At 39.3% G+C, this 461,373-nt stretch carries 421 protein-coding genes, 9 tRNA genes and 2 other RNA genes (2 of these 432 only partly in view); 202 read left to right on the plus strand and 230 right to left on the minus strand.

The features are described 5' to 3' along the window. Positions 1 to 139, minus strand: partial view of a DUF2059 domain-containing protein gene (locus FGM01_RS06995; RefSeq protein WP_143410441.1) — the start only. Its footprint begins 266 nt before the window's first position; only the first 139 of its 405 coding nucleotides appear in the window; the start codon lies at positions 137 to 139; its stop codon lies off the left edge, out of view. Positions 140 to 294: 155 nt separating this feature from the next. On the opposite strand from FGM01_RS06995, the gene FGM01_RS07000 reads away from it, so the two are divergent. After that, entirely contained in the window at positions 295 to 747 is a 453-nt protein-coding gene (locus tag FGM01_RS07000; protein WP_143410442.1) for a hypothetical protein, read from the plus strand. On the opposite strand, the gene FGM01_RS07005 is transcribed toward FGM01_RS07000, so the two are convergent. The 5 genes from FGM01_RS07005 to FGM01_RS07025 all read right to left on the minus strand — a co-directional run bounded on the left by FGM01_RS07005 (position 744) and on the right by FGM01_RS07025 (position 5,434). Beyond that, complete coding sequence (locus FGM01_RS07005; RefSeq protein WP_143410443.1) at positions 744 to 1,577, minus strand: CvfB family protein; 834 nt, start codon at positions 1,575 to 1,577, stop codon at positions 744 to 746. The genes FGM01_RS07000 and FGM01_RS07005 overlap by 4 nt on opposite strands. 98 nt (positions 1,578 to 1,675) lie before the next feature. Continuing rightward, a complete protein-coding gene (locus FGM01_RS07010) occupies positions 1,676 to 2,020 on the minus strand; it encodes a DUF2853 family protein (RefSeq protein ID WP_143410444.1) in 345 nt (114 codons plus the stop codon). Between the two features lie 68 nt (positions 2,021 to 2,088). Further along, positions 2,089 to 3,822, minus strand: coding sequence for a 2-succinyl-5-enolpyruvyl-6-hydroxy-3-cyclohexene-1-carboxylic-acid synthase (gene menD, locus FGM01_RS07015; protein WP_143410445.1), 1,734 nt, complete (start codon positions 3,820 to 3,822; stop codon positions 2,089 to 2,091). Positions 3,823 to 3,872: 50 nt separating this feature from the next. Further along, a complete protein-coding gene (locus tag FGM01_RS07020) occupies positions 3,873 to 5,015 on the minus strand; it encodes a chorismate-binding protein (protein ID WP_143410446.1) in 1,143 nt (380 codons plus the stop codon). After that, positions 5,012 to 5,434 (minus strand): PaaI family thioesterase, encoded by a 423-nt coding sequence (locus tag FGM01_RS07025; RefSeq protein ID WP_143410447.1) that lies wholly within the window; start codon positions 5,432 to 5,434, stop codon positions 5,012 to 5,014. The genes FGM01_RS07020 and FGM01_RS07025 overlap by 4 nt, the downstream gene beginning before the upstream one ends. A 48-nt stretch (positions 5,435 to 5,482) precedes the next feature. Between FGM01_RS07025 and FGM01_RS07030 the strand changes: the two genes are divergently transcribed. After that, on the plus strand, positions 5,483 to 6,121 hold the full coding sequence (locus FGM01_RS07030) for an alpha/beta hydrolase (protein ID WP_143410448.1): 639 nt from the start codon (positions 5,483 to 5,485) through the stop codon (positions 6,119 to 6,121). Between the two features lie 48 nt (positions 6,122 to 6,169). Here FGM01_RS07030 and FGM01_RS07035 read toward each other — a convergent pair whose 3' ends face one another. From FGM01_RS07035 to FGM01_RS07045, 3 genes are read right to left on the minus strand one after another with little or no spacing between them, the layout of a single operon-like run. Then, the gene (locus FGM01_RS07035; protein WP_143410449.1) at positions 6,170 to 7,465 is read right to left on the minus strand and encodes an amidohydrolase family protein; all 1,296 of its coding nucleotides are present in this window, start codon (positions 7,463 to 7,465) and stop codon (positions 6,170 to 6,172) included. A 9-nt stretch (positions 7,466 to 7,474) separates the two neighbouring features. Next, positions 7,475 to 8,827, minus strand: coding sequence for an amidohydrolase (locus FGM01_RS07040; protein WP_143410450.1), 1,353 nt, complete (start codon positions 8,825 to 8,827; stop codon positions 7,475 to 7,477). Positions 8,828 to 8,858: 31 nt separating this feature from the next. Then, complete coding sequence (locus tag FGM01_RS07045; protein WP_143410451.1) at positions 8,859 to 10,526, minus strand: amidohydrolase family protein; 1,668 nt, start codon at positions 10,524 to 10,526, stop codon at positions 8,859 to 8,861. Between the two features lie 208 nt (positions 10,527 to 10,734). On the opposite strand from FGM01_RS07045, the gene FGM01_RS07050 reads away from it, so the two are divergent. Continuing rightward, positions 10,735 to 11,997, plus strand: coding sequence for an Nramp family divalent metal transporter (locus FGM01_RS07050; RefSeq protein WP_143410452.1), 1,263 nt, complete (start codon positions 10,735 to 10,737; stop codon positions 11,995 to 11,997). A 100-nt stretch (positions 11,998 to 12,097) separates the two neighbouring features. On the opposite strand, the gene dnaK is transcribed toward FGM01_RS07050, so the two are convergent. Then, positions 12,098 to 14,023: a molecular chaperone DnaK gene (dnaK, locus tag FGM01_RS07055; RefSeq protein ID WP_143410453.1), complete on the minus strand. Its 1,926-nt coding sequence runs from the start codon at positions 14,021 to 14,023 to the stop codon at positions 12,098 to 12,100. Positions 14,024 to 14,239: 216 nt separating this feature from the next. Between dnaK and FGM01_RS07060 the strand changes: the two genes are divergently transcribed. After that, entirely contained in the window at positions 14,240 to 15,673 is a 1,434-nt protein-coding gene (locus tag FGM01_RS07060) for an L-serine ammonia-lyase (protein WP_143410454.1), read from the plus strand. Between the two features lie 15 nt (positions 15,674 to 15,688). After that, positions 15,689 to 16,372: a CPBP family glutamic-type intramembrane protease gene (locus FGM01_RS07065; RefSeq protein WP_143410455.1), complete on the plus strand. Its 684-nt coding sequence runs from the start codon at positions 15,689 to 15,691 to the stop codon at positions 16,370 to 16,372. Positions 16,373 to 16,438: 66 nt separating this feature from the next. Here FGM01_RS07065 and FGM01_RS07070 read toward each other — a convergent pair whose 3' ends face one another. Beyond that, entirely contained in the window at positions 16,439 to 16,894 is a 456-nt protein-coding gene (locus tag FGM01_RS07070; protein ID WP_143410456.1) for a nuclear transport factor 2 family protein, read from the minus strand. Between the two features lie 65 nt (positions 16,895 to 16,959). On the opposite strand from FGM01_RS07070, the gene panB reads away from it, so the two are divergent. The 3 genes from panB (at position 16,960) to ypfJ (ending at position 19,455) form a co-directional block, all read left to right on the plus strand. Continuing rightward, entirely contained in the window at positions 16,960 to 17,778 is an 819-nt protein-coding gene (gene panB / locus FGM01_RS07075) for a 3-methyl-2-oxobutanoate hydroxymethyltransferase (RefSeq protein ID WP_143410457.1), read from the plus strand. Positions 17,779 to 17,853: 75 nt separating this feature from the next. Further along, the gene (locus tag FGM01_RS07080; RefSeq protein ID WP_143410458.1) at positions 17,854 to 18,558 is read left to right on the plus strand and encodes an RluA family pseudouridine synthase; all 705 of its coding nucleotides are present in this window, start codon (positions 17,854 to 17,856) and stop codon (positions 18,556 to 18,558) included. Positions 18,559 to 18,609: 51 nt separating this feature from the next. Further along, positions 18,610 to 19,455 (plus strand): KPN_02809 family neutral zinc metallopeptidase, encoded by an 846-nt coding sequence (ypfJ, locus tag FGM01_RS07085; RefSeq protein WP_143410459.1) that lies wholly within the window; start codon positions 18,610 to 18,612, stop codon positions 19,453 to 19,455. 74 nt (positions 19,456 to 19,529) lie between these two features. Here the strand turns inward: ypfJ and FGM01_RS07090 are convergent, their stop codons facing one another. After that, positions 19,530 to 20,405 (minus strand): DMT family transporter, encoded by an 876-nt coding sequence (locus FGM01_RS07090; protein WP_143410460.1) that lies wholly within the window; start codon positions 20,403 to 20,405, stop codon positions 19,530 to 19,532. 10 nt (positions 20,406 to 20,415) lie between these two features. Beyond that, complete coding sequence (locus FGM01_RS07095; RefSeq protein ID WP_143410461.1) at positions 20,416 to 21,960, minus strand: hypothetical protein; 1,545 nt, start codon at positions 21,958 to 21,960, stop codon at positions 20,416 to 20,418. 148 nt (positions 21,961 to 22,108) lie between these two features. Here FGM01_RS07095 and FGM01_RS07100 point away from each other — a divergent pair, with 148 nt between their 5' ends. The 4 genes from FGM01_RS07100 to leuB are packed head-to-tail and all read left to right on the plus strand — an operon-like array spanning position 22,109 to position 26,415. Further along, complete coding sequence (locus FGM01_RS07100; RefSeq protein WP_143410462.1) at positions 22,109 to 23,281, plus strand: 2-isopropylmalate synthase; 1,173 nt, start codon at positions 22,109 to 22,111, stop codon at positions 23,279 to 23,281. Positions 23,282 to 23,287: 6 nt separating this feature from the next. Beyond that, positions 23,288 to 24,670 (plus strand): 3-isopropylmalate dehydratase large subunit, encoded by a 1,383-nt coding sequence (gene leuC / locus FGM01_RS07105; RefSeq protein WP_143410463.1) that lies wholly within the window; start codon positions 23,288 to 23,290, stop codon positions 24,668 to 24,670. After that, on the plus strand, positions 24,671 to 25,303 hold the full coding sequence (gene leuD, locus FGM01_RS07110) for a 3-isopropylmalate dehydratase small subunit (RefSeq protein WP_143410464.1): 633 nt from the start codon (positions 24,671 to 24,673) through the stop codon (positions 25,301 to 25,303). Further along, positions 25,300 to 26,415, plus strand: coding sequence for a 3-isopropylmalate dehydrogenase (gene leuB / locus FGM01_RS07115; RefSeq protein WP_143410465.1), 1,116 nt, complete (start codon positions 25,300 to 25,302; stop codon positions 26,413 to 26,415). The genes leuD and leuB overlap by 4 nt, the downstream gene beginning before the upstream one ends. A 257-nt stretch (positions 26,416 to 26,672) precedes the next feature. Here leuB and argH read toward each other — a convergent pair whose 3' ends face one another. From argH to FGM01_RS07290, 35 genes are all read right to left on the minus strand, one after another. Next, positions 26,673 to 27,950, minus strand: coding sequence for an argininosuccinate lyase (gene argH, locus FGM01_RS07120; protein WP_143410466.1), 1,278 nt, complete (start codon positions 27,948 to 27,950; stop codon positions 26,673 to 26,675). Positions 27,951 to 28,266: 316 nt separating this feature from the next. Next, entirely contained in the window at positions 28,267 to 29,334 is a 1,068-nt protein-coding gene (locus FGM01_RS07125; RefSeq protein ID WP_143410467.1) for a M20 family metallo-hydrolase, read from the minus strand. Beyond that, positions 29,334 to 30,110 (minus strand): acetylglutamate kinase, encoded by a 777-nt coding sequence (gene argB, locus FGM01_RS07130; protein ID WP_143410468.1) that lies wholly within the window; start codon positions 30,108 to 30,110, stop codon positions 29,334 to 29,336. Before argB ends, FGM01_RS07125 begins: the two co-directional genes overlap by 1 nt. 140 nt (positions 30,111 to 30,250) lie before the next feature. Continuing rightward, positions 30,251 to 31,201 (minus strand): N-acetylornithine carbamoyltransferase, encoded by a 951-nt coding sequence (locus tag FGM01_RS07135; RefSeq protein ID WP_143410469.1) that lies wholly within the window; start codon positions 31,199 to 31,201, stop codon positions 30,251 to 30,253. Between the two features lie 116 nt (positions 31,202 to 31,317). Further along, complete coding sequence (locus tag FGM01_RS07140) at positions 31,318 to 32,514, minus strand: aspartate aminotransferase family protein (RefSeq protein ID WP_143410470.1); 1,197 nt, start codon at positions 32,512 to 32,514, stop codon at positions 31,318 to 31,320. A 2-nt stretch (positions 32,515 to 32,516) separates the two neighbouring features. Beyond that, entirely contained in the window at positions 32,517 to 33,311 is a 795-nt protein-coding gene (gene proC, locus FGM01_RS07145) for a pyrroline-5-carboxylate reductase (RefSeq protein ID WP_143410471.1), read from the minus strand. A 226-nt stretch (positions 33,312 to 33,537) separates the two neighbouring features. After that, positions 33,538 to 34,503 (minus strand): N-acetyl-gamma-glutamyl-phosphate reductase, encoded by a 966-nt coding sequence (gene argC, locus FGM01_RS07150; RefSeq protein ID WP_143410472.1) that lies wholly within the window; start codon positions 34,501 to 34,503, stop codon positions 33,538 to 33,540. Then, a complete protein-coding gene (locus FGM01_RS07155; protein ID WP_143410473.1) occupies positions 34,500 to 35,687 on the minus strand; it encodes an argininosuccinate synthase in 1,188 nt (395 codons plus the stop codon). Before FGM01_RS07155 ends, argC begins: the two co-directional genes overlap by 4 nt. A 195-nt stretch (positions 35,688 to 35,882) precedes the next feature. After that, complete coding sequence (locus FGM01_RS07160; RefSeq protein ID WP_143410474.1) at positions 35,883 to 36,527, minus strand: GNAT family N-acetyltransferase; 645 nt, start codon at positions 36,525 to 36,527, stop codon at positions 35,883 to 35,885. 333 nt (positions 36,528 to 36,860) lie between these two features. Next, on the minus strand, positions 36,861 to 38,135 hold the full coding sequence (ilvA, locus tag FGM01_RS07165; RefSeq protein WP_143410475.1) for a threonine ammonia-lyase IlvA: 1,275 nt from the start codon (positions 38,133 to 38,135) through the stop codon (positions 36,861 to 36,863). Continuing rightward, entirely contained in the window at positions 38,135 to 39,604 is a 1,470-nt protein-coding gene (gene ilvC, locus FGM01_RS07170; RefSeq protein WP_143410476.1) for a ketol-acid reductoisomerase, read from the minus strand. Before ilvC ends, ilvA begins: the two co-directional genes overlap by 1 nt. Continuing rightward, the gene (gene ilvN / locus FGM01_RS07175; RefSeq protein ID WP_208012717.1) at positions 39,601 to 40,140 is read right to left on the minus strand and encodes an acetolactate synthase small subunit; all 540 of its coding nucleotides are present in this window, start codon (positions 40,138 to 40,140) and stop codon (positions 39,601 to 39,603) included. Before ilvN ends, ilvC begins: the two co-directional genes overlap by 4 nt. Beyond that, entirely contained in the window at positions 40,140 to 41,873 is a 1,734-nt protein-coding gene (gene ilvB, locus FGM01_RS07180; protein ID WP_143410478.1) for a biosynthetic-type acetolactate synthase large subunit, read from the minus strand. Before ilvB ends, ilvN begins: the two co-directional genes overlap by 1 nt. Positions 41,874 to 41,884: 11 nt before the next feature. After that, positions 41,885 to 43,558 (minus strand): dihydroxy-acid dehydratase, encoded by a 1,674-nt coding sequence (gene ilvD / locus FGM01_RS07185; RefSeq protein ID WP_143410479.1) that lies wholly within the window; start codon positions 43,556 to 43,558, stop codon positions 41,885 to 41,887. A gap of 254 nt (positions 43,559 to 43,812) precedes the next feature. Next, positions 43,813 to 45,336 (minus strand): carbon-nitrogen hydrolase family protein, encoded by a 1,524-nt coding sequence (locus FGM01_RS07190; protein ID WP_143410480.1) that lies wholly within the window; start codon positions 45,334 to 45,336, stop codon positions 43,813 to 43,815. Between the two features lie 87 nt (positions 45,337 to 45,423). Continuing rightward, positions 45,424 to 46,056 carry a response regulator transcription factor gene (locus FGM01_RS07195; RefSeq protein ID WP_143410481.1) on the minus strand — a complete coding sequence of 211 codons (633 nt, stop codon included), beginning with the start codon at positions 46,054 to 46,056 and terminating at the stop codon, positions 45,424 to 45,426. Further along, a complete protein-coding gene (locus FGM01_RS07200; RefSeq protein ID WP_143410482.1) occupies positions 46,049 to 46,837 on the minus strand; it encodes a sensor histidine kinase in 789 nt (262 codons plus the stop codon). The genes FGM01_RS07195 and FGM01_RS07200 overlap by 8 nt, the downstream gene beginning before the upstream one ends. Positions 46,838 to 46,887: 50 nt before the next feature. Further along, on the minus strand, positions 46,888 to 47,316 hold the full coding sequence (locus FGM01_RS07205) for a hypothetical protein (RefSeq protein WP_143410483.1): 429 nt from the start codon (positions 47,314 to 47,316) through the stop codon (positions 46,888 to 46,890). 367 nt (positions 47,317 to 47,683) lie between these two features. Continuing rightward, the gene (locus FGM01_RS07210) at positions 47,684 to 48,079 is read right to left on the minus strand and encodes a hypothetical protein (protein WP_143410484.1); all 396 of its coding nucleotides are present in this window, start codon (positions 48,077 to 48,079) and stop codon (positions 47,684 to 47,686) included. Positions 48,080 to 48,314: 235 nt separating this feature from the next. Further along, positions 48,315 to 49,187: a 5-oxoprolinase subunit C family protein gene (locus tag FGM01_RS07215; RefSeq protein ID WP_166435201.1), complete on the minus strand. Its 873-nt coding sequence runs from the start codon at positions 49,185 to 49,187 to the stop codon at positions 48,315 to 48,317. After that, entirely contained in the window at positions 49,180 to 49,911 is a 732-nt protein-coding gene (gene pxpB / locus FGM01_RS07220) for a 5-oxoprolinase subunit PxpB (RefSeq protein ID WP_143410485.1), read from the minus strand. Before pxpB ends, FGM01_RS07215 begins: the two co-directional genes overlap by 8 nt. Further along, complete coding sequence (gene pxpA, locus FGM01_RS07225; RefSeq protein WP_143410486.1) at positions 49,911 to 50,651, minus strand: 5-oxoprolinase subunit PxpA; 741 nt, start codon at positions 50,649 to 50,651, stop codon at positions 49,911 to 49,913. Before pxpA ends, pxpB begins: the two co-directional genes overlap by 1 nt. A gap of 10 nt (positions 50,652 to 50,661) precedes the next feature. Continuing rightward, positions 50,662 to 51,882 carry an Nramp family divalent metal transporter gene (locus FGM01_RS07230; protein ID WP_143410487.1) on the minus strand — a complete coding sequence of 407 codons (1,221 nt, stop codon included), beginning with the start codon at positions 51,880 to 51,882 and terminating at the stop codon, positions 50,662 to 50,664. Continuing rightward, on the minus strand, positions 51,879 to 53,042 hold the full coding sequence (locus tag FGM01_RS07235; protein WP_143410488.1) for a DUF2891 domain-containing protein: 1,164 nt from the start codon (positions 53,040 to 53,042) through the stop codon (positions 51,879 to 51,881). Before FGM01_RS07235 ends, FGM01_RS07230 begins: the two co-directional genes overlap by 4 nt. An 88-nt stretch (positions 53,043 to 53,130) precedes the next feature. Then, positions 53,131 to 54,669, minus strand: coding sequence for a YifB family Mg chelatase-like AAA ATPase (locus tag FGM01_RS07240; protein WP_143410489.1), 1,539 nt, complete (start codon positions 54,667 to 54,669; stop codon positions 53,131 to 53,133). Between the two features lie 78 nt (positions 54,670 to 54,747). Beyond that, positions 54,748 to 55,890, minus strand: coding sequence for a sensor histidine kinase (locus tag FGM01_RS07245; protein ID WP_143410490.1), 1,143 nt, complete (start codon positions 55,888 to 55,890; stop codon positions 54,748 to 54,750). Positions 55,891 to 56,019: 129 nt separating this feature from the next. Further along, a complete protein-coding gene (locus FGM01_RS07250; RefSeq protein WP_143410491.1) occupies positions 56,020 to 56,880 on the minus strand; it encodes a BadF/BadG/BcrA/BcrD ATPase family protein in 861 nt (286 codons plus the stop codon). A gap of 98 nt (positions 56,881 to 56,978) precedes the next feature. Beyond that, positions 56,979 to 57,977 carry a type I glyceraldehyde-3-phosphate dehydrogenase gene (gene gap, locus FGM01_RS07255; protein ID WP_143410492.1) on the minus strand — a complete coding sequence of 333 codons (999 nt, stop codon included), beginning with the start codon at positions 57,975 to 57,977 and terminating at the stop codon, positions 56,979 to 56,981. A gap of 15 nt (positions 57,978 to 57,992) precedes the next feature. Continuing rightward, the gene (pfkA, locus tag FGM01_RS07260; RefSeq protein WP_143410493.1) at positions 57,993 to 58,979 is read right to left on the minus strand and encodes a 6-phosphofructokinase; all 987 of its coding nucleotides are present in this window, start codon (positions 58,977 to 58,979) and stop codon (positions 57,993 to 57,995) included. A 125-nt stretch (positions 58,980 to 59,104) separates the two neighbouring features. After that, positions 59,105 to 60,547, minus strand: coding sequence for an alpha-amylase family glycosyl hydrolase (locus FGM01_RS07265; RefSeq protein WP_143410494.1), 1,443 nt, complete (start codon positions 60,545 to 60,547; stop codon positions 59,105 to 59,107). A 25-nt stretch (positions 60,548 to 60,572) separates the two neighbouring features. Next, the gene (locus FGM01_RS07270; RefSeq protein WP_143410495.1) at positions 60,573 to 62,432 is read right to left on the minus strand and encodes a glycoside hydrolase family 13 protein; all 1,860 of its coding nucleotides are present in this window, start codon (positions 62,430 to 62,432) and stop codon (positions 60,573 to 60,575) included. A 53-nt stretch (positions 62,433 to 62,485) separates the two neighbouring features. Beyond that, on the minus strand, positions 62,486 to 64,792 hold the full coding sequence (locus FGM01_RS07275; protein WP_143410496.1) for a glycoside hydrolase family 65 protein: 2,307 nt from the start codon (positions 64,790 to 64,792) through the stop codon (positions 62,486 to 62,488). Beyond that, the gene (gene pgmB, locus FGM01_RS07280; protein WP_143410497.1) at positions 64,792 to 65,475 is read right to left on the minus strand and encodes a beta-phosphoglucomutase; all 684 of its coding nucleotides are present in this window, start codon (positions 65,473 to 65,475) and stop codon (positions 64,792 to 64,794) included. Before pgmB ends, FGM01_RS07275 begins: the two co-directional genes overlap by 1 nt. Then, positions 65,462 to 66,895, minus strand: coding sequence for an MFS transporter (locus FGM01_RS07285; RefSeq protein ID WP_143410498.1), 1,434 nt, complete (start codon positions 66,893 to 66,895; stop codon positions 65,462 to 65,464). Before FGM01_RS07285 ends, pgmB begins: the two co-directional genes overlap by 14 nt. Before the next feature lie 128 nt (positions 66,896 to 67,023). Next, entirely contained in the window at positions 67,024 to 68,052 is a 1,029-nt protein-coding gene (locus FGM01_RS07290) for a LacI family DNA-binding transcriptional regulator (RefSeq protein WP_143410499.1), read from the minus strand. Positions 68,053 to 68,274: 222 nt separating this feature from the next. On the opposite strand from FGM01_RS07290, the gene FGM01_RS07295 reads away from it, so the two are divergent. The 8 genes from FGM01_RS07295 (at position 68,275) to FGM01_RS07330 (ending at position 82,211) form a co-directional block, all read left to right on the plus strand. Then, positions 68,275 to 71,205: a SusC/RagA family TonB-linked outer membrane protein gene (locus tag FGM01_RS07295; RefSeq protein ID WP_143410500.1), complete on the plus strand. Its 2,931-nt coding sequence runs from the start codon at positions 68,275 to 68,277 to the stop codon at positions 71,203 to 71,205. A gap of 25 nt (positions 71,206 to 71,230) precedes the next feature. After that, a complete protein-coding gene (locus FGM01_RS07300; RefSeq protein ID WP_143410501.1) occupies positions 71,231 to 72,841 on the plus strand; it encodes a RagB/SusD family nutrient uptake outer membrane protein in 1,611 nt (536 codons plus the stop codon). A gap of 45 nt (positions 72,842 to 72,886) precedes the next feature. Continuing rightward, entirely contained in the window at positions 72,887 to 73,999 is a 1,113-nt protein-coding gene (locus FGM01_RS07305) for a SusE domain-containing protein (protein ID WP_208012718.1), read from the plus strand. Between the two features lie 60 nt (positions 74,000 to 74,059). After that, positions 74,060 to 77,422, plus strand: coding sequence for an alpha-amylase family glycosyl hydrolase (locus FGM01_RS07310; protein ID WP_143410503.1), 3,363 nt, complete (start codon positions 74,060 to 74,062; stop codon positions 77,420 to 77,422). Between the two features lie 3 nt (positions 77,423 to 77,425). Then, positions 77,426 to 78,139: a hypothetical protein gene (locus FGM01_RS07315; RefSeq protein WP_143410504.1), complete on the plus strand. Its 714-nt coding sequence runs from the start codon at positions 77,426 to 77,428 to the stop codon at positions 78,137 to 78,139. A gap of 693 nt (positions 78,140 to 78,832) precedes the next feature. After that, positions 78,833 to 81,388 carry an adenosylcobalamin-dependent ribonucleoside-diphosphate reductase gene (locus FGM01_RS07320; protein WP_143410505.1) on the plus strand — a complete coding sequence of 852 codons (2,556 nt, stop codon included), beginning with the start codon at positions 78,833 to 78,835 and terminating at the stop codon, positions 81,386 to 81,388. A 146-nt stretch (positions 81,389 to 81,534) separates the two neighbouring features. Next, positions 81,535 to 81,831, plus strand: coding sequence for a type II toxin-antitoxin system HigB family toxin (locus tag FGM01_RS07325; protein ID WP_143410506.1), 297 nt, complete (start codon positions 81,535 to 81,537; stop codon positions 81,829 to 81,831). Between the two features lie 11 nt (positions 81,832 to 81,842). Then, positions 81,843 to 82,211: a helix-turn-helix domain-containing protein gene (locus FGM01_RS07330; protein WP_143410507.1), complete on the plus strand. Its 369-nt coding sequence runs from the start codon at positions 81,843 to 81,845 to the stop codon at positions 82,209 to 82,211. 593 nt (positions 82,212 to 82,804) lie between these two features. Here the strand turns inward: FGM01_RS07330 and FGM01_RS07335 are convergent. The 3 genes from FGM01_RS07335 to FGM01_RS07345 all read right to left on the minus strand — a co-directional run bounded on the left by FGM01_RS07335 (position 82,805) and on the right by FGM01_RS07345 (position 87,085). Beyond that, a complete protein-coding gene (locus tag FGM01_RS07335) occupies positions 82,805 to 85,387 on the minus strand; it encodes a cellulase family glycosylhydrolase (protein ID WP_143410508.1) in 2,583 nt (860 codons plus the stop codon). A 17-nt stretch (positions 85,388 to 85,404) separates the two neighbouring features. Beyond that, the gene (locus FGM01_RS07340) at positions 85,405 to 86,304 is read right to left on the minus strand and encodes a hydroxypyruvate isomerase family protein (RefSeq protein WP_143410509.1); all 900 of its coding nucleotides are present in this window, start codon (positions 86,302 to 86,304) and stop codon (positions 85,405 to 85,407) included. A 76-nt stretch (positions 86,305 to 86,380) separates the two neighbouring features. Further along, on the minus strand, positions 86,381 to 87,085 hold the full coding sequence (locus FGM01_RS07345) for an NUDIX hydrolase (protein ID WP_143410510.1): 705 nt from the start codon (positions 87,083 to 87,085) through the stop codon (positions 86,381 to 86,383). A 108-nt stretch (positions 87,086 to 87,193) separates the two neighbouring features. On the opposite strand from FGM01_RS07345, the gene galK reads away from it, so the two are divergent. Continuing rightward, complete coding sequence (galK, locus tag FGM01_RS07350; RefSeq protein ID WP_243735778.1) at positions 87,194 to 88,357, plus strand: galactokinase; 1,164 nt, start codon at positions 87,194 to 87,196, stop codon at positions 88,355 to 88,357. 4 nt (positions 88,358 to 88,361) lie between these two features. After that, on the plus strand, positions 88,362 to 89,402 hold the full coding sequence (locus FGM01_RS07355; protein ID WP_143410511.1) for a UDP-glucose--hexose-1-phosphate uridylyltransferase: 1,041 nt from the start codon (positions 88,362 to 88,364) through the stop codon (positions 89,400 to 89,402). Positions 89,403 to 89,522: 120 nt separating this feature from the next. On the opposite strand, the gene FGM01_RS07360 is transcribed toward FGM01_RS07355, so the two are convergent. The 7 genes from FGM01_RS07360 to FGM01_RS07390 all read right to left on the minus strand — a co-directional run bounded on the left by FGM01_RS07360 (position 89,523) and on the right by FGM01_RS07390 (position 99,248). Beyond that, positions 89,523 to 91,172: a solute:sodium symporter family transporter gene (locus tag FGM01_RS07360; RefSeq protein ID WP_143410512.1), complete on the minus strand. Its 1,650-nt coding sequence runs from the start codon at positions 91,170 to 91,172 to the stop codon at positions 89,523 to 89,525. Between the two features lie 38 nt (positions 91,173 to 91,210). Continuing rightward, positions 91,211 to 92,209 (minus strand): aldose epimerase family protein, encoded by a 999-nt coding sequence (locus FGM01_RS07365; protein ID WP_143410513.1) that lies wholly within the window; start codon positions 92,207 to 92,209, stop codon positions 91,211 to 91,213. Between the two features lie 2 nt (positions 92,210 to 92,211). Beyond that, a complete protein-coding gene (locus tag FGM01_RS07370; protein WP_143410514.1) occupies positions 92,212 to 94,035 on the minus strand; it encodes a DUF885 domain-containing protein in 1,824 nt (607 codons plus the stop codon). Further along, positions 94,025 to 95,893: a CocE/NonD family hydrolase gene (locus tag FGM01_RS07375; RefSeq protein WP_143410515.1), complete on the minus strand. Its 1,869-nt coding sequence runs from the start codon at positions 95,891 to 95,893 to the stop codon at positions 94,025 to 94,027. The genes FGM01_RS07370 and FGM01_RS07375 overlap by 11 nt, the downstream gene beginning before the upstream one ends. A gap of 114 nt (positions 95,894 to 96,007) precedes the next feature. After that, positions 96,008 to 97,321 (minus strand): tRNA lysidine(34) synthetase TilS, encoded by a 1,314-nt coding sequence (gene tilS / locus FGM01_RS07380; protein ID WP_143410516.1) that lies wholly within the window; start codon positions 97,319 to 97,321, stop codon positions 96,008 to 96,010. A gap of 97 nt (positions 97,322 to 97,418) precedes the next feature. Further along, entirely contained in the window at positions 97,419 to 98,711 is a 1,293-nt protein-coding gene (pabB, locus tag FGM01_RS07385; protein ID WP_143410517.1) for an aminodeoxychorismate synthase component I, read from the minus strand. Continuing rightward, positions 98,712 to 99,248, minus strand: coding sequence for an NADPH-dependent FMN reductase (locus FGM01_RS07390; protein WP_143410518.1), 537 nt, complete (start codon positions 99,246 to 99,248; stop codon positions 98,712 to 98,714). 102 nt (positions 99,249 to 99,350) lie between these two features. Here FGM01_RS07390 and FGM01_RS07395 point away from each other — a divergent pair, with 102 nt between their 5' ends. The 3 genes from FGM01_RS07395 (at position 99,351) to FGM01_RS07405 (ending at position 103,781) form a co-directional block, all read left to right on the plus strand. Continuing rightward, a complete protein-coding gene (locus tag FGM01_RS07395; protein ID WP_243735779.1) occupies positions 99,351 to 100,229 on the plus strand; it encodes an aldose 1-epimerase family protein in 879 nt (292 codons plus the stop codon). 72 nt (positions 100,230 to 100,301) lie between these two features. Further along, positions 100,302 to 101,645, plus strand: a complete 1,344-nt coding sequence (locus FGM01_RS07400; protein ID WP_143410520.1) for a DEAD/DEAH box helicase — start codon at positions 100,302 to 100,304, stop codon at positions 101,643 to 101,645. 414 nt (positions 101,646 to 102,059) lie between these two features. Beyond that, a complete protein-coding gene (locus tag FGM01_RS07405) occupies positions 102,060 to 103,781 on the plus strand; it encodes a tetratricopeptide repeat protein (protein ID WP_143410521.1) in 1,722 nt (573 codons plus the stop codon). A gap of 74 nt (positions 103,782 to 103,855) precedes the next feature. Here the strand turns inward: FGM01_RS07405 and lpdA are convergent, their stop codons facing one another. Continuing rightward, positions 103,856 to 105,259, minus strand: coding sequence for a dihydrolipoyl dehydrogenase (lpdA, locus tag FGM01_RS07410; protein ID WP_143410522.1), 1,404 nt, complete (start codon positions 105,257 to 105,259; stop codon positions 103,856 to 103,858). Positions 105,260 to 105,579: 320 nt separating this feature from the next. Then, positions 105,580 to 106,038, minus strand: coding sequence for an Lrp/AsnC family transcriptional regulator (locus tag FGM01_RS07415; RefSeq protein ID WP_143410523.1), 459 nt, complete (start codon positions 106,036 to 106,038; stop codon positions 105,580 to 105,582). 156 nt (positions 106,039 to 106,194) lie between these two features. Here FGM01_RS07415 and FGM01_RS07420 point away from each other — a divergent pair, with 156 nt between their 5' ends. From FGM01_RS07420 to ribB, 12 genes are all read left to right on the plus strand, one after another. After that, a complete protein-coding gene (locus FGM01_RS07420) occupies positions 106,195 to 107,409 on the plus strand; it encodes an aminotransferase class I/II-fold pyridoxal phosphate-dependent enzyme (RefSeq protein WP_143410524.1) in 1,215 nt (404 codons plus the stop codon). Between the two features lie 159 nt (positions 107,410 to 107,568). Then, positions 107,569 to 109,023 (plus strand): Na+/H+ antiporter NhaC, encoded by a 1,455-nt coding sequence (nhaC, locus tag FGM01_RS07425; RefSeq protein ID WP_143410525.1) that lies wholly within the window; start codon positions 107,569 to 107,571, stop codon positions 109,021 to 109,023. A 203-nt stretch (positions 109,024 to 109,226) separates the two neighbouring features. Then, positions 109,227 to 109,865: a peroxiredoxin gene (locus tag FGM01_RS07430; protein ID WP_143410526.1), complete on the plus strand. Its 639-nt coding sequence runs from the start codon at positions 109,227 to 109,229 to the stop codon at positions 109,863 to 109,865. A 41-nt stretch (positions 109,866 to 109,906) separates the two neighbouring features. Next, a complete protein-coding gene (locus tag FGM01_RS07435) occupies positions 109,907 to 110,221 on the plus strand; it encodes a thioredoxin family protein (protein WP_143410527.1) in 315 nt (104 codons plus the stop codon). Continuing rightward, positions 110,202 to 110,450, plus strand: a complete 249-nt coding sequence (locus FGM01_RS07440) for a DUF6952 family protein (RefSeq protein ID WP_143410528.1) — start codon at positions 110,202 to 110,204, stop codon at positions 110,448 to 110,450. Before FGM01_RS07435 ends, FGM01_RS07440 begins: the two co-directional genes overlap by 20 nt. A 117-nt stretch (positions 110,451 to 110,567) precedes the next feature. Next, entirely contained in the window at positions 110,568 to 111,068 is a 501-nt protein-coding gene (gene tpx / locus FGM01_RS07445) for a thiol peroxidase (protein WP_143410529.1), read from the plus strand. Then, on the plus strand, positions 111,068 to 111,430 hold the full coding sequence (locus FGM01_RS07450) for a diacylglycerol kinase family protein (protein ID WP_143410530.1): 363 nt from the start codon (positions 111,068 to 111,070) through the stop codon (positions 111,428 to 111,430). Before tpx ends, FGM01_RS07450 begins: the two co-directional genes overlap by 1 nt. Before the next feature lie 134 nt (positions 111,431 to 111,564). Then, positions 111,565 to 113,481 carry a T9SS type B sorting domain-containing protein gene (locus tag FGM01_RS07455; protein ID WP_143410531.1) on the plus strand — a complete coding sequence of 639 codons (1,917 nt, stop codon included), beginning with the start codon at positions 111,565 to 111,567 and terminating at the stop codon, positions 113,479 to 113,481. 99 nt (positions 113,482 to 113,580) lie between these two features. Further along, a complete protein-coding gene (locus FGM01_RS07460; RefSeq protein ID WP_143410532.1) occupies positions 113,581 to 115,965 on the plus strand; it encodes an FtsK/SpoIIIE family DNA translocase in 2,385 nt (794 codons plus the stop codon). Between the two features lie 9 nt (positions 115,966 to 115,974). Next, positions 115,975 to 116,616 (plus strand): outer membrane lipoprotein periplasmic chaperone LolA1, encoded by a 642-nt coding sequence (gene lolA1, locus FGM01_RS07465; RefSeq protein WP_143410533.1) that lies wholly within the window; start codon positions 115,975 to 115,977, stop codon positions 116,614 to 116,616. A gap of 1 nt (position 116,617) precedes the next feature. Further along, positions 116,618 to 118,066 (plus strand): LptF/LptG family permease, encoded by a 1,449-nt coding sequence (locus FGM01_RS07470; protein ID WP_143410534.1) that lies wholly within the window; start codon positions 116,618 to 116,620, stop codon positions 118,064 to 118,066. A 29-nt stretch (positions 118,067 to 118,095) separates the two neighbouring features. Further along, the gene (gene ribB, locus FGM01_RS07475; RefSeq protein ID WP_143410535.1) at positions 118,096 to 119,244 is read left to right on the plus strand and encodes a 3,4-dihydroxy-2-butanone-4-phosphate synthase; all 1,149 of its coding nucleotides are present in this window, start codon (positions 118,096 to 118,098) and stop codon (positions 119,242 to 119,244) included. Here ribB and FGM01_RS07480 read toward each other — a convergent pair. Next, positions 119,241 to 119,873, minus strand: coding sequence for an NAD(P)H-dependent oxidoreductase (locus tag FGM01_RS07480; RefSeq protein WP_143410536.1), 633 nt, complete (start codon positions 119,871 to 119,873; stop codon positions 119,241 to 119,243). The genes ribB and FGM01_RS07480 overlap by 4 nt on opposite strands. 126 nt (positions 119,874 to 119,999) lie before the next feature. On the opposite strand from FGM01_RS07480, the gene FGM01_RS07485 reads away from it, so the two are divergent. The 3 genes from FGM01_RS07485 (at position 120,000) to FGM01_RS07495 (ending at position 122,485) form a co-directional block, all read left to right on the plus strand. Continuing rightward, entirely contained in the window at positions 120,000 to 120,638 is a 639-nt protein-coding gene (locus FGM01_RS07485; RefSeq protein WP_143410537.1) for a SanA/YdcF family protein, read from the plus strand. Between the two features lie 588 nt (positions 120,639 to 121,226). After that, entirely contained in the window at positions 121,227 to 121,583 is a 357-nt protein-coding gene (locus FGM01_RS07490; RefSeq protein WP_143410538.1) for a phage holin family protein, read from the plus strand. Positions 121,584 to 121,690: 107 nt separating this feature from the next. Continuing rightward, the gene (locus tag FGM01_RS07495; protein ID WP_143410539.1) at positions 121,691 to 122,485 is read left to right on the plus strand and encodes an HAD family hydrolase; all 795 of its coding nucleotides are present in this window, start codon (positions 121,691 to 121,693) and stop codon (positions 122,483 to 122,485) included. On the opposite strand, the gene FGM01_RS07500 is transcribed toward FGM01_RS07495, so the two are convergent. Together FGM01_RS07500 and FGM01_RS07505 are read right to left on the minus strand one after the other, a co-directional pair. After that, positions 122,482 to 123,246, minus strand: a complete 765-nt coding sequence (locus tag FGM01_RS07500; protein WP_243735780.1) for a hypothetical protein — start codon at positions 123,244 to 123,246, stop codon at positions 122,482 to 122,484. The two genes, FGM01_RS07495 and FGM01_RS07500, sit on opposite strands and share 4 nt — an antisense overlap. A 43-nt stretch (positions 123,247 to 123,289) precedes the next feature. Beyond that, entirely contained in the window at positions 123,290 to 124,225 is a 936-nt protein-coding gene (locus tag FGM01_RS07505) for a L,D-transpeptidase (protein WP_143410540.1), read from the minus strand. Between the two features lie 213 nt (positions 124,226 to 124,438). Here FGM01_RS07505 and FGM01_RS07510 point away from each other — a divergent pair, with 213 nt between their 5' ends. The 8 genes from FGM01_RS07510 (at position 124,439) to FGM01_RS07545 (ending at position 130,805) form a co-directional block, all read left to right on the plus strand. Beyond that, positions 124,439 to 125,515, plus strand: coding sequence for a Gfo/Idh/MocA family protein (locus FGM01_RS07510; RefSeq protein ID WP_143410541.1), 1,077 nt, complete (start codon positions 124,439 to 124,441; stop codon positions 125,513 to 125,515). Positions 125,516 to 125,588: 73 nt separating this feature from the next. Next, the gene (locus tag FGM01_RS07515) at positions 125,589 to 125,924 is read left to right on the plus strand and encodes an ArsR/SmtB family transcription factor (RefSeq protein ID WP_143410542.1); all 336 of its coding nucleotides are present in this window, start codon (positions 125,589 to 125,591) and stop codon (positions 125,922 to 125,924) included. 51 nt (positions 125,925 to 125,975) lie between these two features. Further along, a complete protein-coding gene (locus FGM01_RS07520; RefSeq protein WP_143410543.1) occupies positions 125,976 to 126,440 on the plus strand; it encodes a DUF6428 family protein in 465 nt (154 codons plus the stop codon). Positions 126,441 to 126,450: 10 nt separating this feature from the next. Then, a complete protein-coding gene (locus tag FGM01_RS07525) occupies positions 126,451 to 127,068 on the plus strand; it encodes an arsenate-mycothiol transferase ArsC (RefSeq protein ID WP_143410544.1) in 618 nt (205 codons plus the stop codon). A gap of 1 nt (position 127,069) precedes the next feature. Continuing rightward, positions 127,070 to 128,116, plus strand: a complete 1,047-nt coding sequence (gene arsB / locus FGM01_RS07530) for an ACR3 family arsenite efflux transporter (protein WP_143410545.1) — start codon at positions 127,070 to 127,072, stop codon at positions 128,114 to 128,116. A 119-nt stretch (positions 128,117 to 128,235) separates the two neighbouring features. Beyond that, positions 128,236 to 128,805, plus strand: coding sequence for a PepSY domain-containing protein (locus tag FGM01_RS07535; protein WP_143410546.1), 570 nt, complete (start codon positions 128,236 to 128,238; stop codon positions 128,803 to 128,805). A gap of 115 nt (positions 128,806 to 128,920) precedes the next feature. Further along, entirely contained in the window at positions 128,921 to 129,421 is a 501-nt protein-coding gene (locus tag FGM01_RS07540) for an SRPBCC family protein (RefSeq protein ID WP_143410547.1), read from the plus strand. Positions 129,422 to 129,530: 109 nt separating this feature from the next. Next, the gene (locus FGM01_RS07545; protein ID WP_143410548.1) at positions 129,531 to 130,805 is read left to right on the plus strand and encodes a hypothetical protein; all 1,275 of its coding nucleotides are present in this window, start codon (positions 129,531 to 129,533) and stop codon (positions 130,803 to 130,805) included. 42 nt (positions 130,806 to 130,847) lie between these two features. Here the strand turns inward: FGM01_RS07545 and FGM01_RS07550 are convergent, their stop codons facing one another. After that, positions 130,848 to 131,591: a PepSY-like domain-containing protein gene (locus FGM01_RS07550; protein WP_143410549.1), complete on the minus strand. Its 744-nt coding sequence runs from the start codon at positions 131,589 to 131,591 to the stop codon at positions 130,848 to 130,850. A gap of 147 nt (positions 131,592 to 131,738) precedes the next feature. Between FGM01_RS07550 and FGM01_RS07555 the strand changes: the two genes are divergently transcribed. Genes FGM01_RS07555 through FGM01_RS07570 form a run of 4 tightly spaced genes read left to right on the plus strand, consistent with a single transcriptional unit; the run spans position 131,739 to position 134,606 of the window. Beyond that, positions 131,739 to 132,551, plus strand: a complete 813-nt coding sequence (locus tag FGM01_RS07555; protein ID WP_143410550.1) for an alpha/beta hydrolase — start codon at positions 131,739 to 131,741, stop codon at positions 132,549 to 132,551. Position 132,552: 1 nt separating this feature from the next. Next, on the plus strand, positions 132,553 to 133,047 hold the full coding sequence (locus FGM01_RS07560; RefSeq protein ID WP_143410551.1) for a DUF4440 domain-containing protein: 495 nt from the start codon (positions 132,553 to 132,555) through the stop codon (positions 133,045 to 133,047). Positions 133,048 to 133,049: 2 nt separating this feature from the next. Next, entirely contained in the window at positions 133,050 to 133,409 is a 360-nt protein-coding gene (locus tag FGM01_RS07565) for a cupin domain-containing protein (RefSeq protein ID WP_143410552.1), read from the plus strand. Positions 133,410 to 133,421: 12 nt separating this feature from the next. Next, entirely contained in the window at positions 133,422 to 134,606 is a 1,185-nt protein-coding gene (locus tag FGM01_RS07570) for an MFS transporter (RefSeq protein WP_143410553.1), read from the plus strand. On the opposite strand, the gene FGM01_RS07575 is transcribed toward FGM01_RS07570, so the two are convergent. Next, the gene (locus FGM01_RS07575; RefSeq protein WP_143410554.1) at positions 134,595 to 135,329 is read right to left on the minus strand and encodes an SOS response-associated peptidase; all 735 of its coding nucleotides are present in this window, start codon (positions 135,327 to 135,329) and stop codon (positions 134,595 to 134,597) included. The genes FGM01_RS07570 and FGM01_RS07575 overlap by 12 nt on opposite strands. A 123-nt stretch (positions 135,330 to 135,452) precedes the next feature. On the opposite strand from FGM01_RS07575, the gene FGM01_RS07580 reads away from it, so the two are divergent. The 3 genes from FGM01_RS07580 (at position 135,453) to FGM01_RS07590 (ending at position 137,385) form a co-directional block, all read left to right on the plus strand. Then, positions 135,453 to 135,908, plus strand: coding sequence for a DUF1801 domain-containing protein (locus FGM01_RS07580; RefSeq protein ID WP_143410555.1), 456 nt, complete (start codon positions 135,453 to 135,455; stop codon positions 135,906 to 135,908). A gap of 208 nt (positions 135,909 to 136,116) precedes the next feature. Continuing rightward, entirely contained in the window at positions 136,117 to 136,581 is a 465-nt protein-coding gene (locus tag FGM01_RS07585) for a DUF4168 domain-containing protein (RefSeq protein WP_143410556.1), read from the plus strand. A gap of 234 nt (positions 136,582 to 136,815) precedes the next feature. After that, a complete protein-coding gene (locus FGM01_RS07590) occupies positions 136,816 to 137,385 on the plus strand; it encodes a M48 family metalloprotease (protein ID WP_166435202.1) in 570 nt (189 codons plus the stop codon). Here FGM01_RS07590 and FGM01_RS07595 read toward each other — a convergent pair. Beyond that, a complete protein-coding gene (locus tag FGM01_RS07595; protein WP_143410558.1) occupies positions 137,382 to 138,917 on the minus strand; it encodes a GH3 family acyl-acid amido synthetase in 1,536 nt (511 codons plus the stop codon). The two genes, FGM01_RS07590 and FGM01_RS07595, sit on opposite strands and share 4 nt — an antisense overlap. Before the next feature lie 248 nt (positions 138,918 to 139,165). Here FGM01_RS07595 and FGM01_RS07600 point away from each other — a divergent pair, with 248 nt between their 5' ends. The 4 genes from FGM01_RS07600 (at position 139,166) to yidC (ending at position 143,438) form a co-directional block, all read left to right on the plus strand. Then, the gene (locus FGM01_RS07600; protein WP_143410559.1) at positions 139,166 to 139,564 is read left to right on the plus strand and encodes a response regulator; all 399 of its coding nucleotides are present in this window, start codon (positions 139,166 to 139,168) and stop codon (positions 139,562 to 139,564) included. Then, complete coding sequence (locus FGM01_RS07605) at positions 139,542 to 139,781, plus strand: DUF3820 family protein (protein WP_143410560.1); 240 nt, start codon at positions 139,542 to 139,544, stop codon at positions 139,779 to 139,781. The genes FGM01_RS07600 and FGM01_RS07605 overlap by 23 nt, the downstream gene beginning before the upstream one ends. Before the next feature lie 116 nt (positions 139,782 to 139,897). Further along, positions 139,898 to 141,541, plus strand: a complete 1,644-nt coding sequence (locus tag FGM01_RS07610) for a CTP synthase (protein WP_143410561.1) — start codon at positions 139,898 to 139,900, stop codon at positions 141,539 to 141,541. Between the two features lie 43 nt (positions 141,542 to 141,584). Next, positions 141,585 to 143,438 (plus strand): membrane protein insertase YidC, encoded by a 1,854-nt coding sequence (gene yidC, locus FGM01_RS07615; protein WP_143410562.1) that lies wholly within the window; start codon positions 141,585 to 141,587, stop codon positions 143,436 to 143,438. A gap of 77 nt (positions 143,439 to 143,515) precedes the next feature. Here the strand turns inward: yidC and FGM01_RS07620 are convergent, their stop codons facing one another. Next, entirely contained in the window at positions 143,516 to 145,426 is a 1,911-nt protein-coding gene (locus FGM01_RS07620) for a fasciclin domain-containing protein (RefSeq protein WP_143410563.1), read from the minus strand. Positions 145,427 to 145,833: 407 nt separating this feature from the next. Between FGM01_RS07620 and FGM01_RS07625 the strand changes: the two genes are divergently transcribed. The 4 genes from FGM01_RS07625 (at position 145,834) to FGM01_RS07640 (ending at position 150,101) form a co-directional block, all read left to right on the plus strand. Next, the gene (locus FGM01_RS07625; RefSeq protein WP_143410564.1) at positions 145,834 to 146,235 is read left to right on the plus strand and encodes a lipocalin-like domain-containing protein; all 402 of its coding nucleotides are present in this window, start codon (positions 145,834 to 145,836) and stop codon (positions 146,233 to 146,235) included. Positions 146,236 to 146,347: 112 nt separating this feature from the next. Continuing rightward, complete coding sequence (gene mnmA, locus FGM01_RS07630; RefSeq protein WP_143410565.1) at positions 146,348 to 147,535, plus strand: tRNA 2-thiouridine(34) synthase MnmA; 1,188 nt, start codon at positions 146,348 to 146,350, stop codon at positions 147,533 to 147,535. A gap of 23 nt (positions 147,536 to 147,558) precedes the next feature. After that, positions 147,559 to 149,154: a S8 family serine peptidase gene (locus tag FGM01_RS07635; RefSeq protein ID WP_143410567.1), complete on the plus strand. Its 1,596-nt coding sequence runs from the start codon at positions 147,559 to 147,561 to the stop codon at positions 149,152 to 149,154. Further along, a complete protein-coding gene (locus tag FGM01_RS07640; protein ID WP_143410568.1) occupies positions 149,154 to 150,101 on the plus strand; it encodes an NAD(P)H-dependent flavin oxidoreductase in 948 nt (315 codons plus the stop codon). Before FGM01_RS07635 ends, FGM01_RS07640 begins: the two co-directional genes overlap by 1 nt. On the opposite strand, the gene FGM01_RS07645 is transcribed toward FGM01_RS07640, so the two are convergent. From FGM01_RS07645 to bshC, 6 genes are all read right to left on the minus strand, one after another. After that, positions 150,098 to 150,643, minus strand: a complete 546-nt coding sequence (locus FGM01_RS07645; protein WP_143410570.1) for a DUF922 domain-containing protein — start codon at positions 150,641 to 150,643, stop codon at positions 150,098 to 150,100. The genes FGM01_RS07640 and FGM01_RS07645 overlap by 4 nt on opposite strands. Beyond that, positions 150,640 to 151,041 (minus strand): OsmC family protein, encoded by a 402-nt coding sequence (locus FGM01_RS07650; RefSeq protein WP_143410572.1) that lies wholly within the window; start codon positions 151,039 to 151,041, stop codon positions 150,640 to 150,642. Before FGM01_RS07650 ends, FGM01_RS07645 begins: the two co-directional genes overlap by 4 nt. Beyond that, on the minus strand, positions 151,031 to 153,010 hold the full coding sequence (locus FGM01_RS07655; RefSeq protein WP_143410574.1) for a LysM peptidoglycan-binding domain-containing protein: 1,980 nt from the start codon (positions 153,008 to 153,010) through the stop codon (positions 151,031 to 151,033). Before FGM01_RS07655 ends, FGM01_RS07650 begins: the two co-directional genes overlap by 11 nt. Before the next feature lie 33 nt (positions 153,011 to 153,043). Continuing rightward, positions 153,044 to 154,573 (minus strand): glutamine-hydrolyzing GMP synthase, encoded by a 1,530-nt coding sequence (gene guaA / locus FGM01_RS07660; protein WP_143410575.1) that lies wholly within the window; start codon positions 154,571 to 154,573, stop codon positions 153,044 to 153,046. A gap of 112 nt (positions 154,574 to 154,685) precedes the next feature. Further along, the gene (locus tag FGM01_RS07665) at positions 154,686 to 156,050 is read right to left on the minus strand and encodes a pyridoxal phosphate-dependent decarboxylase family protein (RefSeq protein WP_143411054.1); all 1,365 of its coding nucleotides are present in this window, start codon (positions 156,048 to 156,050) and stop codon (positions 154,686 to 154,688) included. 1 nt (position 156,051) lies between these two features. Further along, positions 156,052 to 157,668 carry a bacillithiol biosynthesis cysteine-adding enzyme BshC gene (gene bshC / locus FGM01_RS07670; protein ID WP_143411055.1) on the minus strand — a complete coding sequence of 539 codons (1,617 nt, stop codon included), beginning with the start codon at positions 157,666 to 157,668 and terminating at the stop codon, positions 156,052 to 156,054. 115 nt (positions 157,669 to 157,783) lie between these two features. Here bshC and FGM01_RS07675 point away from each other — a divergent pair, with 115 nt between their 5' ends. Then, on the plus strand, positions 157,784 to 160,273 hold the full coding sequence (locus FGM01_RS07675; RefSeq protein WP_143410576.1) for a M14 family metallopeptidase: 2,490 nt from the start codon (positions 157,784 to 157,786) through the stop codon (positions 160,271 to 160,273). 11 nt (positions 160,274 to 160,284) lie between these two features. After that, the gene (locus FGM01_RS07680; protein ID WP_143410578.1) at positions 160,285 to 163,113 is read left to right on the plus strand and encodes a M16 family metallopeptidase; all 2,829 of its coding nucleotides are present in this window, start codon (positions 160,285 to 160,287) and stop codon (positions 163,111 to 163,113) included. 57 nt (positions 163,114 to 163,170) lie between these two features. On the opposite strand, the gene FGM01_RS07685 is transcribed toward FGM01_RS07680, so the two are convergent. The 13 genes from FGM01_RS07685 to FGM01_RS07745 form a co-directional block, all read right to left on the minus strand. Continuing rightward, the gene (locus FGM01_RS07685; protein WP_143410580.1) at positions 163,171 to 163,590 is read right to left on the minus strand and encodes a hypothetical protein; all 420 of its coding nucleotides are present in this window, start codon (positions 163,588 to 163,590) and stop codon (positions 163,171 to 163,173) included. A gap of 59 nt (positions 163,591 to 163,649) precedes the next feature. After that, positions 163,650 to 165,002, minus strand: a complete 1,353-nt coding sequence (gene rimO / locus FGM01_RS07690; RefSeq protein ID WP_143410582.1) for a 30S ribosomal protein S12 methylthiotransferase RimO — start codon at positions 165,000 to 165,002, stop codon at positions 163,650 to 163,652. 107 nt (positions 165,003 to 165,109) lie between these two features. Further along, a complete protein-coding gene (locus FGM01_RS07695) occupies positions 165,110 to 165,394 on the minus strand; it encodes a hypothetical protein (RefSeq protein ID WP_143410584.1) in 285 nt (94 codons plus the stop codon). Then, positions 165,387 to 167,021, minus strand: coding sequence for an amidase family protein (locus FGM01_RS07700; RefSeq protein ID WP_143410585.1), 1,635 nt, complete (start codon positions 167,019 to 167,021; stop codon positions 165,387 to 165,389). The genes FGM01_RS07695 and FGM01_RS07700 overlap by 8 nt, the downstream gene beginning before the upstream one ends. Before the next feature lie 4 nt (positions 167,022 to 167,025). Then, positions 167,026 to 167,979, minus strand: coding sequence for a signal recognition particle-docking protein FtsY (ftsY, locus tag FGM01_RS07705; protein WP_143410587.1), 954 nt, complete (start codon positions 167,977 to 167,979; stop codon positions 167,026 to 167,028). Positions 167,980 to 168,118: 139 nt separating this feature from the next. Continuing rightward, positions 168,119 to 168,268 (minus strand): DUF4295 domain-containing protein, encoded by a 150-nt coding sequence (locus FGM01_RS07710; RefSeq protein WP_143410588.1) that lies wholly within the window; start codon positions 168,266 to 168,268, stop codon positions 168,119 to 168,121. 7 nt (positions 168,269 to 168,275) lie between these two features. After that, positions 168,276 to 168,458 (minus strand): 50S ribosomal protein L33, encoded by a 183-nt coding sequence (gene rpmG / locus FGM01_RS07715; protein WP_057480125.1) that lies wholly within the window; start codon positions 168,456 to 168,458, stop codon positions 168,276 to 168,278. Between the two features lie 29 nt (positions 168,459 to 168,487). After that, the gene (gene rpmB / locus FGM01_RS07720) at positions 168,488 to 168,727 is read right to left on the minus strand and encodes a 50S ribosomal protein L28 (protein WP_143410590.1); all 240 of its coding nucleotides are present in this window, start codon (positions 168,725 to 168,727) and stop codon (positions 168,488 to 168,490) included. 228 nt (positions 168,728 to 168,955) lie between these two features. After that, positions 168,956 to 170,215: a competence/damage-inducible protein A gene (locus FGM01_RS07725; protein WP_143410591.1), complete on the minus strand. Its 1,260-nt coding sequence runs from the start codon at positions 170,213 to 170,215 to the stop codon at positions 168,956 to 168,958. Beyond that, complete coding sequence (locus FGM01_RS07730) at positions 170,212 to 170,553, minus strand: Hpt domain-containing protein (protein WP_143410593.1); 342 nt, start codon at positions 170,551 to 170,553, stop codon at positions 170,212 to 170,214. The genes FGM01_RS07725 and FGM01_RS07730 overlap by 4 nt, the downstream gene beginning before the upstream one ends. Positions 170,554 to 170,561: 8 nt before the next feature. Continuing rightward, entirely contained in the window at positions 170,562 to 171,176 is a 615-nt protein-coding gene (locus FGM01_RS07735; RefSeq protein ID WP_143410595.1) for a fumarylacetoacetate hydrolase family protein, read from the minus strand. 143 nt (positions 171,177 to 171,319) lie between these two features. Further along, positions 171,320 to 172,258, minus strand: a complete 939-nt coding sequence (locus FGM01_RS07740) for a carboxypeptidase-like regulatory domain-containing protein (protein WP_143410596.1) — start codon at positions 172,256 to 172,258, stop codon at positions 171,320 to 171,322. Continuing rightward, complete coding sequence (locus tag FGM01_RS07745) at positions 172,259 to 173,035, minus strand: 3'-5' exonuclease (protein ID WP_143410598.1); 777 nt, start codon at positions 173,033 to 173,035, stop codon at positions 172,259 to 172,261. A 168-nt stretch (positions 173,036 to 173,203) separates the two neighbouring features. Here FGM01_RS07745 and FGM01_RS07750 point away from each other — a divergent pair, with 168 nt between their 5' ends. After that, positions 173,204 to 173,632 (plus strand): BLUF domain-containing protein, encoded by a 429-nt coding sequence (locus FGM01_RS07750; RefSeq protein WP_166435203.1) that lies wholly within the window; start codon positions 173,204 to 173,206, stop codon positions 173,630 to 173,632. A 51-nt stretch (positions 173,633 to 173,683) separates the two neighbouring features. Here the strand turns inward: FGM01_RS07750 and FGM01_RS07755 are convergent, their stop codons facing one another. Both FGM01_RS07755 and recR read right to left on the minus strand, forming a co-directional pair. Next, positions 173,684 to 175,018, minus strand: a complete 1,335-nt coding sequence (locus FGM01_RS07755; protein ID WP_143410602.1) for a dihydrolipoamide acetyltransferase family protein — start codon at positions 175,016 to 175,018, stop codon at positions 173,684 to 173,686. Positions 175,019 to 175,234: 216 nt separating this feature from the next. Then, positions 175,235 to 175,852: a recombination mediator RecR gene (gene recR / locus FGM01_RS07760; RefSeq protein ID WP_143410604.1), complete on the minus strand. Its 618-nt coding sequence runs from the start codon at positions 175,850 to 175,852 to the stop codon at positions 175,235 to 175,237. Positions 175,853 to 175,929: 77 nt separating this feature from the next. Between recR and FGM01_RS07765 the strand changes: the two genes are divergently transcribed. Next, positions 175,930 to 177,375 (plus strand): sodium:solute symporter, encoded by a 1,446-nt coding sequence (locus FGM01_RS07765; protein WP_143410605.1) that lies wholly within the window; start codon positions 175,930 to 175,932, stop codon positions 177,373 to 177,375. On the opposite strand, the gene FGM01_RS07770 is transcribed toward FGM01_RS07765, so the two are convergent. Further along, positions 177,346 to 177,708, minus strand: a complete 363-nt coding sequence (locus tag FGM01_RS07770) for a CoA-binding protein (RefSeq protein WP_143410606.1) — start codon at positions 177,706 to 177,708, stop codon at positions 177,346 to 177,348. The two genes, FGM01_RS07765 and FGM01_RS07770, sit on opposite strands and share 30 nt — an antisense overlap. Positions 177,709 to 178,009: 301 nt before the next feature. On the opposite strand from FGM01_RS07770, the gene FGM01_RS07775 reads away from it, so the two are divergent. After that, positions 178,010 to 180,373, plus strand: coding sequence for a TonB-dependent receptor (locus FGM01_RS07775; RefSeq protein ID WP_143410607.1), 2,364 nt, complete (start codon positions 178,010 to 178,012; stop codon positions 180,371 to 180,373). 66 nt (positions 180,374 to 180,439) lie between these two features. Here FGM01_RS07775 and FGM01_RS07780 read toward each other — a convergent pair whose 3' ends face one another. After that, positions 180,440 to 182,065: an ABC-F family ATP-binding cassette domain-containing protein gene (locus FGM01_RS07780; protein ID WP_143410608.1), complete on the minus strand. Its 1,626-nt coding sequence runs from the start codon at positions 182,063 to 182,065 to the stop codon at positions 180,440 to 180,442. Positions 182,066 to 182,235: 170 nt separating this feature from the next. Between FGM01_RS07780 and FGM01_RS07785 the strand changes: the two genes are divergently transcribed. Beyond that, positions 182,236 to 183,648 (plus strand): TlpA family protein disulfide reductase, encoded by a 1,413-nt coding sequence (locus FGM01_RS07785; protein ID WP_143410609.1) that lies wholly within the window; start codon positions 182,236 to 182,238, stop codon positions 183,646 to 183,648. 52 nt (positions 183,649 to 183,700) lie between these two features. On the opposite strand, the gene fsa is transcribed toward FGM01_RS07785, so the two are convergent. The 3 genes from fsa to ffs form a co-directional block, all read right to left on the minus strand. Further along, on the minus strand, positions 183,701 to 184,357 hold the full coding sequence (fsa, locus tag FGM01_RS07790) for a fructose-6-phosphate aldolase (RefSeq protein WP_143410610.1): 657 nt from the start codon (positions 184,355 to 184,357) through the stop codon (positions 183,701 to 183,703). 53 nt (positions 184,358 to 184,410) lie between these two features. Further along, on the minus strand, positions 184,411 to 185,232 hold the full coding sequence (locus tag FGM01_RS07795) for an SDR family oxidoreductase (RefSeq protein WP_143410611.1): 822 nt from the start codon (positions 185,230 to 185,232) through the stop codon (positions 184,411 to 184,413). 43 nt (positions 185,233 to 185,275) lie between these two features. Further along, positions 185,276 to 185,374: signal recognition particle sRNA small type (ffs, locus tag FGM01_RS07800), an RNA gene on the minus strand. Positions 185,375 to 185,461: 87 nt separating this feature from the next. Between ffs and FGM01_RS07805 the strand changes: the two genes are divergently transcribed. Together FGM01_RS07805 and FGM01_RS07810 are read left to right on the plus strand one after the other, a co-directional pair. Beyond that, entirely contained in the window at positions 185,462 to 186,517 is a 1,056-nt protein-coding gene (locus FGM01_RS07805; RefSeq protein WP_143410612.1) for a glutaminyl-peptide cyclotransferase, read from the plus strand. Next, positions 186,517 to 186,921, plus strand: coding sequence for an acyl-CoA thioesterase (locus FGM01_RS07810; protein WP_143410613.1), 405 nt, complete (start codon positions 186,517 to 186,519; stop codon positions 186,919 to 186,921). The genes FGM01_RS07805 and FGM01_RS07810 overlap by 1 nt, the downstream gene beginning before the upstream one ends. An 87-nt stretch (positions 186,922 to 187,008) precedes the next feature. Here FGM01_RS07810 and glyA read toward each other — a convergent pair whose 3' ends face one another. Continuing rightward, positions 187,009 to 188,283, minus strand: coding sequence for a serine hydroxymethyltransferase (gene glyA / locus FGM01_RS07815; protein WP_143410614.1), 1,275 nt, complete (start codon positions 188,281 to 188,283; stop codon positions 187,009 to 187,011). A 109-nt stretch (positions 188,284 to 188,392) separates the two neighbouring features. Here glyA and fahA point away from each other — a divergent pair, with 109 nt between their 5' ends. Then, on the plus strand, positions 188,393 to 189,682 hold the full coding sequence (fahA, locus tag FGM01_RS07820) for a fumarylacetoacetase (RefSeq protein WP_143410616.1): 1,290 nt from the start codon (positions 188,393 to 188,395) through the stop codon (positions 189,680 to 189,682). Between the two features lie 127 nt (positions 189,683 to 189,809). Here fahA and ytxJ read toward each other — a convergent pair whose 3' ends face one another. After that, entirely contained in the window at positions 189,810 to 190,208 is a 399-nt protein-coding gene (gene ytxJ, locus FGM01_RS07825; protein ID WP_143410618.1) for a bacillithiol system redox-active protein YtxJ, read from the minus strand. A gap of 179 nt (positions 190,209 to 190,387) precedes the next feature. Here ytxJ and clpB point away from each other — a divergent pair, with 179 nt between their 5' ends. Then, positions 190,388 to 192,994 (plus strand): ATP-dependent chaperone ClpB, encoded by a 2,607-nt coding sequence (clpB, locus tag FGM01_RS07830; RefSeq protein WP_143410620.1) that lies wholly within the window; start codon positions 190,388 to 190,390, stop codon positions 192,992 to 192,994. Positions 192,995 to 193,043: 49 nt separating this feature from the next. Here the strand turns inward: clpB and FGM01_RS07835 are convergent, their stop codons facing one another. Together FGM01_RS07835 and FGM01_RS07840 are read right to left on the minus strand one after the other, a co-directional pair. Then, positions 193,044 to 194,267, minus strand: coding sequence for a Kelch repeat-containing protein (locus FGM01_RS07835; RefSeq protein WP_143410621.1), 1,224 nt, complete (start codon positions 194,265 to 194,267; stop codon positions 193,044 to 193,046). 103 nt (positions 194,268 to 194,370) lie between these two features. Continuing rightward, complete coding sequence (locus FGM01_RS07840) at positions 194,371 to 194,556, minus strand: CsbD family protein (protein WP_143410623.1); 186 nt, start codon at positions 194,554 to 194,556, stop codon at positions 194,371 to 194,373. Between the two features lie 120 nt (positions 194,557 to 194,676). On the opposite strand from FGM01_RS07840, the gene FGM01_RS07845 reads away from it, so the two are divergent. Beyond that, complete coding sequence (locus FGM01_RS07845) at positions 194,677 to 195,777, plus strand: esterase-like activity of phytase family protein (RefSeq protein ID WP_143410624.1); 1,101 nt, start codon at positions 194,677 to 194,679, stop codon at positions 195,775 to 195,777. A gap of 38 nt (positions 195,778 to 195,815) precedes the next feature. Then, entirely contained in the window at positions 195,816 to 196,340 is a 525-nt protein-coding gene (locus tag FGM01_RS07850) for a SixA phosphatase family protein (RefSeq protein WP_143410626.1), read from the plus strand. A gap of 13 nt (positions 196,341 to 196,353) precedes the next feature. On the opposite strand, the gene FGM01_RS07855 is transcribed toward FGM01_RS07850, so the two are convergent. Continuing rightward, complete coding sequence (locus FGM01_RS07855; RefSeq protein ID WP_143410627.1) at positions 196,354 to 197,100, minus strand: DUF6503 family protein; 747 nt, start codon at positions 197,098 to 197,100, stop codon at positions 196,354 to 196,356. A gap of 114 nt (positions 197,101 to 197,214) precedes the next feature. Between FGM01_RS07855 and smpB the strand changes: the two genes are divergently transcribed. Beyond that, entirely contained in the window at positions 197,215 to 197,670 is a 456-nt protein-coding gene (gene smpB, locus FGM01_RS07860) for an SsrA-binding protein SmpB (protein ID WP_143410629.1), read from the plus strand. Positions 197,671 to 197,713: 43 nt separating this feature from the next. Then, on the plus strand, positions 197,714 to 200,179 hold the full coding sequence (locus FGM01_RS07865; RefSeq protein ID WP_143410631.1) for a DUF5686 and carboxypeptidase regulatory-like domain-containing protein: 2,466 nt from the start codon (positions 197,714 to 197,716) through the stop codon (positions 200,177 to 200,179). 472 nt (positions 200,180 to 200,651) lie between these two features. Here FGM01_RS07865 and FGM01_RS07870 read toward each other — a convergent pair whose 3' ends face one another. The 3 genes from FGM01_RS07870 to ruvX all read right to left on the minus strand — a co-directional run bounded on the left by FGM01_RS07870 (position 200,652) and on the right by ruvX (position 202,253). Continuing rightward, complete coding sequence (locus tag FGM01_RS07870; protein WP_143410633.1) at positions 200,652 to 201,089, minus strand: DUF5606 family protein; 438 nt, start codon at positions 201,087 to 201,089, stop codon at positions 200,652 to 200,654. 57 nt (positions 201,090 to 201,146) lie between these two features. Continuing rightward, entirely contained in the window at positions 201,147 to 201,737 is a 591-nt protein-coding gene (gene def / locus FGM01_RS07875; protein ID WP_143410634.1) for a peptide deformylase, read from the minus strand. Between the two features lie 108 nt (positions 201,738 to 201,845). Further along, on the minus strand, positions 201,846 to 202,253 hold the full coding sequence (gene ruvX, locus FGM01_RS07880; RefSeq protein WP_143410636.1) for a Holliday junction resolvase RuvX: 408 nt from the start codon (positions 202,251 to 202,253) through the stop codon (positions 201,846 to 201,848). Between the two features lie 86 nt (positions 202,254 to 202,339). Here ruvX and FGM01_RS07885 point away from each other — a divergent pair, with 86 nt between their 5' ends. The 3 genes from FGM01_RS07885 to FGM01_RS07895 are packed head-to-tail and all read left to right on the plus strand — an operon-like array spanning position 202,340 to position 205,281. Continuing rightward, complete coding sequence (locus FGM01_RS07885; protein ID WP_143411056.1) at positions 202,340 to 203,155, plus strand: 2,3,4,5-tetrahydropyridine-2,6-dicarboxylate N-succinyltransferase; 816 nt, start codon at positions 202,340 to 202,342, stop codon at positions 203,153 to 203,155. A gap of 9 nt (positions 203,156 to 203,164) precedes the next feature. After that, positions 203,165 to 204,214: a glycosyltransferase family 9 protein gene (locus FGM01_RS07890; RefSeq protein ID WP_143410638.1), complete on the plus strand. Its 1,050-nt coding sequence runs from the start codon at positions 203,165 to 203,167 to the stop codon at positions 204,212 to 204,214. Beyond that, positions 204,211 to 205,281 carry a CDP-glycerol glycerophosphotransferase family protein gene (locus tag FGM01_RS07895; RefSeq protein ID WP_143410639.1) on the plus strand — a complete coding sequence of 357 codons (1,071 nt, stop codon included), beginning with the start codon at positions 204,211 to 204,213 and terminating at the stop codon, positions 205,279 to 205,281. Before FGM01_RS07890 ends, FGM01_RS07895 begins: the two co-directional genes overlap by 4 nt. Here the strand turns inward: FGM01_RS07895 and FGM01_RS07900 are convergent. Together FGM01_RS07900 and FGM01_RS07905 are read right to left on the minus strand one after the other, a co-directional pair. Continuing rightward, entirely contained in the window at positions 205,278 to 206,033 is a 756-nt protein-coding gene (locus tag FGM01_RS07900; RefSeq protein ID WP_143410641.1) for a lipopolysaccharide kinase InaA family protein, read from the minus strand. The genes FGM01_RS07895 and FGM01_RS07900 overlap by 4 nt on opposite strands. Next, positions 206,034 to 207,146, minus strand: coding sequence for a glycosyltransferase family 4 protein (locus FGM01_RS07905; protein ID WP_143410642.1), 1,113 nt, complete (start codon positions 207,144 to 207,146; stop codon positions 206,034 to 206,036). It lies immediately after the preceding gene. 156 nt (positions 207,147 to 207,302) lie between these two features. Here FGM01_RS07905 and FGM01_RS07910 point away from each other — a divergent pair, with 156 nt between their 5' ends. The 6 genes from FGM01_RS07910 to FGM01_RS07935 all read left to right on the plus strand — a co-directional run bounded on the left by FGM01_RS07910 (position 207,303) and on the right by FGM01_RS07935 (position 213,199). Continuing rightward, entirely contained in the window at positions 207,303 to 208,448 is a 1,146-nt protein-coding gene (locus tag FGM01_RS07910; RefSeq protein ID WP_243735781.1) for a glycosyltransferase family 4 protein, read from the plus strand. Continuing rightward, positions 208,423 to 208,992: an L-threonylcarbamoyladenylate synthase gene (locus FGM01_RS07915; RefSeq protein WP_143410643.1), complete on the plus strand. Its 570-nt coding sequence runs from the start codon at positions 208,423 to 208,425 to the stop codon at positions 208,990 to 208,992. Before FGM01_RS07910 ends, FGM01_RS07915 begins: the two co-directional genes overlap by 26 nt. A 4-nt stretch (positions 208,993 to 208,996) precedes the next feature. Then, positions 208,997 to 210,436, plus strand: a complete 1,440-nt coding sequence (locus FGM01_RS07920; RefSeq protein ID WP_143410644.1) for a CCA tRNA nucleotidyltransferase — start codon at positions 208,997 to 208,999, stop codon at positions 210,434 to 210,436. 47 nt (positions 210,437 to 210,483) lie between these two features. Continuing rightward, positions 210,484 to 211,509 (plus strand): COX15/CtaA family protein, encoded by a 1,026-nt coding sequence (locus FGM01_RS07925; protein ID WP_143410645.1) that lies wholly within the window; start codon positions 210,484 to 210,486, stop codon positions 211,507 to 211,509. Between the two features lie 24 nt (positions 211,510 to 211,533). After that, positions 211,534 to 212,046, plus strand: a complete 513-nt coding sequence (locus FGM01_RS07930) for an IS1096 element passenger TnpR family protein (protein WP_143410646.1) — start codon at positions 211,534 to 211,536, stop codon at positions 212,044 to 212,046. Between the two features lie 94 nt (positions 212,047 to 212,140). Then, on the plus strand, positions 212,141 to 213,199 hold the full coding sequence (locus FGM01_RS07935) for a nucleoid-associated protein (RefSeq protein WP_143410647.1): 1,059 nt from the start codon (positions 212,141 to 212,143) through the stop codon (positions 213,197 to 213,199). A gap of 69 nt (positions 213,200 to 213,268) precedes the next feature. On the opposite strand, the gene FGM01_RS07940 is transcribed toward FGM01_RS07935, so the two are convergent. Then, positions 213,269 to 214,333, minus strand: coding sequence for a hypothetical protein (locus tag FGM01_RS07940; protein WP_143410648.1), 1,065 nt, complete (start codon positions 214,331 to 214,333; stop codon positions 213,269 to 213,271). Between the two features lie 94 nt (positions 214,334 to 214,427). Here FGM01_RS07940 and FGM01_RS07945 point away from each other — a divergent pair, with 94 nt between their 5' ends. The 5 genes from FGM01_RS07945 (at position 214,428) to FGM01_RS07965 (ending at position 221,255) form a co-directional block, all read left to right on the plus strand. After that, positions 214,428 to 215,333, plus strand: coding sequence for an ABC transporter ATP-binding protein (locus FGM01_RS07945; RefSeq protein ID WP_143410649.1), 906 nt, complete (start codon positions 214,428 to 214,430; stop codon positions 215,331 to 215,333). Then, positions 215,333 to 216,169, plus strand: coding sequence for an ABC transporter permease (locus FGM01_RS07950; RefSeq protein ID WP_143410650.1), 837 nt, complete (start codon positions 215,333 to 215,335; stop codon positions 216,167 to 216,169). The genes FGM01_RS07945 and FGM01_RS07950 overlap by 1 nt, the downstream gene beginning before the upstream one ends. Before the next feature lie 21 nt (positions 216,170 to 216,190). Next, complete coding sequence (locus tag FGM01_RS07955; protein ID WP_143410651.1) at positions 216,191 to 217,789, plus strand: T9SS type B sorting domain-containing protein; 1,599 nt, start codon at positions 216,191 to 216,193, stop codon at positions 217,787 to 217,789. 155 nt (positions 217,790 to 217,944) lie between these two features. Then, entirely contained in the window at positions 217,945 to 219,948 is a 2,004-nt protein-coding gene (gene uvrB / locus FGM01_RS07960) for an excinuclease ABC subunit UvrB (protein WP_143410652.1), read from the plus strand. 89 nt (positions 219,949 to 220,037) lie between these two features. Then, a complete protein-coding gene (locus tag FGM01_RS07965; protein ID WP_143410653.1) occupies positions 220,038 to 221,255 on the plus strand; it encodes a hypothetical protein in 1,218 nt (405 codons plus the stop codon). A 54-nt stretch (positions 221,256 to 221,309) separates the two neighbouring features. Here FGM01_RS07965 and FGM01_RS07970 read toward each other — a convergent pair whose 3' ends face one another. Next, on the minus strand, positions 221,310 to 221,753 hold the full coding sequence (locus FGM01_RS07970; RefSeq protein ID WP_143410654.1) for an Hsp20/alpha crystallin family protein: 444 nt from the start codon (positions 221,751 to 221,753) through the stop codon (positions 221,310 to 221,312). Positions 221,754 to 221,945: 192 nt separating this feature from the next. Between FGM01_RS07970 and FGM01_RS07975 the strand changes: the two genes are divergently transcribed. Beyond that, the gene (locus FGM01_RS07975) at positions 221,946 to 223,235 is read left to right on the plus strand and encodes a DUF2254 domain-containing protein (RefSeq protein WP_143410655.1); all 1,290 of its coding nucleotides are present in this window, start codon (positions 221,946 to 221,948) and stop codon (positions 223,233 to 223,235) included. Positions 223,236 to 223,242: 7 nt separating this feature from the next. Continuing rightward, positions 223,243 to 223,479 (plus strand): DUF1456 family protein, encoded by a 237-nt coding sequence (locus FGM01_RS07980; RefSeq protein WP_108172643.1) that lies wholly within the window; start codon positions 223,243 to 223,245, stop codon positions 223,477 to 223,479. Positions 223,480 to 223,567: 88 nt separating this feature from the next. Here the strand turns inward: FGM01_RS07980 and ettA are convergent, their stop codons facing one another. From ettA to FGM01_RS07995, 3 genes are all read right to left on the minus strand, one after another. Beyond that, on the minus strand, positions 223,568 to 225,259 hold the full coding sequence (gene ettA, locus FGM01_RS07985; RefSeq protein ID WP_143410656.1) for an energy-dependent translational throttle protein EttA: 1,692 nt from the start codon (positions 225,257 to 225,259) through the stop codon (positions 223,568 to 223,570). Positions 225,260 to 225,322: 63 nt separating this feature from the next. Beyond that, a complete protein-coding gene (locus FGM01_RS07990) occupies positions 225,323 to 225,802 on the minus strand; it encodes a DinB family protein (RefSeq protein WP_143410657.1) in 480 nt (159 codons plus the stop codon). A 9-nt stretch (positions 225,803 to 225,811) separates the two neighbouring features. Then, positions 225,812 to 225,991: a CAL67264 family membrane protein gene (locus FGM01_RS07995; RefSeq protein ID WP_143410658.1), complete on the minus strand. Its 180-nt coding sequence runs from the start codon at positions 225,989 to 225,991 to the stop codon at positions 225,812 to 225,814. 187 nt (positions 225,992 to 226,178) lie between these two features. Between FGM01_RS07995 and FGM01_RS08000 the strand changes: the two genes are divergently transcribed. From FGM01_RS08000 to FGM01_RS08015, 4 genes are all read left to right on the plus strand, one after another. Next, on the plus strand, positions 226,179 to 227,807 hold the full coding sequence (locus tag FGM01_RS08000) for an acyl-CoA carboxylase subunit beta (protein ID WP_143410659.1): 1,629 nt from the start codon (positions 226,179 to 226,181) through the stop codon (positions 227,805 to 227,807). 238 nt (positions 227,808 to 228,045) lie between these two features. Then, a complete protein-coding gene (locus FGM01_RS08005) occupies positions 228,046 to 229,002 on the plus strand; it encodes a bestrophin family protein (RefSeq protein WP_143410660.1) in 957 nt (318 codons plus the stop codon). A gap of 82 nt (positions 229,003 to 229,084) precedes the next feature. Beyond that, positions 229,085 to 230,722, plus strand: a complete 1,638-nt coding sequence (locus FGM01_RS08010) for a M1 family metallopeptidase (RefSeq protein ID WP_143410661.1) — start codon at positions 229,085 to 229,087, stop codon at positions 230,720 to 230,722. A 93-nt stretch (positions 230,723 to 230,815) separates the two neighbouring features. Beyond that, positions 230,816 to 231,238, plus strand: a complete 423-nt coding sequence (locus FGM01_RS08015) for a DoxX family protein (RefSeq protein WP_143410662.1) — start codon at positions 230,816 to 230,818, stop codon at positions 231,236 to 231,238. Positions 231,239 to 231,250: 12 nt separating this feature from the next. Here the strand turns inward: FGM01_RS08015 and FGM01_RS08020 are convergent, their stop codons facing one another. From FGM01_RS08020 to holA, 8 genes are all read right to left on the minus strand, one after another. Further along, positions 231,251 to 232,582 (minus strand): M24 family metallopeptidase, encoded by a 1,332-nt coding sequence (locus FGM01_RS08020; protein WP_143410663.1) that lies wholly within the window; start codon positions 232,580 to 232,582, stop codon positions 231,251 to 231,253. Positions 232,583 to 232,609: 27 nt separating this feature from the next. Continuing rightward, a complete protein-coding gene (locus tag FGM01_RS08025; RefSeq protein WP_243735782.1) occupies positions 232,610 to 233,104 on the minus strand; it encodes a CIA30 family protein in 495 nt (164 codons plus the stop codon). Between the two features lie 40 nt (positions 233,105 to 233,144). After that, positions 233,145 to 234,242: an AMP-binding protein gene (locus FGM01_RS08030; RefSeq protein WP_143410665.1), complete on the minus strand. Its 1,098-nt coding sequence runs from the start codon at positions 234,240 to 234,242 to the stop codon at positions 233,145 to 233,147. 125 nt (positions 234,243 to 234,367) lie between these two features. Continuing rightward, positions 234,368 to 235,210, minus strand: a complete 843-nt coding sequence (locus FGM01_RS08035; protein WP_341478029.1) for a CPBP family intramembrane glutamic endopeptidase — start codon at positions 235,208 to 235,210, stop codon at positions 234,368 to 234,370. Between the two features lie 85 nt (positions 235,211 to 235,295). Then, on the minus strand, positions 235,296 to 236,330 hold the full coding sequence (locus FGM01_RS08040) for an o-succinylbenzoate synthase (RefSeq protein WP_143410667.1): 1,035 nt from the start codon (positions 236,328 to 236,330) through the stop codon (positions 235,296 to 235,298). Between the two features lie 3 nt (positions 236,331 to 236,333). Then, positions 236,334 to 237,014, minus strand: coding sequence for a metal-dependent hydrolase (locus tag FGM01_RS08045; RefSeq protein ID WP_143410668.1), 681 nt, complete (start codon positions 237,012 to 237,014; stop codon positions 236,334 to 236,336). Between the two features lie 92 nt (positions 237,015 to 237,106). Continuing rightward, a complete protein-coding gene (gene menA / locus FGM01_RS08050; RefSeq protein WP_143410669.1) occupies positions 237,107 to 238,009 on the minus strand; it encodes a 1,4-dihydroxy-2-naphthoate octaprenyltransferase in 903 nt (300 codons plus the stop codon). A 3-nt stretch (positions 238,010 to 238,012) separates the two neighbouring features. Continuing rightward, complete coding sequence (holA, locus tag FGM01_RS08055) at positions 238,013 to 239,017, minus strand: DNA polymerase III subunit delta (RefSeq protein ID WP_143410670.1); 1,005 nt, start codon at positions 239,015 to 239,017, stop codon at positions 238,013 to 238,015. Positions 239,018 to 239,099: 82 nt separating this feature from the next. Between holA and FGM01_RS08060 the strand changes: the two genes are divergently transcribed. The 4 genes from FGM01_RS08060 (at position 239,100) to FGM01_RS08075 (ending at position 242,742) form a co-directional block, all read left to right on the plus strand. Next, positions 239,100 to 239,546 carry a type I restriction enzyme HsdR N-terminal domain-containing protein gene (locus tag FGM01_RS08060; RefSeq protein WP_143410671.1) on the plus strand — a complete coding sequence of 149 codons (447 nt, stop codon included), beginning with the start codon at positions 239,100 to 239,102 and terminating at the stop codon, positions 239,544 to 239,546. Further along, positions 239,546 to 240,544 carry a glycosyltransferase family 2 protein gene (locus FGM01_RS08065; RefSeq protein WP_143410672.1) on the plus strand — a complete coding sequence of 333 codons (999 nt, stop codon included), beginning with the start codon at positions 239,546 to 239,548 and terminating at the stop codon, positions 240,542 to 240,544. The genes FGM01_RS08060 and FGM01_RS08065 overlap by 1 nt, the downstream gene beginning before the upstream one ends. A 93-nt stretch (positions 240,545 to 240,637) precedes the next feature. Continuing rightward, positions 240,638 to 241,483: an OmpA/MotB family protein gene (locus tag FGM01_RS08070; protein ID WP_143410673.1), complete on the plus strand. Its 846-nt coding sequence runs from the start codon at positions 240,638 to 240,640 to the stop codon at positions 241,481 to 241,483. A 131-nt stretch (positions 241,484 to 241,614) separates the two neighbouring features. Further along, a complete protein-coding gene (locus FGM01_RS08075; protein WP_143410674.1) occupies positions 241,615 to 242,742 on the plus strand; it encodes a hypothetical protein in 1,128 nt (375 codons plus the stop codon). 6 nt (positions 242,743 to 242,748) lie between these two features. Here the strand turns inward: FGM01_RS08075 and FGM01_RS08080 are convergent, their stop codons facing one another. The 3 genes from FGM01_RS08080 to FGM01_RS08090 all read right to left on the minus strand — a co-directional run bounded on the left by FGM01_RS08080 (position 242,749) and on the right by FGM01_RS08090 (position 246,239). Continuing rightward, positions 242,749 to 243,369, minus strand: coding sequence for an L-threonylcarbamoyladenylate synthase (locus FGM01_RS08080; RefSeq protein WP_143410675.1), 621 nt, complete (start codon positions 243,367 to 243,369; stop codon positions 242,749 to 242,751). Between the two features lie 52 nt (positions 243,370 to 243,421). Beyond that, positions 243,422 to 243,634, minus strand: a complete 213-nt coding sequence (locus tag FGM01_RS08085) for a hypervirulence associated TUDOR domain-containing protein (protein WP_143410676.1) — start codon at positions 243,632 to 243,634, stop codon at positions 243,422 to 243,424. 286 nt (positions 243,635 to 243,920) lie between these two features. Then, positions 243,921 to 246,239, minus strand: coding sequence for an ATP-dependent helicase (locus FGM01_RS08090; protein WP_143410677.1), 2,319 nt, complete (start codon positions 246,237 to 246,239; stop codon positions 243,921 to 243,923). A 138-nt stretch (positions 246,240 to 246,377) separates the two neighbouring features. Here FGM01_RS08090 and FGM01_RS08095 point away from each other — a divergent pair, with 138 nt between their 5' ends. Genes FGM01_RS08095 through FGM01_RS08110 form a run of 4 tightly spaced genes read left to right on the plus strand, consistent with a single transcriptional unit; the run spans position 246,378 to position 250,347 of the window. Continuing rightward, entirely contained in the window at positions 246,378 to 246,932 is a 555-nt protein-coding gene (locus FGM01_RS08095) for a DsrE family protein (protein ID WP_143410678.1), read from the plus strand. A 43-nt stretch (positions 246,933 to 246,975) separates the two neighbouring features. Beyond that, positions 246,976 to 248,217: an amidohydrolase gene (locus tag FGM01_RS08100; protein WP_423738349.1), complete on the plus strand. Its 1,242-nt coding sequence runs from the start codon at positions 246,976 to 246,978 to the stop codon at positions 248,215 to 248,217. After that, positions 248,217 to 249,812 (plus strand): FMN-binding glutamate synthase family protein, encoded by a 1,596-nt coding sequence (locus tag FGM01_RS08105; protein ID WP_143410680.1) that lies wholly within the window; start codon positions 248,217 to 248,219, stop codon positions 249,810 to 249,812. The genes FGM01_RS08100 and FGM01_RS08105 overlap by 1 nt, the downstream gene beginning before the upstream one ends. A gap of 13 nt (positions 249,813 to 249,825) precedes the next feature. Beyond that, positions 249,826 to 250,347, plus strand: coding sequence for a DUF7935 family protein (locus FGM01_RS08110; protein ID WP_143410681.1), 522 nt, complete (start codon positions 249,826 to 249,828; stop codon positions 250,345 to 250,347). On the opposite strand, the gene FGM01_RS08115 is transcribed toward FGM01_RS08110, so the two are convergent. Genes FGM01_RS08115 through FGM01_RS08125 form a run of 3 tightly spaced genes read right to left on the minus strand, consistent with a single transcriptional unit; the run spans position 250,331 to position 254,269 of the window. Beyond that, the gene (locus FGM01_RS08115) at positions 250,331 to 251,254 is read right to left on the minus strand and encodes a patatin-like phospholipase family protein (protein WP_143410682.1); all 924 of its coding nucleotides are present in this window, start codon (positions 251,252 to 251,254) and stop codon (positions 250,331 to 250,333) included. The two genes, FGM01_RS08110 and FGM01_RS08115, sit on opposite strands and share 17 nt — an antisense overlap. Continuing rightward, entirely contained in the window at positions 251,254 to 252,156 is a 903-nt protein-coding gene (locus FGM01_RS08120) for a patatin-like phospholipase family protein (protein WP_143410683.1), read from the minus strand. Before FGM01_RS08120 ends, FGM01_RS08115 begins: the two co-directional genes overlap by 1 nt. Before the next feature lies 1 nt (position 252,157). Continuing rightward, entirely contained in the window at positions 252,158 to 254,269 is a 2,112-nt protein-coding gene (locus FGM01_RS08125; RefSeq protein ID WP_143410684.1) for a M1 family metallopeptidase, read from the minus strand. 120 nt (positions 254,270 to 254,389) lie between these two features. Here FGM01_RS08125 and recG point away from each other — a divergent pair, with 120 nt between their 5' ends. The 4 genes from recG (at position 254,390) to pheT (ending at position 260,500) form a co-directional block, all read left to right on the plus strand. Then, the gene (recG, locus tag FGM01_RS08130; protein WP_143410685.1) at positions 254,390 to 256,489 is read left to right on the plus strand and encodes an ATP-dependent DNA helicase RecG; all 2,100 of its coding nucleotides are present in this window, start codon (positions 254,390 to 254,392) and stop codon (positions 256,487 to 256,489) included. 137 nt (positions 256,490 to 256,626) lie between these two features. Then, the gene (locus FGM01_RS08135; RefSeq protein ID WP_143410686.1) at positions 256,627 to 256,818 is read left to right on the plus strand and encodes a hypothetical protein; all 192 of its coding nucleotides are present in this window, start codon (positions 256,627 to 256,629) and stop codon (positions 256,816 to 256,818) included. A 209-nt stretch (positions 256,819 to 257,027) separates the two neighbouring features. Continuing rightward, on the plus strand, positions 257,028 to 257,933 hold the full coding sequence (locus FGM01_RS08140) for a tetratricopeptide repeat protein (protein WP_143410687.1): 906 nt from the start codon (positions 257,028 to 257,030) through the stop codon (positions 257,931 to 257,933). A gap of 140 nt (positions 257,934 to 258,073) precedes the next feature. Continuing rightward, a complete protein-coding gene (gene pheT, locus FGM01_RS08145; RefSeq protein ID WP_143410688.1) occupies positions 258,074 to 260,500 on the plus strand; it encodes a phenylalanine--tRNA ligase subunit beta in 2,427 nt (808 codons plus the stop codon). A gap of 54 nt (positions 260,501 to 260,554) precedes the next feature. Here the strand turns inward: pheT and FGM01_RS08150 are convergent, their stop codons facing one another. Both FGM01_RS08150 and FGM01_RS08155 read right to left on the minus strand, forming a co-directional pair. Next, positions 260,555 to 261,136: a DUF4136 domain-containing protein gene (locus FGM01_RS08150; RefSeq protein ID WP_143410689.1), complete on the minus strand. Its 582-nt coding sequence runs from the start codon at positions 261,134 to 261,136 to the stop codon at positions 260,555 to 260,557. A gap of 136 nt (positions 261,137 to 261,272) precedes the next feature. Continuing rightward, positions 261,273 to 261,839, minus strand: coding sequence for a fasciclin domain-containing protein (locus tag FGM01_RS08155; RefSeq protein ID WP_143410690.1), 567 nt, complete (start codon positions 261,837 to 261,839; stop codon positions 261,273 to 261,275). Between the two features lie 194 nt (positions 261,840 to 262,033). Here FGM01_RS08155 and FGM01_RS08160 point away from each other — a divergent pair, with 194 nt between their 5' ends. The 3 genes from FGM01_RS08160 (at position 262,034) to FGM01_RS08170 (ending at position 263,279) form a co-directional block, all read left to right on the plus strand. Beyond that, positions 262,034 to 262,759: a hypothetical protein gene (locus tag FGM01_RS08160; RefSeq protein ID WP_143410691.1), complete on the plus strand. Its 726-nt coding sequence runs from the start codon at positions 262,034 to 262,036 to the stop codon at positions 262,757 to 262,759. Positions 262,760 to 262,831: 72 nt separating this feature from the next. Then, complete coding sequence (locus FGM01_RS08165) at positions 262,832 to 263,077, plus strand: putative signal transducing protein (protein WP_143410692.1); 246 nt, start codon at positions 262,832 to 262,834, stop codon at positions 263,075 to 263,077. Continuing rightward, a complete protein-coding gene (locus FGM01_RS08170) occupies positions 263,070 to 263,279 on the plus strand; it encodes a hypothetical protein (protein ID WP_143410693.1) in 210 nt (69 codons plus the stop codon). Before FGM01_RS08165 ends, FGM01_RS08170 begins: the two co-directional genes overlap by 8 nt. Positions 263,280 to 263,307: 28 nt before the next feature. On the opposite strand, the gene FGM01_RS08175 is transcribed toward FGM01_RS08170, so the two are convergent. Further along, positions 263,308 to 264,318, minus strand: a complete 1,011-nt coding sequence (locus tag FGM01_RS08175; RefSeq protein ID WP_143410694.1) for a 3-oxoacyl-ACP synthase III family protein — start codon at positions 264,316 to 264,318, stop codon at positions 263,308 to 263,310. 135 nt (positions 264,319 to 264,453) lie between these two features. Here FGM01_RS08175 and FGM01_RS08180 point away from each other — a divergent pair, with 135 nt between their 5' ends. Continuing rightward, the gene (locus tag FGM01_RS08180; protein WP_143410695.1) at positions 264,454 to 266,919 is read left to right on the plus strand and encodes a S9 family peptidase; all 2,466 of its coding nucleotides are present in this window, start codon (positions 264,454 to 264,456) and stop codon (positions 266,917 to 266,919) included. 115 nt (positions 266,920 to 267,034) lie between these two features. Here the strand turns inward: FGM01_RS08180 and FGM01_RS08185 are convergent, their stop codons facing one another. Together FGM01_RS08185 and FGM01_RS08190 are read right to left on the minus strand one after the other, a co-directional pair. After that, positions 267,035 to 268,342, minus strand: coding sequence for an ABC1 kinase family protein (locus FGM01_RS08185; RefSeq protein WP_143410696.1), 1,308 nt, complete (start codon positions 268,340 to 268,342; stop codon positions 267,035 to 267,037). Positions 268,343 to 268,359: 17 nt separating this feature from the next. After that, complete coding sequence (locus FGM01_RS08190; protein WP_143410697.1) at positions 268,360 to 269,031, minus strand: TetR/AcrR family transcriptional regulator; 672 nt, start codon at positions 269,029 to 269,031, stop codon at positions 268,360 to 268,362. A 214-nt stretch (positions 269,032 to 269,245) separates the two neighbouring features. On the opposite strand from FGM01_RS08190, the gene htpG reads away from it, so the two are divergent. Beyond that, complete coding sequence (gene htpG / locus FGM01_RS08195; protein ID WP_143410698.1) at positions 269,246 to 271,132, plus strand: molecular chaperone HtpG; 1,887 nt, start codon at positions 269,246 to 269,248, stop codon at positions 271,130 to 271,132. A 100-nt stretch (positions 271,133 to 271,232) separates the two neighbouring features. Further along, a complete protein-coding gene (locus FGM01_RS08200; RefSeq protein ID WP_143410699.1) occupies positions 271,233 to 272,048 on the plus strand; it encodes a DUF6503 family protein in 816 nt (271 codons plus the stop codon). A 2-nt stretch (positions 272,049 to 272,050) separates the two neighbouring features. Here the strand turns inward: FGM01_RS08200 and FGM01_RS08205 are convergent, their stop codons facing one another. After that, positions 272,051 to 274,291 carry a tetratricopeptide repeat-containing hybrid sensor histidine kinase/response regulator gene (locus tag FGM01_RS08205; RefSeq protein ID WP_143410700.1) on the minus strand — a complete coding sequence of 747 codons (2,241 nt, stop codon included), beginning with the start codon at positions 274,289 to 274,291 and terminating at the stop codon, positions 272,051 to 272,053. 144 nt (positions 274,292 to 274,435) lie between these two features. Between FGM01_RS08205 and FGM01_RS14655 the strand changes: the two genes are divergently transcribed. Beyond that, a complete protein-coding gene (locus FGM01_RS14655) occupies positions 274,436 to 274,795 on the plus strand; it encodes a DoxX family protein (RefSeq protein ID WP_143410701.1) in 360 nt (119 codons plus the stop codon). 1 nt (position 274,796) lies between these two features. Beyond that, the gene (locus FGM01_RS08215; RefSeq protein WP_143410702.1) at positions 274,797 to 275,381 is read left to right on the plus strand and encodes an alpha-ketoglutarate-dependent dioxygenase AlkB family protein; all 585 of its coding nucleotides are present in this window, start codon (positions 274,797 to 274,799) and stop codon (positions 275,379 to 275,381) included. Here the strand turns inward: FGM01_RS08215 and FGM01_RS08220 are convergent. After that, a complete protein-coding gene (locus FGM01_RS08220; RefSeq protein ID WP_143410703.1) occupies positions 275,378 to 276,178 on the minus strand; it encodes a S1/P1 nuclease in 801 nt (266 codons plus the stop codon). The two genes, FGM01_RS08215 and FGM01_RS08220, sit on opposite strands and share 4 nt — an antisense overlap. Positions 276,179 to 276,301: 123 nt before the next feature. Between FGM01_RS08220 and FGM01_RS08225 the strand changes: the two genes are divergently transcribed. From FGM01_RS08225 to FGM01_RS08255, 7 genes are all read left to right on the plus strand, one after another. Beyond that, positions 276,302 to 277,162, plus strand: a complete 861-nt coding sequence (locus FGM01_RS08225) for an SPFH domain-containing protein (protein ID WP_143410704.1) — start codon at positions 276,302 to 276,304, stop codon at positions 277,160 to 277,162. A gap of 1 nt (position 277,163) precedes the next feature. Then, on the plus strand, positions 277,164 to 277,640 hold the full coding sequence (locus FGM01_RS14660) for a hypothetical protein (RefSeq protein ID WP_143410705.1): 477 nt from the start codon (positions 277,164 to 277,166) through the stop codon (positions 277,638 to 277,640). Positions 277,641 to 277,642: 2 nt separating this feature from the next. Next, complete coding sequence (locus FGM01_RS08235) at positions 277,643 to 278,581, plus strand: alpha/beta hydrolase family protein (RefSeq protein WP_143410706.1); 939 nt, start codon at positions 277,643 to 277,645, stop codon at positions 278,579 to 278,581. 3 nt (positions 278,582 to 278,584) lie between these two features. After that, positions 278,585 to 278,755 (plus strand): type II toxin-antitoxin system antitoxin, encoded by a 171-nt coding sequence (locus FGM01_RS08240; RefSeq protein WP_143410707.1) that lies wholly within the window; start codon positions 278,585 to 278,587, stop codon positions 278,753 to 278,755. Continuing rightward, positions 278,755 to 279,564: an HAD family hydrolase gene (locus FGM01_RS08245; protein ID WP_143410708.1), complete on the plus strand. Its 810-nt coding sequence runs from the start codon at positions 278,755 to 278,757 to the stop codon at positions 279,562 to 279,564. Before FGM01_RS08240 ends, FGM01_RS08245 begins: the two co-directional genes overlap by 1 nt. Positions 279,565 to 279,629: 65 nt before the next feature. Continuing rightward, positions 279,630 to 280,895, plus strand: coding sequence for a DUF819 family protein (locus FGM01_RS08250; protein ID WP_143410709.1), 1,266 nt, complete (start codon positions 279,630 to 279,632; stop codon positions 280,893 to 280,895). Between the two features lie 53 nt (positions 280,896 to 280,948). After that, the gene (locus tag FGM01_RS08255; protein ID WP_143410710.1) at positions 280,949 to 281,698 is read left to right on the plus strand and encodes a DUF4369 domain-containing protein; all 750 of its coding nucleotides are present in this window, start codon (positions 280,949 to 280,951) and stop codon (positions 281,696 to 281,698) included. Between the two features lie 431 nt (positions 281,699 to 282,129). On the opposite strand, the gene FGM01_RS08260 is transcribed toward FGM01_RS08255, so the two are convergent. From FGM01_RS08260 to FGM01_RS08285, 6 genes are all read right to left on the minus strand, one after another. Beyond that, positions 282,130 to 282,203 (minus strand) — tRNA-Thr (locus tag FGM01_RS08260). 6 nt (positions 282,204 to 282,209) lie between these two features. Continuing rightward, a complete protein-coding gene (locus tag FGM01_RS08265; RefSeq protein ID WP_143410711.1) occupies positions 282,210 to 282,476 on the minus strand; it encodes a hypothetical protein in 267 nt (88 codons plus the stop codon). 63 nt (positions 282,477 to 282,539) lie between these two features. Continuing rightward, a complete protein-coding gene (locus FGM01_RS08270) occupies positions 282,540 to 282,992 on the minus strand; it encodes a peroxiredoxin (protein WP_143410712.1) in 453 nt (150 codons plus the stop codon). Between the two features lie 2 nt (positions 282,993 to 282,994). Beyond that, complete coding sequence (locus FGM01_RS08275) at positions 282,995 to 283,405, minus strand: 6-pyruvoyl trahydropterin synthase family protein (protein WP_143410713.1); 411 nt, start codon at positions 283,403 to 283,405, stop codon at positions 282,995 to 282,997. Beyond that, positions 283,402 to 283,920 carry an isopentenyl-diphosphate Delta-isomerase gene (gene idi / locus FGM01_RS08280; protein ID WP_143410714.1) on the minus strand — a complete coding sequence of 173 codons (519 nt, stop codon included), beginning with the start codon at positions 283,918 to 283,920 and terminating at the stop codon, positions 283,402 to 283,404. Before idi ends, FGM01_RS08275 begins: the two co-directional genes overlap by 4 nt. Positions 283,921 to 283,988: 68 nt before the next feature. Next, the gene (locus tag FGM01_RS08285) at positions 283,989 to 285,599 is read right to left on the minus strand and encodes an OmpA family protein (RefSeq protein WP_143410715.1); all 1,611 of its coding nucleotides are present in this window, start codon (positions 285,597 to 285,599) and stop codon (positions 283,989 to 283,991) included. Positions 285,600 to 285,760: 161 nt separating this feature from the next. On the opposite strand from FGM01_RS08285, the gene FGM01_RS08290 reads away from it, so the two are divergent. Beyond that, positions 285,761 to 287,350, plus strand: coding sequence for a peptide chain release factor 3 (locus FGM01_RS08290; protein WP_143410716.1), 1,590 nt, complete (start codon positions 285,761 to 285,763; stop codon positions 287,348 to 287,350). A gap of 441 nt (positions 287,351 to 287,791) precedes the next feature. After that, the gene (locus tag FGM01_RS08295; protein WP_143410717.1) at positions 287,792 to 289,162 is read left to right on the plus strand and encodes an alanine/glycine:cation symporter family protein; all 1,371 of its coding nucleotides are present in this window, start codon (positions 287,792 to 287,794) and stop codon (positions 289,160 to 289,162) included. Between the two features lie 166 nt (positions 289,163 to 289,328). Here FGM01_RS08295 and FGM01_RS08300 read toward each other — a convergent pair whose 3' ends face one another. From FGM01_RS08300 to rpsU, 19 genes are all read right to left on the minus strand, one after another. Beyond that, positions 289,329 to 289,649, minus strand: coding sequence for a DUF3467 domain-containing protein (locus FGM01_RS08300; RefSeq protein WP_143410718.1), 321 nt, complete (start codon positions 289,647 to 289,649; stop codon positions 289,329 to 289,331). Positions 289,650 to 289,687: 38 nt separating this feature from the next. Further along, a complete protein-coding gene (locus tag FGM01_RS08305; RefSeq protein WP_143410719.1) occupies positions 289,688 to 290,146 on the minus strand; it encodes a DinB family protein in 459 nt (152 codons plus the stop codon). Positions 290,147 to 290,215: 69 nt separating this feature from the next. After that, entirely contained in the window at positions 290,216 to 294,517 is a 4,302-nt protein-coding gene (gene rpoC, locus FGM01_RS08310) for a DNA-directed RNA polymerase subunit beta' (protein WP_143410720.1), read from the minus strand. A 72-nt stretch (positions 294,518 to 294,589) separates the two neighbouring features. After that, positions 294,590 to 298,402: a DNA-directed RNA polymerase subunit beta gene (gene rpoB / locus FGM01_RS08315; protein WP_143410721.1), complete on the minus strand. Its 3,813-nt coding sequence runs from the start codon at positions 298,400 to 298,402 to the stop codon at positions 294,590 to 294,592. A 133-nt stretch (positions 298,403 to 298,535) separates the two neighbouring features. After that, positions 298,536 to 298,910 carry a 50S ribosomal protein L7/L12 gene (gene rplL, locus FGM01_RS08320; protein ID WP_143410722.1) on the minus strand — a complete coding sequence of 125 codons (375 nt, stop codon included), beginning with the start codon at positions 298,908 to 298,910 and terminating at the stop codon, positions 298,536 to 298,538. Positions 298,911 to 298,967: 57 nt separating this feature from the next. Next, positions 298,968 to 299,489, minus strand: a complete 522-nt coding sequence (gene rplJ, locus FGM01_RS08325) for a 50S ribosomal protein L10 (RefSeq protein ID WP_143410723.1) — start codon at positions 299,487 to 299,489, stop codon at positions 298,968 to 298,970. 9 nt (positions 299,490 to 299,498) lie between these two features. Beyond that, positions 299,499 to 300,197, minus strand: a complete 699-nt coding sequence (gene rplA / locus FGM01_RS08330; RefSeq protein ID WP_026933826.1) for a 50S ribosomal protein L1 — start codon at positions 300,195 to 300,197, stop codon at positions 299,499 to 299,501. A 19-nt stretch (positions 300,198 to 300,216) separates the two neighbouring features. Next, positions 300,217 to 300,654, minus strand: coding sequence for a 50S ribosomal protein L11 (rplK, locus tag FGM01_RS08335; protein ID WP_011710241.1), 438 nt, complete (start codon positions 300,652 to 300,654; stop codon positions 300,217 to 300,219). Positions 300,655 to 300,727: 73 nt separating this feature from the next. Next, positions 300,728 to 301,279 carry a transcription termination/antitermination protein NusG gene (gene nusG, locus FGM01_RS08340; protein ID WP_143410724.1) on the minus strand — a complete coding sequence of 184 codons (552 nt, stop codon included), beginning with the start codon at positions 301,277 to 301,279 and terminating at the stop codon, positions 300,728 to 300,730. Between the two features lie 12 nt (positions 301,280 to 301,291). After that, complete coding sequence (gene secE, locus FGM01_RS08345; protein ID WP_026933824.1) at positions 301,292 to 301,489, minus strand: preprotein translocase subunit SecE; 198 nt, start codon at positions 301,487 to 301,489, stop codon at positions 301,292 to 301,294. Positions 301,490 to 301,507: 18 nt separating this feature from the next. Next, a tRNA-Trp gene (locus FGM01_RS08350) sits at positions 301,508 to 301,580 on the minus strand. 58 nt (positions 301,581 to 301,638) lie between these two features. After that, positions 301,639 to 302,826 carry an elongation factor Tu gene (gene tuf, locus FGM01_RS08355; RefSeq protein ID WP_143410725.1) on the minus strand — a complete coding sequence of 396 codons (1,188 nt, stop codon included), beginning with the start codon at positions 302,824 to 302,826 and terminating at the stop codon, positions 301,639 to 301,641. Between the two features lie 57 nt (positions 302,827 to 302,883). Beyond that, positions 302,884 to 302,955 (minus strand) — tRNA-Thr (locus FGM01_RS08360). Positions 302,956 to 303,142: 187 nt separating this feature from the next. Continuing rightward, positions 303,143 to 303,215: transfer RNA gene (locus FGM01_RS08365), tRNA-Gly, on the minus strand. 123 nt (positions 303,216 to 303,338) lie between these two features. After that, positions 303,339 to 303,420, minus strand: a tRNA-Tyr gene (locus FGM01_RS08370). Between the two features lie 313 nt (positions 303,421 to 303,733). Beyond that, positions 303,734 to 303,807 (minus strand) — tRNA-Thr (locus FGM01_RS08375). 103 nt (positions 303,808 to 303,910) lie between these two features. Further along, positions 303,911 to 304,213, minus strand: a complete 303-nt coding sequence (gene hpf, locus FGM01_RS08380) for a ribosome hibernation-promoting factor, HPF/YfiA family (protein ID WP_143410726.1) — start codon at positions 304,211 to 304,213, stop codon at positions 303,911 to 303,913. A 35-nt stretch (positions 304,214 to 304,248) separates the two neighbouring features. Further along, entirely contained in the window at positions 304,249 to 305,139 is an 891-nt protein-coding gene (locus tag FGM01_RS08385) for a tyrosine-type recombinase/integrase (protein WP_143410727.1), read from the minus strand. A 90-nt stretch (positions 305,140 to 305,229) separates the two neighbouring features. After that, a complete protein-coding gene (gene rpsU / locus FGM01_RS08390; protein WP_143410728.1) occupies positions 305,230 to 305,424 on the minus strand; it encodes a 30S ribosomal protein S21 in 195 nt (64 codons plus the stop codon). A 149-nt stretch (positions 305,425 to 305,573) separates the two neighbouring features. Here rpsU and FGM01_RS08395 point away from each other — a divergent pair, with 149 nt between their 5' ends. After that, positions 305,574 to 306,452 carry an MBL fold metallo-hydrolase gene (locus tag FGM01_RS08395; protein ID WP_143410729.1) on the plus strand — a complete coding sequence of 293 codons (879 nt, stop codon included), beginning with the start codon at positions 305,574 to 305,576 and terminating at the stop codon, positions 306,450 to 306,452. 139 nt (positions 306,453 to 306,591) lie between these two features. Here the strand turns inward: FGM01_RS08395 and FGM01_RS08400 are convergent, their stop codons facing one another. The 9 genes from FGM01_RS08400 to FGM01_RS08440 all read right to left on the minus strand — a co-directional run bounded on the left by FGM01_RS08400 (position 306,592) and on the right by FGM01_RS08440 (position 316,653). Further along, positions 306,592 to 307,758: an acyl-CoA dehydrogenase family protein gene (locus FGM01_RS08400; protein ID WP_143410730.1), complete on the minus strand. Its 1,167-nt coding sequence runs from the start codon at positions 307,756 to 307,758 to the stop codon at positions 306,592 to 306,594. Positions 307,759 to 307,851: 93 nt separating this feature from the next. Continuing rightward, a complete protein-coding gene (locus tag FGM01_RS08405) occupies positions 307,852 to 308,715 on the minus strand; it encodes a ComEA family DNA-binding protein (protein WP_143410731.1) in 864 nt (287 codons plus the stop codon). An 11-nt stretch (positions 308,716 to 308,726) separates the two neighbouring features. Further along, positions 308,727 to 310,808, minus strand: coding sequence for an amino acid carrier protein (locus FGM01_RS08410; protein ID WP_143410732.1), 2,082 nt, complete (start codon positions 310,806 to 310,808; stop codon positions 308,727 to 308,729). A 150-nt stretch (positions 310,809 to 310,958) separates the two neighbouring features. Further along, complete coding sequence (locus FGM01_RS08415; RefSeq protein ID WP_143410733.1) at positions 310,959 to 311,969, minus strand: potassium channel family protein; 1,011 nt, start codon at positions 311,967 to 311,969, stop codon at positions 310,959 to 310,961. Next, positions 311,966 to 312,196, minus strand: a complete 231-nt coding sequence (locus tag FGM01_RS08420) for a PspC domain-containing protein (protein WP_143410734.1) — start codon at positions 312,194 to 312,196, stop codon at positions 311,966 to 311,968. The genes FGM01_RS08415 and FGM01_RS08420 overlap by 4 nt, the downstream gene beginning before the upstream one ends. A gap of 9 nt (positions 312,197 to 312,205) precedes the next feature. Beyond that, entirely contained in the window at positions 312,206 to 313,486 is a 1,281-nt protein-coding gene (locus tag FGM01_RS08425) for a DUF2851 family protein (RefSeq protein ID WP_143410735.1), read from the minus strand. A 47-nt stretch (positions 313,487 to 313,533) separates the two neighbouring features. Continuing rightward, positions 313,534 to 314,229: an SGNH/GDSL hydrolase family protein gene (locus FGM01_RS08430; protein ID WP_143410736.1), complete on the minus strand. Its 696-nt coding sequence runs from the start codon at positions 314,227 to 314,229 to the stop codon at positions 313,534 to 313,536. Positions 314,230 to 314,357: 128 nt separating this feature from the next. Then, positions 314,358 to 315,338: a PLP-dependent cysteine synthase family protein gene (locus tag FGM01_RS08435; protein ID WP_143410737.1), complete on the minus strand. Its 981-nt coding sequence runs from the start codon at positions 315,336 to 315,338 to the stop codon at positions 314,358 to 314,360. An 82-nt stretch (positions 315,339 to 315,420) separates the two neighbouring features. After that, positions 315,421 to 316,653, minus strand: a complete 1,233-nt coding sequence (locus FGM01_RS08440) for an ABC transporter permease (RefSeq protein ID WP_143410738.1) — start codon at positions 316,651 to 316,653, stop codon at positions 315,421 to 315,423. Positions 316,654 to 316,659: 6 nt separating this feature from the next. Between FGM01_RS08440 and FGM01_RS08445 the strand changes: the two genes are divergently transcribed. Then, positions 316,660 to 317,901, plus strand: coding sequence for an exo-beta-N-acetylmuramidase NamZ family protein (locus tag FGM01_RS08445; RefSeq protein ID WP_143410739.1), 1,242 nt, complete (start codon positions 316,660 to 316,662; stop codon positions 317,899 to 317,901). 76 nt (positions 317,902 to 317,977) lie between these two features. On the opposite strand, the gene FGM01_RS08450 is transcribed toward FGM01_RS08445, so the two are convergent. Further along, on the minus strand, positions 317,978 to 318,826 hold the full coding sequence (locus FGM01_RS08450) for a thioredoxin family protein (RefSeq protein WP_166435204.1): 849 nt from the start codon (positions 318,824 to 318,826) through the stop codon (positions 317,978 to 317,980). A 40-nt stretch (positions 318,827 to 318,866) separates the two neighbouring features. Further along, the gene (locus tag FGM01_RS08455; protein WP_143410741.1) at positions 318,867 to 319,367 is read right to left on the minus strand and encodes a YkgJ family cysteine cluster protein; all 501 of its coding nucleotides are present in this window, start codon (positions 319,365 to 319,367) and stop codon (positions 318,867 to 318,869) included. On the opposite strand from FGM01_RS08455, the gene FGM01_RS08460 reads away from it, so the two are divergent. Both FGM01_RS08460 and FGM01_RS08465 read left to right on the plus strand, forming a co-directional pair. Then, positions 319,367 to 320,068: a class I SAM-dependent methyltransferase gene (locus FGM01_RS08460; protein WP_143410742.1), complete on the plus strand. Its 702-nt coding sequence runs from the start codon at positions 319,367 to 319,369 to the stop codon at positions 320,066 to 320,068. The two genes, FGM01_RS08455 and FGM01_RS08460, sit on opposite strands and share 1 nt — an antisense overlap. 101 nt (positions 320,069 to 320,169) lie before the next feature. After that, entirely contained in the window at positions 320,170 to 320,946 is a 777-nt protein-coding gene (locus tag FGM01_RS08465; protein WP_143410743.1) for a zinc metalloprotease, read from the plus strand. Positions 320,947 to 321,014: 68 nt separating this feature from the next. Here FGM01_RS08465 and FGM01_RS08470 read toward each other — a convergent pair whose 3' ends face one another. Continuing rightward, entirely contained in the window at positions 321,015 to 321,929 is a 915-nt protein-coding gene (locus FGM01_RS08470; RefSeq protein ID WP_143410744.1) for an FKBP-type peptidyl-prolyl cis-trans isomerase, read from the minus strand. An 80-nt stretch (positions 321,930 to 322,009) separates the two neighbouring features. Between FGM01_RS08470 and FGM01_RS08475 the strand changes: the two genes are divergently transcribed. Genes FGM01_RS08475 through FGM01_RS08485 form a run of 3 tightly spaced genes read left to right on the plus strand, consistent with a single transcriptional unit; the run spans position 322,010 to position 323,488 of the window. Continuing rightward, complete coding sequence (locus FGM01_RS08475; protein ID WP_143410745.1) at positions 322,010 to 322,417, plus strand: RNA-binding S4 domain-containing protein; 408 nt, start codon at positions 322,010 to 322,012, stop codon at positions 322,415 to 322,417. After that, entirely contained in the window at positions 322,410 to 322,991 is a 582-nt protein-coding gene (locus FGM01_RS08480) for a methyltransferase domain-containing protein (RefSeq protein WP_143410746.1), read from the plus strand. The genes FGM01_RS08475 and FGM01_RS08480 overlap by 8 nt, the downstream gene beginning before the upstream one ends. Next, complete coding sequence (locus tag FGM01_RS08485; protein WP_143410747.1) at positions 322,988 to 323,488, plus strand: phosphoribosyltransferase family protein; 501 nt, start codon at positions 322,988 to 322,990, stop codon at positions 323,486 to 323,488. Before FGM01_RS08480 ends, FGM01_RS08485 begins: the two co-directional genes overlap by 4 nt. Here FGM01_RS08485 and FGM01_RS08490 read toward each other — a convergent pair. After that, on the minus strand, positions 323,480 to 324,001 hold the full coding sequence (locus FGM01_RS08490) for a shikimate kinase (protein ID WP_143410748.1): 522 nt from the start codon (positions 323,999 to 324,001) through the stop codon (positions 323,480 to 323,482). The genes FGM01_RS08485 and FGM01_RS08490 overlap by 9 nt on opposite strands. A 126-nt stretch (positions 324,002 to 324,127) precedes the next feature. On the opposite strand from FGM01_RS08490, the gene FGM01_RS08495 reads away from it, so the two are divergent. The 7 genes from FGM01_RS08495 to FGM01_RS08525 all read left to right on the plus strand — a co-directional run bounded on the left by FGM01_RS08495 (position 324,128) and on the right by FGM01_RS08525 (position 328,354). Further along, positions 324,128 to 324,200: transfer RNA gene (locus tag FGM01_RS08495), tRNA-Lys, on the plus strand. 31 nt (positions 324,201 to 324,231) lie between these two features. Further along, positions 324,232 to 324,304 (plus strand) — tRNA-Lys (locus tag FGM01_RS08500). Positions 324,305 to 324,374: 70 nt separating this feature from the next. Next, positions 324,375 to 324,458 (plus strand) — tRNA-Leu (locus FGM01_RS08505). Between the two features lie 214 nt (positions 324,459 to 324,672). Beyond that, positions 324,673 to 325,575 carry a MerR family transcriptional regulator gene (locus tag FGM01_RS08510; RefSeq protein ID WP_143410749.1) on the plus strand — a complete coding sequence of 301 codons (903 nt, stop codon included), beginning with the start codon at positions 324,673 to 324,675 and terminating at the stop codon, positions 325,573 to 325,575. Positions 325,576 to 325,584: 9 nt separating this feature from the next. Next, positions 325,585 to 327,051, plus strand: coding sequence for a phytoene desaturase family protein (locus FGM01_RS08515; protein ID WP_143410750.1), 1,467 nt, complete (start codon positions 325,585 to 325,587; stop codon positions 327,049 to 327,051). A 1-nt stretch (position 327,052) separates the two neighbouring features. Then, positions 327,053 to 327,892, plus strand: coding sequence for a phytoene/squalene synthase family protein (locus FGM01_RS08520; protein WP_143410751.1), 840 nt, complete (start codon positions 327,053 to 327,055; stop codon positions 327,890 to 327,892). A 12-nt stretch (positions 327,893 to 327,904) separates the two neighbouring features. Beyond that, complete coding sequence (locus FGM01_RS08525; RefSeq protein WP_143410752.1) at positions 327,905 to 328,354, plus strand: sterol desaturase family protein; 450 nt, start codon at positions 327,905 to 327,907, stop codon at positions 328,352 to 328,354. Between the two features lie 87 nt (positions 328,355 to 328,441). On the opposite strand, the gene FGM01_RS08530 is transcribed toward FGM01_RS08525, so the two are convergent. The 7 genes from FGM01_RS08530 to FGM01_RS08560 all read right to left on the minus strand — a co-directional run bounded on the left by FGM01_RS08530 (position 328,442) and on the right by FGM01_RS08560 (position 336,404). Then, positions 328,442 to 329,002 (minus strand): TlpA family protein disulfide reductase, encoded by a 561-nt coding sequence (locus FGM01_RS08530; RefSeq protein WP_143410753.1) that lies wholly within the window; start codon positions 329,000 to 329,002, stop codon positions 328,442 to 328,444. A gap of 51 nt (positions 329,003 to 329,053) precedes the next feature. Beyond that, positions 329,054 to 329,824, minus strand: coding sequence for an XRE family transcriptional regulator (locus FGM01_RS08535; protein ID WP_208012719.1), 771 nt, complete (start codon positions 329,822 to 329,824; stop codon positions 329,054 to 329,056). A 584-nt stretch (positions 329,825 to 330,408) separates the two neighbouring features. Next, positions 330,409 to 332,676 carry an aconitate hydratase gene (locus FGM01_RS08540; protein ID WP_143410754.1) on the minus strand — a complete coding sequence of 756 codons (2,268 nt, stop codon included), beginning with the start codon at positions 332,674 to 332,676 and terminating at the stop codon, positions 330,409 to 330,411. Positions 332,677 to 332,852: 176 nt separating this feature from the next. Next, complete coding sequence (locus tag FGM01_RS14720; RefSeq protein ID WP_143410755.1) at positions 332,853 to 333,059, minus strand: PLDc N-terminal domain-containing protein; 207 nt, start codon at positions 333,057 to 333,059, stop codon at positions 332,853 to 332,855. Positions 333,060 to 333,173: 114 nt separating this feature from the next. Then, the gene (locus FGM01_RS08550) at positions 333,174 to 334,124 is read right to left on the minus strand and encodes an AAA family ATPase (protein ID WP_143410756.1); all 951 of its coding nucleotides are present in this window, start codon (positions 334,122 to 334,124) and stop codon (positions 333,174 to 333,176) included. Positions 334,125 to 334,132: 8 nt separating this feature from the next. Continuing rightward, a complete protein-coding gene (locus tag FGM01_RS08555) occupies positions 334,133 to 335,581 on the minus strand; it encodes a peptidylprolyl isomerase (RefSeq protein WP_143410757.1) in 1,449 nt (482 codons plus the stop codon). After that, a complete protein-coding gene (locus FGM01_RS08560; RefSeq protein WP_341478031.1) occupies positions 335,544 to 336,404 on the minus strand; it encodes a peptidyl-prolyl cis-trans isomerase in 861 nt (286 codons plus the stop codon). The genes FGM01_RS08555 and FGM01_RS08560 overlap by 38 nt, the downstream gene beginning before the upstream one ends. A 194-nt stretch (positions 336,405 to 336,598) precedes the next feature. Between FGM01_RS08560 and FGM01_RS08565 the strand changes: the two genes are divergently transcribed. Beyond that, entirely contained in the window at positions 336,599 to 337,051 is a 453-nt protein-coding gene (locus FGM01_RS08565) for an SRPBCC family protein (protein ID WP_143410759.1), read from the plus strand. A 70-nt stretch (positions 337,052 to 337,121) separates the two neighbouring features. Beyond that, positions 337,122 to 337,655: an OmpH/Skp family outer membrane protein gene (locus tag FGM01_RS08570; protein ID WP_143410760.1), complete on the plus strand. Its 534-nt coding sequence runs from the start codon at positions 337,122 to 337,124 to the stop codon at positions 337,653 to 337,655. Positions 337,656 to 337,720: 65 nt separating this feature from the next. On the opposite strand, the gene guaB is transcribed toward FGM01_RS08570, so the two are convergent. Further along, the gene (gene guaB / locus FGM01_RS08575; RefSeq protein WP_143410761.1) at positions 337,721 to 339,193 is read right to left on the minus strand and encodes an IMP dehydrogenase; all 1,473 of its coding nucleotides are present in this window, start codon (positions 339,191 to 339,193) and stop codon (positions 337,721 to 337,723) included. A gap of 217 nt (positions 339,194 to 339,410) precedes the next feature. On the opposite strand from guaB, the gene FGM01_RS08580 reads away from it, so the two are divergent. Further along, a complete protein-coding gene (locus tag FGM01_RS08580) occupies positions 339,411 to 339,653 on the plus strand; it encodes a hypothetical protein (protein ID WP_143410762.1) in 243 nt (80 codons plus the stop codon). On the opposite strand, the gene FGM01_RS08585 is transcribed toward FGM01_RS08580, so the two are convergent. From FGM01_RS08585 to FGM01_RS08615, 7 genes are all read right to left on the minus strand, one after another. Then, positions 339,654 to 342,116, minus strand: a complete 2,463-nt coding sequence (locus tag FGM01_RS08585; RefSeq protein ID WP_143411059.1) for a TonB-dependent receptor — start codon at positions 342,114 to 342,116, stop codon at positions 339,654 to 339,656. Further along, positions 342,097 to 343,461: an HTTM domain-containing protein gene (locus FGM01_RS08590; protein WP_143410763.1), complete on the minus strand. Its 1,365-nt coding sequence runs from the start codon at positions 343,459 to 343,461 to the stop codon at positions 342,097 to 342,099. The genes FGM01_RS08585 and FGM01_RS08590 overlap by 20 nt, the downstream gene beginning before the upstream one ends. Before the next feature lie 10 nt (positions 343,462 to 343,471). Then, positions 343,472 to 344,572 (minus strand): imelysin family protein, encoded by a 1,101-nt coding sequence (locus FGM01_RS08595; RefSeq protein ID WP_143410764.1) that lies wholly within the window; start codon positions 344,570 to 344,572, stop codon positions 343,472 to 343,474. Positions 344,573 to 344,624: 52 nt separating this feature from the next. Beyond that, complete coding sequence (locus FGM01_RS08600) at positions 344,625 to 345,833, minus strand: DUF4856 domain-containing protein (protein ID WP_143410765.1); 1,209 nt, start codon at positions 345,831 to 345,833, stop codon at positions 344,625 to 344,627. A 131-nt stretch (positions 345,834 to 345,964) separates the two neighbouring features. Then, positions 345,965 to 346,828, minus strand: a complete 864-nt coding sequence (locus FGM01_RS08605; protein WP_143410766.1) for a hydroxymethylglutaryl-CoA lyase — start codon at positions 346,826 to 346,828, stop codon at positions 345,965 to 345,967. A gap of 169 nt (positions 346,829 to 346,997) precedes the next feature. Next, the gene (locus FGM01_RS08610) at positions 346,998 to 348,020 is read right to left on the minus strand and encodes a quinone-dependent dihydroorotate dehydrogenase (protein WP_143410767.1); all 1,023 of its coding nucleotides are present in this window, start codon (positions 348,018 to 348,020) and stop codon (positions 346,998 to 347,000) included. Positions 348,021 to 348,148: 128 nt separating this feature from the next. After that, positions 348,149 to 351,022, minus strand: a complete 2,874-nt coding sequence (locus tag FGM01_RS08615; protein ID WP_143410768.1) for a TonB-dependent receptor — start codon at positions 351,020 to 351,022, stop codon at positions 348,149 to 348,151. A 283-nt stretch (positions 351,023 to 351,305) separates the two neighbouring features. On the opposite strand from FGM01_RS08615, the gene pepT reads away from it, so the two are divergent. Then, positions 351,306 to 352,547: a peptidase T gene (pepT, locus tag FGM01_RS08620; protein WP_143410769.1), complete on the plus strand. Its 1,242-nt coding sequence runs from the start codon at positions 351,306 to 351,308 to the stop codon at positions 352,545 to 352,547. Between the two features lie 22 nt (positions 352,548 to 352,569). After that, the gene (locus tag FGM01_RS08625; protein ID WP_143410770.1) at positions 352,570 to 353,163 is read left to right on the plus strand and encodes a YdeI/OmpD-associated family protein; all 594 of its coding nucleotides are present in this window, start codon (positions 352,570 to 352,572) and stop codon (positions 353,161 to 353,163) included. A 53-nt stretch (positions 353,164 to 353,216) separates the two neighbouring features. Here the strand turns inward: FGM01_RS08625 and yajC are convergent, their stop codons facing one another. The 4 genes from yajC to FGM01_RS08645 form a co-directional block, all read right to left on the minus strand. Further along, a complete protein-coding gene (gene yajC / locus FGM01_RS08630) occupies positions 353,217 to 353,510 on the minus strand; it encodes a preprotein translocase subunit YajC (protein ID WP_143410771.1) in 294 nt (97 codons plus the stop codon). An 8-nt stretch (positions 353,511 to 353,518) separates the two neighbouring features. Next, on the minus strand, positions 353,519 to 353,977 hold the full coding sequence (locus FGM01_RS08635) for a DUF1573 domain-containing protein (protein WP_143410772.1): 459 nt from the start codon (positions 353,975 to 353,977) through the stop codon (positions 353,519 to 353,521). Positions 353,978 to 354,030: 53 nt separating this feature from the next. Then, entirely contained in the window at positions 354,031 to 354,975 is a 945-nt protein-coding gene (gene nusB, locus FGM01_RS08640; RefSeq protein WP_143410773.1) for a transcription antitermination factor NusB, read from the minus strand. 83 nt (positions 354,976 to 355,058) lie between these two features. After that, on the minus strand, positions 355,059 to 356,162 hold the full coding sequence (locus FGM01_RS08645; protein ID WP_143410774.1) for a Glu/Leu/Phe/Val family dehydrogenase: 1,104 nt from the start codon (positions 356,160 to 356,162) through the stop codon (positions 355,059 to 355,061). A gap of 133 nt (positions 356,163 to 356,295) precedes the next feature. Here FGM01_RS08645 and FGM01_RS08650 point away from each other — a divergent pair, with 133 nt between their 5' ends. The 3 genes from FGM01_RS08650 (at position 356,296) to FGM01_RS08660 (ending at position 361,107) form a co-directional block, all read left to right on the plus strand. Beyond that, the gene (locus tag FGM01_RS08650; RefSeq protein ID WP_143410775.1) at positions 356,296 to 358,053 is read left to right on the plus strand and encodes an ABC transporter ATP-binding protein; all 1,758 of its coding nucleotides are present in this window, start codon (positions 356,296 to 356,298) and stop codon (positions 358,051 to 358,053) included. A gap of 75 nt (positions 358,054 to 358,128) precedes the next feature. Continuing rightward, entirely contained in the window at positions 358,129 to 358,512 is a 384-nt protein-coding gene (locus tag FGM01_RS08655; RefSeq protein ID WP_143410776.1) for a PUR family DNA/RNA-binding protein, read from the plus strand. 81 nt (positions 358,513 to 358,593) lie between these two features. Next, positions 358,594 to 361,107 (plus strand): M14 family zinc carboxypeptidase, encoded by a 2,514-nt coding sequence (locus FGM01_RS08660; protein WP_143410777.1) that lies wholly within the window; start codon positions 358,594 to 358,596, stop codon positions 361,105 to 361,107. A gap of 100 nt (positions 361,108 to 361,207) precedes the next feature. On the opposite strand, the gene FGM01_RS08665 is transcribed toward FGM01_RS08660, so the two are convergent. Next, complete coding sequence (locus FGM01_RS08665; protein WP_143410778.1) at positions 361,208 to 361,546, minus strand: tRNA-binding protein; 339 nt, start codon at positions 361,544 to 361,546, stop codon at positions 361,208 to 361,210. 65 nt (positions 361,547 to 361,611) lie between these two features. Here FGM01_RS08665 and FGM01_RS08670 point away from each other — a divergent pair, with 65 nt between their 5' ends. Continuing rightward, entirely contained in the window at positions 361,612 to 362,169 is a 558-nt protein-coding gene (locus tag FGM01_RS08670; RefSeq protein WP_143410779.1) for a thioredoxin family protein, read from the plus strand. A 93-nt stretch (positions 362,170 to 362,262) separates the two neighbouring features. Then, on the plus strand, positions 362,263 to 362,907 hold the full coding sequence (locus FGM01_RS08675) for a peroxiredoxin (RefSeq protein ID WP_143410780.1): 645 nt from the start codon (positions 362,263 to 362,265) through the stop codon (positions 362,905 to 362,907). A 65-nt stretch (positions 362,908 to 362,972) separates the two neighbouring features. Here the strand turns inward: FGM01_RS08675 and FGM01_RS08680 are convergent, their stop codons facing one another. The 4 genes from FGM01_RS08680 to FGM01_RS08695 all read right to left on the minus strand — a co-directional run bounded on the left by FGM01_RS08680 (position 362,973) and on the right by FGM01_RS08695 (position 370,721). Beyond that, on the minus strand, positions 362,973 to 363,905 hold the full coding sequence (locus FGM01_RS08680) for a peptidylprolyl isomerase (RefSeq protein WP_143410781.1): 933 nt from the start codon (positions 363,903 to 363,905) through the stop codon (positions 362,973 to 362,975). Between the two features lie 193 nt (positions 363,906 to 364,098). Then, positions 364,099 to 365,730, minus strand: coding sequence for an amidohydrolase (locus FGM01_RS08685; RefSeq protein ID WP_143410782.1), 1,632 nt, complete (start codon positions 365,728 to 365,730; stop codon positions 364,099 to 364,101). Positions 365,731 to 365,949: 219 nt separating this feature from the next. Next, positions 365,950 to 367,674, minus strand: a complete 1,725-nt coding sequence (locus tag FGM01_RS08690; RefSeq protein ID WP_143410783.1) for a TonB-dependent receptor — start codon at positions 367,672 to 367,674, stop codon at positions 365,950 to 365,952. A gap of 26 nt (positions 367,675 to 367,700) precedes the next feature. Continuing rightward, positions 367,701 to 370,721, minus strand: coding sequence for a tetratricopeptide repeat protein (locus tag FGM01_RS08695; RefSeq protein WP_143410784.1), 3,021 nt, complete (start codon positions 370,719 to 370,721; stop codon positions 367,701 to 367,703). A 247-nt stretch (positions 370,722 to 370,968) separates the two neighbouring features. Here FGM01_RS08695 and FGM01_RS08700 point away from each other — a divergent pair, with 247 nt between their 5' ends. Then, positions 370,969 to 371,652 carry a cell division ATP-binding protein FtsE gene (locus FGM01_RS08700; RefSeq protein ID WP_143410785.1) on the plus strand — a complete coding sequence of 228 codons (684 nt, stop codon included), beginning with the start codon at positions 370,969 to 370,971 and terminating at the stop codon, positions 371,650 to 371,652. A 290-nt stretch (positions 371,653 to 371,942) separates the two neighbouring features. Continuing rightward, positions 371,943 to 372,689: a polyphosphate--glucose phosphotransferase gene (gene ppgK / locus FGM01_RS08705; RefSeq protein WP_143410786.1), complete on the plus strand. Its 747-nt coding sequence runs from the start codon at positions 371,943 to 371,945 to the stop codon at positions 372,687 to 372,689. 8 nt (positions 372,690 to 372,697) lie between these two features. Here ppgK and FGM01_RS08710 read toward each other — a convergent pair whose 3' ends face one another. The 3 genes from FGM01_RS08710 to FGM01_RS08720 all read right to left on the minus strand — a co-directional run bounded on the left by FGM01_RS08710 (position 372,698) and on the right by FGM01_RS08720 (position 375,478). Continuing rightward, positions 372,698 to 372,943: a uroporphyrinogen decarboxylase gene (locus FGM01_RS08710; RefSeq protein ID WP_143410787.1), complete on the minus strand. Its 246-nt coding sequence runs from the start codon at positions 372,941 to 372,943 to the stop codon at positions 372,698 to 372,700. A gap of 119 nt (positions 372,944 to 373,062) precedes the next feature. Then, entirely contained in the window at positions 373,063 to 374,865 is a 1,803-nt protein-coding gene (gene typA, locus FGM01_RS08715) for a translational GTPase TypA (RefSeq protein ID WP_143410788.1), read from the minus strand. A gap of 127 nt (positions 374,866 to 374,992) precedes the next feature. Beyond that, a complete protein-coding gene (locus FGM01_RS08720; RefSeq protein WP_143410789.1) occupies positions 374,993 to 375,478 on the minus strand; it encodes a DinB family protein in 486 nt (161 codons plus the stop codon). Positions 375,479 to 375,605: 127 nt separating this feature from the next. On the opposite strand from FGM01_RS08720, the gene kdsA reads away from it, so the two are divergent. The 11 genes from kdsA (at position 375,606) to FGM01_RS08775 (ending at position 385,629) form a co-directional block, all read left to right on the plus strand. Further along, positions 375,606 to 376,424 (plus strand): 3-deoxy-8-phosphooctulonate synthase, encoded by an 819-nt coding sequence (gene kdsA / locus FGM01_RS08725; protein WP_143410790.1) that lies wholly within the window; start codon positions 375,606 to 375,608, stop codon positions 376,422 to 376,424. A 142-nt stretch (positions 376,425 to 376,566) separates the two neighbouring features. Beyond that, positions 376,567 to 377,721: a porin gene (locus FGM01_RS08730; RefSeq protein ID WP_143410791.1), complete on the plus strand. Its 1,155-nt coding sequence runs from the start codon at positions 376,567 to 376,569 to the stop codon at positions 377,719 to 377,721. A 109-nt stretch (positions 377,722 to 377,830) separates the two neighbouring features. Next, positions 377,831 to 378,853 carry a hypothetical protein gene (locus tag FGM01_RS08735; protein WP_341478032.1) on the plus strand — a complete coding sequence of 341 codons (1,023 nt, stop codon included), beginning with the start codon at positions 377,831 to 377,833 and terminating at the stop codon, positions 378,851 to 378,853. 143 nt (positions 378,854 to 378,996) lie between these two features. Beyond that, positions 378,997 to 380,622, plus strand: coding sequence for a BCCT family transporter (locus FGM01_RS08740; RefSeq protein WP_143410792.1), 1,626 nt, complete (start codon positions 378,997 to 378,999; stop codon positions 380,620 to 380,622). 2 nt (positions 380,623 to 380,624) lie between these two features. Next, complete coding sequence (locus FGM01_RS08745; RefSeq protein WP_143410793.1) at positions 380,625 to 381,479, plus strand: universal stress protein; 855 nt, start codon at positions 380,625 to 380,627, stop codon at positions 381,477 to 381,479. Between the two features lie 146 nt (positions 381,480 to 381,625). Further along, complete coding sequence (locus FGM01_RS08750; protein WP_143410794.1) at positions 381,626 to 382,924, plus strand: mechanosensitive ion channel; 1,299 nt, start codon at positions 381,626 to 381,628, stop codon at positions 382,922 to 382,924. Between the two features lie 147 nt (positions 382,925 to 383,071). Next, positions 383,072 to 383,716, plus strand: coding sequence for a hypothetical protein (locus FGM01_RS08755; RefSeq protein ID WP_143410795.1), 645 nt, complete (start codon positions 383,072 to 383,074; stop codon positions 383,714 to 383,716). Beyond that, positions 383,713 to 384,042, plus strand: coding sequence for a winged helix-turn-helix domain-containing protein (locus FGM01_RS08760; RefSeq protein ID WP_143410796.1), 330 nt, complete (start codon positions 383,713 to 383,715; stop codon positions 384,040 to 384,042). The genes FGM01_RS08755 and FGM01_RS08760 overlap by 4 nt, the downstream gene beginning before the upstream one ends. A gap of 66 nt (positions 384,043 to 384,108) precedes the next feature. Further along, positions 384,109 to 384,393, plus strand: a complete 285-nt coding sequence (locus FGM01_RS08765) for a hypothetical protein (RefSeq protein ID WP_143410797.1) — start codon at positions 384,109 to 384,111, stop codon at positions 384,391 to 384,393. 29 nt (positions 384,394 to 384,422) lie between these two features. Further along, the gene (locus FGM01_RS08770; protein ID WP_143410798.1) at positions 384,423 to 385,187 is read left to right on the plus strand and encodes an oxygenase MpaB family protein; all 765 of its coding nucleotides are present in this window, start codon (positions 384,423 to 384,425) and stop codon (positions 385,185 to 385,187) included. 43 nt (positions 385,188 to 385,230) lie between these two features. Next, the gene (locus tag FGM01_RS08775) at positions 385,231 to 385,629 is read left to right on the plus strand and encodes a ribosomal maturation YjgA family protein (RefSeq protein WP_143410799.1); all 399 of its coding nucleotides are present in this window, start codon (positions 385,231 to 385,233) and stop codon (positions 385,627 to 385,629) included. Positions 385,630 to 385,656: 27 nt separating this feature from the next. Here FGM01_RS08775 and FGM01_RS08780 read toward each other — a convergent pair whose 3' ends face one another. After that, positions 385,657 to 386,868 (minus strand): NAD(P)-dependent oxidoreductase, encoded by a 1,212-nt coding sequence (locus FGM01_RS08780; protein WP_143410800.1) that lies wholly within the window; start codon positions 386,866 to 386,868, stop codon positions 385,657 to 385,659. 382 nt (positions 386,869 to 387,250) lie between these two features. On the opposite strand from FGM01_RS08780, the gene ssrA reads away from it, so the two are divergent. Continuing rightward, positions 387,251 to 387,650, plus strand: a transfer-messenger RNA (tmRNA) gene (gene ssrA, locus FGM01_RS08785). A 79-nt stretch (positions 387,651 to 387,729) separates the two neighbouring features. On the opposite strand, the gene FGM01_RS08790 is transcribed toward ssrA, so the two are convergent. Both FGM01_RS08790 and FGM01_RS08795 read right to left on the minus strand, forming a co-directional pair. After that, the gene (locus FGM01_RS08790; RefSeq protein WP_143410801.1) at positions 387,730 to 388,158 is read right to left on the minus strand and encodes a hypothetical protein; all 429 of its coding nucleotides are present in this window, start codon (positions 388,156 to 388,158) and stop codon (positions 387,730 to 387,732) included. Between the two features lie 12 nt (positions 388,159 to 388,170). Beyond that, positions 388,171 to 388,596 carry a hypothetical protein gene (locus FGM01_RS08795; protein ID WP_143410802.1) on the minus strand — a complete coding sequence of 142 codons (426 nt, stop codon included), beginning with the start codon at positions 388,594 to 388,596 and terminating at the stop codon, positions 388,171 to 388,173. 169 nt (positions 388,597 to 388,765) lie between these two features. Here FGM01_RS08795 and FGM01_RS08800 point away from each other — a divergent pair, with 169 nt between their 5' ends. Further along, positions 388,766 to 389,413 (plus strand): hypothetical protein, encoded by a 648-nt coding sequence (locus tag FGM01_RS08800; protein WP_143410803.1) that lies wholly within the window; start codon positions 388,766 to 388,768, stop codon positions 389,411 to 389,413. Between the two features lie 85 nt (positions 389,414 to 389,498). On the opposite strand, the gene FGM01_RS08805 is transcribed toward FGM01_RS08800, so the two are convergent. The 9 genes from FGM01_RS08805 to FGM01_RS08840 all read right to left on the minus strand — a co-directional run bounded on the left by FGM01_RS08805 (position 389,499) and on the right by FGM01_RS08840 (position 394,597). Further along, entirely contained in the window at positions 389,499 to 389,876 is a 378-nt protein-coding gene (locus tag FGM01_RS08805; protein ID WP_143410804.1) for a hypothetical protein, read from the minus strand. Next, the gene (locus FGM01_RS08810; protein WP_143410805.1) at positions 389,876 to 390,136 is read right to left on the minus strand and encodes a hypothetical protein; all 261 of its coding nucleotides are present in this window, start codon (positions 390,134 to 390,136) and stop codon (positions 389,876 to 389,878) included. Before FGM01_RS08810 ends, FGM01_RS08805 begins: the two co-directional genes overlap by 1 nt. Positions 390,137 to 390,225: 89 nt before the next feature. Then, positions 390,226 to 390,768, minus strand: a complete 543-nt coding sequence (locus FGM01_RS08815; RefSeq protein WP_143410806.1) for a hypothetical protein — start codon at positions 390,766 to 390,768, stop codon at positions 390,226 to 390,228. A gap of 134 nt (positions 390,769 to 390,902) precedes the next feature. Next, positions 390,903 to 391,055, minus strand: a complete 153-nt coding sequence (locus FGM01_RS14705) for a plasmid mobilization protein (protein ID WP_423738347.1) — start codon at positions 391,053 to 391,055, stop codon at positions 390,903 to 390,905. 137 nt (positions 391,056 to 391,192) lie between these two features. Further along, the gene (locus FGM01_RS08820) at positions 391,193 to 391,984 is read right to left on the minus strand and encodes a DUF4373 domain-containing protein (protein WP_143410807.1); all 792 of its coding nucleotides are present in this window, start codon (positions 391,982 to 391,984) and stop codon (positions 391,193 to 391,195) included. A gap of 2 nt (positions 391,985 to 391,986) precedes the next feature. Beyond that, entirely contained in the window at positions 391,987 to 392,265 is a 279-nt protein-coding gene (locus tag FGM01_RS08825; protein WP_143410808.1) for a hypothetical protein, read from the minus strand. A 4-nt stretch (positions 392,266 to 392,269) separates the two neighbouring features. Further along, positions 392,270 to 392,554, minus strand: coding sequence for a helix-turn-helix domain-containing protein (locus FGM01_RS08830; RefSeq protein ID WP_143410809.1), 285 nt, complete (start codon positions 392,552 to 392,554; stop codon positions 392,270 to 392,272). 91 nt (positions 392,555 to 392,645) lie between these two features. After that, positions 392,646 to 393,332: a hypothetical protein gene (locus FGM01_RS08835; RefSeq protein ID WP_143410810.1), complete on the minus strand. Its 687-nt coding sequence runs from the start codon at positions 393,330 to 393,332 to the stop codon at positions 392,646 to 392,648. After that, complete coding sequence (locus FGM01_RS08840; RefSeq protein ID WP_143410811.1) at positions 393,332 to 394,597, minus strand: tyrosine-type recombinase/integrase; 1,266 nt, start codon at positions 394,595 to 394,597, stop codon at positions 393,332 to 393,334. Before FGM01_RS08840 ends, FGM01_RS08835 begins: the two co-directional genes overlap by 1 nt. 335 nt (positions 394,598 to 394,932) lie before the next feature. Here FGM01_RS08840 and FGM01_RS14710 point away from each other — a divergent pair, with 335 nt between their 5' ends. Continuing rightward, on the plus strand, positions 394,933 to 395,175 hold the full coding sequence (locus tag FGM01_RS14710; RefSeq protein WP_143410812.1) for a GIY-YIG nuclease family protein: 243 nt from the start codon (positions 394,933 to 394,935) through the stop codon (positions 395,173 to 395,175). A 280-nt stretch (positions 395,176 to 395,455) separates the two neighbouring features. Here FGM01_RS14710 and FGM01_RS08850 read toward each other — a convergent pair whose 3' ends face one another. Then, positions 395,456 to 395,995: an ester cyclase gene (locus FGM01_RS08850; RefSeq protein WP_143410813.1), complete on the minus strand. Its 540-nt coding sequence runs from the start codon at positions 395,993 to 395,995 to the stop codon at positions 395,456 to 395,458. A gap of 814 nt (positions 395,996 to 396,809) precedes the next feature. On the opposite strand from FGM01_RS08850, the gene FGM01_RS08855 reads away from it, so the two are divergent. Both FGM01_RS08855 and FGM01_RS08860 read left to right on the plus strand, forming a co-directional pair. Then, entirely contained in the window at positions 396,810 to 397,847 is a 1,038-nt protein-coding gene (locus FGM01_RS08855) for an acetamidase/formamidase family protein (protein ID WP_143410814.1), read from the plus strand. Between the two features lie 231 nt (positions 397,848 to 398,078). Next, positions 398,079 to 398,498: a CBS domain-containing protein gene (locus tag FGM01_RS08860; RefSeq protein WP_143410815.1), complete on the plus strand. Its 420-nt coding sequence runs from the start codon at positions 398,079 to 398,081 to the stop codon at positions 398,496 to 398,498. A 126-nt stretch (positions 398,499 to 398,624) separates the two neighbouring features. Here the strand turns inward: FGM01_RS08860 and FGM01_RS08865 are convergent, their stop codons facing one another. Then, positions 398,625 to 399,290 (minus strand): class I SAM-dependent methyltransferase, encoded by a 666-nt coding sequence (locus FGM01_RS08865; RefSeq protein ID WP_143410816.1) that lies wholly within the window; start codon positions 399,288 to 399,290, stop codon positions 398,625 to 398,627. A gap of 51 nt (positions 399,291 to 399,341) precedes the next feature. Beyond that, positions 399,342 to 400,820, minus strand: a complete 1,479-nt coding sequence (locus FGM01_RS08870) for a helix-turn-helix domain-containing protein (RefSeq protein WP_143410817.1) — start codon at positions 400,818 to 400,820, stop codon at positions 399,342 to 399,344. 118 nt (positions 400,821 to 400,938) lie between these two features. Between FGM01_RS08870 and aceB the strand changes: the two genes are divergently transcribed. The 12 genes from aceB to FGM01_RS14535 all read left to right on the plus strand — a co-directional run bounded on the left by aceB (position 400,939) and on the right by FGM01_RS14535 (position 414,562). Then, positions 400,939 to 402,540 carry a malate synthase A gene (aceB, locus tag FGM01_RS08875; RefSeq protein ID WP_143410818.1) on the plus strand — a complete coding sequence of 534 codons (1,602 nt, stop codon included), beginning with the start codon at positions 400,939 to 400,941 and terminating at the stop codon, positions 402,538 to 402,540. An 83-nt stretch (positions 402,541 to 402,623) separates the two neighbouring features. Then, positions 402,624 to 404,249 carry an isocitrate lyase gene (locus FGM01_RS08880; RefSeq protein ID WP_143410819.1) on the plus strand — a complete coding sequence of 542 codons (1,626 nt, stop codon included), beginning with the start codon at positions 402,624 to 402,626 and terminating at the stop codon, positions 404,247 to 404,249. 164 nt (positions 404,250 to 404,413) lie between these two features. Further along, positions 404,414 to 405,610, plus strand: coding sequence for a pyridoxal-phosphate-dependent aminotransferase family protein (locus FGM01_RS08885; protein ID WP_143410820.1), 1,197 nt, complete (start codon positions 404,414 to 404,416; stop codon positions 405,608 to 405,610). Positions 405,611 to 405,875: 265 nt separating this feature from the next. Further along, a complete protein-coding gene (locus tag FGM01_RS08890) occupies positions 405,876 to 406,337 on the plus strand; it encodes a hypothetical protein (RefSeq protein ID WP_143410821.1) in 462 nt (153 codons plus the stop codon). 58 nt (positions 406,338 to 406,395) lie between these two features. Then, positions 406,396 to 407,274, plus strand: coding sequence for an amidohydrolase family protein (locus FGM01_RS08895; protein WP_143410822.1), 879 nt, complete (start codon positions 406,396 to 406,398; stop codon positions 407,272 to 407,274). Between the two features lie 124 nt (positions 407,275 to 407,398). Further along, the gene (locus FGM01_RS08900) at positions 407,399 to 408,172 is read left to right on the plus strand and encodes a sulfite exporter TauE/SafE family protein (RefSeq protein WP_143410823.1); all 774 of its coding nucleotides are present in this window, start codon (positions 407,399 to 407,401) and stop codon (positions 408,170 to 408,172) included. A gap of 385 nt (positions 408,173 to 408,557) precedes the next feature. After that, positions 408,558 to 410,324: a tetratricopeptide repeat-containing sensor histidine kinase gene (locus FGM01_RS08905; RefSeq protein WP_208012720.1), complete on the plus strand. Its 1,767-nt coding sequence runs from the start codon at positions 408,558 to 408,560 to the stop codon at positions 410,322 to 410,324. Further along, a complete protein-coding gene (locus FGM01_RS08910) occupies positions 410,324 to 411,064 on the plus strand; it encodes a LytR/AlgR family response regulator transcription factor (protein ID WP_143410825.1) in 741 nt (246 codons plus the stop codon). Before FGM01_RS08905 ends, FGM01_RS08910 begins: the two co-directional genes overlap by 1 nt. Before the next feature lie 130 nt (positions 411,065 to 411,194). Then, positions 411,195 to 411,932 (plus strand): hypothetical protein, encoded by a 738-nt coding sequence (locus tag FGM01_RS08915; protein ID WP_143410826.1) that lies wholly within the window; start codon positions 411,195 to 411,197, stop codon positions 411,930 to 411,932. A gap of 305 nt (positions 411,933 to 412,237) precedes the next feature. After that, complete coding sequence (locus FGM01_RS08920) at positions 412,238 to 413,641, plus strand: MFS transporter (RefSeq protein WP_143410827.1); 1,404 nt, start codon at positions 412,238 to 412,240, stop codon at positions 413,639 to 413,641. Between the two features lie 96 nt (positions 413,642 to 413,737). Next, positions 413,738 to 414,265 (plus strand): acyl-CoA thioesterase, encoded by a 528-nt coding sequence (locus FGM01_RS08925; protein WP_143410828.1) that lies wholly within the window; start codon positions 413,738 to 413,740, stop codon positions 414,263 to 414,265. A 159-nt stretch (positions 414,266 to 414,424) separates the two neighbouring features. Then, positions 414,425 to 414,562 (plus strand): hypothetical protein, encoded by a 138-nt coding sequence (locus FGM01_RS14535; protein WP_166435206.1) that lies wholly within the window; start codon positions 414,425 to 414,427, stop codon positions 414,560 to 414,562. 71 nt (positions 414,563 to 414,633) lie between these two features. On the opposite strand, the gene FGM01_RS08930 is transcribed toward FGM01_RS14535, so the two are convergent. The 4 genes from FGM01_RS08930 to FGM01_RS08945 all read right to left on the minus strand — a co-directional run bounded on the left by FGM01_RS08930 (position 414,634) and on the right by FGM01_RS08945 (position 418,820). Beyond that, the gene (locus tag FGM01_RS08930; protein WP_143410829.1) at positions 414,634 to 415,809 is read right to left on the minus strand and encodes an ABC transporter permease; all 1,176 of its coding nucleotides are present in this window, start codon (positions 415,807 to 415,809) and stop codon (positions 414,634 to 414,636) included. Position 415,810: 1 nt separating this feature from the next. Continuing rightward, positions 415,811 to 416,773 carry an HlyD family secretion protein gene (locus FGM01_RS08935; protein ID WP_143410830.1) on the minus strand — a complete coding sequence of 321 codons (963 nt, stop codon included), beginning with the start codon at positions 416,771 to 416,773 and terminating at the stop codon, positions 415,811 to 415,813. A 16-nt stretch (positions 416,774 to 416,789) separates the two neighbouring features. Further along, positions 416,790 to 418,163, minus strand: a complete 1,374-nt coding sequence (locus tag FGM01_RS08940; RefSeq protein WP_143410831.1) for a TolC family protein — start codon at positions 418,161 to 418,163, stop codon at positions 416,790 to 416,792. Positions 418,164 to 418,247: 84 nt separating this feature from the next. After that, positions 418,248 to 418,820: a Crp/Fnr family transcriptional regulator gene (locus tag FGM01_RS08945; RefSeq protein WP_143410832.1), complete on the minus strand. Its 573-nt coding sequence runs from the start codon at positions 418,818 to 418,820 to the stop codon at positions 418,248 to 418,250. 293 nt (positions 418,821 to 419,113) lie between these two features. Here FGM01_RS08945 and FGM01_RS08950 point away from each other — a divergent pair, with 293 nt between their 5' ends. Then, positions 419,114 to 420,262, plus strand: a complete 1,149-nt coding sequence (locus FGM01_RS08950; RefSeq protein WP_143410833.1) for a hypothetical protein — start codon at positions 419,114 to 419,116, stop codon at positions 420,260 to 420,262. Positions 420,263 to 420,280: 18 nt separating this feature from the next. Here FGM01_RS08950 and FGM01_RS08955 read toward each other — a convergent pair whose 3' ends face one another. The 6 genes from FGM01_RS08955 to FGM01_RS08980 all read right to left on the minus strand — a co-directional run bounded on the left by FGM01_RS08955 (position 420,281) and on the right by FGM01_RS08980 (position 429,713). Next, a complete protein-coding gene (locus tag FGM01_RS08955) occupies positions 420,281 to 420,733 on the minus strand; it encodes a methyltransferase family protein (protein WP_143410834.1) in 453 nt (150 codons plus the stop codon). 83 nt (positions 420,734 to 420,816) lie between these two features. Then, complete coding sequence (locus tag FGM01_RS08960) at positions 420,817 to 425,694, minus strand: DNA repair ATPase (protein ID WP_143410835.1); 4,878 nt, start codon at positions 425,692 to 425,694, stop codon at positions 420,817 to 420,819. 88 nt (positions 425,695 to 425,782) lie between these two features. Continuing rightward, positions 425,783 to 427,861 (minus strand): flotillin family protein, encoded by a 2,079-nt coding sequence (locus FGM01_RS08965; RefSeq protein ID WP_143410836.1) that lies wholly within the window; start codon positions 427,859 to 427,861, stop codon positions 425,783 to 425,785. 15 nt (positions 427,862 to 427,876) lie between these two features. After that, positions 427,877 to 428,548 (minus strand): hypothetical protein, encoded by a 672-nt coding sequence (locus FGM01_RS08970; RefSeq protein ID WP_243735788.1) that lies wholly within the window; start codon positions 428,546 to 428,548, stop codon positions 427,877 to 427,879. A 41-nt stretch (positions 428,549 to 428,589) separates the two neighbouring features. Further along, the gene (locus FGM01_RS08975; RefSeq protein ID WP_143410838.1) at positions 428,590 to 429,306 is read right to left on the minus strand and encodes a PspA/IM30 family protein; all 717 of its coding nucleotides are present in this window, start codon (positions 429,304 to 429,306) and stop codon (positions 428,590 to 428,592) included. Between the two features lie 11 nt (positions 429,307 to 429,317). After that, entirely contained in the window at positions 429,318 to 429,713 is a 396-nt protein-coding gene (locus FGM01_RS08980; protein WP_143410839.1) for a YbjN domain-containing protein, read from the minus strand. Between the two features lie 275 nt (positions 429,714 to 429,988). Here FGM01_RS08980 and FGM01_RS08985 point away from each other — a divergent pair, with 275 nt between their 5' ends. Beyond that, the gene (locus FGM01_RS08985; protein ID WP_143410840.1) at positions 429,989 to 430,753 is read left to right on the plus strand and encodes a helix-turn-helix domain-containing protein; all 765 of its coding nucleotides are present in this window, start codon (positions 429,989 to 429,991) and stop codon (positions 430,751 to 430,753) included. Between the two features lie 11 nt (positions 430,754 to 430,764). Here the strand turns inward: FGM01_RS08985 and FGM01_RS08990 are convergent, their stop codons facing one another. Together FGM01_RS08990 and FGM01_RS08995 are read right to left on the minus strand one after the other, a co-directional pair. Next, positions 430,765 to 431,601, minus strand: a complete 837-nt coding sequence (locus FGM01_RS08990) for a mechanosensitive ion channel family protein (protein ID WP_143410841.1) — start codon at positions 431,599 to 431,601, stop codon at positions 430,765 to 430,767. Positions 431,602 to 431,768: 167 nt separating this feature from the next. Continuing rightward, complete coding sequence (locus tag FGM01_RS08995) at positions 431,769 to 432,656, minus strand: DUF808 domain-containing protein (protein WP_143410842.1); 888 nt, start codon at positions 432,654 to 432,656, stop codon at positions 431,769 to 431,771. A 147-nt stretch (positions 432,657 to 432,803) separates the two neighbouring features. On the opposite strand from FGM01_RS08995, the gene FGM01_RS09000 reads away from it, so the two are divergent. Together FGM01_RS09000 and FGM01_RS09005 are read left to right on the plus strand one after the other, a co-directional pair. Continuing rightward, positions 432,804 to 433,862, plus strand: coding sequence for an NAD-dependent epimerase/dehydratase family protein (locus tag FGM01_RS09000; RefSeq protein ID WP_143410843.1), 1,059 nt, complete (start codon positions 432,804 to 432,806; stop codon positions 433,860 to 433,862). 142 nt (positions 433,863 to 434,004) lie between these two features. Further along, positions 434,005 to 435,432: an exonuclease domain-containing protein gene (locus FGM01_RS09005; RefSeq protein ID WP_143410844.1), complete on the plus strand. Its 1,428-nt coding sequence runs from the start codon at positions 434,005 to 434,007 to the stop codon at positions 435,430 to 435,432. Positions 435,433 to 435,466: 34 nt separating this feature from the next. Here the strand turns inward: FGM01_RS09005 and FGM01_RS09010 are convergent, their stop codons facing one another. Next, a complete protein-coding gene (locus FGM01_RS09010; RefSeq protein WP_143410845.1) occupies positions 435,467 to 436,777 on the minus strand; it encodes a DEAD/DEAH box helicase in 1,311 nt (436 codons plus the stop codon). An 86-nt stretch (positions 436,778 to 436,863) separates the two neighbouring features. On the opposite strand from FGM01_RS09010, the gene rlmF reads away from it, so the two are divergent. The 3 genes from rlmF to FGM01_RS09025 all read left to right on the plus strand — a co-directional run bounded on the left by rlmF (position 436,864) and on the right by FGM01_RS09025 (position 440,696). Beyond that, positions 436,864 to 437,724, plus strand: a complete 861-nt coding sequence (rlmF, locus tag FGM01_RS09015) for a 23S rRNA (adenine(1618)-N(6))-methyltransferase RlmF (protein WP_143410846.1) — start codon at positions 436,864 to 436,866, stop codon at positions 437,722 to 437,724. A gap of 232 nt (positions 437,725 to 437,956) precedes the next feature. Beyond that, a complete protein-coding gene (locus FGM01_RS09020; RefSeq protein WP_143410847.1) occupies positions 437,957 to 438,571 on the plus strand; it encodes an HD domain-containing protein in 615 nt (204 codons plus the stop codon). Between the two features lie 301 nt (positions 438,572 to 438,872). Next, a complete protein-coding gene (locus tag FGM01_RS09025; protein ID WP_143410848.1) occupies positions 438,873 to 440,696 on the plus strand; it encodes a sodium:solute symporter family protein in 1,824 nt (607 codons plus the stop codon). Between the two features lie 270 nt (positions 440,697 to 440,966). On the opposite strand, the gene FGM01_RS09030 is transcribed toward FGM01_RS09025, so the two are convergent. The 3 genes from FGM01_RS09030 to FGM01_RS09040 form a co-directional block, all read right to left on the minus strand. Then, the gene (locus tag FGM01_RS09030) at positions 440,967 to 441,416 is read right to left on the minus strand and encodes a porin family protein (protein ID WP_143410849.1); all 450 of its coding nucleotides are present in this window, start codon (positions 441,414 to 441,416) and stop codon (positions 440,967 to 440,969) included. A gap of 165 nt (positions 441,417 to 441,581) precedes the next feature. After that, complete coding sequence (locus tag FGM01_RS09035; RefSeq protein ID WP_143410850.1) at positions 441,582 to 442,790, minus strand: S8 family peptidase; 1,209 nt, start codon at positions 442,788 to 442,790, stop codon at positions 441,582 to 441,584. Positions 442,791 to 442,944: 154 nt separating this feature from the next. Then, positions 442,945 to 443,259, minus strand: a complete 315-nt coding sequence (locus FGM01_RS09040) for a rhodanese-like domain-containing protein (protein WP_143410851.1) — start codon at positions 443,257 to 443,259, stop codon at positions 442,945 to 442,947. 154 nt (positions 443,260 to 443,413) lie between these two features. On the opposite strand from FGM01_RS09040, the gene FGM01_RS09045 reads away from it, so the two are divergent. The 12 genes from FGM01_RS09045 (at position 443,414) to FGM01_RS09095 (ending at position 452,349) form a co-directional block, all read left to right on the plus strand. Next, a complete protein-coding gene (locus FGM01_RS09045; protein ID WP_143410852.1) occupies positions 443,414 to 443,866 on the plus strand; it encodes a MarR family winged helix-turn-helix transcriptional regulator in 453 nt (150 codons plus the stop codon). Continuing rightward, positions 443,850 to 444,503, plus strand: coding sequence for an NAD(P)H-dependent oxidoreductase (locus FGM01_RS09050; RefSeq protein ID WP_143410853.1), 654 nt, complete (start codon positions 443,850 to 443,852; stop codon positions 444,501 to 444,503). Before FGM01_RS09045 ends, FGM01_RS09050 begins: the two co-directional genes overlap by 17 nt. A gap of 19 nt (positions 444,504 to 444,522) precedes the next feature. After that, positions 444,523 to 445,092 carry a YceI family protein gene (locus FGM01_RS09055; protein WP_143410854.1) on the plus strand — a complete coding sequence of 190 codons (570 nt, stop codon included), beginning with the start codon at positions 444,523 to 444,525 and terminating at the stop codon, positions 445,090 to 445,092. A gap of 221 nt (positions 445,093 to 445,313) precedes the next feature. Further along, positions 445,314 to 446,708: an anthranilate synthase component I family protein gene (locus FGM01_RS09060; RefSeq protein ID WP_143410855.1), complete on the plus strand. Its 1,395-nt coding sequence runs from the start codon at positions 445,314 to 445,316 to the stop codon at positions 446,706 to 446,708. 1 nt (position 446,709) lies between these two features. Next, a complete protein-coding gene (locus FGM01_RS09065; RefSeq protein ID WP_143410856.1) occupies positions 446,710 to 447,342 on the plus strand; it encodes an anthranilate synthase component II in 633 nt (210 codons plus the stop codon). A gap of 101 nt (positions 447,343 to 447,443) precedes the next feature. Further along, the gene (trpD, locus tag FGM01_RS09070; RefSeq protein ID WP_143410857.1) at positions 447,444 to 448,439 is read left to right on the plus strand and encodes an anthranilate phosphoribosyltransferase; all 996 of its coding nucleotides are present in this window, start codon (positions 447,444 to 447,446) and stop codon (positions 448,437 to 448,439) included. A 4-nt stretch (positions 448,440 to 448,443) separates the two neighbouring features. Continuing rightward, positions 448,444 to 449,232 (plus strand): indole-3-glycerol phosphate synthase TrpC, encoded by a 789-nt coding sequence (trpC, locus tag FGM01_RS09075; protein ID WP_143410858.1) that lies wholly within the window; start codon positions 448,444 to 448,446, stop codon positions 449,230 to 449,232. Next, a complete protein-coding gene (locus FGM01_RS09080) occupies positions 449,233 to 449,946 on the plus strand; it encodes a phosphoribosylanthranilate isomerase (RefSeq protein ID WP_243735783.1) in 714 nt (237 codons plus the stop codon). 1 nt (position 449,947) lies between these two features. Beyond that, the gene (trpB, locus tag FGM01_RS09085; protein ID WP_143410859.1) at positions 449,948 to 451,129 is read left to right on the plus strand and encodes a tryptophan synthase subunit beta; all 1,182 of its coding nucleotides are present in this window, start codon (positions 449,948 to 449,950) and stop codon (positions 451,127 to 451,129) included. An 83-nt stretch (positions 451,130 to 451,212) separates the two neighbouring features. After that, positions 451,213 to 451,983 carry a tryptophan synthase subunit alpha gene (trpA, locus tag FGM01_RS09090; protein WP_143410860.1) on the plus strand — a complete coding sequence of 257 codons (771 nt, stop codon included), beginning with the start codon at positions 451,213 to 451,215 and terminating at the stop codon, positions 451,981 to 451,983. Positions 451,984 to 452,054: 71 nt separating this feature from the next. Then, positions 452,055 to 452,210 carry a hypothetical protein gene (locus tag FGM01_RS14540; protein WP_166435207.1) on the plus strand — a complete coding sequence of 52 codons (156 nt, stop codon included), beginning with the start codon at positions 452,055 to 452,057 and terminating at the stop codon, positions 452,208 to 452,210. A 4-nt stretch (positions 452,211 to 452,214) separates the two neighbouring features. Beyond that, on the plus strand, positions 452,215 to 452,349 hold the full coding sequence (locus tag FGM01_RS09095) for a 30S ribosomal protein THX (protein WP_072553993.1): 135 nt from the start codon (positions 452,215 to 452,217) through the stop codon (positions 452,347 to 452,349). A 1-nt stretch (position 452,350) separates the two neighbouring features. Here the strand turns inward: FGM01_RS09095 and FGM01_RS09100 are convergent, their stop codons facing one another. The 4 genes from FGM01_RS09100 to FGM01_RS09115 all read right to left on the minus strand — a co-directional run bounded on the left by FGM01_RS09100 (position 452,351) and on the right by FGM01_RS09115 (position 455,647). Further along, complete coding sequence (locus FGM01_RS09100; RefSeq protein WP_143410861.1) at positions 452,351 to 453,016, minus strand: uracil-DNA glycosylase family protein; 666 nt, start codon at positions 453,014 to 453,016, stop codon at positions 452,351 to 452,353. A 99-nt stretch (positions 453,017 to 453,115) separates the two neighbouring features. Next, positions 453,116 to 453,877 carry a peroxide stress protein YaaA gene (gene yaaA / locus FGM01_RS09105; protein ID WP_143410862.1) on the minus strand — a complete coding sequence of 254 codons (762 nt, stop codon included), beginning with the start codon at positions 453,875 to 453,877 and terminating at the stop codon, positions 453,116 to 453,118. A gap of 98 nt (positions 453,878 to 453,975) precedes the next feature. Then, positions 453,976 to 455,034 carry an RluA family pseudouridine synthase gene (locus FGM01_RS09110; protein WP_143410863.1) on the minus strand — a complete coding sequence of 353 codons (1,059 nt, stop codon included), beginning with the start codon at positions 455,032 to 455,034 and terminating at the stop codon, positions 453,976 to 453,978. Then, positions 455,024 to 455,647 carry a PASTA domain-containing protein gene (locus tag FGM01_RS09115; RefSeq protein WP_143410864.1) on the minus strand — a complete coding sequence of 208 codons (624 nt, stop codon included), beginning with the start codon at positions 455,645 to 455,647 and terminating at the stop codon, positions 455,024 to 455,026. The genes FGM01_RS09110 and FGM01_RS09115 overlap by 11 nt, the downstream gene beginning before the upstream one ends. 101 nt (positions 455,648 to 455,748) lie before the next feature. Here FGM01_RS09115 and FGM01_RS09120 point away from each other — a divergent pair, with 101 nt between their 5' ends. Together FGM01_RS09120 and coaD are read left to right on the plus strand one after the other, a co-directional pair. Then, positions 455,749 to 456,732, plus strand: coding sequence for a D-alanine--D-alanine ligase (locus FGM01_RS09120; RefSeq protein ID WP_143410865.1), 984 nt, complete (start codon positions 455,749 to 455,751; stop codon positions 456,730 to 456,732). A 36-nt stretch (positions 456,733 to 456,768) separates the two neighbouring features. Beyond that, complete coding sequence (gene coaD, locus FGM01_RS09125) at positions 456,769 to 457,224, plus strand: pantetheine-phosphate adenylyltransferase (RefSeq protein ID WP_143410866.1); 456 nt, start codon at positions 456,769 to 456,771, stop codon at positions 457,222 to 457,224. Between the two features lie 193 nt (positions 457,225 to 457,417). Here the strand turns inward: coaD and FGM01_RS09130 are convergent, their stop codons facing one another. Then, positions 457,418 to 459,709, minus strand: a complete 2,292-nt coding sequence (locus tag FGM01_RS09130; protein WP_243735784.1) for a TonB-dependent receptor domain-containing protein — start codon at positions 459,707 to 459,709, stop codon at positions 457,418 to 457,420. A gap of 177 nt (positions 459,710 to 459,886) precedes the next feature. Between FGM01_RS09130 and FGM01_RS09135 the strand changes: the two genes are divergently transcribed. Further along, positions 459,887 to 461,373: the 5' portion of a M14 family metallopeptidase gene (locus FGM01_RS09135; RefSeq protein WP_143410867.1), read on the plus strand. It continues 265 nt past the right edge of the window; only the first 1,487 of its 1,752 coding nucleotides appear in the window; it begins with the start codon at positions 459,887 to 459,889; the stop codon falls past the right edge of the window.

The raw sequence follows: 461,373 nt of genomic DNA on the forward strand, positions 1-461,373 counted from the left end.
GCTCTGTCATTATATCAAATTGCTGACCTGCAGTAAGTTTAATAAGAGTCACCGCTTTATCCTCAAATGTATCTGCTTTTTGAGCAAAAGAAGAAAGCCCGATTGCGCAAAATGCCAGTGTAAAAATAATTTTTTTCATAATATTAAATAAGATCTATATTTTGCTGCCAAAAGTAATCGTTTTCAACTTTTAGCATAGTGTTATCCTTCAATTTTTCAGAATGTATATTATAAATGATATAAAAATATCTAGGTTTGCACTGTTTTTGATGTGTTAGCTAATAAATTATAAAGATGAGATTGAAGTTGCTGTTCATATTCCTGTTGGTAGGAACTCTGGGACAAGCTCAGGAATACTGGGATCGTAAGGATTTCGAGATCAGTAATCGTGGGATTGATAACACCTGGAGGGAATTTAGCTTTAACTGGCAGCAACAATCCAATTTTAATTTACCCGATGGTTCTTTTCTGCATTTGAGAAATGAGTTTCAGAAAGAGGAAATTGATATGCTGGCAGTTATTGATAAATCGAACAGAAACAGGGTAAAACAACAGATAAACCTGGGATCTCCCTTACCACTGCAAAAACCCAAAGAAAAGAAATTATTCGAATTAACCGGAGAGGTTAAGGTTAGGGATGCAAATGACTCTTTTATGAATCCGTTTTATCCAAGTCCGTTCTTAAATAATTTTAACCGTCGATCTTATAATACCCGAATATATTCCCCCTACCGCTACAGCAATTAGTCTTTTAGATGAATTCCATCTTCCTTAATTTCGACTAATCTTTGTTTGTAAAGATTTCCCACTGCTTTTTTAAAACTCTTTTTACTCATCTGTAGTCGGTTTTTTATATCTTCCGGATCAGATTTATCTGAAATATCCATAAATCCACCGGCAGACTTTAATTTATCCAGGATCTTTTGAGCATTAGGCTCTATACCTCTATAGCCGGGCCGCTGGAGCATAATATCCAGTTTATTATCCTTCCTGATTCTTTTAATAAAACCGCGAACGGAATCGCCAATCTTTAAAGGTTTGAAGACTTCATCATGATATATTAAACCAAGGTGCAGCTGGTTCACGATCACATTATACCCCAGGTCTGTTTCATTACTTACCAGAAGATCTACTTCTTCGTTAGGTTTAACCGTAAGTTCATCATTATCCAGGAAGGCATGAACTTTTGAAGAAGCTGCAAGTCTGCCTGTTTCAAGGTCCAGGTAACAAAATACCAGGTAATCATTTCCCGGTTGCATAGGAATTACCTGTTCTTTAAAAGGAACAAAAAGATGCTTTTCAAGTCCCCAATCTAAAAAGGCTCCAAACTTATTCACCTCAACACAGGTAAGTTTACCAAACTGGTCAAGTTTTATTTTAGGCTTAAGTGTAGTTGCCACAGGCCTTTCCTCATGATCAAGATATACAAAGACCTCGATCTTATCATAGACCATCCATATTTCGGGTACATATTTATTAGGTAGCAGCACCTCATCACCTTCTTCATTTTCTAAGTAAATCCCGTGATCAGATTCTCTGATGATTATTAAATTGTGGTACTCTCCTAACTGAATCATATATTAAAACTTTAGCGTACAAAGATACTCTTAATCATAAATAAAAAAATCCGTTTCAGGGATTATCCCTAAAACGGATCATATTATAGAAAACAGCTTTATTTATAGATACTCTCCTTTTTAAAATGTTTGGTTAACAAGTAATAGATCACCACTCTGTATTTATTTCGGTTGGACTTTCCATATTTTTCCAGCACCTGGTTCACGGCTTCATCTACCTTTGACTCATCCTTGATCCCCAACTTCTTCATTACAAAGTTCTTTCGTACGGTTTCTATCTCAGATTTGCTGGATGAGGAAACCGTTTCTGCATCGGCATTATAAATGCTGGGTCCCATAGATTCTGTGATCTTTCTTAGCAGGTCCACATCGGGATCACTCTCCCCGACTTTAGATTTTAAATCGTCAAGATATTTACCTACTTTTTCATCAAGTTTACTCATAATTCGCTTTTTTTGATTAATCAAAATCAAGATAGGAATTAGAATTCTTAAGAAATGTTAGACTATACTTAAGATTTCATAAAATTAAAGTACTCTAGCAGCACTTCATCATTGAGTTTGCGAGGGGTTAAGATCTCCAATAGTTTTGGTCTTTCTGAAGCCTCAAAAAAATGGGTTAAATTTTCTGAAATTGCTTCTTCGGTATCTGCATATGAATATTCCAGTCCATATAAATCACAAATCGGTTTCGCATTTAGCGCGTGTGTGGTTTCAAAAAATGTTTCGAAATTTTCAGAATTTTTATTCCCGGGTAAGATTCTGAATATCCCCCCACCCTGGTTATTCAAAATAATGATCCTGAAATTTGAAGGAAGGTAATTATTCCATAACGCATTACTATCATAGAAAAAGCTAAGGTCACCGGTGATCATCAAAACAGGATCTGTACTACTTACCGCCGCTCCCACGGCCGTGGAGATGCTCCCGTCTATTCCACTGGTTCCCCGATTACAATAGGTTTTTAAACTGGGGTGCCATTCAAAAAGCTGGGCGTATCTAATAGTCGAGCTATTCCCAAAATGCACGATCATATTCTCTGGAACCTCAGGCACTATTTTCTGCATTGCCTTAAGATCTGAGTATGGAATTTCAGACATATATTTCTCGTGCCTTAATTGTCTCTTTTTTCTGATTTCTTTCCAGAAAGAGCCGTAATCGCTTTCAGCATGTCCAGTCAAAGGCAAAAATCCAGAAAAAAATGAATTGACATCGGTTTCAAAATGTTTATTGAGACAGAAGAAAGTATTATATGCTTTCTTTGGGTCTATATGCCAGTGGTGCTTCGGATTATGATTTCTTAAGAAAGACTTGATCTTCTTGGAAACGATCATTCCCCCGAAGGTCAATAGAATATCCGGTTGTAATTGCTGGAAAAGTTTCTCCCTGTCCTCATCTTTTTCGATAGGTCCAATGAGCGTGTCTATCCTGGTAAAAAATTCCCGGTGGTCCAGGTTAGAGGTCGTTTCGGTGAAAACGATCACCCCGGGATCTTCAGCAAGCAGGTCCAGGTATTTCTGTTCCACGACATTTGGCTGTGCAACACCTACGATCACCATCTTACGTTCTGCTTTATTCCATATATCTGCATAATTCTGAAGTTGAGATTCAGAATATGTTCTCTCTTTAAGCTCGGGAAGGATTTGTAAAGGATTCACTTCTATATTTTCCACAGTATCATAAAGAGGTTCATAGAACGGAACATTTATATGAACTGGCCCTTTTTCCTCGATAGCCTTATTCAAAGCCAGGTTCACTTCCCTTTCGTTATGTTTCTGAGCTTCGAATTGTTTCTGTTGCAGTTTGGGATTAACTGGCTCATCGTCCAGCACCAATTCTGAATATAAATTCGCCGAGTACAGGATATGATTCTCAAATACATTTTTTTGCCTTATGGTCTGCCCGTCTCCAATATCTATTCGCTCTACTGGTCTGTCTGCTGAAATTACTACCAGTGGAATATCACTATAGTAAGCTTCGGCTATGGCGGGATAATAGTTAAGCAATGCTGACCCGGATGTACATACCAGCGCCACAGGCGTTTTCAATTGCTGGGCCATTCCCAGGGCAAAAAAGGCAGCACATCGCTCATCTACGACACTATAGGCATTAATTTCATCGTGATGTGTAAAGCCTATGGTCAAAGGTGCGTTCCGGGAGCCCGGGGAGATCACTACATTTTTTATGTTTTTTGCCACGCATAAAGCAACAACAGAGCGGGCAACAGGAATTTTTGAATATTTCATAGAAGCTCAAAATTACAATTTACAAGAATTTTATAAGTGGCTTTTTGAGCTTATTTAACAAGTACGGCTTTCATGGTCTGGGATTTATTGACCGTTTCCATCCATTCATCTGCTGCATTGGAGTCTTTGGTGATCCCTCCCCCTACATAGATTCGGGCATTTCCCTCTTTAAGTTTCATGCAACGAAGGTTTACATAGAGATCTGTTTGTTTTGAGATGGAGGCAAATTGTTGATTTTCCTGGTTCTTTTTATTTGAATTACGCTTCTGCTCAAATTTAAAATTCAATTCGCCCAGATAACCTGAGTAAAATTCTCTGGAATGATCTTCATTTTCCTGAATAAATTTCAGGGCTGGTTCTTTAGGCAACCCACAAACGGCCGGTGTAGGATGTAAGGCTTCTATAAGATCCTTTAAACTCTCTTTATCCTTAATATGCCCGGATATATCGGTACATATATGGAGTAAGTTTCCGGCCTTTGCAGAGTAGGGCCTGGAGGCCTGAATCTTTTCTATTGCGGGAAGCTTTTCCAGAGAATCTAAAATATAATCGGTTACAAATAGTTGCTCCTCCACTTCCTTCGTCTGCCACTCAACATCGGTTTCACCTTTGTATAGCTGGGTTCCGGCAAGGGCCATGGTCTGGAACCGATTCCTTTCTGCTTTTAGCAAAGTCTCAGGAGTGGCTCCAAGCCAAATGCCGGTATCCGGATGGTACCATAGATAAACCATCGCCGAGCTATACTTTTCAAGAAGATTCTTAAATATTCTTATAGGATCGGGATCATGTACCGGCACACGTTCAGACCGTGATAGCACTACTTTTTTAAGATCGCTCTCTTTGATCTTATCAATGCCCTTTTGGACCAGTAATTCATGCTTTTTTTGATCTTCCTCCATCATTTCAAAATCGAAACCTGGAAAAGATTGCTCTTCCTCATCTGTTGGATCACCCTTAAATTGAAAATCAAAAATTTCAGATTCGTCCGAAGGGATCAGGTAAGCTTTACTGCGTATATCAAAAGGTGCAAAAACAAACCCGCTTTCAGACAGGTCTTCAGCGAGGTGAGAATGAATATCTTTTTGCAATAATGCTTTAGCCTGAAACATTCCGGGTTTCCTGTAAGCCACAAACGGGCGTTTTTTCTCTAACTGAGTTCTAAGTTTAGAAAAAAGGTCCACTGCGTTTATCATTTCTTTTCTTTAGGAAGTGCTATCGTTGTTAACTTAACAATAGAAATTAGATTTGACTTTTCGTCTGTTATACGAATTTCCATAAGCTGGGTGGTTCGTCCCTTATGAATAAAGGTCGCTTTAGCGAAAACATAACCTTCTTTAATACTTTTTAAATGATTGGCGCTTATTTCAATACCCCGAACAAAAAACTTCTCCCGATCCATAAAAACAAAACTAGCCATGCTACCCACGCTTTCAGCAAGGGCCACACTGGCTCCCCCGTGTAAAACCCCATCTGGCTGGTGCACTCTTGAATTTACCGGCATTTTCGCGATTAAATAATCTTCTCCCAGTTCAGTAAATTCAATTTCAAGGGTTTCCATCAAAGTATTCTTACATATCTTTTTGGAAAGCTTCAATAGTTCGTCTTTAGTCATTATTGAAAAGATTGGTTACTTTGTAAAAGTACAAAAGAGTAAAGAACCATGAGTAAAGAGAAAAGTCTTTCTTACACTATTACCAACACCTATTCCACATTAAATGAAAAAACCGAAAAAACCAGAACAGTATGGTTAGCATTTCACGGTATCGGCTATTTAAGCAGGTATTTTCTCAAATATTTCAAACATCTTGATCCTGAAAAAAATTACATAATCGCACCCCAGGCACAATCAAAGTATTATCTGAACGGAGCTTACCGGCATGTTGGAGCTTCGTGGCTCACCAAAGAAAATACCGAGGCCGAAATAGAAAATATGCTGAACTACCTAGATGCCGTTTTTAAAGCAGAAAATCTGCAGGAAATTGAAAACCTGAATATTTTAGGTTACTCTCAGGGAGTTTCTGTCGCGACAAGGTTCGTGGCCAGGAGAAAAATACATTGCCAAAATTTGATCATGCATTCCGGAAAAGTTCCTCAGGAACTAAATCGGGGAGATTTCAGTTTTCTCAAGAACACCAGCTTTAGTTTTATCTATGGAACTAAGGATGAATACCTTCAAAAAGGAATCATTGAAGTGGAAGAAAAGAGAGTAAAAGAATTGTTTCCCGGGAATCTGGAAGTTTTGAGCTTTGAGGGTGGTCATGAAGTAAATACTAAAATCATCAAAGAACTGGCGAAATAAAAAAAGCGCAACCTTCAGTTACGCTTTTTTGTATAATTAGTCATGATCCTATTTTTGCAGTCCCGGACTTCTTTGAAGGAATTCTTCATAAAGTTCGGTATGCCTGCTTTGCATAGGGATCTTCCAGCCATTGATAAAAACATGTTCAATATCTGTAGAAGTCTCGAATGGGTGTCCGGTGGAAATGAACAGGTTTGCTTGTTTTCCTACTTCCAGGGATCCTAATTTATCTGAAACCTGGAACAATTCGGCTGGCACAATAGTAATGGCCTTAAAAGCCTCTTCTTCGGTCATTCCGTAAGCAGCGGCAAACCCGGCATTATAAGGCAGGTTACGCACATTTTCCGCTTCAGAACTCCTGATAGCAACCTTTACTCCTGCCTTTAAAAGATCAGAAGGATTGGTATATGGCCTGTCGTAACGATCATAATCTCTTGCAGGAGTACTTAGGGTTGGTCCAACGATCACAGGGATTCCAGCCTCAGCGATCTTATCTGCCACACGGAAGCCTTCCTGCACGCCGGTGAAAATTGCTCTTACTCCAGTCTTCTCAACCCACTCCAAAGCCTTTTTTATATCCTTTTCTTTATTCACTTCTATCATCAAAGGCACTTCTTTTCGGTAAACCGGAAGCAGAGCCTTCATTTCAGGATAATAATCCATGTCTACAGAAGTTCCTCCATTGGCCTTAATACTATCCAGTTCATGGTATTGCTCCACTTTTTTCCAGATATCATCCAGTTCCTTCATGTCTTCCTTGGTCTCCTTTTCGATCTCTTCATCAGAACGCCGGTCCCACCAGCCTCTTTTTCCCGAAGAAGGAAAATTCATGACTGCTGCAGAAAAACCTGCCGACATCTGGTTTGGAGTATATCCGTGAAGATTGATCAATGCAGCCTGTCCAGGGAATAATCCTCCATCTGGTACGGTAAGAGCCGAGGTTACACCACTCACCCTGGTTACAGGAATCAGCGCTGAGTTTGGATTTATTGCAGTTAGTGCTTTCATATGAGGGATCACATTACCAATTTCCCTTGAATCATCGGTTCTATCTACCGAGCTTACTTCCACAAGTCCCAGAGAAGTTCCGCTATCTATCATTCCAGGGAAAATATGTAGCCCACTACAGTCTATCTTTTCGACTTCAGCTCCCAAGTTTCCTAAATCCCCGATCTTCGATATCTTTCCATTTTCGATAAGCAAATTCGAATTCTCGATTGTACCGTTGGTCACGGTATGTATAGTAGCGTTCATCAGGGCAAAGCTCCCATTTTCAGCCTTTGGACTCTGAGCTGAACAAAATCCTGCTATCGCTATAATAAGTATAAAAGTTAATTTTCTCATGTCAATCTTTTAATTTGTTAAGAACCATTCTGCATTGGCCATACACTTCTCATGCTCGGTTCTGCTTCTCATCACATCGATCTCCTCGCTAGGATCTACATAAATTCGCATATCGTCCTGATCCTCGTTGATGTCGAAATATTTTACACCATCCACAAAGGTCATTTGCGGTACCGCGTAGATCGAAAGCGGATGATTCTTGAAGATCACCACATCGCCATCCTTCCCTACTTCCAGCGAACCTACCCTGTCATCTATTCCAAGCTGTTTAGCCGGATTCAGGGTGATGAGTTTTAAGGCTTCATCATCGGTAAGATCTCCGTATTTCTGGGTCTTGGCAGCCTCGTGAAATAAGTGTCTGATCAATTCTCCACTGTCTGAATTGATCGAAGTGGTTACCCCGTTCTTTGTTAGGATGGCTGCGTTGTAAGCGGTAGAATAATAAACTTCGAATTTGTAGGCCCACCAGTCGGCAAAGACTGAAGCCATTGCTCCAAATTCAGCGATCTCAGGAGCTACCTTGAATCCTTCGTTCACATGCTGAAAAACCAGTTTTTTAATTCCATAATCCTTGAATACATCCATAAGCATCAGGATCTCGTCGGCACGATAAGAGTGGCAATGCACAATGATCTCTCCGCGAAGTATATCTGCGATCACTTCCTTCTGAAGATCATATTCCGGAGCCATTCCTTTATAACCTCTTTTATTCTTATTGGCATTATACTCATCCCATTTTTCCAAGTATTCTTTAGCTTCAGAAAAAGCTCTGCGGAATACCTGCTCTACTCCCATTCTGGTTCTAGGAACGATGTTATTACCTGTTCCATGAACCCGGGTTGGATTCTCACCAAGAGCGAATTTAATGGTACGTGGCGCACCTTCCATCCTAAGCTCATCCATCTTCACGGTGCCCCATCTATGCTTGATGGTCTCATTCTGTCCTCCAATCGCATTAGCCGAACCGTGCATGGAATGAGAAATGGTCACTCCACCTGCAAGGGCTCTATATATGGAAACATCGAATGGATCCAGTGCATCACCAACCCAAACCTGAGCGGTTACCGGGCTGGTAGCTTCGTTCACAGCATCCAGAGCGATATGCGAATGCGCGTCGATGATTCCCGGCATTACATACTGTCCGGTCGCATCTACAACCGTGGCGTTGGAAGAAGCTGAAAGATCTTTCCCGATCCCGGCTATTTTTCCATCCTTGATGTATACATCTGTATTTTCCCTGGTGCCATCGGTAATCGTGATCACCGTGGCGTTCTTGATCAATACTTCACCTTTCTTCGTTTGAGCCCATACAGAAACGGCTACGAATTGAAGTATCATTATAAAGATTATATGTTTTCTCATTTCTTTTATTCTGTTTTTGAAATCTCCTGAATTAATTGCGTTTAGCAGGCACTTTACTGCCTTCTACCGGAAAACTTTCACCGCTTCCGGCTATTTCCATATAACCATCGAAGCTTTCTCCTGAAATCGTCAATGAAGCTTCAATGTCCAGGTTCTGACTCTGAAAGGTCACACTATATTCAAATGAAAGTACATCAGCAGAAAGCTGAATATTGCGAAGTTCGTTTTCCTGGCCTGTAATAGTGTTATAGATTGTTCCGGTAAAATCACCCCCTTCATCCTTCAGGATGGTAATGGTACCGGTCATGGTTCCGGCCGGAGTTTCAGCTTCAAAGGTCCAGTCTCCACTTACTATATCCAGAACTTCAGCATCCGGTTTTTTAGATTCCTTTAGATCATATTCATACAGCTTGCCCTCGATCATCACATATTTGATCCTGGCGTCTTTTTCAAAATATGGTTTATTAGAAATTAAAAGGTTGGCGAGCTTGCCCTTTTCCACTGTCCCGATGCTTTTATCCAAACCTGCCTGTCTGGCTGGTGTAGTGGTAAGCGCGGCAAGAGCAGCATCAGTACTCAAGCCGTTCTCAACGATCTTTTGCAGGTTCTTTTGAACATCCTTTGGTTTAACCTCCAGGCCTGAAAAAGAAAATGGAATTCCGGCCGCAGCATATTCTGCCATTTGAGAATAATATTTTTTCAGAAATTCCTGTCTTCTGCCTTCCAGTGCTATCTGCTCCTTGGAAGTATCTTCGGTTTTTGAAGAATCTTTTTTCTTCTCTTCCCATTTCGGCATATCAAGACTGAACTGAACCTTTGAATTGCTTGTTTTTACATCGCTCACAAGGTCCCAGCCTTCCTTTAGTTCGGTTAAAACCAAATCGAAGCCAAGATCTTTCTGAAGAATCATCGCTCGCTGAGCTTCCAGAATTTCTTCGGTCTTAAAGAAAACAGGCACCTGGTTTTTGATGACCGGGTAGAACGCCTCTAGTGTTCTGTTCTTTGTAGGACGTTTTCTTCCGGATGGATCCTTGTCAAAAGCAATTGAATATTCCATCGACTGATCTGCTTGCCGGTAAAGCTGGCGGTAATGTGCCATGACCCCAAGGATGGTTGCAGGATACATTCTCCTGGCTCCATCGAAAGTGGAATACAAAGCTGTTTCAGCTTTAAGGATTGGGTTTTCAGGATTTCCACCTAAAAGTATCATCGATCCGGTTCCTGGAAGCATTCCTCCTTTTGGTGAGGTTTGAGCAACAGTAAATCCTGCCTCCCTCCATTCAGATACCGATTTATCTGTCATATCCAAGTACTGGTAAACTTTTCGCTCAGGTGTGATTCCGGCAAGTTCATTCGGTGGATTACCAGGATCCTCAACCTTGGCATTACGGTCTTCCTTATTTTCCGGCATTTTTATACCTACATGAGAATGACCGAGTATAAAACCAGGATATAGATGTAAACTGTCGGCTTTCAAAATACGAGCTCCAGGCGGAATTTGAATATTTTTGCCAACAGCTTCAATTAAACCATCTCTTACCAGGACGGTTCCATTTTCAATTATTTCTCCGGGTTTTGGATTTATGGTTATGTTGGTGATCGCTACCGTACCGGTCACCGGCGCAAGTTCTTTATCCTGTGCCCTACCCGAGTAGGTAATAAAAAGTAAGAGCAAAAATGCCCAGGTAATTTTCTTCATATTGTACTTTTTTATCAATGAGCTGCTGAAGATAAAATATTTTGAATGAATCGTTCCATCAAAGTGATTTGAAACCTTATATATCTTTAAAATATCTAATCATTTTTTGAAGCTAGCTGAGATAAATTCTGAAATAAGGTTAAAATTATCTTTATTTGAACTTGATGGGAATACACAAATTCCTGGCCTAACCAAATTTTTTAACCAAATGGAAAATACCTCCAATTCCAGCAATTCAATTTTTAAGACCATCGGACCCGGGTTTCTACTAGCCGGTGCCGCCATTGGAGTTTCGCACCTGGTGCAGGCCACGCGAGCTGGTGCAGATTACGGTTTTCTATTATTATGGGTTTTAGTCCTGGCCTGTGTCACCAAATATCCATTCCTGGAATTTGGACCGCGCTTTGCCGCCGGATCTGGCAATCATCTAATTACCGGATATAGAAAAATGGGCAAGTTCCCATACTGGACATTTATAGTTATAACCGTTGGAAGCATGTTTATCATACAGGCTGCGGTAACCATTGTTACTGCCGGCCTCGCCGAAAGATTATTTGGGATGGGCTGGTCAACCTTCACCTGGAGTTTCGTAATTCTAGGTACCTGCATTGCGCTGCTTTTGATCGGAAAATATCCTGCTCTGGACAAAACCATGAAGGTGATTGTAAGTCTTTTAGGACTTGCCACGCTAACCGCAGTGCTGCTGGCTTTTGGCGAAGGCCGGGTTGAAAATGTCCTTTCCATCACTCCTCCTGAAGTATGGAATAAAGCCGGCATCGCCTTTATCATTTCATTTATGGGATGGATGCCTATTCCCCTAGATGCCTCTGTCTGGCATTCCATCTGGACTAAAGAGAAAGCTGAAAGAAACAAAAGAAGAACAACGATCAAAGAAGCCTTTACCGACTTTAATGTTGGTTATATGGCTGCAGCAATTATCGGACTTTTATTTTTCCTGATGGGTGCCCTCATTATGTTTGGTTCCGGGGTTAGCTTCTCGGGCAACGGAGTTGAATTTTCAGGCCAGCTTATAGATCTATATGGAAAAACCCTGGGAGACTGGAGTAAACCAATCATCGCTGTGGCGGCTTTTATTGCCATGTTTTCCACCACCCTGGCCGTTACCGACGCCTTTCCCAGGGTAATCTCAGAAATATTAGCCGAAAATAAGCCTCGTTCCAAGCCTAAAATTAAATGGATAAATTATAAAATCAATGTATTCCTCATCCCAGGATTGTCGCTTCTAATTCTGTATTTTTTCACAACCTCCTTCACCACCCTGATAGATTTTGCTACAGCTCTTTCTTTTCTTTCGGCTCCGTTTATAGCCTGGTTCAATTATAAACTGGTGACCGGAGAACAATTGAAGGTAGTGGACAGACCGGGAAAGGTCTACCGTTATTTCAGCTTGGGCTGCCTAGCCATTCTGGTACTATTCAATCTTGTTTATATCTATACGCTAATAGAATAAAAAAAGCCCCGCATTTCTGCGAGGCTTTCTATCCGTATTATGATTTGATTTTATGAAAACCCCTCGTTAACCTCGGGATAAGCGACACTTAAGGTCTTGCTTATTTCACTTCCTCAAAATCTACGTCTTCTACATCATCTCCGGCTTTTGCGCCTTCACCTTCAGCACCGGTTGCACCTTGTTGCGGTCCACCTGGCTGTCCGTTAGCACCGCCCTGAGCTTCTGCCTGTGCTTTATACATCTCTTCAGAAGCTGTTTTCCATGCTTCGTTGATCTTGTCTAAAGCAGGCTGAATAGTTTCAACTTCTTTAGTTTCGTAAGCTTTCTTCAGTTCTTCTAAAGCTTCTTCGATCGGCTTTTTCTTATCATCTGAAAGTTTATCGCCAAATTCCTTCAACTGCTTCTCAGTCTGGAAGATCATTGCATCAGCTTCATTCAGCTTATCAACTTTTTCTTTGGCTTTTTTATCAGACTCAGCATTCGCTTCAGCCTCTTTCTTCATTTTTTCGATTTCCTCCTCAGTTAATCCTGAAGATGCTTCGATACGAATATCCTGAGACTTACCGGTTGCTTTATCTGTTGCACTTACTTTAATGATACCATTGGCATCGATATCGAAAGTTACTTCGATTTGAGGTGTTCCTCGTGGCGCTGGTGGAATTCCGTCTAAATGGAATCTACCAATAGTCTTGTTATCTGCCGCCATTGGACGCTCTCCCTGAAGTACGTGGATCTCAACAGAAGGCTGATTATCTGCCGCTGTAGAGAAAGTCTGTGACTTCTTGGTTGGGATCGTAGTGTTCGCCTCAATAAGTTTAGTATTTACTCCTCCCATAGTTTCAATACCTAGAGAAAGTGGAGTAACGTCCAGAAGCAATACATCTTTAACGTCTCCGGTAAGTACACCACCCTGGATAGCTGCACCTATTGCAACAACCTCATCTGGGTTTACACCTTTAGAAGGTTTCTTACCAAAGAATGTCTCTACTTCTTCCTGAATTTTAGGAATACGTGTTGATCCACCCACAAGAATTACCTCGTCGATATCACTTTTTGTAAGACCTGCATCGCTTAAAGCTTTTTTTACAGGCTCCATAGATCTGGTTACTAAATCTGAAGCTAACTGCTCAAATTTAGAACGGGTTATAGTTTCTACAAGGTGTTTTGGTCCACTTGCCGTAGCAGTAACATACGGTAAGTTGATTTCTGTTTGAGAAGAAGATGATAATTCGATCTTCGCTTTCTCTGCAGCTTCCTTCAATCTCTGAAGTGCCATAGGATCTTTTCTAAGATCGATGTCTTCAGCTTTTTGGAAATTATCTGCAAGATAGTCGATCAATACCTCATCAAAGTCATCCCCACCAAGGTGAGTATCACCATTAGTAGAAAGTACTTCAAATACACCGTCACCTAATTCAAGAATAGAAATATCGAAAGTACCACCACCAAGGTCATACACAGCGATCTTCTGATCCTGAGATTTTTTATCCAATCCGTAAGCAAGTGCTGCTGCGGTTGGCTCGTTTATAATTCTTCTTACTTTAAGACCTGCGATCTCACCAGCTTCTTTAGTAGCGTGACGCTGAGAATCATTAAAATATGCAGGTACGGTAATAACCGCTTCGGTTACATCCTGTCCAAGGTAATCCTCGGCAGTTTTCTTCATCTTCTGAAGAACCATCGCAGAAAGTTCCTGCGGTGTATAAAGACGACCGTCTATTTCTACTCTTGGGGTATCGTTGTCACCTTTTTTAACGGTATAAGGCACTCTTCCAGCTTCCTTAGAAGATTCAGAATACTTATTCCCCATAAATCTTTTGATAGAAGAAATAGTCTTAGTTGGGTTTGTTACAGCCTGACGTTTTGCAGGATCTCCAACTTTTATCTCGCCACCTTCTACAAATGCGATCACAGAAGGTGTAGTTCTTTTTCCTTCGGCATTAGGTATAACTGTTGGCTCACTACCTTCCATTACGGCTACGCAGGAGTTGGTTGTACCCAAGTCAATTCCAATTACTTTACTCATAACTATATAACTTGTTTTTACGTTAGATTATCAATTTTACAGTCACTAGAAGTCAATCATTATGCCAGCGCAAATCTTCTGACAGACTGTCACATTTTGAACCAGTCCTTGTCACAGGCCGCTTTTTAAACGATTTACTACAACGATATAATTTTCGCAATTTTTAATGCATAGGATTAAACATTCGTTATTTTTGTTTCCAAATTTTCTTTCTAAATGCGAAAAATAGAATGCATTAGCGTTTTTGACATGTTAAAGGTTGGTGTTGGACCATCCAGTTCACATACCCTGGGTCCATGGAGGGCTGCTCAGCGATGGATTTCCGAATTAAAAAAGAAAGACAGGTTTGAGGAGGTTGACAAGATCCATATAGATCTTTATGGCTCTTTGAGCTTAACCGGGAAGGGGCACGCTACAGATATTGCAACTCTGCTGGGTTTACTGGGGCATGATCCTGTGACCATGGACATTTCTATTATTGAATCTGAAATAGGTAAAATCAGGGAAACCGGTAAGTTACTGTTGAATGGGGAAAGACTCATCGATTTCAATATTTTAGAGAATATTAAATTTAACCGGAAATTTCTAGAATTTCATCCAAACGGGATGACCTTTAGAGCCTGCCTGTTTAATGGAAAGAAAACATCTTCCTCATTTTATTCTATTGGTGGCGGTTTTGTGGTCAAAAAAGAGCGCAAAAATGCAAGCAGGAAGATGAAAAATTTCCAGCAGTTTCCTTTTCCGGTGGAAAAGGCGACAGAACTTTTGCTTTATTGTAAACAGGAGAACAAGCCAATTTCAGAAATAGTTCTCGAAAATGAGCGGTCTTTAAGAAGTGATGACGAAATAGATGCCAATTTTAAGCAGATCTGGAAAGTGATGCTGGAATCTATGTATATAGGCTGCCATACCGAAGGGACTTTACCCGGTGGGCTTAATGTGAAAAGGCGAGCTTTTGAGATGCATCAGCGCTTAATTGGAGAAACCAAATATACCAATACCAAGGATTGGATCCCTGCCATTAGGCAAACTGAGGTGAAATTCCGTCAGATTTTAAAATGGGTTACCTGTTTTGCTTTAAGTGTAAATGAGGTGAATGCGTCATTAGGAAGAGTAGTTACTGCCCCTACCAATGGAAGTGCCGGCACTGTTCCAGCGGTGTTGATGTATTATATGTGTATTGAGAATCACGATGCCACCTATGAGGATATTAAAAAATTTATGCTGGTAGCGGGAGAAATTGGAAGTCTCTTTAAAAAAGGCGCTACTATTTCGGCAGCTATGGGTGGTTGCCAGGCAGAGATCGGGGTTTCTTCAGCAATGGCTGCCGGAGGATTAACCGAATTAATGGGAGGAACTCCGGAAGAGGTACTTATGGCCAGCGAAATTGCCATGGAGCATCACCTGGGACTTACCTGCGATCCTATTGGAGGATTGGTTCAGGTACCATGTATAGAAAGAAACGCCATGGGAGCGATAAAGGCCATAAATGCAGCTGAGATCGCTATGGAAAGTGATGCCAGCAAAGCCAAAGTACCCCTGGATAAGGTAATCGAGACCATGTGGGAAACAGCCAAGGATATGAATATAAAATATAAGGAAACCTCAGAAGGAGGGCTGGCAGTCAAAGTGAGCTTGAGTGATTGCTAATAATCTTAAAGGAATTTGAATTTACTTGCAGAGAATAATATAAAAGCTAAAGTGAAAAACCTGGTGAGGAATTTTGCTTTAATGCTCCTGTTTTATTTTCTCTTTTTCTTCATTATCCGGATTCTTGATGTTTTTGTATTTGATCTGAATTTTCAGAAATATGAACAGCTGGAACTATTGAAGATACTCCAGGAAGATCCCTTGAAATTTGTTTTCCTTGCAGCAATCGTAGCACCTGTTATCGAAGAAAGTATCTTTAGAAGCATTTTGAAACCCAATGCCACGGGCATTAAGATCTTTACCTGCGCCCTGCTTTATCTTTTAGGAATTGCGATCATTCCGGAAAATGCACACTGGGCTTTGAAATACACTTTGCTCTTTGGCAGTCTTATCTTTTGCTATTACGCTTTGGGAGAACTTGTACCCACCTGGTTTTTTAAAAAAATCTGTTACTGGCTGCACAAATACTACCTGCTTATCTGGTTTGCCGGAGCATTAATTTTTGGGATAGCTCATATCTATAATTATGTAGAGACTTTTCAATTGGACCTGGTGCTGTTATTCCTGATCTTTCCCCGGGTCATTGCCGGCTTCTTTTTCGGAAAAGTAAAAATTGAAAATAAAGGATTGATATGGCCGGTCCTGATGCATAGCATGAACAACTCCATGGTGCTAATCGTACTTCTTCCTTTTACCTGATCACTACGGTTTATAAAATGCCTCAAATAACCTTACTCCCAAATTTATTACCTGCCTACTTAATGCTTATTCGCATTCCTTAATTCTAGTGTCTATAAGGTAAACGACCTTCCATTCATCATTGAATTTAACCAGCTGAAAACTGTTTACACCGCAATGACTCAGCTTTCCATTATAATAAAATGAATAAGGCGTGATAACTGTGGCCAGTAAACCATTCTCTTCTACCCTGAATTCCTTTATTATCTCTTCAAAAGAAGCTTCCGCAGGAATCGAGGCAATACTCTTTAAAAAATTAGAATAATCATCTGTACTCAGTTTGATATTCCCTTCTACGTCATTGGAAACCGATTGTAATTTAGTTCCTTCAACAGCAAAATTTTTGAGTTTTACGGTGTCCTGCGCATGAAATGCTGCAAAGAATTTTTCTACCGTTTCTTCAGGAGTGGACTCATCCTTATCTATCTGGGCAGAAAGGGGAATATTTACAAGCAAAATAAGGGCAATAATAATTCTTTTCATGCTAAAAGTAGTTTTGACTGTGGCTCCCGAATTTACTACTTTTACTCAAATTTAAAATCGACCAAATGTCAGTTGCAAAAAAGGAGTACAAACGTATCACCACCAAGTCTCTAGTAGACATGAAATCTAACGGAGAAAAGATCAGTATGCTAACTGCATATGATTTTACCATGGCTCAAATTGTTGATGGTGCGGGAATAGATGTGATCCTTGTTGGCGATTCGGCTAGTAACGTCATGGCGGGTCATGAAACCACGCTGCCTATTACCCTGGACCAGATGATCTATCATGCTACAAGTGTGGTTAGAGCGATAAATCGTGCGCTGGTAGTAGTAGATCTTCCCTTCGGAAGTTACCAGAGTGACCCGAAAGAAGCTTTAAGATCGGCTATCAGGATCATGAAAGAAAGTGGCGGTCATGCCGTGAAACTTGAAGGCGGTAAAGAGGTAAAAGAAAGTATAAAGCGCATACTACATGCAGGTATTCCGGTAATGGGACATTTAGGTTTGACACCCCAATCCATCTACAAATTTGGTACTTATACTGTAAGAGCAAAAGAAGAACAGGAAGCTGAAAAATTGAAATCTGATGCAAAAATGCTGGAGAAAATGGGCTGCTTCGCTTTAGTTCTGGAAAAGGTTCCGGCGAAACTGGCCAAAGAAGTTGCTGAGAGTGTGACCATCCCGGTAATTGGAATTGGAGCAGGTAATGGTGTTGATGGCCAGGTCCTGGTAGTGCATGATATGCTGGGAATGACCCACGAGTTCAACCCCAGGTTTTTGAGACGTTATGCAGATCTACATGGGGAAATGACCAAAGCATTTCAGAATTACAGGGACGATGTTAAAAGCAAGGCGTTTCCTTCTGACAACGAGCAATACTAATCGAAGTTAGAAAGGTCCAAAAGCCTGATTTCTTAAAAATGCCATACCTGAAATACTTCAAAAATCTTATTATAATTGGGTTCAGATAAAACATTTTCCAGCAAGGATAATTTAAAGGTACTCCATGAGGATAATCATATCATCATTGTGAACAAACGTCCGGGAGATATCGTTCAGGGCGATAAGACCGGTGATAAACCTTTAAGCGAAGTCGTAAAATCTTATCTCAAGGAGAAATATAATAAACCAGGGAATGTATACCTGGGAGTTGTACACCGGCTGGACCGGCCTACCAGCGGGATCGTTGTATTTTCAAAAACTTCCAAAGCCCTGCCCCGACTCAATAAATTATTTCAGGATAAAAAAGTGAAGAAAACCTATTGGGCTGTCGTTAAAAATCCGCCTCCAAATGAAGAAGGTGAGCTGGTACATTACATGAAAAGAAATTCTAAGCAGAATAAATCCTACGCCCATATTAAGGAAGTTCCGGAAAGTAAAAAAGCGATCCTCGATTACCGGTTATTAAAAAAACTTGATAATTACTATTTACTTGAAATAGATCTGCATACTGGGAGACATCATCAGATTAGGAGTCAGTTATCCTCCATTGGCTCTCCCATTAAAGGTGATCTTAAATATGGTTTTGATCGTAGTAATAAGGATGCCAGTATTCATTTGCACTCAAGAGAATTAAAATTTATCCACCCGGTAAGTAAAGAACCTATCCGTATCGTTGCTCCTCCTCCTTCAGACCCAATCTGGAATTCTGTTATGATTTAATTTTGAATTTTGTGCTTCATTAATGATTATTTTTGATTAAAACTTATCAAAATGAAATGGCGAGGCAGAAGACAAAGCGGGAATGTCGAAGATCGAAGAGGTTCTTCGGGTAAAGGTAAACTTATCGCAGGTGGAGGAATAATAGGGGTAATCTTTGTTATTGCACAGTTCATTTTAAGCGATGGTGACGTTTCTGTCCTGAACCAACTCGAGGGCGTTGGAGCGGGTACTGAAGAAACACGGGAGCTAACGGCCGAGGAGAAAGAACTGGGACAATTCACAGCTACCGTACTCGCCGACACCGAGGACGTCTGGAATGATATTTTTGCTGAAAATAATATGAACTACCGGGAACCCGGCCTGGTATTATTTTCAGATGCCGTACAGACTGCCTGCGGAGGAGCTTCCGCCGCTAGTGGTCCATTTTATTGTCCGGCAGATCAAAAGATCTATATGGACCTGAGGTTTTTTGATGAACTAAGAAAAAGGTTTGGTGCAAAAGGTGGTGATTACGCCATTGCCTATGTAATAGCACACGAAGTGGGACACCACGTTCAAACCTTATTGGGCACGGCCTCAAAGGTTAGAAATTTGCAGCAACAAACCAGCAGGACCAAAGCAAATGAACTCTCTGTAGCATTAGAATTACAGGCAGATTATTATGCCGGCGTTTTTACCCATCATAATAAGGAGTATTTAAGCGAAGGAGATATTGATGAGGCGCTTAGTGCCGCAAATGCCGTAGGTGATGATTCTATCCAAAAAAGAACTAGTGGCAGGGTAAATCCTGACTCCTTTACTCATGGAACTTCTGAACAACGCAAGGAGTGGTTTATGAGAGGTTTTAGATCTGGTAATCTGCGCCAGGGTGACACTTTTAACGTCATTCTCAATTAGTAATCGGCTTATACCATCAATTTCCAGGGTGCGCTTTAAAAGATTAATTAGCGTTCTACAGCCTGAACTAGATACTAATTTCGCTTACTTTTTATCGAGATCAGGCTTTCAATTACTACAGCGCTTATTATAAGGGTACCTCCAACGAAGGTTTTTAAAGAAGGTATTTCGTTCAAAAAGAAAAACGCGATAATAATACCATAAACGGGCTGTATACTGCTCATAATACTGGCAGCCGTTATACTAAAATTCTTGAAACTCTGCAGGAATAAGGTATGCCCAATACAGGTAGTGAGAATAGCCAGGACAACAAGAGGTTTCCATTGATCGAGAACCAATTCAAATTTGCTGTAGAAAACCGCAGGAAATAGCAATAGTGAAATCACCAGTATCTGGTAAAACATTAGTACAGACCCATTATATCTTTCAACTTCACGCTTCATTAATAAATTTCTCAAGGCATAAAATATCGCTGATGCGACTCCAAAAAGCACTGCTAAAAAATAATCATTATCCAGATCAAATTCCGGACTTAAAAAATAGATACCCGCCAGCACCAGAAACCCTAAGGCAATATGAACTTTATCAAACTTTATTTTAAAAAGTATCGGCTCCAGGAAAGCCGTAATAACCGGGTAAGTAAAAAGTGATAACAAGGCTATTGCTACACTGGAATATTGCAATGAAAAAAAATAGGTGATCCAATGAGCCCCCATTAAAATTCCTCCAAGTATCAGTTTTAGCAGATCCCCTTTATTTTCAATTTTGAGATTTATATTCTTCCATCTGCAATAGATATAGAAAACCACTGCCGCAAGTAAACAACGATAGAAAATAGTGGTTACAGGATGAAGCGTAATATATCTTCCCAGAGCACCGGAGGTACTTATGAGTAAAACAGCCAGGTTAAGCTGGAGTAGGTTACCGAGATATTGCTTCTTTTCTGTCAAATCTCAAAATTTACCTTGAAAGTTCCTTGAATTTCTCTGAAAGGATCTCCTTCACGGGTCGCTCTTCAATATTGCTTTCAAGCCAGGAAAGAATATCGAGATAAAGAAATGCCCTCCTTTCATAAGGATGATCTTCGAATTTCTTTAAAGTAGCATGGAGTTTTCTGAATTCGTCCTTTATTTCCAGAGGCGATACATCGGGTAATTTTCTAAGGAATTTTATCATTTCTACCTGTACCGCGTGCATATCATCCATCTTGATTAGAAACTTATAGGTAGATTTTATCAGGCTATCCAAATGGTAGTCCAGACCGGCTTCATAATGAGCTACCAGGTTCAGTATCCTGGCAAAGCACATAAGGTCCTGGCGCATTTCCAGAGATTTGTTATTAATAATCTTTTTAAGGTATTCAATAGATTTCTTATTGTCTCCGGCTCCAAAATACAAACAGGCGATCTTATAATAAAACACCATGATATGATGCTCATCTATCCTCCCCTGAAATTTCAGGATCTTCTCATTGATTTTTTTGATCAGCTCTTCAGAATCCACAAATTCACCTTTCATGAATCTTAGATTCAGCTTATTGGTATAAACATACAGAAAGGAGAGCGCAGAGATGTTATCATTATGTGGAATCTTAGGATCCCTAAGCGCATCTTCCAGTTGTTTGAGGGTTTGTTCAAAAAGATCTGTATGGTTTAAATAAAATAATGACTCCAGCAAGTAATGACTGCCTTTTAAATATGAAACCGGATGAATGGGAATAAGGTGATTATATTCAATAAATAATTCCTTCCATTTCATAGAATAACGGTAGCAGCCCAGAAAATCCTGGATCAAAAAACTATACCATAGATGTACTTTATACAACCATAAACGCTCTCGAAAACCCAGATCCTTGTAATTGTATTCCGGGAGTTTTTCCTTGAAATATTTTTTGATTTTGAGCGCTTCTTCTTCACTCTTACAATAGCCGTTTTTCAGGAAAATGGAATATAATTCCAGGGAAAGGTTAGATAGTTTCCCCCATATAGTATTAAGCTTTCCAATTTCCTCGGTCTCCTTAATGAGTACATCTGCCCTGTTACTCATACTACGCGTGATATACTGGGATTCAATGATCTTTTCCAACTCTAAAATCTCATAGGTAAGATTCTTTTCCTCGTAATTGATCGCCAGGGTTTTTACCTTATCAAGTAATTTCAAGCTTTGCTGGTAAAGTCCTTTATGGTAAAGGATATAAGCAAAATCTACCTGTTCCCTTATCTGGACTGGAATGCTTTGATGTGCAGGATTCAACCGTAGAGAGATTAGCAGCTGTTTATAAAGGTGTGTTTTGACGTTAGAAAGCTGTAGTTTACTTATACTCGTGCTTTTCAGGATTTCAGCTTCATCATATTTTTTCTGCCTGGACATGACCTTATACAGGTTAAGGAATTTAGAATCTGTATTTACTCCTACTCTACCTACATATAAGGAAAACTGTCTCTTTTCTGAAGCCGAAAGGGATTTAATTAAAGAAAACAGGTTTTCGGTTAAGTCATTGGTCATTGTAAATAAATATTTTGCAAACCTTTTAAAAACAAGGCTTTACGATCTTAATTACCTGTTTCAAGTATCGTAACACTTTGGTGTTAGCAAAACTTGTTGCATAAGGATTCCGATACTTTAGATAAAGATAAAGTAAAATAAATCTCATATGCGCACTGAAAAGGTAGAAATTTTCGACACTACATTGAGGGACGGCGAACAGGTCCCCGGCTGCAAACTGAATACCGAACAAAAATTAAAAATTGCTGCGCGACTGGATGAACTGGGCGTGGATGTTATAGAAGCTGGTTTTCCTGTTTCCAGTCCTGGTGATTTTCAATCGGTAACCGAGATCTCAAAACTCGTTAAGAATGCAACTGTATGTGGACTTACGCGTGCCGTTAAAAATGATATCAGAGTTGCTGCCGAGGCGCTTAAATATGCCCGTAAACCAAGAATTCATACCGGAATTGGAACTTCCGATTCTCATATAAAATATAAATTCAAATCCAGCAGACCCGAGATCATTGAAAGAGCTGGCGAAGCAGTTGCTTATGCTAAAACTTTTGTTGATGATGTTGAATTTTATGCGGAAGATGCCGGAAGAACCGAGAATGAATTCCTTGCGAAAGTATGTTCAGAAGCGGTGAGAAATGGCGCTACAGTATTGAATATTCCGGACACCACGGGATATTGTCTTCCTGAAGAATATGGGAAAAAGATCAAATATTTAAAGGAAAATGTGATAGGTATTGAAAATGTGATTATTTCCTGCCATTGCCACAACGATCTTGGATTGGCTACTGCTAATGCTATTGCAGGAATCACTAATGGCGCCAGACAGATCGAATGTACCATCAATGGTATTGGTGAACGCGCCGGAAATACAGCCCTGGAAGAGGTCGTCATGATCTTGAGACAGCACCCATATTTACAATTGAATACAGATATTAATCCTCAGTTGTTATACGATACCAGTAAAATGGTCTCCAGGGAGATGGGAATGTACGTCCAGCCTAATAAGGCCATCGTCGGAGCCAATGCTTTTGCTCATAGCTCAGGTATCCACCAGGATGGCGTCATTAAGAACAGAGAAACATACGAAATTATAAATCCAGCCGACGTCGGGGTCACCGAGTCGGCTATTGTTTTGACTGCCCGGAGTGGAAGAGCTGCTTTAGCTTATAAAGCAAAGAAGATGGGATACGATCTTACCAAAATTGAGTTAGACCATGTGTACCACGAATTCCTGAATTTCGCTGATGCTAAGAAGGAAGTGGCAGATCATGATATACACACTATTATGGACATTTTTAAAAAGAACTCCAGAGCAATTGCTTGATAGATTATGAAGAAAACTTTATTTGACAAAATATGGGATTCCCATGTTGTGGAAAGCATATCTAATGGGCCGGACATTTTATATATCGATAAACATCTGATACATGAAGTGACCAGCCCACAGGCTTTTAATGAATTAAAGGAAAGAAATATTCCGGTTTTTCGTCCGGACCAGATCGTTGCAACAGCCGATCATAATACACCTACAAAAGACCAGCACCTGCCTGTTAAGGATCTTTTGTCCAGAAAACAACTAAAGGAACTAAGCCAGAATTGCGAAGAGAACAATATCACTCTTTACGGGTTAGGACATCCCTATAATGGGATTGTTCACGTGATGGCTCCCGAGCTTGGTATTACTCAACCGGGTATGACCATAGTTTGTGGTGATAGCCACACTTCTACTCATGGTGCCTTTGGAACAATTGCTTTCGGAATTGGAACCAGCCAGGTGACCCAGGTGTTTGCCAGCCAGTGTTTATTGGTTGAAAAGCCTAAGAAACTTCGGGTGAATGTGAACGGAAAACTGAAAAACGGAGTTCTTCCAAAAGATGTTATCCTTTACATCATCAGCAAACTTGGCACAAATTCGGGTACAGGATATTTCTGCGAGTACGCAGGTAATATTTTTGAGGAAATGTCTATGGAAGGCCGAATGACCGTTTGTAATATGAGCATTGAAATGGGCGCTCGAGGCGGGTTGATCGCTCCAGACCAGACTACTATAGATTATGTGGAAGGACGCGAATTCGCTCCTAAAGGCGCTGAGTTTGAAAAAATGAAAGCTCACTGGGAAACATTGAAAACCGATACTGACGCTGAATTCGATCAGGAATATTCCTTTGAAGCTGAAGATATAGAACCGATGATCACCTACGGAACAAATCCGGGAATGGGGATCAAACTTACAGGATCTATTCCGGTGGAAGGAAATAAAAGTGATGCCAAGGCACTTGCGTATATGAACTTTAAGCCGGGCGAATCCTTATTGGAAAAGCCGATAAATTATATTTTCATTGGTAGTTGTACTAACTCCAGGATCGAGGATTTCAGAGTTGCTGCCTCCTATATCAAAGGAAAAAAGAAAGCTGAAAATGTGAACGCTTTGATCGTTCCGGGTAGCCGTCAGGTTGCAGAACAGATCAGAACTGAAGGTTTGGATAAGGTTTTTGAAGAAGCCGGTTTCACCTTGAGACAGCCGGGATGTTCAGCATGTTTAGCCATGAATGATGATAAGATTCCTGAAGGGGAATATTGTGTCTCGACAAGTAATAGAAATTTTGAAGGCAGACAGGGCCCCGGCTCCAGGACCATCCTGGCCAGTCCGCTAACCGCAGCTGCCACCGCTATTTCAGGTAAGATTTCAGATTACACCCAAACATTGAACTAAATGGAAAAGTTTATAAAATTAACAGATACGGTCGTGCCGTTGGATGCTGAGAATGTAGATACAGACCAGATCATTCCGGCCCGTTTTCTAAAGGCAACAGATAAGGAAGGTTTCGGAGAGAATCTTTTCCGGGACTGGCGTTTTGATAAGACAGGAGAGCCAAATGAAGATTTTGTGCTGAATCAGGATAAATATTCAGGTTCCATTCTCCTTGCAGGAAATAATTTTGGTTGCGGTTCCAGTCGTGAGCATGCCGCCTGGGCCATAAAAGCTTACGGATTCAAAGCAGTCGTATCCAGTTATTTTGCAGATATTTTTAAAGGAAACGCGTTGAATAATGGGTTATTACCCGTACAGGTTAGCCCCGATTTTCTTCATAAATTATTCACCGCAGTAGAAAAAGATGCCGATGAAAAAGTGATCGTCGATTTAGAAGAACAAAAAATAAGTATCGAAAGTTCTGGTGAATCTGAAAGTTTTGATATCGATCCCTACAAAAAAACCTGTCTTATTAATGGGTATGACGATATCGACTTTTTAACCAGTAAACTGGATGCAATAAAGAAATTTGAGAAGAAGAGAAGCGGAAATCAGGCAGAACCGCAACAAACCCTACAAACTGAAAAAATATGAAATTCAATATAGCCGTACTTCCCGGAGATGGGATTGGTCCTGAAATAACGCAGCAGTCAGTGAAAGTGCTGAAGGCTGTTGCAGATAGATTTGATCATGAGTTCAATTTTGAAGAAGCTGTAGTGGGTGCAGCCGCAATAGATCTATTGGGGGATCCGTTGCCTGAAAATACACTGAAACTATGTAAAAAATCTGACGCTGTGCTATTCGGGGCAATTGGAGATCCAAAATATGATAATGATCCATCGGCCAAGGTTAGGCCGGAACAGGGATTGCTTAAACTTAGAAAGGAACTTGGACTTTTCGCTAATATCAGGCCGGTTAGAGCTTATGAAAGCCTTATCCACAAATCTCCTTTAAAACCTGAGAATATTGAAGGGGCAGATATGGTCATATTCCGGGAACTTACCGGTGGTATATACTTCGGAGAAAAAAGTACTGCAGAAGATGGCAGAAGCGCATCAGATCTTTGCACCTATTCGGTAGAAGAAATTGAGCGAATAGCACACCTGGCTTTTAAAGCCGCCGAGGAAAGAAGAAAAAAATTAACGCTGATCGATAAAGCCAATGTCCTTGAAACTTCCCGTCTCTGGAGAAAAACGGTTACTGAGATCGGTAAGGAATATCCAGGCGTAAAAGTTGAGTATTTATTCGTGGATAATGCCGCAATGCAAATGATCCTGAACCCAAAACAATTCGATGTAATCCTTACCGAAAATATGTTCGGGGATATTATTTCTGATGAAGCCAGTGTGATCGGTGGAAGTATCGGACTGTTAGAGTCTGCTTCTATTGGAACTGAAAACGCTCTGTTTGAGCCTATTCATGGTTCCTATCCGCAAGCTACCGGACAGGGAATTGCAAATCCAATAGCATCCGTACTTTCCGCAGCGATGATGCTGGACCATTTAGGACTGAAGAAAGAAGCTGAAACGGTGAGAATGGCTGTGGAGTTAAGCATTAAACTGAATGTTTGCACTATAGATATCAATAAAGATAATCATTATTCAACCGAAAGAGTTGGAGATTTTCTGGAAAGTGTGATCAGCGATACCGAAGGTCATATCGTAAATAACGAAAACCTTAACCTGGGACAAATGACCATTATTTAAGAATTAGTTCATAATTGTTTTTAAAAAGCTGCCTCCTGATGAATATTTATCTTCAGGAGGTTTTTTTATAAAAATGTCTCTGTCATTCAGAACGTAGGCGAAGTGAAGAATCTTCATAATATAGATTCCTCTCCCGAACCCTCGGGATCGTAATGACAACCAATGTCATTCAGAACGAAGCGATAGCGTAGTGAAGAATCTCTAAATTCTATAGAATTCTACTTTCGTCGCAATGACAACCTAATATAATTCAGAGCCTAAAGCTGTTGCAACTTGTTCTTGATCATGTTCAGAGAAAGATTATCCTTACTTCCCGAATGCGTGTGCTTCATTCCTTCTGAAGCTTCATAAGCACCATTTTGAACCTGCTCCCCTATTATTTTATAAGCATCCCTGAATGATTTACCGTTGATAACCAGTTCGTTTATGCTGTCTACAGTAAACAGGTATTTATACTTTTCATCCCTAAGATCTATTTCCTTCACCTTGATTTGAGCAATAGAGTGGGTGAAAACATCCAGTATCTCTTTCATATTCTCAACCGCGTAAATGCTGTTCTCCTTGATTAGCTGAAAATCCCTGTGGTAACCACTAGGCAGGTTGTTGGTGATAAGGATCATTTCATTAGCAATGGCCTGTAATTTGTTACATTTTCCTCGAACCAGTTCAAAAACATCGGGATTCTTCTTATGGGGCATAATACTGGAACCTGTGGTAAGCTCATCGGGGAAAGTGATGAAATCAAAGTTCTGACTCATGTACAAACAAATATCCATCGCGAACCTGGATAATGTGTTAGCCAGTGAGGCGATATTTGAAGTAACGGTTCGTTCACATTTCCCCCTGCTCATCTGTGCCGCCACCACATTGAATTTCTGGGTTGAAAAGCCTAATTCTTTAGTGGTGAATTCCCTGTCTATAGGAAATGAGGAGCCATAACCTGCTGCGGAACCTAAAGGATTCTGGTCTACGATTTTTAAACCGGCTTCAAGCAGATAAAGGTCATCAATTAGCAATTCGGCGTAAGCTGAAAACCACAATCCAAAGGAAGAAGGCATTGCTACCTGCAGGTGGGTATAGCCAGGAAGGACCTTATCCTTATGCTCATCGGCCAGGCTTAGAAGAACATCTATCAGGCTTTTAGTTTTTCGGGAGATCTGTAGCAGGTTTTCTTTAAAATATAACTGCTGGGCTACCAAAACCTGATCGTTTCTTGATCTGGCAGTATGGATCTTTTTTCCGGTATCACCGAGTTTTTTGGTTAGTTCGAATTCTATTTTAGAATGAACATCTTCAAAATCCTCTTCGATCTGAAACTCACCCTTTTCAAGCTGATCTTTCAGGACATCAAGTTCTGCTAAAAGTGATTCTACTTCTTGTTCCGTCATTATTCCAACCTTTCCCAGCATTTTAGTATGTGCTTTGGAAGCCTGAATATCATATTCGGCCAGATGCATATCCAGTTCACGATCATTGCCTACGGTGAACTTTTCTATCTGTTTGTCTATTGAAATACCTTTATCCCAGAGTTTCATATTATCTAATTTAATATTTCGTCATCCTGTCCCGATACTTCGGGAGTTTCAGGATCCCAAGAAAAGCTGAAATAAATTCAGCTTGACGCATTGTTCCAATTAATGCTGTTGCACTGAGCCTGTCGAAGTGCCTTTTATAAGTTGCCACTAATGCACGAATAACAATTTATTAGTACATCCGTGGCTGACCTTAGTATAAACTTATTTTATTCATTGTCATTCCGAAGGAGTTTACGACTGAGGAATCTCAGATTTCTCACTATGGTCGAAATGACATTATTTAATTATTTGTTGCACTGAGCCTGTCGAAGTGCGATTATTTTAGCGCCTTCTCAAGCAGCTTTATATACTTTTCTATTCCTTCTTCAATCTCCTTTACATAAATAAATTCATCTGCCGAATGAGATCTGGTGGAATCACCGGGGCCTAACTTTAAAGACGGACAACTCAACATAGCCTGATCACTCAAAGTTGGAGAACCATAAGTATCCATTCCAAGGTCGATGCCGGCCTTAACCAATTCGTGATCCAACGGAATGGATGATGAATTTAATCGTAGACTTCGGGCATTGATCTCGTCAACCGGAGCATTATCCTTTAAGATCTGCTCGATCTCCTTATTGCTGTATTTATCATTTACCCTAACATCGATGACCAGATGCGTTTTTGCCGGCACTACATTATGCTGACTCCCGGCATTGATCTGAGTTACGGTCACCTTTACTTCTCCAAGGTTTTTAGAAACTTTTTCCAATTTGAAGTTTTCAAACCACTCCAGAACTTTCGCAGTCTTATATATCGAATTATCAGTATTTGGATGAGCGGCATGCGAGGGAGTGCCCTGCACCACCGCATCGAAAACCACCAGGCCCTTTTCAGCAACCGCGAGGTTCATAAGTGTTGGTTCTCCTACAATGGCAACATCTATTTTCGGGATTTCCGGAATTAAAGCAGCAATTCCATTCTTACCGTTGATCTCCTCTTCAGCCGTTCCCGCAAACAGAATATTATGACTTAGATTTTCTTCTGAATACAAATAAGTGAATGTTGCTAACAGGGAAACAAGACATCCCCCGGCATCGTTACTACCTAAACCATATAATTTGCCATTTTCGATCTCTGCTTTGAACGGATCTCTGGTATAGGCCGAATTCGGTTTTACCGTGTCGTGGTGAGAGTTAAGTAAAAGTGTAGGCTTGGTCTTGTCAAAATGCTGATTAACGGCCCAAACGTTATTTAAAAACCTCTTATGCGGAATTTTATGCTGTTTGAACCAATTCTCAAGGAGATCTGCTGTTTTATCCTCCTCACCGGAAAGTGACTGGGTCTGGATCAGGTTTTTAAGTAATTCTACTGCCGCTTGCTGAAGTTGTTCTAACTGCATTATTCTACAATTTTGGTATGGATAGAATTCTTCTTCAATAACCCGGCACCTCCCAGAATTACTGCAGAAACTCCTTTATTTATTGCTTCAAAGCAATTATGAAGTTTAGGCAACATTCCGTCTGTGATCACTTTTGAAGCAACTAGTTCTTTATAGTTATCAGAATTCAACTCCGGGATTACAGATTCTTCATCTTCAATATCGGTCAAAACACCTTTTTTCTCCGAACAGTAATAAAGCTTTACCTCAAAAGACTTACTCATCTCAACCGCAATCTCTGAAGCAACTGAATCTCCGTTAGTATTTAACAAAACACCTTCCTCAGTACATGAAATTGCCGAAAATACCGGTACCATATCCATAGCAAGACATGAATTAATGAAATCTGAATTCACTTTTTCAATATCCCCTACAAAACCATAATCGATCTCTTTTACTTCTCTTCTTTTTGAGATCAGCACCCTTCCATCGGCCCCACATAATCCGATTGCATTTTGTTTCCTGGCCTGGAGGTGAGCAACGATACTTTTATTCAATAGTCCGCCATACACCATGGTTATTACTTCCATAGAGTCTTTATCGGTGATCCTTCTGCCATCGACCATTTTAGTCTGAAAACCAAGTTTCGCCGCAACCTCGGTGGCCTTATTACCTCCTCCATGAACAAGGATCTTTGGACCTTCCAATTGCACGAAGTCTTCCAGAAAGGAATTCAGAGAAGTTTCATATTCAATGAGCTTCCCTCCTATTTTTATGACTTTCAGGGTTTGTTTCATATTTATTTTTTTTGGCCACGAATGCACTAATATTTTTATCTTTCTATCGACTCTTTAATTTAGTCATTGCGAGCCTGCGCCTAGCAGGCGTGGCAATCTCAACTTAGGAGATTTCTCACTGCGTTCGGAATGACATTCAATTATTCCTTTCTACACTCCAGAATCCTCTTTAAAACCGCCTGTGCGGCAAAGGTCCTGTTATTAGCCTGGTGGATCACGATCGAGTTTTCACTATCAAGAACATCATCTGCAATCACCACATTTCTTCTCACCGGGAGGCAGTGCATCACCTTCGCATTATTAGTGTTTTTCAATTTAGCCTGATCAATTGTCCAGTTCTTTTCTACATTTAAAACCTGGCCATAATCCTCATAACTACTCCAGTTCTTCACATAGACGAAATCTGCATCCTTGAAAGCCTTTTCCTGGTCATGTTCAACTTTCACCCCATTTCTAACATGGGGCGCAAGATCATAACCTTCCGGATTGGTGATCACAAAATCGACTTCCAGGCGCTGCATCATTTCTGTAAAAGAATTCGCTACAGATTGCGGTAAAGCTTTTGGATGTGGCGCCCAGCTTAAAACAACTTTAGGCCTTACAGCTTTGTTGAATTCCTGAATGGTGATCGCATCGGTAAGAGCCTGTAAGGGATGTCCAGTGGCACTTTCCAGGTTCACAATTGGCACCGAAGCATATTTTTTAAAACTATTCAGCACATGTTCAGATTCATCTTTTTCCTTATCCTTCAGCCCCGGAAAAGCTCTAACGGCGATAATATCGCAATATTGAGAAAGTACGGCCGCGGCTTCTTTGATATGCTCGGCTTTATCTGAATTCATCACCGCCCCATCCTCAAATTCCAGCGCCCAGCCATCTTTATCGGCATTCATAACCATTACTTCCATACCCAATAACTTTGCAGCTTTTTCAGTGCTTAAGCGTGTACGCAGACTGTTATTAAAAAAGAGCATGCCCAGGGTTTTACCTTTTCCTGGTTTTGATGATGGATTTTTAGATTTCAGGCTTCTTGCTTCCCTGATGATGGTTTCGACATGATCTATGTCTGATAATGTGATGTAGTTCTTCATACTAGAATTTAGTTAGTTGTCATTCCGAAGAAGTTTAAGACTGAGGAATCTTAGATTTCTCACCTTGTTCGAAATGACATTCTTCTATTTTATTTAACCGTCATCCTGAATTTATTTCAGGATCTCAGAGAAGCTGAATCTCCCGATGCTTCGGGACAGCTTGACGTAAGTATATTTTTATTTTGGTCCTTCAAGGCTGCTTTTAGCGCACTAAAAAAACTTTCAAAATGTTCTTTTTTAATATTTAATGGTGGTAGGATACGCAGCAACTTCTTATTAGAAGATGCCCCGGTAAAAATCTGATGTTCAAATAAAATTTCTTTCCTGAGGGCAGCGATCTCAAAATCGAATTCCAGCCCGATCATCAAGCCTCTTCCTTTGATCTTTTTGATCTCTGGAATTTTAGTCGCTTCTGCCTTTACAAATTCTGAAACCTCAGCTGCATTTTCCATCAAATTTTCGTTCTGGATGATATCCAGAACTGAGATTCCTGCAGAACAGGCTAGATGGTTTCCTCCAAAAGTAGTTCCCAACATGCCATATTTAGGCTGAATATTATTATCGGTCAGGATCCCGCCAATCGGAAATCCGTTGCCCATTCCTTTAGCCATAGTGATAATATCGGGCCTTATGCCATGTTTCTGAAATGCGAAAAAATCGCCAGTTCTTCCGTAACCAGATTGTACCTCATCGGCAATGAGCATTACCTGATTTTCCTTACACAATTCAGCCGCCGATCTGTAAAATTCAGATTCAGCTTCATCAAGTCCTCCAACTCCCTGAATAACTTCAAAAATAACCGCGGCCACATCTCCTTTTTCGATCTCATTTTTCAAAGATTCAGTATCGTTAAAAGCCAGTTTCGTTGCTTTATGACCAAGATTGAAAGGAGCCTTTATAGATTCATTATCGGTAATGGCTACAACTCCGGAGGTTCTTCCGTGGAAAGCATTTTCAAAATAGATGATCCTGTCTTTCCCGGTTTGAAAAGAGGCAACCTTTAAGGCATTTTCATTCGCTTCTGCTCCTGAACTGCACAGAAATAGACTATAATCCTTAACTCCCGAAACTTTTTCCAGTTTATCAGCAAGTTCCTGTTGTAGTGGATTTTTGATTGAATTCGAGTAGAATCCTAGTTTCGCTGCCTGTTCCTGAATAGATTTCACATATTCCGGGTGTGCATGCCCAACCGAGATCACCGCATGCCCGCCATAAAGGTCCAGATACTTTTTCCCGGATACGTCAAAAACATAACAACCTTCACCTTTCACCGGAGTGATATCATATAGTGGATAAACATCAAATAATTCCATAATTACTGATCTGAGATATTATTAATTTTTTTGAATGAGGCCTGAATCCCTTTGATCAATGAGGAACTAAGTCCGTTATGTTCCATTTCATTAAGACCTTCTATGGTACAGCCTCTGGGCGTAGTCACTTTATCGATCTCCTCTTCAGGATGCTTACCAGATTCGATCAACAGACTTGCAGCACCCAGACAAGTTTGCATAGAGAGCTCCTGAGCGTCTTTCGCGTCGAAACCGAGTTGTACTGCTCCCTGAGTGGTTGCGCGTATCAAACGCATCCAGAATGCTACTCCACTGGCGCAGATCACTGTAGCAGCCTGCATCTTATTTTCAGGAATAATGATACTGCTACCAAGCCTATTGAAAATAGCTTCGGCAATGGCGATCCTCTTCTGTCCTTTCTCATTACTGCATAGACAGGTCATCGACTTTCCAACAGCAATCGCAGTATTAGGCATTGATCTTATGATAAAATGGTCTTCCCCAACGATGCTTTCCATGCGTGGAATTTTGAACCCGGTGACGGTAGAGATCAAAACATGTTTATCGGTGAGTTCATCTTTTATCTCGTAAAGAATCTTTTCCAGTTGAGTGGGCTGAACGGCAAATATCAGGATGTCTGATTCTTTTACCACTCTTAGATTATCTGAAGTTAAGCTAACTTTTGAATATTCAGAAAAATCCTGAATGTCATCAAGCTTACGTTTGCTCAGATAAAGCGTGGTAAAGGCATTACTAAAGATGAGTCCCTTCGCAATGGACACTCCCAGATTTCCTGCACCAATAATTCCTATTTTCATATCAATATTCTTTTTAAATCGTCCAGCTTACAGACCTCACAGGTTTCGCAAACCTGTGAGGTCTCTCTACCCTAATTATATTTAACCGTCATTGCGAGCGGAGTGTTCACGAAGCGACGCAATCTTAAGTTTAAGAACTACCACAATTCGACTGCGCTCATTGTGACAAAGCTTAAACCGATTCTTCGCAGGACATTTCTCAATACTCAATACTCACTACTCAATTCTAAAAATAACTCGCTTTTAAATTCAAGCCCATTTTTTCATCCAGGCCGAACATTAGGTTCATATTCTGTACCGCCTGACCGGAAGCTCCTTTCAACAAATTATCAATTATACTGGTCACCAGCAATTTATCACCAAACTTCTGTAATCTTAAAAGACATTTATTCGTATTGACGATCTGTTTTAAATGCAATTCCTCATCGGTTACAAAGGTGAAAACTGAATCTGCGTAAAAATCTTTATAGATCTTTTTGGCTTCTTCCAGGCTTCCTGAAAACTTCGTATAAGCCGTAGCATGAATTCCTCTTGAGAAATTTCCCCTGTTCGGAATAAAGTACACCTCAGCTTCATGATCAGATTGCAGCTGCTTTAAACTCTGGCCGATCTCGTTCAGATGCTGGTGCTCAAATGATTTATAAGCTGAAAAATTATTATCCCTCCACGAAAAATGAGTAGTTTCTGAAAGCGAAGTTCCCGCTCCGGTTGCTCCGGTAACTGCATTCACATGAACTTCATCCTTTAAATGTCCATTTTTTGCCAGAGGAAGGATTGCCAGGGTGATCGCTGTGGCGAAACATCCGGGATTTGCTATAAAATCAGCCGACTTAATTTCCGCATTATTCAATTCCGGAAGCCCATAAACAAAAGAGTGATCATCAGATTTCTGTCTGAAATCGGTGCTCAGATCAACGATCTTTGTCTTTTCTGAAAACTGATTTTCAGCGAGGAACTTTTTTGAATTCCCATGCCCCAGACAAAGAAAAACAACGTCTACTTCTTTATTGATCTCATTGGTAAATTGAATTTCGGTCTCGCCAATAAGGTCCTGGTGAATACTATGAATCGGTTTTCCTGGTTGAGAAGTACTAAACACGAAATTCAGATTCACCCCAGGATGATTCAGAAGAATCCTGATCAATTCTCCGGCCGTATACCCTGCGCCACCTATTATTCCCGCTTCGATCATATATCCTGATTTACGTGTTGATAGATCTTTCCGGAGTTCGAAAGGATCTTGATAAATCCTTTGGCATCATCTGCGGTCCAGGCTTTATTCTCTTCTCCATAGTTTCCGAAACTGCTGTTCATAAGGTCATTCGAAGATTTGACTCCATCAAAAGTAAATCTGTAAGGATGAAGAGTGACGAATACATCACCGGTCACCTTAGCCTGAGAACTTTCAAGCTGTGCTTCAAAATCACGCATTACAGGATCCAGGTATAATCCTTCATGCAGATGCATCCCATACCAGTTCGAAGTATAATCCTTATGTTGAAGCTGCCATTTGCTCAAGGTATGTTTCTCTAACAAATGATGTGCTTTGATAGTGATCAAGGCAGCAGCGGCTTCAAAACCGACTCTTCCCTTGATCCCAATTATGGTATCACCCACATGAATATCCCTGCCAATGGCATATTTTGAGGCGATGCTTTCCAGAATTTCTATGTTCTTTTCAGGATAATTTTCCTCGCCATCAATTGCGGTAAGCTCACCTTTGGTGAAACTAAGTTTTACCTGTTTTGGTTCTTTTTCTTTTAACTGAGAAGGGTAAGCTTCTTCCGGTAAGGCTTTTTCTGAGGTCAGTGTTTCTGCTCCTCCAACACTGGTGCCCCAGAGTCCTTTATTTACAGAATATTTGGCTTTCTCCCAGTTCATCTCCACGCCTTTGCTATTAAGATACTCGATCTCTTCCTGTCTGCTAAGCTGTTTGTCCCTGATTGGAGTGATGATCTGAATATCTGGCGCAATGATCTGGAAGATCATATCGAATCTCACCTGGTCGTTCCCGGCTCCGGTACTCCCATGAGCGATATACTTTGCTCCTACTTTCTTGGTATAGTATACGATCTCGATCGCCTGGATGATCCTTTCTGCACTTACCGAAAGTGGATAGGTATCATTTTTAAGAACATTTCCAAAAATGAGATACTTCACTACTTTTTGATAAAAGGAAGAAATGGCATCGATATTCTTATAACTGCTGGCACCTATCTTTTTTGCATTATCGCCTATCTTCTTAATTTCTTCTTCTGAAAAACCACCGGTATTCACGCTTACCGCATGTACTTCAAATCCTTCTTCTTCAGATAAATATTTCGCGCAATAGGAGGTATCCAATCCTCCGCTGTATGCTATAACTACTTTTTTCATTTTTATATATTCTTCAAACGTCAAGCTGTCCCGAAGCATCGGGAGATTCAGCTTCTCAATAGATCCTGAAACAAGTTCAGGATGACGAGTTATTTATATTTATTCCTTTTTTGCCACAAATTCACTAATAATTTACGTCATTCTATATTTCCCTTCCTTTTAAGGAGGGGTGTCCGACATTGTCGGACGGGGTGGTCAGTTTTCTTTCGCAGCCTTTTCCTTCTTATAAAAAAGCGTTTGTTTAATATGTTTTAATCTTTGAAATGCCTTGTCGTTGAATTTGCTAATGCTATTCGAAGTTTTCATATTTTCTTTTTTCTTTTCCGGGTCGTATAACATCCCTGTGCATAGGCACATTTTGTGTTCAGTCCGGGTAAGGATATCATAATTTTTACAGGTCTGACAACCTTTCCAGAAGGTCTCATCATCCGTTAATTCAGAAAAGGTAACCGGTTGGTATCCCAGTTCGTAGTTGATCTTCATAACCGCCAAACCGGTGGTGATCCCAAAGATCTTGGCATGGGGATATTTGGTCCTGGAGTGTTTGAAGATCACTTTTTTGATCTCCTTGGCCAGCCCATGATTCCTGAAATCGGGATGCACAATAAGACCGGAATTAGCCACGTATTTATCATGACTCCAGGTTTCTATATAGCAAAAACCGGCAAATTGCTCCCCTTCAAGAGCGATAACGGCATTTCCTTTTTCCATCTTATTAATGATGTATTCAGGAGTTCTGCGTGCAATACCGGTCCCACGAACCTTTGCCGACTCTTCGATAGTATTACAAATGATCTCAGCGTAAGAAGCATGAGATTTATTAGCAATGATAATTTTCATCTGCTAAGGAATTAAATTGAAAAAAAATTTGATTTGGGGGATTCGAGAGCGGAACCGGACTCACCTAAGTTCCATAGATATATAGACGCACTTACGTGCGGGGGAAACGGCGACGCAGAGAAGTAACATCAGAAAATGCTCTGATATTAAGGTTATATGCTATGCTGTTTAAGTATTTCAAAATGGAAAAAATCAAATAATATTAATGGAAAAGGATTTCAGGGGCACAACCTAGAAGCGGCGGCGGGGCCTGACATTGAAACGGGGTAATATTATTTGTTTGATAAAAATCATATTTCAAATGTACATAAAATTTTAACCTGCAAGCACTTACTAGATTAAAAATTGAAATAAATTTGGATTATCGTTTAGATATTCCCCGTAAAAATTCTTCTTTTTCATTCTATCTACCAGTGGTTTAAAGTCGTTTGGATCTTTTAACTCTATCCCAACCACCGCAGGTCCGTTAGATCTATTGTGCTTTTTAGAATATTCAAAATGAGTTATATCATCATTAGGTCCAAGAACTTTAGCCACAAACTCTTTTAAAGCACCCGCTCTCTGAGGAAATACCACCACGAAATAATGCTTCAATCCTGAATATAAAAGAGCTCTTTCCTTAATTTCAGCCATCCTGATGATATCGTTATTGCTTCCGCTAACGATACATACCACATTCTTACCTTTAATTTTTTCTGAATAAAGGTCTAATGCTGAAATAGCCATTGCTCCGGCTGGCTCTACCACCATCGCATCCTGGTTATAAAGATCAAGAATGGTCTGGCAAATCTTCCCTTCGGGAACCGTGATCATTTCGTCGAGGTTCTTTTTACAGATCGCGAAATTCCTGGCACCAACTTTCTGAACAGAAGCACCATCTACAAACCGCTCGATATTCTCTAGTTCTACAACTTTACCTTCCCGTAAGGAAGTTTTCATCGAAGGTGCTCCTTGAGGTTCTATACCTATGATCTTGGTATTAGGCGATAGTTCCTTGAATATGGATGAAACCCCGGCAAGTAATCCACCGCCTCCAAGAGGAGCAAAAATATAATCTATAGGTTCATCAGCCTGTTCTAAAATTTCCAAAGCTATGGTCGCCTGGCCTTCTATTACTTTTTCATCATCAAATGGATGAATAAATACAAGGCCCTGCTCTTCCATCTGCTTCATTGCACTCTTAAAAGAATCGTCATAAGTATCTCCTTTAAGAACCACATCAATCCATTCTCCTCCAAACATCTGGGTTTGCTCAACCTTTTGTTTTGGAGTAGTTCCGGGCATATAAATTACTCCCTTAACCTTTAATTTATTACAGGCAAAAGCAACTCCCTGGGCGTGATTCCCTGCACTGGCACAGATTACTCCCTTTTTTAATTGCTCTTGCGGTAAGCTGGAAATCTTGTTATAAGCACCCCGAATTTTATAAGATCTTACCTGTTGCAGGTCTTCTCTTTTCAGCATGACATTGGCCTCAAAGCGTTTGCTATAAGTAAAGGATTCGGCTAAAGGAGTTTTTAAAACAACTTTGGAAATTCTTTCAGCAGCCTGTTTAACGGCTTCAAGGCTTGGTATATATGTTTTATCTTTTTCCAGCAAAGTATTCATTACGCGTATATTTTCTTCATTGCGGTCATCGCAGATCTTAATTTAGCTCCAACCTCCTCAACAGGATGATTTTTTACTTCCTCATTAACTTTTTCCAGTTTCTGCTCATCAACATTTGCACCTTCAAATTTCTTGCCGGCAACTTCAGGCTCAAGAGAATTCACATAATCCTTGATCAAAGGTTTTGCAGCATGATCAAACAGGTAACAACCATATTCAGCTGTATCTGAAATTACCCGGTTCATCTCATACAATTTCTTTCGGGCGATGGTATTTGCGATAAGCGGAGTTTCATGAAGGGACTCATAATAAGCCGATTCTTCAATGATTCCTGCATCTACCATGGTCTCGAAAGCCAGCTCCACTCCAGACTTTACAAAAGCGACGAGCAATACTCCCTTATCGAAATATTCCTGTTCGCTGATCTCTTTAGAAGTCGCTTCGGTCTTTTCAAAAGCGGTGTTCTCGGTTTCAGCTCGCCAGGTATGCAATTCATTATCGTCATTCGCCCAGTCTTTCATCATGCGACTGCTGAATTCTCCGGATATGATATCATCCATATGCTTTTGAAATAATGGGCGCATGGTTTTCTTAAGATCTTCGGAAATTTCATAAGCTCTCAATTTTGCAGGATCAGAAAGGCGATCCATCATCTGAGTGATTCCGCCATGTTTCAATGCTTCCGTAATAGTTTCCCAGCCATACTGAATCAATTTCGCAGCATAGTTTGGATCTACTCCTTCGGCAACCATCTTATCGAAAGTCAAAATTGAGCCTGTTTGAAGCACTCCACAAAGAATGGTTTGCTCACCCATAAGATCTGATTTCACTTCAGCAACGAAAGAAGATTCCAGTACTCCTGCCCTATGACCACCGGTGGCGTAAGCATAGGCTTTTGCCCATTCAAGGCCAATGCCTTGAGGGTCATTTTCAGGATGCACGGCGATAAGCGTAGGTACTCCAAAACCTCTTTTATATTCTTCACGAACTTCAGATCCCGGACATTTAGGTGCGACCATGATCACGGTCACATCTTCACGGATCTTCATTCCCTCCTCCACGATATTGAAACCATGGGAATAAGAAAGTACCGCTCCTTTTTTCAAATGAGGCTGAATAGCTTTGATTACAGAAGTATGTTGCTTGTCTGGAGTTAGATTGATCACCAGGTCTGCTTCTGGAACCAGTTCTTCATAAGTACCCACTTTGAAATCATTTTCAGTGGCATTTTTCCACGACTGGCGCTTTTCCTTGATCGCTCCTTCTCTTAAAGCGTATGAAATATCGAGTCCGCTGTCGCGCATATTGAGTCCCTGGTTGAGACCCTGGGCGCCGCAGCCCACGATGACTATTTTCTTACCATACAGGGCTTCTGCTCCATTACTGAATTCATCCAGTTCCATGAAACGACAGGTTCCTAATTGATCTTGTTTTTCAGCTTTAGAAAGGCTGTTAAAATAGTTGGTCATGATAATGAGTTTGTTGTATTAAATTTTTCTAGTATGCCTGAAATAGGCATTTCATTTTTTGTTACCGCGATGGTTCCAGATCTTACAAATTGCATCAATCCATAAGGTTTCAATGTTTCGTAAAGAGCATCTACCTCAGTTCGTTTTCCGGTCTTTTCGATCACGAAAAATTCCTTGGTAACTGTCACAATGCGGGCATTGGTTTCCTTAATGAAGTCCTGAATATTATGATCGTCTAAAAAGTCCTGAGACTTAATCTTATAAAGAGCGGTTTCCTGATAGATGGTTTCAGCATCGGTGTGATAAAATGCCTTGATCACTTCTATTTGTTTCTCGATCTGGCCCACGATCTTTTTAATCTGTTCCTCGGTCACATTCACAATGATGATAAACCGCATCACTTCAGTCACCTCACTAGGCGAAGCGGTGATACTCTCAATATTGATGTGCCTTTTTAAGAAAATGGCCGCTATCCTGCTCAATAAACCAAGGTTATTCTCGGTATATATTGATACTGTATAATTATTTTTTTCCATTACTCTAATAATATGTCTGAAACTGCTGCTCCCGTTGGAATCATTGGGAACACATTTTCTTCCTGTTCAACTTTCACTTCAAGGAAATAAGCCTCCTCAGATTCCATCATTTCCTTTACAGCTTCTTCTAACTGACTCCTATCATTCACCTGTTTTGCTTTGATATGGTATCCTTTGGCGATGGTTATAAAGTCTGGATTTACCATAGTGGTGGATGCGTATCGTTTGTCGAAAAATAATTGCTGCCACTGTCTTACCATTCCCAGGAATCCATTGTTCAAAAGCACAATTTTCACGGGAACCTTAGTCTGAAAAATAGTTCCTAATTCCTGTATGGTCATCTGGTAACCGCCATCACCAATCACGGCAACAACCTCCCTTTCTGGCTTGGCCATTTTAGCACCAATAGCTGCCGGAAGCGCAAACCCCATGGTTCCTAATCCGCCGGAAGTCACATTGCTTCGAGTGCCATTGAATTTTGCATATCTGCAAGCGGCCATCTGGTGCTGGCCAACGTCGGAAACAATGATAGCGTCTCCCTTGGACTGCGTATTTATTTCCTGAATAACCTCAGCCATACCAAGGTCCTTTTTATTTACATCAAGGTTGCCTTTAATGACCTTTTCATACTCGGTCTTATACATATCCTTGAACTTCTGGTGCCATTCCTCATGAGAATTAGGCTCTAAAAGTTCCAGCAAAGCTTTCAGGCTTTCTTTCACGTCACCCAGAACCGGGTAGTCTGCATGTACATTTTTATTGATCTCGGCAGGATCTATTTCGAAATGGATCACTTTGGCCTGTTTAGCGTATTTTTCCAGATTTCCGGTTACCCGGTCATCGAACCTCATCCCAATGGCGATCAAAACATCACATTCGTTGGTAAGCATATTAGGCCCGTAATTTCCATGCATCCCAACCATTCCCACATTCAGCGGGTGATCTGTTGGTAATGCCGAAAGACCCAGAATAGTCCATGCTGCCGGGATACCTGCTTTTTCAACTACTTGTTTAAACAGATCTTCTGCTCCTCCAAGAATTACTCCCTGTCCCCATACTATCATTGGCTTTTTTGCATTATTAATCACCTCGGCAGCTCTTTCAACTTCAAGCAGGTTCAGCTCCGGGTAAGGCTTATAACTTCTAATTCCGGAACATTTCTTATAACTGAATTCCAACGAGGCAAACTGGGCATCTTTGGTAATATCTATAAGCACTGGCCCTGGTCTTCCAGATTTAGCGATATAAAAGGCCTTCGCCATTACTTCCGGAATTTCTTCAGCCTTAGTTACCTGGTAGTTCCATTTGGTAATAGGCGTGGAAATACCAACAATATCGGTTTCCTGGAAAGCATCGCTTCCCAGTAAATGTGATCCCACCTGCCCGGTAATGCATACCATTGGGGTAGAATCTATTTGTGCATCAGCAATTCCGGTAACCAGGTTGGTTGCTCCGGGGCCCGATGTGGCAATGGCAACACCAACTTTTCCCGAAACGCGTGCATATCCCTGGGCTGCATGTGTGGCGCCCTGTTCATGCCTGGTGAGCACATGGTGAATTTCCTTCTGATATTTATACAATTCATCGTAGACAGGCATAATTGCCCCTCCGGGATAACCGTAAATTGTCTCCACACCTTCTTCAAGCAAACATTTAATCACTGCTTCGGCTCCCGAAACAGTCGTTTTAGCTTTTGTTTTCTCTTTTTCGAAACTTGCTGTCTTTACCTGCATAATTCACCGTATTAAAATTCATCTGTAACACATCCCTGTGAAGCTGATGCCACTGTTTTTGCGTATTTATAGAGTACACCTCCGTTTACCTTAAAAGCAGGCGCTTTCCAGGCTTTCTGTCTTTCACTAATTTCTTCATCGCTTAAATGCGCTTCGATCCTGTTGGTTTCAGCATTGATACTGATCTCGTCACCATCTTTAAGAAGTCCTATAAGCCCACCTTCCTGAGCTTCTGGAGTGATATGACCCACTACAAAACCGTGGGTTCCCCCTGAAAATCTTCCGTCTGTAATAAGGGCGACTTCTTTTCCAAGACCAGCGCCCATGATCGCTGAAGTAGGTTTCAGCATTTCGGGCATTCCCGGCCCTCCTTTGGGGCCCTCATAGCGAATGACGACTACGTCTCCTTTTTGAACCTTACCGGAGGAAATCCCTTCGTTAGCTTCAAATTCACCATTAAAAACTCTGGCCTTTCCTGTAAATTTCAATCCTTCCTTACCCGTTATTTTAGCGACGGAACCTTCAGAAGCCAGATTACCGTATAGAATTCTGATATGTCCGGTGGCTTTGATAGGTTTTTCTACAGGATGAATTACATCCTGGTCGAAAGGCAAAGGATCAACATTTTCAAGGTTTTCAGCAATAGTTTTCCCGGTCACGGTCATACATTCGCCATGAAGTAATCCTTTTTCCAACATATATTTCATAACCGCGGGAATTCCTCCTATCCTATGAATGTCTTCCATTAGATACTTTCCGCTGGGCTTGAGATCTGCCAGAAATGGCGTCTCTTCACATATCCTCTCAAAATCTTTTAATCCAAAACTGATATCGGCTGCTTTGGCGATCGCTAAAAAGTGCAGTACCGCGTTGGTAGAACCTCCCAGCACCGTGAGTAAACGCACGGCATTTTCAAATGACTTGGCCGTCACGATGTCCTTTGGTTTCAGATCATTTTCCAGCAAATATTCCATTGCCTGTCCTGCCTTAATACTTTCCTGAACTTTTTCGGGTCCGGTCGCCGGATTGGAACTATTGAAAGGAAGGCTCATCCCCAATGCTTCAATTGCTGAAGCCATGGTATTGGCAGTATACATTCCTCCACAAGCTCCTGCACCGGGGCAGGCTTTTTCTATGACCGCCTGGTATTCTTCTTCCTGCATTTCCCCGGAAACCTTAGATCCCCAGGCTTCAAAAGCGGAAACCACATCCAGTTTTTTACCATTATGGCAACCCGAGGCGATAGTACCCCCATAAACCAAAACTGACGGTCGGTTTAATCTTAACATAGCCATTAATGCTCCGGGCATATTCTTATCGCAACCAACAACAGTCACCAGCCCGTCATAAGACATTCCGGCCACCACCGTTTCCATGGAATCTGCGATAATATCCCTGGAAGGAAGCGAATAGCGCATTCCCGGCGTACCCATGGAAATACCATCACTCACCCCAATGGTGTTAAAAATGAGTCCATTCAAGCCTGCATTCTGAGTTCCTTTTTTAACTTCTTTAGCAAGATCGTTCAGGTGCATATTACAGGGATTACCTTCATAACCGGTACTTCCTATTCCCACAAATGGTTTTTTGAGATCTTCTCTATTTAGTCCAATTGCGTGAAGCATTGCCTGCGAAGCAGGTTGCGAATCACTTTGGGTTATTTTGCTGCTGTATTTGGTGTTCATTTAATTTGTTTCGGTTTCAATAAGAATTAAAAATAGTTTGATAAGTACAGGCCTGTCTTTTCTATACTGGTACCGAATTACTTCCAACTACAGCTACACAAACTTAATTATTTGATTTACAGTAGGTTACGACTATCGTTATTACGATAGCTAATAATTGGGTTTTAATTTTCTGACGGGTGGTAAAACAAAAAAGCCATCATTCCTGATGGCCTCTTATCAATTCGTCCTTTTATGGACGGGTATTGATTACTTTATTTCTTCTTTTTAAGTGAATACAGGTCTTTTCTTCTGTCTTTCATATTTCGAACGCTACCAAAATTATGCAGCTCTTTTAAGAGATCCAGGTCTACATCTACGAGCAAAGTACTTTCGGTGTTTGGAGTCGCTTCAGCCTTGATCCCATTTACCGGAAACGCAAAATCTGAAGGGGTTAGTACAGCACTTTGCGCGTACTGAATATCCATATTATCTACTTTCGGCAGGTTGCCCACTGATCCGGCCATAGCAACATAACATTCATTCTCAACAGCCCTGGCCTGAGCACATATTTTCACCCTGGAATATCCATTCTGAGTATCTGTCATGAAGGGTACGAAGAGAATGTTCATTCCTTCTTCTGCAAGGATCCTGGACACTTCCGGGAACTCTATATCATAACATATTAGAACCCCGATCTTTCCACAATCTGTATCAAAGGTTTCCAGTTTATTTCCGCCTTTCATCCCCCAGGCTGTTTCCTCTGCCGGAGTGATATGCAGTTTTTCATACCTTTCATAACTACCATCCCTTCTACATAAATACCCCACATTATACATATGCTCTCCAATTGGCTGCGGCATACTACCGGTGATAATGTTGATATTGTAATTAATCGCAAATTCTCTGAAGGTCTCCAGTAATCGCTCTGTATATTCTGACAGTCCACGAATTGCCTCCGGCTCTGATAAATGATTAAACTGAGCCATTAAAGGCGCATTGAACAGCTCTGGAAACAATATAAAATCGCTCTGATAATTACTAACGGCATCCACAAAAAATTCGATCTGTGAGACCAGTGCCTCATAATCTTTGAAAAGGCGCATTTGCCATTGCACCAGGCCTAACCTTACTACCGTCTTAGTAGTATTCACCAGCTTTTGAGGCTTGGTATAATAAATATTATTCCATTCCATCAAAGTAGCAAATTCCTTACTTTCATGATCCCCCGGTAAATATCCTGTGATCACCTTTTTAACATGAAAGTCATTATTCAATTGGAAAGACAGGACTGGATCGTGGATCTCCTGTAATTTGACTTTTTCAATATATTTTTTTGGAGTTAGCTCTGAGGCATATTTCGCATAATTGGGAATCCTGCCTCCAAATATTATAGCTTTCAGATTAAGATGTTCACAAAGCTCTTTTCGTGCCTCATAAAGTCTTCGACCAAGACGCATCCCCCGAAATTCAGGGTGTATAAAAACATCTATGCCGTAGAGTACATTCCCATTCTTTGTATGAGTAGAGAAATTTTCTCCCCCTATAATCTGTTCGTAATTGTGGTTGTCATCAAATTTATCATAATCCACAATGATAGATAAGGCACAACCGGCAATTCGGTTATCTATAACGATACATAACTGGCCTTCAGGAAATTTATTAACCAGGGTTTTGATCTCTCCCTTGCTCCAGTATTCATCTGGCATTGCCTGATAACTCTTGACCATGGAAATCTTTAGTTCCTCATAATCTTTAACGCGTAAGTTCCTTAGTTCTATTTTTGCTGAATCTATCACACCTTAATTTTTAAATACGAAGATACTGTAGTTTGCGCAGTTTAAAATAGTTGCAAGGAAGAATTGAATTAAAGTATTCTTAAATTATTAAACCTCCATCAAGCCTTCCTTAATGGCATAGATCACAAGCCCTACCCTGCTCTTCACATGAAGCTTTTGGAAAAGGCTTTCACGATAGTTCTCCACCGTCTTGGGACTCAGGTTCATTTCGTCTGCAATGGCCTTGTAGGTCTTTTCACTGCAGGCCAGATTAAGGAATTCGAATTCCCGTTTGGTAAGCTCCTCATACTTCTTTTGCCTTTCTTCGCGGCTTAAGGCATCAGAAATTGTTTTGTTTGAATAATATCCAGTGCGATCTATAGCGTTTAGGGCATGTTCCAACTCCTCAGGATCTATATCCTTGAGCAAATACCCGCGACAACCCAATCTTAGCATTCTTATGATACTTTCATCTTCCTGATCAACAGTTAAGGCAAGTACCTTTTGTTCAGGATGATTTTCTTTTAGCCATTTCATGGTTTGCATTCCATCCATCACCGGCATTCGCATATCAAGAAGAACAATATCTGGCGAGCCGGGACCTTCTTCTAAATGCTTTACTAATTCCTCACCATTTTTGAATACATGATCTACATGGAAACCATCAAAGGAATTCACCAGTATTTGAAGAGACTGCGCAAAAAGTTTATGGTCGTCAACTATTATGATCGACTTATTCATTGGTTATGATCTTGGTTGGATAGGTCAAAGTTAAGTAAGTTCCGTTACCAGGCGAAGACTTCAGCAGGAAACCAGCATTAATGATCTCGGCACGGCTGCGCATATTAAGCAAGCCTGAACCGGCTTTTGTTTCTTCAATATTAAAACCTTTACCGTTATCCTCGATTATGATCTTCAAAACATCCCGGCCATAAATAAAGTTTACATGTAGCTTTGAAGCGGAAGCATATTTTATTGTATTGGAAAGAAATTCCTGTATGATCCTGAATAATATAATACTGTCTTCCTGTGAAACCATAAATGGCGTGCCCTTAATTTCTATTTTAGCTTCCAGGACGGCCAGCCTGTTAAATCTTTCAATTTCATTTTTTACGGATGCCTCTAAACCAACATAATCTATTACCTCATTATTCAAAGATCTTGACAAGGCTCTGATTTCTGAAAGCGAATTAGCCACAAGATCTTTTACGTCGTTTACCGTTGTATGAGTTGCTTCGTCAACCTTTTTACTCAGAATATTAAGTTGCATACTAGCAATAGCGAGCAATTGACCAATGTTGTCATGCAGTTCCCAGCTAACATTTTTTAGAGTAGCTTCCTGTATTTCCAGCTTTACATTAGAAAGTTCAGCCTTAAAGTTCTGCTCTGCCTCATATTTTTCCTTAAGGATCTTATTCTTTCTTCTTTGATAGGTTATAAAGAAGAGAACCGTAAAACCTGCCAGGAAAAGAATGACCAGAATAAAATATATTATTAATAGAATTTCTTCTTTACGAAGCATGCTATAGATTGATTAGTCTAAACAAGTATACATAAAATATATAATAATATTTAGTCACTAAAAATATGGTTTTCCTTTGAGTGATAGGTCTCTCGTTGATACCTGTAATCTATAAAAAATCCTATAGCAAATGTGGAGTAAAGGAAGATATTACCATAGCGTAAAACTGTTGCATAAAAGTGAATAAAATCAGGATTTTCAGTATTAAAATAGGAGGTGTAGATCTGTATTGGAATTATACAAAGCTGATAGATTAAGATTCCAACTGAAATAAAAAATACTACATCTTTATTGAATTTCAGGATTTTATCTGAAGTAAGAATATCATAATAATATGCACCTATACAAATCATTATAAAGAAGGCACTTAGAATGATCACACTAATATCATAATCATATAAAAAATCTCCGAAAGTGGAAAAGCAAACTATGCTATATACAACAAATAGGTATACTCCTATTTTTAGCCATCTTCGCATTGCAGACATTTTCCTCTTAATCAACTGCCTAATGAAAAGTTGGGAATAGAAAACAAATATGACGACATGAAGCAAATTAAACCACCAAAAGTTTCGATGTAGAGGTGAATCCTTTAAAAATGGTAAAGTCTCATAATTATCATAATACGCCCAGACAGCGTAAATTCCGAAGACATCTGCAAAAAATATGAAACACAGGTAATAGACAAAAATCTTAACTCCGGGCTTAGGCCTGGCAATTTTTGTAAGATAAAACATTCCCGCCACTGCGGCTAAAAATTCAAAGATATAGGTAACATATATCTTGTTTTTTATAATAAATTCGATCACTTACTCAAGGGGGTTAGGTTTCAAATAAAATTTATATTTAATAAACTCCAGGAGGCCATAACCCACTACCGCCATTCATTGGATCTATTTCTTCGTTCTCCTCAAAATCATTTTCACCTTCTTCATAAGTCCCTGGTGCCTTCTTCCTGGTAGGAGACAGAAAAACAGTACTATATCCTTTTTTCTTTTCCGGAACTTTTTCATCATCCTCCGGGTAGGTTCCCATCCAGATAGAGATTCCCGGGTCATTCACATCTTTTGAATTCTCCTTCACATAGGCAAGGTAGTCTTCCAACTCTGCAATGCTAAAATTAACTGCACAGACATCTTTATGTTTTACGGCATTCTCGATAGCCTTGCCACGTGAATTCCACCAAGTTTCAGATAGTTCATGTGCCTCTGATCTTGGAATACAGTTTTCAGGTTTTTCCATTATAAATGATTTGGTTGGTTTAGAGGTGGTTAAAAATATAATTTCTTCAGGTTAATTTCGGTTTAAGATTGAAGAAAGGGGAAAATTCCCCTTTCCACCCATGAAGTTGCAGGCTATATTTGTCTCAGTCATTTTAGTAAAGCTAAAGTGTTTTGGGGCAAAAAAGTGCTATCCAAGGTTAGTTATAGTTCTGAGTAGGGTCTTTTCTATAGCATAAAACCGCGGTGGCACTTTTTTATTTGTGGAAATGCGGATACTCCTTTTTCCTAAACCTAATCATCTCACCGGGTATTTTTTGAGATATAGTTTGTATTCCATTTTCAGAAAGCTGTAAAATTCTGGGATATCCTCCTGTGGTTTGACAATCTCTCATAAGAGCGATAAGTTTTCCGGAAGGCGTTAATTGTACCGTTCCCGGAACAACAGGAGCTGTAATAATTGGTTCCAGATCATTATACAATTCCTGATTAAACTGAACAGCCATTCTGTTACTGCTTTGGTCTAAAGTGAATTCTGTATCAAACAATTCTTCTTTTTGCTTTGGAGATAATTTTTCGAATTCGGGACCTGGGTATGCTTCTATGTTCTGAGATTCTAAATAATCCATTTCTATTTTAAGTGAAGAAAATGTATTAGCATCTTTAAAGTTACTATGATCATATTCCAATAGCATTCCTTTTTTTAGACGGAATTCATCGGTTAAGCCTTCATACCAACTCTTACTTCCTAAAACTTCCTGCGTATTAAATCCTCCGCGAATTCCCAGATAAGCGCGAAATCCTCTTTTAAGTCTACCAAATTTTAATATATCGCCCGGCTTGATTGTAATAATTTCCTTTTGCGGAACTACTTCAGAATTCAATTTTGGAGAAATATCGGCTCCACACATATAGATATAGGCCGATGCAGAAAATTTCAATTCAGGGCCCTGCATGGTAATTTCCATAACCGCGGTATCCTGAGAATTCCCCAGGATCATATTACAAATACGCATGGCATATCTATCCATGACCCCACTTTGAGGAACCCCGAATTTTTGATATCCAAATCTTCCCAGATCCTGAATACTTGAAAACAATCCCGGTTGTATAACTTCAATTTCAGCCATGATGATCTTCAAATTTGAGTTCGTAATTCCCTTCGTTTATTTCCTTATGGATACGATCATATTCTTCTCGAGAAACCGCAAAGAATTTTATTTTATCACCGGCAGAAAACGGACATGGCAGATCTTCATTTTTATCGAATAATTTAAGTGGAGATCTGCCTAAAATTTGCCATCCTCCCGGACTGTTTTTTGGATAGATCCCGGTTTGATTTTCACCTATTCCAACCGAACCTTTTTCGACCAATTTACGGGGGGTCTTTTTCCTGGAAATTTGAAGTTGTGGATCAAGTCCACCCAGGTATAAAAATCCGGGTAGAAATCCTATGAAATAAATTTGATAAACGGGTGCAGTATGCAACCTGATTATTTCTTCAACCCTTAGGTTTTTCCTTACAGAAATGAAATCAAGATCCCAGCCAAAATCAGCGTCATAACAAACCGGAACATTAAAAGTTTTATAGTTGTTGTTTTTTGGTATCTTAGCCTCACTAAATAGGCTATTTAGCCTCAAAAACTCACCATAGACATCCTCTATAGCTAACTCGTAACTTACTAATAATGAGTTATATGTATTCGTTATTTCAACCTTTTCTTTAATTCTTTCATTTTCCAGTATATTTTTATAAAAAAGAACTTTTTTAAGCGTTTCCTCCCCTATTCCGCCACCAAAATCAATCAAAAAAGAGCGGTCTCCAAAAGCTGATATTTTAGGGTAATCCGGCATTAGGCGTTCTTAATTCTTATTCCTTTTTCTGCAAATTTTTTATGTAAAAAATTTAGAATTTCCAGGGAGGACTTAGTATCGCTATGCACACAAAATGTATCAGCATTACAAGGTAGTTTTTCACCATTCACGGTGATAATTTCACCTTCTTTATACATGGAAAAAACATGATTAAAAACCTTCTCTTTTTCGCTAAGTACAGCGTGATTTTCTCCTCTTGGAACCAGGGTATAATCTTGCCGGTAGTTACGGTCTGCAAAAGCTTCGAAAACCAGATCGAATTTCCCCATGGCAAATTCAGATATTTTGGAATTGAGGGGAACATATAATTTGAAATTATCACCAAATTCCTGTAAACATTCTACAATGATTTTCGCAATATTTTCATCTCTGGCTGCATCATTATAAAGGGCTCCATGAAGTTTCACATGATCCATAATCGCTCCTTCAGATTCTGCGATCTGCTTTAAACTTAACACCTGACCTTCGATGGATAACCTGAGATCTTTATGGGACATTTCCAGATGATTCCGGCCAAAATTTTTCCTATCGGGATATGAAGGATGTGCTCCTATCTCCACTTTATGCTCCATGGCCAGTCTAACCGTCCTGTGCATAGTTTCCAGGTTACCGGCATGCCCCCCGCAAGCAATATTACAGGCAGATACCAGGGGCATTAACTGCTCATCAAAATCTGAACCTTCCCCAAGGTCACAATTAATATGAATAGAATTTTGCATAATGGTTGAATTAAAGATTTTGAACCACGCTATAAATAGACTTTATTCCAAGAAAGACAGATAGGGCAATGACCAGTAAACCTACGAGGTTCTGCGTAAGACTATTCCTATGAACACCGAGCAGAGATCCCTGATTCACAATCCAAAATAAGAAAATAGCAATGATTGGTAATACCAACCCATTAGCAATTTGCGCAAACTGGATAATTTCCACAGGCTTAATTCCTAAGGACGAAAAAAGTATCCCAAGAAAAATGATTATCATCCAAACAGCTTTAAACTTTTTAGACTGCATACCACCTTTCCATCCTAAACACCCCTTTACCACATAAGCTGCGGCCAGAGGCGCAGTAATAGACGAAGTAACTCCTGCAGCCAGTAAGCCTATGGAAATAAATAGCGTGGCAGAATTTCCAAATAAGGGCTCAAGACCCAAAGCCAGATCTGCTGCATTTTCTATTTTATCTATTTGAGAAGCTGCAGCACATACTACGATTGCCATTGAGACGAGGCCACCCAGGATCAAAGAGAATACAAGTTCCTTTCTTACTATACCCAGGTTTCCCGCTCCCTGCCACTTTTCGCTTACCAGGGAGGCATGAAGAAAGAGGTTATATGGCACTACCGTAGTTCCAACCAGGGCGATAATAGTGAGAATACCACTATCCAGGGAACCCGGAACAAAACCAGATAATACCTCACTAATTACAGGTCGGGTTAATACCGCTGTAACTATGAATGACAAACTCATAAGCAAAACCAGGCCGATAAAGATCTTTTCAAGTTTTTTATAACTCCCCAGATACAGTAATGTAAAGGCAAAACCACCAATTACCAGACTCCAGATATTGAGCTTTATCCCTGCAATTTCAAAGTTAACCGAGAAAAAGACAGACTCTAAACCCAGAACAGCTCCAGAAATATTTCCTGCTTCATAAGCAGCATTCCCTATTACTATAGCAGAAAATATTAAAAATAGCGTGAAAATCCTCACCACAGGATTTTTCATTTCATCCCGAATACATTCGCTAAGACCTTTTCCTGAAATAAGACCAAGTCTCGCAGACATTTCCTGAAGTATAATACAGGCAAAAATCGAGATAAGCAGTGCCCACAATAAGGAATACCCAAAGGTTACGCCTGCAATACTGCAAATAGTCACCGTACCAGGCCCTATAAAGGCAGCGCTCACCAGAATCCCTGGCCCTAAATTATTCAGAAATTTTCTCACTGCTTTACTTTAGCCTGAGCTTCCTGTAAAGCATAAATTGCAAATGTTCCCAGCCAGTGACCTCCTTCATAACTATCACCAACCACATTTGGGAATGAATACGCCACATGTTCGTTAGCCAATGTTTTTAAATGCCCGAATTGTTGCGGATACTGGTTGGCCAGACCATATAACACCCATGCCCTGCTAAAGTTGAGGCCGTCAAGATGCACTAGTTTCCCATCTGTACGATCTGATACCTCTCCCACTTCCATTTCAAAATCCTTCTTTTTCATTTGTGGCATGAAGTCGTCCATCCACAGGCTAAACGCATTTTTAGGCAATACGCGTCTCATAATATCAATTTCAGAAAGACATGGAGAAAGAAAGTCATATCCACCCGGCTCCCAGGATACAGGACAATTATCGTCTTTTAAATAAAAATCCTGCGCCCTTTTCTTAATGGCTTCCAGAAATTCTTCATTTCCGGTAGCATTAGCATAATCGTATGCGAGGGTTAATCCAAAAGCGGTATTTGTATGTTCACCAACTCTTATAGGATAGTTCAATTTAGGTAAAAACTCAATATACTCCTGCACTATATAATCTGTCAAAGGTTGCAGGTTATTTGCTAATTCCTGTCCCAATGGATCCTCCCAGGTTCTCAATTCCTCAGCAAGTTGAAGTAACCAGGCCCAGCCATAAGTACGCTCAAAAGAACCACTCTCTGCCCGATTGAAATATTCCAATTCACCCTGGATATTTTCTGATGACAGAGAATTTTTCAAAGTTTCACGAATGGTTTCTTTTTTTTCGAGTTTCGGAAATTGTTTTAGCAAGCTAACTAAAGACCAATGTGCATGAACAGATGAATGCCAGTCGAAGCAGCCATAAAAAGCAGGATGCAACTCATGGGGCTCGCCCATCGCCTCCTTGTTCTCCAGGGTTTGACCTAATTTATTTGGATATTCTGTAGCGATACACCCGAGAGGTAATTCTACCAGCTTATTCGCCTCCTCAACATCGAGAATAACGGGCTCTGAAGTTGCCAGTCCATCTGGCAGCAAAGCTTCAACATCAATACTATCTGTGGAGGTTTTATTATTTTCGGTTTCGTTAGATTTATCCCCTTTGCAGGAAATTACTCCAAGGCAGAGAATAACTAAAAAAAATCTTTTCATCGAATTGGGTTAATTGAGATTGGTTTTTAAGGTCTTTCCAAAAATATAAAAAAGCCTGATAGGTTTAGTTAATTAAACCTCAAGATATTCAGGCTAACCAACCCTCCCGATCAAGACTTCTATACTGGATCGCCTCGCTAATATGATCTGCTTTAATATTTTCATTATGCTCAAGATCTGCAATGCTCCGGGCTACTTTCAATATCCGGTCATACGCTCTGGCAGACAGATTTAAGCGTTCCATGGCGGTTTTGAGAAGATTTTTGGAAACCTCATCCATTTTGCAAAATTCTCTTATCTGTCTGGGACCCATTTGTGCGTTATAATGTATATGCTCAATTTCCTTAAACCTGTTGGTCTGTATCTCCCTGGCCCGGGTTACCCTTTTTCTAATGTTTATACTGCTCTCGCCTTTGCGTTCTTCACTTAATTTTTCAAATGGTACCGGAGTTACTTCAATATGAATATCGATCCTGTCTAGTAAGGGGCCGCTTATCTTACTTAAATAACGTTGCATTTCATATTGGGAAGAGGTCGCGGGAGATCCGGGATCATTAAAATAACCTCCCGGACTTGGATTCATACTGGCGACAAGCATAAAACTGGAAGGATAGGTAACTGTAAATTTCGCTCTGGAAATAGTAACCTCACGGTCTTCCAGAGGTTGTCGCATTACTTCCAACACACCTCTTTTAAATTCTGGCAGTTCATCAAGAAACAAAACCCCGTTATGAGAAAGTGAAATCTCTCCGGGCTGTGGATATGCTCCTCCGCCGACTAAAGCTACATCAGAAATCGTATGATGAGGACTGCGGAAGGGTCGCTGGGCCATTAAACCAACATTATCCCTGATCCTCCCTGCTACACTATGTATTTTTGTGGTTTCCAGCGCTTCCTGCAGGGTCATTGGTGGTAAAATAGTGGGCAGCCGCTTGGCCAGCATTGTTTTTCCTGCTCCCGGAGGACCAATGAGAATTATATTGTGACCGCCCGCAGCGGCAATTTCCATACATCTTTTTATAGACTCCTGTCCCTTGACGTCTGCGAAATCAAATTCAAGGTTATCCAGACTATTGTAGAAAGTTTCCCTTGTATTGATCTCTGTCCTCTCTAAATCCAATCCCTTGTCGAAAAAATTGATGACCTGGGTAATATTGTTTACTCCATACACCTCCAGCCCGGCCACTATTGCCGCTTCCCGCGCATTTTGCTCGGGCAGAATAAATCCTTTAAAGCCTTCCTTTTTTGCCTGTATGGCAATTGGTAATGCTCCTCTAATGGGTTGAAGGCTGCCATCCAGTGATAGCTCTCCCATAATTATATACTGGTCAATATTTAAAGCTTTGATCTGCCCTGAAGCAGACAGAATTCCAATAGCAAAAGTCAGGTCATAAGCAGAACCTTCCTTCCGGAGATCTGCCGGAGCCATATTGATTATAATCTTTTTACCGGGTAGTTTATACTTGTTATTCTGAAGGGCGGCCGCAATTCTATAACTGGATTCTCTTACCGCATTATCGGGAAGACCTACCAGGTGATAACCAATTCCTGAGGCGATATTTACTTCCACCGTTATTGTAGTTGCCTCCACGCCAAATACCGCACTACCATATACCTTTACCAGCATATTGAATTTCTTGATAATTAATAAATTCTGGAGGTCACACGAACAAGTGTGTAGGGATGTACTTTTTAATGCTTCAGATCAATTTTCTGAATAATTGAGTTCAGTTCGGACTTTACCAGGTTTGTTTGCATATTTTTTAAGAAGTAAGGAAAAGGTGGTTCCATTTACTTCGTTGCTTTCCAGTTGGACATTTCCGCCATGGGCCCTGGCTACACTTTTCACCAATGTAAGACCCATACCCCAGCTTTCTAAAGTAGAATCACTTTTAACTGCACCACGACTTAGAAATTCAAAAATTTCATCCTGATCTTCCACCGGTATAGGTTTTCCTTCATTATGAATTTTTATAATAACTTCATCATTATTGGACTCTACCAATATCCTGACCGGAGAATTTCGGGATCCATATTTAACCGCATTCGTAACCAGGTTTTCTATGACTCTTCTTATGGCTGTACCATCAAAGATTCCAATAATCTTATCCTTACCTGTCTCCAGAATTATTTCATTAGAATAAATCTCTGAAGCTTCTTTATACACCCATTTCAATTCTTTTAAAATGTCGATCTCAGAAAAATTAAGGGAAATTCCTTCCCCGGCTTTAACGGTAATGGCATCCAGCAGGCCTTCGAGCATTTCTAAAGATTTACGGAGACTTCCTAATCCCATTTTTTTCAATTTCATGATCCTTTCAGCATTATCTGTCGGGCTGATGATATCCAGGGCGAAATATGCCGCAGTAATTGGATTTCTAATGTCGTGGGCCAGGGTTCCAATTAATTTCTCCCGCATATCCTGCAAGGATTCTGTAAATGAACCTGCAGAATTGAGCATTGAAGTTTCAAGGGTATATTTCAAAATTATACCTACCTCTGTCGTATAAAGGGAATTATTCACAAGTGTTTCTGTAAGAACGCGGTGAAAAATGATATATTCTTTGAGAATTTGCGTTACCGTATAGTGGGAGGATGTAGCCCGGTGCCGACCATGCTCTAAACTATTCTTAATGATCTCTTCAAACTTTTCCTCATGTTGAAGTTCCTGTTTATCTGTATAACGCTCAATAATATCTGCAAAATCTTCCAGTAATTTAGGAAGTTGATTTCTTAAAGCAAGATTACTGGAATTATAAGCTGCCGGTATCTCTTCCTTTACTTTGGATTCCCAATTTTCAATAATCTCAGGACCACAATTTCTTAAGATTTCAGAAGCTTTTTGCATGAATATATTTTAGGCTTGTTAATTTAACTTATTATTTTGATTTACAGGTAATTAAAACCTGAAAATAGCACCTGATAACAAAAAAGGCCTGCGTTTCCGCAAGCCATTCAACAAATAAATTAAAATTGTTTAAGAAACCTTGATCACATTCTGCCGGTAGTATTCTATAAGAGCATCAATAGGCCTTCTTACGATATTCCCTAATTCTATGCCATAAGGCTGCAGAACAGCCCTAATGATATCTTCACTAAAAAAGGCGATGGTCCCGATAAAATGGACCGGGACAGAAGTCACCTGTGGATATGCGAGAACACGTGAATGAACAAAATCTGTCAATCCTTCGTGCAGTAATTTGTAAAAATAACCATTGCGCTCGTTCGTGAAAATGAATTCAGCAAAGTGAGCCAAGTAGGTATTAGGGTTTTCTTTTCGATAAAGGTTCATCTTAATTGTATCTGAATTAAGATCGAATTTCTTTTCAAAACTTTCAGCTACTTCCGGAGGCATTCGTTTATAATAATAATCACGAATTAACCTTTTCCCGAAATAATTCCCACTGGCCTCATCCATAAGGATGTAACCCAGTGAAGCAACAGCCTGATGAATATTCTCGCCGTCATAATAACAACTATTGGAACCTGTTCCCAGGATACATACTATTCCAGGCTCAGTAGTTGCGGCATATACCGCTGCAACCATATCTTCCTTTACCAGAATTTCATCTGCATTGGTAAAATAATTACCAATAATACTTTTCAATAATTCTGTAGGTGTGGGAGTTCCACATCCAGCCCCGTAGAAATGAACTTTTTCTACCTGATCCCTTACCTCGGCAAGTTCAGGGTTTTCAGCAAGTCTTTCTTCCAGCACCGGCTCCTTGAAAACCGCCGGATTAAGCCCTTTAGTCCTGGTTTTAAAAACCTGGTCACCCTCATTATTCAGAAGTATCCAGTCACATTTGGTGGAACCTCCATCAGCTATTAAAATCATTTTTCTTATGATTAATTAAAACCAGAAATAAGCACAGTTCATCAGAATAAAGTTACGACTTAATCTATGGAATCTGTGCTTTATCAGATTTAAAAATATTATAGTGAAGCTACGTGTGCAGCCAGATCGACAAGTTTCGCAGAGTAACCATACTCATTATCATACCAGGCGATCAACTTGAAGAAATTGTCGTTAAGTGCAATTCCTGCGCCGGCATCAAAGTTACAAGTGTGAGCATCTGAGACGAAATCCTGACTTACCACTTCTTCTTCTGTATAAGCGATCACCCCTTTAAAAGCACCTTCTGAAGCTTTTTTGAAAGCTGCCTTGATCTCATCGTAGGAAGTACTTTTCTCTGTACGTACCGTTAGATCTACTACTGAAACATCTGTGGTAGGAACACGAAAAGCCATCCCGGTAAGTTTTCCTTTTAAAGAAGGAATCACTTTGGTTACCGCTACGGCCGCACCAGTAGAGCTAGGAATGATATTCGCCATAGCGCTTCTTCCTAATCTAAAATTCTTTCTGGAAGGTGAATCAACAGTGAATTGTGTAGAGGTAGTCGCATGCACGGTAGTCATTAACCCTTCTACCAAACCAAATTCGTCATCGATCACTTTTGCAAGTGGTGCAAGACAGTTGGTAGTACAAGAGGCGTTAGAAACGATATGGTCGTCTGCCGTTACATCCTTATGATTCACTCCCATTACAAACATTGGAGCTGTTTTAGAAGGTGCTGATATCACTACTTTTCGCGCTCCCGCGTCTAAATGTGCTTTGGCATTATCCTTATCGGTAAAGATACCCGTACAATCAAGAATAACCTCAGCTCCAACATCGCCCCATTTAAGGTCTGCAGGGTTCTTTTCTGAAGTTACACGTATTTTATTTCCGTCTACAAACAGGTTGCCGTCTTTAACCTCGACAGAACCTTTATACTTTCCATGTACAGAATCGTACTTTAATAAATATGCCAGGTGATCTACATCAAGAAGATCATTAATAGCTACAACTTCTACATTATCATTTTGAGCAGCAATTCGGAAAGCAATCCTTCCAATACGCCCAAATCCGTTAATTCCAATTTTAGTACTCATTTCTCTGGTTTTTAATTAAACAGAAGTGATGTCTGCCACCCTTCTTAGTTCTTTATCAATTTTTGCGTCACCTTTGATCGCGGTAACAAGATCTACATGCACCACTTTCTGGTGATGTATACCTATCATAATTTCTGTTTTATGGTTCATTAATGCCTCCACGGCACCTACACCTAGCTTACTTGCCAACACACGGTCAAAACAGCTTGGGGAGCCACCTCTCTGAATATGGCCCAGAACAGAAACCCTGACCTCATATTCATCCATATTCTCTTCTATATAAGTAGCCAGCTCAAATATGTTCTTTCCACTTTTTTCTCCTTCAGCCACGACTATGATACTGGAAGTCTTTCCCGATTTCTTACTCTTCCGCAGAGATTCGATCAACCTTTCTGCCCCTAAATTTTCTTCAGGTATGAGTATTTCTTCGGCTCCCGCACCAATACCACTATTTAAAGCAATATCACCGGCATCTCTTCCCATAACTTCGATAAGGAAAAGCCGGTTATGTGAACTGGCAGTATCGCGAATTTTATCGATCGCCTCCACCACCGTGTTTAAAGCAGTATCATACCCCAGGGTATAATCTGTTCCATTAATATCATTATCTATGGTTGCAGGTATACCTACTATGGGGAATTTAAATTCCTTACTGAAGAGTTGCCCACCGGTAAAAGTACCGTCACCTCCAATAACGATCAGGGCATCAACATTGTTAGCCTTAAGATTATTGTAGGCTTTTGTTCTGCCTTCGGTAGTTTTAAATTCTTCTGAACGGGTAGATTTAAGAAAAGTACCTCCCTTATTTATGATGTTCCTTACAGAACGGGCATCGAGGGTTTCGAAATCGGCTTCGATAAGTCCCTGATAACCTCTATATACGCCGGTGCATTCTAAATTATAAAAAGAACAAGCACGAACGACTGCTCTGATTGCAGCATTCATTCCCGGAGCATCTCCCCCGGAAGTTAAAACTGCGATGTTTTTAATATTTTCAACCATTTACCTCAAAACTAACTTCTTTAAAGCCAACTACCTAATTTCGGAAAAAACTAAAACGTTTTCGGTTAATAACTAATAAAAAAAGCCACTATAAAGTGGCTTTTTGCAAATATTTATGAGTTTAATTACTTATTTATCAAAATTTTATACTCCCAGGGTTCAAATTGCATTTCCTGGCCTTGATTAATTGAGATGGCTGAATCGCTCATATAATCCATAAATTCGCCTTGAAAATCAGCAGTAAAGGTCACCGGCTTGCTGCTCATGTTTGCAACGTAATATAAAACTTCACCATCCTTCTCTCTTCTAAACGCTAATACCTTTTCTTCATCAGAAGTTTCAACATCGGTATAACTTGCTGCTTCTTTTGCTCCATGCAAAGCCGGATTATTATTTTTCAATTCTCCTAATTTTTCCAAAAGAGGGTAAACCTTCCCTTTAGTCTTTGGAATAGTATCCTTTTCGAAAAACAGGAGCCTTTTATCCATATCATATTCCTGACCACTATAGATTAGGGGCATTCCTGGAAGCGTGTAGGTTAATGCAAGCATAGTTTCTGAGGCATCCCCCATTCTCTCCTTCACCGTACCTGCCCAGGAGTTCTCATCATGATTGGTTACAAAGTTCATCAGGTAATCGTCATCTTGAAAAGTCGAATCCACCTTTTTCATATAATCATCCCAGTCTTTTGCCGTTTTTTCTCCTTTTGCAATGCTATTCAGAATATGATGGCCTTCCCAGTTATATCCCATTTCGAATGCAGCATGAAAAAGATCTTTAGGACTTTCGGCTTCAGCTAACATTAAAACCGGCTTTTCTTTCCTGATCTCTTCCGCAGCTGTTTCCCAGAAATCTGTTGGGACAGAGTGAGCTGCATCTGCTCTAAACCCATCTACATCGTGTTCCCTGACCCAGAACAGCATTTCATCTATCATGGCCTTTCGCATTTCCTGGTTATCGAAATTTAGATCTGCCACATCTGTCCAACCCCAGGATTCTCCGGTTTCGTCATTAATGGGGTCTACCACTTCTCCTTTTTCATTCTGAGTATACCAATCCTTATGATCTGTAAGCCATTGATGATCCCAGCCGGTATGGTTTGCAACCCAATCCAGGATCACATACATCCCGTTATCATGAGCAGTCTGGACCAGTTCGTCGAAATCTGCCATGTTCCCATGCTCAGGATTTACTGCGGAATAATCTGAGATTGAATAATAGCTCCCCAGGTATTTCTTGCGCTCTTCCGGGTCTTCAATGTCTGCTACATCCCTGCCACCGGTAGCTTTTCTATTCTTTTCTGAAATTGGATACATCGGCATTAACCAGATCACTTTTACCCCTAATTCTTTTAGCTGCGGAATATCTTTGGTAAAAGCATCAAAAGTTCCTTCCGGAGAATACTGGCGAATATTAGCTTCATAAATCACAGCAGATTCGAGTATATCATTGCTTATTGGGGCAAGACTGTCCTTTTTCGTTTCAATTTGTTCGTTTGTTTTCCCAGGATCATTTTTACAGGAAACCATCATCCCCAGGGATATAAAAAGCAAAAGCAAGTTTTTCATATAATGTATTTAAATATATTAAGTATTAATCCAATTTAGAAGTGAAAAGGTAAGGTCCCCTTGAAGATAGTTCTATCATACCATCCCACTGAATTTTCTCACCGGTAATAACATTCCTTAGGGTTGAGCCATCCAGACCAAGCTCCTTGAACCTGTTAAGATCAAGGCTCACCATTTTTTTATTTTTATTCAAAATTAGAACTACGGTCTCATCACCCGCTATTCTGGAAATAACATAGATTCCATCCTGAGGAGCAAAATGTGTGGTCCTGCCACTATGGATCGCCGTACTGTTCTTTCTGAAATTCAATAAATTCTTCACAAAGCTTTGCATGTCTTTTTCTGCTGCTGTGAGACCAGCCCCGGTAAAAGCATTTTTTTTACTTCCTGTCCACCCACCCGGAAAATCTGTACGAATTAATCCATGATCTCCAGGCTTTGCAGAGTCGTTCATTAAAATTTCAGTCCCGTAATAAATTTGAAGAATTCTAGGCAGGACAGACATATAACTCAGGGCCATCTTAGTATTTGGAATATCTTCTTTAAGCTGGGTATAGATCCTGCTCATATCATGATTATCTGGAAAGATCATAATATCTTCCGGCGAAGCATAAGCAAAATCATTTGCCAGCCCATCATAAATCTTTATTAGTCCCGTATCCCAGTTCTCATCCTCATTTAATCCCTGGACAACATTTGTTTGCATGGCAAAATCCATAGTAGATTTTAAATTAGAATCATACCCATTGTCCACTCCATCCTGCCAGTATCTAATAAGCAAAGGATTATTGCTCCACTCTTCTCCCACAATATTGAAATTTGGGTACTCCTTCATAATTCTTCCGGCCCAGTCGCTCATAAAATCCTTATCGGGATAAGGATAAGTGTCCTGGCGAATTCCGCCTAAACCTAAGGTTTCCACCCACCAGATACTGTTCTGAATAAGGTATTTGGCCAGAAACGGGTTTTTCTGATTCAGATCTGGCATGGAATCCACAAACCATCCGTCATTCATTTGTTTCTTATCGGCTTCGGAAGCATATATATCCTGGTTAGTAGTTCTGCGATGACTTGAATAGATCACTTCTTCCTCATTCTCATACCTTTCCTGAAAGTTTATCCAGTCATCAAAAGGCAGATCTTTCATCCACCAGTGTTCAATGCCAATATGATTTGCCACCTGGTCCATAACGATCTTGATGCCTCTTTCCTTTGCTTTTTCAGCCAGCTCCTTATATTCTTCCAGGCTGCCAAAGCGCGGATCTACCTTATAGAAATCTGTCATGGCATAACCGTGATAAGAAGCAGATTTCATATCATTGATCAATAAAGGAGAGGACCATATAGCCGTAAAACCCATGTCTTCAATATAATCCAGATGATCTATGATCCCTTTAATGTCTCCACCATGCCGCGCATAATCATCATCCCGGTTAATAGTTTTCTCATTAAGGGATTCATCGATGTCATTTGAAGGATCTCCATTGACAAAACGATCTGGAGTAATAAGGTAGATGGCATCGGTATTATCAAATCCAATAAATTCTTCCCCCTTCTTTTCACGGGCTTTTAATTCGTACTGATAGGAATATTCCTTACCATCGGGCATTTTAAATTTCAGAGCGAAACTTCCCGGGTTCGCATTTTCAGAAATATTGAGATCGATGAACAGATAATTTAAATTATCTGCCGGTGTAAAGTTTTCAATTTCCACACCATTGTAGTCAAGCTCTGGAGTAGCTTTTCCAATATTATCTCCATAAACCATAATCTGAAGCTCAGATTCCTGTAATCCAACCCACCAGTTTGGTGGTTCCACTCGTTCTATTTGGGAGAAAGTATTCATACTGTTCAAGAAGATGAATAGAAGGAGAAAGTTTTTCATTTTAAGCAAATTAGAAAAGGGCTTCCTGGATATTCAGAAAGCCCCCTGATATATTAAGCGGTTACAGTTGAGTCTGGGGTAATTTTCAAAGTTTTACCATTTACCAATATTTCAAGAGACTCCTGTCCTTCCAAAGAGAATCTGGTCTGTTCTTCAGAAACGTGAACCTTTATTATACGGTCTCTAAAATTTATCTTGAATGAATAAGCATCCCATTGTTCCGGGATCTGAGGTTTGAAGGATAATTTATCGTCTTCTACCCTCATTCCTCCAAAACCTTCAACAATGCTCATCCAGGTACCCGCCATACTGGTGATATGGCAGCCCTCTTCAACCTCCTTATTATAATCGTCCAGATCCAGACGTGAGGTGCGTACATAAAACTCATAAGCCTGTTCCATTCTACCCAATAACGCTGCCTGTATACTATGAACACAGGGGGATAATGATGATTCGTGAACAGTTAGAGGTTCATAATAATCAAAATGTTTCTTTAGATCCTCTTTGCTGAAGTGATCTGCAAAGAAATAGAACCCCTGTAACACATCTGCCTGTTTTATATAGCATGATCTCAGAATCCTGTCCCAACTCCATTTTTGATTGATTGGTCGCTGGGTTTTTCCAAGTTCAGAAACCGGAATAATCTCTTTATCAAGAAAGCCATCCTGTTGCAGGTATACTCCGTGTTCCTCTGAATATGGGAAATACATATTATCTGCTACCTTCTTCCATTGAGCCAGTTCATCATCGCTTACCGATGTTAATCCCATTACTCTCAGGTAATCTTCCTCATAACTATCTTTTACCTTATCCAGCATCTCCAGGCAGTATTCAATGCACCATTTCGCTATATAGTTGGTATACCAGTTATTATTAACATTGTTCTCGTATTCATTGGGACCGGTAACTCCCAGGATAACATATTTATCCTTGTGTTTACTATAGTTTGCCCTTTGATGCCAGAACCTGGCTATTGCGATCATAACTTCAAGCCCTTTTTCAGGAATATAACTGAAGTCACCTGTAAAGCGCACATAATTATAAATAGCAAAGACCATGGCACCATTTCTATGGATTTCCTCAAAAGTTATTTCCCATTCGTTATGACTTTCTTCACCGTTCATGGTTACCATGGGGTACAATGCAGCTCCATTGGTGAAACCTAATTTTTCTGCATTTTCCTTAGCCTTCTCCAGGTGGTTATAACGGTAGGAAAGTAATTTCCTGGCCACTTTTTGATCTTTGGTAGCCATATAGAAAGGAATGCAGTAAGCCTCTGTATCCCAATAAGTACTACCTCCATATTTCTCACCGGTAAACCCTTTCGGGCCAATATTCAGTCTTTCATCTTTACCAAGGTAAGTCTGATTTAACTGAAAAATATTAAAGCGGATTCCCTGTTGAGCCTTAACATCGCCGGCAATGGTTATATCTGCCATTTCCCAAATGGATGCCCAGGCTTCTTTCTGAGCCTTCCTTAGATTATCAAAGCCCTGTTCCTCTGCCTTTTTCAAAACCATAGTGGCCGCCTGTACGAGGTCTGCCCTTTTATGATTCATATCTGTAACATACCCGGCATACTTTATAATTCCAGCCGACTCACCTTTATTCGCTTTTATGGTGTAGGTAAAAGAAACCGTATCATCACCGGTATTTATCTCTGGGGACAATTCAATTCTATCCCCGTTCTGGAAAATTTCAGATTTCATATAAGTACCAACATGAAATTCTGTTTTCAAGGTTTTGGAAACAATAAAACCTTTATCCTTATCTGTGGTTACTTCCAGGGTTTTCCAGAACCTTTCTTCCCAGTTGGCATCGGTATTCGTAATACTTCCATCCAGGTAAGGTTCAAATTGAATAACAGCATCAGAATTTAAAGGGGTTACCTCGTATTTGATTGCTCCAAGTTCGTCATTTACTATTGAAAGAAAACGAAGTGATTTAACCTGAATTTCTACTCCATTGGGAAGAACAGCTTCAAAAGACCTGGACAGGAAACCTTCTTTCATATTCAATTCCCGGCGAAAGTTCTTAACCTCTTTACAGGTATGAAGATCCAAAGCCTCATTATTCACAAAGACATTGATCCCTATCCAGTTTGGGGCGTTTAATACCTTGGCAAAATACTCCGGGTATCCATTTTTCCACCAGCCAACTTTAGTCTTATCTGGATAGAAAACTCCTCCTATATAACTTCCCTGGAAGCTTGGTCCGGAAAAACGTTCTTCAAAATTTGCTCTCTGGCCCATGGCGCCGTTACCAATACTGAAAAGACTTTCAGAAGATTTTACCCTTCCGGGATCAAACTCTTCTTCAATGATAGACCATGCGTCTGCTTTAATATAATCCTGGTTCATTAGTTTTCGTTTCTCAATAAGTTTTCAATAAATTCGATTGTAATCTCAGTAAAATCAGAAAATACATAGTCTGCCTCTTCCAGAACAGTCTTTTCTCCAATTCCAATACTTGTCATTTTGCCGATATTGGCAGCCTGTATTCCGGCTACCGAATCTTCAAATACCACACAATTCTGCGGGTTGGTCTCTAATTTTTCTGCCGCGATAAGGAATACTTCCGGATCTGGCTTGGCTTTTTTTACATCTGTACCATCCACGATCGCATCAAATTTTTCGTACAGGTCGATCTTTTTTAGGATGGGCCGGGCGTTCTTACTTGCTGAACCCAGGGCGAACGGGATCTTATGCTCTCTAAGATATTTTAAAATTTTCTGAACTCCCGGAAGGATCTCTTTAGAATCCATTTTATCAACATAAGATAGGTAATTTTCATTTTTCATGGCCATCTGCCGCTGGAACTCATCTTCCTCAAGCTCCAAATTCCCCCAGTTGAGGATACGTTTTAAAGATTCTACCCTGCTAACACCTTTCAATTGTTCATTCTGTTCTTCGGTAAAATCAAAACCCAGATCGTTCGCCAGTTTTCTCCAGGCTAAAAAATGGAATTTCGCAGTATCCACTATTACCCCATCCAGGTCGAAAATGAATGCTTTATTATTTCTATTTGGCCTAGACTGGCTCATATTTGATCGCTTTTTTATCTGTAATTAATAAGTTCGAGAACGCTGCCAGCAAAAGAAAAACGCCGGCGACGGTCATCGCATGTATAGATTCCTCTCCTATAAGCTGTTGCAAAAACACAACACCGCCAAGAGCTGCTATGATTTGAGGGATCACAATAAACATATTGAAAACTCCCATCATCAATCCCATTTTAGCGGAATCTACCGAGCTGGAAAGCATGGCATAAGGCATGGACAGAATACTTCCCCAGGCAAAACCTATCAGGGCAAAACTCACATACAACATTTCAGGATCACCCGGAATAAATAGCATCAACAAGAAACCTAATCCTCCCAGGATTAAACTCACCATGTGCACAAGCCTTCGGTTAATAGAAAATTTCGAGGTATAAAAGGTAAGTAAAAGTGCGAATACCATCGATGATAATCCATAGATACCCATTTTTGAACCTACATCATCACTTGCTTCATTATATCTTTTATCCCTGGCTTCATACTCTGTTTGAGCCTGATCGCTGTTAAATAAGATAACGCGATCTGCATCATACTGAATATCCCCGTTTTCATCCACTTTTGCAAATTCCTCGATCTGAGGCTTGGGGGCATTATAAATGTGACTGGTCAAAGCCGGATTGGCCAGAGTCCACATTGCAAAAAATGCAAACCAGGAAAAAAACTGAACTACTCCCAGTTTTTTCATAATCCTGGGCATAAGAGCATAAGTTCCCAGGATGGTTTTAATCATACCTTTATCCTCCTCTTCTACCGCATTACCATTGAAAGCCTTCATCTCTTCGGGAGAATATTCCTTGGTCGTAAAAATGGTAATAAGAATAGAGCCAAGGAAAACCACTGCCCCAACGATAAATGCAACCTTAACCGATTCTGGCACAACTCCCGGGGGAGCCTCATTGCTTATATCCAGGACATTATTCATGAATTTAGGCAGGTTACTCGCTACCCACGTTCCAATCCCGATAATTAGGGTTTGAATGACGAAACCATAACTCCTTTGTGAATCTGGCAGCTTATCTGCAACTAAAGCTCTAAATGGCTCCATTGAAATGTTGATGGAAGCATCAAGAACTAAGAGCAATCCTGCGGCCATCCATATTGCCGAAGAATAAGGCATCAGGACCAGGGCAATAGAACTTAAAATAGCTCCTAAAAGAAAAAAGGGTCGTCTTCTGCCCAGGGTTTTATGCCAGGTGTTATCACTCAAATAACCAATAATTGGCTGAACGATCAAACCTGCCAGAGGTGCGGCGATCCATAAAAGCGGAATATTATCCTTTTCGGCTCCTAAAGTTTCGAAAATACGGGACATTGTAGAGCCCTGGAGCGCAAATCCAAATTGAATTCCAAGGAATCCGAAACTCATGTTCCAGATATCCCAAAACTTTAAACGGGGTTTTTGCATATCGTGATTTAAATGTTTCTACGATAAGCACTAAGACTTATCAAAACTTAAATTAGGTAGGAAGTAAAAGTATAAGTTCTGATAAATTTCAACAGGGACAAATATATATAATTTTTAAAACGTCAGGTCTATTTCTTTGATTTTGTTGAATCACGTACTACCAGACCGGTCTCGACAATGATCGTTTTATAATAATCCTCTTCAGTTGGAGTTCTTTCCAGTTTTTCAATCAACAAACGCGCAGACTCCTCACCTATGCGCATTCCATGCTGACTCACGGTAGTAAGACCCGGGATAAACCTTTTGGATAGTTCTCCATCGGTAAAACCAATCACAGATACATCTTGTGGTACTTTCTTTCCACTCTCCTGAAGGGTTTTTACGGCCGAAATCGCAAAATGCTCATTCACAGCGAAAACGCCATCCACCTCACAATTGCTTAAGAATTCCTCAATTTCTTTCTCAGAATCTTCCATCTCCTCGATCTTAAGTATAAGATTTTCATCGAACTCAATATCATTTTCTTCCAGGGCTTCCTTATAGCCTTTGGTTCTAAGTTTTCCTACGCTCACATAATCTACCGTAGAAATCATGGCGATTCTCCTGCAGCCAACATCCAGCAAGTGCTGCACCGCTTTTTTTGCTCCTGCAACATCATCAATAATTACCTTATCACAGGCAATACTGTCTACGACCCGGTCAAATAACACCAAAGGCATTCCCTGGTTAATAGCTTCCTGCAAGTGGTGGTAATCCCCTTTCTGCATTGTTTCTTTAGCTAAAGAAAGAATGAAACCATCTGTACTCCCGTTAGCAAGCATCTCCATGTTTAGAACTTCCTTATCAAAAGAATTGTCAGACAGGCAAACCAAAACGTTATAACCCATTTCATTGGCAACCTTCTCTACTCCGCTAATAACCGTAGTAAAAAAGTGATGGACGATTTCAGGAATAATGATGCCTATTGTCTTGGTCTTTCTGTTTTTTAAACTTAGAGCTATATTATTGGGCTTGTAGTTATAATGTTTAGCAAATGCCTTGATCTTCTCACGGGTTTCCTCGCCAATTTCGGGGCTGTCACGCAGAGCTTTTGACACTGTAGAAATCGAAACGTCTAATTCTTTCGCAATTTTCTTAAGAGTAAGTTTTGGCTTCATGGGGTTGTGATATTCTCAATTAGGGCGTGCTCTTATTTTTGATAATCCAAATTTACCATATTTACACTATTAATCCCTCAAGTTAAAAAAGTTTTCAACACGAAAACGTTTTCGTAGTTTCGCAATGATTAAATCCCTCATTATTAGAGGAGATTTTACATACATTTAACCTCAGGAAGTAAAAGTATAAGGTTAATTTTTAGTCAAAACCAATAGAAATTTATGAGAACTTTAATTAAAAGCACATTGTTTTTGCTGTTTATGCTGCCAATGAGCTTTTTTGCCCAAAACACCGTGAGCGGTACCGTGAGCGAAAGCGCTACAGGTTTGCCCATACCGGGAGTAAATGTAATTGTTAAGGGTACCACGAATGGTACAGTAACAGATTTTGATGGTAATTATACCATAACGAACGTAGCCGGAGAGGATATTTTAGTATTCTCCTACCTGGGTTTCGTAACCCGGGAGATTCCATTTCAGGGACAAAGTACAATAGATGTAGTACTCGATGAAGATGCTGCAGCATTGGACGAAGTGGTATTAATAGGTTATGGTGCCACCTCAGAGCAGGATGCCACTGGTGCTGTAGAGAAAATATCGGCCAGTGAATTTAACCAGGGAGCTGTGGTAGCTCCGGAACAACTTATCGCAGGAAAGTCTGCCGGGGTACAAATCACTCCTGGTGGAGGAGCGCCCGGACAGGGAGGAACCATCCGTATTCGTGGTGGAGCCTCGCTTAGCGCATCCAATGATCCTCTTATCGTGGTTGATGGTGTGCCCCTGGATCAAAGAGGTGTTGCCGGTTCAAGAAATGCCTTGAACTCCATTAACCCGAATGAAATTGAAGATTTTACTATTTTAAAAGATGCTGCTGCAACCTCAATTTATGGTTCCAGAGCATCGAATGGGGTAATTCTTATTACTACCAGAAAAGGTAAAAAAGATTCGCCATTTCAATTTACTTATGATGTAAAGGCCTCTGTAGGAAACATTATCGATAAGGTGGATGTGCTGGATGCAGATGAATTCAGAAACCTTATCCAGAATACTCCCGGAACAGACCCTTCATTACTTGGTGAAGCCAATACAGACTGGCAGGACCAAATATATGGTACTTCTGTTGGGGCTATTCACAACTTTACAGCTACCCAGGGAGTCGGAAATTTCTACTATCGCTTAAACTTTAACCATACTGCAGAGACCGGAGTACTGGAAGGTGATTATTATGAAAGAAATGCCTTTAATGTTGCCCTTAACCAGGATCTTTTTGATAATCATTTAAAATTATCCTTAACATCTAAAAACAGTTTAGATAAAAACAAATTTGCAGATCAGGGAGCAATTGGCGCTGCCGTTGCTTTTGATCCTACACAACCGGTGCTTGATCCTACCAGCCCGTTTGGAGGATATTTTGAGTTTACCAGAATGTCTGGAGGAGAGATCACCCAGCAAAATCTTGCTACAAGAAACCCTGTTGCTCTGCTGGATCTTTACGAAGATGATAACCAGACCAGGCGATCTATCACTAATTTAAATGCTGAATACAAGTTCCACTGGTTACCGGAACTTAAAGCAGTAGTGAATGCAGGTTTTGATTATGCCGAAGCAAGAGGTGGTACTTTCCGCCCACTTACTTCTGCAGCTAACATTTCAAATATCAATCAGTTCAGCAATTACGAGAATATCAACCGTAACCTGCTTCTGGATGCTTATTTAAATTATAAGAAAGAATTTGATGTTTTAAGCGGAACAGAAGTAGATGTTACCGCCGGTCACTCTTACCAGGAATTCTATTCATATTCTGATGTAATTGGAACAGAACAGGATCAGGTATTTGATTTTCCGGAGGATATAAACAGAAACTCTCTTGAATCTTATTTCGCCCGTGCGAGTTTTGACATTAATGACAAATACCTTATTTCAGGAAGTATTCGTGCCGATGGTTCTTCGAGAGTGGCACCGCAAAACAGGTGGGGTTATTTCCCGGCTGCTTCTATAGGTTGGAAATTGCATAATGAAGATTTCCTGGCAGAGTCAAAATTCATTTCAGAGCTTAAACTTCGTGGTGGTTACGGTGAGACCGGAAATTACGAAATAGGAAGAAATTATGGATACCTTGGATTATATACTCCAAGTCAGGGTGGTGCGAGATACCAGTTTGGTTCAACTTTCGTTCCAACCATCAGACCAGAAGAATATGATGAAAACCTTAAGTGGGAAAGCCTTATTAACTATAATGCAGGTATAGATTTCGGATTTTTCAGCAACAGACTAAGCGGATCTGTGGATGCTTACTACAGAGAAACCGAAGATCTTATTGCTACGGTTCCTGTTCCTGCCGGAGCTAACCTTTCAGATCAATTACTAACCAATGTTGGTACTACGGTAAGTAGAGGTATTGAAGTAGGGTTAAGCGGCGATATCGCAAGATCTAATGATTTCAACTGGACCCTTAATTACAATATCACTTTCCAGGATAGGGAAATCACTAAATTAACTCTTGGAGATGATCCAAACTTTTTCATCCCTCAGGGAGGAATTAGTGGAGGAGTTGGAAACACAATCCAGATCTGGAAAGAAGATTATGACCCAACTACTTTCTTTGTGTTCAGACAGGTATACAACGAACAGGGGCAGCCAATAGAAGGTGCTTATGTAGATGTGAACGGTGATAATCAAATCACAGAAAGTGACAGGCAGCCTTATAAAAAGGCCACTCCAGATTACTTTATGGGTCTTACCAATTCCATGAACTATAAGAACCTGGATTTTAGCTTCACCTTCAGAGGAAGTTTTGGAAACTATATTTATAACAATACTCAATCTGCAAATGGATTTGTAGAGGCAGGAACAAATACTCCTTCAGACTACTATTCTAACTTAAACGCAAATGTTCTGGAAACAGGATTTGAGAACAGTCAATTCTTCTCAGATTATTATTTAAATGCAGCAGATTTCGTTAAATTAGACAACGTTAGTATCGGGTACACGGTACCGGGAGAGAAAGTAGACTTCAGAGCCTCTCTTACGGCAACGAATGTCCTAACAATTACAGATTACGAAGGTTTAGATCCCGAAGTATTTGGAGGAATAGACAATAACTTCTACCCGAGATCAAGAAGATTTGTTTTAGGGTTTAACCTTTCATTTTAATAACAAATAGAAAAATTATAAGACTATGTTTAATAAGATAAAATCAATTTTCCTGGTTTTCTTCAGCCTGACCCTTTTCTGGTCCTGCGAGAGTGAATTAGATCTTCAACCAGAAGATAATCGGGAGACAGCTGCTTCAGCTTTTGATGACCCTGAAGCTTATAAGCAGTTCCTTGCCAAGCTGTATGCCGGTTTTGCAATTAGCGGGCAGGACGGTCCTGCAGGTGACCCGGATCTTTCAGGTCTGGACGAAGGTTTCTCTCAATACATGAGATTATACTGGAAGATGCAGGAATTAACTACAGATGAAGCGGTTATTGGATGGAATGACGGTACTATTAAAGATCTTCATTCTCAAAACTGGACTTCTGGTAATGAATTTATCAGAACCATGTATTCCAGGATCATGTACCAGATTGCTCAGTCTAATGAATTTTTGAGACAGACGACTCCAGAGAAACTTGATTCCCGTGGAGTGGATGCAAGTCTTCAGTCTGAGATCGCAGTATTCAGAGCTGAAGCCAGGTTCCTTAGAGCACTAAGCTACTGGCATGCCCTTGACCTTTTTGGAAATCCTCCGTTTGTGACCGAAGAAGATGCGGTTGGAGCTTTCCTTCCAAGACAGATCAACAGCCCGGAATTATTCAGCTATATCGAAAGTGAATTACTGGCTGTAGAAAGCGAACTAAAAGCACCCCGTAGTAACGAATATGGGCGTGCAGACCAGGGAGCGCTATGGATGTTATTGTCTAAACTTTACCTGAACGCAGAAAAGTATAGCGGTACCTCACGATATAATGAAGTTGTTACTTATACAGAAAAAGTGATCAATTCAAACTACGGGCTGGTAGAAGATTACCAGAAACTATTCCTTGCAGATAATGATACAAATGGTGCACAGGATGAGATCATTTTCCCAATAACTTTTGACGGCCTTAACACACAGGCTTACGGTGGTATGACCTTTATAATTCATGCTGCTGTAGGGGGTGATATGGATCCTGATGATTTTGGTATTAATGGTGGTTGGGCAGGATTGCGAACTACTTCTGCACTAGTTAATAAATTTTTAGACGATAATGATGATCCTATTGAAGAGGTTGAAGATGACAGAGCTTTATTCTTTACTGATGGCCAGACTAAAGAGATAAACGATATATCCAGTTTTACAGATGGTTATGCCGTAACCAAATTCAAGAATGTTGATGTAAACGGTAACGCAGGGTCAGATCCTACCGGAGATTTCCCTGATACAGATTTTCCTATGTTCCGTTTAGCAGATGCATATCTTATGTATGCTGAAGCTGTATTAAGAGGTGGCGGCGGAAGCCAGGCCGATGCAGTTAGCTATGTAAACGAACTAAGAGAACGAGCATTTGGAGATACCAGTAACAATATATCTTCCGGAGATCTTACTTTAGATTTTATCATCAATGAGAGAGCCAGAGAATTATACTGGGAAGCTCACCGAAGAACAGATCTTATAAGATTCGGACAATTTTCTGACGGTGGAATATGGCCGTTCAAAGGTGGGGTACCTCAGGGTGCAACCACAGAATCATTCAGGGATCTAATGCCAATACCGGCTTCAGACCTAGGTGTGAATACCAATTTAGTACAAAATCCAGGATATTAATATAACAATAGATTAAAAATGAAAAAGCTTTCAATTTTCTTATTAATGATAATCACCTTTGCAGGATTTACTTCCTGTGAGCAGGATGATGATGTAGTATTCGTTGCTCAGCCAGATCCGGATGGGGTAATGTTTGTTAATGCTACAGCAGAATCTTATACACTTACTAATCAAACTGCCAACAACCTGGCAGAACGTTTTGTATGGAATGAAGTTGATTTTGCTGCTCCAACCACGGTAACCTATGAATTACAGGGTTCTTCAGTATCAGATTTCTCAACTTTTACTACTATAGGTACTACCGGAGACAATAATCTGGGAGTAACTGTTAGACAAATGATGAGCCTGGCGATGGAAGCAGGACTGGATAATGATCCTGAAACTGAAATGCCTAATACCGGCCAGATCTACTTTAGAGTACGTGCTTATGCAGGAACTGATGGTTCTAACGGTTTAAATGCTGTTTCTGAAGCCATGTCCCTTAATGTTATTCTTCCGGAAGCTGAAGAAGAAACAGGTCCTGAACTTCCAAAGATCTATGTAACGGGTAACTTTGCTGTTGCCAGTGGATATGAAGCAGACTGGACCCCGGAAGCAGGAATCCCTCTAGCCGCTGCCGCAGATGGCCAGACGAATTATGAAGGTTTTATCTACATGAACGTAGATACACCAAACTACAAGTTCCTGCCTACTAATGAAGGTTGGGATGGTAACTGGGGTGATGCCGGTGATGCCGATGGTGCATATACAGAAGTTTTAGAATCTCCGGGTGTGAATGCAGGTACTCCTGATGGAACTGGTGGATACTTTTTAGTGAAAGCAGATACAGAGGCCCTTACCTATTCTCTAACCGAAACTAACTGGGGAGTAATTGGTAATGCCACTCCTACAGGATGGGATTCTGATACAGATATGGTCTATGATGCCGATAACAAGATATGGACTCTAACTCTTGATCTTACTCAGCAGGAAGCACCAGATAATGGAATTAAATTCCGTGCAAACGACGCCTGGGATCTTAACATTGGTGATAATGATGCTGATGGCACCATGGAATTCAATGGTCAGAATATTGGAGTTCCGGAATCAGGAAACTATACTATTACTCTTGATCTAAGTAATCCAAGAATGTATACCTATACTCTTACCAAGAATTAGGGAATATCATAAGGTAAAGGGGCTATTTAATCATAGCCCCTTTTTTTATAAAAAAATTATATGAAAAATCAATTACTTTTTCCCTGGTTGTGCCTGTTGGGGCTGCTACAAACAGCTACAGCTCAGATACAAACAGCTACAGTAGAGGTTAACCCCCATCCTTTTGGAGAAAATGATACGGTAACCCTTACATTTTCAGATATTGATCTTAGCCAATGGGGCGTAAATGATGCCTACTTATGGGCATGGAGCTATAATAATGCAGGTGTACAACAGGATGCTCCGAATAACGGGAGCTGGGATAATTCTAATGAAGCGCATAAACTTCAGGAAGTAAATGGAAAATTAAGCATCAGCTTTAAAGTCTCTGAATTTTTTGGTCGAACCGGTATAACCAGAATTGGCTTTCTTGTAAAAGCCAAAGATGGAACGGGAGACAAAAAAACTCAGGATTTTATCGAAGATGTAGGGACATTCGAACTAACCATAAATAATCCAACTTCAGGGTTTACTTTATTAGAAAACGGGAATACTTTGTCTATTTCTGCCACATCCAGTGTAAATGCCCTTTTCGAACTATATGTTGACGGTACATTAGTAAACTCGACGAATACCCCATCACTTAACTATTCATATTCTTTAACTATTTCAGATTACAGCGAGATTACGCTAAAGGCTCTCGATGGTGACGACGTCCAGTCTAATGTATTTTATGCTGCTCCAAAAGCTGATGTGCCCGCTGCCCCGGTTCCGGCCGGTCTTAAGGACGGGATCAACTATGACCCGGCCAATCCCGGAAGGGCCACTTTTGTTTTCCATGCACCTGGAAAGCAGGTAGTACACTGGATAGGATCGCTTAATAACTGGGAAATTTCCAATGATTATCTAATGAATTATGATTCGGCTTCAGAACGCTTCTGGATTGAATTATCAGGATTACAGGCTAACAGTGATATTCTTTACCAATATAAAGTCGATTATTCCTTAGCAGTGGCAGATCCCTATTCTCACCTGATCATTGATCCCTGGAATGATCAATATATTGATGATAATACTTTTGCCGGCATCCCCTCCTACCCTACCGGTAAAACATCCAATGCCATTACCTGGTTTCAAACGAAAACCACTACCTACAACTGGGGAGATTCCGGATATGAAAAACCGGCCAAAGAAGACCTGGTTATTTATGAACTTCTACTAAGGGATTTTGATGAAGATCATTCTTACCAGGCTTTAATAGCCCGCCTGGACTACCTGGAAACACTCGGGGTTAATGCGATCGAACTTATGCCCGTTAACGAATTTGACGGTAATGAGAGCTGGGGATATAACCCATCATTCCATATGGCTACAGACAAATACTATGGTTCCCCCGAAATGCTGAAAAAACTGATCGATGAAAGTCATCAACGTGGGATTGCCGTAATAGCCGATATCGTGTTTAACCATGCGACCGGGCAAAACCCATATTTCAGGATGTATAATACCTCTAATGGAGATACCGGCGGGAGTCCATCCAGTGATAACCCGTTTTTCAACCAGTCTGCTAAACATGCCTATTCGGTATTTTATGATTTTAATCATCAATATCAGGGCACCCAGGATTACGTGAAAAGGATTGTCCAGTATTGGATCGAAGAATTCAAATTTGACGGTTTCAGATGGGACCTTACCAAAGGATTTACACAAAATTGCACTTCCAATGATGAAGGTTGTACCGGTTCTTACCAGGCAGACAGAGTGGAACTTCTTAAAAAATACGCAGATTTCCAGTGGGCCGTAGATGATGATTCCTATGTGATCTTTGAGCATTTGGGAGGAAATAATGAAGAAAGCGAATGGGCTAATTACCGCCTTGATGAAGGTAAAGGTATCATGCTATGGAGTAATTTGAACGGTCCGTATAGCGAAGCCGCTATGGGTTATAATGATAACAGAAAATCTGATTTTGAATGGGCCTCCTATAAGAACCGTGGCTGGGAAGAACCCCGTAATGTGGTTTATATGGAAAGTCATGATGAAGAAAGACTTATGTTCCGCGCTTTGGAATACGGAAACTCGTCTGGTAGTTATTCAACAAAAACATTGGGAACTGCTCTGGACAGAATGGGTCTGGATGCAGCCTTTTTCTTTACCATACCGGGTCCTAAAATGATCTGGCAATTTGGTGAATTAGGTTATGACTTTTCTATAGATTACAACGGAAGGATTGGGAATAAACCGATTCGCTGGGACTACTTTAATGACCCGGACAGGAAAGACCTTTACGAAACCTATTCTAAACTGATCGCCCTGCGTAACTCTGAAGTTATTTTTGATACTGATGATTTCACAATTAATGCGGGTAATTCTAACGGAATTAAAACTATTCACCTGAATACTTCTGCACCTGGTAATATCTCAAATATGTTGATAGTAGGTAATTTTGGAGTTACCTCCAAATCTGTCCAGGTTGAGTTCCAGAAAACCGGTGTATGGTATGACCTCTTTAATAATAATAAGAAGAAAACGATTAGCGAAACAACCACGACACTAACGTTGCAACCCGGAGAATGGCACATTTATGCAGACCAGCCTTCGGAGCTTTTCCCTAACGATAATTTTCCCGATGCAGACGAGGATGGTGTACCAGATTCTGATGATAATTGCCCGGAAACTCCATTAGGAGATACCGTAAATCTCGAAGGCTGTACTGTATTCACCTTACCTGCTGATGCTTTTAGCGTAAAATCTGTTGGTTCAAGTTGCAATGGTGAGAATAATGGAAAAATTGAAATAAGTACTTCAGTTCAGGATCATACCTACCTCGTTTCTATGAATGGGGAAGATCCTATTAAATTGAATACCGGTAACGGTCATTCCGCAAGTTTTCTTGATCTGGCGCCTGGCATTTATAATATCTGCATAAAAGTAGAGGGCCGGGATGATTTTGAACGATGCTACGAAATACAGATCACCGAACCAGAAACTTTTACTACCAGTACTGTGGTTAACCAGGCCAGGAACCAGGTCACTCTCAAACTGGATGGTGCTGAGACCTACTATATTAATTTAAACGAAAAGTTCTATGTCACTACAGAATCTGAATTTCAACTGGATCTTGAAAGTGGTTCAAACCGAATCTCGGTAAGCACAGATCTGGATTGTCAGGGTAGTTATTTCGAGGAAATATTTGTAAGTGAAGAGGTAGCGTATTATCCAAATCCTACAAAAGGTTACCTACAGGTATATGTCTCTGGAACAGATTCCAAGGTAAAGGTTGAAATATTTGGAAGTACCGGTAACCTACTCTCCCAGAAATCTATGGAAGTATTCGAGAACAGAGTGATTAAACTTGATATCAATTATCGAAGCTCTGGTCTTTATATGGTTCGCATTAAAGGAGAAACGGTAGATAAAACATTTAAAGTGATTAAAGAATAAAAGATGAAAAAGATATTGGCTATATATGTATTAGGATTTTTATTGATCACCTCCTGTGACAGTGATTCTCCTCCGGCTCCCACACCCGAACCGGATGTAAAAGCCCCATCAGAAGCGAATTTAAGCTTACCTGAAAACAATAAAGAATGCGAACAGGGTGAGATAAACGGAAATAATGCCGTTGTAGAATTTCGCTGGCAAGCCTCGGCAGATACAGATAACTATGATTTGAAGGTTACTAATTTAGACAGTAATGTTAATACGGTAAAAGCCGGTCTCACCTCAACGGTAGCTGAAGTAAGCCTTGAAAGAGGACATCCTTACTCATGGCAGGTTACCTCAAAAAACAGTGGGGCTATATCGAACAATTCCAGTACATGGCGATTTTACCTGGCAGGTGATGGAGAATCCAACTTTGCACCATTCCCGTCAAATGCTGTATCTCCAACGCCGGGAGCAACTGTAAATCCAGACAATGGCAAGGTATCCTTAATATGGGAAGATGTTCAGGATCCAGATGGTGATTCAGTTACTTACACTATATATGTGGATACTACCGACGGTTATCAAACAACTAAGCCAGAATGGAGCAACATTTCCGGGACAAGTTTAGAGATATCTGTTGAGACAAATACAGTTTATTACTGGCGAGTATTATCCAGCGATGGAAATAATTCAGCATCCACAGGTGTTTTCACCTTTAAAACATCCGGATAAGTTTTAAAAAAGGTTTTTATAAATTTTGTATACACTTCTAATTGAAGCAGTTAAATCTAAATTTTATGTAAACTAAGATCGGCCGGACAGGCTGAACGAAAAAGTTTTTTAATAAAGCTTGAAAATGCTTGCTATAATTAGAAAGAAAAGAAATATTATCTATATTAGCTTCCCTTACAGCAGTATGCTTGCTGTAAACTAAAATTGAAATATGTAGCCCTTTAATTTAAGATGCTGCTAAAAATATAACCCTACCTCCTTTTGGAAATGGAGTGGATCAAAAATGGTAACCATTTTGGAATAATCAACATTGGTCTGTCAAGGATAAACACTTTTATTTTTGGATTTTCATAGGTGTTAATTCAAGGAAGGCTCCGCTATCAGCGGGGCCTCTTTTTTTTCTGAATTTTTAGTTCCACAACATAATATACTGAAGAAATTTTTCTACTTTTAAAGTTCTTCGTTAGTATATTTCCCGTATTCCATATTTGCGAACACATATTCAAATAAGAAAAAATAAATTTTCATTATTTGTCAACTTTTCATTGTTAGTAAATTTTTATTACATTGAAAATCAGCTTATTAACAGTTTTTATTTGATAACTTTTTCTAAAGGAATTGTTAATAGTCTCATTTCTTTGTTTAGTTTTATACCACTCTAAAACAGAATTCTAACCTAAAAATCTCATTTATATGCCTGTAGAAGAAAAACCCGTTGTTCCACAAACCTACACCCAGGATCAGGCTTATGAAGCATCCCTGAAATATTTCAAAGGCGATGATCTGGCCGCCAGAGTTTGGGTAAATAAATATGCCCTTAAAGACTCCGATGGAAATATCTATGAACTTACTCCAGATGATATGCACAGACGTATCGCCAGGGAAATTTCCAGGGTAGAAAAGAAATACCCTAATCCAATGAGCGAGGATGAAGTTTTTGACCTTATCAAAAATTTTAAATACATCGTGCCCCAGGGAAGTCCAATGGCAGGAATTGGCAACCCTTACCAGGTAGGGTCCCTATCCAACTGTTTTGTGATTGGGAACAATGGTGATTCAGACTCTTATGGCGGGATCATGAAGATCGACCAGGAGCAGGTACAGTTAATGAAGCGCCGGGGCGGAGTTGGTCATGACCTTTCGCACATTAGACCCAAGAGTTCTGCCGTAAAGAATTCGGCTTTAACCTCTACGGGAATTGTTCCTTTTATGGAGCGTTATTCCAACTCTACCAGGGAAGTTGCCCAGGATGGCAGACGTGGAGCTTTGATGCTTTCTGTATCCATTAATCACCCGGATGCTGAAGATTTTATCGATGCTAAAATGGAACAGGGGAAAGTGACCGGCGCCAATGTTTCGGTTAGAATTGATGATGAATTTATGAAAGCTGTCAAAAACGACAGTAATTACACTCAAAAATACCCGGTATTTAGCGAGAAGCCTAAATTCCAGAAAGATATTGAAGCGAACAAGCTTTGGAAAAAGATTGTTCACAACGCATGGAAATCGGCTGAACCCGGAATTCTTTTCTGGGACACTGTGATCAACGAATCTGTACCAGATTGTTATGCAGATCTTGGATACAAAACGGTTTCTACGAACCCGTGTGGTGAGATCCCGCTTTGTCCCTATGACTCATGTCGTCTTCTTGCGATCAACCTTTATTCTTATGTAGAAGATCCATTTACAGATAAGGCTAAATTCAATTTTGAGCTGTTTAAGAAACATATCGGGGCTGCACAAAGGATCATGGATGATATCATTGATCTTGAATTGGAAAAGATCGATAATATCCTTGCCAAAATAGATTCAGACCCTGAAAATGAAGAGATCAAAGCTGTAGAGAAAAACCTATGGTTAAATATCCGTCAGAAAGCATATGAAGGTCGTAGAACCGGAATCGGCATCACTGCTGAAGGTGATATGCTGGCCGGGCTCGGCATTAAATATGGTAGCAAGGAAGGGATAGACTTTTCTGTAGATATCCACAAGAATATCGCTTTAGCGGCTTACAGGGCTTCTGTTGATACCGCTAAAGAAAGAGGAGCATTCTCTATTTTCGATTCAGAAAGAGAAAAGAACAATCCTTTTATCCTGAGACTTAAGGAAGCTGATGAAAAGCTTTATTACGATATGCTGGAATATGGAAGAAGAAACATTGCTCTTCTTACCATCGCTCCTACCGGGACTACCAGTTTAATGACCCAGACAACCTCAGGTATCGAGCCTGTTTTCCTCCCCGTTTATAAGCGCAGAAGAAAAGTGAATCCAAATGATAAGAATGCGAGAGTAGATTTCGTTGACGAAGTTGGGGATTCATGGGAAGAATATGTGGTTTTCCACCACCGTTTCAAGGAATGGATGAGTGCAAAAGGATATGATACCGATAAAAATTACAGCCAGGAAGAACTGGATAAACTTGTAAAATTATCTCCATATTACCAGGCTACTTCCAACGATGTAGACTGGCTTAGTAAAGTACAAATGCAGGGAGCAGTGCAAAAATGGATCGACCATTCTATTAGTGTGACCATTAATCTGCCGAATGATGTAAGTGAAGATCTGGTTGGCAAACTATATCTTGAAGCCTGGGAAGCCGGTTGCAAGGGAGTAACTGTTTACCGTGATGGTTCAAGATCTGGAGTACTTATTTCCAACGAAGAGAAAAAAGACGAAGAGGCTGAGGAAACCGGTGGATCCTTCCCTCTTAAAAGACCGGAAGTATTAACTGCAGATGTTGTGCGTTTCCAGAATAATAAGGACAAATGGATCGCCTTTATAGGACTTGTAGATGGTCGCCCTTATGAGATCTTTACAGGTTTCGCCGATGATGAAGAAGGAATTCTTATCCCACGCTGGGTTAATGAAGGATATATCATCAAGGCCAGAAATGATGACGGAACTTCGCGTTACGATTTCCAGTATGAGAATAAGCGTGGATACAAAACTACCATCGAGGGTCTTTCGCATAAGTTCAATCCGGAGTTCTGGAACTACGCGAAACTTATCTCCAGTACGCTTCGTCATGGTATGTCTATAGATAACGTGGTAGACCTCATTAACAGCCTTCAGCTTGATAGTGAATCTATCAACACCTGGAAGAATGGTGTGGTAAGAGCTCTTAAGCGCTATATCGCAGACGGTACTGTTGCTAAAAAGGAAAAGTGCAGCAATTGTAGCTCTTCAAATCTTATCTATCAGGAAGGATGCTTAACCTGTAAGGATTGTGGTTCTTCCAAGTGTGGTTAAATTACTGATATAACTTCTAAAAAAGGTCCTGGCATTTAGCGGGACCTTTTTTGTTGTGGTAATTATTGTTAGAATATTTTAAAAAGTATTCTACGGCAAGTTCTAAAATAGAGAACTTTAATTATCTTTGTTCTAGATTTTTTAGAATGAAAAGAATAGTTTCAAAAAAGACATTAAGAGAATTCTGGGAGAAACATTCTGATTCAGAACAGTATTTAAAAACCTGGTACGAAACAGCTAAAACTGCCAATTGGAATTCTCCGAATGATTTAAAGAAAACTTATATAAATGCCAGCATTTTAAAAGATAGTAGAGTCGTTTTCAACATAAAAGGAAACTCATATAGACTAATCGTAAAATTTAATTACGATAGACAATGGGCCTTTATAAGATTTGTTGGAACACACGCAGAATATGATAAAATAGATGCTGAAACAATTTAAAAATTAGAGTTATGAATATTAAACCTTTAAAAAATGAACAAGATTACGACAAAGCTTTAGAAAGGCTTGAGGTAATATTTGATGCTCCAGCTAATTCACCAGAAGGAGACGAGGCAGAAATTCTCTCAATGTTAATAGATAATTACGAAAATGAAAATTATCCTATAGAAGCTCCAGATCCAATTGAAGCTATCAAAATCAGGATGGAGGAAATGAACCTAAAACAAAAAGATTTAGTTGGTATAATTGGCGGAAAAAGCAGAGTTTCAGAAATCTTGAATAAAAAGAAAAGATTGACCGTAGACATGATTAGAGAATTGGAAAGAATTCTACACATCTCTGCTTCAGTATTGGTAACGAATTACCAGTTATCGAAGTAAAGAAATAGCAAATAATAATGGTTCATTACTAATAAGAGGCACCATTATTAAGATACAAATTAACCTGACCAACAATCCAATTCTAAGCCGACTCCAGATTCATCGAGATATCTCCCTTTTTTGGCCAACTGGCGATAACCTAGATCGATAAATCGTTCTGATAATCCTCAAACTACATTCGTATCAACGACCATAGACCCTGAAATAAATTCAGAGTGACGGTGACTTTTTTCGTCATGCTGAAGTAGTTTCAGCATCTTATCAATCATCAAAATCTTAACTACCTGGGAAGTAAGAAATCTAACCCAAAAACATACTTTCTATCATTCAATGCGAAACGTAGTAAAGCGAAAAACCTTAAAACAACAATACCCTACCTAAAACTGGAGATTCCTCCTATCGTCGGAACGACAGCCGATTCGTACAGAGCGAAACGTAGTGAAGAGAAGAATCTTTACAAAAATAACTTTATTCTTTCCAGTGGAGATTCCTCCTGCCGTCGGAATGACAACCATTTGTCATTCAGAGCGAAGCGCAGTGTAGCGAAGAATCTCTTGCAGATTGATTATTGCTCATTGATCATTGTTACTGTATTATTGAATCCTCACACTTCTGATGCCAACAGCATGCGGCTGCTGAAGTTGCTCCTCTTCTAATCCCGGTCCTATGGAAAACTGGATCGCTTCTACCTCCTCCATTTTTAGACCACCTTTATAGGAATGATCAAAGTAATAAGGCAGAAATCCGGGATATGGTCGCGGCAACGTAACCGTTCTTACCGGTTCGAGATCTTTAAGATCGACCTTTATTTCCTGTAATTCTTCTGAAAGTTCAATGGTCTTTCCAAAGGCCGCTCCGTTTCTCATTATCAAAGCTACCTGGATTTTACCAGAGGCATCTGCCAGGCTTCTCGCCTCAAGAATCAGTTTATTTTTATCTGATATTGATCTTGCTTGCAGTTTATCTAAAAAGTTATACCTGAAGGAATAATCGTCAACAGGATCTGCATGCAGGTTTTCAATATCCTCCTCGAATAACTTATCCATTCTAACCTGGAATTCCGCTTCATTAGGACCTACCGGGACTACATTATTCCCCCTGTTCCATCCCCTTACTACATTACCTGAATCTGTGGCCGCGTTAAAAAGATTGACCGGAATTCCTTGATCCAGAATAGCAGTTTCAAATTGCAGATCTGAATGGAAGTCCCAGTCGTCAGGGCTACCTTTTACTCCTCCTGGAAAAGTAAAATTTCCAGCGGTGGTAGAAACGATGATCCTGTATTTCAGGAAACCATTGTTCAGCATACTTTCGGGCACTTGTGCAGAATAATCATAATTGTTTTCGGCTTGCAATTCTATAGACTCATAATTATTCCCATTCTGTAACCAGGCTTCAACTTTAGTGACAGGATCTTTAGAAACCAAGGTCGCTTTGATCCTGATAGGTGTGCCCTCTGTAATTGTGGTCCCCGGTTCGTGAACCAGGTAGGTCTTGTCTACCGTGCTTTTCTGCGCCTCGAAGACTGACAGGTCGTAATTTTTATCGTGATCGTACGCGGAAATTTCAAATTCTATCCCTTCAGCTTTCAGCAAATATGTGCCTGGAGCGACTTCAAATTGTTTTCCTTGCGCCTGGATCGAAGTATTATTTCCTTCATTTAATCCTGAAACCTCGAAATTTTCAGCCAGGTCTTTAAGGTGCAGCTCCATCTTATTTTCTTTCCAGCTAATCACCGAAACAGTTTTCTCCAGACTATTGCTGCCAAACGGATTTCTAATAAGAATTGGGTCTGGCATTACTTCTAACCTCCATACTCCATCTTCCAGTTTATCCAGGAAATAAGCACCTTTACCTTCATACTTTGCAATTTCAGAATTTCCATGTCCCGCGATTTGCATTAATTCAGAAACCTGCTTTGGTTCAACTCCAGTTGAATTCGTGTAAATAAATTTTTCTCCGGAATTATAAGTGGCAACATCGCCTTGATAACTGATCTTAAAATCCCCAAATTCAAGATTTTCAGGATAAGTTCCAAGATCCTCATTCATAGGAACCTTATGAAAGATCTCTGAAGCGATCATCAGCGCCAGCGCCTTGTGCGGAGTATAATTCAGGTTCATATAATGCGTATTGTACTCGGTATTGGCATAGGCTAGAAACGTTGGATCATAGGCAAAATGTGTTGCCAGCTGTATTCCGGCTTCCCTGAAACTCCTCGCCATTGCCGGATACATATAAGATCTATTCACATCTGCTGCATCGAACTCATACACCAGTTTGGCCTTATTATTTTCTTCGATAACACCGTCAAACGGAATATTATAATCATTCACATTTGGCAAAAGATTACCCTGCAATTCCTTCTGAAAACCAAGCCCCGTGGGATACCACTGGAAGGTTCCCCCATCTATTTCTGAAGTGAAATAAGTTTCGGTAAGATGTACGCTATGGCTCACATTATAAAAGATCGGCTTTTTCGTACCGGTACTTCTCATCGCCCTAACCATTTTATTGATGAACGATTTCACCTCCTCTGGAGTCCCGCGGTGATGCGGTTCATTACTGATCTCAAAGGCAATCAGATTCGGTTCGTTCTTATAGGCAACACCAGTGTAAGGGTTCACATGCTCAAGAAACTGACTCAGATAATTCTCCTGTGCCTTGATGGCTTCAGGATCGATAAGACTATTTTCTTTTCCATATTTGTTGGAAAATCCCGGAGTATCTTCATCAGGCTCGGGCCAGCCGTTTCCCCAGTAGGCAATGGGGGTGATCACATAATTGATGTCGCGCTTCTTTAATTCGTTCAGCAAATAATCGAAGGCCTCTAAATGCTCATTTTCGATCAGATTTCCCTTTTCATCACTTATTTCGGTATCCCAGACATGAAGGCGGTACAGGTCAAAGTTCAACCGGGTGAAATGATAGATATCCTTATTCATTTCAGCTTTGATATCTAAACCTTTCTTTTCTGCCGATCTATAAGCATGTGCAAAGGGCGAAGAATAATTTACCCCGAAACCATGAACTTCTTCGTCGTTATGACCCCATCTCATGATGCCGGAATCATCTACATAAACATCTCCCTTTTGTTGATTTTGTGCGCTTAATCCGGTTAGAGCCATGATTAAACTAAGAGTCCAAAGGTAAAAATTCAATTTTAGTTTTGTCATTCGAGGTGAGTATTCAATTAAATATCACAGATCTGTATGCCTTCACGAAGAGCCGCTAGCTTATCATCATAAGTTGGAATAAATTCCTGAGCTACAAATCCGTCAAACCCGGTAGCATGAATAGCTTCCATAATGGCGGGATAATTCAATTCCTGGGAATCATTTATCTCGTTCCTGCCGGGCACTCCCCCGGTATGATAATGATTTATGTATTGGTAATTTTCCCGGATGGTTCTAATCACATCCCCTTCCATGATCTGCATATGATAAATATCGTAGAGCAGTTTAAAGTTAGGTTTGTTCAGCCTTTTAGCCAGTTTCACTCCCCAATCTGTGTGATCGCACATATAATCTTTGTGGTCTACTTTACTGTTGAGCAGTTCCATGACCAGATTTACATTTAGTTCCCGGGCATAGTCCAGTAAAGGAGTAAGGCCTTTTACACAATTGGTAATTCCAGTCGCCTCGTCCATCCCATTTCGATTTCCCGAAAAGCAAATGACATTCCTGATTTTACGTTCCGAAGCCTTTTTAATAAGACCTCTATACTTTTCCTGAAGGACAGCGTGATTCTTCAGATCGTTAAAACCTTCGGTTATACTGGCAAATACATCTGTAGCCATAGTACACACCAGGCCTTCTTTTTCTACGGTATCCCATTCAGATGGCTTTAAAAGATCAATGCCCTTTAGTCCCATTTTCGCACAGGCTTTGGCAAACTTTTCAAGCGGGATATCTTGGTAACACCACCTGCAAACCGAATGGTTAATTTTTCCCGAAATGGAATAAGGAATCCATACCTCAGTCTTTGAATTTAGTTCTGAGGCAAAAACACCTGAAATACCGGGAACACTTAGAATCCCTGCACCCAGGCTAAGATTCTTAAGCAATTTTCTTCTGTTCAATCGATCTGCCATGGCATATATTTTTCTAAAATTAAGAATAAATGTAAATATTACAATTATTATTCAGAAAAATAATACCAGGTAAAGATCAGGCTATTTCGAAGTTGTATCCCGATTTTAAAAGTTTCTGATAATTCTCGTAATTGAATTTGTATAAAAAGGCGCCTCTTTTACTTGTGGACTTATCTTTCTCGTCCAGTTTTTCCAAGACATTAAATGAAAAAACCTTTTTCCTGAAATTTCTTGGGTCGAGTTCTTTCTGGTAGATCGCTTCGTATAATAACTGTAGCTGCGGGATGGTGAATTTCTCCGGCAGTAATTCGAATCCAATGGGCTGATACCTGGCATTTTGCCTTAATTGTCTTAACGCGTCCTGTACCATAAGATCATGATCCAGAATTAAAGCAGGCAGATCATCAATTTCGAACCATTTAGCACCATGTTCTTCTACTACCTGTTCATTATAATCATCGATCCTGATCAAAGCATATTGGGCTACTGAAATACAGCGATAACCGGGATCCCTGTCCTTTTTGCCATAACTTTTTAATTGCTGCATAAATACATTCTCGAGCCCGGTAGCTTCATGCAATACCCTTTGTCCTGCTACCTCAAGGTCTTCGTCCAGCCGAACAAAACTCCCTATCAGGGACCACTCTCCGCTTAAAGGTTCTACTTTCCTCTTAAATACCAGAAGTTTTAATTTACCTTGGTGTAAACCGAAAATGATACAATCTGTGGCCACATACATTTTCTCTTTCACCTGATAGAAATCCGGGGTATTTTGAGTCATTTTTAAATTTAAATTTTGATAAAGATAGAGATTTCAAAATTTTTCAAAAATCATATTAAATGTATATTTTACATTTATTACCTTTGAGTTGATATCAAAAAAAATATTTTGAAGAATATCACATCTTTTACTAAAAAACCTAAGGATCATGAGAACAATGATTTCGAACTCATAGTATTCTCACCGGGCCGTATCAACCTTATTGGGGAGCATACAGACTACAACAACGGTTTTGTGATGCCTACTGCAATCGACAAGAAGATCATCCTAAAGTTTAAGAAGAATGGAACGAAAGACTTCTGCCGAATCTTTAGTAAAACCTTTCAAAAAGGATTTGAATTTCACCTGGATAAAACTATAGAAAAAGGCAAGGGTTGGGAAAATTATATACTTGGTGTGGTACAGGAGATCATCAGTAATGATCTAAAACCTGAAGGTTTTGACTGCCTTATCGAAAGCAAATTACCGGTGGGTGCCGGCATAAGCTCCTCTGCAGCCCTGGAATGTGGTGTCGCCAGTGGAATTAACGCTCTTTTTGATCTGGGACTAACCGATCTCGAGATCGTGAAATTGTCTCAAAAGGCTGAAAATGAATTCGTAGGATCCAACTGCGGAATCATGGATCAGTTCGCCTCGGTTATGAGCAGGAAAGGAACAATTATAAAACTTGATTGTCTAAATCTTGAACCTGAATATATTCCTGCAGATTTCAAAAACTGTAAATTATTATTGTTGAATACCAATGTTTCTCATAACCTGGCCGACAGCGACTATAATTCACGGCGTGAAGAATGTGAAACGGCCGTGAAGATCATTCAGAACGAATTTCCTGAAATAGCATCCCTAAGGGATGTTAACTTTGAAATACTGAAGAATTTCAAAAATAAACTCTCTGCGAAGATGTATGATCGCTGTCTGTACGTTCTTAAGGAAAATGAGCGCGTTTTAGCTGCGGCCAATGAACTTAAGTCTGGTAACCTGAAAAGCTTCGGAGAGCTCATGTATGCTTCTCACGAAGGTCTTCAAAATCAATATGAAGTTAGTTGTAAAGAGTTGGATTTCCTGGTAGATCATTCCAGGAATAAAGATTTCATTTACGGCTCCCGTATGATGGGCGGCGGTTTTGGTGGCTGTACCATCAACCTTATTGAAGAAGATCGAATAGATTCCTATATCCAGGAAGTTTCAGAAGCATATTTACAGGAATTCAATATCAAACTGGATGCGATTAGTGTGCTACCAGACCAGGGCACTCAGATTTTGAAAAATTAATACCATGAATAGCGAGCTGAATAATATTCCGCATAAAAGATATAATATACTTACCGGGGAATGGATCCTGGTTTCCCCGCATAGAACTAAAAGACCATGGCAGGGAAAAACCGAAGAAAATAAATCTCATAAAAAAGAAACTTATGATCCATCCTGCTATTTGTGCCCAGGAAATACGCGGGCAAGCGGAGAAACAAATCCAGACTATAAAGAACCCTATTCGTTCATAAACGATTTTTCATCCTTACTCCCAGATTCACCTGAGATAAATTTCCAGGAAGGTTTGCTAAAGGCGGAAAGCGAAAGAGGTATCTGCAAAGTGGTCTGCTTTTCTCCAGATCATTCGCATACTTTACCACTCATGGAAGTTGAAGATATCACCAGGGTTGTACAGACCTGGAAAAAAGAATATCTGGAATTAGGCGCGGAAGAGGATATAAACTATGTGCAGATCTTTGAAAACAAAGGGGCGATCATGGGTTGCAGCAACCCACATCCTCACGGACAGATCTGGTCACAATCTTCCATACCTACCGAGATCCTGAAAAAATCTTCAAAATTCAGGGAATACTGGGAGCAGCATAAGAAAAGTATTTTATCAGATTATTTAGAGCAGGAACTCGAAGCCGGTGAAAGGATCCTGGATGAAAATGAGCATTTTGTAAGCCTTATTCCTTACTGGGCGGTCTGGCCTTTTGAAGCGATGATCATCCCGAAAAGACATCTTCAGCATATTGGCCAGTTAAATGAAGCCGAAGAAGAAGCATATGCCGAGATCATTAAAAAACTCACTATTAAATATGATAATCTTTTTGAGACCTTTTTCCCCTACTCTTCAGGAATTCACCAGATTCCAACAGACGGGAAAGATTATCCAGAATGGCATTTTCATATGAGCTTTTACCCGCCATTACTTAGATCTGCTACCGTAAAAAAATTCATGGTCGGCTATGAAATGTTCGCAGGACCACAACGGGATATCACAGCAGAGCAGGCAGCTGCCAGGTTGAACGATTTATCGCCAATACATTATTCCTTACAGTAAAAAAGAATTCATAATTTTCAGGGATATACTAGAACATCCAGCCAGGTTATACCAATTAAACATAAAAAAACCGGGATTTTAGATTACCCGGTTTTTTAATCTTACTATATTTTAAGTTGACTATGCGAAATATGCATAGATCCCGATCACAATTACTATGATCATAACTCCTACTGGTTTAACGTATTTCCATGGCTTAATATCCACCTGCTTGGTATGCTCCTGTAAATAAGGCACCTCTCTGGGCCATATCTTTCCAATAATCAACATAATTGCAACATTCAGAACAAATAGGATCGCCATCACGTCTAAGAAGTGAGGATAGGCACTCGCTTCTACCGCGGCTAGTTCTGCAACCCCGGACACCCCGTTAGCCTTAGCATCTGCAACGGCCTGATCCTGGAAATATGGCTGCAGCACGAATTGGCTGATTATATATAAAACAGAACCAGAAACCACCCCAATTTTAGCTGCGATCGCAGGTACAAATCTGGTTAAATAACCAACCACAATGATCGTAAGGATTGGAATACTGTAAATACCATTCACCTCCTGTAAATAAGCAAAAAGACTACCCGCATCTGCAATAAATGGAGCGATGAACATCGCAGCGATCGCCAAAAATGTTCCGAATATCTTACCATATTTTACTACTGTTTTCTCTGTCGCTTCCTTATTTATATGTTGCTTGTAAATATCGATCCCAAAAAGTGTGACCGAACTGTTAAGTACACTATTAAATGAACTTAGTATCGCTCCAAAAATTACTGCGGCAAAGAAACCTATCAGGGTACTTGGCATTACTCTGTTCACTAATAATGGATAAGCTTCATCGGCATTTTCAAGATCTGCTCCAAAAATATGGAAGGCAATGATTCCCGGTAACACAACGATAATTGGACCTAAAATTTTAATAAATGAAGCAAGCATTAAACCTTTCTGACCTTCTTTCAGGTTCTTTGCGGCCAGGGCTCGCTGGATGATCTGTTGATTAGTACCCCAGTAAAATAACTGTACCAGCATCATCCCTGTAAATAGAGTATGGAATGGTACCGGGCTGGTTTCTGCTCCCATAGACTGAAATTTCTCAGGGTTAGATTCCATTAACGTAGTAATACCTTCAAAGAAATTTCCGTCGCCTATGATGATCAATCCAAAGATTGGTACAAGAACACCTCCTACTAGAAGGCCAATTGCATTAATACTATCAGAAACTGCTACCGCTTTTAAACCTCCAAAAACGGCGTATATAGAACCTACAATTCCAATTCCCCAAACACAGATCTTTATGGCGGCATCATCTGATACATTTAACAGGGAAGGCACATCAAACATACCGCTGATAGCGACAGACCCCGAATACAGGATAATTGGCAATAATACAACCACGTAGCCGGTTAGGAACAGGGCTGATGTTATTGTCTTGGTGGTAACATCATAACGCTCTGCCAGAAATTGAGGCACTGTAGTAAGTCCGCCCTTGAGATATCTGGGCAGTAAAAAAATTGCCGTTACGACAATCGCAATTGCGGCCAGGGTTTCCCAGGCCATAACAGACAGGCCATTGGCATAAGAACTTCCGTTTAGTCCAACGATCTGTTCTGTAGAAAGGTTTGTTAATAATAAGGATCCGGCAATTACCCCGGCTGTAAGACTCCTACCCCCCAAAAAATAACCGTCACTGGTAGATTCATCTGTTTTTCTGGTAGCGAAGTAGGCAATTATGGCAACAAGCACCGTAAAGCCCACAAAAGATAGAATTCCAATCATAATGTTTTCTTAAAATTTTTCGGTTAAATATAGAATTATTATTTCACAGAAAAAGCAAAAGTGATATTGTTTTCATAGATATCACCGGGCTTTACCAAACTTGATGGAAAATTCCTAAAGTTTGGAGCATCGGGATAATTTTGAGCTTCCAGGGCCACAGCGGGATATTTTTTATCAATATTACTAAGATATGTCCAGGTTTCCGGTAAGCTTTCTGGCGAATATACCACCAGAACCGGCTGATTGCTGGAGACTTTCATTTTGATTCCGCTTAACGGGGAAAACAACTGCGCCTGTACCTCATCTTCCTGGACGTCCAAAATATAAACATCGTCCAGCTCGCGGTTACCCAGCAACTTATTCTCACTATAATCTTTAGCATGCTCCTTCAATTTAGTGAGATTGCCCGTTGGCAGGTTATTTTCATCCAGCTCGAGAATTTTAGAGGCATGAAGCTGCATAAAATGATCGCTCACACTGCCTGAGCCATTTAGATTAAAATAAGAATGATTGGTTAGGTTTACTATAGTAGCCCTATCTGTTTTTGCGGTATACCTTATCCTAATCTCGTTATCTTCAGTAAGCGTAAAGGTGGCGCGAACTTCCAGGTTACCCGGGTAGCCTTCTTCCAGGTGTTCACTTCTATATGACAGAGTCACCGATGGATTTTTACCTTCATGAACATTCTCAAAATTCCAGAATTTATATTGAAATCCGTATTTGCCACCATGTAAATGGACGCCATCGGTATTATGTTCCAGAATATATTCCTTTTCTGAAATATGGAATTTACCCCCCGAGATCCTTCCGGCAAACCTGCCAATAGTAGCTCCAAAACATTTATTTTGATCGTGATAGGCAGGCGTTAAATATTCTTCTGCAGATCTGGGACCTACCACTACATCGATTAGTTCATTCCTTTTATTACGCGTTTTAAAGCTGAAAATCGCAGCCCCGTAATTCATTATTTGCAACTTGCTATTGCCAGAATTTACAAGGTCTACGACCTTAAGTTCAGATGTCTGGGTCTCATTCAAGATTATCTGTTTTTTGATTTAATCCATGAATCCACCCTAGATTCCAGAATCGTTAACGGTAACGCTCCATCGGTAAGGATAACATCATGAAATTGCCTGATATCAAACTTCTCACCCAGTCTTGTTTTCGCTTTCTCCCTGAGCTCAAGGATCTTATTCATCCCTATCTTATAGGCCGTTGCCTGTCCCGGCATTACAATATGGCGTTCTACCATTTTAACACAGGCACTTTCCGCGGCGGGGGTATTTTCTTTATAATAATCGATCCCTTCCTGCCTGGTCCACTTTTTAGCGTGAATTCCGGTATCTACCACAAGCCTGCATGACCTCCAGAGTTCCATAGAGAGTCTTCCAAAATCTGAATACGGATCTTTATAAAAACCTATCTCTTTCGGTACATATTCACTGTAGAGTCCCCAGCCCTCTACATAGGCCGTAAAAAAGCTGAATTTTCTAAATTCAGGAATACTGTCCAGCTCCTGGGCGATAGCGATCTGCATATGATGCCCGGGAATACCTTCATGGTAAGCCAGTGCCTCCATTTCGTATTTCGGCATGGCAGCCATGTCATAAAGATTGGCATAATAGGTGCCGGGCCTGGAACCATCTATAGCTGGTTGCTGATAAAAAGCTTTTCCGGCACTTTTTTCCCGGAAAGGTTCCACAGCTTTCACCACGATATCTGCTTCGGGCCTGGTATTAAAAAGCTCCGGAAGCATTTGCTCCATATTATTAATAATCTGTTTTGCTTTCTTTAGATAAGCCGCTTTACCTTCTTCTGTATCTTCATAATAGAACTGCCGGTCATTTTTCATAAATTCAAAAAAGTCCTGCAGGCTGCCTTCAAATCCTACTTCTTCCATGATCTTTTCCATCTCACCATGGATCCTTGCCACTTCTTTTAATCCGATCTCGTGGATCTCATCGGGAGAAAGATTGGTGGTAGTTACCCTTTTAAGAGTAATATTATAAAATTCATCTCCTTTAGGGAATTTCCAAACTCCAGCCTCTTCTGTAGCTCTTTTTTCCTGATTCTCGAGAAAATCTATCAAGCCTTCATAAGCCGGTTTCAGATGGTCTACCAGTGCTTTTTCTGCCTCGTTCTTGAGCTTCGTTTTTTCTCCTTCGGGGATCATCAGTTTATCAACCTTGGAGGAGAAGTCTTCCATAAGGGTGCTGGATTCCATGGATTTTGCAAATGGTTTTCCTTTGATGAGATTTCGGGAAGCATCCAGGGTTCGCTCAAAAACAAATTTTGGTGGAATAATCCCGTTTTGCTCACGTAGTTTCAATTGCTCAATGATATCTGCCATTACCTTTTCCAAACCAACCAGTCTGGAAATATACGCCCGGGCATCTGCCACAGAATCTATTTTATGCATATTAATTAAAAATGCCGGTAATTCTGCATGCAGCCCATGCATCTGTTCTATCGGGTAAGAATAGAAACGATACTCATAATCATCGATCTCATTCTCTACCTGTCGCTTGTAAAGCTGAAAACTCAATTTAGTTTCTTCATCCAACGTATTGGTATCTATCTTTTCCAGATACTCAAGCCGCTTTTTAGCTTTCTCGAGATCTTCAGCATATTTTAAATTGGAGTAATCGTCCCACTTGTCATAATTGGTTTTCATCCCTCGCCGGGTTTGAGTTTCCGGTACGTCTTCTACATCCTTTTGATATTCTTTAGCAAAATACTCGTTGAGTTCTGCTGAAGCACTTTTACGAACTTCTGCAGAAACTTCATCATCCTTTTGGTCGGTGCCGCAGGAAATTATGGTCATCCCCAGCAAAACCGGTAGTATATACTTCTTAAATCTCATCTTTTTTCTCTTCTAGAACACTAAACCTGATTGCTGAATCTCCATAAACAGTATGGGTTTGTTTCTGAAAATCTTTTTCTTCCGCTTCAAAGATATTGTCCACATAGGTCTGCGGATTTCTATCGATCAAAGGAAACCAGGTACTTTGAACCTGCACCTGCAGTTTATGCCCTTTTTTAAAGGTATGATTTATTCCCTGTAATTTAATGTTTACATCTGTTTTGGTATTAGGTTCAAAAGGTTGTGGATCATCAAAACCGTTCCTGAACCTGCCGCGCATCACCTCGCTTCTTACCATCATATGATAATTGCTCATTTTAAGGTGTGGCATGGTTTCTTCATAATTCTCGGCATCTGGCGGATATACATCGATTACTTTTATCACCCAGTCTCCTGCAGTTCCGGTTGTAGCCACCTTTAGCATTGCTTCTATAGGCCCCACGATCTTCATATCTTCCTCGAGAACTTCAGTTTCAAAAACCAGTACATCTGGCCTTCTGGCGGCAAAACGCTGGTCACCCGTCATATATTCACGCGGTGTAAACACCATTTTGATCTCATTGTTATAAGAAACAGGCTTATCAGGATCACTAACATATTCTTCCTTATTGTCTGTAGGATCTTCTGTAAATCCCTGGCCATCTCCCAGGTACCAGGTTTTGGAAGTGGTGTTTTTTGGAGGCCATTCAGTATAATCATTCCATTGCCTCAACCCGGTATCATAAATATGAGCTTCAGCAAGTCTTAACTGGTCTTTGGTCTTTTTCTTCAGAAAATGATTAAAGAACTCAGTTTCATAATCTTTCTGAAAATGTGTGGAAATACTGTCTCCAAAATAGACATTGCCAACTCCCTGTCTTCCGGTTTCCCTGGCCCAGTCACCGTGACTCCAGGGTCCAAATACAATACTATTATAATTATCACTGTGCCCCTCTATACTTTTATAAATGGCAAAAGGACCATACAGATCTTCAGCATCAAATAATCCACCAACGATCATAACCGCAGGTTTGATATCTTTCATATGCTGAACAATCCCTCTTTTTTGCCAGAAATCGTCATAATTTGGATGCTCCTTTAATTGCTGCCAGAATTCATTATCTTCTTTATAATATTTATCCAGATTGCTCAAAGGGCCTGCATCCATAAAGAACTGGTACTGGTCTTCGGTATTCAATTTTGGAAAATCATACCATGCAGTATCTGTTGGCTTATCTTTTTGATACCCGAATACGGCTGTAGCTCTCCAGTAGCTTAAAAGGTATGCTCCGTTATGATGAAAATCGTCAAAAAAGAAATCACCAATACTAGCCTGTGGAGAAACCGCTTTTAGTGCCGGGTGCCCGCTAAGAAGTGAATAGGTAGCATAAAAGCCGGGGTAAGAAATTCCCCAGGTGCCTACCCTGCCATTATTATTTTCCACATTATTAACCAGCCACTCAATAGTATCATAAGTATCGCTGGCTTCGTCTACCTGTTTTCCTTTTTTATTAGGGATATAAGCTCGCATGTTGTCATATTTGCCTTCGCTCATCCATCTCCCACGCACATCCTGATAAACGATGATATTTCCCTGTTTCATAAGGAACTCATTCGGTCCTATCTTAGAACGAAATTGATCCTCCCCATACGGCCTGCTGCTATAAGGAGTTCTTTGCATCAAAATTGGATATTCCTGTGAAGTGTCTTTAGGCGAATAGATCGTAGTGTGAAGTTTCACACCATCCCTCATGGGGATATCCACCTCCATTTTATGGTAATTTTCTTTTACCTTATATTCTGAAGTAGTCTGAGCAAAAACGGGATTAAGCGCAAGGAGGAATAATAAAGTAAAAAAGGAGCAATTATAAATTTTCATCAATAGGATTTTTTAAAACGCCTAAAGATAGAAATTAGGCTTTTAAACCTAAAAAATTTTAAACCTTTATGTTATCGGGTAACTTTTGAATTTTTAATAGCCAGGGGAACCCGATTACGAAATACAAATCTTCAGTATCCTGCCATCATTTTCTTCTACGGCAAACCGGTTATCTGCCCTGTGGTTGATGATCCAGACTATTTCATTATCTGAACATAGTATCCAGACATGTTCTTTTTCTGGAAGGGAGAATTTCTCATCCTTAAAAAAATCGCTTAGTTTTTTTCTCCCGTTCATCCCAAAAGGATAGAAATAATCTCCTTTTTTCCACTTTCTTATAACCAGCGGAAATTTTAGTTTATGCTCAGGAACATAAATACAACTTTTAGAAGCAGCCCCAAGTTTATCGGTTTCATTGAAGTGAAAAGTACCCAGCTCTGGTATCATCACCAGATCTTCCTCCCGTTCCAAACTGTATTCCTTACCCACAGAATTTTCCTGATGTTCGGTAAGCAAAAGCTTATTCCTGTCCTTAATAAGCCGATGAGAGTCAGACAAGACCATCTTGCCGGTTTGAGCGTCCAAAAGATTATAAACATCATTCCATTCAGTAAAACCGAAGGATTTCAAAAGCTGATAAAGGACCTGCTTTTGATTGGGGACTTTTTTTAAAAATCCGATATCTATGGCATATCCATAAGTTACTTTTTGGACCAGTTTGGGATAAAGCAAACTAATATAGTCCTCAACCAAATCCAGGCTTTCCTGTAAATGCTGCTGGGTCTTAGCAAAGCTATCCAGGAAATGAGGATTTATCTCTTCAAGTACAGGTACGATATTATGCCTTATTTTATTCCGCATGTATTTATCAGAAGAATTGCTGCTGTCTTCCCGCCACTTATAATTCTTTTTTCGTGCAAAATCTTCTATTTCAGACCTTTTGAATTCCAGCAATGGTCTTATCACTTTATTACTGTCTTTTTTAATACCGGTAAGACCTTCAGGGCCGGTTCCCCGGATAAGGTTTATAAGAAAGGTTTCCAGATTATCATTTGCATGGTGGGCGGTAAGCGTATAATCAAACTGCGCAGAATTGCTTAGTTCAGAAAACCACTCATATCTCAGTTCCCTAGCTGCCATCTGGACAGACAACCCATTATTTTCAGCATATTGTAACGTATCAAAACTTTCTGTATATACCTCAACCTCGAGAAAATCTGCCAGGTCTACCACAAATTTTTCATCACCGTCACTTTCATCCCCTCTTAAATTAAAATTACAATGGGCAATGGCAAAATCCAGTTTTGCCGTATGGCACAAATGAGCCAGCACCACACTGTCAACACCTCCACTAACCGCGAGCAGTAACTTACTTCCGCATAAATAAGGATAGTCAGATTTTACAAGATTTTTGAAGGATTTTTCCATAGTCACTCAAAGATACAAAGGCACCATTTAAATCTTCCCGCTATGAACAGACTTTTTTCTGCTATTTAAAATTTTAAAATCGCAAGCTTTGGGAAACTTATAAATTAGCGAGTACTTCCCGCATAGCCTTAGCTTTGAGCAGGCATTCCTCATATTCCTTCTCCGGGGTAGATTTAGCCGTAATCGCACCTCCCACAGAGAATGAAAGATATTTATTTTTAGAATTGTAGAGGATACTTCTTATCACAACATTGAAGTCAAAATCCCCCTCTGGGGAAAAATAACCAACTGCACCGCTGTAAAGCCCACGTTTGGATTCTTCCAGATCCTCTATGATCTTCATTGCAGAAATTTTAGGAGCTCCGGTCATGCTACCCATGGGAAAGCTGGTTCTTAAGGCTTCCACCGGCGGAATATCAACTGCAATTTCAGCCGTAACGCTGGAGATCATCTGGTGTACCTGCTTAAAGGTGTAAACCTTACAGAGTTCATCGACTTTTACGCTTCCCTTTTTAGCGATCCTTGAGAGATCATTTCTTACCAGGTCCACGATCATCACGTTTTCAGACTGTTCCTTGGGATCATTAGCAAGGTCTTCTGCGATCTGACGATCTTCCACGGGATCTGCAGATCTCCTGGCCGTACCTTTTATTGGCTGGGTCAATAATATATCCCCTTTCTTCTTTAAGTATCGCTCAGGTGAAGCTGATATAAGATTAAAATGCTCCAGTTTAAGGTACGCAGCAAAAGGCGGCGTAGAAATTTCATTTAGAGACCTGTAAATATTGAAAGGATCTATATGTACATTTTCAGAATAATATTCCTGGCAAAAATTTGCTTCATAGATGTCGCCACGATGTATATGATGAAGCATCAGGCCTATCTTATTCAAATATTCATCTTTCGGGATGCGGGCCTGGGCCTCAACCGCGCGGTGGTTAAATTCTATCTGATATTCAAAATCCTGGATCTCATGGAAATCATCTTCAATTTCATCATCGACCATTCTCAGGTAATGAAACTCGACTTCGCTGCCTTTTATGAATATCAGTTTTTGTGGTTGAAAAAAGTACAGGTCTGGAAATTGTAAACCATCAAAATTAGCAGATTTCAAATTTTCCACATCGTTCTTAAGGTCATAACTTAAATACCCAAAAATCCAATCGGCAGTGGTTTCCTGATATTCCTTTAATTTATCGAATGCCTGGACATAATCTGTTTTTATGGCAGTAAAGGCTTCTGCTGCAAGAACCGCTTCATATTCTCCCGCTGCCGAATCATCCTCATTGCTATCCAGCCAGGCAATTTCCTGAAACTGGCAACTCCAGGACAGCAATCTTTTCTTAAAATTTTGTGGTTCTTCTACTGAAAAAACTCTCGTTGTCCGCACTTAATTCTCAATTTGATGCGCAAAGGTAGTAAGCACATCTTCAATTCCCATATCCAGAACTTCGTTTATCACTTTTCCGTCGTCAAAATTGTCTTTAAAAGAAGGGAAGCTAAAACTCTCCACCACTTCTCCACCAAATCTTCCAAAGATATTTCTGGTATACTCCAGCGAAGACTGGGCGCCTCTCTTACCGGGTGAGGTACTCATTAGCAATATCTTTTTGTCCTCAAGAAAATTTTTATTTATCCGGGACAACCAGTCTATAATATTTTTAAAAAAGGCAGAAGGTCCTCCGTTATGCTCATTAACAGAAATTATCAAAGCGTCATTTTCCAGAATTAAATTCTTGATGATTGTAGCATTGATAGGAAAACCTTCATTTTTCTCAATATCCTCGCTGAATATAGGAAGCGGGTAATCGGTAAGATTTATCTCTTTGATCTCGTGGCTGCGGATTCTCCCAAGGACATTGTCCAGCAATTGTTGATTAATGGAAGTACTGCTATTGGAACCGGCGAAGGCTAATATTTTTTTCATCAGGTCAATTTTCAGCTAAAAATACCGAAAATTAATCAGCAATGCATAACTAAGCCGTCCACTCTTCCTTGTTTTCGTAATTTTATTCCAAAATCTGAAATATTGAAAAAGCATAGTATAGAAAATGAATTCCTGAAAATAACCGTACAGGAGACCGGCGCTGAACTTGGCAGCATTTTTAATAAGGATAACCAAAAAGAATACCTCTGGCAGGCAGATCCCGAAATATGGGGAAGCCATGCTCCAAACCTTTTCCCGATCATTGGCGTGATCAAAGATGGAATATATAAGTATGAGGGAAAAGAATACAGTGTACCAAAGCATGGTTTTATTAGACATAATGAAAAGATCAGGCTTAAAGAGAGAACTGAACATCAGTTGGTTTTCGAATTACTATATTCTGAAGAGACACTGGAGATGTATCCTTTCAAATTTGATTTCAGGATCGCTTTTACCCTCATCGGAAAGTCACTGGAAGTGAATCATCAAATTATCAACCTCGATGAAAAACCTATACTTTTCTCATTAGGAGGTCATCCCGCCTTCAATATCCTGCATTTTGAAGGTGAAAAGATCGAAGACTATTTCCTGGAATTTGATAAAAAAAAGGACCTGGACACCTATCTTCTTAATGAAGACGGCCTGATTAGTTCAAAAACAGAAAATGTTCTGAAAAATGACAATAAGATCCAGCTCACAGAACATTTATTTGATCACGATGCCCTTATTTTTAAGGATATCAAGTCTAAAAAGGTGGACCTGGTAAGCGTCAAAAACGGCAGGATCCTTAGTGTTGAATATAAAGATTTCAAAAACCTGGGCATCTGGGCTAAGCCGGGTGCTCCTTACGTATGCATAGAACCATGGCTTGGAATTGCAGATGTTGAAGGTACAGACCAGAACCTTGAGAATAAGGAAGGAATCTTGAAACTTTCAGCAGAAAATGAATTCAATGCAGACTATACGATAAACATCAGCTGAGTTTTACTTGAGAAAAGCAGGTAATACTTTGGGTTTCATGCCGTACCTTTGCACGAAATTAAAATACGCATTTTGAGTTTTCAGGAATTAAATTTAAATACCCCGTTACGCAATGCTCTGGAAGATCTGAATTTCCAGACTCCCACTCCTATCCAGGAACAGGCATTTTCATCTATCATGTCTGGAAGAGACGTGGTGGGAATCGCGCAAACGGGAACAGGTAAGACCTTCGCATATCTTTTGCCTCTTCTAAGAATGCTTAAATACTCAGAACAAAAGAATCCGCGTATTTTAATCCTGGTGCCTACGAGGGAACTGGTGGTACAGGTAGTTGAAGAGATAGAAAAAGTAGCCAAGTATATCAATGTTCGTGTTTCCGGGATTTATGGCGGAGTAAACATAAATACGCAGCACCAGGATCTAATGCAGGGACAGGACATTCTTGTGGCAACACCCAGAAGGCTTTATGACCTGGTTTTAAGAAGAGCGGTACAGCTGAAGTCTATCCAGAAATTCGTGATAGATGAAGTAGATGTGATGCTGGATCTTGGTTTTAAATTCCAGGTTAACAACATCCTGGAATTGCTTCCACCAAACAGACAAAGTATCATGTTCTCTGCGACCATGACCGAAACTGTGGAGGAAATGATCGATGCGAATTTTAAGGCTCCGGAAAAAATATCTGTTGCCGTTAGTGGTACCCCATTGGAAAATATTGAACAGCGAGCCTATAAGATCGAAAACTTTAATACCAAAGCTAACCTTATGGTAGAGCTTTTCCAGGATGAGGAAGAATACCGGAAAGTGCTCATTTTTACCAGCGACAAAAGATTTGCCGATAAGCTTTTTGAAATACTGGATGATATCTTTACCAGGGATGTTAGCCTGGTGCATACAGGGAAAAGTCAGAACAGCAGACTCAACAGTGTAGCTGAGTTTGCCGAAGGCCGAACCCGCATTATGATCGCCACAGATGTGATGGCACGTGGTCTGGATATCGAAAATGTTTCACACGTTATTAACCTGGACACTCCGCATTACCCTGAAAATTACATGCACAGGATTGGTAGAACCGGTCGTGCAGAGAAAAAAGGGGTTGCTATTATTTTCAAGACTGAAAAGGACGAGGAGAATTTTGATAAGATCGAAGCACTCATGGGCATGGAGATTCCTGAGTTTGAAATCCCTGAAAATGTAAGTATTTCCAATGTTCTTATTGATGAAGAAAAGCCACGGGCAATAGAGATCAATAACCCGCATTCAGATTCTGTGGAAGCCGGACCGGCCTTTCATGAAAAGAAGGAAAAAAATAAAAAGGTAAATCTTGGTGGCTCGTATCGTCGGGAAATTGCCAAAAAATATAAAAAACCAAAAACGCGTGGCGACAAGAACGCCAACCGAAGAAGGAAAAAATAAAGAAGCAAAAAAAGGAGCGCCACGGCGCTCCTTTTGGTTTTATTAATCTTAGTATGCAGGTCATCCTGAATTCATTTCAGGATCTCGAATAATTGATATTAATATGAGAAGCTGAAACTGCCGAAGAATCGGGACAGCTTGACGGAAGCAATAAGGTTTATTTTACCTCTTTTACTAAGTTCTATTTTTCTTCTTTGCTGCTTTCGCTGCACGCTTCTCTTTTAAGCTCAATACCGGCTCTTTTTTTGCCGAATTCTTGGAAGGTGATTTTTCTTTAGACATGATTTCTAGGTTTAGAATTAACAGTTAAATGTAGTGATTGTTCTAATGCAAATCAGATATTTTTTCCATTCTAAATCATTAAATTTATATAGAGATTTCTCCCCGGTTTTTTCCTGACCAAAATTAAACATCATGAAAGCTAAATTTTTTTTGTTTCTGCTGTTCATTGTTTTTTCCTGTAAAAATTCAGAAAAGGAGCCGGAGGTGATCAGCGTTAATGAAACTCCGCAAAGCAAATACGGCTGTGCCCCTACCCTAACAGATCAGGAATGGTATCAAGGTGACAATAAAGCACCGCTTTTTGAAGGTCTGAATGCTGTCAACTATCCCGTTCAAACAACGAATCCTGAAGCCCAGAGGTATTTTAATCAGGGACTCGTGCTCGCCTATGGATTTAATCATGCTGAAGCCGCAAGGTCTTTTTACTATGCAACTAAACTGGATCCTCAATGTGCCATGTGCTACTGGGGATTCGCCTACGTACTTGGCCCTAACTACAATGCCGGCATGGAGGATGATAATTATGAAAGAGCTTATGATGCTATACAGAAAGCTAAGGAAGTTGGCTCATCTTCAAAAAAAGAAATGGATCTTATCAACGCCATGGCCAAGCGTTATGTAAAAGAACCTGTCGAAGACAGAAGTGATCTGGATGTAGCTTACAGCAAGGCCATGCACGACCTTCATAAAAAATATCTTCAGGATGAAGAGATCGCTGCAATTTATGCTGAATCTCTTTTGGACATGCATCCATGGGACCTTTTTGATAAACAGGGACAACCAAAAGAATGGACCCCGGAAATTGTAAGTCTGCTGGAAAATATTTTAAGACAGAATCCTAAACATCCCGGTGCCAATCATTTCTATATTCATGCGGTAGAAGCTTCAAATACCCCGGAAAGGGCAAATGCTTCCGCTAAAATTTTTGATGACGGGTTGGTTCCGGGTGCGGGACACCTGGTGCATATGCCTTCTCATGTCTACATACGCACGGGGGAATACCATAAAGGAACTCTTGCAAATATACGCGCCGTAGAGGCAGACAGTGCTTACGTTACCCAGTGTCACGCCCAGGGCGCCTATCCTCTTGCCTATTATCCCCATAATTACCACTTTCTTGCTGCAACCGCAACTCTTCAAGGAAATGCTGAATGGGCGATGATTGGAGCTCAAAAACTTTCAGATCATGTGCATCCCGATATCATGAAAGAACCTGGTTGGGGTACACTTCAACATTATTATTCTATTCCTCTGTATGTTCAGGTAAAATTAGGCCGGTGGGATGAAATCATAAATTCTGAATTCAACACCTATGACCTACCTTATTTGAAGGCGGTAAAACATTATGCCCGGGGTATGGCTTATATGGCAAATAATGATCTGGTTCAAGCCAGATCTGAACTGGCAGACCTGGAACAATTGGCGGATGATAAAAGTCTTGAAGACGTTACGATCTGGGATATTAATTCGGTTTCAACTTTAATGCAAATTGCCAAAAGGGTTTTAAAAGCAGAGATCCTGGCCAATGAGGGAAAATATGATGAAAGCCTTGCGCTACTTAACGAAGCCGTAGAGATCGAAGATTCTTTAAATTATGATGAACCGCCAGACTGGTTCTTTTCAGTGAGGCATCATTTAGGTGCGGTACAGATTGAAGCTGGAAAATATAAGGATGCGATCGCGACTTATGAAGAAGATCTTAAGAAACTTCCAAAGAACGGGTGGGCACAACATGGAATGCGCCTGGCTTATGAAAATCTGAATGATGATGCCAATGTTCAGAAGATAAATCAGCAAATAAAGCAAAGCTGGAAAGGAGCAGATATCGAAATTAACTCATCCAGGATTAAATAAATACTGAGGAGATAGTTTGAAAATAAAAAGCCCCGCTTTCAGCGAGGCTTTAATTTATTTTCTAACTTATATAATTAAATATGTAAAGGTCTGTTCTCTGTTGCTGCAAGAGCCGCTTCTTTAACCGCTTCCGCATAAGTTGGGTGAGCATGACTCATTCTTGAAATATCCTCAGCAGACGCTCTGAATTCCATCGCAGTCACCGCTTCAGCGATAAGATCTGCTGTTCTGGCTCCAATCATATGAACTCCTAGAACCTCATCGGTCTTTTCATCTGCAAGAATTTTGATCAATCCGTCAATGTCACCACTGGCTCTTGAACGTCCAAGTGCACGCATTGGGAATTTACCTTCTTTATATTTTACTCCTGCTTCTTTTAATTGCTCTTCAGTTTTCCCTACCGAAGCAACTTCAGGCCAGGTATACACCACATTAGGAATTAGGTTATAATCGATATGAGGCTTTTGACCTGCGATCAATTCTGCCACCATGGTTCCTTCTTCTTCAGCTTTGTGAGCAAGCATAGCTCCGCGAACCACATCCCCGATCGCATAGATATTATCTACGTTCGTTTGAAGATGATCGTTCACTTTTACTCTTCCTTTATCATCAAGTTCTACTCCGGCAGCTTCAGCATTCAACCCATCAGTGTAAGGACGACGACCAACTGAAACAAGACAGTAATCACCTTTAAATTCGATCTCTTTATCTTTCTTATCATCAGCTTTGATGATGATCTCATCTCCATTTCTCTCAACCGACTTTACTTTCGTGCTAGTATGGAACTTAACTCCCTGTTTCTTCAAAACTTTCTGAAGTTCTTTTGAAAGAGCGCTATCCATAGTTGGGATAATCCTGTCAAGGAATTCCACCACAGTAACCTCTGCACCAAGACGACGGTAAACCTGACCAAGCTCAAGACCAATCACTCCACCACCAATTACGATCATGTGTTTTGGAACTTCCTTCAGCGTTAAAGCCTCGGTAGAAGTGATCACTCGCTCCTTATCAAGTTCAATGAACGGAAGATTCGCAGGCTTGGAACCGGTTGCGATAATTGTCTTTTTCGCTTCGATCGTTTTGGTCTCACCATCTTTTTCAATATTGATGTGAGTCTTGTCCTTGAAAGAACCAACACCTTCAATTACATCGATCTTGTTTTTATCCATTAGGAACTTCACCCCGTCGCAAGTCTGACTTACCACAGAAGATTTACGTTCCATCATTTTTTCAAGATTAAGTTTTACTTCACCAGGAATTTCAATTCCGTGTTCCTCAAAATGCGTGATCGCATCATGAAAATGGTGAGAAGAATCTAAAAGTGCCTTACTTGGGATACATCCAACATTAAGACAGGTTCCACCAAGAGTGGAATATTTTTCTATGATTGCAGTTTTCATACCCAACTGGGCGCAACGAATGGCGGCTACATATCCACCGGGTCCTGATCCTATAACTGCAACATCATATGTACTCATAATTGTTTGTTTTTTTGTTTTTCAAAAATCGATCGTAAAAGTACAACTATTCTCTGCAATGACCAATACTCAGTTAGCAGTTAGAATTCAATTAAAGTTTAAAATCTAAACAGTTATAATAATTGGCTTTCTTATATTCTTACAAAAATAGATACCCTTCTTAAAACCAAAAATCTCCGGAATTTTTTCGAGCCTGAGATAACCCGGCGAAATAATCTCATCTTAGGAAAGTTCAACCTTTGCTAATTTAGGTTTCCATGTATGTAGAAGTGATCATGCCTGAGAAAATCAAATCTGAGCCTTTAATTTCTGATGAAAAACTACAAACTAATCACCGTACTTTGTTTCACTTTATTGATCGTAAAAATACTTTGTGTACTACCAATATGATCCAGGATCGTTAATTTAGTTACCAGGAATTCGCGGTATGCATCCATATCTTTCACCAGTACTTTCAGCATATAGTCAAATCCCCCACTTACATGAAGACATTCAATTACCTCAGGCAGGCTGGTAACTTCCTTTTCAAATTTGGTAAGAAAATCTTTTTTATGCTGCACCAGTTTGATCTGGCATAATACCATAAACCCTTTATCCACGGCTTCCGGATTAATTAAAGCAACGTAGCCCGAAATAACACCAGCTCTTTCCAGCTTTCTAATTCTTTCATAGATAGCGGTAACCGACAGCTTCAGGTCATTAGCAATCTCTTTATTAGTCTTTTTACTATCCTTCTGTAAATGCTGGAGTATTTTTTTATCTATCTCATCAATTTTCATAAACTATTTTTTTTCATCTATTTTAGATTTTATGCCTGAAATATAGTTTTTAAATCAACCATAATTAAATTTATTAGTTTTATTTTCTACCAAAACTGATATCCATTGTGTTTAAAACTATAATTTAGGAATTTTGAAATATTAAACCAATATATCATGAAATACAAACCGGCAGATCGCATCCAGGATTTACAATACTTTGGCGAATTTGGAGGAGTGAACCCTTCAATTTCAGATTCTTCAACCTATACATTTCTGTCTGCAAAGACGATGTTCGATACCTTTGAGGGTAATGCAGAGGGTTGCTATTTATACTCCCGCCACTCCTCCCCATCCAATCTATATTTAGGAGAGGCACTGGCAGCAATGGAAGGAACTGAAGCTGCCAATGTTGCTGCTTCAGGAATGGGCGCGATCACCTCGGTTCTCATGCAATTATGCAATGCCGGGGATCATATTGTGTGTAGCAGAACTGTATATGGTGGCACCTATGCTTTTCTTAAAAACTTTGCCCCCAAGTTCGGCATCACCACAACTTTCGTAGATATAACAAAACCACTGGCGGTTAACGAAGCAGTCCGGAAAAACACTAAAGTTCTTTATTGCGAGTCTGTAAGCAATCCATTACTGGAAGTGGCAGATATAGAAGCAATGTCCAATATTTCAAAAGTTCATAATTTAAAATTGGTGGTGGATAATACTTTTTCGCCACTTTCTATTAGTCCGGCGAAACTGGGAGCAGATGTGGTGATCCACAGCCTTACAAAATTTATCAACGGAAGCAGTGATACTGTAGGTGGCGTGGTTTGTGGAACTACAGAGTTCATCAATGACCTCAGAAATGTTAATGACGGGGCCGCCATGTTGCTTGGCCCAACGATGGACAGTTTGAGAGCCGCATCTATTCTTAAGAATTTGAGGACACTGCATATAAGGATGAAGCAGCACAGCCACAATGCCATGTACCTGGCACATAAATTTGAGCAGGACGGATTTAAAACAGTTTATCCCGGCCTGGATTCTCATCCCGGTCATGAATCCTTTAGAAAGATGATGAATGAATCCTATGGTTTTGGAGGTATGCTTACCATAGACGTTGGATTTTTGGATAAAGCGAATGAACTAATGGAATTAATGCAGGAGAAAAATCTGGGATACCTGGCGGTAAGTTTAGGATTCTATAAGACCCTGTTCAGCGCACCCGGAACATCTACCTCTTCTGAGATTCCTTTGGAAGAGCAAAAAGAGATGGGACTTAGTGACGGATTGATCCGTTTTTCCATTGGCCTCGATAATGATATTGCAAGAACTTATGAGATGATGAAAGAGTGTATGCTGCAAGTTGGGGTGCTGGATACTGAAATGGTCTAAATTTTTGCAGGATTAAGCCGAATGTCGTAAAATTACGATCAGAAAAAAATGATCAAAATTAACGACCGGATTTAAATTTATAGGCCTCAGGGTAGATCTGATTAATTTCAGGCTTATCCTGAGGCTTTATTTTTTCCGGATATAAAGCACAAAACCTTAATGGAAAACCCTGCGGCCAGTCCTGAAAACGAAAATATTGTAAAGAATAGAGAGCTAAATATCTGGGAAGCCTTAATACCTGTTGTAATTTTAATGGCATTACTAGCTTATAACATATTTTTTGCTGATGGGGTATGGCTTGGTGAATATAGCAATCAACTTATTCTACTTACCGGTGGCCTGATTGCTATGGTAGTAGGTTTATTCAACAAAACTGCTTTTTCCACGATGCTAGCTGAAATCTGGGAAAATTTAAAAAGTGTTTTTATTCCAATTTTAATCCTTTTACTGGTTGGAGCCTTGGCAGGATCCTGGCTGATAAGTGGAGTGATTCCGGCAATGGTGTATTATGGTTTACAGGTCTTAAACCCATCGATATTTTTACCTGCGTCAGTCATAATAGCCGCTTTAATTTCCATTGCCACAGGAAGTTCCTGGACCACATCAGCAACTGTAGGTATAGCCCTGGTAGGTATAGGAAATGCCATTGGCGTACCGGCAGGTATGATTGCTGGTGCTGTAATTTCCGGAGCTTATTTTGGCGACAAAATGTCTCCTTTGAGTGATACAACAAACCTGGCACCAGCAATGGCAGGTACAGACCTTTTTACCCATATACGCTACATGGCCTTCACCACTGGCCCTTCAATTCTTATAACTCTTGTTGTTTTTGGAATCCTGAGCTACACTACAGATGTTGCCGGAAAAACCGATATTGCCGGATTTTTAAATAGTATCGATCAAACCTTTACCATAACACCATGGCTTTTTATAGTGCCGATTATAGTGATTGCTTTAATTCTTTTAAAATCACATCCTCTCATCGCGCTTGGTGCAGGTATCGTTTCAGCAATTATTTGCGGTCTGATATTTCAACCGGAAGTACTAAACTCAATTAACTCATCTTTATTCTCTTCTATTAGCCAGGCAGTTTTTACCGATGTAGCAATTAAAACTGACAATGAAAGTTTAAATGAACTATTTTCATCTGGTGGAATGCTGGGAATGGTGTGGACTATCCTTCTTATTATATCGGCAATGGTTTTTGGCGGGATAATGGATGGAATTGGAGCCCTGGCTAGAATTACCAAGTCCTTATTAAAAATGGCTAAAGGTATCTTTGGATTGTTCGCAAGTACAGTAGTAAGTTGTCTTGGTCTAAATATTATTGCCTCAGACCAGTACCTCGCAATAGTAATTCCAGGAAAAATGTTTAAACAGGCTTATGAAGATAAAAATCTGGCACCTGAAAACCTTTCCAGGACTCTTGAAGATAGTGGAACAGTAACCTCTGTCCTAATCCCCTGGAATACATGCGGAGCATATCAAAGCAGTGTATTAGGTGTGAGCGTTGCAGATTATTTTGTTTATGCAATTTTCAATTATGTAAGTCCATTTATGACCTTACTTTTTGCCGGATTAAGTATAAAGATTAGAAAACTTACCAAAAAGTAAACCTGAGATATACTCATTAATCAAGTTAAATAATTGACAACTTGACAATTATAAATCTTGCCTATTGGTTTTAATTGAATCGATAAAGGAAACCTATCACGGGATAAAATTTAAAAATTTTCAGAGGTTGAAAAAGAGGTTCCAGTTCTTAAATTTGCACCTGTAAATGAAGAAATTTTTTAACCAATAAATAATATTTTAATATGGCATTAGTAGGAAAAAAATTCCCGAATCTTAGTGTAGACGCAATGGATGAAATGGGAGATACTTTCAAATTAAATATCCTGGAAGAGGCTCAGAAGAACAACAAAAAAGTATTGCTTTTCTGGTACCCTAAAGATTTCACCTTTGTTTGCCCCACAGAATTACACGCTTTTCAGAATGCGATGGAAGAATTCGAAAAGAGAAATGTAATGGTAGTTGGAGCATCATGTGATACTCCAGAAGTACATTTCGCCTGGTTGAACACTCCAAAGGATAATGGAGGTATCGAAGGTGTTAAATACCCAATCCTTGCAGACTCTAACCGTAATTTGAGTTCAAGACTTGATATTCTTGATATCATGAGTGAAACCTATGACGACGAAACCGGAGCGATCACTTTAGAAGGAGATAATGTTACTTACAGAGCTACTTACCTAATAGACGAGGAAGGAACTGTATTTCATGAAGGTATTAACCATATGCCACTTGGAAGAAATGTAAATGAATTCTTAAGATTGATCGATGCTTATACGCACGTACAGGAAAAAGGTGAAGTTTGCCCGGCGAATTGGGAAGAAGGTAAAGAAGCTATGAATGCTAACCGTGAAGGAGTTGCATCTTACCTTAGCCTAAACTAAAAAAACATATAGCTTAAATTAAGAATCTATAAAAAATTGCTATGATTAAAGAATTAGATCAGGATAACTTAAGCGAAGTGGTTAAGAACAACGACACGGTCGTGGTACAATACATGGCTGGATGGTGTGGTAACTGCAGGTTAATGAAGCCAAAGTTTAAAAAACTGGCTTCAGAAAATGAAAATGCTCAATTTGTGATGGTGGATGCTGAGAAGTTTCCGGAATCAAGAAAACTGGCTACTGTAGACAACCTTCCAACCTTCGCGACTTTCAAAAATGGAAGTTTTAAGAATCAGGTGCAAACAAACAAGTTTGACCAATTAAAAAACTTAGTTGATGAAGTTACCAGTAATTAAACACTTACAGAAGAACAACGAGGTTGAAAAGCTGGAGAACACAATAGATGTTCTTGAAAGTTTCACCGAGCACCGTTCTGTTTCTGAACAGGAAATGGATGTGATTGGTGAACTACTTACCAACCTCTGCGGAGCTGTAGAAGTTCATAAAATGATCCAGGATGGTGTTCCGGAAAGGGACGCTGCCAACAATTTTGTAAAGAAAGTATTAGGTTCAATAGACAAATAATCTTTCTTACAATTCATTTCACAGGGGCTGTTTTCATTAGGAAACAGCCCCTGTTGTTTTATGATAATTTTAGTAATAACCGAATGACAATCTTATAAATTTATAAAAAAAGTAAGCATGGCAAAGATTCAACTCGGTGATCAAATGGTCACAACCTATGGTAACCTTCCCGCTCTAGATGAAAAAGCACCACATTTTGAACTTATAAAATCAGATCTTTCCATTGGTACCCTGGAAGAATTTAAAGGAAAAAGGGTAATCATGAATATTTTTCCAAGCATAGATACGGGAGTTTGCGCTACCTCTGTTCGCAATTTCAATGAGAAAGCTACAGGTTTAAAAAATACCGTTGTCTTGTGCATCTCCAGGGATCTGCCATTTGCACAACAACGATTTGTGAGCGATGAAGGTTTGGAGAATGTGACTAATCTATCAGATTTCAGAGACCGCAATTTTGGCAAGGATTACGGTGTGGAAATGATAGACGGAGCATTCGAGGGATTGCTTTCCCGGGCAGTACTTGTATTAGATGAAAACGGGCACGTAATACATTCTCAACAGGTTTCCAGCATCGACGAAGAACCGAATTATCTCGCCGCCCTGAAAACGCTATTATAATGAAAAACAGTTTCCTCGGGAAAAGAATAAGAGGAGGTGGATATGCCATTAAAGGTGCATGGCTGCTATTAAAGCACGAACCTAGTATTCAGGTGCAATTCATCATTTCAATATTTGTATGTCTAACTGGCTGGTATTTTGATATTACCAGATCTGAATGGATCTTCCAGTTTCTGGCAATAGGGCTGGTGATGGCCGCAGAGGGATTAAATACCGCTTTGGAAGCTATGGCAGATTTTGTTCACCCCGATTTTCACAGCAAAATAGGTCATATAAAAGATGTGGCAGCTGGTGCTGTTTTTATAGCCGCTCTCATCGCTGTAATTATTGCCGCTTTCATATATATTCCCTATATATTTTAGTCCTTCCCATACTTTAATATCTTTCATATCTAATTTTTATTTATTGAGGTCCGGTTTTATTTGTTACAGCAAACCGTAATAAATTTGAGGTTTTTTTATACTTTGGCCGGCTTTAACCGGTAGATCAATACTTCTTGAAAAAAATCGCTCTAATAAGCATTATTTGGCTTATTCAATCTATTACCTACTCTCAAAACCATGATTCTGACTGGATCATTTGCCATGACCACCGTAATGGATCAATGACTTTTGATCTTCAGGAAAAAAATGATGAAATTCTCGGAAACCGAAATCCATCAGATTTTTCAATATCCTTTTACCAAACAGAATACGAGGCGAGAATTAAAGCTTCTCCCATTACTGAACCAGTACCGGTCGCTCCTGAAAGCGATAAAACAATTTTTTATAGACTGGAAGAAGTTAACGATCCGGATGCCTATGAGTTGGGCAGCTATCTTTTAAAAGTGATACGTACAGAAGTAAGAAAAGATGAAGGTTTTTATTGCGGAAATGCAGAAGGATATTATCAGTTCAAATTAGCAGATCTGGACGACGGGATGTTAAATCATCAGGATCCTAACAATGGTCAGGATCCTTCAATTCATGAAGTAACTTACTATTTAACCGAAGATGATGCAGAAAACCAGGTAAACCGGTTAGACAAAACGAACTGGACCAATACCATTCCGGGCTTTCAAACTATTTACGTTCGTGTCCAGCGAACTGATGATTATCCCTGCTTTCACGTTAAATTCTATGTTCTCTATATTCCCAGAACTCTCGATAACCCAGAAGCACAGGATGAGACATTTTGCATTGAAGGCAATCCTTCTGAGTTCAATTACGATCTTAACAATAAAGATCCTGAGATTCTGAACGGCGCAAATGCTGAACATTTCAATATTTTATATTTCGATTCTGAAGCAGACGCTTTAAGCCGGAGCTCGGAGATTACCCAGATTAATGGATCTCAGGCACCTAAGACAGTCTATTTTAGAGTGGAGGATAGTTCATTTCGAGACTGTTTTGAAACAGGTAGTTTTGAATTGGACTTTCAAAATGGTGTTCAGGCAAAAGAACCGGAACCATTAATGGCATGTGATACCGAAGAGACCGGCAGCTATATTTTTGATCTTTCCCTGAAAGATGCCGAGATCCTCAACGGACAAAATACGCAAGACTATAGTGTTTCTTATTTCCATAAGCAGGATGACGCCCGGCAGGATTTAAATACTATAGAAAAGCAAAATTATCGCTCCATGGCAGGAAACACCATCCTGTACGCCAAACTTTCACCCAGGGATGAGGGCTGCTCCAGCATTGTACCATTAGAAATTCAAGTTGCCGCCCTTCCACAACCAGAACTAGCCCAATCATACTATTTATGTGAGGACAATCCTTATCTCGAACTGGACGGGGGCGATTTTAACTCCTGGGAATGGCTTGGTGAAAATTATGAAACTATTGGCGACGAAAGAAATATTAAAATCACAGAACCAGGAGAATACGCTCTCTCTGTAACCAAAAACAATAATGGTTTGGTTTGCCAAAACACTATTTTTTTCCTTGTTGAAAATGCAGGCAGTATTGGGGAAATAGATTATTCCATTAATGGTCCAGATAATAACCGAAATTTAAACATAAGTACTGCCAACAATGCAGATCTCGAGTACTCTATAGATGGCATAAATTTTCAAGACTCTAATGTATTCCCAATTAATGAAGGCAATTACACTGTTTATGTAAGAGATAAGAACGGTTGTAAAGAGACTTTTATAGAGATCATCGTTCCGGGATATCAAACTTTTTTCACACCTAACGGCGATGGTATCCACGATAACTGGGAGATCATAGTAACCGAAGATGGCGAATTTCTGGACGTTCTTATTTATGACAGGTATGGCAAATTACTGGCTCAGATCCTAAGCGGGAAAAATGGCTGGGATGGAACATATAATGGAAAACCAATGCCCTCTAACGATTACTGGTTTAGTGTGGAATATTCTAACGGAGAAATTTTAACCGGACATTTTTCACTGGTTAGAAGTTGATATAATTTTAGCCTTTCACACAATTTTTAGTTTCTAAATACATTTATTTATTTTAATAGTCTCTTATTTGTATTTTTGCTGAAATCCGTTAACCTACCTATGGCTAAAAAGAAAGCTAAAACCAAGAAATCCCCTACTAAATCACGCAATATATCGCTAAAGCTCAACAGGCAGCAAAAAGTGGTTTTTGGAAGTTTCCTGATGCTTTTTGGCCTCGCCCTTATCGTAGCCTTTATATCCTTTCTATTCAACTGGCAGGCAGATCAAAGCGTATTGCAGGAATTTGCCAACCGGGAGATCGAAGCAAAGAACTGGTTGAGCAAATTTGGAGCGGGAATTAGTGATTTCTTTATCTATAAAGGATTTGGCCTCGCCTCTTTCTCTATCGCATTTTTAATATTGTTAAGCGGTATCTATTTGTTTTTCGGTTTTAATAGTTCTAATCTTAGGAAATTCTGGTTCTGGGGTGTGCTCGTGATGATCTGGATTTCTGTATTTCTGGGATTTTTCGCAGATACCAATGCTCTTCTTGGTGGCCGTATAGGATTTGAAACCAATGATTTTATCCAGGACTATTTAGGCTTTTTTGGCACTGTCCTTTTACTCACATTTCTATTAATCGCCTATCTGGCCATTCGTTTAAAGGTGACTCCTGAAATGGTTGCAGGATATTTCAAATCAGGTAAAAGGGAATTACAGGATGCGATGAAAGAACATAGGTCTGATATTTCAGAAACAGATGAAGAGAAAGACTGGAAGGAAACGGTAGTTATCCCTGAAAAAGAAGAGAAAAAAGAGGTAGAGACACCAAAAAGCATAGACCTTTTTAATGAAACTTCAGAGGTGAAAACCAACCCACAAGCTTCTCCTAAAATGGATATTACCACTCCTCCTGCCGAGGAAGTAGCTATGGAAGTGGAAGCAGCTCCAGAAGAGGAAGAAGATGATAACCTCAGCAAAAAACTGGTTAAAGATTTCGGTGAATTCGATCCTACGCTGGAACTTAAAAATTATAAATTTCCTACCATAGAACTGCTCAAGGATTACGGAGGAACCATTACCATAGATCAACAGGAACTAGAAGAGAATAAAAACCGTATTGTAGACACCCTCAAAAACTATAAGATCGAGATTGCTCAAATCAAAGCAACGGTGGGACCTACAGTGACTTTATATGAAATTGTGCCAGAAGCGGGAATACGCATCTCCAAGATCAAGAACCTGGAAGATGATATTGCACTTTCACTATCGGCGCTGGGCATCAGGATCATCGCTCCAATCCCTGGAAGAGGAACCATTGGGATCGAAGTACCTAATAAAAATGCCAGTATAGTTTCCATGCGTTCGGTAATATCTTCGGCAAAATTTCAGAATGCCGAAATGGAACTACCCCTGGCCCTTGGGAAATCTATTTCTAACGAAACCTTCGTGGTAGATCTGGCGAAAATGCCACATATGCTTATGGCGGGTGCTACCGGACAGGGAAAATCTGTAGGGTTAAATGCTATTCTTACCTCTCTATTATATAGTAAACATCCCGCAGAAGTCAAATTTGTACTGGTGGATCCCAAAAAGGTTGAATTAACCTTATTCAATAAGATAGAACGCCACTACCTGGCCAAATTGCCAGATACTGGAGATGCTATTATTACAGACAATACCAAAGTGATAAATACCCTGAATTCGCTTTGTATAGAAATGGACGATCGTTACGAACTGCTGAAAAATGCCATGTGTCGTAACATTAAAGAATACAACACGAAGTTTAAGGCCAGAAAGTTAAATCCTAATGAAGGGCATAAATTTCTGCCTTATATCGTACTGGTGGTAGACGAGTTCGCAGATCTTATTATGACTGCCGGTAAAGAAGTTGAAACTCCTATCGCCAGGCTTGCGCAGCTCGCCCGTGCCATTGGTATACATTTAATCATCGCCACGCAAAGACCTTCGGTAAATGTGATCACTGGTATTATTAAGGCTAACTTCCCGGCCAGGGTAGCCTTTAGAGTGACTTCTAAAATAGATTCCAGGACCATCCTGGACAATCAGGGTGCAGACCAGTTAATTGGTCGTGGAGACATGTTATTTACCCAGGGGAATGAATTGAAAAGATTGCAGTGTGCTTTTGTAGACACACCTGAGGTTGATAAGATCACCGAGTTCATCGGATCACAAAAAGCCTATCCGGATGCACATCAATTACCGGCCTATGAAAGTGATGAAAGTGGCACAGGACTTGATATAGATGTGAGCGAGCGGGATAAGTTATTCCGCGAAGCTGCAGAAGTGATCGTTACAGCCCAGCAGGGCTCTGCTTCACTCCTTCAGAGAAAATTAAAACTTGGTTATAACCGTGCAGGTAGAATCATAGATCAACTGGAAGCCGCAGGAATTGTTGGCCCTTTTGAAGGAAGTAAGGCAAGACAGGTTTTAATTACAGATCTAGCAGCTTTAGATCAGCTATTAAATGAACCAGACAATTAAAAATTCAAAATGAAAAAATTAGTCTTTATCCTGGCCGCGATCCTGGCCTTAAATGTACAGGCTCAAAGTTCTCAACAAGCAGAAAAATTACTTAACGAGGTTTCTTCGAAAGTGAAGAACTACGAAAACATGGTGATCGAATTTAAGTATGCACTGGAGAATCAGACAGAAAACGTAAACCAGGAAACGAGAGGAGACGTTAGTATCCAAGGGGAAAAGTATATTCTAAACCTTATGGGTACCACGCAAATGTTCGACGGTAAGAAGATTTATACTATTATTCCGGAAGATGAGGAAATCAATATTTCAAATTATGTAGAGGAAGATAGTAATAGTATTACTCCATCTAAAATGTTCACGTTTTACCAGGATGGTTATAACTATAAAATGGATATCACCCAGAATGTTAAGGGACGTGAGATACAATATGTAAAACTTACGCCTATAGACAGTGATGCTGAGATCAAGAACATCCTGCTTGGAATAGACAGCCAGACCAAGCATATTTACAATCTTATCCAGACGCAGGAAAATGGGACCAAAGTGACCATCACCGTAAAAACCTTTAAGACAGATCAACCGCTGGCAAAAAACCTGTTTACTTTTAACGAAGATCGTTACAGTGATTTTTACATCAACAGATTAGACTAAATTGAAAATACTCGACCGGTACATACTCACCAGTTTTTTAAAAACTTTTTTTTCGGTCTTTATCATTCTCATGTTCATCTTTGTACTCCAGACCATCTGGTTATACATAGGTGAACTTGCCGGTAAAGACCTGGATGCAGAAGTGATCCTGAAATTCTTATTGTATTTCTCTCCAAAACTGGTTCCGCTGGTATTACCGCTCACCATACTGCTTACCTCCATAATGACCTTTGGGGCGTTTGCTGAAAATTATGAATTTGCCGCGATGAAATCATCCGGAATATCTTTAGGCCGTGCTATGCGTGGCCTAACTGTTTTTATAGTATTTATAAGTCTCATTGCTTTCTTTTTTGCCAATAATGTTATTCCCGCAGCTGAATTTAAATCTATCAACCTGCGAAAAAATATCGCCCAGTTAAAACCGGCGATGGCAATTTCTGAAGGGATCTTTAATGATATTGGCACCTTCAATATAAAAGTTGAAGAAAAAAGTGGAGAAAATGACCAGTATTTAACCGATGTGATCATACACCAGAAGAAAAAAACAGGTGGGAATAATACTGTGATCAAGGCTAAAGAAGGGGAACTGGTGGGAAGTACAGATTCTGATGTACTTTCTCTGATTTTGAAAGAAGGGAATTATTACGACGAGGTTGAACCAAGCGATTATAAGAAGCGAAAACGAAAACCCTTTACCAAAAGTTACTTTGATGAATATGTCATCAACATAGATCTGTCAGATTTTAATAATGTAGACCTGGAGGATGAAACTTATAATTCTACTCATGGTATGCTTAAGATCTCTGAACTTGATGAAAGTATAGATTCCTTCTCTGTTTCTTACAACAAACGAATGGCAGAGTTTCGTGAGACGATGTACAATCGTTCAGGAATCCCTAATTTAAATATCAATTACAAAGCAAAAGACACTGTTTTTGAAAAGGATAAAGAACTTCTGGCCTATTTTGATACTTACGATGCGGCCCAGATCTCCAATCTGGCTTTGGGTACTGTAAATTCTGCACTCGCCCACCTGGCTATGAAAAAGCAGGAATTTAAAGTAAGCATTGTCCAGATTAATAAGTTTGAGATTGCCCTGCATGAAAAATATGCCTTGAGTATTGCCTGTATCGTGCTATTTTTTGTGGGTGCGCCTCTAGGTGCAATCATTAGAAAAGGTGGTATGGGTCTGCCAATTGTGGTAGCCATATTATTATTCCTTACCTATCACTTTATTGGGATATTTGCCAAAAATTCTGCCGAAAACGGTAGTATTCCTCCTTTTATCGCTACCTGGCTTTCTACATGGATCATGTTGCCATTGGGGGTATTTTTAACTTACAGGGCTACGACAGACCAGGGATTATTCGTATTCGATAATTTTATAGAGCCTTTCAGGAAACTCTTCAAAAAAGCAGGCCTTTTCAAGGACAAAAGTAAATCAGAATAAATATCTTTGCAGCCAGAAAACAAGATCTTATGGCTCAGGTGGAGAACAATCAATATTCAGTAAAACTTGATACTATTCAGGAGGCTATCGATGATATTCGTGCCGGAAAGGTAATTATTGTCGTAGATGATATTGATCGTGAGAATGAAGGAGACTTTTTAGCTGCCGCTGAAAAGGTGACGCCGGAAATGATCAATTTCATGGCCACCCATGGCCGTGGTCTTATCTGTGCCCCGCTTACCGAAGAAAGGTGTAATGAATTAAAGCTGGAAATGATGGTTGGTAATAATACCGACCCTATGGAAACGGCTTTTACGATCTCAGTAGATCTTCGGGGTAAAGGAGTGACTACAGGAATTTCAGCTTCAGATCGTGCCAAAACGATTGAATCTCTAATCGATCCTGAAACAAAACCCCAGGACCTTAACCGTCCCGGACATATTTTTCCGCTAAAAGCCAAAGAAGGCGGAGTATTAAGAAGAACAGGCCATACTGAAGCTGCCATCGACTTTGCAAGACTTGCCGGATTCGCACCGGCAGGGGTTATCGTTGAGATCATGAACGAAGATGGAACCATGGCCAGACTACCCCAGCTAATGGAAGTTGCCAAAAAGTTTGATCTAAAAGTAGTTTCTATAGAAGACCTGGTTGCTTACAGAATGCAGCATGATTCCCTTATCGAGAAAAAAGAGGATTTTGAACTGGATACAAGATTTGGCAGATACCGTTTAAGGGCATATAAACAAACTACCAACGCGCAGATTCATATCGCCCTTACAAAAGGAAGCTGGAAGCCTAATGAAGAGATTATGGTGAGGGTAAATTCAACTAGGGTAAATAATGATATTTTAGGCACACTTACCAATAATCTGGACAAGAAGCTGGATGGAATGTTCCAGGCGATCAATGAAGAAGGCCGCGGTGCAATCGTTTTCATTAATCCTGCTAATCAATCTCCAAACTTATTGAACAGGCTTACGGAATTAAAAGAAAGTCAGAAAAAAGGTGAAATAAAAGCGCCTCCGGTAAAAATGGATAATAAGGATTTTGGTATTGGAGCTCAGATCCTTCATGACCTGGAGATCCATAAAATTAAACTCCTTTCTAACTCCCAGCAAACCAAACGTGTTGGAATGATTGGATATGGGCTGGAAATTACCGAATACGTAAATTACTAATCGATCTCGATGACCACCTCATCCAGAGGTCTTCTCACCTTTTTAAAATTAGAAAATTCATCATCTTCAGCTCTGTAACCAACGGGAAGAACGAGCACAGATCTAAGGTTTTGCTCATTCAGATTTAGGAATTCATCATATTTCCCGGGCTCGAAACCTTCCATGGGGCAGGCATCTATCTCTTCTGCTGCACATACCGTCAGCAAAGTACCCAAAGCGAGGTAAGCCTGGTTGATCGCCCATGCTTCAATTTCCTTTACTTCCTTTGTTTTAAAATCATCTACCAGAAATTCATGAAACGGTTTTAAAATTTCTTCGGGAGTGTCCCTTACATGTTTAACAAGTCTGAAATAGTTGGTAATAAACTCTTCATCTATCCTGTTTTCAATACAAATTACCAAAACATGAGAAGCGGTGTCCACCTGCTGCTGACCGAATGAGAAATTTTTCAATTCAGACTGCAACTTTTTATTTGAAATTACCAGCATCTTTAAAGGCTGCAGACCGTAAGAAGTTGCGGTAAGATTAAAAGCTTGTTTCAGAACCTCAATTTTATCCTCTGAAAGCATTTTTGAATCATCAAACTTCTTCGTGGCGTAACGCCAGTTCAGGGCTTTTATATTACTCATAATTTGGATTAAATAATATTTTACAAATGTACACAATGTGTACGGCAACCCTTGCGTTAGCGCATAAATTAATCTGATACATCCAAATATTATGGCTATCTTCGATAAGACTTTCATCTCTCACTAATGCGTAGACTCAAGAAATTCATCCTGTTTTCGGTGATTGGTCTTGTACTGATCATCTTTGTAATACTGGGTATAGAGGCTATCTTTAAGAGAAACACTCAGGATCTTATCTACAGAGATATTTCTGAGCTCCCTAATTCGAAAACAGTTATAATTTTGGGCGCGAGTGTACATGCCGATGGTAAGCTTTCACCCATTCTCCAGGATCGTGTAGATACGGCTATTAAGCTTTTTCGGGAAGGTAAGGTTGAGGATTTTCTGGTTACAGGAGACCATCGTAGCGATGATTATAATGAAGTTGCAGCAATGGTGAGTTACCTGGAAGCTAAGGGCATAAATAAAGACCTTATCACTTCAGATCATGCCGGGCTAGATACCTATGACAGTATGTACCGCGCAGGAAAATTATTTGAAATTGATGATGCTGTAGTGGTCACGCAGGAATTTCATTTACCCCGGGCGCTGTTCATTGCAAGAAATTTAGGGTATAACTACACAGGTTTTCCAGCAGATCAACGGGCCTACCAGACTGAATACCGTCTGAAGCAAAGAGAGAAGCTGGCAAATTTAAAGGCTTTATGGGAAGTACTTTTAAAGAAGGAGCCTAAGACTCTCGAAGCCCGCCTTAGCAATAACTAACAAGCCCGCACCGGCCCCGGTAAACGCCAACTGGTGGAGTTGGCATTTAAACTTGAATTTGTAACCCATTAAGCAGTAACATTTCAGCTGATAGTATAATTAAAAGGCTTAAGATCGATCTTCTAAATCTGGTAGCCTTCTGAAATAGTACTCCACACAAAATAATAGAAATTACGCACAATATTATACTGACTATTAGAATCCAGTAAGCATTAGTTATAGGATAAAAAATACTCATAAAATGTTCTTTCCTTTCTGCCTGGGCACTGAATTTCTTGAAAGAAAAGTACCAGAAGATTTGAATTGATAAGGGTATCAAGACAGAGAAACTCGCGATTACATATTTTGCTCTTAGGTTACCCATTTAATCTTCAGAAATTGAATTTTGTTTTTGCTCAACAATTTGATTCAATTTAACTGTTATAAATTTAATTGAAAATTCAATGATTAAAGCTTCAAAATTAGGTGATCTTCTAAAGTAATATTTTAGGATTAACCAATCTCATTTCGTAGTTCATATCTTTCTGAAGCTTGCATACATGTTCTTTTTAAGTATCTTAGAGTACTTCCAACCTCAAAACAATCATTATGTTACAATGGTTAATTCATATCCTTGTAGATGCCGCGGTACTACTTATCGCCGCAAAATTACTCTCAACGGTTCATATAAAAGGATTTAGCACTGCACTGCTGGTAGCACTTATAATTGGTGTGCTCAGTTTTCTTTTGAGCTGGCTGCTCACAGCTATTCTAACCTTTGCCACGTTGGGAATATTCTATTTTCTGGGAATAGGATTTATCACCCGTATCATTGCTTTTGCCATCGTCATTGAGATCGCAGATAAGCTGACTTCAGATTTCAAGACCGATGGATTCATGGCCTCGATCTGGCTGGCTGTATTCATCGCACTTGCCGGCGGAATTCTAGACGCAATCCTGTTTTAATTATTCTGAACAATAAGGTATGACTATAGAGGTAGTGATAAATTTAACCTCTTATTAATCCTGCAGAAACTGCTATCGGTTACTTTTGTCCGCTTAAAGAGAAATCTATGATCAAGCTTATTGTAACCGATGTTGATGGAACGCTTTTAAATGATAATCATGAGCTTCATCCCGATTTCTGGAAGGTGGAGGAACAGCTTACCAAAAAAGGCATTCTATTTTCAATAGCAAGCGGCAGGCAGTTCTACAACCTTGAAACAAAGTTTAATAAAATTAAAGACCGAACTATGTTCTTTGCTGAAAATGGGACTTATGTATCGCATAAAGGCAAAGAACTATATGTTAACCCAATAGAAAAAACCGCTGCGAGGGAATTTATTGCGTTGGGCAGAAAACTCGAAAATACCCACCTGGTTTTATGCGGAAAAGATTCAGCCTATATTGAAACTAACGATGATAGTTTTAAAAACGAGATCTCTAAATTTTATGAAAGATTAAAAGTGGTAGATGATCTTACTAAAGTTGAAGACACTTATTTAAAGGTTACCCTATGTAATTTCAACGGAGTGGAAGATCATACTTTTCCTCATTTCAAAGATTACAGTGACCGCTACAAAATAGCCATAGCTGCGAGAGTTTTTATCGATATTACGGCGCTGGATGCAAATAAAGGAAATGCGATAAAGGGTATTCAAAAGGAATTAAATATTACCCCTGAAGAAACCCTGGTTTTTGGAGATTACCTCAATGACCTTGAAATGATGAAGGTGGCAAAGCATAGTTATGCCATGAAAAACGCTCATCCCGATATTTTAAAGGCAAGCAATTTCGTGACTAGCCACGATAATAATGATAATGGTGTGCTGCGTACCATCGAGGCCCTGGGACTTTTGAACGTTTAATTAATAATGATATTTGTTTTATCCACTCCGGTGTTTCCGGTTAGGGGATCATAAGCATATATCAAAAGTTCGTACAGCCCCTTCTCCAGATTTACCTCTGCAGTGAAAGTACTCGCCTTTTCTTTTTGTTCTAATTCTATTTCTTTTTTTGAATCATTCTGTCCGGTTATTACCGCTTTGACCTCATACTGGTGTGCGTCCCATATTCCATCTTCGGTTACGGGACATCCACACATCATGACCACATTAGCGGCTAACTTAATCTTTGCTGAAGCGTCAATTCTTTCATGTGTTTGCGGAGACAAAATATCAACTATAAAACCCGGTATTTCGAGAACAATACCATCTCCCGTAATATTTTTTCCAGGTATTACCCATAACTGAGTACTGCTGAGCACCACCGCCTGTTTCTTGTTCACTGGACCAAAAACTTCCACCGTAACAAATTTAGGTTCATCAATTTCCAGTTTAGCCAGAAAGCCGGCCGTTTCATTATCTGAAAGATCAACTCCACGTTTGTGATCCAACTTCATGATTTTTTCTGTGTTACCAGTACTCCCGGTAGTAATTCCTTCGGCAAGTATCTTCCCGGTGAGGGTTTCCTTCACGAGTACTTTCGCCCCACCTATGGATGAACCAATGAATTTAGCATCCTTAGCTTTAGCCCTTATCATTACTGAAGTTTCTTGTGAAAATGCCTGGGTTGGCAGGTACAGAAAACTTAAAATAAAAAGAAGCCGGTAAATTCTAATACCTTTCATAGTAGTGATATTTACCGGCTAATTTAATTAAAAAGAATCTCAATTAAGCTTTGGCTAATTCTGCCTCCATTTCTTTGGAAGCAATATTATGGTAGTTCTTAGGATCTTCCTGGTATCGTTTAACGTAATCCTCTAAAGTATTTATTTCTTCCTGGGTAAGGTCATTTGCCTTCATATTTTGCGAAAGATTCAACCATGGTTTTTCAGAATTATAATCATACTCTCCAAAAACCATAAAAGGTGTACCGTTTCTTTCAATCTGAGAACCGTCCAGGTCCCACATATTTGCCCAGTCAAAAATATATCTTGCATCATCCATATATAACCTAACACAACCATGGCTGGCCGGATAACCTGGTAACTCATATTGATGTACTCCTACCCCTTCAAAATTCATGAAATTAAAATAGTATGGCAGGATCCACGAAGGATCTACAGTACTAACCTTACGCTTTGCCTTATAATTTCCGTAATTAAGTCCGCTTGGTGTTCTGGTTGAACTCTTACCAGTACTTACCGGCCCCCATTTGATTAATTCTCCATGCTCATATAAAGCGAAGGCCTGCACTCTTTTTGAAATTAATACGGTTTTAGGAATACAGGATAACAAGCTCACATTATTTGGAAAGGGACTGTAGGTATTAAGATCTTCAGATAAACAATCTGGAATTATAATTGGTCTCTCTGGTCTTAACCTGTTCTGTTCTACTCGGTTTAAGGCCAGAATAGTTTGTAATTGACCTTCGGTATAAGTGTTCAGCAGACTGTCTATTTGCTCTTTCGTTTTAAGGGAATCAATTGAGTATTGTATTTTCTTTCTGTAAACTTTAGGCTCCTTTTTTACCACTGGATTTCTCATACTTAGAGTTTCAGTTTGGTGTAAAGGCTCCACGACCTGTGTGTTGGAATTACAGGCGATTAAAAATGCACTACTTATAAATAATAAAAGGGACTTCTTAAAGGTTTTTAAGCGTATCATCGTAACAGTAGTTTTGGTTTGATATGATGAAATTAGCCCTAGACCGCGAAACCTCCCGCTAACGTAGCGTTAATGCTTTGTTGAAATTATGATAATTAACCAATTTTTAGCAAGACTAGCCTTTTGTTTAGCTTAAAGTTTTCAGAAAAATTAACCTTTTGTTACAATTCTCATTTTCAATCATTTAATTTTAAGAAGTAAAAAGTATTAAAAATGGCGGGTAGAAGAAATTTTATCAAAAATACCAGCCTCCTTGCAGTCTCGGGTCTATTCCCCTGGAATTCTCTTAGTTTCTTTAGCAACAAAAAACTTGGAGTTGCATTGGTTGGCCTTGGATATTACAGCCGGGATCTCTTAGCTCCTGCATTACAGTTAACAGATCACTGCGAACTAAGGGGCATTGTTACCGGTAGTCCTGAAAAAATTCCAATTTGGCAAAAGAGATACAAAATTGCAGATGCGAATGTATATAACTATGAAAATATGCACCGTATTGCCAATAACAAAGATATAGATGTCATCTATATCGTGCTGCCCACCGGTCTTCACGCAGAGTATGCCATCAAAGCCGCAAATACCGGGAAGCATGTATGGTGTGAAAAACCAATGGCCAGGACAGCGGCAGAGTGCCGGGATATCATAGATGCCTGCAATAAGAACAGGGTTAAATTATCTATTGGATATCGCATGCAGCATGAGACAAATACTCAAAAAATCATGAACTGGGCTACAACTAAACCTTATGGCGATATTAAAAAGGTTATTTCTGAAGCAGGTTATAATGGCATAACTATAAATCCCTGGAAGCTCAAAAAAGAAATGGGCGGTGGCGCTATTTATGACATGGGTGTTTATTCCATAAATGCCGCCCGTTATTCTACCGGAATGGAACCTATGGCCGTAACTGCAAAACAAAGTACCCGCCGACCTGAAATTTTTAAAGAGGTGGATGAAACCACAAGTTTCAAACTCGAGTTTCCCGGTGGTATAATCGTAGATGGTAAAACCAGCTTTGGAGAAAATCTCAATAATTTGAAAGTGGATACTACTAAAGGCTGGTATTACCTTAGACCTATGCAAGCCTACTCCGGGGTGCAGGGAAAAACAAGCGACGGATTAATACTGCCTCCTATGCAGAAAAACCAACAGGCTAAACAAATGGATGATGATGCATTGGCAATAATCAATGATACCAGGGTCATGGTTCCCGGATCTGATGGAATGAAAGATATCCATATTGTTGAAAAGATAATTGAAGCCTCTTCTACCGGAGAAAGAATTCTTATTTAAAACAAATTCTGCATAACTATTTGCCCTGATAATTTATTCATCGTAATATTGCAATATATAATTCGAGTACTCAATGGGCCTTACTAAAGCAGATCTTTTTACACCGGAACAAAATGAGCTTGCCTGCCTGGCGAAAGCTTTCGCCCATCCTGCCCGTGTGGCGATCATTGAACATTTACTCAAATCCAACAGGTGTATTAATGGTGACCTGGTTAATGAACTGGGTCTGGCCCAGGCTACCATAAGTCAGCACCTTAAAGAGCTTAAGAATATTGGATTGATTCAGGGTAATATTGAAGGGGTTTCAATGAGCTATTGTATCAATACCAAAAAATGGAACAGCGTGCAACAACTGTTCAATACTATGTTTGATAGAATCACAAACTGCGGTATCGACGATTGTTGTTAAAAAAAAATTAGAAATCAACATCGTTGATATTACGATATAATCAAAAATATTATGAAACTTTCAGAATTTAAGGAACAATTATCTACTCTCAAGGAGATCGCTTTTCAACTTCCCGAAGGAAACCTGGTACCGGAGCATTTTCATGTCACAGAAGTGGGGAAAATAAGTAAACAATTTATCGATTGTGGCGGTACCTTAAGAGATGAAGTCAAAATATCTTTTCAGTTATGGGAAGAAAATGACTACAACCATCGCTTACATCCTGAGAAACTGCTGGGAATAATAGACCTGGCCATTAAAAAACTGGAATTACCAGATGCTGAAATCGAGGTAGAATACCAGGGTCAGAGCATTAATAAATATGCACTCGATTTTGATGGCAACAATTTTCTTCTGGTAAATACACAAACAGCCTGCCTGGCCAAAGAAGCTTGTGGTATTCCAACTGCTAAGCCAAAAGTAAAATTATCTGAACTTCAGAATTCCGGTTGTACCCCAGAATCGGGCTGTTGTTAATCCCTGATTTATGTCCAGAATAGAACTTTACCCTGAATTACAGAAAAAGCTGTATGCCCTTAAGGAATTAGAAATTCCGGAAGCACGAAAGGAAATTCTTCAACCTCTAATAGACTACATCCGGGAGAAAAAACGAACTGATAAGGAAATCCGGTTAAATTTTATTTGCACCCACAATTCCAGAAGAAGCCAGTTAGCCCAGGTCTGGGCGCAGGCAATTTCAGATCATTTTGGAATCAAAACGGTATGTTTTTCAGGCGGTACCGAAGAAACTGCATTTTTCTCCAGTGCGATAGACGCATTGAGAAGGGCAGGGTTTAAAATAGATGCCAATAACGATACAAATCCAGAGATCAAAGTTTCATATTCTGAAGAAAGCAATCCACTGATTTGTTATTCTAAAGTTTTCGATTCGCCGGTAAATCCTTCAGACGGCTTTGCCGCATTAATGACCTGCAGCCATGCAGATGAAAACTGTCCTTTTATCCAAGGTGCTGAAATAAGGATTCCGCTGGATTATGAAGATCCCAAGAAATTCGACGGCACCCCTGAGGCAGCCGGGAAATATACTGAAAGAAGCGATCAGATTGCTTCAGAAATGATCTATGTATTTGAAAATATAAGGTAGAATGCCAAAAAAATTAAATTACCTCGATAAGAATCTCACTCTTTGGATCTTCCTGGCGATGGCAATTGGGGTTGGATTCGGATATTTCTTTCCTTCCATACCAGATAATATCAATTCCTACAGCAGCGGAACCACCAATATCCCTATTGCACTGGGCCTGATATTAATGATGTATCCTCCCCTGGCCAAGGTTAGATACAGGTTGTTACCAAAAGTCTTTAAAAATGTAAAGATCCTGAGTATTTCCCTGGTACTTAACTGGATCATTGGTCCGTTTTTGATGTTCTTCCTAGCCATAATTTTTCTCCAGGATCATCCCGAATATATGGTGGGTCTTATTTTAATAGGCCTGGCCAGGTGTATCGCCATGGTACTGGTATGGAATGATCTTGCCGGTGGCAGCAGCGAATATGGAGCAGGACTGGTGGCACTTAATAGTATATTCCAGGTTTTCGCATACAGTTTTTATGCCTGGTTATTTATAACCTGGCTTCCACCGTTTTTTGGTTTTGACGGAGCGATCGTAGATATTTCGATTGCCACAATTGCCGAAAGTGTAGCAATTTATCTTGGAATTCCTTTTTTGATGGGCATATTAAGCCGATTGATCCTGGTTAAGATAAAAGGAATAGAATGGTATGAGAATAAATTCATTCCCATGATCTCCCCGCTTACCCTCATCGCGCTTTTATTTACCATCATTCTAATGTTCTCTCTAAAAGGTGAGCTGATCGTTGAGATACCGATGGATGTGGTTAGAATAGCTATACCTCTATTGATCTATTTTAGCCTGATGTTCCTTATTGGATTCTTCCTAAGTAAAGCCCTGGGTGCTTCTTATGAAAAGAATGCGTCAATTTCTTTTACGGCCGCGGGTAATAACTTCGAACTGGCTATTGCAGTGGCAATTGCAGTCTTTGGATTAAATAGCGGGCAGGCCTTTGCGGGAGTGATTGGCCCACTGGTGGAAGTGCCGGCCCTGATCCTTCTAGTAAGAGTTTCGTTCTGGTTAAAGAAAAAATATTATTTCGCTTTCCAGGGTTCATAAAAGCTTCAGAAATAAATACATTAAAAGGTGAATTTTTAAAAACTTTTTACCTGAAATCCAGGTGGAGAATTTTTAAACTATTACTTACTTTGCGCCTCCCTAAATGAGGATGACTTTAAATGGATAACAGTAAAAAAAGAAAGCGACAGGCCAGGATACTAAGAGGATTCAGGAAGGTACATCGTACCGCCGGCGCGTTTTTATTTATCTTTTTCTTTTTTATTTCTGTCTCTGGAATAATCCTGGGATGGAAAAAAGATAGTGGCGAGATCATTCTACCAAAATCTTACCGGGGTAGTTCTAATGAGCTGTCAGATTGGCTGCCTTTGGATTCGCTTCATCAAAAAGCAGTCAGGGTACTGCATGATTCCATTTCGAATGAGCTTTCTGCAAAAATAGACCGGATAGATGTAAGAAAAGAGAAAGGAATGGTGAAGTTTATTTTCAAGGAACACTATACAGGTATCCAACTAGATGGCGCAACCGGCGAAGTTCTGAATATTGGCAAACGACATTCAGACCTTATCGAAAATATTCATGACGGTTCCATCGTGGATAATTACCTGGGTGGTACGGGTTATTTTAAACTTTTCTATACTTCGGTTATGGGTATCGCGCTTTTAATTTTTACCATTACCGGCTTTTGGCTATGGTATGGACCAAAACACATGAGAAAATTAAGGAAGTAAAAAAGGCCTCCCAATTGTCACTAAAAATCCAGCTTCCAGGACTTTACTAGCATAGAATTTTTAATTAAATTTAAGTAAGATCTTCAGGATCTGACGGAATTTAAATGTTGGTATCATGGAAGAAAAAAGCAAACCAGACTGGAGTTCATTCACCGTCAATCAACCCATAGAACGGGAAAAAGAAGAAATTGTAAATGCCTGGTTATGCCAGTCTCAACTTGAAAAGTGGTTCTTAAGACTGGCTGAATTCAAAACACCTAAAGGTGAGGTCAGGAAAAGGGAAGAGCAGTTTCACCCCGGCGACCATTATCGCTGGCAATGGCATGGATGGCCTGAAAATGTTGAAGAACATGGAGAAATACTAAAGCCAACAGATGACGAATTTCTTAGGTTCATTTTTGGAAAAACAGGAACAGTTTCTGTTAAAGTTGTGAAGGAAAATGATCAGAATATTTTAAGGTTGACTCAGTCTAATATCCCTGTGGATGAACATTCCAGGATGAATTACTACGTAGGCTGTAAAACCGGCTGGACATTCTATCTTCTTAACCTTAAATCTATCTTGCAAAACGGACCAGATCTAAGGAATAAGCGCAGCGAATTACAAATGGACTGACCTTCCCGAAAAGTTTGGTTTTTTAGATTTTTTATAACTTTTTGCATTCCGAAAATATCCTCTAAAATCATAGCTTTAGTCTCCGGAAATTTCATTCGAATCTTAAAGCATGAAAAAAATACTGGCCTCAATTATTTTCCTTTTGATTATTCTGGTATCACTAACCTACTGGTCTGTTTCCAGCACCGATAAGAACTTCAAAACCTGCGAAATAAAGAATTTTGAGGACATGGAAGCTATAGATTTTAGTGAACATGATTCTGTATTGGTTGCTCCAAGTACTCTTTACGAAGGTAACCTGGTAAAAGAGTTCATGCAGGGTAAAAATTATCGCGATGCCTGGGCTACACCGGTAATGGTACCTATCGCCTTCCTGGACACGCTAAAAGGAGGTCTTGAAGTGATCAAAAAAGGTGGTGGCAAACAAACCCATTCCCTGAAATTAAGCAGTAAGGACGGTACGGTTTATACTCTGCGGAGTGTCACTAAAGATCCAAAAAAACTTATTCCGGAGATTGCTGAAGATCTTGCACTTGAAAATATCATTGTTGATGGTATTTCAGCACAGCATCCATTTGGGGCTATCCTCGCTGCAAGACTTGCCGATAAGGCAGGTGTATTGCATACACGGCCAGTTATGTATTTTATCCCCAAACAGGAAAAGCTAAAAGGCTACAATAAAAAATATGGTAATCGCCTGTATTTGCTGGAGTACGAAACAGAAAGTGACCGAAACTGGACCTCACTGTCTAACGTAAATAAGATCATCGAGACTAAACAGCTGCAGGAATTAAAACAAGAACAGGGTAACAACCTTAGCATTGATAAAGCTGCTTTGATCAAAACCAGGCTGTTCGATCTGCTAATAGGAGACTGGGACAGACATGCAGAGCAATGGGGTTGGGCTTTGCAAAAGTCCGGCGAGAATATTGTCGCCATTCCCATCCCTGGGGACAGGGATAATGCGTTTTTTAATCTGGAAGGATTGATCCCTTCAATCATCACTAACCAGAACATAGAACCTCTGGTTAGGCCTTTTAAAAAAGATATAGACTACATGCCCGGGCTGGTTTATCCCTTTGACCGTTATTTTTTATTGCATACCCCAAAAGAACTGTTCGTAGAACAGGCCAGAGAACTTCAAAAATCGCTGACCAATGCTGCGATAGAGGATGCATTCGAGGCATGGCCGGAACAGATCTCCAGACTTGATAAACAAGAAATCAGTGAAAAGATCAAAAATAGGCGGGATCATTTGGTTGATTACGCCGAAGCATTTTACAATATCATCCAGGAACAGGGCATATTAACGGAACCCCTTAAGGGCTCTGAAGATATACACCTGCAGGATTTAGCTTTACTGAATTGCTTTGAATGTAAATAAAAAGGACCCTGCAAAGGGTCCCGATATGATTTCTTTTACAACTTAATCGTCTTCGTTCTCTTCGTCTTCACCATTCCCGTCTTCTGCACTTTGGAAATTACCCGCGGCATCAAATTCCAATTCTACTCCGTTATTGAGGGTTACCTCGTAACCACCATCATCTTCAATTTCAGCTTCTATAATTGTATTATCAGGGTAATTTTCTGAAATATAATCGAGGACGTTTTGTGGCAGGTTTGCCGGGTCGATGTCTTCATCGTCCTCATCATCATCTTCATTCTCATCTTCAGCCCGGCCAAGAAAGTTCCCGTTAGCATCAAAAATCAATTCCACATCATTCTCTAATTCTATCTCATAATTACCATTATTCTCCCGCTCGGCTTCATCAATTTCAATGCCCGGAAAGTTTGAATTTATGAAGTCCAGTATATTCTGGGGAATCTCTTCTACAGGAATATACTCATCATCAAAATCTTCATTCTCATCATCGTCTATTCCCAGAAAGTTGCCGGCGGAATCGAAAATTAATTCCAGGCCATTACTAAGATATATCTCAAAATTACCGTTATCCTCTAATTCCGCTTCAATAATGGTAAGATCAGGATAATTACTACTAACATAATTAAGAATATCCTGGGACAGACTGGAAACTGCAACGTGAACATCTGCATTGAAAAAGCGAGCATCTAGATCCACATCATTTTCACGGGTTGTATCGTCATCACTACAAGAAACCAGCAAGGCGATTCCTCCCAGTAACCATACATATTTTCTCAATTTTATCATCGTTCTGTATTTCGATTTTTACTTCCCTTTAAACGTAATATCTGCAACAATATTATTAGTTTCCTATATTAAACCAGGCCTGTTAATTATAAAATTGTTTTTTATTTAAACTTAAGCTTAATTTGACCCTTAGTAAATCAACATTATATGTCCAGACTATTTTTAATCCTCATACTACTGGGAATAACCTTTAATGGTTCGTCGCAAAGCACCGCCTCCGGTAATGTCTCCTTTTTTGAATTAAAGGCCGAAAAACTGGATACGGTCAAAAGAATTTGGGTCTACCTGCCTGAAACCTATAATGAATTAGACAAGAGGTACCCGGTTATTTATATGCATGACGGGCAGAATTTATTTGACAGAGAAACTTCCTATGTAGGCGAATGGCAGGTTGACGAAAGCCTGGATAGCCTTGGCAGTCCAGAGTCTATCATCATTGGTATTGAACATGGAGGGAATAAAAGAATTGATGAACTAACTCCCTTTCCGCATAAAAAATATGGAGGAGGAAAAGCAGATGATTATCTGGATTTTATACTCGAGGAATTAAAGCCTATGGTAGACTCAACATATCGAACTCTACCAGGTCGTAAAAACACGGGTATTTTTGGATCTTCTCTGGGTGGTCTTATATCTTTTTATGCCGCTTTAAAATACCCGGATACATTTGGAATGATTGGGGTTTATTCTCCCTCTTTTTGGTTTAATAAAAAGATCTATGAATTTGCAGAAAAAGCCGAATTGAATAATAATACCAGATTTTATTTTCTGGCTGGAACTGCCGAATCTAAGGAGACTATACCAGATCTAAAAGAGATGATCTCTCTATTGCAGGATAAGGGTATAAAATCTCAAAATTTTAAGGTGAAATATGTCGAAGGTGGAAAACATAACGAAAGCATGTGGAGCAGGCATTTTATAGAATCATATCTCTGGCTAATGCAGGAATCATCAAATTAATATGAAGTATTTTTTTCTGGTTATAATTACAATTCTAGCCTGCGGGAATATTTCGGCGCAGGTGAGCCGCGATTCCGAATTATACCAGCAGTTAAAAGCCCGGGACAGTTTATTATTCGATGTTGGATTTAACCAATGTAAAATACATGAATTTGAAGATTTTGTAAGTGACGACCTTGAGTTCTATCACGACCAGGGTGGTTTGAGTACCACCAAAAAGGATTTCCTTGAAGCGATACGTAATAATATTTGCAATAATCCTGAAAAGAAGCCCATTAGAAAATTAGTTGAAGGAAGCATGGAAGTATATCCTTTATACGAAAATGGCAAACTATATGGCGCTATTCAGAAAGCAGTTCACGACTTTTACATTAAGGAACCTAAAAAAGAATTATATAAAACGAGTTCGGCAAAGTTCACCCATGTATGGTTGCTTAAAAATAATACATGGATACTCCAACGTGTTCTAAGCTACGACCATCAAAATCCGGATTAATCATGAAGAAAGTCGACGTCAAGGAAAAGTTCGGTCAGTTTTTAGATCACTGGAATCCCAGGATCGTTGGGGAATTAAATGGCCAACAGGTGAAACTTGCGAAATTAAAAGGTGATTTCATCTGGCACTCTCATGATGAAGAAGATGAAATGTTTTATATAGTAAAAGGGGTTCTAAAGATCGAATTTCGTGGTCGTACAGTGGAATTGAAAGAAAATGAATTTCTCATCGTGCCTCGCGGTGTTGAACACCGCCCTGTAGCTGAAGAGGAAGTTTGGGTAATGCTATTCGAACCTGCCACCACTAAACATACCGGAAATGAGCAGCACGACCTTACCAATAACAACCAGGCCTTTTTATAAGCTTTACCAGATTTGAAAATTCCCTCCAGGATCTTACCAATAATTGTTCTTTCCCAATTTTGCTGTACCTCTTTATGGTTCGCAGGAAATGCAGTAATGCCAGATCTTTTGATGGAATTTTCCCTTGGAGCTGCCTCACTCGGGCACTTGACTTCTGCTGTACAATTTGGATTTATCCTGGGTACCTTAAGTTTTGCTTTTTTTAGCATAGCAGACAGGTTTTCACCCTCAAAGGTCTTTTTCTTTTGTGCGCTTCTGGGAGCTATATTTAACCTGGGAACTTTGTTCGAAAACAATAATCTCTTTAGCCTGATCTTTTTCAGATTTTTAACCGGCTACGCTTTGGCCGGGATATACCCCGTAGGAATGAAGATCGCTTCAGATTACTTTGAAAAAGGCTTGGGAAGGTCACTTGGATACCTTGTGGGAGCCCTGGTATTAGGCACTGCCTTTCCGCATTTGCTCAAAGCGGTCTCTACCGAAATAGAATTAGCCTGGCGCTGGGTTATTTACAGCACTTCAATTTTAACTTTACTGGGTGGAATATTGATCCTGTTCCTGGTTCCAGACGGCCCCTTTCGCACCAGGAGATTAAATAAAGATTTCGGGCTTATTTTCAAGGTCTTTCGGAACACCGATTTTCGGTCTGCCGCGTTTGGATATTTCGGGCATATGTGGGAGTTATATGCTTTCTGGGCCTTTATCCCGGTTATTTTAAGCTTCTACAAACAAACTAATCCTTCCGCAAATTTCAGTATTGCCCTAAGCTCCTTTTTGATCATAGGCCTGGGGGGAGTCGCCTGTATTCTTGGTGGATATGTTTCTGAAATAAAAGGATTAAAAAAAACCGCAGGTTCAGCCCTGTTTCTATCCGGAATCTGCTGTTGTTTTTCCCCTGTCATATTCTTTCTGGATTCTGAAATTTTATTGATCTGCTTCCTCATCTTCTGGGGCCTGGTTGTGATTGCAGATTCTCCTTTATTTTCTACTTTGGTGGCCCGGAATGTAGATCCAGATGCTCGGGGAACTGCACTTACGATCGTAAATTGTATTGGCTTTAGCATAACGATTGTAAGTATACAGTTACTTAATTATATCTCTGCTGAAATTTCCCCTGCGTGGTTATTAATTTTTTTAGCTCCGGGGCCGGTTTTTGGATTACTGGCGCTATTCAGAAACAAAAATTTAAAGACTTAACTCTTTGTCCAGGGCTTCTGCCGGCTCGATCACCTTCCTCGTATTTTTCAAATCCCGGTTTTTCTTTAATCTATAGTTTATAACCGGATGTGCGGTAAAAGATCTGGAGGTAAAACCTTCTCCCATAATATCTTTAATTACTGTTTCCGGTTGTCCTTCCCTTATCCATTCAGATTCAAATTTCCTGTCCAGAACCAAAGGCATTCGCCTGGCTTTATTATGGACTTTTTCGAAAAGAGGATTAGCGTCCACGGTTACCAAGGAAGTAGAATAATTTCCAGATTTGTCTATATTATAAATGCCAGCGAAGGTAAATATTTCACGATCTTCATAGTTTCTACTTTCTTCGAGGTAACAGAAATATGGCTGACTTTGACCTGCAGCATGATGCGGTTCGAAAAAACCATCTGCAAAAATGAGACACCGGCCTTCCCTGATTGGCTTACCATAGATTCTCGAATCGAAAATTTTGTCATCCCGGGCATTCAGGGTGTTATATTTTCTATTGGCATAGAAATCCTCAGGATTTGTATAAGAAGGTACGAGACCCCAGTTTGCAGGATACCAGTGGCCGGGTTCATTCATGGGAATAATATATACCTTATCATGAGTGAATCCGTCATTCAAAAAATAGGGCTCAAATATTCCTTCATCGATGGGTGGCTTATCCATGTATCGGGTAAGGTTATCCTGAGATTGATTTAATGATTTCTGATAACACATGATTTTTCTTTTAAAGATAATAAACCATGAATTAAATCCCTGGAATTGTTAGCCCTGGTTAGGTTGCTAAAACTATTGCATATTAATTTCTAAATTTGTTAAACACATCTTATTTACTCGATTATGAAAATTGAAGCCGATTCTCCTGAAGATTATTTAGAAAAGGTTCCCGAAGACAGGAAAGAACCTATGGCAAGATTAAGATCTGTCATTAAAGAAAATCTTCCGGAAGGTTTCGTGGAGACTTTAAATTATGGAATGATTGGTTATGTGATTCCACATTCATTGTATCCCGGTGGATATCACTGCGACCCTGATCTACCTCTCCCATTTATGAGTCTTGCCTCACAGAAAAATTTTATCGCAGTGTACCACATGGGGATCTATGCCGATAAAGAATTACTGGATTGGTTCCAGGCAGAATATAAAAAGACTGTCGGCAAAAAACCAGACATGGGAAAAAGCTGCATAAGATTTAAAAAACCAGACGAGATCCCATTCGATCTAATTGCCGAACTATCAGGTAAAATAACTGCTGAGGATTGGATCGCTACGTATGAAAAAAATATTAAAAGATAATTAATTTCAATTAATTACACTGACTTAATCTCAGGTTGTACCAATTCTACGGCCAATTTAAACGTATTCTGAAATTCTAATTTTAACATTAGCTTTTAAAGCTGTTAAACCTTCCTTAACCAACCTGTTTATTGTCTTAAAGATTTATGTTCAACCAAAGGCAGGCATAATTTTCGCACTTAATGGCTTGAACAATAAAATTAGAAGAATGAAAAAATTATTTAGTAGTCTGTTATTTGTAATTGCATTGGGAACTGCGTCCATATCGGCGCAAAATACTCCTATGCCTCAGGAACAACAGCAGATAGAAGTGAGTGATGCAGAGTTGACTGAATTTGCTGAAGTATTTCAGAAAATGCGAATGATGAATCAGCAGGTGCAACAGGAGATGATTGCCGTGGTTGAAGAGAGAGATTTGGAAATTGAACGTTTCAATGAGATACATCAGGCAAAAATGGAAGATTCCAAAGCAATAAATACTACTACCGAGGAGGAGAAGAAATATCAGAAGGTCATTGCCGAAATTGAAGAAATTCAACCGGTAATTCAAAAGAAAATGCAGGAAGTGATTGAAGATTCAGATCTAAGCATGGAAAGATATCAGCAGGTCGCAATGGCACTTAGAAGTAATACAGATTTACAACTAAGGCTTCAGGAGATCATGAAAAGTTAAATCTTTTGAACGTATTAGATGAAAAGCAGGCACTTGCCTGCTTTTTTTATGGGAAAATCTTAATATAATCTCCCCAGAATTTAAGTCTATTTTAAAACCTTAAACTTCCCAAGGCATCAATTTTGTTGTATTTTCATTTTCAATAATAATCACATGGCAAACACTCTAAAAAGGATAATTTATTTTTTAAGCTTTTTTATATTACTACCTGTTTGTTATGGACAGCAATCAAACATGCAACAAAAAGACAGTTTAAAGTTCAAAAATAAAGTAGTACCAGATGTGATCTGGAGAGAAGCTTATGTCGCCTTATCACATTATCCGGAATTGAGAGATACCCCGATTGAATTTAAATTTAAAAAGAAGATCAAAAAATCTTTCATGCAGGCGCAGCCAAAGTTAGGTGGTTTACTTAAAAACCGGAAAAACCGAAGCTATGTCATCTATATGAACGAAAAGTTTAAAATAGAAGATGAAGTCTTTGATGTTACTGCAGTTCCCTCTGAGGTGCTTATAGGATGGCTGGGGCACGAACTAGGTCATATCATGGATTACCGGGATAGATCTGCCTTGGAGATGGTTTGGTTCGGTGTAAGATATCTAACTTCAGACAATTATATACGTGAGGCCGAAAGGGTCGCAGATACCTATGCCGTTAATCATGGCCTTGGACAGGAGATCATTGCGACCAAAAATTTTATCATAAATCATTCGCGGCTATCAGACACCTACAAGAATAGAATCCAGGATCTTTACCTTTCACCGGAAGAGATCATGGTCCTGATTAACGAAGTACCAGATTAGTTCACCGCTTTCTGTTCCTTGACAAATTTTTCCCATTCGGTAAACTTTTCTTCATTCATCACCTTTTCCATCTTTACCTGGCCTCCTTTTTTCTTATTAACCGCATTCCATTCATGAAATAAATTGGGATCTATACTGGTCACTTTTACTCCTTTCAGTGCTTTGGACCGTGCAACTTTATAATTCTTATTGGCACTTTTAAGGGCTTCATCCAGCGCCTCTGCCAGTTCATCATCATTGGTTTTATCCTCGCTACCCAGGTACCAGTAATGGTAATATTCACCATCTTCTCCCCTTTTTGCTGCAACTACAAATTCAGGAATCCTGATATCAAATTTATCTTCAAGTTCCTGCACGGCATCATTCATTTTATTCACCGATAGTTGCGAACCTACAACGTTTAAAAAGAATTTTGTCCTACCCGTAATGCGTATTTCCTTTCTTTCAATGTCAGTAAATTTAATAGTATCCCCAATTAAGTATCTCCATGCACCGCTTACGGTTGAAATAAGAAGTACATAGTCTTTTTCCTCTACTACTTCCTCCAGCGGAACCACCGGGGCATCTTCGGTAATTGAGCCATCCTGATTGATATATTCAGGTTTAAATGGCACAAATTCAAAATAGATCCCATTATCTGTAATCAATCTCATGGCATGAGTATCGGGTCTGTCCTGTAATGCCAGGAAACCTTCAGAGGCCAAATAGGTGTCAATCACCTGAATGGGTTTTCCCAGAAGGGCATTAAAACTTTTCTCATAAGGCTCAAAGGCCACACCTCCGGAAGCATAAACCTGAAGATTTGGCCAGATCTCGTGTATATTTTTCAGGTTATGGTACTCTATCACTTTTTTCAGCATCAATTCCATCCAGGAAGGAATTCCGCTTAGGGCACCAATATCCCAGTTCTTCGCATTCTCAGCGATCATTTGCACCCGGTCGTCCCATTCGTCTATTTTAGCAATTTCCTCCCCCGGCTTATAATAGCTCCTAAACCAAAAAGGGATATTACTGGCGCTTATTCCACTAATTTCTCCTTCTTTATGATCACCTTCTTTATGCAGATCTGTAGAACTTCCCAGCATCATAATCTCTTTTTCAAAGAAATCTGATGGCAGGTCAAAATTACTAAGTGCACTCACCTGCTTAATACCGGCTTTTCTGATAGCTTCCACCATTTCATCTGTAACCGGAATACGCTTACTTGATTTACCGGTGGTACCGGAGCTAAGGGCAAAATATGGCGGTTTTCCGGGCCAGGTAACATCCTCTTCCCCATCATGATATTTATGCCACCACTGTTTATCGATCTTGTTGTAATCGAAATATGGAACCCGTTCAGCAAAAGCTTTTCTTACGTCTTCAGCCTCAAGGATCTCATCAAATTTATAATGCTTCCCAAATGCCGTATTTCTAGCCTTTTTCAAGAGCCTGGTTAATACTTCTTCCTGATCTTTTACAGCCTCTCCCTCTGGAGTAAGGGTCTCTTTAAGATCAATAACGCTTTTGATAATAGATCCGAATATCGCCATCTTCTAATAGTATAAATTTGAAAGCTTAAAACTAAAAATACCATCCCGAGAAGCCGTATGCATTACCAAATATTTAACGCCAAAAGTTTCCATTGAATACATTGATAAACTCTGCAATGAATTGACAAACAACTTCATTAAGTTAAAATTCCCGGATGCTCTGAAAATTTAAAAAATTAAGATAATATTTGCATTTGTAAACCTAAGCCAGGCGAAACTGGCTTTTTAAATAATTCAGCATCACAGTAATGGAGGATAATACAGGCAGGATTTATCTGGTAGATGATCAACCAATTTCAAATTTTATCACCAAAAAATTGCTGGAATTAGAAGGCTATAAAGGAGCGGTTATAGATTTTACAGATCCAACCTTAGCTTTTGAAACGATTTCTGAAGATGAAAACGCCTTAATTTTTCTTGATCTGAATATGCCGGTAATGAATGGCTGGGATTTTTTAGAAGCCTTCAGGGAAAGAAATATAAATCATAGAATTATCATCTTAACCTCCAGCATCAGTAAAGTAGATATCGAAAAAGCCAAAGAATATCCTTTCGTTCAAAAATATATGATCAAACCACTGAATAAGAAAAAGTTCGCTGAAATTTCAGAATATTTGAACCCACCTGCACTTGCAACCAGATCCTAATAAACTTTTAGAACTCGCCTATGCTAAAATGCATTTTGGCAAGTATAAAGACTACTATCTTTCAGACATTCCCGAACCATATTATGTCTGGTTCAGGCAGAAAGGTTTTCCTCCCGGAAAGCTTGGAGACCAGATGCAACAGGTCTTTGAATTAAAGATAAACAGTCTGGAAGGTCTTCTCAGACAGATAAGAATGCGCTATCCCAAACCCAGATAAGCCGCGTTCACGCACGTTAAAAAGCTCTTAATAATAGCTTTCCAATTTGTCTGCTTTTTCTATTCTTCTTTGTAATTTAGCGCCCTGAATAAACAACACAACAAACGAGAATTAAAATGGCCAATACCAAGTATATATTTGTTACCGGAGGTGTGTCGTCATCCCTGGGAAAAGGGATCATCGCAGCTTCTTTAGCAAAATTGTTGCAGGCAAGGGGCTTTAAAGCTACTATTCAGAAACTGGATCCATATATAAATGTAGATCCCGGCACCTTAAACCCTTACGAACACGGTGAATGTTATGTTACAGAAGATGGTGCCGAAACAGATCTTGATCTTGGTCATTATGAGCGTTTTCTAAACGTAAATACATCACAGGCAAATAATGTTACTACCGGAAGAATCTATCAAAGCGTTATCGAAAAAGAACGCCGCGGTGAATTCCTGGGAAAAACGGTTCAGGTAGTTCCACATATCACTAATGAGATCAAGGAACGTATTCAGATCCTTGGCCAAAACGGTGACTATGATATCGTAATCACCGAAATTGGGGGTACGGTTGGTGATATTGAATCATTGCCTTATATCGAGGCTGTAAGACAACTGAAGTGGGAATTAGGTGATGACAACGCCCTGGTAATCCACCTTACACTGGTGCCTTACCTTTCTGCAGCCGGGGAGTTGAAAACTAAACCTACCCAACATAGTGTAAAAACTTTGATGGAAAGTGGAATTAAGGCAGACATCCTGGTGTGTCGAACCGAACATGAACTATCAGACGATATTCGCAGGAAACTGGCCATATTCTGTAATGTTCGCCAGGAGGCGGTCATCCAAAGTATAGATGCTCCTACGATATATGACGTACCCAATATGATGCTGAAGGAAGGCCTGGATACGGTGGTATTGAAAAAACTGGTATTGCCAGATGAGACTACGCCAAATTTGGATAGATGGAACCAGTTCCTGAAAAGACATAAGAACCCTAAAGCCGAAGTGCATATTGGTCTTATTGGGAAATATGTAGAGCTGCAGGATTCTTATAAATCTATCCTGGAATCTTTTATCCATGCCGGTGCAGAGAATGAAGTATATGTGAATGTGGAATATATACATTCAGAATTCATCAATGAAAACACCATTCACAATAAAATAAGTCATCTAGATGGTGTCCTGGTAGCGCCGGGATTTGGTGAGCGCGGAATTGAGGGTAAAATAGACGCCGTAAGGTACGCCCGTGAAAACGGATTGCCATTCCTGGGGATCTGTTTAGGAATGCAAATGGCGGTGATAGAATTTGCCCGGAATGTATTGCAGTTAAAAGGTGCAAATTCAACCGAGATGGATAGCGAAACAAAACATCCGGTGATCGATCTTATGGAAGCTCAGAAAGAGGTTACCCATAAAGGAGGCACCATGCGTCTTGGTTCCTGGGATTGTGAATTAAAGGAAGGTTCTATTATCTCTGAAGTTTATGGCACAGATAAAATTAAAGAACGCCACCGTCACAGATACGAATACAATAATAAATACCAGGAGCAATTGGAAAATGCAGGCATGCTAAGTACAGGAGTGAACCCTGAAACCAAACTTGTAGAGATCGTTGAGCTAAAAGATCATCCATGGTTTGTTGGGGTACAGTACCACCCCGAATATAAAAGCACAGTAGCAAATCCTCACCCACTGTTCGTATCCTTTGTTAAAGCTGCCCATGAGCATGCTGTAAAAAATGAAAATGCCAAGATGGCACAGAAACAATAATTGGCCATTTTTTTGACCTGGAAAGATTAAGCAAAATTAAATAATGGAAGAAAAGAAAGTAGATATTCAATCTATCATTGGATTTATTCTAATTGGAGGTATCCTGTTATGGATGCTATACAACAATACCCCTGAAGAAACAGCGGTTGAAGAACCACAGACAACAGAGCAGGTAGAAGACAGCACAAAGGATAATGAGGTAGCTGCTCAAGATCCTTCAGCAGAACCTGTACAAAATGATTCTACATCACTGGCAGACGCCCAGAGACGACTGGGAGCATTTGGATATTCAGAAACTTTAGCTTCAGCACAGGGTGGTACAACCACTATCTCTAACGATCTTCTGGAGTTGAAGATCTCAAATAAAGGTGGATATATTGAGGAAGCGAGATTAAAGAAATTTAAAACTTTTGACTCTATCCCGGTTTATCTGATTAAAGACAGTAACGCTTCTTTAAATTTAAAGTTCAGCACTACTGATGGCAGGACCTTAAATACTGAAAATCTGTATTTTGAGCCTCAGCTTACTGAAAATAATGGCAACCAGATACTTTCGATGAAATTGAAGGTTTCTGAAGATGAATTCCTCGAATATCGTTACTCCATGCGTCCGGGAGAATATATGATGGACTTCAGCGTACGCTCCCAGGGGCTAACCGGGGTTTTGAATACAGCTGAATCTCCTGTACTGGACTGGAAACTTAAAGGATACCGTCATGCCAAAAGTATTTCCTACGAAAACAGGTATACAGATCTTATTTATGAATATGATGGTGGCGATGATGATAACCTGAACAGTGGTGATGATGAAGAAGAAAACGTTAGCTATATAGCTTACAGACAACACTTCTTCTCCTCTATCCTATTGACTGACACTCCATTTAAGAAAGCGAGATTCGAAGTAGAGAATTTGGTGGAAGATGAGGAAATAGATACGGTTTTTACGAAAACCTTTGCCTCCACCATTCCACTGGATCTTAAAGCCGGTGAACTTAATTATAATATGAACTGGTACTATGGTCCTTCAGATTATAAGATCCTGAATGATTATGACCGTAACCTGGATGAAGTGATTCCTCTTGGATGGGGGATTTTTGGATGGATAAATAAATATCTCTTTATCCCTTTCTTTGCATTTCTGGCGGGAGTACTTCCAAGCTATGGCCTGGCAATTATCGCGATGACCATCGTAGTTAGAATAGTATTATCACCGGTTACCTATAAATCTTACCTGTCACAGGCGAAAATGAAGATCCTGAGACCAGAGATCAATGAAATTAGTGAAAAGTACAAGGACAATGCAATGAAAAAGCAGCAGGAAACCATGAAGCTTTATAGCAAGGCGGGAGCCAGCCCTATGAGTGGATGCTTGCCTGCACTAATGCAGATACCTGTATTTTATGCTTTATTCCAGTTCTTCCCAAGTGCTTTTCAATTAAGGCAAAAAGATTTCCTGTGGGCAGATGATCTTTCCAGTTATGATACGATCGCTGAGCTTCCTTTTAATATACCTTTTTATGGGGATCACGTAAGTTTATTCCCAATCCTGGCTTCTATTGCTATCTTCATTTATATGATGATGACTACGGGACAGAGTATGCAGGCTCAACAGCAACCGGGAATGCCTAACATGAAATTCCTTATGTATCTTTCGCCGCTAATCATGCTGATCTTTTTCAACAACTATGCGAGTGGATTATCACTGTATTATTTTACTTCTAACCTTATTACTATTGGTATTATGTTAGTGATAAAATATGTGATCATAGATGAAGATAAAATTCACGCCAAGATCCAGGAAAATAAGAAGAAACCTAAGAAACAGAACAGGTTTACCAAGAAGTTCCAGGATATGATGGAGCAGGCTGAGCAACAACAAAAGAACCAAAAGCGCTAATATTTTTAGCGCATACCAATAAAAAAGCCCCTTCAATTGAAGGGGCTTTCTAATTCAAACAATAAACAACAAATCAATTAATCATCAAGTGTTGGCAATAATACCATATCAATAGCGTGAATTACCCCATTAGTTCCCTGCACATCTGCGAGAACTACAGTAGCAGTTCTTCCACCCACATCTGTCACCGTTACATTGTCACCTACATTGATAGTAACATCTTCACCCTGGAAGGTAGTTATAGTCATTCCATCTGTAAGTGTACCAGAGGTAGCGTTAGCTTCCGTTACCACGTGATAGGATAAGACTTCAGAAAGCACATCTGCATCGAGATCTGCTAATGCGTTTAATTCCAGATCTGTCAAAAGATCTCCAAAAGCCGCATTAGTTGGAGCAAAAACTGTAAATGGAGTGTTTGTATCTGGAGAAGACAGAATATCAACAAAAGTATATGAGTCTTCACGAGTTAAAGCATCAACCAGGATAGAGAAAGTAGGATCTGCCAGAGCAAAAGTAACTACATTTGGAAGGCCAATTACAGCATCAACAGCGTGAATCACACCATTATCAACCATTACATCTGCAGTGGTTACAGTACTTACGCCATTCAGGGTTACCCCACCATCTGTATTAACATATAAACTTAGATTTTCACCATCAGGACCCGCAGTTGAACTACTTGTGTAATAACCTGTTTGAAGATCTCCTGCAGTTATACTTCCTGCCTGTACGTGATTTAATAGTACCTGTTCAAGAACATCTTCGGGAACTTCATCCAGGGATGCAAACCCCATATCTGAAAGGAACGCGGCAAATGCATCATTATCTGGAGCGAATACGGTATACTCAGTATCCCCGTCAAGTACAGAAAATAAATCAGCTGCTCTCAGGGCTGCAAATAAAGATGAATAGTTTTCACTATTTGCGGTAAAATCTGCAATCGAATTATCTGGAGTAAATGCATCATCTTCCGGTAATAAAACTCTGTCAATAGCATGAATAACGCCATTCGTCGCCTGTACATCTGTTACAATAATGGTAGTAGACCTATCATTTTCATCTACGATGGTCACATTTTCTCCTAAATAAATAGTGAATGTTCCAGATTCAAAGGTGGTAACTTCCATGGCATCGGTAAGGTCGCCCGCAACCACGTTAGCATCGGTAACTACATGATAATTTAAAACTTTTGCCAGAAGGTCTGCTGGTATATCATCTAGTCCGGCCATGCCTAATTCATCCAGTAAGGCCACAAAAGCGTCATCTGTTGGAGCAAATACGGTAAAAGGAGCTGGAGAATCGCCTGAAGTTTGTAGGATCCCGGTTCCATCAGCAGCGACATAATTATAATCGTCTTCTCTGGTCAGCGCCTGTACCAGGATTGAAAATGTTGGATCTGCGGTTGCAAAAGTAGTCACATCTGGAAGACCTATAACAGCATCCACGGCATGTACCACTCCATTATCTACAATATTATCTGCAGAGGTTACGGTACTAACCCCATTTATAGTAACGCCTCCTTCAGTATTAATAAAAAGGCTCACATTTTCTCCATCAGGTCCGGCTTCAGCAGAACTGGTGATATACCCGGTACTAAGATCTGTAGACAGGATACTTCCAGCCTGGACATGATTTAGAAGTATTAATTCCAGCACATCTGTTGGTACATCACCTAAAGAAGCAAAGCCGTTAGCAGTAAGAAAGGCAGCAAAAGCCTCGTCTGTTGGTGCAAATACGGTATATTCTGTATCTCCGTCCAGGGTGGCCGTTAAATTAGCAGCTTCCAGTGCAGCTACCAAAGAACTAAAGCCATTTTCATCGGCAAAATCTACTATGGTATTAGCTTCTACTACATCATCTGTAGGATCTGGAGTTACAGTAACATCATCTGTGAACTGGAAATCATCCTCCTCATCACATGCGGTAAAACCTAAGCATATGATAAGCGCCAGGGCACTCAATTTTAAATTCTTTAAAATAAAATTCATAATTCTAAGTTTTAATTATTGATTGGTTTTAACTTTTTATAAAAGTAGAACCAAAAACCGTATAATTCTGTTTAATCTTTGTTAAAAATCGCTAAACACCCTAATTTTTTATTTTTCAATGTATTGTTTTACAGCATATTAAAAATTTAAAAAACTGGACTTCTCCCGGTATACAGATAGAAACCGGGCACAAAAGCAATGAATTCTGGACTTAAATATTACGAATTGAAGTTATTTTTTCACCAAGAAAAATTTTTTCAACTCCTAATAATTTCTAACCCGATTTCTTTGAAAAAGGAAAGTTTATTTTTTGTATCGTAGCGCAAAAAGGTATATGAAACTGAAAATAGAATACGGAAGAAAGGAATACTAAAAATCAATATATTTGAACAATTAAACTAACTATTATGAAAAAGCTATTAATCTTATTAGTATCAGTTTGTCTTTTTACCGCTTGCAGCGACGATGATGACTCAGGAGCAGTAGAAGGTAATATTGTTGGAACCTGGTTGTTGGTCGAGGCTAATAATGTTCCCGGTTTCGAGGTAGATGACTGTACTGGACAATCCACCCTTACCTTTAATGCTGATAACTCTGCTTCATCAACTTTCTTTTCTGAAAGTGATGGTATTTGTAGTTCAGCAACTGAAAACGGTGTATGGACAAGTTCTGAAAATTCAAAATATACTCTTTTAGTACCGGGATTTGATGACCCTGTAACAGGGACGGTTACTTTTTCGAGTAATAACAGGTTCACCTTTGTTCCCGATGTCTTTACAGCATCGAATTTTGTTTTTCAAAGAAATTAAATAATCCAGGTTATGTAATTAAAGGTGGCTTTCGCCACCTTTTTTTATTTCGTAATTTTGTGCCCGCTTATGCGACTGCTTAAGCGGTTATTAAAAAAGCAAATCTAAGAGAATGAAAAAAGTAGTGGTCGGTTTGTCTGGAGGTGTAGATTCAAGTGTATCTGCCTATCTTTTAAAGGAACAGGGATATGAGGTCATTGGTCTGTTTATGAAGAACTGGCACGACGACTCGGTCACGATCTCAGACGAGTGCCCGTGGCTGGATGATAGTAATGATGCGATGATGGTGGCCAATAAACTTGGGATTCCTTTTCAAACCGTTGATCTGAGTGAACAATATAAGGAGCGAATCGTTGATTATATGTTCAATGAATATGAAAAAGGAAGAACGCCAAATCCCGATGTTCTTTGTAATCGTGAAATTAAGTTTGACGTTTTTATGAAGATCGCTTTATCTCTGGGAGCAGATTATGTTGCTACAGGGCATTATTGCAGGAAGGCTGAGTTTGAAAAAGATGGAAAAATGATCTACCAGCTTCTTTCCGGAGAAGATAATAATAAGGACCAGTCTTATTTCCTTTGCCAGTTAACCCAGGAACAATTATCAAAGACTCTTTTCCCGATTGGGGAATTACAAAAATCTGAAGTAAGAAAGATAGCAGCAGAACAGGATCTGATCACGGCAGATAAAAAGGATTCCCAGGGACTTTGCTTTATAGGAAAGGTTCGCCTTCCGGATTTTCTTCAGCAAAAATTAAAACCAAAGGAAGGAGTGATCGTAGAAGTACCTGCAGATTCAGCTAATTTTTCTGAAGAAGAAGTGAGCTTCAATTCTCACTTGGAAGAGTTAAAGCACCTTTCTAAAAAATTCAATTACTCACAGGAGGACGGGAAAGTAGTGGGAAAACATCAGGGTGCACATTATTTCACCAAAGGCCAGCGTAAAGGTCTGGCGGTTGGAGGCACCCCGGAACCGCTGTTCGTTATTGATACAGATGTTGATGAAAATATTATTTACACAGGACAGGGTAAGGACCATCCGGGTATTTACAGGCAGGGACTATTTGTAACCGAAGACGAGATTCACTGGGTTCGAAAAGATCTACAAATTGATGAAAATGAAGAATTAAGGGTAAAAGCAAGGATAAGATACAGACAACCTTTGCAGGATGCCATCCTTTACCAAACCTCCAATGGAATGTATGTGATTTTTGATGATCCCCAGGCTTCAATCACTGAAGGTCAATTCGTGGCCTGGTACAGGAATGAGGAATTATTGGGTTCTGGAGTTATTTCGTAATTTGAAACTCTTTAGAACACTACATGAAAAAATTTTTCCTGCTTATACTTTTCGTATCGCTGAATATAAATGCGCAGCAGGAGCATGCGTGGGTTTTCTTCACCAATAAAACGAATGTTCAGGAAGCCCTGGAAGATCCTTATTCCATACTATCACCCAGGGCCGTAGAAAGAAAATCCCTGAGAGGCACCCCTATAGATGAAAGGGATGTACCGGTGAACGAAAACTATATCGCACAGATAAAAAACCAGGAAGGAATTAGCGTCAAAGCTAAATCTAAATGGTTCAATTGTGTCCATGTGATAGGCTCTTTGGAACAAATTTCAAATTTATCTTCCCTAAACTTTGTATCTAAGATCGAATTTGCCAGCAATGAGCTGGAAAATCGAGCTTCACTACAACAACTGGAAAAAGTTGATAAACTGGAAGCGAACGTTGAGTTTACCTATGGCCCGGCAGGCAACCAGGTTAAAATGCTGAATACAGATTACCTCCATCAAAATGATCTAACCGGGAACGGAATCATCATTGCCGTGATGGATGCCGGTTTTCCCAATGTTAATAACCTGCAGGCTTTTAGCCGCTTAAGAACTCAGGGGAAATTATTAGGCGGATACGATTTTCCTGGAAGGTCCTCGAATTTCAGTAATACCGATTTAGATGGCCACGGGACGGTAGTCCTGGCTACCATGGCTGGTTTTTTAGAAGACGAATATACAGGCACTGCACCAGACGCTTCTTACTACCTTTTCAGAACTGAAATCGCCCCAACCGAAACTCCTGTGGAAGAAAGCTACTGGGTTGAAGCTGCAGAACGCGCAGACAGTCTGGGTGTGGATATTATTAATACTTCTCTTGGCTATACCACCTTTGATGAAGAAAAATATGATTATTCTCCGCAGGATATGGATGGAAAAACAGCCTTTATCTCTCGCGGTGCATCTGTTGCTACAGAAAAAGGAATGCTGGTGGTAACTTCTGCAGGCAACCGCGGTGACCGGGAAAACTTTAACATTATTGGGGCTCCCGGTGATGCAAATGTATTGACCATTGGCGCAGTAGATAAAGACGGTGAATATGCTTTTTTCAGTTCTACTGGCCCCTCTGCAGACGGAAGGACCAAGCCAGATCTTGCAGCACAAGGGCTAGAGATCATTACAATAGATGAATTTGGAAACCTGGTAGTGGCTAGTGGCACTTCCTTCGCCTCTCCTATTCTCGCCGGTTCAGCCGCCAGTTTATGGCAAGCAAACCCCGAATGGACCAATCTTGAATTAATGCAAATACTGCGGGAAAGCGGCAGTTTATATGAAAATCCCAATTCCATGCTTGGTTATGGAATTCCTGATCTTAGTACCGCCTATCAGTCTACCGGAAGTGAAAATTTTACCCCTGGAGATTTCATATTTTCTCCTAATCCTGTAAAGAATATTTTAAATTTTGTAAGTCCTGAAGATCTGGCTTTCGATATAACTGTTTTTGATACTTTAGGACAGAAAATATTGCATCAAAAAAATACGAAGGATAAAATAGACCTTACCGGTTTTTCCAGTGGTATTTATATTGTTATGTTTGAACAAAATAGTTCAAAAAAATCATTTCTGATCATCAAAGAATAATGGCATCAAAAAATAAAATCACCAAACTTTTCAATATAAAATATCCATTGATCCAGGCAGGAATGATCTGGGCCAGTGGCTGGAAATTAGCCAGTGCTGTTTCTAATGCCGGCGGACTGGGTATCATTGGTTCGGGCTCTATGTATCCTGAAGTTTTGAGGGAGCATATTCAGAAATGCAAAAAGGCCACGAATAAACCATTCGCAGTGAATGTTCCCATGTTGTATCCTGAGATCGAAAAGATCATGGAGATCATTATCGAAGAGAAAGTCGGGATCGTATTTACCTCTGCAGGTAATCCTAAAACCTGGACAAATCATCTACAGCAACATGGAATAAAGGTGGTACATGTAGTAAGCAGCGTAAAGTTTGCCATAAAATCACAGGAAGCTGGCGTAGATGCCGTAGTTGCTGAAGGTTTTGAGGCAGGTGGTCACAACGGCAGGGATGAAACCACGACTTTTACCCTGATACCAATGGTAAAAGAAAAGATCTCTATTCCTTTGATCGCGGCGGGAGGAATAGCCACAGGAAGGGGAATGCTGGCGGCTATGGTCCTTGGTGCAGATGGCGTTCAGGTGGGCAGCCGGTTCGTAGCAACCCCCGAAGCGTCTTCACATAAAAATTTCAAGCAGATGGTCGTGGAGGCAGAGGAAGGCGATACGGTTTTAACCCTAAAAGAATTAGCTCCTGTTCGCTTATTGAAAAACAAATTTTTTGAAGATGTCCAGGCACTATATGCCAGGTCACCAAGTAAGGAGGAATTAAAGGATCTGCTGGGCAGAGCAAGAGCTAAAAAAGGCATGTTTGAAGGTGACCTGGAAGAAGGTGAACTGGAAATCGGGCAGATCTCGGGTTTGATAAATGAGATAAAACCGGCTGCAGAAATTGTGAAAGAGATGATCTCTGAATTTGAAGCCGCCAGAAAAGAAGTTGCTGATTTTTAACTTGAATAGCGCTCCAGTTTTTCAAGCTCTTTACTAACGAAATCTCTCCATTTCTCCTCTGCTACTTTGTTCGCACTATGCGAGGTTTCCCGATCAAACTTATTTTGCATGGCTACGCGCTGTGCTTCTATAGAATTATAAATCTTCTTAAGATCCTGTCGAATATTTCTACCCGGTATATAATTCTCCAACTCACGGCGTAATTTCCGGGCATGAAGTTCAGAAATATCAAAGTGTAATTGTTCGTGCGCCAGTAAATATTCTTTATCCTGAACATCTTTCACCCAGGATTTACCCGGATAAAAATTAGTATGAACCTCGTGTTCTAAAACAGGTTTTCCAGAGGCGGTGCTGTAAGTCCAGCTATAACTAAATCCCGAATTGGTATTTGCTGAATAGGAGTTTGTATAATCTGGTTTTGCCTTAAAATCATTCCAGCTGAGAGGTCTGTTCGCCTGCCATTTGATCTTCTCTGTTTTTTCCTGAGCGGTGATTCCGGAAAAAAGGAAAATGCAAATAACTAGCAGACTAAATTTTCTCATGAATATGTGAAAGAAATGTTCTTTTCAATATCCGGATGCAAACTATGGAAAACGGGACAGTTGAGAGCGGCGTTTTCCAGGATCTTCGCTTCTTTCTCGCTATATTTTTCAGGAAATTTGATATTGATTTCGATCTGCGCAATTCTTCTAGGCTCAGCAGCCATAACTTTAGTTACCTCAGCAGAAGTGCCTTTAATTACCAAGCCCATCGATTCTGCTTTTATGCCCATGATCGTTAGCATACAGGTTGCCAGTGAATTTGCGACCATATCTGTTGGAGAAAAAGCTTCTCCCTTTCCATGATTGTCTACCGGTGCATCTGTAATCACTTTGGAACCACTCTGCAAATGTTCAGATTCGGTTCTTAGATCACCAAGATATTTTACTTTAGAGGTCATCTGCTACACGAATTGTAAGGTCCTTGTCCAGTTTTAAGATATAGATAGCATCGTTGGTAAATCCACCATTTTCATTAGGGAGATAGTGAAATTTACTTTCGTAATATTCTGTATATCCCGGGTATTTTACAAAAGATTCATAAAGATCCTCAGCAGAAGCCAGTCTTAGAAGTACATCCATAGTTAGATCATAACCCCTTACGGCATACCTGTTAGGTTCCACCCCAAATCTTTCGATATATTTCTCATTAAAACTTTTTGTTGCCTGGGAATCATATTCCTTATCTACCGAAGGATAATGAAATTTCAAATTTCCGAGGTGATTATTTGAAACTATATCATTTTCGAAAGCGTTAGTCTTATTGGTCGTTAACAGCGTTATGTCAAAATTCCGGGCCAGCCTGTTCAATGCAGCAGTCACGCTGCTTACCAGGTTTACATTTTCAGATTCCAGAATAACATAATTAGATCCTGTACTTAGTACTCTCTCGATTTCCTGGTCTGCAACATAGTTACCGGTAGGAATTACAGATCTTGCATTTGGAAGTATATTGTTAAGCTCTCCTTTGATCTTAAAGGCTTTCCCATCGGCAATTACCACAACATTCTTTCCTTCAGCATGTTTTGAGATCCATTCCAGCATGGCGTTTTTCATAAATTCCTCACTTGGAACGGACTGAAAGAGATTTTGATAACCTCGCATGCTGCGGTTAGAAAGCGGATTGATAACCGGAATATTCCTGTTCTCCAGTCTTGAAGCAGCAACTTCAGTAGGATCCTGCAAAAGTGGTCCAATTACGGCATCTACATTACTAAAGTCATTGGTATTGATGATGGTAGCAACTTCAGATTCGTTTTGTTTGGTGTCGTACACCCTAAGATTTGTAGAAATCCCCATAGACTTCGCCTTATCCAAAGCCATTAGGACACCACTTTGAAAATCCAGCGAGATCCTTACCACACGCTCATTCATGATCGCGTTCCTGTAAGCTTTCAATGAATCTTCCTCGATCTTATTAAGGTTGTAAGGCAACATCAGAACAATCTCCTTCGTCCTCCGGTTACTTATAGCGTTGCTTAAGTCCAGTTTAGTATCGGCTTCAGAGTCCATCCCGGCGAAAGCTTTCTCTCCGGCAGATGTACCATCAGGATTTTCAGGCACCTTAAGAATCATTCCAAATTTGAGTCCGTCCTTTAAAGCAGGATTCAATTGTTTTAATGAATCGATGCTAACGCCAAATCTCCTGGTAAGGCTAAAAAGTGTTTCCTGAGGTTGTACCTCGTAAAAACTAAATCTATCATCCAGGATGATCACGGGTTCATCTTCGAGAACATCTGTTCCTACCCTTATCATCATACCAGGTTGCAGCTCGTCAACATTTGGATTTACTGAATTCAGCTCTTTGACGGTCATACCATATTTCCTGGCTATACCATATTTAGTCTCTTTAGGAAGAACTATATGCTCCCTGGTTTTAGTGATCTGATTATTCTGAACTTTAAAAGTTGGTGCAACATCTGAAGTTTTCTGAGGGCCTACAGGTTCGTTTCCTGATATTCTAGAATTAACTCCTACCGGAATATTAATGGTTTCGCCCTTTTGAAGTCCGCGGGAATAAAGCTGCTTATTGTATCTCTTAATAAGATCGATCTCCACATTGTACTTCTTTGATAAGCTGTACAAGGTCTCTTTCTTTTTGACCTTATGCTCCTTGAATTTTGTAGAATTTGCAACAGTGTTTTCCGAAGGTTTTGAGTCACTTACCGGAATGACCAGTTTTTCGTTTACCCCTATCCCGGCTTTAGCATCCGGATTGTATTTGTATATATCTTCTTCCGCTATATTATAAGACCGGGAAATACTAAAAACGGTCTCCCCTTTCTTTACAGTATGATATTTATACGCCTGGGCATGAGCCGAAGTAGAATAAATCTGAAAAAGAAAACATATTACAAACAGGTACTTCATTACTTTTCGATTTAGGTTGCAATTACAATATAATTATTCCCACTCAATAGTAGCAGGCGGTTTTGAACTGATATCATATACCACTCTATTAACGCCTTTCACCCGGTTTATTATTGTATTGGACGTCTTTTGCAAGAACTCATAAGGCAAATTAACCCAATCTGCGGTCATACCGTCGGTAGATTCCACAGCTCTTAGCGCTACTACCTGCTCATAAGTTCTCTCATCTCCCATTACTCCCACAGACTGAATTGGCAGCAGGATCGCACCAGCCTGCCAAACTTTATCATATAACATCCAGTCTCTTAACCCCTGGATAAAGATATGATCTACTTCCTGAAGGATTCGAACTTTTTCGGCGGTGATATCACCTAGTATCCTTATAGCCAGGCCAGGTCCCGGGAATGGGTGTCTTCCCAGTAACTCCTTGTCTATCCCTAGTTCCTTCCCTACTCTTCTAACCTCATCCTTAAACAGCATTCTAAGTGGTTCTACCACTTTTAATTTCATGAAATCGGGTAAACCTCCCACGTTATGATGTGACTTTATGGTCACTGAAGGTCCGTTAACTGAAACAGATTCGATCACATCGGGATAGATGGTACCCTGGGCCAGGTAAACCACATCTTCTATTCCATGTGCCTCATCATCAAAAACCTCGATAAAAGAATTCCCGATAGCTTTACGTTTCTCTTCAGGATCGCTTAGTCCTTTTAATGCATCCAGGAATCGTGCCGAAGCATCTACACCTTTCACATTAAGTCCCATATGCTTGTATTGATCCAGCACTCCTTCGAACTCATTTTTTCTAAGCAGTCCGTTATTTACGAAAATACAATACAGGTTCTTACCAATGGCTTTATGAAGTAAAACTGCAGCAACTGTTGAGTCTACTCCTCCACTAAGGCCAAGCACCACCTTATCATCTCCTATTTTTTCTTTTAATTCTGAAACCGTCAGGTCCACAAAGGCACCCGGGGTCCAGCTTTGTTTAGTCCCTGCAATATTCACCAGGAAATTCTCCAGCAGCTGTTTCCCGTCTGTGGAGTGATATACTTCCGGATGAAACTGTATAGCATAGGTTTCCTCCCCTTCAATTCTATAGGCTGCATTTAAAACATCTGAAGTACTGGCCAGGCGCACGGCATTTTCAGGCAATTCTATTATAGAATCACTATGACTCATCCAAACCTGAGAATTCTCCTTGATATTTTCAAATAACGGCTCAGCATCCTTGATTACAGTAAGGTTTGCCCTTCCATACTCCCTGGTATCTGAAGGCTCCACTTTTCCGCCGTGAAAATGGGCGAAATATTGGGCGCCATAACAAACCGCAAGAATTGGCAGTTTTCCACGTATCTGGGAAAGATCCGGATGCGGGGCATCATCAGCTCTAACCGAAAACGGGCTTCCCGAAAGAACAACCGCCTTAAACGTAGACAGGTCTTCAGGGATTTTATGATAAGGGTAAATTTCGCAGTAGATATTCAGCTCTCTAACTCTTCGCGCGATAAGCTGCGTGTATTGTGAGCCAAAGTCCAGGATGAGTACGTTGTTTTGCATGCGCAAAAATAGGAAATTGAGGCTAAAATAAAACCCGTGAACCAATTAAATTAAACTTAATAAAAGCCCCTGGATTATCAATTTGGATCAATAAGGTCTGCATCAAAACCAATCAGTGAAGGGTTTCCAAGATCTCATCAATATCTTTCTCGGTGGTATCTGGATTTATAAAGCAGAAACGAACCACGCTTTCATCTTTCCAGATAGAAGGAGTCACCAATGCAAATCCTGCATTGTGGTTTTTATAAGTCCAGTCCCGGTAATCTTCAGCGGTCCAGCCCTTCCTTTTAAATAGTACAACAGAGAGACTGGCAGGTCGCATTAATTCAAGGTTAGGATCTTTTTTGACCTTTTCTGCTGCGATCTGTGCAAGTTCAATCCCCCGTTCAATCGCTTCTTTGTATTTATTAGTTCCGTGCATGGCCAGAGAAAACCATAAAGGCATTCCGCGAAGCCTGCGGGTTAACTGTATCTGGTAGTCTGCCGGGTTAAATCCCTGTGCGCCTTCATCTTTAAAGATTTCCAGATAAGCACCCTTCTGGGAATGGGCTTTTTTAGCAAGTTCCAGATCTTTATAGATCACAGCACCACAATCATAAGGAGAAAACAGCCATTTATGAGGATCTATGGTAATACTGTCTGCTTTCTCAATCCCGTTGAATAAATGGCGTACAGAATCTGCCGCCAAGGCACCTCCACCATAAGCGCAGTCTACGTGCAACCAGATCTTTTCCTGTTCACAGAAATCTGCCACAGATTGCAGATCATCAATAATCCCGGCATTGGTGGTTCCACCGGTCGCAACCACCGCAAAAAGACGATTCCTGTCTGCCTCATTTAAATTATGCACCGCATCTTTTAATTGATCCCCGGAAAGATATTCCTCATCTGAGTCTATTAAATAGACATCTGCATCCATTACTTTCGCCATGGATTTTATTGAACTATGCGCCCCGGTAGAGGTCATTAATAATGCACGTTCCCTGGCGAAATCTGGTTTTTGTTCTCTCCATTCTTCACGGGCGGTTACCAGCGCAGAAAGATTCGCCGCCGTACCACCACTGGTAAATACCCCAAACGCAGTTTCCGGAAGACCGGTAAGCGAAACCAGCCATTTCATCGCCTGGTTCTCACAAAATATACCACCGGCACCTTCCATCCAGTAAGCACCATGTATACTGGAGGCAGAGGTTACCAGGTCGAACATGATCGCCGCCCGCGTAGGAGCTGCAGGAACAAAAGCCAGGTGTCTCGGATGATCTATAGGTACGGTAGCCTTCACAAGTACATCTCGGAATAACTGAAAGGCATTTTCCCCTCCGATTCCCTCTGGGGTGATAGTTTCTCCTACTATTCTAAGGAGTTCTTCTTCTTTTTTGGGAGCACCCAGTTCGGGTGTGATATTGGAGATACGGTCTATGGTATATTTCATGACGTCCAGGGTCATTTCTACCAGGTCCATATCTATGGTATGCATTCTATTTTTTTCCAAAAGTGAGAATTTTAAAGTTGGAATCAAGTGGATCCAGTTCTTCCTTTAATTTTACTATCAGGTCTTTGCCATACTCGGCATAAAATTCTGAAAAATTTGTCTGCCGTTCCTGAAGGCTTCTGTTTGGAAATAAATCATTCTGAAGTGCCGCGATTCGCTCCACCTCATCCTTTAATTTTCTTTTTTGAGCTTTCAGCAATCTTTTTTCAAGTTTGTCCAGGCCCTTCAATTGTTTCACTTCCTGTGCTTTTACAGCTCCAAGAAAAGATTCATCTGTTTTTTCGGCTAGATCATACATCTGTTGAAACTGTTTGACCAGGTGTTCTTTTTGATTGGAAAAATCGATATTGATATTCGAGATCTTCCGAACTTTACGGTTGATCAATTCATGCTGTTTCAGGAATAGTTCCGGCAGGGATATATCGAGCCTTTCTCTTTTTGAATTTTGTTTCTTAGATTGAAGCAAAGCCGAATTACGCAATAATAACATGGGAAAGCTCACTTCTTCTGCCTCAAAATAATCCTTTAGCTCCAGCCAGTAGGCCAGTTCTCCACCGCCGCCAATATAGCAGAGGTTAGGAAGTATCACTTCCTGATATAACGGCCTCATCATTACATTAGGACTAAAGCGTTCCGGATGATTTTTTAATTCGTTTAATAAATCATCCTTAGACCAGGAAATGCTAGTATCATGAATAAAGAATTTTCCGTCCCGAAAAATTATTCGCTCCCTTAATTCATCAGTAAGGTAGAATAGGTTGATTTCCCGGGGATTCACCTGTACACTATAACCCAGCGAGTTTAATTTTTCAACGGTACTGGACGTTTTCTTATAAGACACCTGCTCTAAAAGCTCATTCTTTACATAGGGGATAAAGTGCTTTTTTAATCTTTTATCCCCGGCGGAAAGAATGACCAGGCCATAATCGGAAAAAAGTTCATTGGCTATATAGCGAGTTGCATCGGTTAAATTGTCGTGGTCCAGGTAGGCCTTTTTAAACAGCTCTTTCAGAAAATCTGCATTATTACCAGACCCGATTTCAGCTGAAAAAAGTTTATAGACCTCTTGAAGACCTTCGGTAGAAAGGCTCCCTACCGCTGTTTTACCCGCTCGTTTATCGGCATTATTCCATTTGAATTTTTTTCCGTTAAGGTTGAAAAAATTGATCTCTTCAAAATCGTGATCTTCAGTAGCCATCCAGTAAACCGGTACAAAATCCTTATCCGGAAATTTTTGTTTTAATCTCTCGGCTAGGTTAATCGTAGACACGATCTTATATAAAAAATATAACGGACCCGTAAATAAATTTAATTGGTGCCCCGTAGTGACGGTAAATGTATTGTTGCGTTTTAGCGATTCAATATGATCGCGGGTTATAGCAGAAGTTTCTAACCCTGCATATTGATGCTGTAATACCTCAACCAGATCCTTCCTTATATGATGATCATAGGTATCTTGTTTCTCATTGATCTGAGCTTCAAATTGATCTAGTTTTGGAAATCTGATATAGAGATCGCTTAATTCCTTTTTTTCAGAGAGATAGTCAAGAATTAAAGCGGTAAAATAATTGGTTTCGGAATACGAAATACAATCGGTTGGCATAAATTTTAAATCTGTTTGCAAAGATATCGAAGATAGGTATTTTATTCCCTAAATTTTAGTTAATTCAAGCCTAGATGCTATCTTTACTCGGCTTATTCAAAAATAAAATCTTTACATGAAACAACCGCTTAACCTCATTATTTTCCTGTTTCTAGCTCTTCAATCTATAATCGCACAGCAAATTAAAAGTCCCTCAGAATTTTTGGGCTATGAGCTTGGAAGTCAGTTCTCGAGACATGCAGATGTGGTAAACTATTTTGAACATGTCGCTCAAAATTCAGCGCTGGTACAATACTATACTTATGGCAAAACCAACGAGCGAAGACCACTTACCTATGCGGTGATCACTTCAGAAGAGAATATGGGCAGAATTGATGAAATTCGGCAGGCACATTTGCAAAAAGCAGGTATTGGTGATACCAGTACCAATTCAGATATGGCGATAGTTTGGCTTAGCTATAATGTTCATGGAAATGAAGCTTCCAGTACCGAGGCATCCATGAAAACTTTATACCACCTTATTACCGAAAAAGAAGACTATCTAAAAAATACAGTCGTCATAATAGATCCGTGCGTTAACCCAGACGGTAGAGACAGGTATGCCAACTGGTACAACCAGGTGAAAGCAGAGCCTTATAATATTAGCCAGGAAGCTTCTGAACACCATGAGCCATGGCCCGGGGGACGACCTAATCATTATCTTTTTGACCTTAACCGGGATTGGGCATGGGCAACCCAGATAGAAACACGGGAACGGCTTAAAATTTACAATCAATGGTTACCTCATATACATGTGGACTTTCATGAACAGGGTATTAATGACCCTTATTATTTTGCCCCGGCGGCAGAACCTTTCCATGAGGTGATCACTCCTTTTCAGAGGGACTTCCAAACTAGGATCGGGAAAAATCATGCGAAATACTTCGATGAAGAAGGCTGGCTGTATTTTACCGGAGAGCGCTTTGATCTCCTATACCCAAGTTATGGGGACACTTACCCAACTTATATGGGTTCTATCGGGATGACCTATGAGCAGGCCGGTCATGGTCGTGCTGGTTTAGGTATCCAGACAGATGAAGGATTCGTACTCACTTTGAAAGACCGGGTAGAACATCACTTTACTACCGGAATATCTACCGTCGAAGTAGCTAGCAGGAATGCTTCAGAATTAAACCAGGAATTTCAGAATTATTTCGAGGGTGGAGATTTTCAATATAAAAGCTATGCTTTAAAAGGCAATCCGGATAAACTTAGAACCCTTCAAGAATTACTAGACCGCCATGAGATCACTTACTCAAAGGTGAGATCAGAAAAAATTAATGGATACAATTATCAAAACAAGGGTGCCGGCAGCTTACCTGCTGGCACCGGTACTATGATCGTATCTACAGATCAGCCTAAAGGGAAGATGGTCAAAGTATTATTTGAGCCACAAACCAGGCTTGTTGATTCACTTACCTATGATATAACCGCATGGAGCCTTCCATACGCCTACGGATTGGATGCTGTTGCGAGCAATAAACTACTTAGTGGTACAGCCGAAAATGCAACTGCCAGTATTGATAATAAAGCTAATCCCAGAGCCGCCGGTTATATTACCAAATGGAACAGCATGCAGGATGCGCAATTTCTTGCTGAACTTTTAAAAAGTGAGATCAAAGTTCGAGTTAGCGAGGTGCCTTTTGAAAGCAACGGCAAAAAATTTGCTCCCGGAAGCCTGATCATTACAAAAAGTGACAATCAAAATTTAGATAATTTCCATGCAAAGGTGGTGGCGATCGCCAATGAATACGAGCGTCAGTTATTAACTGCCGAGACCAGTTTTGCCGGTAGCGGGCCAGATTTTGGCTCATCTGATATCAAGATCATAAACCAACAACGAATTGGTTTGTTGAAAGGAAAGGAAGTATCGTCACTTAATTTTGGTGAGATCTGGTATTTCATGGAGCAGGATCTAAACTACCCCGTAACCCCTTTACATACTGATTATTTTGAGAGGGTAGATCTTTCAGACTTTGATGTTTTGATCATGCCCGAAGGATGGTATAAGGATTTTATGGACAAGAAAACCCTGGAAAAAATCAAGACCTGGGTAAGTAGCGGAGGAAAACTTATTGCCATTGGTAGTGCGGTGGGATCCTTCAAAGACAAAGCGGGTTTTAAAATAAAAGATAAAAGGGATAGTTTAAAAGATTCTACCGCCAAAAAAACCAACCTTATTCCTTATGCAGAAAGAGAACGGGAAAGCATCAAAAACCTTATTACGGGTAGTATTATTAAGACTCAGGTTGACCATACACATCCGCTGGCTTTTGGATATGATGATACCTATTTCACCTTAAAAGTAAGCAACAGCAGTTACGACCTGCTTGAAGAAGGATACAATGTCTCATATATTAAGGATGCTGAAGTGGTTTCTGGATTTGCCGGTAGCGAAGCCGTTAAGAATCTAAATAATTCACTGGTCTTCGGTGAAGTGTCAATGGGTAGCGGAAGTATTATCTATATGGTTGATAATCCACTTTTCAGGGCATTCTGGGAAAATGGGAAACTTTTCTTCGTTAATGCTCTTTTCTTTACAAACAATACTGTTAAGGACTATTAATAACAAAAACAATGAAATCAATAAGATCTATAATATATATACTCATGGTGCTTACCGTTAGTACGGTTAGCAGCCAAACAAATACAGAAAAGTTTTCAGTAGATTTTGAAACTTTTAACCTGGAGAACGGTTTAATAGTGATCCTGCACCAGGATAGATCAGACCCTGTGGTTGCGGTAGCGCTTACAGCTCATGTAGGTTCTGCAAGGGAAAAAGAAGGAAGAACAGGTTTTGCGCACCTGTTCGAACATCTCTTATTTCTTGAATCTGAAAACCTGGGTAAAGGAGGTCTGGACAAGCTAAGTGCCCGCATAGGAGGATCTGGCGCTAACGGTTCTACCAGTAGAGACAGAACCAATTATTTTCAAACCGTCCCGAGTGATGCCCTGGAAAAAATGATCTGGGCCGAAGCCGATAAACTTGGTTTCTTCATCAATACCGTAACCGAGCCGGTGCTGGCGAAGGAAAAGCAAGTAGTTAAAAATGAAAAACGCCAGGGAGTGGATAATCGTCCATACGGACATACATTTTATGTGGTAGACCGCAATCTTTATCCTGAAGACCATCCTTACAACTGGCAGGTAATTGGCAGCCTTGAAGATCTGCAGAATGCTACCTTACAGGATGTCAAGGAATTTTATAACCGGTGGTATGTTCCCAATAATGTCATCCTGACGATCTCTGGAGATTTTGATAAAGAGCAGGCAAAGGAATGGGTTCACAAGTATTTTGATGAGATACCTCAGGGCCCGGAAGTGCAGGAACTTGAAAAGCAACCAGTAAATCTTCAGGAATCTAAAAACCTTTATCACGAAGATAACTTTGCTAAACTACCGGAATTGACGCTCACCTGGCCTTCGGTCTATTCTTACCACAAAGATTCATTCGCTTTGGAGATCCTTGCCAATTATCTTGGTGACGGCAAGAATGCACCACTGTATAAAAAACTGGTAGAGAAAAAAAAGCTAAGCGGCAATGTAGCCATGTTCAATTATACCTCTGAGCTGGCCGGACAATTGATGCTTCAGGTTAGAGCCTACGAGGGCAAGGACCTGGATTCGGTGAAAATAGCTATCGAGAAAACTTTCTCTGAGTTTGAGAAAAATGGAATCCCGCAGAGAGATCTTAAGAGGATCAAGGCGGGACTGGAAACAAATTTCTATAATTCTATCTCCAGTGTTCTTGGAAAGGGTTTTCAGCTAGCCCAGTATGAGATCTTCGCTAAAGATCCAAATTTCATCAATAAAGAGGTCGATAAAATGCTGGCAGTTACTGCAGACGACGTGCTGCGGGTGTTCAGGAAATATATAAAAGACAAAAATTATGTCGCAACAAGCTTTGTTCCGAAGGGAGATATAAGCCTGGCCCTCGAAAATTCTCAAAAAGCTGAAGTTGTTGAAGAAAAGATCGTGGAAGGCGCCGAAGAAGATTTTGACCCTAATCAAAACGTGAGTTACAAAAAGACTCCCTCGAGTTTTGATAGAAGTATAGAGCCTCCATATCATGGAAAACCAGAATTGAATATTCCCGAGATTTGGGATGCAAGAATGCCATCGGGAATGCAGGTAATGGGAATTACCAACAACGAAGTGCCGGTTGTAAGATTCAGCCTGGAAATGAAAGGTGGTCAACTATTGGAAAACCGCGATAAAGCAGGAGTTTCAAATATGCTCGCCAGCATGATGACTAAAGGAACCGCTAAAAGAACCCCGGCAGAACTGGAAGAGGCCATCGAATTACTAGGTGCCGAGATCTATGTAAATGCCGGTGAGGAAAAGATCACTATATCGGGAAATACCCTCGCTAAAAACTATGCAGAAACCATGAATCTGGTTAAGGAGATCCTGCTTGAACCAAGATGGGATGAAAAGGAATTTGAATTACTTAAACAACAAATTTTAAGCGAGCTTCAGGAAGAAAAGGGTGATCCAAATGCCATCGCTCAAAATGAATTTAAAAAACTTATTTATGGCGAGAACAGCATTCTCTCCTACAATCAATTGGGAACTCCTGAAACTGTGAGAGGTCTGAGTATAGAGGATCTAAAGAATTATTATGAAGAGAACTTATCCCCATTGGCCGCTACTTTTCTGGCTGTGGGTGCGGTAAATAAATCTGAAGCGGTGAATTCGGTAAAGGCAATTTCGGCTAACTGGGCTCCAAGGAATATCAAATTCCCGGAGATCCCGGAATTTGAACTTCCAGAGAAATCCAGGGTATACTTTTATGATGTTCCCGGAGCGAAACAATCTGTCTTTGCTTTTGGAGCTCCTTCACTATCAGCAAAAAATGAAGATTTCTACCCGGCAGAAGTAATGAACTACCGTTTAGGTGGGGGCAGCTTCGCTTCGAGACTTACCCAGGAACTAAGAGAAGGAAAGGGATATACTTACGGGATAAGATCCAGGTTTACAGACAGATCTTATATTGGACCTTTTATGATCACCAGCGGAGTAAGAACTAATATTACCTATGAAGCAGCAGAACTGGTTAGAGACATCGTAAAAGACTATGCTACGACCTTTGACGAGAAAGATCTTGAGGTAACTAAAAGTTACATGATAAAGAGCAACGCCAGAAGATTTGAAACTCTTGGCGCAAAACTTAATATGCTTCGCGAGATAAGCGATTATGGCTATAATTATGATTACATAAAGGAACGAGAGCAAAAAGTTGAGGAATTAAATGTTTTAGATATACAGGACCTGGCGAAAAAATATGTAGATCCAGACCGGATGTACTATCTGATTGTTGGTGATGCCGAAACTCAGCTAGACAGGCTTGAAGAATTGGGTTATGGAAAACCGATACTTTTGAATGAGGAAAATTCGAGTAACTAAAAGTGGCGTGATAAATAAAAAAGGCGGGAAATCAATTTCCCGCCTTTTTTTTTCAGATCAATGATCCTGAAATGCTCCCCTTAATTTAGAAATATCATCTTTAGAGTAGCCCTTTAAAGGCGCCATTGTTCCCTGAGCACCTGGCGCTTTGATAATAAGGTTATTTTTAGAAACCGTAATATTTATCAAACTCTCTAGCTTATAGGAATGCACTTTTCCCATGTTGGGCTTGTAATTTAATTTCTCATGGTTCCATTCAATATATTCGGCATCTTTATTTCTGGACCGGTATGCCTGAAATAAGTATAACAGTCCAACTACCAAATAAGCAATACCTATGATCCAGTTAAAACTCAGGCTTTCATCTCCGCCTAAATTCAATAAGAAATAGAATACACCTAACACTAACCAGAAAAATCCAAAAAGAGTAAAGTGATGGCGTTTAAAAAAACCCAGTTTTCTATTTATTCTTTGCATTATTATAGAATCTCAAAACAGGGTTCTAAAATAATAAAATATAGAAATTACAGGAATACTTAAACCGTCTTGATCTTTAGCTCCTTACGTTTAGGTTTTTCAGCAGTTACATTTAATGGCTCCCCATAAAGGTCAAAATCTGCAGCTTCGGTGATCTTTACTTCGTAGTAGTCACCTGTCTTTAGATAAACTGAGGTAGCATCGATCAACACCTCATTATCCACATCTGGTGAATCAAATTCGGTACGTCCAACAAAGTAGTTACCTTCTTTTCTATCAATAACTACTTTAAAGGTCTCCCCTATTTTCTGCTGATTAAGTTCCCAGGAGATCTGAGACTGGATTTCCATGATTTCATTAGCTCTTTCCTGCTTCACATCCTGTGGCACATTGTCCTCAAGATTATAAGCATGGGTATTCTCCTCATGGGAATAGGTAAAACAACCAAGGCGCTCAAAACGCATCTCCTTAACCCATTCTTTTAATTCCTGAAAATGTTCTTCGGTCTCACCAGGATAACCAACAATGAGAGTGGTTCTAATCGCCATTTCCGGTACTGTCTTTCTGAATTCCTTCAGAAGTTTGGTAGTTTTTTCATGAGTGGTTCCACGACGCATAGACTTCAGAAGATCATCTGAAATATGCTGAAGCGGTATATCAAGGTAATTACAAACCTTTGGTTCACGTTTCATCACTTCCAAAACATCCATTGGGAAACCGGTTGGAAAGGCGTAATGCAATCTTATCCATTCTATACCTTCAACCTTTACCAGGTTTTCAAGCAATTCGGCGAGGTTACGCTTTTTATATAGGTCGAGACCATAATAGGTAAGATCCTGGGCGATCAATATCAATTCTTTTACCCCATTAGCCGCAAGCTTCTCAGCTTCGGTCACCAGGTTTTCGATCGGCGTGGATTTATGCCCTCCACGCATTAACGGGATCGCACAAAATGAACATGGACGGTCACAACCTTCAGCGATCTTCAAATAAGCGTAGTTCTTTGGAGTCGTGGTCATACGCTCCCCAATCAGCTCATGCTTGTAATCTGCTTCCAGGGCCGCAAGAAGTCCGGGTAATTCTGTAGTACCAAAATACTGGTCTACATCCGGGATCTCTTTTTGCAGGTCTGGCTTATATCGTTCGCTCAAACAACCGGTCACAAAAACCTTATCTACATCTCCCTGTTGCTTCTTTTCAACGAATTCAAGAATGGTATTTACAGATTGCTCCTTGGCATTATCAATAAATCCGCAGGTATTTATCACTACAATATTTCCGTCCTCTTCATGTACAACGTCTTTATCATTGGCCTTTAGCTGACCCATCAAAACCTCGGAATCGTAAACATTCTTACTACAACCAAGGGTTACCACGTTGATCCTGTTCTTTTTTAGTGACTTCGTCCTCATAAAATTATATACTTTTTAGCCCTGATCATTTCCGAAGGAATGTCCAAAGCGGGTGCAAAGATACAATCTAAAATTAGATATACCTGAAAGTCTTTACATTGAAGATATTAAGAGAAATATTCGTGCAGCTGAAGCATCCACTCCTGTTCATAGTAACGTACTATACTAATAAGGATCGCACCGGCAATAACATAGGCCCAGTGGTAGGAGTTTCTTTTTACCATAATACCGCCAACCACAGCAAAAACAAGGTATGGCAGGGATAAAATAAGGTTCGGGATCATCCAGGCACCCTGGAACATGGCGACTATCTTCATGATCACATAGAATATGCTATAGAAGAAAATGATCTTTGAGATTAGAACGAGATATCTTTGGGAATTACTACTCATTATAATTTTCTGGTGTTTTTCTTCTTTTAGTGGTGTTTTCGAAAATATAAGCGAATTGAAGCAATTGCTCTTCAGAAAAAGGCTTTCCAATAAAGGTCAATCCTTTAGGTCTGTTTTCAGCAGTATATCCCATAGGTACGGTTATAGCAGGATATTTCGCCACCGCAGCATAACCGGCATGGTAATTATTGATCGAAAGAACCGCATCCAGGTTATGTTCTTGCATAGGTTTTTCGAAGAACCTGGTACCATTATTTTTCAGCGTATCCTTGATGGCTGCAAATTCCTTTTCGGTAGCCGAATCGTTTATGATCCCAATAAAAAGTGCCTGTCCGTAAGGAGCGCGATTCACGGAATCCTTTTCATTATAAGCTACAACGTCCTGAACATTTTTATAAGCAACATCTCCCCCATAATTCTTTAAATAAGTCGGGAGGTCTTTTTTCATATCCAGGTTGAGTAATCTAAGAAAGTTTGGAAGATCAATTTCTTCAGCCTCGAATTCAACAATTTTAGCTCCCGCATTTCTAAGATCGTTGATCGCTCTAACATAAAGAGTGTCTTCCATTAAAGACTTTATTGAGCCAAAACGCTTTCCCTTTAAATTACCTTTTTCAAGATTTGCGTAATAAACAGTTTTTTGTTTTCCTGCACTAGCAGATGCTGGATCTGCCTTGTCTACTCCTGTCATTGCATCCAGCAGGATCGCGTTATCTATCACAGATCTGGTGATTGGACCCGGAGTGTCTAAAGTACTGGAGATTGGTACGATCCCTCCCCTGCTTAAAACCCCGATAGTTGGTTTTAAACCTACCACAGAATTTGAACTTGAAGGAGATAATATCGAGCCTGAAGTTTCAGATCCAACTGCTACGGGAGCAAGATTTGCGGCAACCGCTACCCCGCTTCCAGAGCTTGACCCGCCGGTATCATGAATTTTTCTTCCGTAAGGATTTAAAGTCTGCCCTCCCATGGTTGAAAAACCGTTTGGACAGCCCTCGCAAAAGAAATTAGCCCACTCACTAAGATTCGCTTTCCCCAGGATAAGAGCACCGTTCTCTTTTAAACGCTCTACGATAAAAGCATCTTCGGTCTTATTATCCTTTAGCGCAACCGCACCTGCGGTTGTAGGTACTGCAACGGTATTGATATTATCCTTTAAAAGCACCGGGATCCCGAAAATAGGATGATGATTTTCAGTTTTTCCTTTTTGCCCATCTTTTTCACGAGCTTCGTTAATAAGATCTGGATTTAATGAGATGACAGAATTTAAAGATAATTCATTTTCCCTGTCGTATTCCCTGATCCTGGTGAGATAGAAAAGAGCTAATTCCTCATAAGTTAGCTTATCACTAGCGATGGCTTCCTGAATTTCGGGAATGGATTTTTCAAAAACCAGGGCTTTTACTTCTTCATAAACCTCAGTTGAAAATTCTGAAAGATCTGCTTCAAATGGTTTCCACAGACTATCGTTGTTGATCATCTTTGAATCCACCTGTTTGAACTCTATCTCTTCTGCATTGGTTGAATCAGACTCAACCTCAGCAGTTTCAGCAATATTATCAGATTTTTCATTTTTACAGCTGAATAAAACAACTGCAGCGAGAAGAAGTAAAGTTTTTTTCATGTGGCTATTTAAAGAAAGAGTCTACAAATTCGTATTTATTGAATACCTGCAGGTCCTCAATCCCTTCTCCAACGCCAATATACTTTACAGGAATTTTAAATTGATCACTTATCCCAATTACCACCCCTCCTTTAGCGGTACCATCAAGTTTGGTAACGGCCAGGGAAGTAACTTCGGTAGCTGCGGTGAACTGCTTAGCCTGCTCAAACGCATTCTGGCCGGTAGAACCATCCAAAACCAGAAGAACCTCGTGTGGAGCGTCTGGAATGGTCTTCTGCATTACCCTTTTCACCTTGGTAAGCTCCTTCATAAGGTTTACCTTATTATGAAGTCTTCCTGCAGTATCAATAAGAACCACATCAGCATTCATTTTTACCGCACTTTGTACGGTATCAAAAGCTACAGATGCAGGATCACTTCCCATTTTTTGTTTTATGATAGGAACGCCTGTACGGTCTGCCCATATCTGCAACTGATCTATCGCAGCAGCTCTGAAGGTATCGGCTGCCCCGAGAACCACTTTCTGGCCTTTACTTTTAAATTGATGAGCCAGTTTACCAATAGTGGTAGTTTTCCCTACTCCGTTCACACCAACCACCATGATCACATAAGGTTTGGTGTTTTCCGGCACATGGATATCGGCATCTTCGCCGGTGTTGGTTTCAGAAAGTAAAGCTGCGATCTCCTCACGAAGAATTTTATTAAGCTCGTCTGTCCCAAGATATTTGTCCCGCGCTACTCTTTCCTCAATCCGGTTAATGATCTTTACTGTGGTAGCAACTCCCACATCACTGCTTACCAGTACATCTTCAAGGTCATCAAGAACTTCTTCATCTACCTTGGCTTTTCCGGCTACGGCCTTACTCATTTTATCAAAGAAGCTGGACTTTGTTTTTTCCAATCCCTTGTCCAGGTTTTCCTTTTTCTCCTTTGAAAATATCTTTTTAAATAAACTCATTTTATTTGGCAGGTTTAAAACTAAAAAAGGCTAAAAGCCTCTGATATTGCGGCAATAAATATACATAAAAAGAAAAAGCCGTCCAGATTAAATCCAGGACGGCTTTTAAAGATTATTTAAAATCGTTTGTGAACGATCCTTACTTTTTCAAAAAGTCGTTTACGTCTTCCGGAGCCATGATTGCTTCTACAAATGTGTAGGCACCGGTTTTCTCAGATTTAACCATTTTAATCGCTTTGGTTAATCTTTTAGATCCTGTTTGAATAGATGCTACTGATTTCTTTGCCATGACTCAATTATTTTATTTCTTTATGAACCGTCATTTTCTTAAGAATAGGGTTGAACTTTTTCAACTCCATTCTATCCGGTGTATTCTTCTTATTTTTAGTTGTAATATATCTTGAAGTACCTGGTTGTCCAGTTGCTTTGTGCTCTGTACATTCTAGAATTACCTGAACTCTGTTACCTTTCTTTGCCATTGTGAAATATTTTTAGGTGCTGCTAAGGATTATTTCTGAAGAAATCCTTTTGCTTTAGCTTCCTTAATTACGGCAGAAATGCCTTTTTTATTGATATCTTTTAATGCAGATGTACACACTTTAAGTGTTACCCATCTATCTTCTTCAGGAATAAAGAAACGTTTTTTAACTAGGTTGGCGTTAAATTTACGTTTAGTCTTATTCATGGCGTGAGAAACATTATTCCCAACCATAGCTTTTTTCCCGGTAAGTTCACAAACTCTTGACATTGCTCTATACTTTTCTCGTTATTTCAAAACAGGCTGCAAATTAACGATTTTTTTACCTAACCGACAACTAATTCAAAAAAAATATTTTAGCTCTAAAACAATATTTCTGAATTCTCGTTTAGCTACTATGGCAGCGCTATTCAGCCTGCAAAAATAAGATTTTTAATACATATAAATCAAGAGAAAACAAGGCTAATATTTTAATTTTCAGGTTAACTACCTTAAAAATTAATTTTCTTCACCAATTTTAAGAATGCTTTCCTGGATTAATTGCATAGCTTTATTCACCGATTTACCGATCACTTTCTCCCGGTGATTCCCAAAATTAAATTCATAGGCCTCTACTCCTTTCGGCGTAGCGATCCCTATGAAAACGACACCCAGGTCGGCATCACTATCACCTTTGGTTGGGCCGGCATTACCGGTGGTAGAAATGGCAAAATCTGTATGAAATTTGTTTCGTGCGCCTGTTGCCATGGCTTTAGCAACCTGGGCACTTACCACAGAATATTTTTTTATAATTTCTTCAGGGATATCCAGAAGTTCTGTTTTCGAAGTTGTGGAATAACACACTACACTTCCCTTAAAAGACGCTGAGGAACCGGGTTCCCTGGTGAAATTTGAAGCGAGTCTTCCACCGGTGCAACTCTCGGCAGTGGATAAGGTCCATTCTTTTTGCACCAGCAACTTGCTTATTACCACTTCCAGGGAATCATCGTCTTCCAGGCCAAAAATTATATCACCAATAATTTCGTGAAGTAAATCAATCTGGGTGTCCAGCAGTTTATTAAGGTAGTTCTCATCTACCCCTCTTGCACTCAACCTAAGTCTTACCCTTCCTAAATTAGGCAGGTAGGCAAGCTTGATTTCAGCAGGCAGATTATCTTCCCAGGATTCTATCTTTTCGGCGATGGCACTTTCTCCCAGTCCGTAAGTGATGACTGTACGATGGATGATAACCGGTCTCGAGAAAGTTCTCATCAATCCCGGGATCACTTCTCTTTCCATGAGTACCCGCATTTCGTAGGGTACTCCTGGCATAGATACAAATACTTTACCTTGATCTTCAAACCACATCCCCGCGGCGGTACCATATTCATTATGCAGGGCCGTAGCTTTTGAAGGCAATAAGGCCTGATCCCGATTGAGATCTGAAATGGGAGTGTCTATATATTTTTCAAAAAGTTCCTCAATATGCCTGAGAACCTTGTCATTTCGCACGAGTTTATCGTCAAAAAATTCACACAGGCATTTCTTGGTAATATCATCTTTCGTAGGACCCAGTCCCCCGGTTATAATAATGATATCGGCTCTTTGGGAAGCTTCCGTTAACGTCTGGAGTATATGTTCCCGTTCATCCTGAATAGAGGTGATCTGATGAACGCTTACACCTATCTTATTGAGCTCTTTGGAGATGTAAGCAGAATTGGTATCCACAATCTGACCGATGAGAATCTCATCCCCGATCGTGATTATCTCGGCTGTCATTCTAAATTGAAATCTCGTTTTAATGCTGCTGATGCTACTTCAACTTTTCTGGAAATAGTTTCTGCAGCCTCCGGCACCTTATCTTTACCTTTACCGTTCTTAGACCATGCTTCAATAGCAAGGATCTGGTCCATTAAATTTAATCCGAATAATTGCAGGTTCGGTTTCATCTTATGAGCAAATTGATATGCCAGCGAAGGATTATCGTTACTAATAGCTTCATTCATCGCCTCGACATCTGGCGGAATTTCTTCAAGAAAGGTTTGTACAACTACTAACATAAAATCCTCGTCACCCCCGGCCATTTCTTTGACTTCGTCTAGATTATAATTACTCATTAAGATCCTTATTTTACTCTTATTGAAAACATTTTATGTCCTTCCAGGTAACCGGTAAGACGGTCGTCTGGAAGCACTTTTCCAACACCCGCGGGAGTTCCCGTAAAAATGATATCTCCTATTTTCAGGGTGAAATACGTCGAAATATAAGCAATTAATTCATCAATCTTCCACAACATATGAGAGGTAGAAGCTTCCTGTACAACCTCTTCGTTTCTCTCTAACCTGAACTTTAAATCATCCAGGTCTCCTAATCCACTCTTATCCAACCAACTATCAGAAATTACAGCGGCGCCATCAAATGCTTTTGATTTTTCCCAGGGCAGGCCTTTATCCTTTAATTTTTGCTGAAGATCACGAGCTGTAAAATCAATACCCAGTCCTACCTCATCATAATATTTATGCGCGAATTTTGCCTGTATATGTTTTCCGATCTTTTTGATCTTTACCAGAACCTCCACCTCATAATGCACCTCTTCAGAAAAATCAGGGATAAAGAAAGGTTGTTTTTTTAGCAAAATGGAAGTATCCGGTTTTTGAAATAAAACCGGTTCCTCAGGTTTCTCATTATGCAACTCTGCTATATGATCTGTATAATTTCTGCCTACGCAAATGATCTTCATCTGATACTGGAATATAGAATTGAAAATTAAATTCGGGACCCAAGGTCACATTGGGTTTCAAATATAGAAATTTAAAGGATTTTAAAGCCCAGGAAATACGGCGGATTAAAGCTGATTTTTATACTATTTTAAATGGATTGCTTTTAGTCTGTCATCTTTACCTTAAAATCCGGCAGGGGAATTTTAGAATCAAAAGCTTCGTGTGATAATTCCAGTTCAGAGATCTTTTCCCAACCTAAAGGACCGTAGAACCAGGCATCTTCAGCTTCATCCCTTAGCACACCCTTAAATACAGGTGCATATTTCACAAGTTCAAAATCCTGCGCTACCAGGCTATCATTGATATAGTAATTCCTGGTTTCGGTAAATTGATTTTCCCTGATGAACAAATGTTCAACCCCTATAAAGATCCCATCTTCAGGGATACTGATCTTTTCTTTAAGCAGTTCGACAACGATACTGGATTCTCCGGGGTCTCTTTTAATGATCAAATTCTTCAGGAGATCCTCTCCTGGTTGTCCATTTTCATCCACATCATATAAGTGCAATCTGAATTTTGAAGGTCGCTGCCATTGCTCGGTCGTCTTAAAGAAATACACCTCCACTTCCTCCAAAAAACAGGATGCATTAAATCTACCGGGTTTAGGATAAAAAACAGCAATCTGCGAAGGATACTGACCGGCATTAAGATTCCCAAAGCCTATAGCTCCATTTCTCCATTCCGGTCGATAAGTAAAACTTTTGTTTTTCAGGATTTGTTTCAGAAGAATCTCATCCAGGCCTTCATTTTTAGGAAATAACTTAACATCCCTCCCGGCAAGATCTTCTACGCTGGCGATCCTGGAATGAAAGCCTACATAACTCACTCTCACCTTTTCATTCCTGAGACTATCCGGAATGCTGAAGGCAAAATATCCTTCAGCATTAGAAGTAGTCCCAATCGCATAATTCTGAAATAATAAATGCGCATATGGCAAAGGCTCTGAATTTTCATCTACCACCCTACCTTTTATAATTGTGTTCTGAGCCTGCAATAGCTGAACACAGAATACAATAAGTATAAGCTGATGAAAAAACCTCAATTAAGAAAGTTTATTATTTAGTTTACGAAGTTTAATAGCAGTAAGTACTTTCTTGGTATATAATGGAAAATCTGCATTTTGCATCCATCCAAAATATCCGGGCTCATCTTCCAGCACCTGCTCCACATATTTTCCTTTATACTTCCCAAACGCGAAAACCTCTTTCCCTTTTTTATCATAACTAATAAAACCTGCAAAATCTGCAAATTTCTTGCGGGAGCTAAAATCGGCCAGCCACTTCATATCATTTTCCAGGTCATCATATTTGTCCAGCTGAGATTTTAACACCTCGTAGGTAGCTTCGGTATCTGCTTCTGCGCTATGGGCATCGGTAAGATCCTTTCCGCAGTAAAACTGGTATGCCGCAGAAAGAGTACGCTGCTCTTTTTTATGGAAAATGGTCTGCACATCTACTGCCACCACGTTCTTCATTTCAAAATCTATACCTGCCCTGAGCAGCTCTTCCACCAGCAAGGGGATATCAAAACGATTAGAATTGTAACCTCCCAGATCACAACCTTTAATAAGATCATGGATTTTGGAAGCCAGCTCCTTAAAGGTTGGCTCATTGGCTACCTTTTCATTAGAAATACCATGAATGGCGATAACCTCAGCAGGAATCTCCCTTTCCGGATTTACCAGCCAGGTATGGCTTTCTTTATTTCCTTTTGGAAAAATTTTGAGTACGGCAATTTCTACGATTCTATCCTTGGAAATATTCGTTCCGGTAGTTTCAAGGTCAAAAAAACAAATAGGTCTGCTTAGTTTTAATTCCATGCGTTTAAATTATTTCAGGGCAAATATAATATAATTATAAGGCAGAAAAGCGGCAGTGTTTAAGCAATTTGAATATCGATTATTAATAAAAAACTTAGCAAATCAGCATGTTAGCGACAAAATATCATTTCGTAAAAATCATTTTATATATTTAGAACTTAAACAATAGTGAAAACAGTGTTGAAGTATATTTCCTATATAAGCCGGCAAGCACATATTTTAAACGATGCAAACCTGGAAAGTTTATTGACCAACTGCAGAAAAAAAAATACCGAAAGAAATATTACCGGCCTGTTGATTTCATATAAAGGTCATTTTATTCAATATATCGAAGGGGAACCTGATAAAATAGACAAATTATTTGGTAAGATAAAAAAAGATCCCAGGCATTATGAGGTGGTCGAACTGGCTTCAGATCATATAACTCAACGCCAATTCTCCAACTGGTCTATGGCTTTCAGGAAAGTTGATGAAGACCAGGCAGAAGATCTCCTTGGATACCGAAGACTTCAAAGAGATGAAGTATTTAATCAAACCGGTGACAAAATGAATTCCCCGGCAATGCAGCTACTTAATTCTTTTGTAAATAACCTATAAAAAAAAGCTGTGAATAATTTCACAGCTTTTTTTCTTTAAATCTATATTTTCTTAGATCTCACGGTTCTTATCAAAATCCTCGAGATATTGCGCTACCCTTTGCACAAATTGTCCACCCAGGGCACCATTCACAACCCTATGATCATAACTATGAGACAGGAACATTTTATATCTGATGCCTATAAAGTCTCCATCTGGTGTCTCGATCACCGCAGGCACCTTTCTTATGGCACCAAGGGCAAGGATCGCCACCTGTGGCTGATTTATAATAGGTGTTCCCATGATACTTCCAAAGGTACCCACGTTGGTTACCGTATAAGTTCCACCCTGGATATCGTCTGGCTTTAATTTATTTCGTCTGGCACGATCGGCAAGGTCATTTACCGCCTTAGCCATTCCCACAAGATTTAACCTGTCGGCATTCTTTATCACCGGCACAATAAGATTACCATCAGGAAGTGCTGCAGCCATTCCTAAATTGATATTTTTCTTTTTTATAATCTTGGTAGCATCTTCATTTACCGAAATATTGATCATTGGGAAATCTCTGATCGCTTTCGCCACGGCCTCCATAAAGATTGGAGTAAAGGTGAGCTTCTCACCTTCTTTTTTCTGAAATTCGTTCTTATGTTTATTTCTCCAATTCCAGATATTGGTAACATCAACTTCGATAAATGATTGTACGTGTGCAGATTTCTGAACACTCTCCACCATATGATGGGCGATCATTTTACCCATGCGGCTCATTTCTATGATCTCGTCTTCACCACTTGCAACAGGTTCAGGTTTTTTAGAAACCCCTGTTTCCAATGCCCTGGTATCTATAGACTTTCCATTAGAAGATGGAGTTTTTTCAGACTTACCTTCTCTGTTCTCAATATAACCTAGAATATCATTTTTTGTAACGCGGCCTTCTTTTCCTGTTCCTTCTATTTTCTCTAATTCTTCGAGAGAGATATTTTCCTCTTTGGCGATATTTTTCACCAGCGGGGAGTAGAATCTTGAGGAATCTGAATAATCCTCTGTAGATGTACCAGAAATTGTTTCCCTGGCATCTTCCATGGTTTTTTCAACTTCAGCAGCTGCCGCCGGGGCTTCTTCTCCAACTTCTTCTGAAGCATCCCCTGGAGTATCCTCAACGTCACCCTCAGTTTCTATAATAGCAATTGTTTGACCTACTTTTACCACATCATCTGCCTCAAATAGTTTTTCGACAAGTTTACCGTCTACTTCACTCGGCACTTCACTGTCTACTTTATCTGTAGCTATTTCAAGTACTGGCTCATCCATTTCAATAGTATCCCCTACATCTTTAAGCCAGCTGGTAATTGTTGCTTCTGCAACACTTTCACCCATCTTGGGTAATTTCAATTCAAATTTTGCCATATTGTTAAATCAGATGCGATTTTTGTTATTTGATTTGCGAATTTAATCAAAAAACCACTTATTAAATACTAAAAAACCAATAAAATTGAATTTTACTGAATTTATTACAGTGAATAATTGAGGCTAAATTCCTGCTAAAATTACAATTATAGATACGGAAACGAAAAAGTTTCGGAAATTTTTAAAGGATATGATGAAATATATCAGGATAAGAAGTTAACCCTTCATGGAATTTTCAAATGGGATCCTGTTGGTTATACTTCTGCCAAGAGTAACCTCATCTGCATATTCGAGTTCATCTCCCACAGAAATTCCACGGGCAATAGTGGATGTTTTAATTCCCGTTCCCTCAAGCTGCTTGAAAATGTAGAAATTGGTAGTATCGCCTTCCAGGGTACTGCTTAGCGCAAAAATAATTTCTTCGATCTTGCCGGCCTGAACCTTTTCTATCAGGGGTTTTATTGTTAACTGCGATGGTCCAACCCCATCCATAGGACTGATTTTTCCTCCCAAAACATGATAATGTCCTCTATACTGCCCCGTGTTTTCTATGGCCATTACATCCCGGATATCCTCTACCACACATACAATTTCTGAAGCCCGTGAAGGATTCGCACAGATTTCGCAAAGCTCGGTATCGCTGATGTTAAAGCAATTGCCACAAAGCTTTATATTCTCTCTTAAGTTTTGCAAAGCGCCGGCCAGCTGACTAGTCTGCTCTTTTGGCTGTTTTAAAAGATGCAGCACCAGTCTTAAAGCCGTTCGTTTTCCTATTCCCGGCAATTGAGACATCTCATCTACGGCCTGCTCCAGTAATTTTGAAGAAAAATCCATATGCGAATTTATGATTTTTTAAGCGGATGAAATTACTTAAAGCTTAATTTGTAAATTGCCCCGCAGAACTACTTACTATGCAACCTTACCAGGTACTCATTCTCATAGCCGCCTATTTTGCGGTACTAATTTTAATATCATACTTCACCGGGCGCGGTGGAAGTAATGCTGAATTTTTTAAAGCAAATAAACAGGCTCCATGGTATCTTGTCGCCTTTGGAATGATTGGAGCTTCACTAAGCGGAATCACATTTATATCTATTCCCGGAACCGTAGAAGCAGATTCCTTTAGTTATTTTCAGGTAGTTCTTGGTTATACCGTTGGATATGCAGTAATAGGTCAGGTTTTGCTCCCGCTGTATTATAAAATGAACCTGACCTCCATCTATACCTATCTGGAAACCAGGTTTGGAAATGCTTCTTATAAGACAGGAGCTTCTTTTTTCCTACTTTCCCGGGTAGTTGGAGCCAGTTTCAGACTCTTCCTCGTAGCAAATGTACTTCAGCTTATAGTTTTCGACAGCCTGGGTGTGCCTTATTATGTCACGGTTTCCATTACCATCTTACTAATCTGGCTTTATACCTTTAGAAGCGGAATCAAGACAATCGTCTGGACCGATACCCTGCAGACATTTTTCATGCTGCTGGCTTTAGGAATCACTATTTACTTTATTTCTGAAGACCTGGGTCTTTCCTTAAACAACCTGATGGGTTACCTGGCCGAAAGTGATCATTCTAAAATATTCTTTTTTGAAGACTGGAAAAGCAAGGATCATTTTGTGAAACAGTTCCTTTCCGGAGCTTTTATTGCCATCGTGATGACAGGTCTTGACCAGGATATGATGCAGAAAAACCTCACCTGCCGTAGTCTGAAGGATGCGCAAAAAAACGTTTTCTGGTTCACTATTGTCCTCGTATTTGTAAATTTTCTGTTTCTAACCTTAGGAGTATTATTAACAGATTATGCCGATATCAACGGTATTGCCGAGTCGAAAGATGACTTGTTCCCGGCGATCGCCACGAGTGGAAATCTGGGAATAGGCGTTGCTATATTTTTTATCCTGGGATTGATCGCCGCCGCCTATTCCAGCGCTGATAGCGCGCTTACAGCCCTTACTACTTCATTTAGTATCGATATTCTGGGTATTGAAAAGAAATATGATGAGAAAAAGCAGGTAAGGATCAGGAAGCAAATACACATTGCTATCTCCATATTATTAATAGTTGTGATGCTTATCTTTAAATATGCCATTGCAGACAAAAGTGTTATCAATAAACTGTTCCAATTTGCAGGCTATACCTATGGACCGCTGCTGGGCCTTTATGCCTTTGGATTATTTACCAAATGGAAAGTAAAAGATAAGCTGGTACCAATAGTCGCAATCGCTGCACCGGTTTTATCTTATATTATAAGCATTAACAGCCTGGTATGGTTTGGTTTTGAATTTGGATTCTTTATCCTGATATTAAATGGATTTCTAACTTTTACCGGTCTAATACTGCTGAGAAGAAAGCATAACTAAAGTACAGGCATTCTCATAGTCTATTCCATTTTTCTGAAGCAGTTTGTAGAGCTCAGGATTTTCTGTCCCGGGATTAAAAATGACCCTTTCAGGATTTAAAGAAATTATATAGTCATAATATTCCTGCTGTCTTTTAGCATTTAGATAGAGCGTAATAGTGTTGATATCTTCAAAAGGATATTTTTCATTTTTAATTTCAACGCCGTCCACCATGCCTTTTTTCAGACCTATAGCAACCGTTGGCTGACCATTTTTTACCAGTCGGTTAATGGCAAGATTTGAGTATCGTGATGTCTTTAAAGAGGCTCCAAGAACCAGGGTTTTTTTCTTCATATTCAAAGTTAATGAAAAATTGGTGTAACAATCTAAAGCGGGAACAGTCTTTAGGATGAAGTCCGGACTTTGCGAGATCATCTTATTAATTTTGATGGTTAGTGTTAAAAAGAATGATCTTGCTAAAACCTGCGTTTCTGAATGGAGATGCAGGTTCTTTTTTTTAAAAAAAATCATGTAACAAAATATTCCGGCATTCGTTGTTATAGTACAAGGTCATTAAAGTATGAGGTATTGTGACCATCTATTATGCAATACCAAGTAACTTGTATAACATTATTCATCAAAAATCAATCAAAAAATGAGACAATTATTTTTTAGCTTTTTATTTCTTTTTACCACATTCATCAGTATGGCATCTACAGATCCAACCGGGAAAATTTCAGGATCTGTAATAGATGAAGAATTAAATGAACCTATCCCTTTTGCTACTATTATTATTAACGACATGGATGGAAACCTTGTTACCGGGATCACTTCCAGTGACGATGGCACCTTCCAGATCAAAGATATTAAAGCTGGTGATTATGTTTTCAAAATTCAGTTTATAGGCTACAAAACCTACCAAAGAGAAATACATATAGACCGCAACAATACCAAAATTGAAATAGGAACCATAAAATTGGTGCCAGATATCGCCATGCTGGACGAAACGGTTGTTATCGCTGAAAGAACAACTATAGAGCAACGGGTAGACCGCAAGGTTATCAATGTAGGTAAAGATCTTATGACCACCGGAGCCAGCGCTTCTGAGATCATGAATAATATTCCTTCTGTTAATGTAGACCAGGATGGAAATATTGCTCTTCGCGGAAACTCTAATGTCAGGATCCTGGTGGACGGTAAACCAACCAATATGGATCCGGCACAGTTGCTGAAGCAGATCCCTTCTACTTCTATTAAGAGCATAGAATTGATCACGAATCCATCTGCGAAATACAATCCGGAAGGAATGAGCGGGATCATAAATATCGTATTGCATAAAAATGCGAATAAAGGATTTAACGGGAATCTTTCCACAGGACTTACCGTGGGTGAGAACACAAGGTTTAACGGGACCCTGGATATGAACTACAGAACAGGAAAACTGAATTTCTATACAAATCTAGGAACCGATTTTGGCCCCAGAGAGAATGGTGGAACCATTTTTCTTCCTGAGCAGAACATTGAACAAACCTTTAAGGTCGATAACCAAAGAGAATCATACCTATACAAAGTTGGTGTAGATTATTACTTAAATGATAAAAATACCTTGTCTTTTTATACCAACCAGAGTCTATTTGAAGGTGGGCCAGATGGATTTATCGCGGTAAGAGATCTAAGTGATGCTAGCATGAATATCACTCAGCTTCTAAACATGAACATGGATAACAGAAATTCATCTTATAACTTACTTTTTGACCATGATTTTGAAAAGGACGGTCATGATATCCAGTTCGAGTTAGATTTCAATGACTTTGCTGAAGATGAAAACACCCTGATAGATTTCGAAGAAACTAATCAAGGCCTTGTGCCTTATAGAGACTTCGTAGAAGAAAGCCGAGAAAATTTCACCGGAAACATCGATTATGTGAATCCGTTAAGTGACGTTTCAAACCTGGAAATGGGAGCCGAGGTAAGACTTCTGAACACAGATAATGCTTATCAGACCACCAAGCCTGTTTTCGACAATAGCGAATACCAGTATAAAAGGGATATTTATAGTTTTTATACCACCTTCGGGCAGAATTTTGAAAAATGGTCCTATCAATTTGGAGCAAGACTTGAAAGTTTTAATGTAGACGCAACTTATAATAGAGAACTGGTTTTCGAAGACGATTATTTCACAGTGTATCCTTCAGGATTTATAAGCTATACGCCGGGTGAAAAGAATTCATACCAGTTGAGCTTTAGCCGAAGAGTGGACAGACCAGGTTTTGGGCAGGTAAATCCAATACGTGAAGTAGCCTCCCCAAGATTGACCGTTGCAGGAAATCCAGAGTTACTGCCGCAATTTACCAATTCTATTGAGTTTAATTATACTCGCAAACTTGGAAAAAAAGGAAGTATCACCAGTGGAGTTTTCTATAGAAGAACTGTAGATGAGATCAACCAGGTATTCGACAATCAGGAAGGAGATCCGGGATCTATATTCTTGACTTTTGACAACTTTGATTCTAATGACTCTTATGGAGCTGAATTTTCTGCCAACTATAAATTCACCGACTGGTGGAGTACGAACACCGGATTAGAAATATATGGGCAGACCCTTAAGGGAGTTGCGGGAACTGAGTTCATAGAGATAGATAATAAAGCGTTCACCTTTAGAACCAATCATAATTTTAAAGCGACTGAATCTCTTACCTTTTCACTTTTCGGATTTTACCGAAGTAAAAGTCAGGACCTTCAGTTAGATGTAAAACCTCTCTACTTCATGAACCTGGGGGCGCGATATTCCTTCCTTGAAGATAATAAGGCAACCCTAAGCCTGAATTTTAATGATGTTTTCGACACCCAGGAATTCAGGGTTACAGATGGACGCCCTATTGAACAAAGAGGAAGGTTCAAAGGTGAAACCCAAACCGTCTATCTTGGTTTCTCTTACAGGTTCGGTGGCGGAAAGAACAAAGCTTTAAAACGTAAAAGTCGTGAAAATGACGATGAAGGTGGCGGCGGAGTATTCTAGTTGAAATTTTAACCAAAAAAGCCCCGGCAACTTGCCGGGGCTTTTTAATATTTTATGAATAAAGAATTATGCCTCTACCGCATACATTTTCTCTCTCTGCTCTCTAATGCTCTTATCACTCATGTATTCATCAAAACTTAAATAACGGTCTATTACTCCGCCCGGAGTTAGCTCAATGACGCGATTGGCGACTGTTTGAGCGAATTCATGATCGTGTGTAGTAAAAAGCACTGTTCCTTTGAAGTTTTTCAAAGAATTATTAAATGCAGTAATAGACTCAAGATCCAGGTGGTTCGTTGGTTCATCCAGCATCAAAACATTAGCTCTGATCATCATCATTCTGCTTAACATACAACGAACTTTCTCTCCTCCAGACAACACTCTACATGTCTTTAAGGCTTCTTCCCCGCTAAACAGCATTTTTCCAAGGAATCCTCTAATGTAAACTTCTTCTCTCTCCTCTTCTGTTGTTGCCCATTGACGTAACCAATCTACCAGGGTAAGGTCATTGTCAAAGTATTCTGAATTATCTGCTGGCAAATAAGACTGTGAAGTGGTCACACCCCATTGAAATTTACCATTAACAGGTTTTTGTTTTCCATTGATGATCTCATAAAACGCAGTGGTAGCCCTGGAATCCTTAGAAAATACAACCACTTTATCCCCTTTGGCCAGATTAATATCTACATTTCTAAAAAGTGTTTCACCCTCTATACTAGCTTCCAGCTTTTCTACATTCAGGATCTGATCTCCCGCTTCCCGCTCTCTTTCAAAAATGATCGCAGGATATCTTCTGCTCGAAGGCTTGATCTCATTGATATTAAGCTTATCGATCATTTTCTTTCTGGAAGTAGCCTGTTTACTCTTTGCTACGTTGGCGCTGAATCGAAGGATAAACTCCTGAAGTTCTTTTTTCTTCTCTTCTGCTTTCTTATTCTGTTGTGCCCTCTGTCTTGCCGCTAACTGGGAAGATTCATACCAGAAAGTATAGTTACCGCTAAAATGATTGATCTTTCCAAAATCTATATCAGAAATATGCGTACAAACCGCATCCAGGAAGTGACGGTCGTGAGATACAACAATTACGGTATTATCATAATTAGCAAGGAAATTTTCCAGCCAGGTGATGGTTTCATAGTCCAGATCGTTAGTAGGCTCATCCATGATCAGCACATCAGGATTTCCAAAAAGGGCCTGCGCCAGAAGCACACGTACCTTTTGCTGTCCATCAAGATCTTTCATCTGGGAGTAATGCAATTCGGTTTTAATGCCTAGATTAGAAAGCATAGAGGCAGCGTTACTTTCTGCGTTCCAGCCATCCATTTCTTCAAATTCTACCTGTAATTCTCCAATTTTATCTGCATTCTCGTCAGAATAATCTGCATATAATGCATCCATTTCTGTTTTAACCTTGAACAATGGCTTATTACCCCTTTGTACTGTCTCCAGCACAGTATATTCATCATAAAGGTTGTGATCCTGCTCTAATACAGACATACGCTTGCCGGGCTCCAGGTGCACGTGACCGGAAGTAGGCTCAGATTTCCCTGAAAGGATTTTTAAAAAGGTAGATTTACCGGCACCATTGGCCCCGATGATTCCATAACAGTTTCCCTGCGTAAAGGTTGTATTCACCTCATCGAACAAAACACGTTTTCCAAACTGTACAGAAAGGTTTGATACTGAAAGCATAAACAGAATAAATTAATTTTTTGCAAAAGTAGTTATAATCGTCTTCACTAAGAAAGATTAACGTTTTAATTATGTGTTTTAACGCACGCTTAACATAGCGCCCACACGGGTGGATATATATTTGTTAAAAAATGGGGCTAACCGAATGGCCTCCTTGCCCATTACTATAAATGAAGTACTTTCTTTTAATCGCCTTTAGCTGTGCGCTACTGTTCTCCGGATGCAATAAAAAATCTTCCGAAGACAATAGTATTTACGTTGGTGGTCAAATAAATAATCCTGAAACAGATTACGTTGTAATTTCAAGAGAAAATAAAATCATAGATACATTATTGCTCGATGAGAAAAATCAATTTGGCAAAACCTATGAAAATTTAGAGGGAGGGATATATACTTTCAAACACCCACCAGAAAGCCAGATCATGTATATGGAGCCCGGAGACAGTGTAGTAATCTACCTTAACACCATGGCTTTTGACGAATCACTCAATTTTAGCGGCAAAGGCTCCAGCAAAAGTAATTTTTTACTGGAAATGTTCTTAAAGAACCAGGACGACAACGATCTTATCCTTACATATTATAAAATTGAGCCTACGGAATTTGCCAAGATCACAGATTCTATTAAGGAAACAAGACTGCGCAGGCTTGAGGAACTTACCGAAAAAAATGATTTTTCTGAAGAATTTTTGAAGATCGCGAGAGCAAGCATAGACTATGAATATTATGACCTTAGGGAGCGATATACTTTTTTGATTAGGAAGTATTATAATAAATTTTCTGATGAGATCCCGGAAGATTTTAATGCCTACCGTTCAGAAATTAATTTCAATGACAAAGATCTGCAGGATTATTATGTTTATACGAATTTAATAGATGATTACCTGCGCTCAAAATCTATAGAACAATGCAAGGAAAATCATAGCAATCATCGTAATTGCTTAAATATTAACACTTTCAGGAATATTAAGCACAGAATGCTGCTCATAGATTCCCTAACAGAGCTGAAGACGCTTAAAAATGAATTTCTTGAAAGACTAACTGCCCAGGCGATTACCATGGCCGACAGAGAAAGTAGGCTGGATTCGATATTAAACCTTCTGGAAAGTATTAATTATTCAAATCTTAAGAATGCAAAAGAACTAGCTGAGATCCAAAAAAATTATTTTGTTGGCAGCTCATTAAAAAATCTTCAGGCGCAAAACACAAATGGTGAGATCATCACCTATGACCAGGTTATTAATAAACCAACGATCACCTATGCTTGGTCTATTTATGCCCCCGCTCATCACCGCTGGCAACATCAGATAATTGAGGACCTGAAAAAGAAATATCCCGAGTTAAACTTTCTTGGAGTGAATATAGACCTAGGTGAACGGGAAGAATGGTTAAGGACCCTGGAAACCTTTGGTTACGATAAGGATAATGAATATCAAATTGTAAACCGGGCACCTTCTAAAGAAACCTATAGAAAATACCTCAATAAGGTTATTTTCATTAACAGTAATGCGGTTATTGAAAGAGGCGATATTCAGTTTGGCAGCCCCGAATTTGAACAGGATATCCTGGAATTCATAAACCGATAAAAAAAAGGCCATCTTTTAAGATAGCCTTCCCTTCAATTAATTTTATCCTTACTTATTTATTTCCTTTCTTATAATCTGCAAGAAACTTTTCCAGACCAATATCAGTTAAAGGATGCTTAAGCAATCCTTCTATAGATGAAAGTGGTCCGGTCATAACATCGGCACCAAGCTTAGCACATTCTATTACGTGCATTGTATGTCTTACCGATGCGGCAAGGATTTCTGTTTCAAAACCGTAGTTATCATAGATAAGCCGTATCTCTGCGATCAGGTTAAGACCATCTGTAGAGATATCATCAAGCCTGCCTATAAAAGGAGAAACATAAGTTGCTCCTGCTTTGGCCGCCAATAATGCCTGTCCTGCTGAAAACACAAGCGTACAGTTGGTTCTTATCCCTTTATCGCTAAAATATTTAAGCGCTTTAACTCCTTCTTTGATCATTGGAACCTTAACAACGATCTGGTCGTGTAGTTCTGCCAGCTCCTCGCCTTCTCTCACCATCCCGTCAAAATCTGTAGAGATCACTTCTGCACTAACATCCCCGTCTACCAGGTCACAGATCTTTTTGTAATGCTTGAATATATTGTCTTTCCCGGTAATACCCTCCTTAGCCATTAACGAAGGATTGGTAGTAACCCCATCCAGCACTCCAAGATCCTGTGCTTCTTTGATCTGATCCAGATTGGCTGTATCAATAAAAAATTTCATAGTTGTGTGTTATTTTGAATATTAATGAAATATGTTTCGTGATTGAGATAAAATTACAATTTATAATGCTTCATAAGCATCTTCTCGTAGAGTTTATCTGGCAGTAAACTTTTCAACTTTACAGAGAGTTTCTGCAGTCGCTCACCCACTTTATAATGCACATTTGGCTCCGGTGTTTCGATGATCTTATGGATTTCCCTGGCCATTAACTCGGGATCCTGGCCCGCATCCACATGCTCATTCATAAGATCCAGGGTTTTCCCATAAACTGTCTCATATGGCGAGCCCTTAGTGACAGGCGCATGATACCTGCCTGAGGCAATATTAGTTGCAAAATCTCCCGGGGCCACATTGGTCATTTTAATTCCGAACTGTTTGATCTCCATTCGGTAAGCCTCTGCTGTGATCTCAAGAGCCCCTTTGGTAGCCGAATAGATCCCGCGATATGGAAGCCCCATATACCCGGCAATGGAAGTCACATTTATAATTAGACCACTTTTTTGGTTTCTCATTACCGGCAAAACATGTTTGATCATATTAAGCGGTCCAAAGTAATTGGTATTAAATGCCTTCTGAATTTCGACCTGGGGAGTTTCTTCAATGGGTCCGGTTATACCAACCCCGGCATTATTAATAAGAATATCTATTCTGCCCTCTTTATCTGAAACGAATTTTACAGCCTCGATAATACTTCGTTCGCTAGTAACATCCAATTGTATAAAATTAAACTCTCCGGCAGAAGAATTTTTAACTTTCCTGCTGGTACCATAGACAATAAAATTCCGTTTGCTGAGATAGGTCGCGATAGATTTTCCGATACCGGAAGAAGCGCCTGTAATTAGTACTACTTTTTTAGAAGATTCCCCGTTTTTCATATCGCACAAATATGCAATAAATTTAGGACTTGGTAGAAACAAAAAATGGCAAGCGACCCACATCACACCGCTACGACCGCCTACCCTTGCTGCGTTCCCGCCCTGGGGGATTCAGCAGGAGCTGGTTGTGTGGGACTTGCCGGTGCAAATATACAATCTTTGTATATTTAGGCAAGCTTTTTTTAATGCGAATTGGTTAATTTAGCTCAGTTTTCAAGCCTATTTTACAATGAACAAATTCAACTTACTGTTACTCTTTATTTTAAGCCTTTTTATTTTTTCCTGCGGAAGTAACAATGGAAGTAAAAAATCTGATTTTTCTATTCAGCTAAATGAAAATAAGTCTCAATTTTCCCTTGATGATAAGCTTCAGGCCTCCATCCTTAATAAAAAGAACAGAAGCATAGATTCAGTATCTTTTTATTTTGGAGATCTTTATTTAAAAAGTTCTAAAACCGGAAAGGATTTCAGCTTAAATCTGGAAAATGCTTTACTCGGTAACCATACTCTTAAGGCAATTGTATATACTGAAGAGGTCACAGATACCATTACTACAGATATTAAGATCCTGAATTCAAAAGCACCCGTCGTGTACACTTATGAGATCATAAATTCTTACCCCCATGATATCACTTCTTACACCCAGGGATTGGAATTTGATGGTGATATTCTTTACGAGAGTATAGGGCAATATGGAGAGTCAAAACTACGCAAGCTGGATCTTGAATCTGGCGAAGTACTGAAGGAGATAAAACTAGACGATCAATATTTTGCAGAAGGCCTTACCGTGCTGGACGATAAACTATACCAGCTTACCTGGCAGGAAGGCGAGGGTTTTATTTATGACCTGGAAACATTTGAACGCACCGGTACTTTTGGATATAACCAAAGCAAGGAAGGTTGGGGACTTTGTAACAATGGAGAAAAAATCTTTAAGAGTGACGGGACAGAAAAAATATGGATCCTGGATCCTGAAACTTTAGCAGAACAATCCTATATACAGCCTACCACGCATAAATCTGTTTCCACGAAATTCAATGAACTGGAATGGGTAAATGGAAAGATTTATGCCAACACATATCAGAAAGATGGTGTGGCCATTATAAATCCTGAAAACGGAGCCATCGAAGGTTTGATCAACTTTAAGGATTTGAGAAATCAGGTGACTCAACATGATAAACTGGACGTACTCAATGGAATTGCCTATAACCCTGAAGAAGACAGACTTTATGTAACCGGTAAGAACTGGGATAAGATTTTCGAGGTAAAGATCATACAGAAATAATGGAGGTTACCCCAGAAATATATCAGAAACATCTGGTTGTTGAAAAGAAACACCTCGATAAGCAAAAGCATGTAAATAACGTTCAGTACGTACAGTGGGTGCAGGATGTAGCCGAAGAGCATTGGGAAAAGCGTGCTACCAAAGAACAAAAACAAGATGTACTCTGGGTGGTAGTTAAGCATGAAATAAGCTATAAGATGGAAGCGTTTCTGGGTGACCATATTTGCCTGGAAACATATGTGCACGAGACGACCCACGTCACTTCCCAGAGATTTGTATTTATAAAAAATGCCCATACCGGAAAACTTCTGGCAGAGGCCAAAACCACCTGGTGTTTACTGGATGCTAAATCAAAAAAGCCGGTTAAGATTTCTGAAGAAATGAAACAGGTGTTTCAGCAATAGTCTGCAAAATCCTTCGGGTTAAATAAATTTTAAAACCAAAAAAGCCATTCATGCGAATGGCTTTTTTCAATTTTATAATTCTTGTTTTTAAGCATTAAAAAGTGGCCTTCCATACATCATGGAATTAACCTCTTTTTTAACTTCTTCTATTTCAGAATCATTATCGATATTGTTGATCACACGGTCAATAAGGTCAACGATCTTAGACATATCCTCTTCCATAAGGCCACGGGTTGTGACTGCCGGGGTTCCTATCCTTATTCCTGAAGTCACGAAGGGTGATTTATCATCGAATGGCACCATATTTTTGTTCACGGTAATATCTGCTTTTCCCAGAGCTTCTTCAGCCTCTTTCCCGCTAACATTTTTGTTTCTCAAATCGATAAGCATCATGTGGTTATCTGTCCCTCCCGAGATCACCTGGTAATCCTTTTCCACAAATGCTTTAGCAAGTACCTTAGCATTTTTCTTTACTCTAACCTGGTAATGTAAAAATTCATCGGTAAGAGCCTCACCAAACGCAACCGCTTTAGCAGCAATAATATGCTCTAATGGACCACCCTGATTTCCTGGGAAAATTCCGGAGTTCAATAAAGCAGACATCTTCTTTAGATTCCCGTTCTTTAATTTCTCTCCGAAAGGATTATCAAAATCCCTGCCCATCATAATAATCCCACCTCTGGGCCCACGCAATGTTTTATGGGTGGTAGAAGTAACGATATGACAATGCTCTATGGGATCACTGATCAATCCTTTGGCAATTAATCCTGCCGGGTGAGCGATATCTGCTAATAATATAGCATTAACGCTATCTGCGATCTCCCTGAATCTTTTATAATCTATCTCTCTGGAATAAGCAGATGCACCGGCGATGATCATTTTTGGCTTCTCCCTTTTTGCTATCTCTGCAACCGCATCATAATCAATAAGGCCGGTTTCTTTATCGACCCCATAAAAGACAGGATCATATAATTTACCAGAAAAATTTACCGGTGAACCATGAGTAAGATGACCACCGTGAGATAGGTCAAAACCAAGGAATTTATCACCCGGTTTCATACAGGCATGAAATACGGCAGTATTAGCCTGAGAACCTGAATGAGGTTGCACGTTGGCATATTCGGCATTGAACAATTCTTTGAGACGATCTATCGCAAGTTGCTCTACCTTATCTACCACTTCACAACCACCATAATATCGTTTTCCGGGGTAACCTTCAGCATATTTATTTGTTAGCACAGATCCGGCCGCTTCAAGTACCGCATCGCTCACAAAATTTTCACTTGCAATAAGCTCTAAACCATTTAATTGGCGCTCTTTTTCTTCAGCTATTAAATCAAATACTTCTGTGTCTTGTTGCATTACAATCCTTTACGTTAAATATTCGGTAAAAGTAACAAATACATTCGGTTAATTACAGGAAAATAATATATTTGAGTCAACTAGATTTTAACAAAAAACCAACATTTTTATGCCAATTACCGCTAACGATCCAAAAAGAAAAACCTGGCTGGATATCCCTGGCGACACCGATTTTCCTATTCAAAATATTCCCTTTGGAGTTTTCCTTACCCGTGATGATGTGATCACGATTGGCACCAGAATTGGCGACTATGCGATAGACCTCGGAGCACTGCATCAATTGGGCTATTTTGAAGGAATTCCTTTAACTGACGATATATTTTTACAGGATACCTTAAATGATTTTATTTCTGACGGAAAGAAAACCTGGAGACTCGTACGAAATCGCATTGCCGATATCTTCGATGCGAATAATCCAAAACTAAAAGATAATCAGGACCATAGAAATACCGTGCTTTTCACCCTCGATGAAATTGAGATGCAGATGCCGGTTCAGGTTGGAGATTATACCGATTTTTATTCCTCAAAAGAACATGCCACCAATATTGGAACCATGTTCAGAGATCCCGATAATGCACTTTTGCCAAACTGGCTGCATATCCCGGTAGGATACCATGGAAGAAGTTCTTCTATCATCCCATCTGGCATCCCGGTACACAGACCTCAGGGACAAACTAAGCCTGCAGATTCTGATTCTCCAGTGTTTGGCCCTTCACAAAGGGTGGATTTTGAGCTTGAAATGGCTTTTATCACTACAGATGCGAATCATCTGGGAGAACCAATTCCGGTAGATGAAGCAGAAGATTATATTTTTGGAATGGTGCTTTTCAATGATTGGAGCGCACGTGATATTCAGAAATGGGAATATGTGCCATTAGGACCTTTCCTGGCGAAAAATTTCGCCTCTTCTATTTCTCCCTGGATCGTAACTATGGATGCTTTAGAACCATTTAGAACAGCGAGTCCTAAGCCTGAAAAAGAATTACTGCCTTATTTAAAATATTCCGGCGACAAGAGTTTCGATATTAATCTAGAAGTTTTCCTTCAGCCTGAAGAAGGTGAAGAAAACTCTTTATCTAAATCGAACTTCAAATATCTTTACTGGAATATGAGTCAGCAATTGGCGCATCATACCGTAAACGGTTGTCCGGTAAATTCCGGAGATATGATGGCGTCGGGAACGATCTCGGGATCATCTGAGGATTCGTTTGGATCTATGCTGGAACTAACCTGGAGCGGAACCAAGCCTATCAAATTAAAAGACGGCTCTGAACGGAAGTTCATTGAAGATAATGATACAGTGATCATGAGAGGATTTTGCCAGAATGGTAATTCCAGAATTGGCTTTGGAGAAGTGAGATCTAAATTACTTCCTGTATATCAGCCAAAGAAGAAATAAATTGATATTGAGAAATATCATCCATTAAAAAGCCCTGTTTTGAACAGGGCTTTTTAATTTTTATAATAATACGTTCCCGGAGCTTCAGAAGTTTCAGGAATTGCTTTTTTCTCTTCAACAAAAACTATTAAACCAGTTCCTTCAATTTATTAGCAGAAATTCCCTGGTGAGAAGAATGATGAACCACTTCCCTGTTCTTTAAAACTATAAGCTGAGGACTTTCATGCTGAACTCTGAACCTGGAAGCGATTTCGTTAGAAATTTCACGGTAAGTGATTAGATCTAAAAAATAAAGCTCTACCGGCTCATTTTCATCCAGATCATAATCTGTTTCAAACATTCTCAATACCATTCGGCTAACACCGCACCTGGTTGAATGTTTCAGGATAGCAACCGTCTTCTCCACAGAAATTTTCTCGATTTCATCTAATTGATTTATAGAATTCAATTCGATCCAGGGAGTACCACCCTTTTTTTCTTTATTCTCTTCTTTTTCTGAATTGAAAATTTTATCAAATAATCCCATAAGTTTTTTTTAGGCAAAAGTAAATCTAACTAAATTTAATAGAGAAAAATAAAGCTTAAATTTTAAGGATTTTCATTGAAACTGCCTTTTTGTCAATAATAATTCAAAATTACACGTCATTTTGACATTTATTCTTAATGGTATATCTATTGCCATAGAATCCATAAAAAAACATAGAGATGAATTTCAATAATTTTACCATAAAATCACAAGAGGCCATCCAGCAGGCACAACAGCTTGCTCAGGAAATGGGCCATCAACAAATAGAAAATGAGCATATTTTTAAAGCCATCATGATGGTTGATGAAAATGCCACTCCTTTTCTATTGAAGAAACTGAACATTAATGTAAACCTGTTTTCCCAAATTCTAGATAAAAGTCTGGAAAGCTTTCCAAAAGTTAGCGGGGGTGATATTATGCTCTCCAGAGAGGCAGGTAAGACGGTTAATGAGGCATCCAGTATCGCCAAGAAAATGGAAGATGAATATGTTTCCATTGAACATTTGGTGCTGGCAATTTTCAAATCATCTAGCAAAGTAGCCCAGATCCTGAAAGATCAGGGGGCAACAGAAAAAGGATTAAAAGCTGCAATTTCAGAATTACGTCAGGGCGATAAAGTAACCTCTCAAAGTGCTGAAGAAACCTATAACTCTTTAGATAAATATTCCCGAAATCTTAACCAGCTTGCCGAGGAAGGCAAACTAGACCCGGTTATTGGCAGGGACGAAGAAATCCGCAGAATTCTTCAGATCCTTTCCAGGAGAACTAAGAACAACCCCATGCTCGTAGGTGAACCAGGAACCGGTAAAACTGCGATTGCAGAGGGTCTTGCGCACAGAATTGTAGATGGTGATGTACCCGAAAATCTTAAGGATAAACGAATATTCTCACTAGATATGGGTGCTCTGATTGCGGGTGCTAAATATAAAGGTGAGTTCGAAGAACGTCTAAAAGCAGTGATCAAGGAAGTAACTTCCAGTGACGGTAATATTGTACTTTTTATTGACGAGATACACACCCTCGTAGGCGCAGGTGGAGGCCAGGGAGCAATGGATGCTGCTAATATTCTTAAACCAGCTTTAGCCCGGGGAGAACTTAGAGCTATCGGGGCAACCACCCTGGATGAATACCAGAAATATTTTGAAAAGGATAAAGCCCTGGAACGACGTTTTCAGAAGGTAAATGTTGAGGAACCAGATATTGAGAGTGCGATCTCGATACTTCGTGGAATTAAGGAGAAATATGAAACCCACCATAAAGTTAGGATCAAAGATGAAGCGATCATTGCCGCGGTAGAATTATCCCAGCGCTATATCACTAACCGTTTCCTTCCAGACAAGGCTATTGACCTTATGGACGAAGCCGCTTCCAAATTGCGTATGGAGATCAATTCCAAACCGGAAGAACTGGATGTGTTAGATCGCAAGATAATGCAACTTGAAATTGAAATTGAGGCAATTAAGCGGGAAAAAGATGAAGCCAAACTTAAATCTTTAAGAGCAGACCTGGCTAATCTTAAAGAAGAAAGGAATGATCTACACGCCCGCTGGATGAGCGAGAAAGAGATCGTGGATAATATTCAGAATCTAAAGTCTGAAATTGAAGATTACAGACTGGAAGCTGAACGTGCTGAACGGGAAGGTGATTACGGCAAGGTAGCAGAGATCAGGTACGGTAAGATCAAAGAGGCCCAGGAAAAACTGGAGAACCTGCAACAGAAAGTAGCCGAAAATCAGAATGAGAAATCGCTGATCCAGGAGGAAGTTACCAATGAAGATATTGCTGAGGTAGTTGCAAAATGGACAGGCATACCTGTTACCAAAATGTTGCAGAGCGACCGGGAAAAGTTACTACGCCTGGAGAAAGACCTTCATAAAAGAGTGGTTGGTCAGGATGAGGCAATCATCGCCGTTAGTGACGCCGTTAGAAGAAGCCGTGCAGGATTACAGGATCAAAAACGACCGATAGGTTCATTTCTGTTCCTTGGAACCACCGGGGTTGGTAAAACTGAATTAGCCAAGGCCCTGGCAGAATATCTTTTCGATGATGAATCTGCCATGACCAGGATAGATATGAGCGAATACCAGGAAAGACACTCGGTAAGCCGTCTTGTAGGAGCGCCTCCGGGATATGTAGGATACGACGAAGGTGGCCAGTTGACCGAAGCCGTGAGAAGAAAACCATACTCAGTAGTGCTGCTGGATGAGATCGAAAAAGCACATCCTGATACTTTTAATATCCTGCTGCAGGTACTGGATGAAGGAAGGTTGACCGATAATAAGGGTAGACTTGCAGATTTTAAGAACACCATTATTATCATGACCTCCAATATGGGAAGTCATATTATCCAGGAAAAGTTCGAGAATATCAAGGATATAGATACTGCTATGGAAGCGGCTAAAACCGAGGTGCTTGGATTATTAAAGCAAAATGTAAGACCGGAATTTATTAACCGTATAGATGATATAGTGATGTTTAGTCCGCTGACCAGGCAGGACATCAAAGAAATTGTAGGTTTACAATTAAAAGGTGTCAAGAAAATGCTGGCACATCAAAATATTGTGCTGGATGCTACTGAAGAAGCTATAAAATATCTGTCAGCAAAAGGTTTCGATCCACAGTTTGGAGCCAGGCCGGTGAAAAGGGTTGTGCAAAGAGAAGTTTTAAATAAATTATCTAAAGAAATTCTTGCAGGAAACATTAGTACAGATAGCATTATCTTACTTGATGAATTCAATGATGAGCTGGTTTTCAGAAACCAGCAGGAGCTTGCAGAAAATGAATAATTAAATATTGCATATTAAAAAAGGCGGTAGATCTCTCTACCGCCTTTATCTATTCTATTAACCAGATTTCTGAGGAATAATTAAAAGTATTGGATTGCCATCTACTGCCTATAATATAAATTTTCCCCTCAAGCATTGCCAATGGACCATATACATCCAAATTTGGATCTTCTTTAACCAAATTCCAGGTTATTGCATCTTCTGAGGTCCAAATTTGATACAAAGACTCATTTCCCGGTTCAAAGGATTTTCCAAAACCCCATATTTTACCATTGAAAACAAGAAATTCAGCTATATGCCTTGGGACAGGGGTAGTATGTTCAAGAATAGACCATTCCCCATTTTCCTCCATTTGCCTTATTGTAAGAGGTCGTGTATTACTTATTAATAATAACCGATCATTAAATACAATCGCTTTACTCCTAAAGTTTAAAAAATCCAATCCATCAATAACCTTCATCCAAGCAATACCATTAGAGGAATTATAAACAGCATCAGGTGTCCACCCCATTACCCACATTTTATCCTTAAAAACTTCTGAAGTATGGATATAACTAAAACCTGGAAAAGAACTATTAGTATTCACCTCATTCCAGCTCAACCCATCAATTGTATTATAAATTTTCTCTCCAATAATCCACAATTTATCCTGAAAGACATTTGATATTTGCGATTCCATAGGGATGGGCAAATTTTCTTTCTCTACCCATTCAGTCCCATTTGTAGAAACCCAAACATCATCCCTTATCCACTCTTCCCCTAATCTTTCACTTTCTGGCATTTGTCCTCCTGCTACCCAGATTTTACTATCAAAAACTGAAACTGAATGAGTCACTCTATCCGGGAAAGGTGATTCTCTAATTAATTGTGCGTCCTTTAGATTTCTCGTAGTGAAGTTAATAATGTCGCTGGTAGTTTCAGCGCCCTGAGAATCTTTAGCTACTACTTTCCACTTATAACTGGTTAATAAAAAAAGTCTGTCTGTCACCTTATATTCCTCTTCACTTAAATTTGAAGCAATTTTTTGAAGTTCTTCATTCATTATACCAACATAGAGATCATATGTCACTTCATCACCATCTGGATCTGTAGCAGATGTCCAGGAAAAAGTAGGATTTACAGACACTTCAGATTGATTATCACTAATCCCTTTTAGATCGAAGCTTGCTGGTGCAGAATTGGTTGATATTGAATTCGAAGTTGAGTTATCATTTGTGGTACAACCTAAAATAATGAACGTAAAAAGGATCCGGTTGTGTTGAAAAAATTTCATGTTTTACATCTATAATTCAGAAAGATATAAAAAATTCCCAGCATCAATAATTAAAAAAGGCGGTAGATTTCTCTCCCGCCTATTTTCTTTCATAATTTCTACATCACCATTTATCAATTTCCTTTTTCAACTCTTCTTTAGACTTTCCGGTTTTCTCTTGCATGCGACCCAGCATTTCATCAAACTTACCTTCTGAATAAGTGGTGTCATCGTCTGTTAGTTTGCCATACTTTTGCTTAAACTCACCTTTGATCTGTTTCCACTTTCCTTCTCTTTGATCTTCATTCATAACTTATTGGTTTTTTACAGTTAATTCCCTAAAGGTATTTAAACCTCACGGTGAGGCGTCCCAAGAAAGTGCTATAATTGTCTTAACAATTTGTTATTTTTGGAATCCAATAAATTCCTCATGCGAAAAATTATTACGCTGGTCATTATACCCTTTCTCTTGAGCAGCTGCGCAGTAACCAGAAAAGTTGATAACGATACTGTTGAAATACAATTTCTGGATGAGTATGTTCTACCATCAAATACGAAATTAGAAAGCACACTTGTTGGAGGGTTATCTGGAATTGATTATAGAAACGGAAAGTATTTTCTTGTAAGTGACCAGGCCTCAAATCCCAGGATTTATATGGCAAGTATCGGGATAAGCAACAATGCTATCGATACAATTAGTATAGACCAGCTTATCACCATTAAAAAGACCCCGAAATTCAGTGAGGACTATTTTGATCTGGAATCGGTTAGGTTTGATCCTCTCAGGGATGAATTTCTGGTAAGCAGTGAGGGTAAAATTGATGCCGGCAGGGATCCGGGAATTTATACTGTATCCAACCTGGGGGAAGTAAAATCAGCATTCAGGATTCCAGGTTATTTTCAGGCAAAAGGTGTTCAAAAGCCCAGAGATAATGGAGTATTCGAAGGTTTATCAGAGAGTTTCGATAATCGCGGATATTGGGTTGCGACGGAACTTCCCCTTGAAAAAGATGGCCCAAAACCTAAGCTATTTCCTTCCAGAGCACATATAAGGATCACTAAGTACGACAAAAATACCGGAGATGCAATGAAGCAATTCGTGTATAAACTGGATGGTATTTCCAAATTCCCAATTAATTATTTCGCTGTAAACGGCTTAACTGAAATCCTGGAATTCGCACCCGACAGATTCCTTGTCCTGGAACGATCTTATTCTGCAGGTTATGGCTCACATGGAAATACGGTCAAGATCTTCGAGGCAGATGCAAGTAAGGCATCAAACACGCTTCAACTGGAAAAACTCGCAGGAGAGAAATATAAAATTGCTGAAAAGAAACTTCTTTTTAATTTCAATTCAGTAAAAAAGGAATTGACGAAAAATATTATCGATAACCTCGAAGGTTTATGCCTGGGGCCTCTGCTGGAAAATGGAAAGCAATCTCTTATATTAGTATCAGACAATAATTTTAATAGCTATGCTGAGCAGATCAATCAGTTTATCCTGATGCAAATAGAATTCAAACAGCAATAATTTCAGAATTAGAATCTTAGAATATTAAAACTCTTATTATGCCAAATATCATCGCAATTTTCTTTTCATTAATTTTAGGTATTTCCAACCCTTCTGAAGTGAAAAATACAGAAAACCAACAGGAACCTGTGAGTACTTATTATCTTATTCGACATGCGGAAAAGGACAGAACCGATTCCTCAAACAGAAATCCTGATCTTAAAAGGGAAGGACTGGCAAGAGCTAAAAAGTGGGCCGAAGTTCTCAAAAGTGTCGATTTTGATGCCATCTACAGCACAGATTACAAGCGTACGCTACAAACTGCCAAACCTCTGGCAGACCATAACCAACTCGAAATCCTGAAATATGACGCGGGTAAATTATTTGAAGAATCATTCGAGAACGATACAAAAGGAAAAACTGTGCTTGTAGTGGGTCACAGCAATACCACGCCACAGTTTGTGAATGCTATTTTAGGGGAAAAGAAATATGCAGACCTTGATGATTCAGAGAACGGTGCACTTTTTATCGTTCAGGTCATGGCAGATGGCAGCAGCCATAGCCAGGTTTTATACATCAATTAATCTCCTCTTTATTTTAGGAACCGGGTGTGACCTTTATTTCTTTGGTTTCGATAACTGAAAGCAGATCCAGCTCTCGCTTTTCGAAAAGGCTGTCCAGGTCTTCTAAAGGGATATATATATCCTTGTACTGGTAATTTTCATAATCTACAAAACGGATCCCTTCGATAATCCGGTGATTAAAAGCCTTCCTGAACCTAACCCCTCCACCGTTTTCTTCAAAATTATAAGCCAGGTAATCCACTTCGAAGTTCTGGGTATCTATCCAGTACAGGTATTCATCCTCATGATCTGTACCTCCTCCGTTTTCGGTAAAGGTTACCTTAATTTCGTAATATTCTCTTCCGGCAATAGTATCTTTCCCTAATAATTCCTTCTGAACTGCTTCTGCATTCAGGCCGAACGGTAATTGCACAAAATAATGCACCGAATTCACTGAATTCCCATAAGCCACTTTCATTGAGTCGGCTACTTCTACTAAGGAATCATTAACCAATCTTTGAAACCCATTATTATCTAAAATATCAAGAATCTCATTTCCGGTGGAATCGGTCATTTTTCTCTGAAGGTTGAATTTCCCTCCTTCTCTCTTGCTCTTGTATTCAAGGTTTCTGAAAATGAATTCTATTTCGGCATTCCTGTATCTTTCTCCACCGGCATTCTTAATTGCTTTATCCACGATCTCGTTTGCGGTAAGTGCATCTTTTTTCTCGGCACAAGAGGCGGTGAAAAGAATCATCAGGACCATAAAAACATTTTTCATAGGAGGCAATTTGAGTGGCGCAAAAATAGGAATATTTGATTAGTATCCATATTCGCCGAATTTTAAAATTGCTTTAGTATGAAATTAGCTTAAAGCTTGTATTTTTGTGGCAATATGAAGAATTCTATCAACATAAAGAACCGTAAAGCGAAGTTCAATTATGAGTTCCTGGATAAATATACCGCAGGTATCAAATTAGCCGGAACAGAGATTAAAGCCATACGGGAAGGAAAAGCTAATATTGCGGAAAGTTTTTGTGAATTTAATAATCACGAACTTTTTGTGATCAATATGCATGTTGAAGAATACTCTCATGCCAGCCACTTTAACCATAATCCCAAAAGCGAGCGAAAGCTTTTGATGCAACGCCGGGAATTAAGGAAACTGGAGAAAGAAGTGACCAATTCCGGGTTGACCATTATCCCGCTCAGGCTGTTCATAAATGACCGCGGGCTGGCGAAATTACAGATCGCCCTGGCCAAGGGTAAAAAACTGTATGATAAAAGGGAAACCATCAAAGACCGGGAAAGTAAACGTCGTCTTGACCGAATCAAGAAGGATTACAAATAAATTTAAGATATTTCAGTTTTACTTAATACCCAAAATCTAATCCATGCTTAAAAAGCTACTTGGGCTTATGCTGTTTTTTACAGTTTCCCAGATGTCTTCTCAGATCACCGGGGAAGTCAAGGACGAAAAGGGCAATCCCCTACCCTATGTAAATATTTATACCGAAACCGGCACAAAAGGTACCACTACCAATGATGACGGCATCTATGAACTCAAAATAAACAAAGCCGGGAATTACACTCTGATTTATCAATTCCTGGGCTACAAAACGCTTAAAAAGCAAATTGAAGCTAATTCTTTTCCTGTTGAAATAGATGTTATTTTAAAACCCGAAAGCACAAGCCTGGAGGAAGTTTCGGTACAAAGTGGGGATAATCCCGCCAACAGGATCATTAGAAATGCTATAGATGTAAGAGAACTAAATGCCGAAAAGCTGGAGTCTTTCACTGCCAACTTTTATTCTCGCGGAATCTGGAGGATCAAGAACGCTCCGGAGAAAATTTTAGGCCAGCACGTGGGTGATCTTGGTGGAGGTCTTGACTCCACCAGAAGCGGAATTGTTTATTTGAGTGAAACCATTTCAGAGATCGCTTACCAGAAACCCGATGATTTTAAAGAGAAGATCATCGCATCTAAAGTTAGCGGGGATGATAATGGCTTTAGTTTGAATTCGGCGCAGGAGGCTTACTTTTCTTTCTATGAAAACACTTTGGAGATCAATAGTGAAATGATCTCTCCTATTGCAGATTATGCTTTTAACTACTACAAATATCAACTCGAAGGAACTTTTTTTGATGACTGGGGCAACCTCATTAACAAGATCAAAGTAACACCGAAGCGAGAAAACGATCGCGTTTTTTCAGGATATATCTATATTGTGGAAGACCTCTGGCAAATTTACGGTGTAGAACTCACCACCACCGGAAAAGCCGTGCAGGTTCCTCCTATTGAAGAATTGGTCTTCAGGCAGAATTATAAATATTCTAAAGAGAACCAGCTTTATATACAGATCTCGCAAAGCGTGGATTTCAGCTTTAAGATCTTTGGTTTTGGCGGCGACGGAAGATTTACGGCTGTCTACAGCGATTATAATTTCAACCCGCAATTCACAAAAAATAGCTTCGGAAGAGAGATCCTGAGTTTTCAGGAGCAAGCGAATAAAAAAGATTCACTGTATTGGAAAGAAAAAAGACCGGTGCCCTTAACTACCGAGGAGATCGAAGATTATGTAAAAAAAGACAGTATCCAGGAAGTAAAAAGCACCAAGAAATATAAGGACTCTGTAGATGCGGTCCGCAATAAATTTGGCATTACCGATGTACTTTTTGGATATTCATATACAAATTCCTGGAAGCACCGAAGTTTTAGTATCAGCGCTCCTGTAACTGGAATTGGTTTTAACACCGTACAGGGTTGGAATACAGATGTGACCTTATCTTACAGGCAGAGAACCGGTGAAGATCAGGAGAATTACTGGCGATTATTTTCAAATATAGATTATGGTTTAAGTGAAGATAGGTTCAGGATTAAAGGTGGTTTTTTTAAGAAGTTCAACAATTTCAATAAACCAGTACTTAGCATTTCTGGTGGAACCAGCGCAGAACAAATCAATGATAAAGAACCAATTCCTCCTCTTTTAAATAGTATCACCACAATTTTCTTCGAGCGAAATTATATGAAGCTTTATGAAAAAAGCTTTGCCCAGATCGGCTATGGTCAGGATGTTTTTCCGGGTATCAATTTGTCTGGAGAATTCGCCTGGGAGAACAGGAAAGCCCTTACCAATCATACAGACCACGTTATCATAGACTGGGAAGAGCGTGAATACACCTCGAATAATCCACTGGAACCAGAAAATTTCGAAAGCCTTCCTTTTGAAGAGCATTCGATATTTAAAACAAATCTAACCGCAGATATCACTTTTGCCCAGAAGTATATGAGTTATCCTAATGGTCGCTATGATGTGTATGAATCTAAATATCCCAAATTAAGACTCGGATGGGAAAAAGGATTTGCGGGCAGCGAAAACAAATACAATTTTGACCAATTCAAGGCCGAAATAAGACAGAGTCTGGATCTTGGCAATAAAGGTGAATTCCAATATCTCTTAAACGGAGGCGTCTTTTCGAATGCTGAAGAGATCAGCCTGGTAGATTACCAACATTTCAATGGAAACCAGACGAGAATAGGTTTTGGAAGTTACGTAGGCAAATTCAATTTAATGCCTTATTACAACTTCAGCACCAACCAGAATTATGCTGAGATACATGCAGAACATGATTTCCAGGGCTGGGCACTGGGAAAATTGCCGCTGATCAATAAACTGAATTTTAACCTGGTAGTTGGAGCACACAGGTTGATCACTGAAGACAGAAATCCTTATTCAGAATACTCGTTGGGAATAGACAACCTCGGATTCGGGAAATTCAGGTTCCTGAGACTGGATTATGTGGTATCGGACTTTGGAGGAAAAAGGGATGGCGCTTTTATTTTTGGGCTTAAATTCTAGACATTATTTCACCTGTCATTTCGAAGGAGTGAAACGACAGAGAAATCTTGCCAAAATCAGAGATCTCTCCCTATGGTCGAGATGACAACAGACCCTGAAATAAATTGCATATGTCAGTTCGAAGAAGTGAAACGATTGAGAAATCTGTTTTCGTAGCGTCACTGAATCAGAGATCTCTCCCTTCGGTCGAGATGACAATAGACCCTGAATTAAATTACACATGTCATTTCGAAGAAGTGAAACGACTGAGAAATCTCTTTGTTCCTGAATTATGAAAGACCCTGAACTAAATTCAGGGTGACGAACTTTTTTTTATTTGCGTCATGCTGAACTTGTTTCAGCATCTCAACAAAAAAGACCCTGAAAGTCCCGAGGCATCGGGGCAGGGTGACGGTTAAAGAAATATTCAGGTATAAAAAAAGCTGAAATATTAAATTTCAGCTTTTCATTTATTCTGTAACAAATCAAGATTCTATTCCTCTTCGTCCTTTTTATTTTCAGGGCTTTCCACTTTTTCTTCTTCAGCAGTGAAATCTGTAAAGCCATTATTGATCAAAATATTATACCACTGGAAGATCTTCTTCATATCACTGGTATATACTCTATCCTCATCATAATCTGGAAGTACCTCAGAAAAATAATCTTCAAGCTCTTTCTTAGACGCTTTATGGCTGATAGCTTCCTCACCATTCTCTTTCTCCTTGATCTTCTGGAAAACTTCACCTAACGGAATTTCTTCAGTATAAGTATAAATAGCGATCTCGCTCAAAATACTTACATTATGCCGCATGTTCACTGCGATCTTCTTCTCGTCCAGTAAAGATTTTGCTACAAAGCCACCTCTGGTTTGTGCAGTAAGCTCATATAAACCCGGCTTCCCGGAAATAGCAAGAATTTTATCTAATCCCATAGTATTTTTTTATTTAGGTTGGCAAATATCAATTCCAAGGTTCAATTATCAAAGCCTTTACCGGGCTTTTTTTGCATTAGGGAAACGCATTTTATATTCTACGTTAATCTTACCTTTTGAGATATTCATCAGTTTACTTTTTATCAATCTCTTTTTCAGGCTGGAAAGCTTATCGGTGAACAAAATTCCTTCAATATGATCGTATTCATGCTGAATCACTCTTGCTGCCAGGCCTGAATAGGTCTCAGTATGCTTTTCCCAATTTTCATCATAATATTCGATCGTAATATCCGGTTGTCTGAAGACATCTTCACGAACTTCAGGAATACTTAAACAGCCTTCACTAAAAGCCCATTCTTCGCCAGACTCTTCAATGATCTGGGGATTAATGAAGACCTTACGCATATCCTTTAGTGCTTCCTGTTCTGCTTCGTCTAATTCTTCATCTTCAGCGAAGGGAGCGGGATCTATCATAAAAATCCTGATAGGAAGTCCTACCTGTGGAGCGGCAAGACCAACCCCGTAGGCATTATACATGGTATCCCACATATTGTTGATCAATTCCTCAAGTTTCGGATAATCCTTATCGATATCTTTAGCTTTCTTTTTTAATACCGGATCTCCGTATGCTACAATTGGTAAAATCATTTCTTTAAAGTTTTCAGCTTTAAGCCTTAAGCTCTAAGCTTCTTTTTAATTTAAAATCTATTAATAATACTGTTAGGCATTTAAACCTTAGTCCTTAAACATTTGACCTTATTCATAAAGCCAGGTTTGCAGGATGATGGTCGCACTAATTTCATCAACCAGGGCCTTATTGCGGCGTTTTTTCTTCTTCAATCCTCCATCGATCATGCTCTGCATGGCCATTTTACTGGTAAAGCGTTCGTCGACTCTTTCTAAAGGCATCTCAGGGAATTTTTCAGAAAATTTCTTTAAGAATTCCTGAATATGAACTTCACTTTGAGAAGGTGTATCATCCATCTGCTTTGGTTCACCGACCAAAACCCGTTCCACTTTCTCATTTTTGAAATAGTCTTCAAGGAATTTTAAAAGTTCAGGAGTTTGAACCGTAGTAAGACCAGAAGCGATCATCTTCAATTCATCGGTAACGGCTATTCCCGTTCTCTTTGTTCCGTAATCCAGGGCTAAAATTCTGGGCATTTCAAAAATTTAGGCAAAGGTAAGGTTTATATTCGTTTGTCCATAAATATTGCCTTATAGCTGTTATATTTGAAAAAAATTTGATGATGGACCAGTTAAAAGCAAAAATCGAAGAGGCCTGGGAGAACAGAGACCTGCTTTCAAATAAAGAAACCATAGAGGCAATTAGAAAAGTTGTTGAACTTTTAGACAAGGGAGAATTGCGCGTAGCTGAACCAACCGCTGATGGATGGCAGGTAAATGAATGGGTAAAGAAAGGCGTTGTACTTTATTTCCCTATTCAGAAAATGGAAACCCTGGAAGCCGGAATTTTTGAATATCACGATAAGATCCCTTTGAAAAAAGGATATAAGGAGAAAGGAATTCGTGTGGTACCTAATGCCGTAGCGCGACACGGGGCCTATATTTCTCCAGGAGTAATTATGATGCCGAGTTACGTAAATATTGGAGCATACGTAGATGAAGGGACGATGGTAGACACGTGGGCTACTGTTGGAAGCTGCGCTCAAATTGGTAAGAATGTACATCTTAGTGGTGGAGTTGGAATTGGTGGTGTTCTAGAACCACTTCAGGCTGCGCCCGTGATCGTGGAAGATAATGCCTTTTTAGGATCAAGAAGTATTGTAGTTGAAGGGATCAGGATCGAAAAAGAAGCTGTTCTAGGTGCCAATGTAGTGCTAACCGCTTCCACCAAGATCATCGATGTGACCGGTGAAGAGCCAAAAGAATTCAAAGGATATGTACCCGCAAGATCTGTGGTGATCCCGGGAAGTTATACCAAAAAATTCCCGGCGGGTGAATACCAGGTACCCTGTGCTCTTATCATTGGAAAAAGAAAGGAAAGCACCAATAAAAAAACTTCCCTAAATGATGCCCTACGTGAATATAACGTGGCAGTTTAGATTCTAAATTTGAAAATACTTGTAATACAGATAAAAATGATTGGGGATGTGCTTACATCCTCAATCCTCTTTGAGGCCCTTCGGAAGGAATTCCCGGAAGCCGAACTGCATTACATGATCTATGAGCATACGTACCCGGTTGTCCAGAACAACCCGAATATCGATAAGTTCATTTTTACCGATAAGGATAGATCTCTAAGTAGCCTTATCCAGATGACCAAAAAGGAAAAATATCATGCGGTCATCGATGTCTATTCCAACTTAAAAACTGCCCTGATCACAGGGTTTTCTGGCGCTAAATATCGTATAGCTTACAATAAGAAATATACACGTCCGCTTTGTACACATTTGTTCAGCAGAAATATCCAGGCACAAACTATTGCCGGTGCTGCTATTGAAAAAAGAATGCGGATGCTGAGTCCTTTATCTTCAAATTTTCCAGTTGAAATTAAACCAAAAATATTTCTGACCAAAGAGGAAAAGAACCAGGCTGAAAAGAAATTGGAAAAAGCGGATATAGACCTTTCCAAAAATATTTATATGATCGGTGCTTTGGGAAGTTCAGAAAAGAAGACCTATCCCCTGCCCTATCTAGCCGAAATACTGGATAGAGTTGTTGCGCAAACCGATGCAAATCTTTTATTCAACTATATTCCATCGCAAAAAAAAGATATCGAAGAAATCTACCAGCTTTGCCAACCGGAAACTCAGAAACATATTCACATTGATATCTATGGTCAGAGTCTAAGAGAGTTCCTTGCGTTAACATCGCATTGTGATGCACTGATCGGGAACGAGGGTGGCGCGGTAAATATGGCCAAGGCTTTAGATATTCCAACTTTCGCTATTTTCTCTCCCCCACTGAATAAGGAGAATTGGAATATTTATGAAGACGGTGAGAAAAATGTATCGGTTCATTTAAAAGATTATCAGCCGGAATTATTTCAGAATAAGACCTTTAAAGAACTTTCAAAAGATAATACTGAGCTATACAACAGGTTAAAACCTTCCCTTTTAACAGATAAATTGCAGCATTTTTTAAAGCAGAATTCCAAATGAAATACCGGTTCCTCATCTACATAAACCATACCTACGGGTTACCCATAGGACTTCCTATACAGGAGCAGGCCAATAAAATGGGATATTCCCTGAAATGGTTTTCGGGTATGGAAGAACCAAAGAAGTATTTCCCCGAAAATGGAAATTTAATTGAAACTGTTGAAGAGGCGATCGACTACAACCCGCATTTTGTGCTGGCGATCACCGACACTGTCCCAGACTTCTTTCCGGGTTTGAAAGTCCAGATATTTCACGGTTTTCCAGCCAATAAAAGGAAAGGAACAGATCAATTTGTTATTAGAGGTTTTTTCGACCTTTATTGCACACAGGGACCTTCCAGTACCGGGCCATTCAAAAAGCAGCAGGAAAAGTACAGGAGTTTTGAAGTGATTGAGACCGGCTGGTCAAAAATGGACCCACTTTTCCCCTTGGAGCCTACTAATAATAAAAAACCGGTAGTCCTCATCTCTTCTACTTTTACACGCTATTATAGCCTGGCTTTAAGAGATGAAGTTGTCAGGGAAATAGACAGATTATCGAAAACAGGGAAATATCAGTTCATCGCAACTTTGCATCCCAAACTTGCTGCTGAGACCGTGGAAAAATTCAGGGCTCTTGAAAATGAAAACTTTACTTTCCACGACACGACAGACCTTATCCCTTTATTTAAAAAGGCCGATATCATGTTCTCTGATACAACTTCGGCAATTATCGAATTTTTAATTCAGCGGAAACCGGTGGTCACCTTTAAAAATAACATGCCCGGGCCATATCTTATAGATATTGAAAATGTTGCAAATATTGAAAGTGCTTTTGACCTGGCGCTCAGCAGGCCACAGGAGCTCATCTCAGAAATCGAAAAATTCGCGATGTTCTCCCACCCTTATTCAGATGGAAATTCCAGTGAAAGAGTGATCAAGGCCTGTATAGATTTTCTACATCACGATAAGTCCCATCTTAAGAAAAAGCCGCTAAATATCATCCGAAGATATAAGATAAGAAAGCAGCTAAATTATTTCACTTTAAAGTCGAACAGAAAAGCACCTTATATTCCGAAGAACAATTAATTTTTCCAGAATTTGAGCTTTTTCTTAATTCGTTTTTTTCGCTGAAATTTCTCCTGAAATTGATTGGTATAGAACCACATTTTTTCAAAAACTTCAGATTTAGGTTTACCGATCAATTTTGCATATTCATCGGCCATTACTTCCACCATTTCCTTTTTCGGCGTAAGCCTGGAGAAATTCAACATGCGCTCTTCAAAATTCAGCTTCTTAAAATTCATCCGGTTAAGATCCACCAGGAAAAACTTATAGTCATCTCCCGACATTTGAATTAACGTATTCCCCGGGGAATGATCCAGGAATTGAACCTGCTTTTCATGAAGCTCAAAAGTGAACCTGGTAAAAGCTCTTAAGATATTTTCGTGATCTGGATATCCTGGATCTGTAACCAGCTCCCTGAATGTAAGATCCGGATTAAGATTTTCACTCGCATAATAACTTTTCCCGAATAGTGCTCCTTCTTCCTCGGCATATGCCAGAGGCGTTGGAGTGCCAATCCCGTTTTCAATTAATGCCAGCGCATTGATAAATGACCGCTCTGCTTTGGATTTCCTAAAATATTGATAAGCTACTTTGTTAATCAGGTTTGGCTTCTTAAAAGATTTAATATTCACCTCCAGGTTCTCTACCTGGAAGATGCGCAAACTGTTTCTTAATCCGGGGCCCCATGCTCTACCCCTTTCCTCGTAATTAAGAATATTATCTTTTAATTCCTGCTTTATCCTATCTCCCTTATCTGAAAACCTGAATCGCATTTATTTATTTTGATTTAAAACACTTTTATACACTGCGAGTGTGTTTTCTCCTAAACGCTTAGCCGTAAAATTTTTCATGAAAAGCTGATATGATTTTTCGGCAAAGACCTCCCGAAGCCCCGGATCATTTTTCATATTTTTAAGGGATTCAGCGATTTTTTTATAATCTCCCACCTCGGCTGAAAATCCATTCTTACCGTCTTCGATAATTTCCTCGACTATTCCCACTTTAGTAGAAACCACAGGTGTTTTATAGTAAAATGACTCTATTACTGATGATGGTCCACCTTCCCTTTCTGAAGACATCACAAATACATCGAATTGAGGTAAAAACCGTGAAGCTTTTTCTGTAAAACCTAAAAAGGTTATATAAGATTCTACTCCAAGCTCCCTGGAAAGATCTTTATAAATTTCTGTGCGTTTGGTAAATTCACCAATCTGTACCAGATGGAAATCGGTTACCTTCAACTCATTTACCAGATGATGAACCGCCCTTACCAGTGTCTGTAGATCTTTAGCTTTGGTATGATTGGCGATATTTCCAATCAGAAAATTTGAATCTGGAATCTCCAGTTTGTGCCTTAATTGATACGGTGCCGGAACCTGGTTTTCATCCAGGTTGACTCCGTTCCTTACAATGACGAGTTTTTCCTTATTCTTATTACTAAGAATTTTACTAAAGTGATATTTTACATATTCCGAAAGGCAGGTGATCTTATGAATATTCTTGTAATTGTATTTTAACTGGCTTAGGAAACTATCTTTCCTTCTTATGGATTTACGGGCATAGATCGTTGGAGTCTTAAGGGTATAAATAATATCTGCCAGTACGTAACCTGTAACTGCATCACTAGTGTGTAAATGAATTATATCAATATTGTGTTCCTTAACTACTCTGTCCAAAAACTTTCTGTAAGCTGAAGAATGAGGTTTCATATAATCAGTAACTATCAACTCCACAGGCTTATCCTGCAATCTTTCATGAAGAGGTGAATCCCTGTAACAGAAAAATTTTTGATCTACTCCATGTTTTGGCAATTCATCGATTAGATACATCAGCTGTTGCTCATTACCTCCCCAACTCGTTGCGCCGGAAACATGTAAAACATTCATAAAAGTGATTTTTGGTCAAGAGCCCACAAAGATAGTTTTTTATAATTACAGGTCCCTTCCCGCATTCATTTTTGAATAATTGAAATGTTTCAAATTAAGTTACCGTATGAATCAAATCCCTTATTTTTACATCTTAATTCATTACCCGTTATAAACATGCCTCTTTCTGCCGGCAAATCCATGAATATTCTACATCTTTCTGCAGCTAAAAACTGGGGCGGTGGCGAGAATCATATAGAAAACCTTTGCCTCGAACTAAACCTGGCCGTAGGGAATATTCAGAATATTATTCTATGCGTTAAGGATGCGGGCTTTCATAAGAAGATCAAAAACGGGAAGCTTAAGGTGGAAGCTGTACCTATGCTGGTGAAATTTGACCTGCGTTATGTTTCTAAAATTCTTAGCTTAACCAAGAAATATAATATAGACCTCATCCATATCCATGATTCCACTGCTTTAACACTTGGAGTAATGGCTACGAAACTGGGTAAACTACCCCCGTTTGTGCTGAGCAAAAAAACCTCTTTTCCCATCAAGAACCGCACAAGGACTTTATATAAATACAATCATCCCCAGATTAATAAAATACTTTGTGTTTCAGAAAAGACGAAGGAGATAAGCTCAAGAAATATAGAAGATCACTCTAAACTGCAAACCATTTATCATGGGACGGCCATACCTAAAATATCCTCGGGCTTATTTAATCTGAGGGAAAGACTTGATCTTTCAGCTAAAAAAATAATTGTGGGTACTGTTGCGAACCATATCAGGGCTAAAAACCTGGAAACATGGATAGAAATAATAAATTATGTAATCAATATTAGAAAAGAGAAAAATTTTCATTTTGTCCAGATAGGGAGTTATACTGACAGATCACCGAAATATAAGGAGAGGATAGATAAACTTAATTTAAGTGAACATGTAAGCATGCTAGGCTTTATTCCCAATGCTTCAGAATTGATCTCTCAATTCGATATTTCCCTGATCACCTCTCAAAGTGAAGGCATACCTCAGTTCATTTATGAGAGCTTTTATCATAAGGTACCTGTAATAAGTACCAACGTGGGAGGAATTCCTGAAATTATCAAAGATGGTGAAAATGGTTTTTTAACCAATGCTCACGAACCACAAAGTTTAGCTGAGAAATTGATAGCTTTGTCCCGGAATAAAGATTTGATGAAAAGTTTTACGGAGAGATCTTATAAAAAACTGATCGAAAATTTTACCACAACAAAAATGGCCGAGCAAACTCTCGCCGAATATAAAAAAGTGCTTTATGGAAAGAATGGAACAGGAAATTAGAAACTGTTTAGACGTACTAAAAAAAGGAGGAATCATTTTATATCCTACAGATACAGTTTGGGGAATAGGCTGTGACGCCACCAATGCCGATGCTGTTGACAAAGTATTTCAGTTAAAGAAACGGGAAGAATCCAAGGCGCTTATTTGCCTGGTTTCCAATTTTAAAATGCTGGAACAATACGTGGAAGAAGTTCCTGAGATGGCTTACGACATTTTAAAATATGCTAAGAACCCAACTACCGTGATCTATGATAAGCCCATCAGGATCGCTGAAAACCTGGTAGGTAATGATGATACCCTTGGCATTAGGGTGGTGCGTGATTCGTTCTGTTCAGATCTTATAAAAAAGTTGAAACGTCCACTGGTTTCTACATCTGCAAATATAAGTGGACAACCCACTCCACAATCCTTTGATCAAATCAGTCCGCAAATTTTAAAAGGTGTAGACTATGTAGTAAATTTGCAGCGTTCAAAAAAATCACCAAAACCATCTGCCATAATCAAGTTGAGCAATGATGGCCAGGTGAGTGTGATACGCAAATAGACAGATGCCGAAATACCATAATTACAGTAAAGCTTTACATCATCAAATTTTTAATGTTATTTCTGAAGCTGCAGATGAAATTTCTGTAGATGCCTATGTAATTGGCGGTTTTGTACGCGATCATATTCTTGAACGAGGTGATCCCAAAGATATCGACATTGTTGCGGTTGGAAGTGGCATTGAACTTGCTCAAAAAGTTTCAGAAAAGCTACCTAACCGGCCTAAAGTCCAGGTTTTTAAAAATTTTGGGACGGCGATGCTTCGCTCTGGTGACATGGAAATAGAATTTGTTGGGGCACGCAAGGAAAGTTACCGGCAGGATAGCCGTAAACCCATTGTTGAAGACGGTACGCTGGAAGATGATCAGAATAGACGGGATTTCACCATAAATGCCCTGGCGCTTAAATTGAATAAAAATGGTTTTGGAGATCTCTTGGATCCATTTAACGGGTATGAAGATCTTAAGAACAGGATCATAAGAACTCCGTTGGATCCGGATATTACTTACTCAGACGATCCATTGCGTATGTACCGGGCCATAAGATTTGCCGCCCAGCTGAATTTTATAATAGAAGCTGAATCTTTAAATGCGATCAAAAGAAATAAAGAACGCATTAAGATTATCTCGAAGGAGCGTATCCTTGATGAGATCAACAAGATTATGTTAAGCGATAAGCCTTCAAAAGGTTTCGCACTCTTATATAAAACGGGATTATTAAAGAAAATACTTCCTGAACTTACCGCCCTGCAGGGTATTGATGAAGTTGAAGGTCAAACCCACAAGGATAATTTCTGGCATACACTGGAAGTAGTTGATAATATTGCTGAAAATACCAATGACCTTTGGCTTAGATGGGCCGCTTTATTACATGATATTGGAAAAGCACCAACCAAGAGATTTCATAAAAAGATTGGCTGGACCTTTCACGGCCATGAATTCGTAGGGGCAAAAATGGTCTATAAATTATTCAAAAGGCTAAGGCTTCCTTTGAATGAAAAATTGAAATTCGTTCAAAAAATGGTCTTAATGAGTTCCAGGCCTATTGCGATTGCAGATGACAGCGTCACCGATTCTGCTGTGCGCAGACTTATTTTCGATGCCGGAGACCATATCGAAGACCTTATGATTTTATGTGAGGCAGATATCACCACCAAAAATCCGAAAAGATTCAAAAAGTATCACAACAACTTCAAGCTGGTTCGCAAGAAAATTGAAGAAGTTGAAGAGCGAGATCATGTTAGGAATTTCCAGCCACCTGTTAGTGGTGAGGAGATCATGGAAACTTTCGGTATCAAACCAAGCCGTGAAGTTGGATTAATTAAGGATGCGATCAAAGAGGCTATTCTTGAGGGGGATATACCAAATGAGTATGAGCCGGCGAAAGATTTTATGATCGCCAAAGGTGAAAAGCTCGGACTAACAGTGGTAAGTAGTGAAAAATAATAGGTGGGCCTGAGCATAGTCTAGGTCTATAACATGCAACCATAAAGATGTATCGTAAATTCGTAAAGATCTCGTTAATCCTGGTTTACCTGGTAATCGTTGCCGGGGCGGTAGTAAGAATGACCGGTTCCGGAATGGGATGCCCGGACTGGCCAAAGTGCTTTGGATATTACATCCCTCCTACCGAGATCTCTGAACTGGAATTTCAGCCGAACAGGGATTATAATAAAGGTCAAGTGATTATTGTAGGTCAAAGCCTGAAAGTTGCGGTTGAGGATTTCAAGACTTCCGCAGAATATCAGTCTTCCAACTGGGAGGATTACGAAAAACACGATTACGCTATCTTCAATCCCACGCACACCTGGGTGGAATATATTAACAGGTTGCTTGGCGCACTTGCGGGCCTTGCTGTTCTGGTAATGGCACTTCTATCTTTTAAAAAGTTCAGCCTAAAAAAACGCATTCCCATTTTATCCTGGTTGTGCGTTTTAATGATGGGATTCCAGGCATGGCTTGGAGCTACAGTGGTTTATTCTGTCTTGGCACCGGCAAAGATCACCATCCATATGATCATGGCTTTGGTCATAGTAGCGGTACTGTTGTACCTGCTCAAAATATCTTCTGAAAAGGAAAGCAATAAATTTAAGACGAAAAGTTTTCAACTACTACTGAGTTTTGCGGTGATCCTCACCCTCATCCAGGTAGTTATGGGCACCCAGGTAAGGCAGTTCGTGGATGAGCAGATTCGCAGTTTTGGTTATGATGCCAGATCAATGTGGTTATCAGATCCTAATACCATGTTTTATGTACACCGTTCTTTTTCAATCCTTGTACTACTAGTGAACCTGGCCTTGTGGTGGCAAAACAGGAAATTCGGACTGAATCTTCACCGCATCAATATTGTGATCGCCCTGATTCTTTTAGAAGTAGCGACCGGGGTAGCCATGTATAATTTTGATTTCCCTTATCTCTCCCAACCACTCCATCTGGTGATTGCTTCCCTACTTTTCGGATTCCAGTTTTACCTGTTAATGGAAAGTATTTATGCGACAGAGAAGATTAAAAAATTGTAACTTTGACCTCCAAATTTTTTAGATATGGTTTATAGATTCCGAGTAATTCTCGATGCTGATGAAGATGTTTTCAGAGATATAGAAATACTACAGGAAAGTACCCTGGAAGACCTCCACAATACTATCGTACAGTCCTTTGGATTTGACGGTAGCGAGATGGCTTCGTTCTACATTAGTGATGACGAATGGAATCAGGGCGAGGAAATCCACCAGTTCGATATGAGCGGTCATGATACCTCCATTAAATTAATGAACGAAACTTCCTTGGACAGTATTCTTTCAGAAAAACAGACCAAACTTATTTATATTTATGATTTCCTGAAAATGTGGACATTCTTTGTTGAACTGGCCCAGATCGCGGAAATCGAGGAAGGTCGAGACTACCCGAACCTGATGTATGTTCATGGTCAGATCCCGGAAAATGCACCTGAAAAGGAATTTACCGGCGAAGATGACGGTATTCTTAATGGAGATTATGATGATGATTTCGATACCGATGGTTACGATGATTTCGAGTTTGATGAAAACTGGAACTAATTCTGTTCCGAAAGCTTTCATTTAATTTCTTTCTGAGAAACTTCTTTCAGAACTCACAATTTTCAACTTTATTTAGTCAAAACTTCAGATATAGATGATCAATCTTTTTAATGCCCAAATTGAATCACTTTCCATACATCGCGTGGGGAATAAAAATCGTGGTGAGAATATTTTTATTTCTGCATCTACTTTTCATTTAAATGATGAAATAAAGCCTTTAATCAAGGAGTATTTTCTAAAACCATTCCGGGAAAAAGAAGAAACCTATTATCGCTTTCACCATGAATCTGATATTGAATTTAACGAATTGTACAATCTCTCTAACCAGATTTTTGACGATCAGTTCAACACACATGAGTATTCTAAAAAAATAGCTACTCTTTTATATGAGCAGTCTACTCATCCTCATATTAAAAGCGGGGAAGTCTACGTGGTATATTTTGAGGGGATGCAGCTGGATAATGAAAAAGTTTCGGCTATCGGAATTTTTAAGTCTGAATTGAAACATGATTTTCTTCAGTTCGAACAGAAACAAAGCAACCTGGAAATGATCGTTCAGCAAGGCGTGAATCTTCAGAAGCTCGATAAAGGGGCGATCATTTTTAATAAGAACAGAGAGGAAGGATACAAGATCCTTTCAGTAGATTCCAATCGTTACGACACCAAATACTGGCTCGAGAATTTCCTGGGAGTAGATGTGCTGGCAGATGAAAATTACTTTACCAAAAACTACCTGAATTTTGCCAAAAATTTCGCTAAAGATGTGGTTTTACCTGCAGAAGATAAAAAGCAGGAAGTGATGTTCATGAACCGTAGTATGGATTACTTCGCTAAAAATGACGATTTCGAGGAAAGCAATTATATTAATTCTGTGATCGATAACCCTGCGTTGATCCCTGAATTTCAGAATTACAAAACTGAAAAAGCACCTAAATACAAGGTAGAGGATCTAACGAATTTTCCTATTGCCAACAAAGCGGTTACAGACGCTCGTAAAAAGATCAAAAATGTGATCACTCTGGATACGAACATCCAAATAAAAATGGATTTTGTTAATGCAGAATCTGCGGAGAAATTTGTAGAAAAAGGCTGGGACGAAGAAAAACAAATGTATTATTACCTGGTATACTTTAATAAGGAAGAAAAAAAGTAATTCCAATTTAAATACTAAAAAAAAGGGAAGCGACCAGATGGTCGCTTCCCTTTTTTTATGCCTTTAATATTATTGCAGAAGACGCTGCATATTCACATTTTCATAGTTTCGTTTTACAAAATCCAGTGCAGTCCTTAAGATCTGACCCATGGTACTGGCTCTTTTAAATTTCATGTCCCTGGAAAACGCATACAATTCATTTCGAAGCTCCTTGACATTATCTTTCGTAGAGACATGATCATTGATCATACATCTTATCAACTCCTTATACCTGCTTTGCGTATTTATCATCCTTTTAGCCAATAAGGATCGCTCTTCTTTTCTGTATTGCTCAATCGAAGAGTTTTCTAGTTTTTCTGAAACCAGCTTGACCATCTTATAATTCTCCTTAAAGAACTGCGGGCGGTACACCTTTAAATTACCTTCAAAACATTGCTGATCAAAATCTATCGCTCTAATCTGATATTCCACATGATCAAAATCATGGGTTGGAATAACCACGTAGTTGTAGGACCTCATATCTCCCAGCAAACGAACGGTACATCTTTCATTGAACTTCACGAATTGCTTGGCGATCTGGGTTTGTGCCCTTAAATCGCATTCAGGTAAGTGATCCTCAATAAAAACATCTCCGGGAATTCCAGCAATATGTTCCTCGATTAAAGTATCCTTATACACCAGGAAATTGATACGGTGAGGAGATAGTAAATGTTCGAATTCGAGCCCATATACTCTGGAAGCATCCGCTTTTTTCACATAGAAATAAGTAAAACTATCATTCAGGATATTCCTGACCTTAATCCGGAATGGTTTTGAATTTCCAAACGTGCAATAGTCGATTGCATCCACATTCAGGTAATCCAGCGAGTCTTCACTACCGTCTGAATGCAGAATGGTATAAACCTTCTTCAGACTGTTATCTATCTCAATTCTTTCGTGGTCGGGATAGTAACAACGCACCCAGAAGGTGTCTTCGTCATGCTGGTCATAAACCACGATAGAACCAGAAAACCTTAACAGGTCATCATAAAAAACGGGAATCTTCGTATTGCGGTTATATTTAGCGAGATATCGGTTAAAGCGATCATTGATCGGAAATGCCGGCTTTTTCTTCGACATTAATTTCTCTTCCATAAATTTGCTCGTTTTGCTCAAAATTAAGCTTATTATAGGGAAACCTGTAACAAAATCCTATTTTAGACGTCGTATTTTAAACACTTCACCAATCTTGGAAACAATTTTAAGTTTAAATAACCTGACCAAAAAATTCGGCAGGATCACCGCTGTCGATAATTTAAGTTTTAGCATAGAAAAGGGAAACGTTTATGGCATTTTAGGCCCTAATGGTAGTGGGAAATCCACCACCCTTGGTATGGTACTGAATGTAGTAAATAAAACCTCGGGAGACTTCCAGTGGTTTGACGGCAATATGTCTACCCATGAAGCTTTAAAGAAAGTAGGTGCCATTATTGAGCATCCCAACTTTTATCCATACATGACCGCAGAACAAAATCTGAAACTTGTTTGTAAGATCAAGGGAACCCACAAAAGCAAAGTCCTGGAAAAGCTGGAAATTGTAGGTTTACTGGATCGCAAGGACAGCAAATTCAAGACATTTTCACTGGGAATGAAACAAAGACTAGCCATTGCGTCTGCCCTGTTAAATGACCCGGAAATACTAATATTAGATGAGCCCACCAATGGTTTGGATCCACAGGGAATACACCAGATAAGGGAGATCATAAGAAAGATCGCATCTGGCGGAACTACCATTCTACTGGCATCGCACCTTCTGGATGAAGTTGAAAAAGTATGTTCTCATGTGGTCATCATCAGAAAGGGTAAAAAGTTATACAGTGGCCCGGTAGACCAGATCATAAACAGCCATGGATTCTTTGAACTAAAAGCTACAGACATGCAGAGGCTTCAGGAATTACTCCATACCCATCCAAAAATCGGGAAGATTTCCGATAAAGAGGGAACTTTGACCGCTATCCTGGAAGATCCAATGGAAGCTGAGGAGATCAACCGATTCCTTTTCGAAAAGGGACTTTCCCTCTCCTATTTAAATAAACGAAAAGAAAGTCTTGAAGAACAATTCCTGCAATTAACCAATCAAACAGCCCAGAACTAATGTTACGCTTACTAGAAATAGAATATAATAAACTGCGTTACAGCAGATCGGCAAGAATCCTGATCATCACTTATTTTATATTGATCACCTTCATTGCCTTAATTGCTTCCATAGAATTTAATATTGGTAATATCGAATTCAGGGTAGCAGACCAGGGAATTTTTAATTTTCCCTATATATGGCATTTCAATAGTTATATCGCTGCATTACTAAAGTTATTCCTGGCCATTGTGATTGTTTCCATGATGTCTAACGAATATAGTAACAGGACGATCAAACAAAATCTTATTGACGGGCTAAGCAAAAGAGAATTTGTACTATCCAAGTTTCTAACCGTTCTGGTATTCTCGGGAATTTCAACTTTCTTTCTATTTGTAGTGACAATGATCCTGGGGCTTACATTTTCAGATTATAACGAGTTCTCGATCATTTTCTCAGATCTTGAATACCTGCTGGCTTACTTTATAAAATTAACCGGATTTTTTGCTTTTTGTATGTTCCTGGGCATACTGGTCAAGAGATCTGCTTTTGCCCTTGGTTTCCTCATTGTCTGGGCAATTTTTGAAGGGATTTTCTATGCCGTACTGAACTTCAAATTTTTTAAAGGAACTGATATTGCTACCAACATCATGCAATTCTTCCCGCTGGAATCTATGAGCAATCTGGTGGTGGAACCCTTCTCGCGGTTGAATGCTGTACAAACTGCAGCAACCCAGATAGGTAGCGAATTGAACAAAGATTACGGTATTCACTGGTACCAGTTACTGATTGTAATTGTCTGGATCGTAATTTTTGTTTACTCTTCTTTCGTTCTACTCAAAAAACGAGATCTTTAAGGTCCAGCGAGTAATCTATCGATGAAGAAAATTCTTAATGTACTTTTAATCCTTGGCAACCTGTGGTTTGGCATGGCGCAGAATTCAGCAAATGACTGTTCTGGTGCTATAAAGATTTGTGGCGATGGGGCGATCTCCAGTAATGCTGATGGAGTTGGAAGGCAGGAACTAACCGGTAGCAATAATTGCAATAGCCAGGAGCATAACAGCTTATGGCTGGAAATAGAGATCACGAAAGCAGGGACCCTTGGATTTAACCTGATCCCTACCAGTAGTGATCTGAATATAGATTACGACTTCTTTATTTTTGGACCGAACGCAAATTGTGGTGCTCTGGGAAATGCCATTCGTTGTTCAACCACAAATCCTCTTGCTTCCAATGCCTCAACAAATCGAACCGGGATGAACGATATGGAGTCAGACACCAGTGAAGGTCCTGGCGCTAGTGGTAATAATTTTGTTAAAGCTCTGGATGTACTTCCAGGTGAGACTTATTTTATTGTCATAGACAGACCAATAGGTAATAGTCCCTTTAAACTTGAGTGGACCGGAACTTCGACTCTAGGCGGATTCCCGTTTCCAGACGGTCCCAGGATCAACAAACCTAATGACCTGGAAACCTGCAATTCCAACGGCGTTTCAGATTTTGATGTTTCAAGTACCTCCAGCGAGATTGTAACCCAGGATAATACGACTTTAACCTACCATGAATCGCTGGCAGACGCTTCAGATAACCTTAACCCTATAAGGGGAATGTATAACAGCAACCAGCCGGTTAAAACAATTTATGCCAGGGTGGAAAATAATATGAATGGCTGTGCTAAGATCACCGATTTTGACCTTATTATTAATGATGGCCCACTCATTAAGCAGGATAATATCCTCGAACGATGTGACCTTGATCTTAACGGAATGGAAGAATATGTGCTCACAGATTTAACCGGCACTATTTTGAATGGCCTTGATCCAGATAGCCACGATGTAAAATATTTTCAGACTCAGAATGACGCCATAAATTATCGAAACGCAATCGAGTCTGATTATCCCAGTACAGGAGAAGAATCGGTTTACGCTCGCGTTTCTGAAAGAGAGAACCTTCTATGTTATAATATCGCCGAAATTGAATTGACCTTAAATGCCCCTCCGCAAATCGAATCTGTTGGAGTTTTTCAACCCCAGGTAAATTCAAACAGCAATACAATTACCCTGCAGGTTAGTAATGCTAGTGACTACGAGTATTCTATAGGCAATATTGATGGCCCATATCAGACTAGTACAACCTTTAAAAATGTGAACTCCGGTTTTCAAACCGTTTATATCAGGGACCTCAAAGGTTGTGCGATCGTAAGCACAGAAATCGTCATTCTGGGTTATGATAGCTTTTTCACTCCAAATTTTGATGGAATTAATGATTTCTGGCAGATAAAAGGCATCAGTAGCGGCAATAATCTGGTACATATTTTTGACCGGTATGGAAAACTTCTGAAAAAGCTGAAAACTACAGACCGCGGATGGGATGGCACTTTCAATGGCATCAACCTGCCTTCTGATGATTACTGGTTTAATGTCAGGCTTCAGAATGGCCAGGAATTCAATGGGCATTTTACACTTGTTAGATGAATCCTAAAAAATTGATTTAGGCCCGATAATTGTTTAATTTCGTGAGGCTATGAAATTCGTCAGGTTTTGATTTGGTAAAATTTTGATCCTTCCTGACTAATACATCTAATTACATTTTCAGGCTTAAATGTATGGATGAAAAAGAAATCTGCTGAATGAAATTTGACATCAAATCTGATTATAAACCTACCGGAGACCAACCGAATGCGATAAAGCAATTGGTTTCAGGGATAGAAAAGAACGAGCAATATCAAACCTTACTTGGGGTAACGGGATCGGGAAAAACTTTTACGGTTGCCAATGTGATCGAAGAAGTCCAAAAACCAACTTTGGTTCTGGCGCATAATAAAACCCTGGCAGCACAGCTATATTCAGAATTCAAGGAATTTTTCCCCGAAAATGCGGTGGAATATTTCGTTAGTTATTATGACTACTACCAGCCGGAAGCATTTATTCCAACTTCAGGAACTTATATTGAAAAAGATCTTTCCATTAATGAAGAGATCGAAAAATTGAGGCTAAGCACTACTTCTTCCCTTTTAAGCGGAAGAAGGGATGTAATCGTAGTAGCGTCAGTTTCGTGTTTATATGGTATAGGTAACCCGGTGGAATTTCGTAAAAATGTGGTTTCCATAGAAAGAGATATGGAGATATCCAGGACTAAATTCCTTCACCGCCTGGTACAAAGTCTTTATTCCAGGACCGAAGCTGAATTTAATCATGGTAATTTCAGAATAAAAGGAGACACGGTGGACGTGTATCCGAGTTACGCCGATAATGCATTCAGGATACATTTCTTTGGAGATGAAATAGAGGAGATTGAAGCATTTGATCCAACTACGAAAGAAATTATAGAGAAATATGACCGTCTGAATATTTATCCGGCTAATATGTTCGTGACGTCACCTGACGTTCTACAGAATGCCATTCATGAGATACAGGATGACCTGGTAAAGCAGGTGGACTATTTCCAGGATATTGGAAAAACCCTTGAAGCCAAACGTCTGGATGAAAGAACTAATTTTGACCTGGAAATGATCCGGGAGCTTGGATATTGTTCCGGGATTGAAAATTATTCGAGGTATCTGGATGGCAGAAAACCTGGTACGCGACCATTCTGCCTGCTGGACTACTTCCCGGACGATTATTTAATGGTGGTGGATGAATCTCACGTAACTATCCCGCAGGTACATGCGATGTACGGGGGTGACAGGTCAAGAAAGGAAACACTGGTGGATTATGGATTCAGACTTCCAGCGGCTATGGATAACCGCCCATTGAAATTTGAAGAGTTCGAAGCTTTACAAAACCAGGTTATTTATGTAAGTGCGACTCCTGCCGATTACGAACTTCAAAAAAGTGAAGGGATCTATGTTGAGCAGGTGATTAGGCCCACAGGTTTATTAGATCCTGTTATAGAAGTAAGACCAAGTCTTAACCAGATAGATGATCTAATCGAGGAGATCCAGATTCGGGTGGAAAAAGATGAGCGTATTCTTGTGACCACCCTAACCAAGAGAATGGCCGAGGAATTGACAAAATACCTGACCAGGATCGATATTCGCTGCCGTTATATCCATTCAGATGTAGATACCCTTGAAAGAGTCGAGATCATGCAGGATCTTCGAAAAGGAATTTTTGATGTACTGGTTGGAGTAAATTTATTGCGGGAAGGTCTTGACCTGCCGGAAGTGTCATTAGTAGCGATTATTGATGCCGATAAAGAAGGCTTTTTAAGAAGTAATCGCTCCTTAACCCAGACCATTGGTAGAGCCGCACGACACGTAGAAGGTAAGGCGATCCTTTACGCAGATAAGATCACAGATAGTATGCAGAAGACTATAGATCAAACCGAATATCGCAGAAGCAAACAAATTGAATATAACAAGGAAAATAATATAACTCCAACCGCCCTGGTAAAGAAATACAACAATGCTCTTATCAAGGAAAAGCTGGATATCTATGATCATGAAACCCGTCCTGATCTTAAAGCTGCAGAGAAAGAAGCTGAGTATCTAACCAAACCTCAAATGGAGAAAAAGGTTAGAGAAAAACGTAAAGCCATGGAATCTGCAGCAAAAGAACTCGATTTCATGCAGGCAGCACGATTACGTGATGAAATAAAAATCCTGCAGGAGAAAATTGGGGAAATGGCTTAGCTAAATGATTGATATTAAAATATTTAAACTATATTTACCTGATCCTAAAGCATTTAAAAGTTTTATTATAAACAAAAAACTACTTGTTTATGAGGATCTCTATTTTCTTACTGCTGTTATCTTCAGGTTATTTTTCCAGTGCACAGGTAGGCATTGGCAATTACGATCCAATGGCGCAGCTCGACATTACAGCCACCAACCGCGCAGAGCCTTCAGTTATTGATGGCATTTTAATTCCCAGGATAGATAAATTTCCTGCGGTGAATCCCGGAAATAATCAGCATGGAATGCTCACTTTTTTAACCAAAAGCGTTACTAATTTTTCTCCCGGATTTTATTTCTGGAACGCGACAGAAAATAAATGGAAATCATTAGCATCAGATATTCCGGGATCTAATTTCTATAAACCTACCACCACACAAAGTCCGAATAATATAACCGATCCTATCTACCGCGATAATAGTATTGGCATAGGCACAGATGTCATTACCTCCAGATTGCAAGTTGCTATAGGCCCAGGCAAGGACCTGGCTTTGAAAAAAGGACTGGAAGTAGATAATGCAAATTCTGCCACCGATAATCTCACCACCTATGGAATTATAAGTGACAATCGCAGCCAGACAAACGGAAATAAATATGGCTTAAAAACAAACGTAGGTGGAGTTGGGATAGGTATACACTACGGGATATTCAATGAAACCTATCAAAATACCGGTACGAACGATATCTATGGGATATTTAATCGGGTAGGCAGAACTTTCGGAGCTAAAAGCAATAATTATGGAATTTATAGTGAAATAGGGAGCATACAGGGTGTAGGAAATATTTTCGGAATTTACAGTATCGCTATAGGAGATGCTAACAGCAACGTTTATGCTGCTTATTTTGCGGGGCGCGTGGGAATTGGTAATACTCCCGAAACAGATTATGTTCTTCCTGCAGCGAGAGGAACAGATGGACAGGTTATGATGACCAGTGCGACCGGGCAGGTATCATGGAGTAATGCCGGTATTCAGAATTACTCCAGCACCACCAGTAATACAGGGGAATTTACGATCACAGATGATATAGGAACTTTAAGAATCAACAACCAGATTACAGCATTGATCATTCCCGCGTCTGCATCAAATAAAGGACGTATTTTAAGACTTATCAACTGGCCGGGGAATTCAGAAAAACCATTTATATTTTTAGGCAGTGATGATCTTTTTGACGTAAGAACCAATGCAAAAGTATTGAGTATTAAACCTCAGCAAGTACTAACAATACAGAGCGCAGGTAACAGGTGGATTCTTCTAAATCAATAAAAAAGCACCCGGTTTTTGGGTGCTCTTTTCCTTAACTAATCAAATTACTTCAGACTAAGAAATATCTATCAATCGTTTCGCCTGAACTTTAGCTTCCTCCTTCTTTGGAAGCGCAATCTCTAATACTCCATTTTCATAAGAAGCTGAAATCTTAGAACTGTCTACAGAATCTGGTAAGCTAAAAGCTCTTTTAAAGCTGCGGTAGCTAAACTCTTTTCTGGTAAATCTTCCATTTTTATCTGTACTTTCTTCTTCTTTTTTCTCTTCTGAAGAAATGGTAAGTACATCATTATCCAACTCGATATTAAAATCTTCTTTAGACATTCCCGGAGCTGCTACTTCCACATTAAAACTATCTTCAGATTCCATAATGTTCACAGCAGGTATACTGGTACCTATACTGTTAACATTTGTAGTACCTCCCAGCCAGTCAGTTCTGAACATATCATCAAAAACTGAAGGCAACCAATTTGTCTCGTTTCTTTTAATTAAACTCATAGCTGTATATTTTTAAAGATTAATAGTAAAATTTTCAATAAATATTTAGCAAATCGAATACCATAGCTCGCCAACTGCCTTTTTGTCTTAAATTATTCTCTAAACCATGTCTTTTTGTCCGACTTACTAAATAAGCGTTAATTAATATCCCCTTTTATGAGAATCCTTAACTTTAAGATCAAATAATTTCTAATGAAGCAATTGTTTAACCGCACCCTGGCTTTCTTTAATGTCATTGAAAGCAAAATTGCCTTTTATCCTACCCTATTAGCATTCCTGGGCTTCAACTTTGCATTTTTTATGCTTTACCTTGAAAACAGGGGGATTTCAAAATATCTTATCGAGCATGTTCCGGTATTAGTTGTAGATAATGGGGATACCGCGATGACCATTCTTAGTTCGCTAATTACAGGACTTATTTCCATGGTGGTTTTTAGCTTTTCGATGGTAATGTTATTATTAAGCCAGGCTTCCAGCAATTTCTCGCCAAGGTTATTACCGGGTTTGATAAGTGACCGGCGACATCAGGTTATTTTAGGAATCTATCTTTTCACAATTCTGTATTGCATATTTATCCTTTTTGCCATTCAACCTACCGGGGACCAATATCAAATACCTGGATTTGCAGTCCTGTTAGGCATCATTCAGACAGTTGTAAGTATTTATGCTTTCATTTACTTTATTCATAACATTTCCCAGAGTATCCAGATCAGTAATATCCTGCAAAATATTTTTAAGATCGCAAAAAGAAGACTTGATGAACTGATCGATTCTGAAGAAGATCAATATGATAATTTTCCATCAACAGAAGACTGGAAGGAGTACCACAGTGAAAAAAGTGGTTACCTACAAAATATTTCCTTTACTAACCTTATTGATATCTGCGAGGCTGAAAACATTAAATTACATATACTTCCGGTTAAAGGAATATTTGTATTGAATGGCATTCCATTATTCAAGGTTAATAAAGACCTGGACGAAGAGGTTATAAAAAAAATACTTTCTAATTTCAATTTCTCCAGGGAAGAACTCGTTTCAGATAATTACACCCTGGCCTTTAAGCAGATCACCGAAATCATAGTAAAAGCAATGTCCCCTGGAATAAATGATCCCGGTACCGCTATTAATGGTATAGATTATCTTACTGAACTACTGGCGTTGAGAATGAAGAAAAAGAATACCAGTGTAATCATAAGGGATGAAACCGCTTACATTAGATTAAATACTATAGATTTTGAGGATCTTCTACATAACATTATGGCCTCCATTCGCACCTATTGTAAGCACGACATTGTCCTTGTACAGAAATTATTACTAATGTTCTATTACCTGGAAAAACAGCAAACCAGGGAAACCTCATATTCAGAAAATCTGAGGCGTGAAGCTAAAAACCTGCTTACAGATGCCAAAGATTCTATTAAAAATGAAGATGATATACAAACAGCTCTTAACTTAGCAGAAAAATTTAACCTTCAGACATAAAATAACAATGGCACTTACAAATAATGATATTTTTAAAAAATTAAGGGTAGCACATAAACTAACCAATGAGGATATTGTAAAGATCTGTGAACTGGTAGATTTTAAAGTTTCCAAGAGTGAACTTGGTGCTATTTTTAGGAGAGAAGACCATGAAAAATATGTGGAATGCGGGGACCAGTTTCTCAGAAATTTTCTGGACGGCCTAATAATTCACCTTCGGGGACCAATGCCGAAGAAAAAGTAATTTCCAGGAATTAGTGACGGCACATAATAAAAAAAGGAGTTGAATTTTAAAATTTTCAACTCCTTTCATTTTTTCTAAAAATTCAGGCCTAACGAACCAGTTTTTTATATTTAATACGCTTTGGCATAATATCACCGCCCAGACGTTTCTTTTTATTCTCTTCATAATCTGAAAAACTACCCTCAAAGAAATATACCTGAGAGTCTCCTTCGAATGCAAGAATATGAGTACAAATTCTATCCAGGAACCAACGGTCGTGAGAGATCACTACAGCACATCCGGCGAAATTATCCAGTCCTTCTTCCAGGGCCCTTAAAGTATTCACATCAAGATCATTAGTTGGCTCATCCAGAAGTAAAACGTTTCCTTCTTCCTTAAGCGTCATCGCAAGATGAAGACGGTTTCGCTCCCCACCAGATAGCATGCTTACTTTTTTATTCTGCTCGCTTCCGCTAAAATTAAATCGGCTTAGGTAAGCTCTCGAATTCACCTGACGTCCTCCCATCATGATCAACTCCTGTTCGTCACTAAAGTTTTGCCAGATAGTCTTATCAGGATCTATATTAGAATGGCTTTGATCTACATATGCTATCTGTGCTGTTTCTCCAACAGTAAAACTTCCTTTATCAGGCTCTTCTTCACCCATGATCATTTTGAAAATAGTGGTTTTACCGGCACCGTTTGGCCCAATAATCCCAACAATTCCAGCCTGCGGAAGATTAAAATTAAGATCTTCATAAAGCAATTTATCTCCAAATGCCTTACTCACTCCATTTGCTTCGATCACATTTGTTCCTAAACGAGGTCCGTTAGGAATATAGATCTCGAGCTTTTCATCCATCTGCTTTTGATCCTGACTCAAAAGTTTGTCATAATTCTTAAGTCTTGCCTTTTGCTTAGTCTGCCTGCCTTTGGGGCTCATTCTGGACCACTCAAGCTCGCGTTCCAGTGTTTTTTGACGTTTACTTGCCTGTTTCTGTTCCTGAGCAAGTCTCTTGGATTTTTGATCCAGCCAGGAAGAATAATTTCCTTTCCATGGAATTCCCTCTCCCCTGTCCAGTTCCAATATCCATCCGGCAACATTATCAAGAAAGTAACGGTCGTGGGTTACGGCGATAACTGTCCCTTTATATTGTTGTAAATGATGCTCCAGCCAGTGCACAGATTCAGCATCCAGGTGGTTGGTTGGCTCATCCAAAAGTAATACATCCGGCTCCTGAAGCAGAAGGCGACATAGAGCTACCCTTCTTCTTTCCCCTCCGGAAAGCACTGCGATCTTCTTGTCTGGCTCAGGTGTTCTTAGAGCATCCATGGCAATCTCCAGTTTTGTATCCAGTTCCCAGGCATTACTGGCGTCGATCTTATCCTGAAGTTCTGCCTGCTTGTCCATAAGTTTTTGCATCTTATCTGCATCCTCATAAACTTCCGGCAAGCCGAACATATCGTTTATTTTGTTGTATTCATCAAGAATAGCAACTGTCTCCGCAGCTCCTTCCTTTACAACTTCCAGTACCGTTTTTTCATCATCCAGTTCTGGTTCCTGCTCCAGCATTCCCACGCTGTAATTAGGAGAGAACACCACATCACCCTGGAAATTCTGGTCTTTACCGGCAATGATATTCAATAAGGTCGATTTACCGGAACCATTTAATCCAAGGATCCCGATCTTGGCTCCGTAAAAGAAGCTTAAATAAATATTTTTCAGGACAGGAGTATTTGCCTTTGGAAAGGTCTTGGTAACTCCAGACATTGAAAAAATCACTTTTTTATCGTCTGACATATATCTTAATATTAAAATTCTTAATTATTAGAGATTGCAAATATCCTGAATTTTTCACAGAATTCAATTATCATAAACCCCCAATAATCTCTGGATTAACAGTAATTGTCCTGTATGATAGGCTGTATGTTCGATCACCAGAAGTATCTCTCTTAGCAGAGTATGATCCTGAGAATTTAACACAGGCTGACCCAGGTCGAATTCTTCGTTCAGCAAATGATCCTTAAGTAACTTCCTATCCTCAAAATAATTGGCTTTTAGATCCTCCCACTCCTCTTCGCTTGCAGGTTCGGGGACATCTGGCCAGTAATCTGTGGGCCATTCTTTCGGGGAGTATTCAGGTGAATTGATGTAGTCAAGGATATCTTTCTGGGCAAACCAGATATGAAAGAAAACTTCATAAAAAGAATAAGGTAAACCAGAAGGTCTTTTACGAATTTTCCCGAAGGGTATGGCATCGATAAAACTTTCTATGGATGCATAAGCCAGACCACCTTCCAGATGAGCTACCAGTTGCTTTCTGCTTTCTTTATCTGAGATCATGATTTTCTTTTAAACTCTACCTTTCAGCGCATTGAAAACCCAGGATATAAAAAAGAACCCTATACCCGTAACCGAAAAGCCGATGGCATAATCCTTATACTTCAAAACCCCCAGTAAAACCAAAGCTGCTCCCACCAGAAATAATAAAAAAGATGCCCAACCAAATATGCTGTTTTTATTCATTGACATAATCCCTGTTTTTAAACAAATATCGGCTAATTTTTATTGCTTTTTTCGAAGCTGAGAATTGCGGTCTTTTTGTATTTTAGCCAAAAGCCAATTCTGAATGAGAATTCGTAAATTTTCCTCAGAATTAAAGATTAATTTAAAATTAATCACATTAAAATAAACAATTTATTGTAAAAAGCTCAATATAATGGACATCAACTTCAACAAAAATGAAGATCATAATAAGCTTTTAGTTTCCACCATGAAACAAAAGCTTGCCAAAATTAAATTAGGTGGAGGAGAAAAGCGTATTGAAAAACATCACGCTAAAGGGAAAATGACCGCCAGGGAAAGAATAGATTTTTTGCTGGATGATAAAGAGAAATCGATTGAAATTGGCGCCTTTGCCGGTGATGGAATGTATAAAGAACATGGCGGCTGCCCCGGTGGTGGTGTAGTGGTCAAGATGGGATATGTATCGGGTAAACAATGTATAGTTGTGGCAAACGATGCTACAGTAAAAGCCGGGGCATGGTTTCCTATAACAGGAAAAAAGAACCTTAGAGCTCAGGAAATAGCCATTGAAAACAGGCTGCCCATTATATATTTAGTGGATAGTGCCGGGGTATTTCTACCAATGCAGGACGAAATTTTTCCAGATAAGGAACACTTCGGAAGGATCTTTAGAAATAACGCCGTTATGAGCAGCATGGGCATTACCCAGATCGCTGCGGTTATGGGTAGTTGCGTCGCTGGCGGGGCATATTTACCTATAATGAGTGATGAAGCACTTATCGTTGAAAAAACAGGTAGTATCTTTCTGGCCGGAAGTTATCTGGTAAAAGCCGCAATTGGCGAATCAATTGACAATGAAACTTTAGGTGGTGCAACTACTCACAGCGAGATAAGTGGGGTTACAGATTATAAAGCCAAAGATGATAAGGATGCTTTGACCCGTATCCAGAAAATTATGGATAAGATCGGTGATTTTGACAAGGCGGGTTATAGTCATTCTAAACCTGCCAAACCAAAGCAAAAACAGGAAGAGATCTATGGAATTCTACCAAAGAAGAGGAGTGATCAATATGATATGCATGAGATCATCTATCGACTGGTAGACAATTCAGAATTCGAAGAGTATAAAGAAGGCTATGGCCAGACTATCATCACGGGATATGCACGAATAGACGGCTGGGCTGTTGGAATCGTGGCGAATCAGAGAAAAATAGTAAAAACCAAAAAAGGGGAAATGCAATTTGGTGGAGTCATCTATTCAGACTCTGCAGATAAAGCTACTCGCTTTATTGCTAATTGTAACCAGAAAAAAATACCTCTGGTTTTCCTGCAGGATGTTACCGGATTTATGGTAGGCAGCAAAAGTGAACATGGAGGAATTATAAAGGATGGGGCAAAAATGGTGAATGCCGTGAGTAATTCTGTGGTACCTAAATTCACTATTATCATAGGAAACTCTTACGGCGCCGGAAATTACGCCATGTGTGGGAAAGCCTATGATCCAAGATTGATCGCTGCCTGGCCTAGTGCTGAACTTGCTGTTATGGGTGGAACCCAGGCCGCTAAAGTGCTTGCCCAGATTGAGACTGCATCAATGGCGAAAAAAGGTGAAAAAGTAGACGAGGAAAAGGAAAAAGAAGTTTTTGAAAAATTGAAAGCAAAATATGATGCGCAAACCTCAGCTTATTATGCCGCAGCCAGAATCTGGACAGACGCGATCATAGACCCTTTAGACACGAGAAAATGGATATCAATGGGAATTGAGGCTGCAAACCACGCCCCTATTGAAAAAGACTTCAATATGGGAGTTTTGCAGGTATAAATTGAATAAATAATAAATGTGATAAAACCATCAGCTAATTCCTGATGGTTTTTTTATTTCCCGGTATAAGTTTTTCTTCACCATATATCATGATAATTCTATCCACGTGAGCCCTGAGAAAGCATACTTCTGTTCTTTTTAGAAAAATTTGGCAGGAGATATTAAATAATATATAAATGAGTTTTATCCCGTAAAACGAGTCGGTTTTTGGTGTAATTTTTCACAAAAATATGCTCAAATGATCGTCTCGAGGAACCTCAACTGGAAACACATTGTATATTATACCTGGAAAAGTATGATCTACTTTTTCATACTATCATTACTGGTTTATGTGTTACATATTCAATTCAATTTTGAAAGGCTAAGCATTCCTTTTAACGCTATTGCAACCCTAAGTACAGCCCTGGCCATATACCTGGGTTTTAAAAATAACAGTGCCTATGATCGTTGGTGGGAAGCCAGGAAAATCTGGGGACTACTGGTTAACTACAGCCGCGCGTGGGGAAGAGAAATTCTTAATCTGGCCCTTCCTACAGAAAATGCATATGCAGATGAACTTGAACAATGGCAGAAAAGAGTGATTTATCGCCATATTGGTTTTGTACACGCCTTGAGAGTATTCCTCAGGATTAGAAAACCATATAATAAAAACAGGAATGAATTAGTAGAGGATCATAACAGATATGCCGATGTCAAAGCCTTTCTATCTTCCGAAGAGTTCAGGCTATTCCGGGAGAAAAACAATCCTCCTAACTATCTATTACAACTACAGGGAGAGGACCTAAGAACCGCCTTTGAAAAAGGCTGGCTTTCAGATTATCGTTTTGTAAAGCTGAATGAAACCCTGACTGAATTTAACAACCATCAGGGAATGAGCGAGAGGATCAAGAATACTCCGCTTCCAAGGCCTTATAGTTTTTCTTCCAGGATATTTGTATTTATGCATGGCACCCTGGTTCCGTTTGCATTTATTGAAGAATTAGGCTGGATCAACATCCCTCTTTCCCTTACCATAAACTTTATATTCCTTGCACTTGACCAGATAGGGGAACGCACAGAAGATCCTTTTGAAAACAAAATGGAAGACACACCCCTTACCCAGATAAGTATCACCATAGAAACCAATTTAAAAGAAATGCTAGGTGAAGGAGAATTGCCAAAGTATACCGAGAAATTTGAAGGTGTTATTTTATAGCTTCGATTGAGAATGCACAGATAAAGGCTAAAGGGAATATTGCTCAAAAAACTATAACTTGGCTCTCCAAATTTATTTGAACATGAAACGTATTATCCCGGCACTTATATTATTTTTTTCATTTTGTAATCTGAATGCTCAGGTAGTTGGAGAAAATCATTCCAATTTTACTAAGGCAGATACCCTTAGAGGTTCCCTAAGACCTGAAAGGACTGGTTTTGATGTACAGAAATATCATTTGAAATTAAAAGTAGAACCTGAAAACAAATTCATTTCCGGGTCTAATACCATTAGTTTTAAAGTAATAGCAGAGTTGCCGGTAATGCAATTGGATCTTTTCAAAAATATGCAGATAGATTCGATCATGCACCGAGGTAAAGAATTGAGTTATGAAAGGGAATATAATGCAGTCTTCATAAAATTCGACGAACCCCTGCAAAAAGGTATTTCAGATTCTATACAATTTTATTATCATGGAAATCCGGTAGTAGCCAAAAACGCTCCCTGGGATGGCGGCTTTGTTTGGGATAAGGATGAAGACAGTAATCCCTGGATTGGGGTTGCAGTCCAGGGAACTGGCGCAAGTTTATGGTATCCCAACAAGGATCATCAAAGCGATGAACCTGAGGAGGCTAGGTTAGATATTGCCGTACCCAATGGTCTCATGAACGTTTCCAACGGTAGGTTAATAGGTGAAAAAGACCTGGGTAATGGATTTACCGAGTGGAGCTGGAAAGTGGTGAACCCGATCAATAATTATAACATAATGCTCAATATAGGTAACTACGTGCATTTTTCTGATGAATATAGAGACCTGACTCTGGACTATTACGTATTGCCATATAACCTGGAGAAAGCTAAAGTTCATTTTACTGAGGTGAAGGATATGATGGCCTGTTTTTATAAGAAAATGGGGCCTTATCCTTTCGTAGAAGACGGTTTCAAACTTATCGAAACACCATACCTGGGGATGGAACACCAGAGTGCGGTAGCTTATGGAAACCAATACCGGAAGGGATATCTTGGCAGGGATCTGTCTGGAACCGGAATTGGGTTAAAATTTGATTTTATTATCATCCATGAATCAGGTCACGAATGGTATGGAAACAGTATCACCGCAAAAGATATTGCCGATATGTGGATCCACGAAGGCTTTACCAGTTATACGGAAGCTATTTATACTGAATGTCGCTGGGGAAAGAAAGAAAGCCTGCAGTACATTAAGGGAATAAGGCGAAATATTTCAAATCAACGTAAGATCATTGGGGATTATGGGGTAAATGCGGAAGGTTCAAGCGACATGTATTATAAAGGCTCCAACCTTTTGAATATGATAAGAAGCATCTACGATAACGATGAATTATGGTGGAAAACCTTAAGAGATTATACAGAAACCTTTAAGCATAGAACTATTACTACAGAGGACACCGAGGAATTTTTCGATATGGCCACAGAGGTAGATCTAAAACCGGTATTTGATCAATATCTCAGACATGCTTCTTTGCCGGTTCTGCAGTTGAGACAGGCTGATGACCAGATACTTTACCGCTGGAAAGCAGACGTTCTAAGCTTTAAAATGCCCGTTGATGTATTCATCGATGAAGAAGAGATACGTTTGAACGCTACCTCAGAATGGCAATCCTACGAGACCGGTGAAGAACTTGATGAATTAAAAGTGAATGATCTCGAATTCTACATAGAAACTGAGATCGTACCATAAAGCTTTCCAGATATCCTGAAATTCAAACAATTAGATCGGCATAAAGGCGGATATTTTACTGGTTTTTAGTAACTTAAGGTAAATTATTGCATTATGTTAAGTATTAAATCACTTAATAAATGGGCCAATGCACATACTTACTACTGGCTTGATCTATTACGGGTAGCGCTGGGAGTCTTTTTCTTTATAAAAGGAGTCCAATTCATCTCACAAACCGAAATGCTGGCAGAATTGATAAAACCTCTACAAGGTTTTGGAGGCACTATGCTCATAGTTCATTATGTAGCATCTGCACACCTGGTTGGAGGTATTCTTATTGCTTTTGGATTATTGACGAGATGGGCACTTATCGCACAGATCCCAATCCTGATCGGGGCAATTCTGATCAATTTCGTTGGAGAAATGAATTCTTCAGCATTGATCCTTGCCCTCCTGGTAACAGTAATTAGTGTGTTCTTTATTTTCTATGGATCCGGGAAACATTCCGCAGATTACATGATGAAAATGGGATATTAAAACTGGCTTTTTTTAGTTTTCAGCTTTTTCTGAAGGAATTAGCCTAAGATCTCTTTGTCTTTTATTCACATATCTGAATCCATCTTCACCCCAGAATCCTGCTTCTTCCAGCATGATTCTAACGCTCTTCTCCCATTCAGGAATATTTACCTCTGTATTTAATTCGATCGCGTAAGCCGTATTTTCATATAGAGGATAATCGCCGGGCCCAGGAACTCCACCTTGCTGATCCCACATCCCGATAGTTGGTCCCGCAGAGTGACCGTAAAGACCAAGCGGGTGAGTATAAATAGAGGCTTTTAAGCCCTGTTCTTTTGCTTCCTTCAGACTTTTCTTTAAGATCTCGTTTCCGGTAAGTCCCGTCTTAAAATTTGAAGTAAGGATATCCTGCAACAAATTTCCTTTAGAAAAGGCCTTTTCTAAAAATACCGGTGCCTTGTTTTCTCCATCCTTTAAAACATAGGCCATTTGCTGGCAGTCTGTATTTAAATTCAGATAGGAAATTCCAAAATCACAATGTATAAGGTCCCCCGGTAAAATAACAGAACTGCCATTTTCATTTGAAAATGCGGTAATATGATCTACCAGTTCTTCATTGCTTCGCTGTATATCTACTGTTGGATGAAACCAGGTTTCCATACCCATATCGGTAACTTTCTGCCGCAGCCACCAAACCACATCATCTGTAGTAGTAACCCCGGGTTGTATAACGAGTGTGCTAAAAGCTTCTGCAATAATTTCATGGGTAAGCTCCACAAGATCGCTAAAAAGAACCATTTCACGAAGGGTTCGGGTTTCAATCCAACCAACTGCAAGGTCTTCCGCAGAAACAATACGATCGTGATATTCCCCGGGCAAAGCAGCTTTGAATTGCTCAAAATCTGTTTTCGCCAGCCCGTCTGCGATGCCAAAATTATCAGAGAAATTAAGCGCGATCTTAGAAGGGTTTCTTTCTTTAATAATATCTATTAATGCTTTCCACTGGTTGGGTTCTTTCTCTTTGTCCCAGGCAGAAACAATATTGTCTCCAATATTATACCTGGCTATGGCTAGTTTTTCCAGACTGTCTGCCTCCTTATCCCGGTTAAACACTAAAATTGTTCTTCTTCGGGCATTTAACCAGGTGGATGGCAGCATGGTTCTTAAAACCGGATCTTCATTATATTCTCTGGAAATAACCACCCACATATCAATACCACTGCGATCCATCAGTTTGGGAAGCAGGTTGTTAAACCTATCAGCAAGGATCTGGTCATTAACCTTTGATCTTTCTCTCTCATCTAACACCTGGCTTTGGGCAAAAGCGGTAAATAAAATGATGGTAGCTAGCAGGATCTTTTTCATAGAAATAAACAGGAGTTTGATAGTAGATTATTGTAATTCGATTTTAGCGATAAGCAGTTTGAAAGCTTCATTTTTTTTATTCCCGATTAAAATAGCAATTTCATCTATATGATCATGATTGAAATTAGGCTGATTCAATTTTCGCCCCCTGAAGGAAGGATACATTTTATCCAGAGGGATTTTAATTTCCTGCCATTCTTTATTAGTGCAGAATTCGATGATATAGGAATAGTAATTGCTATCCTTATTTTTTACACGGAATTGATAGTTCTTCCCATCCCCTTTTAGTTTTAAAATCACAAATTCACTGCTTCCAATCTCCATTTTAGGTAAATCATATCTTACCGATGAAAACCCTCCATTATTTTCAAGGGAAACAACTCCTTCGAAAACTGCATAGCCATCATCGTTCAGATAAAAGTCTCCTGTAGAAAGGCCTCCCATCACTCCGTCGAGTACAAGTTTCCAGTCTTCCAGGTCTAATTCCCTCTCAAAATCAAAAATCACCTTGTTCTGAAGCATTGAAAGGAGTGTTATTATGAAAAGTAAGTAGCGCATAATTCTATGAAACCCGGCTTTTCAAAGTGTTTTCACGATGTATCTTGCCATTAGGGGTTTCCTCAAATTTTTCGATAAGATAGATCTTCTTAGGTTTTTCGTATTTACTTAGTGACTTAATTTTATCGATCTCCTCCTGCAATTCCTCGATGGTATCTTCAGAAAAATCATCTTCTACAAATAAAATAAGCTTCTCACCAAGAGATTCATCTGGCATGGATGTTACGAAAAAACGCCGGTCCAGTACCTCGTTAAGTTTCTGTTCGATCTGCTCGGGAAATAATTTGATCCCGCCAGAATTTATGACATTGTCATATCTACCCTTCCACAGAAACCTTTTATAAGTAATAATTTCTACCACATCATTCGTGACTATATCCTCATCCAAAATATTAGGAGCTTTTATTATCAAACAGCCTCTTTCATCCTGGGCAATATGCACATTTGGCATTAATCTGAACGGCCTTTCCGCTTTCCGTTTTTTCTTAGGATTGAGTTTTTTGGCTGCAATATGACTACAGGTTTCAGTCATCCCGTAAGTTTCGTATAAAACGGATTCCACATCTTTCAACATCTTTCTTAATCTGGGAGATACTGCACCACCGCCAATAATAAGCTTCTTCACCAGGTGCAACCGCGCAATGGAATTATCTAACTGGAATGGAGTCATGGCCGAAAAATCGTAAACCTTGAAAAGGTTATCCAGGGGATTAGAAGAAGGAGGAATCGTATCAAGGTCCCAGCCCAAGGCCATAGCTCTTACCAGCATCATCTTCCCGGCTATATACTCTGCGGGAAGGCAAAGCAATGCGGTAGTACGTGCCGGTAGTTCAAAAAACTTTGAAGTTGCTAAAGCAGAGTTTATCATATGCTCTTTCTTTAGCTTCATTTTCTTTGGTTTACCAGTAGACCCTGAAGTTTGAACTTCGATATAAGAAGTTGGTTTCAACCAGTCCATCAAAAAACTGCCTATCTGCTGCTCGTAGGGCTCACCTTCCTTTATAAAACTATAAGCAATCTGCTTAAGCTCAGAATTCGTGTAATGCCTCTTGTTCAGTCGAAAATCTGAATGAGTTTCGGGTATTTTAAACTTATCTGGCATATTTGATGAAGTTAGTCGATATCTCTAAAGTTAACGAATTGAAATGGGATTTTTAAAAATGTTTATTAACATTTATGAATTCCAAATCGGTTTTGGCACTTCATCATTATTAAAAAATAATCGGTTTAGAACCTTTCTGGCTCTAACTCTACCGGCTTCTCTACCTTTCCGGTTAATTTTTCCTTCCAGTTGGTCCACTTATACTTTCTTGCCATGATATACAGGAACAGTGGATAAATAACAAGAACCGGAATAAAAACATCCCAGCCTGCAGAGGGCTCTGATACATCCCTAAGAATAGAATTTGTTTGAAATGCGGTCCAGTCTGCAGTAACCAGTAAGGCCGTAATGAGGTTATTTGCCGCATGAAATCCAAGCGCCAATTCCAGCCCCTCGTCCATCAAAGTAATGATTCCCAACATAAAGCCGGTACCTATATAGTGTATCATGATGATATCCCCCAGCTTGGTCACTTCAGGATTAAAATAATGCAGTCCCCCAAAAACCAGCGAAGTAAAAATTAAGGGAACCCATCGATTTCTGGCCAATATGCCCAATCCCTGCATGAGATAACCCCTGAAGAAGTATTCTTCAAAACTGGTTTGGATAGGAATCAACAGCACACAGATCAATAGTAGATACAGAAACGGCTCTAATTCAAAATTCACTACATAATCCTCCGGATTGGCAAAATAATCCAGCAAGGTTATAATTATACTAAAGGCACCCACTAATATAAAGACAAACCAGAACCGGCTCCAGTCTATTTTTTTCCTACTGGTCGTTAATGCTTTTATAGGCTGATGATGTACATATTTTACCCAGAGAAAAAGTCCTGCCAGGAAAATCACGAATGCGAGCAGGTTTTCAACCAGGACCCGGTTGGATCCTTTACGGGCAATTTCTTCCTGCATGACTTGCCCTATATCGATATCCATCATTTCGATAAAGACAAAGTTGAGGGCCATTAGACCAAAAAATAATACAGGAATGACTAAATAACGCCAGAAGGAGTGTGAATACTTGAATGCCTGTGCTATAAACATAAATTAATTAAAAATTAAATTCCCAGTGCTTCGAAGGATTATAATGAATATTTCCATTTTCGACCTCCAACGGACTTTCGAAATTATTAGTATATAGGCCGCCGGTCCCCAATCCCTGCGGTAAATCCGGTTTAAGAGTGTAGGTCCATTGTGCAATAGCATTTAGACCCACATTGCTTTCCAGGGCACTGGTGATCCACCATTTTACACCCTGAGCCTCACATATATTTTTCCACTCAACCGTACCCTTTATCCCACCAATCAGGCTGGGCTTGAAGATCGCATATTGTGGATTTACTATTTGTATCAGGTTTTCTTTATCTGTTACATTGGTGAGTCCAATTAGTTCCTCATCCAAAGCAATTGGTAACGGAGTTTTTCGGCACAAATCAGCCATTTCTTCGATCTGTCCCTGTTTTATAGGTTGTTCTATACTATGCAGATCAAACTGAGCCAGCCTATCTAACTTTTCCATGGCATCCTGCGGATTAAATGCGCCATTTGCATCCACCCGCAATTCTATATCTCTTTCAGAAAATTCACTTCTAATCGCCTGCAGAAGGTCCAATTCAGTTTCAAAATCTATCGCACCTATCTTTAATTTGATACAGTTAAATCCTGCGGCGATCTTTTCTGAAATCTGATTCTTCATGAAAGTCTTGTCTCCCATCCAGATAAGGCCGTTAATAGGAATAGCACTTTTACCATTGGTAAAGTCTGAAGGATAAAGCAAAAATGGATGCTTAGCCTCTAAACTTTGAAAAGCCATTTCCACACCAAATTGAATACTTGGAAATTCTCTTAGTTCTTCCCAAAGCATTTCCCTGCCCATATTAATATTATTACAGGTCCACTTTAGCTTTTCTTCATAATCTGGCTTGTCATCATAACTTAAACTCCTTAGGATCCCGCATTCCCCGATGCCGAAATTCCCGCCATCGGAAATTTTCAGAAACCAGGTTTCCTTTTCAACAAGAACGCCCCGGGAAGTTCCGCTGGGGCGTTTAAAATTGAGAATATACTTCTTATAATCTGCCTTCATGTACTATAATTCTATAGATTCTCCAATTTCCAGAAGCATGAGGTCCTTCCCTTTTTCATAAAATTTCTTTTTCGCTTCTTCATGGTCTATTTCAATATATCCAAAGGTATCATAATGACAGCCTAAGATCTTATCACATTCAATGAAGTCACTGGCAATAATTGCATCATCCACTCCCATTGTGAAATTATCACCAATTGGCAGCACCGCCAGGTCCAAATCTGTTTTCATTGGGATCAATTTCATATCCATGGTCAAAGCAGTATCGCCTGCGATATAAATATTCTTGTGTTCTCCTTCAATTACAAATCCGCCGGGTTGCCCACCATAACTTCCATCTGGAAATGAACTGGTATGGATTGCGTTGACATATTTCACCTTTCCGAATTCAAAATCCCAGCTTCCACCATGATTCATAGGGTGAACCTCTAAACCTTTTGCTTCATAATGATTAGCAATTTCAAAATTACTAACGATCACTGCACCGGTATTTTTAGCTATCGCTTCAGCATCCAGAGTATGATCCTGATGAGCATGAGTAAGTAAAATAAAATCTGCCTTCAGATCCATTATATCAACCTTGTCCTTTGAGAGGTCATTGCCCGTTATGAAAGGATCTACCAGCACATCGATATCTCCTATTTTCAATGCAAGGGTATTCTGGCCGTAAAAAGTGATTTTCATAATTTAAAAATGTTGGTTTTTATAAAAATAGGAATTCACTAAAAAACCTGATGGCCATAGTCTATATAATTTTGTTAATTTTCTCGAGCTAACTACCAGATCAGGCCAAGAGCAAAAAGAATGGAAATGCCGAAAGTGGAAAGTGCAACTATTTTTAATTCAGGATCCAGGACTTTAGGGTCTTTATTGTCCACCACCCGCTGAAGATGAAAAATTAGGGGAACAAACCCGATGAGATATATAAAATCATTTAGTTCTGATGTAGTTAGAACGGAATATATCAGGAAGCAGAAAAGTGAACCGATAATAAGAATATAATGATAATTTTTAGCTCTTTTTTCTCCCAGCTTGACCACCAGCGTTCTTTTGTTAGCTCTGGCATCAGAAATTCGGTCACGCAGATTATTGAGATTTAATACCGCCACGCTAAGAAATCCTATAGATATGGCCGGAAAGGCACTGATGATCTCGTGGTTGTGACTATATAAATAGTAAGATCCATAGACAGCGACAAGACCAAAAAAAACAAATACAAATATATCACCCATTCCCCGGTATCCGTAAGCTGAGTTACCAACGGTATATTTTATTGCCGCAATTATGGCAGCCACACCAAGAATAAAAAAGATCAAAGCCGAAATTAGCTGGTCACGACCGAACGATGCATAAATAAGCAGAATCGCCAGAAACAGGGTGCAGACGGCTGTTACCACCATAGCCAGTTTCATTTCCTTCTCGCTAATTAATCCGCTTTGAATCGCCCTCGCGGGACCTATTCTTTCTTCATTATCGGTACCTTTTACCCCATCCCCATAGTCATTCGCAAAATTTGAAAGTATCTGCAGGCCCAAGGTGGTTCCCAGCGCCAGGCTGAAAATCGCGATATCAAAATATCCTGCATGAGCGGCTATACTGCTTCCTACAATGATTCCGGAAATTGATAAAGGCAAGGTTCTTAATCTGGCCGCATTGATCCAGGATGAAAATCTACTCATGCTTTAATTCATTATTTTCACCAGGAGTTCTTTTAAAAGATCTCCCTGAGAAACATTTGAAGCTCCCACTCCTTTACTTTTCACATCTGTTTCGTGCAACAGGCTAATTACATGGCTCACTTTTTTCATTGGATAATTTCGACCCGCCGTTACATAATCACTAACAAAATATGGATTTACTTTTAGTTGCTTCGCTACGGCCGGCTTGGATTTATCTGAAAGACCATGATATTGTAAGAGTTGCGAAAAGAATGAGAACAATAACGAAACTGTAACGATCATGGGATTATCCTTTGGATTTTGAGAAAAGTAATTTATAATCCTGTGCGCTTTAAGCGTATCCCTCTCGCCTACCGCTTTTCGAAGCTCGAAATTATTAAAGTCCTTACTTATTCCAATATTTTCCTCAATGATCTCGGGATTTATAGTAGTTCCTGCCGGACAGATAAGTTGTAATTTCTGAAGTTCGTTATCAATCTTCCCCAGGTCTGTACCTAAAAATTCCACCAGCATTTGGGCAGCTTTCGGGGAAATTCCATAATTCCTGCTTTTCAGGGTTTTTATGATCCAATCACCAACCTGGTTTTCATATAAGCGTTTACCCTCGAAGATCACCCCGGTTTTAGAGATCGTCTTGTGCAGCTTTTTGCGCTTATCGATCTTTTTATATTTATAGCAAACTACTAAAACAGTGGTTGGTTGAGGATTTGCAGCATAATCAACCAGTTTCTCTATAGTCCTGGACAGATCCTGAGCTTCCTTCACGATAACCACCTGCCGTTCTGCCATCATGGGATAGCGTTTGGCATTGCTTACGATTTCTTCAATATTGGAATCCCTGCCATAAATAACCATTTGGTTAAAGCCACGTTCCTCCTCGCTAAGAATATTTTCTGCAATAAAATCTGAGATTTTGTCCACATAATATGGCTCTTCCCCCATCAGAAAATAAATAGGTTTTATATTTCCTTTCTGAATGTCGGTTACGATTTGTTTTGCGTCGTCCATATAGAATTTGGTGCAGCTTTAGGTCAGGGGATTTCTAAAAAGTAAATTGCAGGGCTGTAATAATCTTTATTACTTTTGAAAAATGCAAAAACTGAATTTTCCCTCTTATTCGTTTCGGTTCAAAAATAATCAAAATAAAGTAGCCGTTTTTGATGATCTGAGGAAAAAATTTATCATTCTTACGCCTGAAGAATGGGTAAGACAACATTGCGTACAATTTCTTCAAAAGGAGAAGAAATACCCCCTAAGTCATATTAATGTAGAGAAGCAACTTAAGATTGCCGGGCTGGTTAAAAGATATGACATTGTAATTTTTGAACCTGAAGGAGGTATACACATCATTGTAGAATGCAAGGCGCCCTCGGTAAAGATTACCCAGGACACCTTTGACCAGATTGCCAGATATAACCTTAGTTTGCGGGCCAACTATTTGATGGTGACTAATGGGCTGGAACATTTCTTCTGCCAGTTGGATTATGAGAATGAGAATTATATATTTTTAAAGGAACTTCCCGAATATAAGCGTTAATGAAAGTAGCTGTTGTCATACTCAACTGGAATGGAAAACACCTTTTGGAACAGTTTTTACCCTCGGTGATCAATTTTTCCAAACAGGCAAAAATATACGTTGCAGATAATGCCTCTACAGACGGCTCTGTAAGTTTCCTGGAAAAAAACTTCCCGGAAGTTGAAATAATTAAGAATAGTCGTAATGCAGGCTATGCTGGCGGTTATAACCTGGCTTTAAAACATGTTCCGGAAGATATCCATATATTACTTAATAGTGATGTGGAAGTGACAGAAAACTGGTTACTCCCGGTGATTGAGGTTTTTGAAAATGAGCCAAAAACAGCCGCAGTCCAGCCTAAGATACTTGATTTTAAAATGAAAGATTGCTTCGAATATGCGGGCGCTGCCGGAGGTTACCTGGATAAATTTGGATATCCCTTCTGCCGCGGAAGGATCTTTCAACATTTGGAAGAAGATCACGGACAATATAATGACGATCAATATATTTTCTGGGCCAGTGGAGCCTGCCTGGCCATAAGGAAAGACAACTATGAGCAAACGGGTGGTCTTGATGAAGATTTTTTTGCTCATCAGGAAGAGATCGACCTTTGCTGGAGGTTACAAAATGAAGGTTTCAGGATCAAATATGTTAGTGCCTCGAGGATCTACCACGTAGGCGGAGCAACCCTGGCTGACATGAATCCAAAGAAGACCTTCTTCAATTTCAGGAACAGCCTTTTTATGCTTTTAAAGAATGTAGAATCGGGCAGGGTATTTTATGTTCTTTTTATTAGGATGATCCTGGACGGGGTCGCGGGATTTAAATTTCTTTTCGAAGGAAAATTCAATCATTTCTTCGCTATTTTAGATGCACACGGCAGCTTCTACAGGCATTATGGAAAAATCAGAAAAAAAAGACCTAAAACATTTATTTTCAACGATTACTACAAGATCAAATCTATCGTTTTCGCCCATTATATAAGGCGTAAAAACAAATTCAGTGAGCTCGAAAAATAATTTAAAAAAGGAAATGTTAAAATACGCTTCCGTCTTATTATTTTTTTGATATTTTTGGGCATTCTAACAATATAAAATTATAAGAAACCTATTATGAAAAAAATCATGCTTTTGTCGGCAACAGCTGCCATTTTGCTCTCTTCATGTGTTTCACAGAAAAAATACAATGAGCTGGAGACTAAGCAAAGAGAAACTCAGGACCAGTTAAATACCGCTACGGTTAAACTGAATTCCTGTCTTGATGAAAAAGAAAGAATGGGCGAGCAGATCACCCGTCTTAATAATACAAATGCTGCCCTGTTGAACAACGTTGGTGACCTGGCCACCCTTTCTAAGAAAGAAGCTGAAAACCTTGAACGTTCGCTAGAGAGCATTAAAGAGAAAGATCTTGCGATTCGTTCTATGCAGGATGCAATCAACAAAAAGGATTCTGTAACTCTAGCCCTGGTAACAAGTCTTAAAGGTGCTCTTGGAAATATGAGCGATGAGGATATTGAGATCAATGTAGAAAAAGGTGTGGTATACGTATCTATTTCAGATAAATTATTATTTGACAGTGGACGTTACAACATTACTCCACGTGCAAAGGAAGTACTTGGAAAAGTTGCTACTGTGGTTAAGAACAAGCCAAACATCGAATTTATGGTGGAGGGTCATACAGATGACAAGCCAATCAAAACTTCGATGTTCGAAGATAACTGGGATCTTAGTGTAAAGCGTGCTACTTCTGTAGTAAGAGTACTTCAGGATGATTTTGGTGTTGAGCCGGCTCGTATGACTGCAGCAGGTAGAAGTTACTACATTCCTGTAGCTACCAACGAAACTGCTGAAGGCCGTGCTAAGAACAGAAGAACAAGAATTGTTGTTCTTCCTAAACTTGACCAGTTCTACAGTATGATCGAAGAAGGAATGGAAAAAGCTACTTCTAACCAGGAGTAAGACTTTTTTCAACATATATTTCTGAAAAGCCCCGCAATTGCGGGGCTTTTTAATTTATACCTATTATAGTGTTGTAAATCAGGTTTTTATATTATTTTAGGGATTACCAACCACACCTAATTTTTGATGCTATGAAGAAGACAGATGTATACATCTGGTGTCTTGGTGCTTTTCTTTGCTCATACACCTTTCAATCATGTTCCCGGGAAGAGATACAATCTGCAGATCAGGATGCAATGCAGTTCAGCCCTAAAGAGATAGTATTTTATAAAAAGTACGATTCTGGATTTAATAACAAGCCTGAATCCACTGCCATTCATGAAATATTATTCAAAGATGGCTTCACCAGTGAGCCCTGCGAAATCACAGATTTTGGCCGTATACTTTCTGGTTATTCCGAGGCTTTATTGAAAGATCCACTTTTCGATCCCGGACTGATATTTTACTATACAGAGTTACACCGTAAATATGTAACCTATTATGTAGGTGAAAATTATTATGGGGAGAATGGAGAGTATGATCAAACAGCTAAAAAAAGAATAAGAGAGCTTGAAAGTTTCTGGAATCTTAACCGTGAGATAAGATTAAACGGGCAACATTTTAAGAGTCTGGAGGACCGCGAAATTCTAACCGATATGATCGAAAGTTTTGACCGGACCGTACGCAACAGAGATGAAGCTTATGAAAAGGCAGACTGGCTTTTGGAGATTAATAAGCTTTCTCCTAACATACCCGAAAATCCCTTTTTCTCCCTGGACGCATTTACCAGGTCTAATGGGCTACTGGTGATTGGTGATGGATTATTACAGAGCCTCGTTGATGTGGGAATTGAAGGTAAAGTTGCATTCAGTTCTATTCTAGCGCACGAATGGTGGCATCAGGTACAGTTTGAAAATGACCTGGAATGGAATTCTGCCAGCTCACTTCCCCCCATGGCAGAACGCTCCAGATTTTCTGAACTCGAAGCAGATTTTGCGGCTGCTTATTTTTTAAGCCATAAACGCGGAGCTACCTATAACTGGAAGCGAATAGCAGATTATTTTGAACTCTCCTTTAATGTAGGTGATTGTTTGACCAACAGCAGCCAGCACCATGGAACTCCGACTCAAAGATCAATGGCGGCTAGGGCCGGTTTCGATCTTGCTGATTCTGCCAAAAAGAAAGGTTCTGTGCTTGAAGCCGGCGAAGTACATAACGCATTTCTGAAATTCTATAATTCCATAATATTAGGAACAGATCTGGAGTATTTGAGCGTTTAAAGGTAATTACATTATATCTAAACTTCCCTTACCTTCCCGAATCACTTCCGGTTCTGCCGTAGTAAGGTCTATCACCGTAGAAGGAATATTATCACCATAACCCCCATCGATCACAATATCCACAAGATGATCCCATTTTTCACGGATAAGCTCAGGATCGGTGCTGTATTCCAGAACCTCATCTTCATCCCTTATCGAGGTAGAGACAATAGGATTTCCCAATCCATTTACGATAGCTCTGCAAATATTATTATCGGGTACCCGGATCCCGACCGTTTTTTTCTTCTTAAAAACGTTTGGTAAATTATTTCCACCAGGCAGGATAAAGGTATATGGCCCGGGAAGTGACCTTTTAAGAATTTTAAAAGTAGAAGAGTCTATTTGCTTCACATAATCAGACAGATTACTAAGATCTTCACATACAAAGGAAAAATTTGCTTTTTCCAGTTTCACCCCTTTTATCTGGGCGATCTTTTCTAATGCCGAAACGTTGGTAATATCGCATCCTAAACCATAAATAGTATCGGTTGGATAAATAATAAGCCCTCCTTTTTTCAAGGTATCAACTACTTTATTTATATGCTTGGGTGCGGGATTTTCATCATAGATCCTAAGTAATTCAGCCATAATTCTAATTTTATAGGGTGGTTAGTCTTTTTACTATCGTGATGAAGTATGCTTAATCTGCTTTCTGGACTTCACTTTCTAATTTCAATACTTTGCTCCCGTCTTCCTGTTTTATGTACAGCGCTTTATTTCCTTCTTCTCCTTTGCGGGTTACTTCATTACCATCGATCTTCCTGGTAACTTCTTTAGTAAAGGTTGAAACAACTTCTCCTGTTGCTGTACCGTTGCCCCATTCCCATTTTACTTTGCTTCCTTCTCGAATCATAATTTTTCTTTTCAAGTTAAAGAATATTCAGAAATCATCTGCCAGTAGAATACAGAAGCAACCTTATTTTAATTCATTTTTAACAAATACGAAGTTTTTTGTATGTAGATGGTAAAGGATCTAAAGCCCTTTTAGCTTCTTTTGAATTATGGACATAAAAAAAGAGACCTTTATAAGGTCTCTCACAAAATTAATTTTGTTTGGTTTATTGAAACTTAGATTGTAGGGTGATATCTAATTCTCTAAGCTAATATATGTATTATTTACATTTTATCACAAATTCTTTTTAAGATAATACTTTCAATTTGGCAAATCTCAATAAAAGCTTTTTGATACCTCCCTGTTCAAAATCAATTTCAGCTTTTTTATCCTGCCCTGCTCCTTCGATCTTCAGGACACGTCCTTTACCAAATCTCATATGCTCGACCTCATTCCCTTCGGAAAGTTCTAAAGTATTCCTGACCTGTTCTGGTTGCTGGGAAGCAGGCTTGAGTTTTCTAAGCTTTCTTAATTGTTCTTCAGAAGGCTTATGGGCCGGCGGCGGAGTTCCCTTTGGCTTGGTCTGTCTTAACTTGCTTTTATCCACATCATCGCCAAAAATATCTGTATTGATCAATGGCTTGTATTTATAATCATCCTGGGGGACCATTAATTCCAGATATTGATCGTCAATCTCTTCGATAAATCTACTCGGCTCGGCATCTACCAGTTTTCCCCAACGATATCTGGAAAGGGTATATGTAAGGTAAGCCTGCTTCTCTGCCCTGGTAAGTGCCACGTAGAAAAGCCTTCGTTCTTCCTCCAGTTCACTCCTTGTATTCATGCTCATGGCAGAAGGGAAAAGATCTTCTTCCATTCCCACGATATATACATACGGGAATTCCAGCCCTTTAGCCAGGTGAATAGTCATTAATGCTACTCTATCTTCATCGCCCGTATCATTATCCAAGTCTGTTGCCAGGGCCACATCTTCAAGAAATTCTGAAAGGGAACCGGTGGCATCTGCCAATTCTCTTTGTCCTTCCACGAAGTCTCTTATCCCGTTCAATAGCTCTTCAATATTTTCTATCCGGGCGATTCCTTCGGGAGTACCGTCCTTTTTAAGTTCCTGAACAAGTCCTGTTTTTTTGGTCACCGTTTCGGCTACCTGGAATGCATCACTAGTTTCATTCATGATCGCGAAACTCTTGATCATATTCACAAAATTCTCAAGTTTGGTCTGCGTTCCACGATTAATATTCAGATTTAGGTTCTGCATATTTTCGATCACCTCAAAAATGGATCGGTTATGTTCCTTAGCTGCTATGGCCAGACGATCCATGGTCGTCATCCCGATTCCACGTGAAGGATAATTGATCACTCTTTTTAAAGCTTCCTCGTCTTTTGGATTCAGGATTAATCTCAAATAAGAAAGTACATCTTTGATCTCTTTTCTTTGATAGAAAGAAAGGCCTCCATAGATCCTGTAGGGAATATCCTTTTTCCTTAAAGCATCTTCCATCGCCCGGCTCTGGGCATTGGTTCTGTATAATATCGCAAAATCACCATTATTAAGTTGGTGCTGCATTTTATTTTCAAAGATCGAACTGGCGACATATCTTCCCTCCTCACCGTCTGTAAGCAATCTATTAACCACGATTTTTGGACCATCATCATTTGCGGTCCAAACGACCTTATCCAGCTTGGTTTTGTTCTTATCTATAATGGAGTTGGCTGCACTTACGATATTTTTGGTGGAACGATAATTCTGTTCCAGCCTGTACATTTGTACATCATCATAATCTTTCTGGAAATTCAGAATATTATTAATGTTTGCTCCCCTGAAGGCATAAATACTTTGTGCATCATCCCCAACTACACAGATATTTTGAAATTTATCTGATAAAGCCCTGACGATAAGATACTGTGAGTGATTTGTATCCTGGTACTCATCTACCAAGATATACTTAAACCTACTTTGGTATTTATGTAAAACATCTGGAAAACGGTTCAAAAGTTCATTCGTTTTCAGTAAAAGATCATCAAAATCCATGGCCCCCGCTTTAAAACAGCGATCCACATATTCTTTGTAGATCTCTCCAAGTCGGGGCTTTTTGGACATGGCATCTGCCTCCTGAAGTTCACCATTCTGGAAATAAGCTTTTACCGTAATAAGACTGTTCTTGTAAGATGAAATGCGGTTATAGACCTGTTTATATTTATATACATCTTTGTCTAACCTCATATCCTTAATGATGGCCCTGATCACCGAATGTGAATCCTGAGTATCATAGATGGTAAAGTTGGATGGATAGCCCAGCTTATCGGCCTCAAATCGTAAAATCTTGGCAAAGACCGAATGGAACGTTCCCATCCAGAGATTTTTAGCTTCGCTGCTTCCCACGATCTGTGCAATACGATGCTTCATCTCCCTTGCAGCCTTATTTGTAAAAGTAAGGGCTAGAATATTAAAAGGATCTACCCCCTGATTCATCAGGTATGCGATCCTGAAAGTAAGTACCCTGGTTTTGCCCGAACCCGCTCCTGCAATCACGATCATAGGTCCGTCTTTTTGCAGGACCGGAGCCCTCTGTGCGTCATTTAATCCAGCTAAATAAGCTTCCAAATTTTCTCCTTTTTTTAAAAGCTGAAAGGTAACCAAAATGTGTATAAAAGGAAACCGGATCCAAGCCGTTTTTTGAACAAATGCTTTCTCAGTTATCGCTATGATGATATTTTAATATCTTTAAATTTTATCAAAACCATGGAATCCAATCCAGAGATGAATAAATTATTTTTACTATTGCTTATCATATTTTCGAATACCAGCCATGCTCAGCAACCACAGCAGGGAAAAATAATCCCGGAATATGGAAAAACCTATAAGGTGGAATCACCGGGTTTTGAAACCGATACCACCTCTCTCATGAAAGTTGTATTTGATGTAGGTAGAAGTTTCGATCAGTCTGCACCTAATAAACTCATACAAACGGCAGCCAGGTATCTCAATATGCACGGGCAAGCCGGACTAAAACCCGAAAATATGAAGGTCGCCCTGGTTTTGCACGGGAAAGCCGTACAGGATGTACTCAAAAATCAAGCATACCTGGAGAGATTTCCTGAAGCGGAATTAAATCTTAATTTACCATTAATCAAGGCCCTTAAGGAAAAAGGGGTTCGTATAATTTTATGCGGTCAAAGTGCAGCATTTTACAATATTGATCGCAAAAATGCTTCGGAAGATGTGCAATTTGCCCTCTCGGCAATGACTGCTTTAGTACAGCTTCAGAATGATAATTACAGACTAATTAATTTTTAAGTTATAATATATGAAATTACACCAACTATTGATTGCTATTTTGATGGGTGGCTCCTGCTATGCTCAGAATTCCATTCCACTGGAAGATTTTAAAAATATTGAAGAAAAAGTAATTGAATGGCGGCGGGATATTCACGAAAATCCTGAGCTTTCCAACCGGGAATTTAATACCGCAAAAAAGATCGCCGCCCACCTCAACTCCCTGGGTATAGAAACCAAAACCGGGATCGCTAAAACCGGAGTTGTTGGCATTCTTAAAGGAGACCAACCTGGTAAGGTGGTTGCCCTCCGGGCAGATATCGATGCCCTGCCGGTAAAAGAAAAAAATGATCTTCCTTTCAAATCTGTAGTTGAGACAGAATTCCTTGGATCCAAAACCGGAGTGATGCACGCATGTGGTCATGATACACATACAGCAATATTAATGGGGGTAGCAGAGATCCTCTCAGAAAATAAAGATAAGATAAGGGGAACGGTTAAATTTATTTTCCAGCCTGCAGAAGAAGGCCCGCCACCAGGAGAAGAAGGAGGAGCCAAATTAATGATCAAAGAAGGGGTACTTGAAAATCCAGAAGTGGATGCGATCTTCGGGCTTCACATTAATGCTGCAACTCCTGTGGGAACTATAAAGTACAAGCCGGAAGGTATGATGGCAGCAGTAGAGAGATTTGTTATTAAGGTTGAGGGAACCCAGGCGCATGGCTCAGCTCCGTGGAGTGGGATAGATCCTATAATGATCTCTGCGAAGATTATCGATGGATTTCAAACTATCATAAGCCGTAACGCCGACCTTACAGAATCTGCAGCGGTGATCACTGTAGGAAAGATCAGCAGCGGAGTGAGATATAATATAATTCCGGAAACCGCAGAAATGATAGGAACAGTAAGAACACTGGACCCGGCAAACAAAGAATTAATCATTCGCAGAATGAAAGAGATGACTGCCGGTATTGCCAGTGCCTATGGTGGTAAGGCGAGCATAGAATTTCAAAATAATACCGCCATCACATTTAACGATCCATCCCTGACAGGTCAAATGCTTCCTACTTTAAAAAGTGTAGCCGGAGAAGATAATGTTAGTCTAATGAAGGCAACTACCGGAGGAGAAGATTTTTCTTTCTATCAGCAAAATGTTCCCGGTTTTTATTTCTTTCTCGGCGGAATGCCGGTAGATGGCGAAGCAACGAGACACCATACCCCGGGATTCTTTATCGACGAAAGCGGCATGCTACTGGGGGTTAAAGCTATGACTCAAATAACCCTGGATTACTTAAATAATCAATAATGCAGGATTTTCTTTCCTTTTGGGCTAATCTTCCCTGGTGGGGCTGGATCCTTATATTTCTAACTATAGTTGCGGTAATGGATATTTTTTTCAACCGTAAGCATACTATAATTCATAATTTTCCGGTGGTGGGCCATTTGAGATATTTCCTGGAAAGTTTCGGTCCTGAACTAAGGCAATATATAGTAGCAAACAACCGCGAGGAGCTGCCTTTTAATCGGAGAGAAAGAGGCTGGATCTATGCTTCAGCCAAAAATATGAATAATTACGAGGGTTTCGGGACAGACCAGGATATTTACTCCACGCATTATATTTTTATCAATAATGCCATGTTGCCGTTCAAGTTACCCCAGGGACATCCAAATATTAAAAATTCAGGTTTTGTTCCATCAGCCAAGGTTATGGGAGCCTGGAATAAACGCAAAAGACCATACCGGCCGGCATCAGTTATCAATGTATCGGCTATGAGCTACGGATCTTTGTCTGCCAAGGCAATAGAATCCCTTAACGAAGGTTGCAAATTGTCCGGGGCATATCACAATACAGGTGAAGGTGGTTTTTCTCCATACCATGCCAGGGGTGCAGATGTTGTTTTTCAAATAGGGACAGGATATTTTGGGGTGAGAGATGACAAAGGCAATTTTTCCATGGATAGGTTAGTACGGCTTGTAACAGAGAACCCCCAAATAAGAGCTATAGAATTAAAATTATCCCAGGGTGCAAAACCGGGAAAAGGTGGAGTATTGCCGGCATCTAAAATCTCAAGGGAGATCTCAGAAATAAGAGGCGTACCCATGGGCAAGGACGTGGTTTCACCTCCATACCATTCCACCTTTGATGATATTGAAAGTATGGTAGAATTCGTGGAATCTATCGCTAACGCTACTGGTTTACCTACAGGCATCAAATCTGCCGTAGGCCAACCGAAAGACTGGGAAATTTTAGCGCAGATCATGCATGAGAAAGGCTACGGACCAGACTTTATTGCCATTGACGGTGGTGAAGGAGGTACAGGCGCGGCCCCGCCAAGTTTTGCAGATCATGTCTCATTGCCGTGGATCTATGCTTTCACCGATGTTTACAAAATATTTCAAAAATTCAAACTAACAGACCGCATCGTTTTTGTCGCCTCAGGCAAGCTTGGTTTTCCTGCTAATGCGGCCATGGCTTTTGCCCTGGGAGCAGATATCATTAATGTAGGCCGGGAAGCAATGTTAAGTATCGGGTGCATTCAGGCTCAGAGTTGTCATACCAACACCTGTCCTTCTGGAGTGGCTACCCAGAATAAATGGTTGCAAGCCGGAATAGACGTAAAGGACAAGGCAATGCGTACCAATTTTTATTTTGTGAAATTCCGGAAAGAGCTATTGCAGATAAGCCATGCCTGCGGATATGAACATCCCTGCCAGTTTAATACAGATGATGTAGACATAAACCTTAGCGATAAGAATCTGGCAAAAACTCTGGCGATCACTTTTTCTTACCACAAAGATGAAGTAAATTTCGACTCTGTTAGGCAATTTCTGGACTGTCCCCATTTAGGCGGAAACCTGAATTTGAAAAATCTCAGGATCACAGAAGACGCGATTAACTAATCATATATAGAACATGAACGAAACAGAAATTCTGGATTTATTATATACCATTTTACCAGCCATTATCGTAGGCCTGGTTTCCTTTTATTTCTTCCGCACTTATTCTGAAAATGAGGAAAACCGAAGAAGATTTCTCATCCTTCGGGAGAACCAGAAGACATCACTTCCAATCAGGCTCCAGGCTTATGAGCGTTTGGCCCTGTTTCTGGAACGCATCTCACCGGGAAAAATTCTATTCCGGGTCAAGCCAAATTCTGAAGATGCTGATATGTATGCAAATTTACTCATTGCCAATATTGAACAGGAATTTGAACATAATCTGGCACAGCAGATCTATTTAAGCAATGAATGCTGGGACTATGTGAAAACTGCAAAAAATGCAACCATTACTATGGTAAGAAATGCCGCCGGAAAGGAGACGGTACAGAATGCAGATGATCTAAGACAAATTATCCTCAAAAACCTAATGGAAAAACAAGCTCCGACAGATGCTGCTTTAAGCTTCATTAAAAAGGAAGTTAAAAGCCTAATTTAAACCAGGAAGATTTCGCTGCTTTTTTCTCCAGTTCTTTTTGTTCTGCATATTCAAAACCCTGCTGCCACCACTGGGTCATTGCTTTTTTATTGAAGACCAGTGAATTTTCTGTTAGCCTGGTTGGGGTATAGTAGATATTAAGTTTTACTTTTTTGTTCATCGCAGCAAGTTTACCTTCCACGATATCATGATACTCCACCTGATCGAGTAAAAAACCAAAAAGATTCACCATCAGTGAAAAGGGATTTTTACCCAGGATCTTATTATGCTCCATATTTTCGGCTTCAAGGATGATCGCATCCACTTCTGTAGCTCCCCTTTTGATGGCTTCTCTTATAGGAACCACGCATCCCAGACCTCCATCGGCATATTCAAATCCATCTTTCTGGGCAAGACTCATAAAAGGTATATAATTACAGCTAATCCATATCCAGTCGCAGAAATCATCATATTCGAATTCATGTATGGATTTATACTCTACACGGTTCCTGGAAAGATTAGAAACGGTAACCACCACATCCTTTACTTTTCCCTTTAGATCATCGAAATCCCGGCGTGAAAAATTTTTCCTGATACTGCGCTTCAGGGCTTTACTTTCCCCAAAAGTTCTGCGCGACCTTATAAATTGCCACACGGTATTCAGGTAATTAATAGTAACATACTCTCTACCATCCTTTTTTTTGACAACGAATGGATTTACACTAAAAATTTTACGCTGGGTTACATTGGTATAGATATCGTATACCTTTTGAATATTTCCGGCGGCCAGGTGCGGAATTAACAAACTGCCGGTAGAGGTTCCTACAAAGAGGTCATAATTTTTTTTCTGCTCCTGGATGAGATACTGAGCCACGCCACCGGCAAAAGCTCCTTTGCTACCTCCTCCGGAAATTACCAAAGCACGCATTAAGGTTCAATTTGATTTAACTCTTCATTTTTGTATTTCGCAAATTCATAACCACTCTCCCACCATGCTTTCATTTGCTCTTCATCAAAAATAAGCGAATTCGTGGTGAGTACGCTGGGGGTATAATAAAAATTTAAAATAGCATCTTTATTGTTAGCTGCAAATTTTCCGATCCTGATATTTTGCTTTTCTATGCGATCTAACATAAAAGCAAAAAGATTAGTGATGAGCGAAAATACATTCTTTGACGGCATCCTATTGAAGTAGGTAACCTCTGTTTGTAAAATGATCGCATCCACTTCTGTCGCACCGCGTTGTATAGCCTCTTCAATAGGTACCATAGAACCCAATCCACCGTCGGCGTATTCGCAGCCGTTCTTTTTAACGAGACTCATAAAAGGAGTGTAATTACAGGAGATCCAGATCCATTCTAAAAAATCCTCGTAGCCGTAATCCTTTATTGATTTGTATTCCACCTCGTTAAGAGAAATGTTGGAAACAGTGGTTACAATCTCTTTATTCCCATTCTTCAGCTGCTCAAATTCCTCCCTGGTAAAGGTTTTGGCCAGGAGTTTCCTTAGGTTATGGCTATCTCCAAAGGTTTTCTTCCCCTTAAGAAAGTTCTTTAATACATTGAAATGATTGATCGATATATTTTCATATCCATGTTTTTTCGTGATAAGAAAGGGCCGGCTGCTGAAAATACTGGACTGATTTACAGAGGTAAAAACCTTTTTCACTTTTTCAGCTTTACCCAGGGCCATGTGTGCGATTAAAAGGCTTCCGGTAGAGGTGCCAATAAACAGGTCATAATCTTTTTTAAGTACTTCAGTAAGGTACTGAGCAACACCCCCGGCAAATGCGCCCTTACTTCCTCCTCCTGAAATTACCAGTGCACGCATATTAACCTGTGATTTTAGATCTTAAAAAAGCAGTTTCCTCCTTAGTCATTTTTTCTGAAACTTCGATCAACTCCTGCTTATATTCAGGATTTTTAAGAAGCTCCTTAAGCAACTCCCGGCAATAATTCCTGAAGCTATAGGTATGATGCTGGGTCCCACTGATTAAACTTTTAAGACTTTCCTCATTGAAGGCTCCTAACTGGAACAAGTAGCTAAAGGCATTCTCCCGAACCTGAAATGGTCTCCATTGAGCACTATAACCGGCAAGTTCTTCGTACAGGTCGCGGGTATATTCGGGTTCAAAATCAGGGGTTACCAGATTTAAAGTTAACCAAAGCATCCTGATATTCTTATTGTAAAACCCGGTGAGATTCCTGGTTTGATTCAAATATTTATGCCTCTCTTCCGGAAATTGCTCCCAAAGTTTAAAAAGAGCAGCCTCTATGGTAAGGTAAGAATCATCTTCTAAAAGCGATTCAAAATCCCCCTTAAGATCTGGCGGAATTTGATCCATGGTTAAAGCGATCGCCTGTCTTACAAAGATATTATTGGAGTCAAATGCCTTTTTATATAACTCAATTGCCTTAACAGATTGCAGACCGGCCAATTGGTGGACTACCTCCTGCCCTATATAATCGTTAACCGGAAATTGCAGGGCTTCATCCAGTAAATCATATTTTATTTCCAAACTGCTATCCCTTAAGGCTGCAATATTCAGATAATCGGTGATAAAGGTGGATTTTTTCAATGATTCCAGTGATTGGGATGCCTTAAATGCCGACTGCTCCAACCAATCTCTCTTAAATTGCGAGAGATCTGTACCGGAGGCTGTTTCCATTTCTGCAATAAAATTATCTGTAGTTACATTTTTAAATTTATAGAGGTTCAGGTAACTGGTAATTCCTTCTCTATAAGCCTCATCACCAATCATCTCTCTTAAAATATGCAGGGCCCAGGCTCCTTTCTGATAAAAGGTAAGAGAACTGGCTTTCGGGTTAAGCAAAGACTCTCCCTTCCCGCTATCACTTACTTCCTTTAATTTCTCTGCAGTCTCATACAATTTCCAGTAATAATAATCTTCTCCAAAGATCTGTTTTTCGGTCAGTAAAGCATAGTAAGTGGCAAAACCTTCATGCAGCCAGTGATCATTGCCAGATTCGGTCACCAGGTTTCCAAACCATTGATGAGCTAATTCATGGGCATTGACATTAACATAATTTCGATCCTTGAACCCTGTAGAATCTGTTAGAAAAGATTCTGAAAAAATGGTCGCACCCGTGTTCTCCATCCCGCCGTATAGAAAATCCTGAACCGGCACCTGGCTGTAATTTTGCCAGGGATAAGCCACACCGATCTCCTTTTCTAAAAAATCGAAAATTTCTGCTGTATGACGGTAGGTTGGTTCTGCTTTTAAAGAATCTTGGGGCTGGTAATAAAGAAAAATCTGGTCCCCTGTTCGGGATTCGGTTTTTTGAACATCATATTTTCCGGCCGCCATCGCTACCAGGTAACTACTCATAGGCTTTTCCATATCAAACTGCCAAAGCCTTGTACTATCGCTGATCTTTTCATTCGAAACCAATTTTCCGTTGGAAATAAGCTGATAGTCATCAGGAAATTCAAAACTCAGATCAAATTCGAGTTTCTCATTCATATCATCAAAACTTGGCAGCCAGGTTGAAGTATATTTGCCCTGACCCTGCGTCCAGACCTGCTTCATTAAGCCCGTCTCCTCCGGATAATCCCAGTTTATAAAATACATTCCGGAATCGGGTTTGGCAGAATAGTTTAATTGAAGCTTATTGTTATCTGAGGGTAGAAAATCTGAAAAAATATAGATGCCGTCCGCTGATGAATTGAAATCTACAGGCTGCCCGTTTAAAAGTACGTTCGAGAATTGCATTTTTCTACCATCAATGAAAAGGCTGTCCTGTTGAACCAAAATTTCAAAGGTAAAATTTACTATACCGGATACTTTTCCGGAATCTGGAACAATTTTTATCTGAGCTTCAATATTTTTGAAATCAAAAATATCTGTTTGAGAAGATTCTTTTTCCTGTGCCGTTACTAGAAAGGAACAGAGAAAAAAGATAAAAAGAAGGTATTTTCGCATGTAAATAAGAGGAATAACAACTGCAAAATACGAATTTGCCCGATGAAACCATAAAATTTAAAATTTTAAGCTTTTCTAGTCTCTTCTGAAAAAATCAATCGGTTTTAATATCTTCGTTTTATGATCCAGAATCTGCTCCAAACCCCCATAGAATACCTGAAAGGTGTTGGCCCTAATCGTGCCGAGGTTCTAAAGAAAGAGCTTAATATCAGATCTTACCGCGATCTCATTAATTTTTTCCCCAACAGATATATAGACAAGACCGGGTTTTACAAAATAAACCAGCTACAGCAAAACACGTCTGAAGTACAAATTGTAGGTAAAATTGTTCACATGAAAATGGTGGAACAAAAACGTGGAAAAAGACTGGTTGCAGATTTTGTTGATGATACAGGAAGAATGGAGCTTATCTGGTTTCGGGGGCATAAATGGATCAAAGAAAACCTTAAGATAAATACGCCCTATGTCATCTTTGGAAAGACCAGCTATTATAATGGACTTTTCAGTATGCCTCATCCGGAAATGGAATTGGTGTCAGATTACAAAAAGAACCTGAGAACGGCTATGCAGCCGGTATATCCCTCCACAGAGATGCTTCAGAAAAAGGGCATCACTAACCGGGTAATTATGAAATTAATGCAGGAAGTCCTGCAACAAACCGGTTTAAAATTTTCGGAAAGCCTTTCCCCGGCACTTTTAAGTGAAATAAAACTTATTTCTAAAGCGGAAGCTTTATTCAACATTCATTTTCCAAAAAATCAGGAATTACTGGCCAAAGCTCAATTCAGATTAAAGTTTGAAGAACTTTTTTTCATTCAATTGCAGCTTTTGAGAAAGAATATGCTGCATAAACAAAAAATTAAAGGTTTTAATTTTGAGCAGATCGGCGAGCATTTCAATGATTTTTACCAGAATCACTTACCATTTGAACTTACGAATGCTCAAAAGAGAGTGATCAAAGAAATTCGTAGTGATATGGGCAGCGGGGCCCAGATGAACAGGTTGTTGCAGGGAGATGTGGGATCAGGCAAAACGATCGTCGCCCTTATGTCCATGCTTATCGCACTGGACAATAATTTCCAGGCCTGTTTAATGGCTCCAACAGAGATACTCTCTATTCAGCATTATAATGGCTTGAAGGAATTATGCGAAGAAATAGATATTAGCATATATCTCCTGACAGGTTCCACCAAAACTTCAAAAAGAAGAGAAATCCATGAGAAACTGGAAAGCGGTGAAATCGACATTTTAATAGGTACGCACGCCCTGCTGGAAGATAAGGTAAAGTTCAAAAACCTGGGACTAGCCGTGATCGACGAACAACACCGATTTGGAGTCGCTCAAAGGGCCAGGTTATGGAAAAAAAATCATATTCCGCCACACGTACTCGTGATGACCGCAACCCCTATTCCCAGAACCCTGGCGATGAGTTTATATGGAGATCTGGATATTTCAGTAATAGACGAGTTACCTCCCGGTAGAAAGCCCATAAAAACGGTGCATAGATTTGATAGTAACCGGTTAAAGGTTTTTGCTTTCATCCGCGAAGAGATCAACAAAGGCAGGCAGGTATATGTGGTGTACCCACTTATCCAGGAATCTGAAAAGATGGATTACAAAGATCTGATGGACGGTTATGAGAGTATCGCAAGAGAATTTCCCGATTTCCAGATCTCTATCGTACATGGGCAGATGAAGCCTGCAGATAAAGATTACGAGATGGACAGATTTGTGCGTGGTGAAACCCAGATCATGGTGGCGACAACTGTTATAGAAGTTGGGGTGAATGTTCCTAATGCCAGCATGATGATCATTGAAAGTGCAGAAAGATTTGGACTCTCCCAATTGCACCAGCTTCGTGGTCGTGTAGGTAGGGGTGCTGAACAAAGCTTTTGTATTCTTATGACCGGCCATAAACTTTCCAATGACAGTAAAACCAGGCTGGAAACTATGACTGCAACAAATGATGGATTCGAGATAGCAGAAGTAGACCTCAAGTTAAGAGGCCCGGGGGACCTTATGGGCACCCAGCAAAGCGGGGTTTTAAATTTAAAAATTGCAGATATAGTTAAAGACAACTCTATTTTGCAGCTGGCAAGGAATTATGCTTCTGAAATTCTGAAAGAAGATCCCAATTTATCCCGGGATGAAAACCAGGTAATTAAAAATGCCTACGCACGCCTGGTGAAAAATAAAACTATCTGGAATTATATCAGCTAGATAATCTATTCATTATCAATATTTAGTACCATATACCGGTAAAATTCATAATTACAACGAAAAATTTGTACGAAAAGTACGGGATTTCCCCCATTTCTCTATTTTGATCTTCCTAATATTTTTAAAACCAGGCAATTATGAAAAATGTACTTTACATCATTTGGGCTTTAGGTATTCTTTATGCCTGCAGCACCGATGGACTTTTTGAGGAAATTCAGGTTGCAGGCATAGATCAGAAAACTACTGGCGATGGAAACAATGTATTCTCAGAATCTGAATTCAATAGAGATCAATGCCAGGATATTCATGTTTACGCAATAATGAAGTAAATTAAAAGTCAACTTTTACTTAACTCCGTTCAAACATCTCTCCCTAATTAAACATTGAAAATCAAAAGGTTATAAATTTTTAACTATCTTTAGACAGCCCTCCTTCCAATAAAATCCTGCTTTTTCTAATTATTGATTGTCCCGGATTATAATAGAATGCTCCCTGCGATTTTAGAAACCTTTATTAAACTATTATAAAAATTACAATCATGAGAACAATTTTCAAAACCAGATGTAGCATCTGTATGATGCTTTTATTTTTATCATTCTCTCTTTTCGCTCAGAAAAACGATAATGACATGGCACAAACACTTTACGAAACCTACAAAGAGAAAGGTGCCAAAGAGATGTTGATGGTGTATAAAAAAAATAACACTAATAAAGAATATGAGGGGATGGCAGAACCTCTAAATGTGCTGGCCTATAGACTGATGCAACAGGATAAAGACCTGGAGGCCGCGGCTATGTTGTTAAAAGCCCAAATGGAGGAATATCCCAATGAAGCAAATCCATATGATTCTTACTCAGACGTACTTTTGGAAATGGGTAAAAAAGAAGAAGCGAAAAAGCACATAGAAAAATCTCTGGAACTCGCTGCACAGAAAGATTCTGAAGAAAACAAACTGGTCATTGAAGCCGGAAAAGCCAAAATGGCGATGTTGGAGAACAAAGACAAGCAACTTAATTTTTTAATAGGTAACTGGGATAATGAAACCACTACCTACCGCAATGGTGAAAAAATGGAGTCGACCGTAAGCTCTAACAATATTACCTTTGATAATAGTGGCTCCATAATGATCGTGGACCATAATGTTGAGGATAAAAAAGCCTGCTGTAAACGTGTAATGGTATACAATCCCAACGAAGACGAATTTGATGTTTCTTATATGCGTAGAGACAATGCTAACGGTATTTCTAATTCTTCATTAAAGGTAAAAGAGATAGATAAGGATCGCTTTGAGGTAATGGAGAAATTTACTAATGATGACAATGAGGAGGTGAAAATGAAACATGATATAGTTAAAACACAGGCTAATGTAGAATGGACAACTTATGCCTCTACAGATGGTAATTGGGAGAAAGTGAGAACGATGAATTTAAAGAAAAAGGACTAAGTGTAAGTTTAGTTTATTTATTAATAGAGGGAGGTGTATTCACCTCCCTTTTTGTGATTAATACCGGTAGACAAAATTATTTTTCAGATTATGACAAAACCATTCGTAATACTATCTTTGCTGCCTGAAAAAGATTATTCATGAAGATTTCATATAACTGGCTGAAACAGTTCATTAAATTACCTGAAAACGCCGAAAAAACCGGTGAATTATTAACAGACCTTGGACTTGAAGTGGAAGGAATTTCCAGCTTTCAAAGTATTAAAGGAGGTTTGGAAGGTGTTCTGGTTGGCCATGTTCTTAGCTGTGAACCTCATCCTAACGCAGACCGGCTCAAACTGACCAAAATAAATCTTGGAAATGGAGAGGAAGTTCAAATCGTCTGTGGAGCGCCTAATATTGGTGCGGGACAAAAAGTACCTGTAGCAACTATAGGTACCGTGCTTTATGACGAAAAAGGTGAATCCTGGGAGATCAAAAAGGGAAAGATCCGCGGCGAGGTAAGCTTTGGAATGATCTGTTCTGAACAGGAACTTGGCCTGGGTCAAAGTCATGATGGGATTATGGTCATGGACAATGAACTGGTGCCCGGAACGCCGGTAGCTGAAATATTCGAAGTAGAAAACGACGAGGTTTTCGAAATAGGACTTACGCCAAACCGCGCAGATGCCATGAGCCACTGGGGTGTTGCCAGAGATCTTAAAGCCGGTTATCAGCAAAAAGGCCAGCAACTGGAACTAATTACTCCTTCTGTAAGCAGTTTCCACGTAGATAACCGCAGCTTAAAAGTTCAGATCAAGGTTGATGATTCTAATCTTGCCCCAAGATATTGCGGAGTAACACTCTCTGATATTAAAGTAAATGAATCTCCAAAATGGCTTCAGAATAAATTAAAAGCCATCGGGCTAACCCCAAAAAACAATGTGGTAGATGCCACGAATTATGTGATGCACGAGCTGGGACAGCCTTTGCATGCTTTTGATGCCGATAAGATCTCAGGTAATGAGATCAATGTAAAAACACTTGCAGCGGGAACAAAATTCACTACTCTGGACGAGGTTGAAAGAGAATTGCATGAAGAGGATCTTATGATCTGTGATGCTGAGAAACCTCTTTGTATTGCCGGTGTATTTGGTGGTATTGGCAGTGGTGTTACCGAATCTACTACCAAGATATTTCTTGAAAGTGCTTACTTTAATCCGGTAAGTGTGCGTAAGACTGCAAAAAGACATGCAATAAATACAGATGCTTCATTTAGATTTGAGCGTGGGATAGATATCAATGCTGTAGAATATGCCTTGAAGAGGGCGGCCTTACTAATTGCAGAAATTTCAGGCGGTGCGATCACCAGTGATATCGATGATCTGTACTTTAAAAAGATCGAAGATTTTCAGGTATTTCTAACCTTTGAAAAGGTAAATAAGCTTATTGGAGAAAACCTGGAAGAAGAGACCATAAAGTCGATCCTTGCCTCCCTGGAAATAAGAGTCAATAATGTGACTGAAACTGGGATGGGACTTACTATACCTTCCTACCGTGTGGATGTGCAACGCGAGTCTGATGTGATCGAGGAGATACTAAGGGTTTACGGATATAACAACATTAAATTTGGAGATAAGCTGAGTCTTTCTGTGGCAAATTCGTCCAGATTTGAAGATTACAAGATCCAGAATCTAATTGCGGGACAGTTAATTGGCCAGGGGTTTTATGAAACTATGGCTAATTCTCTTACCTCAGCAAATTATAACAAACTATCTGACGATTTGAAAGACGAATACCAGGTAGAAATGCTGAATCCCTTAAGCCAGGACCTTTCAGTTTTAAGACAAACGATGCTGTTCTCCGGTCTTGAAGCGATTAGTTATAATATTAACAGAAAGCGGCCAAATATAAGGATCTTCGAATTTGGTAAAACTTATCATTCGTATGTGAGCGGAAGGGAAGAAAATAAACATTTAAGCCTTTTTGTAACCGGTGAAAAAACTGCCGAAAACTGGAATAACTCCCCAGGAACCGGAAATTTCTTTTACCTGAAAGGTGTAATCGAAGCTATCTTCGAAAAGTTGGGTATTTCTAACCTGAATTTGAAATCTGGTAAAAGCGATATTTTCTCTGAAGGACTTCAAATAAGCAGCAAGAAAGCTAAACTTGTTGAATTTGGAGTGGTTAAAAAATCCCTCCTCAAGAAAATGGATATCGATCAGGAGGTATTGTATGCAGATTTCAACTGGGATGAAGTGATTTTATTGGCTAAAAAGCAAAAAACAGTTTTTAAGTCCATTCCAAAATATCCAAGCGTTCGAAGAGATTTTGCTCTTCTTTTGGATAACAGCGTGAGCTACGATGAAATAGAACAGATCGCCAGACAAACCGAAAAGAAAATGCTTACCAGGGTAAACCTTTTTGATGTTTACCAGGGCAAGAATTTACCTGAAGGAAAAAAGAGTTATGCCATAAGTTTTATCTTCCAGGATGAGAATAAAACTCTCACCGATAAACAGGTAGATAAAATGATGAGTAAATTACAATACAGGTTCGAAAAAGAACTCCAGGCTGAATTGAGATAATAAAAAAACCGTGTGAGCTTCACACGGTTTTTTTATTCACATATAATAGAGGAATTAGAAATGATCTTTAAAGATGTCATCAATATTTTCTCTTATGGCCCGATCTATTCTTTTGGTTTCGATCTTTTCATCAGACCTACCTCTCCAAAGAATTTCATTTGTTCTTCTATCTATTAGGTCTATAACAATGGTCCTTTCCAGATAAGGAACCTGTTTTACCCTTGGTCCATTCAATCTCTGAACCGTAAAATAATTATCATACATTATGTCCCGGTAATATGGCCCTACATAATGCCCCGGACGATAATAGGCATAATTGGTATACACAGGGTTGGCATTTACAGCTATCTGCTCATCGAACATAGGATGAAAATGCACCAGTATATCCGGATTTCTCTTGTTAAGAATAAACCCTTCCTCTTTTAAATTAGCGTTGATGGTATTTATAATTACTTCCTGAATAGCGTCGTTATCAAAATTTCGGCTTATAATGGTATCCTTATTTGGTAAAAAAGCATAGGAATTATAGGATTTTAATTTTTTGAGATCATCTTTTGAGGTTGGACCACCAGAACCGCAGGAGGTCAAAATCAAACTAAAGATGATAGCAAAAGAACTAAATTTTATAAATTTCATATTATTTGGATTTCATTAGTTTCCGAATGTAAACCGAAACTTAATAATTAAAAAAAACTGAAGGCTTATTTGACTTTTATTTAACTAGAAAAAGCGACTTAAAGCCGCTTTTCATAAAATCAATTAAAAATAACTCTTACATAGAAGGTAGTATAACCGTATCGATCACGTGTATAACTCCGTTAGACTGATTTACATCTGCAATTGTGACCGTTGCCACGTTTCCTGCAGCATCCTTTAGTTTTACCTTATCTCCATCTAACATCGCTGTTACGTCTGAACCGCTAACAGTTTTAAAAGTAGCTTTTCCGTTTCCTTTTTTAATCGCCGCAACTATATCTGCAGCTTTATAATCTCCGGCTAATACGTGGTAAGTGAGAACAGCCTGCAGTTTTTTCTTATTCTCTTCCTTTAAAAGAGATTCTACTGTGCCGGCAGGCAAAGCTTCAAAAGCAGCATTTGTTGGAGCGAATACTGTAAATGGCCCATCACTGGAAAGTACATCTACAAGACCCGCAGCTTTAACTGCTGCAACCAGCGTTGTATGATCATTAGAATTAACTGCATTTTTTACAATATTCTTAGATGCATACATTTCTGCTCCGCCTACCATTTTTGTTTTCGAATTGCCATTTTGACCAATTGCAACAGTCCCGATTAAAAGGAACATGCTTAATAGACTTAGTAATCTTAAATTTTTCATTATAAAAGTATTAATTGTTATATAGTTTAAATTACGATGGATGTAGTTAGACGGTTTTTAAAATGACCCCAATTAGGAATTAATTAACAATGATCGAAGCTTTATCCCTGCGAATAACCGAGGTATTTAAATTTTTTTTTCGATTGTAATTCTAAGGTTAATTGTCTAATTTAGTGGGGCTAAAGAAAAAGAAAATGATGTTGAAATTTCCCCGTACCAATATCGAACACCAGCTACTGAAAGTTCGAAATAGAAAAACTTCCGAAAAGAATATTTTAAATGCAGTGCATCAGATCCTGGCAGAGAGTGACAGAAAGGATGATTTAATTCTTGAGGAAATTCAGCATGGCAGGGAAAAAAATAATAATGACCTCGATGCCGATATTTTAGAAGGTAACAGGATTTTTCATATTGATGACATCTACGAAATTTGTGTCAATTACAGGTTGAGATTTTTAGATTCAAAACTGTTTAAATCTAAAATACCCTATGAGGCATTAATGGAGATTAAACATCTGGAAAAAGCGCATCATACCACACTACGGGGATTTAAGATCGTAGCCCCTTCAAAACTTTTCAAACTGGATAATGCAGATGATCCTTTGTTATTTGCTCCCATTGGAAATGATTATTACTATCTGATTCATAAATGGGGGAATGACCTGCATCCCTTTAGAAGAATATTAATGTGGCCTTTTAAAACCCTGGAAAATTTTATTGTGTTGCTTTTAGCAATTAGCGTCCTTACTGCGCTTTTAGTACCCGATGGATTATTTACCAGAAACCAGTCTACAACAGAATTCTTTATGATCTTCTTTTTTATTTTTAAATGGTTTGCCGGTTTATCCATCTTTTACGGGTTCAAAATGGGTAAAAATTTCAGCACAGATATCTGGGATAGTAAGTTTTACAACGCCTAGAAGTTAATTTCAGTCTAAATAATTGATATAGCTTCCTTGTAATTCGTAATTTAGAATTATAAATTTTAAACAATGAGCGAAGAAGAAAGCTATAAAAGGGTCTACACAGGTCCTGAAACCAATGTGCAATATTTACAGGAGCTTTTTGAAAAAGAAGGCCTCCACTCCAGGGTTCGAAACGATTTTGATTCAGGGTTAAGAGCTGGATTTGGTGGCGGATTGCCCGGACAGGTACTGCTGTTCGTACTGGATAAAGACTATCAGAAAGCACTGAAGATCGCCAGAGAAACCTTTCCTAAAGATTTCGATAATGAATAGCGACGAAATCAAAACAGGGGAAGAAAGACCCACCAGAAATAAATGGAATCTTATACTGGGCATACTTTTCCTGGCATACGGTAGTTACAGACTTTATCAAAAATTACAAATTCCTGATGATGATAATTTTGGAATGATCCTGGCCGTAGGATTCATTTTTTTTGGAATTTATGATCTCTGGAAATATTATAAAGGAGTATAAAAAAAGCCCCGGAACCGGGGCTTTTACTTTACCATTTAATTACCGCACTTCCCCAGGTAAATCCACTACCAAAAGCAGCCAGTACAACTACATCCTCATCTTTCACCTTTCCTTCTTCCCAGGCTTCAGTCAAGGCAATTGGGATTGACGCTGCGGTTGTATTACCATATCTCTGGATATTATTATAAACCTTATCATCACTCAACTTAAACTTTTGCTGAATGAATTGTGAAATTCTCAAATTAGCCTGATGTGGAATCAGCATGTCAATATCTGCTACTTCCAGTCCGTTGGCATGCAAACCTTCATGAATCACTTCAGAAAATCGCTGCACCGCATTTTTGAATACGAATTGCCCGTTCATATAAGGATAGTAAGGAATATCCTCCCCCTGAGGGTTTTCAGCAATGATCTCTGGAACCCAGTGATTGGTGCTTGGTCCTTTTAAAGATAGTTCCAGGGCGTGCTTCCCTTCAGAATGCAAATGAGTGGAAAGGATCCCCTGGCCGTTATGATCGCTACGCGTCAATACCGCTGCCCCTGCACCATCTCCAAATATTACCGAAACAGACCGTCCTCTGGTAGTGAAATCCAATCCACCACTGTGATTTTCACTTCCTATTACCAGCACATTCTTATACATCCCTGTTTTAATGAACTGGTCTGCTACAGAAAGTGCATAAATGAAACCGCTACACTGGTTACGCACATCCAAAGCCGGACATGTATCTATTTCCAGCATTTCCTGTAACTGTACTCCACAGCCAGGGAAATAATAATCGGGACTTAAGGTTGCAAATACAATTAAATCTATGTCGTCCTTGGAAATTCCGGAGCGTTCCAAAGCTATTTTTGCGGCTTTAACGCCCATGGTTGCGGTAGTATTACCGTCACCCTTTTTAATATGTCTGCGTTCTTTAATTCCTGTACGCTCGGTGATCCATTCGTCATTGGTGTCCATCAGCTTGGAAAGATCATCATTAGTGACAACGTTTTCCGGGACATATTTTCCTAATCCTGCAATTTTAGTTTGATACATGGACGATTTATTATGATATTAAAAGTTATTCTTATTAAATTTAAGCAAAATGTAAAAAAACAGACGCGCAATATAACAAAGATTAACATCTCAAATGTTGCTGTCGCTCTTAAAGTTTCAATTAAAAATTAAATTATGAACCGACTTATTACCTTCCTTTCGGGAATGCTCCTCATCATATCAGGATTGCACGCCCAGGAAAACCTGAACTATCAGAAACCACCTAAAGAGATCCTCGACCTAATCGATGTACCGCTTGCTCCTGCGACACTCATAGATAGTGATGCCAGAATGATGGTTTTCCTCTACCGCGACCAGTTTAAGAGCATTGCAGAATTAAGTGAAGAAGAAATGAGACTGGGAGGTTTAAGGATCAATCCTGTCACTAATATTAACAGCCGTGCGAGATACTATAATAACCTTAAAGTAAAGCCGGTTGATGGTGATAAACCAATGGACGTTACCGGACTGCCCACATCTCCCCGACTTACCAATTTCACCTGGTCACCAGATGAATCCATGATCGCCTTTACCCATACTACTAATAAGGGCGTGGAATTATGGGTTCTGGATATTGAAAATGCAGCTGTAAAAAAGCTTACGGAAGCTAAACTAAATGCAAATATGAGAAGTACCCTGAATTGGTTTCGGGATAATTCTGCATTATTGGTAACCATGCTGCCGGCAGACCGGAAAAATCTGATCGATACGGAGACATCGGTACCTACCGGCCCTACCGTTTCTGTTAGCGATGGTAAGGAAGCGCAGAACAGAACTTATCAGGATCTTCTTAAGAATCCAAATGATGAATACAATTTCGAGCAACTGGCAAGATCTGAATTAGTAAAAGTCAACCTTGACGGAACCAGTTCGAAATGGATGGATCCAAAAATGTATAGTGATATTTCTTTTTCACCAGATGGAAATTACGTCATGGTAACGAACATTAAAAAACCATTTTCTTACCTGGTTCCTTATTACCGGTTCCCCTCAGAAACCAATATTTATAACACTACAGGTAATCTCGTAAGCAAGATCAACGAAGTGCCGCTAATTGAAGACCTGCCAAAAGGGTTTATGGCTGAACGTGAAGGAAAAAGAGATTTTACATGGCGCGATGATAAACCGGCATCTCTGGTTTATGTGAAAGCTCTGGACGGAGGCGACCCGGAAGTGGAAGCAGAATACAGAGATGAATTTTTCCAAATCGAAGCTCCTTTTAAAAATGACGGGAAATCTCTGTTAAAAGTGAAAAATCGCGGTAGCCGTATAATCTGGGGAGATGAGAACCTGGCGATAGCTTCAGATTACTGGTGGAATACCAGGAATACCAAAACCTATGTTTTTGACCCTTCTGATCCTACTAAAAAACCAGCAATAATATTTGACCGAAACTATCAGGATGTATACAGTGATCCGGGAAGATTTGTAACTACCAAAAATAAATTCGGAAGAGATGTATTAAAACTTCATGGTGATAACGCATTCCTCCTGGGGGCAGGGTATACTGAAGAAGGACAGTTCCCGTTTGTAGACGAAATTGACCTTGAAGAGGGAAAAACAAAAAGACTTTACCAGTCTGAATTCAAGAACAAAAAAGAAACACTGGTAGAAGCTTTGAATATGGAAAAAGGAGAGATCCTGGTAAGGATAGAGTCCTCGACCGAATATCCTAACTACTACATAAGGAATATATATTCTGAAAATGATCTTGATCAAATTACCTCTTTTGAAAATCCATTTAAAAGTCTGGAAGATGTAAGTAAGGAGGTAATTACTTATACCAGGGAAGATGGCCTGGAACTAAATGCTACGCTGTATTTACCGGCAGGTTACGACAAAGAAAACCCTGAAAAGTTACCAATGTTCATGTGGGCTTACCCACGTGAATTCAAGGATAAGAATTCTGCATCTCAAAACACTTCAAATGCTAATGATTTCACTTATCCATATTATGGATCTCCTATTTACTGGGTAAACAGAGGATATGTGGTGCTTGATGATGCTTCTTTTCCCATAGTTGGTGAAGGTGACGAAGAACCAAATGATAGCTTTAGAAAACAACTGGTGTCCAATGCGAAGGCCGCAATAGATGCCGTGGATGAAATGGGATATGTAGATAGGGACCGTGTCGCTGTGGGCGGCCATAGCTATGGAGCTTTCATGACCGCTAACCTTTTATCTCACTCAGATCTTTTTGCCGCAGGTATTGCTAGAAGCGGTGCTTATAACAGAACCCTTACTCCTTTTGGATTCCAGAGCGAGGAAAGAAGCTACTGGGAAGCACCAGATGTTTATTACCGGATGTCACCATTTATGCATACAGATAAAATGAAAACTCCCTTATTACTTATTCATGGAGAGGCAGATAATAATTCTGGCACCTATCCTATGCAAAGTGAACGCTATTTTAATGCCCTCAAAGGTCTTGGAGCAACTGCCAGACTGGTAATGCTTCCAAAAGAGAGCCACGGGTACAGTGCAAAGGAATCTGTGCTGCATGTAATATGGGAACAGGATCAATGGTTGGAAAAGTATGTGAAAAACAGGAAAAAGCAGGAAACCAGGCAAGTGGAAACTGTGGAAGCCTCGGGAAAATAATAAAACCCACCTGATAAACAGAACCCCGGTTATTACCGGGGTTTTTGTTTTAAATAAGGAAGCGCATTCAATAAATTAAATACGCTTCCTAACAACCTAACCAATAAATCAACCATTAGAGATACACTCTAAAGTTTTCAATATCTACTTTCGCTTTAAGATCATGTAATAGATTATAAAGGCCAAAAAAGGTCCTACTCATATAGAGAAAATGTCTGCTTCCTCTATTTCCATTCATTCTTCGTAATTCAGGGTCTTTTGAATATTTTTCGCTTAGAGCGGTTAGCTGTCTCCAGAACTTTTCATCTGTAAAATCAAAAGTTTCAGACTGAAAAGGCGTGGAAAACATAGTAAACATTTCATGGAACATCTCAGCAAAGAATTCAGCTTCCTTTTCAGAATCATCTTCAATCAGGATTTCTAGGTCACGCAATTTCTCGTAGAAAAATTCTTTATTATTTAAATTATCTCTATTCGTAAGGGCAAAATAAGGTTCATAGAATTCTTCCGGAATTTGCTTGATACATCCAAAATCTATCGCGATTAGATTATGATCTTTATCTACCATAAAATTGCCAGGATGAGGATCTGCATGCACCTGCTTTAAGCCATGCATCTGGAACATATAAAAATCCCATAATGCCTGACCTACCTTATTGGCTAACGCCTCATCTTCGTTGATCTTTGAAAATTCACTCAGATGAATACCTTCCATCCAGTCCATCGTTATGATACGCTCACTGGAAAGGTTTTCATAATACTTCGGAAAACGCAAATTGGGAATGTGAGCTGCAGCCTCAGAAATTTCTTTACTTTGCTTAACTTCCAGTATATAATCTGTTTCCTCCAAAAGTTTCCCCTCGACTTCCTGAAAATACTTTTCCGAATCTTTAGCCTTAAGATTGAACATCTTTAAAGCAATAGGCTTAACCATTGCCAGATCTGAACTGATACTGTCTGCAACCCCCGGATATTGGATTTTCACAGCAAGTTTTCTCCCTTCTTTCGTAGCCTTGTGCACCTGACCGATGCTGGCTGCATTAACCGATTGGGCTGCAAACGTATCATATAATTCTTCAGGATATTCTCCATGATATTTCTTAAAGGTCTTCCGAACCAAAGGCGCGGAAAGTGGCGGTACACTGAATTGTGCCAGGCTGAATTTTTCTACATAAGCACCGGGCAGAAGATTCTTTTCCATGGAAAGCATCTGGGCAACCTTTAGAGCACTACCTTTCAGGCTTTTTAGACCGTCATAAATATCTGAAGCGTTATCTTCATCCAGTTCATCCCTGCTCATATCGGGATTAAAAGCTTTCTTTCCGTAATATTTCAGGTAATTCCCACCAATTTTTACTCCGGTGGTAACCAGTTTCCCGGTTCTGCCTATTTTGCCTGTTGGTATTTTATCTATGGTTTTCATCTATCGTCTCTTAAGGCCTAAACCATTCTTTCTTTCCACAGAAATTTTCCAAAATCCACTACTCTTTCCAAAGGAGTATTGTCAAACAGATCAAATACCGTGTTCACTGATTTTTCTATTGCTACATCTGTACTTTCAAATTCCGGAGAATTATCATCCATCCAGAATTTTAGCAGGAATAAGAACTGCACCCATACTCCTTCTGAAAATATCATTTCATTCTGTTCAAAAAGTTTCATGGACTTTTCGCTGTTCCCGTCCTGGATCAGCATTTTACCATAATTCTTTACTTTCTTACGAAGATTTTTTAACTGGGTCATTCCTTTCAACTGTTGTCCAGGCTCATTTAAAGTATACAGAACATAGCTCCTATTAGCGGTAAGCACTTCAAACATGGTGTAGAAAAAAGTTAGCAGCTTTTCCCTGTTTTCGAATGAAGCATATTCTTTAGACTTCTCCATCACTGCAACGCTATTATCAAAAAACCGATCCCAGATCGCCTTTCTCAAACCTTCAAAACTTCCAAAATATTTATAGAAGTCCTGCTCGGTCATACCGTTATCTTTCGCGAATTTATATACACTGCGTGGAGTCTTTTCATGTTCCAGCACATAATCCATATAGATAGCAATTATTTCATCTGCACCTGGTTTCTTCTCCCCTTTACTATTTGCCGTCTTCTTTGCCATAACTTTTATTTCTGAAGTAAATTTACAACTTTGTTTAGCTTTAATCGCAAAAGTTTAAACAAAACTTTTGTTAAATATTTATCTGCCTTTGAAATTGCCAGATTTTAGACGGGATTGACTCCAGTTCATTACACGGCGTGTCAGTTTGACAGCAAATCACTATTGGTATTTTTTTTGAAAACAGAAGAGGGAATCAAAACTTAAAATTATATATATGGCAACCGGAAAAATAAATGTATCTGTTGAAAACATTTTTCCGCTCATCAAGAAGTTTTTATACAGTGATCATGAAATCTTTTTGAGGGAGCTTATATCAAATGCGACCGATGCGACTTTAAAATTAAAACACCTAAGCAGCCTTGGCGAAGCCAATGTAGACTATGGCAATCCCACTATTGAAGTAAAGATCGATGAGAAGAATAAAACACTTCATATCATCGACCAGGGAATTGGGATGACCAAAGAAGAAGTAGAAAAATATATTAATGAGGTAGCTTTTTCAGGAGCAGAAGAGTTTCTGAACAAGTACAAGGATTCTGCGAAGGACAGTGGCATAATCGGCCATTTTGGCCTCGGTTTTTATTCGGCCTTTATGGTTGCGAATAAAGTAGAGATCAGAACAAAATCACACAAAGATGAGCCTGCTGCGCATTGGGTATGCGAGGGAACCACTGAATTTACTCTTGAAGAAGGAGATAAAAAAGAACATGGTACCGAGGTAATTCTGCACATCAATGATGATGAAAAGGAATTTTTAAAAGAAAATCGCATTCAGGAACTCTTAGTGAAGTATAATAAATTCATGCCTGTTCCAATTAAATTTGGAACTAAGGAGGAAACACTTCCCCTTCCTGAAGATGCGAAAGAGGATGCCAAGCCGGAAACAAAGACGGTAGATAATATTATCAATAACCCTAACCCGGCATGGACAAAACAGCCAACAGACCTGGAAGAAAAGGATTATAATGATTTTTACCGCGAATTGTATCCAATGCAATTTGAAGAGCCTTTATTCCATATCCATTTAAATGTAGATTATCCGTTTAATCTTACCGGTATACTCTATTTCCCGAGAATGGCTCAGGATATGAACATACAGAAGGATAAGATACAGCTATACCAGAATCAGGTATTTGTTACAGACAATGTAGAAGGCATCGTACCTGAATTCCTGACTATGCTGCGCGGTGTTATCGATTCACCTGATATTCCTCTGAATGTATCCAGATCTTACCTGCAGGCAGATGGTGCCGTGAAAAAGATCTCCAGCTATATTACCAGAAAAGTGGCAGATAAGCTTAAGAGTCTTTTCAATAATAACAGGGAAGATTTCGAGAAGAAATGGAACGATATTAAGATCGTTATAGAATATGGTATGCTTACCGAAGAGAAGTTCTTCGAAAAAGCAGACAAATTCGCTCTATACCCAACTACAGATGGAGAGTATTATACCTTCGCTGAGCTGGAAGAGAAAATCAAGGAGAACCAGACTGATAAGGATGGTAACCTGCTGGTTCTTTATGCTTCCAACGAGAATGAGCAGCATAGTTATATAGAAGCGGCTAAAGACAAAGGCTATAAAGTATTGCTCCTGGATTCCCCAATTATTTCTCACCTTCTGCAGAAACTTGAAACATCGAAAGAGAAGATCTCCTTCGTGCGTGTAGATTCAGATCACGTGGATAATTTAATCAAAAAGGATGACGAGAAGATCTCCAAGCTTTCAGACGAGGAAAAGGAGAAACTAAAAGGAGATTTTGAAAAAGTGATCCCTTCAGAAAAATACACTATTCAGATGGAAGCAATGGATAGTAATGCCGCACCATTGATTATCACTCAGCCAGAATTTATGCGCAGAATGAAAGAAATGCAGCAAACCGGTGGTGGTGGTATGTTTGGTATGGGTAATATGCCAGAGATGTATAACCTGGTCGTGAATACAAACCACGATCTCATCAATACCATCCTGAACACTAAAACAGAGAAAAAGCAGCAACGCCTTATCAAACAGGCTTTAGACCTGGCCAGGTTGTCTCAGAACCTTTTAAAAGGGGAAGAATTAACCGCCTTTATCAAGAGAAGTTTTGATATGGTTAAATAAGGTCTTTCTGCCAATTTAAATTTTTAAACCGCTTTCTATATAGGAAGCGGTTTTTATTTTCTGTACTTTATCTTTTGTATTTTTAATCAAAATACACCCTATGAAAAAATTGATTTCTCTGTTCGTTCTGTTATTGCTTATTGGTTGTAAGCAAAATTCTTCTGAAAAAAGAATACCGGTTGAACCTAACAATGGAATTGGAGATGGAGCTACCCCTCCGCCCGTTCTTTCTTTTTCTGAAAATATTGAAGAAGCTCATAATAAGGTGGCTTTTATGAACAGACCGGCAATTTCTTTCGATATAAAACTACAATTCGGAGGAAAAACAAGCCTGGAAGGAAAAGTAAGCATGACCACGAACTCCTCTAAGGTAAGATTAGATAGAGCAGACGGGGCTTCAGTTATCTATGATGGTGAACAGGTCCATATTTCTCCGGCTTCAGCCACTTCAGACCGAGCAAGGTTCAATGTATTTACCTGGCAGTACTTTTTCGCTATGCCTTTTAAACTTACAGATCCTGGTACGGTCTGGGAAGAAGAAAAAAATCGCGTTCTGGATAGCCTGCAATACCAGACGGCCAAACTAAGTTTTGGTTCAAACATTGGGGATTCCCCAGATGATTGGTACGTAGTGTACAAAGATCCGGAGACCAGCCGCTTAAAAGCTGCTGCCTATATTGTGACTTTCAGTAAAGACCGGGAGAAGGCGGAGGAAGATCCCCATGCCATCGTATATTCAGACTATACAAATGTTGAAAATGTAGCTCTTGCCACAAAATGGAGTTTTCATAACTGGAATGAGGAAAACGGACTTGGAGAAAAACTGGGAGAAGCCGTTATAACCAATATAAAATTCTTCGATCCACAGGAAGGCTATTTTACTGCTCCGGCAGACAGTCAGGTCATTAAGAAATAAATTCAGACTTCTTCGGTTTGCCGGGAATGGCTAAGGTTTTTAAATACTATCTGGTAGAATTGCTGAATGTCATAAGGTTTGATAATAATATCGCTCATTCCGGCAGATTGTATCTCTTCCCTGATCTCTTCCACCTCAACAGCAGTAAGTGCGAGAATAGGAATGCTCGTATTAAATTTTCTTATTTCCCGGGAAGCATCAAGACCAGAAATACCGGGCATATTGACGTCCATTAGAATAAGATCAAAATCTGAATTCTTTACCAGCTCTATAGCCGTATGACCGTCTCCGGCAACCTCACATTCAAAATTCTTTTTCTCTAGTACTCTTTTGGTCACTACCTGGTTTATTCGGTTGTCATCCACGATCAAAATCTTCTTTTGTGAAATAGGATCATCCATGACAGATGGTAACTCTTTTTCGGGAGACTTTTGTATCGTCTTATCTACATCGAAGTTAATGGCAAAACTAAATTCTGAACCTTCTCCTTCTTTACTTTTCAAGGAGATTTCAGAGCCGAATAAACTTAAAAGTCTTTTAACGATAGGTAGGCCCAGACCTGTTCCCTGATAATTATAATTGGAATTTTCCAGCTGGGAGAATTCTTCAAAAATAACTTTTCTTTTACTTTTAGGAATTCCAGGGCCGTCATCCTTTATTTCAAAGAGGATTTTGGAAGTATCAGAGTCTGCCTTAAGTTGTTTTAGGGTGATATAAATATTTCCCCGCTCGGTAAATTTCATGGCATTGCCAACCAGGTTCATCAACACCTGAGAAAGTCTAACTGAATCTCCAATAAGATAGGCCGGTATACTTTCGTCTATGTTAATATGAATCTTATTCTTATTCTGAACCCTGGTGAATTCAAAACTATTAACTATACTGTTAATAAGATCTCTCAGGTTAAATGGTACATTTTCCAGGGTAACCTCATTGGATTCCATCTTATTCATTTGCAGAACATCGTTGATAAGCGCCAACAGGTAATCTGCAGAGAATTTCAGGGATCTTAGATCGTTTTTGTGTTTTTTCAACCCCTTATCTTCCAGAAGTAAAGAAGTCAATCCTATAACTCCATATAATGGGGTTCTAATTTCATGGCTAACCGTACTGAAAAATTTGGTCTTAAGCATGGAGAGTTTTTCAGCTTCCACCTTGGCATCCCGGTATTGTACGTTCTTTTCCTTAAGTTTTTCGATAAGCCGCTGCCGGTCCCGGTTGATCTTGTATAAAAAGATCAGGATAAAGATCATTCCAATCGAAGAAAATACCATCACTACCACCTTCTCCTTGGATTTTTGAATGATATCATGCTGATACTTCTGCTCCTTTTCGGCTATTAGCAGATCCTTCTTATATTGATTGATTTTATATTTTGCATTAGCGATCTCTGTTTGTCTTAACTTTTCAGATTCTAATACCTTAGAGTTATTTAGAATGAATTTTTCCTTAGCCTTATAAGCACTTTCATAATCTCCCTTTTTGGCCAGCATTTCACCATAGGCATTATAAGCCTCGGCAGCCTGCAGGTACAAACTATCTCTTTCAGCAATTTCTATAGATTGTTGAAAGAAATAATCAGAGATTTCCATATCATTTTTAAAGGCGTGATAACGCGCCATAAGCATATAAATGGGAGAATAAAAGTGACCCGTTTTCTCCTTATAACCCGGTTGAGCCTGATCCAGAGAATCCAGAATTTTTAATGACTCATTCAAATAGGAAAATGATTTTTCATATTTGCCGTTATCCAGATAAGTCCAGGCAATATTAGATTTCGATATGACCAAATCTTCCGGAAGATCAAGCTTTTCAGCGAGTTCTATCACCTTGTTATAATAGCCCATCCCCTTCTCGACTGTCGCGGGAATTTCAGAATAAACATTCCCGAGATTGATATAAGACAACAAAATAATAGTATCATTTTTACTTTGCTGTGCATATTCCAGACCAAGTGCATAATTTTTACGAGCACGAGCACTGTCATTTTGATCCGTGTATATATGTCCTAGTGAGTGGTAAGCTTTGGCAGTATAATCTGGAGAATCGATTTCACCTGCAAGATTTAAAAGTTGATGAGACTGCTCTATAGCTTTCTCATAATTATATCTGTTGATATGATCAGAAATATTATCTGCTAAAATTTTAAGGGAATCTTCTGAAACCGTTTCAGGATTTTGAGAAAATCCGGAATTCCAGAAAAAAGTGCACAACACCAGACAAAGAAAAAAACTTCTTTTCAAAAGCAGGAACAGGTTAATAGTTAGATTTCGGGGGATGAAATTACTCTAATTAAAGTACTTACACAACATTTATTTTATGGGAAACAGTTTTATTTTATTTTCCGGCAAATAAATTCTTTTATCTTCATCAAAAAATTGAAATTTATGATCTACCCTTGGCACTTATATTTAATGGGCTTTATGTACATAATTGCCGGAATATTTCATTTTCTGAAGCCCAGGATGTATATGAGAATCATGCCCCGCTATTTACCAGCACATAAGACGCTGGTTTACCTAAGCGGCCTGGCCGAAATATTATTGGGTATTGGCCTGTTTTTCCCAGACACGAAAGATTTTTCTATTTATGGCATCATATTGATGCTGAGCATATTTTTGCTGGTTCATTTCTACATGTTATCATCAAAAAAAGCAGCTGCAGGAATTCCTACATGGATTTTAATAGTAAGAATTCCCTTACAATTTTTTTTAATGTGGTGGGCGTGGTTTTACTTAAGCTTCTAACATGGAAAAACAAACTTTCAATTTAAAAGATGCAAAGGTTGAATACTATCAGTATTTTCTTACAAAGAAAAATGCTGATCGTTATCTCACGCAGCTCTTAAAATATGAGAAGTGGAGACATGATAAAATAAAATTATTCGGCAGGGAAATTTTTCAACCACGCTTAACTGCTTTGTTTGGAGAAAGCGGTAAAAGCTACACCTATTCGGGCCTTGAAATGAAACCAGTGTCCTTTACGTCAGAATTAGAGGAGATAAGAACTAATTGTGAAAAGGTCTGTAATTCTTCTTTCAATGTTTGTCTGGCAAATCTTTACCGGGATGGATCAGACAGCATGGGATGGCACTCAGACAATGAAAAAGAATTAGGTGACGAACCTGTAATAGCCTCGGTAAGTCTTGGCGCAGAAAGAATATTTCATATTAAGCATAAAACAGATAAATCTGAAACTCAAAAAATAAGGCTGCACCACGGCAGCCTTTTGATTATGAAGGGAAAAACACAGGAATCCTGGAAACATCAGCTTCCCAAAAGCAAACGCGTGGTATCCCCGAGAGTAAATCTTACATTTAGAAGGATCTATTAAGATTCCGATTCTTTTTCCGCATAAATATCGTTCAGAATTTTAGCCAATCTAAGTCCGCCCTTTTGAAGTTGATCCAGTACCGTAGGCATATGCTCATACATGTAAGAATAGCCTAATTTCTGCCCGTTTTCCACACCAGCATATAAATCCTCTGCCATCGCTCTGGATTCATAAACCCAATCCAGAAGTTTACCACTCTGGATAGATTTTCTTTCCTTTTTAGTCAGCGTCCTGGTATTGATAGCAAGTTCTGTATAACTCATCTGGTAAAAATTGATCATTTCGCTATCCCAAACTCTGTGGATATTTGAGCCATCATTAAACCATCTTACCTGTATATCATTTCCACCCTTATCTTCTGAATGTCCTGTATGGAAAGGTTGATGAAGATCTCCTACGAAATGCACCAGCATTTTTAAGTAGAATTGTTTTTCACTTTTCGAAACATTATCATCCTTTAATACAGCAATACATTTTCTAATGGCCTGCACCAGATCACCTCTATCACTAGCCTCTTCTAAAACATATTCCTCTGCATCAGGGTCTATATTAACATAATGCCAAGGGCCATATTTTCTATAATCGGGATCGCTTTTGATATCATCTGCATAATTTGCAACAAAAGCAAGACCATAGCCATTTAGCAATTCATCTATCGCATTTTTCGCTTTATCGGTAAGATTATTTTCAGCAATTTCAGCTGTTGCTCTATGTCCCGTTTTACCCCAATCGCCTCCCGAGGCAAAACCAGTGCTGGAACAAATGATTAACGCTAAAGCAAATAAGAATTTTTTCATTTTCTGAATAATTTTTGGCAAATATAAACAAGCCTGGAAAAAATAACTGTTAAGAATACAGATTATTAAAATTTAATATTATATATTTATGATATCATTTTAATATCAGATACTCTTTCAATTATGACACAGGAAAAATCAATTAAAGGCTTCAATGGCTACATAATGCTGTTCTTATTTTTCATTCTCTTCATAGGTAGCATCATAGTGGTCATTACTACTGAAAATCCATTTTGGGGAATTGTCTTTTTTATATCTATTCTTATTCTTCCAGGTTTGATCCTGGTAAATCCTAATGAATCCAGAGTTCTCTTACTTTTTGGAGACTATAAGGGAACCGTAAAACAAAATGGCCTTTTCTGGGTAAATCCGTTTTACACTAAAAAGAAAATTTCCTTACGCGCAAGAAATTTCGACAGCGAACGTCTCAAAGTAAATGACAAATTAGGAAATCCTGTAATGATTAGTACGATCCTGGTCTGGAGGGTTCAAGATACCTTTAAAGCTTCCTTTGATGTGGATAATTTTGAGAATTTTGTTGTGGTTCAAACTGATGCTGCTGTTAGGAAATTAGCCAGCCTTTACCCATATGATAATTTTGCAGATGAAGGCCTGGATGAAGACATAACTCTTAGGTCCAGTGTTAATGAGGTGAGCGACGCTCTGGAAAAGGAACTGGAAGAAAGATTGGAAATTGCGGGTATAGAAGTTCTGGAAGCCAGAATTGGTTACCTGGCATATGCCAATGAGATCGCCAGTGCAATGCTTAAAAGACAACAGGCAACAGCTATCGTAGCAGCCAGGCATAAGATCGTAGAGGGAGCAGTTAGCATGGTGGAAATGGCCTTAGAAGAGTTAAGCAGAAAAGAAGTAGTAGATCTGGATAATGAAAGAAGGGCGGCCATGGTAAGTAATTTAATGGTAGTTCTTTGTGGAGATAAGGATGCTTCCCCTGTACTAAATACTGGCACATTAAATCATTAAAATGAGGGTGTTTAAGGAAGAGCAGGCCTTTAGACAGTGGTGGCTTATTTTGATCCTGGGCATCCTAATGCTTATTTGTGCAATTCCTATCGTCAATTGGAAAGCTGAGGTACAATGGAATCCCTGGAATTTTCTTGCTTTTAGCCTCATGTTCTTGATCGCACTGCTATTCTGGACATTAAGATTAAAAACCAGAATTGATGCATACGGGATTACAGCAAGATTTACACCTTTCAATTCTTTTAAAAGACATTACAATTGGAAGGAAATTGAAAATTGTTATGTTAGAGAATATGCCCCAATATCTGAATATGGTGGCTGGGGTATTCGAGGCTTTGGAAAAGCCATAGCTTATAATGTTTCGGGAAATATGGGCATACAAATTGTAACCACTAATGGAGAAAAATTTCTTATTGGAACCAATAAGCCTACGGAAGCAGAAAAAGTGATAGATCATTTTATGCAAAAACAAAATTGAATATGAAAAAATTAATTATAACCACCTTTTTAGTGATTCTTGGATTTACCATGATTGGCCAGGAAGCGCAATATCAGGAAAGTGATCTTGAGATTGGTAAATTTATCGAAGGTACGCTCACCCTTCCAACTGTAAAAGAAGCGAATAGCTTGATTATATTCATCCAGGGATCCGGACCTACAGACCGTAATGGTAATCAGCCAATGATGACCAATGACGGAATGAAGAAAATGTCCAGGGAGCTGGCCACTAATGGAATTGCATCTTTTAGATATGATAAACGTATTTTTAAAATGGAAGAGCTAAAGTTGAAAGAAGAGGATCTAACGTTTGATGATATGGCGATGGATGCCCGTGAAATAATTGGCTACTTTAAAGATAAAGATCAGTTTGAGAATATTGTGATCGCCGGGCACAGCCAGGGATCACTTGTAGGCATTCTTGCTTCAGACGATAATACAGATGCCTTCATCTCACTTGCCGGAGCTGGTGAACCTATTGATAATATTATCGTAGGGCAGGTTATGAAAATGGCTCCTCAACTCGGGGATAATGCCAGAAATGCCTTTGCCGAAATGAAAGCAGAAGGAAAAACCTCGAATTACAGTCCCATGCTGGAATCCCTGTTCAGACCTAATATTCAGCCATATATGCTTAGCTGGATGAAGTATGATCCTGCAGAGGAGATAAGTAAACTTGAAATACCAGTTCTGATCATCAATGGGACAGCAGATATACAGGTAGACGTCGAACAGGCAGAAAAACTAGCCAGTGCTAATGAAAATTCAAAACTGGTGATTCTGGAGAATATGAATCATATTTTCCGTGAGATCGAAACTAAAGACCGGTTGGTGAACACAAAGTCTTATAATGAGCCAAACCAACCACTGCATCCTGAATTGATATCGGTAATTACCGATTTTATCAATGAACTTGATTAAATTATGGCCAAGAAAAAAGCATTCGCCTTAAGAGTAGATGAAGATATGCTTAAAGCTATCGAGAAATGGGCATCCGATGAATTTAGGAGTACCAACGGGCAGATAGAATGGATGCTTAATCGCGCATTAAAAGATGCAAAACGATACCCTAAGAATAAAAAGCAGGAAGAATAATGTTTAAGATCGTCTTTTCAGATATTGATGGCACTTTATTAAATGCCGAAAGAAACCTTTCAGAATACACCATAGAAACCATAAAGAAACTCTCCAAATGTGACATCCCTTTTATCCTTATCTCATCCAGAATGCCCGCAGCAATGCGTCATCTTCAGGAAAAAATGGATATTACACACCTCCCAATCATAAGTTACAACGGAGGTTTGATACTGGTGAATGGAAAAACTGTGAGCTCCACAGAAATCCCTATCGAAATATTAGCACAGCTATCTGATTTTAATATTGAGCCAGATGTACACCTCAGCTTATTTCATAATGACGAATGGTATGTTCCCAGGGATGATTTCTGGACTCGCCGTGAAATCAATAACACCAAAGTTAATCCTGAAATTACAACCAATAAGGAAGTTATTGAAAAGTGGAAAAATGAAAATAAGGGCGCTCACAAAATCATGGCTATGGGAGATGAAGAAAATATAGACAGGATACGTGATTTTTTAATCGAGAATTTTGCAGGCAAACTTCATTTGTACAGGTCTAAACCTTCTTACCTGGAAATAGCACCACGGTCAATATCAAAACTAACCGCTGTAGAACATCTGTTGGATAATCATTTTAAACTTCCCTTATCACAAAGCGTGGCCTACGGAGATAATTACAATGATATTGAAATGCTTAAAGGCGTTGGGATGGGAATTGCAGTAGGGAACGCAAAGCCGGAAGTACTGGAAATAGCACATAAGATTACAACTCCCGGAAAGGAAGACGGTGTAGCTAAAAGTCTTTCTGAATTACTTGAAATTTAAGTTGTTTTTGTACTTGGAGGCGGTTACATAAAAATTGTATTTTGCCGCCAACCTAGTCAAAAATTATGGAAGAATCTACTTTGTTCACTAATGACGCAATCGTCTTTGGTTTATTAATGCTCGCCCTGGGCTTCGTTTTTTATACATCTTCCCAGAAAGAAGGTTTATGGAGTAAATTCTATAAGATCGTCCCCGCCCTGTTAATGTGTTATCTTATTCCGGCCATCTTCAATTCACTGGGCTGGATAGATGACAATACTTCGCAATTATATTTTGTTGCCAGCCGCTATCTTTTACCTGCAGCACTGGTTTTAATGACCTTAAGTATAGACCTCAAAGCAATATTCAACCTGGGTCCAAAAGCTTTGATAATGTTTTTCGCCGGAACTATTGGAATAATTTTAGGAGGTCCCGTAGCAATCCTTATCATGTCTGTAATTTCTCCTGAAACTCTTGGTGGAATTGGGCCAGATGCCATCTGGCGTGGGTTATCTACCATCGCAGGAAGCTGGATTGGTGGCGGTGCCAACCAGGCTGCCATGCTGGAGATCTATGAATATAATCCTGAACTCTACGGCGGAATGGTACTGGTAGATATCGTAGTAGCCAATTTATGGATGGCTATTATATTAATGGGTATTGGAAAAAATAAATCGATAGATAACTGGCTGAAAGCAGACAATTCTGCTATCGAGGAATTAAAAGTCAAAGTAAGTTCTTATGCCGAAAGCGTCGTTAGAAATCCAACGCTAACAGATTTTATGATCATGCTGGCTCTGGCTTTCGGGGCAGTTGGATTTGCCCATTGGGGTGCAGACGGCATGTCTGAATATTTACTCGGCAATTTTGAAATTTTCAGCGACTCTAAAAGTGCACTTTCCTCCTTTTCATCACAGTTCTTCTGGATGATCACTATTGCCACGGCAATTGGGATAATTTTTTCGTTTACCAGATTCAAGACCTATGAGGGTGCGGGTGCAAGTAAAATAGGGAGCATATTCATTTATATACTTGTAGCCACCATCGGAATGAAAATGGATCTTGGAAAGATCTTTGAAAATCCGGGACTCCTGGGTATTGGTCTTATATGGATCTTAATTCATGTGATCGTTTTAATCACTACGGCAAAACTCATAAAAGCACCATATTTTTTCCTTGCCGTGGGTAGCCAGGCAAATGTTGGAGGTGCAGCTTCAGCTCCGGTAGTGGCCGCAGCTTTCCATCCATCACTGGCAACGGTTGGAGTATTATTAGCCGTTTTTGGTTACGTGGTGGGTACTTATGGCGCCATATTGTGTACAATTTTAATGCAAATAGCTTCCGGTAGTTAGTAATAAACGGAAAATTATAAGATATTTGCGATCCTTAAAACCCGATTAAAAAAATGAAAAAATTAGCTCTTCTTTTAGTGATATTAATAAGCGTAACCGCTTGTTCTGAAAAAGAAAGCAATCTTGTCGTAAACGGGGAAATAAAAGGCCTTAAGAAGGGCACCTTATTTCTTCAGAGGATCCAGGATACTATGTTAATAAATGTAGATTCTGTGGTGGTGAACGGCGATCCTACCTTTGCTATGGAAACCTACATTAAGAGCCCACAGATCATGTATCTGTATCTCGAAAAGGTAGATAATAACAGATATGATGACCGCATAGAGTTTTTTGCAGATGAAGGCCAGGTAACTATCAATACCCAGCTGGAGAAATTTGAGACCAGCGCTAATATTATTGGCTCTGTAAACCAGGAAAAATTAACGGAATATCGCAAAATGATCAGCAGATTCAATGACCAGAATCTGGATTTGATCAAGGAGAGTTTTGAAGCTGAGAAAGCCCGTGATGAAGATAAGCTAATAGAGATCGACAAGAAATACGATAGACTGCTTAGAAGAAAATATCTTTATACCGTAAATTTTGCCATCAATAATAAAGAACATGAAATTGCTCCATACCTGGCACTATCTGAAGTTTTTGATGCGAACATTAAATACCTCGATACTATCTATTCAGCTCTTGCTCCTAAGGTAAAGAAATCAAAATACGGGGTAGAATTAAAAGAATTTCTAAAGGAAAGAAAGAAGCAGGAAAAGCTTCAGGAAAAAGTTGAGAAACAGTCCGAGACTAACAATTCATAAAAAGATTTTACATCTTAATCTGAAGGAGCCTAATGGCTCCTTTTTTTATTTCCCAATCTGGACAAAAAACTAAAATTTGTGAGTATAATCCTGAATCACCAGGTCCCGACACTTGAAATTCATTCAGATCAATTTTCTATATCCCGCTTAAACTGCGCTCAGGACAGGCTTCTCGTCCCAAAATTAATCCAAAAAAAAACCTCTCTAAAAAAGAGAGGTTTTTATCAAGAGCCGATGGAGGGACTCCCTTCGACTTCGCCCAGGACAGGCTTCTCGTCCCAAGATTAATCCAAAAAAAAACCTCTCTGAAAAAGAGAGGTTTTTATCAAGAGCCGAGGGAGGGACTCCCTTCGACTTCGCTCAGGACGGGCTTCTCGTCCCAAAATTAATCCAAAAAAAAACCTCTCTGAAAAAGAGAGGTTTTTATCAAGAGCCGATGGAGGGACTCGAACCCACGACCTGCTGATTACAAATCAGCTGCTCTAGCCAGCTGAGCTACATCGGCAACTTATTAAAGTGCGTTCAGTTTCCCGATCAAAGCTTTAGCTTTTGTCTCAAGATCTGCCTGAACTTCCTTAAAATGTTTTTGTTTATTTTCTACATCACGACGATTGATCTTAGTGATCAATTCATCATACTCTTTGATAGCCTCGTCCACGATCGCCTCAGATTTCGCAGGGTCTTCCTTTGGATTGGCCATTTGGTGAATATAGGCAGCATCAATGATGTCTCCCATTACATAATTCACGTCTTTTTTAAGCAATCTTTTACTCGCCATTATCATTAAATTTCGGCTGCGAATTTAAACTATTTTTCGAAACGAAAATGGTTTTCTGTACAATTAATTTTGATTTTTTTTCAAAATCTTTAACGCTTCGGGCATATGCTTATTGGCATTCATATTATTAAATCTATGCAACAGCTTCCCATTTTTGTCAAAAACGAAAGTTTCCCTGCCCGGTAGCAGACCCAGTAAATTTGGTTTTACTCCAAAAGCCTCCCTGGCCTTCTTATCAGGATCTGAAAGAAAGATATATGGTAAATCATAGCGTTTAGCGAATTTAGCATGCGACCTGAAAGAATCACCACTTATCCCGATCACCTCGGCTCCCAGATCCTTAAAATCCTCATACCTATCACGAAAGCTGCATGCTTCTTTAGTACATCCCGGAGTAAAGTCTTTTGGATAGAAATAAACAACGAAAGATTTTTCACCAACCAGGCTCTTAAAGTCAAAATTTTCACCATCCTGATCCATCAATCTCAGATCAGGAACTTTTTCACCTCTTTTCATTGTTAGTTTCCTTTATAGCTTACAAAATTCCTGGGGGTTTCGTATAAAGTTACTTCGAGATCATTTTTATCATTTATCCTTTTGCGCAGCTTATTCCATATCACAACGGCAATATTTTCTGCGGTAGGATTCAAGTCATTGAATTCTGGAACTTCCAGGTTCAGATTCTTATGATCAAAGGGCTCTTCTACCTCATTATATATAAGATCTTTTAAGATCTTGAGATCCATTACAAAACCGGTTTCAGGATCTGGTTCACCTGTTACAGACACAATAAGCTCATAATTATGCCCGTGGTAGTTAGGATTACTGCATTTGCCAAATACTTCTGCATTGCGTTCATCGTTCCAGTCTTTCCTGTACAATCGATGTGCTGCATTGAAATGGGCTTTTCTATGAACCGTTATTCTCATTGTTCTATATGTGAATAATATTTATCAAAAATAATTTTAAACCATTCAGTATAAATATGAGGATTCCTTTTCATGTCTTTTTTCAAATCTTCCATATCTACCCACTTCCAGGCTGCAACTTCGTCAGGATTCAGGTCTGGAGTTCCTTCAAAATATCCTACAAGGATGTGATCAAATTCATGTTCGGTCAGGCCATTATCAAATGGAGCTTTATAAATAAAAGAAATGGTATCCTTTAGATCTGTGGTAAATCCCATTTCCTCCTGAAGTCTTCTCTTACCGGCAGCAATATTGGTTTCCCCTTCCCTTTGATGGCTACAGCAGGTATTAGTCCATAGTCCAGGAGAATGATATTTAGAAAGTGCTCTTTGCTGAATCATCAGCTCATTTTTATCATTAAAGACAAATACCGAAAATGCACGGTGCAGCAATGCTTTTTCGTGGGCTTCGATCTTTTCCATCAGCCCTATCTGCTCGTCTTTTTCGTTTACCAGGATTACTTTTTCTTCTGCCATTTCTTGGATTGAAGTCCAAATGTACAAAAACGGGCATTTGTATCACAAAGAAGCTGATTAAGCAAATCCTAAAGTTTCAGGTTTCCGGAAAAAATCTCGCAATTTATTGAAAGGATAAATTCTGAACGCCGGTTCTTTTCATGAGCGTCTTCACTGCAGGGTATACCATTTCGACAATTATTCACCAATTCTGTTTCCCCGTAACCCCTCCCGGATATGCGGTCTTCATCGATCCCCAGACTTATCAGGTAATCCCTGGTTACCTGGACGCGGTTCATGGATAATTTAATATTATAAAGATCGTCTGCCCTGCTATCTGTATGCGATCTTATATCGATTAGAAGCTCAGGATATTCTATCATATAAGCTGCAATCTCATCAAGTTGCTTTGCTGCCTTTGGCTTAATATCTGCTTTATCCAGATCAAAAAGTATTGGATCAAGATTCAGCATTTTTGCCAGGTCATCCCCTACTCTGGCCGCAAAAATCCTGTCTCCGGCAGTATTCTGAAATTGAATGATATTTTCTTCTCTTTTAACCTCTGTAGCATAGAAACTCCAGTTAAAAAAAGCCCTCATAGCTGCTATATTTTCCGGTTTCTGCCCTGAGAAATCATGGGATGCCTGATACATAACCAGCCCGTTCTTTTTCTCGCCAAAGCCGTTCCCATAAATGAGAATACTCCCCGGACCATTGGATAGTTCTGGTACGTCGGGCGCGGAAGGATCGATTATTATTTTTTTAGAACTGCTTCTCCATACATTGGCTTTCTTCGGATAAAAAATTCGCTCAGACCCGTTTATTAAAGCCATATCACTCCTGCCTACATACTGGGCTACGGGATCTGAAGGTAAATTATGCTGATAGGGAGGTGTAGCGAACCTATGCTCGTAAAAAGGTATTAAGCCAGTAGTTCTGGCGCCGGCGGCACCTTCAGAAAGAAAGTTAAGTTGAATAACTTCTGAAATCTTTGCATTCCCTACCGTCCCGTAAAGATTTTCCAGTTGACTGCCGGCATGACAACCTGCCCAGATTGCACCCTTAAATTTTCGATTCCAGTAATAAAGGTTTTTATGGGTATCAAATTTAGGTTCAGCATGAGGCATGACAAAAATATCATCACAAACACCAAGCTCTTCAGGAGTTTTCCAGTTTTTGGAAGAATTGCCACCATATGCTGAAGCTGGTATAGCGGCCAGTTTAAAATAGGCCAGAGCAATGATCCCGTTTTGTTTGTCCAGTGTCCATTTAGGGGCAACAGATAAATCTGTGAATACAGGAAGAGCCATATCCTCTGGCAAATATCTTCCTGCAATACCCTTATCCTTCCAGTGTTCAATTCTTTTTTTTATCTCCCCGGTTATATATGAAACCGGGATCACAAAAGAACCAGACCGGAAATTCTCTCCCTCAATGCTAAAATCAACTCCATCTTTTTGCTTGTCTGGCGCTATCACCCATTTAATTACCACAGGATACTCACTTAAAAGCTCATATATGAAACCGTAAGGTCTTAAAGCATTTGCAGGTGTTTGAGGAGTGATTCCCAAATTAACTGCATAGGAATTTTTAGCTAGGACTTCATTCTGATATTGGGAAAATAAAGGAGAGCTGAAAATAATATTAACAGCCAGGAAAAAGATCAACAACCTTAGTTTTTGTAGAGCAAAAACCATCATTTCGCACTTGATATTTAGCAAATATCCACCAAAAACCCCGTAAACCCAAATATCGAAAGTTTAACAAGCTCTTTAGCACCCAAATTCCTGGAAATGGCAGCGAAGTAAAAAAGGAATTTCGTGAAAATAATAGTATTTTTGCCGCTCCAATATCAGCAGGTATGAAGCATTATCAGAAAGAGATAAACAAAAGAAGGACATTTGGGATCATTTCTCACCCCGATGCCGGTAAAACCACGTTAACAGAGAAGCTTTTGCTTTTTGGTGGTGCTATCCAGGAAGCCGGAGCGGTGAAATCTAACAAGATAAAGAAAGGTGCTACCAGTGACTTTATGGAAATTGAGCGGCAGAGAGGGATCTCGGTTGCTACTTCTGTGCTTGCTTTTGAATACCGTGATATTAAGATAAATATCCTGGATACTCCTGGTCATAAGGATTTCGCTGAAGATACTTTCAGAACCCTCACTGCAGTAGATAGCGTGATCGTAGTGATCGATGTTGCCAAGGGTGTGGAGGAACAAACTGAAAAGCTGGTGGAAGTTTGTAGAATGCGAAACATTCCTATGATCGTTTTCATCAACAAACTTGACCGTGAAGGAAAAGATGCCTTTGAATTACTGGATGAGATCGAGCAAAAATTAAACCTGACGGTGACCCCATTAAGCTTCCCTATAGGAATGGGATATGATTTTAAGGGTATTTATAACATCTGGGAGAAGAACGTAAACTTATTTACCGGTGATCCCAGGAAAGATATTGAAGAAACCGTTGAGATTAGTGATCTGCAATCTGAGGATTTAGATAACCTTATTGGAAATTCAGCTGCAAATACCTTGAGAGAGGAATTGGAACTGGCCCAGGGTGTTTATCCTGAATTTGACCGTAACGCATATCTTGAAGGAAGATTGCAACCGGTATTTTTTGGATCTGCCCTGAATAATTTTGGAGTAAGGGAACTTCTGGATTGCTTTATCAAGATCGCCCCGCCACCAAGACCTAAGGAAAGTGATACCCGTCTGGTAAAGCCGGAAGAAAAAGATTTCACAGGTTTTGTATTTAAGATCCATGCCAATATGGATCCAAAACACAGGGACAGGCTGGCTTTTGTAAAGATAGTTTCAGGAAAATTTGAACGAAACAAGAACTACCTGCATGTAAGGAACAATAAAAAAATGAAGTTCTCTTCGCCAAACGCATTCTTTGCAGAAAAGAAGGAGATCGTAGATGTTTCATTTCCCGGTGACATTGTAGGACTGCACGATACCGGTAATTTTAAGATTGGAGATACCCTTACCGAGGGTGAAAACCTGATGTATAAAGGTGTACCCAGTTTCTCTCCGGAGCATTTTCGATATATTAATAATGCAGATCCTATGAAATCCAAACAACTGGAAAAAGGGATAGATCAGTTGATGGATGAAGGGGTTGCGCAATTATTTACCCTGGATATGAACGGAAGAAAAATTATAGGTACCGTGGGTGCGCTTCAGTTTGAGGTGATCCAATACCGTTTGGAACACGAATATGGTGCAAAATGTACTTATGAAAACCTGAATGTTCATAAAGCAACCTGGATTGAAGCTGAAGATGAAAAGAGTGAGGAGTTCAGGGAATTTAAAAGGGTAAAATCCAAATACCTGGCGAAAGATAAATCCGGGCAATTGGTTTTCCTGGCAGATTCTCAATTCTCTTTACAAATGACGCAGCAGAAATATCCAAAAATCAAATTCCATTTTACTTCAGAATTTTAAAGGCTCGTTATCCTGAAATTGCTTGAGGGTTCTATCTGAGATGCTGAAATAAATTCAGCATGACGAATAAAATTAGCACGTCAGCATGAACTAGTTTCAGGGTCTTCAATTTGAAATATGGGAACAGGTTCAGCGCGACTAAAAAACATTCCAAATTGAAACGTTAGCCTGAACTGGCTTGAGGGTTCTATCTGAGATGCTGAAATAAATTCAGCATGACGAATAAAATTAGAACGTCACCCTGAACTCGTTTCAGGGTCTTCAATTTGAACTGCTGGAACATACTCGGCATGACGAAAGACAGATCTAAATTAAAACGTAACCCTAAACTGGCTTGAAACTTCTATCTGAGATGCTGAAATAAATTCATAAACTTTAAAAGTCCTTCCTGCAGGATAGATACACCCGCAAATTTTACTATTTTCGGGACAAAGTTTATCTATGTCCCAAATCGATCAATTCATCGCTGATTTTGCATCAGCAGTCTGGGGAATTCCCCTCGTTATCTTATTAATTGGAGGTGGAATTTACCTTTTAATTTATTCAAGATTTCTGCCATTCAGGTATTTAGGACATTCTGTAGAGGTTCTTCGTGGAAAGTACAACAATCCAAACGACCCCGGAGAGATCAATCATTTCCAGGCGCTTTCAACTGCTTTATCGTCTACTGTGGGGATGGGAAATATCGCAGGAGTGGCTGTAGCTATTGCGCTTGGCGGACCCGGGGCAATATTCTGGCTATGGGTAAGTGCGGTTGTGGGAATGGCTACTAAATTCTTCACTAATAGTCTTGCGGTGATGTACCGGGGAAAAGATTCTGAAGGTAAGATTCAGGGTGGAGTGATGTACTTTATTGTTGAAGGACTTGGAAAAAAATGGAAACCTCTGGCTGTTTTCTTTGCTGTCGCAGGACTGGTGGGAGCATTACCTGTCTTTAATGTAAATCAGCTAACCCAGGCAATAAATTATATTTTGCTTGAACCCAACAATATAGAAACCGGATTTACTTCCAGCCTAATTATCGGTATAATCCTAACCTTGATTACTACAGTGGTAATTATCGGAGGTCTGGACCGTATTAGTAAAACGGTTTCCAAACTGGTACCCGCTATGGTGGCTTTATATTTCGTATCGGTACTAATAATCCTGTTCGTAAATTATGATGTGGTATTCCATTATTTCGGCATGATCTTCACCGATGCATTTGCCGCAAATAATTATAAGGGAGATCCTTTGCTGGGAGGTGTTTTAGGTGGTTTGATCTTATTAGGTATAAGGCGTGGAGCTTTTTCTAATGAGGCCGGTATAGGGACAGCCACGATGGCTCATGGAGCCAGCAAAACCTCTGAACCAATAAGAGAAGGATTGATCGCCATGCTGGGACCCGCAATCGATACTTTAGTAGTATGTACTCTTACGGCAATGGCCATTTTGGTAACCGATGTTTGGCAAACTGAAGATGTAAATGGGGTGAGTTTAACGGCTGCAGCTTTTGACCAGGCTATTCCTTATGTAGGAAATTATCTTCTGCTAATCTGTATTCTGGCTTTTAGTATCTCTTCCCTCTTTTCTTACTCCTACTACGGAACCAAATGTCTTTCATTTCTATTAGGAGCTGAAAATAAAAAGTATTACAACTATGTATATATTCTTAGTATCATCGTTGGGGCCACTACCTCACTAAGTTTTATCCTGAATTTAATTGACGGATTTTTCGCATTAATGGCAATTCCTACGATGATCTCTACCTTAATTCTTGCGCCGAGGGTAATGAAGGCTGCCAGGATATACTTTGCTAAATATAAAAGCTAGTACGGTCGTTGAATTAGAATATTAAAATTAAAAAAGAGATTTCTCAGTCGCTTTTCTTTTTCGAAATTACAAATGGTACTGAATGTCATTTCGAGCGAAGCGAGAAATCTCTTTTGAATAAAACTTGTTTGAACTGCCTGTAGTGACAGTATATTGTTTACTTAACCTAGGCCTGCCCGGTAGGACCAAAATTAAGCGGCATGGGAGCTTTATCATAATCTCGAATCTCTCCATGTGCTTGCTCAAATTTATGAATGTTATCACCAAGGGCTTTTAGCAATCTTTTTGCGTGCTGTGGAGTTAATATGATCCTTGATTTCACTTTACTCTTTGGCCGGCCCGGCATAATATTTACAAAATCCACCACAAATTCTGATACCGAATGATTGATGATAGCCAGGTTAGAATAAGTACCCTCGGCAACCGCTTCATCCAATTCTATATTGATCTTGCCTTTCGTGTTTTTATTTTTCTTCTCTTCGTCCATGATTTAAAATTTCTTCAATTTAATATTTATTTTATTATCTAATATTTATCGAGCTTATAATAAACAAAATCAGATACGATGGGATCTATCCCCTGATTCCTGAATTCTGTGGCGATTTGTCCACGATGATAGGTAGAATGATTTATTATATGAAAGATAACGTCCCTGACTGAATTTTGAAATTGTTCACCTTTTGAATTTTTAAACTTGAAAATACGATCCAGATCTTCAGTTTCCAGTATGGCCATGGTAGACTCAAAATTTTCCATTTCTGAATTTTCCATATTTTCTACCGCTATGTCTTCCCACACCTCCACAGGTTCATCATTAGCTGTCATCCTGTTATTCCAGATCTTCTGAGCATTCAAAGTATGTGACAAGAGTTTTACCGCCCTTTCTGGGACCATAAAATGAAGATCACCGTCATTGAATTTTTTTATTACTTCTAAGTTGTAAAAATGAGAGTATCCTAATAATTCTTTAAAGTATTCCTTCATATTTCAAATATCGCTATTAATAAAAAAAGGCCCGCAAATGCGAGCCTTTTTTCTAATTATTATCAGCAATTAGTTATAGTTAACTTCCTGCTTCTTCTCAAGCATCTCATCGAATTCTTCTTTAGAACCAACAATAATGCTGTCGTATTTTCTCATACCTGTACCTGCAGGAATTCTGTGTCCTACAATTACATTTTCCTTCAATCCTTCAAGCTGATCGATCTTACCGCTTACCGCAGCCTCGTTCAATACCTTGGTAGTTTCCTGGAAGGAAGCAGCCGAGATGAATGACTTGGTTTGTAGGGAAGCTCTGGTAATACCCTGAAGTACCGGATTAGCTGTCGCCGTGATCACGTCTCTGGCAGTCGCAAGATTCTTATCTTCTCTTCTAAGAATAGAGTTCTCGTCTCTTAGATCTCTTGGAGTAATAATCTGTCCTGGTTTCAGCCTTTCTGAATCACCGGCATCTTCGATAACCTTCATTCCGAATAACTTGTTGTTCTCATCGATGAAATCATCTTTGTGAACAAGCTGGTTTTCTAGGAATATAGTATCACCTGGATCAACGATTCTTACCTTACGCATCATCTGTCTTACCACAACCTCGAAGTGCTTATCGTTAATCTTCACACCCTGTAAACGGTATACTTCCTGAACTTCGTTCACAAGATACTGCTGTACAGCGTTTGGTCCTTTAATATTCAGGATATCCTCTGGAGTGATAGAACCATCAGAAAGTGGCATACCAGCTCTTACGTAGTCATTCTCCTGAACTAGGATCTGGTTAGATAACTTAACTAAGTACTTCTTAACCTCTCCAAGTTTAGACTCAACGATGATCTCACGGTTACCTCTCTTGATCTTACCAAAAGATACAACACCATCAATCTCTGATACAACCGCTGGGTTAGAAGGGTTACGTGCTTCGAAAAGCTCGGTTACCCTTGGAAGACCACCTGTAATATCCCCTGCTTTTGAAGACTTACGTGGAATCTTAACAAGGATCTTACCTACTCCAATCTTTTCAGCATTGTCTACCATAAGGTGTGCACCTACCGGAAGGTTATAAGAACGAATCACTTCGTCTTTCTTACCTAAGATATGAAGGGTTGGGATCAATTTCTTGTTACGTGATTCAGAAATTACTTTCTCCTGGAATCCAGTTTGTTCATCGATCTCTACCTGATAGGTTACACCCTGATCTATATTTTCATACTTGATCTTACCGGCGAATTCTGAAATGATCACCCCGTTATAAGGATCCCATGTACATACAACTTCACCTTTCTTCACAGCAGCCCCGTCTGAAATATTGATCTGGGCACCATAAGGAATGTTGTTGTTACTTAAAACAACACCGGTTTTCTTATCCTTGATCTTAAGCTCAGCAGTACGGGAGATCACGATGTCTGCAGTTCCACCATCAGGGGCTTCACCTTTAACAACTTTAAGATCTTCAATCTCTGCGATACCATCAAACTTCGCTTCAAGTTTATTATCTTCAGAAATGTTACCTGCAATACCACCCACGTGGAACGTACGTAGGGTAAGCTGTGTACCAGGCTCTCCAATAGACTGAGCAGCAACAACACCAACAGCTTCACCTGTTTGTACGATCTTGTTGGTTGCAAGGTTTCTACCGTAACACTTGATACAGATACCTTTCTTCGCCTCACAGGTAAGTGGTGAACGTACTTCAACACTTTCTATTGGCGCAGCTTCGATCTTAGCAACAATTTCTTCAGTGATTTCTTCGTTTCCAGCAACCAGAAGTTCATCTGTTGATGGATTAACAACATCATGAAGAGAAATACGTCCAAGGATTCTTTCTCCTAATGATTCTACAATCTCTTCGTTCTTCTTAAGTGGCTTAACTTCTACCCCTCTTAAAGTTCCACAGTCAGCTTCATTTACGATCACATCCTGAGAAACATCTACCAGACGACGGGTTAAGTAACCTGCATCGGCAGTTTTAAGTGCGGTATCTGCAAGACCTTTACGAGCACCGTGAGTAGAGATAAAGTATTCAAGAATTGAAAGGCCTTCCTTAAAGTTAGAAAGAATCGGGTTTTCAATAATTTCACCTCCACCTGAGTTCGATTTCTTAGGCTTGGCCATAAGACCTCGCATACCGGTAAGCTGACGAATCTGCTCCTTGGAACCACGCGCACCAGAATCAAGCATCATATATACCGAGTTGAATCCTTGCTTGTCTTCGCGAATTCGCTTCATAGCCAATTCAGTAAGACCTGCGTTAGTTGAAGTCCAGATGTCAATTACCTGGTTGTAACGTTCGTTATTGGTAATAAGACCCATGTTATAGTTACCAATGATACCTTCCACCTGCTCGTTAGCCTCGTCGATCATGGTTTGCTTCTCTTCAGGGATGATAATATCACCTAAACTGAAAGAAAGACCACCACGGAAGGCGAATCCATAACCAAGTTCCTTAATATTATCAAGGAATTCAGAAGTTTCAGGAATACTGGTAATTTTAAGGATCTTACCAATGATCTCACGAAGGGATTTCTTGGTCAATACCTCATTGATATATCCTGCTTTTTCAGGCACTGCTTCATTGAACAATACTCTACCAACAGTAGTATCGATGACCTGGTAAACCAGTTCTCCGTTTTCGTTGAAATCTTTAGTTCTAATTTTGATACCTGCGTTAAGGTCTACTCTCTTCTGGTTGTAAGCTATCACAAGCTCTTCTGCAGAATAAAAAGTAAGTCCTTCACCTACTACAGGCTCTTCAGGAGTAGATTTCTTGTGCTTGGTCATATAGTAAAGACCAAGTACCATATCCTGAGAAGGTACTGTAATTGGCGAACCGTTTGCAGGGTTCAATATATTGTGAGAAGCAAGCATTAATAACTGTGCTTCCAAAATAGCTTCTGGCCCAAGTGGTAAGTGAACCGCCATCTGGTCACCATCAAAATCGGCGTTGAATGCAGTACACGCAAGTGGGTGAAGCTGAATTGCTTTTCCTTCAATAAGTTTAGGCTGGAAAGCCTGGATACCCAGACGGTGAAGCGTAGGAGCACGGTTCAATAATACCGGATGCCCTTTTAGCACGTTCTCCAGTATATCCCAAACTACAGGTTCTTTCTTATCGATAATCTTCTTAGCAGACTTCACTGTCTTTACGATACCTCTTTCTATCAGTTTTCTGATGATGAAAGGCTTGTAAAGTTCAGCCGCCATGTTCTTTGGAAGACCACATTCGAACATTTTCAATTCTGGTCCAACAACGATTACCGAACGTGCTGAATAATCCACACGTTTACCAAGCAGGTTCTGACGGAAACGACCTTGCTTACCTTTCAATGAATCTGAAAGTGATTTAAGCGGACGGTTAGAGTCTGTCTTAACCGCAGATGATTTTCTAGTATTATCGAATAATGAATCTACAGATTCCTGAAGCATACGTTTTTCGTTACGTAGAATTACCTCAGGAGCTTTGATCTCCATTAATCTTTTCAGACGGTTGTTACGAATAATTACACGACGGTAAAGATCGTTCAAATCTGAAGTCGCAAAACGACCACCATCAAGAGGCACAAGAGGTCTAAGTTCCGGTGGAATAACCGGTACTACCTTCATGATCATCCATTCAGGGTTGTTCTCACGATTTTTGTTTGCATCACGAAGCGCTTCCACAACCTGAAGTCTCTTAAGAGCCTCCGTCTTACGTTGCTTGGAAGTTTCGTTATTTGCCTTATGTCTTAATTCATAAGAAAGTTCATCAAGATCGATTCTCTTCAAGATCTCGATAAGACACTCAGCTCCCATTTTAGCGATAAACTTATTTGGGTCGCTGTCTTCCAGGTATTGGTTTTCCTGCGGAAGTTCATCTAAAATATTCAGATACTCTTCTTCAGTAAGGAAGTCCATTTTCTTTAAGGCTTTTCCTTCTTCATCTACCGCGTTACCAGGCTGGATCACCACATATCTTTCGTAGTAGATGATCATGTCCAGTTTTTTAGACGGCAGGCCTAGCAAATAACCAATTTTGTTAGGTAAAGAACGGAAATACCAGATATGAGCTACAGGTACTACCAGGTTAATGTGACCAACACGATCTCTACGAACCTTTTTCTCGGTAACTTCAACTCCACAACGGTCACAAACGATTCCTTTGTAACGGATTCTTTTGTATTTTCCGCAGGCACATTCATAATCCTTTACAGGACCAAAAATACGCTCACAGAACAATCCGTCACGCTCCGGTTTGTGCGTACGGTAATTGATCGTTTCAGGCTTAAGAACTTCACCACGAGACTCCGCAAGGATGGACTCTGGAGAAGCTAAACCTATAGAGATCTGGTTGAACCTCTGTACTGTATTTTTATCATTATTTCTAGCCATAATAAATGCTGCTAATTATTGTGAATATTCTGTTTAAACGGGGCCACTAGTGCAGCCCCCTTCAACAGAATGTTATTCTTCAAGTTTAATATCCAATCCAAGACCTTTCAATTCGTGCATAAGTACGTTGAAAGATTCCGGTAATCCAGGTTCTGGCATTGGCTCACCCTTCACAATCGCCTCATAGGTCTTAGCTCTACCAATAACGTCATCAGACTTTACCGTTAGAATTTCCCTTAGAGTACTAGATGCTCCATAAGCTTCAAGAGCCCAAACCTCCATCTCTCCGAATCTCTGACCACCAAATTGTGCCTTACCACCAAGCGGCTGCTGAGTAATAAGTGAGTATGGTCCAATAGAACGGGCGTGCATCTTATCGTCGATCATATGACCCAGTTTAAGCATGTAGATAACACCTACCGTTGCACGTTGGTCAAACCTCATTCCGGTTCCACCATCATAAAGATAAGTGTGCCCGTATCTTGGAATTCCTGCTGCATCTGTAAGATCGTTGATTTGATCGATTGTAGCACCGTCGAAAATTGGAGTCGCATATTTGGTTCCGTTTTTCTGACCAGCCCATCCAAGAACTGTTTCATAGATCTGACCGATGTTCATACGTGATGGTACCCCAAGTGGGTTCAACACGATATCAACCGGAGTTCCGTCTTCAAGGAATGGCATATCCTCCTGACGAACGATTCTGGCAACAATACCTTTGTTACCGTGACGTCCAGCCATCTTATCACCAACTTTCAGCTTACGTTTCTTAGCGATGTAAACTTTAGCCAGTTTAAGAATTCCTGATGGAAGTTCATCTCCTACAGAAATGGTGAATTTCTCTCTTCTAAGGTTACCCTGAAGATCGTTTTCCTTGATTTTATAATTATGGATAAGATCTGCAACAAGCTCATTAAGGTGATCATCTGTAGTCCACGTACCACTGGTTAAGTGAGTATAATCGTCTACAGAGTTCAACATCTTAAGAGTGTACTTCTTACCTTTTGGCATTACTTCTTCACCAAGGTCATTCTGTACTCCCTGAGCTGTCTTACCACCTATGATGGCAAATAATTTCTCAACAAGTTCAGCCTTAAGATTGGCAAATTTAGCATCGTACTTTTTCTCTAAAGCTGCTACATCTTCTTTATCCTGTGCTCTCTTACGCTTGTCTTTGATAGCTCTTGCGAACAACTTCTTGTTGATCACAACTCCGCTTAATGATGGAGAAGCTTTTAACGAAGCATCTTTTACATCACCAGCCTTGTCACCAAAGATCGCACGCAGAAGTTTTTCTTCTGGCGTTGGATCACTTTCTCCTTTAGGAGTGATCTTACCAATAAGAATATCACCAGGCTTCACTTCAGCACCAACTCTAATCATACCATGCTCATCAAGGTCTTTAGTAGCCTCTTCTGAAACGTTTGGAATGTCATTAGTCAATTCTTCATTACCCAGTTTTGTATCTCTAACTTCTAGAGAGTACTCATCTATATGGATAGAGGTGAAAATATCATCTCTAACCACTTTTTCTGAAATCACGATCGCATCCTCAAAGTTGTAACCTTTCCAAGGCATGAAGGCAACCTTCATGTTTCTACCTAGTGCAAGTTCCCCAGCTTCAGTAGCATAACCCTGGCAAAGTACCTGTCCTTTTGTTACCCTGTCACCTACACTTACGATCGGCTTCAAGTTGATACAGGTTCCCTGGTTAGTCTTACGGAATTTGATAAGGTTATAAGATTTTGAATCATCATCAAAACTTACCATTCTTTCCTCATCTGTACGATCGTACTTAATTACGATCTTATTAGCGTCTACATATTCTACTTCTCCTTCTCCTTCTGCATTGATCAATACTCTGGAGTCTGTAGCTACCTGTCTTTCAAGACCAGTTCCAACGATTGGAGAATCTGTTCTTAATAGCGGTACTGCCTGACGCATCATGTTTGATCCCATCAGTGCACGGTTGGCATCATCATGCTCCAGGAATGGAATTAATGAAGCCGAAATAGATGAGATTTGGTTTGGTGCAACATCGGTATAATGAACCTCTTTAGGATCAACTACCGGGAAGTCACCTTCCATACGTGCAATAACACGATCTGTATCTATAGTTCCGTCGTCTTTTAATGGAATATTAGCCTGAGCTATCTTCTTACCTTCTTCTTCTTCAGCACTTAAATAAATAGGCTCTTCAGAAATGTTGATCTTACCATCAGTAACACTACGGTATGGAGTTTCAATGAATCCCATTCCGTTTACTTTAGCATAAACCGAAAGTGAAGAAATAAGTCCAATGTTTGGTCCTTCAGGAGTTTCAATCGGGCAAAGTCTTCCGTAGTGAGTATAGTGAACATCACGTACCTCGAAACCTGCTCTTTCTCTCGATAGACCACCTGGTCCTAATGCCGAAAGTCTACGCTTGTGCGTGATCTCTGCAAGAGGGTTGGTCTGGTCCATGAACTGAGATAACTGGTTTGTTCCGAAGAAAGAGTTGATCACAGAAGATAATGTCTTCGCGTTGATCAAATCGATCGGGGTAAACACCTCGTTATCACGAACATTCATTCTCTCACGGATGGTTCTTGCCATACGGGCAAGACCAACACCAAACTGCTGAGACAACTGCTCACCTACAGTTCTAACACGACGGTTAGATAAGTGATCAATATCATCGATCTCAGCTTTAGAGTTGATAAGCTCAATAAGATATTTAACTATGGTAATGATATCGATCTTGGTAAGCACCTGCTTATCCATCTCCACATCAAGACCAAGTTTTTTGTTCATTCTATATCTACCTACTTCTCCAAGGCTGTAACGCTGGTCTGAGAAGAAAAGCTTGTCGATAATTCCACGAGCAGTTTCCTCATCTGGCGGTTCAGCATTACGAAGCTGACGATAGATATGTTCTACCGCTTCTTTTTCAGAGTTGGTAGGATCCTTTTGCAAGGTATTATGAATAATCGCATAGTCACCGGTCTGGTTATCCTCTTTATGAAGAAGGATAGTCTTACTTCCGGTTTCCAGAATTTCTTCTATGTGATCTTTTTCAAGTTCTGTATCACGGTCAAGAACGATCTCGTTACGCTCGATAGAAACAACTTCACCAGTATCTTCATCTACGAAATCCTCATACCATGTATTAAGTACCCTGGCCGCAAGTTTACGTCCAAGATATTTTTTAAGTCCTGTTTTAGAAACTTTAACCTCTTCTGCAAGGTCAAAGATCTCCAGGATATCCTTATCACGCTCAAACCCGATAGCACGGAAAAGAGTAGTAACAGGTAATTTTTTCTTACGATCGATATACGCGTACATTACGCTGTTAATATCGGTAGCAAATTCAATCCATGATCCTTTGAAAGGAATTACACGGGCTGAATATAATTTAGTTCCATTAGCATGGAAAGACTGTCCAAAGAAAACCCCCGGTGAACGGTGTAGCTGAGATACTACTACTCGCTCGGCACCGTTGATGCAGAAAGTTCCGCTAGGTGTCATATAAGGGATAGTTCCCAAGTATACGTCCTGTACGATGGTTTCAAAATCTTCGTGTTCAGGGTCGGTACAGTATAACTTAAGTCTGGCTTTAAGCGGTACACTGTAGGTCAAACCACGTTCGATACATTCCTGGATGGAGTATCTTGGCGGGTCCACAAAATAATCTAAGAATTCTAGTACAAATTGATTACGGGTGTCCGTAATGGGGAAGTTTTCTAGGAAGGTGTTGTAAAGACCTTCATTTCCCCGTTCTTCTGATTTTGTCTCTAATTGAAAGAAGTCCTGAAAAGACTTAATCTGCAGATCCAGAAAGTCCGGATAAGCAGGCTTGTTCTTAACAGAAGAGAAACTCAATCTTTCAGTTTGCTTTGCTAACATCAATGGACGGGATTATAATTTATATAAAAAAAACTGCGCTTTTTAAACGTTCGGTTCTATATACGCAAAATGGTTTAGACCTCCAGGAGTGAATCCTGAGGTCTAAACCTAAATAATATTGCTTGTGTTAAGCTTATTTAAGCTCAACCTCAGCTCCTGCTTCTTCTAATTGTGCTTTAAGAGCTTCTGCTTCGTCTTTAGCTACTCCTTCTTTTACTGGTTTTGGAGCACCATCTACTAATTCTTTAGCATCTTTAAGACCTAATCCTGTAAGTTCTTTTACAAGTTTAACTACAGCTAATTTAGATCCACCTGGAGCTTTAAGAATTACGTCAAATTCTGTTTGTTCTTCAGCTTCCTCACCACCAGCAGCAGCACCACCAGCAACAGCTACTGCAGCAGCTGCAGGCTCGATACCATATTCTTCTTTTAAGATATCAGCTAACTCATTTACTTCTTTTACCGTAAGGTTAACTAATTGTTCTGCGAAATCTTTTAAATCTGCCATTTTCTATCGTTTTTAAAAAGTTCTTTAATTTATAATTGTTAAAAAGTGCGTACTATACTATCCTTCCTTTTCGGAAAGGGTTTTAAGAATTCCTGCGATCTTTCCACCACCTGATTTAAGGGCAGAAACAACGTTTTTAGCAGGAGATTGAAGCAATCCAATGATATCCCCGATAACTTCTTCTTTAGACTTGATATTAACAAGTGCATCAAGATACTCGTCACCTACATAAATAGCTTCTTCAACAAAAGCTCCTTTAAGTAAAGGTTTCTCAGATTTCTTTCTAAATTCTTTAATTACTTTCGCCGGAGCATTTCCGGTTTCAGAAAGCATGATTGAAGTATTGCCTTTTAAAACAGTTGGAAGGTTACCGAAATCTTTTTCAGCTGCTTCCATAGCTTTTGCCAGCAATGTATTTTTAACTACCGATAACTTTACATCAGCTTTGAAACAAGCTCTACGTAAGTTAGAAGTACTTCCAGCATCAAGGCCAGAAATATCAGCCAAATAGATAGTTTGGAATCCGGCTAACTGGGCAGTTAAATCTTCTATAACTTGTGATTTTTCTTCTCTTGTCATAATCTTAAATTATTGCTCAGTAAACCTTTTAGTATCTATTGCTACACTCGGGCTCATAGTAGTGGTCATATAAATACTTTTAATATAAACACCCTTTGCTGCCTGAGGCTTCAATTTTACCAGCGTAGTTAATAATTCTTTCGCGTTACCTGCAATTTTCTCAGCATCAAAAGATGCTTTTCCAACCGCTGCATGCACGATTCCTGTCTTGTCAACCTTAAAGTCGATCTTACCAGCTTTCACATCAGAAACCGCTTTTGCGATATCCATAGTTACAGTACCGGTCTTAGGGTTAGGCATTAAACCTCTTGGTCCAAGAACACGTCCTAACGGTCCAAGTTTCCCCATTACGCTTGGCATAGTGATGATCACATCAACATCTGTCCAACCGCCTTTGATCTTATCCAGGTATTCATCTAATCCAACGTAGTCGGCACCAGCTTCTTTAGCTTCTTCTTCCTTATCTGGAGTTACAAGAGCCAAAACCTTAACGTCCTTACCAGTTCCATGAGGAAGTGTTACCACACCTCTTACCATCTGGTTCGCTTTACGTGGATCTACATTCAAACGAACTGCAAGATCTACAGAAGCGTCAAAGTTCTCGTTGGAAACTTCTTTTATCAAAGCTGAAGCTTCGGCAACTGTATAAGTTTTGCCGTTCTCAATCTTAGACTGAGCTTCTTTTTGCTTTTTAGTTAATTTTGCCATTTTCTAATTTCTTTTTGGATTAAAACGGTGCATCACCTTTTACAGTTATTCCCATCGAACGAGCTGTTCCGGCAACCATTTTCATTGCAGACTCTACAGTAAATGCGTTAAGATCCTGCATTTTGTCTTCTGCAATCGCTTTAACCTGATCCCAAGAAACACTAGCTACTTTTTTTCTGTTTGGTTCACCAGAACCTTTTTTAGTCTTAGCCGCTTCCATCAATTGTACTGCTGCAGGAGGAGTCTTGATTACAAAATCAAAAGACTTATCCTTGTAAACAGTAATTGCAACTGGAAGTACCTTTCCTTGCTTATCCTGGGTTCTACCATTGAATTGCTTACAGAATTCCATGATATTTACCCCGGCAGCACCTAAAGCAGGTCCAACTGGTGGTGATGGGTTAGCAGCACCTCCGCGAACTTGTAGTTTTACAACTTTACTTACTTCTTTTGCCATTTTTCAAATTTTTAAATGATCGTTTATTGAGTGGAAGCTTAAAAAACAATCAAAAAATATGTAACAGTTATTATTATACTTTTTCTACTTGCATATAGCTTAACTCTAATGGCGTCTTTCTTCCGAAGATCTTCACCATTACTTCCAGCTTACGCTTCTCTTCATTAATCTTCTCGACAGTACCGTTAAAACCATTGAACGGTCCGTCAATCACTTTAATGGTCTCTCCTATGGTAAATGGAATCGCTACATTATCAGTTTTTACTGAAAGCTCATCAACTTTACCTAACATTCTGTTTACTTCAGATTTTCTAAGGGGCACAGGATCTCCTCCTTTTGTTTCACCTAGAAAACCAATCACACCATTAATTCCCTTAATAATATGAGGAATCTCACCGGCGATGTTTGCCTGTATCATGACATAACCTGGAAAGTAAACACGTTCTTTATTTACTTTCTTACCGTTACGAATCTGAATTACTTTTTCTGTAGGAACAAGAACCTGATCTATAGCATCCTGAAGACCCAGGTATTCGATTTCTTTTTCAATATAATCTTTAACCTTATTCTCCTGTCCGCTAACGGCACGAACCACATACCATTTTTTATCCTTTGCTTCTGCCATCGCTATCTTAAATTATGATTTAACCCATTCGAAGTACTGCTCTATCGCTCCACTAAAAAGCGTATCAACACCCCAAATTGCTAATGAAAAGATAATCGAGAACACTGCCACAAGTACTGTTAGCCTTTGAGCTTCAGTCCAGCTTGTCCAGGTAACGTGGTTTCTTAACTCGTTATATGATTCTGATATGTAATTAACAATTCCTGCCATTTTCAAAAAAAATATTTGCACGGGTTGAGAGACTCGAACTCCCGACACCTGGTTTTGGAGACCAGTGCTCTACCAACTGAGCTAAACCCGTAAATATAAGTGAAGGCATCCCGCTTTTAACGGGATACCTTTATATATTACCTAAATTCTTAGTCTAGAATCTCAGTTACCTGACCAGCACCTACAGTCCTACCACCTTCACGGATAGCAAAACGAAGTCCCTGGTTCATTGCAATTGGCTGAATAAGCTCAACTGTAATAGTAAGGTTATCACCAGGCATTACCATTTCTACACCATCAGGAAGCATAATAGTTCCAGTTACATCAGTTGTACGTACGTAGAACTGTGGACGGTAGTTGTTATGGAATGGAGTGTGACGTCCACCTTCTTCTTTCTTAAGGATATAAACCTCTGCCTTGAACTTAGCGTGAGGAGTTACAGATCCAGGCTTAGTAATTACCATACCTCTAGAGATCTGAGTTTTCTCGATACCTCTTAAAAGGATACCTACGTTATCTCCAGCTTCACCTCTATCAAGGATCTTACGGAACATCTCAACTCCAGTAATAGTAGAAGTAAGTTTTCCAGCTCCCATACCAATGATCTCTACAGGATCTCCAGTGTTAGCAACACCAGTCTCGATACGACCAGTTGCAACAGTACCACGACCTGTAATAGAGAATACATCCTCGATAGGCATCAAGAAAGGCTTATCTACATCACGCTCTGGAAGTTCGATCCAAGTATCAACTGCTTCCATAAGGTCAAGAACAGTCTTAGACCATTTCTCATCACCTTCTAAAGCTCCAAGTGCAGAACCTGAAATTACAGGACCGTTATCACCATCATACTCGTAGAAAGAAAGAAGATCTCTTACTTCCATCTCAACTAGTTCAAGAAGCTCCTCATCATCAACAAGGTCAACTTTATTTAAGAATACAACGATTCTTGGAATACCTACCTGGCGTCCAAGAAGGATGTGCTCACGAGTTTGCGGCATTGGACCATCAGTCGCAGCCACAACTAGAATAGCACCGTCCATTTGAGCAGCACCAGTTACCATGTTCTTTACGTAATCGGCGTGACCAGGACAGTCAACGTGAGCGTAGTGACGGTTTGCAGTTGAATACTCAACGTGAGAAGAGTTAATTGTAATACCTCTTTCTTTTTCTTCTGGAGCGTTATCGATTTGATCGAACGCACTAGCTTCTGAATATCCAGCATCAGCCATTACTTTAGTAATAGCTGCAGTTAAAGTAGTTTTTCCGTGATCTACGTGTCCAATTGTACCAATATTTAGGTGCGGTTTGGAACGATCATAAGTTTCCTTTGCCATAATTAATACTTATTTAATCTTAGTTATATATTAGTGTTCAATTTTATACAAAACTAGAGCCAACGACGGGAATTGAACCCGTGACCTCTTCCTTACCAAGGAAACGCTCTACCCCTGAGCTACGTCGGCCAGACAATTGACTGCTTTAAACAGCGATATCCATAAACCTAACAAGGGCTTATGGAAAAGATCAGGATTGAGGTAATACAGCCGAAATAACCCATTATTAGTAACCTAACAAATAGTCCATCAATTAAAAAATTTTAATCTCAAACTATTTTACGACCGGGGGAATATCCTGATTCAATTTATTTAGAGCGGGAGACCGGGTTCGAACCGGCGACATTCAGCTTGGAAGGCTGACGCTCTACCAACTGAGCTACTCCCGCATTACATTTATTTAGAGGATTATCAAATAAATTTGATGATCCGTAAGGGCGACCCCTTACCAAGCTTCTTATTCAATCGCTTTAGAAAATGAATTTTCTACGCGATCTTCATAAAAATCTTTGTGGGGAGAGCAGGATTCGAACCTGCGAAGACGTAGTCAGCAGATTTACAGTCTGCCCTCGTTGGCCGCTTGAGTATCTCCCCAATTTCACACTATTTCATAGAACCGTAGCTGAAACAGCTAAGCTTCCAATGGTTTTTAAAACGGGTGCAAATTAAAGCAATTTTAAAGCACCATCCAAAGCATTTTTTAAAATTTCTGAAGATTATTTTTCAATCACTTAAACCTTAAGGCATTAAGATTTAAAAAATCTTCGAAACTTCGGTATTTTCAGTATTTCAAGAGCCGATGGAGGGACTGCCTTCGACTTCGCTCAAGATAAACTTCTCGTCCCAAATTGCTCTTCAGGATTAAACCTTAAAACAAATCCCTTGCGATTTAATTTCAATATTTCAGAGCCGATGGAGGGACTCGAACCCACGACCTGCTGATTACAAATCAGCTGCTCTAGCCAGCTGAGCTACATCGGCAATTATGCTTAATTTTTCAGCATAAAAAAGTCCGCTATTTCTAACGGACTGCAAATGTATATAAATTATTCCTTTATCAAAAAATAATTTGAAAAAAATTCACTTAAACATGGGCGCTCATTTTTTCCTTTCGTTTGATAAGTTGTCTTTGTAATGAATTAACACATTCATCTACACAGGCTTCAAATTTACTGCAGGTTTTTTTCACTATTAAATCACCTCCGGGGACGCTTATTAAGATCTCTGTAATCTTATTCTCTTTAGCACTTGTATTCTGGACCTTGAAAAATACATCAGCATGAATTATTTTATCAAAATAGTTTTCTAGTTTATCAAGTTTTTTCTGGGTGAAATCAATCAGTTTTTGATCGGCATTGAAGTTTACGGACTGCAGATTCATTTTCATATCCAATAGAATTTAATTAAACAAAAAAGTTTATGTTATTTCTTATTATTCCGGGGATGAGCCTGCTGGTGAATTTTGCTCAATTCAGCGATACTGTTGTGAGTATAGACTTGAGTCGCTGCCAGGCTGGAGTGCCCTAACAATTCTTTCACCGCATTTAAATTAGCTCCCTGGTTCAATAAATGAGTGGCGAACGAATGCCGCAGTATATGCGGGCTTTTTTTAAGCTTGCCAGACACCTTACTAAAATAATTATTTATAACTCTATAAACAAAACTTTCATAGATTTTATCTCCATTGGTGGTCAAAAAAAGAAAGTCATCGTAAATTAAATCTCCAGCCTTCTTCCTGTGGTCAATATAAAGCCTCGCAGTTTCAATCACAGACTTAATTAACGGAATATATCGCTCTTTATTTCTTTTACCGAGTACTTTTAAATTTCCAGTCTCAAGATCAAGATCCTGGATTTTTATATTTATCATTTCAGCTCGCCTTATTCCCGTAGAATAAAATAACTCTACCATAAAACGATCTCTTAATCCTTCCCAGGTAGAAGTATCTATGTTCTCCAGCACCCTGACGATCTCATCCTCTGAAAAGGGAATCTGCACCTTTCTTGATGTTTTTAACGCTTTATGCTTGACCAAAGGAGAGGCCTCAAGTTGTTTTGTTTTTAGTAAGAATCGATAAAAGGTTTTTAAGGTGGAGATTTTCCTGTTTATCGTGCGGTTAGTGACACCAGATTCTGAAAGCTGTACAATCCAATTCCTTATCTGGGCATAATTGACCTCCAGAAGGTCATCCTGATCATAGACAAGCTTTATAAAAACCGCGAATTCTTTTAGATCTGCCTTATAAGCAGTAATGGTATGAGCAGAGTATTTCTTCTCCAAAAGGAGATAATCAAAAAAGGCAGAATTGGGCATAAAAAAACTGTTGACATACAAAGTTAACAAACTTTATATACCAACAGTCTTTAAATAGTGTCGATAGATTTTACAATCTTCTAGTAGTTACTAGATATCTTCTGCGTCTCTCAGGTGCTGGATGTATTCAGCTTTCTGAATCTGAGCTCTACGCTCAACAGAAGGTTTTGTAAAATGTTGACGCTCTCTTAGCTGACGCATAGTTCCGGTCTTGTCGAACTTACGCTTAAAACGCTTAAGAGCTCTATCTATATTTTCTCCGTCTTTAACTGGTATAATTAACATAGTGTCATCACCTCCCTTCTTTTGGAATCGGCTGCAAAGATAACCCATTTCTATAAACACCCAATACTTTTACTAATTATTTCTACCAAAGTATTTTCCAAACATGTAAAAAATCTATTCTGTAAATTAGATTTTAAAATTTACAGAATATGAAAACTTATTTAAAAGCCTTTTCCACCTTAATTATAATGTCTACCTCCTCCCTTTTTGCCTTTCAGAACATGCAGGATGTGACCATCGAGGTTATTCCGGTAAATGACAATATATATATGTTAAAGGGTGCCGGAGGTAACATTGGAGTACTTACCGGAAAAGATGGAGTATTCATGGTAGATGACCAGTTCGCTCCACTTACCGAAAAAATTAAAAATGCGATAGGAACCATTAGTAATGAACCAATACGCTTTTTGATTAATACACATCACCACGGTGATCACACCGGCGGAAATACAAATTTCAAAAATGATGGCGCCCTGTTAATGGCCCACGAAAATGTTAGAAAAAGGTTGAATAAAGAAGATACTGACCAGGAAAACAACGGTCTGCCCGTCCTTACTTTTAATTACATGATGAACCTGCATATTAATAAAAATGATATTGTAATTGCCCATGTTCATAATGCACATACCGATGGCGATGCATTGATCTATTTTCCCCAGAGCAATGTTTTACATACAGGAGACACTTTCTTTAATGGTATGTTCCCATATATCGACCTGGAAAGTGGTGGAAGTGTAGACGGATATATCAAGGCTGCCGAAACAGGAATTTCCATGATCAATGAGAATACGAAAATCATTCCCGGCCATGGAGCGATCGCTAATAAATCTGAATATGAAGACTTCCTGAATATGCTTAAGACTATTAGGGAGAATGTGCAGACAGCAATTGAAGGCGGCGCGTCTGAAGCCGAGATCATAAAGAATGAAGAACTTTCCTCCGAATTCTTTACAGATCAGGAAGCCTCTGAATTCTTTATCAACGGACCTAAAATACGCAGTACTTTCTATAAAAGCCTGAAAAAATAAACCCCGGACTAGATACGGGGTTTATTTAAAATTATAGTCTTTTGCGTAATAATTATTTCGCAGCAGGTTTGTATTCCTTTTGATCAATCACCATTTTGGCAAATGGAAAAACCATTTTCGCCAAAGTGATCATTCAATCTTACTTGGCTGCTGGCTTGTATTCTTTTTGATCGATCACCATTTTGGCGATAATCTCTTTCAAGATTTCAGAAGTTCCACCACCAATTGGGCCCAATCTGCTATCCCTGAACATTCTAGCCAGAGGGTAATCTTCCATATAGCCATATCCACCAAGCATTTGCAAGCATTTATACATTACCTCATCTGAGATTTTGGTAGCTAAAAGCTTAGACATACTGGCTTCTTTCACTACATATTCTCCATCATTTAAACGTTGAGCGGTAGCGTAGTTAAACTCCTTAATAACTTCCACTTCACTTACCATTTCTGCAATAGAGTGTCTTAGAGCCTGGAACTTGTCCAAAGTTTTCCCGAAAGCTTCACGCTCCTTCATATAACCTAAAGTATAGTCCAGGGCGAATTCAGACCTGGCATGAGCATTTATTCCCATGATCAAACGTTCCATGGCGAAATGCTGCATGATATAACTAAATCCCTTACCTTCTTCTCCCAGTAAATACTCTTCGGGAACCTCTACATTATCGAAAGCCAGTTCTGCCGTATCTGAAGCTCTCCAGCCAAGTTTATTCAACTTAGTTGCAGAGATACCATCAAACTCTTTATCTACAAGGAAAATGCTCATTCCCTTATTCCCCTTTTCCGGGTTTGTTTTTGCAGCAACCACGTAAAAGTCTGCGTAAACACCGTTGGTAATAAATGTTTTTGAACCGTTGATTATATATTTATCACCTTTTTTTACCGCCGTGGTTTTCATTCCGGCAACGTCTGAACCTCCAAAAGGTTCAGAAACACAAAGGCAACCAATTTTCTCTCCATCGATGGCTGGTGTCAGATATTTCTCTTTCAAATTGTGATCTGCTTCCACCTTAACATGAGTCATTGCCAAGTAAGCATGCGCCCACATTGCAGCAGCAAAACCTCCTGAATTGATCTTCTGAAGTTCCTCCAGGAAAATAACGGTATAAAAAAGATCAAGTCCCATACCTCCATATTCTTCAGGCTGGTTAAGACCAAAATATCCCATCTCACCGAACTTTTTCCAGATAAATCTTTCTATAGTCCCGTCCTGCTCCCATTTATCGATATGTGGCACCACTTCCTTTTGAAGAAATTCCTGAAAACTCTTTCTGAACATGTCATGTTCTTCTGTAAAATATCTACTCATTTTATTTTATATTATTGAAAACTCCCTGTAAGAAGAGAGACCGTATTATCAAATTACATTATTACCAATTTGAGCAATAAATTTTGTCAAATTTTAGTTTAAGGCCAAATATAATTTAATCCTATCAATTTTATCGGAAGGAAACTGGTCTATTTTTGCTAATTCTTCAAAAGACTTAATCCCTTCGTGCAATTTGCGATAGGTAATAATTTCTTTGGCCAGTTGCTGGTTAATATATGGTATTTCAAATAATTCTGAAGCGGATATGGTATTGATATTTTTGATCTTAATATCAGGTTTTGTAGCGATCCTGAATTTTTGATTTATGCTATTGATCACCTCAGGAGATAAACCATAAACATCCTGCAACTGCGAGCGATCAACAAAACCTCCAATACTAGATCTGTATTTTATTATTCTTTGAGATAGAATTTCGCCTATACCATTTATTTTCTGAAGATCTTCTGCCGAAGCAGTATTTAGGTCCATAAGAATGATTTCACCATGAACAGCAACTTCGGGTTGATTCTTTGCTTTTTGCTTTTTCACCCATTCGGGGAATCTGAATGAGGGTGATATCTTAGCTAGGAGGCTATCAGAAATACCCGTCACCTTTTGAAAATCCTCAATTGAATTTACCCATTTCCCCTTTCTGCGGAATGCGAGCAACCTATCTATTTCGTCCGGGCTCATTCCAATGTGATAACCTTTAAAATCTGAGAGGTAATTCGGATTAAATGGATAGACTGTGTCCCTCCTTTGAACTGTTACCCGATTAAGAGAGTCCAGTTGTTTTCGAAAAGATTCTATTTCATGCTGATCAACTACTTTAGGCCGTGATTTTGGGAAGGGGTCAAAAAGCAGAAAAAACTGCAGAATAATGATCAATATTACTAAAACAAAAATCCCATTCTGCTGACTTCTGGTAAGTGCAAAATGGGATTTTAAGAACTTCATTATATATAGACCTAACTGGCTACTTTAGCTTTTTCTGTTTTTTTAAACAGTTCTCCTGCTTTTAACCTATGTCTGTATTCCTTGAGGTCATCACTTACTTCACCTATCATGAAGTATAATCCAATGATATTAGGGAAAGACATGGCCAGGATCATCATATCTGAGAAATCAAGAACTGCTCCTAAACTTACAGAGGCTCCAATTACCACAAATACAAGGAATAGTACCTTATAAACGATCTCATTCTTTTTACTCTTCCCGAATAGGTAAGTCCAGGCTCTCATACCGTAGTATGACCAGGAGATCATCGTAGAGAATGCGAACAAAAATACTGCGGTTGCAAGTACGTAGGGGAACCAGGAGATTACACTACCAAATGCAGTAGACGTAAGCTCTACTCCTCCTACACCAGCAACTTCATGCATTCCTGTAAAGATTAGCACCAGGGCAGTTAAGGTACAAACCACAACTGTATCGATAAAAGGCTCTAAAAGGGCCACAAATCCTTCAGATGGCGGATGATTGGTTTTCGCAGCAGAGTGAGCGATTGCAGCAGAACCTACACCAGCCTCATTTGAGAATGCTGCTCGCTGGAACCCAACAATTAGAACTCCTATTACACCACCCTTGAGGGCACTAGGGCTGAAGGCTCCATCCCAGATCGCTGAAAATGCAGGACCAATATTTCCGAAGTTTACCCCAATAACCACCAGGGCACCCAGAACATAAACCGCTGCCATAATTGGTACAATCTTACCGGTTACTTTAGCAATACTACTAATTCCTCCAATAATAACGACACCAACTAACACCGCTACTACCAATCCAAACCAGAAACCATTTCCAACCAACATTGGAAACTCACCGGCAAGAATAGAAAAGGACTGGTTAGCCTGGAACATGTTACCTCCACCAAAGGATGCTCCAATTGCGAGTATTGCGAAGAAACCTGCAAGGAATTTCCCAAGACCTCTTTTATTTCTTTTTTCAAGACCGTATCTCAGGTAGTTCATAGGTCCACCAAATACACGACCTTCAGAATTTATAAATCTATATTTTACACCAAGTGTACATTCCACGAATTTAGAAGACATCCCCAGTAAACCAGCAAGAATCATCCACATGGTCGCTCCTGCTCCTCCTAATGAGATAGCTACGGCCACACCGGCGATATTACCTAGTCCAACAGTTCCGGAAACCGCAGTCGCCAGTGCCTGAAAGTGAGTTACCTGTCCAGGTGCGTTGGGATCATCATACTTTCCCTTGGCAAGCTCAAGTGCATGTTTGAATCCTCTAATGTTGATAAAACCTAGTCTGATGGTAAAGAACAAAGCTCCAAGAACCAGCCATACTACGATAAAGGGAATATTTTTTTGCTGTGGATCACCGTTTGGATGCAACAATACGATTGGTTCATCATATTCGATACTGGCAAAATACTGGGCACCCTGCTCAATAACATCCTCCTTATTTTCTGAATTATAAATGGTTTCGCCTTCATTAAGAAAGTGATTCAGAGAACCATCTGCATTTGCATAAACGTTGAAATTCTGGCCGTTCTTGGAAACAACAGCTACAAGATCTCCTTCCTTCACATGCTCTCCTTCGGCGACTTTCCATTCGCTAAGAACAAATTTCACATTTTCTTCCTGTGGATCCCAGTTAGGAGCTTCTATCCTCTTGATATCGGCATATACTTTTGGATCGTAAATTCCCATGGCCGAGAAAGGATCCCAGAAAAGTACATTCCCCATACTCTCTACGATAGGGGCAAATGTTCCGTTAAAGTGTTCTGTGATAGCGTCTGCCTCAACTGTATAAGATTTTTCAACCTTATTACCTGCGCTATCGCTAACAACTACATCATATGAAATACCCTCTGTAAGGCCCTCTGCTCTATTAGATTCGAGACTAGTAGACTGGTTTGACCATTTATACTGGTAAGGAGGAGTTCCTCCAGTAACATCCAGTACGATAAACCCGTTATTGATAACATTTGAAGGGTTAACAACCTTCTCTTTTACGACTAGTTCTTGTGCAGACAATGCAAAAATTGAAAATAAAAAGAACATTGAAAGTAGGTACTTTCTCATATAGATTTTCGTTTATTAGATAAAGTTAAAATTTTAGCCGGTGAATATGCTAAAAAATTAGCCTAAATCAAACTTTTGGGAGTTAAAATGTGAATTTATTGTTAAACAGAATTTTATCCTGCGGTATACTATTTTAGTCTGTTTTCCGGTTTAGACATGGTAGTATTTTTTAAGACTTTCAATTTGATCTGGCCTGCCTATCATGATCAATTTAGATTCTTTTTCAAGTTTTAAGGATGGCTCAGGATTCACCACATAATTACCTGAGGGAGATTTATAACCAATTATAGAACAACCGGTCTTTTTCCTGATATCAGTTTCAGCAATCGTTTTTTCCACTCCATCTGAACAGACTTTTGAAAACGGGATCTGCTCCACGTTAATACTGTCATGCCTTCCCGAGACAGAAAGGTTATCCAGAAATTCCACCAGATCTGGAACAACCACCAGTGACGCCATATGACTTCCTCCAATCCTGTCTGGCATAATTACATTATCTGCCCCGGCGAGTTTCAATTTTTTATAACTGTTCTCCTCGGTGGCCCTGCTAATGATCTTCAGGTCCTTTTTTAACTGCCTGGCTGAAAGCACAATGAACAAATTATCTGCATCACGGGGCAGCGCGCAAATTAAGGTAGATGCTCTTTCTATTCCTGCCGTTTGAAGCATCTCATCTTCGGTTGCATTTCCTACTATATAATTTAGATCTTTATTCCCAATACCCTGGAAAACTTCTTCATTCCTTTCAATGATAACAAAATCCTTTCGGTAATCGATTAGTTTTTGCACAGCTTCTTTTCCATTCTGTCCATATCCACAAACGATAACATGATCCATAAAAGAATCAATTCTTTTTTTCATTTTATTACGCTTTAGATTACCAATATTATTCTTGTTTAAAACATATTCAGTTATTGTGGAAAGACCAAAACCGAATATAAACAGTCCCGAAATTATAAAAACCGAAGTAAAAAGCTTACCGTACGGCCCCATTGGCTGCACCTCTCCATAACCAACCGTACTAAGGGTAATTATAGTCATATATAAGGCATCTACCCAGGTGTGATCATGCAGATATCGAAATCCAATTAACCCGGTAAAAAACACCAGGATAATTAATACAATCGCAAGTTTTAATTTTGAATCTAGCAGTCTGGTCATAGATCAAATACAGAAGTTCTCTTTGTATAAATAAGGTCTTTTAGTTTTAGCCAGAAGGCCAGGGTAAGATAAATTATAAAACCTGCTCCCATTGTAAAGAAGGAGGTATAAATAAAAAAGAGTCTGACGTTCTTCGCCCGCATACCCAGTTTATCTGCCAGACGCGAGGAAACGTAAAACCCATGCTTTTCCAGGTAATGTCTAATGTTTGAAACAAACGTTGTCATACCACAAATTTAAATGTATTTAGGAGATTTCTTCAACAATGAAGCGCCCAATTCACAATGCAGGCATTTATTTAAACTGCAATAATTATTTTTTAATTGTAATAAAGCCTGGGAATCCATGGCATTTTTAGCCAATCCCGGTCTCAATTCATTAAAAACCTGGATCACAGAATTCTTTTCATTTTTTATTCCTGTAATTAGATTCATCGTAGCCGCCGCATACCTATCACCAATAAAACGACTATAGCAGTGTTTTAGAGGTATTATGCAATTTATCAATAAAAGATCGATAAAATCTGAAGTTAAATTTTTCGCTCTGGCTGCATGGTTTTTTCCAAAATTATAGTGAGTTTGCCAATATTCTGAAATATTCACTGAAAGTATCCTTTTTAATTCTTCCGCAGTATTTGCCTGCATTAGATCCTGGAACAAGCTTTTGTTTTCTGAATAAAGCGCCGCTAATTGTGCCAACCGTATCGTGGGGAAATTATCAGGTCTTAGTCTGAAGAATTTAGGCTTCTCCAGGTGATCATTTTCCAGTCGATATTTGTGCTTCAGGTAAGAATACTCTTCTTGAAGCTTTTCGCCATAAAGGTCACCAAACTTTATCAGCCCTGCCTGACCCAGAAATAGTGCTTCCAGAGAAAAGCAGGTGCTGGTTTTCTGAACGATCTTAAAATCCAGGTTGCGTGCGAGGCTTAGAAAAGAGTCAGAATTTACTTTTAGCCCGAAACTTCTGAATAACATAAAGTATAGCACTGCTTCCCAATCGTTACCAGTTTCCTTAAGCAATTCCGGTATCTGTGCAGATTTAGCCTCCAGCCTCTCAAAATAAAGTCGCTCCAGCCAATGGGTTACCTGGAATTCAGGAAAATTACTAAAATCATTTTCGCAATTCAATTTTGTGTGTTGCTTCAAAAGAAGTTTCTCATAAGCTTGCAAAATTTCGGCATCAACCCGTGAATTCAATACCAGCGTTGGGATAACAGAATTGTCCTGCCTGTAAATCTCAACGTCATGATCCCAGACCACATGAAGTATAACATTATCATAATTAGGATCGGCTTCATGACGGTGGAAGTACCAGTCTGAAGATCTCAGGTGCATCTCAACGTTGCCCGCCCATAAATGTTCACCTATCTGGATTTGCGCATTAAAAAAATCCGGGCCCGAAAGATAGTTTTGTGATCCCGGGTGGATAATATGAATGCATTCACCTTCTGATGTTTCAATATCTACGGTATCAAACTTCTGAAACTTCCAAACATGATATAAAAAATCTTCCTTCACTATTCAAATGTATTAATTTAAACATTTGAATATCAGATTTTTATATTTTATTCAGGGAGTTTTTCTGCTACCTGATTTACAAAAGTCTGCACCCATTCTTCATACATTAATCCACTAGGATGAAGATTATCGCTGGCAATTAATTCCGGGTTATCCAATCCCAGCCTGGAGATAGGAGTAATATTATAGAATGAAACATTAAACTCTTCTGCCACTCTTTTAAAAACCTCGTTAAAACGATCGATCTCTGCACTGATCTCTTCTTTTCTGGCCTTACCAAAAGGAGTATATCCATAATCTGGTATACTCACCGCGAAAACACCCTGCTCTTTGGTTTTGGAATGATTAATGGCTTTACGGAAGATAGTTCGCATTTCATCTTCATATTCTGTAATTAATTTATTCTGGTATTGATTATTAACTCCTATCAGGATAGAAACCAGGTCGAATTCACGATGTATACTAAGCTCATTATCCATTCCTCTTAATAAATCTTCGGTAGTCCATCCGGTTTTCGCAATTATCTTAGGAGGTGCTAGTTTATAATTGCGTGCACGCAATTCTTCAGCTAGTTGAACCGGCCAGCGCTCATTTTCCATCACACTTTCACCGATAGTGTAGGAATCGCCAAGGGCCAGGTAAGTATAATTAGGGTTCTCTGGCGCTTCATTACTGGTTACATCTAAAGTAGTATTGCAGGATACCAGGATAAGACTGAAAAATAAAAAGTAGATTTTCTTCATAACGAGTTTTTACGGTTTGAAAATAGAATATTTGTTACTAACCTGAAATAAATCTGCAGGCTTTTCCTTATTACGGGCATAAAAAAACCCCACTGTATAGTGGGGTTAATAATAATAAGAGTTTAAATCTATTCTATATAGCCCATTTTTCTCATCCAATCGTCGTTATACATTTTACCAACATACCGGCTTCCGTGGTCATGAAAAAGTACCACTACTACATCATCTTTGGTGAAATGATCTTTTAACTGTAGCAAACCTTTAACTGCTGCTCCTGCACTATTCCCAAGGAAGAAACCTTCTTCCTTGGCAAGCTTCTGAGTATAAACCGCCGCATCTTTATCGGTTACCTTGGTAAAACCATCAATAACATCGAAATCAACATTCTTTGGAAGTATATCCTCTCCTATTCCTTCGGTTACATAAGGGTAGATCTCTTTCTCATCGAAAATACCAGTCTCATGATATTTTTTGAAAACAGAACCATAAGTATCTATTCCCCAGATCTTAATTTCCGGGTTTTGTTCCTTAAGATATTTACCAACCCCAGATATGGTTCCACCGGTTCCAACACCTACTACGAAGTGAGTCACTTTTCCATCAGTCTGTTTCCAGATCTCAGGTCCGGTAGTTTCATAATGTGCCTGCCTGTTTGCAAGGTTATCATATTGATTCACATACCAGGAATTAGGGGTTTCTTCAGCTAATCTTTTCGAGGTTGAATAATACGATCGTGGATCGTCTGGTTCAACATCGGTAGGACAAACTACTACCTCGCTGCCAACAGCTCTAAGAATATCCATTTTTTCCTTGCTCTGCTTATCACTAAGCACGCAGATCATCTTGTAACCTTTGACGATGGCAACAAGAGCTAGTCCCATCCCCGTATTTCCTGAAGTTCCTTCAATTATGGTACCTCCTGGCTTCAACAGACCTTTCTTTTCAGCATCTTCGACCATTTTTACAGCCATACGATCCTTCACCGAATTACCAGGATTAAAAGTTTCATATTTAGCAAGTACCAGGGCATCGATCTCCTCGACGGTCTTGTTCATTTTAACAAGCGGAGTATTTCCTATGGTACCCAGTATATTTTCAGCGTATTCCATTTTCAAATTTTAAGACTGCAAATGTAAAAAATCCTAAGGCCTTAATCCAAGGATAGTAAGGCTTATATTTTGGTCGGAAATTCTATTCGAACTTAATAGCTTTTACCGGCGAGATTTTAGCAATGATAAGAGAAGGTATAAGCAGCATTAGCATGCATAGCAACAAGGTTCCCAGGTTTACAGCCAGGATATAATCCCAGTTAAGGTATACTGGCACCTCGGTAACATAATAGGTTCGCGGGTCCAGTGGGATTAACTTAAAAAACTTTTGCAGGGCAAGGATCCCAATACCAATAAGGTTACCCCAAAAGAGCCCGAGTAAGATTAGATAACCGGCATTGTATAGAAATATTTTTCTTATACTCCAGTCAGATCCGCCCAGTGCTTTTAAAATACCGATCATTTGCGTACGTTCAAGAATCAGAACAAGTAGTGCCGTGATCATATTAATACCGGCCACAAGGATCATAATACCTATAATTAAAGCAATATTAAAATCGAAAAGAGAGAGCCATTCAAAAATGGAATAATATTTCTGGCTGATGGTTTGGGTATCCAGAAAGGAACCGGTATTCTCATACACTTCATTTCCCTTTTGATCCAGATCCTCAAAATCATCTACAAAAACCTCAAAATTTCCTACCTGGTCATCTTCCCACCTGTTGATACGTTGTATGTGTCTAATATCTGCCAGTAAATAGAGTTCATCAAACTCCTGAAAACCAGATTCATAAATTCCTGTGATTTCGAACCCTCTTACCACAGGACGTTCACTATCTTCCCGTAGAAAATAAGTGGGAACCTTATCACCTGTTTTAAGTCGCAGCCTGTTGGCCAGATACTGGGAAATTAAAATTTGATCATTAAGTCTGTTGGAAAAATCGGGAAGCTCTCCTTCGATAAGGAACTCCTCGAAATAATCCCAGTTATAATCATCTCCTACCCCTTTTACAATAACTCCCTCAAAATCCTCATTTGTCCTTATCACCGCAAATTTTGTAGCTACTGCCTGGATGTGTTTTATCCCATCAACCGAAGTAAATTCCGGATAGAAATCCTGATTCCTGGAAACCGGGATCAAAGAGACTTTGGAATTATTATTATCGTAGCTGGAAATATTAATATGACCATTAAAAGCAGCGATCTTATCCCTGATCTTTTCCTGCAGTCCGAGCCCTGTAGCAAAGGCTACCAGCATCATAATAATACCAATAGCGATCGCTGTGATCGCTATTTTTATTATAGGTGCAGATATGCTACTTTTATATTTTTTAGCGCTGATTAGCCGCTTTACAACGAAATACTCGAAATTCAATATCCTATGATTAAGAGGTTGCTCAAAAGTACATTTTTATTCTCTTTTATCGGAATTCTTTCCTGTGGAAACACAAACCATGAAACTCTGAACAATTCAGAAAATAGCGTGGCGTCCACAGATACCCTTCAATCAAATTCAGAAATCATTTTAGGGGCGAACAGGACCCGGGAATATCTTCCCTTGCTAAAAAATAAAAAAGTAGCGATCATTGGAAACCAGACCTCGATCATAAAAACCCGAAAAGGAGATTACACGCATCTGGTAGATTCCTTATTAAGCCTAAACATCAATATCAAAAAAGTCTTTGCTCCGGAACACGGTTTTCGCGGTACTGCAGATGCAGGCGAAATTGTAAAAGACGGGATCGATACAAAAACCGGATTGCCGGTTGTTTCATTATATGGTAGTAATAAAAAACCATCGGCAGAAACCCTGCAAGGAATAGATATTCTCATTTTCGACATACAGGATGTAGGAGCTCGGTTTTATACGTATATATCTACGCTGCATTATATAATGGAAGCGGCTGCAGAAAACAACATCCCGCTTATTATTCTGGACAGACCCAATCCTAACGGGCATTATATTGATGGACCTCTTTTGAAAAAGGAACATTCAAGTTTCGTTGGGATGCATCCGGTACCTGTGGTTCACGGGATGACCATCGCAGAATATGCTCAAATGATCAATGGTGAAAACTGGCTTAAAGATGGAATTAAAGCTGAATTAAATATTATAGCCCTAAAGAATTACGATCATACAAAATCGTATTCTTTACCTAGAAAACCTTCTCCCAACCTTCCCAATGAAAAAGCCATAAATCTTTATCCCAGTTTATGTTTTTTTGAAGGTACTAATGTGAATGCCGGCAGAGGCACAGATAAGCAATTTCAGGTATTCGGTTCACCATACCTGAACCAAAACTATTATGACTTCAGCTATACCCCGCAATCTAAAGATGGGGCTACCAATCCCAAGCATTTAGGAAATAAATGTTTCGGAAGGGACCTGACCAATTCAGAATATTTATCGGCTTTAAACCTGGAATGGCTAATTGAGGCTTATGAGCATACCTCTAATAAAAAGGAGTTTTTTAATTCATTTTTTACAAAACTTGCCGGGACTAAAAAACTTCAGGCGCAAATTGAAAGTGGCTGGTCCTTGAACCAAATCCGGGATAGCTGGAAAGAGGATTTATCTAGTTATGATCTAATGAGAAAAAAATATCTGCTTTACCAGCTATAATTAGTTTAATCGAAAAAATAGAAAGCCTAATCATTGCGATGCTCTGGCATTCTATTTTTCATATTCAGGTTCTTATTTAATCTTTTGAAGCGACAAGTTTGGAATACCTGGTCCAGTATACCTCGGGGTTTTTGAGCTGGTTCATTTCATTTTTCCATTTTTGAATATTTTCTTCATCACCTTCCTCTTTGAACAAACAGTAATTCAAAAAACAGTAGATACCCCAGTTATACTTTCTTAGATCTTCTTCATCGATCTTTTTTTCAAGGAATCTTCCCACCTTCCGATAATTCCCCTCATACAGGTCCACATTTGCTTCCAGGAGTTTTATCTTTTGTTCCATCATATTATAATTAGACTGTTTTGAGTCCAGCAGATCTTCTGTTTCTGATAGATATTCCTTCGCGAGTGCTAATACAGTATGCCTAACCTCGGGGTCTTCCAGGTAAAGGCTGAAATCGAGATATTTCTGAGCAAGTCTCAAAGCAGTGGAATAACTTGGCTGCCGGTTGAAATAAGCAGTTTCAAGTTGCATAAAAGAGGTATTAAGTCGATACTTTTCCAGAATGCGCAGCGTTTGCATTTTATCTGTATAACCAAGATTATTGTGCAGCACCTTGCCATTAGCATCCATAATGACAACGTAGGGAATTCCACGAACACCATATTCATTCACTAACTGCCTTTGCGTATCAAAATCTACCCTTAGCGGGACATAATTAGCAAGGACATCCTTTACCTCTTCTTCACTCCAAACATCCCGGTCCATTTTCTTGCAGGGACCACACCAATTCGCCCAGAAATCAACAAGGATCAATTTATTGCTGGCTATCGCAACTTTCTGCGCGGTCACCAGGTCTGTATACCAATTGGTCGCGTAAAGATTGGGAGTCGATAAGAAAAGGAGGAGGAAAAGTTTCTTCACGGTTATAAATTTTGTTAAATAAAAACAAAATTTTTTAGACCTAAAAGTTAGTTTTCAATCTTTTTTTCATTTCCTCCACAATATTGTAAGCTGCAGGGCATACAGCGGTATTCCTGATAGTTATACCAGAGATCTTATGAAAATCCTTACGGTCTGTATGAGGATATTCCCGGCAGGCCTTGGGCCTTTTTTCATAAATTGAACAATAATTATCTGTTCCTAAAAAAGGACAAGGAACCTGCTGCAGTACGTAATCATTTTCTTCATCAAGCCTCAGGTAAGTATCTATAAAATCACCCGGCTTCATCCTGAAATGTTTACTTATCCTTTCAATATCCTTCTGAGTAAAAAGTGGGCCGGTAGTCTTACAGCAATTAGCGCAGGTAAGACAATCTGTTCTGGAAAATTCATCTTCATGCAATTCAACCATAAGGCTATCCAGATCCTTTGGCGGTCTTTTCTTAAGTTTAGAAAAGAACTTTCTATTTTCCTTCTTCTTATCTTTGGCCTTTTCAGGTAACCTTTTAAGAATTTCTTCCATTGGACAAAAATAAGGATATATTCGGCGCAGCCATCAAAGCATTTTATAAAGAAAATGATCAAACAGATATCACGGTACATTCACCAGATTTTGATGATGATATTATCCCCATCGATTATCTTTTCAGGGAATTTGACGAAATGCCCCAAATTGAGCAGATCGCGCTGCAAAGTTGTGAAGGTAAGGTTCTGGATGTAGGCTGTGGAGCAGGAAGTCATGCTCTCTATTTGCAAAACATTAAAAATTTAGATGTAAAAGCCATAGACACTTCTCCCGGAGCGATAGAGATCGCCAGAGAAAGAGGAGTCAGAAATGCTTTTTGCGAAGACTTTTTTAAGATAGAGAAGCAAACCTATGACTGCATTTTAATGCTTATGAATGGTAGCGGCATCATTGGGACACTGGATAATCTGCCGCAGTTCTTTGCACAGGCAAAGACTCTTCTAAATGCAGGAGGTAAAATATTACTGGATTCTTCAGACCTTATTTTCCTTTTTGATGATGACGATGTAAATACAGACTCCTATTATGGCGAGTTAAGTTACCAGTTAAGTTATAAAGGTCTCAATTCAGATCATTTTGACTGGTTATTTATCGGTCAGGAACTGTTAATCAAAAAAGCGAATGAACATGGTTTTGATTGCAGAATAATTGCTCAAGGAGAAAATCATGATTTTTTAGCCAGCCTAAACGTTAGATAATTTATCCTGTAAACTCTTTATTTGCAAATGATTTCAGAACTCAAAAAATACCATATTACTTACTATTTTTCCTATTTTTGCAACATTCATTTAAATTCAATATGAACAGATTAAAAAGAATAGTACTTTTTCTCGCTTTTACTTCACTCATCTTTTCATGTACCTCAGATAGCCCTTCTGAAACTGGTGATGGTATAGACAGATCTGGTAACCTCAGGTTAACAGGTTCATCAGGATCAGACCTTCTCAGCGATATGAAATTCACCTCAATGAATATAGAGATTGTCTATGTGGAAGGTTTTCGACCTACTGATGAAGCGATCAATATCTTGAAAAATTTCCTCGCCGCCAGAACGTTTAAACCTGATGGGATCTCTGTCACTTTAAGATCTGTGGAATCCTCAGGTAGTTCTCCATTTTCTGAAGCTGACATTACTAAGGTAGAGAGGGATACCAGAACCGCATACAATGCAGGTGATGAAATAGCTGTATGGATCTACTTTGCCGATGGTGAAAAAGAGAATCCGGAGCAAAATCTTGTAACACTTGGTTCAGCATTTAGAAATACCTCCATCATTATTTATGAAAAGGTAATCATGGATTTTGCCAGCCGAAACGGAACTCCAGACAGGGCCACTATAGAAGCGTCTACCCTCACCCACGAATTTGGCCACTTATTTGGTCTTGTGGATCTGGGCACCGTTCCGGTATCCAATCATGAAGATCCGGATAACCAGGGGCACTGTGTTACCGATGGATGCCTGATGAGAGCCGCAATAGAATTTGGAAGCGGGGTTATTAATGTGATCGAAGGTTCAGACGTACCAGATCTCGACCAGGCCTGTATTGATGACCTGCAGTCCATAGGCGGGAAATAATTATCGAAAATCAGATATAAAAAAAACCGGAAAGCAGTGCTTTCCGGTTTTTATATTTTAAAAGGATTCTATTCGAAAATATCCGGATCTAAATAATCTGGAACTCCATCTTCATTTTTATCTCCAAGTTCATCTTTAGTTAACCTGCCATCACCATCGTCGTCTGCGTCAGAAAAATTTGGCAGACCATCTCCATCTGTATCGTCGTTAAACAGGTTCCCGTCACCATCAATATCCTCCATAATAGAGGCTACACCATCCCGGTCATGGTCTGCTTCATTTACGCGGAACATATTAATAGAAAATATAATTGGAGAGTATGCCGGGATAGTTCTTTGCGGCGCATTGAAATAAGCAAGACCAGAAGGCATAAATATAGCTCCAACCCCATAATCATTATTCCATTCTATCGTATTATCAGAATTTACAGTAAAACCGGAAGCTGCACGAAACTCTTCCAGACCTTCAGAAAATCCTTCCACAGGTCCCGGAACAATATTATTACCATTAGGACCGGCCTGCACATATGAGGTTAAATTAAACCAGGTAGGAATTTTTAACCTGCTGTCAAAAACGGTTCCGCTTAGAAGTTCTCCCTGATAGGCAACCAGGGTGGAATCTGCAAAAGATGGTTTTTCCCCGGCTCCTTCACGTTCTACCAAAACATATAATTGCTGATCTACCCCCTGAAAGTTCACGGTTTTCGTGATAAGCTTATCTGAATCTATAATAGGATCCTTATCCTGATTCTCTCCCGCAATGGTATCAAACGTTACAACATAGTTGAAATCCTCAGAAGGATCTTCAAATTCTTCGTAGTTATAAAAGTGGGTAGAAAGATATTCAATTAGGGCCTGGTCATCTTCAATGGCCTGCTCCCCTCTGTCTCTAGGCGGAATAGGCTCTGGTGTATCATCATCGTTATTACATGAAAAAATGAAGAACGCCGACAGGCTAATCATCATTATTTTGTTTAATCTCATCAGAATTCTATTTTGGAGCCGCAAGATACAATAATCTTGTATTTTTGCTTTAATATGAACGCTGATTTAGAGGTCAAATTATGAGAGTTGATAAGTTTTTGTGGTGTGTTCGATATTTTAAAACCAGAAGCCTGGCCACCAATGCCTGTAAACAAGGAAAAGTAAGGCTTGGAGAAGAGATCATGAAACCTTCAAAAGAAGTGTTTCCCGGAGATAAATTAAGGGTAAGAAAAAACCAGATAAACTATGAGCTGGAAGTTCTTGATATCCCCAAAAGCCGTGTTGGCGCTAAACTGGTCAACTTATATGTTTTGGATGTAACACCAAAAGAGGCATTTGAAAATCTGGAACTTTTAAAATATTCCAAGGATTATTACCGAAAAAAGGGTACCGGCCGGCCTACCAAGAAAGACCGCAGGGATATTGATGACTGGTTCGAAACTACTGCCGACGAGATTAAAAAACCAAAGGAAAAAGAAGATGAATGAAAAATTCTGGTCCCGGCGGTATAAAGATAAAAATACGGGATGGGATATTGGCTACATTTCAACACCCCTTAAAGATTATATTGACCAGTTAAAGAATAAAAATCTGATAATTCTCATCCCCGGCGCCGGAAACTCTTATGAAGCCGAGTATCTTTTCAAACAGGGTTTCAGGAATGTCTTCATATGTGATCTGGCTGCAGAACCTCTGGAACACTTCAGGCAAAGAAATCCTGATTTTCCCCGGGAACAAATTCTCCATCAGGATTTTTTCGACCTCGAGGGTTATTTTGACCTGATCCTGGAGCAAACATTTTTCTGTGCCATACCAGTTGATAAAAGAGAAGATTATGCCCGCCAGGCATTTCAGCTCCTCGATGAAGGTGGCATACTGGCCGGAGTGTTTTTCAATTTTGATTTAAGCCAAGATGGTCCTCCTTTCGGTGGAAATAAAGAAGAATATTTGGCGTATTTTAGCCCCTACTTCAGGATAGATATACTTGAAAGCTGTTATAATTCCATCCCGCCAAGAAAGGGAAATGAATTATTTTTTAAATTCAGAAAAATTAAAAAATGAAACATCATCCTCCAATTTTAAACCAGGAAGAAATAAAACATAAGATCAGGAGAATCGCCTACCAGATCTATGAAAGCAATGTGGAAGAGCAAGAAATAATCATTGCTGGCATTGCTAAAAATGGTTTTATCCTGGCGCAAAAACTGGATAAGGAATTAAAGAAGATTTCCCCTATCAAAACAAAGCTTTGTGAAGTGGTAATAAACAAGAAGGATCCTCTGGGAACAATTACGACCTCACTGGAACCGGCTCAATATGAGAATAAAGCAATTATTCTGGTTGATGATGTGCTTAACTCGGGCACAACACTCATTTATGGGGTTCGGCATTTTTTGAAAGTACCACTAAAACATTTCAAGACCGCCGTACTTGTGGACAGAAACCATAAGAAATACCCGGTCAAAGCCGATTTTAAGGGCATATCATTGTCTACATCCCTTAGCGAAACAGTAAAGGTAACTTTTGAAGAAGGTAAAGACAGGGTAGAATTATTTTAATTGCTGCTGAATTTCCCCGATAATGCTCTTTGCTGATTTTTCACTGCAATCGATGGTGTAATCACTCTGATTGTAATAAAAGTTCCTTTCAAACAAATGTTTCCCAATGAATTCCAGCAGTTGATCTCTGTCCTTTAAATGGCTAATCATAGGACGGTGATCTTTTTCCTGCAATAACCTGTCTGTAAGTGTATTTATATTTAATTTAAGATAAACTGAAGTTGTTTCCCTGGAATCCTTTATTAACTGCATGTTATTTCCGTAACAGGGAGTACCACCACCAAGGGCCACAATAACGTCCTCATCAAGTTCTATAAGATCCTCCAAAGTTTTTCTTTCTACTCTTCTAAAGTATACTTCACCCTTTTTCTGAAAAATTTCAGAAATAGAAGTTCCTTCATTTCTTACTATTAGTTCATCCAGATCTATAAATTTCATGTTCATCTCTGCGGAAAGCTGCTCACCCAGAAACGATTTTCCGGATCCCATATAACCTAGAAGAAAAATTTTCATGCCTTAAACTGCTTAAAATGAGTTAAAGGCAAAACTATGATAAAATTATAGCAAATAAGCCTTGAAAAATAAATTAATGAGTGTATATTTGCACCCGCATTCGCAAAAAGACGGATGTTTTTTATTGATCTGGTAGCTCAGTTGGTAGAGCATCTCCCTTTTAAGGAGAGGGTCCTGGGTTCGAGCCCCAGCCAGATCACTTTTAAGTTCTAGATTATATTTTGTTTTAAGATCTGGTAGCTCAGTTGGTAGAGCATCTCCCTTTTAAGGAGAGGGTCCTGGGTTCGAGCCCCAGCCAGATCACTTTTAAGTTCTTACCGGTATCTTCCGGTTTTATTTTTACCAGCCTATGGAAGTTTTTTTCCATATTTTCACCCGGGTGCTGGAATTGGTAGACAGGCATGGTTGAGGGCCATGTGTCCATTAGGGCGTGCGGGTTCAAGTCCCGCTCCGGGTACTACACTACTTTCCTTTTTTTATATTCCATTACGTTTCTTAAGACTTTAGACAATGTTATTTTTGTCTTCACTCAGGTGTTTGATTCCCAGTATCTTACCCTTAAATTATTAATTTTGTTTAATTATTTTATCCTACAATTAAACAATTTAACATTTTAATAATCCGGTTACACGTGATTTTTGTTTAGATTTGTTTAATCCCTACAAGAAATCATGGAACATATAAAGCAAAATTTCAGTATTAAAGACCTCGAACACCTTAGTGGTATCAAGGCACACACGATCAGAATCTGGGAAAAACGTTATGACATTCTTAACCCGGAACGAACAGATACTAACATCAGAACTTATAATGGTGAAAATCTCCAGAAGTTGCTGAATATTTCTTTTCTGAACAGCCACGGGTATAAGATCTCGCGTATCTCTAAAATGGAAGACGATGAGATAAATAAACTTGTAAGAAGGATATCTGCTTCATCAAGCGAAGAGAACCGGGCTAAAAACGCATTTAAGCTGGCCATGATGAACTTCGATGATCGCCTCTTCGAAAAGACTTATAATAAGCTTCGGGAAAAAAGGAATTTCAGAGAAGTATTTCATGATGTATTCATTCCCCTATTAGACGAGATCGGTTTATTATGGCAAACCGATACCATCAAACCTATTCATGAACATTTCATCATTGAATTAATAAAGCAGAAGATCTACCTGAACATAGCCGACCTGCGAACAGAACTGAAAACCGGGGAAGATCCAGAATTGTATGTTTTATTCCTACCCGAAAATGAGATCCACGATATTGGGATATTGTACCTGAACTTTGAATTATTGAATGCAGGTAAAAATGCGATATATCTTGGTCCCAGCCTACCCCTGGATAATATGGATTACCTGATGAAGATCCATAAAAACCTTGTCTTTGTGAGTTATCTTACAATTTCACCTGTCAATACCGATATTCAGGAATTCATCGATGATTTCCAGGAAAAACTATGCGTGGAAAAAGACCATCAGCTTCTTCTTTTTGGCCAGCGAACCAAGGAGATAGAACAATCCACTTTGAAGCCGAATATAAAGATTCCTGTTTCCGTGATCGATTTTATAAATACGTTATAGCCCTATAAAATGCCCAAAAAAATCAATATAATCGGTTCCGGATTTTCCTCCCTTGCCGCTTCTTGTTATTTAGCCCAGGCAGGATATGAGGTTAATGTTTTTGAGAAGAATACTAGCGTAGGTGGCCGCGCCAGACAATTTAAAAAGGATGGATTTACTTTCGATATAGGCCCAACCTGGTATTGGATGCCAGATGTTTTTGAAAAATTCTTCGCAGACTTTAACCGAAAAACTTCAGATTATTACCAACTCGAAAAACTGGATCCCGCTTATCAGGTCTATTTTGATGAAAATGATTCAATTTTAATTCCCGGCAGTCTCAATGAAATTTACCAGAGTTTCGAAAATGAGGAAGCCGGTAGCTCCCAAAAGCTGGAAAAATTTATCACTAAGGCGAGGGACAATTATGATATTGCGATCAAAGACCTGGTCTATCGTCCTGGAATTTCACCTATGGAACTTATAACACCTGAAACCGCTACCAGGATGGGGAGGTTTTTCACCAATATAAGTAGCGAAGTAAGAAAAGAATTTACCAATAAGAAACTAAGAAAGATCCTGGAATTTCCAGTTCTCTTCCTGGGAGCAAAGCCAAGTGATACCCCGGCATTTTACAGCTTTATGAATTATGCCGATTTCGGACTGGGAACCTGGCATCCTAAAGGAGGTATGTATAAGGTCATAGAAGGCATGAAAGACCTTGCAGAATCGCTGGGGGTGATTTTTCATCTTAATGCTTCTGTGGACAGGATAATTACCGAAAAAGGGAAAGCCAAAGGTTTAGTGGTAAATGGTAAGGATCATTTTGCAGATATTGTGCTTTCCGGTGCAGATTATCACCATTCTGAACAGTTACTCCCTGAAAAGCTAAGACAGTATTCAGAAAATTACTGGAAAAAAAAGACATTCGCTCCTTCTTCCCTATTGTTTTACGTGGGATTTGACAGGAAATTAAAAAACGTTTCCCATCACACCTTGTTTTTTGACAGTGATTTTGAAGAGCATGCAAAAGATATATATGATGATCCAAAATGGCCAGACAACCCATTATTCTATGCCAGCTTCCCATCCATAACAGATGAAACCTGCGCTCCTGAAGGTAAGGAAGCCGGAATTTTCTTAATTCCTCTCGCTCCAGATCTTAAGGATGACGAAGCTACCAGGGAGCATTATTTCAATATCATCTTAGACCGTTTTGAAAAGATAACCGGGCAAAATATCAAAAACAATATTATATTTAAAGAGTCCTTTTGTGTAAATGACTTTAAAGAAGCCTACAATTCTTATAAAGGTAATGCTTATGGAATGGCAAACACGCTATTACAAACAGCCTTTCTAAGACCAAAATTGAGAAGTAAAAAAGTGGAGCATTTATATTTTACCGGACAGTTAACCGTACCAGGTCCGGGAGTACCACCTTCTTTAATCTCCGGTAAATTAGCTGCTGGTCTGATAGAAAAAAATGAAATAAAATAAAATGAAAGCTATTTTTGACATCGTATCAAGATCATGTAGCCGGATCGCCACGAATTCCTACAGCACCTCTTTTTCTCTTGCTACAAAAATGCTCGCCCCCTCGATACGGCAGGATATTTATAATATTTATGGTTTCGTAAGATTTGCAGACGAAATAGTGGATACATTTCACGATTATGATAAAGAGCAGCTTTTCCATGATTTTGAAAAGGACCTTTATAAGGCTATCGAAGCCAAAATATCTCTTAATCCTATTCTAAATTCTTTTCAGGAAACAGTGCACAGGTATGGTATAGAAAAGGATCTATATGCCGCATTTATGGACAGTATGCGCCTGGATCTGCACAAATCTCAATATCTCAGCATAGATGAATACAAACAATATATATATGGCAGCGCCGATGTTGTTGGATTAATGTGCTTAAAGGTCTTTGTTCATGGAGATCAAAAAAGATATGATGAGCTAAAGGATTCAGCAATGAGTCTTGGTAGCGCTTTTCAAAAAGTAAATTTTCTGAGAGATCTAAAAGCAGATTATGAAGACCTGAGTAGAAGTTATTTCCCAAATGTAGACCTCTCCGAACTTAATGAATCTAACAAGCAGCAAATAATAAATGAAATTGAAGAAGATTTTAAAAAAGGTCTTGAAGGCATAGCACAACTTCCTGTAGAAGCGCGTTTTGGTGTCTATACCGCCTATATTTATTACAATAAATTGTTGCAAAAATTAAAAAGAATTCCATCTTTGGAAATTAGAAAACGTCGGGTAAGAGTACCTAATTACCAAAAGGCGGGATTGCTGGCAAAATCTTATATTTCTTTTAGATTGAACCTTATTTAAATACTTACTGAAATGGATATTGTGTTGTGGATCTTAGTATTTCTGGGAACTTTTTTGATGATGGAGGGAATGGCCTGGTTTACCCATAAATACGTCATGCATGGCTTTCTCTGGAAACTTCATAAAGATCATCATAGAAAAGATCATAGTAGCTGGTGGGAACGTAACGACCTGTTCTTTGTTTTTTACGCATTGATTAGCATATGTTGTTTTTTATTATGGGGCAACAAAAATGTATGGATCGCCCTGCCTATAGGCCTGGGCATCCTGGCTTATGGTATCACTTATTTTTTTGTACATGATATTTTCATACATCAAAGATTTAAGATCTTCAGGAACGCAAATAATAAATATGCCAAGGGCATTAGAAGAGCGCACAAAACGCACCATAAGCATTTAGGCAAAGATGATGGCGAATGTTTCGGAATGCTTTATGTCCCTTTTAAGTATTTCAAAAAATAAATATCAAATCGTATTTGAAGTTCTCCCGGGAGGACAGTATCGATATAATTATTCTCTTAATGTATCCAGAAATAGGGGAATTAAGATCTATTCGGCTATGAGTTCATCGAGGGTATTTCTAAAACTATCACTATTCCAGTCTGCCGCTCCAACTTTATCCACGACAATACTACCATCTTTTGCAATAACATATGTTGTTGGCAAAGTTCTTCCATCCATAGGTTCAGGAGCCCTGGTAAGCATTTTATAGGCCGGAAGATCGAACCTCTTGCGCTTCATGAAATTTTCTACCGTTTGATGCTGCTCTCCAGATACAAACAGGAATTTCACCTTCCCTTCGTAATCCATATACAGGTCCTGGAAACTTGGCATTTCAGCTATACAGGGCGCGCACCAGGTAGCCCAAAAATTTACGATAATCACCTCATTCCTGAATTCTGAAAATTCTGTCCTTTGGCCCCGGTTGCTCTCCAGTATCCAGTTGTAATCTGCAATCGCAATTCTATCATCCTCATCATTTACCGCTGGGGCAAAAGAAATTAATTTATTTACAAAGATCTGAATGGGTTTCCTGGTCTGCGGAATAATCATTGCCAGGATGATGACAATAATAATTATGTTGGACCACTGATTTTTGAAGATTTTCATTGACTATATTATTCCCTGTAAAGAACGGGAAAAACCTTCTTTTCTCAAATTCTAAGAGTCGTTTTTGGAACTAAGAATCGTGAGTTTTTTATTCATGCTAAATAGCTCTTTCTTTAATAATTCAAGATCTTTCTCCAATGCATTGATTTTTCCTTTCCCGGAAATTTCATGGTATTGTACAAGACCACTACTAATCTTTCCCCTAATAATCATCAATTCCCGCACATCATCTATATTAATTTTTGCGCTGGTCTCAGTAGGGTAATCATTGTCATTTTCCAGGAGGAAAAAGCCAGATTCTGAAGATCTTTTAAATCGCCTCATATAAATTTGATCCCCGGTAACAACAAATACTGCGGTGCCATCCAGAATTTCATCTATTTTTTTATGATTTTGGCAAACAAGAATATCACCAGATAAAATGGTTGGAGTCATATTATTTGAGTTCACTTCAAACAGCTTGTGCTCTTCCACGGGATCAAAGCCGGGGACCCGAAACCAATCCTCCAGATCTGGAAAAAAATCATCACTCAAGTCGTTGACAAATTCGCTGTAGCGATGAGCCCTAATCAAAGGTACAAAACCGTTGGTACTGTCGACTTTAATATAATTACTATCACCCTTAAGAATATAATCTGTAGAAATATCATATAGCTTACTTAACTTAATAATATGATCTACAACAATACCATTTTGGGAGTTTTCTATGAGAGAATAGGCGGCCTGGGAAATAAATAAAATGTTCGCCACATGCGTTTGAGAATAATTATTTTCATTCCTCATTTTTTTTATTCTTCGACCTATTTCGGCTCTATGACTCATTTTTAATACTACTTCAGATTTAATAAAATTAGACTAATTACGCCCAAATAACGGGCATACTTTTTAGTTAAAAATGATTTATAATTATAAATCATAATTCCATTCCAGGTCATAATTTTTAATGCTACTGAAAGTTGAAAAATGTCCTTTCTAGGGATTAAATTTGAATTGGACTCTAAATTTTCAGAGCTCACGAAGTTGCACATGAAGAGAATTATTCTCTATCGAGAAAAGAAAATGCGTTGCAGGTAGTATAGTTTAAAACATTAGTAATTAAAAGGTACGAAATGATATTGGTCTTTGAGCCATTCCAGCTTCTTTTAATTTTTAAGATACCCTGTCTCAACAATAAAAATTGTGGCCCCAATTCATATACTTATGTTGACTATTTGTAAAAATAAGTGCAGAAACTTGTGTCTGGATTTTTTGTAGGGATTTCAGATTTACGGTTAGCTAGTTGCTTTCGACCTAATTTTAATTAAGTTTTTGCATGGGGCTACTTATTAATTAGTTTAATAACTAGCATAAAAAAACCTCCAGATCTAAAAATCTGGAGGTTTTTGATATCAATAAGGCTGCCTGAATTAAGCCGCGTTCTGCTTTTTAATAAGATTAAGAGCCGAACCATGCTTATACCACTCGATCTGAGGAGCATTGTATGTATGATTAGCCTTGATCGTATCTTTAGTTCCATCTGCATGAACGATCTCTATCGTTAATGGCTTGTCTGGAGCAAAGCTTTCAAGATCTACAAAGTTGAAGGTATCATCTTCCTGGATAAGATCGTAATCGTTCTCATTTGCGAAAGTAAGACCTAGCATTCCTTGTTTTTTAAGGTTTGTCTCGTGGATACGGGCGAAAGATTTCACCAATACCACTTTAACACCTAAGTGTCTTGGCTCCATGGCAGCATGCTCTCTGGAAGAACCTTCACCATAGTTATGATCTCCTACCACAACTGTAGGAATACCATTTGCCTTGTATTCTCTCTGTACTGCAGGTACACCGTCGTACTCACCAGTTAACTGGTTCTTTACAAAATTTGATTTTTTATTGAAAGCGTTAATCGCACCGATCAAACAGTTGTTGGAAATATTGTCCAGGTGACCTCTGTAACGTAACCATGGTCCAGCCATAGAGATATGGTCTGTAGTACATTTACCCCATGCTTTGATTAGAAGTTTCGCACCAGTAAGATTTTTTCCATCCCATGGTTCAAATGGAGTTAACAATTGCAGTCTTTCACTATCCTCAGCAACTTTCACCTCTACGGTACTTCCATCCTCGTTTGGAGCAATATAACCAGCATCCTCTACAGCGAAACCTTTTGTTGGAAGTTCAATTCCCTGTGGCTCGTCAAGCATTACTTCCTCACCATCCTCGTTCATCAATTTATCACGAGTAGGATCGAAATCCAGTCTACCTGAAATTGCAATTGCAGCAACCATTTCTGGCGAACCTACAAAGGCGTGTGTATTCGGGTTACCATCTGCTCTCTTAGAGAAGTTACGGTTGAAAGAGTGAACGATCGTGTTCTTTTCTTCACCTTTTCTATCTGAACGATCCCACTGGCCAATACATGGTCCACATGCGTTCGTAAAGATAGTTGCATCAAGATCTTCAAATATCTTAAGTAATCCGTCTCTCTCTGCAGTATATCTAATTTGCTCAGATCCCGGGTTAATACCGAAATCAGATTTTGCTTTTACTTTTTTATCTACGGCCTGTTTAGCGATAGAAGCTGCCCTGGTAAGATCTTCATAAGAAGAGTTTGTACAGGAACCTATTAGACCCCAGTCTACATTGATTGGCCAGTCATGTTCCTTAGCTTTAACTCCCATTTCAGAAATTGGAGTTGCAAGGTCTGGAGTAAACGGTCCGTTTAGGTGAGGCTTCAATTCATCTAAATTGATCTCGATCAATTCATCAAAATATTGCTCCGGATTTGCATAAACTTCATCATCACCAGTTAAATGCTCACGTACTTCGTCTGCTGCATCAGCCACATCTGCACGATTGGTAGCTCTCAGGTAACGCTCCATAGAGTCGTCATATCCAAAAGTAGAAGTGGTTGCACCTACTTCAGCTCCCATATTACAGATTGTACCTTTACCGGTACAGGATAAATTACGTGCTCCTTCACCAAAATATTCAATGATTGCACCAGTACCACCTTTTACAGTTAAGATACCTGCTACTTTAAGAATAACATCTTTAGAGGAAGTCCATCCGGAAAGTTTTCCGGTTAACTTAACTCCAATTAGCTTAGGGAATTTAAGCTCCCATGGCATACCTGCCATCACATCTACAGCATCTGCTCCACCAACTCCAATGGCAACCATTCCTAATCCACCTGCATTTACAGTGTGGGAATCTGTACCAATCATCATTCCTCCAGGGAAGGCATAATTTTCAAGAACTACCTGGTGAATAATACCAGCACCTGGTTTCCAGAATCCAATTCCATACTTATTAGATACCGATTCCAGAAAATCAAAAACCTCGCTACTACTCTTGTTAGCTGACTGTAGATCTATCGCCGCTCCCATTTTCGCCTGGATAAGGTGATCACAATGTACCGTCGTAGGAACTGCAACCTGCTTTTTACCCGCCTGCATGAATTGCAATAAAGCCATTTGCGCAGTCGCATCCTGACAAGCAATTCTATCTGGTGAGAATTCTACATAATCCTTACCTCTGGTGAAAGCTTCTTTGGCTTTGCCATCCCATAAGTGAGAATAAAGGATCTTTTCTGAAAGTGTCAAAGGCTTTCCAACAACTTCACGTGCAGTGTTTACACGCTCGGCCATTTGGCTATACACCTTTTTAATCATATCAATATCGTATGCCATATTCTGTTTAATTTATGTTCTAAAAAAGTCTTGCAAAAATAGGAATTTTAAAGGGAATTTGAAAATTAGAAGTGATACTCAGAATTTAGTATAAATAATTTCTGAAATTATAATTTTTACCAAGAAAAATTCAGTAAAAATCAATTTAAAGTTGAAAAATTGAGAATCTGTCAATTTTACTTAATAAGACGGGCATTTTTAAATTTATTATCTGCCAGATGAAGAAGATTTTTTCGTCTGTAGATATAAACAATGGGAGCAATAAATGGAACTAATATCATCGACAATATCCAGAAAGTCTTATCTCTTATTTTTTGCCTCACCATATCTATTAAGATAACTAACCAAAAGATGACAAGTAAAATATTGGAAGCTCTGATCACTAAATCACTATTTTCACTATCCAGGTTCAAAATGTTCGTAAATATGGATGAGCCAAAAAGAACTTAGAAAGCTATACTGATTAGTAATTTATGCTTAACGATAAACTTCATTCCTTAAAAAAGCTTTTGAATGATCTCCTCCTCGGTAATCCCTTCAGCTTCTGCTTTATAGTTTTTAATGATCCTGTGACGCAGAATGCCATAAGCAACAGCCTGCACGTCTTCTATATCTGGAGAAAATTTACCATTTACTGCAGCGTGAGTTTTTGCGGCCATGATTAGATTTTGAGAGGCTCGTGGACCTGCACCCCAATCAACATAATTCTTGATAAGATCTGGGGCACCATTTAACGGCCTGGTTTTCCCTACTAATCTTACCGCATATTCCACAACATTATCTGGCACCGGAATTCTGCGAATCACATGTTGTATATCTGAAATTTCCCGGGCTGTAAATAATGGATTTACAACTTGAAATTCATCAGCCGTGGTCGTTTTAACCACATCTACCTCTTCCTCAAAACTGGGATAATCCAGTTTTATAGCGAACATAAACCTGTCCAGTTGAGCTTCAGGTAAAGGATACGTCCCTTCCTGCTCAATAGGGTTTTGGGTGGCCAGTACAAAATAAGGAAGATCAAGTTTATAATGGTGTCCCGCTACAGTAACCGCTCTTTCCTGCATAGCTTCTAAAAGCGCCGCCTGGGTTTTGGGGGGTGTTCTGTTTATCTCATCTGCCAGGAGAATGTTGGTAAAGACCGGGCCTTTGATAAATTTAAATTTCCTGTTCTCATCCAGGATCTCAGAACCAAGAATATCACTAGGCATGAGATCTGGTGTGAACTGAATTCTTTTAAAATTAAGACCTAAGGCCTGGGCAATTGTGTTAACCATTAAGGTTTTAGCAAGCCCTGGCACGCCAATAAGCAATGAATGACCACCGGAGAAAATAGATAGCAGGATCTGGTTTACCACCTCTTCCTGTCCCACAATTACTTTTGCAATCTCCCTTTTGAGATCGCCGTGCTTATCTACTAATTTTTCTACCAGTGCTACATCAGACATGTTATCTTTTAGTTTTTAACCCAATCGCTTGTATAATCACAATCGCGGTATTTACCATTTACCTTAATATAGGTATCGGTAATTTTCTCCTTTTGCCATTTCTCTATAGCATCCAATTGTTTATCACGAAGAGCTAGTTCTTTAATCTTCTGAAAATCTGTGGCATAATCTGCCTCGTGTTCTTCTATTTTTTTGGTAACCTTAATCAATTTAAATTGTGGTCTTCCCGTTCTATCCTGCTGTCTTAACACCAATGATACTTCACCCTCTTCAAGGCTCTCCACCTGCTTGAACAATTCAGGGTCTATTTTGGTCAATTCGAACCTGGTATCCCCGGTACGTGGATTGATAAGTTTCCCTCCTTCATTTTTCGTTTCTTCTTCATCTGAAGCCTCCCTGGCTGCTGCCGCAAATTCTATATTTCCAGCCACGATCTTACTTCTCAAGGTGTCAATCTCTTTTCTGGCCTTCTCTACAGATGCATTTGTAACATCAGGGATCAAAAGAATATGTCTCAATTCTACCGTCTGTCCCCTGATCTTGTCTACCTGGATAATATGGTATCCAAATTCTGTTTCAAATGGGTCACTTACTTCACCTTCCTGAAGACTGAATGCTACATCTTTAAATTCCTTTACAAAAGCATCTTTCCTGGTCAGGGTAATTCTCCCACCATCTGAAGCAGTTCCGGGATCCTGAGAATAAAGTACGGCTTTTGTAGAGAAACTCGCGCCATTATCTTCAATATCTGCCTTGAATTCATTAAGCCTGTCAATTATTTTTTTCTTTTCAGCTTCAGGAATTTCAGGTTCTATAACAATCTGAGAAAGCTCTACCTCTGTTCCGAACATAGGCTTTTCCTCCATTTTATTATAATATTGTCGTACCTCTTCAGGAGTAATTTCAATTTCCTCAATGATCTTCTGTTGCATTCTTTGAGTTAACTGGCTCTGCTTAGTAAGATCGAAGATCTCTTTTCTAAGCTCTTCTTCGCTATCCTTATTATAGAACTCAAGAATTTTTTCCATAGAACCTGCCTGTTGCGCGAGACCCTGTAATCTTTGATCTACGATTCCGTTGATCTGGGCATCAGAAATTATGATACTATCCTGTATGGCATGATGGGCATAAAGTTTGTTTTCCATCAGTGAGCCGGCCAGATTACAGTCTGTAACTTCTGAAGTTGACATTCCCTGGCTTTGCATATCCTTATACATTAAATCGATATCACTTTCCAGAATAATATATTCGCCGATAACGGCCGCGATCCCATCTACCTTTTTCCTTTGATTTCCCTGCTGGCTTTTTTCCACCTGCTTTACCTCAGCATCAGGCTGAATGGAAGTACTGTCTGTAACGATCACTTCCTGACCGTATCCAAGAGTGGAAAGCATAACACCGAAGCCTGCTAAAACAGGTTTAATCGAAAATTTCAAATTCATTATTCTTAATTGCATCTTTAGTAATATCTTTTTCTAATTCCTTAATTAACGCCTGTTTGCGCTTATTCAGCAAAATTTCTCGTATGGTTGCCGAGGCGTATTCTATTGGCGCCTGCTCATTACGGCTTAGAACGTCATTTACGTACACAAGATACACATTTAGTGAATCCTGTAATTCCATAAAATTAGATTTCTTAAGCAAGCTAGAACGATCCTCTACAGAAAGTGGACCAATCTTATCATAAACTGTTTTTGTTTTAACCCAGACAGAGTCATTCATAGAATAATTCTTGAACTGTATAGCCATATTCAAAAGGTCTTCCTGATCTTCCTGATTGAATCTTTTGAATTTAGTTTTAACCTCATCGAGATTATTACTGTTTCTGGCCAGGTTAATATATCTGAGTTTTACCAAATCCTCTCCCAGGATAAAATTTTCTTTATTCTGTTCATAATAAACAAGAATTTCTTCGCGATTAAGGGAAGTATCCAGGTCCCGGGTTACTACAGCATCGGTATACGCATTTGTATAAAGTTCGTTGCGATAATTCTTAACTAACTCGTCAAATTCTTTTTGCTGAGTATCTGGCAAATTAAGTTCTGCCCTATCTATCAATAATTGCTGAGTTGCCCAGCGGGTTATATAATTTGAAACGATGATCGCACTATCTTCAGGTGAAGTGTTCTCATTGATAAGAGCGTTTATATCCTCTTCATAAAGATATGATTCATTGACCCGAACCACGACCTTGCGGTCATCTGTCTGTCTAAAATAATCGCAGCTGAACAGGGTCAAGCCAATAAGAACTAAAATAAATCTGCTAAAAGTGTTCTTCAAAATCCGGTTTTTTAGCATTTCTCAATTTAAATGCCAGAAGAGAAATTATTAAGTCAAAAAATCTCTTTCGCGCAAAAATAAGAATTACTTAAGGTTCTGCAAGCTAAAGCCATAACGAAAACAGCAGATTTAAATTATAATTTCTAAAGTATTTAATTCCGCATTATCTTTAAAAATCAACAAACCAATGAATTATGAAATATTATGAAGAAATCGTTATAAATAAACCCCGGAAGGAGGTGGTTGCCAAGTTCTCTGACCCCGATAATCTGAAGCACTGGCAAAAAGGATTTGTGTCTATAAAACCCATTAATGGTCTTCCGGGAGAAGAGGGATCACAGAACCTGTTGAAATACATCATGGGAAAGCGGGAAGTAGAGATGACCGAGACTATTCTGAAAAATAACTTACCCGATGAATTTAGCGCTACTTACGAAGCTAAAGGTGTATACAATTACCAGATCAATAAATTTACTCCAACCATGGAAAAAACCACCCTTTGGAATTCATATAACGAATTTGAATTTAGTGGATTCATGAAAATATTCGGGTGGTTCATGCCTGGAGCATTTAAAAAACAATCGAGAAAATATATGGAAGATTTTAAAGCCTTTGTAGAAGATGAAAAAAGCGTCCTAGATGACTGATGGCATTTTTGAAATAAAAAAATAGCTATATTTTCCTCAGCCTGTTATATTTGCGAAAAAATATCACCAAATGAAACGATTAAGTATAGTAATTCTATTGATGTTCGTCGCATTCTCATCAAATGCACAATCTAAAATCGGTACCATCGATGCCGAATATATCCTTGCCCAGTTACCGGAATCTTCTGAAGTAACTAAAAATCTTGAAGCTTACAATGCAGAGCTTCAGGCCGAGTTAGAGTCCAACATCAAAAAGTATGAAGATCTTGTAAAAGACTACCAGGAAACCGTAGAAACTATGAATGACACGGTTAAAAAAGAAAAAGAAGATGCGATCATCGAACTGGAAAACAACATTAAAAACTTCCGCCAGAAAGCATCTGTAATGATTCAGGTAAAAAGAAATGAGCTAAACGGGCCATTATACGAAAAAATAGATGCGGCCATGAAAAAGGTAATTTCAGAGGGAGGTTACACCCAAATATTTCATTCGGGAGCGAGTGGCCTGGCATTTTCCAGAGCAGAGGATGATATTACCCAAAAAGTAATGAACGTACTTGGGGTAGAGGCGAAACCTGCTGCAGGCGAGACCACGAATAATTAATTATTTTAGAAAATAGTCATAAAAAAAGCCCTGAAAATTTTCAGGGCTTTTTATTGCTTATATATCTACCTGCTGTAATTAGGTGATTCTTTAGTAATGGTGACATCATGCGGGTGGCTCTCATGAACCCCGGCAGCAGTTATCCTTACAAATTTACCGGTTTCCTTAAGCGTCTCCACATCTTTAGCTCCGCAGTAACCCATACCGGCCTTTAGACCTCCAATGAATTGGTGTATGCTTTCCTCCAGATCTCCTTTATAGGGAACTCTACCTACGATCCCTTCAGGGACCAGCTTTTTAATATCATCTTCCACATCCTGGAAATAACGGTCTTTAGAACCTTTTTCCATCGCTTCAACAGAACCCATTCCGCGGTAAGATTTGAACTTTCTACCTTCAAATATTATGGTCTCTCCGGGAGATTCCTTGGTTCCGGCAAGTAAAGATCCCAGCATCACACAATCTGCTCCCGCAGCAAGTGCTTTGGGTATGTCTCCAGTATACCTGATTCCGCCATCTGCAATAACAGGTACACCAGAACCTTTAATAGCTGCGGCAACTTCCAGTACAGCAGAAAATTGCGGAAAACCAACCCCGGCAACAACCCTGGTAGTACATATAGAACCCGGGCCAATACCTACTTTTACCGCATCTGCACCGGCATCTACAAGATATTTTGCTGCCTCTGCGGTAGCAATATTACCCACCACTACCTGAAGAGTTTCAAATTTCTTTTTTACATCCTTTAGTACCTTTACCACACCTTTAGTGTGACCGTGAGCAGTATCTATGATAACGGCATCAACCCCGGCATTTACCAAAGCCTCTACCCTTTCTACAGCATCACCGGTAACTCCAACAGCTGCAGCCACTCTCAACCTTCCAAAAGCATCTTTATTTGCCATTGGTTTCTGGGTAAGTTTGGTAATGTCCCTAAAGGTGATAAGACCTACTAATTTCAGGTCTTTATTGATCACAGGTAATTTTTCGATCTTATTCTCCTGCAGAATATCCTCTGCGTCTTCCAAAGATGTTCCTTCAGAAACCGTAACCAGGTTTTCTGAAGTCATCACTTCTGCAATGGGGCGGTTAAGATTTTTCTCAAATCTAAGGTCCCTGTTGGTTACTATTCCAAGTAATTTACCATCTTCGTCTACTATAGGAATACCACCAATACTATGTTCACGCATGGATTCTTTGGCATCTCTCACCTTTGCCGAAATTTGCAAGGTAACAGGGTCTATGATCATACCGCTTTCGGCACGCTTCACTTTACGCACTTTAAGAGCCTGCTGCTCAATAGTCATGTTTTTATGCAAAACTCCTATTCCTCCTTCGCGGGCCATGGCTATCGCCATGCGCGATTCTGTAACCGTATCCATTGCCGCTGAGACAATTGGAACGTTAATTGGAATATTTCGGGTGAATTTGGATTGAATACTTACTTCTCTCGGGAGTACTTCAGAATACGCCGGCACTAACAATACGTCATCGTAAGTGAGTGCGTCGCCAAGTATTTTTGAATCGTGTGCGGTCATTGCAATTAAGGATTTAATTGCATGCAAATATAGGGTTAATAAGTGAGAAAACAGGTGCTTATATGTTAAGAGAACCTAAACTTATATTCTATTAGTACTGGCAACACTTTACAGTTAAAAAGGAATAATTTAAGCATATAAAAAACTGTGCACAAGCAATTTATATTGCTTCTAAAAGTCCCGGGTCGTAAATTTAGATTAAGTAAAATTCGGGATCATGAGTATTAGATTAGGAAATAGTTGCATGAACTGCGAAAGGTTCAGAAATGATTACTGTACAAAACACCAAACCAGTGTTGGCTATCAGCATACCTGCGATAGTTTCAAAATGAAAGCAGAGATCAGGAATGAACCAAACTGTCTTAACTGCAGCAGGTACCATTCGCCAACATGTGCGAATCCTAAAAAAGCGGCACCTGGAATGTTATGCAGTCACTGGGCACCGCAGGCCAATGCGTAATTAAAGTTTTATCTGCAAGGTCGTATACCAGGTTACAGGTTGTGCGGGAATGATCCCGGGGCCGGGATAGCCTGTGGCCCTGCGCGTGAAATAAGAATTGTCGAGTAAATTGTTGATCCCGGCTTCGAGTTTAAATTTACCAAGGCTGTAGGAAGCAGAGAGATCCATGATGCCATAAGCAGGTACTTCTCCTTCGATTCCCCTGTTATTTTCAAACCTGTCCTGTGGAGCATTGGTAGCATCGGTATACTGGCTGGATAAATAGGTATGTTGTAAACCTGCGAGGAAATTTTTATATCCAAAATAAAGACCGGTCTTTAAATTGATTTCCGGAATAAATTCTACTTCGTTTCCTTCAACATTTATCTGTTCAGACTTTATATATTCAGACCTCGTAAAAGCGGCATTGACAAAAGCATTTAGTTTATAGTTCTCTGTCGATTCAAAGAAACTGTTGCTTATGTTCCAGTCAACAAAGGTTTCCACACCATAGATAAAAGCATCCCCAATATTCCCTCTGAATCTTACCAATCTACCAGTTTCCTCCAATTGGCCCTCTGCGTTCACACGCTCTTCCGGTCTTAGCACTTCACCAATACGATCATTATATTTTAAGGCAAACAGGCTGGCATCGTAAGAAATAATATTTTTCATTCGACCACGTATACCAAGGTCAGACGTAAAACCCTCTTCATCATTGATGTTTGGGTCTACCTGGAAACTTGGGTTCACTACCCTTATATCATTAAAAGTTACCGAGCGATAATTTTGGGAAAGGTTCGCATACAGCTCATTGGAAGGATTCAGGTTATAACTGCTACCAATACCCAAGAGAAGGAAACTTCGGTCAAATTCACGATTATCTTCTATAGTTTCGTTCAGGAGAACATTCTCTGCGTTGTCTGTTATTATATTCTTATAAAATCCCTCAGCTTCAGTATTGATAAATTCAAATCTAAAGCCAGGAGTTACAGAGAAATTATTGGTTAGATTAAAGATATTTTCCCCAAAGATGGCAAGATTGGAATTGGGAAAATCAAATTCAGACTGTCTTTCATAATCCGGAAAACTAGCATTGGCGAATTCAAAATCAGGGCCCATAGCAGCACTTCCAGCGCCTTGCTGTTGCTGATTAAAAGCCTTATAAAATTTACTACCCAACAATAAAACAGATTCTTCCCCAAAGAGATCATACCTGGTAAGGACCCGTGCCTCTGCACCCCAGTTTGAAAAATCATCCACAAGTAGTTCCCGTGGTTCATCCGGATCATCTGCCTGGGCTACCCTGTTTTGCCTGAAACCTAAAGCCTTTCTTGTCGCATTTAGTCCAAAAACATTCAGACTAAAATCTGTTCTATCTGAAATTTGATGTTCTAATTTCAAGGCAAAAAGATTCCAGTTCACATCAAACCAGTTTCGAGGACGATTGCTGAAATCTGGATCACGATAGAACTGAAAATCGGTTAATCCTCCCGGCTGCTGGGCCAGATAATCCTGGTAGGTATATTCAAAACTTATCTTTGTACGGTCGTTGAATTTCCACCCCAAATGTGCATAGGCATTATAAGAGTCATAGCCTGAATTTGGCCGGAACCCATTACCGGTTTTAAAGTTATAATACGTGTAATAACTAAATTTACCAACTGTTCCGCTTAAGCTATTAAAGCTTGTAAAGAGGTCGTAAGAGCCCAAAGACTGCCTTGAAATCAACTCTATTTTCTTATCTGGAACAGGCTCTTTAAATTTAAAATTAATGAGCCCTCCAAACTGAGTACCGTACTGCAAAGATGCTGCTCCACGAACTACCTGGATTTCACGAAGCGCTTCTGGTGGCGGAGTATAATAGCTTTCCGGGTAACCTAGGACATCTGCGGAAATATCATATCCATTCTGCCTCGTATTAAAATTCTGGGTTCTGTTTGGATCCAGCCCACGTCCTCCTATATTCAGCTGTAAACCGGCATCTCCATTATCATAAATATTAAGACCTACAACCTGGTTATAGATCTGCCTGGCATTATTGGCCGCCAGGTTTCCTGTAACCTTGTCCAGCAAAACAACCTCACTTTTTTTACCGGCATAAATAGCAGTTCCTTCTACCTTTCTTAATTTTCTAAGCGCAAAAATCTGTTCCCTCCTGTTTGTGATCATAACTTCGGTAAGGCTTTCTGCAAGGGGAGATAATTCAAAATCTACAGTCAGGTTCTTATCTACAGAAATTTCTCTTTCCATAATAGCATACTCATAGCTAAAAACCGCAAATTCATAATTACCTTCTTCAAGAGAAAGGATTTTATATTCTCCCTGCTGATTGGCTACGGTAAGTTTACCCGTGGTTTTATTCCAGATCTCTGCATTAGGCACAGGCTCTCCGGCAACGGAAGTTACTTTTCCTGAAATAGTAAACTGTGCGTTTGCCGCCAGGGCAATAAAGAAGAGTATACTAAAGACCTTTAATCTCATCATTAAATGGTAAAATGAATGTTTTGTGTTCAAAAGAGTCTGCAAAATTAAGCAAATTAACCTCGGGACTTATGTACGGTTCGCTTTTTCTGCCGTTCAGGCCTACATAGCTTTCCACATAAACCTCTATATTTTCATGACCTTGTTTTCTGAAATGATCGGCCAGAAAGTGCGCATATTCAAGAATAAAATCGGGCTGAAAAGACATTTGCTTTTCCTGAAAAGGAGTCAGGAAATCTGAATTATCCACATAGAACCTTTTCCCGGTCTCAGCATCTACTACCTTGAATTGAGCAAACCCTGCTTTTTCCATCAACATCACCCTCCAGGAAAACCTGAAACCCTCTTCAGTCCAGAATAATTCCCCTGGGTATGCCAGGTATCTCCACGGAAATAAAATTTGGATCGCGAAAAAGAGCACAATTACGAACCGAATAAATTTTATCTTTTTCGGCTTGTAAAAACAATACCTTCCATTATCAAAATAGCTTTTCTTGATCCTGAACCAGCTAGAGATTTTTCCAAGAATTCTATGATGTACTGGCGGAATAAAAAATATTAGAGCACTTACAATCATTATATATGGAAACATCCCAATTGGAAATAATACCCTGGTTAAAACATGGAAAATAATAACCAGAATAAAGGCCGGGAATCTGGTTCTTTTCCAGAGAAGCAGAAAAGGAATCAACAGATCGTATAGCATTCCGCTCCAGCTAAAGGCGTAGTGCACCCACTCCTGCTGCATCAAATCACCCAGCAGTGGAATATCATATTTAGAAGGCAACCAGATTTTGAGAGGCATCGCCCGGATCAACCAGTCTGAATTTATTTTGGCAAGACCGGCATAAAAATAAACGATCGCCAGGAGTAATTTGATAGAGTCTATGAACCAGGCCGGTATCCTTTGAAAGGACAGGTTATTATTCCTCCAGGCGTCCAGTGAATAATAGACATGTGCAGGAAGAAAGATCATCAAAAAACTTAGAATGCTTATAAAATAATAATGGTTTAGGTAGGTGGTTTTATCCATGAGCTCGATATAGGTGAAGCTCAGGAAAAAAGTTACAATAGCTATGCGGTATTTAAAACCAAGCGCCACGAAAAGTGCTGCCAGGCCACAAATGATAAAAAGTAAATAGGTGAAATCGCCAAGCGGTTTCACCCATTCAAATCCATAATAACTAAAATGAAATTTTGGTGTTATATAGAGTTTTTCGATCCATCCATTCAGCCAGAAACGTATAATACTCGCCAGCATCATAATCCCAAAACCTATTCTGAATACAGCTAGTGGAGCAGCATCAGAATAGGTGTTGAAATATTTAGTAATGGATGATCTCATCTATCAGAGACTAGTCCCCATCTGAATCTACGTAGTTAATACTTATAGAAAGTGCCTGTACCATATCCAGCTTAAGCAGAACCACTATTTTCTGAAGTTCATCGTAAGCACCAAGCATCAATGTATTATTAGTTTGAACCTGATTTTTAAGACTCGAATCTAATTTTGTTGCCTGAGATTTAACAGCAGCGAACTGAGCGGTAATGTCTTCGGCAAGATCACCTCTATCCAAAAATTCAAGATATTGTTTAAAACTGCTTCCGGCCTGCCCTCCATTAAAAGATCTCCCGTTAAAGAAGTCTACCGTGCTTTGAACCGCTTTTAAATAAAGCTCTTTAGATAGATCGTTCGAGTAATATGCTTCAGCATTTATAGGCGATGGTGTACCTGTGAACACCCCAGAAGGATATCCAATCTTCCCTGAGCGTAGGAAAGTTTCGAAATACATGATGTATTTATTGGTTAGCTTATCAACCGAACCTGTACTGGAAGAGCTGGTATTACTAACAAAAGTATCCCGGTAATCTCCCTGCCATGATGTATTCACTTTTTCTGTTAGGGAATTAATTCTTTTTGAAACATCCAGAAGATAATTTCTATAATTTTCTGAAGAGTATTTGGCAACGATCTCAGCGTTATTATCTCCAATACCATTAATCAGGTAATCCAGCGCAGGGAAACCCTGTTCCTTAAAACTGGATGGTAATTCAAGGTTATATGAACCACTGGCGATCTTATTATCAACCTCTGCCGCTGCCAGGGGATAAGTGTTTAAGAAACGACGAAAACCAAGCTCCTCTGCCTTTCCTATATCGAACATTGCCACGGTCTGGAATTCAAGATAAGAACTTTCATACTGACTTCTTAAAGCTACCAGGTTCTCCTCTGTTGGATCTGAGGTAAATGTCGTGGTAAGGTCTTCTAATTGCTGCGTTGAACTTTTAAAATTGTCAAAAGCCGGGACGATGATATTATCTGCCCAGTTTTCTAACATCGCTCCACGATCAAAAGAATCGGTTTCATTACCATTATTTACATTTCCATCATCTTCTTTAGAACAGGCTGTAAAAAGTAAGGTAACGATCAATAAAAATTTTGAAATCCTAATCATAGTTTAATTTTTAAAAACCGGAGCAGAGCAGATCATACTCCGGCTAATTGTTTTATTCAGCTGCTTCTGCAACACTAAGGCCAAAAGCCGCAGCGATCTCTTCAGAAATGCTATCCAGTGTCTCTGGTGTTACATCCCAAAAACCGTTTCCTGCTAACAACTGCTCCTTGAACATATCTATTTTTTCTTTAGACAGGTAAGGCATGTTAGTTCCTGGCTTATTGGTAAATCTTAGACTATAAATAAATCCAAATCCTTCAGAAAGGTCATGGAAAGCTCCGCCGTAATCGTTTGCTGCAAGAGCATTTTTACCGGCTTGCATATAATAAATCGCTCTTATCCCTATTATTTGAGAAATATTCTCACGGATGATGGCTATCTGTGCATCACGGGTTTCATAATCTCCCGCTACAATGGCCGCACGACCAGTTTTGAAAGCTTCAAAAGTTTCTTCAGCGATACCTGCATAATCCTCATCTCCCTCTACTCTTCCCATATATTTGAAAAGCAGGTCATCCTCATTATTACCTAAAGCTGAATTTGGATCTTCAGAAGGTATGGAAGGATCTCCATACAAATATCCGTAGGCTTCATCCCATTTATGCTCCATAGTGGTATACAACTTACCTTCTTCAAGTATCTCCTGATCATTATTCGTGCGATTATCACCTTCATCAAGAACAGCAGTGGACAGGTAGTTATTTAACATTTGGTCTACCACAAGCCCACCAATTAAACTCTTGGCGAAAGCCTGGTCCATTTCAAGACCTTTTGAATTTACATATCTAACGGCATTACCATCGGCAATCTGACCGGCTTGCCCTGCCTCTGCCAACACATCCTTATTGGAAGCTACTTCATTCATCTGAACGCTGATCCAATTTTCAAAATCTGCTTTTATCTCTGCACTCTCTACATTGTTGGTAGAAAAGTAAAGATTAGAAGCAGCTACTTTAGATTTTATGCTTTTTGAAGATTCATTCAAACTTGGATTATCGAAAGGACTGTTCTCATTTGCGAACATATTGCTTAGAGACTCGGCAGAAACTTCATCGAATTTTGTAAAATCTGAAATAAGTTCAGAAGACATTTGCAACCTGGTAGTTTGACCACTATAACTTACTGTAGAATTATTATCTCTTTCAAAGGTGTAATTAACCGGAGTTTCAATTTGCTTAGCTCCGGGGGTAGGAGTATCGTCATTAGTACATGAAACTAGTGTAACTCCTCCTAATAATGCTGAAAATAACAGCTTCTTCATATTCGTTTATTTAGACTGGTTTAAAATAATTTCGGAGGCAAATATATTAACCGTCTTTTGTTACAGCAAGTTTATTTAGATTAATTTTAAATAACTTTTTCCAATAGTACTATAAATAGCTATAAAGCTTACTAATGATAGGCATTAAAAATCTTGGACGCCTCGTTATATGAAGACTCGAAACTGGTCATTTTAACATTAGAATCTGCCCTGGCAGCGTTAAAATAGGAAAGCATTTTTTCTGACGGCATATTGCCGGTTAGCTCATCTTTAGCCATGGGGCAACCACCAAAACCCTGAATTGCACCATCAAACCTGCGACAGCCAGCCTTGAATGCCGCATCCACTTTTTCATGCCATTTAGATGGGGTCGTATGCAGATGCGCACCGAATTCAATATTCGGATATTTTGGGATCAGGTTAGAAAACAAATAATCAATGATCTCTGGGGTAGAAGTACCCACCGTATCTGATAGCGATAGTATCTTTACTCCCATTGCCGCGAGTTTTTCTGTCCACTCCCCTACAATCTCCACATTCCAGGGGTCACCATAAGGATTTCCAAATCCCATACTTAAATAAGCGACCACCTCTTTTCCCGATCTATCTGCAATGTCCAGGATTTCCTGAAGTACCTCAACAGATTCAGCAATGGTTTTATGCGTATTACGCATCTGGAAGTTTTCTGAAATCGAAAAAGGATATCCCAGGTAATCTATTTCTTCGAATTGTGATGCATCTTCTGCGCCACGCGTGTTAGCAACAATTGCTAAAAGCTTACTCACAGTTTTTGAAAGATCGAGCAGGGAAAGAACCTCTGCCGTATCTTTCATTTGCGGAATTGCTTTCGGTGAGACGAAACTTCCAAAATCAATGGTATCAAAACCACAACGCAAAAGAGACTGAATATATTGAGCTTTCTTTTCAGTAGGAATAAATTCTCTTATTCCCTGCATAGCGTCCCGGGGACATTCGATTAATTTCACTTTCGCCATATGGCCAAAGATAGCATTTTAAAGAAAATCGAAAAAGAATATAGTTTTATTGATAATAATAAATTTCAACAGCCGAAAAGCTACCTTATTATGGTAATTCTTTAACAGGCAAGAACACAAAAAAGAAATTCTGCCAGCTATAATTTATAATCTGGCTGCAAATTTTAACCTATAATCCTTTCTGTAGGATCTTCTTATTGATCTCTTTTATCAAAGCCGGGCCTTCATAAACAAAACCGGTATAAAGCTGAATTAAACTCGCTCCGGCTTCTAGCTTTTCTATAGCATCATCTGCAGAGTGAATGCCTCCCACTCCAATTATTGGAAATGTCTTTCCACTTTTTTCAGAAAGAAACCGAATTACTTCGGTAGATCTACTGGTGAGCGGTTTACCGCTAAGACCGCCCATTTCATTCTTATTTTCTGATACAAGGCCATCCCTGGAGATCGTCGTATTTGTAGCGATCAACCCTGCTATTTTCGTTTCCTGAACAATTTCAATAATATCCATTAGCTGCTCATCAGTAAGATCTGGTGCAATTTTTAAAAGGATAGGTTTTGGAGACGGTTTCAACTCATTTTTCTTTTGTAGAGTATTTAAAAGATTTTTGAGTGGTTCTTTATCCTGAAGCTCTCTTAAATTAGGGGTGTTTGGTGAACTTACATTTACCACAAAATAGTTTACATGATCAAAAAGAGCTTCAAAACTATATACGTAATCATCTACCGCGTTCTCATTAGGAGTTATTTTGTTTTTACCAATATTACCTCCAATAAGCACATTTTTATTTTTCTTTAACCGCTCCACCATTTCCTCGACCCCATGATTATTAAAACCCATACGGTTGATAATAGCTGAATCTTCTTTAAGCCTGAAAAGACGTTGCTTTTCATTTCCCGGTTGTGGTTTGGGGGTTACCGTGCCCACCTCAATAAATCCAAATCCTAATGCTGAAAGTTCATTGTAAAGTTTGGCATCTTTATCAAAACCAGCGGCAAGGCCCACCGGATTTTTAAATTTAAGCCCGAATACTTCCCTTTCCAGCCTGGCGTCCTTCACTTCATATTTAGCTTTTAAAAAAGAAAGCGCACCCGGGATCCTGCAAAATCGCTTCAGGAAATTAAAGGTAAAATAATGCACCTCTTCAGGATCGAATTTGAATAATGCCGGTCTTAGTAATGACTTATACATTTCTGGAAAGTTTTGGCAAAAGTAATTTAAAATAGATAAATGTAAAGCCATTATCTATTTCGAAATGGATTTAGGCAAAAACAAAAAAAGCAGCCTTTCAGCTGCATTTTGTTTAATTATGTTTTATTCTATTTAAGATTAATACTCAGCCTGGCGAAAAGAAAACGTCCACCAATCCCAAATTGCTGAGCTCTTCTGGACCAATCGAATCTTCCGGTACTACGATTGTTAAATTCCTCTTCTGCCCTATCTGGATAAATATCAAAAATATTATTAGCCCCTAAGGTCAACGTCAGAGCATCTGAAGCACGATAGCCTACGGAAAGATCTGTTACTACTTTAGAACCATAGACCTGTTGATTAGCTGGGTTTGTAACCGCCTCAGTAACTTCCCCAAAATAGACGTTCCTAAGGAAAACATTGAAATCCCCAGCAGTAAGGTTATTGGTGAGATTAACTTTTGTTCTTGGCACCGCTTCTTCCAAATAAACCCTGCTATCTTGCGGGAAATATGTATCTACAAGGCCGGCTCTTTCCAATACATCTGAAGAATTGATATCACCCACTTTTTTGGTTTTGGAGAATGTTGCTGCCAGATCTGATTTCAGACTTAAATCATCATTAAAAATTGCGCTATGAGTTAAAACCATATCCAGTCCTTTAGATTCGGTATCTATCGCATTGGCAAAGAAAGACGCTGCCGTAGCATTGGCCTGGGCAAGTAAATTATCCAATTCTGTACCCGTCCCCGGTCCTTCGAACTGGCCGGTATATACAATACGATCGTCTATGGCCACAAAATAACCATCTACCGTAAGAGAAAGGTTAGCATCTGGAACTCTGGCGGTAAAACCAAGACTAATACTTCTGGAAGTTTCTTCTTTAAGCTCAGGGATTCCCAGTAATTCTGCTGCTCGGCTATCATTGGAGAAAGTTCCCACTTCCTGAGGATTTCCCTGGTTATCGAAAATCGTAGAGGTTGAATTAAAATATAGCTGGTGCAGAGAGGGCGCCCTGAAACCGGTATTTGCCGCTCCACGTATATTGATATTATCGGTTAGTTTATATCTCGAAGACAACTTGAAATTCAGCGTCGACCCAAAATCTGAATAATCCTCAAATCTTGTAGCAAAGGTTGCCAGGAATCTTTCGCTAAAATCTACTTCCATATCAAAATAACCGGCAATACTACTTCGCTCCCGGGATAATTCATTTTTTGGACTAAATCCCGGGAATACCTGAGATCCACCAGGCCTGGCCCCTCCAAAGAAATCCCTGGCAGGATCCTGATCTGACCTAATCACTACATCTCCATTCTGGGTATACTGCTCGTAAGAAGCACGTTCTCCCGCAACAATTTCGTAATTTTCAAACCTGTGTTCTGCTCCAAAAGCAATATTCATCCCCAGGAATACTTCATCATAAAACCTGCTGATGTCCAGGTTCGTGGTATTTTGAAGAAAAGAGAATCCACCAGCATCAAAAGATGTTGGGCTTGCACGCTGTAAAGAGGCATTAGAAGTATTAGATATAAAATACTGAAATTCGTTCTCGCCCCAGGTATTACTGAAATCAACCGTCCAGTCGCTAATTTCTCCTCTAACTCCCACTGCAATAGATTTATCCTTGATCTTGGAATTAATTTCAGGTAAAAATCCATTAATATAAATTGGAGTATAAGTTCTGCTCTGATTTGGCAAACGATAGAATCCGGCAGAATTTCCTCTTCGCGAACTCATACCTGCAAAAGAATAAAGCTCTGTACCTGCATCATCCAGGGGAAGGCTCATATTCGCGAAGAATCGTCCACCTCTCAAAGCAGATTGCCCAACCCGCATATTAAAATCTGTTCGGTCAAGACCTCTGAAATCAAGTTCATCCTCGGTAACGTCGAGACTCAAAAGCTGCTGTAAAGCCGCCCTGTCTGGAGCATTGCTTATATCATTTTGAAAATCACTACTAAAATAAGACACATCCTGGGCAAAATCCTTGATCTGCTCATCTGTAAGTGAGGCTATGTTAGCTCCCTGGTTCGCGGCTCGCAATTCGATCGCATTGTATGCATTGAAAATTGAACCTTCCCACTCTTTCATCCGGTTATAATCTTCCCTGTAATCAAAGTCACCGGCAAAAGTTACAAAACCACCTTTTTCCCCTAGATTGATACCATAGCTGGCAGCAACATTCACGGTCTCACCATCTACACCTCCGGTTTGTTCATTAGCATTTTCAGAGAAATTCGCGCCGGTGGTAACATTAAAACTCAATTCGTTGGTTTGATCTACTAATACGATATTAATCACCCCGGCAATTGCATCAGATCCATACTGGGCAGCGGCTCCATCACGAAGCACTTCTATCCTTTTAATTGCTGAAGCGGGAATCGCATTTAAATCTGTACCCACACTACCTCGTCCAAAAGTTCCGTTTACATTTACGAGCGATGAATTATGTCTTCTTTTCCCGTTGATCAAAACCAGAACCTGATCTGGTCCCAGACCTCTTAGGGAAGCCGGGTCGATATGATCTGTACCATCAGAAATTGTTTGAGTATTAGAAGTAAATGATGGTGCAACATAATTAAGCATCTGGTTAAGATTTACCTGCGGCACCGCCATTTGCATTTCCTGAACGTCGAGTACATCGATGGGAACGGTAGATTCCACCACTGTTCTGCTGGGACGCCTGGAACCTACAAGTACTACTTCTCCTAATGCCATCCCTGAAACCATCGTCACATTGATTTCGTCCTGGTCTATTAAAACCTCGCGGGCATCATATCCCACGAAAGTAAAGACAAGAGTTTCACCCAATTCAGCCTGAACAGAATAGGAACCATCCATATCTGTACTTGTACCTCTGTTCGTATCTTTTACTGCCACGGTCACTCCAAATAAGGGTTCAGAGTTCTCGTCCACTACAATTCCACTAATGGTTTGTACCTGCCCCTGGGCTACCCAACAAAAGAAAAACGATAAGATTAAAACGTAATAATTTCTCATAATTTAATTGGTTTGTTTTCTTAAATATAGAATATTTTTTTTTAGAAATATTCAACACCTGCTTAACTACCAGCGATTTACAACCAATTCACTTACTTTTAATACCCGTTTTTTTGAAAAATTGAAAGAAGTCATGCAGTCATTTTTCAGCTACTTTTTATTTACATTTTCAAGATTAGAATCAGTTTTAAGAAAGTTTAAGGAAAAGTAATACATGCTTAATTTATCTTTGTTTGTATAATGAATCAGGGCTTTAACCTGTCTATTTTAATATTACTACAGCATGATCAATAAAGAGCGACTTATCAGTAAATTCATTAGTTATGTAAAGATCGACACTCAGAGTGATCCTTACAGCAATTCAACTCCCAGCACTGAAAAACAATGGGATCTGGCCAAAAAACTGGTAGATGAATTAAAGGAGATAGGTTTACAGGAGGTAACTATAGATGAAAATGCCTACGTGATGGCCACTCTTCCCGCGAATGTTCCACATAAAGTGCCGGTAATAGGCTTTGTATCCCATTTTGACACTACTCCAGATTTTACAGGCACCAATGTAAATCCTCAGATCATTGAAAATTATGATGGTAAGGATATAATTCTGAACAAAGAAAAAAATATCATCCTGTCTCCAGAATATTTTGAGGATCTGGAGCAATATAAAGGACAGACCTTGATTACCACAGATGGTACCACCTTACTCGGGGCAGATGACAAGGCAGGGATAACCGAGATCATGATGGCCATGGAATATCTAGTTGATAATCCTGAAATTCCGCATGGCAAAATCAGGATCTGTTTTACTCCAGATGAAGAAATAGGAAGAGGAGCACATAAATTCGACGTGGAAAAGTTCGGCGCTGAATGGGCATATACCATGGATGGGAGCCAGATAGGCGAACTGGAGTATGAAAATTTCAATGCCGCCCAGGCAATCGTTAAAGTTGAAGGTAAAAGCGTTCATCCGGGTTATGCAAAAGACAAAATGGTAAATAGTATGTATATCGCCCAGGATTTTATTAATTCCTTACCGCGTTTGGAAACTCCTGAGCACACTGAAGGAAGACAGGGATTCTTTCATTTGAGCAATATTAAAGGTGATGTAGAGGAGACCGTAATGGAATATATAATCCGCGATCATGATAAAATGCACTTTGAAGCCAGAAAGCAAATGATGCGCGACCTGGTAAGCGATATCTGCTCCCAGTATGAACGTGACTGCATTAGCATAGAAATAAAGGATCAATACTATAACATGAAAGAAAAAGTAGAGCCGGTTATGCATATCGTAGACCTGGCAAAAAGAGCTATGGAGGCAGTGCATGTTGATCCTATTATTAAACCTATACGTGGGGGTACAGATGGAGCTCAGCTTAGTTTTATGGGATTACCATGTCCTAATATTTTCGCAGGAGGCCATAATTTTCATGGAAAATATGAATATGTCCCGGTCGAAAGCATGCTAAAAGCAACAGAAGTAATTATTAAATTAGCTGAACTTACTGCTAAAGAATATGAATAATTTATAATCAAATTGTCATAAGATGCCTGTTAAAACCATAGAAGAATATATTTCTTGCCACTCATACTGGGAAGATGAGTTGAAACAGCTGCACGAGATGATGCTCACTACAGAGTTAGAGCCTGCAATAAAGTGGGGAGCTCCGGTCTATACCATAGATGGTAAAAATGTGGTTGGAATTGGAGCTTTTAAAAACCATTTCGGCATCTGGTTCTTCAACGGGGCATTACTGAAGAAAAATACCGCCCTGCTTATTAATGCTCAGGAAAATAAAACCAAAGCATTAAGGCAAATTAAATTTACAAAGGGCGATATTATTGACTTTTCTGTACTCCTCCCATATATAAAGGAGGCGATTAAAAACCAGAAAGAAGGCAGGGAAATCAAACCTGAAAAGCAAAAAGAGCTGATTGTACCCCGGGAGCTCATGGATGCATTTAGCCAGGATCCTGAATTAAAATCCAGTTTCAATGCATTAACTCCGGGGAAGCAAAGGGAATATGCCAATCATATTTCTGAAGCTAAACGGGACTCTACCAAAGCAAGCCGGATATCCAGGATCTCCCCGATGATCAAAAAGGGAGTGGGACTCCATGACAAGTACAAAAACTGTTAAATAAAAAAAGCAGCTGTTTCCAGCTGCTTTTTTCTATTCCAAAGAATTGTTATTTACTTCTTTTCCTTTACAGGTTCATTAAGTTTCTTACTCATCTCCATTGAAATTGAAGAACGGTCGAAAGTGATTTTTCCTGCTCCGGTTTCAATTATCACCGAATTATTTTTTTCGCTGAAATCTACAATCTTACCATGCATACCACTTTTGGTAATGATCCGATCTCCTTTTTTAAGCTCGGCGGCAAAATTCTTTTCCTGTTTCGCTTTTTTCATCTGCGGGCGTATCATAAAAAAATACACCACCACAAACATTAAAATAATTGGTGCAAACTGCGTTAATTGATCCATATATGCTTTTAGCTAGCGTTTTCGTCAGCTTCTACGAAAGCTTTGATTTTGATTTGTTCTTTTCCTGATTCTGTATTAGCAGAAACAGTAACTGTTTTAGTCACCTGTCCATTTCCAGAGCCATTAAACTTTACTAACATTTCACCAGACTCACCCGGCGCGATAGTTTCATTTTTTGGATAAGTTGGCACAGTACATCCACATGAACTTGATGCATTTGTAATAACTAAAGGAGCATCTCCCGTATTTGTAAATTTAAATACATGCTCTACATTAGTTCCTTTGGCAATATTACCAAAATCGAATTCAGATTCTTCAAAAGTAATCTCTGGATAAACAACTTCCTTGGCATCACGCTCTGCAGAAGCCTCTACATTTTCAGCTTTTACCTTATCTGAAGCATTATCTTTACATCCGGTGAACAGCATTGCTCCTACTGCTGCAAACATTAAAATTGTTTTTTTCATGGTGAAGTTTTTTTGTTAAATTTCTAATTGATAAAAATAATAAAAATTCTTAACTACATAAGACCCCTTCCGGTTTTATTTAGCTTATCCTCTGTTTGATATTCCTTAGACAATTTATCCAGCACACCGTTAATGAAAATGCTGCTTTTTGGAGTGCTATATTCTTTGGCAATTTCAAGGTATTCGTTAATGGTAACTTTTACCGGAATGCTCGGGAACTTCAAAAATTCACAAATCGCCATTTTAATAAGTACCATATCAACTTCTGCGATCCTGTCCTTATCCCAATTTGGAGTTTTCCCCAGCATTTCCTCTGCAAGATCATCATCATTCAGATATGTCTTTCTGAATAATTTGATCGCAAATTCTTTATCCTCCTCGTTCTTAAAAAGTTGTGTGATCCTTTTTTCTCTCCCGGTAGATTCTTTTAGCTTCTGAAGAAACTTAAGAATAGCGGTATTTACCAAAGGAAGATCATCCAGCCAGGTAAGCTTTTTATCTTCCAGGTATTCGTAAAGCTTATCGTTTGGAGCGATTATCTCCTTAAATATATGGATGATAAATTTTTTCTCATCATTAAAACTGGTTTCCCTGGTCTCCATGTATTCCTGGTACGCCGCACTATTCCTTAATTCATTCCAAATGATCGCAACATATTCATCATCCTGTTTCCAGTGATTAATTTTATGTTTTTCCAGGGCTTCCTGGATACTTTCATTTTCATTAAGGATCTGAAAGACCTGATTATCCACAAATTTGCGGTTGGGATCTTTTTCTTCAGTGGTAGCTAAGTGTTTTTGCTGAGATTTTTCCAGATAGGATTCTGCGTGTTCTCTTAATTCGGTAATAAGACTTATTTGAAGCAGAAACAGATCATACATTTCCTGCATACTTTTGAGCAGGAATTTTTCTTCTGTAGCAAGGTTATCATTCTGGCTTTGGCTAAAGGCATAAAGCGACTGCATTACTTTAACCCTGATATGTCTTCTTGTCAACATAATTGTAAAAGAACTTTTAGAAATTAGAAAGGGCGAAAGCATTCCGCTTTCGCCCTGCAAAAATATCAATAAATTAGAACTGACTAATTTAAATTTTGATTTTTTCTGTCCTCAATTCTTTGCTTCGCGATTTGCAGAGCAGCAAAGTGAGTAGTTATATCATCCTTAGCAGCTTTCTCAAGGATCCTAAGCGTGGTATTATAAATATTTTCGGTTTTTCGCATGATCTCCTGCCTGTCATAATTTTCAAGCTCAGCGTAAACATTAATGATCCCACCGGCATTGATCAGGAAATCTGGAGCATATACGATTCCTTTTTTCTGAAGGAATTCCCCGTGAGAAACCTCATCTGCCAGCTGGTTATTGGCAGCACCGGCGATGATATCTACATTAAGTCTCTGGATCGTATTATCATTTATAGTGGCTCCTAGAGCACAGGGAGCATAAATATCCATATCTGCACCATAGATATCGCTACCTGTAAAAATATGAGCTCCATATTTTTTACTTACCTCCTGCAGACGCTCCTCGTTGATATCTGTAATAAATACCTCGGCTCCATCTCCCGTTAGATATTCTACCAGGGTTTCTCCAACATGACCAATTCCCTGTACCAGTACCTTCTTACCTTCAAGATCATCTGTCCCATATTTGAACTTTGCTGAAGCTTTTAGTCCCATAAAAACACCATAAGCTGTAATAGGAGAAGGATTTCCCGATCCACCTTTAGATTCTGAAATTCCGGTTACAAACGGAGTCACTTCCCTTACCGTATCCATATCTGCCGTTTCCATTCCTACATCTTCAGCAGTAATATATTTACCCCCTAAAGAATGTACAAATTCACCAAACCTTCTCATGAGTGCCGGAGTCTTATCTTTCTTAGCATCGCCAATAATCACCGCTTTTCCTCCACCAAGATTTAATCCTGTAATAGCACTTTTGAATGTCATTCCCCTGGAAAGACGCAAAACATCGTTTACCGCCTCCCATTCACTGGTATAATTCCACATTCTGGTTCCACCCAAAGCAGGTCCCAAAACAGTATTATGAATACCAATAATTGCCTTTAAACCTGTATCTTTGTCGTTGCAAAAAACGATTTGCTCGTGCTCGTCAAACGACACCTGCCCGAATACCGGAGCAGACTTTTTTAGTTCTTTTGCATTTAGAACGTCAACTTGCATAATTTGTTGATTTTTAAATTTTTCAGATTTTGAATTTGATCAAAAATCCACTGCGAAAATAATAATATTTTAAAAAGCAGGGATTTAAAACGTGTTAAATTACATTATCCTCAATAATACCAAATTATCCTGAATGAAAAACCTTCAGCATCTCAATAAGTATTTTTATAAGTATAAGTGGAAACTGCTCATAGGGCTGGTAATTACCATCGCTGCAAGAATCTTTGCTATCTACTATATTCCATTAATTGGAAAAAGTACCGTAATCATAGAAAAGTATATCAATGGAAAGGTCGATGATATTTCTGTGGTAAAAAGTGAACTGGCCTACAATATCATGCTGATCATTGGAACCACCCTCATCGCTGCCTTCCTTACTTTTCTTATGAGACAAACGTTTATTGTGGTTTCCAGACATATGGAATATGATCTGAAAAATGAAGTTTTTCAGCATTACCAGGATCTGTCGCTTAATTTCTATAAAAAGAACCGTACCGGGGATTTAATGAACCGTATAAGTGAGGATGTTTCCAAAGTTAGATTATACCTGGGACCGGCCATTATGTATAGCGTTACTACTTTCACCTCCACCGTAGTGGTTCTTATTTTTATGATCCAGGCTGCGCCTAAGCTTACACTTTATACGGTCATCCCTTTGCCAATTCTGGCGTTTTCAATATACAAACTAAGTGTGGCCATCCACCAGCGCAGTACTGTGGTGCAGCAATACCTTTCTAAACTAAATACCTTCACCCAGGAAAGTTTTAGCGGGATCGCGGTTATTAAATCTTATGGTATCGAACCACAAACCAATTCCAACTTTACCGATCTTTCCAACGGAAGCCGGGATAAGAATATAGATCTGGTCAAGGTACAGGCTTTCTTTTTCCCACTCATGGTTTTATTAATAGGAATAAGCAATATCATTGTTATCTATTTTGGTGGCAGGCAGGTGATCTCGGGTCAGATAGAAAATATTGACGTACTGGTGGAATTTATTCTCTATGTGAATATGTTAACCTGGCCGGTGGCTTCGATAGGCTGGGTGACTTCTCTGGTTCAGCAGGCTGAAGCTTCCCAGGAAAGGATCAATGAATTCCTGAGTGAAAAACCGGAAATTACCAGCCCAAAAGCTGAACCTGATGAAATTAATGGTAGCATAGAATTCAGGAATGTAAGTTTTACTTATGATGACACGAATATCACGGCCTTAAAAAACGTTTCATTCAAAGTTAAAAAAGGAGAAACTCTTGCTATAATTGGAAAGACCGGCTCAGGTAAATCTACAATCCTGGAGCTGATAGGAAGACTTTATGATGTGGATACTGGTGAAATCCTTATTGATGATCGCAGGATCGACCAGCTGAACCTGGAAAGCTTAAGAGAGAGTATTGGATACGTACCTCAGGATGCCTTCTTATTTAGCGATAGCATCAGGAATAATATAAAATTTGGTAAAACTGAGGCCTCAGAAGAAGAGATCATTAGGGCTGCCAAAAATGCCTCGGTCCATAAAAATATAATGGGCTTTAGTAAAGGCTATGATACTGTACTTGGGGAAAGGGGAATTACCCTTTCTGGAGGACAAAAACAACGTGTTTCTATAGCCAGGGCCATTATTCACGATCCCGAGATCCTGTTATTTGACGATTGCCTTTCTGCGGTTGATACAGAAACCGAAGAGGAAATTCTGAATAATCTGTTCGAGATTACGAAAAACAAAACCACCATTATCGTAAGTCACCGTATTTCTTCCGCGAAAAATGCTGACAGAATAATCATTCTTGAAGACGGCGAAATAGTGCAGGAAGGATCACATGAACAGCTTCTCAATACCAAGGGATATTACAAAGAACTGTATGCAAAACAGCTAAATGAAAAAGAAATGTGAAAATTTTTTGTTAGATGTTAAAAATTTTTAGATTTTTGGTCTCAACAATAACAAACCATTAAAGAATCTATTTATATGAGCGACAAGGGAATGATGGAGAAAGAAGAAATATTCTCTAAAGTTTTAAGAGCGGGAAGAAGAACTTACTTTTTTGATGTAAGGTCTACCCGGGCTGATGATTATTACCTTACTATTACCGAAAGTAAAAAGTTTACGAATGATGACGGCTCTTTCTACTACAAGAAACACAAAATTTACCTTTATAAAGAGGATTTTGATGGTTTTAGAGAGATCCTTGAAGAGATGACAAATTTTATCATCAACGAAAAAGGTGAAGAGGTAATCAGCGAGCGTCATCAAAAAGATTTCAAAAAGGAATATGATGAGGAAGAAACTGAAAGTACTTCCAAAGCTACTCCTGCGGAGAAATTTACAGATGTAAGTTTCGACGATATATAAAACATTACAATCTGCAGTTTAAAAACCGTCCCCAAAAAGGACGGTTTTTTTTATCTTAGGCTTCTCAAAAAAATCATACGAATGCGAATTATTTTATGCTACCTGTTCTTGCTTTCATTTTCAGTTTTACAGGCCCAGGAAGATGATCTATCCCTGGATTACTACCTACCCTCAGACGTAACCTATAACCCGGAAATTCCAAAACCACAGGAAGTGGTTGGCTTTGTCCCGGGAGAATGGCACGTTAGCCATGATCGCCTGTTAATGTATATGTACAGGTTAGCAGATGCCTCTCCAAGAATCAATATCGAGAACAGAGGCTTTACATATGAAGGCAGACCACTGGTGCTGCTTACCGTCTCTTCAGAAAAAAACCTTGAGAACATTGAAGAGATTAGAAAACAACATATTTCCCTGGTCACAGAGAAGGCAGATGATCTCGATATTGACAATATGCCGGTAGTCCTGAATCAGGGCTTTTCCATTCATGGAAATGAGCCAAGTGGATCTAATGCTGCATTGCTTTATGCCTATTACCTTGCTGCAGCCCAGGGTGAAAAGATAGACAAGATGCTGGATAAAACCGTGATTTTACTTGATCCTTCTTTTAACCCCGACGGCCTGCAAAGATTTGCCTACTGGGCGAACACCAATAAAAGCACAAATATTAATCCAGATCCTCAGGATAGGGAATATAGTGAGATATGGCCAGGAGGAAGGACTAACCATTACTGGTTCGACATGAACCGGGACTGGCTGCCGGTGCAGTTACCGGAATCACAGGCACGAATTGCAACATTCCATAACTGGTATCCCAACATTCTAACAGATCATCACGAAATGGGGTCAAATTCCACTTTTTTCTTTCAACCCGGAATACCTTCCAGGACCCATCCTTTAACCCCGCAGATGAACCAGGACCTTACCAGGGAAATTGGTACCTATCATGCAGATGCACTGGATGAAATAGGTTCACTTTATTATACAGAGGAGAACTATGATGATTTTTATTACGGTAAAGGATCTACTTTTCCGGATATCAACGGTAGTGTAGGTATACTTTTTGAACAGGGCAGTTCGCGTGGTCATGCCCAGGAAACGGAAAATGGCCTGCTTACCTTTCCTTTTACGATAAGAAACCAGTTTACAGCTGCTCTTTCCACCCTGGAAGCTTCACAGAAAATGCGTAAGGATCTTTTGAAGTATCAGCGTAATTTCTTTAAGGACGCAAGAAATTCAGCACCTAAAGGCGCCTATGCTTTTGGAAGTTCCCAGGATCCCGTAAGTGCTTATAAACTGGCAGAAATCCTTAACAGACATAAGATCGAAGTTTATAAACCAAAGGATGACTTTAGTTCAAATGGTGAAAATTTTGCACCAGGCTCCTCTTATATTGTGCCAAAGAACCAGAGACAATACAAGTTACTTAAGGCGATGTTCGAGAAGCGAACAGAGTTTCGGGACAGTCTTTTTTATGATATTTCAGCATGGACCTTTCCCCTGGCCTTTAATCTTGATTTTGCAGAAGATGTTTCCATGAAGCTTGCCGGGAATAAGATTGAAGATCTGCAAATGCCTTCCCCTGAATTACCGGAAGAAAGTGATTATGCTTACCTGCTGAACTGGAACAACTATATGGCCCCAAAAGCATTGAATAAGATCCTTGAAAAAGATCTTAGAGCTAAAGTAGCCATGGAACAGTTCACTATAGAGGGCTCTACTTATGGGCATGGTACAATTATGATCCCGGTCCAGAATCAAAAACTCGATAGAAAAGAACTGCACGAATTTCTAAAAAACGTTTCTAAAGAAACAAGTGTGGAAATTTCTGCCATCCAGACCGGTATGACCAGGGGTATTAACCTGGGAAGTAACCAGTTTAGGGGGATCAAACCTCAAAATGTGGCCCTGATCGTGGGTGAATCTATCACGCCTTATGATGCGGGAGAGATCTGGCATCTATTTGATCAGCGTTATGATATGAAGATCACCAAGCTGGATATTAAAGACCTGCACAATACAGATCTTAGAAAATATACAGACATCATTCTGCCCAATTCCGGTAGTGACCTCACCAAGAAGCATATCGCGCAATTAAAGGAATGGACTAAGGATGGAGGAACCATTATTGCATACAGAAGTGCAGTGAACCTATTAAAAAAGAATGATTTCATCGATTTTAAGATCAGGAAGAACGAGCTAACGGCAGAAAATATAAGCTTTGGAGATCGAAGAGATTTCAGAGGGGCTCAGGGAATTGGAGGAGCCATATTTGAGGTAGAACTGGATCGTACCCATCCTATTGCCTTTGGATATGATGACGACAAAATAGCCATATTCAGGAATACTACCATTTTTATGGAAGCCGATGAACAAAGTTATAATAACCCTGTAAAATACAGTTCAAAGCCACTTCTAAGCGGGTATATAAGCAAACCGAATCTTGACTCTATTGCCAGTACAGTTCCCTTCAAACACAAAAGCCTGGGAAAAGGTGAAGTAATGTTATTTACCGATAACACCAACTTCAGAGCCTTCTGGTATGGCACGAATAAGCTACTTATGAATGCAATCTTCTTTGGGGATGAAATGTAGTTTGAACTCAAAATGAGAATTAAAAACAGGTCCGGAAATTTATCCGGACTTTGTTTTTTTATATTATCAACGGTCTGATAAATGAAAAGATGCTTTGATCTTAGCCTATCAGGGAGCCGTTGGGCATTTTTTGATCTGGTGAAAGCAATACCACGTCTTTATTGTCTCCCAGAACTCCCAGCACAAGACATTCACTTTTAAAGCCTGCGATCCTTTTAACCGGGAAATTAACCACGGCTACGATTTGTCTTCCAGGTAATTCTTCCAGGGTATACCTTCTGGTTATCTGTGCCGAGGATCTTTTCTCTCCTATCTCCTCCCCAAAATCTATCTGAAGTTTATATGCGGGATTTCTGGCATCAGGAAATGGTTCAGCAGATTTAATTGTTCCTATTCTCATTTCCACTTTCTCGAAATCTTTCCAATCGATATGACTCATATTTCAATTTTAAGATCTTCAAATTAGCCAATATTCAGCATTAATATTTAATTTTAAAGAAAAACATGTCACTTACCCCCTCCAATCACATAAAAGCAGGAACCAAAGCTCCAGATTTCAAGCTTATGGATACTATTACAGATCACCTTATCACTCTTGAAGAAGTTAAAGGGGAACGCGGAACCGTGATCATGTTTATTTGTAATCACTGCCCATTCGTAAAACATGTGAACGAAGAGATCGTTCACATTGCCAATGAATACAGGCAATTGGGGTTTGGCTTTGCCGGCATTATGAGTAATGATGTAAAAAGTTATCCTCAGGACAGTCCGGAAAAGATGAAAGAACATGCTGCCAAACATCAATATTCCTTTCCATATTTATTTGACGGAACTCAGGAGATCGCGAGGGCTTACGACGCTGCCTGCACTCCAGATTTCTATCTGTTTGACGCTGATCTTAAACTTATTTATCACGGCCAGCTGGATGACAGCCGGCCTGGAAATGGTATACATTCCAATGGCAGGGATCTAAGGGAAGCCATGGATGCGGTTTTAAATAACCGGAAAGTATCTCCTGATCAAAAACCAAGTATAGGCTGTAATATAAAATGGAAGGAATGATTTAACTTTTGCTTAGACTCTTTTCAATTATATAATCCTTAAATTCAATCATTGCACCTCCCGGCTTTTTTATAATTCCTAAATTTAAAAATTATGAGTGATTTAAAGCTTGGAGATAAGGCTCCAGATTTTGATGCGGAAACTTCTGAAGGAAACATCAATTTCTACGATTATCTGGGTGATAGCTGGGGAATCTTTTTTTCTCATCCCGCAGATTACACACCGGTTTGTACCACAGAATTAGGTACTGTAGCCAATTATAAAGCTGAATTCGAAAAACGGAATGTCAAGGTGATCGCGCTGAGTGTCGACGGAATGGAATCCCACAGAGGCTGGATAAAGGACATTAACGAAACACAGAACACCACGGTTAATTTTCCGATCATCGCAGATGAAGACAGGAAAGTTTCAGACCTCTATGGCATGATACATCCAAAAGCGGACGATACTTTAACTGTGCGTTCGGTTTTCGTGATCGCTCCCGATAAAAGCATTAAAATGACCCTTACCTATCCTGCAAGTACCGGAAGGAATTTTGATGAACTATTAAGAGTTATCGATTCCTTACAGTTAACGGCCTATAATAAGGTAGCTACTCCGGCGAACTGGAAACATGGCGAAGACGTGGTGATAAGCCCTTCGGTTAGTAATGAAGAAGCAGATAAAATGTTCCCAAAGGGTTATAAAGAGATTAGACCTTACCTTAGAATGACTCCCGAGCCGGAATTAAAGAAATAATTGTTATAAATAAAAAAACGCGCTGATCTCTCAGCGCGTTTTTCTGTTTGTGCTTTGTAACTACTCTATTTCACATCCATTAGCTCCACGTCAAAAATAAGTACCGCGTTTGGAGGAATTACTCCACCGGCGCCTCTTTCTCCATAGGCTAAATGAGAAGGGATCACCATCCTCGCTTTATCACCTACCTGCAGTAACTGAATACCTTCATCCCAGCCCGGGATCACATGACCTACTCCTACCGGAAATTCCAATGGTTTGTTTCGCTTATAAGAAGAATCGAACACCGTACCATCTGCCAACTGACCTTTATAGTGCACAGATACATTCTTCCCTTTTTCAGCCTGCTTTCCATCACCCTTCTGGATCATCTTATACCTAAGGCCGCTTTCAGTTTTTTCGAAACCTGCTGCCAGCTTATCAAGTTCAGCTTCTGCCTTTTTCTTTTCTTCAGCTTCTCTTTCTGCTTTCTCAGCATTGAAATCTGCAAATGCCTTTACTGCATCGAAATTTTCAGCTTCACTTCCTTCACGGATGATTTCTACTTTTTCAAGTTTATCTCCCTGCTGGATCTTATCTACTACTTCCTGCCCCTCGACAACATTTCCAAAAACGGTATGTTTCCCGTCTAACCATGGAGTCTCCACGTGAGTAATAAAAAACTGGCTTCCATTAGTTCCGGGACCGGCATTGGCCATAGAAAGTTTTCCCGGAGCGTCATGCTTAAGATCAGGATGGATCTCATCATCAAATTGATATCCTGGTCCTCCGGCTCCCGTACCCTGTGGATCTCCTCCCTGTACCATAAAATCTGGTATTACCCGGTGAAATTTGAGTCCGTTATAATATGGCTCCCCTTTTTCCTTAGGGTCATTTTCTATTTTTCCTTCGGCCAGGCCTACAAAGTTACCTACAGTTCCCGGCGTTTTTTCGTATTCCAGCTCTACCAGTATCTCTCCTTTGTCGGTATGGAATTTTGCATATAATCCGTCGTTCATTTTTTTAATTTTTAATTGTCCGTAATATATATCATGATAAAATGCGTCATTCTGAACTTGTTTCAGAATCTTATAACATTATATATTTCCATTATAAAGTGAGACCCTGAAATATATTCAGGGTGACGAGATAACTATGATGATAAGAACGGAAATACATTCGATTTTTTTATAGGTTGCAAAGATACCCAGTTTAATTTTTATAGACTTGCTCGCCATCCACAAAAGTTGAGATGACCTTCGTATCTGGTACACTATCTATCTCAACTTTCATGATATCCCGGTCCAGAATGATAAAATCGGCAAATTTACCCGGTTCGATACTTCCCTTTTCTTTCTCTTCGAAATTGGAATAGGCAGCCCAGATGGTCATCCCTTTTAATGTTTCTTCCCGGCTTAAAGCCTGGTCTTTCATAAACCCACCCTCGGGATAATTTTTAGTATCCTGGCGATCCACAGCCGCGTAAAAGGTTAAAAAAGGATTCACTTGTTCTACCGGAAAGTCGGTACCCAATGCTACGATCCCGGCCTGCTTCAGCAGTTTTTTGTAAGCATAGGCTCCCCGGATTCGCTCTTCACCAAGCCGGTCTTCAGCCCAGTACATATCACTGGTTGCATGTGTGGGTTGCACTGAAGGAATAATATTTTTACTGAAATATTTAAAATCTTTCTCGTCTATTACCTGCGAATGTTCCACTCTCCATCTTCGGTCTTTACGGTCGCCTAGGAGGGAATCGTAGGTCTTTAGCACCAGGTAATTGGCAGAATCCCCAATAGCATGAGTATTCATCTGAAATTCAGATTTCGCGATGCGCGCTGCCGTAGCTTTGAATTCTGAAACCGGGGAAAGCAAGGCTCCAAAATGATCTGGCCGGTCTGAATATTCTTCTTTCAATGCTGCTCCCCGGGAACCAAGTGCACCATCTCCATAAAACTTTACCGATCTTACATTTAAACGATCTGTTTTATACGGTCCTTTTTCCAGGTAATGATCCAGATTCTCTTTAGTATTGCTCAGCATGGCATAAATCCTGATCTTGAGTACCTCAGAATTATTAAGACTATCTATAATTTCCACGATCTCTTTATCAAGTCCTGCGTCGTCAACAGTTGTAAGACCATAGCTAAAGCTGATCTCCTGAGCGTCCATTAATGATTCCACCTTAGTATCAATATCTATGTCGTCTGTGATCTTCTCGATCAGGATCATAGGATTATCGATAAGGATACCGGTCAACTCACCGTTCTTCTGTTCGATATCGCCTCCTTCAAATTTAGTTTCGGTAGTTATATTCACTTTATCCAGTGCCGCCTGGTTTACCAACATGGCATGACCATCTATCCTGGTGATCGCCACCGGTGTATCTGGAAATAATCTATCCAGGGTGTCTTTAACCGGAAATTCCTTTATCTCCCAGTCGTTTTGATCCCATCCCCTACCAACTATAAAATCTACGGGATTCTTTTGCTGAAATTCAACGATCCTGGTAACTACTTCCTCAAAGCTTTTGGTTCCGGTGAGATCAACTCTTTGCTGCTGCATCCCCAGGCCATAAAAATGAGCGTGAGCATCTATAAATCCGGGGAATACCGCTTTCCCTTCAGCATCCACCTCTGTATAGATATCATACTTGTCACGCAGAATTTCAACATCTCCCACTTCCTGAAATTTTCCATCTTTCACAGTAAAGGCTGAAGCTTTGGAAAATTCATCGTCTACGGTATAAATGCTCGCATTAAAAATTAACAGGTCTGCTTTTTCTTTTTGACTTCCGCACGAAACCATTAAGAAACTAAGCAAAAGCAAAGTGGCAATTCTATTCATGTATAAAAATTTAGAGGAGGTGAAATTCGGGTTTTTCCATCGGAATAAAAAATGTAATCCTATCCTGTAATTTTTGATAAAGGCCGGGAAAAATATAAAACCCATACATAACAAATACACAGTTACTTTAACGATTTCCAGCAATCAGGATTATTTTCGAAACACCGTAAAAAAACCCGAAGTATCTTACTTCGGGTTCAATTCTTTCATTTATTTCAACTAATCAAAATCGAATTTATAAGTAACTCCTCCAAGTACCTGAATTCCCTGCACATCATAATCCAGCCATTTTTGATAATTATTATCAAGGAGGTTACTTCCTTTTACAAATGCAGATAACTGGTTATTGAAGCGATATCCAAGGTGAGCATTCACATCGAAATAACTATCCAGGTTCACTATAGAATCGTCAAAGACCAGGCTCACAGACCTGTTTTCATCTTTCCTTTCACCAACCAAAAAGAGGTTAGCCCCGGTATACCACTTTTCTGTGATCTGGTAATCTGCATTTAAACTTGCTTTCATTCCAGGTAAATTCCATGCTTCAGCCTGTACATCTGTATTATAGCTGAAAAATTCACCGTTCACTCCCAGTCTGAAATTTCGGTTTACATCTACGTTCAGTTCTGCATAGAATGAAAGCGTATTCACATCATCATAAACCACATCAAAGCTATTGCCATAAGTATAAGGCTCGCCTTCCAGCGTGGCCGCCTCGTAATTTCTCCTGAATAAAGGTTTATTGAATTCAGACTGATAACTAGCCCGGGCGTTATATGAAAGAGCATTGCTTAACTTCCCTTTTGCTCCCACATAGCCATTATAGGCATTATCTGTAGGCTTGATTAGAAGGGTTGGGGAAACATAAGGATTCTGCTGGAAAAAATTATAATATGTGTTCTGCTGAAGGTCTCCGTCAACCCCCGCATAAGCTGTTAAAAGATCACCCGAGAGTCTATAGCTGGCAGAGACCTTAGGATAAATATAAAAGCTACCGTCACTATTCTCCACATCCATTCCATAAACAAAATTCACTCCCAGATTAATACTTAGATCATCTCTGAGGATCAGCAGGCTTGGAGCTACACTAAAGTTCATGAAGGTATAATCATACCCCTGGTTAGTTTCGTACATCCTGTCAAAAACCCCGTTGACTATATCTGCTTTGATACCGGTGGTGATTAGTTCTTCAGCGATCTCCACCTCGAACAATCCTTCCGCCTTAAAATGATTTTCGGCAGTGCTGTAGGAGTCTCCCGAATGACGAAAACGGGCTTTAGCGCTATCAAAAAAGGAGTCGTACAGCTCGATCTCACTACCTGCATATACAGAGTAGTAATTCTGAGCAGGATCCAGTCCGGCCAGCTCTTCGGCGCTCAGGATCACTGTTTCAGGCAATCCATACCAATTGAACAACTGGTGCTCGGCTCCAACCTCGGCAATCCAGGCCAGGTCCCTATTCCTTGTGTTGTAATTCAGATTTAGTTCGGTATCATAAAATTTATCGTCGAGGCGCACATCCTCGATCCCTCCCTGCGAAGAATTATGCGTAAGAAAAATACCAAAATTACTGCTCCGGTCTATTTCCAGATTTGAATAGAACTCAGCAAGTACATTGGTATAATTTCCAAATCCAAGAGTGGCATAATTATCATAAACTTTGGGAGGTCTCACTCTTTCTACAGTAGTAGCCCTTCCCTTGGCCGGGGTAAAAGTAGATGCCACAGGAACCGAAAATATGGAATACTGCACGGGTTTTTTTTGCAGGCTTACAGAATCACTCTTGCTGGGTGTTTCCCTGATTTTATTTGCATCTCTCACAGACGGCGTATAGGGTTTTACCACGGTTACCTTTTCACTCCCGATAGGATCCTGGGCGTAGAGGATCCCACTAATAATGAACAGACTGAAAAACAGACTTTTCTTAATTGCTTTAAATGGCATATAGCAGTAGATCTATTAGATTAAGTTTAGTTATTTGTTTCTACAGAAGCATTGGTCTTTGCTTCCTGGGCTTTGATTTTGGCCAGTTCGGCCCGGGCTTCCTCTACAATTTGAGGATATTTCTGGAAATTCTTAATAACGTTCTCGAGAATATAGGTTGCCTGGTAGGCATCTTTCAGGGCATAGAAATTTTTAGCCATTAAGACCAGTCCTTTCGCTCCCCACATTTTATATCCTGAGAAATCTTTTGCCAGGATCTGCACGGCAGCATTTGAGGCTTCAAAATTTCCATCTTTATGTTTAAAATATGCATCATAGTATAGGGCCTCTGCTCCAAGTTCACCGGTAGCAGATTTTTGCACCTCTTTATAGGCAGCACGTGCTTTGTTATCATTCCCCGCTTTGATCGCTGCTCTTGCAACCATGATCCTGGCGTCGTTCCTGGCGGCGGCTTCTGCGCTGGAATTACTCAATACTTTCTCGGCATATATATTAGCCTTGTTGAAATTCCCGGTTTCATAATAAGATTTCATCAGGTTTTGCTGGGCAAATACAATGTTCTGGTCATTATCTGCCTGCTGCTCGAGTTGTTCCAGTAATGGCAGTGCCTGCTTATAATCCTTCTTCTCCAGGTAGATCTCAGAAAGTCTTGCCAGGGCCTGTTCACTAAACTCATTTTTCGGCTTTGAAGTCACATAACGATAATTCGAAATTGATTTGTCTACCTGTCCTTTTCGATAGTATAGCTGGGCGAGGTAAAAATTAGCATTTATGGAGTGAATTCCGTTAGGGAAATTCTGCACATACTTTTCCAGGTTTGCTATCGCCTTCTCAGTATTATCGTTCAGGTACTGGTTTTCTGCAGCTTCATAGGTGGCATTATCAAGATCTGCATCACTTACTTCCACGAAATCGATATCCCTTACCCAGCTGGCATATTCATCTGTACGTCCAAGATCCACATAAACATTTCTTGCAGTAGAAACTGCTTGTTTTGCCTCAGGTGTATTTGGATATTCTGCCACTACTTTTCTCAATCTCTCCAGGGCCTTGTTACCTTCATTATTATTATAATATATAAGCCCCTGTCGCAACATAGCTTTTGGTACAAGAGCACTTTCGGGAACATCCCTTATCAATTTATTATAAGATTGAATTCCCTGGCTAATATTGTTGGTAGCAACATAAGTATTACCAAGTTCATACATCGCATCATCCCGGTAGGGAGATCTGGGGTATCTTCTGGTAAAACTGTCGAGTTCATCAATCTTGGTGTCATTTCTGTTTACAAAACCATAGCTAATTGCCTTTTGAAATGCGGCATAATCTGCATTGCTTACTCCATTATCTATAGCAGTTTGATATGCCTCCATGGCTGGCCAGTACTGGCTGGTCACATAGTAAGTATCTCCAAGTCTTAATAAAGCATCATTTTTTTTGGCACCCTCTGACCTGGAATTCGCTACATAAGACTTAAAATAATTTACCGCCTGGGAGTAATCGTTCTTTTTGAAATAGGCATACCCGATGTTATAGTCCAGATCGTCATATTCAGAGGTATTTCTGGCAGCACTCATACCCTTGAATTCACGGTATCCCAGGATGGCATCCTCCATTCTATTGATGCTGTATTCGCTTTCAGCTTTCCAAAAAGTAGCTTTTGCGGTAATGTTCTGGTCACGTGGTTCCTTCAGGGCCTTATCAAAATTCCTTATCGCGGCCTCATAATCCCCTTCCTCAAAAAGTTCCAGACCATAATAATAGGCTACTTTCTGGTAGGCCTGCTTATCACTGAAATTGCGGTTATTTTCGAGTAATCTCATCGCTTCCTCATAATTTTTAGAAGTGATGAAAGAGTCTATAAGCAGGCTTTCCATCGCTGCTTTATGCCCTGAATTAGGATATTTAGTCAGGTAATTTATCAATACCTGAGAGGGACTTTCATAAGAATTTCCAATCTCATAACTAAGTTTAGCATAATTAAATAAAGCATCTTCCTGGATCCTGGCATCAAATTCCATTTCACTGGCATTCTTGAAGGCATTCAAGGCCTGCTGCTTTTGATCTGATTCCAGGTAGGACTGTGCCAGGTGATAGTAGGCATTTTGAGCGATAGCATTTTTACCATCCACAATTTTGTTAAACTCATTGATTGCAGCCTCGTAATCCCCTTGCTTATAATATGCATAACCTAACTGGTAATAATCGGTATTGTTCCATTTTCCTCTTAAGCCGGTATAACCTTTTAGATAAGGAATGGCTTCGTCATATTTTCCGAGGTTGAAATAGCTTTCACCAATTATCTTGTTAAGCTGCGGAATTTCCTGTCTGTTTGACTTCGGAAGCTGTTCCAATCCCTGCTCGATAGCTTTTTCAAAATTCCCCAGCTTGAAATTCATATCTGCCTGGAAATAAGATAGGTCTTCTGAATATCTTTCATTTCCCTTTACTTCTTCGAAATATTCATTTGCCTCCTCATAATCATCACCTTCATAAGCGATATATCCCAGGTAATATTTGGCCTGAGAGCCGTATTCTTTAGAGTCACGTACCCGGTTAAAGTAAGTTTGAGCTTCTTCAAACTGGTTAGCTCGAAAATAAGCATACCCATTATTGAAATAAAATCGTTCCCGATCCTTTTTGCTCATAGCCTTCTCATCCACCCGGTCATACCACCTTCTGGAAAGTGCATATTTCCCGGTCTGGAAATAATAATCGGCAACATCCAGATATGCCGAATTCGTCTTTGTGCTGGTTGGATACCTGGTAACAAAATTTTCCATCAACCGGTCTGCTCCCGGCTGATTTAATCGTACTGCGGCATTGGCAATATAATAGGCCGCATCCCCTTTGATTTTTTCATCACTGGTATCATCCATCACCTCATCAAAAAGGTTCTGGGCTGCGAGATATTGTTCGTTATTGTACAATTCCAGAGCCCTGTTGAAGGCAACCAGCTCATGGGTGTAGGCAGCAGTTTGCTGACAAATAGCAGAAAATGAGGAAGATATAAAAACAACTAGCAGGTAAGCTCTTTTCAATGTCATTTATTGTGTTTTAGATTGGAACTCAAAGATAATTTAATGCCTGATTCTATAACGCCGATTAAGTTCTATAATTATGTTAATGAAAAAAAAGTAAGTAACGGCCTGATGAAAAATGTATATTTGAAAGCTAAGAAAAGTTATTCCTTAATCCGGGATTCTGGCTCATTGCTGAATATTGAGTGCAAAAGCTCTGCCGGTCTAAAATAGAGGAAAATAATACAGTATTTAAAATCAAAGCTATAGTTACATGTCCCAACCTGTTCTAGAACTAAAAAATGCGGCTATCTACCAACGTGAAAGCCTAATTTTATCTGAAGTTGACGTAAAAGTTAATAAAGGTGATTTTGTTTATCTCATTGGTAAAACCGGAACCGGGAAAAGTAGTTTTATGAAAACACTTTACGGTGATCTTCCACTTACTGAAGGTGAAGGACATATTGTGGATTACGACCTGAGAACCTTAAAAGAGAAAGATATTCCTTTTTTAAGACGAAAGCTTGGCGTGGTTTTCCAGGATTTTAAATTACTTACAGATAGAAATATAAAGGATAACCTTCTCTTTGTCTTAAAAGCTACGGGCTGGAAAGATAAAAATGCTATGGATAGCAAGATCGATGAAGTACTGGATAAGGTAGGAATGAAAACCAAAGGTTTTAAATATCCCTATCAGTTATCTGGTGGTGAACAGCAAAGAGTCGCAATTGCCAGAGCTCTGTTGAACGACCCGGAACTAATCCTGGCAGATGAGCCAACCGGCAACCTGGATCCACAAACATCTGTGGAAGTTATGGAGGTTTTGCAGGAAATAAGCAAAAACGGAAATACCATATTAATGGCTACCCACGATTATGCTTTACTATTAAAATATCCATCCAAAACTTTAAAGTGTGATGGCCAGCGTGTATTTGAGGTGGTTCAGAAATCGGTGTAATAATTCAAATAAATTTCATGATCACCCCTGAACTAGTTCCTGCACCACTAATTACAGTTAACTAACTAAGAAGGAGGCTAACATATTAGGATCGCTATTAGTACAGTAGGACTAAAATTCCAAAATCAGAGCGCTTCACTGCGGTCGCAAAAACACAATGCATTCCGTCACCCTTAACTTGTTTCAGGGTCTTCACCATTAGCATAAAGGCCCTAATCCTCTTAATCCTTTCTAAAATCCTTGAGGGAATAATTCTAATTTGATAACTTGTTGCGACTACAACAGATCTTATGGAAATATTAGGAATAGATATTGGCGGTTCAGGAATTAAAGGAGCGATCGTAAATCTCCAGACCGGCAAAATAAGTGTTCCTAAATTCAGGATTCCCACACCCAGATCCCGGGAACCAGAGGAAATGGCGCAGGCCGTGAAGAAACTTGTAGAACATTTTAATTACCAGGGAATCGTAGGCTGCGGTTTTCCTTCCATCGTTAAAAAAGGCGTTTGCAAGGATGAAGGAAACCTCAGTAAAAAATGGGTGGGAATAAATATTGAGGAACTGTTTGAAAAATTCACCGGCTGTAAATTCACGGTGATCAATGATGCCGATGCTGCCGGCCTGGCCGAAGTAAAATATGGTGCGGGTAAGGATGAAGACGGCTTTATTCTTATGATAACAGTAGGTACCGGCCTGGGCAGCGGAGCCTATTGCGGCGGCGAATTGATCCCTAATTTTGAATTGGGACAACTATCCTATGAGCAATATGAGAAGATAGAGGACTATGCCGCATCTTCAGTTAAGAAAAAAGAGAACTTGAGCTATGAGGAATGGGCAGAGAGATTTAATGTTTTTCTCAATCATATCTATAAGATCCTGAATCCGGATCTTATCCTCGTAGGAGGAGGAATTTCCAAAGACTGGAAACAATATGTAGATTATCTAAATGTAAACACAAACCTGGCTCCGGCAAAATTAAGGAATTCTGCCGGAATCCTGGGTGCTGCGCTTTCTGTTAAGAAGAAATTCCGCGAATAAATTCCAGATCAGGCTTCCTGAACCTGTTTCTTATTAATAAACAGGTAATAGATATTTACACAAACAATGGCTACGTTTGTGATGATCACCGGCCATGAATCAAGTAAGATTCCGTAGGCTACAAAGAAAAGGCAACCTATACTGTTCACATATCGCAGGGTTACTATATTCCTCATCAGGAATGAAAGCAACACAAAAAATGAAGCCAGGTAACCTATCCATTCTGTTATGGAAATTCCAAAAATTTCAGTCATAATCTTTTTAATATTTCATAAAAAAGCCCGCCTAACGGCAGGCTTTTTTTTATTTATTGTCATGTCGACCAAAGGGAGATTTCTCAATCGCTCAACTTCTTTGAAATGACACTTATAGTTTAGATCGCTTTAGATCTTTTTCTTTCATTTTCAGTAAGAAGTACTTTTCTTAACCTTAAGTGATTTGGAGTCACCTCAACATATTCATCTTTTTGAATATATTCCAGCGCTTCCTCTAAAGAGAATTTAATTGCAGGAACGATCTTCGCTTTATCATCTGCTCCTGAGGAACGTACGTTGGAAAGCTTTTTGGTTTTGGTAATATTCACTGCCATATCATCCTGACGTGAGTTCTCACCAATTACCTGTCCCTCATAAATATCCTCACCCGGATCTACGAAAAATTTACCTCTGTCCTGGAGTTTGTCAATAGAATAAGGAATCGCTTTTCCTTTTTCCATAGACACCAAAGAACCATTCTGTCTTTCTGGAATTCCACCTTTCACAGGCTGATATTCTTTATATCGGTGCGCCATGATCGCTTCACCGGCAGTAGCGGTAAGCAACTGGTTTCTCAACCCAATGATTCCTCTGGATGGAATAAGGAACTGGATATTCATCCTATCTCCTTTAGCTTCCATACTTAGCATCTCCCCTTTTCTCATAGTCACCATCTCCACGGCTTTTCCAGAAACATCTTCAGGAAGATCTATCGTAAGCTCTTCTATTGGCTCACATTTCACTCCGTCAATCTCCTTGATAATTACCTGTGGCTGACCAATCTGAAGTTCATATCCTTCACGTCTCATCGTCTCGATAAGAACAGATAAGTGAAGTACCCCACGACCGTAAACCAAGAATTTATCGGCACTATCAGTTTCGTTCACACGAAGCGCAAGGTTTTTTTCAAGTTCCTTGAACAGTCTTTCTTTAATATGTCTTGAAGTCACATACTTTCCGTCTTTTCCGAAGAAAGGAGAATCATTGATCGTGAAAAGCATACTCATGGTAGGCTCATCTATAGCGATCGTTTTTAATCCTTCCGGATTCTCGATATCAGCTACTGTATCGCCAATTTCAAAACCTTCCAGCCCCACAAGCGCACAAATATCTCCTGCCTGTACTTCTTCCACTTTTCTACGGCCTAAACCTTCGAAAGTATGTAATTCTTTAATTCTTGTTTTTCTAATGCTGCCATCACGCTTCACTAAAGAAACCTGCTGGTTTTCCTTAAGAATCCCCCTCTGTAATCTACCAATCGCAATACGACCTGTAAATGAAGAGAAATCCAGAGAAGTAATCAGCATTTGCGGAGATCCTACCAGATCCACCTTTGGCGCAGGAATATGTTCCATTACCATATCAAGCAATGGCTCGATATTATCGGTTTCATTTCTCCAGTCATCACTCATCCAGTTGTTTTTCGCTGAACCATATACGGTTGGGAAATCCAGCTGCCATTCTTCAGCGCCAAGTTCAAACATCAGGTCAAATACCTTCTCATGAACTTCTTCTGGAGTACAGTTTTCTTTATCAACTTTGTTTACCACCACACAAGGCTTCAATCCAAGATCGATCGCTTTTTGCAATACAAAACGTGTTTGAGGCATTGGTCCCTCGAAAGCATCCACCAATAATAATACACCGTCGGCCATGTTCAAAACACGTTCCACCTCACCGCCAAAATCGGCGTGACCGGGAGTATCTATAATATTGATCTTTGTATCCTTATAGGTTACTGAAACGTTCTTGGAAGTGATAGTGATCCCACGCTCTCTTTCAAGATCATTATTATCCAGGATAAGTTCACCCGTAGATTGGTTATCACGGAACAATTCACAGTGATGCATAATTTTGTCCACCAAGGTAGTTTTACCGTGGTCAACGTGTGCGATAATCGCGATATTTCTAATAGCTGTCATTTAGCCTTATTTTTAAGGCTGCAAATGTACAGCTATTTTTTACGAATCCATCGCAGATTCAAAAGATTTTAATTAACTGAAAATTAGGATGTTAAAAATTAAATTTTCTATCCTCACAGGACAGCGATTATTGTTCGTCTGCAGAAGGGCCGTAAGTAGCCGGTACAGATATATCCAAAAGCCGGAAATAAACTCCCAGTTGCGCCCGGTGATGCGGAAACTGGTTCATTACCATTGCCTGCAAAACATTGAATTTTGGCATTTCAAAAATTGTTTCGCCGTCACGGGTCATTTTCCAGGTGCGGTGAAACTCCTCATCAGACTTGCGTAAAGAAGTTTCTGCGGCAACGGTGTTCCTTTTCAATTCTTCAATAATGGCATCTACAGTATCAAGATCTGGTGAGTTGTACCCCTTGATGTCCAAAGCTTCAGCCTCCATAGTACCCGTGATCCAGCCCGGTATTTCAGCCAGGTGATTGGCGATCTGCTTGATGGTCATGGATTTTTCATGAGGTTTCCATCCCATTTTGTCTTCAGGAATTCTTTGTAAAAACTTTTCGGTTAAGGCAACCTCCTGCTGCAATTGGGGAATCAAAAACTCGTGAATTTTCATAATTGAAGTATAAGGTTAAACAATACCCTAATTTACAGAAAAATACATTCCAAAAATACTCTTTCGCTAATGAACCGAATTGCAATGCCCCATTAATTCAGTTATCTTTGCCGCAAATATTGAATAAATGGAACTTAGCAAAATACCTCATATAAAACACGCTAACAGCGATAATTTCTTCCTTCTTTCCGGCCCCTGCGCCATTGAAGGAGAAGAAATGGCTTTAAGGATCGCCGAAAAAGTTGTTGAGATCACAGACAAATTGGAAATACCATACGTCTTTAAAGGCTCTTTTAAAAAGGCGAACCGAAGCAGAATAGATAGTTTTACCGGAATAGGAGATGAAAAGGCCCTGAAGATCCTTCGTAAGGTTTCTGAAACATTTAATATCCCTACGGTTACAGATATTCATGAAATTAATGATGCGCAACTGGCTGCGGAATATGTGGATATCCTCCAGATACCGGCTTTCCTGGTAAGACAAACCGATCTTGTGGTAGCGGCCGCAGAAACCGGCAAAGTGGTAAACCTTAAAAAAGGCCAGTTCATGAGCCCTGATGCTATGAAGCATGCGGTAACTAAAGTGACAGATTGTAATAATGAACAGGTAATGGTAACAGATCGCGGGACAATGTTTGGATATCAGGATCTTATTGTCGATTTCAGGGGTATCCCCACCATGCGTGAATTCGCTCCTACGGTTCTGGATGTCACCCATTCTTTACAACAACCAAATCAAAGCAGCGGGGTAACCGGCGGCCGGCCCGATATGATTGAAACTATTGCACGTGCAGGAGTAGTGAACCACGTGGACGGGTTATTTATTGAAACCCATTTTGATCCGGCAAACGCAAAAAGTGATGGTGCCAACATGCTGGATCTGGCTCACCTGGAAAAGCTGCTGACCAATCTAGTTTCCATTAGAAAAACCATAAATTCATTTTAAAAAAAACAGTACAATATAATCTTGAAGCCACCTCTACAGGTGGCTTTTTTTTATGATTTATCTTAAGATAGTCATAAAGAGTTTTTAGTAAGCGATTTTGAATTTATATTTAATGTTCTTCTAACTAAAAAATCCCTGCATTATGCTTTCAGACGGCAGTAGTAATCAAAAATATCTCTGTAAGTTTCTTTTTATCCTGATTTTGATCAACCCATGCTTTGATGCCTTTGCGCAGGAAGAGCCTGAAGTTACTATTGGCGGGGCTTTGCGTTTTAATTACAATCTCTCTTCCTGGAAAGAAAGTCAGAAGGACCGTGGAGGAGATTTTGGTTACGATCTTTTCAGGATCAATGTTGACGGAGCTTACCAGGGTATATTTATCAAGGCTGAATACAGGTTTTATTCTGAAGCTTTTGGTGGTGATTTCCTGAAACAGGGAACGGTAGGTTATAATCTGAATGAAAAAAATAAATTTGAGGTAGGTCTGGCCAAGGTACCCTTTGGCATCGAACGTTATAATTCGAATAATTTCTTTTTGAACCTTCCTTACTATGTAGGTCTGGAAGACGATTATGATATGGGAGTCACCTATACCTATACCGGTGACAGGTTTGAGTATCATCTTGGTTTTTTTAAAAATTCAGAAGAATTAAGATTTGGAAATACTACTGAAAATTCTTCCAACCGTTATGGCTATGATATAGTTGGAAGAAATAAGGAGATCAATCAGTTTAACGGGAAGATTATTTACAAACCGGAAAGTCTTAAAGATCACCGTATAGGGGTTTCAGCTAAATATGGATCAATCTACAACCTGGATACTGAAGAAAATGGTGATCGTAATGCTTTCGCCATACATTATGAATATCTTACTGAAGACTGGATCGTGAAAGCCCAGGCACTGTCGGCAAGGTTCAATCCTGTCAATGCTGCTGGCCAGTCCCGTGATATAATAAGTATGGGTGCCTATGGAGTACCTTATGAGGTCGCTTCAGATTTCGAGATCTACAATATTGGTATTTCCCGTATTCTGGATATTGACACCAAACTTTTTAAGCATATCGAGATCTATAATGATTTTGGTTATATGCACAAACAGAAAGGTGAATTTACAGATTCGTATATGAATGTTTTGGGATTACTATTCAGCTCTGGGCCTATTTTCTGTTTTGTGGATTATGCCGCCGGGTATAACCATTCCTGGTTAGGTGGAAATTTCGAAGATGATTTTGGGATAGGTGATCCAGACGCGAAATGGGAAGCCCGTTTTAACATAAATATCGGCTACTACTTTTAACAGCTATTATGAAAAATGTATTCCAGATTATAAACTAATGTTAATAGGCTGGAGATCAGCAAAATTTACCTGTATAATCCAGTAATTTTGAGATTCACTACCCTACAATATGAATCTTAGCAACCTAAATTCGAAAGCCATTTCAGGCTTTTTGATCCTGATCTTTTTCTTAACCGGAAATTGCGCATTGGCTCAGGAAAAACCTGTAGTCGATGTAGGTGGGGCCCTGCGATTCAATTATAATCTATCTTCCTGGAAAGAAGGGCAAAAAGAACGTGGTGGCGATTTTGGTTATGATATGTTCAGGATTAATTTCAATGCAGCATATAGAGGGTTCTATGTAGATACCGAGTACCGTTTTTATTCTGAAGATTTCGGCGGGGATTTCTTAAAACAGGGCTGGGTAGGCTACAGGTTTAATGAGCAGGAGGAAATTCAGATCGGGCTTAATCAGGTTCCTTTTGGTATTCAGCAATACAATTCGCACAACTGGTTCTTTAATATCACTTATTACTTCGGGCTCGAAGATGACCATGATATGGGGGTGAAATATGTACATATAGATGATAAGTTCGAATATAATCTGGCCTTTTATAAAAATGCCGAGGAATTGAGGTTCGGGAATAGTACCGAATCTTCTTCCAATCGTTATTCCTATGACGTGGTGGGCAGAAATAAAGAGATCAACCAGGTAAATGGCAAACTAATCTACAAATTTGGTGATACCCTTAAAAACAGGCTGGGAATCTCTGCACAGTATGGCGGTCTTTATAATCTGGATACCGAAAAAACAGGCTCGCATCACGGGCTCGCCCTGCATTATGAATTAGATTTTAAGAACTGGAACCTGAAGGTGCAGGGAATGAGCATACGGCACGACCCTGAAAATGCACCAGGCCAATCCAATGAAATTATACAGATGGGGGCCTATGGATTTCCCTATGAGGTAGCTGTAGATTTCGAGGTGTATACCCTCGCCTTTTCTAAAAGTATCCCGCTAGAGCTAGGCCCAATTAGTAATCTTCAATTCTATAGTGATTTTGGTTATATGGACAAAAAAGTCAAAAGCTTCGAAGATTCCTATATGAATGTTACCGGCGTACTGGTCTCTGCAGGAAACCTTTATACTTAAATAGATTATACTGCGGGTTATAATCACTCCTGGCTGGGTGGAAATTTTGTCGACGATTTTTCTACGGGAAAACCGGATGCGAAATGGGAAGCAAGGTTCAATATTAACCTGGGCTATTATTTTTAAATACTGAAAACAATGATATGGCAGAAAAAGTTACAAGAAGCGACGAAAAGAAGTCAATATTTGGATTAGAAGTGAATGGCCCGGTGTTTTTCACATCGGTTATTTTTATAATTGTAAGTATTGCACTCACCCTGATATTTAAGGACGGAGCCAAAACATTTTTTGCAGACTTGCAAAATCAGGTAGCCAATAAAGCAGACTGGTTCTTTATTTTATCTATTAATATCTTCCTTATCTTCCTTTTCTACCTTGCTTTCAGCAAATTTGGAAACCTGAGGATTGGAGGCCCCAAGGCCAAAACAGAATTCAAAACCGCATCCTGGTTTGCCATGCTTTTTAGTGCAGGAATGGGAATAGGCCTGCTGTTTTTTGGGGTTGGAGAGCCGGTAATGCATTTTAACAATCCACCCATGGCTGAAGCGGGAACTGCTGCGGCAGCCTCTGAGGCTATGAATTTCACATTTTTACACTGGGGTTTTCACGCCTGGGCGGTATATGCTTTGGTAGGTTTATCTCTTAGTTATTTCACTTATACCCGTGGATTACCGCTAACCATAAGATCGATATTTTATCCTTTCCTGGGTGACCGTATTTATGGCAGAACCGGAGACATTATCGATATTTTTGCTGTACTGGCCACCTTATTCGGCCTGGCTACCTCCCTTGGATTTGGGGTACAACAGATCGCGTCTGGATTAAATCACGTATTTGGAATTTCGGCGGGAATACAAACCCAGGTATTACTTATCGCCGGGGTTACCCTGATCGCTACCACTTCTGTAGTTCTTGGTGTTGATAAGGGAGTTAAGGTACTTAGTGAATGGAATATGAGAATTGCGATAGTTTTACTACTGCTAGCACTTATTCTTGGACCAACCATCTTCATTTTCAGATCATTTGTAGAAAATACCGGCAGCTATTTATTTAACTTCCTGGAAATCTCTACCTGGAGTGAAACATATAGTAATGGGACCTGGCAGAATGACTGGACCGTATTTTACTGGGGTTGGTGGATTGGATGGTCTCCTTTCGTGGGAATGTTCATTGCGAGGATCTCTAACGGCCGAACAATCAGGGAATTTATTCTGGGGGTACTACTGGTTCCTTCACTGGTGACTTTCTTCTGGATGTCTGCATTTGGAAGTACTGCAATACAGCAGATCCTTAGTGGGAACGATGTACTTTCAGAAGCTGTAAACAACGATATTGCCACCGCCTTATTCGTCTTTTTCCAGGATTACCCCCTCGCGATGGTGATCAATATCGTTGCTATCCTGCTTATCGCTGGTTTCTTTATCACCTCCTCAGATTCGGGTTCCCTGGTGATAGACAGTTTAACTTCAGGAGGAAAAATAGATGCACCCGTAGGACAAAGGGTATTTTGGGCTGTGACCGAAGGTACTGTAGCCGCAGTCCTTTTAATTGGAGGTGGATTACAGGCGTTGCAGACGGCCACCATTGTTACCGGGCTTCCCTTTGCCATTATTTTACTGGTGATGTGTTATTCATTATACAAAGGATTGAATGAAGACCTGAAAAAAATGGAAGAGAAGAAATCTGAAAAACAGCAGGAAAATTATGAAGAGATCGTTGCTGAAATCGTCAATAAAAGAAATGTTCAGAAAACTGAGAAAAACGCATAATTATGAAAACTATAGATAAGATCCTTGTTGCGCTAGACCTTACCTCAACTGATGCAGACCTCATCAAATATGCTTCGTTCTTATCTGAGCAACTGAAGCCGGAAAAGATATATTTTGTACATAATATCAAAAAGTATGAGATATCTGATCTGTTCCAGGAACATATGAAAGAGGTGGATCTGGAAAAACTGATTAGCGATGAACTGGACGAAAAGGTTGCCGACAATTTTACAGCAGATACTCCTTCTGAAGTCCTTATTTCTGAAGATCCCTATACTGAATCCCTGATCAATTATGTGGTACATAAATACGGGATCGACCTGGTGGTAGTGGGAAATAAATCTGCCAGTGAAGGTGCGGGAATAGTTTCAGATAAACTGATGAGATTATTAAAATGCGATATAGTATCGGTTCCACGTAAGGCACGTATGAGCATGGAAAATATATGGACCGGTACAGATTTTTCAAAAGAATCTGCCAAGGCTTTGCAAATGGCAAAATATCTCTCTGATTCTACGGGTGCAAAAATTACCATAGCCAATATTTTTAACGTCCCGGTGCAATTCGCACCCTATTTAAATAAAGATGAACTGGTACCTAAAATTGAAAAGCATACCCGGGAGAAATTCGATAAGTTCCTCAAAAAACATAAAATCACCGATGTCGAGACTAAGGTAATTCGTGGAAGAGACACCAGCATTGCAGAAAAACTAAACCTGGAAGCAGAGAAAGCTGATGCAGATCTTTTAGTCGTAGCCGATAAGGGAGGGAACGTTTTTTCCTCTTTACTAGTTGGTAGTGTGACCGATGAACTATTTGATCGTAAACTTAGAATTCCGCTATGGGTCGCCAAATAACCCAAAAAATTTTTCTTTTAGATCAGGGCAAAATGAAGAATAACAGGGTAAATTCATTTTTCTAAAACTCTAAACAATTGTTAATCAGTCGCATGCAGTTATAAATTCTCGTTAAATTGGTATAACTAACTATAAACTATACTAAAATGAGAAATCAACTGGAACAATTTGCAGACCAGGTTGCTGCGTTTTTACCTGACCTCTTAGGAGCCTTATTAGTCCTGCTCGTTGGCTGGTTAATTGCCAAAGGAATAAAATCCCTTATCATTAGATTGCTGAAGAAAACGCAATGGGATGAGCGGGTTTTTGGCCGAAGTGATGTTGGCGATACCAATACCTTTCTGGGAAATATCTTCTATTATATCATTATGATCATAGTGATCCTGATCGTGCTCGAAATACTTGGAGTAGAACAAGTGCTGGAACCTCTGGAAAATATGGTCAATGAATTCCTGAGTTTTATCCCGAATCTAATTGCGGCTATTCTTATAGGATTTATAGGATACATTCTTGCCAAATTTGTTTCGAACCTAATCAGTATCAGCGGGAACTTCCTGGACAGATGGGTGGATAAAACAGGATTTAAGGACACTTCTAAAATTGTAGAGATCCTTAAAAAAGTAGTATTCCTGGTGATCTTTATCCCTTTCCTCATTCAGGCTTTTAATGCCCTGCAAATGGATGCGATCTCCCAACCAGCGAATAACATCTTATATGATTTTACTGAAATGCTGGGGAGTATTATAATTGCAGGTATCATTCTGGCAGTTTTTATCTGGGGTGGTAAATACCTGGCAAATTTTCTAGAAGATCTATTCAGAAGCATGGGACTGGACAGAGCTGCAGAAAAGATCCAGATCCATAATATGATTGGCGCGAATCAATCTCTATCAAAGATCGTGGCAAATCTTATTTACTTCTTCCTCGTATTTTTTGGAATTATCACGGCGGTACAACTTTTAGGCCTGGATCAATTAACCCAAATCCTGGATGAAATTCTGGAAGTAACAGGACAGATCATTTTTGGACTAATTATACTGGCGGTAGGAAACTACATATCCCTGGTCATTTATAACACCATGGCTCGATCCAGGAATAATACTTTTATTGCCAGTGTTGTAAGGTGGGCTTCCCTTGCTCTCTTCCTGGCAATTGCATTAAGAACTATGGGGATTGCAAATGAGATCGTTGAACTGGCCTTTGGACTAATTCTGGGAGCGATCGCTGTAGCGGTTGCTTTAAGTTATGGACTTGGGGGTCGCGATGCCGCCGGCGAGCATTTTAGGGAGATCATTCAAAGATTCCGGGATGATAAAGCTTTGCCTGGCACGAGTTCCAGCAGTCATACCAACCCGGTGAAACCAAAAAAGGATTTTCAGGATCCAGAACACCCGGGAAAACCTGAAAAGCCGAAAGATCCTGAAGACCCCAGAATGGATATATAGATTTAAAAGCCTCGCCACGCGAGGCTTATTTTTTTCCATTCCTTGTTAACCGGTTTTAAAACAACTATCTAAATGCAAAAAAAATAGAGGACATTAGTACAAAAAATAAAAAATATTAATTTACTTTGTATTTCAAAGTACTTTAATATGGAAAATCAAAAGTATATAAATGACCTTAGCGAAATCAAAAAAATGATGAACCGCTCTTCGCGGTTTATTTCTCTGAGTGGCCTCGCCGGCGTCTTCGCCGGTTGTTATGCGTTGCTGGGAGCATTTTTAGCAAAAATCATTCTGGTAAAAAATGATTTAAATCTTAGACTTTACCCTGAAGGGAATATTTTTAAGTCCGGTATAGATGAGACAATGATCCAGCTTTTTTACCTGGCTTTGGCTATTCTAATTTTGGCAGTTGGTACTGCCGTTTTCTTAACTACCCGAAAAGCCACTAAAAACGGTTTACAGGTTTGGGATGCCACCAGCAAAAGGTTACTTATCAATTTTTTTATACCTCTTATTTCTGGCGGTATCTTTTGCCTGGTATTTTGGCAATATGCACTTATTGGACTAATTGCACCGGCAATGCTCATCTTTTATGGTCTTGCCTTAATCCATGCCAGTAAATTCACCTTTAGTGATCTCAAGGGCCTAGGCTATGCCAACCTGATATTGGGATTTGCCGCCACACAATTTATGAGTTTTGGTCTTTACTTCTGGGCTTTAGGCTTTGGTCTTTTTCATATTATCTATGGGGTATGGATGTATAATAAATATGATCGTAACCGCCCCGAATGAAGAATATTATAAGCAATATAAACAAAGCCTTTGATCACAGGATTCGCTTAGGGATCATGAGCGTACTTATGGTGAACGATTTTGTAGATTTTAAAACAATCCGGGATCTTATGGGGGCTACAGACGGCAATATTGCCAGCCACACCAAAGCCCTGGAAAAACATAATTACATCAAGGTTGAAAAATCATTTATTAATCGTAAACCAAACACTAAATATATCGTAACAGATACCGGCAAAAAGGCTTTCATCGAACACCTGGATGCACTCGAAAAATTACTAAAGGCCTCGAATGATTTTGACATTGGCCTTAAACATAAATTCTAAATCATTTTTTTGAAATTCTACTTTGAATTCCAGGAAAAATTTCAACCAACCTAAATATTTAAAATTATGATCATCAAAAGACTTTTAATCGTACTACTGACCGTTGGAGCCATCTTGCTTATCCCCTTCTTCGCCATGCAATTTAGCGCAGAAGTTTTCTGGACAGCTACAGATTTCGTCATTGCAGGAATATTGTTATTCATTACAGGAATCACCATTGAGGTGATCCTGAGAAAAGTACCTAAAAAACGAAACCGACTTATCCTCTGCGGAATTGTCCTTGGCGTCTTTTTAATCGTTTGGGCAGAACTGGCAGTTGGAATATTAGGCACTCCCATGGCCGGGTCCTGATAATACCAGCGAAATGATAAAACAATATTATGGCCTATTTCGTAGCTAAAAATTCAATCGTCCACCAGATATGGGGGAAATCTGATACGGTTCTGGTTATTTTTGCCGGGGCGGCAGCAGAATTTGCTCTGAATAAATCTGTAGACTGGTTATTCTATACCGGCCAAATTCCCTCTGATCCGTTAAAAAGATTATTTTCAACCGTAAGCTACGCCCGCAGAATTGTCTTTTCAGAAGAAAAAGCAGCTTTGAATGCAATTAAAAAGATCAATGCGATACACAGGAATGTGGAAAATAACAGAAATTCAAGCATTCCTGCCCGGGCTTACAGGGACGTTCTCTTTATGCTCATCGATTATTCCATCTGCGCATTCGAATTGCTGGAACGACGGCTAACTTATTCTGAAAAGGAAGATATCTATAAAGTATTTCAAAAGGTTGGTCTTGGAATGGAAATACCAAATCTTCCGGGAAACCTAGGGGACTGGCAAATTGCGAGAAAAACACACCTGAAAAATAACCAGGTGTACAGTTCTTTTTCCAGGGCTCTTTTTAAAAGCTATCGCCGGGATCTAGGTCCTTTCCGATATTTTATCCTAACAGAAACGCAGAAAATGGTTTTACCTAGCCATGTGAAAAAACTGCTGGGATATAGAAGATCATTCATAATGCCTTCGCTAATCCATGCCTACAAAATTGGAAAAAAGTTGCGGATGGAACGTATATTTAAACAAATGATCTTACCAGGGGAATATAAAGAGGACATACTGCAACTGGATATTTCCAGTAAATAATGACAGTAGATTAATTAATGAACATCAAGCAAAAAACCTGAACTTGAAAATTGCCAGGAACAAAAGAAAATATTACCTATTAGGTTTTGCCGGTCTTTTAATCGTGGAGATCCTCATCGCAGCCTATGTTCAGGATGACTTCATTAGACCTTACCTGGGAGACTTCCTGGTGGTAATCCTGCTCTATTGTCTCTTGATGTCTATTTCAAATATTTCTGTGATAAAGGCTTTATTGATGGTATTGACCTTCACGTTCGCTTTAGAATTCTTTCAAATGATCAATATTGTAAAGGTATTCCAGTATCAACCACCTGAGTTCGTCATGATCGCTATAGGCAGTAGTTTTTCTACCTGGGACCTGCTCGCTTATTTCCTCGGAATCTGCTGCACCGGCTTATTAGAATTCTACCTGAATCCAGGATTCATAAGGATCAGGAATTAACAGGTAGGTATCCTCATTATTACCTGACTATATGTCTTCACCGTTCACAAAATCCTGCAAATAGGAATATAAAGGGGTAAGCCTACCGTTTTCGGTCATTTTTGCTCTTCCCAAAACGCCATCTTTATCATTATTGAAAAAAGCCGGGATCACGTTCTTTAGAAACATTTCACCAAATCCTTCACTGGCATCTTTAGGCAATTCACAGGGTAAATTATCTACGGCCATGATCGTGATCGCTTTAGGATCTCGGAAATCTGTTTCCCCTCCGGTCTCAGGATCATAGCCATAAAATGGTTCGGCAATGGTAGAAGGTCGAATCGTACTGGCCACAGGACCTGCTATATCGCAGGATATATCTCCCACATATTTTATGCGGAAATCTTTATGCTGAATATCCTCTTTAGTATAAAACACCGGGGCGCCCTGCCCGTAAAAATGGCCGGCAATAAATACATCACTGGTTTTCGCGAATTTCATGAAATCTGATTCATAATTTTCGGGTACCTTATAGAATTCCTTCCGACTTCCTGTAGCTTCATCCTTTCTCCTGGCATAATCCAGCACATCGATATGGCAATATACCGGCTCATTAAATTCATTCGCCAGATATTGCTCAATTTCTACTTTTTTAATATTAAGGTGATCCAGGATCTCTTTGGCTCCATGCGCAACCTTACCACTACCCGTTAAAACGAATTTATAAGCAGGCAGCTTGATCTTATCAAGTTCTGCCAGCATTGATTTAAGATCTGGCAAGGTCTCGGCTTTAGGAAGTTCAAAACTGTTTTCCTTGATTCCTATCGCCCTGATCCCATTATAAGCGCCCACCAGGCCGGCATAACGTCCAAACCCAATTAAACGCGCCTTGTTCTTATTGGTGATCACCTCGTGATCGTATAATTCGATATTTCGTTTCAGGATCTCGCGAAGCAGATCTCGATTATATGGCTGTTTTTTGATGGTATGAGAAAAGAAAAAGTACTTTTTGTCAGGTATCAGATTCGGGATGGGCACTTCTTTTACTCCCAGAAGTACATCGCAATCGCTGATATCTTCGGAAACTTCAAAACCTGCCTCTCGATATTCATCATCGCTAAATATCCTGACGTCAGAACTTTCCACTTTAAAAGAAGCTTCCGGAAACTGGGAAACCACTTTTTTTAGCATCTGTGGTGAAAAAACCACTCTTCTATCTGGTGGAGTTTTTCGTTCTTTGATCAGGGCGAATTTTATCATTCTGGTATGGGTTTTGTCCAATTTTGAAGTGTTCCAAAGATATAAATTTAATTGAGTATCTTTGCTGGCCCGATTGTAAACTACAATCGGATTTCTTTGAAATTTGACGACTGGAATTATTTATGATTCGTCAACCTGAACTCGTTTCAGGTTCTTTATGATGAGATTCTGAACCTCCCGAAGGATCGGGACATAATGACGGTAATTAAAGTTCTCATTCGCGTTAGGGATAGCAGCGGAAATCCTTTTTTGAAGTGCTGAGCCCAGAGCCTGTCGAAGGGTCGAAGCACAATAAAAAAGATTGCAGCGAATAGCCCGACCGCCAAGCGAAAGCGAGGTGGAAACGCCCAGATAATCACAAAGAAAATGTTCATTATTTAATGGGGTCGACTTGGTTTTGACAGCGAGTCTAATTGAGTTGTAAGCACGTAGAGCGCTGGGATATAGCTCTTAAATCTCATATTTCACACTTTTTTAAACGGCGAGAATAACTACGCCTTGGCTGCGTAACCGAATCACAGTAGGTTATACTTAGTCCCTGCAAGGCAGGGAGCCGAGATGTCTCGTGGAAGCCCTGATTTACGGCGTCCACACCAGAGGCACCGATAAAGTAAATATAGGGAGCTCAGGGCCTTGATGAGTTTCCGAAACTTAAGCGAGGATACGTGGAAAGTTGGTGGTTTTCGGCCGGCTTTGCATCGACAATCAAGTGAAAACTAAACGTGTAGAAAGCATCTGAATTGCTTGTTTGGACGAGGGTTCGAACCCCTCCGACTCCACAATAAAAAACCGTAATCCTATACTTTATAAGGGTTACGGTTTTTTTATACCTCAAATTGTACGATTAATGTACGGTATGCTCTAATCAATCAAGAACCGGACTTCTTTCGGAGATCCTTCCGGAATAAGATGGTGAAATTTTATTGGAACTTCGAAAGTTATTATTTCAACTTTTTTATCCGAATTTTCTATTAGAGTGAATATTGCAGGAAACTCCCTTTCTTCAGCGGAGGATAAATAAGTATAATAAATCGTTTCCAAAGAACTTGAATTACTAAGTTGCTTTTCGTTTTGAATAGTCCATTTTTGAATTTCTACAACTTCATTACCATAGCTAACAATAGTAATGTAGCCCTCATTAATAGTAATATCTCTCTTTATCCATTCAATCGTGATATCTGAATCTTCGAATATTCCTAAATATTCACTTGCCAAACTTTGATAAGATTTTGACTGTGTATATCCTAAAGCAGAAAGAAATAAGAATAATAAAAACAAGGATCTTTGCATATTGTAAGATAATCATTTCAAATATGTAAATTTTGATCTTCTAATGTACACCTCATCACTCCCATCAATTCCAATTCTATCTCCTCCGCACCTAATATCTTTAGGTATAATATGACCTTCTTTTTTAATTTCGATATCACGAATCAATCTTTTTATAATTAAACTATCAATTCCAATTTTTACTAAATGGTCTTTTATCCTATTTTTTATAACCTCTTTCCAAGTAGAAAAATGACCAATATGTATAGTTTTCATGCAATAAATAAAACCATCACAATCTACCAGGACTGTCCAGAGATTTAAGGAAATTTCAGTTTGGCTACCACCGAATTTTGAAGCCATAAAATAGTAATCTATCTCAATACCGCCTAAAGTATTAGCTGGCTGAGATCTTTGATTTTTGATCAAAGTGTTTCCGATATAATGATTAAGAGACATACATTCATTTTAGGATTATTTCCCAAATTTAGGATTATTTCCTATTTATTTTTTGAGTCTGTACTATTTTTTATCTTATTATTTTTTTTATATTTAACCGTACTATTTCCCTACCGAGTACAAGTATGGAGAATCCTCCATTTTATTTAATTAACCAAATTACTTAAGAATGAAAAAGTATTTTTATTTAGTCCTCGGACTTATTATGATTTCCTGCTCATCTCCTTTGGACAAGAATTACAATAAGGAAACAATGCAAGAAGATTTAAAGCAAATAGGTGAATCTGGTAATGTTGATGATGATGAGAAAAAGTTAATTGCAGGATGGATTTTTAAATCAGGTCTAACTGGTGAAAGTTTAGAAGGTAAGTCTTATTCTGATATTTTAGAAGAAGCCAAAAATTATAAAAAAGAGCAGGAAGAATTAGCAGCTCGGGCACAAAAAGAAGAAGAGGAAAGAAGATCCAAATTAGGTGCGGCTCTTACCGTTGCTATGTATGATAAGGGTTATGAAGAATTTAGATACCAGGAGTATTTGACTTATGGATTAGCTTTCAAGAATAAAAGCGATAAAAATATAAGAGCATTTAAGGGTTCGCTTTCAATTAAGGATTTATTTGATACAGAAATAAAATCTATAAATCTTACTATTGATGATCCAATCAAGGCAGGTGAAACTCATAAAGCCACTTACACTACTGACTACAACCAGTTCATGGATAGCGATTCCAGGTTAAAGAATAAAGATTTGGACGATTTAGTAATAGTTTGGAATCCTGAAAAAATCATTTTTGATGATGGGACTACTCTAGAATAAACTAGTTATAATTAGTTAAAATTACCTCCTTACTAATTTAATAGAAGGAGGTATTTTAATTTGATATAAATCTGTTTTTATGGGGTTATTCAAACTGGCATACAACTTCACCGAGAAGAAAAATTTTGTTATCATGCATACCGGTATTATTGTATAAAGAGGCTATTTTAGCCGCCTTTAGATTATAATAAACTGCCATAAACCCCACCCTTTCCTGCTCTGTCTGGCTTTTTAAATATTCCTCTATATCCTGATTTATATCTAACAGAAGAGGCCTCTCAGATGCGTTTGAATATTTACTCCAGTATTCTCTTAATTGTTCTTTAAGTTGATCCGGATCTAAATTTTCATCGCCAAATATTTTAAAGCCTTTTTCTAGTACGGTGCAAATTTTATGACTGGATAAATCATGCGCTTCCAGTAGATTAATAAACTCAGGTATTGTTTTAAATGAGGCCTTCATTATTCTGTAAAATCTATAGTAATTACTGGTTGGTCTTTATCTTGTTTTATCTCAGTACTTTTTAATTTTGGCACTACATACTGTGCCAAATCTAAAAAGGCCTTAATGCGATCTTTAGGCTCTAACTCATCAAAATCCTGATGCAGTCTATCCATGTTATCCTCTAGTAAATACTTAAAGCGTTCGCGTATTTCGGTAGTAGCTTTATTTTTACTGCCTTTTTTTCGACCTCCAAGATTATTACCTTCTTTAAATGGCATGATACATTGTGTTAGTTAATCATTAATAAAAGAACGCACCGCCAGAAGTTAAATAAAGAGGGTTAACGATGCGCTCAATTACTTAGTCCTTAGGCTTTGAATAAATTCGGATTTATTTCAAGTCTGTTATTCTTTAAAAGAAATTTTCCCTGTATGCCCCGTTGTAATTGAGCATAAGTAACGTTTGTAAATTCTTCCAGTTCTGAGGCACATTGTAAAAACCTTTCCAGGGTTTCATGTTCCTTTTCCATCCCTTCGGCTAAATACCAATTATAATCCTCCTGATCCAGAGTTAAAGCGGTGCTTTTCTTAGTAACCTTCAAGCCCTTACAAGTACCTTTAAGCCTGTTATATTCTCCGAATAATTTACTTACCATACTTTGATCAAACTCAGTATTTTTAATTGCTTTCTCCTTCTGAACGCCTTTAGGAAAAAACTGCTTGTTTTCTTCCCAGTATTGATCCAAGATATATTCAACAGGGTTATCTATAAATGCCTTGTAATCGTGTATTTCAACTTCGGCTTTTTCCGCCTCCATCAGCATATCATTAAATAGATCCTGCATTTTAGTTTGCTTGGATAGTTCCGTTAAATATCCAGATTCGTTAAAGTGAATGACTTTTTTACTCATATTATTATTGATTTGTGGATTTACTATGTTTGAGAAGGGTGTATTTACGATCAGAAGAAACACCTTGCCCTAAATCTTTTTTATCTGGATAGTTTTCTAACATCCAATTTTTTAATGCCTGGATCCTTTGTGCGTTATTCACTTTCGAGGCTGTTAAGTGATACGTATCTAACATAGGTTGAAACATCCAGACCTACTTTTTCGGCTTTGCTTTTAAGCCTTGTCACATCCTCTGACTTATATCGAACGCCCATTATAGAGCTTCTTTTATTTATATTATTATCCATGATTTAGAGTATTTTATACGCTTGTACAACTGAATAACAAGAAAGAGTTGATTTTGTGACATTCATTTTCAAGATTTTTGCAATAAAAAAACCGCCAATTTTGCAACTAGCGGTTTTATCTAAAACTTTCCTTCTAACTATAATACTCCAGTCAAATAATGATCTTTCTTTTGCTTACTGCCGTATAATTTTGAGTCCTTAGCAAGAAAGGCTTCAACATAAGTATCTACTCTTTCAAGAAAATGAGTAGGATGAGTAATCATCGTGTTATACTTTATATTCTCCTGCTGAAATAAGCCTTTTAAAGCCATTCTAAATTCCTCTCGAGTATAATCTTCCCTAAACTTTTTAAAGTTCGCTAGATCCTCTGGTTTAAGTCTTTTAAGATTAGAATCTGCATTCTTATAAGTTTTTCTGCATTTAGCCCAATCTTCCAAAAAATCATTCTCTGTAAAAGCAGAAAGAGAGATTTCTTTTTCTTTCTTTTCTTTTACTTTCTTTTCATTTAATGCTTTGCCTTCGCTATGCGTTCGCATTAAAGTAGAATCATTCTTTTCCTTCTTATTCCAACGCTTATTGGCAGCCTCTCGAGCCTTATCAGATTTCTCATGCATTTTCATCATTCTTTCTAGAAGGCTCTTCGAATAAAATTTAGTTCCACATTCTGTAAATTCAAATAAATTAAAATCTTCCACTATTTCTTGGATGGTTTCCGGATCAACCCTAAGATCATAGCCTATTAACTTATAATCTTTCGAGCAGCAATAGTCTTTATTTTCTCTCATTTTTTCGATGATGCTCCAATACACCCCGTATCCTTCCATACCAAATTCCATCCGTAACGCTAAAATTTTCTCATCATTCCTGGCGTTACTATCGTGAGAGAAATAGTAAGCTTCTTTCCTATTATTTAAACTTTCCTTTTTCATCTTTAAAATAGTTTTAGTTGGTTTGACTTAGGAAATAATTCGGGATCTGCGGTATATTCATTTACAGAAGGATATCCGGTTATCGAGCACCTTCTTTTTTTCAATATCGCAAGACGTTCCTCCTTAAGTAAAGTATTAACATATCTACAAATGTTTTCCCTCATTACACCCGTATAAACATCTGCCTCTTTCATAGTCATAGGTTGTTCTTTAAACGCTAAATAGATTAATCGTAATTGATCAAAATATTTTTTATCTCCGTGTATATCATTCAATTCCATAACCCTACTTCTTTAATTCAGTTAGAGATTCCATTAACTCACTTCTCTTATAGTATCTTCTATTAGCAATACCATAGGCTTTTACTTTGCCCTTATTAGTCCATGCCCACAGCGTACTGGAATTAATTTTAAGAAGTTTACAGGTTTCTTCTCTTGTAAGAAGTTCGTCTTCAGCTTCGTGTTTTCTGAAGGTTTTTTGAAAAGTTTCAAGCTGACTTTTTACGCTTTCCTGAATTAGTCTTGTTAACTTTTCAGGAGTAACGCTTTGTAATAAAACTGAATGTTCCATTGATTCTTATATTAAAATTATAAGCGCAATGAAGTACTGGAATCACGACTAAAAAGACCGCAGTTTGCAACTTTTTCGCCGCCAGTGATTATTATAGTTTATAAGCTTGTTTCAAATTGGAATAGGTACTAAGTCTATGCCTATTGTTACTTTGTTTAATGTTCGTAAATTCAATTTTCTTCAGTGATATTTCGTAGGTTTCGTTTATCCAATCTCGAAAATTAACCTTACTTACGGTTGGATGTATTAAACGATCACGCCGCATTGCTTCAAAAATGAAACTAACATCGGCTCTACTATTTTCGTTAATCTTCCATTCTTCAAAAAGAACTTCCCATAATTGAAAAGCACCAGGCGCAAAGATTGATAAATGACCACCTTCCATAGGAAGTTTCTCATCATCTCTCAGCTTAGAATGAAGAAGATTAATATATTTTTTAACCTGCTTTTTATAGCTAGGTTTCTTCAAAAGGCTTAAATCCAATTTTGCTATGTGACTAAGTTCATTTTCGATAAAATCTTTTTCCGTCAACTCAAGGCCATCTTGATATTTAGAAAAATTCAATTTACCTATATCTTTTGCAACACCATTCACCGGCACAAATTCATCACTTTCTACAGATCTTTCATCACTATTATTAAAGTACCAAACACATAAGTTATTATTATAAATTTCTTCTACGTTTTGAAATGAATTTTCTGTCCTCTTTAATATGTTACTTAGCAGAATTGATGAATCAAGTTGATTTAAAAAATTGTAAAATTTTGATTTATCCATTATTCAAAGTAGTTGTAAGCATCCAAGGCTAAATCCTTGTTGCTCTTCTTAATATAATTTAGAAAGGCCTTTTCTGAAGTATGCCCTGTTATTGTTCTTAAATAGGTTGTAGGCACTCTACCATAGTGATTAGTAGCAAATGAGCGCCTTCCAATATGAGAAGTAACCAGTTCCCATTTTTTAAAGGTATCTAAAATATCTCTATAATCGTTTTTAGTCGGCGTTACTCCATCCGGGGCAATACTTACCCTCCTTTTTCCCTGGACTTCTTCATTTATCTGCGCCTTTTTACAAACTATCTTAATATAGTCATTGTATTTCTGAGCGCTAATAGCTCTGGGAAAGTTACCATTATATTTTTCGGTTACTTCCCTGGCTTTTTTGGTGAAAGGAATAGACATTAACTTTTTAGTTTTTTTCTGGCGAAACTCTAGTAAAAATTTACCATCCTCCCTCCGGATCATATCTTTGGTAAACCTCATGAAGTCCGAAACCCTTTGTCCCGTAAAATAGCTTATTAAAAGCCAATCTCTAGCATTATTCAAATAGTCCTCTTTCAATTTAAGCTTCTCAACTTTTTCTATTTCCTCCGGCGTTAAATAAATATGCTTAACCTCTTCCCTTTGTAGTTTAAGTCCGTCTAATTGATGATGGATATCTAATCCTAGGTGCTTAGCATGAAAGCAGATTGTTTTAATCAATACTAACTCCCGTTGTTGTGTATTTTGGGAGTAATTGTGCTTATTACTGAAATCAACATAAGCCTTTTTAAAGCCCTCATTTATATCTTTAATATAAATAGTCCTTCTTAATTCTTTTTGCAGTCTAAGCATCTTATTTTTAGCAATGTTCACCTTCTTTACATTGCTTTTAGATATTTCGTTTTTTCTATAATCGAGATAATATTCAATATACCCTATTAGATCCTTAGGAATCTCTTTTCCAGTCTGATTAGGATTATAGAAATTAGAAATAACTGATTCTAACCAGGGTTTATCAATTCGGCTTGGATCGCTTTTATAATATTCATCTAGGATAAAACTTTCTAATTTACTCAGCTGTTGATTAACCTCTGTTTGAAGGTTTCTCATTTCAATATCCTTAATTCTTTTTTTATCGTGAAAGTTCTGCCAGTAGTCTTTTGAGATTATTTCCTGAGTCTTTCCTCCTATTACATTATCCTTTTCATTATAACGAAACAATAAACGGAGATTAACAGGTGCTTTTTCCTTTTTAGAACGGTATAAAAAATTGACTGTAGCCATAACCCTTAGTATTAGTACAATACAAAATTACCAAAAATGTACGGCTATTGTACGGTAATACACAAATAAATACAAATTAAATAAAACCATTGCAATTAAAAAAAGCTTTTAAAACCCCTTTATTTATTGTTTTTATGAATCTACACTAGGTTATTAGGTTATTACAATAATATCTCATTTTGTGTATTAGTGCTCCCTCCGACTCCACCTTCGCTCGCCGAAGCTCATTTTTAGAGCGAAGGCGAGCTTTTTTTATTTTAGACCATTTCCATAATTTTAGTTTAATCTGGCGAGCTTCGGTGGACAAAGTCCACCCTGATTTAATTTGTCTAATTATGGATGCATGGACCGTTTATTTAGTAAGGTGTAGTGACGATTCAATTTACGTGGGTTGTACTTCTGATTTTGTTCGTAGAAAGAAAGAACATAATACGGGAAAAGTAAAGTCTACACAATCTAGATTACCGGTTGTTTTGGTGACGCAAATTGTCTTTCATGATAAATACAAGGCTTATGCTTTCGAAAAATATCTAAAAACAGGTTCTGGCAGAGCTTTCTTAAATAAACGCTTAGTCTAGATAATTTTTGCGGTTGAATGTGTAGATGAATCGACAAATTGAACGAAAAATTATTTCTATGTCCACTATATGGTAAAAAGACCCCTTCCGGAGTCTTTCATTTATTATCTAAGGATTCAATTAGTTAATCCAGCTCATGACACACTTTTTCACTGAAGTTATTCCATTTAAAATATCCCTGTCAGGTTGTTAATCCCACAGGTTCTTATCACCTGGTTGGTACACGGGTTAAGCCTGCTAAGTAGCAGGTTTTATAAAGCCGGTTTTTCCTCTGACACCCTTACTCTTCTGCTGGTGGCGATAAGGTATAACCCCAGGGTTCCAGAAAACTAAGTGGATCCATATAGGTCTCTTCTTTCGTATTCAGGCCCTCATCGTTGTAAGTTCCAACTGTAAATCCATGTACCGTGGTTTTAATATTGCTGGGAGGTAAATCACCAAATTTTCCGGTCTGGGTTCCAGTAGCCGTCCATTGCGTATAGGTTTTATTCCCTATGACCTCGATGGAATCGTAGCTAAAGTTCATATCTGGCATCGCGGTGAGGAACTGATTCATAAGATCTTTATAAGCCTGCCTGCCTTCCCCGGTCTTCTCTCCATTTTGGTATCTTACAAAGTCCTCTGCCATATGTTGATCAATAAGATTCATATCCTGATCATTCCAGGCTTGAAATAGCGCTTTATTGGAATCAAGGATCCTGGATTCCATTTGCGCCTTGGATTCATCCTTTTCTGAAGGTTCAGATTCTTTTTTCTCAGCACAGGAGAAAAACATCAATAGGGTAAAGAGAACTACCCAAAGGTTTAATCGAGTTTTCATATTACAACGTGGTTGGTTCAACCTAAAGGTAATATATTTCTTCTTAAATATATATTCATAAACGACTGTTTTTGAACAACTTAGTTGCTAAAAATTTAAAACACCCCAATTTCATTCATGACCCGGAATCTTCAATCTGACATAACGGGAAGTTTCACGCTCACGTTGAAGGTTCATCGCCGGGATCGATAATAATTGCTTCTCCTTTTTGAACAAAAAGCTGAAAGGTAGAGCCGATATATCCACACCGATATTCTTTTAAAGCTCGTTTTCTGCATAAATTCTACTATAAAAACCGGAACGAGCGCTCTGGAAATTGTATACAAAAGGTAAACCTGGTCCCGCTCTCGTGACAGAATTACCTCCAAATCCATATGCCTTACAATTTAAAGATTCTAATACTATTAATGTTCTGACCTTAGATGAATAGAATTATAAGAAATATGAAATTAAATTTTGGTTTAAAACCCAATTGACTAATAATTAATATATTAGATCACCCCTGCTTTTCAAAGCAACAATTTATAATGGGCTTTTCACAATTCCTATTTGTCACAATTAGATGTTGAAAAAGTATATCTGGATTGGAATAGTACGGTGAGAAATTCTGTAAAATTAATCTCAATTAGATGCTGAGATATTTAGAAGTCAACCGTACTGTATTATAAAATCCTGATGCCTCGGAGGGGATGGAGATTTATAAAATTATCCTGAAAGAACACAGGAATAATTTACCTGAGGATATCTCAGCCAGGCTGGAATCGTCTATCTAGATTAGAAATTTTATTATTAATTATTTTTTATAAGCTAAATCATGAAAAAAAGTATTTTACTATCCGCCTTTTGTCTTTTTACTTTGATCCTGGTTGCCTGTAAAAATGAAAGTACCGAGCAAGAACAGGCAACAAAAAAATTGGAAACAGGAAAAAGTGAAAATCCAATTACTCCGCAATTCACGCTTACCAAAGATCAGACCCATAATAAATTTAGTAGTGCTATAGAACCAATTCTGAAGGTTAAATCGGGTGCTATAATTGAAGTCTTTACAGAGGATGCTTTTGACGAGCAATTAAATCCGAATTCTACAGTAGAAGATTTAAAGAATCTAAATTTTGAACCTATACATCCTTTAACCGGGCCGGTTTATGTTGAAGGTGCCGCTCCCGGGGATATATTAAAGGTTACACTGCTTAAAATTGAGCTTGGTGCATGGGGTTTTAATGCGATTTACCCGGGCTTTAGTTTTGTCGCAGACTCCATAAAAGGAGAATATTTGAGAATTTATGAACTGGGTAAAGACAGGACTCATGTAAGTTTTAATGATAAGATCAAGATCCCATTAAAACCGTTTTTAGGTGTTATGGGAGTTGCCCCGCCAACAGAAGAGATGCTATCTACCATTCCTCCGCGAGCAAATGGAGGAAATATGGACGATCCAAATCTTACAGAAGGTGTTACCGTTTATTTCCCTGTATTCGTCGAAGGCGCATTATTTTCGGTTGGGGATGGACACGCAGCTCAAGGCCTTGGTGAGGTATGTGGCACAGCCATTGAAGCTCCATTAAGAGTAATTTATCAATTAGAGGTTATAAAAAACAAAACCATGAAAGAACCTCAATATGAAACCGAAGATTACTATGCGACTACAGGTTTTGCAACTACTATAGATGACGCTGCTAAGAAGGCAACATTATACATGATCGATTATTTAATGCAGGAGCATAATTTGAGTGAAAATGAGGCCTATGCTTTATGCTCTCTGGCTGGAGATCTAAAAATTGCAGAAGCCGTAGATGTCCCTCATATGCTCGTAGTGATGCATATGCCCAAAGAAGTTCTGGGAATAAATTAAATCTACAATTTAGGTTTAGCTTTCAACACTATTAAGCTTGTTCTTTAGATCTGATTACAATTTCTTATTTGTCAGTGATGTCATCATCTTTTTATACCAATTTCCTCCAGTTTCAGATATTCCTTTTAAGTCAAAAAAGTGGCTTGAACAGATATACTTAGGCTAATATGCCGTATTTTTAAGTATCGAATAATGATTTGATGAATGATCACCTCCTGAAATACATAGATTATGGATAAGCAAGTTCCTGTTTCCGAAATAATGACGAAAAACCTCATAAAGCTTCATCTGCAGGATGAGCTTTCCCAGGCCGAAGCACTGTTTAAAAAACACCGTATAAGACATTTACCCGTTGTAGAAGGAGAGCATATAGTAGGTATGCTAAGTTATAATGATCTGTTGAGAATTTCTTTCGCAGATGCGGTTGAAGATGATGAAGAAGAGATCGAGACTACCGTTTACGACATGTTCTCTATAGAACACGTAATGACAAAAAAAGTAGTGAGCGTTTCCCCTGAAACCAGTATCAGGGAAGTCGCTACCATATTTACTCAAAATGATTTTCATGCTTTACCTATAGTATCGCATGATAACCTGATAGGCATTGTAACTACTACTGATGTAATTAGATATTTTTTGACCCAGTACTAACCTACACTGGATCTTTTATTTATTCAGAATACCTCTCTTGCTGAAACTCTTTTTTAAGTGAATCCGGCCTCCTTCATTTTAGACCATTACTATCTTCAAATAATCTTTAATTAAGCCTCAAGTCTTTTAGTGAATCCTATAAAGAAGAGTTTCAATAATACCTTTATGGTTCATCGCCGGGATCGATAATAATTGCTTCTTTTCCTTGAATTTAAAGCTGAATGGTGGAGCCGATATATCCACACCGCTATTCTTTTTCAGCCTGGTGCCCTGTCCGGAAATGATCCCGATATTAGGTTTAAAATTTCCTTCCGGAAGGTGTTCCGTCAGGATTAGATAATCGAAGTTTACCAACTTCCTTAAAATAGCGTGAATTTCATCATTTGATAAGTGTTGCAACACCTGTCTTAAGATAACGATGTTTCCAGATGGCAGATCATCTGTCGCTATATCGAGACAATAAAACTCCAGGTTCTTCTGTATAAATTTTTCAGAATTATACCTGATTAATGGCTCTACAATATCTACGGCTTTATATTGTCCCGCGAAATTCACTAACTCCTTACCAACATTAAAATCTCCACAACCAAGATCACAAACCACCGGCGGGCTTTTAAATGACTTTAAAAAGGAAGCCACCGTTGCGATATACGGATCTATGATTTCCGAATGATGAGAGCCGGCTCCGGAATAGAAAGCAGACCTACTCCCACCCCAGAGATTTTTACTATAGACCTGCTCCATGGCATCTCTCGTGGGCCAGGGCTTTTTAGGTTTTCCGGACACTTTCATTTTATGCCAATTTTATCAGGGAGGTTTAGCTTAGTTTCTTTTTTTAAAGTTCTAAGCCTGAAATTTCTCGGTTAACTCGTCCACAATGGATTCGATCTTGCTATTTCTTGCCCGCTTTTCCAGCACGATAGCCGGAGCCTGGCGTACCTCACAATTTTGGATAGCACAGCGTTCACAGGTCACCCCAACATCTTTGCGGATGATATTTTCATCCTCAAGAAATTTCACCTTACGCTCCAGCTGTTTATTTAAAAGCAGCCCAATACTAATGCTTCTGTATTGATTCTCCCGGAAAGGATCCTGGGTGGCCGACGAAAAGATCAGATACTGGTTCTCATGACTGGGATAGTTGGAGATCTGAATTCCAAATTCATGGGAATTCCCAGAATCGGCTATGCCTTCCAGAACTTTCAGAGACATCCAGCGCCTGCAGTAATGCTCATTGGTTTCGTTTGCCCTGGGGGAATGATGGTGGGTTAAATGCAGCTCCTTATTCAGATAATATTTACCACTATTTGCCCGATGCGTAATTCTTAAAAAGAACAGGTTCTTTATATTAAATGCCTTTGGAAGGATGTTGGTTAAACGTTGATAAAAGGTTTCCGGCGAAGCATTGAATCCGTTAAGCATTTTCGTGAACAACTCGGCATCGAAAGTTTCCTTTTCAAATAGTTCCTCCAGTTTTAAGGTCAGTTCTTCTTTAGGGATGACCAGGGCTCCTGCAAAATAGGAAGCATAAAAATTATTCAACACCTGGTCGAATCTTTCGAATTTTATCCATGGAAATGAATGCAGCCTATCTGATATCTCCAGGAAATTATAGGCGATCTCCTTGGCATAAATAAAAGTTCGCTGAGCTTCATCAATTCCATCGGCCAGTAATAAGGTATTGGTCTTCGGTATAAAAACAGACCTCAGGCTTTCCAGGTCTTCATATTTAGCCAGTTCACTTTCATTGATCTTATAACCATATTCCTCGATAAGAATCTCCTCCAGTTCTTTTGAAGTGGGAGATTTAGTGAGGTCTACCTGGTAAGCTTTGGCAAACTTGAGCACCTGCTGCTCCAGGTCATCAAAATAATTATTGTTCGCTTCCTGGAAGGATCGCACTGAAGCCAGGAAAAAACTTTCTCTGCTGAAGTTATAATGCTTGGCGATTTCAATGATCGTACTTATAAAAGCATTCACCTTCGCCGGGGCATTAGAGACTATATCTATCAGGTTACTTTCCTTGATCCCGAAAAGGTCCAGCGGAATTTCCTTTAGAATTTTCGACTGAAGCAACTCCCCTATCGGAGCAAGATTTTTGTCCAGCTTTAAGGACACCATTTGATCATATGGCACCTCTAATTTGTCTGAAAGCAGAGCAATTTTATCTGGTTTGGGATATTTTTTTCCATTTTCTATTTCATTCAAATAAGACTTCGATAATCCTGAAAGTTTGGATAATCCGAACAGGGATAAATTCTTCTCGGTCCTTATCTGCTTTAGCTTCAAGCCAAAGATCAATTTGATATAATCTTCTTCCATAAATCAAATATATACAATTCCGCGAAACACCTCAAATCGCGAATTTATTCATTTAGCGAACGTTCGCTTGTTTTATTAAATTCTTTGTTTTAATATTGTCCTATAAAACATTAAAATCATGGAAACCACATCATTAAAAATTGCCTCTCTAAACTTTTCAAAAGAAGTTACCAATTACTACCCTGAGATCTTAACCGATGAAGCCCTCGATTTTATCGTCGCGCTTCATGAGAAATTTAATGCTCAGCGTTTATCCCTTCTGGAAAAAAGAAAGGAACAGCAAAATTATTTTGATGAAGGTAATTTGCCGGAGTTTCCATCTGAAACCAAAGCCATTCGCGAAGGAGACTGGAAAGCAGGAGAGATACCAGAGGATCTTAAAGACAGGCGGGTTGAAATTACCGGACCTGTGGACAGGAAGATGATCATTAACGCTTTGAATTCAGGAGCAAGAACCTTTATGGCCGACCTGGAAGACAGTACTGCTCCTACCTGGAAAAATGTAATGGAAGGTCAGCGTAACCTCATCGATGCCAATAAAAAGACCATTTCGTTGACAGATGCCAAACGTGGGAAATCATATCAATTAAACGAAGAAACCGCGGTTCTTTTGGTTCGTCCAAGAGGTCTGCATCTAAATGAAAAACACCTATTAGTTGAGGATAAAGAAATGTCTGGCAGCCTGGTAGATTTTGGATTGTACGTTTTCCATAATACTAAGACCATGCTGGAAAATGATACGGCTCCGTATTTCTACCTTCCAAAACTGGAACACTACCTGGAAGCGCGCTGGTGGAATGAGGTATTCAATTTTGCCCAGGAATATTTAGAGGTGCCAAAAGGAACTTTTAAAGCTACCGTTTTGGTTGAAACGATCACTGCGAGTTTTCAATTAGACGAGATCATTTATGAATTAAAAGATCATATCGTAGGATTGAATTGCGGTCGCTGGGATTATATTTTCTCCTACATCAAGAAATTCAGGAACCATAAAGATTTTGTGGTGCCTAACCGTGACCAGGTGACCATGACCTCCCCGTTCATGGACGCTTATTCCAAACTGGTGATCCAGCGTTGCCATAAACGCGGAATCCTGGCGATTGGCGGGATGGCCGCACAAATTCCGATCAAAAATAACGATCGCGCTAATGCTGCTGCCATCGAAAAAGTTCGAAAAGATAAAGAGCGGGAAGTAAAGAATGGTCATGATGGTACCTGGGTAGCGCATCCTGCGCTCATAGAAGTTGCCATGACCGAATTCAATAAGCATATGCCTGAGGCAAATCAGCTGCACGTTATGCGAGATGATGTTCAGATAACAGAAAAAGACCTGGTCGAAATCCCGCAGGGAACCGTTACTGAAGCCGGCATCAGGAAAAATATCAATGTCGGAATCCTTTATATGGAGGCCTGGCTGCGCGGATATGGTGCGGTGGCACTTTACAATTTAATGGAAGATGCTGCCACAGCCGAGATTTCAAGAACCCAGTTATGGCAATGGTTGAAAAACGAAGTGGTCCTGGAAGACGGAAGAAAATTCAACATGGAGCTGTATATCGATATTTTCGACGATGAAGTTGAAAAGATACTTACCGAATATGGAGAGTCAAATATTAAAAAGAACACCAGGTTTGAATTAGCCTTCAAACTCTTCGACAAACTGGCAATTTCAGAAAGGTTCGAAGAATTCTTAACGCTTCCGGCGTATAAATACCTATAAAAAAATGTCTCGCAACTACTGCCATAGATTGCGAGACCTAATTATCAAAATTTCAGAAAAATTCAATAATCAAACACAAAATTATGAAAAATTTATCGCAAACTAAGTATCAATCTGCCCTGGAAAAGGTTCAAAACCTGAAACAGAAATACGGGGAAAGCTGGAATTCCATCAACCCGGAAAATGCCGCCAGAATGATCACCCAGAATCGTTTTAGAACCGGTTTGGATATTGCGAAATACACTGCCGCTATCATGAGAAAGGATATGGCCGAATACGACCAGGATCATTCTCAATACACCCAATCTCTTGGTAGCTGGCATGGTTTTGTGGCGCAACAGAATATGATCGCCATAAAGAAACATCATAAAACAACGAATAAAAAGTATTTATACCTGTCTGGATGGATGGTTGCCGCTTTGCGTTCAGAATTCGGACCGCTGCCAGATCAATCCATGCACGAAAAAACGGCGGTTCCGGCCCTTATCAAGGAGATCTATGATTTCCTGCGCCAGGCCGATGCTGTGGAGCTGAACGACCTTTTTAAAAGGCTGGAAAAGGGTGAAGATGTACAGGATGAGATCGATAATTTCGAAACTCATATTGTACCTATAATTGCCGATATCGATGCCGGTTTTGGAAACGAGGAGGCTACTTACCTTCTGGCCAAGCAAATGATCGAAGCCGGGGCCTGTGCCATCCAGATAGAGAACCAGGTTTCAGATGCCAAGCAATGCGGGCACCAGGACGGGAAAGTTACCGTTCCTCACGAAGATTTTATCGCCAAGCTGAATGCGGTTAGATATGCCTTCCTGGAATTAGGAGTTGAAGAAGGAGTTATCGTAGCGAGGACAGATTCTGAAGGCGCCGGCTTAACCCAGAAGTTACCGGTAAGTCAGCAGGAAGGTGACCTGGCTTCAAAATACCTGGCATTTGTAGAGGCTGAAACTATAGCCATTGAAGATGCCCGTGAAGACGATGTGCTTTTAAAAAGAGACGGTAAACTGGTGCGCCCGGTTCGACTGCCTAACGGACTCTATAAATTCAAAGATGGTTCTAATATAGACCGTGTGGTTTTAGACTGTATCACCAGCCTGCAAAACGGGGCAGACCTGTTATGGATAGAAACTCCCACGCCGAATGTTAAACAGATCGCGCATATGGTGAACCGCGTAAAAGAAGTAGTTCCAAACGCTAAACTGGTTTATAACAACTCCCCTTCTTTTAACTGGACGCTCAACTTCCGTAACCAGGCTTACGAAGAAATGCTTGCTGAAGGTGAGAATATGACGGCTTATGACAGAAATAACCTGATGGATGCTGAATATGACGGATCTGAACTTTGCCATCGTGCAGATGAAAAGATCAAAACCTTTCAGAAAGATGCAGCCAGGGAAGCCGGAGTTTTCCACCACCTCATCACCCTGCCCACTTATCACACTACCGCATTGCATATGAATGATCTTACCAAAGGTTATTTTTCTGAAGATGGGATGCTGGCTTATGTGGAAGGTGTGCAAAGACAGGAGATCCGTAAAGGGGTTTCCTGTGTGAAACACCAGCGCATGGCAGGTTCAGACCTGGGAGATGATCATAAGACCTTCTTCGCAGGTGAAAAAGCGCTTAAAGCCGGTGGAGAGAAAAACACCAGCAACCAGTTTGCTGAAAAGAAAAAAACCGCAAAGCGCGAACTGGTGATGGATAAATAAATCTTATGGAAAGCTCAGGACGTTCAATTTCACGCCTTGGGCTTTTCTGCTTTCGTTTGTTAACCAAAAAACTCCATCTAATGAAAGTTAACCTGAAAGTGAGACCCTGAAATAAATTCAGGGTGACGAATAATTTGAAGTAAGAATACAGAATAACTAAAATTATGAAAGGCAGAAAATTATTAATGATCCCCGGCCCCATAGAATTCGAACCGGAGGTACTGCACGCCATGGGCAGAGCTACCACCAGTCATGTGGCGCCAGACTTTATAGAAACCTTCGGAACATGTATCGAGCTGATGAGAGAAGTCTGGAGATCGCCACTGGGACAGCCATGCATCGTTGCCGGAACCGGAACTTTAGCCATGGATATGGCAGCCGCCAACCTGGTTGAAAAAGATGATCGGGTTCTGGTCATCTCGACCGGGTATTTTGGCAAACGCTATAAGGATATCATGGATAGATATGGTGCGAAAACTACTATTTTTGAAGCACCTATCGGAGAAACAGTAGATCTTGACGCCATTGAAAATGAATTGAAAACCAACACATACAAGGCTTTAACGCTGACTCATGTAGATACCTCAACCGGTGTTCGGGTAGATCCTGAACCCATTGCTAAACTGGCTCAAAAATATAATTGCCTGAGTATTTTAGACGGCGTCTGTTCTGTCGCCGGTGAAGAGATTAACCAGGATGATTGGGGAATCGATGTGATATTAACCGGATCTCAAAAAGCTATAGGGGTTCCCCCCGGCCTGGCCTTATTGGTCGCTTCTGAAAAAGCCATGCAAGTCTGGGAAAATAGAAAGACATCCGTAGGAAGTTATTATTCCGACTGGAATAACTGGCTACCGATTATGAAAGCTTATGAAGAAAGAAGACCTTCTTACTTTGGTACACCACCTGTAAATTTGATTGTTGCCCTTGAAATAAGCCTGAAAATTATTCAAAAAGAAGGCATGGAAACCAGGGTGAGAAGACATCGCGAACTGGCGAGAGCTTTCAGGGCCGGGTTAGCTGCGCTAAAATTCGATTTTCTACCAAAATCAAATGAAATTTCGGCGAATACACTTACGGCAGCTTATTACCCTGAAGGAGTCGATGGTTCTGCTTTACTCGCAAAGTTATCAAAAGACGGGGTGATCCTCGCCGGAGGGTTACTTCCGGAACTTAAAAAATCTTATTTTAGAATTGGCCATATGGGATCGGTCTCTTCGAACGATCTCATTGCCGTGCTAAGTTCCCTGGAACGATCTTTAATAGAACTTGGCCATCCCGTCAAACCGGGAGAAGGATTACAGGCTTTTCAGAAGGATTTATTAAAACTTTCCGTTACCCACTCTAAAATAACAGGGTAAAAACAGATAATTAAGCTCCTTACATTGATAAGGGATTTGAATTTTTGGAAATTGAACTCTTCAGGATCCAATCCAGAGTTCAAACAATATATATTCAGTATAGATTAGGAACAAAAGAATATATTTGAATATCACAATTTCAAATTCTTTAATTCCTACATAAGTGCCTGTTATTAAAAAAAATGTCTTCACGAAATTCCGTTTAGTATATTATATTCTTTTTACTGCCTTGATTTTATCGTGTTCTTCCCGAAAAGATGGGACTTTGGAAGAAAGTCATAAAAAAAATCAGAAAGCCGTTACTGGAGAATTAAGTGACGAAGAATATAAAACCTTAAGAAATTCGATAGAAAAAAACTTAAAAACCAGGATCCCAGAGAAAATGTCCATTCTCATCAATTACGAAAATTCTTCTCCAGAATGCTATTTTTATAAGGGTGATGCCTTTGTATCTAAAATAATAGATAACAAAATAAGGATTTCAAAAAGAGTCTCTGAGAAATATAAAGCAATTGATTTTTTTCTATATCCTGAAAATACTAATTATGACAGGCTGTTTCAGAATAAAGAAAAGTATATTCAGGAAAATGGCTATTTTAAAGATTCTATTTTTAAAGATAATTTCAAGTGCAGTGCTTTCCTTATACTAAAACCAAATGGAAAGTTCATGCGATATTACGGCAGCGATTATTATACTGAAGTGGGTAAATTCCTGGCAGAAAAATAGCCCAAAGCACTTTAGGAAATTGAATAAATAAAATTACATACACTGAAATAATATTTAATTGAGAAAAATAATTCTGAGTCTTATAATTCTCTGTATCGCGGCTCACAGTTCGTCAGGCCAGGTGATAGATATGCATATGCATAGTTATACAGAAACGGACTTTTGGGCTGGTACCGCCAGAAATGGTCTGGAATCGAGTAAGACCGCCCGGGAGACTCTGGAACAGACCATACAGAAAATGGACCGGCATAAAATTGAATATGCAGTAGTTTGTGGATCTATAGAAAGTCTGGAGCGATATACTAAGCGTGATGACAGATTTATTCCCGGATATCAGGATAGTGGGGCGCTTATTCCCGTGAGTCAATTTGAGGAATATATCAAATCAGGAAAAATAAAGGTCTTTGGAGAAATAATGGCAGTATACAAGGGGAAAACCCTCGCAGATCCTATATATCAGCCATATTTAGCTCTTTGTGAAAAATATGGAATACCCGTTGCTTACCATTCTGGAGGTAGTTTTCCGAATGCCCAGCAATTAGGCTGGCCAGATTACAGGATTAGCCTCGGGGACCCTTTTTTGATCGAAGATGTTCTGGTTAAATATCCTAAACTAAAGATCTATCTCATGCACGCGGGGGAAAACTTCTATGAAAACACCTTGCGAATGATGGATGGATACCCGACTCTCCACGCCGATCTGGGAGTAGAAATGTGGTTACACCCCATGACTAAAGATTTTGCCGTAAAGTTTTTAAAATCGGCTCAAAATTATGGTTTTCTAGACAGGGTCATGTTTGGATCAGACCAGATGGTCTGGCCAGAGGCGATCACGAATTCTATTGATTTTTTAAACGATCTGGACTTCCTTACTTCTGAGGAAAAGGACATGATATTTTACAAGAACGCCCGGAAGTTTTTAGAAATCGGTGAATAAATGGCCAGCCTTAATTCAGAAAATATAAATCTCAATAAGGTAGCTATTTGCAATCAATGGGATTTTGATTTCCATGTGTGTTTTGCATTAACCGAATCTAAGCTGAAATAAATTAGAGCATTACATGGAAATTATAATTATTTCAATCGCTGCCTTTCTGGTCGCCATCCTAACTTTTTTTTCCGGTTTTGGATTAGGTACTATTCTCACTCCTCTTTTCATGATTTTCTTTCCGGTTGAAGTTGCTATTGCATTGACCGGCGTGGTTCATTTCTTTAATAACATTTATAAATTAGGTCTTGTAGGAGGTAATGCAGACAAAGATGTTTTAATTAGATTTGGGATTCCAGCGGTCATTGCGGCCATTTTAGGCTCATGGATCTTAGTGAACATACCGGCCTCCCAGCCATTATTTTCTTACAACGCCTTCGGATCCAATTTCAAGGTTTATCCAACAAAATTCCTGATCTCCATTTTGCTGATCATTTTCGCAAGTATGGATCTATTCCCCTATTTCAGTAAATTAAAATTTGGGAGAAGTAAATTACCATTAGGAGGTGCACTGAGCGGATTTTTTGGCGGACTTTCCGGAAACCAGGGAGCCTTGAGGAGCGCCTTTCTCATAAAGGCTGGTCTTACGAAAGAAGCCTTCATAGGAACTGCGGTGGTAGTTTCAACCTTCGTTGATTTTACCAGGTTAAGCGTATATGCCACCCGGTTTTCCAAATCGGGATTGACAGACAATATGACTTTATTGTTCTGCGCAACACTATCAGGTATTGCCGGTTCTTATTTTGGCAACAGGTTATTGAAGAAAGTAACTCTAAAATTCCTTCAGGTGACTGTAGCCATTTTATTGATTCTTGTTTCGCTAGACTTAGGCGCGGGAATTATTTAAGGAAGATCGAAATAATTTAAGAGGTAGCGAAAAAATTCATTTGAAACAGAATCCAATTCCTAATCCTGCGTTCTGAATTAAATAATTTACAATGATTTTTTTTGATGAAATCGGGTTTTACAAACCTCACTTTCTCGAACAAAAATACCTGAATTAAATTGTAAATCAACTACTTATACCCACACAAAAACTATATATCTAAGGAAATTCTGTATCTTTAAGATTATGAGATCATTTCCCTGCACCCTCTATTTCAATAAGCATGCGTAGAATAATTTTTACAATTTTTCTGGGTTGCTTTTTTACTTTTTTTTGTTTTTCACAATCTCAAGTGCTGAATGAAAAAAATCTGCATAAGCAACCGATAGACTCAGTGTTATCCTGGTTGCGTACGAATACAACTTCCGAAGAAAATTTAGATAAATACCAGATTATTGCTCTTAAAGCTTTAAAAATAAGTTTAAAATCGCAGCATGACAGCACCATAGCACAAATCCATGAATCGCTCGCCAGCTGGCACGCGTATAACGGACTTTTCCCACCCGATTCTGTAGTTTACCACGCTGAAAAAGCTCTGGATTATCACTTAAAGGGTGATGATCTTAAAAAAGTAGCAGACACCTACAGGTCTTTATCCATAGATTATTTAAATACCGGAAACCTGGATAAAGCCCAGGAGGTTTTGTTTAAAGCTATAGAAATTTATGAAGATCTAAACGATGAAGCCGGCCTGGGAAGTGCCTATCGTACCCTGGGGGTTAAATACCGGGTAACGCAGGATTGGGAAAAATCCGTTTCCTACACCTTGAAGGCAGAGCCTCTTTTAAAGAAGACCGGAAATTATAGTGAACTGGCTATTGCCCAGTTTAATCTGATTATTAGCTATGGTGAACTTGGTCAATTTCAGAAAGCTTACAATGCTACAGAATATTGCCTTGAAATAATCAGAACAAAGGCACCAGAGGAAATTTTTGTTCCCATCAGGGCTTATTCTTACCGTGGTGATGTATATGTAAAAGCGAAAGATTATGACAATGCTTTAAAAGATTTCCTGGCAGCCTGGGAGCTCTGTAAAAAAAATATTGGAGAAGAACGCTGTATCACCTACAGGACCGAAATAGGAAATATCTACCTGTTGCAGGAAAATTATGAACTGGCTTTAGATCATTTACTCGCAGGTATAAAAGCTTATGAAAACAAGGGTCTATCCGGGCTTATTGACCCTTATTTTAACCTGGCAGAAGTATATTATCAATTAGGTGATTACAAGAACGCCCTGCTCTATAAAGACAAAGCATATACCAATTCTCAAAATATGCTGGAAGGAAAGATCGATAATATCGAATCTGAAATGGCTATAAAGTATGAAACCGAAAAAAAAGATGAAACTCTGGCCGCCCAGGCAGCTCTAATCGCACAAAAAAGCAAGACCAAGAATCTGTTTATTGCCATCGCTTCCCTACTATTCATTTTCCTGCTTTTCCTGTTCTATTTCTTCTATAAGAATAAAAAGGCCACCAGGATCATCAGGGCCAAAAATGCCGAAAACGAATTGTTGCTAAAGGAAATACATCACCGGGTAAAGAATAACCTCGAAATGGTAAAGAGTCTCATCGCCCTCCAATCTGCCCAGATCGAAGACCCGGCCACAAAAGAGGCAATGATCGCCAGCCAGAACCGTGTACAGTCTATGGGGATTATTCATCAGAAATTATATCAGGGGACAAACCTGGGAAGCATTGAAATGAAGGATTACTTTTTAAACCTCAGCGAAGGCATTTTAGATACTTTTAATGCGGAAGACAGGGTGAAAATAGAATGTGCCATGGATAATTTAGATCTGGATGTGGATACGGCGGTGCCGATTGGACTCATCGTAAACGAATTGCTTACAAATGCCTTGAAATATGCTTTTCCCAGAGAACAAACCGGTGTGATAAATATCAGCCTGGAAAAAGATAGTGAGGAAAATTTAAAATTACTCGTAAGAGACAATGGCGTTGGAAAAACAGACGGGCTGGCTCCAGAAGGTACCGGCTTTGGCTCTCAGCTGGTAAAATTACTTACCCGGCAACTCAACGGTAAAATGATAGAACGAAATGAGGAAGGGACTCACATTGAATTTGACTTCCAATTAAGAAAAAGCGCTTAATGGACAGGAAAACAAAAATATTGATCGTAGAAGACGAGATGATCATTGCAGCCAATATTTCGCTGCAATTGAATGAATTGGGCTATGAAGTTACAGGGATAGTTCCGAGGGGAGAAGAGGCACTAATGCACATCAAATCTGAATTACCAGATATCTTATTACTCGATATCAATCTTAAAGGTACCCTGGATGGAATTGAGACAGCCCGGGAAATGCAAAAGACCTATGATATTCCTGTGATCTATTTAACCGCCAATGCCGATGAAGCTCACTTTAACAGGGCCAGAGAAACTCATCCCTATGGATTTATTACTAAACCTTTCAAAAAATTAGATCTCCAGCGGGCAATAGAACTTACTATCACTCAAATAGATCTAAAGGTTAAGAATATCAACGGGACAGATCCTAACGAGGAAGGTCTAATTTTGAGTGATTGCATATTCGTGCGCCACTTGAATTCAATGGTAAAAGTGAATATTAAAGATATTCTCTACATAGAGGCAGAGCGTAATTATTGCCGGATCTTTACGAAAAGAAAGGAATATTTACTTGTCCTAACCTTGAAGGAAATGGATAAAAAATTACCTTCTAAACATTTTCATAGGATTCACAGATCCTTTATAGTCAATCTTTCTCAAATAGAAGAAATAGCTACCAGCCACATTGTGATTGGCCGGAAACCTATTCCTATAAGTAAATCTATAAAAAAGGAATTGCTGCAGAGATTGCAGACCATTTAATTCCCCGTTAAAGAATTTTGGCTTCCCGGACAGATTTATAGTCTTTTCGTCCCTTATCGTTTATTTCAAAGCTTGATTATCAGTTATTTAGAGTTGTTTTAAGATATTAATCAACCAAAAAAAATAATTTATGAAAACGATAAAACTTAGCATTTTCACTTTCATATTATCTTTCTTCTGTGTGAGTCTGCTTAATGCGCAGATGGCAGAGAAGGAAATTTTAACTTCTACAGAAATTACGGTAAAACCGGGACAAAATGCCCAATTCATAGAAGGTGTAAAAAAGTGGAAATCCTGTTATCTCGAAAATAATGGTCAGGCAAAATGGAATATGTGGCACCGGCAACAAGGAGAAGGCAATTTATACGTAATGGCCGGTATGGATCCAAACTGGGCTTCTATGGACAAAGAAGACAACGCAGAGTCGGCTTGTTATGTAATATTATTAAATCTTATTTTACCTCATATTGAAAATGTAAACTCCCGCATTGCGCAAAGTATGCCAGAATTCAGCAGAAGTTTTACGGAAAACGCCAATTATATCCGGGTAAAATATTTCGATGTACATAAAGGCTATGCTTTTGAACAGGTCATAAGAGAGGTTTCTAAAGCAATAAAGGAAAAGGAAGGTGATTTCAGGGGATTATGGTTTGAATTTGAACTCGGCGGCCCGAATACTCCAGACTTTATGCTGGCAGAACCTTATGAAAAATATGCCGATATGGACCTTGTTCGCGATAGCCCTGCAACGATCTATACCAATAAGGTTGGAGAGGAAAAAGCTGCTGAACTTTGGGAGGTATGGTTTGATACATTAGAGAACAGCTGGGCTTATACTTACAAACTAAACCAGGAAATAAGCAACTAATTAACCATTCAAATAAGCCTGTGAAAGCAGTCTTATCATAACTTTTATCGCTCATAGAGCATTTACAATAAACAACACAAGAAGCGGAGCCTGTGGCTTTACTTTCATCACTAAAGCCTTAATCGGGCTCAGCTTCTTGCATATCTTCTTAACCACTCATCATGGTTAGAAAAAAATTGCAAGGGGTCATTCAACATCAATCTTTAATTTTAAAAACCTAGCGAAGGGCAAACAGTTGTTTTTCCAGGTGAACCCAAATTTTAACCTGCCGCAGCTTTGGAGCTACTAATCTTAAAGTTGAATAAATGAAAGAGAAGAAACTCAACATTAGCAAAAGACTGGGTAAAAATTTAAGTGATAATGCCTTTACCAGGTATGTTACATTTTCAGCACTTTACGCTGCACAGGGAATACCTGAAGGGATCACCTATTTTGCATTGCCTGCATGGCTGGCAATGAACGGGAAATCGGCCATGGAGATCGCTGCCCTGGTAAGTGTTATGCTCATTCCCTGGAGTTTTAAGGTTTTAATTGCACCGGTAATGGACCGTTTTACCCTTTTAGCTATGGGTAGAAAACGGCCCTGGGTGATCTTTGGTCAGGTTGGATTGATCTTTAGTTTCCTGTATTTGGGAATGGTACCAGATCCCCTAAACAATCTCAGCGGATTAATGATTGCGGGCTTTTTTGTTAATTTTTTCGGGGCTTTTCAGGATGTGGCTACAGATGGAATGGCCGTAGAAGTGATCCCTGCCAATGAACAGGCAAGAGCCAACGGCTTGATGTGGGGATCAAAAACTATTGGTGTTTCTGCCTCTTTGATCTTAGGAACCTGGCTAATCAATAACCTGGGGTTCTCTCTGGCGGTATCATTACTATCCTTAGCGATCGTAATTATTATGATCTTTCCAATATATTTTAGGGAACGGCCGGGCGAAAAACTTATGCCCTGGACCAGCGGAAAAGCTTCCATGGATTCCAAACGAACTCAGTTGAGAAGCTGGACCCATATCTTTAAAAGTTTGTATCGCGTTGTGAGTTTGAGGGCTAGCGTAATTCTTTGTATTGGTGTCTTTATTTTAGGCATCATGTATGGGATGGTAGATACATTACTGCCTATTTTCAGCATACAGGAACTTGGCTGGACCAACACCTATTTTTCCAACGTATTATCCTTAACCGCAGTTATAGGTGGTTTCCTGGGAATGTTCATTGGCGGTTACCTCGTGGATTACTTCGGAAAGATCAAAATGCTTACCATATATCTGGTCATTATAACCAGCGTTATTGCAAGTTTTGCCTTTATGGCGAATCTATGGGATATCCTGTTTATTAGTATTGCATTTATTTTATGTTATACTACCCTTTATACTTTTCTATGCATAGCGGTATTTGCTTCTGCCATGCATTTATGCTGGAAAACCGTAGCAGCAACGCAGTTTACCCTGTACATGGCTCTTTCCAACACAGGGCGCTCAGTAGGTGCAGGTGTTCTTGGTATAGTAAAGACCAATTTTGACTGGGAAACAGTTTTTCTCATCATCGCCGTGATCCCCTTTTTACTCATTATACTTATACAATTTATCAATTTGAAAAGGCATCGTATTGTTGTGAAAAGCTTTGATGTGATCGCGCAGAAGATTACTGTAAAAACGGTCTTAAATGGTAAGGACATGAAACCCAGGATCGCTGAAAAGCAAAAATTATAATCAATTACACTTTATTGATTAATACAGAGGAACCTATATAAATAAGGCGTCTGGAAAATATTAAATACCTTTAGATAGATCAGTTACTTCTCAGTTATGATTTACTATTGGATTCATATCATTTATATTTATTTAGGTTCCCGGTTCTTCTGGAAAAAGGTGGAGCTGGCTCAAGATCTTAGCCGTAACCGGACAGTTAGTATCTGGGATTGTGATTTCAGGTTTATGGCTAATTCCAAATACTTTTACTATATGGATTTTATAAGACTGGAAATTTTATTCCGGTCTAAACTTTATGATCACACCATTGCAAAGGGCATGTTCCCGGTGCTAGGCTCTCAAAAGATCATATATAAGAAACCCTTGAGAATATGGACAAAATTCAAAATTAGTCTTGTCCTGGAAGGATGGGATGACAAGTGGATTTATCATAAGCAAATCTTCAGAAGAAATGATGAGATTTACGCCATTGGAATAACCAAAGTAGCTTTCTGGAAGAATAAGAAGACCCAGAATACAAGGGAGATCATTGGTAAGAGCGGAGTGGATTTCCCGGAGATGTCACCTTCGCCTGAAATTCTCAGAATGTTTGAAAACGATTACCAGATCATACAACAGAATTAATTTGCAATTGTTTGATAGTAAAAAATTTTCAGTTCCAGTTCTGTTACTCCTTTGAAATCAGTTAACAATTAATTGTTAAACAGTGTTAGAAGACTTCTGGATATACGGTAAAAATCCTATTCTGTATATAGTTAATTTAATCATCTAAAAATTTTAAATATGAAAACTCCTAATTACGACGATAAGAAAGGTAAACATCCAATTCCGCACGCTGAAGGAATAGCGAAAGATGAGAATAGCGAAAAAATGAAAGAGAAAGATAAATCTTCAGATAAAAAAGAGAAGAAGAAAGATTAACCTATAATCTCAAATAAAAATCCCGCTCAATTTACATTGGCGGGATTTTTTTATTCTGCTTTTTTCTTTCTCTACGATACAATTTCAACTTCTCCAGATGATCGTATCTTTTTGATCTTGAAATGAAGAATTATGCTCATTGCCATAAAACTTACCGCAATGATGATCGATAACAATCCTAATTCATGACTTATGGAAGAAAGGTCTCCACCATAAAAAGCGATCTTTCTGAATCCATTCAGAAAATGGGTGAGCGGTATTATCTGTGCGAAATTCTGAATTGCTGCCGGGATCGCCAGCGAAGGCCAGGTAAAACCACTCAGTACAAAGGCCGGGGTAGAGATCACCATCAATAATTCGGTTGCCTTTAGCTGGCTTGGGAAAATGATGGAGAATAACATCCCTATCCCCATAGAAGCCAGACTCAGCAAAATCGTAAGCAGTAACATGGGCAGGTTGAAAATATCTGCATCTATCCTGAAGTAAGGAATAAAACCACTTACCAGGAACCACATTACCGGGATCAGTATAAAGAAAGGAACCGCTTTTAGTCCAATGTGATAAACAGACCGCTTGTTGGTATTGGCCAGAATTTGAAAATAATTATCTTCAAAATCTCTCGCAAAAACCAATGCCAGGGCCAGGAAAATCACCTGCTGCATGATCGCGGCCAGCAAGCCGGGAAGCATAAAAGTTAAATAGTTCCCCGTTGAATTATACAGTTTATTGAAATTGATCTTGAAGCTTTCATAAGAGTCCCTGGCCTGTTCCGGTGAAAAACCCTGCTTCTTTAAGCCTTCAATTTCTATTCCGGCGTTCATGGTCATTAGAACCGATTGAATGTTTTTGCTTGCAATATTCGCGTTCAGAATATTCGCCATGTTCAAATCTACCCTTACCTCCGGATGTCTCTTCTGAAGAATTTCAGCTTCAAAGTCCTGCGGAATGGTCACCACCGCGGCATATTCCCTATAAGGCATTTCTGCGGCTATATCTCCCGAAGTGTATCTCACCTCACTAACCTCCAGACCTTCATTATCCTGAAAGGCATCTATAAGTTTATCTGAAAGCGGACTATGATCTTCATCTACGATAAGCATTGGAAGATCCACCACCTTAGCCTGCTGATATACATAGCCGAAAAGGAAACCATAAAGTAAGGGAGCTCCAAAGAAGATCGCCAGTAGCACCTTATTCGAAAAGATTCTATGAAATTCTATTTTTAATAAGCTCTTGAAATCCTTCATTTTATTGTTTTATAAGAATGCTGCTATTCATAAAAAATTTATCTGCTGAAGTTTTTGCTTCTGGCACCACTTTTAATTCATAAATAGCTTCGGAAAGGTCATATAATGGTGCGGTACTGGTAATATCTGCATACTGCGCCAGCTGCTTAATAGCCACAATTTCCCCCGAAGTTTCTTCTTCGGTATATGGATTTTGAACGGTTATTGTATTTCCAACCTTAAAATCATAGATCTCAGATTCCGGAATGGTGAACCTGAAATAGACACTGTCTTTTTCATAACCATTGATGAGTACATAACCCGGGGTAAGTAATTCGCCTTCGCTCAAACTTATGGTCTCAACAGACATATTCGCCGGGGCGATCAGGTATTGCTCGTTAGAGGCACTTTGAACTTCTTCTTTAGAACCTAAAGCACGGTTCAATTGTCCTTTTGCCTGGTCTATCTGTTCTCTTCTGGCTCCCATTTTCACCTCATCACGTTTTGCTTCCAGGGCTGCAACCTGGGACCTCGCCATTTCCAACTTCATCTTTACCTCATCGTATTGCTGCCTGCTCACCAAAGAATCTTTATACATATTGCTGATCCTTTTAAAAGACTCTTCTGCAAAATCTAGCTGAGCTTTCCCCGCATTTAGCTTTCCTGCGATCTGGTTTAACTGTTCTGTAGTGGCACCATTATATGCCATATCCAGCTGACCTTTAGCTGCCGCTACCGCTCCTTCTGCCTGCATCATCTTGGCATTGACCTCTGGAATATCAAGCTTCGCCAGGGTATCTCCTTTTTTCACCTCCTGCCCTTCTTCCACATAAATCTTACTGATCCTTCCCGGCACCTTTCCGCTTACCGAAACAGTTTCAAATTTCACTTTTCCCCTTTGAGAGGTGATCTTTTCTTCGTCGCTGCAGGAAGTCATCGCTAAAACTGCCAATCCACCCCACATTATATTTTTAATCATTTTCATTTTTCTGAATTTTCTGTTAGTATTTTAATTGTCCCTGAGCATGCAATAGATCTACGGTTGCTCGTCTTTGCTGGTAATATGATTTTTGAAGTTTGAATCCGGCCTGTTCAAGATCCCTTAAGGCATCCAATACATCGGTTATTGAAGCCAGATCGTTCCTGTATTGCTTATCTACCATTTCATAGGTTTCATCGGCCAGTTCGATCTCTTTTTGTACAATCAGGATATTTTGCCTTGCAGAAGCCAGGCTTTGTTCGGCCTTGGTTATACTCAGGTTGATCATCTCTTCAGCTTCTTCACGCTGTTCCCGGTATTTTTCGGCTTCATATTTAGTTTTCTGGCTCTCGAGTCTGGATTTATTCCCATCAAAAAGATTCCACTTCACACCCACACCTACATACCATCTTGGATCAAGCAGGGAAAGGTCATCTTCAAGCAATTCATAATGCCCCTTCAAGGCCACCTTCGGAATAAAATTATTCCTCTCCATTTTTGCCTTGTAAAGACTTGCTTCCTCTGCCTCTTCCAGAGCTTTGATCTCGTCGCGTTTTTCAGCATTCCCAAAACCTGATGATGCAAAAGGATCTAATTGCGGCGCCATTAATTCTAAGGTTTCCCTGGATTCCCCGGAGAGCTTATTCAGCATTTCGATAAGGATCGCCTTATTATGATCGAATTCAAGCTGGCGCGCAATGAGTTGCTGCCTGGCTAATTCGATCTTCTTTCGCTCTATAGGAGTAGCCAGGCCATTTTCTATAGCTTTTTTCACATAAAATTCCTGTTGATCGAGAAATTCTTCTGTACTCTCCAAAACTTTCTTTGAAGCATTGACAAGAGCTAACCTGTCATAATTTTCGATGATCTCTAAAGCTACGCGGTCCTGCAAGGCAGCAGCAGCGTAGTTTAGAGAAGCTTCTTTATGTTTACTGGCCTTGAGTGCATTTCTGGCTTCAAAGCCACTGAAAAGAACCCAGTCGAGATCTACAGATGATTTCAGAATATTCTTCTCCTGGATCGCCGGGATCGATTGCACGGGAACTCCTTCCGGAAATTCGGCGTTGAAAGGTACTCCGGCGGCTTCCTTGATTAGTAATTTCTGAGTCCCTAGTAAAAGATTCTGGGTATCTTCATCAAAATTGATATTATCATTTAACCTGGTATAGTTTCCGTTTACGGTGATCTTCGGAAGAAAGACCGATTTAGCAAGTTTTTGATCCAGAATTGCCTGCTGTGCTTCGAATTCCTTTTCATTCAGTTTATGACTCTTTTCTATACCCTTCCCTATGAGTTCCTGCAGCCTGGGATCAAGATCCTGGGCATTCGAAACAGAAGGAATCAATCCTAGAAAGATCAAAAGAACTGTACTTACACCTATCCTTTTTATATGCATTTCCACTGTATTTATTTTACAATGCAAAGGTCTGGCTGAAAAGAGAGGATTCTTTTGACCTATATCAAAAAACGATCTGTGGTGCTAATCTCTTATTTTCTTTTTCCTGATGCGGCTAAGGGTTTCCTGGGACATTCCAAGGTAAGAAGCGATCATTCCCAGCGGAACGCGGTAAATGATATCGGGATATTCGGTGAGCATATATTCATAACGTTCCTTCGCGGTCTGGAACTGGATCGCATTTAGCTTATGCACAACTTTAGTAAGCATTTCTGTAGAAAGAAGCCTGCCCAGTCTTTCCATTTTGTGGTACTTTTCGAAAAGCAGTTCCAGTTCATTTTTGGAAATTGAATGTATCTCTGCGTCCTCAAGCATTTCTACATTGTAAAGGCTCGGACTTTCCTCGAAAAAACTTTCCAGGCTGGTCATGAACCTGCCTTCTCCAAAAAACAGCTGGGTGATCTCCTTGCCATCACTATTCAGATAATAATTCCGGCCAATCCCTTTTTCTACATAGTAAAGTTTACGACATACCTGCCCCTGCTTCACCAGCGGCTGACTTTTAGAGACTATTTCCTTCTGAAAATGAGACAGAATATCTTCCAGTTCTGCTTCAGAAAAATCTACCAAATCTTTTAAAAAATCAGTAATCGTCATAGCCCTTTTAATCTATTGATGCATTGGAATTTTGATACTTTCAGCTTCTTCAATAAAACTGAAATGAAGAAAAAACAAAAATACTATTTCAGATTGAAGTAATTCTCAAAATACAGTTAAGGCTGACCGGGATTATAACTTTCAGCTAGAAAACCCTGGCCTGAATGCTGAAATTTTTAATAAGGGAAGAATTTACCAAAATAATACACTAGATTTATAATCAACTACTTACGATCAATCCTTTAATTTTGATTTTGCCTTTTTTCGGATCTATCGTTACAAAAAGTCAAAAAATGAGAATTACCTATTATTCCCTGCTAATACTATTTTTCATTCTGGGTTGTAAAACAACAGAGACCACTGAAACCATTTTTAAGGAAGGAAAGACCTTTGAAAATTTCAGGGGATTTAAACCTGTTGACCCTACAGAATTTAACGATAACATCCAATTGGTTTCAGATGGAGAACTGGGCATGAAAGATCTTCGGCTTTTAAATTCCGAAGAAATTTTAGGCTTTTTAAATAATGAAACTGTACTGGTATCTATTGGCCAGTTATCCTCGGAAGGTAGAATATCTTATATTCCCTTTGCCATCTCTCAGAAGAACACCAGTTATAAGGTCACTATGGATTATATGAAATATGCGACTTTAGGACAGGAAGACAACCGGAATAACTTCATTGGCTACAAGCGTGTAGGTGTTGGCTTAAGACTTATTTCTCTTATCACAACTGCTGAGGCAGGTATTAATATCAGTGATCTTTATTCCATTGGGCTTGCTGCAAAAGCGGGGAAATTAAGCGGAACCCTGATGATAGAGATAATTGGTATTAAATCTAAAGACGTTACTACCCTGCTGCCGCTGCCATCAGAAATTAACCAGACCACTATTCAAAATGCTATGCAGGCCCTGGCTACTATCAAATCTAAGATCTATGATGAGGATACCAGATTATACCCGCAGGTAATGGCGATTAAATTAGATGAAAATGCTCGCAGTAGAAGTATTCCGGTGGTGAGTATGAACAGTGAAGATGATGAGCCATTTGTAGAAATGGTTCAAGGCCAGGGACCTGGTTCTATAGATATCCTTCAGGCAGAAGAAGAGGTTGATAAAAGCATACAACTCCAATTTCAAAATAACAAGGTAGGATCTTCCGGGGTGGCACAAAGGGCGGCGCAATTAGAAAAACAGGCCCTGGAATCTCTAATGAACAAGGAGGTAGAAGAAGCCATAGAATACCTTAGAGAATGTGAAATAATATATCCACAATATCACAGTGTTTATGAAGTGTTACAACTGCTAAAGCAGAACAGGCGAGAACTGGCAGAAAAGAATTCTCCCAAATGGCAGGAGCTCTATAGTGAAATATTAAAGAATTTTTCATGGAGACTACCCGAATCCATTAGGGCTGAGTTGAAGGCTTTAGCAGATCAATAATGCTTTAATATTCAGGATCTAAATTTTTGGAAAGAAACGGCCGGTTCTTTTCTTATAAGACTCATATTCCTTATAACGCTGCATTAGCAGCTTCTCCTCATATTCAGACTTCACCATAAAAAGTATATAAAGTAAAATTGAGATCAATATCCTGAAAACAGAAGCTGTAGCCAGGGCAAGACTAAAAGAACTAATCACTATCCCGGTGTAAATTGGATGTCTTACATATTTATACAGGCCCGATTGTACTAATTCTGAATTAGTTTTAGGTGAAGGAAAAGGAGACAGGTTCTTACTTAATTGCAGCATCGCCAGAATTAAAACGGCACCTCCCAAAACCGCTATAATAAGGGCACCTGTTCTTATAATAGCTGGAAACGCAAGTGACAGAATATTTGGATCAAAAACATAAAGAATGAACAGCAGCATCTGCAGGCCAACCAGCTTGTAATCCTTTGATCTTAGATTCATTAGTTTCTAAATTTCTGTGGTGGAAATTTATTCACGTATGAATTTACATTATTAAATAATGTATATAATAATTTGAAAGCTGCCTATTTCTGAAATCCATTCAAAAGAGCTTTTCGAATACCTTCCAGATTATCTGAAAATTGCATCATCTGGGATAAAACCTGGGCCATTTCATTTTTATCGCCAAAACCTTTAAGTTTATTATTCTTCTGGAAAGTTTCACGAATATTTTGCCATCGCTCTTTTTCTTCTTCCGTCAATTGGTTTACAAGCTCCTTATACTTCAATAAATTCGCTTCTGCCGAAGAAGTCAGGGTCTGAGATTCGCTCTCATAATGAGAAAGTACAAGCGTTCTCAATTCCTTATCGTTCATCACAGGAACCACCTTCGCTACCAGTTTATTCATATCTCTATAAGATCCCTGCAGTTTAAATGACGGTTCTGTTCTGTACTCATCCTCCATCGCGGCGCTTTTAATATAGGCTGCGTTCACCTTCAAAACAGTATCCCTTATCTTAATGATCTTTTCAAGCACCGATATATATTCCTGAATCTCCTGGTTCGAATAATTTCCGGTTAGCTGAATTTCCTGATTCTCATTTTCAATTCGATCCAGCAACCTGTAAACATCATCGAAATTCTTACTGCTTAACTGGTGCATTACCGGGTTAGAGGTAAGTGAGTTTTCAATAAGACTTAATCTGAACAAATGCGCAGTATCCCCAATGATATCTCCCAGATTATAAATATCTGCACGGTTGGCAAGCATATCTGGAATCCTGAATTTTTCTCCGCTTTCAGTATATGGGTTTCCAGCCATGATCACACAGAATTTCTTTCCACGCATATCATACGTCCTGGATTTACCATTATAGATCCCTTCAATTTTCCTGGTTCCGTCAGAAAGTGAAATGAACTTTTGTAAAAACTCCGGATTGCAATGCTGGATATCGTCCAGGTATAACATCACATTATTCCCCATCTCAAAGGCTAGATTCAGCTTTTTCAATTCTTCTCTGGCTGCGGAATTTTTTGCAGAAGATGGATCTACCGAAGTAATATCATGGCCAATCGCGGGTCCGTTTATTTTCATAAAAACAAGACCAAGTCGGTTGGCGATATATTCCATAAGCGTGGTTTTCCCGTAGCCCGGTGGAGAAATCAGCAATAAAAGTCCCATCCTGTCGGTTCTTTTTTGATCTCCTATAGTCCCTAGTTGTTTGGCCAGGTTATCTCCAAATAATGGAAAGTACACCTGATCTATCAGCTTATTTCTAACGAAAGAACTTAGAATACCTGGCTTGAACTCCTCCAGTTTCAAATCCTCCTTCAGTTCTACTGTAACCTGATGTTTTGCTTTTCTGAATTCCTTAAAAGCAGGAACCTTTATTTTGAAATATCCTTCATGGATTGCTACAAAATCATGATAATTAAATTCGTAAGTCCCATTTTGGATCAAGTGATGTTCTCCCCTTAAGCCGCTGATCTTTTCTGAAGGAGACGTGAATTTTGTATTCAGCACCGCTTCGTCTTCAAACATAATAAGACATACAACTTCGTTTACATATTTTAAATTCAGGTTTATATCTTCACCGGCCTGAGTATTCAAAAATGCTTTTACCCATTGGCGAATCAAGGAAACCTGTGCTTCTTTCGATTGCAGGTTATCCAGGGTTTTACGGAATTTGAGATCGGCTTTTTGTTCTTTCAGTTTGCTTAAAAAATCTTCTTTGATTTGAATCGCAATTCCGCTTTTCTGAAAATCATTGTCATTTTGAAGTTCTTCGAAAAGATATTTTGCGGCCTCTTCCGCAAATGCAGCTTCGTAAATTCCAGACTGCTCCCCAAAATCAAATATTGCCGTACTCAGTTTTTTAAGGAGAAATTCATATTCCCGGGAATCGGGGAAATATTGCAATACATCTCCCGATGCTTTTATGGTTTCATTCAGATATTTCTGATTTTTAGCATCTGTGAAATTCCAGAAATACTGGGCACAAGCCCTAATTTCGGGATGAAAACGCAAAAGATCCAGCGCCTTGTATTTTTGAATAAATACAGAAAGTATATTCGCCGCATCCAGATCATGTACTCCCTTTACATAACCTTCAGAATAATCCTTGCTACTTTCCTCCTGTATTAGTTTTAGCAACTCCTCCTCCGTTCTACTGGTTATTGCATCCTGATATTTCTGAAAAATCTTGAAAGCCAGGTATGCTCCCCTGTAGATATATTTATTTTCGGAGATATAATCCTGATCCCAGAATTCCTCTGATTCCAGCAAAATTTCATTTTCTATTTTCTGATAGAAATCGGTTCCCGTAAGATGATACTTCAATCCTCCATCAGCATAAACAATGGTAAGATCCAGCTCCTGGTTGTTCACACCGAACTTATGCTTTCCAAGTTTAATGATATTCTCACCATCTTCATAAAGTTCCTTCTTATCCTTTAGTTTTCTCAAAGAATCTTCACGGGCAGATTTCAGTAAAGACTGTATTTCCTCAGCTTTCCCGCTATCATCCATTTCCTGAAGCTGTTTGGCGATATCACGGGCCTTGTTCACCAATATATCTGAAGCGAAATAGGCGTTGATATCAGAAATTTCAGAGAATGACTCCGCTTTTTTCCGAACTCCCTTTAAGATCCTTTCCGCAGAATTCTGTAACGCGATCGCCTTTTTATTTCGTTTTTCAACCAGGCTGTTTTTACGGGCTTCAAAGGCATTGTAAACCTCTTCCCTTTTTTCAATAATCAGGCTGATGAATTCCTCAAAATCGGCAAATTTACCTTCCAGTTCTTCCAGCTGAATGGAAATCCTGGTTTGGAAATCATCACATTTTTCAGGAGTATCTGCGATATCGAGGTAATTAATAATGCTCTGGTCTATCAATTTTAACTGCGCGGCAAAATCGGCCTGCGCCTCTTCACTACCCAGAGATTTTCTTTTTTTCCGGATCTCTGCCTTTAACTGATTTATCGTTGCAAAGATCAGGGAGATATTATTGATTATACTGGTGGAATGAGAGGTGTCCTCGATCTCAAGATTTGATACGATCTCGATTAAAAGTTCTAGATCCTGGGAAATTTTATAAACCTCTTCTTCCAGTTTTCTCGCATCGATCACTTTCTTGATCTTTCCTAATTCCTTTTCTTTTTCTGAAACTGCCGCTTCATAAGGTTTTAAAGCTTTATCATCAAGAAGGAAAGTGACACAACGTTCAGAAATTTTTGCGGTTTGTTCTGAAATTTGTTCTTCAAGACTATCAATATATTTCTTATCTACATATCGAATATCTTTCAGGCTTATCGCTTCTCCACGCAAGGAACGTAGCTGAGTTAGCGCATTAACAAAGTCATTGATACTTCTAAAACCAGTGCTTTTAATTTTACTAAAAAGCTGATCTGCTTTTTTCGCGATCTCAACGGTTTTCTGGCGCGCATTCTTTTTTAATTGCAACACCTTCTGAAATTCATCCATCGCCGCATTCGCCGCCTGGTTGATCTCTTTTAAAGGTTCATTTAATTGCTGCGTTTCAGCTTCTTTTATCCAGTAGTATGCATCCAGAATATCCTTAGACTGCTTGGCAAGATCTGCGTACAAACCGTCGTAATTATCTTCTTTATTCAAGAGATTTATAAGGCCATTAACCTCAGCCATCGCCTTTACGATATCCTTATTCCCGATTTTATAAAGCAAACTGTCCTCATGTTTAGAAGGCATAAAGTCACCTTTTAAATATGGTGTTTGCCATATCTGGATCACATGATGGCGAGTTTGTTCATTTTCATTTCTGAAATAGCATAATTCCCCATTTTCAAGAACAGTAAAGCCATTACAAATTATGGGAGTTTGAATTTCCTGGGAGATCACATTGTAACTCATCAGGTTGTATAGCCCGGTATTTGGCGAGTAAAAAACGTACAGATAATCCTCGCCGTTTGGAGAACTTACCTTTTCCTGAAATTTTACATTCGGGATGCTATTATCAAAAATGTGATATTCACCGGTCTGCAAATAATATCCGGTAGGGAAAATAATCCCGTGATCATCTGGCAACAAAACACAGGAATCCTTGATACTTTCAATCTTCTGAACTTCTTTCAGCTTATGATTGTAAACAAAATATCTTGGTTCTTCCTGAAAGGGTTTAACTTCTAAAATGATTAGGTTACCAAGGTTGGCAAATCTATACTGACCATCATCAAGGGTTTGATCGCGATGTTCAACCTCTTCAGAATAGATCCCCTTCCCATCATCGGTATTATCTTCAACCTTTATGGTTAGATCACCTCTAATGGTTTCTACAAAAACACGATCCAGAATAGAAACATGAGCATAAACTCCCTGGCGATGCATATCGCGAGAAACTTCCTGCCAGTTAAATTCATACTGTTTTGGAAGTTTATATTCGTGATCACTCCGATTATCTATGTATTGAAGTGTACCGTCTTTAATAAGCCATTTAAAAGTCTTAATATCGGTTACACTTTCACTCAGCTGAAAAACCATGTACAGGTAATTCCCGATCACGGCAAATTTGGAAAAGATGGTGTTTCGGTAATACCTATAAAGGTTCTTAAAATCAGCTTCAAAAACCTCATCTTTCAGAAGGTCTGCTGATACAGCTTCAAAACTATAATCTCTGAACTCATATACGCTCATTACATCGCTAAGCGTAATTTCAGTTCTTAATCCAAAATGTACATTATAACCAAAAAGACAGGTATTTCCCAGAGACACGATATCCCTGGCTATACAGTTATTTTCAGTATTAATGCGGTCATTGGCGATGAGTTTAGTTTCCAGTGACCCAAAGACTTCCTTTCGGCTTTCATTTAATTTCTTAAGGCGTTGCTGAAGTTCTGTCTTTTGTTTTTGAAGCCGGTTCTGGATGACCTCATATGTACCAACATCCAGTTTTTGCGCATTATCTTCCTTTATAGGTTCCTTTGCCATTATCTCCTATCCTGATTTTTTAGATTAATTTGATGAAAAAGTGATTGATGAAGCTTAAAAAGAGCCGGCGATAAACGCCGGCTTTTGTCTATTTAGTAAGCCTTGGAATAGTACTGTCTGAAATTCCCAGTCCTTTGGCCAGATTCAAAAGATTACCAAGCATAGTTTGCTCTTCCTTACTGTCTGATTTCATTTTAAGATCTGTGATCAAACTCGCGATACTAATATTCTTGAGATCTTCGGTAGAAATACCATATCTAGAAGCAAAGTCACTTACTTTCTCCAGTAGATTTCCTTTAACATCTTCACTGCCTAAAATAGCACTTTTCACTTCCTGGATATTGGTACTGTTCTGTACCAGCCTGTCGTATCCTTTACCTCTAGTGATCTGTCCAACGATCTGGTCGAAGAACATGGTTTCGCCACCTACAATATCGATCTTCGCTGCTCTTAAGGCATCTCCAATTACCTGAGCCTGTGCATCTGCGATCTCCTTCTGAATATTAATATTGGCAAGATCTATTTGCAGATCTTTATTTAAACGCAATTTGAATTCTTCGTGGTCTTTTCCAACGCCATCAAGTTTCTTCATCGCCGCAGCTTTTTCTTCTATTCCTGAAGCGTCCGCAATAGCTTTTTCCTTAATAATATCTGCTTCTGCCAGGCCATCTTTACGCTTGGCATCTGCTTTAGCTTCGATTCCGGCAGCTTCGGCTTTCGCTTTCTTCTCGATGATATTCGCTTCAACAAGTCCCTGGCGCTCATTAGCGTCAGCTTTGGCATGCATTACCTGAGCTTCAGACATTCCAACGGTAGCTTCTTCCTTCGCCTGGGCTTCCGCCAGAATCTTACGTGCTTCTGCCTGTTTCTGGCTGGCTTCCTTATGAGCAAGAGCCTCAATATTGATCTCTTCTGCTTTTTGTTTTGCGGCTTCTTTCTGAGCCTCAGCAGCTTTGGTAGTTTTAATAAGATCTTCTTCGGCAAGAGCTTCGGCTGTAGTGATCTTAACCTGCTTTTCCCTGTCGGCAGTTTTGAAGGCCTGTATATCTTTCATGTTCTCCTGCTCTTCTACCACCCCTTTTTCCAGCATCACTCTATCGCGAATCACATCCTGGATATTTTTCTTCTCAACTTCAACAACTTTCTCTTTTTCGATTTGTGCAAGTGTCACCACTCTTTCTCTTTCGGTTGCTTCGAGCAATCTGTCTTTTTCTACTCTTTCAGATTCAACAGCATCTGTACGCTCTTTATTCTTCAGTGCGACGATGATCTGGCGCTGCATATTTTCTTCAGCAACCTTCACTTTTTCTTCCGTAGCAATTCTGGCGCTTTCAGATTTAAGCCTTTCTTCTTCATTTACTTTAAGAGTTTCAGCTTCCTCACGAGCCTTGATGTTCGAGATCTCACGTTTTTGCTGCTCTTCTTTCTCAGCTAGTTGCTTATCCAGTTCCAGGATAGCTTCTCTCGCTTCTACATCCTGCTTTCTGATCGTTTTTTCCTCATCTCGTTTGATAAGGTTAGCTTTCATATTCTGAACTGCGGTAAGCTCAGTTATCTTCTTGATACCTTCGGCATCCAGGATATTATCTGGCTTTAATTCTTTTACTGAGGTCTGCTCCAGAAAGTCGATCGCACAATCTTCCAGGGTATAACCGTTTAGATCTGTCCCTATAATATTTACGATCTCATCACGAAATTCCCTTCTGGCTTCATATAATTCAATGAAATCGAATTTTTTTCCTACGGTTTTAAGTGCTTCAGAAAATTTCGCCTCAAAAAGATCTTCCAGGGTGGCAATTTTGGAAGCCCGGTCTACCCCGATAGTCTGAGCTACCTTTTTGATATATTCAATATCATTATTTACCCGAACAAAAAAGGCCACTTTAATGTCTGCTCTCATATTGTCCTTGCAAATAAGGCCTTCATGAGCAAGCCTTTCGATCTGGATCTTCTTTACCGAAATATCCATGATCTCGGTCTTGTGAAAAACCGGAACCGTATAAAGTCCTTTATCTGTAGCTACTTTGGTGCCACCAAAACCAGTCCTGATAAGGGCCTGTCCCTGAGGTATTTTTTTGTAAAACATCGCGATGATCGCGAAGTAGACGATGATAAGGAATAGTAATACGCCTATTCCAATTCCAATGATTGGTAAAATTGATTGCATTTTTGATTAGATTAATTAGTCGTTATAAGATTGTACTAGGTAATAATTGCGGTCTGCAGATCTCTTGATGATCAATATACTGGCACCGTAGTTTAAAGGTTCGCCATTGAGCGATTTCACGTAAATAGACATAGAATCTCCATTAACGCTCACCTCGGCATTTCCCATTTTTTCTGCAGAAATAGACGATAGTAAAGTTGCCTTTCTTCCCAGGTAGTCTATTGGAGCATTACCATCTTTATTTAAATTTTTGAAAAATCCCTTGAACGGAGTGGTAAGGATCTTAGTAAAAAATAAAGCAGGAAAGATAGCCAGAATCATGATGCCAAAACCTATAAAATTATCATAGGTGTAGGTCATGGCCGTAGTGATCGCAGTAATGAACCACCAGATAAAGATCCAGAATGTGAATGTGAACATAAAAGGCAGACCAACAAAGTTGAAATAGATGAGGAAGATCTGCCACCATTTTAGTGGTTTTCTCCTTTTTCCTACTACATCCTCCTGGTTGATCTCGGTATTTGAAATATCTTCAAAATCCATATTCCCTCCTTCGATCCCAGAATCAACATCAACATCTGCATCTACATCGATATCTACGTCAAAGTCTGGTTCGAAATCAAGACCACCAATCATGGTTATGATCCAGTAAATAATAAGGATAATAAGTAAAACACTCAAAATCAAGTTTACTTCTGAAAAAAGTATATTGGTTAGTTCACCCAAGGTTATTCGTCTTTAGAATTTTTCATCCCTAATTGTTCCTTTAGCTTTTCCAATTCATCGTCTGCTTTAGCTTTAGAAGTATCGGCTGCTTTATCAATTTCTTCATCTATAGATTTTGAAGCATCGGCGATATCTCCATAAGCTTCAGCAAGCGCCTCTTCCTGAGCCACCTTTTCTTTCATACGCTCCAGCATGGAAACGGTCCCGGTACTGTCTAGCTCTGCCATCTGTTTGTTCAGATTCTTGGTAGCATTACTCACCTTTACGCGTGCTTTTAGTGTTTTAAGTTCATTCTCCCAATTGCCTATATTGGCTTTGATGGTTTGAATGTTCTTTTGAAGCTGGGCCACGTTATTATCAAATTTCACCGATTCTTCCCTGGCTCTTAAAACCTGCTGTTCTGCAGACTCCTTTTGAACAAGCGCCTGTTTCGCAAGCCTGTCTGCTTCAGAAGCATCCATTTCTTTTGAATTTGCTTTTTTCAAAATAATGATAGCTTTATTCTGATATTCGTCTACTTTATTTTGAAACTCCTCCTGGTCATTTCTGGCTCTTATTGCCAGAGCTTTAACCTGTGCCAGGGCTTCTAAACTTTTATCAAGATCCAACTTCATATCTCTAATACCCTGTTCGGTCATTTTGATGGGATCTTCCATTTTATCTATGGCAGAATTTGTCTCTGCCTCTCCTATTTTAAATAATCTTCTAAAGATGTTCATAACGGTTAGTTTTAATATTTTGAAAATTCAATGATATGGTCTGAGTATTCACTCATGAGCAGACTTAAGGAATTTAAGCTTCCCTCTAGTTCGTTTAAATCTAAATTCTCTATTTGAAGAGTGTCCCTGTAAATCACCTTTTCGCCAGAGTCGTCCAGCACAAAAGCTCCATGAACAATGTCACGGTTCTTTTGCAGCAAGCTTTTAAAGATCTTTTCAGACTGGTTGTTGATCTTAAAAATATATTGCTCCATGATTAATATTGGCGGGGCTACCCCGACGATAAGATTTCTAATTCCGGAATTTTCTTTCTGAATTACAAAGAGTCCATTATCTGGGTTCTCTCTGGTAATATTAAAATTTAATTCCAGTAAAAAATCTCTCGTGATATTGAAATGATTTTTCATAGGTGATGGTTACGGTTAGTACTAAAAATTTGAGAGCCTAATAATACAAAAAAGTATTAAGACTTTGTTAAAGAATATTGACAAGCTCTGTCACAACATTAATAACAATAGCGATCATAAGGTCGTTTTTAATTCTTAATAAATTTTATACTTAAGATTAAACCGTTCGAACAAGATTTAAACTAAAAATATTAGCGATTGATGGTGTTATTTGCTAATATTGTTAGACCAATATACACTAAAACTTTATTTCTGCAAATTTTATTAGCAAATAAATGTCATTATTCGGAAACAATATCAAAAAAATTAGAAGCATAAAATCGCTTAGTCAACAGGCTTTTGCTGAAATATTCGATTTAAAACGCGGTACCTTAGGCGCTTACGAGGAAGGCCGAAGCGAACCTAAAATTGAAACCATTATCAAAATTGCTAATTATTTTAGCATCCCAATTGGAGACCTGCTCACAAAAGAACTTACGGTAAATCAATTGCTAAAGTTTAAAGTAGATTTTGAATCCAGTATACTGGAAGAGAAAAACGATTTCTTTATAAAAATCCCTTGTATCACTCCGCAGCTTCACACTGACTATCTCAGGCATCGTGACAATCCGAATTTTATTGATGACCTGCCTTATCTAAATCTTCCTGTAACCAATGAAAATGAGCTAAGAGCATATGTAGTGGATAACCTTGAAATGAGCTCAGATAATGACGGTCTTTATCCTAAAGATATAATCATTGGAGAAAGAGTAGCTCGGAAGAGATTCCCCGATCTTCAAAGTTCCTGTATATACCTGATAATCCTGAAAGACAGGATCTTATTAAGAAGAGTATTCCAGGCCAGTAAAAGATTCATTTTAAAAGCAGATCATCGTGGCATAGATGAGCTTAAAATAAACCATGCCGATGTAAAGGAATTGTGGGAACTAAAATACGTCTTCTATCACCGGGTTCCGGAAAAAAGAAATATAGATATTAAGGAGAAACTTTCATTTTTAGAAAAAGAGTTCCTCAAATTGAGATCTTCATTAGACAGCTAACAAGAGGGTTTTTAGACATTTTCTCCAACTGGAACCTCTCTGTTAATTGAATATTTTGGAATAGGTATTGTCACGCCTTCGGCATCCAGTTCTTTTTTTACAGCCTCCAGCTGTTCCCAGTAAGCCGGCCAGTATTCTACAGATTCTATCCAGCACCTTGCCTTGATCTTCATCTGGTACTCCCCTATTTCATCAAGCCAGACATCTACCGGCAAATGGAGGGCGAGTTTAGGATGCCTGTTCATTCCCCTTATTATTATTGCACGAACTTCATCCAAATCGGTTTCAAACGAAAACTTAAGATCAAGATCAATTCGTCGGTATTTTTCCATAGTGCGATTATCCACATCGCTATTGGAAACATTCCCATTAGGCATGGTAATAATTCTACCGTCAAAGGTTTTGATCCTCGTATAAAGTATATCGATTTTTTCTACAAATCCCAGATTATCGTTTACATAAATAAGATCCCCGGCTTTAAAAGGTTTAAATACGAGTATAAGCACTCCTCCGGCAAAATTGGATAGACTCCCCTGTAAGGCGAGACCTATTGCAATACCCGCTGCTCCAAAAACCGCCAGGAACGAGGTGGTTTTAATACCCAGAATAGAACCTATTACAAAAAATAAAAATCCATAGAGCAGGAAAACACTTAGGCTTTCCACAAAGGTTTTTAAGGAAAGTTCAGTCCTGGACCTTTTTAGCGCTCCTTTGAGCAGACGCATTACAAATTTTATTACGAAAATTCCTGCGATCAGCGCAACCAATGCATAAACCAGCTCCGGGCCAATTTCAAACAGAAATTCAAGAAGTTGTGATTTTAATTGGGTCCAAAAGTCTTTGTTCATAGTTGGTAATGGGTTCAAAATGAGAGACCAAATATACACAGGTATATTTTAAACGAATATTTATAAAAAATATCCCGTCACCAGGGACAGGATCTTTCTTATTAAAAATGCAGGTTAGCCGAACTAAACCCCTATCAACTTTCCTATTTTTCCTTTTTGGAAAATTTTTATTCTGTGGATTTACTGAAAATCTTTTTCCAGATTTTTTTCAGCAAATTCACCACCGGAAGAGTCAACAAACCTACCACAATACCTACAAGGGCTTCGCCCAGTATCGCAGGAATGCCATGTACCAGGTCATGAATAAAATGTATGTTATGAACAAAGATCCCACCGGAAACAAGAATTAAAGCGATGGTCCCGATCACCGATAAACTTTTGATCACAATAGGTAGAGCCTTCACCAGGAATCTTCCCATAATATCTGAAAAACTGTCGTCCCTATCGTTTAGATTTATAAGCTTCGCACCAAATTCATCCATACGAACTATTAAGGCAACAATACCGTATACGCCTACGGTTGCGACTAAAGCAATGAGTGAAACTATGATAATTTGATTTAGTAATGGCTCTCCGGTCACGGCGCCCAGGGCTATGATCACGATCTCTACAGACAGGATAAAATCGGTGATAATCGCTGATTTTATTTTTTCCTTCTCCTGTTCTAAAGCCTGTTCCCTGGTTAATTTTTCCAATACCGGTTTCTTTGCGGGATGGGCATGTGGAAAGAAATATTCATAAATTTTTTCAGCACCCTCATAAGCGAGGTAAAAACCTCCAATCAACAATATGATGGTAACAGCTGCCGGTAAAAACGCACTTAGTAAAAAGGCCACCGGCAGGATGATCACTTTATTTAAAAAAGAGCCTTTGGTAATTGCCCAGAGCACGGGAATCTCCCGGGATGACACAAAGCCAGATGCCTTTTCTGCATTTACGGCAAGGTCATCCCCAAGCAATCCGGCGGTTTTTTTACCGGCTACTTTTCCCATGACCGCCACATCATCCATAAGCGCCGCGATATCATCTAATAATGCAAAAAATCCTGATGCCATAACTCTTCATAGTTTAAAAGCTAAGCAAGTTCAGTCTTTTTGATGAATGGAAAAAATTATTTTCACCTTCTTAACTATAAGACCAGATAGCTTCTATTTTCAAGACTCCCTAAATTAGCTTACATTAAAAGATCTATTAAAAAAGATATGGTCGAAATTAATAAAAATAAACCCGTGTTAGTTACTGGTGCAACCGGATATGTTGCCGGGTGGCTGGTAAAGAAATTACTTGAAGAAGGCTTCACCGTTCATGCCGCAGTAAGGAACCCCAATAATAAAGATAAGGTACATCACCTGGATGGTATCGCCGGAAATACTTCCGGAAACATCAAATATTTTCAATCAGATCTCCTGGATGACGGCTCCTATGCTGAAGCCATGGAAGGCTGTGAACTCGTCTTCCATACCGCCTCGCCATTTACTTCAGAATTTGATGACCCACAAAAAGAACTTATTGAACCGGCGGTTAAGGGAACGGCTAATGTTTTAAACCAGGCAAATAAAACAGAAAGCGTTAAGAGAATAGTGCTTACGAGTAGTTGTGCGGCTATTTATTCAGATGCTACAGATGTGCAGAAAACTGCTAACGGTAGCTTAACCGAGGAGGATTGGAACACCACTTCTTCTCTGGATTATCAGCCTTACTCCTTTTCGAAAACTCTGGCTGAAAAAAAAGCCTGGGAGATCCACAAAAAACAATCTCGATGGGAACTGGTAACTATTAATCCTTCTCTGGTTATGGGACCGCCTTTGAATCCTAAGGCAACTACTTCAGAAAGTTTCAGCCTGCTGAAGCAATTAGGTGACGGTACCTTTAAAATGGGAGCACCTAAGTTAGGCATTGGTCTGGTAGACGTCCGCGATGTCGCAGACGCGCATTACAAGGCAGGCTTTACTCCTAAAGCCCATGGAAGATATATTACTTCTGCTCACAATACTAATTTTGTAGAATTAGGGCATGCGCTTCAACCAAAATACGGAGATTCCTACCCCGTGCCCACCAAAGCATTGCCGAAATGGATTTTAATGTTAATTGGGCCTTATGTAAATAAAAATCTTACGAGAAGATTTATTAAAAACAATGTCAACGTAAAATGGAAAGCCGATAATTCTAAGATTAAAAACGATCTGGATATAAAATTCAGGCCACTCCGTGAAACTATGGAAGACTCCTTCCAGGTACTTATAGACAATGGAATAATATGATTTACAACTTAGCACACCTAATACTTTATTGTGTAAGTGGTAAGGCACGGTAATTCTTCCCGACTTTAACTTAACCGAAAGGTTTTTAATGGAAATAATCCTTTGATTTGGATATATTCCAATTTAGAAGTAATTTTCGACCATGAAAGACGCGAAGTTTGCCATCACCGATATTGAAACTACCGGAAGCGGGATCAAAGGAAATAAGATCACCGAAATTTGCGTAATGGTAGTGCAAAATGGAGAAATCATTAATGAATATTCCTCACTAGTAAATCCCAGCCAGTCCATCCCCCTTTACATTGAAAGCCTAACCGGTATTAATGATGACATGGTGTCTAATGCACCACAGTTTTCCGAAATTGCAGACAAGATAGAAGAAATAACCCGGGACTGTATTTTCGTGGCTCATAATGTAAGTTTCGATTATAATATTTTACGGGCTGAATTCACCAACATCGGCCGTGATTTTAAAAGAAAAAGGATTTGTACCGTAAGACTCACAAAAAAGCTGATACCGGGCTTATTTTCATATAGTCTTGGAAATATTTGCACTAGTATCAATATCCCGCATTATGACCGTCACCGTGCAGGAGGCGATTGTGAAGCCACCGTAACCCTATTTCAACGCTGCGTTTCGCTGGATCCTGAATATGAAGTGATCAACGAATTCTTGAACAGAAAAACCGGGGCATCTTTCCTACCACCAAATTTCAAAAATTCAGATTTTGAAAAATTACCTACTGAAACCGGTGTCTATTTCTTCAAAGATAAGGACGGGATTCCGCTTTATATTGGCAAGGCAAAAAATATTAAGAACAGGATAAAATCCCATTTCCAGGAGCGATCCAACCGAAAGTATAAATTGATGCAGGAAGTGCATAGTATCGATTATGAACTTACCGGAAATGAATTTCTGGCATTGTTAAGGGAATCTGATCTTATTCTGAAATATTATCCCAAATATAACAAGGCTCAGAAAAAATATGCCAAGCCCTATACCCTTACCTCCTATCATAACCAGAAAGGAATTGAAGTTTTCGCGTTGCATAAGAATAAAATTTCGCCGGTAAGCTGGATGAAATTTTACACCCGTGATGAAGCCGTGAGCTTCATGGAAAAAGTATGTGAAAAATTTGAGCTATGCCCCAAATATGCCGGATTGCAGCGTGGGGTAACTTCCTGCGACCATTATAAAATAAAAAGCTGCAGCGGTGTTTGCAGAGCAGAAATCGAAGTTGAAGAATACAATGACCGGGTTGCACAGGCAATTGATTTTATAAATCAATATGAGAATTCCTGTCTCCTTATGGAAAAGGGAAGAACCAGGGATGAAAAATCCTTTATTTATCTTCAGAAAGGAAGATATGCCGGTTATGGTTTTATAGGGAATTCAGAAGATTTTTCACATCCTGAGGACTTCAGAAATTACTTGATCCCACAAAAAAATTCCAGTTACACAGACAGGCTGGTGAGTCGTTATTTGAATACCAAAAAGAATCTCATTAGGCAACCGCTGGAAAATACAGAGTCAATTGTAGAAACAGAAGCTGGTTCCTGGTTTGGATAACTCACCTATTTTTTCCCGGTCGCTTCATATTTAATCATACCAATTTGATCCTTACTTTCTTCTTTTTCAATCGTGAGTTATTCAGGGTTTGAATTAGTTCATCTGCTTTTGAAGCCGGGATTGAAACAAAGCTACAATCCTGTTTTAATTCGATAGTACCTAATTCATCTGTCGAAAGGTTGCCCTGCTTGAAAAATAATCCTGCTATATCCCCCTTGGATATTTTATCTTTCCGGCCTCCGGAGATAAAAAGGGTTTTCCATTCGGTATCCTTTTTAACCTGATTAGATTCGAGCTTTTCTAACCTGGTATCTTTGATAAATTCTGGTAATATCTCCTTCTCCCATTTCAGAACATAGGCGGTACCGGTAGCTTCCATTCTGGCTGTACGCCCGTTACGGTGTGTAAATTCGGCCTCCTTAAGAGGAAGTTGATAGTGAATAATAAAATTCAGCTCTGGTATATCCAAACCTCTTGCGGCAAGATCTGTAGAGATGATAATCCGGTGGGTACCGTTCCTGAACTTTATCAAAGCACGCTCCCTATCCTGTTGCTCCATTCCACCATGAAATACACCATGGGAGATACTGTGTGCTGTAAGAAAATCGCTCACAAATTGAATAGAATTTTTAAAATTGCAAAAGATAATTCCGGGTTTATTTCCAATATGAGCCAGAAGAGCAAGTAACCCCTGCAACTTATCCTTATCTAATGCATTTACAATTTTAACTTCGAGAAGATGGGTTTCTTCTGCCAGATAATTGATCACTGCAGGACTTTCTAAACCAACGAATTCAGGGACCTGAACGTTTTGTGTTGCCGAGGTCAGGATACGTTTTTCAATATTTGGTAACAGCCGGAAAATTTCAGACATTTCCTCTTCAAAGCCAATTTCCAGTGATTTATCAAATTCATCCAGGAGTATAGTTTTAATATTGTGCACAGGAAAATTATCTCTTCTTAAATGGTCTGCGATCCTGCCCGGGGTCCCAATAAGAATAGCCGGGGAATGTTTCAGATCCATTTTATCTTTTGCCGAAGATCTTCCACCATACACAGCATTAGCCTTAAAACCACTTCCCATTTCCCTTACTACCTGCTCAATCTGTATTGCCAATTCGCGCGACGGAACAAGGATCAAAGCCTGTATTTCACTAATTTTCATGTCCAGCTCCTGGAGTAAAGGCAATAGAAAAGCAAGACTTTTACCCGTCCCTGTTGGCGACAATAATATTGTATTCGGTGATGATTTAATAACCTCGCCAGCTTTCTTCTGCATGGCGTTTAGTTCAGAAATTTTCAGCTTACTAAGAATTTCCAACTGTGTTTTAATGTGATTACCCATGGTCCAAAAGTACATCTAAATCCATAGTCTATTCTATCTAAGTCCAATAGAATTCTTTTAACTTTGAAACCGGTAAACTGAACTAAATGCATCCTGAAAACATACACCATAAGCCTTACAATTTTGATGTCCTTCAAAAAGTTAACCCGGCCTTAGCTCCTTATGTTTTCACCAACAAATATGGGACTGAAACCATAGATTTTTCAATTCAGGATGCCGTTTTACAGCTAAACAAGGCGTTATTAAACCATCACTACCAGGTAGATCACTGGACTATTCCCAAGGATTATCTATGCCCGCCAATTCCTGGAAGAGCAGATTATATTTATCACCTCAATGATCTTTTGCAGGGGCAGAAATCAGGAGGAACGATCAAAGGACTGGACATTGGTGTGGGTGCTAACACCATCTACCCTATTTTGGCAAACCGTATCTATGGTTGGAAAATGAGGGGTACAGATATTTCAAAAGATGCGGTCCTGGCCGCTAGAAAAAACATCATTGCCAATCCAATTTTATCAGATCAAATTGAAATATGCCAGCAGGACGATCGCGGCAGCATATTTAAAGGTATCATTAAAGAGAATGAATATTTCGATTTTAGTATGTGTAACCCACCTTTCCATGCTTCTGAAAAAGATGCAAGAAAAGCAGCCTTTCGCAAAATAAAAAATTTAGGAAATCAGAAAGGACAAGGCCTTAATTTTGGCGGGCAGGCAAACGAACTATGGTGCAATGGTGGAGAGGCATTATTTATCAAAAGAATGATAAAGGAGAGCGTTCATTTTAAATCTCAGATAGGATGGTTCACCTGCCTGGTGTCCAAAAAAGAAAATCTGGCTAAGATCTATAAACAGCTGGAAAAAATAAATGCAATTTACAAAACTATCGAAATGCAACAGGGGAATAAGAAAAGTAGAATTATTGCCTGGACCTTTAAGAATTAGGTTTTTACGCTTCTTTTAGGTACAAATCGTGTGATTAATTGAGAAAGATGTATATTAATAGTGTTTTAAATGAGAACATGTTAATAATCGCTGAAATTTTCGCAACATTGAATTGAAGTTTTCAGCTTTATTTCATCTGTGCTGGCATTCAATTTTTCTTTAAGTTTTATTGCCTTGCCCACTCAAAAGAGGATATTTTATAATAAATTTCGTAATTAGTGTTAAATAAGTGATGGGAAATTTTTTAAGAAGAACCATACCCGACATGGATAGAACTCAGATTTTCGACAATTTGCATACCCGGTTGGAGAATGACCTTCCCTATTATTTATACTATCATTGTCCTGCGCATACCAAAAGTGTAATAGACCGTTGCGAATTCCTGGCACAACTAGAGAAAATTTCAGAACAAGAAACTTACCTTGTAAAGATTGCCGGCCTTTACCACGATGCCGGTTTCCTGATTGGTCGTAAAGACCATGAAACCAAAAGCTGTGAATTGGCAACTGCAGAATTGCCGGAATATGGATTTACTAAAGCAGAAATAAAATTGATCTGCGGAATGATCTCAGCAACAAGGATACCTCAGAAAACCCATAATATATATGAGAAAATTGTCGCTGATGCCGACCTTTTTTATCTTGGCACCGATGAGTATAATTTTTACTCCAACCAGTTATACCGTGAATTAAAGTATTTCAATCCCGAATTGAACGAAAACGAATGGTTTGAAATTCAATTGAACTTTCTCAATGCACACCGTTTTCATACCGAGTACGGCAAAGAAACCCTTGAACCTATTAAACAAATAAATAAGCAAAAACTGATCGAATCTCATCGGAAATAATATTCCTAAAGATCTGCTTTATTTATCTCTAATTGCATAATTTTTAGTCCTCAAAAGATTGAAATATTAGTGTGTCTATAGGAAAATTAAAAAATTAGCGATAATTTTAATTTATTATAAAAGTTATCGAGTAAGAACAGCATAGGTTATAATTTGAACCTTATTCTTTAACTAACCAACCGAGGAAAGGGATAACAATTGTTATCCCTTTCCTATTTATTAATTGAATTTTAAAAATGCATTTCGGGATATATCGATTAATTTTTCGTTCTTAGATATCTAATTTCTCCAGTTCTACAAAATGATAGATTTAGCAACTATAGATTACATTTTAATATTCTCATTTTTTGCCATAACTCTTGGAGTTGGTTTTTATGTATCTAAAAAATCAGGAAAGAGTAGTTCTGAATATTTTCTTTCAGGAAGGACCATGCCCTGGTGGTTACTGGGTGTTTCTATGGTAGCCACAACATTTTCTACAGATACTCCAAACCTGGTTACCGATATTGTTCGGAATAATGGAGTCTCTGGCAACTGGGTATGGTGGGCATTCCTTTTAACCGGTCTTCTTACCGTTTTTATTTATGCCAAATTATGGAGAAAATCTAATGTTAATACTGATATTGAATTTTATGAATTGCGATATGGTGGTAAACCGGCAAAATTTCTCCGCGCCTTCAGAGCTATTTATCTGGGAGTAATTTTTAATGTACTGGCAATGGCTGCAGTTACCCTTGCGGCAATTAAAATTGGGCAGGTAATGCTAGGATTGTCTGCATTGGAAACAATTGGCCTTGCCGGGGTTGTTACCGTAATATTTAGTACACTTGGTGGATTTAAGGGCGTAGTTTATACCGATTTTATTTTGTTCTTTACGGCCATAATTGGCGGAGTTGGAGCAGCATACTATTGCGTCAATTTACCTGAGGTTGGAGGTCTTGAAAATTTACTTACGCATAATAACGTTGCCGGAAAGCTCAGTATATTACCCGATTTTAGCAATACTGAAACCCTGATTACTTTATTAATTATTCCACTGGCTGTACAATGGTGGAGCGCCTGGTATCCCGGAGCAGAGCCCGGCGGCGGAGGATATGTAGCGCAAAGGATGCTGGCTGCGAAAAATGAAAATCACGCCATAGGTGCAACATTCTTTTTCAATGTACTGCATTATGCCCTAAGACCATGGCCATGGATTCTTGTTGCCCTGACTTCCCTGATCGTCTACCCCGATATTGCCAGTATTCAGGAGGCTTTTCCTAATGTGAGTGAAGATAAACTAGGTCATGATCTCGCCTATTCAGCCATGCTAACGAAACTTCCGGCCGGATTGTTAGGCCTTGTTATCGCATCCCTGGTTGCGGCCTATATGTCTACAATTTCCACTCATCTCAACTGGGGATCTTCCTATATCGTTAATGACTTCTACGCCAGATACGTAAAGAAAAATGCATCAGAAAAAGAACAGGTAAATGTAGGCCGAATTAGCACTATTATATTGATGGTGGTGAGCGCCACCCTTGCACTCATACTTCAAAACGCACTACAGCTCTTCAATATTATCCTGATGTTCGGTGCAGGAACCGGTCTTATCTTTCTTCTCAGATGGTTCTGGTGGAGAATAAATGCCTGGAGTGAAATAACAGCTATGCTGGTCTCTGGTATTATTTCCATCCTCTTCAATTTTACCGGCCTTGGAATTATAGTATTTGGTGGAGTTGATACTGTAACCAATCAGGAAATACCGGGAATACTCCCGGGTTGGGCAACTTATCCCGTAATCGTATTAATCACTACTACCTCGTGGTTACTTGCTACCTTCCTTACAAAACCGGAGAGTAGGGCTACACTCATAAATTTTTACCAGAAAACCCAACCAGGAGGACCGGGATGGGAAAGAATTTTTAAAGAAAGTAACACTAAATTCGAAAAGAAAGACTGGAACGTACCTTCAGGTATTCTGGCTACTATTCTAGGTTGTTTTACTATTTATGGAGCTTTATTCGGGACAGGATACTGGATCTATGGTAAATATTTGAAAGCTTCTATATTAACTATTGTAGTTATCATTTTATCATTTGTACTCCGGAAACTCTGGTTCAGGATCAAGTCTGATATATTCTAAAAAAAATGCTCCTAAATGGAGCATTTTTTTTTAGAAGTGGGGTTTATTAAAAATAACAACCTCCCTTGCGTCTGCCCGGATTGGCAGCACTATCAAAGATTTTGAAACTTAAACTTAGCAGTATCTGATTTAATCTTGAATCGTCAAAATCTGCGGTATTAATTCCGTAGCCATCACTACCTCCATTTACAATATTGATGATATATGGTTCCTTAGATGCTAAAGTTCTGTCATATCTCAGGTCCAGTTCAAACCTACCGAAAGCAGCTTTTATCCCTGCTTGAGCAGCCAGGGGACTGGTTGATCTGGCTCATTACCTTCTAAAGAAACCTCTAGAATATTTTGATATGCCGGTCCGGCATAAATATCCACCGGTCCCCAGACATTATAGCCAATTAGTAAAGGAACACTTATTTTTTCAATAGCATAGGTTGAAGGCCGCGTGGGAAAGCCAAATTCAGTCTCCATGGCACTATAAATAAGTTCTGGTCTAAGCAGAAATTTCTTGTATCTCAATTCAAAGAATCCACCTACGTGATATTTAAACTGGGAATCGGCTTCCACAGTACCTCCAAAGTCTGAACCGCCACCTACCCGACCGGTAATTTGACCTCCGGAAACATAACTGGGACCACCTTTGACACCGAAGCTAAATTCCTGAGCGTTAGTTGCTGAAAAGCATAGTAAACCAATAACAAAGAGATAAAGTGCTTTATTCATAATCATAGTATAATTCGCGGACTATCGGGGTTAAATATATCAATTTAATAAACTAATCAAATAGTAGAACCCATGTTTTTAACGTAAAAAAATGAATTTCAGTATTGAGTAAATAAAAAAAGCACCATGTTTAATGGTGCTCTTAATATTATTTATCCATTGATATTATCTCACGATAATCGTGTCTGGATTACCATCAGGATCTCCATTTACAGTTCCTCCGGAATTAAAATTACCCCAAAGAAGTATCCCGGCAGCATGCGGTGCAGCCATAGAAGTACCGCTTATGGTGTTATATCCACCATCTTTCCATGTAGATTGGATAGCTACACCAGGTGCAGCAAAATCTACCGGTGGATTACCGTAATTAGAAAAAGATGCAAGTCTGTCATTTGAATCCATGGCAGAAATAGTGTAAATATTGTTTCCATTTACTCTTGCAGGTGAGTGATTATTAGCGTCGTCGCCATCGTTTCCGGCAGCAAGCACGAATTTAACTCCCTTCTCAGAAGCAGCTAAAACGGCATCATCTAGTGCCTGAGAAACAGGTCCACCCAATGATAGATTGGCAACATCCCCGTTGGCAGCATTAGCACCAACGTAATCTACCCCAGCTACCACACCAGAATAGGAACCACTTCCCCTTGAATCAAGAACTTTTACAGGTATTACCGTCGCACCGGCGGCAACTCCAATGACACCCAGATTATTATCAATAGCTGCAATTGTACCAGCAACGTGAGAACCATGACCATTTCCATCATCTAAAGACCTTCCATCTTTTCCGGATGTAAAAGCGTTAAAACCACGGGATGCATCCACGTTTAGATCTTCGTGATTTAGATCAATCCCTGTATCTACAACCCATGCAGCATTACTGCCTGTATAGGTAGCTCCACCTCCAACTCGGGTAATTCCGTAAGGTGTGGATTGAGATGTAGATCCGCCGCCACCACCTGGCTTACCTTTTCCACCCGGGGCTAAGGCCACGATTCTATCTTCTTCCACGTAGGCTACCTCTTTCCTTTTTCTTAAGGCATCAGCACCTTCCTCGCTTAATTTTATTGCAGCTCCATTTATGGTTTTACTGTAAACGTTAAAAACCTCTCCTTTAATTCCGGCATCAGCCATCAATTTCATGGTTTGAGATTTTGTATTTTCCTGTGCTTTCTGGTAGCTTAACTTACCGTTTTCCATACTTCTGGAAAAATCCTGATTGAATACCACGATATACTGACCAGGGATTACCTGAGAAGTTGATGGCGCAACCAATTCTATTTCCGGATTCTGTACTTCAGATTCCTGATTACAGGAGGTTAAAAAGGTAGCGGTTAACGCGGCTACTCCTAATACTTTGAGCGTTCTTACTTTCATTAATTTTAAGTTTAGGGTTAAAATTTGGTTAATGTGAAGGATAAAAGTACATTTATCTAGACGAAACGCAAATTTAATTCCCATAATATTGTTAAAAGGGCAAAAAAAATAGCTATTGAAACAATAGCTATTTTTGGTTAAAAAGATAGGATGATTAATTATGGGCTGTTTCCCCTTCCCATTCAGAAAAACCGCCTAACAAATTATAAGTTTCGCTAAAACCCATTTGATCCAGTAAGGTACAAGCCTGAGAACTTCTTTTTCCCGACCTGCAATAAATGTAATAGTGTTTTGATTTATCGAGCTTTTCCACTTCGTTGATAAAACCCTGTCCTTTATAGATGTCGATATTTTTTGAATCTGGAATATAACCTTCTTCTACTTCCTCCTCAGTACGAACATCCAGAATTACTGCATCATCGTCATTTTTGAGCTTTTCCTGCCAATCTTCCTGATTTAATTCTTTCATAGTTTTTGCCTTAAAAGTTTATTGGTAGTGTAAATATAAGCGCAATTTTTTTTTTGAAGCACCAGGCTGAAAAGGAGTCGCAATTTTAACAGAACATTAATGCTATCAACTTAAATAACGATTATATTTGTATGTACAATTGTTGTTTATACAAATGAAATTAGAAGATTTGCTTAAGACGAATGATAAACTACCAGAATCAAGGAAATTGGTTCTTAATATGATCGTTACAGCCAATCATATAAGCGAAAAACTTTCTGAAGCTCTCAAACCTTTTGAAGTAAGTAATCAGCAATTTAATGTACTCAGGATCTTAAGAGGACAAAAAGGTAAACCTGCGAATATGAGCACCATCCAGGAAAGGATGGTCAATAAAATGAGTAATACTACGAGACTGGTAGATAAACTGATAGAAAAAAACCTTTGTGAAAGAATTGTATGCCCCTCAAACCGGCGTAAGGTAGAGATACGGATAACAGAAAACGGTCTTGACTTACTTGAACAGATCGACCCTGAGATCGATAAAGTAGAACAGGATTTCGCCATGAAAATAAATGAAAAGGAATTATTATCACTAAATGAAAAATTAAATGAACTTAGAAGTTAGCACAAAAAGCAGTTATATCGAAGATCTTAACTGGAGATATGCAACCAAGAAATTCGATAAAAATAAAGAACTAAACCAAGACGATTTAAATGTTTTACTGGAAAGTATTCAACTTTCGGCATCATCTTACGGCCTCCAGCCCTACGAAATAATCGTGATCAGGGATATGGAGACCAGAGAGAAATTAAAAGCCGCAGCCTGGAATCAAACGCAAATTACCGATGCTCCTTACCTAATCGTATTCTCGAATTTAAAATCGGTTTCTGAAGCTTACGTTGATTCGTATTTAGATAATATTGCCGAAACCAGAAATTTATCTCGTGAAGCCTTAAAAGGCATGGAAGACATGATTAAGGGAACCACTCTGCAATTATCTGCGGATGCACAAAACACCTGGGCTGCTAAGCAAGCCTATATCGCTTTGGGCAATTTACTTTCTGCCGCTGCCAGTTTAAAAGTGGATACCTGCCCTATGGAGGGTTTCGATGCTGCAAAGTTCGATGAAATTCTGGGTCTTGCAGATAAGAATCTTACCACCGCTGTAATTGCACCTGTGGGCTATAGAAGTGAGGAAGATTCATACCAGCATTTAACGAAAGTTAGAAAATCTAAAAAAGACTTAATAGAAATTATTTAATATTTAAAAATTAAGAATTATGAAAAATAGAATTTTAAAAGGTGGACTGGTTGCTATTATTGTTTTAGCTACCGTAGCATTTACAAACACTAAAAAAGAAGTAAATGTCGAAGAAAGCACCGTAGAATGGAGAGGAGAAAAAGTTACCGGTTCTCACAATGGGACTATTGAATTGGAGAGCGGGTATCTCATGATGGAGGATGATAAGATCACAGGTGGTGAATTTATTATGGACATGCGCACCATTACGGTAACAGATCTTACCGGGGAAAATAAAGGTAAACTCGAAGGCCATTTAAAATCTGAAGATTTCTTTGGTGTTGCCAAACATCCTCAGGCTAAACTGGTAATTACCAGTGCCGCTTCAAAAGGTAACGGGAAATATGGCATTGTGGGCGACCTTACCATTAAGACCGAAACTCACCCAATCACCTTCGACCTGGTCATGAATGGAGATGTTGCTACTACCAGTCTAACCATAGACAGATCAAAATATGATGTTAGATACGGGTCTGGTAGTTTCTTTGATAACCTCGGAGATAAAACTATCTATGATAATTTTGAGCTTGATGTAAAGTTAAGGTTCTAAATCAAGGTTCCGGATTTATAATTTCAGGATATTATTATAAAAAACATTTGGTATAAAAAATATCCTCTCTATATTTGAAGTCATGTTAAAAACGAACAAAAATAACTGGTGGTGGAATAACTTACGTCAAATTTCGTGAGCTAATCTGCTATTTCCAATATAGAAATCACAAAGGCTTGTCTCACGACAAGCCTTTTTTTATTGAAAAAAATCGATATTCAATGTTTAAATTAAATACAAAATACAGGAAGACACTGGCTGATACTATAACCCCGGTTAGTATTTACCTTAAGCTAAGGGATAAATATCCAAATAGCCTTTTGCTGGAAAGTAGCGATTACCACGCCAGTGATAATAGTTTTTCCTATATCTGCTGTAATCCTATCGCTTCTTTTAAATTGGAAAATGACGTTATAAATACCAGCTTTCCTGATGGCAGCTCTACAACAATGAATATTGATACTGCCTCTTCTGTACCACAGGAAATTCAGAAATTTTCGAAAATGTTCTGCGCAGATTCTTCAGAATTTAAGTTTATAAACAATGGGCTCTTTGGATACATAGCCTATGATTCTGTTCGCTATTTCGAAAATGTAGAGGTTACCAGGAAAGAAAAAGATCTCAAGATACCCGATATTTATTATGCGGTTTATCAAAATATTATAGCGATTAATCATTTTAAGAATGAGGCTTATATTTTTGATCATTCCTATAACACTGAAAGTAATATTGATGAAATAGAGCAATTGCTAAAGGTTAAGAATTTCGCCACCTATAACTTCACCCGGCATGATGATCCCAGATCGAATCTAACGGATGATGAGTATAAAACTATGGTAGATTCTGCGAAAGATCATTGCCATCGCGGTGATGTTTTTCAACTGGTACTCTCGAGGAGATTTTCTCAGAAATTCAAGGGGGATGAATTCAATGTATATCGAGCACTTAGGAATGTTAATCCCTCTCCATACCTTTTCTATTTCGACTACGGAAATTTCAAAATATTCGGTAGTTCTCCAGAGGCTCAATTGATCGTCAATAAAGGCAGAGCTGAAATTCATCCAATAGCCGGTACTTTCAAACGAACCGGAAATGATGAAAAAGACGCTGAAATTGCCAAAGAACTGGCCGTAGATGAGAAAGAAAATTCTGAGCATGTTATGCTGGTAGATCTCGCCAGGAATGATCTAAGCCGCAACGGAAGTGATGTAAAAGTGGAGAATTACCGGGAAATCCAATTCTTTTCCCATGTTATTCATCTGGTAAGTAAAGTTACAGGCAAAAAACATCCGGATGTTTCTACTCCTCAAATCGTGGCAGACACTTTTCCAGCAGGAACTTTAAGCGGAGCACCTAAGCCGATGGCCCTTAAACTCATCGAAAAATTTGAGAATGTAAACAGAAGTGCATACGGAGGAGCAATTGGTTTTATGGATTTTGAAGGCAATTTTAACCATGCCATTATCATAAGATCATTTGTGAGTAAGAATCACGAGCTGCATTACCAGGCTGGCGCAGGAATTGTATCTGAATCCAAGCCTGAGAACGAACTACAGGAAGTATATAACAAACTGGGTGCTCTAACCAAAGCCCTCGAAATTGCTGAAGAAATTTAAAATGAAAAAGAATAAGAGAATACTGGTAATAGATAATTATGATTCGTTCGTATACAATCTGGTACATTATCTTGAAGAGCTGGATTGCGAGGTAGTGGTAAGAAGAAATGACCAGTTGCATATCGACGATCCCGAGGAATATGACAAAATACTATTGTCACCCGGGCCGGGAATTCCGGAAGAAGCCGGACTTTTAAAACCAATTATCGCAAAATATGCTGCAACTAAAAGCATTCTTGGAGTATGTTTGGGTATGCAGGCCATTGGAGAGGTTTTTGGTGGAACCCTTTTGAATCTTGATGAAGTTTATCATGGTGTTGCTTCAAAAATTGAATTAGTTGTTGATGATGAATATCTTTTTCATGGTTTGGATAATGAACTGCAGGTAGGACGATATCATTCCTGGGTGGTTGAAAAGAACCTCCCCCCTTCCTTACAGGTTACCAGTTACGATGAAAAGGGTGAGATCATGTCACTTAGACATGTTGAATTTGATGTTCGTGGTGTACAGTTTCACCCTGAGTCTGTGCTTACTCCAGATGGTAAAAAAATGATCAGGAACTGGGTAAATGGTTCCGTTTCAGATAATATTCAGGAAGAAAAAATTTCAAATTCTGAAGAACCAACCTTATAAGCAACAAAATTCGTCAGCCTGATTTATTTCAGGATCTCTACAGAAGCTGAAACTTCTGAAAAGATTGGAAACAGCCTGACGCAAAGATGACAATTTAAATAATGAAAGAATTACTAAACAGGCTAATTAGCCATGAAACCATAAGCACCGAGGAGGCCAAACAGGTGATCTTTAATATTTCTGAAGGGAAATATAACGATACGCAGATCGCAGCTTTTCTTACCGTTTATATGATGCGTAGTATAACTATAGAAGAACTGGAAGGTTTCCGTGATGCCCTATTAGAATTATGCATCAAGGTCGATCTTTCAGCTTACGAAGCTGTAGATCTATGCGGAACCGGTGGAGACGGGAAAGATACTTTTAATATTTCCACAACATCTTCTTTTGTAACTGCGGGTGCGGGAGTGAAGGTAGCCAAACATGGAAATTACGGAGTTTCATCGGTAAGTGGTAGTTCTAATGTCATGGAATTCCTGGGAATTAAATTTAGTAATGATGCCGGTTTTCTTGAAAAATGTATCGACCAGGCTAATATTTGCATATTACATGCTCCTCTCTTTCATCCCGCAATGAAGAACGTGGCTCCGGTTAGAAAAAGTCTGGCGGTGAAGACATTCTTTAATATGTTGGGACCTATGGTAAATCCTGCATTTCCCAAAAATCAACTGGTGGGAGTTTTCAGTCTTGAACTGGCGCGGATGTATGCTTATCTTTACCAGAATACCGATAAGAATTATACCATCTTATATGCACTCGACGGGTATGATGAAATTTCTCTCACCGGGGAAACAAAAAGCATCAGTAATAATTCTGAAAGAGTATTGAAACCCGCAGATTTTGGGGTTTCTGAGTTAAAACAAACTGAAATTGCCGGCGGTGGATCTATCGAAAGTTCGGCAGCTATCCTTACTAATATTCTGAAAGGTAAAGGATCACCGGCTCAAAACAACGTGGTGTGCGCTAATGCAGGTATGGCTATTGCTACTTCGAGAAATCTAAGTCCTCAGGAAGGATTTCAGGCAGCAAAAGAAGCACTCGAATCTGGAAAGGCTTTCGAAAGTTTTAAGAAATTACAGGAATTAAGTCAAAATTGAATTAATGAATATTTTAGATAAAATCATAGCAGATAAATTCAGAGAAGTAGAATTAAAGAAATCCCTGATACCCGCTTCACAACTGCAAAATTCAGTTTTGTACAAGAGAAAATGTATTTCACTTGCTGAAAATTTAAAAAAAGGTTCAGGTATTATCGCAGAACATAAGAGAAGATCTCCTTCTAAATCTGTGATTAATCAGGATCTAAATGTACAGGATGTGGCTGCCGGATATGAGAAAGCGGAAGTTTCGGGAATTTCAGTCTTAACTGATGGTAAGTATTTCGGCGGTTCCCTGGAAGATCTTCTTTACGCGCGGGCATCAGTTAATATTCCAATCCTTAGGAAAGAATTTATGATAGATGAATATCAGGTAACCGAAGCCAAAGCCTACGGTGCAGATGCAATCCTTTTGATTGCCGCAGTTTTGACTGAAAAACAATTAATCTATCTTGCAAATTCAGCTAAAAACCTGGGTATGGATGTACTTTTAGAAATTCATAATGAGGAGGAATTACAGAAATCTTTACGGGTAAATGCCGATATGATAGGGGTTAATAACAGAAATTTAAAAACCTTTGAGGTAAGTATTGATAACTCCAAAAAACTAGCTGAATTGATTCCCTCTAATTTTATTAAGGTTTCTGAAAGTGGAATTAGTAATACCGGGGCGATCGCAGATCTTAAAAAATATGGATATCAAGGTTTCCTTATAGGCGAAAATTTCATGAAAACGAGCAATCCCGGTGCAGCCGCCCAGGATTTTATTAAAGAACTTAAATCTCTCGCATAAATGCAACAAGAAACCACCGGCGGAAAAAGTCAGTTTATTTCAGCATCAGGACAAAGCACCGGGTTAAGCCTCAAAGTTTGTGGAATGCAGCAGGCCGGGAATATGATCCAGGTTGCAGAATTACAACCAGACTATATGGGCCTCATCTTTTATGATAAGTCCCCTCGATTTTTTGATGGAAATCTTCCCGATATCTCATCTGAAATAAAAAAAACTGGCGTTTTCGTGAATTCTCCTGTTGAGGAAATTCAGTTAAAAGTGAAAAAATATAAACTCGATGCTATACAGTTGCATGGAGAGGAATCGGCAGCTTTTTCAAAAGAGCTAAAGTCCAGTCTGCAAAGATCCGGGAATACTCCCGAGTTGATTAAAGTATTTTCTATTGGTGTAAATTTTGATTTTCAGGAATTAAAACCTTTCGAAGGTATAGTAGATTATTTCCTTTTCGATACAAAGGGAGAATTGAGAGGTGGTAATGGAAAAGAATTCAACTGGAAGATCCTTTATGAGTATCCCTCAAACACGCCTTTTTTCCTTAGTGGCGGGATTGGTCCCGAACATGGGAAAGCAATTTCAGAGATCAAAAGACATTTCCAGAGTAAAGGCAAGCCGGGACTACTCTACGCTGTAGATGTGAACAGTAAATTCGAGCTAAAACCCGGATTAAAAAAATTGAATGAATTGAAAGATTTCAAAATACAGATAAATTCATAGAATGAGCTATCAAGTAAATGAAAAAGGATATTATGGTGAATTTGGCGGGGCCTATATTCCCGAAATGCTATATCCAAATGTAGAAGAATTGCGATCCCGGTATCTGGAGATCATGCAGGAGGAATCTTTTCAGAAAGAATTCAAGGAACTCCTGAAAGAATATGTTGGACGACCCACCCCGCTCTATTTTGCGAAAAGATTTAGTGAAAAATATGGCACAAAAGTATACCTGAAACGGGAAGACTTATGCCACACGGGAGCCCACAAGGTAAATAACACCATTGGACAGATATTAATGGCGCAAAAGTTGGGGAAAAAGCGCATCATCGCTGAAACCGGAGCAGGTCAGCATGGTGTGGCCACAGCTACGGTTTGCGCACTTATGGGAATGGAGTGTATCGTTTATATGGGAGAAGTTGATATTGAAAGACAATCTCCAAATGTCGCCAGGATGAAAATGCTGGGTGCAAAAGTGATCCCTGCAAAATCTGGAAGCAGAACCTTAAAAGATGCTACAAACGAGGCGATTCGTGACTGGATCAATAATCCGGTAGACACACATTATATCATAGGATCTGTAGTAGGGCCGCACCCCTACCCTGATATGGTGGCTAGATTTCAGGCAGTGATCTCAGAAGAAATGAAAGTTCAGTTGAAAGAAAAAGAAGGTAAGGAAGATCCAGATTATGTTGTGGCCTGTGTAGGTGGAGGAAGTAATGCGGCCGGCGCTTATTATCATTACCTGGATAAACCAGAAGTGGGAATTATCGCGGTGGAAGCTGCCGGAAAGGGAATAGATACCGGGGAAAGTGCTGCTACCTCAGCATTAGGTAAACCTGGAATTATTCATGGAAGTAAAACCTTATTGATGCAAACCGGGGACGGCCAGATCACTGAGCCATATTCAATTTCGGCTGGTTTAGATTATCCTGGCGTAGGACCAATGCATGCGCATTTATTTGCCAGCGGCAGAGGCGAATTCATCAGCGTTACCGATGAAAATGCGATGAAAGCAGGTCTCGAATTAGCCAAACTGGAAGGAATTATTCCGGCCATTGAAACCTCCCATGCCCTCGCCATTTTTGAAGACAGAAAATTCAAAAAGGACGATGTGGTAGTGGTAAACCTTTCCGGCCGTGGAGATAAGGATCTTAACACCTATATTGAATATTTTAATTTGTAATAATCGTCATGCTGAACTCGTTTTAGCGTCTCTAAAGATTCTGAAACCATTTCAGAATGACAGATTTTAAGTAAGTAGAGAAAATGAACAGAATAAATCAAAAACTGCAGGAAGATCATAAACTGCTTTCTATATATTTCACCGCTGGTTATCCCGATATTAATGATACCGAAAAGATCATTGTAGATCTTGAAAAAAGCGGAGTTGATTTTATCGAAATTGGATTGCCTTTTAGTGATCCTCTTGCAGATGGTCCCACCATTCAGGAAAGTTCTACCCAAGCCTTGAAAAACGGAATGACCACCCAAAAGCTTTTTGAACAGTTACAAGATATTCGCAGTAAGGTGAGGATTCCTTTAATTATTATGGGTTACTTTAATCCTATGTTACAATTTGGAGTGGAGGAATTTTGTAAGAAATGCCAGGAGACCGGCATAGATGGTCTGATCATTCCAGATCTGCCGGTAGATGTATATCATGATGAATACAAGGAGTTATTTGAGAAATATGGCCTAAGGAATATTTTCCTGATTACCCCTCAAACCTCAAATGAACGCATTGCCTTCATCGATTCTGTTTCAGATAGTTTTATCTATATGGTAAGCAGCGCCAGCGTAACGGGATCTACCAGTGGCTTTGGCCAGGATACAAAAGCATACTTTAAAAGAATCAATGATCTTAATTTAAAAAATCTGCAGATTGTTGGCTTTGGTATTAAAGATCAGGAAACTTTTGAACAGGCTACAGAATATGCTAAAGGAGCTATTATAGGTAGTGCTTTTATCAAATATCTCAATGAAAATGGCACATCCAATGTGGGTGAATTTGTGGAAAATGTTAAAGCTTTAACCTAATTGTAACAGGCTGTTAGCAGCTTTTAAGACTACTTCTGCCTATATTAGAGTTAACAATAAAACTTAGAATTATGGGAGGACCAATTGAAGATAAGCACAGAGGAGAAAAAGACCGTAGAAAAAGCGATAACGATCCATTATCTGGTGAATTAGGAGACCGTAGTAAAAATACGAATAAGGTCGATTACGATGAAGATACTATAAGGAATCAAAAAAATAAAAAATAGCCAAATGGGAAAAGGCGATAAAAAGACAAAACGAGGAAAAATTGCAATTGGCACCAGTGGTAAGTTAAGACCTAAACGTCGCAAATTTAAAATAAAGCCTACTACCCTGGCCAACCAGGATAAGAAAGAATTGCAATGATCTAGAAAAATTCCCGGTATTGCAGAACCCTGAAATCAATAGTATTGAATTCAGGGTTTTTCTTTTTCAATTCTTTATACAGAGCAGAACTCCCTACCGCGATATTGGCGGCACCTGATGGCGCAGTAAGCGAAACGGTCTTTATTAACCTGCCATCCAGCAAAAACTGGTGTATTCTGGGAGACTTATTAGAAACTACTTTCAAACTTATATCGTGTTCAGATTCCCTTAAATATTTCCTGAAAAAATATTCCGGACCATTTTTAGAGTTACCCCCGGTAAAAAGCAGGGTATCAACTTTAGGATAATTTTTAAGTATACCTATCATGTCACGAAGCTCCACTTTCTGCATTCCCAGGTCTGAAGCATCAACCTTCTCTCTCCTGCTGCTTTCCACCACATCGCAAATCCCGATACCTCTTTCCACCAGGAAATCTTTTCTTTGCTTAACAGCCTCCGGAGTATTTTCAAATTTTAAATTCAGGTCAAAAATTCTGTCCAGGATAATCCAAAGTTGACCATCCCCACTACCATAGCAAAAATCGACATCATCCTGCCTTAACTGCCTTTTGGTAAACCTTGGTGGTGGCAGTGTACCTACAATAAGTTTGGTAGCATTTTCAGGAATAAAAGGAGGAAATGGATGTTTATGATGAAAAAGTTCCAAAGCAGATGTAAATTTTGGGTTTTCACGTCATGCTGCCCCGAAGCTTGGGGAATTTCAGCATCTCAGAGATTCTGAAAGAAGTTCAGGATGACAGATTTATTATCTTATGAACGTCGGTTCATTTTCCTTTTCGGTATGCTCTTCACTAAAACGATAACCATCGTAGTCAAAGCCTTTTACATCATCTAAAGTTTTGCAATCTTTATCGATGATATAGCGAACCATTGATCCACGGGCCTTCTTGGCGAAGAAACTAATGATCTTTAGTTTACCGTTCTTGAAATCCTTGAAGACAGGAGCAATTACCGGAACCTTAAGTTTCTTAGTATCTACAGCTTTGAAGTATTCATTACTAGCCAGGTTCAGGAATAATTCATCATCTTTTAATTCATTATTCAGATATTCTGTCACCTTCTTTTTCCAGACTTCGTAGAGGTTATCCTTTCTTTCGATCCCAATAGAAGTTCCCATTTCCAACCGGTAAGGCTGGATAAGATCCAAAGGCCGCAAAATACCATACATCCCGGAAAGTATCCTTAGTGTATCCTGCACTTTATCTATCTTATCTGTTGGTATGGTATAAGCATCCAGACCGGTGTATACATCTCCATTGAAAGCATACATGGCAGGACGTGAATTCTTTTTGTCGTGTTCTTCCTCGAACTCCTGGTATCGGGAATAATTAAGATCTGCCAGCTTATTGCTAATGCTCATTAAATCTGAAATTTCTTTCTTGCTCTGTCGCGCAAGCTTACGATTCAGCTTGGCAGCAGTTTCCAGAAACTCGGGTTGAGTTCCCCGGTTAGTTGGTAGTTTTGATTCATAATCCAGCGTCTTTGCAGGAGAAACAACGATTTTCATTTCTTTTCAGTTAATTTTCTTTCAAAGATAACTTATCACTTCAAAACCTGAATAATCCCTTAAAATAGTTTTTTATGAATCTATAGAATTCTCCTATACTAATTCCCCTCCAGCTGGCTTTTGGCATAACCCCTCCATTTTTCAATACAATCATGCATATCCTGCGGTATATCTGTATCAAAGCTCATCCATTCACCGGTGACCGGATGCTCAAAACCAAGAGTTTTCGCATGTAGGGCCTGTCTGGGCAGAATTTTAAAGCAATTGTCTACAAATTGCTTGTATTTAGTAAAAGTGGTTCCTTTAAGAATGCGGTCACCGCCATAGCGCTCATCATTAAAAAGAGTATGTCCAATATGCTTCATGTGCACCCTGATCTGGTGCGTTCTCCCGGTCTCCAGTTTGCAGGATACCAGTGTAACATATCCTAATCTCTCTAAAACTTTATAATGGGTTACTGCGGGCTTACCATTTTCGGCATCGTCTCCCAGATATACCATATTCTGAAGTCTGTTCTTTGGATTCCGGCCAATATTCCCTTCTATGGTGCCCTCATCATCTTCTATATTTCCCCAGGCGATAGCTATATATTCCCTTTCACTGGTCTTGTCAAAAAATTGTTTGGAAAGATGTGCCATCGCTACCTCGGTCTTGGCTATAACCAGTAATCCACTTGTATCTTTATCAATTCTATGCACCAAACCGGGACGGTCACTGCTATTGTTTGGAAGGTTATCAAAATGATGTATCAGCGCATTGATCAAAGTCCCGCTGTAGTTTCCATGACCCGGGTGCACCACCATTCCCGCAGGTTTATTCACCACCAGTAATGCATCATCTTCATATACGATATCAATTGGAATATCTTCTGGCGTTAAAAGATATTCATAAGGCGGGTGTTCGAACATTACCTGAACCGTATCCCCACCCTTAACTTTATAATTCTGCTTTACGGTTTCGCCGTTGACATATATATTACCGCTTTTGGCTGCTTTCTGAATTTTATTCCGGGTAGCATTTTCAATAAAATTCATCAGGTATTTATCTACCCTTAATGGATTCTGGCCTACCTCTGCCACAAATTTATGATGTTCATAAAGACTCTCGTCCTCCTCCTGATCTTCAATATCCTCTCTCTGGTCTTTTTTAGAATTCATTTACTTCGTTTTCGGTATCGCCACCATTATCTATACTGTCCTCATTAGTTTCCCTGTATCTTCCACTACCATCACCCAGAACGAGATCAATTCTGGAAGTTTTCATCAACTTTTCTCCCGGGTTAACCAGTTTCCCTTTATGTCTTAGTTCCAAAACGGCATCTTCAGCGATATCGGGTTTGTAAGAGATCTCTCCAATCTCAAAACCAAGAGATCTTAACGTTGGTTCTACCTGTCTTCTGGTTTTACGTATAAGGTTATTAGGCACTTCGATCTTTCTATAACCTGAAGGGTTCAGGGTGAGGTATATTTTACGATCTTCCTTTACGAATTTACCCGGAGCAGGAACCTGATCGATTACAGAATATCGGGGGTAATCAGGATTAAAGTTGGCTGAATCCAGGATCTCGAAGTCGAGATTTAATTCTTCCAGACGGTTCTCCACATTATCCAGATTCATTTTAGCAAGATCTGGAACCTCGATACGCTGATCCTGGTTTGTAGAATAATCCAGCCATTGCATCGTTAAAAATGATAATATTAATAATACAATACCTGCCAGCACCAGTTGTATTAAAAAGGTCTTGCTGAAAATAAAACGAAATAATCCCATAGTTTTTGAATAATGGGCAAAGATATAAAACCCTTTGGTTTTGGTGACTGCCCTTTTAAGTGATATTTTTGTTTAACGACTTCTAACCGGATATATTGAATATGAAGAAAAAGATCGCCATCGCCATGGGCGGATATTCCAGTGAATATCGCATTTCTATTAACAGCGGAAACATAGTGTATAAACATCTTGACCGTAATCTTTACGAGCCTTACCGGGTTCATATTTTACAGGGAGAATGGTTTGTTGTAACAGAGGATGATACTCCGTACCCTATCAATAAGAGCAATTTTACTGTTAAGATCAACGATGAGGTCATACAGTTTGATTGTGTTTTTAATACTATTCACGGTACTCCCGGTGAGAATGGATTATTGCAGGCTTACCTGGAATTGATCGGTATCCCGCAAACCAGCTGCGATTATTATCAATCGGCCCTCACCTTTAACAAAAGAGATCTTATTAGTGTTCTGAGACCTTATGGCATAAAGGCAGCTACCAATTATTTCCTGAATAAAGATGAGGAAATCAATCCTAAGGATATAGTGGAAAAGGTTGGCTTGCCTTGTTTTGTCAAAGCGAACCGTGCAGGCAGTAGTTTTGGGGTCACGAAAGTTAAGACCGAAGAGGAGATCATCCCGGCAGCAAAAACCGCATTTACTGAAGATACTGAAGCTATTATCGAATCTTTCCTGGATGGAACTGAAGTTTCTGTTGGTGTTATTACCTATAATGGTGAAGTTATGGCCTTGCCGGTAACAGAGATTGTTCCCGATGGCGAATTCTTCGATTATGCCGCAAAATATCTCGGAAAGTCACAGGAGATCACCCCGGCACGAATTTCAGAAGAGGATTCTAAAAAGGTCCAGGATATTGCGGTCATGATCTACAAAAAATTGAAGATGAAAGGTTTCTCAAGATCTGAGTTCATTTTCCATGAGGGCGAACCTCATTTTATTGAAATGAATACCAACCCCGGAATTAGCCAGGCCAGCATTTTACCTCAGCAAGCTGAAAAAGCCGGGATAAGTTTAAAAGATCTTTTTGGAAGTGCCGTGGAAGCTGCTTTAGCACAAAATTTATAATTAACTTATACCTAATAACTAAACAAAAACCGCCAGATGAAAATAGCTGTTTTCCCTGGATCCTTTGATCCGCTAACTTTAGGACATACCGATATTATAGACCGTGCCCTGCCGTTATTTGATAAAATCATCCTGGCTATAGGAACAAACTCGAGCAAGAAATATATGTTCGGCCTTGAAGAGAGATTGCATTTCCTCAAGGAAACCTATAAGAATGAAACTAAAATTGAAGTAGATACTTATAAGGGTCTCACGGTAGAATACTGCAAATCTAAAAATGCCGGTTTTATTTTAAGAGGGCTAAGAAATGCTCAGGATCTTGAATTTGAAAAAGCTATTGGACAGACTAACTACAAAATGGCCGGGGTAGAAAGTGTTTTTCTTATCTCAAGTTCGGGCAAGGCGCATATTTCTTCAACGGTGGTTCGGGATGTAATGCATCACAATGGCAACTATGAGTTCATGGTACCAGATGTGGTAAGGAAGAAGTGATTTTTCATCCTCATCCTGTACTTGATTCAGAATCTCAAATCCAGGTTCTGAAAGTTTAAAATCTGTAAACTTTCGCTAAATAACAATTGAAAACTTTTACTTAAAAAATAGACCCTGAAATAAATTCAGGGTGACAATCTGTTTTTTATTGAATTTCAGCATCCCTTGAGATTCCCTAATTCGTTCAGTGTGACTATAAATTAAGATCCAGCCTTATTCCTCCAAAGAAATTCCTTGGATTTCCCGGGTAATAATAGCGTGGAGCTGAACCTCCAAAACCTATAGCATTGGTCACAATACTGGAGGCATACCTCTCATCCAGAACATTATTGCATCCCAAATTAAAATGAAGATCTGCTTTGGCACTTAATTTCCAGCTATAGTCCAGCCTTAGGTTCAGAAGCTGATAAGGATCGGTATATCCGGAATTAGCATCGTTCAAAGCCATTCTTCCAAAAGCCTGGTAATTTATATTTAGAGATAGGCTCCTGAAAATAATTTCTGTTCCGGGAGATACCATATAATGGGGAATACCCGGCAAAGTATTTCCTGAATAGTTTTCTCCAAGATCCACAAAACGATCAAACTCGAAATAGTTGAAATTTGAATTCAGGAAAAATTTTAAATTCAGATCGGGAAATATTCTGGTTTGATATGCTGAACTGAATTCGATGCCGTTATGGTCTGCTTTTCCGGCATTAACCCCTACAAATTGGTCCTGCCCAACTCTTCTGGCGACAAGCATGTTACGAATCTGTATAGAATAAAGGTTCAACTCGGTATAAAGTTTATTATTCAGCCAGTTTCCCTTAAACCCGCTTTCATAATTCCAGCCCGTTTCCGTTTTCAGGTCGGTATTAATTAATCCTTCCGGGGTCAGGGTTTCTGCTACAGTTGGTGTGGAAAAACCATGACTTGCAGATGCATAGAAATTTCTGCCGGCAAAAGCTTCATAGCTTAAACCTAACCTGGGAGAGATCACCGCATTGAATCTATAATCACCAGACTGGTTCAGGTTGTCTGTATTGAACCTGTCTTCCAGGACATACCGGGTGGAATTAAAATTCAGACCCGCTTCCAGCAGTAATTTTGAAGTAAGTTCTGAATTTATCTGGGCAAAAGCATTTACATAATTCCTATCCTGCTCATTGAAGCTTAACCGATCTCCCTGAACACTTCTCCTTTCTTCAGCCTGCTCATACAGGTTTTCGTAGGTTGAAGTTTCATAAAATTCTAACATAGTTTCAGCTCCAAAACTTAATTCTGATGGCTTACCAAAAACTTCGGTTTGAAAATTGAATCTGGTGCGAGCTCCCAGCGATCTTCTAACCTCATCCAGAATATTAAAAGGCCTGGGTTCATATCCATCCCTGGAATTATAAAAAACAGAAGTCGTGTTTTTTAACCTGGTTGAAAATTTATGTTCATATGAAATTCCCAGGATATTTTTATCGTAAGATTCATAACCGGCGGCCTTATTCCATGTAAATGCTGCTTTTTCTGGGTCATTCCGAAAATCATTTTCGTTCAGGGAACTGGGAATAAAAGCCTTTAGATTAGTATAAGAGAAAAAGAAGGTCCAATAATTGCCAGATTTATTGATTAACCCCGCAGAACCTAGAAATGAAATCCTGTCGTATTCCCCATTTTGCCGGTATCCATTGCTTTGAACCTGATTATAATTCAAAGAGACATCCAGGCTGTCTTTTACAAAACTTAGGTTTGCACGGGTCTTTCTTGTATTAAAGCTACCATAACTATAATTTGCTGAGACCGATTTTTGCTTTTTTTGATTCTGCTTAGTATAAAGATTGATCGAACCACCAAGACCTGCTCCAAAAACTGATGAGACTGGCCCTTTAAAAATTTCGATCCTATCCAGATATTCCGGGTCAAAATCATCCAGGGTCACCTCTCCTTCAGTAGTCGTTAGAGGAATACCATTAATATAAGCCTTGATACGATTGGTGCTGTACTGCGATCTTGCTCCAATACCGCGAATATTGATCTTATTTGTATTGAGTGCTCCCTGGCTCACAAATACACCGGGCACATAATTAAAATTTTGTACCAAATTAAAATTATCACTTCTTTCCAGATCGTTTTCAGATATAAGACCTACCGATGCTGGGATTTCTCTAATCGTTTGAGGTATATTAGAACCTCTTACAATGACTTCAGAAAGCTGTGAAAATTCTCTCTGAAGGAAAATATTCCTCAGTTGTACTCTTTCCTGAAAGCTCTTGATTAAAAGTAAGTAGCCTATTTTTTTAAATTCAATTTCAAGCGGAAATTCAATTTTCTCAAATTCAAATTTACCTTCGGAATTGGTGATACTGGTTTTCCCCGAAATCAGATCTTTTACTTCTACATTCTCAAGAGGTTTACCAGTATTTGCATCTAAAACTTTCCCTTCGAATTCCTGGGCATAAGCGGAGATTCCAATAATATGAACAATAAAAAGCAGGAATAGTGATTTTTTCAAAATCTGAGCATTTATGTCGCAATTTTAACCAAAAAATAGGGGATTGAAAGACTTTTCAGGGATTAATAAAGGGTTTTAGCTTAGTTTCGCTAACATTAAGTCCCGAGATAAGCCATTTGATTTTGGCTGCTTTCAGACTTTTTAAGTAAGTTTACGGCGATATTTTTAGAAAATTTTATGAAAAAACTGTGGTTGGCAATAGGGATAGTAGTTAGCCTTTCTGCCTGTGATTTTTCAAAATATAAACTGGTTAAAGAGTATGATTTCGAAACCCGGTTTGAGAAATCGGGAGGAACTGAAACCGGCACTTATGCTGAAGTCATTTCCTTTTACGAACAACTCGCGGATGCCTACCCCTCCATCAGCATTGAAGAATTTGGAGAAACAGATGCCGGTCTTCCTTTGCATCTTGTCACCTATAATGGAAACGAGGAGAAAGACCTCGAAAAATTACGCAAATCTCACAGCGTAATCCTTATAAACAACGGGATACATCCCGGAGAGAGTGATGGTATCGATGCAACCATGATGCTCTTTAGAGATATGGCTTTGGATTCTGTCAGGTCTCCTAAAAATACCCTGGTCGCCACAATTCCAATTTATAATGTTGGAGGGGCTTTAAACAGGAACTCTACAACCAGGACTAACCAAAACGGACCTAAAGAATATGGTTTTCGTGGAAATGCCAGGAATTATGACCTTAACCGGGATTTTATAAAAGCTGACACCAAGAACGCCCAAACTTTTTACGAGATATTCCATTATTTAAATCCAGACGTTTTCATTGACAACCATGTAAGTAACGGGGCCGATTATCAATATACCCTGACACACCTATTTACCCAACATGACAAATTAGGAGGTAATCTTGGAGATTATCTTCAGAAAAAAATGATGCCGGCCCTGGAAGACTCTCTTAAAGCTAAAGACTGGGACATTACTCCCTATGTAAATGTCTTTAATCAGGTTCCTGAAGATGGGTTTTCCCAATTCATGGATTATCCGCGATACTCAACTGGTTATGCCGCATTATGGAATACTTTAGGCATGATGGTGGAAACCCATATGCTAAAACCCTATGATAAGAGGGTAATGGGAACTTATGAACTAATGAAGTCAATGATCAGGATCACTGATTCTGAAAGCACGATCATCAAAGACCTGAGAAACCAGGCCAGGCGTAAATATCTTACAGACAGAAGCTATAACCTCAATTTCGAGGTAGACAAAGAAAACCCTACTTCAAGAGAATTTAAAGGCTATAAAGCCGAAAAAATTACCAGCAATATAACCGGCAGGGAAAGACTCAAATATGATCGAGAAGAGGCTTTTACCGAAGAAATAGATTATTACGATAATTATAAGGTAAGCCAGGAGATCGAAATTCCCCGGGCCTATATTATACCGCAGGGTTGGTGGCAGGTTTTAAACCGCCTAAAAATGAACAACATCAAAATGGAAACTCTGGATAGAGATACCATCATCCAGGTGGAAGTTTATAAGATCGAAGATTATAAAACTACCGAAACTGCTTATGAAGGCCATTATCTGCACCAGGATACCAAGGTTTCGAAATCTGTACAGAAAATAAATTTCAGAAAAGGAGACTTTTTGATCACAACTTTTCAGGATGGAGCGCGATATCTTATAGAAACTTTAGAGCC

The organism is Christiangramia sabulilitoris (assembly GCF_007050985.1).
In the GTDB taxonomy this organism is placed as follows: domain Bacteria; phylum Bacteroidota; class Bacteroidia; order Flavobacteriales; family Flavobacteriaceae; genus Christiangramia; species Christiangramia sabulilitoris.

Excerpts from the sequence above, each read along its gene's own strand:
- FGM01_RS07735 (WP_143410595.1), bottom strand. The coding sequence starts at position 171,176 with ATGAAGATCATTTGCGTAGGCAGAAATTATACAGATCATATAGCAGAG.
- FGM01_RS08115 (WP_143410682.1), bottom strand. The coding sequence starts at position 251,254 with ATGCGTGCTTTGGTAATTTCCGGAGGAGGTAGCAAAGGAGCTTTTGCC.
- FGM01_RS07550 (WP_143410549.1), bottom strand. The coding sequence starts at position 131,591 with ATGATAAAATTGAGAAAATATGTATGGTTACTGGGAGGAATCGCCTTG.
- FGM01_RS07070 (WP_143410456.1), bottom strand. The coding sequence starts at position 16,894 with ATGAAAAGAATTATTATTGCCCTTATTTTGCTTGTAAATATTCCCCTT.
- FGM01_RS08075 (WP_143410674.1), top strand. The coding sequence starts at position 241,615 with ATGAAGAAGACAGATGTATACATCTGGTGTCTTGGTGCTTTTCTTTGC.
- FGM01_RS08610 (WP_143410767.1), bottom strand. The coding sequence starts at position 348,020 with ATGTATAAGTCATTACTAAGACCGGCATTATTCAAATTCGATCCTGAA.
- clpB (WP_143410620.1), top strand. The coding sequence starts at position 190,388 with ATGAATTTCAATAATTTTACCATAAAATCACAAGAGGCCATCCAGCAG.
- FGM01_RS07910 (WP_243735781.1), top strand. The coding sequence starts at position 207,303 with ATGCCTCTTTCTGCCGGCAAATCCATGAATATTCTACATCTTTCTGCA.
- FGM01_RS08240 (WP_143410707.1), top strand. The coding sequence starts at position 278,585 with ATGGCCAAGAAAAAAGCATTCGCCTTAAGAGTAGATGAAGATATGCTT.
- FGM01_RS08175 (WP_143410694.1), bottom strand. The coding sequence starts at position 264,318 with ATGTATCAAACTAAAATTGCAGGATTAGGAAAATATGTCCCGGAAAAC.
- FGM01_RS08835 (WP_143410810.1), bottom strand. The coding sequence starts at position 393,332 with ATGGATAAATCAAAATTTTACAATTTTTTAAATCAACTTGATTCATCA.
- ettA (WP_143410656.1), bottom strand. The coding sequence starts at position 225,259 with ATGTCAGACGATAAAAAAGTGATTTTTTCAATGTCTGGAGTTACCAAG.
- FGM01_RS07135 (WP_143410469.1), bottom strand. The coding sequence starts at position 31,201 with ATGAAGAACTACATCACATTATCAGACATAGATCATGTCGAAACCATC.
- FGM01_RS08400 (WP_143410730.1), bottom strand. The coding sequence starts at position 307,758 with ATGAGTAGATATTTTACAGAAGAACATGACATGTTCAGAAAGAGTTTT.
- fsa (WP_143410610.1), bottom strand. The coding sequence starts at position 184,357 with ATGAAATTTTTTATTGATACAGCCAATCTGGATCAGATCAAAGAAGCA.
- FGM01_RS07415 (WP_143410523.1), bottom strand. The coding sequence starts at position 106,038 with ATGAAAATTGATGAGATAGATAAAAAAATACTCCAGCATTTACAGAAG.
- FGM01_RS08530 (WP_143410753.1), bottom strand. The coding sequence starts at position 329,002 with ATGAAAATCTTCAAAAATCAGTGGTCCAACATAATTATTATTGTCATC.
- FGM01_RS07140 (WP_143410470.1), bottom strand. The coding sequence starts at position 32,514 with ATGGAATTATTTGATGTTTATCCACTATATGATATCACTCCGGTGAAA.
- FGM01_RS08535 (WP_208012719.1), bottom strand. The coding sequence starts at position 329,824 with ATGAGTCATAGAGCCGAAATAGGTCGAAGAATAAAAAAAATGAGGAAT.
- FGM01_RS07500 (WP_243735780.1), bottom strand. The coding sequence starts at position 123,246 with ATGAAAGGTATTAGAATTTACCGGCTTCTTTTTATTTTAAGTTTTCTG.
- FGM01_RS07045 (WP_143410451.1), bottom strand. The coding sequence starts at position 10,526 with ATGAAGAAAATTACCTGGGCATTTTTGCTCTTACTTTTTATTACCTAC.
- FGM01_RS08015 (WP_143410662.1), top strand. The coding sequence starts at position 230,816 with ATGTTAAGTATTAAATCACTTAATAAATGGGCCAATGCACATACTTAC.
- FGM01_RS07795 (WP_143410611.1), bottom strand. The coding sequence starts at position 185,232 with ATGAAAAACGGGGAATCTTCTAAAAAAGTAGTACTAATTACAGGCGCT.
- FGM01_RS08455 (WP_143410741.1), bottom strand. The coding sequence starts at position 319,367 with ATGGAAGAAATTCTTAAAAGGTTACCTGAAAAGGCCAAAGATAAGAAG.
- lolA1 (WP_143410533.1), top strand. The coding sequence starts at position 115,975 with ATGAAAAAATTAGTCTTTATCCTGGCCGCGATCCTGGCCTTAAATGTA.
- FGM01_RS08525 (WP_143410752.1), top strand. The coding sequence starts at position 327,905 with ATGGATATTGTGTTGTGGATCTTAGTATTTCTGGGAACTTTTTTGATG.
- trpC (WP_143410858.1), top strand. The coding sequence starts at position 448,444 with ATGAATATTTTAGATAAAATCATAGCAGATAAATTCAGAGAAGTAGAA.
- FGM01_RS07925 (WP_143410645.1), top strand. The coding sequence starts at position 210,484 with ATGTATCGTAAATTCGTAAAGATCTCGTTAATCCTGGTTTACCTGGTA.
- tpx (WP_143410529.1), top strand. The coding sequence starts at position 110,568 with ATGGCAAAGATTCAACTCGGTGATCAAATGGTCACAACCTATGGTAAC.
- FGM01_RS08100 (WP_423738349.1), top strand. The coding sequence starts at position 246,976 with ATGGGTGGCTCCTGCTATGCTCAGAATTCCATTCCACTGGAAGATTTT.
- dnaK (WP_143410453.1), bottom strand. The coding sequence starts at position 14,023 with ATGAGTAAAGTAATTGGAATTGACTTGGGTACAACCAACTCCTGCGTA.
- FGM01_RS07695 (WP_143410584.1), bottom strand. The coding sequence starts at position 165,394 with ATGAGTAGTAATTCCCAAAGATATCTCGTTCTAATCTCAAAGATCATT.
- FGM01_RS07375 (WP_143410515.1), bottom strand. The coding sequence starts at position 95,893 with ATGAAAATTTATAATTGCTCCTTTTTTACTTTATTATTCCTCCTTGCG.
- FGM01_RS08780 (WP_143410800.1), bottom strand. The coding sequence starts at position 386,868 with ATGATAAAATTCGCCCTGATCAAAGAACGAAAAACTCCACCAGATAGA.
- rplJ (WP_143410723.1), bottom strand. The coding sequence starts at position 299,489 with ATGACAAGAGAAGAAAAATCACAAGTTATAGAAGATTTAACTGCCCAG.
- FGM01_RS14540 (WP_166435207.1), top strand. The coding sequence starts at position 452,055 with ATGGGAGGACCAATTGAAGATAAGCACAGAGGAGAAAAAGACCGTAGA.
- FGM01_RS08490 (WP_143410748.1), bottom strand. The coding sequence starts at position 324,001 with ATGAAAATTTTTCTTCTAGGTTATATGGGATCCGGAAAATCGTTTCTG.
- FGM01_RS08225 (WP_143410704.1), top strand. The coding sequence starts at position 276,302 with ATGACACAGGAAAAATCAATTAAAGGCTTCAATGGCTACATAATGCTG.
- ftsY (WP_143410587.1), bottom strand. The coding sequence starts at position 167,979 with ATGAGTTTATTTAAAAAGATATTTTCAAAGGAGAAAAAGGAAAACCTG.
- FGM01_RS07040 (WP_143410450.1), bottom strand. The coding sequence starts at position 8,827 with ATGAGAAAACATATAATCTTTATAATGATACTTCAATTCGTAGCCGTT.
- FGM01_RS07195 (WP_143410481.1), bottom strand. The coding sequence starts at position 46,056 with ATGAATAAGTCGATCATAATAGTTGACGACCATAAACTTTTTGCGCAG.
- FGM01_RS07905 (WP_143410642.1), bottom strand. The coding sequence starts at position 207,146 with ATGAATGTTTTACATGTTTCCGGCGCAACGAGTTGGGGAGGTAATGAG.
- FGM01_RS08850 (WP_143410813.1), bottom strand. The coding sequence starts at position 395,995 with ATGAAAACTCGATTAAACCTTTGGGTAGTTCTCTTTACCCTATTGATG.
- FGM01_RS08935 (WP_143410830.1), bottom strand. The coding sequence starts at position 416,773 with ATGAAAATGATTAAAAATATAATGTGGGGTGGATTGGCAGTTTTAGCG.
- proC (WP_143410471.1), bottom strand. The coding sequence starts at position 33,311 with ATGAAAATAGGAATTATTGGTGCAGGAAATCTGGGAGTGTCCATTGCG.
- mnmA (WP_143410565.1), top strand. The coding sequence starts at position 146,348 with ATGAAAAAAGTAGTGGTCGGTTTGTCTGGAGGTGTAGATTCAAGTGTA.
- FGM01_RS07160 (WP_143410474.1), bottom strand. The coding sequence starts at position 36,527 with ATGAAAATTATCATTGCTAATAAATCTCATGCTTCTTACGCTGAGATC.
- FGM01_RS08555 (WP_143410757.1), bottom strand. The coding sequence starts at position 335,581 with ATGCAATTAAGAATAATGAATTTGAAATTTTCGATTAAACCTGTTTTA.
- FGM01_RS08020 (WP_143410663.1), bottom strand. The coding sequence starts at position 232,582 with ATGAAAAAGATCCTGCTAGCTACCATCATTTTATTTACCGCTTTTGCC.
- FGM01_RS07810 (WP_143410613.1), top strand. The coding sequence starts at position 186,517 with ATGGAGGTTACCCCAGAAATATATCAGAAACATCTGGTTGTTGAAAAG.
- FGM01_RS07855 (WP_143410627.1), bottom strand. The coding sequence starts at position 197,100 with ATGAAAAATGTTTTTATGGTCCTGATGATTCTTTTCACCGCCTCTTGT.
- smpB (WP_143410629.1), top strand. The coding sequence starts at position 197,215 with ATGAAGAATTCTATCAACATAAAGAACCGTAAAGCGAAGTTCAATTAT.
- FGM01_RS08215 (WP_143410702.1), top strand. The coding sequence starts at position 274,797 with ATGGAAAAACAAACTTTCAATTTAAAAGATGCAAAGGTTGAATACTAT.
- FGM01_RS08540 (WP_143410754.1), bottom strand. The coding sequence starts at position 332,676 with ATGGCATACGATATTGATATGATTAAAAAGGTGTATAGCCAAATGGCC.
- FGM01_RS08275 (WP_143410713.1), bottom strand. The coding sequence starts at position 283,405 with ATGAGAATAACGGTTCATAGAAAAGCCCATTTCAATGCAGCACATCGA.
- pheT (WP_143410688.1), top strand. The coding sequence starts at position 258,074 with ATGAAGATTTCATATAACTGGCTGAAACAGTTCATTAAATTACCTGAA.
- FGM01_RS08660 (WP_143410777.1), top strand. The coding sequence starts at position 358,594 with ATGCGAATTATTTTATGCTACCTGTTCTTGCTTTCATTTTCAGTTTTA.
- FGM01_RS07540 (WP_143410547.1), top strand. The coding sequence starts at position 128,921 with ATGGAAGAAAAAAGCAAACCAGACTGGAGTTCATTCACCGTCAATCAA.
- FGM01_RS07275 (WP_143410496.1), bottom strand. The coding sequence starts at position 64,792 with ATGAACCAGGATTATATTAAAGCAGACGCATGGTCTATCATTGAAGAA.
- FGM01_RS07290 (WP_143410499.1), bottom strand. The coding sequence starts at position 68,052 with ATGAAGCCAAAACTTACTCTTAAGAAAATTGCGAAAGAATTAGACGTT.
- FGM01_RS07250 (WP_143410491.1), bottom strand. The coding sequence starts at position 56,880 with ATGATTTTAATAGCTGATGGAGGTTCCACCAAATGTGACTGGATACTT.
- FGM01_RS07595 (WP_143410558.1), bottom strand. The coding sequence starts at position 138,917 with ATGGCGATATTCGGATCTATTATCAAAAGCGTTATTGATCTTAAAGAG.
- FGM01_RS07440 (WP_143410528.1), top strand. The coding sequence starts at position 110,202 with ATGAAGTTACCAGTAATTAAACACTTACAGAAGAACAACGAGGTTGAA.
- yajC (WP_143410771.1), bottom strand. The coding sequence starts at position 353,510 with ATGGATCAATTAACGCAGTTTGCACCAATTATTTTAATGTTTGTGGTG.
- FGM01_RS08975 (WP_143410838.1), bottom strand. The coding sequence starts at position 429,306 with ATGAACATCTTTAGAAGATTATTTAAAATAGGAGAGGCAGAGACAAAT.
- FGM01_RS07745 (WP_143410598.1), bottom strand. The coding sequence starts at position 173,035 with ATGGAATTAAAACTAAGCAGACCTATTTGTTTTTTTGACCTTGAAACT.
- FGM01_RS08250 (WP_143410709.1), top strand. The coding sequence starts at position 279,630 with ATGGAAGAATCTACTTTGTTCACTAATGACGCAATCGTCTTTGGTTTA.
- FGM01_RS08695 (WP_143410784.1), bottom strand. The coding sequence starts at position 370,721 with ATGACATTGAAAAGAGCTTACCTGCTAGTTGTTTTTATATCTTCCTCA.
- FGM01_RS08290 (WP_143410716.1), top strand. The coding sequence starts at position 285,761 with ATGAAGCATTATCAGAAAGAGATAAACAAAAGAAGGACATTTGGGATC.
- FGM01_RS08960 (WP_143410835.1), bottom strand. The coding sequence starts at position 425,694 with ATGGCAAAGGAACCTATAAAGGAAGATAATGCGCAAAAACTGGATGTT.
- FGM01_RS08980 (WP_143410839.1), bottom strand. The coding sequence starts at position 429,713 with ATGAAAAATCATTTCAATATCACGAGAGATTTTTTACTGGAATTAAAT.
- FGM01_RS08825 (WP_143410808.1), bottom strand. The coding sequence starts at position 392,265 with ATGGAATTGAATGATATACACGGAGATAAAAAATATTTTGATCAATTA.
- argH (WP_143410466.1), bottom strand. The coding sequence starts at position 27,950 with ATGAAACTCTGGGATAAAGGTATTTCAATAGACAAACAGATAGAAAAG.
- tilS (WP_143410516.1), bottom strand. The coding sequence starts at position 97,321 with ATGGAAAAATCCTTCAAAAATCTTGTAAAATCTGACTATCCTTATTTA.
- FGM01_RS09030 (WP_143410849.1), bottom strand. The coding sequence starts at position 441,416 with ATGAATAAAGCACTTTATCTCTTTGTTATTGGTTTACTATGCTTTTCA.
- rpmG (WP_057480125.1), bottom strand. The coding sequence starts at position 168,458 with ATGGCAAAGAAAGGTAACAGAGTTCAGGTAATTCTAGAATGTACAGAG.
- FGM01_RS09025 (WP_143410848.1), top strand. The coding sequence starts at position 438,873 with ATGATAGATTTAGCAACTATAGATTACATTTTAATATTCTCATTTTTT.
- FGM01_RS07300 (WP_143410501.1), top strand. The coding sequence starts at position 71,231 with ATGTTTAATAAGATAAAATCAATTTTCCTGGTTTTCTTCAGCCTGACC.
- FGM01_RS08635 (WP_143410772.1), bottom strand. The coding sequence starts at position 353,977 with ATGAAAAAAACAATTTTAATGTTTGCAGCAGTAGGAGCAATGCTGTTC.
- FGM01_RS07850 (WP_143410626.1), top strand. The coding sequence starts at position 195,816 with ATGCCAAATATCATCGCAATTTTCTTTTCATTAATTTTAGGTATTTCC.
- FGM01_RS08595 (WP_143410764.1), bottom strand. The coding sequence starts at position 344,572 with ATGATTAGGATTTCAAAATTTTTATTGATCGTTACCTTACTTTTTACA.
- FGM01_RS07555 (WP_143410550.1), top strand. The coding sequence starts at position 131,739 with ATGTCCAGACTATTTTTAATCCTCATACTACTGGGAATAACCTTTAAT.
- FGM01_RS08185 (WP_143410696.1), bottom strand. The coding sequence starts at position 268,342 with ATGAAAACCATAGATAAAATACCAACAGGCAAAATAGGCAGAACCGGG.
- FGM01_RS07700 (WP_143410585.1), bottom strand. The coding sequence starts at position 167,021 with ATGAAAAAAACTTTACTTCTTCTCGCTGCAGTTGTTTTATTCAGCTGT.
- FGM01_RS07665 (WP_143411054.1), bottom strand. The coding sequence starts at position 156,050 with ATGCATACCATAGATATGGACCTGGTAGAAATGACCCTGGACGTCATG.
- FGM01_RS08480 (WP_143410746.1), top strand. The coding sequence starts at position 322,410 with ATGAATGAAAAATTCTGGTCCCGGCGGTATAAAGATAAAAATACGGGA.
- FGM01_RS08985 (WP_143410840.1), top strand. The coding sequence starts at position 429,989 with ATGTCATTATTCGGAAACAATATCAAAAAAATTAGAAGCATAAAATCG.
- FGM01_RS08005 (WP_143410660.1), top strand. The coding sequence starts at position 228,046 with ATGATCGTCTCGAGGAACCTCAACTGGAAACACATTGTATATTATACC.
- FGM01_RS08295 (WP_143410717.1), top strand. The coding sequence starts at position 287,792 with ATGTCCCAAATCGATCAATTCATCGCTGATTTTGCATCAGCAGTCTGG.
- FGM01_RS08815 (WP_143410806.1), bottom strand. The coding sequence starts at position 390,768 with ATGAGTAAAAAAGTCATTCACTTTAACGAATCTGGATATTTAACGGAA.
- FGM01_RS07560 (WP_143410551.1), top strand. The coding sequence starts at position 132,553 with ATGAAGTATTTTTTTCTGGTTATAATTACAATTCTAGCCTGCGGGAAT.
- FGM01_RS08000 (WP_143410659.1), top strand. The coding sequence starts at position 226,179 with ATGGACATCAACTTCAACAAAAATGAAGATCATAATAAGCTTTTAGTT.
- FGM01_RS07710 (WP_143410588.1), bottom strand. The coding sequence starts at position 168,268 with ATGGCAAAGAAATCAGTAGCATCTATTCAAACAGGATCTAAAAGATTA.
- arsB (WP_143410545.1), top strand. The coding sequence starts at position 127,070 with ATGCCAAAAAAATTAAATTACCTCGATAAGAATCTCACTCTTTGGATC.
- guaB (WP_143410761.1), bottom strand. The coding sequence starts at position 339,193 with ATGACCGCACACGATTCAAAAATACTTGGCGACGCACTCACTTACGAT.
- FGM01_RS08720 (WP_143410789.1), bottom strand. The coding sequence starts at position 375,478 with ATGAAAATTCACGAGTTTTTGATTCCCCAATTGCAGCAGGAGGTTGCC.
- FGM01_RS08770 (WP_143410798.1), top strand. The coding sequence starts at position 384,423 with ATGGCCTATTTCGTAGCTAAAAATTCAATCGTCCACCAGATATGGGGG.
- coaD (WP_143410866.1), top strand. The coding sequence starts at position 456,769 with ATGAAAATAGCTGTTTTCCCTGGATCCTTTGATCCGCTAACTTTAGGA.
- FGM01_RS08385 (WP_143410727.1), bottom strand. The coding sequence starts at position 305,139 with ATGCCCAATTCTGCCTTTTTTGATTATCTCCTTTTGGAGAAGAAATAC.
- FGM01_RS08080 (WP_143410675.1), bottom strand. The coding sequence starts at position 243,369 with ATGGCTGAATTACTTAGGATCTATGATGAAAATCCCGCACCCAAGCAT.
- fahA (WP_143410616.1), top strand. The coding sequence starts at position 188,393 with ATGCCAATTACCGCTAACGATCCAAAAAGAAAAACCTGGCTGGATATC.
- FGM01_RS07650 (WP_143410572.1), bottom strand. The coding sequence starts at position 151,041 with ATGACCTCTAAAGTAAAATATCTTGGTGATCTAAGAACCGAATCTGAA.
- FGM01_RS08585 (WP_143411059.1), bottom strand. The coding sequence starts at position 342,116 with ATGAGATTAAAGGTCTTTAGTATACTCTTCTTTATTGCCCTGGCGGCA.
- FGM01_RS08245 (WP_143410708.1), top strand. The coding sequence starts at position 278,755 with ATGTTTAAGATCGTCTTTTCAGATATTGATGGCACTTTATTAAATGCC.
- FGM01_RS07005 (WP_143410443.1), bottom strand. The coding sequence starts at position 1,577 with ATGATTCAGTTAGGAGAGTACCACAATTTAATAATCATCAGAGAATCT.
- FGM01_RS08950 (WP_143410833.1), top strand. The coding sequence starts at position 419,114 with ATGAGAATTACCTATTATTCCCTGCTAATACTATTTTTCATTCTGGGT.
- FGM01_RS07600 (WP_143410559.1), top strand. The coding sequence starts at position 139,166 with ATGGAGGATAATACAGGCAGGATTTATCTGGTAGATGATCAACCAATT.
- FGM01_RS07495 (WP_143410539.1), top strand. The coding sequence starts at position 121,691 with ATGATCAAGCTTATTGTAACCGATGTTGATGGAACGCTTTTAAATGAT.
- FGM01_RS08470 (WP_143410744.1), bottom strand. The coding sequence starts at position 321,929 with ATGAGATTAAACAAAATAATGATGATTAGCCTGTCGGCGTTCTTCATT.
- FGM01_RS08810 (WP_143410805.1), bottom strand. The coding sequence starts at position 390,136 with ATGCCATTTAAAGAAGGTAATAATCTTGGAGGTCGAAAAAAAGGCAGT.
- FGM01_RS08265 (WP_143410711.1), bottom strand. The coding sequence starts at position 282,476 with ATGGCGAGTAAAAGATTGCTTAAAAAAGACGTGAATTATGTAATGGGA.
- FGM01_RS14655 (WP_143410701.1), top strand. The coding sequence starts at position 274,436 with ATGATCTACCCTTGGCACTTATATTTAATGGGCTTTATGTACATAATT.
- FGM01_RS14710 (WP_143410812.1), top strand. The coding sequence starts at position 394,933 with ATGGATGCATGGACCGTTTATTTAGTAAGGTGTAGTGACGATTCAATT.
- FGM01_RS08870 (WP_143410817.1), bottom strand. The coding sequence starts at position 400,820 with ATGGAAGAAGATTATATCAAATTGATCTTTGGCTTGAAGCTAAAGCAG.
- FGM01_RS07965 (WP_143410653.1), top strand. The coding sequence starts at position 220,038 with ATGAGGATCTCTATTTTCTTACTGCTGTTATCTTCAGGTTATTTTTCC.
- FGM01_RS08235 (WP_143410706.1), top strand. The coding sequence starts at position 277,643 with ATGAAAAAATTAATTATAACCACCTTTTTAGTGATTCTTGGATTTACC.
- FGM01_RS07975 (WP_143410655.1), top strand. The coding sequence starts at position 221,946 with ATGAAGCAATTGTTTAACCGCACCCTGGCTTTCTTTAATGTCATTGAA.
- FGM01_RS08520 (WP_143410751.1), top strand. The coding sequence starts at position 327,053 with ATGAAAGCTATTTTTGACATCGTATCAAGATCATGTAGCCGGATCGCC.
- recR (WP_143410604.1), bottom strand. The coding sequence starts at position 175,852 with ATGGATTTTTCTTCAAAATTACTGGAGCAGGCCGTAGATGAGATGTCT.
- FGM01_RS08405 (WP_143410731.1), bottom strand. The coding sequence starts at position 308,715 with ATGAAGTTCTTAAAATCCCATTTTGCACTTACCAGAAGTCAGCAGAAT.
- FGM01_RS08690 (WP_143410783.1), bottom strand. The coding sequence starts at position 367,674 with ATGCCATTTAAAGCAATTAAGAAAAGTCTGTTTTTCAGTCTGTTCATT.
- rplK (WP_011710241.1), bottom strand. The coding sequence starts at position 300,654 with ATGGCAAAAGAAGTAAGTAAAGTTGTAAAACTACAAGTTCGCGGAGGT.
- FGM01_RS07010 (WP_143410444.1), bottom strand. The coding sequence starts at position 2,020 with ATGAGTAAACTTGATGAAAAAGTAGGTAAATATCTTGACGATTTAAAA.
- FGM01_RS07775 (WP_143410607.1), top strand. The coding sequence starts at position 178,010 with ATGAGACAATTATTTTTTAGCTTTTTATTTCTTTTTACCACATTCATC.
- FGM01_RS07580 (WP_143410555.1), top strand. The coding sequence starts at position 135,453 with ATGAAAATTGAAGCCGATTCTCCTGAAGATTATTTAGAAAAGGTTCCC.
- FGM01_RS08510 (WP_143410749.1), top strand. The coding sequence starts at position 324,673 with ATGGAACATATAAAGCAAAATTTCAGTATTAAAGACCTCGAACACCTT.
- FGM01_RS08085 (WP_143410676.1), bottom strand. The coding sequence starts at position 243,634 with ATGATTCGAGAAGGAAGCAAAGTAAAATGGGAATGGGGCAACGGTACA.
- FGM01_RS08795 (WP_143410802.1), bottom strand. The coding sequence starts at position 388,596 with ATGTCTCTTAATCATTATATCGGAAACACTTTGATCAAAAATCAAAGA.
- FGM01_RS08765 (WP_143410797.1), top strand. The coding sequence starts at position 384,109 with ATGATCATCAAAAGACTTTTAATCGTACTACTGACCGTTGGAGCCATC.
- glyA (WP_143410614.1), bottom strand. The coding sequence starts at position 188,283 with ATGCAACAAGACACAGAAGTATTTGATTTAATAGCTGAAGAAAAAGAG.
- FGM01_RS08965 (WP_143410836.1), bottom strand. The coding sequence starts at position 427,861 with ATGCAATCAATTTTACCAATCATTGGAATTGGAATAGGCGTATTACTA.
- bshC (WP_143411055.1), bottom strand. The coding sequence starts at position 157,668 with ATGCCAACCGATTGTATTTCGTATTCCGAAACCAATTATTTTACCGCT.
- FGM01_RS07840 (WP_143410623.1), bottom strand. The coding sequence starts at position 194,556 with ATGAATGAAGATCAAAGAGAAGGAAAGTGGAAACAGATCAAAGGTGAG.
- menA (WP_143410669.1), bottom strand. The coding sequence starts at position 238,009 with ATGAGTAGATTTTCATCCTGGATCAATGCGGCCAGATTAAGAACCTTG.
- secE (WP_026933824.1), bottom strand. The coding sequence starts at position 301,489 with ATGGCAGGAATTGTTAATTACATATCAGAATCATATAACGAGTTAAGA.
- uvrB (WP_143410652.1), top strand. The coding sequence starts at position 217,945 with ATGAAATTTGACATCAAATCTGATTATAAACCTACCGGAGACCAACCG.
- ilvC (WP_143410476.1), bottom strand. The coding sequence starts at position 39,604 with ATGACCAACTATTTTAACAGCCTTTCTAAAGCTGAAAAACAAGATCAA.
- FGM01_RS08855 (WP_143410814.1), top strand. The coding sequence starts at position 396,810 with ATGAAAAAAAGTATTTTACTATCCGCCTTTTGTCTTTTTACTTTGATC.
- FGM01_RS07805 (WP_143410612.1), top strand. The coding sequence starts at position 185,462 with ATGAACAAATTCAACTTACTGTTACTCTTTATTTTAAGCCTTTTTATT.
- rpoB (WP_143410721.1), bottom strand. The coding sequence starts at position 298,402 with ATGTTAGCAAAGCAAACTGAAAGATTGAGTTTCTCTTCTGTTAAGAAC.
- holA (WP_143410670.1), bottom strand. The coding sequence starts at position 239,017 with ATGGACGACGCAAAACAAATCGTAACCGACATTCAGAAAGGAAATATA.
- FGM01_RS07020 (WP_143410446.1), bottom strand. The coding sequence starts at position 5,015 with ATGATAAACGCAGTGGACCTTTTTTCTAAACTTAGAACTCAGTTAGAG.
- recG (WP_143410685.1), top strand. The coding sequence starts at position 254,390 with ATGATCCAGAATCTGCTCCAAACCCCCATAGAATACCTGAAAGGTGTT.
- FGM01_RS14535 (WP_166435206.1), top strand. The coding sequence starts at position 414,425 with ATGAAAACTCCTAATTACGACGATAAGAAAGGTAAACATCCAATTCCG.
- pepT (WP_143410769.1), top strand. The coding sequence starts at position 351,306 with ATGATCAATAAAGAGCGACTTATCAGTAAATTCATTAGTTATGTAAAG.
- FGM01_RS08305 (WP_143410719.1), bottom strand. The coding sequence starts at position 290,146 with ATGAAGGAATACTTTAAAGAATTATTAGGATACTCTCATTTTTACAAC.
- FGM01_RS09045 (WP_143410852.1), top strand. The coding sequence starts at position 443,414 with ATGAAATTAGAAGATTTGCTTAAGACGAATGATAAACTACCAGAATCA.
- FGM01_RS14705 (WP_423738347.1), bottom strand. The coding sequence starts at position 391,055 with ATGGATAATAATATAAATAAAAGAAGCTCTATAATGGGCGTTCGATAT.
- FGM01_RS07920 (WP_143410644.1), top strand. The coding sequence starts at position 208,997 with ATGCCGAAATACCATAATTACAGTAAAGCTTTACATCATCAAATTTTT.
- FGM01_RS08915 (WP_143410826.1), top strand. The coding sequence starts at position 411,195 with ATGAAAACGATAAAACTTAGCATTTTCACTTTCATATTATCTTTCTTC.
- FGM01_RS08930 (WP_143410829.1), bottom strand. The coding sequence starts at position 415,809 with ATGAAGGATTTCAAGAGCTTATTAAAAATAGAATTTCATAGAATCTTT.
- FGM01_RS09040 (WP_143410851.1), bottom strand. The coding sequence starts at position 443,259 with ATGAAAGAATTAAATCAGGAAGATTGGCAGGAAAAGCTCAAAAATGAC.
- FGM01_RS08820 (WP_143410807.1), bottom strand. The coding sequence starts at position 391,984 with ATGAAAAAGGAAAGTTTAAATAATAGGAAAGAAGCTTACTATTTCTCT.
- typA (WP_143410788.1), bottom strand. The coding sequence starts at position 374,865 with ATGACAGCTATTAGAAATATCGCGATTATCGCACACGTTGACCACGGT.
- kdsA (WP_143410790.1), top strand. The coding sequence starts at position 375,606 with ATGGAACTTAGCAAAATACCTCATATAAAACACGCTAACAGCGATAAT.
- FGM01_RS07240 (WP_143410489.1), bottom strand. The coding sequence starts at position 54,669 with ATGCTGGTAAAGGTATATGGTAGTGCGGTATTTGGCGTGGAGGCAACT.
- FGM01_RS08745 (WP_143410793.1), top strand. The coding sequence starts at position 380,625 with ATGAAAACTATAGATAAGATCCTTGTTGCGCTAGACCTTACCTCAACT.
- FGM01_RS07485 (WP_143410537.1), top strand. The coding sequence starts at position 120,000 with ATGCGTAGACTCAAGAAATTCATCCTGTTTTCGGTGATTGGTCTTGTA.
- FGM01_RS09010 (WP_143410845.1), bottom strand. The coding sequence starts at position 436,777 with ATGGGTAATCACATTAAAACACAGTTGGAAATTCTTAGTAAGCTGAAA.
- FGM01_RS08180 (WP_143410695.1), top strand. The coding sequence starts at position 264,454 with ATGAACCGACTTATTACCTTCCTTTCGGGAATGCTCCTCATCATATCA.
- FGM01_RS07575 (WP_143410554.1), bottom strand. The coding sequence starts at position 135,329 with ATGTGTTATCAGAAATCATTAAATCAATCTCAGGATAACCTTACCCGA.
- def (WP_143410634.1), bottom strand. The coding sequence starts at position 201,737 with ATGATTTTACCAATTGTAGCATACGGAGATCCGGTATTAAAAAAGAAA.
- FGM01_RS07370 (WP_143410514.1), bottom strand. The coding sequence starts at position 94,035 with ATGAGATTTAAGAAGTATATACTACCGGTTTTGCTGGGGATGACCATA.
- FGM01_RS09060 (WP_143410855.1), top strand. The coding sequence starts at position 445,314 with ATGTTTAAATTAAATACAAAATACAGGAAGACACTGGCTGATACTATA.
- FGM01_RS08750 (WP_143410794.1), top strand. The coding sequence starts at position 381,626 with ATGAGAAATCAACTGGAACAATTTGCAGACCAGGTTGCTGCGTTTTTA.
- FGM01_RS07620 (WP_143410563.1), bottom strand. The coding sequence starts at position 145,426 with ATGAATTTTATTTTAAAGAATTTAAAATTGAGTGCCCTGGCGCTTATC.
- FGM01_RS07155 (WP_143410473.1), bottom strand. The coding sequence starts at position 35,687 with ATGAAAAAAGTAGTTATAGCATACAGCGGAGGATTGGATACCTCCTAT.
- trpA (WP_143410860.1), top strand. The coding sequence starts at position 451,213 with ATGAACAGAATAAATCAAAAACTGCAGGAAGATCATAAACTGCTTTCT.
- FGM01_RS07685 (WP_143410580.1), bottom strand. The coding sequence starts at position 163,590 with ATGCAAAGAATAAATAGAAAACTGGGTTTTTTTAAACGCCATCACTTT.
- lpdA (WP_143410522.1), bottom strand. The coding sequence starts at position 105,259 with ATGAGTACATATGATGTTGCAGTTATAGGATCAGGACCCGGTGGATAT.
- FGM01_RS07340 (WP_143410509.1), bottom strand. The coding sequence starts at position 86,304 with ATGGCAGATCGATTGAACAGAAGAAAATTGCTTAAGAATCTTAGCCTG.
- rpsU (WP_143410728.1), bottom strand. The coding sequence starts at position 305,424 with ATGTTAATTATACCAGTTAAAGACGGAGAAAATATAGATAGAGCTCTT.
- htpG (WP_143410698.1), top strand. The coding sequence starts at position 269,246 with ATGGCAACCGGAAAAATAAATGTATCTGTTGAAAACATTTTTCCGCTC.
- FGM01_RS07900 (WP_143410641.1), bottom strand. The coding sequence starts at position 206,033 with ATGCGATTCAGGTTTTCAGATAAGGGAGATAGGATAAAGCAGGAATTA.
- leuD (WP_143410464.1), top strand. The coding sequence starts at position 24,671 with ATGGAAAAGTTTATAAAATTAACAGATACGGTCGTGCCGTTGGATGCT.
- FGM01_RS07050 (WP_143410452.1), top strand. The coding sequence starts at position 10,735 with ATGGAAAATACCTCCAATTCCAGCAATTCAATTTTTAAGACCATCGGA.
- FGM01_RS07780 (WP_143410608.1), bottom strand. The coding sequence starts at position 182,065 with ATGCTTTCAGTATCAAACCTTTCTGTACAGTTTGGAAAACGTGTTTTG.
- FGM01_RS08805 (WP_143410804.1), bottom strand. The coding sequence starts at position 389,876 with ATGAAGGCCTCATTTAAAACAATACCTGAGTTTATTAATCTACTGGAA.
- FGM01_RS07535 (WP_143410546.1), top strand. The coding sequence starts at position 128,236 with ATGGATAACAGTAAAAAAAGAAAGCGACAGGCCAGGATACTAAGAGGA.
- FGM01_RS09050 (WP_143410853.1), top strand. The coding sequence starts at position 443,850 with ATGAACTTAGAAGTTAGCACAAAAAGCAGTTATATCGAAGATCTTAAC.
- FGM01_RS07420 (WP_143410524.1), top strand. The coding sequence starts at position 106,195 with ATGAAATACAAACCGGCAGATCGCATCCAGGATTTACAATACTTTGGC.
- FGM01_RS08435 (WP_143410737.1), bottom strand. The coding sequence starts at position 315,338 with ATGGAATACGCTGAAAATATACTGGGTACCATAGGAAATACTCCGCTT.
- FGM01_RS07210 (WP_143410484.1), bottom strand. The coding sequence starts at position 48,079 with ATGGAAAAACCTGAAAACTGTATTCCAAGATCAGAGGCACATGAACTA.
- FGM01_RS08190 (WP_143410697.1), bottom strand. The coding sequence starts at position 269,031 with ATGGCAAAGAAGACGGCAAATAGTAAAGGGGAGAAGAAACCAGGTGCA.
- ilvB (WP_143410478.1), bottom strand. The coding sequence starts at position 41,873 with ATGCAGGTAAAGACAGCAAGTTTCGAAAAAGAGAAAACAAAAGCTAAA.
- FGM01_RS07990 (WP_143410657.1), bottom strand. The coding sequence starts at position 225,802 with ATGATCTCAGATAAAGAAAGCAGAAAGCAACTGGTAGCTCATCTGGAA.
- FGM01_RS07915 (WP_143410643.1), top strand. The coding sequence starts at position 208,423 with ATGGAAAGAATGGAACAGGAAATTAGAAACTGTTTAGACGTACTAAAA.
- nusB (WP_143410773.1), bottom strand. The coding sequence starts at position 354,975 with ATGTTGACAAGAAGACATATCAGGGTTAAAGTAATGCAGTCGCTTTAT.
- FGM01_RS08655 (WP_143410776.1), top strand. The coding sequence starts at position 358,129 with ATGAGCGACAAGGGAATGATGGAGAAAGAAGAAATATTCTCTAAAGTT.
- FGM01_RS07265 (WP_143410494.1), bottom strand. The coding sequence starts at position 60,547 with ATGAAAAACTTGCTTTTGCTTTTTATATCCCTGGGGATGATGGTTTCC.
- ilvN (WP_208012717.1), bottom strand. The coding sequence starts at position 40,140 with ATGGAAAAAAATAATTATACAGTATCAATATATACCGAGAATAACCTT.
- FGM01_RS08955 (WP_143410834.1), bottom strand. The coding sequence starts at position 420,733 with ATGAATCTAAGATCAAAGGATTACAAGCTGGTTGGCCTGCAGATGCTG.
- FGM01_RS07030 (WP_143410448.1), top strand. The coding sequence starts at position 5,483 with ATGAGTAAAGAGAAAAGTCTTTCTTACACTATTACCAACACCTATTCC.
- ilvD (WP_143410479.1), bottom strand. The coding sequence starts at position 43,558 with ATGAACACCAAATACAGCAGCAAAATAACCCAAAGTGATTCGCAACCT.
- FGM01_RS08220 (WP_143410703.1), bottom strand. The coding sequence starts at position 276,178 with ATGAAAAAATTCTTATTTGCTTTAGCGTTAATCATTTGTTCCAGCACT.
- FGM01_RS08270 (WP_143410712.1), bottom strand. The coding sequence starts at position 282,992 with ATGAAAAGAGGTGAAAAAGTTCCTGATCTGAGATTGATGGATCAGGAT.
- FGM01_RS07200 (WP_143410482.1), bottom strand. The coding sequence starts at position 46,837 with ATGCTTCGTAAAGAAGAAATTCTATTAATAATATATTTTATTCTGGTC.
- FGM01_RS08165 (WP_143410692.1), top strand. The coding sequence starts at position 262,832 with ATGAGCGAAGAAGAAAGCTATAAAAGGGTCTACACAGGTCCTGAAACC.
- FGM01_RS07390 (WP_143410518.1), bottom strand. The coding sequence starts at position 99,248 with ATGAAAAAAATATTAGCCTTCGCCGGTTCCAATAGCAGTACTTCCATT.
- FGM01_RS07345 (WP_143410510.1), bottom strand. The coding sequence starts at position 87,085 with ATGACTCAAAATACCCCGGATTTCTATCAGGTGAAAGAGAAAATGTAT.
- FGM01_RS08445 (WP_143410739.1), top strand. The coding sequence starts at position 316,660 with ATGATTAAGAGGTTGCTCAAAAGTACATTTTTATTCTCTTTTATCGGA.
- FGM01_RS07235 (WP_143410488.1), bottom strand. The coding sequence starts at position 53,042 with ATGAAAAGATTTTTTTTAGTTATTCTCTGCCTTGGAGTAATTTCCTGC.
- FGM01_RS07845 (WP_143410624.1), top strand. The coding sequence starts at position 194,677 with ATGCGAAAAATTATTACGCTGGTCATTATACCCTTTCTCTTGAGCAGC.
- FGM01_RS07215 (WP_166435201.1), bottom strand. The coding sequence starts at position 49,187 with ATGGCTGAAATTGAAGTTATACAACCGGGATTGTTTTCAAGTATTCAG.
- FGM01_RS07625 (WP_143410564.1), top strand. The coding sequence starts at position 145,834 with ATGAAAAAGCTATTAATCTTATTAGTATCAGTTTGTCTTTTTACCGCT.
- nusG (WP_143410724.1), bottom strand. The coding sequence starts at position 301,279 with ATGGCAGAAGCAAAGGATAAAAAATGGTATGTGGTTCGTGCCGTTAGC.
- FGM01_RS08035 (WP_341478029.1), bottom strand. The coding sequence starts at position 235,210 with ATGGCCCTCAACTTTGTCTTTATCGAAATGATGGATATCGATATAGGG.
- FGM01_RS07360 (WP_143410512.1), bottom strand. The coding sequence starts at position 91,172 with ATGATTGGAATTCTATCTTTTGTGGGCTTTACGGTGCTTGTTGCCATA.
- leuC (WP_143410463.1), top strand. The coding sequence starts at position 23,288 with ATGAAGAAAACTTTATTTGACAAAATATGGGATTCCCATGTTGTGGAA.
- ytxJ (WP_143410618.1), bottom strand. The coding sequence starts at position 190,208 with ATGGGATTATTTGATAAAATTTTCAATTCAGAAAAAGAAGAGAATAAA.
- FGM01_RS08255 (WP_143410710.1), top strand. The coding sequence starts at position 280,949 with ATGAAAAAATTAGCTCTTCTTTTAGTGATATTAATAAGCGTAACCGCT.
- FGM01_RS08680 (WP_143410781.1), bottom strand. The coding sequence starts at position 363,905 with ATGAACGACGGATTATATGCAAAATTCCATACCGACAAAGGAGAGATA.
- FGM01_RS08095 (WP_143410678.1), top strand. The coding sequence starts at position 246,378 with ATGGAATCCAATCCAGAGATGAATAAATTATTTTTACTATTGCTTATC.
- FGM01_RS08135 (WP_143410686.1), top strand. The coding sequence starts at position 256,627 with ATGAAAAATGTACTTTACATCATTTGGGCTTTAGGTATTCTTTATGCC.
- FGM01_RS08830 (WP_143410809.1), bottom strand. The coding sequence starts at position 392,554 with ATGGAACATTCAGTTTTATTACAAAGCGTTACTCCTGAAAAGTTAACA.
- FGM01_RS08880 (WP_143410819.1), top strand. The coding sequence starts at position 402,624 with ATGAAAAATTTATCGCAAACTAAGTATCAATCTGCCCTGGAAAAGGTT.
- FGM01_RS07520 (WP_143410543.1), top strand. The coding sequence starts at position 125,976 with ATGAAACTTTCAGAATTTAAGGAACAATTATCTACTCTCAAGGAGATC.
- FGM01_RS07320 (WP_143410505.1), top strand. The coding sequence starts at position 78,833 with ATGCCTGTAGAAGAAAAACCCGTTGTTCCACAAACCTACACCCAGGAT.
- FGM01_RS08740 (WP_143410792.1), top strand. The coding sequence starts at position 378,997 with ATGGCAGAAAAAGTTACAAGAAGCGACGAAAAGAAGTCAATATTTGGA.
- FGM01_RS08060 (WP_143410671.1), top strand. The coding sequence starts at position 239,100 with ATGCAAAAACTGAATTTTCCCTCTTATTCGTTTCGGTTCAAAAATAAT.
- FGM01_RS07205 (WP_143410483.1), bottom strand. The coding sequence starts at position 47,316 with ATGCGAAGATGGCTAAAAATAGGAGTATACCTATTTGTTGTATATAGC.
- FGM01_RS07545 (WP_143410548.1), top strand. The coding sequence starts at position 129,531 with ATGAAAAAAATACTGGCCTCAATTATTTTCCTTTTGATTATTCTGGTA.
- FGM01_RS08515 (WP_143410750.1), top strand. The coding sequence starts at position 325,585 with ATGCCCAAAAAAATCAATATAATCGGTTCCGGATTTTCCTCCCTTGCC.
- gap (WP_143410492.1), bottom strand. The coding sequence starts at position 57,977 with ATGAGTACTAAAATTGGAATTAACGGATTTGGGCGTATTGGAAGGATT.
- FGM01_RS07770 (WP_143410606.1), bottom strand. The coding sequence starts at position 177,708 with ATGAAGAAAAAAACCCTGGTTCTTGGAGCCTCTTTAAAGACATCACGA.
- FGM01_RS07125 (WP_143410467.1), bottom strand. The coding sequence starts at position 29,334 with ATGCAGTTAGAACAACTTCAGCAAGCGGCAGTAGAATTACTTAAAAAC.
- FGM01_RS08670 (WP_143410779.1), top strand. The coding sequence starts at position 361,612 with ATGTCACTTACCCCCTCCAATCACATAAAAGCAGGAACCAAAGCTCCA.
- FGM01_RS08045 (WP_143410668.1), bottom strand. The coding sequence starts at position 237,014 with ATGAAAATCACTTTTTACGGCCAGAATACCCTTGCATTGAAAATAGGA.
- ypfJ (WP_143410459.1), top strand. The coding sequence starts at position 18,610 with ATGAAATGGCGAGGCAGAAGACAAAGCGGGAATGTCGAAGATCGAAGA.
- FGM01_RS08285 (WP_143410715.1), bottom strand. The coding sequence starts at position 285,599 with ATGATGGTTTTTGCTCTACAAAAACTAAGGTTGTTGATCTTTTTCCTG.
- FGM01_RS07325 (WP_143410506.1), top strand. The coding sequence starts at position 81,535 with ATGAAAAGAATAGTTTCAAAAAAGACATTAAGAGAATTCTGGGAGAAA.
- FGM01_RS07060 (WP_143410454.1), top strand. The coding sequence starts at position 14,240 with ATGCGAAAAATAGAATGCATTAGCGTTTTTGACATGTTAAAGGTTGGT.
- FGM01_RS07515 (WP_143410542.1), top strand. The coding sequence starts at position 125,589 with ATGGGCCTTACTAAAGCAGATCTTTTTACACCGGAACAAAATGAGCTT.
- FGM01_RS07865 (WP_143410631.1), top strand. The coding sequence starts at position 197,714 with ATGCTTAAAAAGCTACTTGGGCTTATGCTGTTTTTTACAGTTTCCCAG.
- FGM01_RS07505 (WP_143410540.1), bottom strand. The coding sequence starts at position 124,225 with ATGATACGCTTAAAAACCTTTAAGAAGTCCCTTTTATTATTTATAAGT.
- FGM01_RS07450 (WP_143410530.1), top strand. The coding sequence starts at position 111,068 with ATGAAAAACAGTTTCCTCGGGAAAAGAATAAGAGGAGGTGGATATGCC.
- FGM01_RS08040 (WP_143410667.1), bottom strand. The coding sequence starts at position 236,330 with ATGAAGGCAGATTATAAGAAGTATATTCTCAATTTTAAACGCCCCAGC.
- FGM01_RS07765 (WP_143410605.1), top strand. The coding sequence starts at position 175,930 with ATGCAACCTTACCAGGTACTCATTCTCATAGCCGCCTATTTTGCGGTA.
- FGM01_RS09110 (WP_143410863.1), bottom strand. The coding sequence starts at position 455,034 with ATGAATTCTAAAAAAGACCAGAGAGAGGATATTGAAGATCAGGAGGAG.
- ppgK (WP_143410786.1), top strand. The coding sequence starts at position 371,943 with ATGGAAATATTAGGAATAGATATTGGCGGTTCAGGAATTAAAGGAGCG.
- FGM01_RS08865 (WP_143410816.1), bottom strand. The coding sequence starts at position 399,290 with ATGAAAGTGTCCGGAAAACCTAAAAAGCCCTGGCCCACGAGAGATGCC.
- FGM01_RS08160 (WP_143410691.1), top strand. The coding sequence starts at position 262,034 with ATGATGTTGAAATTTCCCCGTACCAATATCGAACACCAGCTACTGAAA.
- menD (WP_143410445.1), bottom strand. The coding sequence starts at position 3,822 with ATGAAATATTCAAAAATTCCTGTTGCCCGCTCTGTTGTTGCTTTATGC.
- ilvA (WP_143410475.1), bottom strand. The coding sequence starts at position 38,135 with ATGAATACTTTGCTGGAAAAAGATAAAACATATATACCAAGCCTTGAA.
- FGM01_RS08200 (WP_143410699.1), top strand. The coding sequence starts at position 271,233 with ATGAAAAAATTGATTTCTCTGTTCGTTCTGTTATTGCTTATTGGTTGT.
- FGM01_RS07000 (WP_143410442.1), top strand. The coding sequence starts at position 295 with ATGAGATTGAAGTTGCTGTTCATATTCCTGTTGGTAGGAACTCTGGGA.
- FGM01_RS08395 (WP_143410729.1), top strand. The coding sequence starts at position 305,574 with ATGAAAACTTATTTAAAAGCCTTTTCCACCTTAATTATAATGTCTACC.
- FGM01_RS08605 (WP_143410766.1), bottom strand. The coding sequence starts at position 346,828 with ATGGCGAAAGTGAAATTAATCGAATGTCCCCGGGACGCTATGCAGGGA.
- FGM01_RS08710 (WP_143410787.1), bottom strand. The coding sequence starts at position 372,943 with ATGACTGAAATTTTTGGAATTTCCATAACAGAATGGATAGGTTACCTG.
- yidC (WP_143410562.1), top strand. The coding sequence starts at position 141,585 with ATGGAAGAAAAGAAAGTAGATATTCAATCTATCATTGGATTTATTCTA.
- FGM01_RS07725 (WP_143410591.1), bottom strand. The coding sequence starts at position 170,215 with ATGACAGCCGAGATAATCACGATCGGGGATGAGATTCTCATCGGTCAG.
- rimO (WP_143410582.1), bottom strand. The coding sequence starts at position 165,002 with ATGAGGACGAAGTCACTAAAAAAGAACAGGATCAACGTGGTAACCCTT.
- FGM01_RS08430 (WP_143410736.1), bottom strand. The coding sequence starts at position 314,229 with ATGAAGAAAATCTACTTTTTATTTTTCAGTCTTATCCTGGTATCCTGC.
- FGM01_RS08110 (WP_143410681.1), top strand. The coding sequence starts at position 249,826 with ATGAACGAAACAGAAATTCTGGATTTATTATATACCATTTTACCAGCC.
- FGM01_RS07565 (WP_143410552.1), top strand. The coding sequence starts at position 133,050 with ATGAAGAAAGTCGACGTCAAGGAAAAGTTCGGTCAGTTTTTAGATCAC.
- FGM01_RS08800 (WP_143410803.1), top strand. The coding sequence starts at position 388,766 with ATGAAAAAGTATTTTTATTTAGTCCTCGGACTTATTATGATTTCCTGC.
- FGM01_RS14660 (WP_143410705.1), top strand. The coding sequence starts at position 277,164 with ATGAGGGTGTTTAAGGAAGAGCAGGCCTTTAGACAGTGGTGGCTTATT.
- FGM01_RS07435 (WP_143410527.1), top strand. The coding sequence starts at position 109,907 with ATGATTAAAGAATTAGATCAGGATAACTTAAGCGAAGTGGTTAAGAAC.
- FGM01_RS07655 (WP_143410574.1), bottom strand. The coding sequence starts at position 153,010 with ATGAAGTACCTGTTTGTAATATGTTTTCTTTTTCAGATTTATTCTACT.
- FGM01_RS08475 (WP_143410745.1), top strand. The coding sequence starts at position 322,010 with ATGAGAGTTGATAAGTTTTTGTGGTGTGTTCGATATTTTAAAACCAGA.
- nhaC (WP_143410525.1), top strand. The coding sequence starts at position 107,569 with ATGGAAAACCCTGCGGCCAGTCCTGAAAACGAAAATATTGTAAAGAAT.
- leuB (WP_143410465.1), top strand. The coding sequence starts at position 25,300 with ATGAAATTCAATATAGCCGTACTTCCCGGAGATGGGATTGGTCCTGAA.
- trpB (WP_143410859.1), top strand. The coding sequence starts at position 449,948 with ATGAGCTATCAAGTAAATGAAAAAGGATATTATGGTGAATTTGGCGGG.
- FGM01_RS08920 (WP_143410827.1), top strand. The coding sequence starts at position 412,238 with ATGAAAGAGAAGAAACTCAACATTAGCAAAAGACTGGGTAAAAATTTA.
- FGM01_RS08625 (WP_143410770.1), top strand. The coding sequence starts at position 352,570 with ATGCCTGTTAAAACCATAGAAGAATATATTTCTTGCCACTCATACTGG.
- guaA (WP_143410575.1), bottom strand. The coding sequence starts at position 154,573 with ATGCAAAACAACGTACTCATCCTGGACTTTGGCTCACAATACACGCAG.
- FGM01_RS08485 (WP_143410747.1), top strand. The coding sequence starts at position 322,988 with ATGAAACATCATCCTCCAATTTTAAACCAGGAAGAAATAAAACATAAG.
- FGM01_RS07835 (WP_143410621.1), bottom strand. The coding sequence starts at position 194,267 with ATGAAATTTTTTCAACACAACCGGATCCTTTTTACGTTCATTATTTTA.
- FGM01_RS07525 (WP_143410544.1), top strand. The coding sequence starts at position 126,451 with ATGTCCAGAATAGAACTTTACCCTGAATTACAGAAAAAGCTGTATGCC.
- FGM01_RS08030 (WP_143410665.1), bottom strand. The coding sequence starts at position 234,242 with ATGCCAGATAAGTTTAAAATACCCGAAACTCATTCAGATTTTCGACTG.
- FGM01_RS08565 (WP_143410759.1), top strand. The coding sequence starts at position 336,599 with ATGAAATATTATGAAGAAATCGTTATAAATAAACCCCGGAAGGAGGTG.
- FGM01_RS08570 (WP_143410760.1), top strand. The coding sequence starts at position 337,122 with ATGAAACGATTAAGTATAGTAATTCTATTGATGTTCGTCGCATTCTCA.
- FGM01_RS08615 (WP_143410768.1), bottom strand. The coding sequence starts at position 351,022 with ATGAGAAATTATTACGTTTTAATCTTATCGTTTTTCTTTTGTTGGGTA.
- FGM01_RS07295 (WP_143410500.1), top strand. The coding sequence starts at position 68,275 with ATGAGAACTTTAATTAAAAGCACATTGTTTTTGCTGTTTATGCTGCCA.
- pxpB (WP_143410485.1), bottom strand. The coding sequence starts at position 49,911 with ATGCCGGATTACCCTAAAATATCAGCTTTTGGAGACCGCTCTTTTTTG.
- FGM01_RS07315 (WP_143410504.1), top strand. The coding sequence starts at position 77,426 with ATGAAAAAGATATTGGCTATATATGTATTAGGATTTTTATTGATCACC.
- FGM01_RS07730 (WP_143410593.1), bottom strand. The coding sequence starts at position 170,553 with ATGAGTAATTATAATCTAGACGAAGTCAAAGAAATGGCCGGGGGTGAC.
- FGM01_RS08755 (WP_143410795.1), top strand. The coding sequence starts at position 383,072 with ATGGAAAATCAAAAGTATATAAATGACCTTAGCGAAATCAAAAAAATG.
- FGM01_RS09120 (WP_143410865.1), top strand. The coding sequence starts at position 455,749 with ATGAAGAAAAAGATCGCCATCGCCATGGGCGGATATTCCAGTGAATAT.
- FGM01_RS08665 (WP_143410778.1), bottom strand. The coding sequence starts at position 361,546 with ATGAGTCATATCGATTGGAAAGATTTCGAGAAAGTGGAAATGAGAATA.
- FGM01_RS08900 (WP_143410823.1), top strand. The coding sequence starts at position 407,399 with ATGGAAATTATAATTATTTCAATCGCTGCCTTTCTGGTCGCCATCCTA.
- FGM01_RS08600 (WP_143410765.1), bottom strand. The coding sequence starts at position 345,833 with ATGAAGAAGCTGTTATTTTCAGCATTATTAGGAGGAGTTACACTAGTT.
- FGM01_RS07755 (WP_143410602.1), bottom strand. The coding sequence starts at position 175,018 with ATGGCAAAATTTGAATTGAAATTACCCAAGATGGGTGAAAGTGTTGCA.
- FGM01_RS08590 (WP_143410763.1), bottom strand. The coding sequence starts at position 343,461 with ATGAGATCATCCATTACTAAATATTTCAACACCTATTCTGATGCTGCT.
- FGM01_RS08010 (WP_143410661.1), top strand. The coding sequence starts at position 229,085 with ATGAAACGTATTATCCCGGCACTTATATTATTTTTTTCATTTTGTAAT.
- FGM01_RS07355 (WP_143410511.1), top strand. The coding sequence starts at position 88,362 with ATGAATAGCGAGCTGAATAATATTCCGCATAAAAGATATAATATACTT.
- FGM01_RS07645 (WP_143410570.1), bottom strand. The coding sequence starts at position 150,643 with ATGAGAAAATTTAGTCTGCTAGTTATTTGCATTTTCCTTTTTTCCGGA.
- idi (WP_143410714.1), bottom strand. The coding sequence starts at position 283,920 with ATGGCAGAAGAAAAAGTAATCCTGGTAAACGAAAAAGACGAGCAGATA.
- FGM01_RS08650 (WP_143410775.1), top strand. The coding sequence starts at position 356,296 with ATGAAAAACCTTCAGCATCTCAATAAGTATTTTTATAAGTATAAGTGG.
- FGM01_RS08065 (WP_143410672.1), top strand. The coding sequence starts at position 239,546 with ATGAAAGTAGCTGTTGTCATACTCAACTGGAATGGAAAACACCTTTTG.
- FGM01_RS07330 (WP_143410507.1), top strand. The coding sequence starts at position 81,843 with ATGAATATTAAACCTTTAAAAAATGAACAAGATTACGACAAAGCTTTA.
- FGM01_RS08735 (WP_341478032.1), top strand. The coding sequence starts at position 377,831 with ATGAATCTTAGCAACCTAAATTCGAAAGCCATTTCAGGCTTTTTGATC.
- FGM01_RS08945 (WP_143410832.1), bottom strand. The coding sequence starts at position 418,820 with ATGACGATTACTGATTTTTTAAAAGATTTGGTAGATTTTTCTGAAGCA.
- FGM01_RS08645 (WP_143410774.1), bottom strand. The coding sequence starts at position 356,162 with ATGCAAGTTGACGTTCTAAATGCAAAAGAACTAAAAAAGTCTGCTCCG.
- argB (WP_143410468.1), bottom strand. The coding sequence starts at position 30,110 with ATGAAACAAACCCTGAAAGTCATAAAAATAGGAGGGAAGCTCATTGAA.
- FGM01_RS07460 (WP_143410532.1), top strand. The coding sequence starts at position 113,581 with ATGGCTAAAAAGAAAGCTAAAACCAAGAAATCCCCTACTAAATCACGC.
- FGM01_RS09005 (WP_143410844.1), top strand. The coding sequence starts at position 434,005 with ATGAAAGACGCGAAGTTTGCCATCACCGATATTGAAACTACCGGAAGC.
- FGM01_RS07095 (WP_143410461.1), bottom strand. The coding sequence starts at position 21,960 with ATGACCAATGACTTAACCGAAAACCTGTTTTCTTTAATTAAATCCCTT.
- FGM01_RS08925 (WP_143410828.1), top strand. The coding sequence starts at position 413,738 with ATGATTTACTATTGGATTCATATCATTTATATTTATTTAGGTTCCCGG.
- hpf (WP_143410726.1), bottom strand. The coding sequence starts at position 304,213 with ATGAAAATGAATCTGCAGTCCGTAAACTTCAATGCCGATCAAAAACTG.
- FGM01_RS07885 (WP_143411056.1), top strand. The coding sequence starts at position 202,340 with ATGGACCAGTTAAAAGCAAAAATCGAAGAGGCCTGGGAGAACAGAGAC.
- FGM01_RS07870 (WP_143410633.1), bottom strand. The coding sequence starts at position 201,089 with ATGGGATTAGATAAAATTCTTGCTATTTCCGGGAAGCCGGGTTTATAT.
- FGM01_RS07405 (WP_143410521.1), top strand. The coding sequence starts at position 102,060 with ATGAAAGCTAAATTTTTTTTGTTTCTGCTGTTCATTGTTTTTTCCTGT.
- FGM01_RS07995 (WP_143410658.1), bottom strand. The coding sequence starts at position 225,991 with ATGTCAATGAATAAAAACAGCATATTTGGTTGGGCATCTTTTTTATTA.
- rpmB (WP_143410590.1), bottom strand. The coding sequence starts at position 168,727 with ATGTCAAGAGTTTGTGAACTTACCGGGAAAAAAGCTATGGTTGGGAAT.
- FGM01_RS08300 (WP_143410718.1), bottom strand. The coding sequence starts at position 289,649 with ATGGACGAAGAGAAGAAAAATAAAAACACGAAAGGCAAGATCAATATA.
- FGM01_RS08140 (WP_143410687.1), top strand. The coding sequence starts at position 257,028 with ATGAGAACAATTTTCAAAACCAGATGTAGCATCTGTATGATGCTTTTA.
- FGM01_RS08155 (WP_143410690.1), bottom strand. The coding sequence starts at position 261,839 with ATGAAAAATTTAAGATTACTAAGTCTATTAAGCATGTTCCTTTTAATC.
- FGM01_RS08170 (WP_143410693.1), top strand. The coding sequence starts at position 263,070 with ATGAATAGCGACGAAATCAAAACAGGGGAAGAAAGACCCACCAGAAAT.
- FGM01_RS07680 (WP_143410578.1), top strand. The coding sequence starts at position 160,285 with ATGAAATCAATAAGATCTATAATATATATACTCATGGTGCTTACCGTT.
- FGM01_RS09080 (WP_243735783.1), top strand. The coding sequence starts at position 449,233 with ATGCAACAAGAAACCACCGGCGGAAAAAGTCAGTTTATTTCAGCATCA.
- FGM01_RS07490 (WP_143410538.1), top strand. The coding sequence starts at position 121,227 with ATGTTACAATGGTTAATTCATATCCTTGTAGATGCCGCGGTACTACTT.
- FGM01_RS08840 (WP_143410811.1), bottom strand. The coding sequence starts at position 394,597 with ATGGCTACAGTCAATTTTTTATACCGTTCTAAAAAGGAAAAAGCACCT.
- yaaA (WP_143410862.1), bottom strand. The coding sequence starts at position 453,877 with ATGAAAATCGTTGTTTCTCCTGCAAAGACGCTGGATTATGAATCAAAA.
- tuf (WP_143410725.1), bottom strand. The coding sequence starts at position 302,826 with ATGGCAAAGGAAACTTATGATCGTTCCAAACCGCACCTAAATATTGGT.
- pgmB (WP_143410497.1), bottom strand. The coding sequence starts at position 65,475 with ATGAGCCAGTCTAGGCCAAATAGAAATAATAAAGCATTCATTTTCGAC.
- FGM01_RS08025 (WP_243735782.1), bottom strand. The coding sequence starts at position 233,104 with ATGCTTCAGAACAAGGTGATTTTTGATTTTGAGAGGGAATTAGACCTG.
- FGM01_RS08910 (WP_143410825.1), top strand. The coding sequence starts at position 410,324 with ATGGACAGGAAAACAAAAATATTGATCGTAGAAGACGAGATGATCATT.
- FGM01_RS07335 (WP_143410508.1), bottom strand. The coding sequence starts at position 85,387 with ATGACAAAACTAAAATTGAATTTTTACCTTTGGACTCTTAGTTTAATC.
- FGM01_RS09055 (WP_143410854.1), top strand. The coding sequence starts at position 444,523 with ATGAAAAATAGAATTTTAAAAGGTGGACTGGTTGCTATTATTGTTTTA.
- FGM01_RS09115 (WP_143410864.1), bottom strand. The coding sequence starts at position 455,647 with ATGGGATTATTTCGTTTTATTTTCAGCAAGACCTTTTTAATACAACTG.
- pxpA (WP_143410486.1), bottom strand. The coding sequence starts at position 50,651 with ATGCAAAATTCTATTCATATTAATTGTGACCTTGGGGAAGGTTCAGAT.
- FGM01_RS08550 (WP_143410756.1), bottom strand. The coding sequence starts at position 334,124 with ATGTCTGATGTAGCACTGGTAGAAAAATTAGTAGATAAGCACGGCGAT.
- argC (WP_143410472.1), bottom strand. The coding sequence starts at position 34,503 with ATGATCGAAGCGGGAATAATAGGTGGCGCAGGGTATACGGCCGGAGAA.
- FGM01_RS08885 (WP_143410820.1), top strand. The coding sequence starts at position 404,414 with ATGAAAGGCAGAAAATTATTAATGATCCCCGGCCCCATAGAATTCGAA.
- FGM01_RS07980 (WP_108172643.1), top strand. The coding sequence starts at position 223,243 with ATGGCACTTACAAATAATGATATTTTTAAAAAATTAAGGGTAGCACAT.
- trpD (WP_143410857.1), top strand. The coding sequence starts at position 447,444 with ATGAAAGAATTACTAAACAGGCTAATTAGCCATGAAACCATAAGCACC.
- FGM01_RS08125 (WP_143410684.1), bottom strand. The coding sequence starts at position 254,269 with ATGCGAAAATACCTTCTTTTTATCTTTTTTCTCTGTTCCTTTCTAGTA.
- FGM01_RS08415 (WP_143410733.1), bottom strand. The coding sequence starts at position 311,969 with ATGACCAGACTGCTAGATTCAAAATTAAAACTTGCGATTGTATTAATT.
- FGM01_RS07635 (WP_143410567.1), top strand. The coding sequence starts at position 147,559 with ATGAAAAAATTTTTCCTGCTTATACTTTTCGTATCGCTGAATATAAAT.
- panB (WP_143410457.1), top strand. The coding sequence starts at position 16,960 with ATGTCAGTTGCAAAAAAGGAGTACAAACGTATCACCACCAAGTCTCTA.
- FGM01_RS07590 (WP_166435202.1), top strand. The coding sequence starts at position 136,816 with ATGCAACAAAAAGACAGTTTAAAGTTCAAAAATAAAGTAGTACCAGAT.
- FGM01_RS08760 (WP_143410796.1), top strand. The coding sequence starts at position 383,713 with ATGAAGAATATTATAAGCAATATAAACAAAGCCTTTGATCACAGGATT.
- FGM01_RS07895 (WP_143410639.1), top strand. The coding sequence starts at position 204,211 with ATGAAATACCGGTTCCTCATCTACATAAACCATACCTACGGGTTACCC.
- FGM01_RS08995 (WP_143410842.1), bottom strand. The coding sequence starts at position 432,656 with ATGGCATCAGGATTTTTTGCATTATTAGATGATATCGCGGCGCTTATG.
- ruvX (WP_143410636.1), bottom strand. The coding sequence starts at position 202,253 with ATGCCCAGAATTTTAGCCCTGGATTACGGAACAAAGAGAACGGGAATA.
- FGM01_RS09095 (WP_072553993.1), top strand. The coding sequence starts at position 452,215 with ATGGGAAAAGGCGATAAAAAGACAAAACGAGGAAAAATTGCAATTGGC.
- FGM01_RS07785 (WP_143410609.1), top strand. The coding sequence starts at position 182,236 with ATGAAGTACTTTCTTTTAATCGCCTTTAGCTGTGCGCTACTGTTCTCC.
- FGM01_RS07035 (WP_143410449.1), bottom strand. The coding sequence starts at position 7,465 with ATGAGAAAATTAACTTTTATACTTATTATAGCGATAGCAGGATTTTGT.
- FGM01_RS08070 (WP_143410673.1), top strand. The coding sequence starts at position 240,638 with ATGAAAAAAATCATGCTTTTGTCGGCAACAGCTGCCATTTTGCTCTCT.
- rlmF (WP_143410846.1), top strand. The coding sequence starts at position 436,864 with ATGCATCCTGAAAACATACACCATAAGCCTTACAATTTTGATGTCCTT.
- FGM01_RS07510 (WP_143410541.1), top strand. The coding sequence starts at position 124,439 with ATGGCGGGTAGAAGAAATTTTATCAAAAATACCAGCCTCCTTGCAGTC.
- FGM01_RS08410 (WP_143410732.1), bottom strand. The coding sequence starts at position 310,808 with ATGAGAAAGTACCTACTTTCAATGTTCTTTTTATTTTCAATTTTTGCA.
- FGM01_RS07245 (WP_143410490.1), bottom strand. The coding sequence starts at position 55,890 with ATGCAAAAAGCTTCTGAAATCTTAAGAAATTGTGGTCCTGAGATTATT.
- FGM01_RS09035 (WP_143410850.1), bottom strand. The coding sequence starts at position 442,790 with ATGAAAGTAAGAACGCTCAAAGTATTAGGAGTAGCCGCGTTAACCGCT.
- FGM01_RS08420 (WP_143410734.1), bottom strand. The coding sequence starts at position 312,196 with ATGACAACGTTTGTTTCAAACATTAGACATTACCTGGAAAAGCATGGG.
- FGM01_RS09020 (WP_143410847.1), top strand. The coding sequence starts at position 437,957 with ATGGGAAATTTTTTAAGAAGAACCATACCCGACATGGATAGAACTCAG.
- FGM01_RS08120 (WP_143410683.1), bottom strand. The coding sequence starts at position 252,156 with ATGCGTGCACTGGTAATTTCAGGAGGAGGAAGTAAGGGCGCATTTGCC.
- rplL (WP_143410722.1), bottom strand. The coding sequence starts at position 298,910 with ATGGCAGATTTAAAAGATTTCGCAGAACAATTAGTTAACCTTACGGTA.
- FGM01_RS07610 (WP_143410561.1), top strand. The coding sequence starts at position 139,898 with ATGGCCAATACCAAGTATATATTTGTTACCGGAGGTGTGTCGTCATCC.
- FGM01_RS08990 (WP_143410841.1), bottom strand. The coding sequence starts at position 431,601 with ATGAACAAAGACTTTTGGACCCAATTAAAATCACAACTTCTTGAATTT.
- FGM01_RS07025 (WP_143410447.1), bottom strand. The coding sequence starts at position 5,434 with ATGACTAAAGACGAACTATTGAAGCTTTCCAAAAAGATATGTAAGAAT.
- FGM01_RS08790 (WP_143410801.1), bottom strand. The coding sequence starts at position 388,158 with ATGCAAAGATCCTTGTTTTTATTATTCTTATTTCTTTCTGCTTTAGGA.
- FGM01_RS07955 (WP_143410651.1), top strand. The coding sequence starts at position 216,191 with ATGAAGAAAATTCTTAATGTACTTTTAATCCTTGGCAACCTGTGGTTT.
- FGM01_RS07935 (WP_143410647.1), top strand. The coding sequence starts at position 212,141 with ATGATCAATCTTTTTAATGCCCAAATTGAATCACTTTCCATACATCGC.
- FGM01_RS07640 (WP_143410568.1), top strand. The coding sequence starts at position 149,154 with ATGGCATCAAAAAATAAAATCACCAAACTTTTCAATATAAAATATCCA.
- FGM01_RS08580 (WP_143410762.1), top strand. The coding sequence starts at position 339,411 with ATGAGTATTAGATTAGGAAATAGTTGCATGAACTGCGAAAGGTTCAGA.
- FGM01_RS08105 (WP_143410680.1), top strand. The coding sequence starts at position 248,217 with ATGCAGGATTTTCTTTCCTTTTGGGCTAATCTTCCCTGGTGGGGCTGG.
- FGM01_RS07100 (WP_143410462.1), top strand. The coding sequence starts at position 22,109 with ATGCGCACTGAAAAGGTAGAAATTTTCGACACTACATTGAGGGACGGC.
- FGM01_RS07585 (WP_143410556.1), top strand. The coding sequence starts at position 136,117 with ATGAAAAAATTATTTAGTAGTCTGTTATTTGTAATTGCATTGGGAACT.
- aceB (WP_143410818.1), top strand. The coding sequence starts at position 400,939 with ATGGAAACCACATCATTAAAAATTGCCTCTCTAAACTTTTCAAAAGAA.
- FGM01_RS08150 (WP_143410689.1), bottom strand. The coding sequence starts at position 261,136 with ATGAAATTTATAAAATTTAGTTCTTTTGCTATCATCTTTAGTTTGATT.
- FGM01_RS07430 (WP_143410526.1), top strand. The coding sequence starts at position 109,227 with ATGGCATTAGTAGGAAAAAAATTCCCGAATCTTAGTGTAGACGCAATG.
- FGM01_RS08860 (WP_143410815.1), top strand. The coding sequence starts at position 398,079 with ATGGATAAGCAAGTTCCTGTTTCCGAAATAATGACGAAAAACCTCATA.
- FGM01_RS07675 (WP_143410576.1), top strand. The coding sequence starts at position 157,784 with ATGAAACAACCGCTTAACCTCATTATTTTCCTGTTTCTAGCTCTTCAA.
- FGM01_RS07970 (WP_143410654.1), bottom strand. The coding sequence starts at position 221,753 with ATGAGTTTAATTAAAAGAAACGAGACAAATTGGTTGCCTTCAGTTTTT.
- FGM01_RS08730 (WP_143410791.1), top strand. The coding sequence starts at position 376,567 with ATGCTTTCAGACGGCAGTAGTAATCAAAAATATCTCTGTAAGTTTCTT.
- FGM01_RS07930 (WP_143410646.1), top strand. The coding sequence starts at position 211,534 with ATGGTTTATAGATTCCGAGTAATTCTCGATGCTGATGAAGATGTTTTC.
- FGM01_RS07310 (WP_143410503.1), top strand. The coding sequence starts at position 74,060 with ATGAAAAATCAATTACTTTTTCCCTGGTTGTGCCTGTTGGGGCTGCTA.
- FGM01_RS07480 (WP_143410536.1), bottom strand. The coding sequence starts at position 119,873 with ATGAGTAATATAAAAGCCCTGAACTGGCGTTACGCCACGAAGAAGTTT.
- ribB (WP_143410535.1), top strand. The coding sequence starts at position 118,096 with ATGGCTCAGGTGGAGAACAATCAATATTCAGTAAAACTTGATACTATT.
- FGM01_RS07940 (WP_143410648.1), bottom strand. The coding sequence starts at position 214,333 with ATGGAAGAGAAATTAATGTCGAAGAAAAAGCCGGCATTTCCGATCAAT.
- FGM01_RS08940 (WP_143410831.1), bottom strand. The coding sequence starts at position 418,163 with ATGCATATAAAAAGGATAGGTGTAAGTACAGTTCTTTTGATCTTTCTA.
- FGM01_RS09065 (WP_143410856.1), top strand. The coding sequence starts at position 446,710 with ATGAAAAAGAATAAGAGAATACTGGTAATAGATAATTATGATTCGTTC.
- FGM01_RS08700 (WP_143410785.1), top strand. The coding sequence starts at position 370,969 with ATGTCCCAACCTGTTCTAGAACTAAAAAATGCGGCTATCTACCAACGT.
- FGM01_RS09000 (WP_143410843.1), top strand. The coding sequence starts at position 432,804 with ATGGTCGAAATTAATAAAAATAAACCCGTGTTAGTTACTGGTGCAACC.
- FGM01_RS07305 (WP_208012718.1), top strand. The coding sequence starts at position 72,887 with ATGATAATCACCTTTGCAGGATTTACTTCCTGTGAGCAGGATGATGAT.
- FGM01_RS08465 (WP_143410743.1), top strand. The coding sequence starts at position 320,170 with ATGAACAGATTAAAAAGAATAGTACTTTTTCTCGCTTTTACTTCACTC.
- rpoC (WP_143410720.1), bottom strand. The coding sequence starts at position 294,517 with ATGGCTAGAAATAATGATAAAAATACAGTACAGAGGTTCAACCAGATC.
- FGM01_RS07285 (WP_143410498.1), bottom strand. The coding sequence starts at position 66,895 with ATGCAAAAACCCCGTTTAAAGTTTTGGGATATCTGGAACATGAGTTTC.
- FGM01_RS08675 (WP_143410780.1), top strand. The coding sequence starts at position 362,263 with ATGAGTGATTTAAAGCTTGGAGATAAGGCTCCAGATTTTGATGCGGAA.
- pfkA (WP_143410493.1), bottom strand. The coding sequence starts at position 58,979 with ATGGTTGAAAATATTAAAAACATCGCAGTTTTAACTTCCGGGGGAGAT.
- FGM01_RS08685 (WP_143410782.1), bottom strand. The coding sequence starts at position 365,730 with ATGAATAGAATTGCCACTTTGCTTTTGCTTAGTTTCTTAATGGTTTCG.
- FGM01_RS07270 (WP_143410495.1), bottom strand. The coding sequence starts at position 62,432 with ATGAAAAACTTTCTCCTTCTATTCATCTTCTTGAACAGTATGAATACT.
- FGM01_RS07950 (WP_143410650.1), top strand. The coding sequence starts at position 215,333 with ATGTTACGCTTACTAGAAATAGAATATAATAAACTGCGTTACAGCAGA.
- rplA (WP_026933826.1), bottom strand. The coding sequence starts at position 300,197 with ATGGCAAAATTAACTAAAAAGCAAAAAGAAGCTCAGTCTAAGATTGAG.